Raw genomic sequence first — 461,373 nt, forward strand, 5'->3', positions numbered from 1 at the left:
AACTTTATATTGGGGGAATAGGATGAAATTTTCAAAGCCACTTTTCATTACAGTAGCGCTCTTAATAGCGCTCGTTATCATTGTACCTGCTGCTCTTGTTATTCCGTTTGCGAAAGCAAAAGTAGGGGAAGAAGCAGCTTCTAAAACTCCTCCAGCGATAGAAAGTATACCAGCTCCAGGGAAAGTGGATACAGCGGTTCAAGTTGCTGTATATCGTGATCAGCAGAAGAAGGTAGAGACATTGCCTATGGAGGAGTATGTGGCCGGTGTAGTAGCTTCTGAGATGAATGCCAGCTTTGGAATAGAGGCGCTAAAGGCGCAGGCATTAGCAGCAAGAACATTTGTAGTGCAGCGTATGCTAAGCGGAGGTAAGAAAAACAATGCGGACGTGACAGATACGGTGAAAGATCAAGTGTACAAAAGCAAAGAGGAATTGAAGAAACAATGGGGTAATAACTATGAAAATAATTTAAAGAAAATTGAGGAAGCCGTTTCGAAAACCGCAGGACAAGTTTTAACGTATGATGGAAAACCAATTTCAGCATCCTTCTTCTCAACGAGTAACGGACGAACAGAAAATGCAGCTGATTATTGGGGAAATGATTATCCGTACTTGAAAAGCGTAGATAGTCCGTGGGATCAAGCCTCTCCAAAATTTACGAGTGAGCAAAAATTCACAGTAGCTGATTTTCAAAAACGCCTCGGTGTGAAAGTACTAGCGGACGGAAAGGTTGGTAATATTAAAGACCTTACGGAAGGAAAGCGAGTAAAGGATGTAGAGTTCCAAGGGAAAACATTAACAGGAAAACAAGTTCGTGAAAAGTTAGATTTACGCTCCTCAGACTTTACGTGGAAACAAGAAGGGGATAACATCACCGTTACGACGAAAGGGTTCGGTCACGGCGTCGGTATGAGCCAGTACGGCGCGAATGGTATGGCAGCGGAAGGTAAGAAATATACAGATATCGTCGCTCATTACTATAAAGGTATTGAAATAAAGACGATGAACGAGTATGAAGGGAAATTGATGGTGAAAAAATAGAACGCAAGGAGACCGTCCCAAAAGGTGTGTTGGGACAGTCTTCTTTTTTAGTAGGTATGTTATTCTTGTCGTATTTTGTAATTAAGTCGATATTCCTTGTCGAATCGCTGATAAAACTCGAGTTGTGGTCGATATATTTGAAAAATCGCCGATAAAATTTTATTTGCCATCATGCGACATGAAAAAAGGGCTACTCTCATCGATTTTGGGACAGGTCCTTATTTGTTGTGGCACTTCATAAAATATCATAATTTTCCATTAATTGTTTGGTATAATTAGAGAAAAACATTTGGGGGAGACAGAATGGCGTTATTGGAGTTGAAACAATTAGGGTAACCAACTGTTACAATTTATTTAACCAATTATAACCAAAGTTAATTAAATATATCAGTAAGCCCTGTTAGTCAAGTGATTGGCTAGTAGTGAGGGTTAACTGCGGGCAATCCCTAAAGCTGATTGAACTACAACGTGGCTAGAAATAGCGAGCGTGAATGTCGCGAAAGCAGAAAAAATCAATCAGATGGTGCAAGGTTAAATCCTAAACACTAGAACAATGGGTCTTCCGCCTCGAATCATCTAAGTCAAAATTGATAAGATGAACGTTCAACGACTATCTCGTATAACTGACGAGAGTACATCACAAGCCTATGGTGGTGGAAAAATCCTCTATCTCTAAGTAGATAAACATATAGTCTGCGCTCATGTGAAAACATGAGAAGTTCATAAGAGAACTGGCTAAGGAATTGCGCCCTTAGTTGAACAAGATAAATTTTATTGAATCTATCAAACTTTATTGAATTTATCGAACGTACGTGCTATGTTTGGTTCAATGAGGTGAGAATAATAATGAAATTTTCACGAGTTAGTCAAGTATCGGAATTAACAGGTTTGTATCCTGGTAGTCTCAGGAGAATGCTGGTGGAACACGCTACTATTCAGAAGGATCAATCTTTTGTTATCTAAAAGGTGAGTGCCCGAATAATCGCACAGTAAAGGAGTTAAATTCTGATGATATTGGCGAAGAAAGTCAGACTGATTCCAACGCCTGAACAAGAACAAGTGCTTAGAAACCATGCTGGTGCTGCAAGATTCGCTTATAACTATTGTAAAAGAATGAGTGATAGATACTATAAGCTATTTGGAAAATCTGTTTCACAGTTAGCTTTACAGAAACGATTTACAAAGATCAAAAAGCGAAAGCGATATGAGTGGTTACATGACATCAACGCACAAGTTCCCAAACAGGCTTCAAAAGATTTTGATACGGCGAGGAAACATTCGTTCAAAAAGTACAAAAATGGTTATCACACTTCTTATAAATCCAAAAAAGATTTAATTCAAGGATTTTATGCCAATTATGAAAGACTGATTATAGGAAAGAAAGTAGTTCATATTCAGTCTATTGGAGAAGTGAAAACAAGCCAACAACTACCAAGAAACAAAAAGCCATCCAATCCAAGAGTTACATTTGATGGTCGTCACTGGTGGATTAGTGTAGGGTTCCAAGAAGACTTTGAATCACAAGAACTAACCAATGAGTCGATTGGTGTGGATGTTGGTTTAAAAGAGCTGTTTGTAGCTTCTAATGGTATGAAAGAACGAAATATAAACAAAGATGCCAAGGTTAAAAAGCTTTTGAAAAGGAAAAAGTCAGCGCAAAGAGATATGTCTAGGAGATTTAAAAAAGGTGTGAAAATTCAATCCGCAGGATATGAAAAAGCTAAAACGGAGCACCTTCGGTTATCTAGGAAAATTACGAATATCCGAAATAACCATATCCATCAAGCAACAGCTAAATTGGTGAAAACCAAGCCAATGAGGATTGTTGTGGAAGACTTATCTATCTCAAACCTGTTAAAAAACAAAAAACTATCGAAAGCATTTTCATTTCAAAAATTACACTTCTTCTTTCAATGTTTGTCATACAAGTGCGAGAAGTACGGCATTGCGTATGTAAAAGCTGATAAATGGTTCGCCTCAAGCAAGATTTGCTCATGTTGCGGGGGAAAATACGACCATTCAGTTCAACCAGAAGGACAGTGGAGTTTAAAAATACGTGAGTGGCGTTGTGTTGAATGCAATAGCCATCACGATAGGGATGTAAATGCGTCGATAAATTTATCAAGATGGGTAAAATAAATGCTTGATAATAGGAGGTAACGATACTGCCTCGTGTGGAGTGTTATACCCCTCGTCCCTTCGGGGTTGCGAGAACACGATGAATCACTAACTTGTGTAAATTTGATTGAATTGTATAGATTTAGTTAAGTTTATCGTATCGGAAGACGAACCAGTTACCGGCAGTTGAACTGAAGGTTGAAAAAGGGCAATGTGTTGTTTTGCAATGCAATAATCATACAGCTAAAGTGTTGCACCGCATCATTATCGGTGAAGAAGAAGCTTCAACTGGCAATGTACTATTTGAAGGCACAGCGATTGGAAAGAAGAATTATTCCCGCATCAGCTTTTGTTTTTTGAAAGATGAAGCATACGATCGTTTGAAGGTGAAGGAGTACTTCAAGTTTATATTAGGGCTTTATGAATCTAACATGAGTATGGAAGAAGTAGTACAATATGTCGGTCTCCTAGATAAGTTGAACGTTAAAATAGAAAAATTGTCATTTTCAGAGAAACGCCGTCTTCATCTTGGGCGAGTTATGATTCATAATCCGGATTTAGTTATTTTAGAAGAGCCAGAGCAAAATGTAGATACAGAGAGTACGATCATTATTCGAAAAGCAATTATGAAAATGAAAGAACAAGGAAAGGCAATCTTTATTACGTCCTCCTTCTTATCGGATGCCCTTTCGCTGACGGAAGATGTATACATATTAAATCAAGATGGTGTGAAAAAGGTAGAAATAGAGCAAGAAGAAGCTGAAGAAGTCGATGAAGAAAAAGTCGTTCAAATGATTCCGCAAATGAAGTTAGAAAGAATTCCAGCGAAAGTGAATGATAAAATCATTTTACTGGATCCGATGGAGATCCATTTCATTGAAACGCAAAACGGAGTGACGCATATTCATGTGCGCGAAGGAGATTTCGTATGTGCATTAACATTAAGTGAATTAGAAACAAGATTAACAGGATTCGGATTTTTTAGATGTCATCGCTCGTACCTCGTTAATTTACAAAGAGTACGAGAAGTTATTACGTGGACTCGGAATAGTTTTAGCTTAATTTTGGATAACGAAAGAAAAAGTTCAATCCCACTTTCAAAAGGAAGAATGGATGAGTTAAAAGGTGTAATTGGGATATAAAAAATGCTCCGATAAGCTCAAAATACGATTCATTCAACAGTAAAAATACTCCTTTTACTGGTATTTTACTGCGTAAACCCTTTGTTTTTCATATGATTGAGTCAAGAAAAGCGAAACAATCAAATCGAAACTTGCGAAAGCAAATTTCATCTATAAAAGAAAAACAAAGGGGATGACGAAATGACATTGGCAATTGAAATGAAAGATGTAATGAAAAGTTTCGATGGAAAAACGGCCCTTCGAAATGTAAATATTGAGGTAAAGCAAGGAGAAATCTTTGGATTCCTCGGACCGAGTGGATCTGGGAAAACGACAACCGTAAAAATATTAACATCTCAATTGCTTCATAGTATTGGAACGGTAAGAGTGTTGGGGAAAGACATTACAGGACCAAGCAGCATCGATTACAAACGAATCGGCATTTTAACAGACAATAGCGGCTTATACGAAAGACTTAACATTTATGATAACTTACTATTATTTTGTGACTTATACGATTGCAAAAAAGAACGAATTGATGAAGTGTTAGCACAAGTGAACTTATTGGATGATAAAAAAACACAAGTGAAAAAATTATCAAAAGGAATGAAGCAGCGTGTCACGCTAGCGAGAGCGATCCTTCACAAACCAGATATCCTCTTCTTAGATGAACCAACATCTGCACTTGATCCAGTAAACGTACAAAACATTCATAAAATCTTAAAAGACCTAAATAAAGAAGGAACAACGATTTTCTTAACAACGCACAACATGGACGAAGCAGAAACGCTTTGTAACCGCATTGCCTTTCTGTGCGGGGGAGAAATTGTAGCACTTGATACACCAGAAAACTTGCGATTAAAATACGCGAAAGATCAAATACAAGTTGTGTTAAAAGATAAACAAAAAGAAACGGTACAAAAAGATGAATTAGGAGCAAAACGCATTTCAGAATGGATGAAAAAAGGCGAATTACTATCTATTCATTCACACGAGCCAACGTTAGGCGATATCTTTATTGAAGTTACTGGGAGGGGACTATAATGACATTTTCAATGAGACGATTTTCAGCTATTTTTCGGAAAGAGGTACAGGATTTTAAAACGAATTCACAAACTTTAATTATGCTGGTAATGCCACTTGTCTTTTCGGTATTATTTAGTCGCTCAGATAATATGAGAGAAGTTGGAGCAAGTACGTTAACTGCGATGGCGTTAGTTATGGTTGGAGGCTTTGTACAGGCGATGCTTATCGCTGAAGAGAAGGAAAAAAATACGCTTCGTGTTCTTATGCTATCACCAGCATCATCTATTGAAGTATTAATTGGTAAAAGTTCATTAACAGGTATGATTACAGTTGCAATCTGTTTTATTAATCTACTTATTTTAGGTAAATTAGAAGGTAATTTTGCATTATTATTACTCATCTTTGTTCTTGGAATGCTAATATTTAACCTCATTGGTACTTGTATTGGATTATTAGCTCAAAATGTGCCGCAAACATCAACAATTGGATTACCAATATTAATGACATTCCTTTTCGGTGATTTAATTGGAATGTTTGTGAAGAATGAAGTCGTTACAAAGATAGTCGATTATTTGCCAACTCGTCATATCGGTCTTGCAGTTAGTAGTGTTATAAAAGGTGAAGGTTTTAGTGCAATTACTAGTAATTTATTGAATATAACTATTTGGTTAGTTGCAGTACTTGTTATTACGCTCTTCATTTATAGAAAGAAACAAATGGACTAAAAACTGAGCTCAAACGCTCAGTTTTTTCCTTTTTCTATCATTTCCTCGGAAATTTTGCAATTCCTATACATATTTTTACAGAATTTGTCGAAAAGTAATTAGTTATAGGTTGTATAGGATGAGTGAATATTGTTCAAAATGATTGCTGAGGTGATGATGGAATGCGAGGAAGAAATAGTAAAAAGTCGCAAAAAGTAGTACATTTATTTCAAAAAAGATGGGTGTTTCCGGCACTATACATTGCTTGTGCAGCGGTAATCTTAATGGTTGCGCTATGGTTCCAGGGAGCTAATCCAAAGAAAGCTCCGAACCAAGATCAAGCAACACCGTATACACAAACGGAAGATCCGGCAGTACCAGTAACAAAATCTTCAGAAGTAGTGAAAATGCCAACTGCAGCAAATGCAGAAGTAGTAGTACAGAAGAAATTCTATGAAGATGCAGCATCAGAGGCGGAACAAGAAAAAGCACTTGTCTTTTATAACAACACATATTCCCCGAATAAAGGAATTGACATTGCTGCGAAAAACGGAAAAGAATTCGATGTTACAGCTGCTTTAAGTGGTACAGTAACGAAAGCTGAAAAAGATTCACTTCTTGGTTATGTTGTAACAGTAGATAGTGGAAATGGTGTAGCAGCATCTTATCAAAGCTTAGGCAGTGTGAAAGTAGAAAAAGGTGCAAGAGTCGCGCAAGGTGAAGTGTTAGGAAAATCAGGTCTAAATGCAATGAATAAAGATGCAGGTTCTTACGTTCACTTTGAAGTACGTAAAGACAATGTGGCTGTGAACCCTGAGCGTTATTTAAATAAATCAGTAGCAGAAATTAAAGCTGATGCAGGTGCTGCAAAGGCGACAAATGCTTCTGGTAAAAAAGCTGATGACAAATCTCAAAAAGAAGAAAAGTCGACAAGCACGAAACCAGAAGATAAGTCTCAAAAAGAAGAGAAATCAACAAGCGGCTCGACTAGTGATAAAGAGACGAACGGCAAACAAGATGAGAAATCTCAAAAAGAAGAGAAATCAACAAGCGGTTCGACTAGTGATAAAGAGACGAACGGCAAACAAGATGACAAATCTCAAAAAGAAGAAAAATCAACGAATGGTTCTACAGAATCATCTAACGGTTCTTCTTCACAAGAATAATAAAGTGAAAAAATCAGTTCTCATTAGGAGAGCTGATTTTTTTATTTTCATATAAAAATAATCAATTTCGAGAAAAAAGTTGCAATAACAAGGAAAAATGACGAGATTCTCGAATATATATTACAAAAGGGAGGGGATACTGTGTCATTTTTATCTGTTCTGTCGATTGCTATCATTTTATTGTTTGTTTTATTCGCTTTATATTATTATATTGCCGGTAAGAAAGAAGTTCCCCACCATCAGTTATTAGAAGAAGAATATGAAAGAGAAGAGTGACACCTTTTATAAAGAGGTGTCACTTTTTTTCGCCATAATTGTCATCGTTAACGTATTTCTCACAAAAAAACGTAATTTTTCTTAACTTAGTCCGCAAAAATAGTGAACATGTAGCATATATCAGTAGTGCGGGCAATACAATGGTATAAACCAATGCAAAGAGAGTGTTTGAGGTGAGAAATCGTGAATCATTTCATTATAAATCCAAGAATGTTTAACGCTTACAAACAGCACTCACATTTACTTCATAGTCGTATGCAGCGAGTCTCATTTCACACTTCTCACATCCAATTTAGGGAGGCGAGTGGTGTGCACGATTACATCAAAGAGAGAACTATCAAGATTGGCAAGTATATCGTGGAGACAAGAAAGACAGTGCGTGTAATCGCAAAGGAGTTTGGGGTATCAAAGAGTACAGTCCATAAAGATTTAACAGAACGTTTGCCAGAAATTAATCCAGAGCTGGCAAATGAAGTGAAAGAAATTCTTGATTATCATAAGTCTATTCGTCATTTAAGAGGTGGAGAAGCAACAAAGCAAAAGTATCGAAAAGAAGATACAGAAAACCCTGTGCGCCAATAAATCTAAAATAGCAAACATTCCTTGTGAATTCGGTAATATTTTTCAGAAGAATTCTTTTTGCGAATATTACGTTTCTGTTAAATTTATGATAAAATCAGAAATTAGGTGTAAAAGAATTCGGGTGTAACCTGATTTTGAATATCGAGGAGGAAATGACGGGAATGTTTGCGCGAGATATCGGAATTGACCTAGGTACGGCTAACGTATTAATTCATGTTAAAGGTAAGGGTATTGTATTAAATGAGCCATCTGTTGTGGCAATTGATCGTAATAGTGGAAAAGTATTAGCAGTAGGTGAAGAAGCAAGAAGTATGGTGGGACGTACACCTGGTAATATTGTAGCAATTCGTCCACTTAAAGATGGTGTAATCGCAGATTTCGAAATTACAGAAGCAATGTTAAAGTATTTCATTAACAAATTGGACGTGAAGAGCTTCTTTTCAAAACCTCGCATTTTAATTTGCTGTCCAACAAATATCACATCTGTAGAACAAAAAGCAATTCGTGAGGCTGCTGAACGTTCAGGTGGTAAAACAGTATTTTTAGAAGAAGAACCAAAAGTAGCCGCAGTTGGTGCTGGTATGGAAATCTTCCAGCCAAGCGGAAACATGGTTGTTGATATTGGTGGAGGTACAACAGATATTGCCGTACTTTCTATGGGTGATATTGTTACCTCTTCCTCTATCAAAATGGCTGGCGATAAGTTTGATATGGAAATCTTAAACTACGTTAAACGTAAGTATAAGCTATTAATTGGAGAACGTACTTCAGAAAATATTAAAATTAAAGTTGGTACAGTATTCCCAGGTGCACGTAGTGAAGAGCTTGAAATTCGCGGACGTGACATGGTAACAGGTTTACCACGTACAATTACAGTATGCTCTGAAGAGATTACAGAAGCACTAAAAGAAGACGCAGCTATCATTGTACAAGCTGCAAAAGGCGTACTAGAGCGCACACCACCAGAACTATCTGCGGACATTATCGACCGCGGTGTTATTCTAACAGGCGGTGGAGCTTTATTACACGGTATCGACATGCTTCTAGCAGAAGAATTAAAGGTACCAGTATTAATCGCTGAAAACCCAATGCAATGTGTTGCTATTGGTACAGGTATTATGTTAGAGAATATTGATAAACTACCAAGACGTGCTTTGAAATAAAGTGAAAAAGAGCTAAGGGAAAACCTTAGTTCTTTTTTTTTATTTTTTTAATTCTAGTTTTTTACGAAAACGGAAGAAAAATAGAGAAAAACAAAGGAATAGGGCGATATATTCATATATATAGTTAAATTTAATGTTTTCTTATTTGAAAACGTATGTAATATAATGATTCGGAATACGACATTAAGGCAAAGAATGTTTAAATACATATTGCCTTTCCCTAATTTGGGCATACACTCTTTTCTACCTCCGTGTCAGTTGCTGGGAAGTGCAACTATTTTAATGGAATAGAGTGTATGCATTTTTTTATAATAGGAAGTAAAGTAGTACTTTACCCCGCTATTTGCCGGGCAGTAAGATTCCCACCTCAAAATTCGGCAAATGCAAGGGAGTTAGTTGGGAGTCGGGCTGCCCGTAAAAGCCCGATTGGTGTGGGCTAATAATCAGTGGGGGATGGCCCCCCACTGATTAAAGTTTCACTTTATAATGACAAATAATAAACAAAATGGGATAATAACAATATGTCCAAGTGGTAAGACCAATATTGCAAAAGGGGCGATTGTTACATGCTAAATATAGAACAAATTAAAGAAATCATTCCACACCGCTATCCATTTTTACTTGTTGATAAAATATTAGAAGTGGATGAGGGAAAAAGAGCGGTTGGAATTAAAAATGTATCTGCAAACGAGGAGTTCTTTAATGGGCACTTCCCAGATTATGCAGTTATGCCTGGTGTACTTATTGTAGAAGCATTAGCGCAAGTTGGTGCAGTTGCTGTATTAAAGAAAGAAGAAAACCGCGGGAGACTTGCTTTCTTCGCAGGCATCGACAACTGCCGCTTCAAAAAACAAGTGCGCCCAGGTGATCAACTTCGTTTAGAAGTAGAAATGACGCGCATACGTGGCCCAATCGGAAAAGGAAAAGCAATCGCAACAGTGGATGGTGAAGTTGCGTGTGAAGCTGAAATTACATTTGCAATTGGTGATAAAAAAGAATAGAGAGTAATTAAAAAAATCCTTCTGTATATTACAGAAGGATTTTTTTAATTACTATATTTTTTGTTTGAAATATTAAAATGCAGAGTAATCAGAATTTTAATTGTAAATGAATGGGAGTTTGTATATAATGACGCTATAAATATCTTGGAATCAAGATGAATGATAGCGCGATAAAGATAGAGATGCCGTTGTCACATTATGGAGGTTATAAGATAGGACAAAGGTTATTATGATTCGTTATGATGAACTGTAGAGGAAAGTAATGGGGAAATTTAACGGTAGAAGTAAATGAAAAATAGGCGTAGCATATCGAGCATAAAAGAGAAAAAGGGGAAAATGTCGTATTTTGAAAAAGAGGAGATCATAACATGTTCGGGAGAAAGAAAAGAAAGCCATTAAAACAATTAATTACACATAAAGAGCCTAAATCACGTATTACAGAACAATACCGTAACATTCGTACGAACATTGAATTTACATCTGTAGATAACCATATTCGTTCTATTATTGTCACTTCAGCAGATCCAGGAGACGGGAAAACAACGACTATTTCTAATCTAGCAGTTGTTTTCGGTCAACAAGGGAAAAAAGTATTGTTAATTGGGGCGGACTTACGTAAGCCGACAATTCAAAACTTATTTGCGATTCATAATTCAAATGGATTAACGAACTTATTATCAGGACAAGCGAAACTAATGCAATGCATCCAAAAAACAGATATAGAGAACGTATATGTAATGGCATCAGGCCCTATACCGCCAAACCCAGCTGAACTATTAGGGAGCCGGGCTATGGACGAGGCGTTGCTCGAAGCATATAACATGTTCGATATTATTTTAATCGATACCCCACCTGTCCTTGCGGTAACCGATGCACAAATACTTGCGAACAAATGTGATGGAATCGTACTTGTTGTACGTAGTGAAAAAACAGAAAAAGATGAGATCGTAAAAGCGAAACAAATATTAGATAAAGCATCTGGCAAAATACTCGGTGTCGTTTTAAACGATAAAAAGGAAGAAAAAGAGCAGTATGGTTATTACTAAAATATAAAAAGCCAACAAAATTTTTGTTGGCTTTTTATTGTTTTCTGAAAATTCTTTATCAAGTTACACAGCATGAAAAACATGATAAAATAAAAAATTTGGAAAATGATTGGAATGTGTTGTCATATTTAAGATTATTTTGTAAGATTAAACTTGTTTCTTGTGAACGAATATAGAACTGAATTATTAAAAATGAAAAATGTAAGATTTATATGTTATAATTTTTCCTATGTGTAAATTTTAGAAAGTTGGAGGAACTTATGGAAGAAACAATTAGTCTAAAAGAGTTATTTCATATCTTAAAAAAACGTTTAGCAATGATCCTCGTAATCGCCTTTGGTGCAGCTATAGTAAGTGCTATCATTAGCTTCTTCTTTATGACACCAATCTATCAATCTTCAACGCAAATTCTTGTGAATCAGAAGAAGCAAGAAGGAGCAGCAATTCAGTACAATGAGGTACAAACAAATATTCAATTAACGAATACATATAAGGTTATTATTAAAAGTCCAGTAATCTTAGAGCAAGTGAATGAAAAATTAAATTTAAATATGGCAGCGCAAGCTTTAACAGGAAAGATTAATGTTGCGAATGAAAAAGATTCACAAGTCATTTCTGTAACAGCTGAGGATAAAGACCCGAAGCTAGCTCGTGATATTGCAAATGCAACTGCAGATGTATTTAAAGATGAAGTTGCTAAAATTATGAATGTTGATAACGTAACGGTATTATCAAAAGCAGAAGTTGCGGAAAATCAATCTCCGATTAAGCCAGTTCCTATGCTTAATGTAGCAATAGCTTTTGTTGTTGGTTTAATGGCTGCAGTTGGTCTTGCATTCTTACTAGAATACTTAGATAACACAGTGAAAAAAGAAGAAGATGTAGAAAACTTACTTGGCTTACCAGTGTTAGGTATTGTTGCTCGTATGGATGAAGAAACAATGAACGTGAAATCGCATGCTCCATCATCAAGAAAAGTGAGGGGACAGACAATTGGTTCTTAATAGTTTATTTAAAAAGAAAAAAAATCATCGTCAACGTCGTCAACTGATTGCTCATCAACAACCGAAATCACCAATTTCAGAACAATATCGTAATATTCGAACGAATATTGAGTTTGCGTCTGTTGATACAAACTTACATTCGCTAATGGTAACGTCTGCTAACCCGAGTGAAGGGAAAACGACGACAACAGCGAATATGGCAGTTGTTTTTGCTCAACAAGGAAAGAAAGTATTATTAATTGATGCAGATATGCGTAAACCAGCGATGCATCAAATGTTCCAAGTAGACAATATTGTCGGATTAACGAATGTATTAACGCATAGTCAACGTTTAGAGAAGTGTATACAAACGACAAATGTAGATAATTTACACTTTTTAGCGTGCGGCCCAATCCCACCAAATCCAGCGGAATTATTAGGTTCGAAATCGATGCAAGAGCTTCTTGCTCAAGCATATAGTATGTACGATTTAGTTATTTTTGATTTACCACCAATATTAGCTGTAACAGACGCGCAAATTATGGCAAATGTATGTGATGCATCTATTCTTGTCGTTCGTAGTGAATCGACAGAAAAGGAAACAGCGGTAAAAGCAAAAGGATTATTAGAATCTGCAAAAGGTAAATTGTTAGGTGTTGTTCTGAATGACCGTGAACGTGAGCAAGGCTTATATTATTACTACGGTGCGAACTAATTAAAAAGTGAGATATGGCAAGAACATATCTCCTTTTTTCCTTTGAATATGAGATATACCTCATATTCAAAGGAAAAAAGATTTCTATACGAGGGGGCGGATGAGAAGCATGATTGATTTACATTGTCACATTTTACATGGCATCGATGATGGTGCGCAAACAGTAACAGATAGTTTAGCGATGGCACAAAAGGCTGTCCAAGAAGGGATTCATACAATCGTTGCCACACCACATCATCAAAATGGAAAATATGTAAACGAACGTACGTCTATTATTCATCAAGTGAAACAATTAAATGATGAACTACAACAAAATGAAATTCCACTCAAAATTTTACCGGGGCAAGAGGTCAGATTATATGGTGACTTACTTGAAGACTATGAGGCTGGTAAAATCGTTACTTTAAACGAAACGAATAAATACATATTAATTGAATTCCCATCTAATCATGTACCTCGTTATGCAGAACAACTATTATATGAACTACGTGTTAAAGGAATGATTCCAATTATCGTTCATCCAGAACGCAATGCCGAGTTAATCGAGCGGCCAGATAAGTTATACAGCCTTGTAAGTAAAGGTGCATTAACACAAGTGACGGCAGGAAGTTTGCTAGGGAAATTCGGCAAAAAGATAAAAAAATTCTCACTACAACTTGTTGAACATAATTTAACACATATGATCGCCTCAGATGCACATAACACAACATTAAGAGGATTTCATCTAGCGGAAAGTTACGAATTAATCGAAAAAGAATTTGGAATGAATGTTATGAATGATTTAAAAGAAAATCCGTATTTATTAATTAGCGGAAAAGCAATTTATAAAGAAGATCCAGAACAAATTCGTCGTAAAAAATTGTTTGGTATTTTCTAAATAAGGAATTGGTGATGTCTCCTAACCGTTATCAACGGGGGCACTCGGTCGTGCTGTGGGTAGAAATTACATTTCAACCTACCTTAGACGCTTGTCGTCGGGAGTATGATGTGAGGATGGGTTAGATGCCCATACTTTTATTTCTATTAGAAACTCTACCTATGGAGTTATAAAAATGACTCTATAGGTAGGGTTTTTATTATTGTTACATATAAATAAACAGATGTAGGGGGCTAGATTTGAAAAAAGTAAGAAAAGCGATTATTCCAGCTGCTGGTCTTGGGACAAGGTTTTTACCAGCAACGAAAGCAATGCCGAAAGAAATGTTACCTATCGTCGATAAACCGACAATTCAATACATAGTAGAAGAAGCGATAGAATCAGGAATTGAAGACATTATTATTGTTACTGGAAAAGGAAAGCGAGCAATTGAAGATCACTTCGATCATTCCTTCGAATTAGAACAAAACCTTTTAGAAAAAGGGAAATATGAAATGCTTGAAAAAGTACAAGCTTCTTCAAAGATTAATATTCATTACATAAGGCAAAAAGAACCAAAGGGGCTTGGGCATGCGGTATGGTGTGCGCGTAAATTTATTGGGAATGAACCGTTTGCGGTATTACTTGGTGATGATATTGTCCAAGCAGACACACCATGTTTGCGCCAACTAATGGACCAATATGAAGGTACGCAGTCGTCAGTTATTGGTGTACAAATGGTGCCAGAGAATGAGACACATCGCTATGGTATTATCGATCCAATTGAGCAAAATGGCCGCAATTATCAAGTGCGTCAATTTGTAGAGAAGCCAGCAGAAGGTACAGCACCATCTAATCTAGCAATTATGGGACGTTACGTATTAACACCAGAAATTTTTATGTTTCTTGAGAATCAACAAACAGGTGCAGGTGGAGAAATTCAATTAACAGATGCGATTCAGCGTTTAAATGAAATTCAGAGAGTGTTTGCATATGACTTTGAAGGAACTCGTTATGATGTTGGGGAAAAGTTTGGGTTTATTAAGACGACGATTGAAATGGCGCTTCAAAATGAAGAACTGAAAGAAGAGTTGATGAGTTATATGAATGAACTTGTACAAAAGGAAAATGTACATGTATAAAAAGTGAGGTGGGATAGCAGTGGCCTTAATGAAAGTATCAGAGGAGACTGTAAAGAAACAAGAATTACTTGCTGCTGAAGAGGTAAATCAAAAATGGTTGTATTTATTTATGAAACGCTTAATGGATGTAGTAGGGGCATTATGTGGTCTTATTTTCCTTTCACCTGTTTTTCTTATCGTTGCACTACTCATTAAGTTAGAAGATCCAAAAGGTCCAATCTTATTCAAGCAAACCCGAGTGGGGAAAAATGAACAAGCATTTGGTATGTATAAATTCCGTTCCATGGTCACTGATGCAGAAGAGAAGTTGAAGGATTTATTACAACATAATGAAGTATCGGGTGCAATGTTTAAAATGAAAAATGATCCTCGTGTTACAAAAATCGGTAAATTCATCCGTAAAACAAGTATTGATGAGTTACCACAGTTATTGAATGTGTTAAAAGGTGAAATGAGTTTAGTGGGACCGCGTCCACCACTTCTGCGAGAAGTAAAGGAATATACGCAATACGATAAACAACGACTACTTGTTACACCGGGCTGTGCAGGACTTTGGCAAGTGACCGAAAGAAATAGTGTTGGATTCAAAGAAATGGTTGAATTAGACTTAGAATATATAAATAAACGAAGCATAATATATGATTTGAAAATTATATTTAAAACAATTCAAATTATGATTAAATCTAATGGAGCATCTTAGTAGTTAATTTACGGAAAGAGGTTGAAAGAGATGGATAAAAAGATTTGTGTAATGGGACTTGGTTATATTGGTTTACCTACTGCTAGTTTACTAGCGACAAAAGGGTTTCAAGTACATGGTGTTGATGTAAATGAAAATGCGGTTGAAATGATTAATAGTGGAAAAGTACATATTTATGAACCGGATTTAGATATTTTAGTAAAAGCAGCGGTGCAAAGTGGGAAATTAAAGGCATCATTACAGCCTGAAGAAGCAGACATTTTTATTTTGGCAGTGCCAACGCCATTTAAAGATGGACATAAACCAGATTTAGCATATGTAGAGGCTGCTGCGAAAACAATTGCTCCTGTTATAAAAAATGGGGATATTATTATTCTTGAATCTACAAGTCCAATTGGTACAACTGAAAAAGTTGCAGAATGGATTTTAGAAGAACGATCAGATTTAACAACTTCTGAGGAAATGCATAGTGAAAAGGGTAGAATTTATGTGTCGCATTGTCCAGAACGTGTATTACCAGGGCAAATTTTAAAGGAATTAGTAGAAAATGATCGTATTATTGGTGGGTTAGACAAGGAATCTACAAAACGTACGGTAGAATTTTATAAACAATTCGTAAAAGGAAAAATTTTGGATACAAATGCAAGAACAGCAGAGATGGCAAAGTTAACAGAGAATTCATTCCGTGATGTAAATATTGCTTTTGCAAACGAACTATCGTTAATATGTGATAAGTTAAATATTAATGTTTGGGAATTAATCCGTCTTGCAAACCGCCATCCGCGTGTGAATATTTTACAACCAGGGCCAGGTGTTGGTGGTCATTGTATCGCTGTGGATCCTTGGTTTATTGTAGATGCTGCTCCAGAAGAAGCAAAATTAATTCACACTGCAAGAAATGTTAATGACTATAAACCGATGTATGTTGTTGAGAAGGTAAAAGAGAAGGCAGATCGTTTTAAAAATCCAGTAATTGCTTGTTTAGGATTAGCGTTTAAGGCAAATATAGATGACTTACGTGAGAGTCCAGCGCTAGAAATTGTGAAGAAATTAGCGAGCTTAAATATTGGTGAAGTGATTGCGGTGGAACCACACGTAAATGAATTGCCGAACTCCTTAAAAGATAAGGGAGTTACACTTCTTTCAGTTGAGGATGCTGTAGTGAAATCAGATATTATTTTAGTGTTAGTAGATCATGAAATTTTTGGCTCAATTGACTTTGATCAATTGAAAGAAAAGGTTGTTATAGATACAAAAGGATTTATAAAATAATAGTAAAAAAGGTTCTTTTTGGCATATCTTGTTAAAAGGAACCTTTTTAATTTTATACAGTTTAGGTTGGTAAAATTATGAAAGAAAAAATTATTGAAAAAGGTATAAATATCAAAAGTAGCCTTATAACAATCTTAAAAAAGGGCGCTAAAGTAGGCTTTTTCCATTTATTATCTGCAAATATATTACTTCAGATTGCTGGATTTGGTGGACAAATTTTCTTGACTAGGGTTCTATCAGTAGAAGATATAGGAAGAATTAGGGTATTACAGTCTTTCTTAAGTATATTATTAATGTTAGCCACGGTAGGAATGAACACCACTATTTTAAAATTATGCTCTGAAGATATAACTCAAAAAGAAAAATATAGAATTTTAAAAATGTCAATTTTTCTGAGTGTAATAGTTTCTTTTGGGGTTATGGGAATCACCTTTATAGCCGCAGTATGTAGCGTCTTATCGAATGATGAAATAATAAATGAGCAAATGCTCATTTATATTTTGCAACTCCCGTTTTTAGTGCTAAATAGTCTAGGGATGGCCTATCTACAATCCCAGCAGAAAATAAAGACTATGTCTAATCTACAAAGTTTTACAAAAATATTTGTTTTAATAGTTAGTACGGTGTGTGCATTTACTTTTGGATTAATGGGATATATTTCAGGCCTAGTAATAGCGACGAGTATTACATCAAGCTTATTGTTTTATCTTCTTAAAGATGACCTTAAGCAACTATTGTTTTTGAAATTGGAAAAAAAATATTTTTATCAGATACTAAGATTTAGTGGGTATACGTTTGGAACAGGATTGCTATGGCAGGTCATCCTTTCTTCAGGAGTTATAATAGCTAATTATATTACTCAAGATCGTCAGCAAATAGCATACTATGGAAATGCTCAGCTCATTGTTAATACCCTTATGATGATCCCTATAACCCTAAATCAGATTATGATTCCATATATATCTAAAAAATCAAATAATTTACAAGAGGTTAAAAATATTGCCTTAAAATATCAGTTAAGGATGTTTCTATTAATGGTGATAGTTGGTGCAGTATCTTATTACCTAATCCCAATTATAATTCCTTTGGCATTTGGAGAGGCTTATGTAGGGTCAATTCCATATTTTAAAATATTATTATTAGGGCTGGTTTTTTGGAGCATGTACTCTCCTAAGAATAATATCCTATATAGTATAGGGAAAGTAAATTATACATTCTATGCAAACTTTATTACGTGTATATTAAACGTTGTATTTAACATAGTATTGCTTAATGTTTATGGAGTCATAGGAATTGCATTTGGTAGCACCCTTACATTTTGCGTAGCGATAGCTATAAATCATTTTTATTATCAACGAGCATTGAAGGGTAGTAATGAAAAAGTTAGTATGTAAAAATGATTTTTTAAGGAGGAATAACGGACTGTGGCAGCAAGAGATTTGGGTGTAATTTCGTATTTGTTAATTATTATGTTTAGCATTACAGTCGCAATTATGACAAATAAATTAGTGCTAATGATATTACCTATTTTAGGAGTAGTCGCAATTTATTTGTTTTTTAATATGCGGAAATTAATTTATTTATTAGTACTTTTTATGCCTTGTATTGAGGTTTTAAATCAATATGGGGTAGGATTTAATATAGGTAGTTTTCAATTAATGGCGAATTCGCTAGTATCTAGTTTCTTTATAATGGTAGCATTTTTATATTTATTTAAGAAGAATTTTGAAGTTAAAATATATAGAAGTTTATTTTTGACAATTCTAGTTTATATCTCATTAGGTATGATCTCTACTATAGTTGCTACAGAGAAAGTAGTTAGTTTGAAAGAAGAAATTAAATTAATATTTTATTTTTTATTGGTTCTAGTAATTCCCTTTGTAATAAATAGTGAATCGGATAAAAAGAAGGTAACAGAGCTATTTATAGCTGCTTCTATAATCCCCATATTAATAGGGGCCATACAATTTTTAACTAATAGTTCACCAATTGAAACTTATTTAGATGGAAGAACTGTAATTAGGATTACTGGTGGTTTTACACATTCTAATCACTTTGCATACTATATTTCATTGGTAGGTATTGTGTTGTTTACTCAGATCCTTTCTAGCGAAAAGATTGTTTATTATAAAAGTAAACTTATTTTATTTATAATAATAGCCTTAGAATTGTTCGCAACTTATTCGAGGACAGCCTTAATTATGTACGCATTAATATTGATTGGAATTCTTTTCTCTAGAAAAATGAGTAAACTGCTAATTTCTTTACCCTTTATACTTATGGGACTTGTTTTAATGGTTAATTTTGGAGGAGAAGGTTCGAATCTAATCGAGGAAAGATTTAATGGAGTATTAGACATATTTACTAATGCTACTTATGTACAAGATGCAATGAATAATAATTATTCGGATTCATTTGGTTGGAGGATTTATCTTTGGTCAAGGGTAGTAGCTCTCTTATTTGAGAATAGTATTATATTTGGATTTGGACTCCAAAATTTTACTACTGTTGCAAATCAAGCAATAGGTATCTATATAGATGCCCATAATACTTTTATTAAGGTTCTAATTGAAATGGGTATTTTGGGATTTCTTGCTTTTATGGCTTTTATTGTGCAAATGTTCATTATGTATTTTAAGAGCAAAAAGAAAAATTTGGATTTCCACATCTCTTATTCAATTTATGTATATTGCTATCTGATTTTAGTTAGTTTTGTTGATCCAGTTTTTAGTCATAATGTAATAGGATTTTATATTTGGTTTTTTGTAGGTGTTCAAAGTATATTACCAAAGGGAAAGTTAGAATAATCTTATTATCTGTTCGCATAGGAGAGAATTATGAAAACAAACAAAAAGTTATTAATATTATCAAATTATTTCCCGCCACAAGTGGAAATAGCGGCTATTAGGATTAAATCTATAATTAAGTATTTAAATAAATTAGATTGGGAAGTATTTTGTTTAAATACAGTAGAGGAAAGTAAAGGGTATCAAGGTCAAGGAGTTAAATCAGAGAATATTATTGTGAGTGAGAACTATTTACATAAACTAAGGAAGAATTTTAAAAAGGAAAATAGCAACTTTTTAAGTACCGTTGAAGAAAAAAAGAATGATCAAATTAGTCTCACATCTAAATTGAAAATTTATATTAAATTAGCGTATCAAACTGTAGCCTTATTTCTTTGGGTAATATCTTCATATATTAAAGTGCGTAAGAAAATAAAACAAAATAAAATAGGAAGTATTTTGTGTACGGTTCCTAGTATAGATATGTTGGTGTTGGGGGCATTTATAAAAAAACGTCATCCCGAAATAGAGTTAATTGAAGAAATTAGAGATGTTATTTTTTGTAACCAAATCTATAAAAAAGAACTTACAGATTTAGAACAAAGGTTTTATTACTATTTAGAAAAAAATTGTGTTAAACGTGTAGAAAAATTTGTTTTTCTAACAGAAAATATCAAAAAAAATTACGTGGAGGAATTTAACATAGATACTCCCCACGTGGTAATTACTAATGGATTTGATGAAGAGATTTACACAGATATAGAGTATTCTAAGAAAGAAAAATGTGTTATTTCCCATTTTGGTAGCTTTTATGGTAGCAGGAATCCAATAGAGTTTATAAAAGCTGTAGGAGAATTGATTAATAAAGAAAAATTTGATATCCATGTTAATTTAGTTGGTAAATTTCAAGATAAAAATATAGAGAAACAGGCCATAGGGCTAATCGAAGAATTCAATTTAGTAAATAATTTTACTATCATTTCATCTTTAGAACACGAGAAAGTCATATTACTAGAGCAAACTTCAGATCTAAATTTAATAATTACACATACTAATGGTGAAAGTAATTATGCTTTACCCGGAAAAGTTTTTGAATATATAGGTGCACAAAGGCCTATCTTCTGTATTAGTAGTGATTCATTGTTATGTGATATGATTCATGAATATAAATTGGGTTATTTAGTAAAGAGTAACGAAGAAGCTTGCATAGTAAAGGAACTAAAAAGAATTTATGAAGACTGGGATTCTAATAATTTAGATACCAGTTTTAATAAGAATGGTTTTGGGAAGTTTAGCCGCAGGGAATTAACAAAAAAATTGAATGATTTTTTAATTTTATAGCTATATTAAAATGTTATTTATAGGTAAATTGAGGTGTATTGATGGATAAGTTATCCGTAATAATTTGTACATATAATAGAGGAGATGTAATAGGGGATTGTTTAGAAAGCCTATTACAAAATAATGTAGAGCAGGAATTTTTTGAAATTTTAATTGTAGATAATAATTCAAAGGATAATACTAAAGAGATCGTAAATGAGTTTTGTAAAAAAAATTCTAATATAAGGTATGTAAAGGAAGAGAAAGTCGGGTTATCTCATGCTAGAAATAAAGGGATAATTGAAGCGAATGGAACAATATTAGCCTTTATTGATGATGATGTAGAAGTTAGTAAAGAGTATATCGATTCTATTATAAAATTTTTTGATGAGCACCCAGAGGAAGTGTGTGCAGGTGGGAAAATAATCCCAGTATGGCATTTTCAAAAACCGGATTGGTTTGTAGGGGATTTTGCCTCGATTATCGGGGAAACTAAATATGGTGAGGAAACATGTGTATTAAAAACGAGAGAATATCCACTTGGGGGGAATATGATTTTTAAGAAAGAAATTTTTAATGAAATTGGATATTTTAATACAAATTTAGGCATTCAAGGGGATACACTTTATTTAGGTGAAGAGGTTGATATATGCGATCGTGTTTTAAGATTAGAGAAAAAGATATACTATTTACCACAAGCTTATGTTTACCACAAGGTTCACGAAAATAAAGTTGATAAGAAATATATATTAAACAGATTAAAGCTTGAAGGCGAATCAGTCGCCCATTGGCATTTTGATACGAAAACAAGATTTCAAATGTTGATTCAATATGTTATTCGTATGGGGATATTAATATTAAGAGATTATCCAGCTCTAATGATTAGTAAATCAAAAAATAGTCATGTGTTTTGGAAAGAATGTAAAGTAGCAAGAACGAGGGCGTATGTTAAAAAAGCAAGGATGTTATTTTCACAAGGGAGAAATAAATGATTTCTTTTTTTAATAAGGTTATAACTAAGATTAAGGGTAAAGAATATAAATTAGATAGTAATATCGGTGTAATAAATATATTAGAAATTATTTATCATAGAATGATTAGTTTATGTAGAGGATACTATAGGAAGATTGGATTAAGAGGGTGTGGAAGAATTTTATTTGTTGGTCGGAGAGTTCAATTAAAGAATAAGAATTTAATTGAATTTGGGAGTGGTGTCACATTAGAAGACTATGTACTTTTAGATGGTCTATCTAAAAATGGGCTTAAAATAGGTAATAATGTAAAAATAGGTTCACACTCCATAGTTGCTTGTTCAGGAAGTTTAAAGAATTTAGGTAAAGGGCTAATAATCGGTGATGATAGTGGTATTGGAGATTTTAGTTTCTTTGGAGCAGCTGGTGGTATAAAGATAGGCAGTAATGTAATTATGGGACAAAATGTGAGATTTCATTCCGAAAATCATAACTTTGATAGAATAGATATTCCAATTAAAGAGCAAGGGGTTACGAATAAAGGAATAGCTGTTGGAAATGATTGTTGGATAGGGTCCGGGGCAGTTTTTTTAGATGGAGTAGAAGTTGGTGAGGGGTGTGTTATAGGCGCAAATACGCTGGTAAATAAAAATATTCCAGCATATAGCGTTGCCGTCGGAAATCCAGTGAAAATCGTTAAAAGTCGTCTTGAAATGAGGGGAAGAACAAATTGAAAATATTGCATATCTCACTGGGTTTACCACCATATCGTACAGGTGGTTTAACAAAGTACTCGACAGATTTAATGCTTGAGCAATCTAGTGAGCATAAAGTATTTCTTTTATACCCTGGAAAATTCACTATTTCTCAAAAAGTGGCTATTAAAAAAAATCAAGCATGTGAAGGTATAGGGGTTTACGAATTAGTAAACCCTTTACCTATTTCTTTGCTAAGTGGTATCAATCAACCGCAGTTATTTATGAAGGAAATAGATAAAAGTACTTATGTAGATTTTTTAAAACAGATAGGCCCGGATGTTATTCATGTGCATACTTTAATGGGAATTCATAAAGAACTTTTTGAAGTAGCAAAAGAGTTATCTATAAAAATAGTATTTACTACACATGATTATTTTGGTCTTTGTCCTAAAGTAAATTTAATGGATGCAAAAGGACAGATCTGTAATGATTTTGATTTGGGCCGTGGTTGCCTGTCATGTAATGCTAATGCTTTAAGCATGCCAATGATGTATGCTATGCAATCTTATCCATATCGCTATTTAAAAGATAGCAGAATTGTAAAGGTACTAAGAAGATTGAAAAAGAATCGAACTAAAAAGAATATAGAGATATCTCATATCACAGATGAGGTGAAAAAATCGGATGACAGTCTGGCAATTCAATATGTAGAATTACGTGAGTATTATTTAGACATATTGAAATTGGTAGACTACTTTCATTTCAATAGTTCCGTTGCAAAAGAGCAGTTCGAAAGCTTTTTAGATGTAAAAGGAAAAGTGATTTCCATTAGTCATAAAGATATTTATGATCATCGCCAAGAGCGTTTATATAGAAAGAAAAATAACTCAATTTTAAGATGTGGATATTTGGGTCCTGTAGACGCATATAAAGGTTTTTATGCTTTAAAAGATACATTGGACCTTTTAAATGAAAATGGATATGAAAATTGGCATTTAAATGTATATGGTGATTTTATAAATGATCCAGAAACCTATAATCCAAAGAATTATACTTTTCATGGGCGATATGAGTACAGTCAACTAAAAGAAATGTTTAGTGGAATTGATTTGTTAATTGTCCCGAGCATTTGGAAGGAAACATTTGGGTTTATTGGCCTAGAGGCTCAATCTTATGGTGTTCCTATCATGCTTTCCGAACATGTCGGATTTAAGGACTTAATAGAAGATGGAGAAACTGGATTTATTTATAAGGCTGATGGAAATGATTTTGCGAATAAATTGTCTTTAATATTGGACAATCCCGCGGTATTAGAGAAAATAAATGAAAATATATCAAAAATGAAATTTCCTTACATCATGGAACAACATACTAATGAAATAATAAACCTATATCAAGAGGTAAGAGCAGGAGTAGAAGAATAAATGAGGCATGTATTTATAATTGGATCCAAAGGGATTCCCGCAAAATATGGTGGATTCGAAACATTTGTAGAATACTTAACAGCTCGAAAGCAAAGTGAAGATATGCAGTATCACGTATCTTGCCTAGCTAATAATAATGATGAGTTCAAGCATAATAATGCAAGATGCTTTAATGTAAAAACACCTGAAATCGGTAGTGCTAAAGCAGTAGCGTACGATATTTTGAGTTTAAAAGAGTGCATCCGTTACATTAAAAGAAATAATCTTACAAATTGCATTGTCTACGTGCTTGCTTGTCGTATTGGTCCATTCTTTTCTTTCTATAAAAATAAGCTAGAAAAAATGGGTGTAAAAGTATTTGTAAATCCAGATGGACATGAGTGGAAAAGAAGTAAATGGAGCCCTGCTATCAGAACATATTGGAAAATATCCGAGAAGTTAATGGTTAAAAATGCAGATTTATTAGTATGCGATTCCAAAGGAATTGAGTCATATATTAAAACAGATTATAAACAATATAACCCTAAGACGGCATTTATTGCTTATGGTGCGGATGTTACGTCATCATCTTTAAAAGACAATGATGTAAAATTAAATGAATGGTATAAGAAATATGATATAAATACTAATGAATATTATTTGGTAGTTGGTCGTTTTGTTCCAGAGAATAACTATGAATTAATGGTTCGTGAATTTATGAAATCAGATTCTACAAAAGACTTTGTTATTATCTCTAACGTTGAACAAAATCAATTTTATCAAGACTTATTGACAAAGACGAATTTTGATAAGGATCCTCGTGTTAAGTTTGTTGGAACTGTATATGATCAAGAATTATTGAAGAAAGTTCGTGAAAATGCATTTGCATATTTCCATGGGCATGAAGTAGGTGGAACGAATCCATCATTATTAGAAGCATTGGCTTCTACAAAATTAAATATGCTTCTAGATGTGGTGTTTAATAAAGAGGTTGGGGAAGAAGGAGCTGTTTATTTCTCTAAAGAAGGTGGCTCTTTAGCTAACTTAATTCATGAAGTTGAGCGATATTCACAAGAACAAATTAATGAATTGAGTAGTAAGGCGAAAGATAGAATTATCTATGAATACTCATGGGAGAAAATTGTAAATGATTATGAATCTTTATTTTTAAAGTCATAACAAAAATTAGAAGGGGGATGAATCTAGACAGATTTATTCCCTATTTCTATGATATATATAAAGGAGTGCGAGTAATTTATGAAAGGTATTATTCTAGCTGGAGGTAGTGGAACACGCTTATATCCACTTACACAAGCGGTATCAAAACAATTGTTACCTGTATATGATAAGCCAATGATTTATTATCCATTATCAGTATTAATGCTTGCTGGTATTCAAGAAATTTTAATTATCTCTACACCACAGGATACACCTCGTTTTAAAGAGTTATTGGGAGATGGTTCACAGTTTGGGATAAAACTTGAATATGCTGTGCAGCCTTCTCCAGATGGTTTAGCTCAGGCATTTATTATTGGAGAAGAGTTCATTGGTAATGATTCTGTAGCTCTTGTTCTTGGTGATAATTTATTCTATGGACACGGTTTAACAAAATTATTACAAAACGCCGTAGAACGTCAAGAAGGGGCAACTGTCTTTGGATATTATGTAAATGATCCAGAACGTTTTGGAGTTGTGGAGTTTGATGAAGATGGAAAGGCTATTTCTATTGAAGAGAAACCTCAAAATCCAAAATCACATTATGCTGTAACAGGTTTATATTTCTATGATAATCGTGTTATAGAGATTGCGAAGAATATTAAACCATCATCTCGTGGTGAATTGGAAATTACGGATATAAATAAGGTTTATTTACAATTACAAGAGTTGCATGTTGAAATTCTTGGACGTGGCTTCTCTTGGTTAGACTCTGGTACGCACGAGTCCTTACTAGAGGCATCTCAATTTATTGAAACAATTGAAAAACGTCAAAGTTTAAAAGTAGCTTGTTTAGAGGAAATAGCCTTTAGAAAAGGATATATTACACGTGAGCAGCTATTAGACTTAGCGGAGCCGATGAAAAAAAATCAATACGGTCAATATTTAATTCGATTGGCAGAACAAAGTAAACAAAAACAACCAATTTATCAATAAGGGAGTACGTATAATGAATATTGTTGAAACTAAGATTCCGGATGTAGTTATTTTAGAGCCTAAAGTATTTGGAGATCATCGTGGATATTTTATGGAAAGTTATAATAAAGATGTGTTTGATAAACTTGGTTTGGAGTATGAATTCATTCAGGATAATCAATCTTTATCAGTACCAGCCGGAACATTACGTGGATTACATTTTCAGTTAAATCCTAAAGCACAGACAAAGATAGTACGCTGTATTACAGGTGCTATTTATGATGTAGCTGTTGATATTCGTAAAGGCTCACCTACATATGGTCAATGGATTGGTGTTATTTTAAGTGAACATAATAAGCGCCAATTAGTTGTGCCAAAAGGATTTGCGCATGGATTTTGTACATTAGTACCGAATTCAACAGTGGCGTATAAAGTAGATGAATACTATTCTCCTGATCATGATGCAGGTATTCTATGGAATGACCCAGCATTAGGAATCGATTGGCCGGTAAGTGAACCGATTCTTTCAGAAAAGGATACTAAACATCCACTATTAGAAGAAGCAAATATTAATTTTGTGTACGAGAAATAAGGAGGAATAACATGAAGTTATTAGTAACAGGTGGCGCAGGGTTTATTGGAAGTAACTTTGTTCGATATATGGTGAAGAAGTATCCTGAATACAATATTGTAAACTTAGATGCGTTAACATATGCAGGTAATTTAGAAAACCTAAAAGATATTGAGGGATTATCTAATTATAAATTTGTCAAAGGTGATATAGCAGATCGTCAGTTTATTAATCAATTATTTAAAGAGGAAAAGTTTGATTATGTATTAAACTTTGCAGCAGAATCGCATGTTGATAGAAGTATTACAAATCCTGATATCTTTATTCAAACGAATATTCAAGGTACACAAGTATTACTAGATGCTGCTAAAAATGCAGAAGTAAAAAAATACTTACAAGTTTCAACAGATGAGGTATACGGAACTTTAGGCGAAACTGGTTACTTTACGGAAGAAACACCCTTAGCATCAAATAGCCCATATAGTTCAAGTAAAGCTGGTGCAGACCTATTAGTTCGCGCCTATCATGAAACGTTTGGATTGCCTGTAAATATTACGCGTTGTTCAAATAATTACGGACCTTTCCACTTCCCAGAGAAGTTAATTCCTCTAATGATTATTAACGCGTTGAATGATAAGCAATTACCTGTATATGGAGATGGTTTAAATGTACGTGATTGGTTACATGTGGAAGATCATTGTCAGGCAATCGATTTAGTACTTCATAAAGGAAAAAATGGTGAAGTGTACAATGTTGGCGGAAATAATGAACGTACAAACATTGAAATCGTAAAAACAATCTTAAAAGCATTGGATAAACCAGAATCTCTAATTAAGTATGTTACAGATCGCCCAGGTCATGATCGTCGTTACGCAATTGATGCGACAAAACTTCGTGAAGAATTAGGTTGGTCACCAAAGTATAACTTTGATACAGGCATTGAACAAACTATTAAATGGTATTTAGAAAATCAAGATTGGTGGAAAAATATTATTTCTGGAGAATACCAAGAATACTTCAAGAATCAATATGATAATAGATTAGAGGTATAAAATATGAAAGTATTGGTAACAGGAGCTAAAGGACAGTTAGGGCAGGATGTAGTAAATTTATTAGAAGAACAGACATGGGAAGTCTTTGGGCTCGGCAGAGAAGAGTTAAATATTACAGATGAAAAACAAGTAAGCGAAAAAGTATTATTAATTCAGCCGGATATTATTATTCACACGGCAGCATATACACAAGTAGATCAAGCGGAAAGCGATGAAGAAGCTGCTTTTAATGTCAATGCCGAAGGAACGAAATATTTAGCGAAAGCTGCTGAAGCAGTGGGGGCAAAGTTTTGTTATGTAAGTACTGATTACGTTTTTGATGGAACAAAAAATGAACCATATAAAGCGGATGATCAAACTAATCCTCAGACTGTATACGGTAAATCGAAATTGGTTGGAGAACAGTATACACAAGAGTATTGTTCAAAAAATTATATTGTTAGGACTTCTTGGGTATTTGGTTTATATGGTAATAATTTCGTGAAGACGATGCTACGTTTGGCAGAGGAGAAGAAAGAATTAGGGATTGTTCATGACCAAGTGGGTTCACCAACTTATACAACTGACTTAGCGAGATTTATTATTAATCTTGTACAAACTAATAAATATGGGATATACCATGGTTCTAATTCAGGGGTGTGTTCGTGGTATGAGTTTGCAAAAGAGATATTCGAACAATCTAATATTGAAATAATGGTTAATCCGCTAACGACAGAAGATTTTCCAAGGCCTGCTGCACGCCCTAAATATTCGGTGCTAGATAAAGGGATGATTGAACAAAATGGATTTGAATCGTTCCAAGATTGGAAAAAAGCGTTAAAAGATTTTCTTAAGAATTTGTAAGATGGTGGGGGAATTAGTGATTTACAAATGATTTGTAAATCTGTATAGTTTTATATGGAATAATACCTGATAAAAATAAAGTTATTTAATTTGTTACTTGAAAGAAGGAAAAACGATGAAGAAAAAGATTCTATTTTGGATTCTAGGTATCATTGGTGTTCTTGTTGTTGCTGGTGGTGTATATGCATATACTATTTACTCTAATGTATCTAATACGTTAAATACAGTGCATAAGCCTTTGGATCGTGATAAGTCTGACAAACGAGATAAGAAAGCAGAGATTGCGGATAATAAACCTATATCTATTTTATTGATGGGTGTAGATCAAGAAGATAATGGAACAGGTAGATCCGATTCACTTATGTTATTTACCTTAAACCCAAAAACAAAATCTATGAAAATTACGAGTATCCCACGAGACTCTTATACGGAGATTGTAGGGAAAGGTAAAAAAGATAAGATCAACCATGCCTATGCTTTTGGTGGCATTGATATGGCTGTAAAAACAGTAGAGAATTTTCTTAATGTACCAGTCGATCATTACATTGAAGTAAATATGGCTGGATTTAGAGATATTGTAGATGCTGTTGGTGGTGTTGATGTAAATAACGATTTGGAGTTTACATCAAGGGATCAACATTTTGCTAAAGGTAATATCCATTTAAATGGTGAAACAGCATTAAAGTATACTCGTATGCGTTACGAAGATCCACGCGGTGACTTCGGTCGTCAAATGCGCCAACGTCAAGTTATCCAGGCAGTAATTAAAAAAGGTGCAAGCGTATCGTCACTAGCAAGCTATGGTGACGTACTAAAAGCAATTGAGAAAAACGTTAAAACAAGTTTAACACAAGATCAAATGTTTGATATTCAAAAGAACTATAAAGATTGTATGGAGAACAGTGAAGAAATTCAAATCCCAGGTGACGGTCATAAAGCCGCTGATGGTATTTGGTACTACTATGTTCCAGATGCAGCAAAACAAGATATAACGAACAAGTTAAAAGCACATCTTGAATTGACTAAGTAATATGTATTGAACCCAACTCCTTTGGAAGGAGTTGGGTTTATTTTTGCGTAGGTTTATATTAGTATTATATATTGTGAGATTAATAGATGAGGTGAATCGATGAATAAGAAAGCAGTTCTTGTCCTATTTATTTTTGTATTGTTTGTTGCTTCGATTGTGAGCGGTAAATTGTATTGGAATAAAAAGATTGCGAATGCAACAGGACAAACGAGTGAAGTAACGAAAACAAAGGCTGAAGTGAAAGATAGCGGTGCGAAGAAAGAAGAGAAAACAGAAGAGAAAACAGAAGAGAAAACAGAAGAGAAAAAGCAAGATGCAAAATCATCTTTTAATGAAGCGTACGCAAAGAACTTGCCAGATGCAGTGAAAGAGAAGTTAAAGAAAGCTGCTCAGGATAAAAAGGCAGTAAATCTTGTTATTGTTGGTGATGAGGCTTCTTCATCTGAAAAAGATGCTTGGGCAGCTAAGTTAACTGCTAATTTAGAGGCTTCTTACGGTAAAGGTTTATGGAATGTGACGGTAAAGGAATATAAGGGTGAAAGTACAGAGGAATTAATCAAGAATAAACGTGATAAAGAGATTGCTAAAGAAAATCCAGATGTAATTTTATTTGAGCCACCATTTATTACTGATAACGGAAAAACTGGTAATGGAAATTCAGTAGCGAGTACACAGAAGTTTGTGCAAGCACTTTCTACTAGTGCAAAAGGCGCTACAATTATGATTCAACCATCAAACCCAGTGTATGGTGCGAAGAATTATCCGAAAGCGATTGAAGCATTAAAACAATTTGCGACGCAAAATAGTTATGCATATGTTGATCATTGGGGAGCATGGCCTGATGCAACAACGAAAGCGATTTTACCGTACTTACAAACAGAGTTCGGTTTCCCAAGTGCTAAGGGACATGAAGTTTGGGCACAATATGTAACGGATTATTTTGTAGCTAAATAATAAATGAGAGAGGGTACCGTCGACAACATATGTTCGACAATACCCTCTCTTTTTTTGTTTTATTTTTGCTATACTAAACTGTACTATAATACAGGACGAGAGGAGGAGAATGATGAAAATACTTGTAGTAGATGATGAATCGAGTATTCGTAATTTGATTCGGATGCAGTTAGAGATGGAAGGGTATGAAGTATTGACGGCGGCTGATGGGAGAGAAGCTTTAGAGAGATGGAATGAGCAGCCAGATGTACTTATTTTAGATGTGATGCTTCCTGATACGGATGGATATGAGTTATTACGTTTGTTCCGGGAGAAGGATCGTGATATTCCGGTGCTTATGTTGACAGCGAAGAGTCAGATGAATGATAAGTTACTTGGTCTTCAGCTTGGAGCTGATGATTATGTGACGAAGCCTTTTAATTATGCGGAGCTTATTCTTCGGGTGAAGAATATGGCGCGGCGCGTGAAGAAGAAGGAGGTTCCTTTAAATCATGAGGTGATTGGGGCTGGTGATTTACTTATTTGTCCAAAGGAACGAAAGCTTCATGTGAGTGGACAGGAGGTTCAGTTAACGTACCGAGAGTTTAATTTATGTCAGTTGTTTGTTTCGAATCCGCAGCGTGTATTCATGAGGGATGAGTTACTCGAGAAGGTATGGGGGTTTGAGTATATCGGAAATACGAGAGCGGTTGATATTATGGTGCAAAGGCTTCGGAAGAAACTCGGCGCGAGCGGGGAGTATATTAAGACAATTTATGGTGTTGGGTATAAGCTTGATTGCTAAAAGGTGATGATATGTCTTTAAAACGAAATATGGTGTTTGGAATAGTTGGATTGTTGATTCCAATTCTTGTTCTTTTGTATGCGGTGGTTTATATTGCACTGGAGAAGAATGTGTATCATAATGCGGCAGATTCCTTAGAAAAGTTAAGTGTGGAAGCGCAAATTTATACGATGAATTATTTAGAGAAGGAAGCAGAAGTAGAGACGTTAGGTCCTAATTCGCTTTTAATTGCTTCGTATTTAGCGAAGCGAATGGATGTCCGGGTGCAGATGATTGGGAAGAATGGGGATGTTGTTGCAGATACTCAAAAAGGAGCATTACTTCATCGGAATATTGACATTGAGAGTTCTTTGAAGGGGAAGAAATCTTATGTTTTCGAGGAGGGAGACCCAGCTCCAATTCTTTTGTTTTCAAGTCCGGTTTATTATGGAAACGATGTCATTGGAAGTATTCGTTTTATAAATGAGTTAACGGATGAGAAGGAAGTTTTAACAAATGTAAGTTGGACGTTTTTAATGACGTCGCTTTGTTTAGTAGCTGCTGGTATTTTCTTTGCGATTCGTTTGGCGAAGTCTCTCCATAAACCAATTGATCAGTTAAGGCAAATGGCATATCGGCTTGCGAATGGAGATTATGAAAGTAAGATTGAGCTAAATGAGTATGTGGAAATTGCGCAGCTTTCAGCGTCCTTTAATGCGATGGCTGATGGGATTGAGCTGCATATTAAGCAGCTGAAGGAAGAGAAAGAGAAACAGAAAGATTTCTTGGACCGCATTACGCATGAGCTGAAAACACCACTTACGGCAATTATCGGTTATGTGGATTTAATTCCGAAGTTACAATCGAAGGAGGATGTGCAGGAGAGCCTCCGTTATGTGTCTGTAGAAAGTGAGCGTCTATTATCACTTGTAGAGGAATTACTTAAGTCTTCAAAGTACGGGAAGAGTACGTTTGAAGTGTCACCTACAGTCGTGAATATTAAAGAATTGGCAGAAGAAGCGGTTTCGATTGTGAAACTGAGGTTGCAGCAGTTTGAAATTGAAGTTATGAATGAGTTAACGGAAGTACACGTCGTTGCGGATTTTGATAAGACGAAGCAAATTTTCTTGAATGTGCTTGATAATGCAATTAAATATAGTGATGCTACGCAAGTTCGTATGAATGTAATTATAAATGAGCAGGAAGCAAAGGTTTTTGTTCATGATGATGGCATCGGTATGGATGAAGGTGTGCTTGCAGAGTGGAATGAGTCTCCGGAAGGGAAGGTGCTTCCTTCTAGTTACGGGAATGGCTATGGTTTATACATTTGTCAGGAGATTATGAAGAAGCAAGGTGGAAGTATGCGAATTGAGAGTAGTGAAGAAATGGGAACTACAATATGTATGACATTTTTACTTCCGAGACGGATGGAAGACATAAAAAACTTGAAAGCGGTTAAATGATACATTTATGAAACAATTATGCGGTATTTTCGAAACAACGTTTTTTTATCTTGGAGGTAGGCAGAAATGAAAAGGCTATCATTTCAAATTCTTATGTTTGTCTTTTGTATGATTGTTTCTCTTATTTTGTTTTATGTTATTGAGAAGCAAATATATAATCGAATTACAATTGTGGATGACAAACAAGCCGTTTTACAAAGAGTGAATGAATCCCTTCCTACTGAAGTGAAAGTAAGGCATGAGAAGTGGGGAGAAATTGTTGTAACGGATGAAGTTCGTTTGCATACGATTGTTTCATTCTTTGACCGAATTCGAATAGAACCGAGAGAAGCGAGGAATCAAGAACAAGTATTTACTGGAGAAGTAACGTACTTGAATGGACATAAACGTACTTTTGCAGTAGGTGACTTGTTCCAGTACGAGGCTAATGTATACGGAAAGAATGGCACGGATCCGATGATCTCAGCATTTCAAACGTATTTGTTAAGTCTGTATTATACACCAGAGCGCATTAGTAATTTCTTTGCGGAGGCAAAGGAAGTTGTAGTGAGGCAAGGGGATGTAATACGTACTATAGATCTTACGCAAATATTTGATTCTATTCGATACGCAAAGCAAATTACAGATTACGGAGAAATTCAGAAATTATTACAATCACAGAATGAGCCGATTGCTTATATTACTGCCTATAAAACAGGCAAACGTGTAAAGAATGAGCGGGAGGATATTCTAACTATTTCTGTGTATCCATCGTACTTTGTTGTGCAATATCTCGGTGATAATAACGGGAATGTCATGTATATGAAGGGCTCCCTAGCAGAATTCCTTGTAAAGGAGAATGTGTCATGAGAAAGATAGCCTTTTTCTTCTTTTTGCTAGTAATCGGAGGAGCGATGTCTAGCTGCTCTCGAGATACAACCTCTATTAAATATAATAAAAGTGGTCTCCCTATTTTGGATGATCGTCATCTTGTTGCGTATGTGGCGGCCCGCGAGGAAGTTGGTGAAGCTTTACTTTCGTCATTTTGTAAACAACGCGGGTGTACATATGAATTTATTCGTCTATCGACAGAAGAACTTCTTCGGAGAGTAGAAGAGGAAGCTGGAAATCCGAAGGCGGATATTATTATTGGCGGCACAGTAGATGCGCATCAAATGATGAAGCAAAAGAACCTTTCTATTCCTGTTACGACCCAGCATGCGAATCGTATTTCAAAGACTGTTAAAGATAAAGATGGTTATTGGTACGGTTATGAAGTGGAGAAACTGGCAATCGCGATTAATAAAGAGCGGTGGAATGAAGAAATAGCGCCGCTCGGTCTTCCCTATCCATCAAGGTGGCAAGATTTATTAGATCCGGTATATACGGGTAAGATTGCAATGCCTGATCCAAATGTTTCCGGCACAGCATATACTTTGTTTCAATCACTTATTGATACTTTAGGTGAAGAAGAAGCGAAAGAGTATGTTAAGAATCTTGCAAGGCAAGTTGGTGAAGTGACGGTGAATGGTTATATGCCCGCAGAACTGGTTGCGAGCGGTGAATATATGATAGGTATCAATTTTGCGGGAGATCAGAGAATGCTTCAGAAACAAGGCTTTCCTATTGTAAGTAATGAACCTGAGCAAACAGGATTATCTGTTAATGCGATTTCGAAACTGAAGCGTGCACCGAGTGGTATTATTGCGGACTTATTTATTGATTATTGTTTATCAGAAGAAGCGGGGCACATTTTAGAAAAAGTTTCGTTTGGCGTACCAACGATGTTTGCGAAGAATCAGAAAGAAATAGAAGGTCAGCCGGTTAGAAGGACGAACAAAAATATATCAAATAGTGGAATAATCGAGATATGGAATAGACAGCGTCTCTCTCAGCAGTGAGAAAAGGAGACGAAAGAATATGTTTAAATGGCTTAAGCCAGCACCTGCAATTGAGAGATTGCCGGCGGATATGATTGACAGGGTATACAAATTATTACGTATTCGTGTGCTAATGGGAATTTCAGTTGGGTATGCTGCTTATTATTTAGTGCGTAGTAACTTTAATTTATCTACTACGTATTTAGTAGACGAGTACGGATTTAGCACTACACAAATCGGGTTATTAGGTGCAGTAATGGCTGTTGTTTATGGACTTAGTAAATTCTTTATGGGGAATTTATCGGATAAGGCTTTTGCTCAACGATTTATTGCAGTAGGTTTATTTTTATCTGGGCTTGTTAATATTTGTTTCGGTTTTGCATCTTCCTTTGGGATGATTTTAACATTACTTGTTCTAAACGGTATTGTACAAGGTATGGGAGCACCACCGTGTAGTATTGTTATGACGAAATGGTTTTCAAAGAAAGAACGTGGTACGAAAACAGGTCTTTGGAATATTTCACATAACGTTGGTGGATTACTTGTTCCGCCATTCATTGGAATTGGGGTAGGTATTTTCGGTGAAAGTCATTGGCAGGGCGGGGTATTTATTTTCCCAGCGATTATCGTTATGGTAATTGCAGTTCTAGTATGGATTAATGCGAAGGATACACCAGAATCTGAAGGTCTTCCGCCAATTGATGAGTATCGTAATGACTATGAAGATCTTGAAAAAGCAGATAATGCTAACAAGATGTCACCAAAAGAAATTTTAATGAAATATGTAGTGACAAATAAGTTCGTTTGGTATTTATGTATTGCCAATGCATTTGTTTACTTAATTCGCTTCGGTGTTATTAACTGGGTACCAATTTACTTAACAACAGTTAAAGGTTTTACAAAAACAGAAGCGCATGCAGCGTATTCAATATTTGAGGCAGCAGCGATTCCAAGTTCTTTAATTGTCGGCTTTTTAAGTGATAAATTATTCAAAGGGAAACGTATGCCATTATGTGTTATTAGTATGGCTGGGGTTGTTGTTGGTACGGTTGTATATTGGCAAGCAACTAGCATACTTGTTGTAAGTATTGCAGTTTCTGTTATCGGTTGTTTAATTTACGTACCACAGTTTTTAATCGGTTTAAGTGCAATGGAATTAGTACCGAAATTTGCAGTAGGTACAACAGTTGGTATGTGTGGTCTGTTTGGTTATGTTGGAGGAAGCTTCGTAGCAAACGCAGCAATTGGTATTATTGTTGATCGTTCTGGCTGGGATGGTTGTTTCATGTTACTGTTAGCAGGCGGTGTTTTATCAACAATTTTCTTACTGATTGTTCAAATGGGACATGAGAGAAAAGGTCCTAAAGTGGCGTAATAGTTTATTCGGGAAAGCGATCCAATTATTATTTTGGATCGCTTTTTTAATAATCGAAAGGACGACCATATGTAAAATTAAAGTTTTATGTGTAAATCGCTTATATAATAAATAGCACTTTCAGTTACTAAGGGGCTAGTTATTTAATATAATTTTTTTAGATTTAATAAAGCAATTACATACATGGATAGACCGAAAAAAGCCCCAGCACAGCCCCAAAGTACAACATCAAATAAAGAGACAGAGATTTCTTCTGAACCTAAATAAGGAAGGATATAAGTCATAAATACAAACATTTGGAATCCCCAAAGTGCACCTGCTTTTAAGCCAGCTTTTTTTAATGTCTTTTTATGTTTTAAATACTCTTCTTCTGTTGCACACTCAGTATCATTTAGGCCCTTTTTTTTCAATTTAAAGATTAAATAATTAGCATAAATCATATTAATAAGAAAAATAAATATAGTACCTATAGATATTGTATGGTTCATAGTATCGACGAGTAACATAATAAGCATTACCAACATATTTAACCACCATAAACCAATTCCAGCTATAGCTAATTCTTTATTGATTTCTTGTTTTTGATACTCATCTCTTTCACTAATTGTTCCAATAAAATTATTATAAACTTTTTCTTTCCATTCAATTTTCATCATTTAATCTCCCTCCCAAAATAGGCTGTTTAAATCTGTTTTTAACGCTTTTGCTAATTCGATACATAAAGCTAAAGAAGGATTATATTTCTTGTTTTCAATTAAGTTTATTGTCTGTCTAGCCACATTAACTTTTTTAGCTAATTCTAGCTGAGACAGGCCTTCAGATTTTCGATAGTTTTTAACGTTATTCAAATATAAACCTCCTATTAATAGTTGTAGGCTTCGTGTACCAAAGTGTCACATATATATGACACTCTACACTTGGATAAATAAAATGTCAAATATATATGACAAAAATGAGGGCGATACAATTGGGGAATTTAGTTTAATAATTCAAATTAGTAGGAAGTTCTTTAGTAAAGGAGGGAGCATGCAATTGATGTTGTGTAAGATGAAAATGTATCATCTAAATACAAAAAGACTAATTTAAATTGGATTTTTCTTTTCCTTAAAACTATCTTAAAAGATAGAATGTCATATTTCTAATCATTGGTATTTTTGTTACAATATAAATGATTGTGTAAAACTTTGTAAAATGAGTGTAACAATGTAATTGAAACTCTTGTTTTCAGAAAGTTTTATATAGTTAAATATCTATTAAACTATAAGATATAAAAAGGAGCGAGAATATGTTACCAAATACGGTTCGTACTCCAAACAAGAAGAAGAAATGGATTATCATCGGAGTTATTGCACTAATTGTTATTGTTGCAGCAGTTAATATTTTTGTAATGCAAGGCAAGAAGAAAGGCGCAGCAACAACGACTGATGCTGTGAGCTTTGAGAAGGTGACAGAGCGAAAGCTTAATAATACGAAGTTAATTTCGGGTCAGGTGAAGCCAGGGAATATTGAAAGTTTCTATGCAGATCCGACTAAAGGAAAAGTGAAAGATATCGCAGTGAAAGAAGGACAAGAGGTAGAAAAGGGAACGAAATTATTCTCTTATGATAATGAAGAAATTAATCTTCAAATGAAGCAAGCTGATCTTGATCAGAAGATGGCTGATATGCGTTACGATCAAGGGAAAAAGAAGATTGATTCATTGAAGAAAGAAATTAAGAAGGTAAAAGATGGCGGGGCTGGGAAAGAAGTAACAGACCCAATGGAAGAGCAAGTAAGTGAGTTAGAAATGGCACAAAAGACAACTGACCTTGAGAAAGAAAAAGGGAAGTTACAAAAAGAAGAGTTAAGTAAAAAACAGAAAGAACTTACGATTTATAGTAATTTCACTGGTGTTGTACAAAAGTTAGACAAAGATGCGGCACAAAGTTCATCTCAAGCGTTAGGTGGTCAAGGGAAAGCATTTTTACAAGTTGCTTCTAAAGACCCGTTCCAAGTTCAAGGGACTTTAACAGAGCTTCAAAAGTCACAAATTCAAAAAGATCAAACGTTCACTGTAACTGCGAAAGCAAATAATAAGAAAAAGTGGACAGGTAAGATTACGGAAGTAAGTGAATTCCCAACGAGTGCAGAGATGGCTCAAGCTGCTGGTGAGGGAACTCAAAATATGTCTCAATATACATATAAAGCAAGTCTTGATAGCCAAGATGGTTTATCTCCAGGTTATCACGTTTCTCTGCAAGTAAATTTAGAGAATAAGACGATGATTGCTGTTCCAAGTAAGAGCATTGTAGAAAAAGGCGAAGATGCATTTGTTTATATTGAAGAGAAAGGAAAGCTTCGTAAACAAAATGTGAAAAAAGGTGCTACTGATGGAGACTGGACAGAGATTGTTGAAGGCGCAACAGTGGGGCAAAAGGTGGTTAAAAATCCTTCCGACGACGTGTATGACGGAATGGAAGTGAAAGAAAAATGATTACGTTAAATAATATTTCTAAAACGTATTATCAAGGTAAATTGGCAGTGCCGATTTTACATGGTATTAGTTTAACGATTCAAAGCGGTGAGTTCATTTCGATTATGGGACCGTCTGGTTCAGGTAAATCAACGCTTATGAATATTATCGGTTGTTTAGATCGTCCAACAGAAGGTGAATATATGTTGAATGATGTGAATATCTTAACAGCAGACGAGTCAAAACTAGCTTTAATTCGTAATGAATATATCGGTTTTGTATTCCAGCACTTTAATTTGCTGCCGCGTCTTTCCGCAGTGGAAAACGTTGAACTTCCGCTCATCTACGGTGGAGTGAAGAAAGCAGAGCGTCGTCAAAGAGCTCTTGAAGCGCTTGGAAAAGTTGGATTATCAGATAGAGTACACCATTTACCTAGCGAATTATCAGGTGGACAGAAGCAACGTGTAGCTATCGCAAGATCGATTGCAAATAATCCAACGTTCATTATGGCCGATGAGCCGACAGGTGCGCTCGATACGAAGTCTGGTGCACAAGTTATGGATATTTTCACGAAGCTCAATGCAGAAGGTACGACGATCGTTATGGTTACGCATGAAGAAGAGGTAGCGGCGTATTCTTCCCGCCGCATTGTACTGCGAGATGGGAAAATTACAGAAGATAGAAGGTGTGCAGTATGAGTTTACTAGATAGTATAAAAATTGCCCTATCTTCTATTTTAGCTCATAAACTGCGTTCAGCTCTTACGATGCTCGGTATTATTATTGGTGTTGGTTCTATTATTACTGTCGTTGCGATTGGGCAAGGCGGGGAAGCGATGCTGAAGTCGAAATTCGCAGGTTCCGGTGGTAATAACCTTATGCCAATTCAGTTTAAACCAGATATTAATGATGAGTTTGCTATAGGTGGATTTCAAATACCGAAGTTAACTGAAGAGGATATTTTGGAAGTAAAACAAGTGAAAGATGTTTCACATGTTATTACGACAAACCAGAATTCAGAGGTACTTGATGTAAATGATAAAAAAGCAAATCTAAATGTTATTGGTCTTGATAATGAATATTTTGCGGTTAATAAAGTAAAGGTCGTAAAGGGACGTACTTTAAATGAATCCGATATTTCTCATGCAAATAACGTTGTGATGATTAGTACAAAAACAGAAGAGACGTTATTTAAGGACGTAAACCCAGTTGGACAAATTATTGAGATGAAGGGGCAGCCAATGCAAATTATTGGTGTGTATACATCTGATAATGAGTTTATGGGATTTGAAATGGAAGAAGCGTTAATTCCCCTTACTTTATGGCCTGTTTTATACGGAACAGATGAGATTCAAAGTATAGCAATTCAATCTAAAAATGTAGACAATTTAGAATCAGCAGGGAAACAAGCTGTTGATGTATTAAATAGTCGTAAGCCAAGTGAAATTCCAGGTAAATATGAACTGGTGAATTTAAAAGAGTTCCAAGAAAATGTTTCTAAAGTTACTAATATCATGACGATGATCATCGGTGGTATCGCTGGTATTTCATTAGTCGTTGGTGGTATTGGCGTTATGAACATCATGCTCGTATCTGTAACGGAGCGTACGCGTGAAATCGGAGTGCGTAAAGCGCTTGGAGCAACACGTAGTAAAATTTTATTACAGTTTTTAATTGAAGCAGTTATGTTAACGCTTCTAGGTGGTTTAATTGGAATCGGTCTTGGGTATGGCGGGGCATATATCGTTTCCACATTTGCGAAGTGGCCACCGCTCGTTTCATGGGAAGTTGTCGTTGGAGGCGTACTGTTCTCTATGACACTAGGTATTATTTTCGGATTAATTCCAGCGAACAAAGCTGCGAAGTTAGATCCGATTGAAGCACTGCGTTATGAATAAGTTGTAGTAGAGGGAGCCTCTACTGCACATTACCGTTCTAGTGGGCGGTTCGTAGCCTCTAAATGAGGATGTGAACCGCCCGTTAGAACGGGTTATATAAATAGAAGGAGGCGTTATAATGGAAGCAAATTTGAATACGCAAAAGGTTGAAGGAGAGAAGCCATCATTGTTTGGAATGATTACTTCTCCTGGCTTACAGTTTGAGAGAATGAAGACGAGTAATGCGGTATGGGGTGCATTTTGGATACTTGTTTTATTAGGTGGACTTGTTGCAGGCCTTGCTGCTTATGTGTACTCCCTAACCCCTGAGGCGATTAAGATGAATAAGGATTTGGGTGTTAGCGTTACACCTATAATGTCGTTTGGTACGGGTGCAGTATTTGGTGCTATTGGTATGGCGATTAGTTTCTTTATTAGTGCAGCAGTGTATAAAATATTTATGATGTTAATGAGCAATGATACTTCTTATAAGAAATTATTAACAATCAGTGTGTACTCAAGCATTATTTCATTACTTGGTTTATTAATAAACACAGTTTTAGCACTTGTTTTAGGCGGATCAGGACAAGAAATGTATACTGGTTTAGGACCGATTTTCGCTTCAAGTGGTGGCGTTGCAAAAGGTATTGCAAATAATATTGAAGTGTTCACAATTTGGGGGTTTGTTATTACATGGTTAGGTCTTCAAATTACGGCTGGTTTAAGTAAAAAGAAAGCAACAATTCTTATGGTTGTCTTCTTTATCTTAACTATTGGATTTGGTGCGGTAAAAGGTATGTTCCAATAATAAAATGAAAAAGGTGGCTCTCCCTAGAGTCACCTTTTTTATTTTTACCCCTATTTCAAATACCCCTATTAGAATTTCAAATACTGCCTAGTGTAATTTCAAATTCCGGCAGCAGTATTTGAAATTACCCACAATGAAATTTCCTTTCTCATTTTATATTGTAGAGGTACCGCGGAATACTAAAGAGGTATACCTTTTAGAAACGGGCACTGTGTGAAGCCAGCGACTTTTTCAGATACGGTTGTTTTGTATGAAGGCATGATTGTAAATCAAATAAAGAGGTTAAATATTTACCAAGATTATGAAGAGTATTATCAATGTGGTTTAATTGGTCTTTGGCATGCTTATGAAAGGTATGAGGAGGAGAAAGGTAGTTTCCCTGCTTATGCTGTTGTAACGGTACGGGGTTATATATTGGAGAGGTTGAAGAAAGAATGTGTAGTGCAAGAGCGCTATGTATGCACGGACGAGTATGAGGAACAATTTGAGTGTGACGATGCTGGAACGAGGGCGAAGGACTTTATGAGTGTGTTAGATGAGAGGGAGAAGCATATCATTTCAGAGCGATTTTTTACAGGGAAAAATATGGGGGAGATAGCTTCTGAAATGGGGATGACGTACTATCAAGTGAGATGGGTATATCGACAAGCACTTGAGAAAATGAGAGATAGTGTAAGGGGATAAGAATAATAAGTAGAATGGAAGGCAAAGGAAATATTGCGTTCCATTCTATTTACTTTAAGGCAGTAAATGTGGCAAGGGGTTTTTTAAGTGTAGTGAATCTTTTATGTTCATTCGGGATAATATATGTCCAGCTTTCAAAAATTGTTGCTGTAACTTATGAGAGCCTATTTGTATTGTTATGGTAGTTCCGTTAAAAAAATGAATGTTTGCTTTGTTAGTTTTTTGGGGAAACTCTATCTCCTCTATATGGTTATAGAACAACCAAATGCAGTTTGGAGAAGAAGGAGATTCTGTAGGGAAAACGCAAATATATTCTTTGTGATTAATCGGAATTGGAACATTTTGTTTGAGCTTAAAGTTTATTTGGACTGCATGACGTCTACCTTGATAAGTAGAATGAACATGTGTTAGACAAGATTTCTTTATGAGTTGGATAGCTGTTTGGCAAGAGTACAGAGGGTTTCCGCTACTGTCGATAATTTTTGTCCGGTAATAAGGGTGTTTGCAAGGTTCGAGCATCATTGTAGAACTAGAAATAAAAATATCATTCTCATTATCCATGATTCTAAAATCCTCCCTTATAAAAATTGTTATTCTGAATATAATTATATACGAATTATGTAAAGTTATTATTAATCTTTTGTTTCGTATTGTAAATTTTTACAGCCCTTTCCGAACGAGAAAGCCCATTGCCTTTAGGCATGGGATGAAAGTGAGGTTGGATACTGAGTACCACTAAAAATCGTAAGGTTCGTGGTACTTTAAGTATCCAAAGAATAGGTAGTTTCTTTGGGCCTGTTTGTTGTAATTTTTCGGAAATAAATGATACATTGTAACTATGATAAATGATTATAGAAGAAGGTTGCAAAGTGTTGGTTGAAGAGATATGTAACGATCTTGATATTGTTAGTATCGCAATGGAATAGGATACTAACCACGTTCATTTGTTTTTAAATACACTGTCAACACTTAGTTCTGCTGATACAATGGCAAAAATAAAAGGAGTGACATCAAAGTGTTTGAGAGAAGAATTCCCTCATCACAAGCACTTGCAAAGTTTATAGACGCGTTCCCATTTTGTTTCTACTGCTGGAAATGTATCAAATGAGACAATAAAATAGTATGTTGAGAATCAAAAAACAAAGGGGTGAAACGTATGTCACAGACCCTAACAGTGAAAGTGAAATTGCTTCCCACAAAAGAACAAATTCGTTTATTGGAACAAAGTAGCCGAGAGTACATTAAACTCATAAATTCACTTATATCTGAAATGGTTGAAACAAAGGAAAGTACGAAAAAAAGTACGAAAGATATTGAAGCGAATATACCAAGTGCGGTGAAGAATCAAGCAATTAAAGACGCGAAAGGCTTATTTGCTACAAAAGTAAAGAAAAGCAAGTATAAAATCATTCCGATTTTAAAGAGACCTGTTTGTGTATGGAACAATCAAAATTATTCATTTGACTCCACTCATATTTCAATCCCGTTTAAGGTAAAAGGAAAGTCAACTCGTTTAAAGGTCCGTGCTTTATTAATCGATAAAAAAAATCGCAATTTGGATTTGTTAAAACATAAGTTAGGTACACTTCGTATCACAAAGAAATCGAATAAGTGGATGGCCCAAATATCTGTCACACTTCCTACAAATGAAAGAGCAGGGACGAAAATTTTAGGAGTAGACCTAGGTCTCAAAGTCCCTGCGGTAGCAATCACAGACGATGACAAGGTTCGTTTCTTTGGGAATGGTAGGCAAAATAAATATAGGAAGCGTAAGTTTCGTAGTGTGCGTAAGAAGTTAGGCAAAGACAAAAAAGTGAATGCGATTCGGCGATTTGATGATAAAGAACAAAGATGGATGCAAGATAAAGATCATAAAATAAGTCGTGAAATCATTGATTTTGCAATTGCTAATCATATTTCTGTCATTCGTTTAGAGCAACTAACGAATATAAGACAGACGGCAAGAACAAGCCGTAAAAACGAAAAAAACCTACACGCTTGGTCATTTTATCGTTTGTCACGATTTATTGCGTATAAAGCAACATTAGTTGGTATTCAGGTTGAATATGTAAATCCGGCTTATACAAGTCAAAGCTGTCCGAAATGTGCTGAAAAGAATAAGGCACAAGACAGAAAATACAAGTGTCCATGTGGGTTTGGGACACATCGTGATATCGTTGGGGCGATGAATATTCGCTACGCAACTGTGATTGATGGTAACAGTCAATCAGCCTAAGCACCTATATGGTCTGGTTTAGGAGGGGCAATGAGATGCCCTCATCTTGAAGGCTGTTTAAAACAGAAATGGACTGCGAACGTTTAGTCATTCAAGAATCCCACCCGTAAATCCGTAAGGATTCGGGCTTGCGACTTTAGTCGTGGGAGTCTCAAGGTTCGTTTACAATCAATAGATGATAGTCTTTCTAATTTGCATCGCTTGTACATATATATGAAAATAGAAAAGAGTAGGCGGTGATATAGCATGAAGAAAAAGTATATTATTATGGCTCTAGCTGTTGTTCTCTTAGTTTATTTAGCAAACAGTAATCCGGGTAAGGGAGAATATACGGATTGGGCAGCAAAACAATTTATGAAGCGTAATGATGTGAGTAAGAAGCTAGAAGAGGTTGAGAAAGAAAACAAAGAGGGTATACTTGGCGACTTAGCATCGGCGGGAAAAAAATTGGCAAATAAGTATGTTGAACCACAAGTTGGATTATTAATTGAGCATTATACAAAGCGAAATGATTATATTTTCTTCTCAACATATACGACAGAGTTTGATTTAGGCGGAGAGAATTATAAGTATGTTTGTGTTGGTTTTTCAAACATCTTTATTCCAATTGAAATGCCGAAGAAAAAAGACGAATCTGCAAAATAATGCAGATTCGTCTTTTGGATTTACGGAGTGATTTGAACTTCAGATACGTTTTTTTCTATGAGGCGAGCCCCTTTTTTACGAGTATTTTCACTAATTGATGAAAATACAGATGAAGCAAGAATGGTATCCATTACTTGATTTACGACTAGTTCATTTACTGGTGTAATGGGATTATCGATAGAAAGGGCAACTGTTTTCCCATCTTCTTTCACGAAAATTAACTCTAGTACTTGCATGTTTTATTCCCTCCTTTTAATTATAGATTAGAAAGATCTGACGTGCTTACAAGTTGTACAGCGTGAAGTGATGATTGTTGTAGTGAAGCAAGAGCACGTGCTACTTCATGTACTTTTCCTAAATCTGCATTTGTTTTTACACGTTTGAATTGCTTGTTCTTAAAAACTGTTTTACCGTTTTTGTCTAATCCTCCGTTTAATACAAGGCGTAAAGTTAAATCCATTACGATTGTTTCAACTGCCATGTTTATCACCCCCTTTCACTTTATAAATAGGGTGTAAATGTCATGTTTTGGCGTGAAATTTTTTCTTTTTTTTGGTACTCTTAAAAGACTAAGAGAGGGGTTTTCGGGAGAATGAATCGTAAATGGTTATTTTGGATTCCTGTATTACTATGGATGGGGCTTATTTTCTATTCTTCAGCACAGCCATATAAAAAACAGGATATGCGCTCGGATATTGAGCAATATGTAAATGTTGAGTTTGTGAAAGAGCATTTTTCATGGGTATCTATCGATTATGGGGGAGGGACACCTGTTAGTATCGCAAATAAAGGTGTAGGTGGATTTGTTGAGTTTTTCCTTCGTAAAGGTGCTCATTTTATGGTGTTCTTTATGCTCGGTTCATTGACGTATTATGCTTTTCATCGATCGGGTTATTCGAGAAAAAGGTGCTTTGCATACGCCCTCCTTTTCGTTGCGGGGTATGCAACATTTGATGAAATTCATCAATGGTTTACAGGAGACCGTACACCGATGTGGCAAGATTCATTGCTTGATACGTGCGGCGGGTTAACAGGAATTATAATAAGCAATTGGTTTTGGCATAGAAAAAGGAGCTAATCTCAGTTAGAGATTTGCTCCTTTTTCATTTATCCACCTTATACGCCAAGTAATTCTTTTAGTTCGTCGGTTGATAGTTCGGTCATCCAACTATCGCTTGTAATGACGGCGTTGTTTAATGATTGTTTTCGTTCTAACATTTCATCAATCTTCTCTTCAAGTGTTCCCGTTGTAATAAGCTTATGAACGTGAACGAAGCGTTTTTGACCGATGCGATAAGCACGGTCTGTTGCTTGGTTTTCTACAGCTGGATTCCACCAACGGTCATAGTGAATGACATGGTTGGCGGCAGTTAAGTTTAATCCTGTTCCGCCGGCCTTTAACGATAAGATGAAGATGTCATACGTTCCGTTTTGGAACTGCTCAATCATCTTGTCACGCTCTTTCTTCGGTACGCTCCCGTTTAAGAAGAGGACGCGCTGACCAAATGTTTCTTCTAACATACTTTTTAGCATGTTCCCCATGCCAATGTACTGAGTGAAGATTAAGCAACTTTCATTTTGGTCTTTTATATTTTCGATGAGCTCCATTACCGTTTTTGTTTTCATAGAGCGCTCGACGATATTTTGTGGTTCTTCTTCTTTCAAATAAAGGGCTGGGTGATTACAAATTTGTTTTAGCTTGTTCAGCATAAGTAATATAAATCCGCGTCTTTCAATTCCGCTTAATCCTTCTACATTTTGTAATGTATCTTGAACAAGTTGTTCATATAAGGAAGCTTGTTCGCCAGTTAGTGGACAATAAGCTTTCTGTTCTTGTTTATCTGGTAAGTTTAATGCGACCGTTTGATCTTTCTTCGTACGACGCAGTAAAAACGGCGAGATAAACCGCTGAACTTGCTGGATTTTTCCTTCATCGCGGTCCTTTTCAATCGGTGTGACGAAGCGGCGCTGGAATTGTCCTAAGCTTCCGAGATACCCATGATTGATAAAGTCGAAAATAGACCAAAGCTCAGCAAGTCGGTTTTCCATCGGTGTACCGGTTAAAGCAATTTTGTGATTTGCTTGTAGATTTCTTACTGCTTTCGACTGTTTCGTATGTGGGTTTTTTATATTTTGTGCTTCGTCTAAAATAACGGCGTTCCAGCATAACGTACTAAGTTCTTCTTCATCAAGCTGAGCTAATGCATAAGAAGTTAATATAACATCTGCTGATTGAAGAAAATCTTTAAATGACTCATCCTTAGATCGGTTACTTCCATAGTGTAACTGAACACGTAAGCTTGGTGCGAAACGCTCAAATTCTTTTTGCCAATTTCCAAGGACTGATGTTGGTGCCACAATTAATGCAGGACCTGTTTGGAGATTGTTTTCTTTAGCGTATAGTAAGTAAGTTATCGTCTGAATACTTTTTCCGAGTCCCATATCATCGGCTAATAACGCTCCAAATCCAAGCTTTCGTAAGTATAGCAACCACTCAACACCGTGTTGTTGATACGGGCGGAGTGTTGCTTGTAGTGAAGATGGTACATCTACTTTTGGAATATCTCCAATGTGCAGAAGTTTTTGGAAAAGCTCTTCGTAATATCCATCTAGCTCGATTTCAATATCGGTAAACGGACTATCGTCTTCTACAATTTCTGTTTCTGCCGTATTAGATAAATGTTGCTGCAACACATCTTTCATTTCAAGTCCATATTTATGGGCACGGTGCATTAGTTTTTTTACTTCTTCAATAAAGGCAGGATCAAGTCTCATCCATTGACCATTTAAATTGAAAAGACGTTTGTTTTGTTCAACGAGTTCGAAAAATTCGCTTTCTGATAAATCAATTCCGTCCGTTGAAATGCGCCAGTCGAAATTAACGAGCGTATTCATGCCGAAGAAAGACTGTGTTTGTGCTGTACTTTGCTTCAGCTGTACACGCAACCTCGGTTTTGTTGCTTTTAAATTTTGCCACCATGATGGTAGTAAAATTGTAATACCTGCTGCCAGTAATTCATTACTTGCTTCGGTTAAGAAGTTCCAAGCTTCCGTTTCAAAGAGTTCTTCTCGGAACTTGTCGTCCTCTTTTAGCCACGGTACGAGCTTACTGAATCCTTCTTGTGTTTCAAGAATCCGTTCTTCGTAATCGTGCCATCGTTTTGGCAAGGAATCGATACTTTCATATACATATATGCGATGCGCACCACGTTTTGGTGTAACGATTGTTTCAAGCTTCCACATTTCAAGTTCTTCTTGCGGTTCTTGTAGTCTTAAGCCGACTGTAAATGGAAGATCATCTTCAATGTAACCAATTTTTCGAAGCCAATCTTCTTCATGTAGTGCTGCTTCCAATTGCCTTTTCGTAAAGTCGTAATGTTCATATAGTCTCTTTGCATCTTCCCATCCGTCATTTGAGCGAGCATCTTGCAAAATACTTTCGTTCACAGCGGCAGAGAAAAGAGATGCTAACATGTCATCTTCAATTGAGGTATTCTGAACTTTCCAAGATGGCTGCTGAGACCAATGCTTCATGTCAGGTGCGAAGCTGCCGCTGACGAAAGCGTCCCATAATTCACTTGCGTCCTTTGTAAGTGCCGTAATAGGACCGTTCATTTGCATATTTGCAAATGAATTCATCGGTTTATTTGCGATGTATTCAAATGCCTGGGCATTCGTTAACATAACGCCTTGTTTGCCCTCGTACGTTGCTTCTTTTAAAAACGTTCCGTAGAAAGAAGTAGAGTGCCATGCGAATGCATTTTTTTTCCAAGTTGCTACGGATAAGAGAGTACCGCTATCATCTTCTCCCCAAAGGAACCAACCTTGACTAACGTGCTGGAGCCTAATTGTTACTTCAGTTTGTATGATCATCGATTAATTTTCCTCTCCGTAATTCCTCTTGTAGTGCACGCAGACGTGAATGTAAGTTAGCGATATGAATAATGAAAGCATCCCATTCATCAGTTCGCTTCAGTCGTTTATAAAGCATACGTAATTTCTTTAAGTAACGAACGGCACGTTTATATGATTTGCGATTTCGCTCTTCAATTGCTTCCATTGCGGCATGGTGATAGAGAGGAAGTGCTGCTTCGGGCGCTTCTTTTTCAATATCTTTCAATGGTTCTTTCAAAAGTTCGATTACTTCGAATCCATATAAGAGCTGAAGTTCCGTCCATGCATGGTATTGTTTCTTCGCAAGTACATATTGTTCATAATTTGTGAAACTATACGGTAATAGTTCTTGTAAAATCATTTCTAATCCCGCTTGTTCATTCGTATGCGTTGCATATGTCTCATACATCATCACAAATAATCGAACGATATCTTGTATGAAGACGGTATTCTCTTGTTCCGTTATCGTTTCTTTTACTTGTTTATAAGTAAAGGAAAGCCAATCTTTAGCGCGGTCCCACTCCATCGCACTTAATAACTCTTCTAACCAATAGAAGTAAAGGCTCACAACAGAAGAAGGCTGTTTTTCCAGTAATTCCATTGCCGATACATCTTCACCGTTTAAAAAGAGCAGGTGAGAAGATGCTAATGCTTTGGAAAGTGGATTGATTTTAGTATCGATTCGTTTCTTTTCTTCTTGTAGCTGCTCTTCTGTTCTTAACAGTTCACCCCATACGTGACGATAAATGAAGAATCGCTCTTGTGTATAGGCATCGGTAGAGAAGAATGATTCATGTATGAGCCGCGCTGTTTCTTCTAAAATTGGTTTGGATTCTTCTGGAATCGCCTCTGTTTTTAGGTCCCTAACGGTAGATTCAACTTTATCAACGAATAGGCGAACGACGTTAACTGGTTGGTGATAAGAATATAGTTTGTTTGCTTCAAATTCTTGAATTTCTTCTAATAATTTTTGAAAGCAATAAAGTGCCGCGTGCAACTTAAATAATTCATGAATAGCAACGATGCGCGGAGCTTTCCGTTCTAATTTTGTATAGAAGTCTGTAAAAAGACTCATAAGAAAATACATTTGTTTATAAGTGAGCCGCGCTTGTTCTTTTTTAAATGATTCATATTCATTTTCAAAGTATGTTTGCCAACTTTTATAATCCATTTCTTCAAAAGCTGATGATTGCAATACTTGTCGTGCAGTTCGAATAGGAGGAAGAGAAGGTTTTGTATTATTTTTGAATAAAGTTAATACATCTCCTACTTGCCCAAAACTAGAAGCTGCAGATAGTAACACAGCAAGCATATGCTGACATTGCGTTGGCGCGAAGCAATCGCAATAGCTTTCAGTGACATTACGAATCGGAATGTGAACACTATATACACTGCCTTCAGCATTTACAGTTCCGGATAGCGTATAGCCATCAAAGTCAACGTTATAGACAACACCACTACGATATAGTTGCCGAGCTGTAGCGACATGCTCTTGATCAGCAACTTGCTGTGGATCAAGCCCTTGAACGAACTCATTCGCAATCATCATAATTTCATCTTTCGTAATTGAGTCTTGCAGCATAATATTCCTCCGTACACAGATTTCTTTCCTTTACCATTATAAACAAAAAATGCTCAAAACAGAAAAAATGAAATTCTAATTACACAATTAGAAAATCATGGTAATATATATAATGTTAATTTTGTATATTACTATGTCATTAAAAGGAGAGAATTTGTTTGTCAGATTTACAATCGAAGTTTGGTAATGGCATGAATAAGTTGCAAGAGGGAATTGAGCAAGGCAAGATGAAGTTGCAAGTAGCACAGGAAATGGCGCAATTGAAGAAGATTACACAAGAGAAGTTACAAGAAAAAACTGAAATTTTACTTGAACTTGGTCAAACGGTGTATATGCAACTTCGTGATGATGAAGTTCGAGTAGATTTGTTGAAAGCTATTGTAGCACCAGTGCAAGAGCTTGATGTTGCTATTTATAACACGCGCAGACAAATTTCTAATTTACAGAGACAAGAACAAAAAGGACAGTGTAGTTGCGGTGGTCCATTATCATTAAATGATAAATTTTGCGGGCAGTGCGGTAAAGAAAATGAGTTACTCCTTCAATCAAAAAATATTGAAAAAGAAGCATGTTCTTCATGTGGTGAACAAATTGCAACGGAAGCTACATTCTGTCCCGCATGTGGTATGAAGCAAAGTAAGGAGTGAGGAACATGTATTGTAAAATTTGCGGTTTAGAACAGCCTGAGGCAGTAAACTATTGTACACATGACGGCTCAAGTACGGATAGTATAGATAGCCATGTTATGTTAGTCCCGCAATCTTCGAAGTATTGCCGAACATGTGGACAGGAAAGTAAAGAATATGCTACATATTGTGAGAAATGCGGTGATTCTTTATTAGGAGTCGCCCAAAAAGAATTGAACATAAAATTACCAAATGCAGGAGCGCAATTACATGTAAATGCATCAGGAAGTATGCTGAAAAAAGGATTATTCGGTGGTGCTTTTGCAATTGTATGTATGTTCATTGCAGGCTTCATTGGCAGTTTAATAATAGATTCTGCTATAAATGATGTAGTGGAGACAGCGGTTAGAAATACGGATGGTATGTTGAATATGACTACCATTAATCAATCATTTATTGGTATAGCACCATTAATTTTAATGTGTCATTTAATAGGTATTGAAATTAGCGGGAGCGGGGCATACACGATGTCATTCCTTCTTCATATCCCGTTATTCATCTTGGTAACTATTCCGGCACTTATATTAGGTGGAAGTGGATTTTTTGTTGAAAGAAAAAAACCTTCAATTAGTTGGCGAGAGAAGTTCATGACATCATGTGTAATTGGCATGATATACGGTATTTTCTTATGTATTGTAAGCTTTATGGCAAGTTCTTCTACATCTATTTCTTATTTCTATCAAACGATGACTATTGATGTTGTATATTCTCATGTTGTTAGTTTATTGTTTGGTATTATATTTGGCCTATTATTCAGCTTTATTGGTATGAGTATTGAAGCAGGACCGCATCGTATGCTTTCTTCTACTAGTCAGTTTGTCCCGTATGTAACGTCTATTTATTATAGTATAGTGACTGTTTTGAAAGGACTACTTATTACATTTGGTATTATGCTTATTACGATTTTATTTAGTAGTTCAAAATCAATGGGTCCAATTGATTTTCCAGAGAAGGCGTATAAAGTATTACTTTCTTTAGAAGCAACACCTTTCATGTGGAATATGGCCCACCTTTCTCCAACTGAAATTGAGTGGGGGAATATGGAGAGAGAAATGCATAGATATTCAGTCGAAAAAGGGCCGCTGCATGTATCGTATATGTCAGGCATATCAATACAGGGTACGTCTTTAAAAGACCTGGAAATCGCTAATGGTGCTAGTGCTGATCGTATAAAAGATATTGATGATTTTAATTCATATTTACATTGGTGGGGATTATTAATTCTTCTACCATGTATTCTACTAGTTAGGGCTGGAATGAAATTGGCTCAATATCGTATGCGAAATATGTACGTAACTATAGCAGTGTTTAGCGCTGTTTATACTGTGATGATGCTTTGTGTAAATGGATTAGCAAAAATTCATATTACAGCTTCAGGAAGTAAGGAAATTATGAAGGAGTTCGCTGGAATTTCTGGACCGATATTATCTATTCAAAGTAACACGCTATATGTAATAGTAGGTAGTTTTCTTATTTCTTACGTATTAACATTCGTGGGTATGAAATTAGTAAAAAAATAAGGGGGAGAAATACTTGAAGTTTTGTGGAACATGCAATAAACAAGTTGCGGATCATTTGAACTTTTGTCCTGATTGCGGAAGTAAAGTAGAAGAAATTGTTGATCAAACAGCTTCTTCTCATTCAGAAATGCGGAGAGAAACAAAGCCAGTGAAAAGTAAGAAAAACATGTTTTTACTTATAGGTTTTGTCATTGTTTTTGCTATTTTGTTTGGCGCATATAAATTCGGTGCGAGCAAGTTTTCGAAGGAAAAGCAAGTAAATGCAATGATTGAAGCATTCCAAAATAAAGATGTGAATGCAATCGATGAGATTTTGAAAGTAGACGATCCAACCTTAAAGTTTAAGACAGAAGATATTAAGGCGTATATCCGTTATTTAAAAGAGAATCCTTCTTATAATAAAGAACTGTTATCATATTTGCAAAGAGAGACAGTAGATCAAAAGTTAGCAAGTGATAAAGCATCTTTTAAAGATGGGAAAATTATAGAAGACGGGAAAGAATGGTTCTTGTATCCGAAGTATAAGTTCAGCATGAAATCGTATTACATGAATGTTAGCACAACTGCAAAGAATGCTGAAATATATGTGAATGATAAAAAAGAAACAGAGCTTTCTAGTGATAAAACTTCGAAAGAATTAGGTCCATACTTCCCGGGTGCTTATGTTGTAAAGGCAAAGGCGAAGACGGAACTTGCTGAATTAGAGACAGAAAAAGAAGTGGATTTAGCAGATGAAAAGAATGGGACAGTAGAAGTGAATTTATCACTTGAAGGAAATTATGTAACCATTTCGTCTGATGAAAATGATGCAACTGTATTTGTTAATGGCAAGAAACGCGGAAAGTTAAATTACGGAAGTTATAAACTTGGTCCTGTACCGACGGATGAAACGGTAGAAGTACATTTGGAGAAAAACGCTGAATTTGGTGTGATGAAATCTGAAAGTATTAAAGTTGGAGATCAAAGTACATATTACTTAAAGTTTCCAAAAGAAGCTTCTAGTTCAGCGGTTGGAGATTTTGTACAAAATCATATTTATAATAACGTGCGTGCAATTGCATTAAACGATTTTAGTTTAATTGAAAATAATTATGATAAGAGCGGGAAATCGTATAAGGAAGACCGTGATTACTTACAATATCTACACAAAAAAGGAATTACAGAAGATTTATTGACAATGAATATCCGCAATGTAGAACGTCAAAGTGCAACGAAATATAAAGTAACGACATATGAAGAATATCATATTCGTTACGGTGACGGCTCTGTAAAATTCAAGAGCTTTAATAATGACCATATCGTTACTGTTAATGGAAATGGAAAGATATTGTACCATTCTCTTGGAGCGAATAATACGCTGAAATCAGAGGAAGTATCTGGTCCGACTCGTTAATATAAGAAAGAGGCTGTTCAATTTTGAACAGCCTCTTTCTTTAGGTAGCTTGCCGTTATTGTCAATCTTTGTCGGTAAATCGATATTCCATGTTGAACCGTTGATATAATTTTCTCTACTCGTGTTCATGAAGGGAAAGTAAAAAGGATATCACCTAGTTGGAAAATCCTACTAGGTGATATCCTTTTTTGCAATTAGAAGCGGGCTTCCTTTAATATCGCTTCTACATATGGATCATTTAATATTTGCTTTATGAGCGGTAGCATTTCTTGCTCGAATGGAATATCAATAGGGAATGGCTTTTGAGAGTCTGGTTTTATTCCGTATTGTACGAGTTTGTAATGTGTATTTTTTTCAGACTTGAGCACAATTAATTTATAGCGATTGTCATCGTTTGTTAGTGAGAAGTCAATTGCGATTGCATCATATGTGACATCATCTTTATATATGTACGGCTTTGGTGTACCGACCCAGTCTACCTTAGCTTGTAAATTCATGGACGTCACCTCCTTATATGTATTATATAAAAAATAAAAGCCAGCTCTCAATAAAGAGAACCGGCTGTAACTTAGCAGTCATTGGTTATTTTAAAATTTTCACTTTAACAGTTTTGCGTCCCCATTTGTTAGCAGCGCTATCTGATCCAAGTAGAATGTCGATACGGTTACCTTTAATTGCACCGCCAGTATCACCAGCGATCGCTTCTCCATAACCTTCTACCCATACTTTAGATCCTAATGGGATTACTTTCGGGTCAACAGCGATCATTTTCATGTTTGGGTTCGCTGTTAGGTCATGACCCATTGCAGTTAATACACGGCCGCCGTATGTGCCACCGTTTTCGCTCGGATGAGCTGTATATGCTGTAGCTACAACTGTTAACTCACGACCATTAGAAGGTTCGCTAGTTTCAGCAGCTTTCACAGCAGGCGTAGCAGTTGTTTTTACTGGTGCAGGTGCTTGAGCCTTAGCTGGTGCTGCAGCTTTAGCAGGAGCAGGCGTTTCTTGTTTCTCGATAACAGGTGCTGTACCTGTTAAGAAAGGAACATGAACATAAGCCGTTTTCCCGTTATATTCAAATTGTAACCACTCATTTTGTACTTGGTTCGTTGTTTCGATCATATCGTCTTTCTTAAGCGTTCCAAGAATTTCTGAGTTTGTGTTCGCTTCAGCACGTACATTTAATACGTTAGCTGTTACATAGTAAGAGTTCTTTGTAAACTCTGCACTTACGAATGCGTCTTTACCATCTAATTTGATTTGTGACCATCCGTTTTCTGTATTTAGAACATCTAATTTATGACCATTCTGTAATTTACCGACAACTTTTGATTCAGTAGTAGGGTTTTCTCGTACGTTTAGTACGTCTGTTGTTACAACAGTTTCTGCATTAGCAGATGCGGTGAAAATCCCAAGACCAAAAACTGCTGCTGTTGCTATTCCAATTAATTTTTTCATGATAGCCTCCATTGCGTTTGTTTTCGTGTCCTCATTATAGCAACAGATTTTTTCGGATTTTGGGAAAACACACAATTACAAACCATTCGTAATAAGTCGTTAACACTTTGTAATATAGCTAGAATGAGAGGAAAGCGTTTTTCATTCCATATAATTAGTAGGTTTCTAGTTATATTCAAAATATTTAATACAACGTATTTTTTTCGGTGTAAATAAAAATATTACAAGGGTGTTACATAATGATTACTATACAGTTACATTCCTTGAGTATTTTCCCGTTTTATGGGTAATATAGTTATATAAACATAAACATCTCGTTTGTGAAGTTATAAACACGCGCTATATACTAGCAAAAAACCGCATAATTGTTACAAGAAGAAAGGGTTGTACAGAATAAATCTGCCCTTTTTTAAAACTGTAACACATCCTTTTTTGGGAAAATCTCTTCCCATCCGCATTTTTCTCACACAATTTGACAGTAGTATTCCAATCTTGTAGCTCTTGCAGAGTGGAAAGGTTGTACGGAAGGTAAGGCTGTCCATAAGAACTCTAATTGGTGAAGGCAAACTTGAGAAAGCCGAAAGAAAATCACCACAAAAAACTATGGTTTTCTATCCGATTTAACATATCGGAATTTATGATTTTTACAAGAAATGAAACATACGAAGGGGGATTTGATGAGGAAACTGACGAAAACATTTATTGTCTCATTAACATTATGTATTGCATTTACACTTTGGGGGATTATTCCCGAATCTATTATTGGAAAAGGTAGCTTAGGAAATGTAACGACTGTAATTCAAGCTGCGTTAGTTAGTAAGTTTGGATGGTTCTATATTATTTCCGTTTCTATTTTCTTAGGAATTGCTATTTTCTTAATTGTTTCTAAGTACGGTTCGATTCGTTTAGGTAAAGATGATGATGAACCTGATTATAGTTATATGACATGGTTTGCTATGTTATTTAGTGCCGGTATGGGAATCGGTTTGGTTTTCTGGGGCGTCGCAGAACCGATGAACCATTTATACACACCTCCGTTTGGAGAGAGTGCGACTGAAGAGAGTGCACGCCTTGCACTTCGTTTCTCATTTTTCCATTGGGGATTACATCCGTGGGGATTATATGCACTTGTAGCATTATGTATTGCGTATTTTACATTTAGAAAAGGAAGAGCAAGTACAATTAGTGCGACAGTGGGTCCGCTATTTAAAGGCGGTGAACATGGCCGTATTGCCCATATGTTTGATGTTCTAGCTGTGTTTGCAACAGTATTTGGTGTGGCGACATCATTAGGACTTGGGGCAAAGCAAATTGCGGGTGGTGTTAGTTATTTAACATCCATTCCAAACTCATTACCAACGCAGCTAGTAATCATCGGAATTGTAACTGTTCTTTATATGCTATCCGCGCAAACGGGACTCGATAAAGGAATTAAATATTTAAGTAATGCGAATATTATTTTAGCGTTTGCACTTATGATAATTGTATTATTTGCAGGTCCAACAAACTTTATTATGAATTATTTCACTTCAACAATCGGTTCATACATTCAAGAATTGCCAAGTATGAGTTTCCGTTTAAGTCCATTAAATGAAGGCGGAAATCAATGGATTCAGTCATGGACAATTTTCTACTGGGCATGGTGGATTGCATGGTCACCATTCGTAGGTACGTTTATTGCTCGTGTGTCACGCGGGCGTACAATTCGTGAATTTGTTGTTGGTGTGTTACTCGTACCAACAGTAATTGGCGCGCTTTGGTTCTCTGTTTTCGGAGGAACAGGTATTCACATGGAGCTATTTGATGGTGCAAATATATATGGACAAATTAAAGAAATGGGCACAGAAGTAGGATTGTTTGCTATGTTAGACCAAATGGGTAGTATAGGACCGGCTTTATGTGTGTTAGCTATTTTACTTATTTCAACATTCTTTATTACATCGGCAGACTCTGCTACGTTTGTTCTAGCGATGTTAACGACACATGGTAGCTTAAACCCACCAAATCGTATTAAAATGGTTTGGGGTATTGTTCTAGCGGCGTTAGCTTCGATCTTATTGTATGTCGGAGGATTAGAGGCGCTGCAAACTGCGTCGATTATTGCGGCCTTCCCGTTCGTATTTGTTATTTTCTTTATGATTGCAGCACTATTTAAAGAGTTGCAAAAAGAAGGACGCATGAAACAACATTAATATAGAAGAAAAAAATTCTGTATATATAAATAGTAAAAGGACTGCCGACATTCGGCAGTCCTTTTTCACTGTTCTATACTATTGTAGGAAAAGCATTACTTTGTTGCGGAATACTATAGATATCGGTAATTTAAAAAGAAAAATCGATATAGTTCGACAATATCCGATATTTTACACATTATATTCATATTTTTGACAAAAATATGTCGGAAATGTGTTGTTACTTTTATGTATATGTGCTATATTATTTCCTGTAAGCGATTTCAAATAGTTTTAAAGCGCATTCAAGGGGGACAACTAGAATAATGAAACGTTACGAAAGAAAGTGGAAGCATATTTGTTTGAAACGTGTGGCACATCGAAATGCCCAAGAAAGCACGGAACCAAAGACTGAAACTCGTAAAGAGCATCAAGAGAAGCAATTGGTTCTACAAAAATAGCAATCACTTTTTCGTATATAAATGAAGGTCGATCGTTCGTTGGGGGATGGACGTGAAATAACTTTCAGCTAAGGGGTATTGTCTGATATATATAGTATTACGGTAAAAAATAAGCACAGAGCATACGGCGCTCTGTGCTTATTTTTTAATGAAATCTATTTTTCTTTTTTAAATCGTACCGTTTTATCCCAACCAATTACTTGTTTCTTGCTCTTTGCGCGTAAGTAAAGAATGAGACTGCGAATAAACAAATACGTAAAGAGCTGTGCGTACGTAAAGTACATAATGACGCTTATGAAAATGTTGGTCGGTGTAAAGGTTCGTTCGACGCTCTGGGCACTAAATAATTGAGAAACATATGTAATATATGCGACATACCACATAAATAGTAATGGAATGCTATATTGAATTTGGAATATGCCGAGCAGTCCAATTACAAACCAAACGTTTGAAATGATTAGGAATAGCCAAAATACGACATACACTAAAACTTGTTGTAAGGAATGGACGAGAAGTTTCCCTTTAAAAAAGCTTAATGAAGAAAACATTTTTTCTAAAATGTATAAGTTTCCTTGAAGCCAACGTGTCCGCTGTTTAATAAGAATTTTTAAATGCTCAGGTTCTTGTTCCCATGTGATCGATTCCGGGACGATTGGTAAGAGATAGCCCTTTTGGGTAATCCTTAATGTTAATTCGGCATCCTCTGCAATTGCATAAGGATCATAGCCGCCAAGCTCTTCTAATGCAGAACGACGAAGAAGCATGTTTGTTCCAGTTAGTGAACCTGTTTGGAATAATAGCCAGCGTCCAGATTGCATAAGGAGCTGGAAAATCTGAAATTCTAATGAAATCATTCGTGTAAGCCAGTTTCTTTTCTCATTTACTGTACGAACGTGTCCAACTGCTCCAACGGCATCCTTTGTTGTTTCAGCATGTTCTACGAGCATTCGCAGTGCATGTGGTTCAGGTTGATTATCTGCATCGTAAACACAGAAATATTCACCATCCGAAATGCTAAGGCCGTAGTTTAATACACGCGATTTTCCTTTCGGTTCGCCAGGTGGTACACGAATGTGATGAATATGAGCATAAGCTTTGTCGAAATCATCGCCAATTTCAGGTGTTTCATCTTGAGAGTTATCGTTTAATAAATAAACGTTTAGTTTGCCTGGGTATTCAATCTTTGCCATTGCTTCTAATGTATCTTTAATAACAACCCCTTCATTATGGGCAGGTATTAAAATATCTACACTTGGATAATGTTCTAGCGTACGATCTTTTCGTTTACTATTTCGATGAATTAAACCCGCAATTGTTAAGAAAGAGTAATAAACGAGTAAAGCAGAGAATAGAAAGGCCGTAAAAATCAATACATATTTAATTGAAAATGTGATGCTAATCCAGAAAACAAGTACACAAAACAAAATAAATAAAAGAAGCATAACGAGTGTCATCATAATGTGATATGTCCCTTTGCATTGATTTGTTCTCGTTTTATTTTAATATCTTGAATTGCTTCAGCAGCAAGCCATTGTGCCATTTTTGGATGTAGACGGTTCATTACAATGTCAGCACCGGCTTCATTTGTATTTTGTAATAAAATAACTAATGTGTTGCTGTCATATTCAGCAGCAAGGTCAAAGTCAGCTCTGACTGTATCAACTAATAATGAAGCTACACGATCCATGACACTTTCTTTCGTATATTTACTAAAGGAAGTGAAATCAAAGAAAATGATAATGCCTGTTTCATTACGACGATTCATCGCAGTTGTTAATAAAGCTTGTCGTCTTTCGAATTCTTGTCTTGTTAATAATTTTGATTCTCCAATGTATTGCTCAAGCACTCTTACCCGTTCAGTTAACTCTTTATTTTTAAGGATAACCTTTTTTAATAGATGGGTTGAAATATAAACAATGAAGAAGTTAGCTGCCATCAGGAAGTGGGTAATAATATATTCCCATTGATCTGATGTACTCCATAAGTGAAGCCACGCTTGATAAAATAAATAGAATACTGAAATGATTGTTCCCAGTATGAAGAAAATAAATGCTGTTTTATCAGGTAAAAATAAGAATAGTACATTTATGATGACATATATAATTGTAAAAATGAGCGCGTGCTCATATTTCGTCACATGTACAGTAGTAAAATAAAATAAAATTTGTAAAATCCACATAGAGAGGACTTTATAGGACTTATCTTTCACGAAACTTTCCTCCTTAAAAATAATTCGTGCTGGATATTTGTAGTATGCACAATTATTAAGAAATGACCATGTAGCTGGAAGTTTTTTGGGGCGAGATACATCAAGTAGTATCCCTCTTTTATAAGAAAAAATAAACAGACATACTAATTATTGTAACATAGCGTCTATATATCTATACATAAAGTATTTAATATATATACGAAAATTATATTTATGTTATATAAAAAAGCCTCCTCTTTAAAAGAGGAGACTTTACATGAGTTTATAGGAACATCATACCTGCGACTGCTGCGTTTAAGAAGTTCGCTAGTGTACCAGCGATAACTGCTTTAATCCCTAATTGTGCAATTTGTTTACGGCGAGTAGGAGCTAACGTTCCTGTTACACCTAATTGAATTGCGATAGAAGAGAAGTTTGCAAAACCACAGATTGCAAATGTTAAAATCATATTTGTTTTTGCAGAGAACTCTGCCATGTGTGGTCCTAAGTTTGCGTATGCAACGAATTCGTTGATTGCAAGTTTTTGACCGATAAAGCTTGCTGCTTGGATAGCTTCACCTGGAGAAACCCCGATTAAGATTGCAAATGGTGATAATAAGTAACCGAAGATTAAATCAAGGCTAAGTTTAATATCGAACCAAGAACCAACCCATCCTAATAAGCCATTTAATAAAGCGATTAATGCAATGAAGGCCATTAGCATTGCAGCTACGTTAATAACAAGTTGTATACCTTCAGATGCACCGCGTGCAGCTGCATCGATAACGTTTGCGTCTTCACGCTCTGTTGAAAGTTGAACATTATTATCTACTTTTTCTGTTTCTGGCATAATTAGTTTTGCAATTAATAAACTTGATGGAGCTGCCATAATTGCTGCTGCTAATAAATGTTCTAATGGAATTCCCATTGCTGCATATCCGACAAGAACTGATCCGGCAACAGCTGTCATACCACTTACCATAATAGTGAAGAATTCACTGTTAGTTAAACGTGCTAAGTATGGTTTAATTAAAATTGGTGCTTCTGTTTGTCCTAAAAATACAGTTGTTACTGCATTTAAGCTTTCTGCCTTAGAAGTTCCAAGAAGTTTACTTAATGCACCACCAACGATACTAACAAATTTCTGCATAATACCTAAGTAATATAAGATTGCAACTAATGAACTAATAAATACAATTGGAAGTAGTGCTTGAATAACGAAAACAAATCCCCAAGGGCCTTTTGCGTTGACTAAATCCCCAGCAACGAACCTAATTCCCTCGTAAGAAAAATTAATTAATCCTTGAACGCCATCAGCAGCAACTTTTAAGCCTGCTTTTCCAGCATCCCATCGCAATACGATAAATGAAAATGTCATTTGTAATGCTAGCGCGATTAAAATTGTGCGCCAATTAATAGCTTTGCGGTTAGAAGATAGTAAGAAAGCAATTGCTAATACTCCAATCACGCCGCCAATTCCCCATAAAACATTCATGCAGTGTATGCTCCTTCCTCATAGTAAAAAAGTGTATAAACCAGTTGTCTATACTTTTGCGAATATAACATCTTAAGTAACTTATCATAATGGACATCGGAGGTCAAACGTCTAACGAAAAGTTTAAATAAAAAGAAAATTCTTTGAAAAAACACATATAAAATGAATAGACATGAAATAGGTTATGTTTTTTGTTGAAATATATTCATTATGATAACGTTTTGGGCAATTTCAATAGAATATAGTGTATGAAATAGGAGAATGAACGCATAATTTTTTCGTAGAGAGAATGAAAGGGGATTACTATGTTGAGTCTTTTAAAAAGAGCCTTCTAGTAAACTAGAAGGCTCTGAAACTATAACTTAAGGTGCTTTCGTATACCCTAAGAAATGGCTTTTCCAATAAGAGTTGTTTAATGAAGCGATTGCTACACCTTTATCTCCGGATTGGATGAATGATCCCCCGCCAAGGTAGATACCCATGTGAGAAGGACCTGCTTTATAAGTATCTTTGAAATAAATCAAGTCTCCAGGTTGTGGACTTGAAGTTTGTGGTAAGCTGCTCCAATATCCAGCAACACTTTGGCGGCTAATGTTATGACCAAATTTCTTAAATACGTGGTAGATGTAACCACTGCAGTCAACACCGTTAGCAGAAGTACCGCCCCAAACGTATGGTACGCCTTGCATAGATTTCGCGTATGCAAGTAGAGAAGAACTGTCACCGCTATTATTAGTATTATTATTGTTGTTATTATTTTGATTGTTATTTTGGTTGTCGTTAGGCTTATTATCTACTGCGCCACCAACTGGTGTTTTAGATAGGAAACGTGTTCCGATGTAACCAGTTTGACCGTTGTAGTTAATTTTGCTCCATCCAGAGTTTTCAGAGATTACTTGAACCTTCTGTCCTTGTGGAAGTGCGCCTATGATTCTATAATTTGTACCTTCGCCGCTACGTACATTTAGTGCAGAAGCATTAATGTAGTAGTCACCAATTGCACCTTGATCAGGTTGTTTCGGTTGTTCAGGAGTAGCAGTGCCACCTTTAACGAATTTTACAAATTCGCTACTAACATAGCCTGTTTTTCCTTGGTAGTTTACTTTAAACCAGCCGTTTTCAGATCCAACTACGTTTAATGTTGTACCATTTAACACGCCGCCAAGTACACTATGGTAAGCAGCAGGGCCTGTACGAACACGTAGAGATGTTGCGTTAACAACGTAAGTACCGCCAGTTTGAACAGTTCCATTATTATTTTGCTCTTGGTTGTTACCTTGAGTGACGTTTTCGTTAGAACCGCCTTTTGTTACGTAGTCCTTGCTTAAGTAAGCAGTTTGTCCTGCGTAATTGATTTTGAACCAATCTTGAACTTCGCCTACAACTTGTACAACTTGTCCTTGTTTAACAGAACCTACAGTTGGATGAGAAGTGCTAGGACCTGTACGAACGCGAAGAGAAGATACATTTACTGTGTAGTTTCCGCTTGCTGGTTGTACATTTGTTTGATTGTTATTATTGTTTGTAGAACCCGTATTTGAAGAAGCGCCTGATACAAATTCGCTACTTACATAACCTACTTGCCCATTATGGTTGATTTTCACCCAACCATTTTCTTGACCAATTACGTTTAATGTTTGTCCTTCATATACACGTCCTGAAACAGAACTAGAAGTGTTAGGAGCTGTACGTACACGTAATACATCAGCAGTAACTTTATTGTTTCCACCTGTGCTTACATTGTTATTCGTTGTTCCGTTTTTTGATACAAACTCGCCACTAACAAAACCAGTTTGTCCATTAACGTTAATTTTGAACCAACCATTTTCTTCTCCAATTACGTTTAATGATTGACCATTATAAACGCGAGAGATGACGTCGTGAGAAGTACTTGATCCTGCACGAACGTGTAGTACGCTAGCATTCACCGTATATGATGAATTGTTTGATGCGGAAGCTTGGACAGTTTGTGTAGCAGCTTTTTGTGTATTTTGTTCAGGGGCAGCTTGAACACTATCAAGTGTAGGAGCTGCTCCTCCTGCTACAGACACTGCCGCAAGACCGGCAAGGTATTTTTTCATAATTTGTCGATTCCTTTCTGTCTGTAATGTAGTGAAGAAATATTTACCAACTGTTAAAAATTCTAAAGAGCATGTCGATTACTGTCAAGACTTATGTGGTAATCTGAATATGACAAAAAGGTTACAAAAAAAAATCAAGGTATAAATCTGCACCTTGATTTCCATTTAAATATATATATTTGATGTGGAAAATGAGAAGATTATTCGTATTTAGGAAGATGTGCTGTTGGATTTTAAAAGGCTTTGAGAAAATGACCTTTGTAGTAATTTGGTGATAGGGCCAACTTGACCATCTTGAATCGCAGTTCCATCGAGATGGGTCATCGGTAAAATTTCAATAGTCGTTCCCGTAAAGAAGCATTCATCTGCTTGATAAACATCGCGAACGCTGAAAAGCTCTTCCTGTACAGGAAGTTGAAGAGTGTTAGCTAAAGAAAGGACGTACTGACGAATAATGCCGTTTAAAATAAGGTGATTGGCTGGATGCGTATACAGTGTTCCGTTTTTTATAAGAAAGAAGTTAGAGTGGCTACCTTCAGTTACAATACCATTTCGTACGAGAAGTGCTTCTTTACAACCTTTGCGTTCAGCTTTCGTATAAGCTAATACATTTGGTAATAAATTTAGCGATTTAATATCACAGCGGAGCCAGCGTGTATCAGGTTCTGATATAGCACGTACACCGTATTCAATCCATAAAGATGGTCTTTCTTTTTTTGAAATATAAGCATAGATTGTCGGAGATGTGTCATATGAAAATGCATGTGCTCGAGCTTGTACACCACGAGATACTTGTAAGTAAATTGTTCCGTCTTCGTGGAAATTATTGTTTTCAATTAATTTGTAGAGTAAGATGATAAGTTCGGCTTTTGAGAAAGGAAGTGATAATTCTATTTCTTCAAGGGATCGATATAATCTTGTTAAATGTGGGTCTAATAAGTGAAAGTTTCCGTTATAAAGGCGAATAACTTCATAGACGCCATCGCCAAATTGTAAACCTCTTTCTTCAAGTTCTATGTACGCGCGATGTTTTGTTGTATCAATAACTGCATCATTCCATAGTACAAATCTTTCGTATGCCAATTTTCGTCCCATCCTTTCGTTAGTACATGAATAAAAATCACTATAGTAATTTTTATGTAAGCAATTCTATACATATGACGTATATGTATTTTGTAAATCACAGAGAAGTAGTGGTGATTTATCCCGCATTAACTGCCCGTAAATGCCCGATTGGTGAGGGCGAATAATCAGTGTGGGATGAACAAAACCCCCACTGATGAAAGTTTCACTTTATAGCATTTTGTATATACAAATTCGGAAATGAGAAATAAGAATCCTGCTTTTTGAAAAAAAAAGCAACATTCGTATGGAATGTTGCAAAAGGAGGGTAGCTATCTTTCATAGGGACATCGTCTTTAAAGGTTTCATTTATGCAAACAAAACACTTGGAAAGACAATTATAAGAAAGTTGAAAACAAATGATGAACATATTTCTTTAAGGGATCTTATTGAAGATGAGAGATAAGAAATATGTAGAACCTTGTTTACATATTTTATTATAAAGATGTTTCGTTAATGTGGTGTAAATATTAGGTGAAGGTTATGTAATTTTAAAGTTAATGTATAGAAGAATGTGTAGAGAGGAAAATAAAAAAGAGGCTGAGGTTACTCAGCGCTCTTCTTTTCTTCTTTAATAACCGTTTTTACTTCACCAGTTTTGATCTTATTGCTTTCAGAGAAGCGAAGTAAGTCGCCTTCAATGATTTTGTCAGACATGTGCAATTCATTTTGTGCACGATCAATAAGTGGTTGAGCTTCTTCTTTCGGTAATTGTACAACTTCACCTGTGTTACGATCGTAGAATGTACTGTTTGTGTACATGTACTTATCTGTAATGAAGCTACCGTCACGAAGAACAACGAATCCTTTATTGTCTGGTGAGAATACATCATGACCGAATTGGATTTGATTCGAAGAATCTACACCAAGTAGGTTTAGAATTGTTGGTTTAATGTCAATTTCACCAGTTGGTTTTGAAATTGTTTTACCCTCTTTTTGACCTGGAACGTGAATAAACATCGGTGTTTTTTGTAAGTTCATATGGTCAAATGTAGTGATTTCTTCTTTTCCTAAGAACTGTGCCATTGCACGGTTATGATTCTCAGAAATACCATAATGGTCACCGTAGAATACGATAACAGAGTTGTCGTAAATACCTTCAGCTTTTAGACGCTCAATAAAGTGCTTCATTGCTTCGTCTAAGTAGCGAGCTGTTACCATGTAGCGGTCAAATACGCCATCGCCAGAGTTGTATTCATCGATTAACTTCGTACCGTCATCATAAGTGAATGGGTAATGGTTTGTTAAAGTAAGGAAGCGAGTATAGAACGGCTGCTTCACTTGTTTTAACATATCGATAGACTGATCGAAGTATTCGATATCCTTTAGTCCCCAGTTTAATTTTGTTTCTGGCGTAATCTTGTAGTCAAGTTCGTTGTAGTAACGATCATAACCAAGTGCCGGATACATAATGTTACGGTTCCAGAATGTTGCGTTGTTTGCGTGGAATACTGATGTGTGATACCCTTGCTCACGCAAAATTTCTGGAGTTGCTGTATATTCGTTGTTACCGTGTGTGAAGAATACAGCACCACGGTCTAGTGGATATAACGAAGTATCTACTAAGAATTCAGCATCAGATGTTTTACCTTGCCCAGTTTGATGGAAGAAGTTATCGAAGTAATAACTTTCTTTCGCAAATTGGTTTAGGAATGGTGTAACTTCTTGTCCATTAACTTGCGCACCGATTAAGAATGTTTGTAATGATTCAAGAGAGACAACAATTACGTTTTTCCCTTTTGCAGTACCATACATATTTGGATCTGGTTTACTTTGTGTTGTTTTCACATAGTTTTCTGCTTCTTGTAATTTACTACTATCAGCAAACGCTTTTTGTGAACTTGATTTTGCTTGTAGGCCAAGATCGTATGCTTGGTGTACATATAATCCTAAGTTTTTAACAAGCATAACGCGGTCGAATGAACGTGTTAATAGTTCTGGACGCTCAGCTTCTGCAAATCCTAGGTTTACGCAGAAAATAGCAACTGTTGACACGAAGTATAGAGAACGCATCGGACGTGCTACACGCTCTGTCGGTGCAAAATCTTTCTTCTTCTTCAATAGAACGAAGAATACGATAATATCCGCAAATGCAAGGATGATTTTGAAGTTAAATAATTCTTTCACACTAGAACCTAAACTTCCGAAATTAGACGTTTGTCCTAGTACTGGTAAAGTAACGAAGTCATTGTAGAATCCGTAGAACATTACGTTACCAACAAGAATGAACGTTAAGATAAAGTTAATTCCTAGTGCTATATAGTTACGTTTTTTCCCTTTTGCAAATAATGCAAGACCCACAAACAGTAATGATGCTGCTAATGGACTAATGAATAAAATGAATTCTTGCATGAAAGATTCAAGTTTTAAATCGAAGCTAGTGCGTGTAATGATGTAGGATTTTAGCCATACGGCCAAAGCTACGAATAAAGTGAAACGCACATTTTGAAATTGTGATTTCATGGTTTCTTTCATTCATTTCCACCCTTTCTCTATCAGGCTTGGTCGATTTTGGAGCGAAAAATGCTAAAATAAAAAATACATAGTTTTCTTGGCCATAATTAGAGTTTCTATATTCACCCATATACGACTTTAACTATGCATACCCTTTTTGGTTTCTTGTGCTGCTCATAAGCATAACGTCATTTCTGTATTATACAACAAAATTCATTTCTGAGAAACACTATAACATTTTACATTTTTTGTATGTGATTTGTCACTACCAGAGAAAACTTTAACATTCGTTTATATGCCCGTCAACTAGAAAATATAACAAAAATAGAAAAGAATGTTAAGCGGAATTGAAAGTTTTTTGGTTGAGAAATATGGAATAGAAATCTTTAAGTGGTTGTCTAGAAAACTATTATATGAAGGAAAATATGAAAAAATTAACGAACACTTGTTCTTTTTGGTTTTGTTTGTTACAATGAAATTTCATTGATAGATTATGTGTAATTTTGATGAACTTTTACTGATAACATAACATATTGTAGCTTATTTCTTTTGAAAATAGGGAGGCTTTTGAATGAAACAAAAATTTTCAGTTGAAGCGTTTTGGAAGAAAATAAAACATGTTGCGAAGCAGGCAGGGCAGTCGGTAATCTATGCGAGTTTATTGTTGTTTTACGTTTTGCAAAGACCGGATGTTCCAAAACGAGTGAAAATTATTGTAATCGGAGCACTTGCTTATTTCATTGCACCGATTGATGCCATTCCAGATTTCATTGCTGGAGTCGGTTATACGGATGATTTAGGTGCGTTAATGGCCGCACTATTACAAGCATCGATATACGTAAATGAAGATGTGAAAGATAAGTCGCGAGTGAAGTTGGCAGAATGGTTTGGTTCGGATATAGACACATCATTTATCGATCAAAAATTAGATCAATAGGTGAGAACTGTCATAGGATGACAGGGCGAACGTAAGCGAGGAAGTGCATTATGCCATCAGGAAGAACGCATACGAAAATAAACTTAATATCCCTTCCGATTGTTTTGTTTATGCTCTTTTCGTATGGATTAACAAGTTTTGATTTTTTATTAACTTTTGCAATTGGCTTTTTAGTAGGTACTTCATTTTTAACACCGGATTTAGATACGTACAGTAATGCGTATAATAAATGGGGATTCCTCCGTGTTTTTTGGTATCCATATAGGAGCGTAATGCCCCATCGTTCCTTCTTCACACATACGATTATAATTGGTGATATTATTCGTATTGCATACATGTTAATCGTGTTTTCTCCGTTTTTATTCCTATTAAATATAATCGCATTCGGTGGAAATTTAATAGAAATTGCGAAGGAACACGAGGTTGAAATTGTAACGTTTGTAATGGGGATTGTTGTAGCGAGTACGCTCCACATTATAGCGGATAAAGCGAATACGCGCCGAAAGAAAATGATGAGAAAAAAGAAGAAACGCAGAAGATAAAAAAACCGTCCCAAAAGGTATTTTGGGACGGTTTTTTCTTATTAATAGGTAGGTTATTCTTGTCGTATCGCCGATAAAATTTCATTTACAATCATGCGACATTAATTTTTGGGCAGTTCCTTTTTAATCAAACGTTTGTTTAAAACTAAGCTTTCAGTATCTTAATACCTTTCACGATATTCCAAATGAAGTAGTATAAGCTAATGATTCCGCAAATGCATAAGACGATGATTGCCCCAATTCCAAGTGTTACGTCTGGTTGATCAGATCCGATGCCCATAATTCCTAAAATAACTAATCCAATAAATGAAGCGATACTTGGAACGATATGTGTCCATAGAGCACGTTTCGCATGTGGTTTCGTTTCAGAATCGCCCACAATCCACACGATAATAGGGAATAAGATAGGTGCAAATAATACACTAAAGTATGATAAAGCTGCTAATATTTTGTTTCCGTTCATATATATCACCTCATAAGTAATGTCCGTTGTTATACTTTTAGTATGCGATAAATTTGGCAACCTTCCTATCGATTAACATTACAAGAACGTGACGCTTTTGTAAGATTTCCTTTTTAAATGATGGAATTTTCAAAAAAATCTTTTTAAATGAAAATTGTTGTGATAAAATTATTGAAAACGTTTTCTTGAACGTTTTATATTTTTTAGACTTAAAGGTATGATGACCTGGTAGTCTATTGATAAGGTTATATCTTATTTAAAAGGGGATTCTTTAGGGGGAGAGAACAATGAACACATGGACACAAGTTTACGATCCGTTCGGTAACATTTGGATTTCGGCAGCAGTCGCACTTATTCCAATCATCTTTTTTTTCTTAGCTTTAGCAGTTTTCCGCATGAAGGGGTATGTGGCAGGATTTATTACAGTTGTATTAACGATTTTGGTGGCGTTATTTGCGTATAAAATGCCATTCACAATGGCAATGGCAGCGACCGGATACGGTTTCTTATACGGATTATGGCCAATTGCGTGGATTATCATTATGTCAGTATTTTTATATAAAATTTCTGTGAAAACAGGTCAATTTGATGTCATTCGTGCATCTGTATTATCCATTACGAATGATCATCGTTTACTCGTTATTTTAATCGGATTTTCATTTGGAGCATTTTTGGAAGGGGCAGCAGGATTTGGTGCACCAGTAGCGATTACGGCAGCGCTTCTGGCAGGCCTTGGGCTAAATCCTTTATATGCAGCAGGTCTTTGTTTAATCGCAAATACTGCACCAGTAGCGTTCGGAGCGATGGGGATTCCGATTACAGTTGCTGGACAAGTAACAGGCATTGATCCGCATAAAATTGGACAAATGGCTGGGCATCAATTACCGTTCTTATCTTTATTTGTTCCGTTCTTTATCGTATTTTTAATGGATGGATTTAAAGGAGTAAAACAAACGTGGCCTGCTTTATTTGTAGCGGGTAGTTCATTTGCAATTACACAGTTTATTACAGCGACGTTTTTAGGACCAGAACTTCCGGATATTACGTCAGCGCTTGTAAGTTTAGTAAGTTTATCGCTATTCTTAAAAGTTTGGCAGCCGAAAGAAATTTATCAAACTAAGCAAGCGAATAGTGAAGTAGCCGCGGCGACGACAACGACATCTATGCCGAAACTAACGGTAGGAAAAGTAGTAAAAGCGTGGTCTCCGTTCATTATTTTGACTGTGATGGTAGTCATCTGGAGCCAGAGTTTCTTTAAAGCGTTATTCGCTCCGGGCGGCGCTTTAGAAAGTCTCGTATTTAAATTTGAAGTTCCAGGCTTGCACAATTTAGTAATGAAAGCAGAGCCTATTGTAAATAAACCAACACCTTATGAAGCAATCTTGAAATTAGATATTTTATCAGCGACTGGAACAGCAATTTTAATTGCTTGTATCATTTCTATCTTTATTTTGAAAATGAGTGCAAAAGATGCAGTAGCAACATTTAAAGAAACGTTAAACGAACTAAAAATGCCAATTCTATCTATTGGATTCGTATTAGGATTCGCATTTATCGCAAACTATTCTGGTCTATCTTCTACATTAGCGTTAGCACTTGCAGGAACTGGCGGACTATTCCCGTTCTTCTCACCATTCTTAGGATGGATTGGCGTATTCTTAACGGGATCAGATACGTCAGCGAACGCACTGTTCTCGAATTTACAAGCAATTACAGCGCAGCAAGTCGGTGTATCTGAAGTACTTCTTGTTGCAGCAAATACAACGGGCGGTGTAACAGGTAAAATGATTTCTCCGCAATCAATTGCGATTGCTTGTGCGGCAGTTGGACTTGCTGGGAAAGAGTCAGATTTGTTCCGCTTTACATTGAAGCATAGTTTATTCTTCGTTACTATTGTTGGGATTATGACGTATGTGCAAGCTTATTATTTAACTTGGATGATTCCGTAAACAACAAAAGAAATAAACTTTGCATTTTTCAGATTATAGTGTATGATGGGAAAGTATTGAAAATTAAATCAGTGATAAACTAGGGGTGCCTAACGTATGCGTAGGCTGAGAGAGAAGTGTGTGAACTTCTTAACCCTTTGGACCTGATCTGGCTCGTACCAGCGTAGGGAAGTTAACGGCTTTACATAATTATGTCTTTATGAGCCAGGTCCTTATTCGTTTATGGACCTGGCTCTTTTTATTTTGGCATGCGCTGGCCATATCTCGTCCTTGTCACGAACAGGGGGGCAACAAAGGTTATGAAACAGTCTGTTTCAGCTGAGCAAATTGAATTGAAATCGAGTTTACCAGGAAGTAAGAAAGTGTATGTGGATGGAACACGTGAAGGCATGAAAGTACCAATGCGCGAGATTGAACAAAGCGATACGAACGGTGTTCAAAATCCGCCAATCCGTGTGTATGATACGAGTGGACCTTATACAGATCCAGAGTATAAAGTGGAGCTGGAAAAAGGGTTGCATGCGCCGCGCCACTCTTGGACCTTGGGGCGTGGTGATGTGGAAGCTTATGAAGGACGCGAAATTAAACCTGAGGATGACGGTGTGAAAGTGGCTTCAAAACATATACCTGTTTTCCCGCAAATGGATCGTAAGCCGCTTAGAGCGAAGCAAGGTGCAAATGTTTCGCAAATGCATTATGCGCGTAATGGCATTATTACGTCTGAGATGGAATATGTTGCGATTCGTGAAGGGGTAGAACCTGAATTTGTTCGTAAGGAGATTGCAGAAGGTCGTGCGATTTTGCCGGCGAACATTAACCATCCTGAAGCGGAACCGATGATAATTGGACGTAATTTTCACGTGAAGGTAAATGCAAATATCGGAAACTCTGCTGTATCGTCTTCTATTGCAGAAGAAGTAGAGAAGATGACGTGGGCGACTCGCTGGGGTGCAGATACGATTATGGATTTATCTACAGGTAAAAACATTCATACAACACGTGAGTGGATTATTCGTAATGCTCCGGTACCAGTTGGAACTGTGCCAATTTATCAAGCGCTTGAAAAAGTAAACGGAATTGCAGAAGATTTAACGTGGGAAGTATATCGTGATACGTTAATTGAGCAGGCGGAGCAAGGTGTTGATTACTTCACGATTCACGCTGGTGTATTACTTCGCTACATTCCGATTACTGCAAAGCGTATGACAGGTATTGTTTCACGCGGTGGTTCGATTATGGCGCAGTGGTGTTTATTCCATCATAAAGAAAACTTCCTATATACTCACTTTGAAGAGATTTGTGAAATTATGAAGCAGTACGATGTTTCGTTCTCTCTTGGAGATGGATTACGTCCAGGTTCTATTGCAGATGCAAATGACGAAGCGCAGTTTTCTGAGCTTGAAACACTTGGTGAATTAACAAAAATCGCTTGGAAACATGATGTGCAAGTTATGATTGAAGGACCTGGGCATGTACCGATGCATTTAATTAAAGAGAATATGGAGAAAGAACTTGATATTTGTCAGGGCGCGCCGTTCTATACACTTGGGCCGTTAACGACAGATATTGCACCAGGTTATGACCATATTACTTCAGCGATTGGTGCTGCGATGATCGGCTGGTTTGGAACGGCGATGCTTTGTTATGTAACACCGAAAGAACATTTAGGTTTACCGAACAAAGATGATGTTCGCGAAGGGGTTATTACGTACAAAATCGCTGCGCATGCAGCCGATCTTGCGAAAGGGCATAAAACGGCTCATCAGCGTGATGATGCACTTTCAAAAGCACGATTTGAATTCCGTTGGCGCGACCAATTTAATTTATCTTTAGATCCTGAACGCGCGATGGAGTACCATGATGAAACGTTGCCAGCAGAAGGGGCGAAAACAGCGCATTTCTGTTCAATGTGTGGCCCAAAGTTTTGTAGTATGAGAATTTCACATGATATTCGTGAATATGCGAAAGAAAATGACTTAGAAACGACAGAAGCAATTGAAAAAGGAATGAAAGAGAAAGCGGTAGAATTCAAAGAAACTGGTAGTCATTTATATCAATAACACGTCACACCTCTTTACTTGATTGATCACACTGTACCTAACTTAAATATAGAAGAAGCCCCCTTTGCTAAGACGGTAGCAAAGGGGGCTTCTGTCGTCTATAAGGCGAAGAATAATTGTACCCAGTAGTATAAGAGGAATAATGTGACGACTGTTGTGAGTGGGATTACGATGAGAGATACGCTTAAATAATCTTTCCATTTCACTTTAATTTTGTTTTGTCTTAAGATATACATCCAAATGAGGGAAGCTAGTGTACCGATTGGTAATAATAGTGAACCGATGTCACTACCGATGATATTTGCGAGGTAGATCGTTTTTAATGTGACTGGATCTAGTCCCATTTCTGTTAATGTGATTGTACCAATCATAAGTGCAGGGTGGTTATTGAAGACGTTAGAGAGGAGGGAAACGAGTCCGCCCATTGCAAAGCTGGCATAGAGTAGATGCTGACTTACAACTGGTTCGAGCCAATGGACAAGCGCCGCTGTTAATCCTGCGTTATGAAGCCCGTAAATAATTACGTACATAGAGAAGGCGAAAATTAAAATGTGCCACGGTGTCTTTTTCAAAATATCGACTGGGTTTGTTCGTAAGTAGTACCATCTCCAGATGAGAAGAACGAGTGAACCGAGTACGGCAACAATTTCGATTGGAATCGATAAGAAGGATGCAACGAATAGAAGACAGCGCATAAGGAAGACGAAGCCTAATACTTTTAACATGAATTTCGTACGTTTTTGTTTCGTATTAACAGAATTTTGTCCTTTTAACGGATGGAAGTTTTTCGTGAAGAAAATTTCTTCAATATCATATGAAGAAACAGGTAATCTTTCTGGAAGTTTTTTCTTTAAAACTGTATACATAAGCCATGACATAAACAGTAGTCCTAGTGTTGCAGGTACAAACATCATAGCAGTATGCATATAAAGAGTCATATGGACGATATTTAATGCAATTAAGTTTACAATATTACTTACACCGATTGGTGCACTAGATGCAGTGGCGATTAAAGCACCGCTTAATAAATAAGGGATTTGTTGATGAGGTTTTAATTGAAGATTTTTCAGAAGAAGGATTAAAATTGGAGTTGTAATTAAAATACTACCGTCATTATTAAATAAAAGAGTCATAAGAAAACATAGTAATTGAATGTACCAGTATAGGCGGTGTCCGGAACCTTTCGCTAAATTTGCGAGTTTTGCTGCGGACCAGTGGAAGAAGCCGAAGCTTTCTAATATAACTGCCATAACGATGGTCGCTAATATCGTTATGGAGGCGCCTCCAATTTTACTTATAATGTCTATGACGTCTGGTTTTGATACAAGTCCAGTAATGAGGATAATGCCGGCGCCGACTGCTGCCGGCCACGCCTCATTTATACCACGAGGGCGCCAAAAGATAACAATCATCGTTAAGAAGAATACAATAATAGTAATCCATATTTCAATGCTCATATTTAACCTACCTTTCTATTTTCCCTTGAACAAATGTAGCTTGTCTCAAGTTTATATAGCATTATATTCAAAAGAAAATAAGAAGAACTAGGCATCTACCTGAATCTAGTGAATATGTGTATTTTGAGCAATAAGGCAAGTATAAGTAGTAGTGTAATAACTATTAGGAGAGGAGTCTAATAAATGAGGGGCATTCAATGTGTGAATACCCCTCATTTACTATTTTTCCTTTAAAAATGTTCGATCTTTTAAGAATAAATTCCAGAAGAAAATAAATCCTGGTAGTAAAATTGCAATCCCGATTGCGTAAAGAATAAGAAGTGCATAGAATGTTTCGACCGTCGTAAAGCTTGTAAATACAGTTACGTCCGGGTAAATGATATAAGGTAAATGGGCGACGCCGTAAGCGTAGCTTGCAAATGCATATTGAGCGACGACAGCTAAAACTGCAATGCGAGGAAAGCCTAGTGTGCCATATTTCTTATTTGTCCACCAAAGGGAAGAGTATCCGATAACAAATAAAATGATAGAGACTGTAAACCATGGGAATTGCTTTATGAGTCCTTGCATAAGCCAGTGTGTTTCAGGGTCCATTACAACGAGAGCGATAATAGCAGTCACGAGCGTTGCAGGACCAAGTATGATGGCATTTCTTCTATAAATTCGGTACGTATCTTCAGAACCTTGTTCCCTAGCAAAATCAGCAAGAAAGAGAGATGATAGAAATAGTTCCGAAGTTAGTCCGAAGAGCATATAACAATAAATAACGGGACTAGAAAGAAGTTTTCCATAAAGGAGCACTTCTTTTCCTTCAGACATCGTAATATAGGCACCTTCTGTAACTGGCAGAACGGTAATTAATAGAGCTGGGATTAAGAGCCCAGTAATACCTGAAATAATCCGAAGAAGGTGTTGGTATTTTGGCAGGGAGTAAGCAAATACCATAAAAGTACTACGAATCGCAACGAGTACTAAAATTAACATAACTGGTACAAACATAACGGTTGCAAGGGTAAAGGCCGCTTTTGGGAAGAAACCGAGAAAAGCAACGACGACAAAGACAAGAAACGTATTTGTTACTTCCCAAGTTGGTGATAAGTACCGATTAGCAAGCTTGGCAGCAAGTGTCGGGTGTTTAGCGTATACCATGCCCCAAAAACCAGCTCCAAAATCAATAGAACCTAGTATGCTATATACGAAAATAAGAGCCCATAAGATGATGATTGCAATGCTTTCCTCATGCACGAGAATCGCCTCCTTCGTGATGTAAATCATTCTTTAATGGATGTTTCTTAAAGAATGTCCGTAGTACAAAGACTGTTAAAATACCGAGTCCGATATATAAAATGATGAATAAAACAAATAAAGGACCGACGAAATCAGCGCGCGTAGAAGCATCTACCGTGCGTTGCATGCCATAAATTGTCCATGGCTGACGACCACTACAACTAAAAATCCATCCGAATTCAATACCGAGCAACATAACGGGTCCACAGGCGGCAGCTCCCCAAAGAAGCCACTTCGGTAACTCTACTCCTTTTTTTCGGTAAACAAAGTACCAATATAAGAGGGCAATAGCTGCAACTGCAAAGGTAAAGGCAGCGGTGCCAACCATTAAGTTGAACAGTGTATGTGTGTAAAATGGTGGCCATGTTTCTTGTGGGAATTCCTTTAGACCTTTTACAACGGTGTTAGGGTCTAGTCCCACTAATAAGCTAAGCATGTTCGGAATTTCAAGGGCATAGTTTAGTTCAAGTGTGTTAGGGTCCACAACCCCGCCAATCGATAAAGGCGCGTGTGATGTCGTTTCAAACAAAGCTTCAGCAGATGCTAGTTTTTCAGGTGAATGTTTATGTAAGGCAATAGCAGATTCGTGTCCTGAAAGCCACATCGTAGCACCTGTGATAAATGTAACGACAAGCCCGAGCAATAATCCTTTTTTATGGTAAGCAATTTCACGAGCACTTAAATTTTTCTTTAATAATTTAAATCCAGCGATAGAAGCGATAACAGCTGCTCCAGTTGTATAGGCCGTAATAACGACGTGGAATGCACTTGTGCCAAAGCTCGGATTAAAGAAAGCTTTCCACGGATCAACGTTAAAAACTGAGCCATCTGGATTCATTGAAAAGCCCGCAGGTGTATTCATCCATGTGTTTGCCGATGTAATAAGCACGGCAGATGCAGTGGCGCCAATCATAACGAAAAATAGCGAGATTAATCTCATAACTGGAGGCAGTTTATCAGCCGCATATACGTAAATAGACATGAATAAAGCCTCTAAAAAGAAGGCGAAAATCTCAATTTGAAACGGAACGGAAATAACTTGCCCAACAATTTTGGCGAAACCAGGCCAAAGAAGTGAAATTTGTACACCAACAATTGTTCCAGTTGGAATTGCTACACCGAGAAGGATAGCAAAAGCCTTTGTCCATCTTTTTGCCATAATGGCATAGTCGGAATCTTTCTTCCAGTGATAGAGTATTTCACTTATAAAAATCATTAAAGAAAGCCCGACTCCAAGCGTTGCAAAGATAATGTGGAATGCTAATGAAGAACCAAAAAATGCCCTTGCTAATGTTACGGTATCCATATGTATACTCCTCTTCTTTTTGCCATTATTTTCTGATTTAATTGGAAAATTTATTCAAAAAACTACCAAAAATATATATGTATTTAAAAAATGAGTACGATAATTTGATGTTTAAATATTCTAAAGAAAAAGAAATTGATATTTGGTAATATTTTATTTGTTTTTTAGGGCTGAATCTTTTATAATCCTTTATGCGAACGTAAGTTCTATTTCCGGGATGAAGAAGTTTATGTGAAATGGAGAGGGTGTTTTATGTATCCTGAAGTCATTAAAAAGATGGCATTTTCAAGAGAGCATAGAGATTTATTATTAAAGTTGTATAATAAAGAAATTACGCGTCGTGAATATGATCGACTTGTGGAATCGCTATATAGACCTTCTAAAGAGGCTTGCGAAGGATAAGGTGAGAGAGACAATCTAAAGGATTGTCTTTTTTATATTTGCGTATGTTCTGGTAAAATTAAGGTTAGCCTTAAAAGGAGGTGAAAAGCTTGCGAAAACGTTTATATATAGGGATTGGGGTTATTCTCTTAATCGCTTTAGGTGGAGTTGTATTTTGGTCAGCCTTACAAGGAAATCGTACCGAGCATTTTATTTTACGACATATGGTGAATGAAAATGGAACACTTGCAACGTATCGCTTAGAGGATACAAAGGCAGGTAAGGGTGAAGCGAAGGGCCGTGAAGCTTTATCAGAATCTGCAGGGTTATGGCTACAATATACACTTGATAAAGATGATCAAGCTTTATTTGATGAACAAGTGAAGGTTATTCAAAATAACTTTGTACACAAGGATCGCATCGTTATATGGAAAATCTCTGAAAAGGGAGAAATGCAGTCAGCTACTAATGCACTTATCGATGATCTTCGTATTATAGAACAATTATATCGTGCTTATGAAATGTACAAGGAAGATCGCTATAAAAACCTTGCAGATCAATTGAGTGATTCTGTACTTCGTTATAATAAAAAAGGTGATTATTACGTTGATTATTACGATGCAGATACAGGGAAACAAAATAACTTTGCAACAACATCTTACATAAATCCGCATGCATTCTCTTATATGAAAAAGTATGGAAAAATTTCTGCACAGCAGTATCAGGAAGTTGTTCAGTTTTTAGCGGATTATCCAAGGCAGGGCTGGGCATTCCCGAAAGAGTATAAAGATGATGGGACATTTACGTACGATAAAGAAGTGAATCTTATTGATCAATCATACGTTGCTTATCATCGTAGTTTAGGCGGTCTTTCATCAGATGCTTATTTGGAATTTATAAAGAAGAAATTTCGCGAAGACGGAAAGTTATATGGTCGTTATAACTTAGAAACGGGAAAACAAGCTGTGAACTATGAATCACCAGCATCTTACGGATTAACAATTTTGTACGTACTACAAACAGGTGATACAAAGTTTGCGAAGGAATTGTATGAGCGGATGAATACATTCCGAAATGATAATGTATTTAGTAGATATTATGGTGGATATGTAACAGGTGAGAATAATAATACACATATTTTCGATAACGTATTGCCGCTTTTAGCGGAAATGGAATTGGATAAGAGTAAAAAATAGAAGGTGCCACCCTATGGGGATGGTACCTTTTATTTGTGTCGTTATTTGTTTGTAAAGCGATATAATTTTACGCCCTAATATTGGAGAAGTAATCAATCACGAATTCACGAAATTGCTGGGCGGTGTTTGATAAATAGCGCTTCTTCGACCAACTTAAGCCGATAGTTCGTTCGCAATTAGGTTCAATAATACGTAACTTATTTGATGCTAAAGTAGAGTTTTTTAATAAAGTTAAACTTGGGACAAAGGCGATGCCAAGACCTTGCTTAATGAGATCGCTAATCACGGTTGGTTCATCTACTTCAAAAGCGATATGTGGAGTGAAACCAGCTTTTTTACAAAATTCATCTGTTAAGTGCCGAAATCCGTAACCAGTGTTCATACTAATAAATGATTCGTCTTTTACTTCATGCAAATAGATACTTTCGCGGTTTGATAACCGATGTCCTGAAGGAACAGCTAAGAAAATTTCTTCTGTGATAAGTGGTTCCCAAACCATTTCCTCGCCTTCAATTGGTACAGAGGAGATACAAAAATCAATTTCCATATTATCTAGTTGCCGCTTCATAGAAGGAGTAGATGCGAGAAATTGTTGGAATCGAACGTTAGGGTGTTCTAGTAAAAAAGAACCGAGTAGCTCGGGTAATATTCTTGGAATAGAAACTGCAAGTGTAATAGAGCCTTGTTGTAATTCAGCTAAATCTTTAATTTCACGTTCCCCTTCACTTAATTCATGAAAAATGCGTTCTACTCGTTTTAAAAATACTTTGCCGAAAGAGTTTAATGTAATCTGTCGACCTTGGCGATCAAATAAGGGGACGCCTAAGTCCTTTTCTAGTCTAGCGATTGTTTTACTGAGTGAAGGCTGCGCGATATGCAATTCTTCAGCTGCTTTTGTCATATGTTCTAGTCGTGCGACTGTCTGAAAGTATTTTAATTGAAGAAGTTCCACTTCGAATCTCCTTTCTATAGACCAAAAGGAATGAATTGATAATTAAAGATGTATTATACAGTATGGAAAGTGACGTGTATAGTAAATCTGTTAAACCATTCGAAGGGTGTTAAATTAGGAGAAGGAGTATGTTTCATGAAGGGAATTCAACTTATATTTAAAGATTGGAAGGCGATGTGGAACCATAAACATGGACGTATCGCTTTAATTTTTTTATTAATCGTTCCTTTAATTTATTCAGGATTCTTCTTAGCTGGATATTGGGATCCGTACGGAAAATTAGATAAATTACCTGTTGCAGTTGTTAATTTAGATAAGGGTGCTGTGATGGATGAAAAAACAATCCAGGCTGGAGACGATTTTGTTAAAAATTTAAAAGAGAATAAGGAATTGGCGTTTCATTTCGTATCAGAAAAAGATGCTGATGAAGGGCTAAAAGAAGATAAGTATTATATGGTGGTTACGATTCCGGAGGAGTTCTCTAAAAAGGTAAGTACACTAATGGATGAGAAACCAGAGCCGGCGAGGCTGCAGTACAAAGTAAATCCAGGGAAAAACTTTGTAGCAGCTCAAATTGGAACGACAGCTGTTGAAAATATGAAAACAAAAATCTCAAATAGTATTACGAAATCTTATACAGAAGGTGTCTTTTCAAAGTTTCAAGATTTGGCACAAGGGTTGAGTGATGCAAGAAATGGCGCTGAGAAGTTACATGAAGGAACGATAGATGCAAGAAATGGGGCAAATGAGCTTGCAGATGGTATTCATCGTTTAAGTGACGGGACATCAAAAGTGAAAGAGGGAAGTGAAAAACTTGCTTCTAGCCAATCTGCCTTAAGTGGCGGTGCAAATGAGCTTAGTCAAGGAGCGACATCACTTCATAGTGGTATGGAGTTACTAGCGCAAGGTGAAAAAACTTTACAATCAGGAGTTAGTGAATTAAGTGCTGGTACAAATGAATGGGTGAACGGAAGTGAGAAACTTGCTGAAGGGCAAGTGAAAGCGGACAATGCAGCAAATAGTGTAAAACAACAATTAGAAGAGTACGTGAAAAGTCATCCAGAAGTGCAGCAAGATCCTGCTTTTCAAAAGATCATTGCTACTTCTAACGGATTAGCTAAAGCAACAAACACTTTAAATAATAGCCAACAACAATTGACACAAGGTGCGCGGAAGCTTACTGATGGTCAGCATAAGATTGAGGAAGGCATGAATACATTCGGAGTTAAGTTAAACGAAGCTACCGCTGGAACGAAAAAGATAGCAGATGGTACTTCGAATTTAGCTGATGGATTTACGAAGTGGGGAAATGGATTTACATCATTACAAGAAGGTGTAAATCACCTTGCGAGTGGCGGAACAGAGCTGAATCATGGTGCTGATAAGTTAACGGACGGACTTGTTAAACTTGACGATGGTGCGAAAGAACTTTCTACGAAATTGGGAGAGGGCGCAGAGAAGATAGCGGATGTTCGCAATGATGATGCACGCAATACGATGTTCTCAGAGCCGGTTCAATTAGTGAAGTCGACAGTTTCTGATGTGCCTAACTACGGTTCAGGTATTGCACCATACTTTTTATCACTGGCATTTTATGTTGGCGGAATTATGGCATCGAATATTTTACCTCTTGGCCGTAGACAAAATATGAAGGTAAGCGGAACAGTACATTTTATTAATAAACTAGGATTAGTATATTTAATTGGACTCATTCAAGCACTACTTGTAGATGTGGTAGTGTTAGGGGTTATGAGATTAGAAGTTGCAAGTGTATCACTCTTTGTTTTATCAAGTATTGTTATTTCCTTTACGTTCATGACATTTATTCTTATGTTAGTAACGGTATTTGGTCTTGTTGGGAAGTTCGCGGCGGTAACACTTCTCGTCCTGCAATTAGCGACGAGCGGGGGTACTTTCCCAGGAGAGTTAAATATAGCTGTGCTTAGCAAAATTGGACAGTTTCTCCCAATGTCTCATTCTCTTAGAGGATTACAAGATGTTATCTCTTTAGGAGATTGGTCGCAATTACGAATGCAGATTTTAATTTTATTATGCTATCTCGTTGTTGCTGGCGGAATTGCTTGGATCACGAGCCATATACAGCATAGGGAAACGAATGCAGAACAAGTTTCTTAAAATGAAAGAAGCTATCCGTTTTTTTAGGATAGCTTCTTTTTTATTTACGTTCCATTACCGCAAAGTAATTATTTTCATTATCAGCAAAGTTGAATGCTCTACCTGTAGGTAAATCTACAACTTGTCCAACTGTAACGTTTTTCTCAGAAAGATCTTTATACAGTTGATCTAAGTTATTAGAGAAGAACATAAGTGAAGGTGTATTTAAGTTTAATTCAGGTTGCATCTTCGCAATTAACGCTTTATCGTGAAGGACGATGCTTGTTCCAGCTTCTTTTGCCGGCGCAATTTCAATCCAGCGAAATCCTTGACCGTTATTTTCTTCCGCAACGATTTGGAATCCTACTGTTTCTGTCCAAAATTGTACTGATTCATCTTGGTTATTTACATATAACATAATTTGTCCAATTTGATTAATCATAGGTGTGTCCTACTTTCTTTTCTTGTATGGAATACTATTATATCAAATATATGGTTTAAATACTTTTTCATGATTTTTCCGAATGGCAATCTTCGCCCATTTCATATTTGTCGTAGGGGAAGGCCCTGTAATCCACGTATGAAATGGTAGTATGCTGCCAATGACCATTGCTGAAATAGAGATTGTGGTCGTTAATATAAATAGTAATAGGCTATATAATATTGTGTTTTCTTGCAGTGCGAATAAGGAAAGAAATTTTGTACATAGTTGCAAGAAGAAAAAATGAGCTAAATAAGCGCCATACGTGTAATTCCCGATAAAACGTAAAGCTTTATATAAGAAACCACGTCGCTGTACAATTGTAATAGATAACACGTACAGTATCATAATTTCACAAACAATATATAAAAACATGGACGGTTTTAAATAAGTAGAAACCGTTAAATGAATAGAATTGGCGCCGTAAAAACTAAATAACTCATAATTGATGAATAAAAATAAGATGAAAAATAGTGTTGTGATAAGCGGAATATGTTTCATGACAAATATACGCCAAGTTTTTAATGATACAGCAGCTATTCCTCCCATGACGAAATAGAATGAGTAGAAGAAGAAGGAACGATCTGTATAATGTAAAATGGTTGAACTAGTCAGTTTCTCTCCATTAAAAATGTAGTGAGAAGAATACCACATTAAGAAGAAATATAGACAAGCGAAAATGGTCATATATTTATATATGTCTTTTTTATTTTCTGTTCGTTTTTGAAACCAATAAAATAGTGTGCATAGTAACGGGAACAATAAGTGAATTTGGAACATCATAATAACGTACCAAAGATGAGGTGCAGCTGTTCCGAGTAATAAACTTTTTATTCCGCCTTGTAGTGTAATGACATCGTTTGTTGTTAATAGATAAAGAATAGACCAAAAGAAATAAGGGATGAGTAAATGTGTGGATTTTTCATAAATATACTCTGTATAAACGAGTTTCTTCGTATATTGCCGAATTAAATGGAAGCCGACGATAAATATGAATGCAGGTGCTGAAAATTTTGCAAGATTAAATAGCATGCCCATAATGAGGGATTGCTCGAGTAAGACATTTCCTTGATTCATTGTATATAATAAGGAACTTTGCAAAACGACAGCAAGAAATGCAATGCTTTGCAAAACTTTGAATTCTGGTGCGCTTTGTGTCACTATATCCATCTCCTTTTCCATACATGATTATAGTACGGAGAATGGATAATAGGTGTGGAATATTTGTGAAGATTATAACAAATTTGTGGCAGAATGGATTGTTCCAATATATCTATCACAACAAAAAAGAGGATGCTTGTTAGGAGCATCCTCTTTCTATTTATTAAGCAAATTTGTTTTTGATCCAGTTCTTACCTTCTACAAGGCGAGCTGTCATTACGGCACAAGCGTTATCTCCTGTTACGTTTAACACTGTTGCAGGAGGATCGATGATTGTACTAATTGCTGCGATAATTGGCAATGCTTCTGGTGGGAATCCGTATAGGGAAACGATTAACATTTCACCAATCATACCCCCGCCCGGAATAGCACCCATTACTGTTCCTACTAATAGAGAAACAACAAGTGCAATTGCTAATGTTTTCGGTCCTTCGAATTCCATGTTGAAAATACCGAATAAGAAAGCAATTTTTAATACCCCGCCTAAAACAGATCCGTCTTTATGAAGTGTAGATCCAAGAAGGACAACTGTTTCACGAACGTCAGAAGAAATACCCATTTTCTTCGTTGCTTCTAAGTTCGATGGAATACTTGCGGCACTACTACAAGTTGCAAGTGATGTAACTGTAGGAGAGACCATGTTCTTCCAAAATACTTGTACACCTTGTTTGCGACCTGCAAGGTACGCATAGAATGTAAAGAATACAAAGAAGTAAATAAGAGAAGCTGGATAGTATACCATTGCTGCTCGGAAGTAAGTTCCAAGAAGTTGTGGTCCGAATTCACCAACTAATGCTGCGAAGTAGGCAGCTAGTCCGATTGGAGCGTAGTACATAATGAAAGATACAACTTTCATTGAAATTTCTGCACCAGCTTGTAGGAATGTAGCGAATGGTTTCCCTTTTTCACCAACTGCTGAAGTTGCAACCCCCATTAAGATAGAGAAGAAAATAAGAGCTAACATGTTCTCGCGAGATAGTAACTTTGAAAAGTCCGATACTGTTATGATACCAACAATTTGATCAGCAACGCTAACTGCTTTTTCAGCTTTATCAGGCTGCGTTAGTTCTAATACAACACCTTGTGCTGGCGGGAATACTTTCACGATAATAATCATAAAAATAGCAGCTAAAATACTTGTAAATAAGAAAGTTCCAGCCATACTAGACATAATTTTACCGAAACGTTTTAATCCATCCATATTAGCAATAGATGACGCGATGCTAAAGAATACTAAAGGTACAACAATCGTAAACATTAAGTTTAAGAAAATGTCACCAAGCGGCTTTAAAGCAACTGCATCGGCACCCATGAAATAACCAATGAAACCACCAATTAGGATAGAAGATAATAAAATAAGCGGAAAGCGATATGCCTTCATAAATATACCCTCCTATCGATTATAAAAAATCATACTGAATCATTATAGCGAGTTAGAGACTTCTTTACTAGGAAAATACGGATAGATGGAATAGCGTGAAAACCGAGAAATTTTTGTTTTTAAGCTCGGCATACAGTTAGAAATCTAGACATATATATTTGTAACCTAGTGGTGGCAAGTGCTACACCATAACTTAGGTTTGGAAAAAGGGGGAGGGGAGCGAGATGAATATTTTACTTTGCTGTGCAGCGGGAATGTCTTCCAGTTTGATTGTTACAAAAATGGAGAAAGCAGCAGAGGCAAGAGGGATAGAGGTAAAGATTTGGGCTGTATCAGGTTCAGAAGTGCGAAATCATATTGATACTGCAGATGTACTTTTACTTGGACCGCAAGTACGTTATTTATTACCGAAAATGAAAGAATTATGTAAGGAGAAGGGAATACCTGTTGATGTCATTCAATCCGTCCATTACGGACTTTGTAATGGAGAGGCTATCTTACAAGCAGCTTTGTCCATGAAACCATGAGGAGAGTGGGATAGATGATAGGGTTTTTAGAGAAATATGTGATGCCAGTGGCAGGAAAGGTTGCAGAGCAGAGGCATTTGCAGGCTATTCGTGATGGAATTATTTTAACGATGCCTTTCTTAATTATTGGATCATTTTTCCTTATTATTAGTGCATTACCAATACCAGGATATAATGATTTTATGGCAGGTTTATTTGGTGAGAATTGGCAGAGAGCTTTAGGGTATCCAGTTAGTGCAACTTTTAATATAATGGCTTTAATAGCTGTTTTTGGAATCGCTTACAGACTTGGTGAGTATTATAAAGTAGATGCTTTAGCATCTGGTGCATTATCGCTTGTAACCTTCTTGCTTGCAACTCCATTTCAAGTTGCATATATTATACCAAGCACGAAGGAAAGTGTGATTGTAGATGGAGCAATCCCAGCGGCGCTAATGGGAAGCCAAGGTTTATTTGTAGCGATGATTATTGCAATTATATCTACTGAACTTTATCGGTTTATTGTACAAAAAAAGATGATTATAAAGATGCCGGAGACAGTTCCACCAGCTGTGACACGTTCATTTGCGGCACTTGTTCCAGGTTTTATTGTTGTAACGGTTATTTGGATTTTGCGCTTAATTATAGAAAATACTTCTTTTGGCAGTATCCATAATATTGTGGGGCAAATTTTACAGGAACCACTCAGTGTACTTGGTGCTAGTCTTTGGGGCGCAATAATAGCAGTTATTCTCGTTCATGTTCTTTGGTCTTGTGGAATTCATGGCGCTACTATTGTTGGTGGTGTAATGAGCCCCGTTTGGTTGTCGTTAATGGATCAAAACCGAGTTGCTTTTCAAGCAGGGCAAGATGTACCGAATACGATTACCGCACAGTTTTTTGATTTATGGATTTATATGGGTGGTTCTGGTGCAACACTCGCTTTAGTTGTAGGAATGTTACTATTTGCGCGAAGTCAGCAATTAAAAAGTTTAGGGCGATTGTCAATTGCGCCTGGTATATTTAATATTAATGAGATGGTAACTTTTGGTATGCCGATTGTAATGAATCCAATTTTACTTATTCCATTTATATTGGTTCCAGTTGTGTTAACGATTGTTTCTTACTTTGCAATGGAATGGGGATGGGTCGCACGTCCGAGCGGAGCGGCTGTACCTTGGACGACACCTATTCTTTTTAGTGGATATTTAGGATCAGGCGGGAAAATTTCAGGTGTTGTTTTACAACTTGTTAACTTTGCACTTGCATTCTTTATTTACTTACCGTTCTTAAAAATATGGGATAAACAAAAAGTAGCGGAAGAAAAGGGGGAGTAAAGAACTAAAATGGATACGATAGAGACGAAAGCTTTTCACTTAATTTTACATGGTGGTAATGCGAGAAGCTGCTCAATGGAAGCAATTGATTGTGCAAAGCGCGGTGAATTTCAGGAAGCAGAAGCGAAACTACAAGAAGCTTTAAATGAATTGCAAGAGGCGCATCGCTTACAAACAGAGCTCATACAGAAAGAGGCTGCCGGGGGAAAAACCGAAGTTACCCTTTTGATGGTGCATGCACAAGATCATTTAATGAACGCAATTACGGTGAAGGAATTGGCGAGTGAGTTTGTAGAATTATATAGGAAGATGTCGGTGGATGAATGAACCTTGCTTAGGCAAGGTTTTTTTATGTGTTAAAAAATAATTTAGTGTTTTTTTTGTTTAAACACAACTAGACAACTAAACACTAATCTATTTTCATACAGTTATGTGTTAAAAGTGAGGTGTTTTATAACACACTGTGTGTTTTTTGGGGGACACACTGATTGAAAGCGGTAACACACAAAGAAATAACTCGAAAAAACGCTGATTTTAGGCGTTTTGAAAAGTTGGCACGATAATTGCATTAATAAATAGCGTAAAGAAAAATAAATAAAACATAAAATTTTTATACTACACAAGGGGGATTTATAAATGAATATTTTATTATGTTGTTCAGCAGGGATGTCTACAAGTTTACTAGTTACAAAAATGGAAGCGGCTGCAAAAGCTCGTGGTCTAGAAGGTAAAATTTGGGCTGTATCTGGGGATGCAGTAAAAAACAATATCGATCAAGCAGATGTATTATTACTAGGACCACAAGTTCGTTACATGCTTTCTACAATGAAAACGCTTGCCGATGAGAAAAATGTTGGAGTCGATGTTATTAACTCAATGCACTACGGCATGATGAATGGAGAAGCAGTTTTAGATCACGCATTAACACTTAAAAAATAATTAGGGGGGAAGCGAAATGCAAAAATTTATTGCATTTATGGAGAAGTATATTGTTCCTGTCGCTGGTAAAATCGGATCGCAACGTCACTTAGCTGCGATCCGTGATGGATTTATTGCAGTTATGCCACTTATTTTAGTTGGTGCATTGGCATCACTAATTAATGGTTTTCCGTCTGAAGCTTTCCAAGAGTTCATGAAAGGTTTGTTTGGTGAAACGTGGAAACAAGTTGGCGGTGGAATGTGGACTGGTTCTTTCGCAATTCTAGCACTAATCATAGCATTTACAACAAGTTATAACTTAGCAAAATCTTACGGCGTTGATGGTTTGTCAGCAGGTATTATTTCATTTGGTGCGTTAATTATTCTTACGCCAACAACACCGAAAGAAGGCGGATTGAACTTAGCTTGGACAGGGGCACAAGGGCTATTTGTAGCAATTATCGTGGCACTCCTTGTTACTGAGGTATTCCGTTTCTTTGTACAAAGAAACATTACTTTTAAAATGCCTGATGGAGTACCACCAGCAGTTTTAAGATCTTTCGCAGCTATAGTTCCAGCATTTGTTATCTTAACAGCAGTTGCAGGTATTCAATTAGCAGTGAAATTAGCTGGTACAAGTGTTCATGAATTTATCTTTAATACGATTCAATCACCACTGCAAAGTTTAGCAGGGACATTACCAAGTGCAATTGTCATTGTACTCCTTGTTCATCTTCTTTGGTTCTTCGGTTTACATGGGCCAAATATCGTTGGTGGTATTATTGAGCCATTATACTTACCGGCATTAGAGAAAAATATGAAGTTATTCCAAGGTGGTACATCTGCATTTGATGTTCCAAACATTATTACAAAACCATTCTTTGATACTTTTGTATATCTTGGTGGTTCTGGTGCAACATTAGCGTTCTTAGTGGTCGTATTACTTGTAGCAAAAAGTGCACAATTACGCGGTGTATCTCGCTTATCAATTGGACCAGGTGCATTCAATATTAACGAACCAGTAATCTTTGGTACACCAATTATTTTAAATCCAATTTTATTCTTACCGTTTATCCTAACACCAATTGTATTAGTAATTACTTCTTATACAGCTCTATCTATTGGTTGGGTACCAAAAACAGTTGTGATGATTCCATGGGCAACACCACCAATTATTAGTGGTTATCTTGTAACAGGTGGACATCTTTCAGGTGCAATTCTACAGTTATTCAACTTTGTAATTGCGATGGTAATCTACTATCCATTCGTTGTATTATCTGACCGTTCTGTTGTTCGTACTGAAAAAGCAGCAGCACAAGGAAATAACAACTCTGTACCTATGTAACATAGTAATTGTTCTCACAGGTAACATTATCTGTGAGAACAATCACCTTTATATCATGTTCAAAAAGATGAGACCCATCTACAAGAACACCAAACTATCATTCATAAAATAATAATTTAATAGCAATGTTCAAACTGAAGGGGTATTTAAATCGGTTGAACCATAATAGAGAGGGCGGTAATTATGATGACTACAGCAGAACAAATTCCATTCCAATTGATTTTAAATAGTGGTAATGCACGAAGCTTTGCAATGGAGGCACTGCAATTTGCCAAACAGGGGAAAATGGCAGAAGCTGATGAAGCGATGGTAAAGGCGAAAGAAGCGATTAATGAAGCGCATCATTTCCAAACAGAGCTCATACAATCAGAAGCAAGAGGGGAAAAAACAGAGATTAGTGTTCTTTTAATTCATGCGCAAGATCATTTAATGAATTCTATTACGGTAAAAGAATTAGCGGCAGAATTTATTGACCTTTATAAAAAGCTAGAAGCGAAAGGGGAATAAAGCATGACTGGAATTAAAATTGCTACAATCGGCGGTGGATCTAGTTATACACCAGAGTTAATTGAAGGATTTATTAAACGTTATGACGAGCTTCCTGTTCGTGAAATTTGGTTAGTAGATATTGAGGCAGGAAAAGAGAAGTTAGAAATCGTTGGTGACTTAGCGAAACGTATGGTGAAAAAATCAGGTTTACCAATTGATATTCATTTAACACTTGATCGCCGTGAGGCATTAAAAGATGCTGACTTCGTAACAACGCAGCTTCGCGTTGGTTTGTTAGAAGCACGTGCAAAAGATGAAGCAATTCCATTAAAATATGATGTAATTGGTCAGGAAACGAATGGTCCTGGTGGTTTGTTCAAAGCGCTGAGAACGATTCCTGTTATTTTAGATATTTGTAAGGACATGGAGGAACTTTGTCCGAATGCATGGTTAATTAACTTTGCGAATCCGGCTGGTATGGTAACAGAAGCTGTCCTTCGTTATACAAACATTCAAAGAGTAGTTGGTCTGTGTAACGTTCCAATTGGAATTCGTATGGGTCTTGCGAGATTACTTGAAGTAGATGCAAGCCGGGTACACGTTGATTTCGCAGGTTTAAATCACATGGTATACGGATTAGATGTATACTTGGATGGCGTAAGCGTAATGGATCGTGTATTAGAACTTGTAACAGATCCAGAAAAGCAAATTACGATGGAAAACATTGCTGCGCTTAACTGGGAGCCAGACTTTATTCGCGGTCTTCGTGCAATTCCGTGTCCATATCATCGTTACTACTATAAAACACGTGAAATGTTGGAAGAAGAGAAAGCAGCTTCGATTGAAAAAGGTACACGTGCAGAAGTAGTAAAACAATTAGAAGATGATTTATTCGAGCTATATAAAGACCCGAATTTAGATATTAAGCCACCACAATTAGAAAAGCGCGGCGGAGCTTATTATAGTGACGCCGCATGTAGCTTAATTACGTCTATTTACAATAATAAAGGTGATATCCAGCCTGTTAATACACGAAACAACGGAACAATTGCAAGCTTGCCACATGATTCGGCTGTTGAAGTGAACTGTATTATTACGAAAGAAGGTCCAAAACCAATTGCGGTTGGAGATCTTCCGGTACCAGTTCGCGGTTTAGTACAGCAAATTAAATCATTTGAGCGCACAACAATTGAAGCTGCTGTTACAGGGGATTATCATAAAGCGCTGCTTGCTATGACAATTAACCCACTTGTACCATCAGATAAAGTTGCAAAACAAATTTTAGATGAAATGTTGGAAGCACATAAAGAACATCTTCCACAATTCTTTAAGAAGATAGAGAAATAAAAAGCGGCGCTGTTTAGCCCGCTTTTTTTAATTCTAGTAGGAGGTATTGCGATGATTAAACTAATTGTAAATGCAGATGATTTCGGTCTTACGGAAGGTACAAATTACGGAATTATTGATGGACATAAAAACGGGATTGTAAATTCAACGACGATGATGATGAATATGCCAGGGACAGAGCATGCCGTACGCTTAGCGAAAGAGTATAAAACGTTAGGGATAGGAGTTCATCTCGTATTAACGGCAGGAGAACCGCTTCTTAAAGACGTTCCATCACTTGTAAGTAGCGATGGATTGTTTCATAAACAAAGTGTTGTATGGGAAGGAAATATAAATCCAGAAGAGGTAGAAAAAGAATGGACTGCTCAAATTGAGAAGTTTTTGTCTTACGGTTTAACACCAACTCATTTAGATAGTCATCATCACGTACATGGATTACCGCTTTTACACGACGTTCTTGAGAGATTAGCAAGTAAATATAATGTTCCAATTCGTCGTTGTGAAGAAGAGCGAGCGGTGCACCCATTTTCAGATGTGTTTTACAGTGACTTTTACGCTGACGGTGTGGCGGAAGATTACTTTGTGCAGTTAAAAGAAAGAGTACAGGATGAGCAAACGGTAGAAATTATGGTGCATCCAGCTTATATTGACCCAGAGCTTGTGAAGCGTTCTTCTTACGTAATGGATCGCGTGAAAGAGTTGCGTATTTTAACGGAGAGCGAGTTGCCTGAGGGAATGGAGCTTGTGAAGTTTTAATAGAAAAAACGACGGCTAAATGGGGCCGTCGTTTTTTGTGCTTACAAAATGGATAGAACATATCCACCGAAGACCCCGATTATAACGATAACCCAAGGTGGTGTTTTCCAAAAAGCGAGTAAGCAAAATAGGAGAGAAGCAAAAACGAAATCTACAGAATTCATAATTGTACTCGTCCAAATTGGATCATAAAAAGCTGCAAGTAAAATGCCGACAACGGCTGCGTTTACTCCAAGTAGTGCACCTTGTATGTAAGATACTCTCCTTACACTGTCCCAAAATGGTAAAACGCCAACAACGAGCAGGAAGGCAGGGAGAAAGATAGCGATCGTTGCAACAACTGCTCCAGCGGTTCCATTTAGCACTGCTCCTATATAAGAAGCGAATGTAAATAGTGGCCCTGGCACTGCTTGTGTTAATCCGTATCCAGCAAGAAATTGTTCTTTTGTCATCATCCCGTTTTGTACAAACTCACTTTCAAGGAGAGGAAGTACGACGTGCCCTCCGCCAAATACAAGTGCACCAGAGCGATAGAAGCTGTCAAATAAAGAGATGAAATAAGAGTATGGTCGTAACATCGGTAACAGTATTAATAGTCCGAAGAATAAGACGAGACAAGATATGGCTACCATTTTTGAAATAGGTACGTTTATTTTATGAGCTTGGCTAACTGGCCGGTCACGATATAAAAACCAACCGATGAAACCAGCTACTATAATGAGAATTACTTGTGTCCAGCTACTTGGCCATAATAGGGCGATTGCGGCAGTTGCAATTGCGATTGTTGCACGGTTTCGGTCTGGTGTTAACTTTTGAGCCATTCCCCATATTGCATGAGCGACAATTGCGACCGCTACAAGTTTCAGTCCGTGAATCCAGCCAGTACTTCCAAGCTCGAATTGGTTAAGAAATGAAGCGAAGAAAACTAAAACGAGCACAGATGGGAGAGTGAATCCGATCCATGAAATAATGGCTCCTAATAATCCGCCGCGCAATAAGCCAACTCCCATACCGACTTGGCTGCTAGCAGGGCCAGGAAGGAATTGACATAGTGCTACTAAGTCTCCGTAACTTCGTTCATCCATCCATCCATTTTCTTTTTTGCACGTATTCATGATGAAAATAACCAAGATGGGCGACGGGACCACCAAATGAAGTAAGTCCTAATTTAAATGATACGAGAAAAATCTCTATTAATGATTGGAAAGAGTAGTTATTATTTTTCAAAATTTCCTCCTAGACTGTTTTTCTAAGTGCATTATACAAGAGGGAGTAAAGCAAAAGAAACGATTTTAATGTAAAGATTGTGTGAATCTTTTCTTCGTAATTTAAATTTGAAAAAGTCATAAATGATTATGTCTAAACCATAAAGTAGTAGAAGTAGTGCTGGGAAATTTATATGAGGAGAATGCCCGTATGACAACACATTTCTTTGCTAGGTTAACAGGGAAGAGGGAAGTACCTCCTGTAAATACAGAAGCTTACGGTGTAACAGAGCTCATTTTTAGTGAAGATTTAAAGAAGTTGCAATATCGGGTCATATTAAAAAATATAAAAAAAATCACGTCATGCCAAATTCATTTAGGAAAAGCGAATCAAATTGGTCCAGTTATTTTAAGTTTGTTTGGTCCGTTAGAGCAAGGAATTAGTGTGAATGAAGGAGTCGTTACTGGTGTAGCTAGAGTAGAGGATTTTGAAGGGCCTTTACAGGGGAGAGCATTTGACAGCTTGTTTCAAGAGATAATGCAAGCAAATGTATATGTAAATGTTAATACGAAATCTAATAAAAAGGGAGAAATAAGGGGGAGAATAAGGGAAGTAAAGAAGTAAGCGAAAAGGCTGTCCAAAAAACATTTTGGAACAGCCTTTTCTGCTATAAGGTGCAAATTTTAGCGATTATTGTCAGTAAATCGATATATTTTGAAAATCGCTGATATAATCCGGGTTACGCCGATATATTTAAAAAATCGCTGATATAATTCGCGTTACGGTCGATATATTTAAAAAATCGCTGATATAATTCGCGTTACGGTCGATATATTTAAAAAACTGCCTAGTTTAATTTTTTACAGGCTGATTTTTAATGAAGAAGTCCATTATATAAAATACTTCGTCATCTGGGATTTGTATTTCAAATGTATTTTCAATAGGTTGCAATGCTTTTTTCACTTTCATATACATCCAGTACTCATCTTGTCTTCGTTTCTCTTTATCAGGATGAGGGAGGAGACTTTCGCCTTTTTGAAGACGGTCAACCATGCAGCTCATATGCAAAATCACACCCATTAAACTGTCGGGAGTTAGCTGTAAAGAAATCAATTCTTGAATTGTATTTAACGCATAACGAATTGTTTTAATAAGTAATGCTCCATCGTTACGCTGCATTTGTTGTTCAAGAATATCAGCCATTTTTGCATATGTTTCTTCATACGTAATCAATTCTTGAATTGGTTGAATAGCTGTGTAGTTCACAATATCTTGGAAATGATATGTTAAGCAAGGTATTTGCATATCGAAATTCGTGACGATACAAATGATATTACGCTCTTTTTTTATGTTCTCGATCATTTTCGTTAAATCTTTTTCATGAACGATGCTAATCGGAATAATTTCAATTAAGTCTTTATCAAAGCGTAAATAGTTCTCTAACATTTTTTGAATTGCTAAAGCACTTCCTTCGCCGGTTAAACAAGCTGTTAAAATTACGGATTTCATTGGCGATAGTGGCTTTTTCCTTTCTTCCTGTACGTTTAAATAGAACGGCGTTAAGTTCTTCACTGTTTCGTATAGTGCATCTAATGAATAGCCAAGCTGAGCTTTTCGAGCTGCTTCTAGTGCGTGTGGTGTACTCGTCATGGAAAGAACACGTACAGGGATTTTGAATTCAGTTTCTAATATATCACCAATATAAGCGAGAGACCCCATATCAACAAGTAAGAGAAGCCCGTTTACATTTTGAAGTGTTTTCATATACACTTTAACACGCTCTAAGAAATCTTTTGGTGATTCATGCAAGGGCATATCGATACCAGTTACTTCATCAATACCGAGAAGTTCGTTTGCAACGTTTGCCATTTCTGTTGCGATGCCATTACCGTGTGCTAATATTAATACTTTTACTTCTGTTTGTGAGGCAGGAATTGGATCAACAACGAAGAACATTGTTAAAAAGCCAGCTTCATCAATAGGTATTGTTATTTGTAATTCTTCTTCTAATAGCTGAATACATTGCATAGCTACGGAAAAAGCTTCTTTATATTTCGTACGAATTTGATTTAATTGTGGGTGGTGAATTTGTTTCCCGCCCTGTAAACGTTGTAGAGTTGTCTGTACATGTAAACTTAAAGCGAGAAATACTTTTTCATCGAAAGTTTTAGATAAATATTTTTCAGCTAGTTCCGCAATTTTTTCACATACGGAAACGATATTACGATCCACAATTTTAAAAACATTTTCATGACTTGTTTTTTTAGATATTTGGTTAAAGTATTGGACGAAAAAGCTTTGAATATCATTTTCTATTAGTAATTCTAATTCTTCCTCTTCAATGCCGCGTGCTTGAAGTTCTTCATATTTATAATCAATATAATCGTAAATAGAAGAGCGACTTCCTTCGGGTTTTATTGTATGTTTACTCCAACCTTCATCACCTGTAAATACAAATGTTTCATTTGGTATTTGATATAGATGACGGCTCTTTCTTTCAATAAATAATCCTTCTTTCATATACCAAGGTAAATCTGTACTTGAAACACAGACAGAATCACGTTTTTTTGTTACGAAATCAGAATAAGCTTTTGCACAGGCAATTTGTACGTCCGTTTTCAATTGGCCGATGTTATTTGGACAATTGTAAAAGACGAAAGCACGCATTGTATTTGGACTAACATGAATCTCTTTCCTTAGACGAATTGCTTCATTTGTGAAAAATAGCTGTAGTAAAGCAAACCGTTCTTTATGTGTTCGCTCACGAAGTGGTCGAAGCGTAACGGTCATGGGAATACGTCTTGTAAATGTTTTTAATAAAAATGAATTTGGTTCTTCGGTTGTTGCAGTAATAATCAACACTCGTGCCTTACGTTCATTTTCCGTTTCTCCAAGGCGGCGGTATACTCCGCGATCAATAAATGTGAAGAGCATCTCTTGTCCTTCTGGAGGAAGGCGATGTACTTCATCTAAGAAGAGGATTCCTTCATGTGCTTTTTCAATTAACCCTTTTTGATCACTGGCACCTGTGTAAGCTCCTTTTTTTATCCCAAATAACTGTCCAAGTAGTAGTTGTGGATTGTTTGCATAATCAGCACAGTTAAAGACGATAAAAGGTGCATCTTTTGGAAGTTGTTCCACTTCAATTGCGTATTCGTGCATTAAAGAAGCGAACATCGATTTTCCGACACCTGTTTCTCCAAGTAATAAAGTATGCATACCGTTTGGAGGATAGAGAATAGAAGCTTTTGCTTTTTCAATTGCAATTTTTAGGCTTGTATTTTCAATAGCAAATGTATCTAATGAAGTGCCCTTTGTTGAATGCGTTTCCAATGAAGAGTTCGTTTCTATATAAAAACGGACAGGGCGTGTACTCGTTTTTAATAAACGATTATCTTTCACAAGCTTGTTTAAATCGCTACTAACATTTGCACGGTCTAACTGTAGAAGTGTAGCGATTTCTGATGCTGTTATACCTTCTGTATAATTCCCTTTTTGTATTGCGTTAAAAATGAGATCTATTCGTTTCATTTCTATTCACCTCGAAACTTCATCACTATTTAAAATTTTACACAAAAATGAGAAGTGTGGGAAGAGAAAAATAAAGTGAAACTTTAATCAGTGGGGTTTTTGTTCATTCCCACTGATTATTAGCTTTCACCAATTGCCCGTTAACGCGGGGTAAAACAGCTTTAGTACATAGGCACTGAAGCTGTTACAATCTTGTGTCTTTCCAAAAATTCACTTCGAGATGGGAAGATGGATTGTAGGGAAGTAGTTTATATCCTTGTGAGTGTAAATAATCAATTACTTTTGGGAGTATTTGCACTGTCACACTAGAATCATGCATTAAAATAACCTCTACTTGTTCATCGCTTTGATTTCGTACTCTTTCTAGTATTGCGGAAGGATTATCATAGCTTTTCCAGTCATATGTATCAATTGTCCAATCCCACATTTTATACTGGGCAGATACGAGTGCATCACGGTAATTCTTTTTTAAGTAAGGCATGCTACCGTATGGGACCCGAACGAGATGTGTATTTAAATGTGTAACTTGCTGGACAATGCTTTGGGTTTGCTCCATTTCTGCAATTAAAACAGATGGATCGCCAGTATAAAGACGTTTTACATCATGCGACATACTATGGAGACCGATATAATGTCCATCTTTAATCAATCGCTCCATCGTTTTTTTATAATGTGGCACCTTTCCGCCAATAACGAAGAAAGTTGCTTTTCCGTTCTTCTCTTTTAAAATATTTAAAATTTGTGGTGTGTATTTATTTGGTCCGTCATCAAATGTTAAGTACGCAATTTTTGTTGTAGGAGAGGTAGTTTGAGTACTTTGGTAATCTTTTACTTGAATGTCTGTAGTAGCTTTTGTATTCGATGATGCGTACATAGTAATAGTTAAAAATAAAATTATACATTGAAGTAATCGCTTGATCATAACATTCACCCTCAGTTTGACAATCAAGATGTAAAAATGAAAATTTGATACTTTTTTCGTTATACGTATATCTTTCTCCAATAGAGGCACTCTCAAACAATCTATATTTTGGAAATGGGGAATAAGGATTAAAAAATAAAAAATAGCATCCTCTTATGAAAAGAGGATGCTATTTGAATATTTCATAATAGTAAAGGCTATACTACAATTAGTCTTCGCGTTTTTTTACTTTTTTATAGAAGGAAATAATTGGTTTGTAACGTTCGTGTACAAGACCGATTACTTCAGCAATGATTTCTGTAAAGAAGATTAAAATGAAAAGAAGAATAATGGATAACCATAATGTTGCACTACTGAAAATGATTGCATTTACACTAAAGAAAATACCCAATGCGTAAATAATTAGTACCGTTTTACGATGAGAGAATCCCATTGCAAGCAAACGGTGATGTAAATGCGATTTATCAGGTGCTGAAATAGGTTTTTTATTTACGATACGGCGAATAATTGCAAACGTCGTATCAAATATAGGTACACCTAAAATAATGATTGGAACGATAAAACTGAATAACGTTACGCTTTTGTATAATCCAAGTAACGATATAACAGAAATACAGTATCCTAAAAATAGTGCTCCTGTATCTCCCATGAAAATTTTTGCTGGATGGAAGTTGTAGAATAAAAATCCAATTGTACTTGCTAATGTAATCAGTGCTAGAGGTAATATAATAGCTGCTCCAGTACCCCATGGGCTAGTGAAGGCCATATATGCTAGCGTTGCAAGTACGATAGATGAAATCCCTGCGGATAATCCATCTAATCCATCAATTAAATTGATGGCATTTGTAATACCTACAATCCAAAATACAGTAATTGGATAAGCAAGCCATCCGAGTTCAGTATCTCCAAGAATTGGAATATATAATACTTGCACTAATAATCCGCTTTTTACAATCATGATGGCAACTAATAGTTGTCCACCGAATTTTACCCTCGCAGATAGTTCGTACATATCATCTAAAATCCCGATGATAACAATGATGATAGCACCTAAAGTTATCGATAACATTCTTTGTTCGTACAATCCACCGACAACAAATCCTACGGCTACACCGATGAAAATTGCTAACCCGCCAAGACGAGGCATAATTTTTTGGTGTACTTTACGCGCATTTGGCTTGTCTGTTGCTCCTATTTTGAAAGCTAATTTAATAACTAAAGGAGTAACGACGAGTACAGTGATGAAAGATGCCAAAATGGCATAAATCACTTGTGAGTCCATTAATACCCCACCCTTTATAGTTTAACGTAATTTTTTCAATCGTATTTATCTGAAAATTATGATGTTTGTTTACAGGCTCATAACATATGGTATCACAAAAAGATTAGAATTCAATCTTTTTTTCTTTTGACTGTAAAGGGGAGTGAATAGAATATATGACAATTGGATATGGAATGTTGTGTCCTTTGAGAAGGTTGATTTCATATTGTGGCTTGTAATATGACATTGTACTCTCCTCTCATATAGCGATGACTTTTGTTTCAGTATTATAAGTGTTGCACGTAAAATGAGTAAGTTCCGTGTTAAATTGTGGGAATTTACATTTTGTATATATTGCATCATTTAACTTTACAAAATCTTAAAAAATAATAAAAAAACGATTCATATAATAAAGAAGTGAAAGAGTTTTCTCATTCTTAGTGTGAGAGGGGGAAGCACAGGGGAATTCTATGTATTCGTATATTTTCTTATGTATATTCCTGTGCGAAAAGAAAATGAAAATTACGATAATAGGTACCGGATATGTTGGATTGATTACAGGAGTAGGATTGGCGAGATTGGGACATTCAGTCACATGTTTCGATATAAATAGTGGGAAAATTGAACGGATTAAACAAGGCGAGTTACCTATTTATGAATGTGGATTAAATGAATTAATAAATGAAGCATACGAGAATAATCATTTAACTTTTACAGCAAGTAAATCAGCGGCATTTAATGATGTAGAGTTTATATTTATTGCAGTTGGAACGCCATCTTTATTAGATGGAACAGCAGATTTAACGTATATTCGTAGCGCTTGTGATGATATTGGAACATATGTGAATAACGATATTATTGTTGTTACGAAAAGTACGGTTCCTGTAGGGACAAATGATGTAATGAGAGAATGGATTGAGGATAAACTACAAGGTAGACATGAATTATATATTGTATCGAATCCAGAGTTTTTAAGAGAAGGTTCTGGTATTTATGATTTTTTTCAGGGTGATCGTATCGTAATTGGAGCATGTAGTGAAGAAGCTGCAAGGAAAGTAGAGAATTTGTACAGCAAATTAAGCTTACAAACGTATATTACAGATATTCGAAGTGCTGAGATGATTAAATATGCATCTAATGCTTTTTTAGCTACGAAGATTAGTTTTATTAATGAAATTTCTAATATATGTGAGCAAGTGGGTGCAGATATAGTAGATGTAGCTACAGGAATGGGGATGGATAAGAGAATTGGTGCATCTTTTTTAAATGCAGGCATCGGATATGGAGGATCTTGTTTTCCAAAAGATACGAAAGCACTTGTGCAAATTGCAGGGAATGTTTCTCATGATTTTCGCTTGTTGAAAGCAGTCATTGAAGTGAATAATAAACAACAGTTGTTGTTAGTTGAAAAAGCGAAGAAAATTATAGATATGAAGAAGAAGCGAATTGCGGTTCTTGGTGCAGCATTCAAACCGAATACTGACGATATTAGGGAAGCGCCATCTCTCATTATAATAGAGGAATTAATTAATATAGGTGCGGATGTGGTTTTATATGACCCGCAAGCTATTCAAAATGTAAGAAGTTTATTTGGAAATACGATACGATACGCTGAGTGTATAGATGAATCGATTAGAGAGGCGCATGCAGTTTTTATCGTAACAGAATGGGGATCAATTCGAAATTATCCGCTAGAAAAGTATGCACAGCTTATGAGGGAACCTATTCTATTTGATGGGAGAAATTGTTATACTAATGAGGATGCCGAGAAGCATGGATTAGATTATTACTCAGTTGGGCGAAAAGACGTCTGTAATAGTAATGTTTCTCAGGCGCGTTAAAAACTGTATTTTCACATGCATATTTTTATATGCGATAATAGAAGTTTTAACTAGTGAAAGAAAAGAGGCAATGAAATGACTGAACGTTTAAAAGTAATGACAATTTTCGGGACACGACCAGAAGCAATTAAAATGGCACCTCTTGTATTAGAGTTGCAAAAGCATCCAGAAAAGATTGAATCAATTGTGACTGTAACAGCACAACACCGTCAAATGTTAGATCAAGTATTAAATATCTTTGGAATTACGCCAGATTTCGATTTGAATATCATGAAAGATCGTCAAACGTTAATCGATATTACAACACGTGGTTTAGAAGGTTTAGATAAAGTAATGAAAGAAGCGAAGCCTGATATCGTACTTGTGCATGGTGATACAACGACGACATTTATTGCAAGCTTAGCTGCTTTCTATAATCAAATTCCAGTAGGACATGTTGAAGCAGGACTTCGTACATGGGATAAGTATTCTCCATATCCAGAAGAGATGAATCGCCAACTAACAGGTGTAATGGCGGATCTTCATTTCTCACCTACAACAAAATCAGCAACGAACTTACAAAAAGAAAATAAAGATGAGTCACGCATTTTCGTAACAGGAAATACAGCGATCGATGCACTGAAGACAACTGTAAAAGAAACTTATAGCCATTCGGTGTTAGAGAAACTTGGAAATGATCGTCTTGTACTTATGACAGCACACCGTCGTGAAAATTTAGGAGAACCAATGCGCAATATGTTCCGTGCAATTAAGCGTCTTGTTGATAAGCACGAAGATGTACAAGTTGTATACCCTGTTCATATGAATCCTGTTGTTCGCGAAATAGCGAATGATATTTTAGGCGAGCATAGCCGTATTCATTTAATTGAGCCGTTAGATGTAATTGATTTCCATAACGTTGCAGCTCGTTCATACTTAATGTTAACTGATTCTGGTGGTGTACAAGAGGAAGCACCATCACTAGGTGTGCCAGTCCTTGTCCTTCGTGATACGACGGAACGCCCAGAAGGTATCGAAGCAGGTACGTTGAAATTAGCAGGAACAGATGAAGAGACAATCTTTGGTCTTGCTGATGAGTTGTTATCTGATAAAGAAGCTCATGATAAGATGACGAAAGCATCTAACCCTTACGGTGATGGCCGTGCGTCTGAGCGTATTGTAGAAGCGATTTTACAACATTTTAAGAAGTAAAGTGAAACTTTAATCAATGGGGTGTTTATCCCACTGATTATTAGCTCGCACCAATCGTGGGAAATGAAAAAAGAGCCAAATCGTATTTGATTTGGCTCTTTTTTATTATTGCTGATTTCTCATAATCCACTCTGCATGAGCATTTGTAGAAGGGGGAGGAGGTGGTGGTGTTTTGTTCTCACTCGGCTCCTTCTTTGCTTTTGCGCTGGATTTAGAATTTGAATCGGAATTTGTATTCTCATTTTTCGTAGTCTCTGTTGGGACTTTTGCTTTTTCTCCTATTTCCTTTTCAATTTCGTTACGTACAGACTCTACACTGTTTGGATCTGGAAGGAAGTAATAAATACCGCCAATTTTTCTGTCTTCTCCTTCAATTTTTAACGTTTGTATTGTAGAAGGGTCGAATCCAGAGATTTTATTGTAAAGAGCAAGCCCGTCTGAAATAGGAATATCGGTTTTTATATATTTTCCAACTACTTTTGTTAAATCTTTAATTTTAAATACGGTAGAAGCAGAGTTTAGCTTTTGGGCAACAGCAGCCAGTACTTGTCTTTGTCTAGCAGCTCTACCATAATCACCGTTAGGATCTTGCTTTCGCATACGGACGTATGCGAGTGCTTCTTCACCATTTAAGTTCTGCTGACCTTGTTTAAATTGGATTTTTTTATAGTAATCCACGTCAGAGCGTTCCCAGAAATCGAAGGGGACATCAACGGTAATACCGTCAACAGCATCAACGATACCTTTAAATCCTTGGAAATCAATTTTAATATAATGATCAACAGGAACTTTTAAAAATTCTTCGACGGTGTCAATTGTCATTTGTACTCCACCGTAAGCATGAGCGGCGTTAATTTTGTCCTCTTTATTTTTGCCAACAATCTTAACACGAGAATCGCGCGGGATACTCATAAGTGAAACCTTTTTTGAGTTTGGATTAACTGTCGCCAACATAAGTGAATCCGTTCGCCCATTTTGGCCATCAGTTGCATAATCTTCAATACCCATAATGAGTATAGTGAAAGGTTTTTTTGTGATCTCCACATCTGCTGCTCGTAATTTAGATTTTTCACGGCTAAATCCACTGTACATCCCCATGAGAGAAGTGTAGGAATTTAACACATAAAGTCCTACGCTACCAAATAAAAATGCGAAAATAAGAAAGAAGAAAAACTTTCTTCTACGTTTCTTTTTTATTCTGCTATTTTGGAGATGATTATAACGTTCTTCCATATATAATCTCCTTAGTTCATTTGTAGGGAATTAATTCACTACATTAATCTTTAAAGGCGAGACGTTAGCTATTCTTAGATAACACCTTGTTCTAAGTACAACATATCTCCTTCTTTAATTGTACACTTCCCGTTTGTTAATTCAATCATCCAATCTGTGAATGGTTGTCTTTTGTCCTCTTCTACATACGCATCAAATGTGACATTTTCTAGATAATGTATATCTTTAATGGCATATTCTGAATTGCGTAATTCATTTTCAACTTTGCCAAGTAAAGTGTAATCAATTTCTGTTTGCATAACGCGCATTAGTTTTCGTTCAACAACGCCTACATGGTTAAGACCTTCACTTGTACATTTTCCATATGCGCGAATTAATCCGCCAGCACCAAGTTTAATGCCGCCAAAATAGCGCGTAACGACGACGACAGTATCTTTTAGACCTCGTTTTTTTAATACTTCTAACATAGGCACACCAGCTGTGCCGCTCGGTTCACCGTCATCGTTCGCTTTTTGAATTTGATCTTGTTCGCCGATTAAATATGCGGAACAATTATGTGTTGCATTCCAATGCTGTTTTTTTATTTTTTGTATAAATGTTTGAGCTTCCTCTTCCGTTGTGGCGCGATTCACATAGCAAATGAATCTTGATTTTTGAATCACAATTTCGTGCTCTCCATAGCCTTTTATTGTTAAATATTGTAATAACAATGGTATACGCCCCTATCTTTCAAAATAACTAGTACTTTACATTTTAAAAGCGAGCGTTTTTATATTCAAACATTTTTTACAAATATGTTGAAATTTTTGGTGAGTATTTTATCTTTTTGTTGTAATTTGTCGAGCGAGTGATTGTAGTTTCTAGCCGGCATTTTTATGTATGGATGCACCTTTTCTAGTTTTCGTGTAAAATTAGGGGATAAAAATTTTTTATAAGGCAGGTACGAAAATGAAAACAGCTATTGTTACCGATAGTACAGCATATATACCGAAGCATATTCGTGACGAACTCAATATATATATGATTCCATTAAACGTTGTGTTTGGAACGGAGTCTTATCAAGAAGAGGCTGAAGTTTCAGCAAATGATTTTTATATAAAAGTACGTGAACAAGAGGAACTTCCGAAAACTTCGCAACCAGCAATTGGAAAGTTTTTAGAGTTATATGAAGAGTTATCTAAAGAATATGATGCAGTTATTAGCATTCACCTTTCCAGTGGAATTAGTGGTACATATCAAACAGCAACGGCAGCTGGACAGATGGTAGATGGTATTGATGTATATACGTACGACTCTGAAATTAGTTGTGAAGTACAAGGGTTTTACGTGCGTGAAGGGGCAAAATTAGTAAGTGAAGGGAAAGCCCCAGAAGAGATTATCGCTCGCTTTGATGAAATGAAGCAAACGATGGATGCTTATTTTGTAGTGGATGATTTACATCATTTACAACGTGGTGGAAGATTAAATAGTGCACAAGCTTTTATTGGTAGTTTGTTACAAGTAAAACCAGTATTATACTTTAGAGATAAAGTAATTATTCCATTCGAAAAAATTCGTACGCGTAAAAAAGCGTTAAAGCGTATCGTTGAAATCTTTGATGAGCAGGCAAATAAAGGTGTGCCTATGGAAGCTGTCATTATTCATGCGAATCGTGAAGAGGAAGCTAATGAATGGAAACAAGAATTAGAAGAGATATACCCTCATGTTACAATTCGTACGAGTTATTTCGGAGCTGTAATTGGGACGCATTTAGGTGAAGGTGCGCTTGGTTTAGGTTGGTATACGAAGTGATAAAGATATAAAAGCTCTCTTACTTGAAGAGGGTTTTTTTACGGGTATTTTACGGGTATTTGACAAGTTAATATTTGGAAATGGTAAAATGTATGTAAAATTAAATAATGAGGAAAGTTTTATTACTTACTTTTTACAAGAAACTATATTATAATAGAAGAGAGGTGAAACATATGGAGCATAATTCTTGTTTATGTCCAAAGTTTGAGTCAGCTTTTACAATGCTTAGTAAGAAATGGACTGGCTTAATTATTAAATCTTTGCTCGAAGAGCCGAAACGTTTCAGAGAAATCGCAGATATTATACCGAATATGAGCGATCGTATGTTGTCAGAACGTTTAAAGGAATTAGAAGGCGAAGGTATTGTAGTTCGTAATGTTTATCCAGAAGTACCAGTTAGAATCGAGTACGGTGTAACTGATAAAGGGAAAGCGTTGGAAAGTGTTATGGATGAGGTCCAAAATTGGGCTGAAAAATGGATGAAGTAACGTTTCTATTTCATTCATATTGGAGTATTTTCAAAACGTAAGGGGTTCCCTTACGTTTTTTTTTCAATCCTATAAAAAACGGTGTAAGGCTCTTGAAATTCTACATATATATACAAATTTAGATATACTTTGCTATAGAGATAAATGTAATATTACATTTATTTTACAAAACCGTAACATTAGCAAAAAAACTCCCGAATTATGGTATAAATTTTAATAGGTTATATACGGAAAATGAAAAAAAGAAAGCGGTGTAAAAAATAAAATGAAAAAGCTAAAAATGGCATCTTGCGCATTAGTTGCAGGGTTAATGTTTTCAGGGCTAACACCAAATGTATTTGCAGAAGATAAAATTTCTGACGTGAAATCACAAATTAACACACAAAATGATACTTTACATAAACAACAACAAGAACGTGATGAATTACAAAAACAAATGAATGACTTAAACAAAACAATCCAAGGTTTGGATAAGTCTGTTCAAGAGAACGCTTCAAAACTTGATGAAACAACAAAAAAAGTTTCTGATACTGAGCAATTAATCGAAAATAAAAATAAAGATATTGCAGAACTACAAACAAAGATTGCAAAACGTGAAGAGTTATTAAGAAAACGTTTAGTTGCACTACAAGAACAGCCAAATACGAACATTGTAACAGAAGTTCTTGTAAACTCTAAAAACGTTGCAGATTTAGTTGATCGTTTAGCTTCTGTGTCTAAAATTATGGAATCTGACGAAGATATCATGAAAACACAACAAGAAGATCAAACGAGCGTGAAAAAAGATGTTGAGACAGTAAAAGAAAAACAAAAAGAATTAAAAGAAGCACAAGCTCAAATTGAAACTGCTAAGAAAGAACTTGACGTTGAAAAAGAGAAAAAAGCAACAGCAGTAAACGATTTAAGCGGTAAAATGGATACAGTTGTAACTACAATGACAAGTACGGAAGGTCAATTGAAAGATCTTGAGAAACAAGCACTGCAATTACAACGTATTGCGGAAGAAGAAGCGCAAGCAAAAGCAGCGCAAGAAGTTGCTGCTCAAAAACAAGCAGAACAAGCTGCTAAAGAAGCACAAGCTCAACAAGCTGCACCAGTAAACAATGCTGGACAAGCTAAAAAAGAAGAACCTAAAAAAGAAGAACCTAAAAAAGAAGAGCCTAAAAAAGAGACACCTAAACAAGAAAACAAAAAAACAGAGCCAGCACCAGCACCAGGGCCAACTCCGGATACTGGCGTAATTGGTAAAGCACAACAATACCTAAAAATGCCATATGTTTGGGGAAGTGCATCTCCATCAAACGGCGGTTTTGACTGTAGTGGATTCATTTCTTACATTTATGGTGTAGGACGTCAAGATGTTAATGGATATTGGAATTCAGTTTCTAAAGTAAGTAGCCCGCAGCCGGGAGATTTAGTATTCTTCCAAAATACTTATAAAGACGGTCCATCTCACATCGGTATTTACGTTGGTAACGACCAAATGATTCATGCTGGTGATAAAGGTATTGATTACGCTAGCTTAAGCAGTAGCTACAACCAAAAACATTTCTTAGGATACGGTAGATTCTAGGATTTATAACTGAATAAAAAACGTGTATAAAGTCGATAGCTTACTATTTTATAAGTAGGTTATCGGCTTTTTTGAGTTTTTACGAGATAAAGAGAAGGATTTATAGTAGTGCTGGAGGTGGCTATTGATGATGCTAGCTGGTAGACAGTTACTGTTAGAAGAACTCTCTTCAGATTTGCAGGATAAATTGGATCATCTGAAAAGGAATCGAGACGTCGTTTGTGTACAAGGGGTAATTAAGAAGTCTTCAAAATATATGTGTCAGCGCTGCGGAAATATAGAGCAGCGACTATTTGTATCATTGCTATGTAAAAGGTGCAATAAAGTATGTACGTATTGCCGGAAATGTATAACGATGGGCAGGGTAAGTGAATGTACTGTACTTGTTCGCGGGATTGCTGAAATAAGCGGAGAAAGTTATTTGAATCCGTTACAGTGGGAAGGCATTTTGTCTGACGGTCAGGAGTTAGCTGCGCAAAGTGTCGTTGACGCTGTTAAGCAGAAAGAATCATTTTTTATTTGGGCGGTGTGCGGGGCTGGAAAAACAGAAATGTTGTTTCGCGGAATTGCAGAGGCACTACAAAAGGGAGAAAGGGTTTGTATTGCAACGCCGAGAACGGACGTTGTACTTGAATTAGCACCAAGATTACAAGAAGTGTTTCCAAATATAAATGTAGCTGCTTTATATGGAGGGAGTTTAGACCGAGAAAAAGATGCGGCGTTAATCGTTGCAACTACACATCAATTGTTACGTTATTATAGGGCGTTCCATGTCATGATTGTAGATGAGATAGATGCTTTTCCGTATCATGCAGATAAGATGTTGCAGTATGCAGTAAACGAAGCGATGAAAGAGAAGGCAGCACGTATTTATTTAACTGCAACTCCAGATGAAAAGTGGAAGCGTAAGTTGCGAAGTGGTAAGCAAAAAGGGGTTATTATTTCAGGGCGATACCATCGTCATCCATTGCCAGTTCCGATATTTCGGTGGTGCGGAAATTGGAAAAAGGGTCTTATACGTAAAAAAATTCCTCGTGCTTTATTACAATGGTTAAATCTGTACTTATCGAAACGATACCCCATTTTTCTATTTGTTCCTCATGTGCGATATGTAGAAGAAATTAGCCAGTTATTAAAATCATTAAACAATCAAATTGACGGTGTGCATGCAGAAGATCCGGCGAGAAAAGAGAAGGTAGCAGCTTTCAGAAAAGGAGAAATCCCTTTATTAGTTACAACGACGATTTTGGAACGAGGAATAACTGTGAAAAATTTACAAGTTGCAGTTTTAGGAGCTGAGGAAGAAATATTTTCAGAAAGTGCTCTCGTTCAAATTGCAGGGCGTGCTGGCAGAAGCTCTGATGAACCGCATGGAGATGTTATCTATTTTCATTATGGAAAGACAGAGGCGATGGTGCGTGCGAAAAAACATATTCAAAGTATGAATAAGAATGCTAAAGAACAAGGATTGATAGATTGATGCATTGTCTACTTTGTGATGAGTATATTTCATATGCGATTAGTTGGTACACTTTTTTTGTTAAGCTTCATAAAAAGTATATATGTGATAGATGTGAACAAAAACTTTCCTATATTATAGGAGATATTTGCAAGGAGTGTGGTCGGCCTTTAGAACTTGTACCAGCTGAATATAAAAACGGGGATATTTGTATGGACTGCATAAGGTGGACGAACGAGCAGGGGTTTCCGTCTCTCATAAATCGTTCGTTGCATGTGTATGATGAAGGGATGAAAGAAATATTAGCACAGTTTAAATTTCGAGGAGATGCTGAATTAGTGCATATTTTTCATCAGCCTTTTCGAAGTCTTTTTCAAAAATATTTTGCGAATGTTTCAGTTGCCATTCCTGTTCCTCTTAGTGAAGAGCGAGAATACGAGCGTGGTTTTAATCAAGCGGAGTTACTAGCTTCTTGTTTGCCTATCAAAATGTTTTGTACATCATTAAGAAGAATAGAAACAGAAAAACAAAGTAAGAAGAAGCGTAAAGAAAGGATATCGGGAGTTAATCCTTTTTATTTTCAGGGAGAAGAGATGTTTCATGAGCAACATGTTTTAATCGTGGATGATGTGTATACGACAGGAATTACTGTTAGGCAAATTGGAAGCCTTTTGTATGATCGAGGAGCGAGAGAGGTTTCTTGTTTGACGCTTTGCAGAGGTTAATATGTGAATGTCGAAAGGGGTAATAAAAAGACGACAGGTCTTCTTTGACTTACAGTCTTGTCATTCGCTATAGTCAGAATATGGGGCGAATGCCCTGATTTTAAGAGTGAAGGGAATGGAATGAACATGCAAGGACGAGTAAAATGGTTCAATGCAGAAAAGGGATTTGGGTTTATTGAGCGTGAAGATGGTGACGATGTATTTGTTCATTTTTCTGCTATTCAACAAGATGGGTATAAGTCGTTAGAAGAAGGTCAACAAGTGGAGTTTGATATTGTTGATGGAGCACGCAGGCCACAAGCAGCTAATGTTGTGAAACTGTAAAAATTAAGTTTTTGGAAAAGATAGAGCTGTATTTTTAACAGCATTATATAGATGGCGAAAGCTCTTGCTCGTAACAAGGGCTTTTTTGTTGTGGGTAAGTTGTCAAAAAGTTGTTTCTTTTCTGTAACTAATTGTCCACAGTTACATTCGTTATTCATGATGTTAATAGGATAAAATAAAGATAGAAACGATGCATCTTTTCATTTCAACAAAAAACGATAAAAAAATCGCAATTCCACTAATTTTTCAAAAAAATTAGAAGGAGTTTTTAAGCCAATGTCGAAATTATAGTACATAGGCTTGAAAGGAGGAATTCATCTATGAAATTCAACATTCGTGGTGAAAATATTGAAGTAACTCCAGCATTAAAGGAATATGTAGAGAAAAAACTAAGTAAATTAGAGCGTTATTTTGATACATTCCCAGAGATTAAGGTTAATTTAAAAGTATACTCTGACAAGCAACGTATCGAGGTAACAATTCCATTTACAGATTTATTACTTCGTGCAGAAGAAACAAATAGCGATATGTACGCTGCGATTGATTTAGTAGTTGATAAAATTGAGCGACAAATTCGTAAACATAAAACAAAAGTAAACCGTAAATTACGTGAGAAAGGTTCTGTGAAAACTAACTTTATCCTTCCAGAAGCAGTAGCTGTTCTGGATGCGGTAGAAGAGGATGAATTAGAACTTGTACGTACAAAACGATTCGATTTAAAACCGATGGACGTTGAAGAAGCGATCTTGCAAATGGATATGCTAGGACATAGTTTCTTCGTCTTCACAAATGCTGATACAAATGAAACTAATGTTGTATATGGCCGTAAAGATGGGAAATATGGTTTAATCGAAACTAAATAATCATTCAAAAGCGCAGCCGAAATGGCTGCGCTTTTTTAATATGTTTTTGCCTTCCTATCTTGTAATATTGATATGAATTTAAATGGCTTATTCGTAATGAAATTTAGAAGTCATGTTTTGTAACGGTCAATTGTATTACTATTCCAAAAGGATCTCGCACAATGGCGTAACCAGGGCTGAAGGAGTTTTTTTCAAAAGGTGTTAAAATATAAACCTCATCATGTTGAATTAGATTGTGATAGAGTGCTGCAATGGTTTGGAAATCTTTAGATTGAATGCATAATGATGAGCTATTACTTAATTGCCAAGGGCGTGTGGAATCCACTGCCTGTTCTGCAATCATAATTTTATTAGTGCCAATTTGTAAAACGGAATGGGTAATATAATGTTCTTGGCTTTCTTTATACGTGAAATTCGGATCTATTTCTTTCATTTCTTTATAATTCTTTTTAAATAAAACTTTTGCGTCTAAATACTGTTCGTAAAATGCAATTGCTTTAGCACCTTGCCCATTTAATGATAAAAAAGGGATTACTTCAAAGTTCATTGTATTGCCTCCTTCATATATGTTTACACTTATTACTATACAAATATAAGGTGCCAATATGTGGCACCTATAGGGAGAGTTTATGAAAAAAGTTGAGCGTTTAAATCAGATGCTACGTTTTATTAATCAAAAACAAATATTCACATTGAAAAATTTAATGGATGAATTTCAAATTTCAAAAAGGACAGCTTTACGTGATATTGCATCATTAGAGGAAATGGGTGTACCTCTTTTTGCAGAGTATGGTCGGTATGGAGGGTATCGTTTAATAAAAACGATGACATTACCACCGATTTCATTTACAAATCATGAAGTTTTTGCACTTTATTTTGCAATGCAGGCACTAAGTAGTTTTGTAAGTATTCCTTTTCAAATCTCGTTTCGTTCCATTAATAAGAAATTTTTAGATAGTGTTTCGTCAAAACAGCGTGAGCAAATTGAAAACTTGCAAAAAAGAGTATCCTTTTTTCATTTGGAACAAGCACATGAATGTGGTTATCTAGAAGAGAGTTTGTTAGCTGCTGTTCAAAATAGGGCTTTAACTATAAACTATGTAACGCCGAAACAAACGACAATGCGCCGTATTCAGCCGATTTCGATTTATGCAATGAAAGGTTATTGGTATTGTCAGGCTTACGATTTAGATAAAGCGACTTATCGAGTGTTTCGCTGTGATCGTATTAGGTCGTTAGAAATGGTAGATGCTCAGGATAGTCTGGATTTGGAAAATATAAATATACATAACGCACATAGTCTTTGGAAGGCAACTGAACAAGCTATTCAATTTAAATGCTCAATTACTGCGAGGGGGATAGAGATATTCAAGCAACAACAATATCCTTCGATGAAATTATGGGAAGAATGTGAAGATACATATTTAATAGGAACTTATGAGCCTGCTGAAATCAACTTTATCATTTCATATCTAGCTAGTTTTGGTAAAACTATAAAAATAATTGAGCCATCTTCTTTAAAAGAGAACTTGAAAGAATACTACTTAGATTTAATACAAAATTTGTAACGAAGAGATAGTAGTTTGTTGGAAAAAATAAAATAAAATAAAAACTTTTTCTGAATCTATGGCTCGACATTTGGACGATTGTTGTCATAGTTATAAGACAAGTGTTACAATTATCATTAGGTTTATACATTTTAGTTTTTTAATTAGGAGAAAAATTGGCATAACATAAATTTGATTTTTATAACGACTGATTGTAAAGAGAAAAAGAAAGCAATCGGAAGTTTTATTTTAATAAAAGAGGAGCGTATTTCCTATGATCGGTATTTTAAAAAAGGTATTTGATGTCAACCAACGCCAAATTAAACGTATGCAGAAGACAGTGGAGCAAATTGATGCATTAGAATCATCTATTAAGCCGCTAACTGATGAACAATTAAAAGGAAAGACGATTGAATTTAAAGAACGTCTGACAAAAGGTGAGACAGTAGATGATCTACTTCCTGAAGCTTTTGCGGTTGTTCGTGAAGCAGCGAATCGTGTTCTTGGAATGCGTCCATATGGCGTACAGCTAATGGGTGGTATCGCCTTACATGAAGGAAATATCTCTGAGATGAAAACAGGTGAAGGTAAAACGTTAACATCTACTTTACCTGTATATTTAAACGCATTAACAGGAAAAGGTGTTCACGTTGTTACAGTCAATGAATACTTAGCGCAACGTGATGCGAGCGAAATGGGACAACTTCATGAGTTCCTTGGCTTAACTGTAGGGATTAACTTAAATAGTATGTCACGTGAAGAGAAACAAGCTGCTTATGCTGCTGATATTACGTATAGCACAAATAACGAGCTTGGGTTCGATTACTTACGTGACAACATGGTGTTATATAGAGAGCAGTGCGTTCAGCGTCCACTTAATTTTGCTATCATCGATGAAGTCGATTCTATTTTAGTCGATGAAGCACGTACGCCGCTTATTATTTCGGGACAAGCTCAAAAATCAGCAGAGCTATACATGTTTGCAAATGCATTCGTTCGTACATTAGAAAATGAAAAAGAATATTCATTTGATGTGAAAACGAAAAATGTAATGTTAACAGAAGATGGTATTACGAAAGCTGAGAAAGCTTTCCATATCGATAACTTATTCGATTTAAAACATGTAGCACTTCTTCACCATATTAATCAGGCGCTTCGTGCACATGTTGTTATGCACCTTGATACAGATTATGTTGTACAAGAAGGCGAAATCGTAATCGTAGACCAATTCACTGGTCGTCTTATGAAAGGTCGTCGTTATAGCGAAGGTTTACATCAAGCTATTGAAGCAAAAGAAGGCGTAGAAATTCAAAATGAAAGTATGACGCTTGCAACAATTACGTTCCAAAACTACTTCCGTATGTACGAAAAATTATCTGGTATGACTGGTACAGCGAAAACGGAAGAAGAAGAATTCCGTAGTATTTACAATATGAATGTTATCGTAATTCCAACGAATAAAGATATTATTCGTGATGATCGTGCTGATTTAATCTTCAAATCAATGGAAGGTAAATTCAATGCAGTTGTTGAGGATATTGTAAATCGTCATAAGCAAGGGCAACCTATTCTTGTTGGTACAGTTGCAATTGAAACGTCAGAGCTTATTTCAAAAATGTTAACACGTAAAGGTGTACGTCATAATATCTTAAATGCAAAAAACCATGCGCGTGAAGCAGATATCATTGCAGAAGCTGGTATGAAAGGCGCTGTAACAATTGCGACGAATATGGCTGGTCGTGGTACGGATATTAAGTTAGGCGACGATATTAGAAACGTCGGTCTAGCAGTTATCGGTACAGAGCGTCACGAAAGCCGTCGTATTGATAATCAGTTACGTGGTCGTTCTGGTCGTCAAGGGGACCCTGGTGTAACACAGTTCTACTTATCAATGGAAGATGAACTAATGCGCCGCTTCGGTTCTGACAATATGAAAGCGATGATGGATCGTCTTGGTATGGATGATTCACAGCCAATCGAAAGTAAAATGGTTTCTCGTGCTGTAGAATCTGCACAAAAACGTGTGGAAGGAAATAACTATGATGCACGTAAGCAACTATTGCAATACGACGATGTACTTCGTCAACAACGTGAAGTAATTTATAAACAGCGTCAAGAAGTAATGGATTCAGAGAACTTACGCAGTATTATTGAAGGTATGATGAAATCTACGATAGAACGTGCTGTTGCACTTCATACGCAAGAAGAAATCGAAGAAGATTGGAGCATTAAAGGTCTTGTCGATTACTTAAATACAAACCTTCTTGAAGAAGGAGATGTAAAAGAAGAAGAGTTACGTCGCCTTGCTCCAGAAGAAATGAGCGAATCAATTATCGCGAAATTGTTAGAGCGTTATAATGAAAGAGAGAAGCTTCTACCTGAAGAGCAGACGCGTGAATTCGAAAAGGTTGTTGTATTCCGTGTTGTAGATACGAAATGGACAGATCATATCGATGCAATGGATCATCTTCGTGAAGGTATTCATTTACGTGCTTACGGACAAATCGATCCACTTCGTGAATACCAAATGGAAGGATTCGCAATGTTCGAGTCGATGATCGCTTCTATTGAAGAGGAAATCTCTCGTTACATTATGAAAGCTGAAATTGAGCAAAACTTAGAGCGTCAAGAAGTTGTTCAAGGTGAAGCTGTTCATCCATCAAGCGATGGCGAAGACGCGAAGAAAAAACCGGTTGTAAAAGGTGACCAAATGGGACGCAACGATTTATGTAAATGTGGTAGTGGCAAGAAATATAAAAACTGTTGTGGCATTGGGCAGTAATAAGAAACTGTAGTTTAGACTGCTTTGCAAATTTTTACATCAAAAATGTATAATGAAAAGGATTAAACTCTCTCCGTAATAAGCGGAGAGAGTTTCCCTTGTTTTCATATGAAAGTAACAGCAATTACATAGAGGTGAAGGAAATGGAATTAGTAGAAATTAGGCAAGAATTAGAAAAAATGGCTAAGAGATTAGCGGCTTTTAGGGGGTCTCTTTGACCTTCCTACTAAGGAAAAACAAATTGCAGAATTAGAAGAAACGATGATGGGCGCAGGATTTTGGGATGACCAACAAGGCGCACAAGCTGTAATTAATGAAGCGAATGCGCTGAAAGATATGGTTGGAAGGTTCCGTCAGTTAGATGAGACGTTCGAAAACTTAGAAATGACGCATGACTTACTTAAAGAAGAGTATGATGAAGATTTACATGAGGAACTAGAATCTGAAGTGAAAACTTTAATTCAAGAAATGAATGAGTACGAGCTGCAGTTACTATTAAGCGATCCTTATGATAAAAATAACGCTATTTTAGAATTACACCCAGGTGCAGGTGGAACAGAGTCACAAGACTGGGGTTCGATGTTATTACGTATGTACACGCGCTGGGCTGAAAAACGTAGGTTTAAAGTAGAAACGGTTGACTACTTACCGGGCGATGAAGCTGGTATTAAGAGTGTTACATTATTAATTAAAGGTCATAACGCTTACGGTTACTTGAAAGCGGAGAAAGGTGTACATCGTCTTGTACGTATTTCACCGTTCGATTCTTCAGGTCGTCGTCATACATCGTTCGTATCTTGTGAAGTTGTACCTGAATTCAATGATGAAGTTGAAATTGAAGTGCGTACAGAAGATTTGAAAATAGATACGTATCGTGCAAGTGGTGCAGGTGGACAGCACGTTAATACGACAGATTCAGCAGTTCGTATAACTCATCTACCAACAAACACGGTTGTAACATGTCAGTCAGAGCGTTCTCAAATTAAAAACCGTGAGCATGCGATGAAAATGCTAAAAGCGAAATTATATCAAAAGAAATTAGAAGAACAACAAGCACAATTAGATGAGATTCGCGGAGAGCAAAAAGAAATTGGATGGGGAAGCCAAATCCGTTCTTACGTATTCCACCCGTATTCTCTTGTGAAAGACCATCGTACAAATACAGAAGTTGGTAACGTACAAGCAGTTATGGATGGAGAAATTAATCCGTTTATTGATGCGTATTTACGTTCTCGTATTTAATAAGAGAAAAAGCCAACAGAATTGTTGGCACATGTTGAGGTCCAAGAGGATATAAAGAGGCTTATCTTATTTATATTGATGAAATAAAGAGGAAGAGAAGTTGGAAACGACAACTTCTCTTTTTGATGAGATTATATGTAGAATACAATGCTGTATATTGTTTTGTAAAAGGTAGAGAATAGTAAAACAAAGTGGTAATAGAGTAGGACTTTATATAGAATTTCTCAGTTTTGATTGGAGAAAAAGGCTCTTTATAGAACTTTCTAAGGTGTTCACAGAATTGAAACAATTTATGAAAGCTTATTTCATTAGGCTTCTCACTATATTTGTAAAAAATATGAAATACACCTTAGTTTTTCTATATAAAGATAATGCTTATAATGAATATTGAATGTGTTATGAAAACTATTGCCTAGTTATGAATGAAAAGAATATCAACAATGGGGAGCGATAGAAGTGAAAAAGAAATTGTTGGCTATTACGCTGGGGACATCAGTCGTTTTTGCTTTAGGAGCATGTGGAAATAAAGAAGAGAGTAAACCATCAAAACAATCTGCAAGCACAGATAGCGCAGAGCAAATTTACCAAAAAAGTTGCATAGGTTGTCATGCTAAAGATTTATCAGGAGCAACTGGACCTGATTTAAGAAAAGTAGGCAGTAAGTATGACGCTGCAGATATCGAAGAAATTATTAAAAAAGGTCGCGGCTCAATGTCACCTGGACTTATTCAAGGTGAAGACGCAAAAAAAGTAGCTGAATGGTTAGCGGAGCATAAATAAGAAACGTAATTAATAAACGAGCTGATTGTATAACTTGACCGAAAAGTGCTTCGGGTTAAGTAATTACATGAGCTCGTTTACCTTTTCTTGGGATGTAACAGAACTGTAACAAAACTGTATCCGAATTGGAAACCGATTGATGTTACAATGGGGTTTGTAGAATTTTGATGAAATATATTACATAGAGTAGCGTTGCTAATAAAGAGCATGTATGGAAGCTACCTTCAACAAGAATGGTCGAGCGAAAATAAAGGTTGTTCTTTTATTTTCAAATGTACAGAAAAGTATTTCGAAAAAAATCATTAAGTATTGGGTGATAAATAATGATAAAAATGACGAATGTTTATAAGGAGTACCCAAATGGTATGAAAGCCATTGCTGGTCTCACAGTTAACATTAAACAAGGTGAATTCGTATACGTAGTTGGACCGAGTGGAGCCGGAAAATCTACATTTATTAAAATGATGTATCGTGAAGAGAAGCCATCTACAGGATCAATTAATGTAAATGGACTTGTAATTGAAACATTAGCAGAAAGAGATGTTCCGTATTTCCGTCGTCAATTAGGCGTAATTTTCCAAGATTTTAAATTGCTACCTAAATTAACGGTATATGAGAATGTTGCGTTTGCTTTAGAAGTAATTGAAGAAGAGAAGGAAGCGATTCGTGAGCGCGTTACAGAAGTGTTAGGTCTTGTTGGTCTTGAAGAGCGTGCCGATGCACTTCCAAATGAGCTTTCGGGCGGAGAGCAACAACGTGTGGCGATTGCAAGAGCGATTGTAAATAAGCCAAAGGTTGTAATTGCCGATGAGCCAACAGGTAACTTAGATATTGAAACAGCTCTTGATATTATGAAGATTTTTAAACGTATTAATGAGCGTGGTACAACGATTGTTATGGCGACACATAACGCAGATATCGTAAATACAATTCGTCATCGTGTAATTGCAATTGAAGGCGGAAGAATTGTTCGAGACGAGATTGAGGGAGGATACGGATATGAAGGCTAAAACCCTTAGTCGACATTTGCGAGAAGGTGTGAAAAATCTATCCCGTAACGGATGGATGACATTTGCTTCTGTAAGTGCAGTAACAGTTACATTATTACTTGTAGGTGTCTTTTTGACAGCGATTATGAATATGAACCATTTTGCGACGAAAGTAGAGCAAGATGTAGAAATTCGTGTGCATGTTGATCCAGCAGCAAAAGAGGCTGATCAAAAGAAATTAGAAGAAGATATGAGTAAAATTGCGAAAGTAGATTCTATTAAATATTCTTCTAAAGAAGAAGAGTTGAAACGTTTAATTAAAAGCTTAGGCGATAGTGGAAAAACGTTCGAGTTATTTGAGCAAGATAACCCACTGAAAAACGTATTTGTTGTAAAGGCGAAAGAACCAACAGATACGGCAACAATTGCGAAAAAGATTGAGAAAATGCAGTTTGTAAGTAATGTTCAATACGGTAAAGGTCAAGTTGAAAAATTATTTGATACTGTAAAAACTGGTCGTAACATCGGGATTGCGTTAATTGCGGGTCTTCTATTCACAGCGATGTTCTTAATCTCTAACACAATTAAAATTACAATTTATGCTCGTAGTACTGAGATTGAAATTATGAAACTTGTTGGTGCAACAAACTGGTTTATTCGTTGGCCGTTCTTGTTGGAGGGATTATTCCTAGGAGTATTAGGATCAATTATTCCAATTGGCCTAATTTTAGTTATGTATAATTCGTTGCAAGGTGTGTTTAATGAAAAACTTGGCGGAACAATTTTCGAGCTTCTACCATACAACCCATTCGTATTCCAATTAGCTGGTTTATTAATGTTAATCGGTGCATTAATCGGTATGTGGGGAAGTGTAATGTCAATTCGTCGCTTCTTAAAAGTATAAAAAGTTGCAAACATAATTCGTACAAGCTTATCATATAGTAGAAATAGGTAAAGGCATCACACATCGTGTGATGCCTTTTGCTACACCACCTGTGTGTTCTGGAAAGGGGAATTCCGCATTGAAACGTAGAGTTGCAATTATTGGAATGGTTGTTGCATTTTTAATTGGTGCTGGCGGGATGTTTGGTGGTATGTACTGGTTTGGGATAAACCCAGCGTATGTAACACAAACAGTATCGAATGGTAATGCTGGCACAGCGCAAGGAAATTTGGTAAAGATTAATGAGGCGTATGCACTAATTGATTCACGTTATGTGGAAGACGTGAAAGACGACAAATTAGTCGAAGGTGCGATACAGGGAATGTTGTCTACGCTGAAGGACCCTTATTCCACGTATATGGATAAAGAAACGGCAAAACAGTTTAGTCAGTCACTGGATCCTGAACTTGAAGGGATTGGAGCTGAAGTGAACAAGACGGACGGTAAGCTTATTATCGTATCGCCAATTAAAGGTTCACCAGCAGAAAAGATAGGGATTAAACCGAATGACCAAATTTTATCTGTAGATGGAAATAGTGTGAAAGATTTATCACGTGAAGAAGCAGTATTAAAAATTCGTGGTAAAAAAGGAACGACTGTTGCAATTGAAATTAAGCGCGCAGGAGTGGCTGATCCGATAGAATTTAAAATTAAGCGTGAAAAGATTCCGATTTTCACTGTATTTAGTTCCGTAAAGCAAGATAGCGGAAAAGATATCGGTTATATGCAAATTACTTCTTTCGCTGAAAATACTGCGAAAGAATTTAAGGATCAGTTAAAAGAGCTAGAGAAGAAAAACATAAAAGGCTTAGTTATTGACGTGCGTGGTAATCCTGGCGGTTATTTAAATAGCGTAGAAGATATACTAGGAGACATCATGACAGATAAAAAGCCAATGCTACAAGTAGAACAGCGAAATGGTGAGAAGAAGAAATTCTCTACGGAACTGAAAGAGAGAAAGCCATATCCAATTTCAGTATTAATTGATAACGGAAGTGCTTCTGCTTCAGAGATTTTAGCTGGTGCGCTAAAAGAAGGAGAAGGATACGATTTAATTGGTGAAAAAACGTTTGGTAAAGGTACTGTTCAACAGGCTGTTCCATTTAAAGATGGCAGCAATATTAAATTAACAATGTTTAAATGGTTAACACCAGATGGCAATTGGATTCATAAAAAAGGAATCGCGCCAACTGTAGAAGTGAAGCAACCAGATTATTATCATGCGACACCAATTCAAATTGAAAAGACACTTTCATACAATTCAAATGATGTACAAGTAAAACACGCGCAAGAAATGCTTAAGAGCTTAGGATATGTACCAGGACGTGAAGATGGATACTTTAGCAAAGAGACAGAATCAGCACTAAAAGCATTCCAAAATGCGAATGAGATGGAAGCAACAGGGCAACTTGATAAAAAGACAGCTGAAGTAATTCAAAATAAAATTATTGAAAAAATCCGTTCTGGAGAAAACGATTTACAATTACAGACGGCATTGAAATTAATAGCGAAATAAGAAAGAATACAGGCACTTGGATGCCTGTATTTTTTTATGTGTTAAATATGATAAAATAAAAAGAAAGAATGATATAAATGGTGGTGAATGAATTCGTGGAGGCATGGATTTTTGAAATACTACGAGCAGTTGGACGTTTTTTCTTACACCCTGCTGTCTATGTATTTTTAATTAGTAGTATCTTCGTTGGATACTTACGTATATTACGAGAACGAAAAGATTTTTCTTTTAAAGTATATGATATTTGGTTTGAACTACGAACAACTCTATTTGCAGGTATTGGGTACGGATTAATCGTATCTATTATTACGATTGGACTCGGGCTTGTTGTTTCAAAAGCGAGTTTATGGGCAATTTTACTTTGGACGTTATTATTCGGATTAACTGCTATGTATCGATATTTATCTGTGGCTTATACTTTCGGAATCGCGATTGCACTCGTGTTGTTATCGTCTAAGATGCCAGTTTCCTTCTTACAGCTTGGAGAAGGTGAGGAGGGTACGATTGTATCCCTTGCTATTTTACTAGGCGTTATGCTCGTTGTAGAGGGTTTATTAATCTCTAAAAATGCAGTTCGTTATTCTACGCCAAAAATTAATAAAGGTAAGCGTGGGCTACGAATTGGACTACATGAATCCAATCGTTTATGGCTTGTGCCAGTATTTATTCTTATACCAGGAGACGCGGTGACAGGATTTATTTCTTGGTGGCCTGTCGTTTCAATAGGTTCGACTACATACTCTTTATTCCTCGTTCCATTTTTAATTGGATTTATGAGAAAGGTTAGAAGTTATGAGCCGACGGAAGCTTTATTATTTACAGGAAGACGCGTCTATGGTTTAGCGGGGCTCGTACTCGTTTTAGGTATCGCAAGTTACTGGTGGCACGTATTCGCAATTATCGCGATGGGAGTCGCAATGCTTGGACGCTTTACAATCTCGATGCAAGAGAAAATTGCAGACGAGAAAAGACCAGCATACTTTGCCGCACGTAATGATGGACTTGTTGTGTTAGATACAATTCCTAATACAATTGGGGCAGAGATGAATTTAAAGCCTGGAGAAGTTATTACGAAAGTAAATGGAATCATTCCAAGAAGTACCGAAGAGTTTTATGACGCGCTTCAAACGAAGACGACAGGAGCGTTTTGTAAATTAGAAGTAGTAGATACAAATGGAGAGCTTCGCCTTGCTCAAACAGCATTATACGCCGGGGGACATCATGAATTAGGTGTTGTATTTGTTCAGCAAGAGCACGAGTGGGATTCGGAAGCTATATAAAATAAAATGGAAACCTTCATCAAATATAGATGAAGGTTTTTTTAGTTTCATAGACTGATAACTTGAATAATTATTTGATAATGGTTATCATTTAGAGAGTCTTTTAATTTGGAAAAGGGAGGAAAGATATGCTACGTAAATTTTTTTCTTACTATAAACCGTACAAAGGTTTATTCGTACTCGATTTTTCCTGTGCGGTTATCGCAGGTTTACTCGAACTTGGTTTCCCGCTTATCGTAAATCAATTTATTGATAAGTTATTACCAGGACAAAACTGGACGCTTATTTTATGGGCTTGTTTCGGTTTGTTCATAGTTTATGTGCTAAATGCAGGTTTGCAATATGTCGTTACATATTGGGGACATATGCTTGGGGTTAACATTGAAACAGATATGAGGCAGAAATTATTTGATCACATTCAAAAGCTATCATTCAGATTTTTTGATAATAATAAAACAGGTCATTTAATTTCACGTCTTACAAACGATTTAATGGAAATTGGGGAAATTGCTCACCATGGACCGGAAGATTTATTCATTGCCATTATGACTTTAGTTGGAGCATTTTCATTTATGATGATGATTAACTGGAAGTTAGCACTTCTAACATTCTTCGTAATCCCGTTCTTATTATGGTTGGCACTTTACTTCAATAAAAAAATGACAGGTACGTTTAGACGTTTATTCTCAGACGTTGCTGATTTCAATGCATGTATCGAGAACAATGTAGGTGGTATCCGCGTTGTACAAGCATTCGGAAATGAAAAGTTTGAGCAAGAGCAATTTGCTGTAAATAATGCTCGTTTCCGTACAACAAAATTAATGGCGTATAAAATTATGGCGTTAAATTCATCGATTAGTTATATGCTGATGCGTCTTGTAACACTCTTTGTATTAATATGTGGTACATGGTTTGTTCTGCAAGGTGAATTAACGTACGGTGGATTTATTGGATTCGTTTTATTAACGAATATTTTCTTCCGCCCAATTGAAAAAATTAATGCGGTTATTGAAAGTTATCCGAAAGGGATCGCTGGTTTTAAAAGATATGTAGAACTTCTGGAAACAGAGCCGGATATTGTAGATTCTAAAGATGCAATAGAAGTTAAACATGTACACGGCGATATTCAATACAATAACATCACGTTCGGATATGAAAATAAAGAGCCGATTTTAAACGATATTAGTTTGAAAATACATGCAGGTGAAACAGTTGCTTTCGTTGGACCATCAGGGGCAGGGAAAACAACACTATGTAGTTTATTACCTCGTTTTTATGAACACTCATCTGGATCAATTCAAATTGATGGCATTGACACTAAAGAGATGACGTTATCGTCACTTCGTAAGCAAATCGGAATTGTACAGCAAGATGTTTTCTTATTCTCAGGAACAATTCGTGAAAATATCACTTACGGAAACTTAAAAGCTTCAGAATCTGAAATTTGGCAGGCGGTAAAACGTGCTCAGCTAGAGGACTTAATTTACTCGCAACCAGATGGTTTAGATACAGTTATCGGTGAGCGTGGTGTGAAACTTTCAGGAGGACAAAAGCAGCGCTTAGCAATTGCCCGTATGTTCTTGAAGAACCCGCCAATTTTAATTTTAGATGAAGCAACTTCTGCGCTAGATACAGAGACAGAACTTGCTATCCAAAAATCACTTGCAGAACTATCTGTTGGTCGTACAACATTAGTTATTGCTCACAGGCTTGCAACGATTAAAAATGCAGATCGCATCGTCGTTGTAAATAAAGATGGTATTGCAGAACAAGGTTCGCATGAGGAACTAATCGAACGAGGCGAGGGTTACAGCCGATTGTATGAGGCGCAGTTTAGTTCGTAAATATAATTTCTGCTGAATTAGTGCACCATAAGTAAGTGGAAATCTTACATGGGAGGCTATAAAGCATGATTGTAACAACAACTTCTACCATTCAAGGGAAAGAAATTATTGAGTATATCGATATCGTTAATGGCGAAGCAATCATGGGTGCGAATATCGTGCGTGACCTTTTCGCTTCTGTCCGTGACGTTGTCGGTGGTCGCGCAGGCGCCTACGAAAGTAAATTAAAAGAAGCGCGCGACATTGCAATGGAAGAGATGAAAACTCTCGCAAGACAAAAAAATGCGAACGCCATTGTTGGTATCGACGTGGACTACGAAGTAGTTCGCGAAGGGATGCTAATGGTTGCGGTGAGTGGGACTGCTGTTCGTATATAAAGTGAAACTTTAATCAGTGGGGGGTTCATCCCCCACTGATTATTAGCCCTCACCAATCGGGCGTTTACGGGCAGCCCGACTCCCACCTAATTTCTTTGCTCAAGCCGAATTTTGAGGTGGGAGTCTTACTGCCCACAAATAGCGGGATAAAGTGAAAAGCCGTGCTGGTGCACGGCTTTTTGTTGTTATTGTGTCTAACATGATAGGTAGGGTGATATTCTATGTCGAAGCCTCGATATTTCTTGGGAAATGTGGAAGGTCCCGTCGATATATGGGGAAGACATTAGAGCGCTTCTTTACACTGCCGAATTCGAACTAATAATTTTTCGTATTCTTGTTCGAGAAATGTGATGTCATCATGCTGATTTGGAATAGAAATCCGGCTGATGATTTCTGTTAATTTTGTTTGTAATCGTAATAATTCTTGTTCAGTAACGTTTACAGAAGCTTGGGTGGTTCTTTTTGTGTATTGCTCGTAATTGCCGTGGAATATTCTTGGTTCGCTCTCATCTACTTGTAGAATATGGTTTGCAACAGAACGAATAAAGGCACGGTCATGGCTAATGAAAAGTATTGTACCAGGATACTCCTGTAACATGCTTTCTAATTCTTCTTGCGTTGCCAAGTCTAAATAGTTTGTCGGTTCGTCGAGCAGAAGCATATTATAGTTTCCTAAAAATACTTTTGCGAGTGCAACCTTCATTCGTTCGCCGCCACTTAAGACGTGCACAGGTTTATGAACATCTTCACGGCGGAATAGGAGCCGTGCAAGTATTGTTCGAACGAACGATTCTGTATAGTTTGTTTCTTCTAGAACGTTTTCTAAAATTGTTTTATCTGTTTTTAAAATAGATAATGTTTGTTCAAAGTATCCAATTTTACAACTTTTCGAAAGCTGAATGCCACGCTCGTTCGCGAGAAGCATTTTGAACAAAGTTGTTTTTCCGCTTCCGTTTTCCCCTAAAATAGCAAGCTTTGCCCCAGGGACAATTGTTCCATTCATATTTTTAAATAATGTGCGATCCCCTATTTTCTTCGTTGTTTTATTAAACTGAACAACTGCTTTACTATGAATTGGTGTGTGGTATTGTACGTCAAACTGAGCTTGAGAAAAGTCCTTCGGTTTTTCTTTCTCTTCCAACTTTTCAAGGCGTGTTTCTAGTGCTTTCGCTACTTTGCTAACATTTTCTTGCCCATGAGCCCCGCTGCACTTATAAAGTTTAGATTCAGATGAACTGAACCGTGTTGGGATTTTTGTCATGCTAGAAGCACGTTGCTTTCTTTGTGAAATTGACTGTTCTAACCGATTTTTTTCTTGTATATATTGATCATATTCTGCTTGCTTTTGTATTCGCTCACGTTCTTTTTGCTTTCGATAGTTTGAATAATTACCTTTATATTCTTGAATAGTACCGTCTTCAACTTCGATGATTTTTGTACATATGGCATCTAAAAGATCACGATCATGCGATATTAAAACAAGTGCACCTTTATAAGATAAAAATGCCTTTTCTAATTGCTCTGTACCGAACATATCTAAGTGACTTGTTGGCTCATCAGCAAATAGAATGCCTGCATCTTGTTCGAGGGCATGGGCGATCTTTAGGCGCATTCGTTCACCGCCGCTCATTGAATTTGCGACGTTTGAAATATTCCATTTTCCTTTAGCGAGGGAAGAAGCGGTTTCCGGTATTTCTTCGCTAAGCTGTGGAATGATGGCGATAGAACTATGATGAGTTACTGTTCCTTTGTCAGCTTCTATTTCTTTACTTAATATTTGTAATAACGTAGATTTTCCAGCTCCGTTGACTCCGACAATTCCTATACGATCGTTTGCTTGAATTTCTAGTGATGGTAACGTAAATATGGTGCGATCACCAAAGCTCTTTTCGATATTACGTGCGATTAAAATAGTCATAAAAAAACCTCCCTAGTTTCACTAGAGAGGATAAATGTCGCCCTTCAATGTAAAAATCGTACATAAATAAACGATTTTTTACATGATCGTATCGAAAGAAAGTATCGACAAATGGACAGACTAATCCTCTGCTAGTTTTCATCATTTTTGTTCACTATTTGTGATGGATGAAATAAATAAGAGAATTAGAACTTCATTGGTCAAAGTACCTTCCTTTCATAATATTATTTTTATTGTATGCGCATACAAATGGATTTGTCAAACTTATTTCTGGTTGCTATTTTTGAATTTATTATTATACAATTGTGCTTTTGCTAGCGCCTCAGCATCGTTCTTGATTTCATCTAGTCCATTCGCATCCCCAATAATATACCCTTCAAATGATGAACCAACAAAATCAAAGATATATTGAAACTGGGCGATAAGCGGCAATGCTTTCAGTTTTGGACTGTCTCCGCCAACGATGACAACGTACATTTTTTTGCCTTTCATTTTTTCTTTAAAATGAAGAGATGTATCACGCAAGCTTTGTGACCAGCGATCAACGAAGTTCTTCATGTGGCCGCTCATTCCGTACCAGTATAGCGGTGTAGCGAAGATAATCGTGTCGTGCTCTAGCATGCGTTTGGTTAACTGCCCGTAGTCATCATTTACAGGTTGAAATCCTTCTACATCATGGCGCTGATCTATGATTGGATGGACAATATGATCACGCAAGTAAATTTGTTCTGTTTCAATCCCATCAATCACCATATGTGTTAAAGCTTCCGTATTTCCGTTTTGTCTTGAACTGCCATGTATAACAAACATGTAATCATCCCTTTTCTTTTGCTTGTTTTAGGAGTGAAACGTGTTTTTGTAAATTCGTTTGAATGTTGGAAAGTAATGTGATTTGCTTCGTTACCTCATCAAGTTTGTCTTCGTAAAGTGCAAGGATACTACTACACGGATTTTCGTAGAGATGTGGCTCGATTTCAAGGCAACGTAGCATTCGTTCTGTTTCTTCTAAATTTAAGCCGATTTGCAAGTACATTTGAATCAGCTCTACTTTTTCGATTGCACTTTCATCAAAATCACGGTAGCCATTTGCTAGGCGTTTCGAAGGGAGTAATCCCTTCTCTTCATAATGTCTTAGTGCCCTTTCGCTAACCCCAGTTTCTTTTGATAACTCTCCAATTCGCAATGCGTTTCACTCCTTTTACATGTATTGTAAACCTTCACACTAATGTGAAGGTCAACTCTGTTTTTTCGCAAAAGAATCTACGTGTTTTAAAAAGACTTGAATAGCTTTAGACGGGATAAAATATTTGCCGCGCACGATGGAGAATGGACGGATTAGCTCTTCGTTCGGAACAGGGATGTGGAATAGTTCTTTTGCTAATAGTTCTTTTCGAACAGTCCAATCTGAAAGGATAGCGATGCCAAGACCGGCTGCAACGGCTTCCTTCACGCTTTGAATACTGCTAAATGTAAAGAAGCGTTTCATTTTTAAATGATGTTGGTGTATAAAGCGATCGCTATAGGCACGTGTGCCAGAGCCGCTCTCCCTTAATACCCAGACTTGGTCTTGCAATGTATTTTCGTTAATTCCCTTGATATGGAGCAATGGGTGGTTTGGCGGGACGACGAGTTTCATTTCATCTTGCATAAAAGTTTCAACATCTACGTCAGCGTATACGACTTGGCCTTCCACTAAGCCGATATCAATTTGATTAGAGCGGAGGCTTTGCAAAACTTCTTCCGTATTGGAGATAAATGTATGAACTTCGACGTGTGCATTTTCATTGGCAAAGCGCGCAAGTATTTTTGGAAGTAAGTATTCGCCAATTGTAAAGCTAGCGCCGATGCGAAGTGTCCCTGTTACGACGTTATGCAGCGCATTAATTTCCTGTTTTGCATCTTCATAAAGTGAAAGCATTTGCTTTGCGTGTATGTATAATATGTTTCCAGCTTCCGTAACTTGGACGTGCTTTGGGGAACGCTGAATAAGTGTAGTCCCAAATTCATTTTCCAGGTTGCGAATGTGCATACTAACGCCAGGTTGTGAAAGGTTTAATAGTTCCGCAGCACGCGAAAAATGTTTTTGTTCAACGACAGTAACAAAGATCTTTAAAATGTCGACGTTCATTTGTTAGGCCCCTTTATTTTTGCTTTTATTTTATCATAAGTATTTCTGATGATAGGGATTCAATATTAATATTAAACTTATTATTAAAACTCTCTTATAATGTAACTAGAAAGAACATGCATGTTCCAATACGATTATTGGGGTGGTACAAAGTGGAACAAACACTTGTTATACAAAAGAAGAAGGGCTTTGGATTTTCGCAAGGTATTGGGATTACGTTATTAATCGCAATCGCCGCGAAATATTTAGCAGAGCTTCCATTTTTAAATATTATGGGACAATTAGTAATCGCTATTCTAATCGGGATGGTTTGGCGCGCGGCAATCGGGATTCCTCAAGAAGCGATAGCGGGAACGAACTTTGCGAGCAAGAAGTTGCTACGCTTTGGGATCATCTTACTTGGAATGCGGTTAAATCTTGTAGATATTGCGAAGGCGGGGCCGAAAGTATTGGTCATCGCAGCGGTTGTTATTACATTTACAATTTTCGTTGTATATGGACTAACGAAAGTATTTAAAGTAGAAAAGAAACTTGGGATTTTAACAGCATGCGGGACGGCGATTTGTGGTGCGGCCGCAGTCGTCGCGATTGCACCGCAAGTGAAAGCGAAAGATGAAGAAACGGCAGTTGGGGCAGCGATTATTGCAATTTTAGGTACAATATTTACACTTATTTATACGCTATTATACCCAGTGCTGGGCTTCTCACCGTACGGTTACGGGGTGTTTTCAGGTGCGACATTGCACGAAATCGCTCACGTTATCGCTGCGGCGGCGCCAGGAGGTAGCACGGCTGTAGACATCGCGGTTATTGTGAAATTAACGCGCGTTGCGATGCTTGTGCCAGTAGCAATTTTAATTGGATTATGGTTTGGTAAGAGTGAAGATAGCGAGGAAAAAAGATCGTGGCGCGACCTTCCAATTCCATGGTTCATCTTTGGATTTTTAGCGATGAGTGCAGTGCATTCGATTGGGATTATCCCAGAAGTTGTTGCTGGATATATTGTAGTCATTGCGTACATGCTTATTGCAATGGCAATGGCAGGACTCGGTTTAAATGTAGAGTTTAAAACGTTCCGCAAATTAGGAAGTAGGGCATTCGTGGCAGGATTGATTGGCTCGGTTTGCTTATCTGTTCTTGGGTACGTTCTTGTATATGCATTAGGATTTATGTAGTAGCAAAGAGGCATCTTATAGATGTCTCTTTTTTTACTTTTTTTGTAAAGGTATCTTTACTTGCAATTGGAAAATATTTATAATTAAAGTAAAGATATCTTTACTTTCGAAGGTGGAGCCTATGGGTGTAAAAAATACAATAAAAGAGTTAAGAAAGCAAAATCATATAACGCAAGTTGAAATGGCAAAGGCGATGCAAGTGACGCGACAGACAATTGTGGCGATTGAAAACCATCATTATAACCCGAGTCTAGAGTTATCCTTAAAAATCGCCAAATATTTTGGGATGAAGGTGGAGGAAATATTTACGCTAGAGTAAGGGGAGAAAAAATGAACGATACTAAAAAATTATTTACCGGTGTGACTTTTGGATTGTTTTTGGGAGACATTGTAGTTCATATTATGAATCCGGCTATACCAATTTTATCACTCGTAGTGAGTAACATTTTAGCAATTGCATTTTTGATAGTGTGTGTGTATTACAAAAAGCGTAAGTACAAAAAAGAAGAACTTCCAGATATAGATGAGCGAGTAAATGAAAACATAAAAAGGTATGTAAATGTTTCATTTGTATGCGCGTTTTTATTGCTTATTGTTTATATTGTTGCGAGTAAAGCAATAGGCAGAGCTGTTATACCAGTGCAAGAAATATTTATGATATGTAGTTCCTTATTTGCGGGTAGTCTCATCATAGGAGTAATGGCGGGAAAACGAGCATAACGATAGGAGGAATGAAAATGCAAGATGAGTTTGAGAGATTTCAGTCGGATAAAGCGTTTAAATATGTAGGGTTATTTTTTACGATTAGTTTAGCAATATGGAGTTTGTATAATTTAATTGTTGATGGAAATGCGGGCATGCCGTTTGTTTTATTTGTATTAGGACAGTTTGTTTATTTCTTTGTGAATTATTGGCCGAAGTGGAAGTATAGAAATCAAAAAGAGGCTGATCATGTATGAGTAAACAAGATATTATACGGTTTATAGGAAGTTTATTTTTAGCGGGTCTTGTTTTAAATGTGAGTTTAATGATTTTAAATATTTCGTGGGGAACGATCTTCATATCGAATGTAGCACTAGTCATTTTATATGGTATTTCGGAATATAGAGAACAAAAGCGTTTGAAAGAAGAGGGAGTACCGTCGATTGATGAGCGAGTTGTGAATAAGATAAAGTCGTATTTTACGATTTGTATTACAAGCTTCATTTTCTTGTTCATTATGTATCTTTGTGTAAATAAGTATTTAGATAGGCAAGCAGTACATGTAAATGAGTTATTATATATTGCTATTTTTGGTTTATTAATAAGTATGGCATCGACGAGTGTGTTAGCAACAAGGAATAGATAGAAAAAGGGGAACTGGGATGGGATTACCGGTATTATGTGTCGCTACGGCTATTTTTGCTTTGTTTTGGGGGATACAAAACTTCTCTCGTAATCCAGTGCCAAGTATTTGTATTATGCTTGGTACTGTAGGTTTATCATATTATTTATTAGTTTCAGCTCATTATCATAAAACAGCAACGAGTGTTGTTGTTGGCGCACTTATTTTATTTTGTGGGCGCTCTATACAAAAGGGATTATTTCCGTAAAAGCTGTTGATACAAAGAGTATAAACAGCTTTTTGTATTTTTTTTACAAAAGTCTTGAAAGTTACGTAACGTCATCTTTTATAATGAAGGGGAAGAGGTGATGGTAGTGATTTCAATACAACAATTGACGAAAGAGACAGGGGTAACAGTACGTACATTACGTTATTATGATCAAATAGATTTATTAAAGCCGAGCGGGAAAACGGAGGGTGGACATCGGTTATATAGTGAAACTGATGTCATCCGACTACAACAAATTTTGTTTTTAAAGGAAATGGGATTTTCATTAAAAGAGGCTGCGAATATGTTAGTAAAAGGTGAGCTTAACTTAAAGGATTCTCTTGAAAAACAACTTCGGTTTGTACAGGAAGAACAAAAGAAATTCAATCGAATGGAGCGTGTTTTACAAGCTGTTGTTTATTCGGTAGCTGTGGAAGGAGAACTTGATTGGAAAGTTATGTTTGAACTTATTCAGCTTTCGAAACAGTCGTCTCGTATACGTGAAATATTTCAAAACGAATTATTTTCAAAGGAAGAACAAAAATTGCTTCATAACTTGCCGAATATGAGTGAAGAAGATCCGAATGTTTTAGAATGGGTAAATTTATTAAAGCGACTACGTAACTTTATGAAAGACGGTAAGGAAGCATCATGTGATGAGGTACAAGGGGCAACGAAGAGATTAATGCAGAAGTGTTTAGAAATGGCAAATGGTGATGAAGCATTTTTAGATAAATTGTGGGAAGTAAGAAAGTCAAAAGAAGATTCACAGAAAATGAGTATGTATCCAATTGAAGAAGAGCTTCTAGTATATATGGATGAGGCTTTTCGTATATATGATGAAAGGGAGAGGGATAAATGAGTATACTCGCAGAATATCGATGGTACTTTTTAATTGGTGCAGAGATTGTATTTTGGTTATCAGCTATTGGATTCTTTTTACTAAGGTATGGATTTCGCTTGAAAAAGGCGAGCTTTATTATGGGGATTGTGCTACTCATAAATGAAGTGTTTATTTTAACTTTAGGGGTATTGGACTACTATCAAACAGGGAAGTTCTCTAATTTTCAAATCATTACGGTAATCATTTTATTATATGCAGTTTTTTATGGGAAAAAGGATTTGAAGAAATTAGATATATATGTACAAAAATTAGTTGCGAAGTGGCGGAATGAACCGGCGTCTATTATCGAAGAACCAATTGAAGTAGCAGGGATGGCGCATGCGAAGCAGGAAATAAAAAATTGGGTTTTACATCTTATTTTGTTTGTTGCTGTTCATATATTCTTTTTCTTCATGTATGGGTTTATTCCAGTAGAACAGTGGGGGAATTGGTTAGAGTCAGGAATCGTTTTAAATAAAGCAGCAAGCCGTGTAAGCCAAGTGTGGGCTATTATTCTTTTAGTGGATACTGCGATTTCATTTTCATATGTTATTTTTCCGAAGAAGGAGAAAGGAAAAGGGAAGCTACTTTCATAGAGGAAAGTAGCTTTTTGTGAATTTAGTATAGGTTTCTTTTTTTGGTATACAAATAGTTTGTGTGGGAGAGGATGACAGTAGGAAAAAGAGATAGTTGTAAAAGGATTGTTAAAGAGACATGTGAGGTAGATATTGCTTATAGGTTAGTAGAGTACATGAATGAGGAAATGCGTAATGGATATGATTTGTTACATGTGCCTTTAAAATAAAATTTGTAAAGGAAGGAAGTATTTATTCCTTCTTTTTTTATGTATATCTTGTCGAAAACTTTACCGAATATCTGTTCGTTTTTTTAGGTTTTTTATGGGCATTCGTGTTAAAATAATAATACAGATTTTTTATGAGGAGGTCGGATTTCACTTGGAACATCAATTTGAAATTATCTCAGAGTATTCCCCGCAAGGTGATCAGCCGGGAGCGATAGAGAAGCTTGTAGAGGGAATTAATAGTGGAAAGAAAAAGCAAGTGTTGCTTGGAGCGACAGGAACGGGTAAGACATTTACGATTTCAAATGTCATTAAAGAGGTGCAGAAGCCAACACTTGTAATGGCTCATAATAAAACGTTAGCAGGACAGTTATATAGTGAGCTGAAAGATTTCTTTCCTAACAATTCTGTGGAGTATTTTGTTAGTTATTACGATTATTATCAGCCGGAAGCGTACGTACCACATACGGATACGTTTATTGAAAAAGATGCGCAAATTAACGATGAAATTGATAAATTACGCCACTCGGCAACGTCTTCTTTATTTGAAAGAGATGATGTTATTATCGTTGCGAGTGTTTCGTGCATATACGGTTTAGGTTCTCCGGAAGAATACCGCGAGTTAGTTGTTTCGCTACGAGTTGGTATGGAAAAGGACCGCAATCAATTGCTTCGTGAACTTGTTGATGTACAGTATGGACGTAATGATATTGATTTTAAGCGTGGTACATTCCGTGTGCGCGGAGATGTAGTTGAAATCTTCCCCGCATCACTTGATGAGCATTGTATTCGAATTGAATTTTTTGGGGATGAAATAGATCGTATTCGAGAAGTAAATGCATTAACGGGTGAAGTATTAGCAGAACGTGATCATGTAGCAATCTTCCCGGCATCTCACTTCGTTACACGTGAAGAAAAGCTGAAGGTCGCTATTGAAAATATCGAAAAAGAATTAGAAGAGCGTTTAAAAGAATTAAATGATAACGGTAAGTTGTTAGAGGCGCAGCGCATAGAACAGCGAACGCGTTATGATTTAGAAATGATGCGAGAGATGGGCTTTTGTTCAGGGATTGAAAACTATTCCCGTCATTTAACACTTCGTCCAGCAGGTTCAACGCCGTATACGCTTTTAGATTATTTTCCAGAGGATTTCTTAATCGTTATGGATGAGTCGCACGTATCGGTTCCGCAAGTAAGGGCGATGTATAACGGGGACCAAGCACGTAAGCAAGTGCTTGTTGATCATGGATTCCGTCTGCCATCAGCTTTAGATAATAGACCGCTCACGTTTGATGAGTTTGAAGAGAAAACGAATCAAGTTATTTACGTTTCGGCAACGCCAGGACCGTACGAGTTAGAGCAGTCACCGAAAGCAATAGAACAAATTATTCGTCCAACAGGGCTTTTAGATCCACCAATTGATATACGACCAATTGAAGGACAAATAGATGATTTATTAGGAGAAATCCATGACCGGATTGCGAAAAATGAACGTGTATTAATTACGACTTTAACGAAGAAAATGTCAGAGGATTTAACGGACTATTTAAAAGATGTAGGAATTAAAGTGAATTATCTTCACTCTGAAATTAAAACATTGGAGCGTATTGAAATTATCCGTGATCTTCGCCTTGGTAAGTTTGATGTACTTGTCGGTATTAACTTATTACGAGAAGGATTAGATATTCCAGAAGTATCACTTGTAGCTATTTTAGATGCTGATAAGGAAGGGTTCCTACGTTCAGAGCGTTCATTAATTCAAACAATTGGTCGTGCGGCGCGTAATGCAAACGGCCGCGTTATTATGTACGCAGATCGCATAACGAGATCAATGGGAATTGCAATTGAAGAAACACAGCGTCGTCGTAGTATACAAGAAGCTTACAATGAAAAGCATGGTATTACGCCGAAAACGATTCAAAAAGGAGTACGTGACGTTATTCGTGCGACAACAGCAGCTGAGGATACGGAAATATATGAAGCAACACCAGCTAAGAAGATGACGAAAAAAGAACGTGAAAATACAATTGCGAAGATGGAAGCAGAGATGAAAGAAGCAGCAAAGGCATTAGATTTCGAGCGTGCAGCTGAATTAAGAGATTTACTATTAGAATTAAAAGCGGAAGGGTGAAAAGAGTGAGTAAAGATTTTATTGTTGTAAAAGGTGCTAGAGCGCATAATTTAAAAAATATTGACGTAACCATTCCGAGAAATCAGCTTGTTGTTGTGACGGGATTGTCTGGTTCGGGGAAATCATCGTTAGCATTCGATACGATTTATGCAGAAGGGCAGCGTAGATACGTGGAATCTTTATCTGCGTATGCGCGCCAGTTTTTAGGGCAAATGGATAAGCCGGATGTTGATATGATTGAAGGTTTATCTCCAGCGATTTCAATTGATCAAAAAACGACGAGTCGTAATCCTCGTTCAACGGTTGGAACGGTAACGGAGATTTATGATTATTTACGTTTATTATTCGCACGAATTGGTACGCCGATTTGTCCGAATCATGGAATTGAAATTACATCACAAACAGTGGAACAGATGGTAGACCGTGTTCTTGAATATCCTGAACGTACGAAGTTGCAAGTGCTAGCGCCTATCGTGTCAGGGCGTAAAGGTGCGCATGCGAAAGTATTAGAAGATATTAAGAAGCAAGGTTATGTTCGTGTGCGCGTTGATGGAGAGATGCTGGATGTATCTGAAGAGATTACTTTAGAAAAAAATAAGAAGCATTCAATTGAAGTTGTTATTGACCGTATTGTTGTGAAAGAAGGAATTGCAAGCCGACTTGCAGATTCACTAGAAAGTGCTTTAAAGCTTGGCGGGGGCCGAGTTTTAATCGATGTAATGGGAGAGGAAGAACTTCTATTTAGTGAACATCATGCTTGCCCACATTGTGGTTTTTCAATCGGAGAATTAGAGCCGCGTATGTTCTCGTTTAATAGTCCGTTCGGCGCGTGTCCTTCTTGTGATGGACTTGGATCGAAGTTAGAGGTAGATTTAGAACTTGTTATTCCGAACTGGGATGTATCATTAAATGAACATGCGATTGCTCCTTGGGAACCGACAAGTTCACAATATTACCCGCAATTATTAAAATCTGTGTGTAATCATTACGGCATCGATATGGATATGCCGGTGAAAGATATACCGAAGGATTTATTTGATAAAGTGCTGTACGGAAGCGGGGAAGAGAAGCTTTATTTCCGCTATGTGAATGAATTTGGTCAAGTAAAGGAAAATGAGATTTTATTTGAAGGTGTTATTCCGAATATTGAGCGTCGTTATCGTGAGACGAGTTCTGATTATATTCGCGAGCAAATGGAGAAATATATGGCAGAGCAAGCTTGTCCGAAGTGTAAAGGTGGACGCTTAAAGCCTGAGAGTTTAGCTGTGTTCGTTGGTGATAAAACGATTGCCGATGTAACGAAATATTCTGTTCAAGAAGTACAGGAGTTCTTCTCAACTGTTGAGTTAACGGAGAAACAACAAAAAATTGCTCATTTAATTTTAAGAGAAATTCAGGAACGTGTTGGGTTCTTAGTGAACGTCGGTTTAGATTATTTAACGTTAAGTCGTGCCGCAGGAACTTTATCAGGTGGTGAGGCGCAGCGTATTCGTTTAGCGACACAAATTGGTTCTCGCCTTACTGGCGTACTTTACATTCTTGATGAGCCTTCTATCGGTTTGCATCAGCGTGATAATGATCGTCTTATTCGTACATTGCAGGAAATGCGTGATTTAGGAAATACGTTAATTGTTGTTGAGCATGATGAAGATACGATGATGGCTGCTGATTATTTACTTGATATCGGACCTGGTGCAGGTATTCATGGTGGTCAAGTTGTATCAGCAGGTACACCAGCTGAAGTTATGCAAGACGAGAATTCATTAACTGGGAAATATTTAAGCGGTAAAGAGTTTATTCCGGTACCACTTGAAAGACGTAAAGGTGACGGACGTAAAGTGGAGATTGTCGGCGCGAAAGAAAATAACTTAAAGAATGCGAAAATGTCATTCCCTCTAGGAACATTTGTAGCAGTAACAGGCGTATCTGGCTCTGGAAAAAGTACGATAATTAATGAAGTACTATACAAATCATTAGCTCAAAAGCTATATAAAGCGAAAGCAAAGCCAGGGGCTCATAAAGAAATTAAAGGTCTTGAGCAGTTAGATAAAGTGATTGATATTGATCAATCACCAATCGGGCGTACACCACGTTCAAATCCGGCGACATACACTGGCGTATTTGATGATATTCGTGATGTATTTGCGCACACGAATGAAGCGAAAGTACGTGGGTATCAAAAAGGACGTTTCAGCTTTAACGTAAAAGGCGGCCGTTGTGAAGCGTGCCGCGGTGATGGAATTATTAAAATCGAAATGCATTTCTTACCAGACGTGTATGTTCCATGTGAAGTTTGTCACGGTAAACGTTACAACCGTGAAACGTTAGAAGTGAAATATAAAGATAAGAATATTTCTGAAGTGTTAGGGATGACAATTGAAGATGGGGTAGAGTTCTTTGCTAATATCCCGAAAATTAAGCGTAAACTTCAAACTCTTGTAGATGTAGGGCTTGGTTATATGAAATTAGGACAACCAGCTACGACGTTATCAGGTGGTGAGGCGCAGCGTGTGAAATTAGCTTCTGAATTACATCGTCGTTCTACAGGGCGCACGTTATACATTTTAGATGAGCCAACGACTGGCTTACATGCACATGATATTGCACGCCTTCTAGAAGTGTTGCAACGTCTTGTTGAGAGTGGTGAGACGGTACTTGTAATTGAGCATAATTTAGATGTTATTAAAACAGCTGATTATATTATTGACCTTGGACCAGAAGGCGGAGACAAAGGCGGACAAATCGTTGCTTCCGGAACGCCAGAGCAAGTAGTGAAAGAAGAGCGCTCTTATACAGGTAAGTATTTAAAAGAGATTTTAGATCGTGATAAAGCAAGAATGAAAGAGAAAATAAAAGAAGTAGAGTTATCACAATAAGTTGTTAATGAAAGCCGAGTGGGAATTACACTCGGTTTTTATTTCACTAAGGAAAACTAGTAAGGTTGTTAATAGGTATACAAGCATGAAGGGTAGAATAAGTTGATATAAGCGCTCGTATGATACTTGCGTTTATTGTCTATTAGCGTATGATGAAATATATATGTTAAAAGGATGTGTAAGGAAATGAGATGGATTGTATCACTTCTTGTAAATAGCGTTGTGTTAATCGCTGTATCCGGACTTTTAAAAGGGGTTGCACCAGACGCATTTTACATAGCAAATATACAAACTGCAATTATTGCGAGTATTATATTGGCGATTTTAAACGTATTTGTAAAGCCGCTTTTAATTTTAATTACGCTACCGATTACTCTTGTAACTTTCGGTTTCTTCTTAATTGTTATTAATGCGATTACGTTAAAGATGACGGATTCGTTATTAGGGGACGCCTTTAATATATCTGGATTTGGTGTAGCGATTGTTGCGGCAATTTGTATTTCTATTTTTAATATGATAATTGAAAAAGTAATTGTTGAACCATTACATGAAAAAAAGAGAAAATGACAAAAAGAAAAACATTTCATGATTCATATGAAATGTTTTTTTCTATTTATTAGAAACCGAGTTTCTTGTTTCCAGAAAAAAATGGTACAATATCCGATAGAATGGAATTTTACATCAAATGAGACTGAACCCGCAGCGGAGTGGAGGTTTATACATATGCCGAAAGTAAGGACAAAAGATTTAATTGAACAATTCCAATTGGAGTTAGTAAGTGGTGAAGAAGGGATTCATCGTCCGATTGATACGAGTGATTTATCGCGACCTGGAATTGAAATGGCAGGATTTTTTACATATTATCCAGCTGATCGCGTGCAGCTTCTTGGGAAAACGGAGCTTACGTTCTTTGATACGTTAACGACAGAGCAAAAGCAAGAGAGAATGAAAGCGCTTTGTACTGAGGAGACGCCTTGTATTATTGTAACTCGTAATCAAGATGTACCGGATGAGTTATTACAAGCATCACGTGAATCAGGCGTGCCTTTATTACGTTCTGCTCAAACGACGACGAGATTATCAAGTCGTTTAACAAACTATTTAGAAGGTAAGTTAGCGCCAACAACAGCTGTTCATGGTGTGTTAGTAGATATTTATGGTGTTGGTGTTTTAATTACAGGTCAAAGTGGTGTCGGGAAAAGTGAGACAGCGCTTGAACTTGTAAAGCGTGGTCACCGCCTTGTTGCGGATGATAGCGTAGAAATTCGTCAAGAAGATGAAGATACATTAGTAGGGAGCTCACCTGATTTAATTGAGCACTTATTAGAAATTCGTGGTCTAGGTATCATTAACGTAATGACGTTATTCGGTGCAGGGGCAGTACGAAATTATAAACGTATTACACTTGTTATTAATCTTGAAATTTGGGATCAAAAGAAAAATTATGATCGCTTAGGTCTTGATGAAGAGAAGATGAAGATTATTGATACAGAACTTACGAAGATTACACTTCCAGTTCGTCCTGGTCGAAACTTGGCTGTTATTATTGAAGTAGCAGCGATGAACTTCAGATTAAAACGTATGGGAGTCAATGCGGCACAACAGTTCTCTGAACGATTAATGAGTGCGATTGAGTTAGGAAATCAAGAGTAGACTCTGGAGAGGGAGGTCATATATATGCTGTTAGGTTCTGTACCACAGCTTGACCGTATAGCAGTCCAACTTGGGCCGTTCCCTGTTTATTGGTATGGGGTTATTATCGGTACAGGTGTGCTATTAGGTCTTTGGCTAGCAACTCGCGAGGGAGAAAGGCTTGGTATTCACAAAGATACATTTATCGACCTTGTATTAATCGCAGTACCAATTGCCATTCTTTTTGCGAGAATGTATTATGTCATTTTTGAATGGGAATATTATTCGCAAAATCCGAGTCAAATTATTAATATTCGTCAAGGTGGTTTGGCGATTCATGGTGGTTTAATCGGTGCTGTTATTACAGGAATCCTTTTTGCGAAACGACGCGGGCTTTCATTCTGGAAGTTAGCGGATATTGCTGCGCCGAGTGTTTTACTAGGACAAGCAATTGGCCGATGGGGAAACTTTATGAACCAAGAGGCGCATGGTGATGAAGTGACGAGACAGTTTTTAGAAGGTCTTCATTTACCAGATTTCATTATTAATCAAATGTACATTGATGGTGTGTATTATCACCCAACGTTTTTATATGAATCATTATGGAACTTTGCAGGTGTTATTTTACTACTCGCGTTACGAAAAGTGAATTTACGCCGTGGTGAATTATTCTTCACATATTTAATTTGGTATTCAGTGGGACGCTTCTTCGTAGAAGGTTTGCGTACAGATAGTTTAATGTTAGGACCACTTCGTATTGCACAAGTAATGTCTATTGGAATTGTTGTTATTTCTATCATTTTCATTATTGTGAGACGAAAAATGGGGCAAGCTGATAAAAGATATTTAGAAAATTAGAGAAAAGTAGCATCTTATATAAGATGCTGCTTCTTTCATATTCAGGTAATGAAAGGATTAAGGACGATGAAAATAAATACAGTGTTATTTGATTTAGATGGAACGTTAATTAATACAAATGAACTTATTATCTCTTCTTTTTTACATACGTTAAATCACTATTATTCTAATCAGTATAAGCGTGAAGATGTATTGCCATTTATCGGTCCATCTTTGCATGATACTTTTAGTAAGATTGATGCAAGTAAGGTTGAAGAGATGATTACATGTTATCGTCAATTTAATCATGAGCATCATGATGAATTAGTGGAAGAGTATGAAACTGTATATGAAACGGTTCAAGAATTGAAGAAGCAAGGTTATAAGATCGGCATCGTTACAACGAAAGCGAGACAGACGGTTGAAATGGGATTAAAGCTTTCGAAACTTGATCAGTTTTTTGATGTTGTCGTGACGATTGATGATGTGGAACATGTGAAACCACATCCAGAACCACTTCAAAAAGCACTCAAATTATTAGATGCAAAGCCAGAAGAAACATTGATGGTTGGTGATAATCATCATGATATCGTCGGTGGACAAAATGCAGGTACGAAAACAGTAGCGGTTTCATGGACATTGAAAGGTAGAGCGTATTTAGAAGCGTATAAACCAGATTATGTGCTAGATAAAATGAGTGATTTACTACCGATTTTGTCCCGCATTAACGGGTAGTAAGATTCCTGCCAGTTAAAGTGTCACTTTATATAAGTAGAGGAGAGAGTTCAGTGCGACGGACAACGCGCTATCCTGTTTCAGGAGAAAATTCATTGTGGAATGTGTATAAAACAGTTTCTTTTTGGAAGGTAATGAAAAACTTTATTATCATCCAAATCGCACGTTACACGCCATTTTTATCCGTAAAGAATTGGTTATATCGCACGTTTTTACGGATGGAAGTAGGAAAGAAAACGTCGTTTGCACTTATGGTAATGCCAGATATTATGTTTCCAGAAAAGATTACTGTGGGAGACAATTCAATTATCGGCTATAATACAACGCTTTTAGCGCATGAATATTTAATTCGTGAGTATCGACTCGGAGAAATCGTCATAGGGAATGAAGTTATGATTGGAGCGAATACGACAATTTTACCAGGTGTGACAATTGGAGATGGAGCTATCGTTTCTGCAGGCACACTTGTCCATAAAGATGTACCAGGCGGCGCTTTCGTAGGCGGAAATCCGATGCGTATTATTTATACGAAAGAGGAAATGGCCACTAGAGAAGGTTGATGTTAAAAATGTAACATTTCCCTTCTGTTTTTATGAATAAAAAGGAAATAATTGATTATAATATACTGTTTTGTTTTTTACGGAATCGTTTATACTTATAGATAGAAGAATGTGTGAACGAAGAAAACAAAAAACTGGAGGATATATGGGGAAAAATCAAAGAATATATAAGGAGAACGGACAAGTTATCTCTTTTAATCAGTTAGCGGACTTCTTTTATAAAAAAGGGATGAGGGCTTATAAAGGGCAAAAATTGCAAGATGCAATTAAATATTTTCGAAGAGCAGCACAAAGCGAAAAGGAGCCGTTTATTTTATGCCAACTAGCAATAGCATTATCTGAATCTGGTGAATATCAAGAGTCGAATCAGATATTTCTAAAGCTTGTTAGATCCAATCCTGAACTTGAGCAATGCTATTATTTTATTTCAAATAATTATGCATATATGGGCTTGTTTCAACAGGCGAAGAAGTATGCAGAGCGATATTTAGAAGTTGCGGAAGAGAAGGAATTTGTAAAAGATACATTAGAATTGCTTGAGATTATGGAAGAAGATGCAATGGGTGCGGAAGAGATTGAGGATGAAGATGAGCTAATTGTTATGCAAGAAGAAGCGAACCGCTACATTCGTAACGGACAATTAGAAGAGGCGATTGCTACACTAGAAGTTGTTACGAAAGAATATCCAGAATTTTGGTCAGGACATAATAATTTAGCGATTGCACATTTTCAATCAGGGAATGTAGATCAAGCGCTTAAGTTAACAGAAATGATTTTAGAGAAAAATCCTGGTAATATGCATGCGCTTTGTAATACGCTTATTTTTCTATATTCAATTGGAGAGCATAAGCAAGTAGAGTCATTAGCGGGGCAGTTAGTTTCGGTATATCCAATTTCATTTGAGCATCGTTTGAAACTTGGAACAACGCTTGCAACAATTGGTCATTTTGAACCTGCATATAAATGGTTCAAAGTATTAAAGCGTCAAGGTTATGAAGGAGATGTCAGTTTTTATTACTGGTTTGCATACTCTGCGTATATGGTGAAGGAACAGCAAGTAGCTGAAAAAATGTGGCAACATGTTGTAGAATTGCATCCTGATAAAAAAGGAAAAGAACCGTGGAATGCACTGAATTTAGCAGATGAAGGACAAAATCTTTTATTTGAAGAGTTACGAAAATCATTTCAGCAAAGTACGACGCTAGAAGAGAAAATGCTAGCTTTATATTTAATGAATGAATTGTCAACACCAGAGAAGGTTGGATTCTTCTTTGATGTAACGCAAGCGAAAAATGGTGTTCCAATCGTATCGCAACTTGCAAAATATTTCTTTTTACTTAATAGTCATAAAAGTATCCCAGCTGATTTACAGCAATTTGAACAGTGCGTACGAATCGCGGATGCATTATACAATTATACGAAAAAAGACGATGAATTAATCGAAGAGTGTTTAAATTTTTGGTTTTGCACGTTCATACGTTTATATACATCTGGAGCGACTTTTACAAATGTGTACGGTTGGTCAGCGGCAATTGAATACATTGTGCGCGGCGAACAAAGAAATAAGATGACACAGGCAGAGCTTGGTGATGTATATAATGTATCTGTAGCGACTGTACGAAAGTATGTGCAGGCTGTTAAGCGCACGCACACGTAGGGTAGGCAAATCATTGGGAAAAAAATGATGCTAACAGTATAATGAGGGTAACTTAATGTGTATGAATGAATGGGAGTGAATAGTGTGTCAGAAGAAAAAATTTATGATGTCATTATTATTGGTGCAGGACCAGCTGGTATGACAGCTGCGGTATATACATCTCGTGCGAATTTAAGCACACTGATGCTTGAGCGTGGTATCCCAGGTGGACAAATGGCAAATACAGAAGATGTAGAGAACTATCCAGGTTATGAGTCTATTTTAGGACCAGACTTATCAAATAAAATGTTTGAGCATGCGAAGAAATTTGGTGCTGAATATGCATACGGTGATGTGAAAGCAATCATCGATGGTAAAGAGTACAAAACAATTATTGCTGGTAAAAAAGAATATAAAGCACGTGCAATTATCGTTGCAAGCGGTGCAGAGTATAAAAAAATTGGTGTGCCAGGTGAAACAGAACTTGGCGGCCGCGGTGTATCATATTGTGCAGTATGTGATGGTGCATTCTTTAAAGGGAAAGAACTTGTTGTTATTGGCGGCGGAGATTCTGCTGTTGAAGAGGGTGTATTCTTAACACGCTTCGCATCAAAAGTAACGATCGTTCACCGTCGTGACACTCTTCGTGCACAGAAAATTTTACAAGATCGTGCTTTCCAAAATGAGAAAGTAGATTTCATTTGGAATCACACTATAAAAGAAATTAACGATGCAAATGGTAAAGTAGGAAGCGTAACACTTGTAGATGTAAACAGCGGAGAAGAGCAAGAAGTTAAAACTGATGGCGTTTTCATATACATCGGTATGTTACCATTATCAAAACCGTTTGTTGAGCTAGGTATTACAAATGAAAATGGTTATGTTGAAACGAACGAGCGTATGGAAACGAAAGTTCCTGGTATTTTCGCAGCTGGTGATGTTCGTGAAAAAATGCTTCGTCAAATTGTAACGGCAACAGGCGATGGTAGTATTGCAGCGCAGAGTGCACAGCATTATATAGAAGAGTTAGTAGAGGAACTAAAGACTGTAACAGAAAAATAAGGGTGTTTTTTCCTTTTTGGAAGAAAGCTACCGATAGGTGGCTTTCTTTTTTTTGTTCAAATGTCAAACTTTTGTCAAAAATAATTAAGAATATAGTGTTTCTTATTGTTATACTAGAATTTACGGGAAAAATCACTATAAGAAATGAGGAATTTATTCAGTATGGAATGGCGTAATATATATCGTGGATTTTGTATGGGCGTTAGTGATTTAATTCCTGGTGTGAGCGGCGGAACAATCGCTGTTGTGTTGGGGATTTATGAACAATTGCTCGCAGCAATTAGCGGATTCTTTAGTCGTGAATGGAAAAAACATTTAGCGTTTTTAATCCCACTTGCAGCTGGTGTAGCGGCAGCTTTTCTAACGTTAAGTCATGTTATTAAATATTTATTAGCAAATCATTATGAACCGACTCAATTTTTCTTCCTCGGTTTAATTATTAGTATATTACCGATGTTAATGAGAGAAGCTGATGCAAAGGCAACGTTTAAAGGTAGTCATATTGCCTTATTAATAATTGCAGCAATTCTTGTTGCAATAACAGCATTCTTTAAACCAGATAAGGCAGCTGATCCGATTACGACGTTAACAATTTTAAATGCAATTGGTTTATTTTTCGCAGGATGGATGGCTAGTATGGCTATGCTTCTTCCTGGAATTAGTGGATCGTTTATTTTATTAATTATTGGTGTGTATCCGACAGCAATTAACGCTTTAACTACACTCAATTTACCGTTAATCGTGGTTATCGGTGCCGGAGTGATGGCCGGATTTGTTGTAAGTAGTAAAGGAATTAGTTATTTGTTAGATCGTTATAAAAGTATGACATTTGCGGCAATTATTGGGCTCGTTATCGGGTCGATTGTCATTGTGTTCCCTGGCATTCCGACTGGTGGAATTTCAATTGTAAGTTCAATTATTACTTTTATTTTAGGATTTGCGGTTGTTACTTATTTCGGTAAGAAATAAGTGTTTTAATCCCCTTAACGATAAAAATCGTTAAGGGGATTTTTATGTGCTATTCATGGGAAGTAAGGTATTTTGATTGCTTGTTATAGAAAGAATTTTTACAATTGCTTAGCGAAAGGGGACTGGCACCTTCGTTGTAGCAAACTGTTTTTGATAGTATAATGAAATGAGTATGCAGTGAGAAATTTTGCTGCAAGTAGCTGAGGTGAAGAAACATGCAAAGAGTGACAAACTGTGTGTTAATTAGAGATAATGAAGTACTCTTACTCCAAAAACCTCGCCGAAATTGGTGGGTTGCACCGGGCGGGAAAATGGAGCGTGGTGAGACAGTAAGAGATTCCGTTGTTCGCGAGTATCGTGAAGAAACAGGTATTTATTTAAAGAATCCAGCATTAAAAGGGGTCTTCACTTTTGTCATCCAAGAAGGTGATAAAGTTGTTTCTGAATGGATGATGTTCTCCTTTTTAGCAACAGATTTTGCAGGAGAAAACAAATTAGAGAGCGAAGAAGGCATCATTGGTTGGCATACATTTGATAAAATTGATGATTTAGCAATGGCACCAGGAGATTATCACATTATTGATTATTTAATTAAAGGGAATGGTATAATCTACGGTACATTTGTATATACCCCAGATTTTGAGTTGCTTTCATATCGATTAGATCCGAGTTAAACCTGCAAGGAGAGGATACGATGACAGAGAATAATGATATAAAAATGGTAATTATTACAGGGATGTCTGGAGCTGGAAAGACGGTAGCGTTACAAAGTTTCGAAGATTTAGGATATTTTTGTGTAGATAATTTACCACCGATGTTATTGCCGAAGTTTATTGAACTTATGGCAGATTCAAAAGGAAAAATGAATAAAGTGGCACTCGGTATTGATTTACGTGGCCGAGAGTTTTTTGAATATTTATGGGGAGCGCTTGATGATTTATCAGAACGTACATGGATTATTCCTCATATTTTATTTTTAGATGCGAAAGATAGCACACTTGTAACTCGTTATAAAGAAACGAGACGTTCGCATCCACTTGCGCCAACTGGCTTGCCGTTAAAGGGAATTGAAGCTGAGCGTGGTCTCTTAACTGATATGAAGGCACGAGCGAATATTGTGCTTGATACATCTGATTTGAAACCGAAAGAATTACGAGAAAAAATTGTTCACTTATTCTCAACAGAAACTGAGCAAGCATTTCGTGTAAATGTTATGTCATTTGGATTTAAGTACGGAATTCCAATTGATGCTGATTTAGTATTTGATGTTCGCTTTTTACCAAATCCATATTATATTCCACATATGAAGCCATTAACAGGACTGGATGAAGAAGTTTCGTCGTATGTGTTGAAATTTAATGAAACACATAAGTTTTTAGAGAAATTGACGGATCTTATCACTTTCATGCTGCCTCATTATAAAAGAGAAGGTAAGAGTCAACTTGTAATTGCGATTGGATGTACAGGTGGGCAACATCGTTCTGTTACGCTTACAGAGTACCTTGGGAAACATTTGAAACCAGAGTATAGCGTTCATGTATCTCATCGTGATGTGGAGAAGAGAAAGGGCCATTAGGGGATGAAAAAAGAGAGAAAACCTAAAATTGTTATCATGGGAGGTGGAACTGGACTTTCTGTTTTATTAAGGGGATTAAAACAATATCCTGTTGATATTACAGCAGTTGTAACAGTAGCCGACGATGGAGGCAGTTCAGGTAGACTACGTGATGAGCTAGAAATTCCACCTCCAGGTGATATTCGTAACGTACTTGTTGCGTTATCGGATGTAGAACCATTAGTGGAGGCTTTATTTCAGCACCGTTTTACAACTGGAGACGGACTGAAAGGGCATGCGTTAGGAAATTTATTGTTGGCAGGTATGACTTCGATTACAGGAGACTTTTACCACGCGATTACGGAAACGAGTAAAGTATTAAATGTCAGAGGACGTGTATTACCAGCAGCGAATCAAAGTGCGGTACTTCATGCAGAATTAGAAGATGGAGAAATTGTAACAGGTGAATCAAAGATTCCTCATTTCGGGAAGAAGATTAATCGTGTCTTTTTAACTCCAGAAGATGTAGAACCGTTATGTGAAACGTTGACGGAAATTAAACGAGCTGATTTGCTTGTTTTCGGTCCAGGAAGTCTGTACACAAGTATATTACCGAATTTAGTTGTTAACAAAATTGGAGACGCTGTTCTTGCTGCAAAAGCGAAGAAGGTATATGTATGTAATGTTATGACGCAAGCGGGCGAAACGAAGGGTTATACTGCGTTTGATCATGTGCAGGCGTTACATGATCATTTAGGTAAACCATTTATCGACACTGCGATTGTAAATAATCGTGATATTCCTCATGAATTACGTAAGTTATATGAGGAAGAGATGTCGGAACCAGTTGCACTGGATACAAATCGTTTTGCTGAACATAATATCGAAATCATTCAAGATAGATTAGCGAAATATGATGAGCGTGTTGTAAGGCATGATACATTAAAGTTAGCTTCTATTTTATATTCATTGTTATAAATGTGCGTTGCCTCGTTTGAGGTAACGCTCCTCATTCATATAGGACAAGATTTTTGTTCCAAAGTAATAGTATAAGGAGGTGTTGACTGTGTCATTTGCATCAGAAACAAAGAAAGAGTTGACCAACCTTGAAATGAAGGAATGCTGTGAGAAATCGGAATTATCGGCGTTGCTTCGAATGAACGGATCGCTTTCTTTTTCAAACCGTCGCCTATCTATCGATATTCAAACGGAAAATGCAGCAATTGCAAGAAGGATTTATACGCTTTTGAAAAAAGGATATGATGTGACGGTAGAATTACTTGTTCGTAAAAAAATGCGATTGAAGAAAAATAATGTATATATCGTGCGGCTTGTTGAGAAGTCTCGCGAAATATTAGCAGATCTTCACATTGTTCGAGATGACTTTTCGTTTATTCGAAATATATCGCAGGAATTAATCGAGAAGAAATGTTGTAAACGATCGTATTTACGCGGTGCATTTTTAGCAGGTGGTTCAGTAAATAACCCAGAAACATCATCTTATCATTTAGAGATCTTTTCGTTATATAAGGAACATAATGATTCTATATGTGAACTGATGAACGGATTTGATTTAAATAGTAAGACGTTGGAAAGAAGAAAAGGGTACATTACGTATTTGAAAGAAGCTGAAAAAATTACAGAGTTTTTAAATATTATAGGTGCTCATAATGCACTTTTAAGATTTGAAGATATTCGAATTGTTCGCGATATGCGTAATTCAGTAAATCGTTTAGTTAACTGCGAAACAGCTAATTTAAATAAAACAATTGGTGCAGCGCTAAGGCAAATTGAGAACATCCGCTATATTGATGAGACGGTTGGGCTTGATATTTTGCCAGATAAATTAAGAGAAATTGCACAGTTACGAAGAGATTATCAAGATGTAACATTGAAAGAGTTAGGTGAGATGGTATCCGGGGGGAAAATTAGTAAATCGGGTATTAATCATCGTTTGCGTAAAATCGATGAAATTGCAGAGAAATTACGCGCGGGGGAAACAGTAGCAAAAAAATAAAAGGTTAAAGGGGAAATGGAGCTGTGGTTCAAAAACTGGTTAAAGTGGCATTAAAAAACGGCTTACAAGCACGTCCGGCTGCGTTGTTTGTACAAGAGGCAAATCGCTTTCATGCGGATATCTTCATCGAGAAAGATGGAAAGACAGTGAATGCAAAGAGCATAATGGGGATTATGAGCTTAGCAATCGGAACTGGTAGCATGATTACAATCACAACAGAAGGTTCAGATGCAGAAGAGGCTTTGGAAGCATTAACTGCATATGTACAATAAAGGGTTATCGCGAATGTGCGATAGCTTTTTTTATTTTTCTGTTTGTGGGGTGCGGGTATGTGATACCCTTGTACATAATAAAAAAAGCGCCCTGTAATAGGGCGCTTCCGCTTTTAGATGTATCCAGCTCCGGCGGCTAGAATCTCCGGTCGTTTCGCCTTTACATTCGAGGCAAAAAGCGCCTCGGATGTAAAGGCTCCAACGCCCTGCGATTCTGAACGAGCCGCCTCTGCTTTTAGTTATTAACGATTTGTAAAGATCTTATCGATTAAGCCGTATTCTAGAGCTCTTTCTGCTGTCATGAAGTTGTCGCGGTCTGTGTCGCGTTGTAGAACTTCAAGTGGTTGACCTGTGCGGTCAGCAAGAATTTGGTTTAATTTTTCACGTAAGAATAGGATACGTTTTGCAGCGATTTCGATTTCAGTCGCTTGACCTTGTGCTCCGCCAAGTGGTTGGTGAATCATAACTTCACTGTTTGGAAGTGCGTAACGTTTTCCCTTTTCACCTGCTGCAAGTAAGAATGCACCCATAGATGCAGCCATACCGATACAGATTGTTGATACTTGTGGTTTAATAAACTGCATTGTATCGTAAATTGCCATACCAGCTGTGATAGAACCACCAGGGCTGTTGATGTAAATGTGAATATCTTTTTCTGGATCTTGAGATTCCAAGAATAAAAGCTGGGAAACGATTGAGTTTGCTACGTTGTCATCAATTGCGCTACCAAGCATAATGATGCGATCCTTTAATAGTCGAGAGTAAATATCGTAAGCGCGTTCTCCACGATTTGTTTGTTCAATTACTGTAGGAATTAAATTCATCTGTTATTTCCTCCTTTAAAAGCTTTCTTAGTCTTATAATACAATTATGGTCAATGAAGGTCAAACGAAACCACTTTAAATCAAAAAATATGTAGTTGTATCATGATTTATTCGCTATGTTTTTAAAATTCCCTGCTTATGTATCTTCAACATCATAACCGAATTACATAAATTTAAACGTGATTAATGGTGTGGAAAAGGCAAAAGAACGCCTTTTGTATAGAAGCGTTCTTTCATTTTTTATTCTTTTAACAGATAGGTTACTTTATTTAAGATTTTCTCGATTTGTTTTGCGTTTTTACTGTACATATCACTCGCTGATTTTGATTTCGTTTCTAAAGAGAATAATTCAAGATCCGCATTGCATTTCTTTAAGGATGCAAATAATAAAGGCTTGTTTTGAGGAGAAGGCATTTGGAGTTTATCATTATAGATGTCGATAGTAAGTTGTCCGTATGAATCAACTTGACCAAGAAAGACATTTTCAATGACAACACCGAGTTTTTCTAGCTCAGAATGTAACCAAGCACGATTATGTCCGCTAGCAGAAAGAGGTTCATCTAGTACATTTCCATCCATAATAACAGTTTGCGGTTCTTTTTCGTTTGGCACTTTTAAGCTGATATCTTTTGCTGTAAGTGGTTGGCGATCTTTCTTTAATAATACATTTAATTCACCGCTCGGTTCTAGTACAGCAAATTCAACATCAGCTACGCTGAACGCATTTTTTCCTCTGAGAAGCTCAAGTAATTCATCACTTGTATACTTTTCTTTCTTTAAGTTATCTTCAAGTATTTTTCCATCTTTTATTAATACGGTAGATTTTCCTTCAAAAAAATCTCGAGCTGTTTTGTTCTTTAAAGAGAGGATTCCTGTGAAAAAAGGTACCACAGCGAAAATGAGTATCGCAAAGACGCCGTGGAAAAATTTTGAATCGAGCCCTGTAGATACTTGGGCAGCGATGTCACCGATTGTCATTCCGGCTATGTATTCAAAAAAGGAGAGCTGAGAGATTTGTCTTTTTCCTAACCATTTCGTAATAGCGAATAAAATAATTAATATGAATACAGAGCGAAGAATGACAAGTGTCCATTCCGGCAGGTGAGACATAGTCATTTCCTCCAGTCTACTTAAAACCCTTTATATTGAGGTTCTTCACGTTCTAATACTGAAACTCTATTCTGTAAATCGGTGATGATGCTGTCCATTTCTAACATACATTCATGAAATACACGTTTTGATTCTGCGTCCTGTGAATTTAGTGAAAGGGAGCTTAAACTTGCTTGAGCGCCCCTTACACTGGCAAGGCAGGTTTTAACGCTAGCGATAACTGTCATACGAACACCTTATCCTTTCGGTTTGAATAGCAATGCTCCAATGAAGCCGAAAATAATGGCAGCTGATACACCAGCACTCGTTACTTTAAACATGCCGGTAATAACGCCGACGATGCCATGTTTGGCTGCTTCCTCCATCGCGCCATGAACGAGGGCATTACCGAAACTTGTAATAGGTACAGTTGCGCCAGCGCCTGCAAAGTCGATTAATGGTTCATACAGATTGAATCCATCTAATATAGCCCCAGCAACAACGAGTGTTGCCATCGTATGAGCGGGGGTTAGTTTGCCGACATCAAACATAAGCTGTCCGATTACGCATATGAGTCCACCAATGACGAAAGCCCAGAAAAAAATCATTGCGTTGCACCTCCAAATTCAATCGAAACAGCGTGAGCGATACACGGAATCGTTTCTTCTTGTTGGAATGTAAGTGGAGATAGTAAAGCGCCTGTCGCAACGACAAGTATTTTTTTGAATTCTCCTCTTTTCATTCGGTTTAATAAATGTCCGTATACGACTGTTGCTGAACAGCCTGGACCACTTCCACCAGCTATGACAGGTTGACCTTCTCTATAAATGATGATTCCGCAATCTTGAAATTGCTCGCTCTTTACCTTTGTTCCATGTTTATGTAGTAGGTCGTAAGCAATTTCGCGACCGACATGTCCAAGGTCACCTGTTACGATTAAGTCGTAATAAGAGGCGTCAATTTGTCGTTCGCGTAAATGAGCTTCAATCGTATCGACAGCAGCTGGGGCCATCGCGCCACCCATATTAAAAGGATCTGTTAGTCCCATATCAATAACTCGTCCAATGGTGGCCGATGTTACTTGTGGACCATATCCAGTGTCGCTTAAAATAGCCGCGCCTGCACCGGTCACTGTCCACTGAGCCGTAGGAGGTTTTTGACCACCATATTCAGTTGGATAGCGGAATTGTTTTTCTACCGCAGCGTTATGACTTGATGCCCCAGTTAATAAATACTTTGCACCTTTTGCATTCACGATACTTGCGCCGAGTGCTAAGCCTTCCATAGAGGTAGAACAGGCGCCGAATAAACCGAGATAAGGTGTTCCGAGTGTGCGGCATGCAAAGCTCGTTGGAGTTATTTGGTTAATTAAATCCCCTGCGAGTACGAATTGAATATCGTCTTTACGGAGCTGCGCCTTTTCGGTAGCGCGGCTACAAGCTTCTTCAAATAAAATTTTATGCGCCTTTTCGTAAGAATCTTGTCCGAGCCATAAATCTTCATGCAGGGTATCGAAGTCTTCAGGGATTTTTCCATTTGCCTCAAATGGGCCGCCGACTACACCTGTTGAGATGATAACTGGTTTGTTTTCGAATACCCATGTTCGGTGTCCTTGTAACATTTACAGCCCTCCCCATTGAAAGAGAATTGTTTTAATAAGAGCGATGACAAAAGCTGAAAATACGCCAAATAAGATGACCGATCCTGCTAGTTTAAACATGTTACCACCAACGCCGAGAACGAATCCTTCTGTCCGGTGTTCAATACATGCGGCAATAACAGAGTTACCAAATCCAGTAACGGGAACTGCGGTACCAGCACCAGCAAATTGCCCAAGGCGATCGTAGACGCCAAATCCCGTCAGTAGCATGGAGATAAAAATAAGAGTTGCAACAGTAGGGTTCCCGGCAGAGCGTTCAGTGAAATCAAAATAGGTAATATAAAAGGTGGAAATCAGTTGACCTATTAGACAAATTAATCCCCCGACGAAAAAAGCTTTTATACAATTTTTTAAAACGGGGCGCTTCGGTTCGCGCTGTTGTTCGAATTTTTTATATTCTTGTTGCACAGGTGTTAAATTTTTATCTTTACTAGACATTTGAATCCTTCCTTCTCTTTTAGAAAACTTAAATATTAGATCCCATTTCTGATTGAATGAGTTTCAATTGATCTTTAATGCCATCCTTGCTTATTTTCTTGTTCTTAATTTTGTTTTCAAGTTCTTCTATGAGCATAAAAATCTTTTTGTCTGTACTTACACGAATATCGAAAGTAGGGTTTTCATCACTTAGCTTCTTTTTTAATTTACTTCGTAAAGGTTTTAAACCAAATCTTTCGTGATGTTCAGGTTTGATGGCTATGTAAAGATCTAAATTTGTATTAACTGCGGTAGCTTCTATAATCCCCTCCATAGCAAGAGCTTTTTTCTTAGCGTCTTGCGATATAGATTGATTAAAGGATTCTGTACTCATTTTTGTTAATTTAGGGCCCTTTTTCTCATCTGCCCGCTTAGCTTCTTCTTTCTTTACTTTTTTATCTAACGGGCTATTATCACATCCGGTAAGTGAACCGAATAGGAGCATAAATAACGCGGTTATGATTCCAAGTTTTCGCATTATAATCATTCCATTTCTATTGCAGTATGTAATGTGAGAGAAAAAGGATGATTGCATATCATCCTTTTCTCAAATTGTGTACCATTAGATGAAATGGCACTTTTGGTTATTGCTGTGTGTATTGTGGTTCTTCTTGCTGGACTTCTTCAACACGCGGGTTTAAAGAATCGATAATTGTTTGTGTTTGCTGCGCAGCTGTTTGGAAAAGTTGCTTTGCTTGTTGGTTATCCGTATCAAGAGCGAATCCCTCTAAGCTAGCTTGTGCACTTTTTAATCCAGAAACAGTTTGCTTTAGTTTTGTAATTACAGTCATTGAATGAAGCCCCCTTTGGAATATCAATTCAAAGATTATAATTTGTGAGTTGGGGTGAATTTATGATTGGAAAATTTAGGAGAAGGATGTGTTTTATAGGCTCCTAGCTAAGGTATATAAAGGATTAAGGCGATATTTTTATTGATTTAGATGGATTTTATTGCTATTATTATGAGAAGAAAATGAAGTGTTTTTATAATCATGCGCCCATAGCTCAGTCGGATAGAGCGGTGGTTTCCGGTACCACGTCTGCCGGGGGTTCGAATCCCTCTGGGCGCGCTCTTAGATTTTTAAATAATTACATGCTTGTTCTTAAAACCTTGATATAATTGGATTTGTATAATTTTGTAGGAACTATCTATTGCAAATAAACTTATACGTTTAGAAAATATTTTGCACGTTTTTTGCACGAGTTATATAACTGATTGAAACAAATTCAACATAGTTTGATCGACGATTCTAGATTCCTTTTGTTCCATTTCGTCTAAGACGTGTGAATATGTTTGTAGTGTAATTACAATATCTTTATGTCCAAGTCTTCTTGAAATATATTTTATATTAACACCATTGTATAAAAGTATAGATGCATGTGTATGGCGCAATGAATGACATGTTATTAGTTTAATATTGCATCTTGCGCAAATCTTTTTAAGAACTTTGTTTACAGCGTTATTTGTTACGATTTCCATTTGATTATTAATAAAACACAAGTTTTTAGTATTTCTTAAACCCGTTTTCAAAGCATGTTCTTTTTGATGTTTTTGCAAATTATTTAACATATTAACTGTTTCTTTATCAATTGTTATTGTACGAACAGATTGATAATTTTTAGTGTTACCAAAATCATTCTTATCACGATAATCCCATGTCTTATTGATTGTAATTGTTCTTTCTTCTAAGTCTACACAGTCCCATGTCATCCCCATTATTTCACCAAATCTTGCTCCAGTGACTATGGCAAAAAGAATTATATATCTTGAAATGTATTGTGGCGTCAAATTTGTACGTAATTCATCCACTATTTTTTTCATCTCTTCTTGATTGATAAACTTTAATTCTTCTGATTTTGTCTCATTTTCTCCGTGTATAATAGCTTTGTAAGTAGGATCTCTATGCAAAATTCCATCTTCAATTGCATATTTTATGCATGCTTTAACACAGTTATGTTTTTTCTTGACGGTCATTTTAGCACGTTTTTTAGATAGTTCATTTAAAAAGTTTTGATATAAAACTCTATTTAAGTCTTTCATACGGACACCAATAAAATGTTCTTCGACTAGTTTTACGGATTGTAAAAGGTTTTTTTCATGCGATAAACTATGTTTTCCTTTTTTATATACTTCAAACCATTCCCTCATATATTCGGAGAATAGTTTATCTTCTGCATTTAAATTGTGTCCACGACTTATTTTTTTTTCTAATTCACTTGCTGCAATTGCTGCTTCTTTCTTGGTTGAAAATCCACCCTGTGTTTTTGTTTTGTATTTATCCCCATCTTTATAAGAAACTCGATATCTCCAACCCGTCGCTCTTTTTTCAAAGCTTGCCAAGTTATTCTCCTCCATTCAAAATATAATTCATTAGAACTTTTGAATGTTTATATGTGTATCTGTTAAGAAATGAACCAGATAATTTTTATGATAAAAAGATACTCCTTTTGTCATTCGGATATATTCAAATGCATCTATAATGCAAGATGTTGTAACTTCAAGCTCATCTGCTATATCCCAAGGTGTTTGAATTCCTTTTTCATAGCAAAGTATTAAATTATTAATTGTAACTATTCGAAGGCAACCTATTTTTCTTGCTCGTAATTCTTGTTGACAATCGGTAATAGTTTCTTGCCTAACTATATTACCGACACCTGTCTCGTAGTGTGCTATTTCTTCACTAACTGTTACATATTTTTCTGCAATAGTTTGATTAAGGTTATTATTGATATATATTTCATTACCAACACAAAGCCCACTTAACCTATTAGGCATTTCATTATTAAAGTTGAAAGTTATTTCTGGATATTGTGCTATAAGTGTTTCCAACTTGTTCATATCAATGCTCCTATTTTCTTTTACTTTTAACGAAATCAATAAAGTCCATTACCTCTTGTAGTTCTTTTTCGCTTAGATTATCATCCATGTGAGCTGCAATTACCATATGGGGATCATCCTCTGTTTCCTGAACCTTATTTATAGTAATAAATCCTAATATATCATCATCAGTAATTGTTTCCCCATTTTCCAGCTTTTCAGCTATCGTAAAGAAGCTTTGAGGACTTACCTTTAATGCCTTTGCGTAATTTTGTATATCTAATTCATCAAGTGTGCTATTTCTATTTTCATGACCAGAGATAGTACTTTGTTTATAACCAGTAATTTTTTCTAATTCTTTTTGAGTCATCCTTCTGTATTTACGCAAATATTTGATCGCTGGACCTAGAATATTTTTTTTCAATTTCAAGTAACCTCCATCCATTGATACGATAAGGATAGTATACTCCAAAATAACGTGTGATACAATAAAAATATTGCGTATCGTAATATTACTTTTTATATCGCTTGAATAATATCGAGTTATGCGATATTATTTGACCATCGGATAATTCGGAGGTGACAGAATGACTGTTAAAGAAGAAATTAGAAAAAAATATTTAAAACCAAAACGAATTTTAAAAAGAGAAAGAATGGCACGTGATATTACGATTGCAGATATGGCAATTGCATTGGGGATTAACAGAGATGCATATTCTGCTAAGGAAAAAGGGAAATTTTCATTTTCTGATTATGAGATGCATGTTATTAAAAAAAAATTAGGTTTACCAATTGAGTATCTTTTTTTTATAGATTAATATCGAGTATCTCAATATTTTTAGGGGGATTCTAAGTGGAAAAAGAAAAAACATGGTGGGAAATGAAAGATTTAAAAAAGGCCACTGGATATAGCTATGGTTGGTTAACACAAAATATCCTTTACAAACCTTGTTATAAAAAAATATTGGATATTAATAACGGTGGATTTGTTTATTATCCAGAGTCTAGAGGGAAAAAATGGTTGTTTATAGCTGATAGAATGCAAGAGTTTCTTGAAAAGTATTTTAATCAAATTGTGAGTAGATAAAAGTAAGTTAACTTACATATACCCATTAAGCCAAAGAATATTAAGGAGAGTGAAAATCATGAATGGAGTATTATCCGCAAGTAAATCAATGAAGGTATCTTAAGTATGTCGGGATACGAAATAAACCGTCAGATTGGTACTTGAAGGGAGAGAAGTTAAATGAAAAACGGTAAAAATCCAACTAAAAGAGAGAGAATTTATATTAAGTCATATGATTTAAACCCTGATAACTGGTTAATCTTCAAAAAAGTAAGTAACGAATTACATCTAGTACATCGTTATACAAATACAACTAAAGTAATTCCAAATCTATAGATAGGAGGAAAACAAAGTGGATAAATTAACGGTAGCAAACGAACTACATATTTTAGGGAAGCGAAATATTGCAGGACATGAATTCACTGGAATCGAGGGTGGATTTGGTGAAAGTAAGAAAGCAATGTTAGTAAAAGAAATTGCTGAAATTCATGAGAAAGAAGTTAAACATATTAATCTAAGGATTAATGAAAACCGGTCAAGATTTATAGATGGTATTGATATCGTTGATTTAAAAGTGAGTCCGTTTGGCGGACCGAGTTTAGAACAACTCGGATTTACAAAGCAATCGATTGCTAATTCGAAAAACATCTACCTCTTATCCGAACGAGGATACGCAAAACTACTAAAAATCCTTGAAGATGATACAGCATGGGAATTATATGATCAATTTGTGGATGGGTATTTCAATATGAGAGAACAGAAACAACTACCTAATGATCCAATGAGCATCTTAAAACTTACATTTGATGCGCTAGAAGGACAAAAGCAAGAAATTCAGCATATTAAATCAGATGTAGAAGATTTGCGAGATAATGTACCACTATTTGCTGTTGAGTGTGATGAAGTTTCTAATGCAGTGAAACGTTATGGCGTTGTATTGCTTGGTGGTAAAAATTCTAATGCTTATCAAAATCGTGGGTTGAGGTCGAAAGTGTATAAGGATATTTACAGACAGCTATATAGACAATTTGGTGTAAGTAGCCATAAGGCAATTAAACGCGGTCACTTGGAGTTAGCATCAAAAATCGTTGAAGAATATACATTGCCAATTGTATTAAGTGAAGAAATTAATTTTGTGAATTCACAAATAAATATGGCAGAAGTCCAGTAGGAGGAACGAAAATGCAAGAACAAAAATATTTAGTTATTCATCATAATGGTTTTGGTGCTGCTAATGTTTATGAATTCGAAACAGCAGATGGGGTAAAAGAAAAGGTAACACAGTTAATTGAGAATGGAGAAAGCCCTGGTTCTATTCGTATCACTAAAGAGATTCCAGTAGACATTAAAGTTAAAGTAGCTGTGGAATTTTAATCAACCCCCAACTTACTAACATTTTATCCACAATATTCACATTGAAAACGAGGAGGGACAAAATGGAAGATACAACATCATTAGTCATATTCGCAATGTTAATCGCATGCGGCTCATGGTTGTTTTACGTTACTTACGAACCAATAAAACAATGGGCTTGGAGTGACGTAAAACAAAATAAAAAGACCCATGGCAGTGGGTCCTTTAAGAAAAAGAATTTATTGTAAGTATACCACGGAAATTAGGGGAATAGTACATGGATTTAATTGTATATCAAGTGCTATTACCTAATAAGTTCTGGGACTTATCAAAAAACAAAGATGAATTAAAACAAATGATTGAACAGTATTTTAGTGTTGGTTATCCGCATTATGAAATTCAAAGCATTATCAAAAGTGGACAAGCATATGTGGCAGTTTGTACGAGGAGGTAAATAAATGGCAACATTTAGAGTTAGTAAAAGTAAAAATTATACAACCATTAATAATACAGGTCTTCGTGATGAACGTTTAAGTTGGAAATCCAAAGGTATATTGGCTTACATTTTATCATTACCAGATGATTGGGTGTTTTATATGGAGGAAATATCTACTCATGCGAAAGATGGAATCGATAGTTTAAGGGTAGGAATGAAAGAATTAAAAAAATTCGGTTATGTTAGACGGTTTCCAGTAAAAAATGAAAAGGGAAAGATAACTAATTGGGAGACGATTATTTATGAAGTCCCACAAGTGGAAAATCCACAAGTGGAAGTTCCATTTATGGAAAATCCAACACTACTAAATACTAAAGAACTAAGTACTAATAAACAAAATACTAATATACAAAGTAGTAGTAGTATCTTCTCATTCTACGAAAATAATTTCGGTATTTTAAATTCATTCATAGCCGAAAGTATTACCCAATGGGCAAACGATACAAGTGAAGAACTTGTCCAAGCGGCTATGGAACGTGCGTTGAAACAACAGAAGAAATGGAATTATGCTGAAGGCATTTTAAAACAGTGGGTTAATAAAAACATTCGTACTTTAGCTGATGTTAATGCAGCAGAAATAGAGTTTAAAAACAAAGGTAAAAAAGGAGCGAATAGAAATGGCAACACCAATGAAAAAACTGGCGGAATCCCTGGAATCGAAGGTGACTTACCATTCTGATCAATGTATGAATCATTCTTATGAAATAGGCGGACAAAAAATCATTAAGCCTGTTCAAATGATTGAATGTAAAGAACAAGTTGTTTGTCCTAGATGTGTAGTTGAACAAAACAACAAAGTTTTAGAAGAACAGGCTAATGCTCACTATAAAAAGATTGATCGCTTGCAGAAATTTAACATGTTGGAAAAGGCAAGCGTTATTACAAATAAGAAAATACCTCTTTCAAGATTATCTGATTACAGAATCGGGTGTGATGAAACGATTAGTCATAAGAAAGCTGTAGAAGAAACTTTGGAGGAGTTAAAGAACGGAGAAATTAGAAAAGTTGTATTTACAGGAAATCAAGGGACGGCAAAAAGTTTCCTAGCATACAGCATGCTTCATGAATTAAACCAGTATTTTTGGGATATCAGTCAGGAAGAAGAAAACTATCACCTTATGAAAAGTTGTTTATATGTGGAATTAGAAGCAATAACAAGGATGATTATGGATTCTTTCGATGATAAGAGTAGCAAATATACACTTCAATACTTTGTTCAATTAATTGGACAAGCTGATTTTGTTGTATTAGATGATCTTGGTGCGGAAAGTGGTTCAACAGATTCAAATAGACAAGCTTCAGATTTCATACAGCGTCTATTATATGCGGTATCAAACGGTAGACAAGGAATGAGCACATTTACTACGACAAACTTTACTGGAAAACAACTTTTTAATAAATACGATGCTAAAACAGTTAGTCGTTTATTAGGTGATTCAAAGGTATTGAAATTTACAACAGCTGATCAAAGGCTTGCAAACTTAGGTTTTTAATAAGGAGGAATAAGCATGTGTGCATTATGTCGTGATACAGGAATTATACGTACAGAAACATATTCAGGCTTAATTCAAACGAACGGTTGTAATTGTGAGGTGGCAAAATAACAGCAAGAAGGAAATGATAAGCGTTGGAAAGCGTACTTAATTAAATTTGAGTCAATGAAACAAGAGTTACAACGGAATCGACAACAAAAAGCTAGCTAACAAGAGAAACGGGGGATTTCAATCATATGAAGCTTACAAAAATCGAGATTGATACTACTGATAATAAAATTTATGTAGTCAAAAATGGTGAGGTTACTCCGCTGAATCCTCCAGCAACAGGATTTGGGGAACAAATAATTACTTGGCAAAGCGGTAAGGTTGACCGAGTATCAACAACGTATACAGAAAAAATTAAATAACTGGGGATGCGATTATGAAGCAATTAACAATTGATGATGTGATAGGTAGTTTCTGCTACAACGCCATAAGCACCAGTGAAAAGTTTTTGAATCCAAGCTTTGAAGTGCATTTTTACGATAAAGAGGAACGACAAAAGATGGATTGTTTTGATGCTAAGACAGAAAACGAAGCTTGGAATGCAGCGGTAGAAGAGCACGGGGTGGGTATTCAGAAGATTAAGATAACTTGTTCGAACCGTACCAGATCTGAATTTCTGGCACTGGATTAGGAGGGAATGGAGAAAATGCAAAAGGAAATTGAAGAATATATCAATCATTTAAAACAGTCAGCAGTAGAAAACAGAAAGGAATCAGACAAAGCGTATGAAAATGGTGATTTAGGTTTATCAGGATACTTACGTGGGCATTGGATTGCGAATGAAGGAATAGCAATTGCGTTAGAGACTATCTTAAATCAACACAGGGAGAAAAAGGCGAGTTCAGATTTACTAAAGTAAGACCAAATTAAATTTTTATAAAAAAGGAGGCGAGAGGATGAATAAAAATAAAAAATCCTCACAAGTTGCTGGTACAACAAATGAGGACAAAAAAATTAAAGGGATTGCGATTGAGTTATCCACTCGTGATATTCAGCCAGCAAGTACAAAGAGAAATTGGCTGAAAAAGTTACTAAAAAATCTCTTTCGTCAGTAACCTTGTTAGCTTGTTCTTCAGAAAGAGCGATAATTTCTTTTAATTTCTCTTGTGTAATGACTTCATTACGGAAGTGTTCAAAATCTTTTACCATTCCCATCACCTCCTCTCTATGAAGAATTATATCAGGGTTTAGTCGAGAAGATAGTCAAAACTGTGTTGATGTAAAGTAAGACCAAATTTGAATTTTATTAAGAAATGGGGAGCGGAAAATGAAAAAGAAAATAATTGCAGGTTTAATGTCTATTATGGCAATAACGGGTTTAGCAGGTTGTAGTACAGAAGCAGATACAGTTTCACAAAATTTATCTAAATCGGCTGATTCATTTGAGGTTCAACGAAGAGTAGTGTTCTTCAATGGTATAACTGATAAATACCTTTTAAGTATTGAGGGATTATGCGCTTTAGACGCTGGTGATGGGAAGAAGATAACTGTAACTTGCAAGACTGGTGATGGTAAATATAAGAAACATTACCTTGGATTAAGTGATAATGTGAGTTACTTCATTGAACAAACAGATGCTAAGTACGAAGATGTATACCATTACAAAGTACTGTTTAGACCGGAAGAAATTATTCCAGATATTAAGTTGCAGACAAGCAATAAATAAACTACTTTTATGAGTTTGTATGATGAAGTTTTGAAGAGTAAAACTAAACAAAAGCGTTATTTGAATAGAAAATGGCAGGTAATTGACTAGGTTACCTGCCATGCTCTAAAACAACCCGAAGGAGTGAGCATCTGTTTGAAAGATTACCGCCGTGGGGAGTCGGCTTACGGGTAGTATTTGTAATGTAAAAAAGATTATTCGTAAAGACCTGCGGTAGTATGTCAACTGAAAAATAATATCTTTTGAAGTTATCAAAGGACAAATTGCTTAAAAAAGACATCACAAAACTAGACCAGTAATGTATGTAAAATACTGGAATCTATTGAAAGGTAGCGATGGCAAGTTTTATGTCACACGTTCACACACCTTTCAGGCGTAAAGAGTTGGTGATTACGTAGTAGCGCATCCACCAATCGCACAAATTTTCTTGCGGTTAGAACGAGTGCACGTTTGTGTTGATGTTTTGGTACTTCATTATACTTTTTTGCGTAATATTCTTGGTATTCCAATACATGCTTCCTTACAGAGTTGGCGGCTTCAACTAAGTAATACCGCAAGTAATGATTCCCATTACGAGATAATGAAGTATTTTCAGCGGTGAACCGACCAGACTGATAGGTACGCCAATATAACCCGGCATATTTGGCGATTTTGGTTTCATCGTCAAATCTTTCGATTTGGCCAATTTCAGCAATAATGCCAGCGGCATATATAGGTCCAATTCCAGGAATGGATTCTAATGTTTGCGTTAATCCAGCCATGATCCGCTTAATAGATTTTTCTAGTTCTTTAATTTGTCTTTGATAGGTACGAATGATTTCAATTGACGTTCCTAAAAGAATATCGATTGAGTCTTCTACCACCTTATCTAAACGATACGACGTGCGAACAGCCTTTTGAATGGTTGATGCTACACATTTCGGGTCACCAAATCGGTTTCTACTCTTTTCTTGTAGGAACTCAGCGAGTTCCTCTAAAGGCATGTCAGCTAGCTCTTCTAGACTGAATTTTTCAAGAAACAATTCCATCATGGCGTTACCAAATATAGAAGAATCGACTTCTTGTGAGAACGTATTACATTTATAACTTAGATGTTGTAGAAAATGTTGCTTCTCCTTTGTCAACATTCTAACGAGTTGATAACGAGATCTTGTTAATTGCTGCAATGCCACGTATTGACTCTCTTTCACGATGGACATTTGATTCCGTCCAAACCGTAGGTAATCAGCGATGACAAAGGCATCAATTTCGTCAGTCTTATTCATATCTGAATAACTTTTCTTGAAGTTTGCGACCTGTTTTGGATTTAGAAGAAATACCTTTGTTCCAAATCTTTTTAAGTCTTCATCATGGTGGAGAAACATAGATGGATGAAAACTATAAACAGATGTAGATTCTAAGCCGATTTTTAAAGTTTCAACCTCTTGATTGGTTGTACACTGTAATAATCGTTCTTTCAGAACCTGTGCACCTGGTAAGTCATTACTAACTGAAAAAGAATCTAGTTTTTCTCCTTCACCATTTAAAAAACAAACTTTCATATCAAACGAACTTACATCTAGACCAACAAATAATCTCACGTAAGAGACCTCCTTTCGATTTAGAATCATTGCTTGGACGTCTCGAGATATCTCTAGTGTGTACGCCGACCAACAACCTCGTGTATAAGAGCTAGTCCTGAATCGAAAGCCGCCCTCTAGAGCTACTAACATCTAGGTTCGAGGGTCAGGCTGCTCAGCCTGCGAGTAGGGAGCCCCGCGCGTTCACTGAGAAATACTCTTTTCGTGTGGTAAATCCACAGGGGAATGCAGAATTGTCCCAAATGATCCTAAGACCATTATCTAGAAATATCTTGAGACGTCCAAGTATTTTCTTTATTACAGGACTCTTATTAAAGAGAAAAAACTAAGCCTGAGATAGGGCTTAAATATTAATATACGAGGGGAATATGAGATGAAAAAGCTAAATGATCTTGAGTTTATACAAAACGGAATGGTGTTAGTGGATGTCGAGGGGCGAGAAGCCACGATTACAGGTATTAGGGAAATCGAGGGTTTTGGCACATGGGTGAAATTCAACGGAGATAAACTTCAAGAGGTTATGTTCGATTGGAATCGTGTGCGTGATGATGTATTGGTGAAGGATGGAACTTATACAAATTAAACAAAATTCTTATTTGGAGGGAAAAGGAATGGAAATCAAGGTGAACGAGCAAACTCAACGTTTTTATCTAGCATTTGATGAATGGGTACCTGCAGTTGGTCATGAAATTAAAGTGGGACAATATCATTTTTGTGCAATTCCATTAAGTGACTCTATTAATGTTTCAGAAGTAACGTCAGGTGTGAAGGCTATAAGTATCCCTCTAAATTTAAAGGTTGGGATGTTAACAAGCACTAAGGAAGATACAATGAGGTTTTTAGAAAAAGTTGGTGAGCATTTAAAACTAATTATGGAAGAACGAGGCAATTTTGATGAGCTACTCAAAAAACAGAAAAAAATAGCTTTCGAACGTTTAGGCGAGATGCCACCAATTGAAAATGTTGATACGGATTGGATATTTGAGGAGGAAAGCGAAGTTGTACATTAATTAATACAAAATCTTTATTTGGAAATGAATAAAGAACATACAAAATGTATGCTCTTTTAATGAGATGACAGCCCACAATGCCCAAATTGTAAGCTTAGTACATGTGTACTTACATTAATATATACATTTTCCCGTGAAGGGTGAAAAAGAAATGTTGAACAAAATCGTTATTTGAGTAGAGAGGTGGAGCAAGATGATAAAAGTGATTCAAGCAGATAATTTCGATGAACAGTTAATTCGCTACAATAAGCTGATGGAAGAGAATGAGGATTACAAGAAAGCTACAAAGGACCTTACATTCCCTGTTGGGAAAAAGTTGGAGCTATGTATCGAAGTAACAGATGAGTTTTATAGTCATAATTTACAAAACTTGTTGAGAGGTAATTTGGAGGGTGCTGAATTACTCGGATTTAAGGTGAACGAGATTGTTTTGTATCCAGAAGCGCGGAAGAAAAGTGAAGTGAAACACATCTTAAATAAAGTAATCCAAGATATTGATAACTATAGATTGTAATAATAACGCCATTTTAGTAGAAGACACTTAAAAAGGACCTGATATTGGGGTACAGGTCCTTTTAATGAAGACACTAAACAAATAGGGAATTACCAATAGATTACCATAATAGATTGTTAATTTCCAGTTGTTGAGTGTTGAGAAAGATTTTTATAAAAACTTCATTTTGCACAACAAAACAGCTAGCGTAATTAGCTAACTGCTTGTTGTACAAAAGAAATTAGGCCCTACAAGTTAGTATGCGTAACTTTAAGTTACAGTTATAGTGTAAACCAGATTGGAAATGTTATGCGGGAGTGAAAGCAATAAAAATTTCATTTTGTAGAAAAGAAGAATTATATATTGTATTGGATAAGTTTGTGGCGTACGTAAAGTAAGATTAGTTGAGGAATAATAGGATAAATGATACAAGCTCTTGGTATACTACAGAAAAGCTATATGAGCGAGGAGTGTGCATCATGAATCCAAGAGAAAAGAGAATTCGTATTTTAGATTTGCAAGATCAGTATTGTCAAAGGTGTGAATATCGAAAAAAGCCCCTTACAGATTGTATCCAGTGTTGTGAGATTGGACAAGAAGTGGATGGATTAGTGAGAGGACTGGTTCAGGAAGAGCGAAGATGGAGTATGCATACGCGAGAAGAATGGGATGATATCTGTCGCCAAGCGGCAGCTTTATATGAACAGGGGATAGGGTCTACGATGATAGCTAAAAAGATGGGGTGTTCTATTAGCACTTTGCGTGATCAACTAAAAAAAAGGGAATTGTGGAGAGGAAAGACGCAAGCAGAGATACAGGAACGCAGTCGGGAAAAATGGGATTATTGGTGCCGAAAGGCTCTGGGATTAAGAGAGCAGGGGTTAAGTTATGAGGAAATATCCGTACATCTTGGGGTGTCAGTGTCTAATCTCAGGTGTCAAATGCGTAAGCGGGAATGTCGTTGATAGTAGATAACAAGCAGTTAGCAAAAGCTAACTGCTCAGGTTAAGAAATGGGTTATCTACAGTATTGACGGAATATCGAATTTTATGCAGGAAGGTAGAGGGAAATGAGAGCAAGACGATATGAATATTTTGTTACCTATAATTGGCAAGGTAATTCGGGGAGTGGTTCTGGCCATACAACATTAATATTCACTAAAAAGATTAACAAAAGGTTGTTAGAAGAATCGGTAGAATTTCTGAAAAAGAAAAATAAATTTAAAGGTATTACCATACAAAACTACAAATTGATGCGAGAAATGCGTGCTTTATAAAATAATCCTTTGATGGGGAAAAGGGCTTTAAAAAACAAGGACAATTCACGTTTAGATTATTTTTGAATGTAATAAGGTATCAAAAGTATTAAAATGCTCCAAAATGGACGTGAGAGACATTTAAATGAAAGGGATGAGGGGAGTGGCAAGTGTAAAAAAAGAAATTGAAAAAAGCAATTGCGCGTCGTTCGAAAATTATAAAAGGTGCTGAGAAAGAAAGAGTCGAAAAGGCTTGGAGAAATATTTTTTTGAAGGCTGGTATTGTGAAGTGAAAAGAAATTGAATAGGGTCCGGCTAGAAAACTAGAGGACACCAATTTTTAGAACAGTAATCAAGCTGTTTTAAGAAATGGTGCCCTCTTTATTTTTGAAAGGGATGTGGGGAAATGAAGGTACTAAGAGATCAATTACGTGAATGGGAAAAACAAACTAAACAAGCAAAGAAGAAAAAACAAAAAGAGAAATTTAGCACTCGTGAAATTGAAGAGTTAATGGGAGTTCGTGGACCACGTTACGAAAGAAAACGTGGAGCTTTAAGACAAAAATAATAACAATGGAGGAATGTAATATGGATAAACAATTAACATTTAAAATGCCTGTTTTAGATGAAGAAGAGACAAAAAATGAAGTTGAAAAAGTATTTGAGGAGTATCGTATGTATTTATCTAAAATGCCAAGTGATATTCTACCTAAAGTAACCGCATCATATTCAATTGTTCCTCCATCTGTAACGAATGAATTCAATAGTTCTACAGAAAATATAGCGATTGAAAGGTTGCAATATGAAATGGCCAGAGAGAAATGTATGAATTGGGTTCATAGAGCTGTTAACAGGTTGCCAAAAAGAGAAAGAAAAATCATATATATGTATTATATGGAGGAAGAGAAGGGGTACGATCCAGACATAATGGATGAAGTGAAATTAGGTAGAACCACGTATTATAAGGTGAAAGGAAAAGCTTTATTACGTTTAGCTTTCAGTTTGCGAAAAGAAGTATTTAAACAAAATACGCAAACTGAAGAGGTAGAAATAGTATGAATCTTGTTCAACCGATAAGAGACAAGGAAATGATTAAAGAATTAAAAGAATATTTTAAGGAACAGAAGGAGCGCAATTATATTCTGTTCCTTCTGGGAATTAATACGGGATTACGCATTTCAGATATCTTACGTTTGCGAGTTCGCGATGTAGAAGGATGGAGTATATTTATTCGTGAAAAGAAAACCAAAAAGGTGAAAGAGGTAAAGATGCCTTCTGATTTAAAGAAAGCATTGAGGGAATATGCGAAAGGGAAACCTAAGAACGAGTTTCTTATTAAAAGTAGAAATGGTAAGAATAAACCTATTACTAGATCAATGGCATATGTAATTTTGAATCAAGCGGCCCTAAAATTCGGACTAGAACGAATTGGGACCCATTCACTAAGGAAGACATATGGATATCATCACTACAAACAATTTAAAGATGTAGTTGTTTTGCAACGAATGTTAAATCATACGGATCAAAAAGAAACATTAAGATATATAGGGATTGAACAAGATACATTAAATGATTATCAAAAGAAATTTAAAATCTAAACACTTCTTTTTGTAGCTATTTTTGAATTAGCTACAAAAGAAAAGTGTCAAATTCATTTGTAAGAAGTATAGAAAAGCTTGATAGCTCTAAGGGGAAACGAGATGGTCTAATTCAACACAATCTAGATTATAGCTAATTCATTTTCAAAGATTAAGGACCATATCTAATCAAAACTATGCGAAAAGAGGCTGAAAAGCGATGATAAAAAGTACAAGAAGTATAGATGGATTAAATGGCGGTTCAGTAATGTATGATGAAGTGGAGCAGAATCTACGAGAGACGTTGGGAAGTTGCGCTGAAGCAAGACAAACATTTTTTTCTCCAATTATTAATGGTGCAGGGGATGACATTCAATTAATAGGAGGTATTGATTTTAGCTCTGGTGAAGATTGGTCATCTAAGGTTAGAGTAAGAAACCCGAGACTGTTAAATAAAGAGAAAAATAGAAAATAAAAAACGCGAACTATTCGCGGACAATTTGCGAACTATTTACGGACACGTTTTGGTTTTTAACATGTTATATTTGTATTGTGAGAAGTGGCGGAAAACACAACTCACTATGTTGTTTCTAAATTTCTAAACGGTTCGTAATGACGGCACATAAAATCCGAAACCAGCAGATGGTACTGATTGAATGATACCGTTATTGAGGAGAGCTTTTGCTCTTCTTCCAGTTACTTAATAATGCAGGAGTAGATGAATGTAGCAACATTAGGTAACTGGGAAAAGAATAAAACTTCACGTACCGCAATAGAAAGACAAATTAATAATCGAGAGAAAAGCATCCATTTGGGTGCTTTTTATTTTTGAGGAGGATGAATGATGGAAGGTAAAACATTAGTATTTAAACCTGTAAAGCAATGCAAGCTTAATCCGAATAAAATCCAAACATTAGATGATGTAATTGCTATCTTAAAAAGGGTATCGATATATACGAATAGTGAAGAAACATTAGAAGGTATTGAACATCTAATTGAAAAGGATGATGAATAATGGATAAAGAAAACTTAGGTCTCATTGAACAAACCATTCTTATTAATAAAAGAAGAGAAATTTATAAAGAACTTATAAAGCTTGCTCATTTAATAAGAGATAAGAAACATGACATTAAATTGATGGCAGGAATGTTCCGTTGTGAGGGGCAGAGTGTGGTGGAAGATTTTCTGATTGATGTTATAACATCAAATGAACTGCCTTCGGATATTGTTTTATCGGAGGAAACAGAACAGTACTTATTAACAAAAGGAATTGAAGAGTTATTGAAGACGACTCGTGAAATCGATGCGGAAAAGTTAGCTGAAAGAATTCATGAATCGGTGATTGCAAGAGGAGTGAAAGCGAATGGATTTCAATAAGCTCGAAAAAGCAATGATTGTCGGAATAATTCTTAAAGCTCTTCGCAGTAAGAAGAAAATAAAACAGTATGTGGGTTTAGAGCGGTTACCAGATTTAATTAAAGTGTTAGATGAATTGCAAGAGAGTACAACATTTGAAGATAGAGAAGAAGCTTTAACAAGTCTAATCGATAAGTTGATTGATGATTTGTTAGAGGAAGGTAAGAGGTGATGTAATGAATTGGTTAGACTTCCTTATAGGTTGTTGTGTAGGTTCTTCATTTGGGATTATATTTTGTTCTGTACAAGATATTAGATCGGTAGATAGGAAAGGAATGAAAGCGGACGGACATGTAATTTATAGATGTTTACTTTGTAAAACTGAACGTAAGTTAAAAGTCCATAAAAAAGATTATTGCGAAGTAAAGGTTTGTCCGAATTGCCTTGGAGTTTCTGTAGACGTTTTTAAAATCGCTAAGTACAAACAAGTTGGTGAGAAATAACGATGGATAAAGAACATCTTATTCAATTAATAAAAGAAGATAAGCTGATGAAGTTCTACAAATCTAAAGAATGGAGAGCTTTACGATTAAAAGCAATTGAGCGAGCTAAGAATGAATGTGAGCATTGCAAACAGGAAGGAAAGGTAACGACACGAGATACACTTGATAAACGCGGGCGTAAGACGAAGATGGATGTGAACCATATCAAACCGGTTAAGACTCATCCGCATCTTGCGTTAGAATTAGATAACCTTGAATACATTTGTGTACGTCACCATAACATTGCTGATGGTAAGGACAAGATGATTAGCAATAGTGAACCTAAGTTCATGAATGAGGAACGGTGGTAGCTATGATAATTGTGGATGGTAGTTGGACATTCGATACTGACTTAATGATTCAATACGCTGAGAAGGACGAGCGCACGTCATATGAGCGTGACATGCTTAATCAGTTCCGAAAGTATTCTTACTGGTGTTACTGCCAAATAAGAGACTGTGTGAACCCAAGAAAGTGCAAACGACTTACACTTAATGATGTTAGAGAAAGATTGCGAGAAGAAGAGAATTTAATATTTACGACAGACATTCTAAAGATTTCTAGTGAAGAAGTCTTTTTTATTTTGGATTTTATTGAAACATACTTTGAATTAGTTTCTTAAACACCCCCCCGGTCAAAAAGTTTGGCTTTTAGTAGGAGGACCATTCAACGGGGGGAGGAGAGCGGTAAAAACATATTTTGATTTTTTTATGGAATGGGGGGTACCTATGAGGAAACTAGCGAAAAAAATGCAAATCAAGGAAGATTTATTACAACAATTGGGAATCGTAGAAATGGACAATGCGGTATACATGGATCTTGTTGATAAATACATGGCAATGTGGGATGCAGCAAAAGCATTAGAAAGAGAATGGAAAAAGGAAAGAATGGTTTCATGGGACAACGGTGGTGGACAAAGAGGGTCGAAGCCTAACCCTGCCGGAAAAGAATATCGTGAGACGATTAAAAGTATGACAGAGCTGCTTAAGAAAATGGGCTTGGAAAGTGTACCAAGGGAAGAGGGTGGTGAAGAAGATGTATAACTATCATCCATACATTGATGATTATATGAGAATGGTGGAACAGGGAGAAATAGAGGCTTGTAAAGAGCAAAAACAACTCATGGAATTTTTACGTTGGAAGCTAGAGCAACCAGGTGTTGTGATTGATGCAGAAGCGATTGAAAATTCAGTGCGTGTTCCAGAAAAGTATTTTCCATTCGAATTATTTACATGGCAAAGGTTTTGTAATGCATTTATTTATGGCGTCAAATATGAAAATGGTTCGTTACTGTTTAATCGGTTTTTTATGTTACTGGGGCGTGGAGCTGGAAAGAACGGTTATATTGCTTATAACTGTTTTCATATGATGACGGGACATCATGGGATACGAAATTATGATATAGATATTGTAGCAACATCAGAAAAACAAGCGAAAACGTCGTTTGAAGATGTCTACAATGTGTTAGATCATCCGGCGTTTTCTAAGAAGATGAAAAAGATATTTTATAAATCGAAGATGCTCATTCAACATCGGAAAACGAAATCCAAGTTAGAATTTAATACATCAAATGCTCGAACAAAAGATGGTAAGCGTAGCGGTGTCGTCATTTTCGATGAAATTCATGAATATGAGAATTATGATAGTGTGAAAGTTTTTACATCGGGATTAGGAAAGAAAAAAGACCCAAGAACATTTTATATTACAACAGATGGAAGGGTACGTGGTGGTGTATTAGATGATTTAAAAGAAGAAGCGCAAAAAGTGCTGAATAAAGAACTCCCACAATCAACACTATTTCCTTTTATTTTTAAATTGGATCATGAATCAGAAGTAGATAATGAGGAAATGTGGGAGAAAGCAAACCCATCTTACCCGTATAACGAAAATTTACAGCATGAGATGAAACAGGAATATCATGATATGCAGCATAACAGTTCTTTTCGCATGGAATTCATGACAAAGCGCATGAACCTTCCAGTGGAAGATGTGTTAAAAGAGGTGGCAACCTATGAAGATCGTTTAGCGACAGATCAGCCATTTCCTGAAAATGCGAAGGGAATAGAATGTATGGGCGCTGTAGATTTTGCACAAATCAGAGACTTTTGTTCAGTAGGCATTCTATTTAAAAAAGGTGGGAAGCGGTATTGGCTACAGCATACCTTTATGCATCATACAGCACCCCAGTTACAAGATATCAATCGGGATATTCTTGCGCTTGCGATGGAAAAAGGGTTACTGACGGTTGTGTATGATGCATCCATTAGCGCAGAGCATGTATTAAATTGGTTTGTCATGATGAATAAGAAATATCGTATTAAAAAAGTTAGCATGGATTTATATCGATCTTCTATTTTAAAAGAAGTATTGGAAGAGGCAGGATTTGAAGTTGAAATTGTCCGTCGTGGTCCAGCAACCCATAGTAAATTAGCTCCACTGGTAGAAGAAATATTTATTAAACGTACCATTGTCTTTGGAGATGATCCATTGATGCGCTGGTATGTAGGAAATGTTTATAAAGAAGAGAAAATGAACGGCAATATTGAATATAAAAAGGTTGATAAAGAGAAGCGGAAAACGGATGGTTTTTTCGCTTTTTTACATGCGCTAAATTGCGATAGTGAATTAAAAGAGTCAAGTACGTTAACGAAAGAAAATATCAAAAAATTATTCAAAGTATTTAGCGTATAGTAGGTGGTGAGAATATGGGATTACGAGAATGGATACGAGGTTTTTTTGGAAGTAACAAGGCCCTTACGTTAGATTCATGCTGTTATGAGTTAGGAATTGATTATTTCTATAAAAGACTAGCTGTAGAAAGTTGTATTGATTTAATTGCGAACGCAGTAACAAGGTGTGAATTTCAAACCTTTGAAAAAGGGAAAGAAAAACGTGGTGAAAACCATTATTTGCTCAATGTACAGCCTAATCAAAATCAAAATGCATCAGAATTTATGCATAGCTTAGTTAATCATTTAATGATGGACAATGAGTGCGTAGTGATCATGCAAGATAAACAATTGTATATAGCTGATTCTTTTAACACTACTAAGTTTGCATTAAAAGAAAACATATATACTGACATAACAATTGAAGACTTTACTTTTGAAAAATCATTTCATGAATCAGAAGTATTTCACTTTAAATTAAACGATCGTAATATCATGCAAGTTATAGAGGGCATGTACGGTAGTTTTGGGAAATTGCTTGCGTCATCCATTGATTATTATAAAAGAAAAAACAATATACGTCTGTTAATTAAGGGAGAATTTATCAGACCACAGGATGAAGCAACGCAAGAAGCGATTAATGACATGTTTGAAAATCAATTAAAGAGTTGGTTTAACGCTGATAAAGTGGGTTCCGCTTTTCAATTGCAAGAGGGTTATGTTTTCGAAGATATGAGCGATAGTAAAAATGGTGTCGCCAATACTAGTACAAGTCGTGATATTAGCGACTTAATCCATGACATATTTAGTTATGTAGCAACGGCTTTTCATGTACCTATCGGCATTTTAAAAGGCGATGTGGCTGATATTGAAAAACAGATGGATTCATTTCTAGCATTCTGTATCAATCCAATTGCTGAATTGATACAAGATGAATGTAATCGAAAGATGTATACAAAAGAAGAGTATTTAAAAAGAACATATTTAAAAATGGATACAACCAAGATAAAAGTTGTAGATATCACGAAAATGGCAACCGCAATGGATAAATTATTTGCGATTGGTGGTCTAACAATGAATGACGTCATCATGATGCTTGGAAAAGAGCCGATTGATGAAGAATGGGCAGATAGACGACATGTAACGAAAAACTATCAAGAAGCTGATTCACTAGGAGGAGGTGAAAAGAATGAGACATTATAAAAATGAAAAATATAATCACCTAGCTCATGTGCAACATGCATTTAGAGCCGAAGCAAAAGCGGATTCGCTGGACATAACGATTTATGGTGATATTGGTGAATCATGGTGGAGTGACTCCACATCGGCGGTTGATATTGAAAAAACATTAAAAGCTACTTCCGCAAATGTTATTCATATCAATCTGAATAGTCCTGGTGGGGATGTATTTGATGGGATTGCAATTTATAACCAACTAAAAAACCACTCGGCAAAAGTTATCATTACCGTAGATGGATTGGCAGCGAGTGCCGCATCTATTATTGCGATGGCAGCAGATGAATTAATTATGAATACAGGTTCTATGTTAATGATTCATGAGGCTTCCACGTGGACTTGGGGAACCAAGCTAGACATTCGTAAAACATTGAATGCTCTTGAAGGAATTGACAAGTCGCTTGCGGATATTTATATGACTCGTTATGAAGGGGAACGTTCAGAAATTGAGACGATGATCGCGAATGAAACATGGTTTACCGCAAATGAAGCAGTAGAATTTGGATTGGCTCACAAGGTAAATGAACATGTGGAAAATAATGAATTGATAGATCCAGAGGAGTTTAAAAATAATATTCTACAAAAATTTCGAAATAAAAATAAACAGAATGAACCAGCAGTAGCAAGTGCAAATCAAAATATACTTAATAAATTTAAGCGCGCGTAAAGCAGTGCTTTTTTTATTGTCTTACAAACAGGAGGGAATAAGATGACTATTAGAAATTTAGATCGTCCAGTAATCGAAAATAAAGATCTACAGATTATTAATGTGCAAGAAGCACTTGAAACAGGAGATGCACAGGTAGTAGCAGCACGTATCGTTGCAAATATGGAAAATAACATGCAGCATTTCCAAGGTATGATGAATGATGTAATCAGTGAAGCACAACAAGCGAAAAATGAAAATTGGGATGCACAAGTATTGGCTTCCCGTGGTGTACGTATTTTAACAAATGACGAAAAAAAATTCTACAATGCAGCAATTGAGGTGAATTCATTTAATGAAACGCATAAATTAATGCCACCGACTATTTTTGAGCGTGTTTTTGAAGAGTTAGAAAAAGAACATCCATTATTATCCCTTGTTAACTTCCAAACAGTAGGGGCAACTACGCAATGGATTGTAAGAAAAGAAGGGGCGGCTTCAGCGTATTGGGGCGATGTATGTGATGAAATTAAAGAAATGATTGATGAAGGATTTACAACAATTGATCAAGGAATGTACAAACTGAGTGGATTTTTAGTTGTATGTAAAGCGATGTTCGAATTAGGTCCAGAATGGTTAGATAAATATGTCCGTACATTTATGAAAGAAGTTGTAGCTGAAGAATTAGAAAGAGTTATTGTTATGGGTACAGGAAAAAAACAACCAATAGGTATGATTAAAGATTTAAAGGGTTCTGTAAAAGATGGGATTTACCCAGATAAAGAGAAAGTAGTTTTAGCAGACTTTACACCTGTGACTATTGGCAAAAAAATCTTAGCTCCTACAACAAAAGATGGGACGAAACGATATACAGGTGTAACACTCATTGTGAATCCTTTAGATTATGCGACAAAATTCTTCCCAATTGGTGCGAAGCAAAAAGATGATGGTACTTGGACATATGATAACTTTGGTGTACCAGGCTTAACTATTGTTCAATCACCAGCTGTTCCATTAAACACTATGATTTCTGGAAAACCAAAAGATTACTTTATGGGTGTTGCTTCAAAACAAGAATTAGTTGCGGATGATACGGTTCGTTTAATTCAAGATCAACGTTTATATCTAATCCGTCAACTTGCAAATGGTCGTCCATTAGATCATGATTCATTCACAGTATTTGACATTACAGCACTTGAACCAAAAGTAGGACCGACAACTCCCTAATCAATCCTCTCTAAGTGAGAGGGGAAATTATTCAGCTTTAACAAAAGTAGAAATTCAATTTCTTTTAGATCAGCAAGGCATTGAATATAAATCAAGTGCAACTAAGGCCGAACTAATCACTTTATTAGAAGGTGATGCGAATGGATGAGCTTTTACAAGATTTAAAAGACGTTCTTAGAATCACTTGGAATGAAGAGGACGCTAATTTGATAAAACTTTTGAATAAAGGAAAGGCGTATTTGTTTAGTTTAACGAATGTGTCTTTTGATTTTTCAAAAGAAGAATGGCCAAAGGAGCTATTGTTAGAACGATGTCGTTATGTATATAACAATGCCGGTGATGAATTTGAAAAGAATTATAAAAATGAATTATCCCGGCTGATTTTAGATGTAGCGTTAGGAAAAGTTGGTGTGATTCATGGTTCTAAAAGCGTATAGAGAAACTTTTAACGATGGTTTTTTGCAATATGGTTATAAAAAGACGGAGCGCTCTGAAGCGGGGAAACGAATAGGTGAGGAGTTTCATGCAGAAGGAAAACTCGCCTATAAAGAGATGTCTTTTCGAGACAGTGATTACCAAATGGTTGGTGTGTTAACAACGGGGTTGGATTTAAAAGTTAAAACATTATATCCACCTTCATTTAGAAAGAAAAATAAAAATAAACTCAAGGTATTAATGGATGGAATCGAATATGACGTAATTAAAACGGATCATGATTCTAACAAACAATACCTTTTCTTTTATTTACAGCAGGCGGTGAAATCTCGTGAATGAAAAATCTAAAAAGCTAATGAAGGAACAGAGAAAGGGTATTAAAAGAACTCTTGAAGATGGATTTAGTCTTTTAGTTGTTGAGGGTGAATTAGCAGAAGATGAAGAATCTCAATTAACAGACGATGGATACAATTGTTTTATTTTAGAATATGGTGAGTTTCAACCATCTTCAAATGAACGTACAATTACTCAAACTATTTATATTAGCTATTTATCTGAAAATCAGGATGATTTAGATGAGCAGGTCATTGATATTATTTCATGGATTGGCACGGTGAAAATGGTATCCTTCGTAGTTTCTAGAAGTGATCGTCTTCAAGTGAAAGATACAGATCGTTATATTGATCGTGTTGTTTTTACGTTTAAGCGGGTGATTCCACTTGAGTGCATTTGAGCTTGATTATGAAGTAATAGAAAAGCTTGAAGAAAAAATGCGGGTTTTACCAAATAAGATGGAACCAACAATTAATACCATTCTTCATACGGATGGTATACGAATTGCGACAGAAGAGATTACAAAGCTTATTCCGGTATCTCGTTCTAAATGGAGTGTTCGAAATAAGACACATGCTAAAGATAGCAACTGGTCAAAAAATGAAAAGATGAATTTAGGCTTTAAGATATTGGCCCGTGGTGGAGCATCTAATAAAAAAGGATCGTTTGGTTATCTAGTTTTCCCAAATGAAGGCAGAGGTTCGCATAATCCGGTAGAAAAACGATTCGCAGAGCGTGGGATACAAAATGCTAGACCAAGAATTTTAGAAGAATTACACAAAGGTGTAGATAAAGTATTAGAGGAGGAATTATAAGATGGTTAAAGTAATTGAAGAATTTGATTCCATGTCGATTGTGAATGCGAGTATTCAATTCAAGAAGAAAGGTACGCAAGAGCCAGGAGCAAAATTTGGATGTATAGGGACGATTGAAGGAGAACCAGAAAGCAAGGAAATGAAAAAAACATGTGGTGGCGTGACACTGAAAAAGAAATCAAAGACCACGGAACTTAAAATTACTGTTTCAGCTCACATTCCTGTTAAAGTAGCAAGAGATTATTTTGGTTTTAATACAACTGGATTAAAGCCGGGTGTATGGGCGTATGGGAGTGGTTCAAAAGGATATGATTTTGCATTTACGGCGGATGTAGTAGACGAGTTTGAAGATGTTGTAAAACTAATTGCGTTTCCAAATTGTTCAAACTCTACTGGCTTTAAATTCTCAATTGCGAGTGGGGAAGAGGAATTGGCGATGATGGAATTAGAATTTACAGCCTTACCGGATGATTTAAAGAATTTCTATTATGAAGCGTTTGTGGATGAATTATCGGATGCAACGGTCGCTCAAAAATGGCATACACAATTTAACTCAACTCTTATCAAAGGAACGAATCCAGCATAAGGCCCCAGCTTTAAATGGGGCTTTTTCTATTGAATTTAAATAAGCGAAACATGAAAGTGAGGAAGTAATAGATGAAAGTACAAAAAATAACACTAAAAGAAGCGGAATTTGTAGAAGTAGAAGCTGAGTATGAACAACGTTTTGTTAATAAACAGAACTATCCGGCATTTTTAACAAATTATGCTTTAAAAAGGGGACAAGAAGAAGGGCTTGTTACTAGTTCAATTATTGCTGATATTGTAAAATTCCAAGCTTTAGATGGGCTAAGAAATGAGGATAATAAAGATTTATCCGCATTAGAACAAATTGATCAAACAAGTATCCATAAAGTGATTTATATGGCGTTTAGAGGAGCAAATCCTAAAGAGGAGTTAACATTTGATGATTTCTTACAGAAGTATCATGATTCATTAGCAGAATCTATGGAGTTATATACCAAGCTTGTTGTTGATGTAATCAGTCAAGATCCAAATCAATTTGCCATAGCATTCCAAAAAAGCACAAATAGTGGCGGTAACAGTGAAAAAAAGTAAAAAATCCAGACATTAAGATCGAATGTGTGGAAGATAAATACGTTTTGTATTGCCTAGTCTCTGGAATAGATCCAGAGACTTTTTGGCATGAGCCAATTTCGTCTGTTGAGCGTATTTACGCAGGGATTACAGCGTTTGAATCATGGCGTAACAAGCCCAAGTAAAGGTAGGTGAGAAAATGGCAAGAAATAATTCGGAAGTTGAAGTTATATTTAAAGCGCAAAATAAAGATTTTAATGATGCTATGAAGGGTATGAATCAGGAAACTAAAAAACTTCGTCAAGAAATGAAATTACAAGAAGAGCAGATGAAGTTAAATGCTACTGATTCGGAAAAATTACAAGCAAAGCTTCAAAATCTTTCTGGGCAATATGCAGTTGCACAAAGGGCGACGCAAGCAACGGCTGAACATTTGCAACGTGCTAAAGAATTGTACGGGGAAAATTCGACTGTTGTAGCAAAGTTGGAATCAAAACTACGAAGTCAGCAAATAACAGAACAACAGTTAGCAAATAGTATGAAACAAACTTCTGAAAGTTTAAAACAGGCGAGAGATGCTGAACAGGAAAGAACAAGTGAGACAGCTAAAGCGGCTCAAAAACTGAAAGAACTAAAAGAACAGGAAGAGAAGTTGCAATCTTCTCTTTCTAAGTTAAATGCTCAATATGAGCTTCAAAAAGCTAAACTTGGTGAAAATGCTTCAGAGGCAGAGAAGTTACGTTTAAAAATAGAGAACTTAGGGGAGCAACATACTGTTGCAGCTAGTAAAGTACAAAACTATCAGAAACAGTTAGATCAAGCCCAACAGAAGTATGGAGAAAATTCTAGTGAAATCCAAAGATATGAAACACAGCTTATACAAGCTAAGGCAGCAGAACAGCAGTTGCAGAATCAATTAAGTGCAACGAATAGAAGCTTACAAGAGCAAGAAAATGCAACGAAGCAATTAAAAACCTTCTTTAATGCCACTGAAACGAGCATAGATCATTTTGCAAATGCATTAGGGAATAATCTCACAAACGCAATACGAAGTGGTACAGCGACGGCTAGGCAGTTAGAACAAGCCATTCATATCATTGGTCGTGAAGCGTTAGGTTCAGAAGCCGATATAGAGAAATTACAGCGATCTCTTCGTTCTATGGATGATGGTAATTCCATACAACAAGTTCGAAATGACTTGAGAGACCTTTCACGTGAAGCTGAGAGAGCATCGCACAGTTTCAAAGAATTAGATATTGGTTTAGAAAATATGCTAGGTGGATTAATGGCTGGTGGTGGTATATCAGGAGCCATTGAGCAAGCGCTTGATACTTCTAAGCTAAAAACAAAAATTGACGTTTCTTTTGAAGTTCCAGCATCCTCTAAAAAATCGGTAGAAGAAGCGGTTCGTGGTGTTGAAGCCTATGGTGTTGATGTGGAAGAAGCACTGGAGGGTACACGTAGACAGTGGGCATTAAATAAAACCGTCAGTGATAAAGCTAATGCTTCCATTGTAAAAGGAGCAGGAGCGATTGCAAGTGCTTATGCAGGTATAGATTTTACTGAGCTAATTCAAGAAGCAAATGAAATTGGTAATGAATTAGGAATAACCAGTGATACGGCATTAGGATTAACGAATCGACTGTTGAAAATCGGGTTCCCTCCTGAGCAATTGGACATTATCGCTGAATATGGTGGACAGCTAACGCGTGCTGGATATCGGGCTGAAGAAGTACAAGCAATTATGGAGGCTGGTGTTGAAACAGGTACTTGGAATATTGATAATTTGCTAGATGGATTGAAGGAAGGGCGAATTAGAGCCGCTGAATTTGGTAAAGAAGTCCCTAAAGCACTTCAAGATTTACTTAAAGGCACAAAAATTTCTACTGAACAAATGCAAAAATGGGGTAAAGCTGTAGCTGAAGGTGGTAGAGGCGGTTCAGTTGCCATGACTGAAATAGCAAAGGCTTTGGATGGTGTTGAAGATGCAACGCAGAAAAATTTAATAGGTGCCCAAATTTTCGGGACAATGTACGAAGATCAAGGACAAAACATTACGAATACACTCATTGGTGCTCAAGACAAGGTTGTTGATCTAAACAAGAATCAAGAACAGCTAAATGAAACGATAAGGAAAATGGATGCTAGCCCAGCGGTGAAATTTAAAAAGGCTATGAACGACTTGAAAATGGCACTTGAGCCTGTCTTGGGAGTAATTGCAGATGTAATTAGTGCTTTTGCGGGCTTTGTATCAGAACATCCAGCATTATCGGCAGCTATAACAACAATTGTAACCGCGCTTGGAATCCTAGTTGGAGCATGTATGGCGTTAGCCCCAGTATTTGTCACCTTATCCAGTATAGCTGGGATAATGGGTGTAAGTATTGGGGCTGTTGCTGGTCCAGTTGCATTGGTAGTTGGTGGAGTAATAGCCGCATCCGCAGCTATTACTGGACTGATTATTTGGATGCGAAATTTATGGCAGACCAATGAAGGATTCAAAAATAGCATAACTGGTGTGATTTCAGGAGTACAGAGCTTTATTGAAGTATTATCTTCACTAAGTAAATATTTATTTTACACGGCTGTTGATGGGGACTATTTAAATGATTGGATTACTCATTTGCCAAAAGGATTTCAAGATGCGGCTGAAATAATAGGATTGGCAGTTAGTAAAATACGTGAAGCATGCCTTCGTCTATTTGATGCTGTAAAAGCTGTTTTTTCAGGAGACTTTAGTCAAATAGGAGAGATTTTCAAAACAATTGGTCCTACTATAGCAGGTGCAATTGTTGGTGGGATTCCCGGTGTTCTTATTTCTGTATCTCGTTATTTGCCAGCGATTGCAGAATATTTGAATGCAAACTCAGGAATTATCCTTGAAGCTATTACAAGTATTTTCACTAACATTGCTAATTTCGTAACAACAGTATTACCGCAATTTCTTGAAACTGGATCACAAATGATTTCAAGTCTTGTGAATGGGTTTATGACAGCAGCGCCAATCATACTTGAGGCGATAGTCGGCATAATTAATACGATTTCGCAAACAATTGCTACCTATCTTCCTATGATTGTTCAAACTGGAATTCAAATTATACAGACCTTAATCACAGGCATTGTACAAGTTTTACCTTCTATCATAGAAACAGGTTTACAACTCATAATGACATTAATAAATGCGATTCTGAGTATGATTCCACAATTAATCCCTATAGCAGTACAAATTATTCAAACAATTAATAATGGAATTATGTCTTTCTTACCGCAGTTAATTGAAATGGGAATAAACTTGTTGGTTTCTCTTATAACAGGTATTACGCAAGCACTACCAATGATTGCGTTAGCAATCATTACAGTTGTTACTACTCTGATTGAAGCCATCACAGCAAATTTACCTATGATTATTGAAGCTGGAGTTAAAGTTTTAATTAGCTTAATAGATGGAATCATTAAAATGCTACCGCAACTTATAGATTTAGCAATCAATCTTATAACCAAAGTAGCGGATACATTACTAGCAAACTTACCTAAAATAATTGAATCCGGTATAAAAATTCTAATGGCCATTATCGATGGAATTGTACAAGTGCTACCGCAGCTTATTAATGCGGCATTAGATTTAATTTTTAAAATAGCATCCACTTTAATTGCGAACTTGCCGAAGATCCTTGAAGCGGGCGTAAAAATCTTACTTATGTTGATTGCTGGTATTGTAAAAGTTATACCAGATTTAATTGCGGCAGCACTAAAGCTTATTATTACTTTAGCAGGGGAGCTCATTAAGAATTTACCGAAGATACTTGAAGCTGGTGTTCAACTGATTTGGGCTTTAATAAAAGGGATTGTCAGTATGGTTGGGAAATTAGGTTCTACAATCGTGACAGATATTGTACCGAAGATTGTTGATACATTAAAGAAGATTGATTTATTCAAGATAGGTAAAGATATTATAAGTGGATTGATAGACGGTCTAGGTAGTATGGCTGGCAAAGTGTTAAATAAGGTGAAATCTATTGGTAACGATATTCTTGACGGTTTTACTTCCTTCTTCGACATCCATAGTCCATCTCGAAAGATGAGGGATCAGGTTGGTAAACAAGTTGGTGCCGGGCTTGCTGTTGGTATGGAACAATCAATGTCAACGGTTCTTGCGGCGGCTAAAAACTTAGCAAATTCAGTGTATACGGTATTAGAAACTACGTTAAACACTTTCAATAGCTCCACTTTAAACGACATGATGAATAATAATCCTCTTCGGAGTTATTTTGAAGCAATTTTATATGATGGAGATTATCTTAATGATTGGATTACTCATTTACCAGTTGATATGAGAGATGCATTACAAGCAGTTGGTAAAGAATTAGAACAGTTCACTCTCGATGGAGTAGAAGACGATAGTCCTATTGCGCGGTATATTCGTAGCATATTAGAGGGCGGGGACCCGGCTCAAGATATACTAAGAGAATTTAACAATTCAAATAAATGGCTAGAAGTTGGTAAAAAAATAGCTGGTTTCAGAGAGCAAATTTTTAAAGACTTTTATAATGCTCCAAACCAAAAGTCAACCAAAGGTAATGTTCTACAATCCGCACTTAATAACATTTCAAACATGGTTGATGATACTTTTAAAAAGTTAAATTTATATGGAATAAATAAACAAGATAACATCGCTTCTAATCTGTCTACATTAGCGACAAGAGCAGTTCAACCGATTGTTCAACAAATTGATAGTGGTCCTGTAGAAATTAATTTTTATAACACAATTAATAATGAACGTGATGTTGATCGTATGTTTGAAAAAGCAAATGATTGGTTTGCTGAGCGTGGCCGTAATGTAAAAATAGGAATAGGGAGGACTTAAATTGCTAGACATAGGAATTGATAAGCAGTTAGCAAGTGACTATGGAATATGTATGGTAGAACGCCCTGTTATTCCTACAGCAGAACAAGAAGTAGAACATATTGAAGTGCCAGGTAGACATGGTTCACTTACAAAAAAAGGGGCGTTCAAAGATGTCCCTTTAAAAATAAAGTTCAATTTACTTGAAGAAGAGAATATAAAACCATTAATTCGACGTATGAAAGCTTGGTTGATGAATGGAAAGACATTATATTTTACTGACGATGACGTGTATCGAAAAATTAAACATGTTGCAATAGGTGATATTGTAAATGAAATGGAAGAACACGGTGAATTTGAAGTCGCTTTTACACTTGATCCATTTGAGTATACGGAAGATGAAAACATAATGCTGAGTACTCCAGGATCTATTTATAATCCGGGTACAATGGAAGCGCCCCCGATGTTGTTCGTTGCAGGGAATGGAACATTTCGAATTTTCATCAATGGTGTTTCTTTACAAATTAAAGATGTAAATGGTTCTGTCGTAATAGATGCAGAATTATTAGAGGCATACAGTGGTACAGTACCAATGAATGATAAAATGATTGGGGATTTTCCACAACTTCAAGTAGGAGAAAATAAAATAGAGTGGTCAGGAGCTATTCAATTTATTTCAATTCAACCAAGATGGAGATATAAATAATGATTACTTTATATAAATCAAATGAAACAGATTTTACGCATAACGGAATCGGTGTTCTAGATAAACATATTTACAGTGCAACTGTTGAGGAAGAACTCAACGGTCTATTTGTTTTTAATTTCAACTATCCTTTATTTGCTCCATATGGAACAAAGATTGACGGAATGAGCATTATAAAAGTTCCTACTCCTGATGGAAATCAACTATTCCGCGTGGTAACTCCTAAAGTGAGCATGGGGGAAGTCAAAGCGGTTTGTTACCATGTTTTTTATGATTTAACGGAAAACTTGATTGAAGATATATTTATTCAGCCTACGAATGGTAGTGCGGCTATGGCTAGGTTATCATCAGGTTGCCAATATAAGCATCCTTTTACTTTTTATTCTGACGTAACGAATATATCTACCGCACGTATTGTTCGAAAGAATCCAGTTGAAGCAATGTTGGATACGAGCCAAGATAACTCATTCGTAAATCGATGGGGTGGGGAATTAAAAAGAGATAACTTTGATGTTAAGATGTTGAAAAGTCGAGGAGCTAATCGTGGGGTGGTGATTCGGCATAAAAAAGATTTGCTAGGATATGAAGGAAGTGTGGACTGGAAAAGTCCTACTACCCGAATTATGCCACAAGGGTTTGATGGGTTATTATTACCAGAAAAATATGTAGATAGCCCACTGATTAATAAGTATCCGCATCCGAGAATCCGGGTTGTTGAATTTAATCATATAAAAGCGGCTATCGGTAAAAATGAGAATGATGAAGATGCACTACCTGTAGAAGAAGCATATAGAAGGTTACGTCAAGCCGCTAAAGATATGTTTGATATTCAGATGGTAGATCAACCGAAAGCGACATATAAGGTTGAATTTCAAGAACTGTCTCAAACAGAGGAGTATAAAGAGTACAAGATTTTACAACGTGTTTGGATGGGAGATATCGTTACTGTTCAACACGTAGAAGATGGTATTGATGTTCAAGCGAAAGTAATTGCTTACAAATATGACCCAATAAAAAAAGAGTATATCAATGTAACCATTGGTAACTTTAAAGAATCTTTTACAGATATGTCTGGTAAAGTAGATCAAATGCAACAAGATTTATCAAATATGCCAGGATCTTTACTTGATGCAGCGAAAGAAAATGCAACGAAACTTATTAATTCTGGATTTGGTGGAAATGTACGTGTTTATCCTGATCGGATTTTAATTATGGATACGAAAAATGAAATGACAGCCGCAAAAGTTTGGCAGTGGAACATAAATGGATTAGGTTATTCATCAAATGGAGTAAATGGACCTTATGAAATAGCAATGACAAAAGACGGGCGCATTGTTGCGGATTTCATTACTACTGGAGTATTGAATGGTGATTTGATTCGAGGTGGAGAAATATCGGGAACCACTTTGAGGTCTGCGAATGATTCTAATTATGTTTCTATTACCAAACAATTTATTCGGTTAATGGAATCATATATCACTCGAATTTTTATGGGGTATTATATAAATAAAAATAATGTCATGCAACCCACTATTGTATTAGGTGGCAACAATGATATAACAGCAACGCAAGGTGCAGTGTTAGTTTATCAGCTAGATGGTTCTCCGAAGTCAGGAGGAATAGGAATATCGAATGGATATCAAAATGGTGATCCGACAAGGGTCTATTTTTCAGCATCTCTTGCGTTTAATCAAAAAGGACATGCGGAACTAAGTTCGGATCAAAGCTTAGAACTGGAGTCAAAAGAATCCTATGCTTCTTTGAAGTGTCAAAATAATCTTTTCTTGGAAAGTAAAGCAGGTGGTGCTTATTTCACTGCAAAAGAAGGGTTTAACTTTCGCCAAAATGGAGATCGAATTGTGGATTTGAAGTTGACACCTGGTGGAGATAGTGACATCGTATTTCAGAACATCTTATTACGGAATAACAGAAATTATGAAAGTACCTATGTGCAAGTGAAAAGTGGTGGAGGTACTTATTTTAATGGTGTTTTAGCATCTGATTTTAAGGTGTCTTCTAAAAAGAAATATAAAACAAATATACGTGATATTACATTTGATGCGTTAGAGAAGGTAATGGGTTGGGAAATTAAACAGTATAATCTTAAGACAGAAGTAGCCGAGCTGTATGATATGCGTATGAAGCGTAAAGAAGGAGATCCAATCCTTACAACAAATGATATTACAGCTCATTATGGAATTGTAATTCCGGATGAATCAAAAGAAAATGGTGTTGGCATATATGGAATGATTTCGCAGACTGTTAAAGCATTTCAGGAGTATGTAACCAAAACAGATGCTAGACTCGAAGAATTAGAGCCAATACAACCTAAAGGGAATATAAAACACAGGAACAAAGTAAAACGTCAGAGAAGACCGCCTAGACGCGTGAAAAGGAATAGTTTGAGAGAGGTGTAGTCATGCGAAATGAGGAAATTATTATAGATCTAGCAGATCCTGTGTTTACGAAAACAATTCGCTCGAGACAAAATGATAAAAACGGATTGAAGATTACTGTTTACGTGAGAGAAAAAGGGCAGAATGTGGATTTAACAGGGTATGCAGTGAAATACGAAGCGATGAATCAAATCGGAAAGGTTGTTCGAGATGACGCTCAAGTAGTTGATGCGAAAAATGGTGTATTTTCCTATACGTTTACACCGCAAGCTGTTTCTACATCGGATGATTGGACAGCTTATTTTGTGATGGAAAAAAGTAATGAGCGAATGAGTACACCAGACATTCGTATTGTATTAAGGCGAGATGTAAAAGAAGGAAATATCAAAATAGAAAACTATATTTCTGAATTTGATAAGGCTCTTGAAATGGTTAAAGGGTATCAAAAGCAAATTGATGAAGCGAATAAACGTATAAATGAATTGACAGCAGCGGTTACAGGGCAAAAGTATCAGTTGTGGAAGGTTACGGATGATGATGGTACTTCCATTGATTTAGCCGCAAATACGGACTTGAATACCATATTGAAAACTGGAACTTATGTTGGAAGTCAACTTAAAAATACGCCTAACGCCTCCATTTATACGTTTTTTGTTACTGTAGAATCTGCCACAAGTACAGCTCTTGTTCAAAAGGCTACTCTGTTAGGGAATTGGAATGATACTTACATTCGAATCAACAACAGTGGCAAATGGACTGAATGGTCTCGCTTGATACTAGACAGAGAGATTGTACCTAAAACTGGAGGGGCTTTCACAGGCGAAGTAACCTTTAGTGGTGGTATTAAGGTAACGACTGATACTGGATGGATTAACCTTCCAACAACTGGGGTAGAGAATGTATCGGATAGGATTTTGAAGTATAAAAGAAATGGTGAAGAGATTAATGTAATAGGTTCAATCCGAAATGCAAAAAAAGAGACAGTATTTGCGACACTTCCAGTTGGATTTAGACCCGTTCAAGATATTGCTTTTCCAGCTATTATGATAGCTGGAGGAGTCACTACAGCATTTTGTGAAGTGACAGTAAAAAGTAATGGTGGGATTTTCGTGAATGGGGCTATTCAAGATGGAAGCACATTCCATCTTTCTATGAGCTTTTTAATTTAAATATGGTAAGTTAAGCGTGCATAAGCAGTTTTTTTAAATTTGTATAAAATACGGCTTTTATAACAAAGAGGGGTAATTTCGCTTCTCTTTTTTTATTGGTCAAAGGAGATGAGAACAGTGGAAGATGCAATTTTTAATTCAATGGTTCAACAAGGAGCATTCGCAGCGTTATTCGTGTGGATGCTTTTTACGACGCAAAAAAAGAATGAACAGCGTGAAATACAGTATCAAAAAGTGATAGAGAAGAACCAAGAAGTCATTACGAAGCAAGCGGAAGCTTTTGGAGATTTATCAAAAGATGTTTCTGAAATTAAACAAAAAATCCTAGGGAATGGGGAGGTTTAATCATGACTCGATATAGTTTACATGGTGGTCACAATCGGATTGTACAGGGGGCTAACTGGGGGAATAGAAAAGAACACATCATGGATCGTCAGGTTAAGGATGCGGTTGCAGTTAAGCTAAGAGATTTGGGGCATACCGTTTATGATGATACGGACGAAACAGGGGCTACACAACCACAAAACGTATCAAATATCGTTCGGAACTGTAACACGCATGATGTTGACCTTGTTATTTCTTTTCACTTGAATGCTTACAATGGCTCAGCCAATGGTGTGGAAGTTTGTTATTATGATCAACAATCTTTAGCGGCAAAAGTATCAGCTCAACTCTCTAAAGATATTGGATGGTCTAATCGTGGAGCGAAACAACGTACGGACCTTTATGTCTTAAATAGCACTAAAGCGCCAGCCATTCTAATCGAGCTTGGATTCATCGATAATGATACGGATATGGCAAAATGGGATGTGGATAAGATTGCGAATGCCATCGTTTATGCTTTAACTGGACAAACTTTTGGTTCTGATAATAATCGTGCAGATTCATCCGCACAACCATCTAAAGGTGTAGGTGTCGTTACCATTACAGCGGATGTATTACGCGTTCGTACGGGTCCAGGAACAAATTATGATATTGTGAAGAAGGTGTACCGAAGCGAACGCTATCAATCTTGGGGTATTCAAAATGGATGGCACAATGTTGGGGGAGATCAATGGGTGTCAGGGGAGTATGTGAGGTTTGAGGGGTAGATTGAACAATTCCAAAGGAGACACATACTATGTCATAGCAAACGAAGCTTACATGAAATAAATGAAAAAGGAGTTCCTCTGGCGAGTGAGGAACTCTCTTTTTTCACATTACAAAGAAGTACGATCTCTAATTTGGTTTGTCAGTAGTATTATATGTAATGATAAAGAATGATATAATATCACATTACTTAAAAGGTAATACAGGCAATATATATATGAAATAGACAAAAAAAGGAGGTATTACTCTCTTTTTTTTGTTTAAACATGCTTTCGGATACATCCCCTTTTATCAAACATTCCAACATATCAGGTAATAGCATGATGGTTACACCAAAAATAACCCCCAAACCTAATCCTAATAAAAGTGATGTTTTTAAGTAACATCCGATACATAACCAAATGCAAGCTAACAGTAGTAATAAAAGTGCAATAGATAGTTTGAAAATCAATTTGTTCTCCCCCAATACAGGATGCTTTATATTTAATTATAATGATTGAAGAAGATGAAGTGTATTGAAAAAAGAATAAAAAGTTGAATAAAGAAAAATTGGGAGATGTGAAATTCTCGAATGTGGGCGAGGCGAAAGGAATTATAAAGAAAAATGATATTAAGTCCGACGGGAGCATGAAAAATTACAATTTTGCAGGATTGACAAATCTGAATTTTAGATTTATCGCAGATAACGATAGAGATAAATGGACGAATAAGAGGAAAAATACTAATGTATTTGGTAAAAGGTGAATACTGGATTCGTGATATTGGATGGTTTTTAAAATATTTTTTTGTGGATTTTGCATAGAGGCGAAATGGGCTACTTTATTGGTATATGTACAAACACTAATGATACTGAATGTGCATATGGTATGAGTGAACTTGGTGCAGGTAGTTAAAAACATAAGAAGCATTCTTCCCTAAAAAATCCTATAATTGAAGCGGTTATTTTAGCAAGCACTGGGGTTCACAAATACATGATGGATGGAGGAATCACGAATTGTCACAGCCTAATTTACCAAATATAACGCCAAATATCACGTTAACGCGTGATGATGCATTAAATCTTTTGTTATCTTCGATTGCATTTGAAGAACTAGGGTTAGCGCATATACTGAATGCAGAAGGGGAAAAAATACAGTTTGCATTAGGGACTTTACCAGGGGTTACAGGACCTGGAGCCTCGTTGCAGGATGTTCTGAATGTTAATAACAGTGTTCGAGATACACTTGATCTGGCAATGAAAAAAGAATTACTTTTGGATTCGAAATTAAATACTGTTAGCGGATTAATTAGCACGTCAGGAGGAACGGGTATGGGAGCAACAGGCCCGACGGGGGCAACAGGAGCAACAGGAGCAACAGGAGCAACAGGAGCAACAGGAGCAACAGGAGCAACAGGAGCAACAGGAGCAACAGGAGCAACAGGAGTAACAGGAGCAACAGGAGCAACAGGAGCAACAGGAGCAACAGGAGCAACAGGAGCAACAGGAGCAACAGGAGCAACGGGAGCAACAGGAGCAACAGGAGCAACAGGAGCAACGGGAGCAACAGGAGCAACAGGAGCAACAGGAGCAACGGGAGCAACATTTTCAACCTCGTATTATAATGCATGGAATTCTAATGGTGCTACACCGATAGCTGTTACTGGTCCAAATGGCGTTGTACCATTTAGTACTGATGGGCTTCATACAAGTGATATAACGAGAACAGGAAATACATTTACAATAAATACGCTAGGAACATATTTTATTTGGTTTACAATAACTGTAGATGCAGGCAGTTCAGGAGGATTTGCTATATTTTTGAATGGTAGTCCATTAGGTGGAACTTCAGGAACAGTTAATAATACAGGAACTGGAGCGCATCAAGTATCCGGAGCTAGATTAGTAACATTGTCTACAGGTGATATGATTACTTTAAATAATAGAACAAGTGACCCAGTTGCAAATATTAATCTACCTGCAAGTCCTTCAGCGGGCATTGATTCACCCGACGTTGTACAAATAATAATATTTAGAATCGCATAATTGTTAGTCTGATGGGGTTGCAAAACTCATAAACATTCAAAGCTGCATGCTAAATAAATTCGTCTTCATTGAAGATAGTAACCCAAGCTCTCTCCAATGAGGGGATTCTTTATTAATTTGTTTTAGAAATATCTATACTGTTTTTATACAGCGACTCTACCTGTTCTTTGTCATAACCATATAGTAACGTTTTTTTTATTGTCTACAAATAAACAAGATTCCATGTTAAAACCTCGGTAACCAGCCATAATTTTAGGGATCTTAGAACCTGTCTAGAATCTTTTCAACAAAATCGCCACACCTGCCAAGAAGCAATTCTGCCTACTATTTTCAAGTGTTCGTTCACAGTTCTTCCACAGTCTGCGGTAATTTTCCAACCAGGCAAAAGTTCGTGCGACAATCCAGCGTTTCGGTAACACGACAAACTTATGAAGTTCAGAGCGTTTGATGATTTCAACTGAACAATCAATCGTTTCCTTTATCGATTGTGCAAATGATGAGCCTGTATATCCGCCATCACAAAGTATATTTGTCACTTTTTCCAATGTTCTCTTGTGCCTTTCACACATTTGGATGGCACCTTCTCGGTCTGTTATGTTCGCAGTTGTTACATCAATCGCATGAATGAGGCCGTTCGTATCTACAGCGATATGACGTTTGATTCCTGATACTTTCTTTCTAGCATCATAACCCTTTTCACCAGCTATCCGTGTGTTTTTCACGCTTTGTGCATCTACGATGCAGAAACTTGTCTGTTTCTTCCGACCATCTTGTTCACGGTAGGTTTCAACCAATTTTTTTATGCACTTTTTCGAGAAGACTTATGTCATTCTCGTCTACTTTCCGCCAAATCTGATAGTAGAAATAAACTGTTTGCCAGTTTGGAAAATCACTTGGTAGATTACGCCATTGGCATTCTGTGGTAAGTACGTATAGCACACCGCAGAATACCTCATATAAATCAACTGTGCGTGGACGCGTCCTTTTTCGTGCGTTTTCCAAATCTTCTCGAATGAGTTCAAACTGTTCACGTGAAACGTTACTTGTATAATTATGTATCATAGAAAATATCCTTTTTTGTACAGATTATACCATAGATTCTAAACAGGTTCTGAGAAGCCTTCTAAACCCGCAGAAGTTCTAACAGCTGTAACAGATGGAATTGCTTATATTGAAGGGTACAACGTGAATTTACGTAAAGGATCAGGTACAAATTATTCTAAGATCCGTCAGTTAAATAAACCAGAAGCTTATATGGTAGGGGCTGAAAAGGATGGTTGGTTAAATCTTGGTGGAGGGCAATGGATTAAATACAATTCATCTTATGTGAAGTTTGAAAAGAAAAGCAAAGTGGATTCATCTACTGTAGGGAAACGTATTGTTTCAAAAGTTAACAATCTACGTTTCTATGATGCTCCATCTTGGCAAGATAAAGATGTTGCTGGCTCTGTAGATGCAGGTTTAGGGTTCACAATTGATGCGAAAGTAAGTGTAAATGGTTCACCACAATATAAAGTTCACAATGGCAAAGGAAAAACATACTATGTAACAGCAAATGAAGCCTATGTGTATGTGAAGTGATTTTCTACAAAAGAATAGTTTTATTAAAATTAATAATAAAAACCAGAGCACCCTTGACCAAGGAGCACTCTGGTTTCATGGTTTCTCTTGAACCATTTAATATATATGCAAAAAATTATCTTGTAGAATTGAAAAGACAGAAAAAAAGCATTCCAGGATGGTGATGAACTGGAATGCTTTTTTGTATAACAGTATCGGCATTTTTATTATATGAATCCACTACATACAATATGACTTGAAATAATAAAGACACCTTCCCCAGTTGAAGGTGCCCAGTTATGGAAATTCTCTAGATGTACTGACAGTATATGCAAAATGAATCATTTCTATAAGAAGCTTTTTATTTCTATGTAATTAAAATTTACTTTTAGATAATGCTTTTAATATCGGATTTATAATTCTACCTATTAAACGAAATGCCCTAAATATAGATTGAACAACCTTCATATAATCGTCCCCCTTAAATTAAGTAAATCATACCAATTTCATGCAACAACTGTAAATATTAGTTTTTGATTTATTGACGAAACAGAACTATTGTTCTATAATTTATTCGCAAACAAACGTTCTAGAAGGGAGAAATTTATATGGCAGCAACTGAAAATATAACTCAAGGAAAAGAGAAAGCATTAGAAGAGGCTCTGAAGAAAATTGTAAAAGAATTTGGTACAGGTGCTATTATGAAACTGGGTGAGCGACCTGAGCAAAAAGTATCTGTTGTGTCAAGTGGTTCGGTTGGATTAGATAAAGCATTAGGTGTTGGTGGATATCCGAAAGGGCGCATTACTGAAATCTTCGGTCCCGAATCTTCAGGTAAGACAACTTTAGCATTACATGCAATTGCAGAAGCACAAAAACAAGGTGGAATAGCAGCGTTTATCGATGCGGAACATGCACTTGATCCTGTGTATGCACAGAAATTAGGTGTTAATATTGATGATTTATTTTTGTCACAACCAGATACAGGTGAAGAGGCTTTAGAAATCGCCGAGGCATTAATAAGAAGTGGTGCTGTGGATATTGTTGTGATAGACTCTGTGGCGGCTTTGGTTCCGAAAGCTGAGATTGAGGGAGAAATGGGAGCTTCACATATGGCCTTACAAGCCAGATTGATGGGACAAGCTCTAAGAAAACTTTCAGGAGCAGTATCTAAAAACGGAGTAATAGCTATATTTTTGAATCAACTTAGAGAAAAAGTTGGTGTTTCATTCGGAAGTCCCGAGACTACACCAGGTGGCAGGGCGTTAAAGTTCTATTCGACAATTCGACTAGATGTGCGTCGAGGAGAACAGTTGAAAGGGAAAGATAGTATCGTTTTAGGGAATAAAACAAAAATGAAAGTAGTAAAAAATAAAGTTGCTCCACCATTTAAAAATCTTGAATTTGATATTCTGTATGGGGAAGGCATCTCCTTGGAGGGAGAGCTTATTGATATTGGGGTAGAGTTAGATATTGTTCAGAAAAGTGGAGCATGGTATTCGTATAAAGAGGAACGTCTCGGACAAGGTAGAGACAACGCTAAGGAATTTCTGAAAGAAAATGAAAATATACGTAATTATGTTCGAAATGAAATTTATGAATACTATTCTCCAAAAGAAGAATCTATTATTGTGAAAGAGGAGCTTATAAAAGAAAATGAGCCCATCACTTTAAAAAAATCTGAATAAGGATATATAAAGAAAATTGTAAAATGAAATTCATGTTATGTATATTTCGAAAGCTGGAACACCTAGTTATTAGAACTGGGTGTTTTTTATATACTCATAAACTCACTATTAAAATAAAGCTTGTCCATTAAGTTATTTACAATTCCGTTGAAATAAGCAAATTTACTCTTTTTCATTTTTGCTCCGCACTTAATTTTCATAACAAATTCTTTAATAGCTGTTAATCCAATAGTAAGCTCCTGGTCTTTAGTGAATGCTTTATCACCTGTTCCATGATTAATAACTCTATTGCACTGTCTTACGACCTTCCACAGTTCTTGAATTGTTCTAGATTCACTGTAAAAAGAGCTAACTAAAGAAATAAAACGTTCTGGTACCCAGTGAGCAACGAAATCAGCTTCTTTAATGTTTTCCTCAGGTGTATTGCTATTCTCATTATTAATATTACGTTTGTTTATATGTTTTATATTTTGTTTTAAGGTTTTAGTAGTTGTTTTATTGGTGTGACAAAAATCATCATTTTTAGCTGGTTCAGGTGTGACAACTTGTTCCTCCACAATGATTGGTTGAATAACAATAGCATTACTTGTTTGTCTCATATCGCTTTTACGCTTCATTTCTAACTGTTTAATAATACCTAAAGACTCTAAATGTAGGCACACTCGAATAACTGTTCTACGGCTAATATTAAGGTCTTCAGCGATGTGTTTTTTCGTTCTAAAAGATACGCCAAAGAACTTAGAAGAATAGTTGTGTAATTTATTTAATACAGCTAACTGAGTTTTATTTAACTGATCTGCGAATTTCTCTTTGTATGCACGAACAGTATTGTTTAATTCATCGACAGTTTTAAATGTTGCTAGGTTATCGTAGGTTTCATTACCTGCGATAATTGCAATGCTTTTTTTCTTTTCCATTATAAATCTTGTCTCCTTTTTGGAAACAAAAAAGCAACGTCACCAATAATTTGGTAAACGTTGCTCGATAGACCCTACATGATGTAAAATAATTCATGAGAGTATAGCAAGTGTTTACCTGGGTGGATCAGGTGGACGGTATATATAGTGTTGACGCACTGTATATACACGCTGTGCTCTTTTGTTTTTTGTAGATTTTGGCATGCTGAAATAATTTTGCACGTTTTTGGCACGATTATTTCTAAAAACCTAAAGGAGCCTTTATATACAAGGGATATTTGATTGTTAGTTCGAATCCCTCTGGGCGCGTCAAAAAGTCCTAACTTACATTTGTAAGTTAGGACCTTTTTTTATTTCTCTCTTGTTATATCTGGTTATAAGATTTACTATTAGTATGTGGTGATAATTTTTATGCGTTATTATTTTCTTTCAATATTATTCAAATTTCGGTTGTAAGATGTAAATCTCATTAATACATATAAATTAATAATATTTTGGAATGGGTGTCTGCGATAGGATTCTCCTTTTACCAAACTTATTGTACAATAGAAACAAGGGGGAGATTAGTTTGAAGGCAAGTCTTTTACAAGAACAAAGCTTACGTTTGGCAATGACACAAGAGTTAAGGCAAGCGATTACAATGCTCCAGTATAATGTACAAGAATTATCGGAGTTTTTGTATGAGCAATCGTTAGAGAATCCCCTTATTGAGTTAGGTGGTTTTGAGAGGGAGAAGAAAAAGAGCTCTAACACAAGTAAAAGTACCCGAAAACAAGTCGAGAATCAAATGGAAATCTACAGTGTGGATTCTACAACGATTCAGCAACATTTATTAAATCAACTACAGTATTATAAAATAGATGAAGAAGAGCGAAAAGCAGCTTCTTTCATTATTATGAACATGGATGGAAATGGCTATTTACAAGAAACAAATGAAGAGTTATCAGAGCTTCTTTCTGCGCCAATTGATGTAGTGGACTGTTCCGTGGAGCTTGTTCAATCGTTAGAGCCAGCAGGGGTAGGTGCGCGTAATATTCAGGAATGTCTATCAATCCAATTGAAGCGCTTACAAAGAAGGAATGGGTTAGCGGAAGAAATTATAGATGATCATTTTAATTATTTCGTTAAGAAAGATTGGCGAAAGCTCGTTCAAGTGTTGAAGTGTACTAACGAGGAATTACAGGATGCGGTGAACTGTATTACATCATTGCAGCCGAAACCAGGTCTTGCATTTTCTTCTGATAAACCACTTTATATTGTGCCTGATATGGCGGTAAAAAAAGATGGCGATCATCTCGTTTTACAGATGAATGAGAGAAATATGCCAAGAATTGAAATTCATTCTGAGTATAGTGCGTTACTAAATAATAGTGAAAGTGAAGTGGCTTCTTACGTATCGGAGAAGTATCAGCATGTGCAATGGATTATGCGCAGTTTGAAACAGAGAAAACAAACACTCTTACAAGTGATGAATATTATTATGGAAAAACAGCATGATTTCTTCTGGGGAGGTCCAGAGTATTTAAAACCACTTGCTTTAAAAGAGGTGGCGGAAGAGTTAGGTGTGCATGAGTCTACAATTAGTCGCGCAACGCGTAATAAATATGTGCAAACGCCGCACGGTTTATTTGAGATGAAATCGTTCTTTAGTAATTCTATTTCTACGACGGAAGATGAGGCGGTTTCTACAAAGCGTGTGAAACAATTCATTCAAACGCTTGTTGGAGCAGAAAATAAGAAAAAGCCACTTTCGGATCAAAAGATTTCAAAATTATTAGAAGAAGAGCATGAAATAGTTATTTCTCGAAGAACGGTTGCGAAGTATAGAGAACAAATGCATATTCCTGCTTCGTCTCTAAGAAAAACAATTGGATAGGTGAAGAAGATGAAGGTTGTACTATATACAAAAAAAGATTGTGGCCTTTGCGTGAAGGCGAAACAAGTTTTAAAAGAAGTACAATATGAATATTCTTTTCAAATTGAGGAAATAGATATATATGAAGATAATGACCTTTTAGAGAAATACCATCTAATGATTCCTGTTGTAGAAATAGGCGGAAGACAAGTAGAATATGGTAACATTCACAAAGGTGTCATAATAAACTATATAAACAATGCAGTTAAGAGTTGAATAAGTTTCTGTCTCCTGTTACAATAATACACGTAGCAGGGATTATTTTTTTAACCTAAGTGGGACGCAAAATGTCACTACGGGACATAAAGTGACCACGAAGGGAAATGAACCGATGCAGTGAGGAGAAAAGATATGCGCTCATGGATTCAGAACACAAAAAAATTATTACCTGATCTGCTACCTGTTATGCAAACGAGAATGCAAGTGCTTCAGTACATTAGGCTTATGCAGCCGATTGGAAGAAGAAACTTATCTGCAAGTCTCGGTATGACAGAACGAGTATTGCGAAGTGAAGTTCAAGTTTTGAAAGAACAAAACTTAGTTCACGTCGCTTCTTCTGGAATGACTTTGACAGAAGAAGGAACAGCTTTAGTTCTTGCTTTGGAAGACTTTATGAAAGAAATTTCCGGGTTAAAGGTTTTAGAAAAACAACTTAAGGAAACATTAGACTTGGATGAAGTTTTCGTTGTCCCTGGTGATAGTGATGAATCACCTTGGGTCAAACTGGAGATGGGCCGTGCTTGTGTGACTTGTATAAAAGACCGTCTGACAGTGAATAATATCGTTGCTGTGGCTGGAGGAACTACGCTAGCTGCTGCTGCGGACATGATGCAACTTGATTGCAAAGATTTACATATGCTATTTGTCCCAGCACGTGGTGGAATTGGAGAAGGTGTCGAGTTAGAAGCCAATACCATTTGCGCCAAAATGGCACAAAATACGATGAGTAATTATCGCTTATTGTATGTTCCAGATCACGTTAGTAGCGAAGCATATGCGTCTATTGTAACAGAGCCCTCCGTGAAAGAAGTTCTTGAGTTGATTCGATCTTCCAATATCGTCATTCATGGAATTGGTGATGCGTTAACAATGGCACGTCGCAGAAATACTTCAGAAGCAGATTGGTTAAAGATTCAGGCAAGCGAAGCAGTTGGCGAAGCTTTCGGTTACTACTTTAGTGAACAAGGAAATGTTGTTCATAAAGTAAGAACGGTTGGTATGCAACTTGAAGATTTACAAAATGTATCTCACGTTGTTGCAGTCGCTGGAGGTTCTTCAAAAGCAAAAGCAATACAGGCTGTAATAAAGCAAGGGCACACTTCAATTCTAATTACAGATGAAGGTGCAGCAAAACAATTAACAAAGGGTATTACCCTTTAATATAATCCCCCAAGGAGGAAATTTAAATGACTAAAATTGGTATTAATGGATTTGGACGTATCGGACGTAACGTATTCCGCGCAGCTCTTAACAACTCTGAGGTAGAAGTAGTAGCAATCAACGACTTAACAGATGCTAAAACATTAGCTCACCTTTTAAAATATGATACAGTTCACGGAACTTTAAATGCAGAAGTATCTGCTAACGAAAACAGCATCGTTGTTAACGGTAAAGAAATTAAAGTTATCGCTGAGCGTGACCCAGCTCAATTACCATGGAGCGACTACGGAGTAGAAGTAGTAGTAGAATCTACTGGCCGTTTCACTAAAAAATCAGACGCTGAGAAACATTTAGGTGGATCAGTTAAGAAAGTTATCATCTCAGCTCCAGCTTCTGACGAAGATATCACTGTAGTTATGGGTGTTAACCACGAACAATACGATGCAGCTAACCACAACGTAGTATCTAATGCTTCTTGTACTACAAACTGTCTAGCTCCATTCGCTAAAGTATTAAACGAAAAATTCGGCGTAAAACGCGGAATGATGACAACAATTCACTCTTACACTAACGACCAACAAATCTTAGACTTACCACACAAAGATTTACGTCGTGCTCGTGCAGCAGCTGAAAACATGATCCCAACATCTACTGGTGCTGCTAAAGCTGTAGCATTAGTATTACCAGAACTTAAAGGTAAATTAAACGGCGGCGCTGTACGTGTTCCAACTGCTAACGTTTCTCTTGTTGACTTAGTTGTTGAACTTGACAAAGAAGTAACAGTTGAAGATGTAAACGCAGCATTCAAAGCAGCTTCTGAAGGCGAATTAAAAGGTATCCTTGGATACAGCGAAGAGCCATTAGTATCTATCGACTATAACGGATGTACAGCTTCTTCTACAATCGATGCATTATCTACAATGGTAATGGAAGGTAACATGGTTAAAGTACTTTCTTGGTACGATAACGAAACTGGTTACTCTAACCGCGTAGTAGACCTAGCTGCATACATGACTTCTAAAGGTCTTTAATTCTTAAGTATATAAGCAATCAATGACAAAACGAGGGAGAGGGTTTGTTCCCTCTCTCTCTTCTTTCGTTTTAGAAGCAAATGTGTTAAGCTTTTGAATGGGTTTTGTCAATCCTAACTAGTAGTCGGAGGGAAATCCAATGAACAAAAAATCAATTCGTGACGTAGATTTAAAAGGTAAGCGTGTATTTTGCCGCGTTGATTTCAACGTACCTATGAAAGAAGGCAAAATTACAGATGAAACTCGTATCCGTGCAGCTCTTCCTACAATTCAATATTTAGTAGAGCAAGGTGCGAAAGTAATTTTAGCAAGTCATTTAGGCCGTCCAAAAGGTCAAGCAGTAGAAGAATTACGTCTTACTCCAGTAGCAGCACGTTTAGGCGAGCTTCTTGGTAAAGATGTTAAAAAAGCGGACGAAGCATTCGGACCAGTTGCACAAGAAATGGTTGCAGCAATGAACGAAGGCGACGTATTAGTTCTTGAAAACGTACGTTTCTATGCGGGCGAAGAAAAGAACGATGCAGAACTTGCGAAAGAATTTGCAGCTCTTGCTGATATCTTCGTAAACGATGCATTCGGTGCAGCTCACCGTGCTCATGCTTCTACAGCAGGAATCGCAGACTACCTACCAGCAGTATCTGGTTTATTAATGGAAAAAGAGTTAGATGTATTAGGTAAAGCACTTTCTAACCCAGAACGTCCATTCACAGCTATTATCGGTGGTGCGAAAGTAAAAGATAAAATCGGTGTAATTCGTCATCTATTAGATAAAGTAGATAACTTAATCATCGGTGGCGGACTTGCTTATACATTCGTTAAAGCTTTAGGTCATGAAATTGGTCAATCACTATGTGAAAACGACAAAGTTGAACTAGCTAAAGAATTTATGCAACTTGCAAAAGAAAAAGGCGTAAACTTCTATATGCCAGTTGATGTTGTAATCACAGAGGAATTCTCTGAAACTGCAACAACTCAAATCGTTGGTATCGACTCTATCCCTTCTACTTGGGAAGGCGTGGACATCGGTCCTAAAACACGTGAAATTTATGCAGATGTAATTAAAAACTCTAAGCTTGTTGTATGGAATGGACCAATGGGTGTATTCGAAATGACTCCATTCGCAGAAGGTACAAAAGCAGTAGGGCAAGCATTAGCAGATGCAGAAGATACATACTCTGTTATCGGCGGTGGTGACTCTGCAGCAGCTGTTGAAAAATTCGGTATGGCTGATAAAATGAGCCACATTTCTACTGGCGGCGGTGCGTCATTAGAATTCATGGAAGGTAAAGAGCTTCCAGGTGTAGTTTGTCTTAACGACAAATAAGTAGCAGCCAAAGAAAAAGGACGGTGCAAAGCATGCGTAAACCAATTATCGCAGGTAACTGGAAAATGAATAAAACTCTAGCTGAAGCAGTTAGCTTCGTAGAGGAAGTTAAAGGTCAAATCCCAGCAGCTTCAGCTGTTGATGCAGTAGTTTGTTCGCCAGCTCTATTCTTAGAGCGCTTAGTAGCTAAGGCTGAAGGAACTGACTTACAAGTAGGTGCACAAAACATGCACTTCGAAAAAAATGGTGCATTCACTGGCGAAATTAGCCCAGTAGCACTTAGCGACTTAAAAGTAGGCTACGTAGTACTTGGCCACTCTGAGCGTCGTGAAATGTTTGCTGAAACAGACGAATCAGTAAACAAAAAGACTCTTGCAGCATTTGAACATGGTTTAACACCAATCGTTTGTTGTGGTGAGACTTTAGAAGAGCGCGAAAGCGGAAAAACATTTGATCTAGTAGCAGGTCAAGTAACAAAAGCACTTGCAGGTTTAACAGAAGAGCAAGTTAAAGTAACTGTTATCGCTTATGAGCCAATCTGGGCTATCGGTACAGGTAAATCTTCTTCTTCTGCAGATGCAAATGAAGTATGTGCGCACATCCGTAAAGTTGTTGCAGAAGCTGTTTCTCCAGAAGCTGCAGAAGCTGTTCGTATTCAATACGGCGGTAGCGTAAAACCAGAAAACATTAAAGAGTATATGGCACAATCTGACATCGACGGCGCTTTAGTTGGCGGTGCTAGCTTAGAGCCTGCTTCGTTCTTAGGTCTTCTGGGGGCGGTAAAATGAGAAAGCCAACAGCTTTAATCATTCTTGATGGTTTCGGACTACGTGAAGAAACTTACGGGAATGCTGTAGCACAAGCTAAGAAACCTAATTTTGATGGTTACTGGAACAAATTCCCTCACACAACGCTTACAGCTTCTGGTGAGGAAGTAGGTCTTCCAGCAGGTCAAATGGGTAACTCAGAGGTTGGTCACTTAAATATCGGTGCTGGCCGCATCGTATACCAAAGCTTAACACGCGTAAACGTTGCAATTCGTGAAGGTGAGTTCGATCAGAACGAAACTTTCCAAAATGCAATTAAAAGCGTGAAAGAAAAAGGTACTGCTCTTCATTTATTCGGTTTACTTTCTGATGGTGGTGTGCACAGTCACATGAACCATATGTTTGCTCTTCTTCGTTTAGCAGCAAAAGAAGGCGTGGAGAAAGTATATATCCATGCATTCTTAGATGGCCGCGATGTTGGACCACAAACAGCAAAAGGTTATATCGATGCAACAAATGAAGTAATTAAAGAAACAGGAGTAGGACAATTCGCGACTATCTCTGGTCGTTATTACTCCATGGACCGTGACAAGCGCTGGGATCGCGTAGAAAAATGTTACCGTGCTATGGTGAATGGTGAAGGCCCTACTTATAAATCAGCAGAAGAGTGTGTAGAAGACTCTTATGCAAATGGTATTCATGATGAATTCGTATTGCCGTCTGTAATTGTTAACGAAGATGACACGCCAGTTGCAACAATCAATAATGATGATGCAGTTATCTTCTATAACTTCCGTCCAGACCGTGCAATTCAAATTGCTCGTGTATTTACAAACGAAGACTTCCGTGAGTTCGATCGTGGTGAAAAAGTACCTCACATTCCTGAGTTCGTTTGTATGACACATTTCAGTGAAACTGTAGATGGTTACGTGGCATTCAAGCCAATGAACCTTGATAACACATTAGGTGAAGTTGTTGCGCAAGCGGGATTAAAGCAACTTCGCATCGCGGAAACTGAAAAGTATCCGCACGTTACATTCTTCTTTAGCGGTGGTCGTGAGGCTGAATTCCCAGGAGAAGAGCGTATTTTAATTAACTCACCGAAGGTTGCAACGTATGACTTGAAACCTGAAATGAGCATTTATGAAGTAACGGACGCTTTAGTAAATGACATCGAAAATGATAAACATGATGTTATCATTCTTAACTTTGCAAACTGTGATATGGTTGGCCATTCTGGGATGATGGAACCAACAATTAAAGCAGTAGAAGCAACTGACGAATGTTTAGGAAAAGTTGTAGAAGCGATTCTTGCAAAAGATGGTGTAGCACTTATTACTGCTGACCATGGTAATGCCGATCAGGAGTTAACTGCTGAAGGTGGACCAATGACAGCTCATACAACTAACCCGGTTCCTTTCATCGTTACAAAAAATGATGTAGAGCTTCGTGAAGGTGGTATTTTAGGAGATATCGCCCCAACAATGCTTACACTTTTAAATGTGGAACAACCGAAAGAAATGACAGGTAAAACAATTATTAAATAATTTGCTTATATAAAAAGGAGAGAATTTATTATGTCAACAATTATTGATGTTTATGCTCGCGAAGTCCTTGACTCTCGTGGTAACCCAACTGTAGAAGTAGAAGTTTACACAGAAAGCGGCGCATTCGGACGCGCTATCGTACCAAGTGGTGCATCTACTGGTGAGCACGAAGCAGTAGAATTACGTGACGGTGACAAATCTCGTTACCTTGGTAAAGGTGTTCTTAACGCAGTAAACAACGTTAACGAAGCAATCGCTCCAGAAATCGTTGGTTTCGACGTAACTGACCAAGCTGGTATCGACCGTGCTATGATCGAATTAGATGGCACTCCAAACAAAGGTAAACTAGGCGCTAACGCTATCCTTGGTGTATCTATGGCAGTAGCTCACGCAGCAGCTGACTTCGTAGGTCTTCCATTATACCGTTACCTTGGTGGATTCAATGCAAAACAATTACCAACTCCAATGATGAACATCATCAACGGTGGTTCTCACGCTGATAACAACGTAGACTTCCAAGAGTTCATGATCTTACCAGTTGGTGCTCCAACATTCAAAGAATCAATCCGTATGGGTGCTGAAGTATTCCATGCACTTAAAGCTGTATTCCATGACAAAGGTCTTAACACTGCAGTAGGTGACGAAGGTGGATTCGCTCCAAACCTTGGTTCTAACCGTGAAGCATTAGAAGTAATCATCGAAGCTATCGAAAAAGCTGGTTACAAAGCTGGCGAGAACGTATTCTTAGGAATGGACGTTGCTTCTTCTGAGTTCTACAATAAAGAAACTGGTAAATATGACCTTGCAGGCGAAGGCCGTACTGGCTTAACTTCTGCAGAAATGGTTGATTTCTACGAAGAGCTTTGCAAAGACTTCCCAATCATCTCTATTGAAGATGGTTTAGACGAAAATGACTGGGATGGTCACAAATTATTAACTGAGCGTATCGGTGATAAAGTACAATTAGTTGGTGACGACTTATTCGTAACTAACACTCAAAAACTTGCTGAAGGTATCGAAAAAGGTATCTCTAACTCAATCTTAATTAAAGTTAACCAAATCGGTACTTTAACTGAGACTTTCGAAGCAATCGAAATGGCTAAACGTGCTGGTTACACAGCAGTTGTATCTCACCGTTCTGGTGAAACTGAAGATGCTACAATCGCTGACATCGCAGTTGCAACTAACGCTGGCCAAATCAAAACTGGTTCTATGAGCCGTACTGACCGTATTGCTAAGTACAACCAATTATTACGCATCGAAGACGAACTAGGCGAAATCGCTGTTTACGATGGTATCAAATCTTTCTACAACATCAAACGATAATTGTAGAAAATAACGACAGACCGTGAGAAATCACGGTCTGTTTTTTTATGCTAAAATTGTTCGTCTGTCATAAGTGACATGAAGTATTTAAAGAAGAGATTATAATCAAAATCGATAGCGATTTGCTGCGAGGGCCGATTGGTGAATGGGCTCGATCCTACTAAAGAGCGGAAATCACCGATAATTGCTCCTTGAGCGTAAGATTCGGTCATGACGGTAATTGGTGATTTGTAGTAGGTAAACATAGAATTATCGAGTAAAGCTAATATCGGTATCGTGTCATGAAAAGGGCAGCCTTTTAATTGTGGTAAAATTTTTTCGTAATATCCATAGTAGTAATGATCGAATAGAGGTTTGACGAGAGAAGCCTTTCCTTTCGCCTCAATATATTCAGCCATATCAGGTGTAACGATGGAATACTGAGTTACATTTAACGGGTATATGTACATGTTGGATGCAGATTGTAATACAATGTTAGCCGCGATTGGATCGCCATAAAAATTCGCTTCTGATACGGGAGTTACATTACCTGGGTGCAGAAAGGAACCACCCATTACATAATAAGATTTAATTTGCTGCATTAAGTTTTTACATAAAATAAATAAAGCAGCTAGGGAAGTGAGTCGCCCTAAACTTACAATGATTAGTTCGTCTTTATACTGCTCGATAAGAGGGATAACTTCAAAAAAATTCTCCATTTCTCCGTTTTGTAACTTTTCATTTGGGATGATTGGCCCTAACCCTTCTTTACCGTGAATATTGGTAAAAAAAGCAGGTGGACCTCCATTGAGAGGACGGTCTGAACCACCAAATATTTTCATATCTCTATTTCTTGATTTTTGTTTAAGAAAATGAGCATTTTGTACGGCCATTTCTTTTGGAATATTGCCGTAATCAGCGACAATCCCAACAATTTCAATTTCATCGATAAAGAATGCGAGGAGGAGGGCTATCGCATCGTCGATTCCAGGATCACAAAAAATGAGAATTTTTTTAGACATGCGTTCACCACCTATCTTTATATATATATGTGTGCTAGAGAGAAGGCAGAATAAAAATGGAGTGAAGGATTTTGTTTTATTAAAATAATAACCATCAAAATTCAGAAAATATAAACTTTATATATTAGGTCAAGGTTTTTGACGTAAATTACATTGGGAAACGCAGTCATATCAAGGGTGTAAGCGTATAATATAGTGGGTTTTCGTTGTCGATTTGATAAATTGCAGGTTTTTACAATTTATACTATGATAAGGATATTAACAGAAGATCGTATAAACATGAGGGATGATGAACATGAAACTTACAAAGATTCTTGTCCAAATTGCTGCTCTTTATGTATTTTATATGGTTGGAAATTGGGTGCAAGAAATGTTGAATCTTCCGATTCCAGGAAGTTTGATTGGGATGTTCCTCCTACTTGTTTTGCTTAGCCTAAAAGTACTTCCAGTGAAATGGTTTGATTTAGGAGCAGAAACACTCGTTGCTATTATGCCGTTTTTATTAATTCCGCCAACGCTTGGCTTAATGAATTACGGTGCTTTTTTTATGAGTAAAGGAATTTCCCTTTTCATTACAGTTGTAGCGAGTACGTTTTTAATTATTATTGTCGCAGGACATACAGGACAATATCTTGCGAATAGAAAGGAAAAAGAGACACAATGAGCCAAATATTAATCGGAATCGGTTGGGTTCTTTTTACGGTGCTATTATATCAATTATCTAAAAAAATCTACAAATTATTTCCAACACCATTTACCATTCCAATGCTTGTTGCAACAGGATTAATGGCTTTCTTATTTATAATGCTTGATATACCATATCAAAATTATATGGAAAGTGGTGGTGGCTGGATTGCGAAGCTACTAGGACCAGGTGTTGTAGCATTTGCAATCCCGCTTTATAAACAACGTCATGTTCTGCAAAAATATGTTGTACCAATTGCTGGTGGTGTATTAGTAGGTACAACAGTTGCTATTGCAAGTGATTTTGCTATCGCCACACTTATGGGAACAGATAAAAGCTTAATTTTATCTTCTTTACCAAAATCAGTGACAATGCCAGTTGCGATGAGTGTATCTGAACAAGTTGGTGGTGTCCCGTCCTTAACAGCAGCATTCGTCGTTATCGCAGGGATTACTGGAACGATTTCAGGACCAATTTTATTAAAATGGAGCCGTGTTACAAACTCAGTTGGTAAAGGGATTGGCTTTGGATGTGCGTCTCATATTATGGGTGTTATGAGAGCGATGAAAAATAATGAGCATGAAGGTGTTATTGGATCGGTAACAATGACATTAACAGCAATTTTGACATGTTTGCTTGGACCGTTATTCGCAATGATGTTCATGTAATAGAAGAAAAGCGAGAGCGATTCTATAGCTCTCGCTTTTCTATAGGATTTATGCTACATTTAAAATAACTGAATCTTTGTAGGAGGTACGCCAAGTGCATACGTTATTATCAGTTTTACTTATTATTGTATCGATTTTAATGATTGTTATGGTACTTATGCAGTCTAGTAATAGCTCAGGCCTTTCAGGCGCTATTTCAGGTGGTGCAGAGCAATTGTTTGGTAAGCAAAAAGCACGTGGAATTGAAGCGGTATTAAACCGTGTTACAGTTGTCTTAGCTGTACTATTCTTCGTACTAACAATTGGTGTTACGTACTTAAATTTATAAAATTAAAAGAAGAAGCGTTAGCGGATTATGCTAATGGTTCTTCTTTTTTTGATTTGTTATTCAAAAAAAGTTTCTAATTAGATTATAGAATTATAAATATGGTACACTAAGAATAGAAAGAATACGACTAGATTACAGAAGAGAAAGAGGAGAAGTACATGATGAAATTAGCATCTCCGAAACCATTTACATTTGAAGGTGGAGACCGCGCTGTTTTATTATTACATGGATTCACAGGAAACTCAGCTGACGTACGCATGCTAGGGCGTTTCTTAGAGAAGAAAGGCTATACTTGTCATGCGCCAATTTATAAAGGACACGGCGTACCACCAGAAGAGCTTGTTCATACAGGACCTGAAGACTGGTGGAAAGATGTAATGAATGCCTACCAGCATTTAAAAGATCAAGGTTACGAGAAAATAGCTGCGGTTGGATTATCATTAGGCGGAGTATTCTCATTAAAACTTGCTTATACATTACCGATTTTAGGTGTTGTACCAATGTGTGCACCGATGTACATTAAAAGTGAAGAAATTATGTACCAAGGTATATTGGCATATGCCCGCGAATATAAAAAGCGTGAGCAAAAATCACCAGAACGAATTGAGCAGGAAATGTTTGAATTTAAACAGACACCAATGAATACATTAAAAGCATTACAGGAGTTGATTCGTGACGTACGCAATAATGTTGATATGATTTATGCTCCAACATTCGTTGTGCAAGCACGTCATGATGAGATGATTAATACAGATAGTGCTAACATTATTTATAACGGTGTAGAATCTACGTTAAAAGACATTAAATGGTATGAAGACTCTACGCATGTCATTACACTTGATAAAGAACGTGATGTGCTACATGAGGATGTATATAACTTCTTGGAGCAACTAGATTGGTAAGGTCTAGTTGCCTCTTTTTTTCATAAGGGAATTTTTATCCCGCTATTTGTGGGCTAATAATCAGTGGGGACGGACAAAAAACTACTGGTTAAAGTTACACTTTATGAAAGCTGTAAAAAATCATTGGGAGATGATTAAAGTTTCACTTTATACATCCCCCATCTTTCGGATACACTAAATAATATAAGGGTTTAAAGGAGGTATTTCTGCTTGGAAGAAATCATGCAAGAACATATTGATAAGTTGTTATTATTTATGAGGGAAGAAGCGTATAAACCGTTAACGATACAAGAATTAGAATCGGCATTTGGAATCGAAGGCTCTGAGGGCTTTAAAGATTTCGTAAAGGCACTTGTAATGATGGAAGAGAAGGGGCTTGTTATCCGCACACGTAGTAACCGCTACGGTCTTCCAGAAAAAATGAATTTAGTACGCGGTAAATTAATTGGGCACGCACGTGGTTTTGCGTTCGTCGTTCCAGAAGAGAAGAAAACAGGAGATGATGATCTTTTCATCCCGCCGACAGAATTAAATGGTGCACTTCATGGTGATACAGTATTAGCACGTGTTAGCGCACAATCAAGTGGATCCCGCCAAGAAGGCGCGATTGTTCGTATTTTAGAGCGTGGAACGAAGGAACTAGTTGGTACATATACAGAGTCAAAGAACTTTGGATTTGTTATACCTGATAATAAACGCTGGACAAGTGACATTTTTATCTTGAAAAGTGCATCTATGGGCGCTGTAGAAGGCCATAAAGTAGTTGTGAAAATTACGGGCTACCCAGAGAACCGTTTAAGCGCAGAAGGTGAAGTTATTCAAATTCTAGGTCATAAAAATGACCCAGGAGTAGATATTTTATCTGTCATTCATAAACATCATTTACCTTTAGCATTCCCTGAAGAAGTGATGGAGCATGCAAACAGTGTACCAGAAACGATTTCAGAAGAAGATATAAAAGATCGTCGTGATTTACGTGATCAAATGATTGTTACAATTGATGGTGCGGATGCGAAAGACTTAGATGACGCTGTTACAGTAACGAAGCTTGAGAACGGTAACTATAAGCTTGGCGTTCATATTGCGGATGTAAGTCATTACGTTCAAGAAGGTTCTCCAATTGATGTTGAAGCAGCAGAGAGAGCAACGAGTGTATATCTTGTAGACCGTGTAATTCCGATGATTCCGCATCGTTTATCAAACGGTATTTGTTCATTAAATCCGAAAGTAGACCGTCTGACACTATCTTGTGAAATGGAAATCAACAATCTAGGTGATGTTGTAAAACACGAGATTTTCCAAAGTGTAATTAAAACGACAGAGCGTATGACGTATGCTGACGTAAGAAGCATTTTAGAAGATGAAGACGAAGCGCTAATTGAACGCTACGAGCCGCTAGTACCAATGTTTAAAGAAATGGGGCAGTTAGCACAAATTTTACGTGAAAAACGTATGCGCCGTGGTGCGATTGACTTTGACTTTAAAGAAGCGAAAGTACTAGTAGATGAAGAAGGAAAACCGACTGATGTTGTAATGCGTGATCGTTCTGTATCAGAGAAGTTAATTGAAGAGTTTATGCTTGTTGCGAACGAAACAGTAGCGGAGCATTTCCACTGGATGAACGTACCGTTTATGTACCGTGTCCATGAAGATCCGAAAGAAGATAAGCTTGAGCGTTTCTTCGAGTTTGTAACAAACTTCGGATATGCAGTAAAAGGACGTGCGAATGAAATACACCCTCGTGCATTGCAGCAAATTCTTGAAATGGTTCAAGGTCAGCCGGAAGAAATAGTCATTTCAACAGTTATGCTTCGTTCTATGAAGCAAGCACGTTACGATTCGAACAGCTTAGGACATTTTGGTTTATCAACTGAGTTCTACACGCATTTCACATCGCCAATTCGTCGTTACCCAGATACGATTGTTCATAGATTGATTCGTGAATACATCATTAATGGTAAAGTAGACAACGAAACGCAAGCGAAATGGCGTGAAAACTTACCTGAGATTGCAGAGCACTCTTCTAATATGGAACGCCGCGCTGTTGAAGCAGAGCGTGAAACAGACGAAATGAAAAAAGCAGAGTATATGGTTGATAAGATCGGTGAAGAGTATGACGGTATGATTAGCTCTGTAACAAACTTCGGTTTATTCGTAGAGCTTCCAAATACAATTGAAGGTCTTGTACACGTTAGCTATTTAACAGATGATTACTACCGTTATGACGAAAAACATTTTGCGATGATTGGAGAACGTACAGGTAACGTATTCCGCATCGGTGACGAAATTACAATTCGTGTTATTAACGTAAATAAAGACGAGCGCGCAATCGACTTTGAAATCGTTGGCATGAAAGGCACACCTCGTCGTAAGTTCAAAGATCGTCCAGTTGTGATTGAACAGCCAAGAACAGGCAGAAAGAAACGCGGTGGACGTAGCGAACGTAGTAATGAGCGCGGTGGTGAACGCGGCACAGGAAGAAAGTTTGATCGTGGTGGACAAGGAAAAGGAAAAGCATCAGCATCTGCATCCACATCCGCTAGTCAGCCAGGGAAAAAAGATGGTAATAGTAATGGTAATGGTAAGAAGAAAAAAGGATTCTTTGAAAATGTACCAGGATTCAAGAAGAAAAAGAAAAAGCGCAAGTAAGAGAAGAGTGGCTTCGCCTCACATTCTGAGCGAGCCACTTTCGCTTTTTGTTGAATCCAGCTACAGTGGCTAGAATCTATTGGCCATTTCGCGCCCTCGGACGAAGCAAAAAGCGCTTCTTTGTCGGGAGCTCCAATGTCCAAAGATTCTGAGCGAGCCACTTTCGCTTTTTGTTGAATCCAGCTACAGTGGCTAGAATCTATTGGCCATTTCGCGCCCTCGGACGAAGCAAAAAGCGCTTCTTTGTCGGGAGCTCCAATGTCCAAAGATTCTGAGCGAGCCACTTTCGCTTTTGGTTTACATTTGTTACAATGGTAAAAATAGAGGAGGGACGTTATATGCCAAAGGGTACAGGTAAGGTTATTGCGCAAAATAAAAAGGCATTTCATGATTATTTCATCGAAGAAACATACGAAGTAGGGCTTGTCCTTCAAGGAACGGAAATTAAGTCGATTCGCGCTGGACGCGTGAACTTGAAAGACGCGTTTGCACGTATACATAACGGTGAAGTATGGGTTCATAATATGCATATTAATACATATGAACAAGGGAATCGTTTTAATCACGATCCGCTTCGTACAAGAAAGTTACTTCTTCATAAGAAAGAAATTGATAAGCTAGCAGGTTATGCAAAAGAAACAGGTTATGCATTAGTTCCAGTTAGAATCTATTTGAAAAATGGATTTGCGAAAATGGCACTTGGTTTAGCAAAAGGTAAGAAGCAATATGATAAGCGTCACGATTTAAAAGAGAAAGAAGCTAAACGTGAAATTGCACGCGTGTTCCGTGATCGTCAAAAGATGTAATACAGATATTTACATTTGTAAAACGGCGCGCGTATGATATAATAACTTATGTAAGATTGTTGCACATTGAAAAATAGCTCTTAGTAGCTATCACGATATTTCTTCGTATGCTCCATTTTTATCATGGGGACGTTACGGATTCGACAGGGATAGTTCGAGCTTAGGTTGCGAGTCGAGGGGATCGGCCTCGTTAAAACGTCAAAGCCTATAATTGGCAAACAAAACAATCTTTCTTTAGCTGCTTAATTGCACTAAAGGTTCCTCCCTCCATCGTCCATGTGGTAGGGTAAGGGACTCAAACTAAGTGGACTACGCCGGAGTTCGCCGTCTGAGGGCGAAGGAAGAGAACAATCAGACTAGCAACTTGGAAGCCTGTCGATAGGCCGAAGAGTTCGCGAAATGCTAATATATCGACTACACTCGTAGAAGCTTAAGTGCCGATATTTTTGGACGTGGGTTCGACTCCCACCGTCTCCACCAATACATAACTGTTTGGTGGTTTTTTATTTTGTATGATATGAACCATAACTTTGCCAGAATGGCGGGGTTATGGTTCTTTTTGTTTTGTGGTTTGATAAAATGCTTAAGTTGAGGACGGTACCCTTGAAACAGAAACTGAGGGAATCGTTATTGATAATAAGCAGCTAGATAATATAGTTGCTCTTAATGATTAAATAATATGTATTTAAATCTTCATATATTTTGTGTTTTTATCCATATCTATTGTAAGATTATATAGAGTTCTCCTAATAAGCTGTTATAATGGCTTTTTTTAGGGATTTAATATTTATAAATCTTAAATTATTTTTTGGGGATAACTTTTTATCTAACTAAGTTATATTGAAGTAGAGGTGAACCATCGGTGAAGCAGGTGTTAGTAATTAAGAATGAACGGTCTTTTGCAAAGAAAATCGTAAGCGGTCTAACGCAAGAGGGCTATTTCATTTTAAAACTTCACAATGAAAACCAAGGTTTAAATATAGTATATGAACAAGATTGGGATATTATCATATTGGATTGGGATTCATTAAGTATATCGGGGCCAGAAATTTGTAGACAAATACGACTTGTTAAAACGACACCGATAATTATTGTGACCGACAATATTTCTAGCAAGGATTGCATAGCAGGGCTACAAGCAGGAGCAGATGATTATATAAGAAAACCATTTGTGAAAGAAGAATTAGTAGCGAGGGTTCAAGCTATTTTAAGGAGAAGTGACTGTATCCAACAAAATGAGACAAACTTTTTTCAGTTTAAAGATCTCTTTGTTGATGCATCTAGCCATATTGTGAAAAAAGGTGGTAAAAATCTCTCGCTTACTAAGCGCGAGTACGATTTACTTGTATTTTTAATTAAGAATAAAAATACAATATTGAGCCGTGAAATGCTTTTGAATCAGGTTTGGGGATATAACGTAGTAGTCAATCCAAATGTAGTAGACTTATATATTGGGTATGTAAGAAAAAAGTTAAAGTGCGAGAAGAAAGAGAGATATATTCAAACGATACATGGCAGAGGCTATTCAATGGTTGAATGATAAAAATAAAATAATAGGTAAAGTACAGTTTGTCATAATAGAAAAAACGAGTAAAACTATTTCATACAGTTTTACTCGTTTTTTCTATTAAACCTGATAATCAAATAGTTTCTGTGAAATATTAAAAGACGGAAACTATAAAAAGAAGATTACTACCAGACAATAGATTATGAAAAATTAGCTATTAATGGGCATTTTTTTGTAGTAGAAATCATGGTTTATAAGGTGCCCAATCTATTGATTAGTACGTGTGGGGGAGGACTCTGGTGCGCATTAGATGAGACTGTATCTAATTTATGTTTAATTTTATTAACTCACACCATTCACAAGATTTTCACATAATTAATGACTATACTTATTAACAGGATATTCAAATGAAAATGATTATCAATAGCAATTTAGATACATAAAGGTTACTATCTAATTTAATCTATGGACGTTATCATTTTCGAACTAAATTACATTATAAGGAGTATACGTATGAAAAAAACTATGCTTTTAAAATTAGTAAGTATTTTAGCAATTTTCACTTTAATGTTAGCAGCTTGCTCAGATTCAAGTAAGGAAACTTCGAAAGCTAATAAAGGTGATAGTAGTGATAAGCCAAAAACAGTTGAAATCACTGATGCACATGGAACTGTTAAAGTCCCTGTAAATCCAAAAAATGTAGTTGCTTTGGATAATAGAACTTTTGAAACTTTAGCTGATTGGGGAATTAAATTAGCGGCTGCTCCAAAGGATGTAATGCCTGCAGATTCAGCATATGTAAAGGATAGTAAAGTTCAAAATATTGGAAATCACCGCGAACCAAATCTTGAAATTATTGCAGCGGCAAACCCTGACCTTGTAATCGTTGGTCAAAGATTTGCTGGCCATTACGAAGAGATCAAAAAATTAGTGCCAAATGCAGCTGTTATTGATCTTAATGTTGATGTTTCTGAGAAAGCTACTAAGCCTGGAGAAAACTTAGTAAAAGGACTTAAAGATTCTACAATTTCTTTAGGGAAAATCTTTGATAAAGATAAAGAAGCTAAAAAATTAGTAGCTGATTTTGATAAATCTATTGAAAATGTAAAATCTGCTTATAATGGAAAAGATAAAGTTATGAGTGTTATCGTTACTGGTGGGAATATTGGTTTTGCTGCTCCTCACTCTGGTCGCGTTTGGGGACCAATGTATGAGATTTTCGGTTGGGCTCCAGCACTAGAAGTGTCTAATTCTACTGCAGGTCATAAAGGTGATGACGTTTCTGTTGAAGCTATTGCACAAACAAATCCTGATTGGCTTTTCGTATTAGATCGTGATGCTGCAACATCTGATGCTGCTACTTCAGCTCCTGCTCAGGATGTTATTTCTAAATCACCTGCTCTTCAAAACACAACTGCTGTTTCTAAAAAACAAATTGTTTATGCACCAGCAGATACTTACACAAATGAATCAATTGAGACTTATATAGAGTTATTTGGAAATATCGCAAAAACTTTAGCTAAGTAGTGTAAAGGAGTACGAAACAGTGTCAAAAAATATGATTTCTAGGGTTGAGAATATTTCTCAACCCCAGTTTTATAACCACAATAAAATATGGACAAAACCTTTTATAATAGCGATTATAGTTGTTATAATTTTAGGGATTATATCACTGTTTACTGGAGTTTATGATATACGTGGACAAGAGGACGGAATGGAGATGTTTTTCATCACTCGTGTTCCGAGAACAGTTGCATTAATGCTTACTGGAGCTGCAATGGCGATGGCAGGGCTCGTAATGCAATTAATTACACAGAATCGTTTTGTTGAACCTACTACAACGGGGACTATTGAATGGTCAGGCTTAGGCCTGCTTTTTGTATATTTATTATTTCCTGCCCCGACGTTAGTTCAAAGAATGACTGGTGCAATCATTTTTTCTTTTATAGGAACTATGATTTTCTTTCTGTTTTTAAGAAGAGTTAAACTTCGTTCGTCTTTAATTGTCCCTATTATTGGATTGATGCTTGGAGCAGTTATTTCTGCAGTGTCTACTTTTTTGGGACTCCTTTTTCAAATGACGCAAAGTATTGAAACTTGGTTCGTAGGTTCATTTGCTACCGTTCAGGTGGGAAGATATGAATATTTATGGCTGATTGTTATCGTTACTGTGCTTATTTTTATGTATGCTAATAGATTGACTTTAGCTGGACTAGGAGAAGATGTAGCAACAAGCCTTGGAGTTAATTACAATAGGATTGTTCTTTTTGGGACTGGCCTTATCTCTGTTGCAGTTGGAATTGTTGCAGCTGTTATTGGAAACTTACCTTTCTTGGGATTAATTGTTCCAAACATTGTTTCAATGTTTAGAGGGGATGATCTTAGGAGTAATTTACCTTGGGTATGTGTGATCGGAATGGGGACAATAACTGCCTGTGACATCATTTCTCGAACAATTATAAAGCCTTTTGAAGTACCTGTTTCTTTAATACTTGCAACAGTGGGAGCAGTCGTGTTTATTACTATTTTATTGAGACGAAGAAAACCAAGGAGGCTACGATGATCACATTAGACTATAAAAATAAAGAAAATGTCGAAATCGATTCTAGCCTTCATAATGAAAGTAGATCAGCTAGCGCTTTTCGTTCTAAGAAGGAAGCAAGACGTTATTGGATTGTACTAATAACATTGATCGCTTTAGGTCTCCTTTCTTCATATGGACTTTTAGTTTATAACAATCCAGTTCCGATAGATTCACCTTCTTTTATCCCAGTTGTTAAGAGAAGGATAATAGCCATTGTTGCTATGATTATTGCTGCAGTTTGTCATAGTTTGTCGACAGTTGCTTTCCAATCTATTACGAATAATAAAATTATTACTCCTTCGCTTTTAGGTTTCGAATCACTTTATTCAGCAATTCAAACGAGTACAATATTCTTCTTTGGTGCTAGTGCATTGATAAATTTTAGTGGAATTGGATCATTTTTATTTCAAGTTGTTGTTATGGTCTTCATGAGTTTGATACTTTATGGATGGTTACTTTCCGGTAAATACGGGAATTTACAACTTATGCTTTTAGTTGGAATTATTATTGGTACCGGGCTAAATTCTGTGTCAACTTTCATGAGAAAACTACTTGCGCCTTCAGAGTTTGATATTTTACAAGCAAGGTTATTTGGTTCTGTTAATCATGCAGATCCTGCATATTTTCCTATTGTAATTCCTATGGTCATAATTGTAGCAGTATTAATTTTGGCTCATTCTAAGAATTTGAATGTTTTGTCACTAGGAAAGGATGTTGCTACTTCTTTTGGAGTTAAATATCAACCTAGTGTAATTTATACGCTTGTATTAGTTGCTATTTTGATGTCCATTTCAACAGCTCTAATTGGGCCACTTACTTTCTACGGCTTTTTAGTAGCAACTTTGAGTTATCAGGCCGCGTCAACTTATGATCATAGATATATTTTTCCAATGGCTTTTGCAATAGGATTTTTGATAATGACGAGTGCATACTTTTTAATGTATCATGTATTCCATGCTCAAGGTGTAGTTTCAGTTATTATTGAATTATTTGGTGGAATAATATTCTTAACTATAGTTTTAAGGAAGAGGGCTTTATGATAAAAATTGATAATGTTAAAAAGTTCTATACTGATAAGGTGAAAATAGGACCTTTGGATATTGAAATACCAAAAGCGGGCTTTACTTCTTTAATTGGACCAAATGGCGCTGGAAAGTCAACGACACTATTGATGATTGGAAGACTTTTAGATATGGATGAAGGCCAAATTCAGGTAGCAAATATGGATGTTTCTGAATCCAAATCAAAAGACTTAGCAAAAGTTTTGACTATATTGCGACAAGAAAATCATTTTGTAACTAGGCTTACTGTTAGACAATTAGTTGGATTTGGGCGCTTTCCTTATTCAAAGGGAAGATTAACTAAAGAGGATGAAGCTATTATTTCTAAATATATCGATTTTCTAGATTTAACTAATTTAGAGAATAGATATTTAGATGAGCTTTCTGGTGGTCAAAGACAAAGGGCATATGTAGCGATGGTGTTGTGCCAAGAGACTGAATATGTACTTTTGGACGAGCCTCTGAACAATCTTGATGTTGCTCGTTCTGTTCAAATGATGGAGCATTTGAGACGTGCGGCTAATGAATTTGGAAGAACAATTTTGACTGTTATGCATGACATAAATTTTGCAGCCAAATACTCTGATAAAATTTGTGCTATGAAAGATGGACAAATTGCTGCTTTTGGAACAGTAGAAGAGGTTATGGACCCGGAAATTTTGACAGATATTTTTGAAACAAAAATAGAAATTATCAATGGTCCTTATGGGCCAATCGCTGTTTATTAGTTACAAAGTGTAAAAAATGAGTATGTCAAAAAAGTACTGTAGCTTGCGTAAATCATGCCAGCTACTCTAGTTGAAGTTGCTGTCTGTATTTTATAGGCAGCAGCTTTTTTTTATGCGATTGCCCATGAGGACTCTTAATATTTCTGGATGCTCGTAACAGTCCTGCATGTATTTCATTACTTCTAGTCCTGCGACGCTTCCAACAATAAACTTGTAAATTACTCATAAAATGCAAAAGAACGCTTCGCTTTTTCAAGTATTTACCAAGCGGAAAAATTTATCTCTGTATAACTTTTTATAAGAATTCAGCTTGTTTTTTGTATGTAATATTGCATATAAGAGTGTATTGATAAAAGTGTAAGGGGTCACTATAATGAGGGCATAAAGATACATCACATTTTCGTAGCAATAAAAAATGAACAAAATGTTCCATTAACAAATGAAATAAAAGTTTCAATTGGAGGAACAACATTATACCCAACTGCTAGTATTAGTCATTAGGTATAAAAAGGTGCCCTGTAAACAGGGCGCTTTTTTACTTAGTCACAAATTTTACTCTTTCCAAAACTGTTCCAATAGAATGACAAGCATGGTACCCACAAGTAATCCATTACTTAAAACATATTGTAAGGAAGAAGGAATTCCGCTAAATGCACTTTCTGGAAGAAACATTATACCCAAACTGATTAATAATGAAATTCCTAATATAGTTAATTGGCGTTGATTTAATTCTTCACGTAAAATGGATTGAAATGAAATGCCTATTACTTGGACAAATGTTGCTAAAAGTGCGGCATTAGCAATAGGACCTGGTAGCAAGGATATAAAGTTTACAATTGAAGGAATAAAAGAAATTCCTGCTAATATAAGACTTGCTATAAGGAACGACTTCACTTTTCTTTGTCCTGTTAGTTGAATAAATCCTGCTGATGCAGGTAATGGTACAATTCCAATTGTAGAAAACAACGACGAGATAATATGCGATATACCTCCGGCCCACACGCCGCGGTTCAGTATTTGCTTTTCATTTTCTTTAGATGACGGAGCCACTTGTTTTACAGCCGAAATAGCAGCGATTGTATTTGCAACTAAAAGAAATGTAAATAAAGTTGCAGTTAGAGCCATTCCAATATCTAATCTAGGTGTGCCCCAAGAAAATAGCTCTGGTAACTTAACTAACGGTGTGTGTGAAGGCATATGAGATGATTTTCCTAATACAGCATACAAAAGCCAACCACATGAAATTCCAAGTAACACAGCGTAACTTTTCATCCATCCGTTCCCTTTAATTGATAAGAAAGTAATAAGGGCAAAAACAAAGAGCGCAATAGCAGCCGTTGTATAATCAGGATGAGTTACAGCTCCTTGTAATCCCATCATTCCTTTTAGTAACACACCACTAAGCTGAAGAGATAATATTAAAAGAAAAGTTCCTGTAACCAAGGGTGTAAATAAACGTAGAATTCGATGAGCAAGCCCTGTTATACCAAGGACGAAGAGTAATATACCTGCAATAATTAATCCGCCTTCTAGAAGTTGTAATACATCCTTTGCACTTTGTCCCTGATGCATAGCGACTTGTCCCAATATGACAAATATACTTACCCATGAACCGGCTGGCCCATCCGCTATGGGGTAGTGATGCCCAAACCATGCTTGTATAAATGAACTTACTCCTACAACTAAAAAAGTTCGTTGCATTAATGTTGAGATATCTTCTATTGATAAATGGAATATGCCACCAATAATGATAGGCAATGCAATTGCATTTGCTAATAAAAACACAAACCACTGTAGAATACTAAAGCTCGTATCGACGTATTTTTTATTCATATTATTCTCCCTTGTATAAAAAGAATCTCATAGTAAAAATCCATCCTTTCTACACAGCTAGATTAAAAAGGATGGATTTTGTAAATCTATAAAATTACTTTAATTATATAGATAGATTTTTAATTAATTACCATGTACGGAACGGTAAGAATTTCCCGTTAAGTGTAATCACGATACGAGGGTCGCCACCTTTTGGATCTTCTTGTGTGTCCACACCTAGATTGAAGTTAATTGCACTCATTACACCTTCGCCAGCTTTTTCTAGAATTAATTCTCTAAGAGTTGGTGCGTATTGTAACATCATTTCATATAATCGATATAAGATTGGGTCAGTAGGGGGCATTTGCATTACTTGACCTCTAAGTGGAACTACTGTTAATGCTTGAACTACTTCTTCATCTAATTCTAATAGTTTACCGATTTTTTCTGCTTCTGGACGTGTCATTGTAGCTTGTCCTAATAACGCTGTTACAACCCAAGTCTCAGAGTTTTCACTTACTTTTGAAATTTCTTCCCATGTTAAACCTTTTGCAATTTTTGCTTCCATAATTTTTTGCGTAGCTTCTTGTCTATTCATATCTAATAACTTCCCTTCATTTAAGTAATAATTAATTTTTCATACCATTTAATGCTTTATATCCATCAACTATTAAATCTAATTTACCTGTGTGAGGATCAATAACTAAACCATGTACAGGAACATCTTTTGGAATAAGTGGATGATTTCTTACTAAATCAACATTAGCTTGAGTTGAACCGTTGACATCATCGAATCCAAATAACCATTTTTCAAGGTCAACACCAGCATATTCAATCGCTGATAAAATTTCTGGTGAAGCTACTCCACGATCTAATATTTTTTGAAGTGTTCCTTTTGGATTAGTTTGACTCGCACCACATCTTTGGTGTCCGATAAGGAAGATTTCATCTGCATTTAAATCATATACTGATGCTACAACACTTTGCATAACACTATCGAAAGGAGAAGCAATTTTACCACCTGCATTTCTGATAACTTTTGCATCACCATCGTGTATATCTAAAGCTTTTGGAAGTAGCTCAATTAAGCGAGCATCCATACAAGAAACAACAACCATACGTTTTTTAGGCATTTTTGTCGCTTCACGAGGAGCGTATTCTTTATTTTCTACAAATTGTTCATTGAAGGATAAAATCTCTTGTAATAACATATTTGTAACCTCCTTTAAATCTAGATGTATTTTTTTGTTGCGTCCTCTGTGTTATAAGTAAATATAACTGATAAACAATGTGATGTAAGAGGATAAACTAAGTATAGTGAATTGTATCGATAAGCAGAATAAGTTGGCGAAACACTTTCGGGATTTCTACTTTCACGGTGAAAGGATTGGTTTATATCATTGATCAAACAGATTTTGAGATACTGAAATTATTAGGAGAAAACTCAAGAATACAATGGAAAGAACTTGGTCAGAAAATACATATGACGGGGCAGGCTGTAGGAAATCGAATTCGGAGATTAGAGGATTTAGGGATTATTGAACAATATACAATTGCAATAAACCGAATCAAATTAGGACAAATAGTGACTGCATTTGTTACTTTGTTCGTAACAACAGCTAATCATCAAGAGTTTATGAATTTCTTTCAAGGAGAAGAAGGGATTTCTGAAGTACACCGTATAAGCGGTGAGGGATGTTATTTATTAAAAACACATTTTGCTTCCAATGAAGACTTAGATAAATTTCTAGGACGACTATTAGAGTACGGGAATTATCGTGTTAACCTATCAATAGGAAAGTTAAAATAAGATTTCTTTTCTTTGAGGGTTATAGTAACCTTATTTGCTGTTTTGTGGAATTCACGGCAAACTTATAGGTAGAGTGACATTGTAGGATAAAAACCATAACTTTGCCGGAGGGGCGGGGGTATGGTTTTTTGTTTGTAGATTTTCAAGTTAGAACTAGAAGTTTGAAGGATACGTCGATGAGGTATGTAATGTTAACTTAATGATCCATCTGATCATATGTTTACTTAGATGAATCATTAAGTAACAAAAAGTCTCGGTATTTTCATGCATTGTTATCTGTGTTTAGTGATAGCTTTTGTTGTTCTTTTAATTTTTCAGGTGTCACGTCATTTCCTAAAGGATCTAATATTTTTAATCCTGTGACAGTGGTACTGATTTGACCGCGAATAATTTGAAGGTACTCCTCGCGTAATGCTTTACGCTCATGTAATTCTGTTTGTGTTAAACCGTCTTCTTTTTGTTTTTTAGCTAGTTCATTGATTCGATTTAAAACTTCAAGCATTGTTTTCCCGCCTTTCTTTTTATAGAAGCTCTTTTGCAAGTAGTCGATAAGATTGTAGTTTTGCGTCATGATTATGACTGATTGTCCCAATCATAGCTTCGTTAATTCCGAATTTTTCTTCATGTTCGCGAAGTGTATTTGCAACTTCTTTAGCACTTCCAACAAGGAATTTTTTACGATTGTTCTGTATATGCATTTTGTCCATTTCAGTGTAATTGTAATTTAGTGCTTCTTCAGGAGAAGGTACGTGGAAGTACTTACCTTTATCTAAAAATAATAGAGATAAATCTAAAGAAGCTGCATGATATTCTGCTTCTTCAGCAGTTTCCGCTGCTAGTGCAAAATACCCAATGTTTATTTTAGGCTTAACCATAAACTCAGAAGGGACGAAATTTTTAAGATAAGATTCTAACATTTCACTAGATAACTCCCCACTAATAAACTGAGCATAGGAATAACCAATACCAAATCTTCCTGCCTGTGCAGCGCTACTACCACTAGAACCTAATAGCCAAACTTCAGGTAATGGGGCACCTAATGGAGAAGCAAGCGTGCGATTGTATAAATGATCTGCAGGCATTGTTTCTGTCATAAACATCATCGTATCCATTAATTTATCGTACAGATTCAGCATATTTGGATGTTTTCCTTCATGTAATGCAAGTGTAGAAAATTGATTGCCACCTGGCGCTCGACCTACACCGAAATCAATTCTATCTGGATATAAAGATGTTAATGTTTTAAATACTTCTGCCATCTTTAATGGTGAATGGTGCATTAACATCATTCCACCAGAACCAACGCGAATTTGCTCTGTTACAGATGCGATATGAGAGATCATAATTTCTGGTGAAGCACTAGCAAAATTGGCTGAACCATGATGCTCAGAATACCATAGTCTGTGATAGCCTAGTTTATCTACTAACTGTGCTAATTCAATCGTATTTTTAAAAGTTTCTTGAGTAGTTACCCCGTTTGAAACTGGAGTTTGATCTAAAACACTTAATTTCATAAGAAAACCTCTTTTCTTCTTAGTAGTGTTTATCGTACTTTCATTCCAAAAGTACGATAAACACGGTGATTAAAACTCGCCATTCCAAGACGTTACTTCATCTACAGTTAATCGAACTGATGGGAATCCTGGCTCTTTTGCTTTGCCTAATGCAATCATTAAGACGTCAGTTAAGTTTTCTTGAACGTTAAATGCTTTGCGGAATTCTTCAACGTTATAGCCAAGCATTGGGACTGTATCGTATCCTCTCGCTTTTGCAGCAAGCATAAATTGCATAGCTAGCAAACCACCGTCAAGCATTTGCCATTCTCTTTTTCCTTGTTCACTTACAGGTGCATAAAACTCACGAATACTTTTGTTCAGTCTGTTTTTAATTTCTTCTGTCATGAATCCAGCAGCTACTGCACGTTCATTCACCTTATTGATATGTTCGAATTCATGGGCGTTCTTTTCGCTTAAAATTACGATCATAGCGGATGCTTCTAGCACTTGTGGTTGATTTAAAGCAATTGGATGAAGCTTCTCTTTTAAGTCTTGATCTGTAATTACCATGAAACGCCATGGGTTTAAGTTGGAACTACTTGGTGCTAGCATTGCTTCTTCTAAAAGTTCTTTAATTTCTTCATCAGAGATTGTAACTGAAGGATCATAAGAGCGAACGGAACGGCGCTCACGAATCACATCATAAAAATTTGCAGTACGATTTTCTTTTTTCATTTTAAAATACCTCCACTAATTTAATGCTCTGTTATAAGTTGCTTACATGCATCATTATGGTATAGTACAGATATTATGAAAAGTACGCACTTTTCCGTGATATAGACACCATCTCGTGACATAGGCACGAGAAAGTGCCTATCAAAATACAGAAGGAGTTCAATATGAAAAAAGAGTATAACAATAGAATTGAAGTCGTTTTGGATGTGATCGGAGGTAAGTGGAAATCCCACATTTTATATCATTTAACAAGCGGACCGACAAGAACGGGTGAGTTAAAACGATTGGTAACTGGTATTACACAAAAAATGCTTACTGAGCAATTGAAAGAGCTTGAAAAAGATGGGCTTGTGTCTAGAAAAGTATATAATCAAGTACCACCGAAAGTTGAGTATTCTCTTACAGAACAGGGAGAATCATTAAAAAAGGGTTTGAAGGTGCTTTGCGATTGGGGAAGCGATTATATTAAGCATAAATATCCGAATGGTGAAGTAATCGTGAAAGAGGACGATCATATATGATTTAACATTTCTGTAAGTATAATTTTGCTATAATGAATAAGTACTTACACGAAGGGGAGCTAAAAGAGAAAATGAAGTCATTTAATATCGATCATTATATAGCTAGCGTTTTACAGTGGATATTAAATATAGCGTTAATCATATTATCCATTGTTTTATCGATCTTTTTAATTAACGAGACGATTACTTTTGTTCAATACATATTTTCAGCGAAGAAGTATACATCTTATAAATTAGTTGAGAGTATCATCGTCTATTTCCTATACTTCGAGTTCATCGCATTAATTATTAAGTATTTTAAGTCGAATTATCATTTTCCGTTACGTTATTTTATTTATATCGGAATTACGGCGTTAATTCGTTTAATTATCGTGTCTCATGAGGAACCAATGGAGACGTTATTATACGCGGGAGCAATTCTTGTTTTAGTTATTTCTTTATACATATCAAATATGAGAGATTTGAGAAAAGAGTAGTAGTGCAGACTTTTGTTTGTGCTACTTTTTTATTTGCAGCTTGAGTTTGGTGTAGGAAATCTGGAACAGAAAAGAGATGGCAAAGCCATCCCTTAATGAGATTGGATATTATTTTGAGGCTGTAATCAAATTGATAATGTCAGGACATTCTAATTTATAAGTTACTTTGTTGTCTTCAATATCTTTCTTTATTTTTTGACATATATTATTTGAATATTGAATATCTTGGTTTTCGTTATGTTTTTCATTTGTTTTTGTGTAGTCGACATCATAATAGATGGAGGTAGAGTCCTTTTCTTTTTTTACAGTTAAATCAATGATAGCAGGCTCGTTCTTGTTATTAAATTTAGTAATTCTAACTGAATCATCTTTATTTAAATTATAGTTTTCTATGAAAGTATCTAATTTTTCTATGTTATAAACTTTATCGTCTTTTTCAATAATATCGCCACGTTTTTTGGAAGCCTCAAAAGTATATGTCTCGTTTTTATTGTTGTTTTTCTCATTATTAGCACAACCAATGAGAGTAAATAAGGCTAGCGAGATTAAAGGTGACGCATACTTTCTATATTGTATTTTCATAAATTCAGCCCCTTTTCTTAATTTTTAGCAATAAATTATATTTGTAATAATATTTTATCTTACATAGAGTTAGCCTAGATTAAGCGTAATTTATTTTTTTATTAATTTACCGTAAATATCCTCATTTTTTTCATTTTTTCGTTAATAAGTTGTAAATTTCGACATGAAATTTTTATATTAGTTTATGATGTTTTTGTAACAAAAAATCTAAAAAGGAGTGATGTGATTCATGTTTAACAAATTTTCGGGAAATTCAAAGGCAAAAAAGATTTGTGGAATTGGGGCATTAGCAACTTTTATAGGTTTTTCGTCTTTAGGGTCAGTTAGCGCGGGTAGTTATGTTGATAAGTATAAACAGTATAATGTTGGATCTAGTGGTGGTTCTTATACAAATAGTGCCGGTTTTTCTGGCGGTGGTGGTAGTGGGAATTTATCAATGACAAGTACTATTAGTAAAGACAAACGTTTAATAGGGGTAAAGTTACGTACCAGTATTGATTCTGGTGACCCTTATATACAAAGTTTTTGGGCGCAAAGTAAAACGAGTTCCAATGTGCACTATCCTTTAAGTGCTTATATTATGCTTTAATAGGTGAAAAAGATGTAGGTAAGTTTACTACTGAAGAGTTGATTGAAATTGCTAACTCGATAGAATAATAAAAAGAAACAAAAATAAAGAAAGAATACCCTGGATTGTAGGTGCTTTAAAAAGTCCTATAATTCGGGGTGTGTTTATTTTTATAAGAAAGTATTATTTTTTAGTGAGGAGGTCTGTAAAAATGGTCTGATCTATGTGGATTTTCTAACAGATTAATTAAATTTCTTGTTTGTATTGATCCGTTATATTAAGTATTAAGTATTTCAAATCTAATTATCATTTTCCGTTACGATATTTTATTTATATCCGGATCATAGCTTTAATTCAATTCATTATTGTATCCCATGATGAACTGCTTGAGACAGGGTCTATTCTCGTTTTAGTCATTACTTTATACATATCCAATATGAGGGATTTGAAGAAGGAGTAGTAGTGCAGACTTTTGTTTGTGCTACTTTTTACATCTTGACCTTCAAGTTACTTGAAAGTTTACAATGTAAATAGGACGTTTGAAATCGAAAAAAATTGAGAAATTAAGTGAAGAGATTTCTTTTACTTTGGAGGTTATAGAAATGAGTCAGGAATTGAAATTACGTCCTTTAGAACGGGAAGACTTAAAGTTTGTACACGAACTTAATAATAACGCGCATATTATGTCGTATTGGTTTGAAGAGCCTTATGAAGCATTTGTGGAGCTGCAGGATTTATACGATAAACATATACATGATCAAAGTGAGCGCCGATTTATCGTTGAGAAAGATAATGAGATGGTGGGATTAGTCGAATTAGTAGAAATCGATTATATTCACCGTAGAACTGAATTCCAAATTATTATTGATCCGAGTTACCAAGGTTACGGTTATGCAGCTGATGCAACGCGTTTAGCGATGGATTACGCTTTTTCCGTATTAAATATGCATAAAATATATTTAGTTGTCGATAAAGAGAATGAAAAAGCTGTACACGTTTATAAAAAGGTCGGATTTATAGTAGAAGGTGAGTTGCAAGATGAGTTCTTCGTTGATGGCAACTACCATAATGCGATAAGAATGTGTATGTTCCAAAAAGAATATTTTAGAGTGAAGAGGCTATAGACAATGATTGTCTATAGTCTTTTTATTGTATAAGTCAACAATTATTTATCGTAAAACAATAAATAATTGTTGACTTATAATGTGTCGGGACTTATTATGAGGGTAGCAAAAGGAATGCGGACAAAGTAATTGTGAAATTAAAGGAGAATATATTATGAAAAATAAATTTTTATTAGCTATCGTACTAATATCGTTAGGAGTTACCTGTTTATTAATACAAGGTGCAACTAGTAAAGTGGAGGAAAATGGTTTGCTTGTAGAACCGTTCTTTTTCTTAGTACCAGTAAGCTATCTATTGTTCTTTAGTGGTATTGGTGTGTTGCTATTTGGATTTATCACTTCAAAGTTGAAAAAACAGCAATAGATACATGCTGTTAGTTTAGGAGTGGATTTTTGTGAAACAAAAAGAATTGTCATTATGGTTAAAGTTAATTATCATTCTTTGCGGATGTTTTGGTTTATTGTTCTGCATATATATTGGGCCAGAAACGGGAAGAGCGGTATTGTTAGTTTCAGAAAATTTGAAGGGGCTATATAAGCCATTCGTACTGTTCATTTGGATTACAGGAATTCCATTTTTTAGCGCTTTATTTTTAGGATGGAAAATATGTTCAGATATTGCCTCACACCAAGCCTTTACTGTAAAAAATGCGAATCGATTAAAGAGGATTAGTATTTTATCTATGACTGAAGGTGTTTTATATATCGGAGCATTACTATATATTTTCGCAGCTGGAAGTTATCATACGAGCTTTTTAGTTATTCTGTTACTTATTTTATTCTTCTCGGTCGTTATATCTATTTTTACTTCCTTACTTTCTCATTTAATTAGAAAAGCAAGTGAAATAAAAGATGATAATGACTTAACGATTTGAGGTGTTCTGTTATGACAATTATAGTAAATCTCGATGTAATGTTAGCGAAAAGGAAAATGAGTGTGACAGAGCTATCTGAGAAATTAGGAATTACAATGGCGAATGTCTCGATATTAAAAAATGGAAAAGCAAAAGCAATTAAATTCTCAACTTTAGAGAAGATATGTGAAGTTTTAGACTGTCAGCCAGGTGACATTTTAGAGTATAAAAAGGAGGAATTATGATGAAGAAAAAATACTTATTAGCATCTAGTCCAATATTTTTAGGAGTGCTATGCATAGTTATGTTTAATATAATTGGTTCTGAAGTGAAGCCAGATGGAACTTTAGTAGAACCATTTTACTTAATTCCATTAGCGTATTTATTTGTTTTAATTGGGATTATTACGATTTTGTTCGTAGCTATTTTCTCGATGTTTCGAAAAAAGCAAGAGCGATAAAGTTTCACTTTATTTTCCATTCCATATGGCGGGACATACTTCTTATGAAAGAAAGCGACTCAATAGAGTCGCTTTTTTATATTCCACCGAGCTTCATTCCAAGGAATGCGAATAGGATACCAATTATGTAAGTAGTACTTAAATATAAAAGGAATGTGTAAATTTTTTTGCGATTGAGAAGCTGAATGGACTCTAATTTAAGTGTCGAAAATGTGGTGAATGCGCCCATAAATCCAGTTCCTAATAATAATTGCCATTCTGTAGAGACTCCGTTGCCGATTATATACCCGAGTAAAAATGCTCCTGTTATATTAATAAGGAATGTAGCAATTGGAAAGGGTGTTTTATTTCTTTTTTTAAACCAATTGCTAATTGCAAATCGTGTAATCGCACCGAAAAACCCTCCAGTTGCCACTAATAAAGCTTCCATCATAAGTGATCACCATCCGTAAGTGATTTCTTAATTAAGAAATCACCTAGTGTATAGCCAAGTCCAGACATAATGAGACCGCCAAGTATGCTACATGATACATATAAGAAAGCCGTGCTCCATTCAGAATGATTGATTAATTGCACAGTTTCTACACTAAATGTTGAAAACGTCGTAAAGGAACCGATGAATCCAGTCCCGATGCCTGTGATAACCTCTGAAGGTAAGATGTTTAGCCGGGCGATATACGTAGTTAGCCATGCTAATAAGAAGCAGCCGGCTAAGTTAATGAGTAATGTAGCTAATGGAAAAGAATGATGCCAAAATACATGAATAGTAAGACCTAAATAATAGCGGGAAAGGGCTCCTAATATGCCGGCGATGCCAACGATAATATAAATCAATTTTCTCACCTCTTTAAATAGCTTGCTCAAAAAAATAGACTCCTACCAGTAGTTATACTGGTAGGAGTCATTAGCTAAGCAGCGGTTATGGCGAACTCCATCGCCTATGATTATTACATATAGTGTACTAAACATTGCGTTTAATTTCCAGTGGAGAAGTTAGTGCATTTTGTATTTATATAATAGTTTAAGATAAGGAATACTTACTTATAAACTAAATATAGTGATATAAGGTTTTCAGTGTGATAAAATATTTCGTATGTCTGTCATTTTTTTATTTAACTGAAAATAAAGAAAAGTAAAATCGTATGTTTTAGAAAAGGAGTCGTTTGTTTGAAAAAGTTATTAAAAATAGTACTTATATGTATTTTAGTAGGTGTGGGAGTTGTAGGTGGGTTTTTAGCTTATATGACACTTACAAAAGAACAGCCGGCTGATGTTATAAGCTTGAAGGTGGAAAACAATAAGGAGCGCGTAATTGCGCATGAAAATGAATTTAAAGTAACAACATTTAATATTGGATATGCTGGACTAGATAAGGATCAAGACTTCTTTATGGATGGGGGAAAAGGGTCTGGTTCAAGTAGTAAAGAACAAACGGAAACTAACTTAAAGAATATGCTTTCGTTTTTACAAAATGAGAATAGTGATTTTGCACTATTACAAGAAACAGATATAAAATCAATGCGATCATTTGATGTAAATGGGCATGAATTTTTGAAAAAAGGATTACCTGATTATGCTTCGTCATTCGGAAAGAACTACGATACGAAATGGGTTCCGGTGCCAATAACAAATCCAATGGGATATGCTGAAGCTGGATTAAGTACATTTTCTAAATATACGGTTCAAACAGCGAAGAGATTTCAGCTTCCTGGAATGGAGCCGTGGCCAAAGCGTTTATTTGATTTAGACCGAGCGATTGTTGAACATAAAATACCTGTTAATAATGGGAAATTTGTTAGACTCGTAAATCTACATTTGTCTGCTTATGATGAAGGCGGGAAAATTAGAAAACAGCAAGTAGAATATTTAAAAAAATATATGAACAAGCATTATGAAAATGGTGATTATGTCATAATGGGCGGAGACTGGAATCAATTACTTTCTAACGTTCAGTTAAGCGATCCTAAGTTTGTGAAAGAGCGTCCTGAGTGGTTAGTAGAATTACCGAAGGACTTTACTGATGGTGGCTTTAAGTGGGCTGTAGATCCGTCTGTTATGACTGTGAGAGATGATGTAAAGAAATACGTGGAAGGTGAAAACTTTGTCACGATTATTGATGGCTTTATCGTTTCACCGAATGTTGAAATTGTAAATGTACAAGGGAAAGATTTGAAGTTTGAAAATAGCGATCATAACCCAGTGAGTGCGGTATTCAAGCTGAAGTAATCGATACGTATGAGTAGAAGGTGGGGCTTCATATATGGAGTGGTTAAAGAGAACTTGTTTTTCTAACCTTGAGAAAGAATCACAGAAAAATCATTTATTGTTGTTTATCACGATTTGTAGTTTCTTCCTTGGGATAATCGCGATTGGGTATTACGGATATATTTTTACAGAGAGAGCAATAGTATTTTGGATGTGTGGTATTTCTATCGTAGTATTTGGAACGCTGCTTACTTTTATAGAAAGTATGGAAGCAATGTATAAATACATCATGACATGTATGCTACTTATTATGTCTTTCATTATGGTACAAGCATTTAATGAAAGCCCAGCTGTATTTCAAATGATCTATTTTACATTAGCGGTTTCACTTATTTATTTGAGTGAACGTCTTATTTTAATTCTTGGCGGGGTAGCAGTTGTTGTTACATTTATACTTTGTAGTTATTGGCCAAATCAATTTTTTGCGTATACAGCGTCATCTGAAGCTGCAAATTTCGCAAGCTTGTTAGCGATTGTAACGATCGCTATGTGGGGTGTCACAAAGATTGGTTCTAATCTTTTGGCTCGTTTAAGGGATGAGAAGCAAGCGGTGATGAAGAAAGCTCAGGAGTTAGAAGAAACGCAAAGGCTTATTGAGGAAACTGTTGTGAAGTTAGATAGTAATTTCAATCATTTAAGACAAAATATGAATACATCGATGGAGTCAATGAGTGAAATTAACTTTGCTTTTGAAGAAGTAGCAGTGGGAACTCAATCGCAATCAGAGATGATGTCACGTTCAGTAGAAGTATTGAATGATATGGAGGGAAATATTGACCAAATCATCTCTCAAGTAAGAAATGCGTCGATGCGTGTTGATAAAAGTTTGGAAATCTCAAAGGGTAGTGTAAATACTTTAAGAAATTTTGAAGCTAACATGAGAAGTTTAAATGATGTTGTTTCACAATCAGGAACGATATTTAGAGAATTAATGACACAATCGAAACAAATTAATGAAATTGTAGATGTAATCACGAATATTTCAAGTCAGACGAGTTTACTAGCTTTAAATGCAAATATTGAGGCTGCAAGGGCAGGCGAGCATGGAAAAGGTTTTGCTATTGTAGCGAATGAAGTATTAAAGCTTGCTGAAGAATCGAATCGTTCTGCGGGGAGAATTCAAGGGATTTTGAAGGAGTTTAGTAATCAAGCAAGTAAAGTAGAAGTGCAGGTAGAGAAGTCAGAAAGAGTACAAGAAGAATGTAACGAAATGTTAGCAAGTGTTTTGACCAATGTAACGGATTTAGGGAAGTTTATTGATGCGATTAATGATGTAATGAGGGAGATTGTTGGTCATCAAGAAAGTTTCCAAGCTAAAACGACGAATATCGTAAAGGACGTTACACATGCTTCTAACGTAATTCAACAAACTTCTGCAGCTACGGAAGAAGTGTTAGCGAGTGTTGAAGAAGAAAAGCATCGAAATGATACATCGGTGAAGACGTTACATACTGTTAGCGAGCAAGTGAAGTTGCTAGAAGATATTTTAGAAAAGTAATATCTCTTAAAAGGGTACACCATGTGTGCTCTTTTTTCATTTAAATGAATACTTGATAGTAATTTAATTGCTTTTCTGCGTGTTTTCTGCCAAGCTTAAGGAGATAAACTGAGACTTTAATTAGTGGGGCTATACGCTACTGATTATTAGTTGAACCCCGCAAATAGCGGAATAAAATACTTCAAAGAAAGAATTATATAGGTGACGCATATGATCGAAGTTAAGACTTCTGAACTTAGTGATGGAGAATTTAATAGAGGGGTATTTGCAACTCGTGATATTAAAAAGGGTGAGTTGATACACTCAGCACCAGTTATCTCTTATCCGAATGAACAGCATGAACACATTGAGAAAACGTTACTTGCTGACTACGCATTTGAGTATGGGGTAAATCATACGGCATTCCTGTTAGGATACGGCATGTTATTTAATCATGCATATAATCCGAATGCAACGTATGATATTGTCTTCGAGAATCATACGTTTAACTTCTTTGCTTACAAAGATATAAAAGCGGGAGAAGAGATTCTAATCAATTATAATGGTGAAGTTGATGACGATGAGCTATTATGGTTTGATAAGGAAAAAGAAGAGAACGAAAAATAAGTTAAAAAGTATAGAAAGGGCACATTCTGTGGGATGTGCTCTTTTTTATTGATGAAAATAAAGTAAAGATTACAAAAAAATACCACTTTTCTTTCGTATGGTATAGTAAGATATTGAAGGGTATTACTTTGAAAAGCCTATATATTTTACAAATTGTTGTCTATATAGTTACATGTCAAGTTTAGTAGCCCATTTGGGTTGCTTTATTATGCGATATATATTTTAATATGAGTGGAACCTCTTATAATTTAAGAGGTTTATAGGTGTGCTTTATGTACACTGTATTCACCACGTTAGCTGTTGTTCTGTAATGCATTTTTACGTGGGGATATTATGGACCCGTATATAGCGGGATAAAAAGATTATAGAAATAGAGGAATTGTAAAATGAATATGCACGAGGTTTATAAATATTTAAGTACAGTATTGCCTGAAGGTCATGTGAAGCAAGATGAAATGTTAAAGAATCATACGCATATTAAAGTGGGCGGGAAAGCGGATGTGTTCGTTTCTCCTACGAATTATGATGAAATTCAAGAAGTTATAAAGTATGCGAATCAATACAATATTCCAGTTACGTTTTTAGGAAACGGATCGAATGTTATTATTAAAGACGGTGGTCTTCGTGGGATCACAGTAAGTTTAATTCATATTACAGGTGTTACTGTAACAGGAACGACGATTGTAGCACAGTGTGGTGCAGCAATTATTGATGTATCACGTATTGCATTAGATCATAATTTAACGGGTCTTGAGTTTGCTTGTGGTATCCCAGGTTCAGTTGGCGGAGCGTTATATATGAATGCTGGTGCTTACGGCGGTGAAGTATCGTTTGTATTAACAGAAGCTGTCGTAATGACAGGTGATGGAGAGCTACGTACTTTAACGAAAGAAGCATTTGAATTTGGATATCGTAAGAGTGTATTTGCGAACAACCATTACATTATTCTTGAAGCGAGATTTGAGCTTCAAGAAGGTGTGCGTGAAGAAATTAAAGAAAAAATGGATGATTTAACGTTTAAACGTGAGTCAAAACAACCTTTAGAGTACCCTTCATGTGGCAGTGTATTTAAGCGTCCACCAAATAATTTCGCGGGTAAGCTTATTCAAGAATCAGGACTGCAAGGTAAGCGAATTGGCGGAGTTGAAGTTTCTTTAAAACACGCTGGATTTATGGTGAATGTTGATAACGGAACTGCACAAGATTATATCGATTTAATTCATTTTGTACAAAAGACAGTTGAAGAAAAATTCGGTGTGAAATTAGAGAGAGAAGTAAGGATTATTGGAGAAAATCTACAGTAATCTTTGAATAAAAAACGTATAAAAGTATGAATTATTTCGAAATAACATTTGGGTATTGTTGACAATTTGATTTTGATTCAATATAATGGCTAATAATTTAACAAATAAATTATACGTTGAAAGAGCCCAGTAGCAGTTTGTCACTGTTATTAAAGAGAGCTAGGGATTGCTGGAACCTAGCACAAACAAACTTGTGAATTACACTCTGGAGTATCTTAGGTAACGCTAAGCGGACTAGCAATCGATATTATTGCTAAGAGTGGTATGAATAGCTATGCTATTTATGCAAACTGGGTGGTAACACGGTGAATAATCGTCCCTATGTCTATCGTAGACATAGGGGCTTTTTTGTTTTCAAAAAATAAAGGGGATGACAAAAGATGAATATTATTGATGAATTAGAATGGCGCGGTGCTGTGAATCAACAGACAGATGAAGAAGGTTTGCGTAAGTTAGTAGAAGAGAAAAAGATTTCACTATACTGCGGAGTGGATCCGACTGGTGATAGTATGCATATTGGACATTTAATTCCGTTCATGATGATGAAAAGATTTCAATTAGCTGGCCATCATCCGGTTATTTTAATCGGAGGGGCAACAGGAACAATTGGTGATCCGAGTGGTCGTCAATCCGAGCGTCAACTACAAACGTTAGAAGTGGTGCAGCATAATGTAGATGCGTTAACAGCACAAATGAAAAATCTATTTGACTTTGGCGGGAATAGCGAAGTGAAGATGGTAAATAACTATGACTGGACACATAAAATAAACATTATCGAGTTTTTACGTGATTACGGAAAAAACTTTAGCATAAATAGCATGTTAGCGAAAGATATTGTCGCAAGTCGTTTAGATACAGGGATTTCTTTCACAGAATTCACGTACCAAATCTTGCAAGCGATGGATTTTCATCATTTATACACAAAAGAAGATGTTCAATTGCAAATTGGTGGTAGTGATCAATGGGGAAATATTACGAGTGGTCTAGATTTAATTCGTAAGTTAGAAGGTCATGAAGCGAAAGTATTCGGATTAACGATTCCATTATTATTAAAATCAGATGGTACGAAGTTTGGTAAATCAGCAGGTGGTGCGGTTTGGCTTGATCCTGAAAAGACAACGCCGTTTGAATTTTACCAGTTTTGGGTGAATACAAATGATCATGATGTAATTAAATACTTGAAATACTTTACGTTCTTAACGAAAGAGCGAATTGATGAATTAGCTGTGAAAGTAGAAACAGAGCCTCATAAACGTGAAGCGCAAAAAGTATTAGCAGAAGAAATGACGAAATTCGTTCATGGAGAAGAAGCATTTTTACAGGCAGTGAAAATTACAGTAGCGTTATTTAGCGGAGATATTAAGTCGTTAACAGCTGATGAAATTGAACAAGGCTTTAAAGAGATGCCGACATTCCAATCTTCAAAAGAGACGAAAAATATCGTAGAGTGGCTAGTTGATTTAGGAATTGAACCTTCTAGACGTCAAGCGCGTGAAGATATTAATAATGGGGCTATATCTATGAATGGTGAAAAAGTAACGGATGTCAGTAGGGATGTTACTGTAGAAAATTCATTTGATGGACGATTCATCATTATTCGTAAAGGGAAGAAGAACTACAGCTTAGTGGAATTAGGAGAATAGTTCTTGTGAAAGAGCGGAAGTAGGGAAGATATCTACTTCCGCTCTTTTCATATACACAATTTCGACACAAAAAAGTCAGTATATTTCGATAATTAAAGAGGTTATATTATTCTTTTGCCGAATAAATAAGTTAGAGAAAATTACGGATAAAGTGAAACTTTAATCAGTGGGGGGGTTTGTTCATCCCCACTGATTATCAGCCCGCAAATAGCGGGATAAAAATAGCCCGAACCATGCAGGGCATGATTCGGGCTTATATTCAGATTAGTAAGCTAAGCTGAATAGACCTTTAATGTGTGATAAGTAACGAACGTTACTTGCTTCTTTCATTAATGATGCTGGTAGGCCTTTAAGCGGAGTATTGCTTGCTCCGATTGTAGCGACAGCATCTTTACGTCCTAGACTAGCAAGTGTTCCAGAGTTGATAGGTGCAAACTCTTCGAATGCTTTGCCTTCTAGTGCTGCGTATAAGTTGTATCCAATTAACTCACCCATTTGCCAAGCGATTTGTGCAGTTGGTGGGTATGGACGACCGTCTGGAGAGAAGACAACAGCGCTGTCTCCAGCAACGAATACGTCTTTGTGAGAAGTAGATTGTAGATGTGCATCAACAGTTGCACGACCGCGGTTTACTTCAAGACCTGATTCACCAATTAATGGGTTACCTTGTACGCCGCCTGTCCAAACGAATGTGTTAGCAACGATTTTTTGACCGTCTTTTAAGTCAATTTCATTACCAGCAACGTTTGTTACAGGAAGACCTGTTAAGAATGTAACACCGCGTGCTTCTAAGCTAGCAGTTGCACGTTCGATTAAGTGGTCTGGTAATACTGGAAGGATTTTTGGACCTGCTTCAACAAGAAGAAGTTTAACTTCTTTTGGATTTACGCCGTGGCTTTTTGCAAGTTTAGGCATAATGTCAGCAAGCTCACCAACTAGCTCAACGCCAGTTAATCCGCCACCACCGATTACGATTGTAGCATCAGCTTCGTTTTTCGTTTTAGCGTATTCACGAATACGGTCTTCAACGTGTTTGTAGATTTTGTTTGCATCAGCAGCAGATTTTAATACCATGCTGTTTTCTTCTAGTCCTGGAATACCGAAGTAAGCAGTTTTACTTCCTAAAGCAACTACAAGTGCATCGTAAGATAAAGTAGTGCCACCAGCTAGTTTGATTTCTTTGCTATCAACTGAGAATGACTCAACTGTTGCAATTTTAAGATCGATGTCTTTACCTTTGAAAAGCTTTGTAAGTGGCATTGCAATTGCTTGCTCAGCAACGTTACCAGCTGCAAGGCGGTGTAGTTCAGTGATGATTTGGTGCGTTGGGTATTGGTTAATCACTGTAACTTGTGCTTCTGATTTGCTGTAATATTTACGTACGTTTAAAGCGGCAAGAAGACCGCCATAACCAGCGCCTAAGATGACAATTTGTTTTGACATAGTATGATATCCCCCGTCTTTACTAATTGTTGTTATAAGTTAAATTATTTATTGTTACGTTCTGCACTAATTTGAAGGTATGCGTTCACAAAGCGGAACATTTTTTGTGCTTGTGGGTCTTTTAGTAATTTTAATAGACCGAACAGGCCGATAACTTCGTTGCTTTCATCAGCACGATCTTTCGCTTCGATAGCAGTTGCAGCCATGCCTTTTACTGTATCTTTTACAGGTTCTACAAGCTCTGTGATTGCACTAACAGTGTCGCTTTTTAATACTTCATCAGTAGCAACAGTTTGAGCGAAGTCATAAGACTTAGTTAAAATGTTAACAAGCTCAGTTAATTTTGGAAGCTGTTCTACTAGTGTTGTTAATGATTCTTGTACCTCAGGTTTTAACAACTGATCAAGTACATCAAGTTGTCCTTGGCTAGCAGAAATTTGTACAGTTTCTTGTTCTGGCTTTGTTTGAGTCATAGTTTCTGGCATCTCCAATTCTCCTTTACGATAGCAATACTCTTATTTTTTATAGGTAAGATAGTAAACGCTTATGAAACTTTATACAAAGTTTCACAAAGCACAATAAAATGCCTTTAAATTTATGATAGCAAGTAAGCTGAAATCATAAATCCAAAACCATAATGTCCTACCTATTATTTATGAACTGTCCGATACATGGCTTGTCCGCATAATGGAAAGTTCCCTTATCGGAAAGTGTATATAATATATATCCTATATTATATACTATATACACGTATGTTAACATAAAAATGATTCCTAATTATTTGATATTGATTCTGTAACCTAGTACTGACAAGGCATGAAAGCGCATAAATTATTTTATCTATCTTAAAAATGTACATATATATAAAGAAAAAAAGGAGGAAATGGACAAATTTATGTTCATTTTTTCCTTTTTTTATTGTTCACCTTCTGTAATTAGCATTGATGTGTTACCGCTTTTTTCAAGGTGGCATTCGCCCCAAGTACAAAGAGAATCAAGAATAGATTCTAAAGACCAACCGTAGTCTGTAAGAGAATATTCTACTTTCGGTGGTACTTGATTGTATACCTTTCTTTGAATAACTCCGTCTTCTTCTAATTCGCGTAATTGCTGTGTTAACATCTTTTGTGTAATACCAGGCATGAGACGTTTTAATTCACTCGTTCTCTTTGTACCTTTCGTTAAGTGGCAAAGAATAACGACTTTCCATTTGCCACCGATAACCTCTAAAGTCGCTTCAACGGGAATATTATATTTCTTCATATAAAAATCTCCTTTGATGAATGTAGATTTCATTTCTTCAACAAAAGAAGCTAAATAAGTTAAATATTACTTTTTAGTGCCTATAGCACTTTAAAGTACGTACTTTTTATCGTGTTGAATATATTTCATAATAGCATACGTAAGAGGGAAATGAGTAGTACGGTACTAAAAAGTGCCTATGTTACTTTTGGGTACCTATCGTACTTTAAAGTGCGTTCTTCAAAAAAAGAGTGAAGCCATTCATAATAGCATTTATCAGCAGTAAAGTTATTTTTGTAGAAGATAAAAAGGCCTTTTTATCATACTATTATGATTGGATTTCTCGTATTAAGGAGGAGTTCAATTGAATTCATATGCAGTATCATCTTCGGCTGTTCAGACGAAGCGAAGAAGTATGTTTGCTTTATTAGCGCTAGCAATTAGTGCATTTGGAATTGGTACAACCGAGTTTATTAGTGTCGGTTTATTACCATCTATTTCGGAAGATTTACATGTTTCTGTTACAACAGCGGGCTTAACCGTTTCTTTATACGCGTTAGGAGTAGCATTCGGTGCTCCTGTTTTAACCTCGTTAACTGCTAGTATGTCGCGAAAAACATTATTAATGTGGATTATGATTGTCTTTATTATCGGTAATGGAATTGCAGCGGTAGCAACGAGTTTTACTGTGTTACTTATCGCGAGGGTTGTCTCTGCATTTGCACATGGCGTTTTTATGTCGATCGGATCCACAATTGCGGCTGCACTTGTACCAGAGAATAAACGTGCTAGTGCAATAGCATTTATGTTTACTGGTTTAACCGTTGCGACGATTACAGGTGTACCAATTGGAACGTTTATTGGTCAACAATTTGGCTGGAGAGCATCTTTTATGGTGATTGTGGTCATTGGAATTGTTGCCTTAGTCGCAAACAGCATGTTAATTCCGTCTAACTTAAAAAAGGGTACACGAGTATCATTTCGTGATCAATTCAAACTTATCACGAACGGAAGACTCTTACTTGTTTTCGTCATTACTGCATTAGGATACGGAGGAACATTCGTAACATTTACGTATTTATCTCCGCTATTACAAGAAGTAACAGGATTTAAATCGAGTACCGTTACAATCATTTTGTTAGTGTACGGGATTGCAATTGCGATTGGGAATATGGTCGGCGGAAAATTATCGAATCATAATCCAATTCGAGCACTATTTTACATGTTCTTTATTCAAGCAATTGTATTATTCGTACTAACATTTACAGCGCAGTTTCAAGTAGCAGGGCTTATCACAATTATTTTTATGGGGCTATTCGCGTTTATGAATGTTCCAGGACTACAAGTGTATGTCGTTATATTGGCTGAGCGTTTCGTGCCGAGTGCCGTTGATATCGCATCAGCAATGAATATTGCAGCATTTAACGCAGGAATTGCTCTTGGGGCTTATTTGGGCGGTATTGTAACGAACTCGTTAGGATTAATTCATACAGCTTGGGTAGGCGGCATTATGGTAGTAGGCGCTGTTATTTTAACGGCTTGGAGTATGAACTTAGAAAAAAGAGATCAAGCAAAATAAAGGAGAGAAAAATATAATGAAAAATTTACAAAGTAAAACAACATTGCATAACGGTGTGGAAATGCCTTGGTTCGGTTTAGGTGTATTTAAAGTAGAAGATGGACCGGAACTTGTAGAGGCTGTGAAAGTAGCTATTAAAGAAGGATACCGTAGCATTGATACAGCTGCGATTTATGGAAATGAAAAAGCAGTTGGAGAAGGCATTCGCGCTGGTATAAAAGAAGCAGGGATTTCTCGAGAAGATTTATTCATTACTTCAAAAGTATGGAACGCAGATCAAGGATATGAAACGACACTTGCTGCATACGAAGAGAGCTTAAAAAAATTAGAACTAGATTATTTAGATTTATATCTTGTCCATTGGCCTGTTGAAGGGAAATATAAAGATTCGTGGAGAGCGTTAGAAACACTTTATAAAGAAGAACGCGTGCGTGCAATTGGCGTAAGTAACTTCCAAATCCATCATCTGAAGGATGTAATGGAAGGTGCGGAAATTAAGCCGATGATTAACCAAGTAGAGTATCACCCGCGTTTAACGCAGAAAGAACTACAAGCTTTCTGTAAAGAACAAGGAATCCAAATGGAAGCATGGTCACCACTTATGCAAGGGCAATTATTAGATAATGAAACTTTACAAGAAGTTGCTGATAAATACGGTAAAACAACAGCGCAGATTATTTTACGTTGGGATCTTCAAAATGAAGTTGTAACGATTCCGAAATCAACGAAAGAACAGCGTATTATTGCGAATGCTAATATATTCGACTTCGAATTAACAAAAGAAGATATGGAAAAGATTGATGCTTTAAATCAGAACCACCGCGTTGGTCCAGATCCTGATAACTTTGATTTCTAATAGAGGTAAGTTCAAAGAGTGCAAAAAAGTTTGCACTCTTTTTTGTTTTGTCTATGCATAAAAAACGTTTCTAACTAAATAATACATAGTAGTAAATTTGTTATTTTATAAGGGGTTGTAGACATGAATATAAAACGATCGTTCAAGCTAATGGCTGCTTTTTTGAGTGTTTTATTTGTATTTGCGAACTTATTATTCCCACTTCAAAAGGCATTCGCAGAAGTTATGGATCATACGAAGTATGAAATGGATTGGAGCTATAGTAAGTCAAAGAAGAAACCAATTCGAACAGAGCTTATTAAAACGGCAGATGGAAAAATTGCATTTTGCTTAAATGTAGATTTGAAATCTCCGAGCGGCCAAGATTTACCTGAAATGGGTAAAGTAGATATTAACGTATATCGTGTACTATTAAACGGGTATCCACAGAAGAGCCCACAAGAATTAGGTGTTTCCGATTGGAGAGAGGCACATTACGCAACGCAGCTTGCGGTGTGGAATGCGTTAAAACAAATTGATATTAACGATTTAGATTTCCGTAATAAAAATGTAGAAAAAGTAACGAAAGATATCGTTGCAAAAGCAAGCGCTAGTGAGGAACTACAAGAAATTACGATGAGTGTAGTACCATCAGAAGAGCAAGAGGCAGTATTAAAAAATGAGTTTTTTGAAACAGGTTTATACACAGTGCAAACAAATGCAAAAAGTGGAACGTATAAAGTGCAAGCAACAGGTGCACCAGAAGGCACGAAGTTCGTAAATGAAAAAGGCGAGGGAAAAACAGAATTTAATGTAGGAGAAAAGTTCCGCATTTTAATTCCGAAACAAACACCATCGGGTGGATTTAGCTTTAAAGTATCAGGGAATTTAACGAAACTACAAGGAATCGCGCATAAAGGAACACCGACAATTCAAAATGCAGTTGTATTACTTGAGCGTAGTGAAGAGAAAACAAGTCCAGAGTTGGCGGTAAGTTGGAAAAAAGCAAATGGTCATGATAATAAACCAAATAAACCATATACTCCAAACGAACCACATAAACCAAATCAAGATAAAAGATAAAAGATTAAAGAAAAGCACTGGTATGTTCCAGTGCTTTTTTTGTATGCTTACATTTTTGTAAGGTTGCTGTAATGTATCTAGATTATAGTTTTTGCAACATGCTGTTAAAATTAAGAAATAATTTACGATATATAAGGGGAGATACACCGTGAATGAACGTTCAAAGGCGCGAATTAGTTTTTTTATTTACCTGTCTATTTTAATTATATTTGATATAAAATACTCGTTTATGATTTTGAATATGTTCCTTGCCTTTGCTGCACTAGAACTTTCTTTTTTATTGCCATTATTTAAAGTGAAACAGAAAAGTGAAATACCGGTGAGTAGCCTATTTTATATTATTTTCATACTACTATCACCGAATGTATTTTACGTAGTAACAGATTTAATTCATCTAAATATATATGAGTTTAATTATAAAAAAGGGCTAGTACTGGAAGAGTGGAAAAACTTTTTTGTATTAACAAGTGGAGTCATAATCGCAATTTATTATTACATTCTTATGCTGAAACAAGTGAACAATCTTTTACAGACGAAATGGAGAAAAGGTATGCTCTTTGTTTTTATATTACTTTCTAGTATCGGGATATTTATTGGAAGGTTTTTGCGTTTCCATTCGATTCATTTATTTACAGAGCCATTATCTTTAGTAAGACAGTTTGTATATGCAATGAATGGATCTTCGGTACTTTTCATTATATGGCTGACGCTTTTACAATGTACGGTTTGGTGGTTATTTGTAGATGTAAAAAGGAGGGAATTATAATCGATAAAGATATTGTAACGTTAACGATAGTACTTATAGCGATTGCTCTATTTCTTTTTATCTCACAAGTCTATATAGCGATCCTTCTGTATAAGTATGAAAAGTCTTGGTGGTGGGGAGGGCTTAGTTTCCTTTTACCGTTTGGACTTAATGTGTACATATATCAAATTATTATATTAGAAAAACGAGTGGGGATATTTTTTGAAAGGTTAAATTCAAGTGAAAGAAAATTATGGAGGAAAATATATTTTCTTGTATTGCTACAATATATGTTCTTGTTTGCATGCTTCGGATTTCTTACATCGCCAGCATTAATGTTTTGATCAGTACGGTATAATGAAACAAAAAATTAGAGAGAGAGATGAAAAATGAAACTTCGTATTTGTGAAATAACGACAGAAAATCGGCATGAAATTGCTAACTTAAAAGTAACAGAACAGCAGCATAAATTTATTGAAAGTACAGTTGAAAATTGTTTAGTTGATGCTGAAACGAAATATAAAGAAGATGCGGTTTCCATAGGTCTGTATGATGGTGATATACCTATTGGATATGCAATGTATGGCTGGTTTGAGGAAGAAGAAAAGGCTGTATATTTAAATCAATTTGTCATCGATAGTGCATGCCAAGGAAAAGGGTATGCAAAACCATTATTGCGTTTGTTAATGGATCATTTTACAACAGAATATAATTGCAAAGTTATGTATTTAAGCATACATCCAGAAAACAAACTCGCGCAAAAATTATATGAATCAATTGGGTTCCATTTAACCGGTGAAATTGAGGATGAGTGGTTACACGGAAAAGGATTTATAATGAAACGTATGTTGGATTAATAAAAACCTGTCCGGAAGATTAGTATCTTTCAGGCGGGTTTTTTATTCTAAAATAGCATTAAAGTTAGAAATCTAAACATTAAGATTTTTGGATTAAATTCATGAAATTGTAATATTAATCTAATTGAAATGTCTATCTAACAAGAAAGAAATCGTGTACAATTCACTTTGGAAAAACTGTCCATAGATGGATGCCTATGAATGAATTGTAAAAAAACGATATTTTTATACACATTTTTCATGTATAGACAACAATACCTATTAAAATGTATTTCTTATCATTATCCCGCGATGAAAAAAGGAGAACTCATCACAAAACATAGAGAGAGATGAGAAGGAATTTTATACTTAAAAATTTTTGTTATATAAGAAAGCGAATACATATAGGGAATAAAGGTGAGCGGTATTGGTAAGCGAAGTTTTGCTGTGTATTTTAAATGGTTGTATAAAGATAATTTGATTTTGCATTAAATGAATATATCTATGATGGTTTGTATTACAAAAAGAATAGGGGACACAGATTATGTCGAAGAAAAAGACGAGTAGGGTATTAGTAGCTGGTATATGCATATCTACATTGTTATCACCAGTAGCTTTCGAAGCATCAAAAGGATATGCGGCGCCTTTGGAAGAGAACAAGGGTGGGAATTTAGAAGAGAATAAATTTGAGCAGAGGACGTTTCAGTTGCCGGGTAAAGGTAGCGTAGATGAAGAAAATAAACGTTTAAGAGTTACTTGGAAACTTTCTGCTAATGAGCCGACTGGAATTTATGCAGCGCCAAATGAAGAGATTACAATTGACATAAAAGGAACGCAGTCTATTCAAGCTTTCATAGGAACGAGATCTTATGATGAAAAGGATCCAGAAGAGTTTGATTTAAAACCAGGGAAAAACGTTATTTCATCTCCAAGAGGCGGTATTTTATATTTTTATAATATGAATAACGAAGGAGAGGTAACAGCTTCAGTTACGAATGGTGGTAGCCATTTCCCTTTGTTTATTTTAGGTAAACATACGAAAAAAGATTGGGGTGAAATGTTAAAAAAATATAAGGATCCTTATGCAGTTGAATTAAAAGGTGAGAGAAGCTTAATTACTACTACTTACGATTCTGTGCAGAAATATATGAAGAATACGGATCCAACAGAGCTAATGAAATTACACGATAAGATTATTCGTTTGGAAAACGCAGTGGCAGGATTATCTGAGGACGGTGTTGGGGTTGCAAAATCTCCAACTCATTATGTTCAGTTTGTTGAAAAACGGAAGCCTGCTGAAGGGAACTTTATGTTTGCGACAAATTATCATACAGGATATATCCCGACGGCAATGAATAGAGTTTTAGATTTAGAAGTACTTGAAAAGGATGGCTGGGGACCATGGCATGAAGTTGGACATTTACATCAGCAAGAACCTTGGAAGTGGTCTAAAGTAAGGGAAGTCACAGTAAATATTTACTCATTAGCTGTTCAAAAGGCATTAGGGAATCAATTAGAAATGGATGAGCACTATAAAGAGTCATTTGAGTATTTAGAGAGACCTAAAGCAGAAAGGGTCATTGATGAAATCAATCCTCTTACAATGTTTTGGCAATTAAATGTAGTGTATGGAGAACATTTTTATCCTAGGTTACATCAAGCTTATCGTTTGTTGCCTCAGAGTGAAATGCCTAATTCTGATGAAGAGAAAAAGCAACTATTTATTTATATGACATCAAAAGTGGTTGGGCAAAATTTAATTCCTTTCTTTGAGGAATGGGGATTAACGCCAAATGATGATACTAGAGAGAAGATAGAAAAATTAAATTTACCTAAATTAGAAAAGGAAATATGGAAAGCTACTGATAGTAATGATATTCGCGAGAGGCAAGTTGAACCGTATAAGGTTCCGTATGGTGAACCTGCTAATGAGGTACAAAACCTTTTAGTTGGTACGGATTCTGATGAAAACGAGGCGAGTAAACTTGTTCAAAATTTAGGTGAGAATGTAAAAGTAACAGGTAAGATCATATGGCCTAAATTAGAGAATGGAAAACAGGAAGTGTTAGTAGAAATTGAAGATGAGAAAGGAAATAAAAATTCAATTCCTGTCCAAGTTAATGGAGTTTATGGTGACAGTATAATTTTTCAAGGACTTTCAAATGAAGTAATGTCCACAGTGATGCTTCGTCACAATGAAAAAAAATTAAATGTAAACTTTACTAATAATAAAATACATTACCGTTTTGAAAAAGAAGAATATATGGGCTTAACGGTATATGATCGAAATGGGATTGAAAAGAAAAGTGTATCGGCAGAAGGGCAAGAAAATGGAAAACGATTTGCGCTTGAACTAAATGGATTGGATTTTGAATATGGTGATGTAGTAAAAGTATTCCATGCAGAACCAGACCGTTTGAAGTGGTATCAAAATAACGCACTTGTAGATCAAGGAAATGCTAAAAATAAAAAAGAGAAATTATTCCAAATCACTCCGCAAGGGTTCGAGTTTAAAGATGGTTTACAAGAAGTAACAGCAGTCCCGCAAAAAGTAGTAGTCGGAACAGATGTTGAAAAGTTAGAAGCGAAAAACTTCGTACAAGTAAAAGATGGAGAAGTGAGTGGTTTTGCAGAAAAACCAAATACATCAAAAATCGGTAAACAAAAAGTAAAAGTAGAGACGAAAGATCGTTTTGGAAATAAGCAAGTGACGGAAGTTCCTCTAACAGTAACATATGGAGATAGTTTACTTGTATATGGATTAAGCTATGGTACTGACGATATGAAGTCAATTATAACGTTACATCATGATACGAAAAAACTGAGTGTAACAGATACAAAGAATCTGATTCATGATTACTTTAAAGATGAGAAGTATTTTGAATTCACACTGTACGATAAAGAGGGAACAGAGAAGAAAAATATAGCGGTAAAAGGTTTGGAGAATACGAAAGCTTTTGCCAAGGAAGTAGATGGACTTGCATTTGAGTATGGAGATGTTGTGAAAGTATACCATGCAGAATCTTCTCGTTTACATTGGTACCAAAAAGATTTATATGTGGGAGAAGGAAACAGTAAGGAGATAAAGGAATTAGTCTTCAAAATTACTGAAAATGGATTTGAAAGGTTAGACGGTGAGCAAACAGTAAAAGTAAATCCACAAAAAGTAGTAATTGGAACAGATGTAGAAAAGTTAGAAGCGAAAAACTTTGTTGAAGTAAAAGATGGAGAAGTAGTTGGATTTGTAGAGAAACCAAATACATCAAAAATCGGTGAGCAAAAAGTAAAGGTAGAGACGAAAGATCGTTTTGGAAATAAGAAAGTGACAGAAGTGCCGTTAGAAGTAATTTACGGAGATAGCATTATGTTCTTTGGTACAAGTTATGGCGGAACAAACATTAAATCGGTTGTAACTTTGAACCATGAAGAGAAGAAATTCGGTACAACAGATTCAGAAGGTAAAATGCATACTTCATTTGCGGATGAGAAATATATGGGAATGACTGTATATGATAAAGATGGGAAAGAGAAGAAAGCAGTATCTGTAAAAGCGTCTGAAAATACGAAAGCATTCGCAGAGCAATTTAAGGGAATGTCGTTCGAATATGGCGATATAGTAAAAGTGTATCAAAGAGAGTTTGATAGATTTAAAGTGTATAAAAACAATGAATTCGTGGATGCACAGTATGGCGTTCATGAAGTGTTCTTTAAAGTTACGGAGCAAGGTTTCGAAAGAATGGAAGCTCAGCAAGAAATAAAGGCAGTACCACAAAAAATAGTAATCGGAACAGATGATGCAAAATTAAATGCAAAAGATTTTGTTCAAGTGAAAGATGGAGAAGTGATTGGTTTTGTAGAGAAACCAAATACAACGAAAATCGGAGAACAAAAAGTAAAGGTAGAAACGAAAGATCGTTTCGGGAATAAGAAAGTAACGGAAGTATCACTAGAAGTAACGTATGGGGATAGCTTGGTATTTAAAGGGCTAAATTATAGTACTGATATTAAATCGATTGTAACATTGCAACATGATCAGAAAAAATTCAGTACGACAGCTGATTCGAATCCGGTGCACCATTATTTTAAAGAAGAAACGTACTTTGAATTTACATTATTAGATCAAAAAGGAATAGAGAAGAAGAAAGCGACTGTAAAAGGTGTTGAAAACACGAAAGAGTTTGCAAAAGCGATTAACGGCTTAGAATTTGAATACGGTGACGTTGTAAAAGTGTATCATGCAGAATCGGATCGATTTAATTGGTATCAAAATAATAACTTTACTGGTCAAGGTAAGGCGAAAGTAGAAAAAGAATTATTCTTTAAAGTAACAGAAAAAGGTTTTGAAAGAATAGAAGCTCTACAAGAAGTAAAGGCAGTACAGCAAAAAGTAGTAATCGGAACAGATGCTGAAAAGTTAGAAGTGAAAAACTTTGTTGAAGTAAAAGACGGAGAAGTAATTGGATTTGTAGAGAAACCAGACACAATGAAACTCGGTGAGCAAAAAGTAAAAGTAGAGACGAAAGATCGTTTTGGGAATAAGACAATAACAGAAGTACCGATTGAAGTGACGTATGGAGATAGCCTGGTGTATCAAGGTGTGTCCAATGTTACACGTTCTATTGTTACGTTAAATCATGACGAAAAGAAATTACATGCAACATTTACGAATGATGTGATTCATTATCGTTTTGTGAATGAACAGTATTTAGGTTTTGCGATTTACGATCAAAATGGAAATGAGAAAAAGCATATATCAGCAGACGGTCAAGAAACCTCAAAGAATTTTGCAGAACAAGTAAATGGTACTCCATTTGAGTATGGGGATGTTGTAAAAGTGTATCATGCAGAACCAAGTCGTCTGAAATGGTATAAAAAGAATGAGTTAGCAGAACAAGTAGCCTCAGCAGAAGTTGCATTTAAAATCACTCAAAGTGGATTAGAACTAGTAAAGGGAATATTGTAATAAAAAATGCGCGTAGATATTGGATCTACGCGCATTTTTTTCTATTACTCAGCTTCAGAAACTACTGTGAAGCGTTCGTTTACATGTTTTGGATTTTCGATTTCATCAAGTGCTGCAACTGCGAAGTCTTCGTAACTTACGTAGCTATCACCTTTCGCATTAACAAGAAGGTTGTCTTTGCCAGCTGTATAAGAGCCAGTGCGTTTTCCTAATGCAAATAGTGCAGAAGGGCTAATGAATGTCCAAGTAATATCATTTGTTTGATTTAGGATTTCTAAGTTTTTACCTTGGTTTTGAGCTGTTGCAAGATATTCATTTGGGAATCCTGGTGTATCAAATACACGTGTTGTTTTCTCTTCGTCTACAAATAAGCTACCAGCGCCGCCAACAACAAGTAATTTTGTATTAGGTGCACCTTTCATAGCTTCGATAAGTACGTTTCCTGCATCTACGTGAAGATGTTCTTGTCCGGCTGGAGCACCGAATGCATTTACAACTACATCGAATGTTTGTAGGTCGTTAGATGTAAGAGCGAATACATCTTTCTCTAGAACCTTTACATTTTCTTCTGTGATTTTTGCAGCGCTTCTTACGATTGCAGTTACTTCATGTCCGCGATCTAAAGCTTCTTTTAAAATGCGACTTCCTGCTTTACCAGTTGCTCCGATGATTCCGATTTTCATAATAAATCCCTCCAAAGTGTTTTGTTAAAATGTATATCTGAAAGTAAATGAATGTATTGTAATTAGGTTTGTTACAACCTGATGTAACCATTATAGTTACAGGTTGGTCTTTTTGTCAATGGTGTTGTTTGTAAATTTATTTTTTGTTTTAGTATGTACATTTAAAGGGAGGAGAGTCATAAAAAGATTGTTACGTTATAATCACTAACATTTGGAAAAGTGTAAATTGTCGAAAAATGTTGATTTTTAAATGTTTTTTAAATATAATTCGTTTTATGGAGAAAAGGAGGGGTTAATTGTATGAATATTTTAGAGCAATTTGTTTCATCAACGAATACAATTCTTTGGTCATATATTCTTATTGCAATGTTAATTGGTTTAGGTCTTTATTTTTCTATTAAATTGAAATTCGTACAACTTACTCATTTAGGGGAAATGATTCGACTAATGAGTGATGGATTAACTGGAAAGACACGTAAAAAAGGCAGTGTATCATCATTCCAAGCATTTTGTATGAGTTCAGCGGCTCGTATTGGAATCGGGAACTTAGCTGGTGTAGCGCTAGCTATTTCTATGGGAGGACCAGGAGCTGTATTTTGGATGTGGGTGATTGCGATTATCGGTGCGTCTTCGAGCTTCGTAGAGAGTACGCTTGCACAAATTTATAAAGTAAAAGATGGCAGTGGCTTCCGTGGTGGTCCTGCTTATTATATGGAAAAAGGTTTAAATAAACGTTGGATGGGAATTTGGTTCTCTATTCTAATTACAATTACTTACGGATTAATTTTCAACTCCGTACAAGCGAATACAGTGACATTAGCATTTAAAAATGCATTTGGTATTGAGCGTTATGTTGTGGGGATTGTACTTGCGGTATTAGTCGCGGTTATTATTTTTGGTGGTGTAAAAAGTATTGCGCGTATGTCTGAAATGATCGTTCCGCCAATGGCGCTTATTTATATTGCAGTAGCAATTTTCGTCGTTATTAAAAATTATTATTTAATACCGGATATGTTTACAGAAATCTTTAAAGGGGCATTTGGTTTAGATTCAGCTGTAGGTGGCGGTATTGGTGCTGCAATGAAGTTTGGTATTCAGCGCGGATTATTTGCGAATGAAGCGGGTATGGGGAGTGCGCCAAATGCGGCGGCAACAGCAGATGTAACGCATCCAGCGAAACAAGGTTTTATTCAAACAATCGGTGTTTTAGTAGATACGTTCTTAGTATGTACATCAACAGCGTTTATCGTACTATGTTCTGGTGCATATAAAGCAACAAATTTAGAAGGTATTGAATTAACGCAAAATGCATTAAGTTCACAAATTGGCCCATGGGCAAGTAGCTTCTTAGCGATTATCATTTTCTTATTTGCTTTCAGTTCACTTCTAGGAAACTACTATTATGGTGAAACGAATATTGAGTTTATTAAGCAAAGTAAAACTTGGTTAACGATTTACCGTATTGCGGTAGTGGGAATGGTGTTATTCGGTTCTATTGCGACGCTTCAAGTTGTATGGAATATGGCAGACTTATTTATGGGTCTAATGGTAATTACAAACTTAATTGCGATTACACTTCTTGGACGATTTGCATATGCAGCATTAGCGGACTATGTGAAACAAAAGAAACAAGGAAAAGATCCAGTCTTCCGTGCAGATTCTATCCCTGGTTTAATGAACACAGAGTGTTGGGATAAGCCGGCGGTAACTGATAAAGAAAAAGCAGTATAATAAAAAGGCGAGCATCGAGATGAATTCGATGCTTGTTTTTTTATTGTAATTAATGATATTAAGGCTAAAAGATGATTGATATAATGTCTATAAAAAATACGGATGTTATAATTGTTAACGTTTTCATGTCATAAAACCTTACATTTCTTGTCGAAAATTCTTGATTGTTAAAAGTTTTTAGAATATAATCTTCTTAGTGTTATGAAGAGGGGGAACGCAATGATGGATTTTTTAACTAGTGTTATTGGGGATATAAATAATGTTCTATGGTCATATATTATTATTGCAATGCTAATTGGACTGGGGCTTTATTTTTCTTTCCGAGTAAAGTTTGTTCAAATACGTTACTTTGGAGAAATGATTCGTTTACTTGGGGATGGAGCGAGTTCAAAAACAAGAAAAGCGCAAAAAGAAAAAAGTGGTGTATCGTCATTCCAAGCATTTTGTATGAGTACAGCTTCTCGTGTAGGTACTGGTAACTTAGCTGGTGTAGCTATCGCAATCTCAGCAGGTGGACCAGGAGCGGTATTCTGGATGTGGTTAATCGCGGTAATTGGGGGTGCTTCTGCATTTGTAGAGAGCACATTAGCGCAAATTTATAAAGTAAAAGATGGGAATGCGTTCCGTGGTGGTCCAGCGTATTATATGGAAAAGGGTTTAAAGAAACGCTGGCTAGGAGTTGTCTTCTCTGTTCTAATAACAGTTAGTTTCGGATTAATTTTCAACGCCGTGCAGTCAAACACAGTAGCGGCGGCTTTTGATGGAGCATTTAACACAGATGGTAAGTTTGTAGGTCTGTTTATGGCTGGTTTACTTGCAATCATTATCTTCGGCGGAGTAAAACGTATTGCACGTGCGGTTGAAATGATTGTTCCAGTAATGGCAATTATATATGTAGCAGTGGCATTATTCGTTGTTGTAACAAACATTACGGCAATTCCATATGTATTTAAAGAAATTTTCTTACATGCTTTCGGAATTAAAGAAGTAGTGGGTGGGGGATTAGGAGCTGCGATTTTACTAGGGGTAAAACGTGGATTATTCTCAAATGAAGCAGGTATGGGTAGTGCGCCAAACGCAGCTGCGACTGCAAACGTAACGCATCCAGTGAAACAAGGTTTCATTCAAACTTTAGGGGTATTTACAGATACATTATTAATTTGTAGTTGTACAGCATTTATCATTTTATTATCAGATGTGCCTGGAGCGGCTGATTTAAACGGAATTCAATTAACGCAACAAGCATTAAGTCAACATATCGGACCGTGGGCTTCTATATTTGTAGCAGTTGCAATCTTCTTGTTTGCATTTAGTTCATTAGTAGGTAACTACTACTATGGTGAAACAAATATTGAGTTTTTAAATGGAAGTAAAGTTTTACTAAATGTTTATCGAATCGCGGTACTTGGTATGGTTATGTTAGGTTCTGTAGCAACAATTCAAATTGTTTGGGACTTAGCAGATTTATTCATGGGTATCATGGCTATTATTAACTTAGTGGCGATTGTATTCCTTTCTAAGTATGCTTTCGCGGCATTATCAGATTACGTAAAACAAAAGAAACAAGGAAAAGATCCAGTCTTTTATGCGGAGTCTATTCCTGGTTTAAACAATACAGAGTGCTGGGACAAGCCAGCAGTAGCAGATAAAGAAAAAGCTGTATAACAAAAAGGAACGAGCATCAGAGGAATTTGATGCTCGTTTTTTTATGGTGATAAACTAAAGGAAGAGGGAAAATACGAACATTAATGAGTGTTTTATAATAAAATGTATTTTTTTTAAGAAAAGTGCGGATGTGAGTTATAATTTGTGTTAGAATGGAAAATGGCTTTGAGACAAGAGATTTTATGGCTTTTCATATCCGATTGAAGGTTTTGGAGGAGAAATGGAAAGTTCGGATTATTCCTTGTTTTGAGTAGTCAGACGTTCAACGTTAATGAAGAGTTAAATGGAGGATTTTATTAATGAAGTTTGTTATGTTTCTTGTAGGACTACTAGTTGTATTCGTACTCGGCTTTCTTATAAGTTCTGATCGTAAGAAGATTAAGTATAAACCAATCGCAATTATGCTTGTTATTCAGCTAGCGTTAACGTATTTCTTATTAAATACGCCAATTGGTTATATTTTAGTAAAAGGAATTTCAGATGGATTTGGAGCACTTCTTGGATATGCGGAATCTGGAATCGTTTTCGTATTTGGTGGTCTTGTTAATAAAGGAGAGGTTTCATTCTTCTTAACAGCTTTATTACCAATCGTATTCTTTGCAGTGTTAATCGGAATTCTGCAACACTTTAAAATTTTACCGATATTTATTCGTGCTATTGGTACTTTGTTAAGTAAAGTAAATGGTTTAGGGAAATTAGAATCATATAATGCAGTAGCGGCTGCAATTGTTGGGCAAGCAGAAGTATTTATTACAGTAAAAGATCAATTAAGTAAAATCCCAAAACATCGTTTATATACACTATGTGCATCTTCCATGTCGACAGTATCGATGTCGATCGTTGGATCTTATATGAAAATGATTGAGCCAAAATATGTAGTAACAGCACTTGTATTAAATTTATTTAGTGGTTTCATTATTATTCATATTATTAATCCGTACGATATTACGGAAGAAGAAGATACACTGAAGTTAGAAAATAAGAAAAAACAGTCATTCTTTGAAATGCTGAGCGAATATATTATGCTTGGTTTCACGATTGCGATTACGGTAGCAGCAATGTTACTTGGTTTCGTAGCATTAATTACAGCAATCAATAGCTTGTTTGATTCAGTGTTCGGTATTACATTCCAAGCTATTTTAGGATATATTTTCTCACCATTAGCATTCGTAATGGGCATCCCGCAATCAGAAATGGTAACAGCGGGACAAATTATGGCAACAAAATTAGTATCAAACGAGTTTGTTGCAATGCTTGATCTTGGAAAAGTAGCTGGTGATTTATCAGCTCGTACAGTCGGTATTCTTTCTGTATTCCTTGTATCATTTGCGAACTTCTCATCTATCGGAATTATCGCGGGTGCAACGAAAGGGATCGATGAAAACCAATCAAACGTTGTCTCATCATTCGGATTACGACTTGTATACGGTGCGACATTAGTAAGTCTTTTATCAGCGATTATCGTTGGTGTTATGCTATAAAAAAGATGGTCCTAGCTCATAGCTAGGGCTATTTTTTTATGGTAAATTTACATGAAAAAACCAATTATTTAGGAATATATTAACATATAAAAATATTTTAAAATTTATATTGCATTTCGATTAGTTAACGCTTACAATTTGATTTGTAGGTGGTATCAATTTCAGACTTTCAAGTATGGTAGGAGAGAAGAGGCTACCTTTTATAAATTGCAATTTATGTAAACGCTTACTGATTTTAGATAACAGTTGAATAATATTTAGGGATTTTAAATTTTTTTAACATCAATGGTCAGACGTCATTCGTTATACGTTATACGACCAATAACTCGTGGGAGAAGTGGAGGATTCACACATGAAGATAGTAATGTTTCTAGTCGGTTTACTTGTAGTATTTGTACTAGGTTTCCTTATAAGTTCAGATCGTAAGAAAATTAAATATAAACCAATTGCACTTATGCTCGTAATTCAATTGGTACTTGCGTATTTCTTACTAAATACAAAGATCGGATTTGTATTAGTAAAAGGGATTGCAGATGGATTTGGCGCTATTTTAAAATTTGCGGAAGCTGGGGTTAATTTCGTATTTGGTGGTCTAGCAAACGATGGACAAGCACCATTCTTCTTAACAGTATTATTACCAATTATTTTCTTAGCAGTATTAATCGGGATCTTACAACATATTAAAGTTTTACCGATTATCATTCGTGCAGTCGGTTTCGTATTAAGTAAAATTAACGGTTTAGGAAAACTAGAATCATATAATGCGGTAGCAGCTGCAATTGTTGGTCAAGGTGAAGTATTTATTACAGTAAAAGATCAACTAAGCAAATTACCAAGAAATCGTTTATATACACTATGTGCATCTTCAATGTCGACAGTATCGATGTCAATCGTCGGTTCTTATATGAAAATGATTGATCCGAAATATGTAGTAACAGCACTTGTACTAAACTTATTTAGTGGATTCATTATCGTTCATATCATTAATCCATATGACGTAAACGAAGAAGACGATATTTTAGAATTACAAGAAGATAAGAAACAAACATTCTTTGAAATGTTAGGCGAATATATTATGCTAGGTTTCTCTATCGCTGTAACAGTAGCGGCAATGTTAATCGGTTTCGTAGCATTAATTACAGCAATTAACGGTGTGTTCGATTCTATTTTCGGAATCACATTCCAAAGCATTTTAGGATATATCTTCTCACCATTAGCATTTGTAATGGGTATTCCAACATCAGAGATGCTAGCAGCGGGACAAATTATGGCAACAAAATTAGTAACGAACGAATTCGTTGCAATGCTTGATCTTGGAAAAGTAGCTGGTGAGTTATCAACTCGTACAGTAGGTATTTTATCAATCTTCCTTGTATCATTTGCGAACTTCTCATCTATCGGAATTATCGCAGGTGCAACGAAGAGTATTGACGGAAAACAAGCAAATGTTGTATCATCATTCGGACTAAAACTTGTATACGGTGCAACGTTAGTAAGTATATTATCAGCGATTATCGTTGGGGTTATGCTTTAATAAAATAGTAAAGAAGTCGTTTATCTCTCGCCTAGAGGGATGAACGACTTTTTTATTTTGGTATGATAAATAATATTGAGAGGGGGAATTAGGGTGAAAGAACGAGATAGTTTAAGGGAGTTTGATGAGATTATAGAGAACATTGATCAATTAACTGGAGAAGATGCTAGAGCATTTTTAAAATTGATATATGGATATTTGAGTATAGTAGAGGAAGGAGACGGGACTTTTACTCATAGTGACTTTTTTGAAAAGGTTTCAAGGTTTTATAAGAAAGATGTGGGTAAGGTTATTAAGCTGAGAGAAGAAATAAAAAAATCACCTTAATCCATTCATTAAGGTGATTGAAATATTATTCAGCTGGAGGCGTAAATGTACGTTTCTCTAATTCAGCATCTAGCATAAATAGTGCGTTTGAATCGCTTGTAATACGTTTTAATTTTTGGATGATGCTATCAAATGAAGCTTCTTCTTCTACTTGCTCATCAACGAACCATTTTAAGAAGGTAATTGTTGCGTGTTCACGCTCATCCCAAGCGATATCAGATAAGTGATAAATGCGCTTCGTTACTTCACGTTCATGCTCAAGTGCTACTTCAAAAGCATTCAATACAGACTCATATTCGTTATTAGGATGATCAAATCCAGTAATAATAGCGCGCTCGCCGCGGTCATTAATGTAGTTGTAAAGCTTCATTGCGTGGAAACGCTCTTCTTCAGCTTGTACAAGGAAAAAGTTAGCGAATCCATCGTAGCTTTCCGCTGTACAGTAAGCAGCCATTGCCATATAGGCGTGGGCAGAATAAAATTCAAAATTCATTTGTTCATTTAGTGCGTCGTGCAATTTTTTAGATAACATAAAATCCCCCTTATTATTTTGACAAGAACATTATATCACAATTGATAATGTTCTCATTTAGATGTTTCAAATCTTTTTGAAAGCTTTGTGACGTGTGTTTCCATAATGTCTTGTAAATCCAAATCATATTTTTGTGAAAGAACAATAAGATTGGATAGTACATCACCAAGTTCTTCTTTTAGTTCTTGTTTTAGCTCTTCTTGTGTTTTTATTTGTTCATCAGGGCGATCACGACCGATTTCAATTGCGCGAACAACGCGTGAAACTTCTCCAACTTCCTCAGTTAAGAAATTTAAGCGAATAAAGGAGTTGTACTGTGACCAGCTTCGTTTTTCGTAAAATTCCTCCACCCATCTTTGAAATGCGACGATATCCATTTCTTCCTCATCCCTTCAATATGTTGTACAATACTCATTGTATCATAACAATATATAGTTTCGGGGTGTAGGAATGAGAAAGATTTGTGTGTTTGCAGGTTCAAATTTAGGGGGAAGACCAGAATTTAAAGAGCAGGCAATAGAGTTAGGGAAAATGTTTGTTGAGAACGATTATGAGCTTGTATACGGCGGTTCATGCGTTGGATTAATGGGAGAAGTAGCAAACGAAGTTCTTCGTTTAGGTGGACGTGTAACAGGTGTTATGCCGCGTGGTTTATTCCGTGGTGAAATCGTTCATACAGGATTAACAGAATTAATTGAAGTAGAAACGATGCACGAACGTAAAGCAAAAATGGCAGAGCTTGCGGATGCTTTCATTGCATTACCAGGTGGATACGGAACATTTGAAGAATTATTTGAAGTTGTATGTTGGTCACAAATTGGTATACATGATAAGCCAGTTGGTTTATTAAACATTAAAGACTTTTACGGGCCAATTCTGCAAATGGTTGATCGCGCAGCGGAAGAAGGCTTTATGAATCCATCGAATAAAGAGTTAATCGTTTCCGCTGAGACGGCAGATAAACTAATTCATGAAATCCAAAATTACGAGCGTCCTGTCTTGGGGACGAAGTGGAAGCAATTATCATAGTACATTTTTATAGAAACACATGTCTTTTTATCGTAAAAAGGCATGTGTTTTTAATATAGTTAAATATGTTAATGTTAAAATATAAAGTTTTCAAAAAGGAGAAATAGATGGAGGAGTTTGTGTATTTACGTCCTGTTTTTAAAAGTATTTTAGCAGCGTCTATTCTTGTTATGCTAATTGTTTTAAGACAGAAGAAAGAGCTAATTAATGAGTTTTCGCTTTGGTTTATTTCGGTTATATGTATTGGTGTTTCTGCGATAACACTTGTTATGCTAGGATTTATTGCTGATGAATATAGTTTAGGTGGCGATGTGCAGTCTTCTAATATGTTTATTGGGATTGTTTTGATCAGTGGTCTGAATTTCGTTATCTACTATAGACGGAAATAAAAAAAGGCATTCCATATTACTTCGGAATGCCTTTATCATTTTGATTACTTTGTTTTTTATACAGGTACCAGCCACCCCAGCCGCCACCAATTGCTACAACAACGAGGAAAGCATAGTCTTTAACCTCGACACGTATGTTGAAAATATTAGCTATGAGTAAGAGAATCCCAACTGTTATTAACGCAAAAAATGCTCTAATTAAGTAGTCTTTCAACTGAACCACTCCCGCCATTTAAGTAGTAAATGATGAATATGGAAAAGCTTTTTTGGATCTATTTTACTAAAGGGTGTTACCTATATTTTAACATAAAAGGGATTGTAATATATTGATAAAAGTAGAGGAGAGGGGGGCTAATATTGTCGTGATTTGTTGGTAAAGCGATATTCTTTGTCGAAACGTTGATATATCGTGAGTTGCGATCGATATAATTTTATGTATTATCAAGTGCGACCAATCAATAGAAAAAAGCGACTCTGAACGAGCCGCTTGCGCTTTTAGTGGTATCTAGCTCCAGCGGCTAGAATGTTCGGTGGCTTCGCTTTTTCCTGCGAGGCAAAGAGCGCCTCTACGTCAAAAGCTCCATCCCCCTCACATTCTGAGCGAGCCGCTTCCGCTTTTAGTTCTATTATTGATTCAAGAATGCACGTAGCATCCAAGCGTGTTTTTCTAGTTCTGTGTAGATGCCTAGTAGTAGGTCAGATGTCATTTCGTCGTCAGATTCTTGAGCGATTTCCATGCCTTTTTTCAGTTCAGTTAGCATCATTTCGTAGTCTTTCATGATTGCTTCGACCATCCCTTCTGCAGTTTCTCCGTAAGCTGCTTCTTGAATAGAAGATAGTTCTAAGTATTCTTTCATTGTTGCTACTGGTTTGCCGCCAATTGCTAAAATGCGTTCTGCGATTTCATCGATGTGAGTAGCTGATTCTGTGTAAAGCTCTTCAAATTTTTCATGTAGTGTGAAGAATTGAGGTCCTTTTACGTACCAATGGAAGTTGTGTAGTTTTGTAAATAAAACGCTCCAGTTTGCTACTTGTTTGTTTAATGCTTCGATTACTTGTGTATTCATTATGATCAATCTCCTCTTGAGTTATTATTTTATACGAATTACTAATTTATAATTATTATAATCTAGTAATTTGTATAAATCAACCCTTTTGCTGGAATTAATTTGAACAAATTATGAACTGTTGTAAATAAAAAATCCCTATTACTGTGAAGTAATAGGGATTTTTATTTGATATATAGCTCCAGTGGCTAGAATGTTCGGTGGCTTCGCTTCTTCCTGCGAGGCAAAGAGCGCCTCTACATCAAAAGCTCCATCCTCCTCACATTCTGAACGAGCCGCATCCGCTTTTAATGCTATCCAGCTCCAGCGGCTAGAACAGTCGGTTGTTTCACTCCTTCATTCGAGGCAAAGAGCGCCTCGGAATCAGGAGTTCCAACACCCTCTTGTTCTGAACGAGCCGCATCCGCTTTTAATTATTATATAGCTTGTTTCTTCTCTTCTAAATCTTGCCCATCCCAACACTCAGTATTCTTTAAGCCAGGGATAGAACTTGCAAGGAAAACAGGATCTTTTCCTTGTTTCTTTTGTTTTATATAGTCTACTAATGCTGAGTAGGCAAATTTGCTAAGGAATGAGATGGCAATTAAGTTTGTGAGTACCATTAGTCCCATGAATAAATCAGCTAAGCTCCAAACTGTTTGAAGGGCAGCAGTTGATCCGAAGAAAACCATTCCTACAACTGCAACACGATAAATCATTAGCCATGTTTTGCTTTCTTTAATGAATGCGATATTTGTTTCACCATAATAGTAGTTTCCAAGTAAAGAACTGAAAGCGAATAGGAAAATAATAATCGCTAAGAAAGTGCTAGCCCACGATCCAATTTGTGAACTTAATGCTTGTTGTGTTAATTCAATTCCTTGTAAATTTGATCCTTTGTAAAGTCCAGAACATAATACGATAAATGCTGTTGATGTACATACTAAGAATGTATCTACGAAAACACCTAATGCTTGAACAAGTCCTTGTTTTACAGGATGAGATACATCTGATGTTGCAGCTGCGTTAGGAGAGCTCCCCATACCTGCTTCTGTCGCGAATAAACCGCGCTGAATTCCGAACTTGATTGCTGCTCCAATACCACCAGCGATGGCTTGGTCTAAACCAAATGCGCCGTTAAATATTTCCATGAAAATGCTTGGTAACATATTGAAGTTGTTAATAACGACAAAAACAGCTACGCCGATATAAATGATTGCCATTGGAGGAACAATCAATTCTGTAATACGTGAAATGCTTTTAATACCACCAAAAATAATAACAGCAACTAATAAAGCTAATACAGCTCCTACGATAGTTCGCTCTAGTCCAAAAGCATTTTCAAACGCTATTGTTACTGTATTTGCTTGTACTGAGTTGAAGATTAATCCGTATGCAACTGTAATGAGAAGTGAAAACCAAATACCCATCCAGCGCTTGTTTAAGCCTTTTTCCATATAGTAAGCAGGACCACCACGGAATCCACGTCCGTCTTTTACTTTATAAATTTGTGCGAGAGTACATTCTACAAAACTAGTAGCTGCACCGATAATGGCGATAAACCACATCCAAAATATTGCGCCAGGTCCGCCCATTGAAATTGCTAGTGCTACACCAGCTAAGTTCCCGATACCAATACGTGCAGCTGCACTTAAGCAAAATGCTTGGAATGGAGAGACGCTATCTTTTTTCTTTTCTTTTCGATTGAACCCTTTACTAATTAAACTGACCATTTCACCGAAATGAGTAATTTGGACAAATTTTAATTTAAAAGAGAAATAAAGACCGAAGCCGATTAGCATTGCAATAAGAATATATGACCACAAAATATTATTCGTTACTTCAAGGAATCTGCTAAAGATATCAACCATATAATACACTTCCTTTTTTTCATAATAAGAAAAGTATATGCAAAAAGTATACCAGAATCAAATCCTGTAAAAAAAATATGTTACTTAAATGTGTTTTATGTTATGATTAAGTTACATCATAAAGTTTTTAGAATTATTTACATTTTAAAAAACTAAATTTAAAGCGAGAAAGAGGGGATAATTTGAAAGAAGAATCTTTATTGAAAGTAAGCCTTAAGATTTTGAAAACGAGAAGTAATTTATTTTTTATCGTTACATCTTCAAGTATGTTTCTAGGAGCTGCTTATTATTACAATAAAAGATTTCCAAATCACAAATATCCTGAATGGTTAGAATTTCTAAAATTGATTGGATGAATAAAAGACAGAAAAACAGAAAATTTAAATATAAATCCGTTGAGGAGGAGTTAAAGATGAATATTAGAGAAAGTGAACTTCCAGGTATTGGTTACAAGTTTCAAATCGTTACGAAAGGTAACGAAAAAATGGTGATTGTTATTCATGATGATGGACGTAGAGAAATGTATCATTTCGATTCAGACCATGAAGAAAGTCTATCAAGCATTTCATTGCGCGACTCAGAGGCAAGACAAATTGCAGCAATATTAGGCGGGATGGTATATAAGCCTAGGGCACTAGAAAATGTTGAGATGGTCTTTGAAGGTTTAGCAATTGAGTGGTTCAAAGTGGAGAATGCAGCACCAGCAATCGGAAAAACAATTGGCGACCTTGAAATAAGAAAAACATATAGCGTAACGATAATTGCAGTTATGAAAAAGAATATGAAAAAGCTATTTAATCCAGGTCCAGACACGGTGATTGAAGAGGGAGATATGCTTGTAGTTTCTGGTGAGAGAGAAGAAATTAAAAAGATTATTAATGAATTACTTTCGAATAGGGGGACTGACTAGATGGATACTTTAATTTTTGAAGTTGGTACAGCTTTAGTTTTAGTAGCAATTGCGGCGGTAATTGCTGGAAAGTTTAAATTCTCAGTAATTCCTTTTCTAATTGTTCTTGGGATGTTAGTAGGACCGCACGCGCCGACAATAGGTGTTATCGATCTCAAATTTATTGAAAGTGCAAATGTGATATCCTTCCTTGGAAGGATTGGCGTTCTGTTCCTTCTTTTCTATCTCGGATTAGAGTTTTCGATGAAAAAACTAATTAAATCTGGACGTTCTATCGCGATTGGCGGAACAATCTATATTTTGATTAACTTTTCACTAGGATTATTATACGGATTTATAATGGGATTCCCATTACTCGAAATCTTAATTATTGCGGGTATTATTACGATTTCTTCTAGTGCTATCGTTGCAAAGGTATTAGTTGATTTAAGAAGAACTGGTAATAATGAAACCGAATTAATTTTAGGAATTATTATGTTTGAAGATATATTCCTTGCTGTATATTTATCAGTAGTTTCTGGCTTAGTTCTTGGGGATCATGCTTCCTTCTTAGGTGCTCTTACTTCAATTGGAATTGCTTTAGGATATATGCTTCTATTCTTTATTGTGGCTAGAAAAGCAACGCCGTTATTAAACAGATTGCTCAATATTAGTTCAGATGAAATTTTTATTATTGTAGTATTTGCTTCGTTGTTCTTTATTGCAGGTTTTTCAGAAACAATTCACGTTGCAGAAGCAATCGGGGCACTTCTTTTAGGGTTAGTTTTCTCTGAGACAGAGCATAGTGATCGAATTGAACATCTTGTTGTTCCATTTAGAGACTTCTTCGGAGCTATTTTCTTCTTCAGTTTCGGATTAAGTATCGATCCGTTTTCATTAGGCGGGGCGATATGGTTAACGTTAGGTGCTGTCCTTCTTACAATCGTCGGAAACTTTGTTGCAGGGATGATTGCAGGAAGACAAGCTGGATTATCTCATAAAGCATCAACAAATATTGGATTAACAATCGTTTCAAGAGGAGAATTCTCCATCATTATGGCTAATATCGGCATCGCCGGTGGTTTAATGTCAGTACTGAAACCATTCTCAGCACTATACGTGCTTATACTATCGATCTTAGGTCCACTTCTGACGAAAGAGTCAAAGAATGTATATAAATTTTTGAATAAAATCTTTAAGTGGGATACGAAGACTAGATAAATTTTAAAAAAATAAAAGTACAAGATATTTACTGCTTGTACTTTTATCTTATGCAGGTTATTTAGTATCAACAGGAAGCATTACATTTTGGGGGGCTGTCGCGTTCGGTACAATTGGTGGTGTAATCGCACAACTATTCATTTATTGGATCGGTCGATACGGAGGAAGACCTGTTCTTGAGCGATATGGAAAATATATTTTGATTCAGAAGAAACATATTGATTATGCTGAAGCGTGGTTTAATCGTTACGGAACTGGTGTTATTTTTACAGCGCGTTTTATTCCTGTTGTGCGTCATGCTATTTCGATACCAGCGGGTATTGCGAAAATGTCACATGCTAAGTTTATTACGCTAACTACACTAGCTGTTATTCCATGGTCAATTGTATTTGTATATTTAGGTTTTAAATTAGGAACAGAGTGGGAAAGTATTAATAAAGTAGCTGGGCCATATGTGAAGTACTTTGCACTTGCTGCTATTGTTTGTGCAATTGGTTATTTTATATTAAAAAAAATGATGAAAAAAAAGTGATTACGGAAAAAGAATCTATGCTGACATAGATTCTTTTTTATTGTCATTTTTTAAAGGATGAAAGTGTATGTTTAATATTTACCATATTGTGGCATACATATAGGAAAAGGGAGTTTAGGAAGGGGATTATTGAGAAATGGAACTCCAGTTTCAAAATGTATATCAACAAGTTGAGAATTGGTATGTGTTGGATTCGGAGCTTCCTTGGGATGTCAAAAAGTTAAGAAATGATTTGTTTTCTCTTATTGAAGTAAGTGCAACGCCAGTTATTTTTTGTGATACGTGTGATGCGAATCATGTACTTTTATCATTAGGAGAAGAAGAAGAGGAGTTTTTATTCCCAGTAGGTGGTTTTTATCATAAAGAAAAACAATTAATTTTCGTTTGTATGTGGGAAGAGTATGAGCAAGTGCTCAAAACGCTATTGCATGAATTCAGGCATGCGATGCAGCATAAGGACGATGTACTATATGTTGGAAATGAACTATACGAAGAAAGATGGATCGAGAAAGATGCGAGGCATTTCGCGGAGAGGAAGCTAGATGAATATAAAAATAGAAATTTAATCTGAAGCATAGTGGAGGAAAATCACTGTGCTTTTATTTATTGCTAATTTAAAATAAGCAGTTGACCTTTAATAAGTTTAGTTCTAAACTAATAGTATCAAATGAGCGAGGTGATGGAATGAAAGCAGAGGAAAGACTTGGATTAATATTATGGTTTCGTTTATCACGCTTTTATAATAGAAGTATTCGTGAGACGAATCAGCATTTGAAAAAGTGGAATGTATCTGCCGCTCAGTTTGATGTATTAGTTCAAATTGGAGGAAACGATCATTTAACGCAGCAAGAACTTGGAAATAAGTTGTTTGTTACGAAAGGAAATGTTACTCAACTTTTAAATAAGATGGAGCAACTAGATTGGATTCAGCGTGAACAAGAAGGTACTACGAAATATATTTCATTAACAGAAAAGGGAAAGGTTCTATATGAAGAAATAGTCCCGCCGCAAGAAACATTTCAAGCAGAGCAATTTGATAAGTTAAATAGAAAAGAACAAAAACAATTATTAGAATTACTGAAGAAGTTGCAGTGATAAAATTAAAAATAAATATCTCGATTTCGAGATAATATGAGGTGAAGGATATGTTTAGAAAAGTTGATCATAAAAATATGGGAAGAGCAAATCATGGATGGTTAAATACACATTTTCATTTTTCCTTTGCGAATTACTATAACCCGAATAACATGAACTTCGGAGCATTGCGTGTAATTAATGATGACTTAGTAGCGGCACAAACTGGTTTTGATATGCATCCACACCGCGATATGGAAATCATTTCGTACGTTGTAGATGGTGCTTTAACACATGAGGATAGCATGGGAAACCGCGGAACAATTGAGCGAGGACATGTTCAATATATGAGTGCTGGCACAGGTGTATTTCATAGTGAGCATAATCTAGGAAATGAAACACTACGTTTATTACAAATTTGGATTTTACCAGATCGCGACGGTCATAAACCAAACTATGGTGAGTTTAAATTTGATTGGAGTAAACGTGAAAATGAGTGGTTCCATATGGTATCTCCTTCTGATGGAGATGCACCAATTCATATTCACCAAGATGCAAATTTATATTCTTTATCATTAGAAGCTGGTAAAGAAATTCATTTTCCTGTTAAAGAAGGACGTCAATTGTACCTTGTACAAATTGAAGGTAGCAGCGTTGTAAACGGTGAAACACTTGTAATGCGTGATGCAGCGGAGGCTGTAGAAGAAGATATTCGCATTCAAGCGAAAGAGAAGTCTCACTATTTAGCAATTGAAATGAAAATGCAATAAAGTGAGGCTTTAATCAGTGGTGGCTTTCCAGCATATAAATAGCGGAATGAAAAGTTATAGGAAAGAGGACATCGTTTTTCGATGTCCTCTTTTTGGTGAGTTTAATTATCAGAAAAAACTTTCTCAATTTTTGAGAGCAGGTATCGGAAAGATTATTCAGAATATTTATAAAAGTGTTAAAAACTTTTAGGGAAATGGGGAGTGTTAGATTGAAAAAGCAAGTAATTTCATCAGCATTAGCATTAACTGTTATCGCAAGTGGGTTTGGGGCATTTGGAGCAACTACGACGAAAGCAGAAGAGCAAAAAATCCAGTATCACCAAGAGTTTAAAACACCAGCTTACATAGGTGAAGAATGGAAAGCGCCGGAAGGACTAGATAAAAAAGAGACGGTCTTTCAATATTTAGAGAGTAAAAAAGATATGTTTAAACTAGCAGGAAATATTGACAAACATTTCAATATCGTTGGTGAAGAAAAAGATGCTGATTCTGGTACAACACATGTGAAGTTAGTTGAGAAGCATAATAACATTCCTGTGTATGGTTCAGATCAAACAGTTACGCTTGATAAAGAGAATAATGTAAAAGCATTTTTCGGACAAGTTATTCCGAATTTAGATAATAAAAATATTCCTGCATCTGCAAGTATTAGTGCGGAACAAGCAGAAACGATTGCAAAAGCTAATATTGAGAAAGAAATTGGTAAAGTAAAGAATTATGATGGTGTGAAAAAAGATTTATATGTGTATGAAAAAGATGGTCAATACTATCTTGCATATCTTGTAAAAGCGTCGGTTTCGAAACCAGCTCCAGGATATTGGCATTACTTTGTTGATGCAACAAATGGAAATGTTATTGAGAAATATAATGCTGTAGATAACATTACTGGATTTGGTTACGGAGTATTAGGCGCTAGACAATCATTTGAAATTGCTCAAGATACGAAAACAGGAGCATTCAACTTATTTGATGGTACACGAGGACAAGGTGTCCATACATTTGATGCAGAGAATATGGATGAAAACTGGTTTAATTTATTCTCACAAATTCTTGGATATACGGGAGAAGAAGTTGTAAGTAAATCTAAGTTCTTCGAAGATAAAGCGGCAGTTGATGCGCATGTGAATGCAGGAAAAGTATATGATTATTATAAAAAGACATTTAACCGTAACTCTTTCGATGATAAAGGTGCGAGACTTATTTCTACTGTTCACGTAGGTGAATCTTGGAATAACGCAGCTTGGAACGGTGTTCAGATGATGTATGGTGATGGCGATGGTAAGACATTCATTCCATTATCTGCTGGCCTAGACGTTATTGGCCACGAATTAACGCATGCTGTAACTGAAAATACAGCAAACCTTGTTTATAAAGATGAGTCAGGTGCGTTAAATGAATCGTTATCTGACATTATGGGTGTAATGGTAGAGAAGAAGAGCTGGGATTTAGGTGCTGATATTTATACACCTGGTAAACCTGGTGATGCGCTTCGTTCACTGAAGGATCCGGCATCTATTCCAAACCCATTAAAACCAGGTGAAGGTTACCCAGATCACTATAATAAACGTTATACTGGAACAGCTGATAATGGCGGCGTTCATATTAACAGTAGTATTAACAATAAGGCGGCGTATTTAGTTTCTGAGGGCGGCACGCATTACAATGTGAAAGTAACTGGAGTGGGCCGTGAAGCAACAGAAAAAATTTACTATCGTGCTCTTACAAAATATTTAACTGCAAACTCTGATTTCAAAATGATGCGTCAAGCTGCACTTCAATCAGCAGAGGATCTATACGGTAAAAACTCTAAAGCTGTACAAGCTGTAACAAAAGCTTATGATGCAGTAGGAGTAAAATAATAAGAGAAAAAAGACCTGACTGGATTGTCAGGTCTTTTTCTTATTTAATCACGAATACCTAATGCAATTTTTGCCATACGTGACATACGTTCTTTTGTCCACGGTGGGTTCCATACGACGTTTACTTCTATTTCATTTACTTCAGGTACGTTCGTTGATAATACTTTTTTAACGTCTGATACGATTTGGCCAGCCATTGGACAACCGATAGAAGTCATTGTCATTGTAACGACAGCATTATTATTTTCATCTGCTGTAACGTCATAAACTAATCCGAGATTGATAATATCAACACCTAATTCAGGGTCAATAACAGCTTCTAAGTTCGCATATAACTTTTCTTCAAATGCTTGTTGTGACATGTGTAGCACCCCCTAAATATTAATGATATCGATTCTCATTATAACGGATATATGTATAATGTGCAGGAAATGAGCTCAAAAAAATATTCCTCTTGGAAGAGGAATATTTTTAAAAAAGCTATTCAGTTTTAAAATGAGATACAAGCTGATCTAATTCTTCAACTGTTTGTTTCATTTGTTTTGCAGTGAGAGTCATTTCATTCATCACGATGACTTTCTGTTCAGCAGATTGTGCCGTTGCGGCTGTTTCACTAGATACTTCATTTGAAATAGAAGCAATGTTATTAAGTGAAGCGTTCATTTCTTCAGCGCTTGCAGCCATTTCTTCAGCAGTTGCTGATATGTCTTGCATTTGAGTTGATACTTTATTTACTTGTTCAACAATTGTTGTGAAAGAAGTACCAGCCTCACGAACGACAGTAATGCCTTCAAATGCTTCAGAACGCCCTTGAGACATCATAGAGCTAGCAGTCTCAGTATCATTTTGAATTTGGTGCAGCAATTGGTTAATATCTTTTGCCGCTGTTTTTGATTGTTCCGCAAGTTTACGAACTTCATCAGCTACGACAGCAAATCCTTTTCCTTGTTCACCAGCACGAGCCGCTTCAATAGAAGCATTTAAAGCAAGTAGATTCGTTTGCTCAGCGATATTAGAAATAGATTGTACAGCCGTATCAATATATTTCGTATGGGTGATTAGACGTTCGACTACTTCTGATGTAGCATTTACAGCTTCATGTATCGTTGTCATTTGTGAAACAGATTTTTGGATAACAGTACTTCCGTCGTTAGCATGTTCAGATGTAGCTACAGCAAGTTCGGCTACAGATGAAGCAGATTCAGCGATACGCTGAACACTTATTGCCATATCATCCATCGCAGTCGAGCTTTCTTCCATACTAGAAGTTTGCGATTGAATACTTGAATTTAAGTTGGACATCGAGCTTTGAACTCTTATTGTCGCCTCGCGTGATGTATTAGTCTTTTCTAGCATATTTTCAGAAGCCGTTTGTACTTCTACAGATGTTTTTTGAACACGATTAATGATATGCTGCAAGTTTTCTAACATTTTATTAAATGATGTGGCAATAGCACCGATTTCATCATTGCTATTTACTTGTAGACGGGCTGTTAAGTCGCCTTCTTGAGAGGCCAATTCTTTTAGTTTAGTATCAATTTGTTGAATTGGTTTTACAAGCTTACCAGAGAACCACCATGCAAGAATAATTGCAGTTACAATACAAATAACAAGTGATAAGAAGACAACATATTCAATTCGTAGTGAAGATTGATCGATTTTTTCAATAGCTTGTTCACGTAATTTAGCTTGTTCATTAGTGTAATTTGTGAAATCACCGATTACTTTATAAACAGTGCCATTCTCTGTAGAAGCTACTTGTAAAGCTTCTTCCCATTTTTGTTCTTTTGCAAGAGTGAATACTTTCTCTTCAATGAACTTTCTCCAAGTGGATCCTAATTCCGTTGTGCTTTTCACGGACTGAGAAGTGTTAGGGTTAGAAAGAAGTTGCCCTTTTGTATCTTCAAGACGTTTACTCATCTCATTAAACTTGTCTAATTCGACTTGATCATGTTGTAGTAAATAACCTCTTAAAGCAGAAAGTTGTACTTGATACGCGTCTCCACGTTCTTTTAATTCTGTTGCAAGAGGGGAAATGTTTTTTTGTAGTGTTTCAGCTTTATGAGACTGATCCATGGTAAAGAATAAAATAAAAGCTAAGGCGATGCCGAATAAAGCGCAAATCATTCCCATCATGAACATTAGTTTTTTTCGAATGCTAATAAAATTCATATGATAAAAATCCTCCTTGTAAAATCTTAGTATTAGAATTAATTAATTAATGTAAAAAATTGAAAGAAAGCTTTACTCCATCTGGAATAAAGCTTTCTTCTTTCCTTTAGGAATTATAGCAGACAGAATGGGAGATAGAAAGAGATATTTTAGCGTGAAAAAAGAGAGACTCTAAATCGCTCTTTCTAACAATTTAGAGTTCGTAGAAGTATAAATGAAATTTTCATTTTAACTATTTGTTTTGAAATGAGAAACGAGCACTTCAAGTTCTTGCACAATTGTTTTCATTTCTGATGATTTTTTAGCAACGACACTCATTTTGTTTACTTGGTCACCAGCTGAAGTTGCTGTTTTCGATGTTTCGGCAGCAACTTCATTTGAAATAGAAGCGATATTATTTAAAGCTGCATTCATTTCTTCAGAACTTGCGGCCATTTCTTCAGCAGTTGCAGACATTTCTTGTATTTGTGTAGAGAAATTGTTAATGTGATTAACAATTTCTGAGAATGAAGATCCAGCGGTACGAATGACTGTAATTCCTTCAGAAGCTTCTGACTGACCTTGTGTCATCATGTCATTTGCTATTTTTGTGTCCGCTTGAATTTGATGAAGTAAATGGTTAATGTCATTTGCTGCTAGCTGAGATTGTTCAGCAAGTTTTCGTACTTCATCGGCAACAACAGCGAATCCTTTTCCGTGTTCACCAGCACGGGCCGCTTCAATAGAAGCATTTAAAGCGAGCAAATTCGTCTGCTCGGCAATATTAGAAATAGATTGAAGTGCAGTATCAATATGATTCGTATGTGTAATGAGTCGCTCTACCACTTGTGATGTAGCGTTAACAGCTTCGTTAATTGTATGCATTTGTGTAATAGATTTTTCAATGACTTTATTTCCATCATCTGCTTTTTCAGAAGTTGTAACAGTTAGGCTAGCGGCAGAAGAGGCAGCTTGTGCAATGCGCTGAACACTCGTTGCCATATCATCCATTGCGGTTGAACTTTCTTCAATGCTAGAAACTTGTGAACGAATATTGTGCTCAAGAGCATTCATAGTCTCTTTAGTTTTTGCGGTATTTTCCATAGAAGCAGTTGTTTCGATAAACACATTTTCAGAAGCTTCTTTTACACTTGTTGATGTTTGTTGAACTTGCTTTATTATACGCTGTAAGTTAGCAAGCATTTGATTAAAGGAATTTGCGATGTCACCAATTTCATCTTTACTCGTTACGTGTAATCTAGCGGTTAAATCGCCATCTTGAGAAGCTAATTCTTTTAACTTCGCATCAATTTGTCGAATCGGTTTAACGAGTTTACCAGAGAACCACCATGCCAATAGAATAGACGTTAATGTACATGTAATGAGTGAGAAGAAAATAATATATTGAATAAGGGATGAAGAAGACTCTACGTCAGCAATTAATACGTCCCGTTTGTCATTTTCTTCATTTGCATATTTAGTAAAACGACTTAAAAGATCATTTACATAATCTGTTTGAGCAAGAGCAATTTTGGATGCTTCATCCCATTTTCCTTCCCGTGCAAGAGGGAGGACTTCATTATCTACGACGCTGCGCCATTTTGCTCCCATTAAAATGGCCTCTTTCATTCCTTCTGGGAGTTTTTTATCACTTGTTACTTTCTCCCTAGTATCAGCTAGTTTTTTTCCTTCCCGGTTGAATTTATCCAATCCTTTTTGGTCATGTGATAGTAAATATTCTTGTAAACCAGCGACCTGCGCTTGGAACCAATCGCCACGTTCTTTTAAAATCGTTGCTCTTTTCGATACATCATTCTTTAATGTTTCGATTTCACTTGCTTGATTCATCGCGAATGAAAGAATAACAATAAGAGCAATGCTAAATAAGGAAGAAATGCTTAAGAGTGTGAACAGTAGTTTTTTTCGAATGCTAACATATTTCATTGTTACCCCTACCTTTTTTTGAAAAACTATTTATTATAATTTATAAATATCGGGAACGAAACTAATAAAAACATAATTAAGAAGTTATTAATCTGTTCAATGAAAATTATAGCAGATAATGGAATATGGCAGATTAATGTGAGTAAATGTTCTTAAAATGTATACATTTGTATATCAAAAAATTCATAAATAAAAATCAGAAATACTATTGTAATTAGAAATAACATCCTGTATACTTCTAATTAGTTGATAACGATTATCACTATCAACTGAACATTACTCTTCGTTATGTTGGTCATACCCCTTTTTGACGACGTAAGTCAGAGACGAATGTTGAAATATCTTGTGTCCTATTCTACAGAATTATGGTAATCTCCAACCTCAACTTATATGCGTAAGCATGCAAAAAAGGATCCTATCCGTGAAGGGATCCTTTTTTGCATGTTGTCGCAATTAATGTGTATAGACCTGGTATACGTTCTTCAATTCCTTCGGGTGAAGTAGAAGGGAAAACCCACTTTTGATGAGATCCGTGTTCTTCAATCAATTTTTCAACCTTGAAATTTGTTTCTGCCATTGATGTAATGATTTCTCCTAGTGTCCAGCGCCTAATTTTTGTTCTCGGTAAAGCGTATTTCTGTGATCCCGTAAGGAGAGTGCTATAAGCTACGTCATCTTCAATAAGTTCCTCGTCGAAATAATTTCCATTTGCTCGAAATGATGGATGATCTACTCCTAATAATTTTGTATAAACGGGATGATAGTCACGTAGTATAAAGGTCCCATCTTGTTTTAGTAAGTGAGAGATTATATGAAAGAGTGGTTTTAAGTCTAAAAAGTAATGAAGCACGCCAAGTTCCAGTAACACGATATCAAATGATTGAGATAGATTTAAATCTAGTACATCGGAAACGATATATTGAATAGAGACACCAGCAGCTTCGGCTAGTTCGGTTGCATATTTTTCATTACTTGCTGAAATGTCTACAACTGTTACATCGGCTCCTAAAAGAGCAAGAGCAACTGCTTTATTTCCTTTTGATCCGAGTAAATTAATAATACGCTTTCCTTTTGGAGATTGTATGTAAGGTAAATAATGATTTACCTCGCGCACGGGATCTTCCATGAGCTTTTTCGCATAATCCTCTGGCGCCCCGTGGCGATTTGTCCAAGCTTCATAAGCAGCTGCGTTCCAACTTTTTTCATTAATAGTACTTAGTTGCTTTTGATTCAATCTTATCACTCCTTTTGTGAACGTATAGTTATTCGGTGGGTGAGTAGAATTTCCTGTTTTTTTGAATAAAAGTTTGATTTTTCTGTTGTTAAGTCGTAAAATACGTTTTATACATAAAAGCGTTGAAAAGGAAAAGTAGAATGAAATCATTCTGTCCAGAGAGCTTCGGTAGCTGAGAAGAAGCAAGAATATTCATTTGAACAATGGCCTTTGAGCTTCGTCCTGAACTTATCAAATGATAATAGTAGGCGGCGACGAGAGTTGGTACTCGTTATCAAAACCACAGTATAAGAGCATATAGCTCCGTACTTGTTAAGGTTAGTTATGCGAATGACTGACGAAATAAGGTGGTACCGCGACTGTTTATACAGCCCCGCCCTTATCTTTTTTAAGATAAGGGCGGGGCTTTTTATATTTTAAAGGAGGAATATAAGATGAGTATTTTTATTGGAGGCGCTTGGCCGTATGCAAATGGTTCGTTACACCTTGGACACATTGCTAGTTTGTTACCAGGAGATATTTTAGCACGTTATTACAGGGCAAAAGGTGAGCATGTGTTGTATGTTTCAGGAAGTGATTGTAATGGAACACCGATTACAATTAGAGCAAAGCAAGACGGTGTGACGGTGAAAGAAATTGCTGATAAGTATCACGAGGAGTTTGAGCGATGTTTTCGTAGCCTTGGTTTTACTTATGATTGCTATACACGTACAGATAGCGAGCATCATCATGAAACTGTTCAAAAAGTCTTTTTGCGACTATTAGAAGAAGGTTATATTTATAAAAAAGTAGTTGAACAAGCTTATTGCGAAACGTGTACGCAATTTTTACCAGATCGTTATGTAGAAGGCCTTTGTCCGCATTGTCATGAAGCAGCAAGGGGCGATCAATGCGATGCTTGTTCCGCTATTTTAGATCCACTCGATTTGTTAGAAAAGAAATGTAAGTTATGTGGTAGTACGCCATCAGTACAGGAAACAGAGCATTTCTATTTTGCATTGCATAAATTTCAGCAGCAAATTAAAGAGGTCGTAGAAATTGCAAAGCAGAAAGGAACATGGCGCGACAATGCAATTCAATTAACAGAGAGATATTTAAAGGAAGGATTACAAGATAGGGCAGTGTCACGTGATTTACCAATTGGGGTACCAATTCCGGTAGCAGGATATGAAGATAAGAAAATTTACGTATGGATTGAAGCAGTGACAGGATATTATTCGGCGAGTAAAAATTGGGCTGAAGAAACAGGGAAAGATGATCAAGAGTTTTGGGATAAAGAAGCGAAAACATATTATGTACATGGTAAGGATAATATTCCGTTTCATTCAATCATTTGGCCAGCGGTATTACTTGGAATAGGAGAAGAAGCAATCCCGCGTCATATCGTTTCGAATGAGTATTTAACAGTAGAAAAAAGAAAATTATCGACAAGTAAAAACTGGGCAGTATGGGTACCTGATATATTGGAAGGCTATAATCCAGATTCTATTCGTTACTTTTTAACAGTTAACGCACCAGAAAATCGTGATACTGATTTTTCATGGCGTGAATTCATTTACAGTCATAATAGTGAATTGTTAGGTGCATACGGGAACTTTGTGAACCGGACATTAAAGTTTATTGAAAAATATTATGGTGGTGCTGTACCGAAGGGAAGTATTGATGTAGAGCTGAAAGATAAAGTAGAAGGATTATATAAAAGTGTAGGAGAGGCGATTGAACAAACTAAATTTAAGGTGGCACTAGAAACAATATTTGATGCAGTACGCTTTGCAAATAAATACTTTGATGAAAAGCAGCCTTGGAAACAAAGAGAAGACGACCCAGTTTCATGTGAGGAAACAATTTATAATTGTGTTTACCTAATAGCAAACTTTGCACAACTGCTTGAACCATTTTTACCGTTTTCAAGTGAAAGAGTTAGAAATACATTATCGAGTGTTAAAGTAAATTGGGAACCTCAAAATACGTTGCCAAACCGAATTGATAATGTGCAGCCATTATTTGAGCGAATCGATGTAAAACAAATTGAGCATGAGGTAGAGAAGTTATATGGAGCGGTAAAGTGAAATATAAGGAAAAGACCTTTCAAATAAATGAAAGGTCTTTTGTTATGCTGTATAACCCTCTTTCTTATCTTTCAAAAAGAAAAGCACAGCAAGGATTACGAGAATAATAGCCGCAATATCATATGTTATTTTGAGTAATAAAGTTTAACATATCGTAACTGTATTCACATTTATATACAAGTTGATGTTGTCACGCACTATGCACACGATTATGTTTTTTTTCTTTCCTAGCAGTAAGTAGTTGTGGTGTGAAAATACCGAGTAATATAACTACAATCCCAATCCACTGCATTGGCGATACAACTTCATGAACAAGTGTAATAGAAGCGATAATTGCTGTTGGTAATTCAGCTGCACCTAATATTGTACCAAGTCCCGTTCCGACTTTTGGTACACCAATTGAAAAACAAATGACAGGTATAATAACCCCGAACAGTCCAAGGAAGAAAGCATATTTCCATAGGCCTGCTTGTAAAGCGCCGTCCGTTAAAAAGGTAGGCGGGAAAAATAAGCATACAATAAGAGTAGCACTCGTTGTCATAAGAAAGCTTTTCGTATAAGGCGGAACATCTGTAGCAACGCGCCCGCTTACAAATACATAGAATGAGAAAGAGACGGCAGCTAATAGTCCGAAAATAATACCTTTCGTAGAAAAGTTTTGTCCAAGGCCTTCAAATACTCCACCAGCAAACAATGTACCAGTAAATAAAATAATAATAGATATAACTTTCTCACGGCTTGGGAATGTCCGGTTGGCAATTGCTTCGATGACTACACCAATCCAAGTGAACTGAAAGAGTAAAACGACAGCGATAGAGGCTGGCAATTCTTCTACGGAAATAGCATAGAAAATACCTGTCATACTCATTGTTGTACCGACTGTTAGTAACGAAAAGAATTGTTTTTTTGATACTTTATGACGTGAAAAGAACAGAACGAGTAAAAGGAGCCCAATCCATCCGAAGACATATTGCCCTCCTAGTAGTTGGTGTGCGGAAAATCCGTCGATGAATCCGAGTTTAAAAATAGTTGAAAGTACGCCGTAGCTACAAGCGCCGAATAAAACTAGTAATGAATACTTAAATTTCTCCATAAAAATCCTCCTTTTAAATAATAAAAAACGCCCGTTATCCTAATAAGGAAAACGGGCGAACGAAACAGAGTCAGAGACTCTACAAAATTCCGCCACTCATACGAAGTATGAGTTTGGGGTATGAAATTGTAGTAGTAATTTACATTGCTTTTGGGAATACAATGGAGCATTTTACACCTTGAGGTGTGTTCTGTATTCCATAAGGAAACTGATGTTTATCTAATATTTGTTTTACAATATATAACCCAAGACCACTACCTTGTACTAAGCCATGTTTGTCAGGATTTGCGCGATAGAATGGTTCAAATAAATGAGCAAGTTTATCTTCATCAATTTGAGAACCTGTATTTAATACTTCTAATGCGTAACCGTTTGGCTTTTCATAAAGTTTTATATATACATGCTGATGGTCAATTGTATAATGAATTGCATTTGAAATAATGTTAAAAATAGCAGTTTGCATAAATTTAGGATCAGCTAAAATTTGTGCATCTTGTTTAATGTTAGATTGAACATTTAATTGTTTTACAGATACAAAATAATCTACTTTCTTTATAACGTCCTCAATAATATTAGTTAATGAGATAATTTTTAAATTTGGTTTAAATTGAGGGTTTTGTATTTTGGATAATTCTGACACTTTTTCCGTTAATATGTTAATATCTTGCATCATCTCATATGAACGTTTTAAATATTTATTTCTATCTTTATAAGCGCCAATTCCGTGAATCATGCCATCGAGTTGTCCCATAACGGCTGCGATTGGTGTTTTTAATTCATGGGATATCATAGACATAAATTCTTTACGAGATTGTTCTAACTGTTGTTCCTTCTTGAGTTCATTTCTTAAATCTTGATTGCTTTCATGTAAATTTTTCACAATAGTAGGTACTTGTGAGGCAGCTACTTGCAAATTAAAATCTGTTTGATCTGTATTTTTGTTAAGTAGCTTTTTATCTGAGAAATCAAGATTCATAATATCTTTTAAAGCATCGCTCATATATCGGAAAGGTTTGGCGATTATTTTTGCGTAGATTAAAGATCCAAGCAGAGATAATGCTAGCATTGTCGCCCCAATATGTGGAGCTAACTGCTGCAACACATCTGTTAACTTTGGATTATCATGTGTATCATTTGCTTTACTTGCTGCATTTTGTGTATGTAAGGCATCATTGTTAGTAACTTGCTTTTCCGCTTCTGTAAGTGAAGACGTTGTGTTACTTTTCCCTGGAATATTTTGTGCATGTTCTTTTGCTTTTGCAGTTTGGCTAGGCTGCAAAAGATGATTGATGGCTGTAGAGAGTGCTTTCATGTCTATTTGAGAAGATTGAAAATTAGAGATGCTACTCTCTGACACAGCTTTATTTTGCTTTGTTTTACTTTGGTCGTTTTGTTTGTCTGATTCCGCTTGTTCCGCAGTTTGCGTTCCAGAAGCTTTCAAACGATCTTTATCGTAATTTGAGGCTAGAAAATAAATAATTTGATAAAGACAAAGTGATAACAGAATACAAAATAATAAGGTTTTGATGAATATATTTTTGGTGATGTTGTCTTTGCTACGATTCGATTTTGTAGCCAATGCCTTTCACCGTTTTAATATAGGGAATTTCTAATTTTTTTCGTAAGTTTTTAATATGTGTATCTATAACCCTCACATCACCATAATGTTCATAGCCCCATACCTTATTCAACAAATCACTTCTTGATAGTACTTTTCCCCGATTTTGCAGTAAAGTATATATAATTTCAAATTCTTTTGTAGTCAATTCAATTTGATTACCATGAACATAAGCGGCATATGCTGTAGAATTTAACATCAATTCATGGAATTGTAGTATAGTTGCAGCTTCTGCTTCCTTTGTTGCTGCCCTTCTTAATACAGCTTCTACACGTTTTATAAATACGGTGTAATGGAACGGTTTTGTAATATAGTCATCAATACCTAACTCAAATCCTTTAATTTCACTTTCTTCATTATGTAAGCCTGTTAACATAATGATTGGTACATCAGATTGTCCTCGCATAATTTTACAAATACTATAGCCATCTATATCTGGTAACATTACATCGAGGAGGACAAGATCGTATGAATTTTTTTGGAAAAGAAGAATGCCTTCTGTTCCAGCACCAACTACATCAACAGTAAAGTTTTGTGCCATTAGAAATTCACGAATAAGTTCTTGTATATCTGGGTTGTCTTCAATCACCAGTATATGCGTCATAGTAACACCTCCTAAATAACGCTTTTTACTGCAATATTCGAATTCATCATTTTTTGGATGACTCAGATTGTTTATACATATAATAAGCCCCGCTATAAAATAGTAATGAAAGTAGCAAGGGGGATTGTTTAGTGTCACTGAATAGTTCAGAATTACAGTAGTTCTATTATAGTATGTATTGTAAAATTTATAAAATATTATAACTGTATAATTTTAATATCCATGTTTATCAATGTTGCGATGATGTTGAATGCAATCTATTTTTATTATATATGTAAATACAGTTGTTTTGCTACTGTAAATGAATAAATAAAATAAGCCAAGACATAAAATTCTTGGCTACACATAAATCTTGTTCCTAGGCTAATTTACAGTGACAGTAGCTTGCTGCTGAACGCGCTCAAATAACCAGTGAATATCATTGTTAAACATACGAATACAACCAAGTGTTGTTGCTTTCCCGATTGCTTGATTATTGTTAGTTCCATGAATCGCATACGTTGTTCCATAAGTTCCTGCCATATTTAATCCGAGCCAGCGGTCCCCAAGTGGATTACGTGGATCGCCGCCTTTAATTTTTCCTGTATAGTAAGGACGGTTTTTAATTTTATTTACGATTTGAAAAGTACCCTTAGGTGTTGGTGTTGCTGCTTTTCCAGTAGCGACAGTGAAACTTTTTATGAATTTTCCATCTTGATAATAATCCATTTTATTTATTTTTGTGTTTACGATAAGCTGATCTTTCGTCGTAGCTGCTTCTGCAGTAGTGAATGGAAGAGTTAAAAATCCTAATGATAATAGCGCACTTAATAATAGTTTTTTCATTATATTCTCCTTTTACTTATTGTAGTAGTCTTACATACAATGAATTTGTAATCCTCGTAATGCTTGATTGACATTTTCATCTAATGTTTCAAAGAAGGTAGTAATCTTTGTATTACATTTGTTGTTTTTATCAATAAGTAATCTTTCATTTAATAAAAGCTCACCATGTAGTCCAAAACTTTGAACTTGAATATTTAGTTCATCTTCAGTTTCAGAAATAATCGGTAAGAAATAGTGAAAAGCTTTCGTTGGAATGATGTAGCTTTTGCCAATCATGCTTTCTTGATTTGAATTAACCCATTTTCTCGTGACGATCTTAATGTTCTTTTTTGAAACGATAAAAGACAGCGTTGTAGATTTTGTTAAACTTACGTCAAATTCATTTGTTTCACATATTTGTAAATTAAAAACGGTTTCATTTTGATGAGATTCAACATTCGTATTAATAAAATCGTGCATTTTATAAGCTTCCATTTCTTATTCACCCTTTTTTCAATTTCGAAAAGCGACTTATATTTATTCAGTTTAATGTTTAGTCATATATTAGCTAAATTTTTCAACAAATTCCGATATAATCTTACAATACGTATATGAAGCTAATATGAAGTTCATATGAGTTTGTGGTGGTTTTTTATAGAGAATAAAATAAGGTGGTTTTCGAGTGTTAAAAACTGGATGGAAAATGTATATTAATGGATTTCCTTCGCGTGATATATAGTTGTTAGCTTGTTTTTAAATGCTAATAGATATAAGTAAATAGAGAACAAAAAACTTTAGAATGAGCCTTACAAAAATGTAATAAAAATGTAAGCTATTGTGATAGTTATTTCGACAATTTTTTTATACAATAATAGTAACAAGTTGTACGTGAATGAAAGGGGAGATGACATGGAATGGGTTCATGAATTATTTCAGCAATATGGGTATTATGTAGTACTTGTAGGCCTGCTGTTAGAATATATTGCACTTCCGTTTCCGGGAGAGCCAACATTAGCATATGCGGGGTTTTTAGCACAGAAGGGTGATCTAAGTTTACCTATTTTAATTATCCTATCCTTTATTGGGACAAGTGTAGGAATGACGATTCAATACTTTTTAGGGAATAAGCTTGGTATGCCTTTTGTTCAAAAATACGGGAAGTACGTATTTTTAACACAAAGAAAAATTGATTTAACGAGAATGTGGTTCGATAAATACGGATATTTCCTTATCTTTATTGGCTTTTTCATTCCTGGTGTACGTCATTTTACAGGATACTTTGCAGGTATCATTAACTTACCGTTTCGCCGCTTTGCGATTACAATTTATTCAGGTGCTTTATTCTGGGTATCATTCTTCTTAATCGGTGGCTACTGGTTAGGTGGTAACTTACATGATATTTTCGGATTACTAGGAGATCATATCGGCAAAATCATTTTCGGAGCGATTGTCATTGTAGCAATTACGTTAAGCATTCGTTTCCGCAAGCAACTAAAACGAGTATTTTTACAAAACGCAAGTTAATATGGAATCCATTCTATGTCAGATTTTAGGGAGGCAGTGCAAAAGCACTGCCTTTTTTATTGTATTTTCCAGTTTGCTTTTATTTTTCCATCGATACCGTAACCGGTGGCTGGTATATAATACGTTCCCGTTCTATTAGGTGAAAGTTCATACGTATCGTCGCTTAGTTCGGAAAGGGGTTCATATTTATTAAATTCATTAGAAAAGCCAGTGCTATAACCTTGGTAGGTGCTATTTTCAGTAATAAGGAATTTTACGTTGACCTCAATTATGTAGTTCTTGAAGATTATTATATACGTTATGTCTAGTATAATATATATTCGTTTTTGACATGTATCTGCGTCAAAATGACAATTATAATTGACAAAGATAAGGATATTATTTACAATTTTAATTAAATAAATGAAAAAGAGGGAAGACATGAAGCTTCAAAATCGAGTGAGGGAATTTCGAGCAAAGCATCGTTTATCACAAGGGGATTTAGGGAAAGCGATTGGCTCATCACGGCAAACCATTAGTTTAATTGAGCGCGGAGATTATGCACCATCTATTGTGTTATCGCTAAAAATCGCACAAATTTTCAATGTACCAGTGGAGGAAATATTTACGTTAGTGGAGGGGGAAGAGGACGATGAAGATGAAGAGTAAACGAAAAAAACAATTTGATTTTGTGGGGAAAATAGCATTAAGTATGATGGGTGGCTTTTTAACATCTTATATAGCTTTAAATTTACTCTCGAATGAACCGAGAAAATTATCATCTAATACATTTATAGGTGTATGTACTATTTTTGGAATCTTAATGATGTACTACACTTGGAAGAATACACGTATGTTAGCGAAGGCACGCGATGAAGAAGAGAGCGTACAAGGCAGAAAATTAGGCATTATAAGTATATATTTACGTGTAGGTGATATAGTTACGCAGGCATGGTTTGTATATGCAGTTATTACATGTAGACGTGCACTGTTACAGGATACAAATGTGTCATTTGCAGTGTGGAATTTAGTAGCTTCTATTGTCTGTTTAACTATTGTAGTGGTTATCGGGCTCATAACAAAAAATCGTTATAATAAGCTATATCCTGAACAAGGTGTAACATATATGGAATCTATGAAAATGTGGACGAAAAACGCAGATGAAGGATTAAAGCACATTGTGCATGAGGCTGGATATAAAGCATATGAATTTACGAATACAATATTGGCATATGTATGGTGGGCTGCCGTTATATATACAGCAGCTAGTGATATCGATTTTGTATTAATTGGCTTAATCTCATTTATTTGGATATTGCATCTCGGAAAATTCATGTACGAAATGCAGAGAAAAATGATTTATTAAGGGGAGAAAAAGGTGGATATTTTAAGAAGGCCAGCTGGTTCCATGACGGCGGCGCTAGTTTTGTCCATTTTATACGGAGTAATCCGAACTGGGAAATTAGAAGTAATTTTGAACCTATGGGCAATAGTTGGAATTTCATTGTTAGTGTTAGCCATTCATGAGCTAGGACATGTAGCATTTGGTGTAATAGGTGGTTTGACATTTAAATTTATGACAGTAGGACCCATTACTGTGCAAAATGAGAAAGGAAAAATACGAATTCGAGAAAATAAATTATGGGAGTACTTTGGAGGCGTGGCGATGCTAGTGCCGCCTTCTATAGAGACATCGAACCTTTCAAAAAAATGGGCGTGGATGACTTTAGGTGGTCCGATTACAAGTGCACTATTCGGTATTACTTCAGGTTACATATACATGGTTAGTTATTATCAATATCTTTTATATTTTTCCGTTTTACACTTTACGATTTTTGCCGTTACAATAGTGCCGATAAAAGGAACATTCCTGAGCGATGGCATGCAATTTCTCATTTTAATTAAAGATGATGAAAGGGCTAGAGGGCATTTATATAATATTCAAGTATCGGGTGAATTATTAAGCTACAAACGGCCGAAAGATTGGGATGAGAGATTAGTAGAAATTAGTGAAGAAAAAATAAAAGAGGATAAAAGTATAAGAGAAATAATGAGCGGACTTATGCTCGTATTTTATGCCCGAGCTGATCAAGAGGGAATGGAAAAAGCGATAGTACATTTAGAGAAAATTGTGCAGTTACCTGTGACAAAAGAAAATAAATATTTTGTTGGTAGTTTTCATAGTTGGTATCTTTTATATAGAGTACTTTATCAGCAGGAAAATCTTTACTTGCAAGAAGCGAAGAATCATGCGAAGGCAATTACAATGCTGGACTTACATGGGTATTACCGTGCAAAAGGGGTTATCAAATATTTAGAGCAAGATATGGAAGCATGCCATATTTATATGAAGAAAGCGGATAAAGAATTGAAGAGCGCTGAGAAGAGTGAAATAGGATATTTACAATTGGATAGAGAGTGGTTCGAGCAGTTGAAGGAGAGGGTATCTTACGATGGGTGAGGTATCCTCTTTTCTATATGTAATCTTATGCCGTTCCATAAAAAGATCGGGGCGAGTAAAATGAGGTAAGAAGAGCAAAGTTTGGAGGAGTTATATATGGAAATTTTAGCGATTATTTTGCTAGTCTTACTCATTTATGTAATTTTTAAAGTGGCATATGTAGCAGTAAAAATACTCGCAGTCCTATTAATTATCTTTTTAATTGTAGAGTTCGGCAGTAAGCTGCTTGGGGGATAGGGTATGTTGTACGTTTTGGTTATCGAAGGATGTCGTTGAATCGATATAATGAAAAAATCGTTGATATATTCCGGTAAGTACCGGATGGGGTATATGGAAAAGAAGTTGCCGTGGAGGTAACTTCTTTTTATTTTGGTGATGGGGTATGAACAGGAAAGAACAGGAAACAAAAAAGCTGGAAGAGTATCTTCCAGCTTAAGAGTTACTTTCAATTTGTTGACCATTTTCTTCTTCGTGGTCTTGTAATAGGTTGAATACGTCTGCTAGGCAGAATGCGATAAACCAAGTCCATAGACCGTGGAAGAAAGCTGAGCTTAATTGAAGTGGTAATGTATAGTTTGTCATTGAGTAGGAAATACATCCACCAACGATTCCGATCATTGTTAATAACATTGTTTTTTGAGCACTTTCTTCTGGATTGAAGAGGAAGAAAATGTATCCGCCTAAAATTGAAGCGCTTACAAGGGTTTCGATTCCATTAAAAATGATATTCTCTCCAAGCTCTGTGTTTGTCCAGAAACAGATCACGCCGCCGACGATGGCAAATAGGACAGCTAGTGTGTATCGTATATATTGATTCATATGTTCATCTCCTTATGTAATAAGATGATTTGGAAGTCAAAAAGGTAGGTATAGTATATTGAAGTGAATTTTAGTTGTACGTATCTTTATAAAAAGATCAGTGAAGAATAACTAAGATGATCGGTTTTTTTTAAACCGTTACGTGTATGGTGTCTGAAATATACCCGACTGCTCGTTTCTTTTTGCTTATAAAAATAAGAGAAACTTCCAAGTCTATATACTCTTTTTTGTTAGTCTAGTTTTATTATAACACATTTAGTGATACAATAATAGAATTATCTGATTTTGTAATAAGTGTAAAAAATAAAAAGCGCAAGGAATTGTAGTTCCTTGCGCTTTTTTATATACGTTTGAAACGGCCGACAATTTCAACTGTTTCAGTAATGTTCATAAATGCTTTATTATCCACTTGGCGGATAATACGTTTCATTTCGCCCAACTCGTAGCGAGGTACGACAGTGTAAATCATTTTTTTCTTATGGTTTGTATAGCCGCCGACAGCATCTACCATTGTTACGCCACGTATGCCGTGATGTAATAGTGAGCTTTTTATTTCCTCACCTTTTTCTGTAATTGTCATTATCGTTAATTTAATATGTTTTGTATGCACGGCATCAATTACTTTGCTGACTACAAACCGACTAATTAACGTATAAAGCGTAATATCCCATCCGAAAATAAATCCTGCTGCAACAAGTAAGATTAAGTTGAATCCAAAGATGATTGCTCCAATTGAAACATCGCGATGTTTCGCTACAATCAATCCAACAACATCAAAACCACCTGTTGAAGAAGCAAATCGGAATATGATTCCTGAGGCAGCACCGCAGATGACACCACCGAATACAGAAGACAGTAAAATATCGTCTGAAACTTGGTGTACTGGGATAATGTTCATCGCTAAAGATGATACAGCCACAAAGTATGCCGTTAAAAAGGTTGTCTTCTTTCCTAAGTAAAAGTGACTTAAAATAAGAAGCGGAATGTTTAGTAAAAAGATAAGTGCTCCGATATTGTAGTGCATTAAATAACCGATAATCATCCCTACACCAGCGAACCCACCGCTAATCATATTATGCGGGATAAAAAACATATTCATAGAAATTGCATACAAAATAGAAGCTATAAAAATAACAACTAACTGTATGATGAATTCTAAATGAAATGTTTTAGCTGCTGGGAAGGATAAAAAGGCGGTGTCGGGAACGTAATCGGCGTCTCCTAGTTGACCCATAGTATGTTTCATCTCCATATTCATTTTTGATTACAAGAAGAGAATAAAGCTTTTTTCAAAAACTGGCAATAGTTTTATTATAATGCAAAAATTTTATAAATTTCTAAAAAATTAAACCTATTCAAAGATACGTGTGAATATACTAAAGAAAGCGGATACATTGGTTTTCTAGCATAATTTTTTGAGAAAATATGCAAAAAAAACTTTTGAGAACAAAAGGAAATAGAGAATGTTTGCTGAATATGCTAAAATGACTTTATTAAGGATGTGAAGCGATGGAATTTTTATTGCAGGATGCAATTCTATATATATCGTTTGTAACGACAGCACTTTGTGTATTAGAAGTCTTTTTTCTTGCTAACGTTTCTCGCTTTGTGCGTCAGCAAGCATCGAGCGGTAGACAGAGAGCTTTTAAACTAGTAGATACGTGTGAAGAGGGTACAAGAAATGTACCGCTATTTTCTATTTTTTATAAATATGGAATGATTCGTTCTGTCCGCAGACAAGAATCGAGTGGAGAGAGTGACGAGGTAGGTCCGTATACACCAATGTTTCGCTAATTAATTACGAAACATTGGAGGAATGAACATGTTAAAATCATACCGAGCTAGGCTCATTAGTTTATCATTATTACTTGTTTTTGTTTTATCTGGCTGCAGCAATGCAGGTACAATTGATTCACATAGTACGGGAATTTGGAACCATTATTTCGTATATCCAATCTCATTTATGATTCAATTTGTTGCTCATCATATACCTGGAGCTAGCTTCGGGATTGCCATCATTATCATGACGCTCGTTATTCGTTCAGCAATGATTCCATTAGCTGTTTCGCAATATCGTAGCCAAGCGAAAATGAAAAAAATGCAACCTGAATTACAGAAGCTGAAACAGAAATACGGTGATGTGGGTAAAGATCTTGAAAAACAAAAGCAGTATCAAAAAGAAATGTCAGAACTAATGAAATCAGGCGGTTGGAATCCGTTAGCTGGGTGCTGGCCAATCTTTATACAAATGCCGATTTTCTCTGCTTTGTATTATGCGATTAGCCGAACTGAAGAGATTCGTACATCTTCATTTTTATGGGTGAACCTAGGACATGCAGATCCATATCATATATTACCGATTATCGCAGCGTTAACAACATTTATTCAAATGAAGGTGTTCCAATCAAATGTAACGCCTGGAGAACAAGTTCAAATGCTGAAAATACAGCAAATTATGATGCCTGCAATGATTCTATTTATGGGATTTGCGGCGCCATCAGGACTGGTGCTGTATTGGATTACAGGTAACTTATTTACAATGACACAAACAATTGTATTAAGAAAAGTAATGGAACGTGAAGAATTACAATTACAAAAAGCTTAGAAAAACACCGCTCGTGATGAGCGGTGTTTTTTATTTAAATCGTTAAGGAAATTTTAAGAAACCAACATTACTATTGGCATTGTATACGAAAGTGTACATGCTTTAGAAATATGAAGGAGGAAATTTCCTATGAAGAAGAAAACAGTTGGATATTTAGCAATTGCAGGTGCTTTATCATTTGGAATTATAGGAGGAGCTGGTATACCAGCGTTTGCGGCAACTAATACTCCAGCAGCTGAGCAAGTTACAAAAGGAACTGCGAAGAAGAATTTAGATGAAGCAACAAAACAAAAAGTAAAAACGATTATGGATGATACAAAGAAACAGTTAGAGGGATTAGGTGTGAAATTCCCAGAGAAGGGTAAGCACAAGGAAATGTTTGCAGGACTAGATGATCAGGCGAAAGAAAAAGCAAAGTCGATTCTAGAGCAAGAAAAATCCGGGAAATTAACTCGCGAACAAGCAAATGAGGAATTAACAAAGCTAGGCGTGAAATTCCCAGAGAAAGGTAAGCACAAAGATATATTCGCGAATTTAGATGAGGCGACAAAAGAAAAAGCGAAGTCCATTTTTGAGCAAGGGAAGTCCGGAGCATTAACGCATGAGCAAGTGAAAGAGAAATTGAAAGAATTAGGCGTAACGCTTCCAGAGAAAGGGAAGCATGGTGACATATTCGCGGATTTAGATGAGGCGACAAAAGAAAAGGCGGAAGCAATTTTGAAGCAAGAAAAGTCTGGAACACTAACTCGTGAGCAAGCGAAAGCGAAGTTGAAAGAACTAGGTGTGAAATTCCCAGAGAAAGGGAAGCGCGGTGATATGTTCGCGAATCTAGATGAGGCGACAAAAGAAAAAGCGAAGTCCATTTTTGAGCAAGAAAAGTCCGGGAAATTAACTCGCGAGCAAGCGAAAGAAGAATTGACAAAACTAGGTGTGAATCTTCCAGAGAAAGGGAAGCATGAAGACATCTTTGCAAACTTAGATGAGGCGACAAAAGAAAAAGCGAAAGCGATTCTAGAAAAGGAAAAGAAACAATTAGCAGATTTAAATGTGGATCTTCCAAATCATAAATTTTTTATGAAAAATGAAGATAAATAATTGAACTATGTCGTATCTTTCGTGTGGGCAACCGAGGGATGTGATGCATGCGAGGACTGATTTCTGTAAGCAGAAATCGGTCCCTTTTAATGATTCAATAAAATTCTTTTCATTGTTAGTATGTATCCAAAGATGCAGTAGAAGATTGCAAAACCGATAAACACTTCAGTATATTGGTATTTACCTAATACGTAGAAGGAAGCAGCTGGTATAATAGCTACCGCTAAAATGCTATAACCAGGATACTTATATCGATACATGATAGCGAATATAAAAGAAAGAACCGTAGCGATGATACAAAAAATAGCAATCATTATTGGTGCACCTCCTATATAGATTGTACCATTTTTAGGGAATTAGAGAAGTGTCGTAACTTCTGTTATAATATAAGAAGAGAAACATTTCTTATGTTATATAAAAAAATATATTGATTTTTTCTAACAATTCAATATAATGAACAATAACTAAAAAATTCGACATCAAGAAGTGATGATGAGGATATGATCAGTTTTTTACGATTATCAGAGAGGGAGGCCTTTGGCTGTGAGCTTCCTAATACGGAAAAATCGATTACCACCTCTGAACTGCAGCAGTGAACGGATATCTAGTAATTGCATGCCGGCAAAAACCGTTATTTAGACTTGAGAAATTGGTGAAGTGTGTCACTTTACTAATTGAAACAAGGGTGGAACCACGAATACAACACTCGTCCCTTTTTTAGGGAGGAGTGTTTTTTTATTTCATTTTTGCATCACACTAGAATTGGAAGGAGGATACGCAGCATGCATCATGATGAGAAAAACAAAATTGGTTTAACAGTAGCACTTTCTATCGTAGTAGGAACTATTATTGGGTCTGGTGTGTTTATGAAACCAGGGAGCGTATTAGATTACTCAGGGAGTTCTAATATGGCTATTCTTGCTTGGGTAATTGGTGGTCTGTTGACGTTAGCAAGTGGTTTAACAGTAGCCGAAATTGGAGCGCAAATTCCGAAAAATGGTGGGTTGTATACGTATTTAGAGGAGATTTACGGAAGTTTTTGGGGGTATTTATCTGGCTGGATGCAAACAATTGTTTATGGACCAGCTATTATTGGAACGTTAGGTTTGTATTTTAGTTCTTTAATGATCAATTTTTTCTATTTAGATAAAGTCTGGAATTTACCAATCGCAATTGGAACAGTTGTGTTCCTAGGCGTTATAAATAGTTTGGGAACAAAATATGGGGGCATCGTCCAAACGGTTACGACAGTTGGGAAGATGATTCCAATTATATTAATTGTTGTGCTAGGGTTTTGGAAAGGGAATAGTGATATCTTCAACGTAGTTGTACCGATATCAGAAAATCAAAGTATCGGGATGGCAATTTTAGCAACTTTATTTGCCTATGATGGCTGGATTTTGCTTGCTTCTATTGGCGGAGAAATGAAGAATCCAACAAAGTTATTACCGAAGGCAATGACAGTTGGGATTTTAATTGTAACAGCTGCTTACGTATTAATTAACTTAGCGTTACTAAATGTATTACCAGCAGCGAAAATTGTAGCCCTTGGAGAAAACGCAACGGCGACAGCTGCGGGAATGTTACTTGGAGAATATGGCGGGAAAATTATTAGTATCGGTATTATCATTTCTATTTTCGGTTGTTTAAATGGAAAGATTTTAACATTCCCACGTATTCCGATGTCGATGGCAGAGCGTGGACACCTTCCGTTTTCTAAGTTTATTGCAAAAGAAAATTCGAGATTTAAAACACCAGCGAATGCGATTACTGTTGAAATCATATTAGGAATTATTTTAATGATTATTAGTGATCCGAATAAGCTATCCGAGATTTCCGTATTCATTATTTATATTTTCTATGTAATGACATTTATAGGTGTCTTCATCTTAAGAAAACGTAACAAGAATAAAGAGCGTGCATACAGTGTACCGTTATTCCCGATTGTACCAATCGTTGCGATTTTAGGATCGTTGTTTGTACTTGGAAGTGCAATTATTAACGATCCGGTAAGCTGCTTCTTATCAATTGGAATTGTATTTACTGGACTTCCGGTGTATTGGTACTTAAATAAGAAGAAAAAAACTGGAGTTTAATGTTTGAAGGGCAGGCGTATTATACGCCTGCCCTTTTATTGCGAAAAAATTATACTTGCGTCCACTTTTCTTTTAGGTTACTATAGCGGTAGTAACCTAAAAGAAAGTGTGGGGAAAGTCTTGGATTTTCGTGTGTATATTTTAGCTATCGCGGCTTTCGTAGTCGGAACGGTTGAGCTAATTATAGGAGGAACGCTTGATTTAGTTGCCGATGATTTAGGAGTATCGATTAGCGCAGCTGGTCAGCTTATAACCGTATATTCGGTAGTGTTTGCTTTGTCAGGTCCAGTTTTATTAGCATTAACAGGGAAGTTTGAAAGAAAAACATTATACATTGGGGCATTATCGATTTTCTTAATCGGAAATATCGTTTCGGCATTTAGTGTGAATTACGGAATGTTAATGTTCTCAAGGGTCATTTGTGCAGCGGGTGGATCGCTTATTATTGCACTATCGGTAACACTTGCTTCTAGTGTAGTAGAGCCGCATTTTCGTGCACGTGCGATTGGAATCATTTTCATGGGAATTAGTGGATCACTCGTACTTGGAGTACCGCTAGGTCTTGTGCTAGGAAATGCATATGGATGGCGTGCGCCATTTGTATTAATTTCGATATTAACTGTTATGGCGATTGCTTGTATTTCATTGTTCTTAACGAAAGTATCGGCGACATCGGTATTATCAATAAGAGAACAAATTGCTACGTTAAAAGATAAAAAAATAGTGAGTGCACAGTTGACATCATTTTTATTTTTAACAGGTCATTTAACACTGTATGCATACTTAACACCATTTTTAAAAGATGTTATGCATGTTGAAGCGAACTGGATTAGTGTGTTTTACTTCATTTTCGGAATTGCAGCGGTACTTGGAGGTGGCCTTGGAGGCTGGCTTGCTGATAAATGGGGATCAAAGAAAAGTATTATTTCCATCATTATCGTATTTGCATGTGCAATCTTTATGTTGCCAATGATGACATTTTCATTCCCGCTGTTCATCATTATGATGGGGCTTTGGAGTATGCTTAGCTGGGCGATTTCGCCAGCGCAGCAAAATTATTTAATTGAAATTGCGCCAGAATCAGCTGGTATTCAGCAAGGTTTAAATAACTCTGCACTTCATTTAGGAATTGCGCTCGGTTCAACAGTAGGCGGAGTTGTTATTGAGAAATCATCTGTTATATATAACGCTTGGGTAGGCGGCGGTTTTATTATATTGGCGCTGCTTTGTGCGATTTTCTCAATTACGAGAGGACGCTCGAATCAGTTTGCGAAAGAAGAATCTATCGTTTGATAGATTCTTTTTAATTTGTAAAAAATTGCAGGTTTTAGTAGGGAAATGGAGAAGGGAGTATATAGCGAGGTGATAGTATATGGAGTCTAATTTTTCAATTATTGGTTTTCTAATTTCTTTAGTCCCATTATTTCTTATTATTTTTGTATTTAGATGGATTCGTTTCATCTATCAAAATTCTGAGAAACAAGTAGAGCAAAATGGGAAGATTATTGAGCTTTTGAGGGAGATAAAGGAGCAAAAAAAATCGTAAAATGAACGTTCTGTATTTACAAATCAAAACCATCCGAAAAACCAACTACATAAAATTAAATTAGCGAAAGCGTAAAAAAGAGCTGTACCAAATGAGTATGTAAAACTCCGTTTGGTACAGCTTTTTTTGTATGAAAAATTATATTATCTATTCAAATGGTAGAATCGATTTTGGGATTTGTTAATACCTCAACTTCATCAACAATTCCTTAATTTCTTCATCCTGCATAAAGAGGTCATGGTGCTTCTCTGTAATCTTCGCAAGTGCAACGTCATGATAGAAGAACTCCGTAAAGAACTTCACGAAAGGTTGTGACATTGTTTTCATCGCTTGCCATGATTCTTGCTCTACACCAGCAAATAAAATTTCACGATCGTCAACGATGAGTAGTAAATAACGCTCTAATGCGTTAGGTTCTTGAGCTGGGATTAAAAAATGCATGTTTTCTAAGTCAGTTTCCATTTTTCCAACTATGAGGGACTCGACTTTGACGCCTTGTTTTGCTTTTTGTTCTAGTAAAGGAAGATATTCTAAAAGGGTATCGTTCCATGCGGAGATGCGTATGGATTCTTTCGCATCTTCTACAAGTTGCCTACTTTGTACTTTAATAGAAGACTGCATTTTTAAACTCCAAACGCGGTCATCTGTAAATGATTTTTTAGAAATATTATTTTCAAGTTCTTTAATATTAGATTGGAATTCTGTCGTTAACTTTTCAATTGCTAACTTGAGTGGTAATGCTGTATACAATTTTTTCTTTTCAGAAACAGAATCCATTACCATCCCTTTATCAATGAGTCGTGCTAACACTTCGTATATTTTTGCTTTTGGAACACCTGAATGTTTCACGATAGTTGTTGCATCTAATGGTTCATTGCTTGATACGACAACTTCATAAGCTTGGCTTTCATATTGTGAGAAACCGAATTTTTGTAGCATAGTTCCCTCCGAACGAATGAGATTATATAGTTTAAGGATAATGAACTATTTGTTTTTACACAAGTGTTGAGATAACAAGTAAGTTGATTGAAATGAGAATAAATTTCAATTTTTTAAACTATATGGATTGAGCTTTCCGATTTATCTATTATACTTAATATAGTGATTAATGCGATTGAATTTTACCGAGAAGGGGATGCTTGAGGGAATATGTTGAGAAGTTTACGTTTAAAAATTGCAGTAGTATTTTCGGTACTTATTTCTATGATGTTTGTAATATTAGGTACAGCTGTGTATCAATTGCAAAAAGAGAAAGAAACGCACTCCTTAGACCAGTATTCTGAAAATACGATGGATCTTGTGTCAGAGCAGTTAACTGCATTTATACAGCGAATTGAAGAAGATATGGGTCATTATGGATCTCATGATGATATTCAAAACATGCTACAAGATGGGGTTACTCCAGAAGAGGAGAGTTTTATTTTAAAGGAATTTTCAAGGTTTAAAAAGAATCATCCTGATATTTTAGATGTCTACATTGGGACGAAAGATAAAAAAACGTTGAGTGCAAATCTTGCAGATGGTGGGACAGTTCCAGAAGGATATGATCCGACGAGTCGCCCTTGGTATAAAGCGTCAGAAGCAGATACAGAATCGACTATTTGGGGAGAGCCACAATATGAAATCGCGACGGGTAAGTTAAGTATTGGAGTTTCAAAAGCCATTGTCGGACAAGATGGTTCTGTGTTAGGTGTTGTAGCAATGGATGTATCACTAGGAACGATTCAAAAGCTACTCCATAATATTCAATATAATAATGGCGGAGAAATGTTTGTTATAAATGATAAAAATATTGCCATTGTGTACCCGGAGAAAGTAGGAAAAGATGTTTCGAAAGAACCACTTGTTAAAAGTTTAAATAAAGATGAAACGAAATTTGCGGCGGCGACATTAGGTGGAAAAGATGTAGTAGCCTATAGTCAATTGTTTGATAAGATGAAATGGAAAATTGGGATTGTATATCCGAAAGAGTCAATTGATAACTTACTCGTAGAAACAAGAAATACAGTTATTATAATGGCATGTATAAGTTTATTAATTGGAATATTAGCTTCATATTTATTCTCAAGAAGATTAGCAAGACCATTACAACTATTAACAAATCACGTTCAAAAAGTAGCGGAAGGTGATTTAACGCTACAAATGAAGGTGACCAGTAAAGATGAGGTTGGTATGCTTACGACTCACTTTAATCATATGGTTGAGCAAATGAATGAAATGGTAAGTAAAATTAAAAATAGTGTATCGACAGTACAGAAATCGACTCACAATCTGCATTATTTAACGAATGAAACTGTAGCAGCTAGTAGAGAAGTTTCAGGTGCAATGGATGATGTGAGCGGAGGCGCGTCTACGCTTGCTAATAGTGTAGAGGAGGTTTCAGCGCAACTTGAAAATATGGCGCAGTCGATGGAAGAAATGAATAGTTCCGTTGGTGAAATAAAGGGAGTGACTGGTAAGGCGGAAGAAGCATCTAAGCAGGGACTCAATACGATGCGAAATTTAGTTCGTACAAGAGAACAATCATCTTCTATCGTTGTTCATACGGAAGAAGCGTCCGGTAAGTTAGAGCAAAGGGTTGGATCGATTCAAAATGTGGTAGAACTTATAAAAGGTCTTTCGGATCAAACGAATTTACTGGCTTTAAACGCTTCAATTGAAGCAGCACGTGCAGGTGAGCAAGGTAAGGGCTTTGCTGTTGTTGCGGAAGAGGTTCGGAAATTAGCTGAACAATCAAAAGAGGCAACGGGTGAGATTACAATAATGATTAGCGATGTACAGTTAGAAGTAAAACGAGTTGTGGAAGTTGTAAGTAAATTGAAAGACATTGCGGATATACAAAATAAAGTTACGACAGAGGCGGAGACAGAATTCCGCACAATTATGTCAGTTGTAAATACTATTAGTACCTCAGTTGAAAAAATTGTAGAAGAGGTAAATAACATAGGTCACAAGCAAGAAGAAATTACAGAAGTTATGCAAACAATTGGTAGCACGAGTCAAGAGAGTGCGGCTGTTTCTGAAGAGGTAAATGCAGCAACTGAGTCACAAGTGAATCATTTAGAAAAAGTAGCTCATACGATGGAAAGTTTGACAGAGAATATGCAGGACTTAGAAAGATTGGTTGAGCAGTTTAAAGTAGAAGAGTAACGTATTAGTAAAATGATGAGAATTTCGGTAAAATAGACAATGGATATATAAGAAGCAGTAATAGGAGGAAGATTATTATGGCAATTGTTGATGTATCGATTATTCCAGTAGGAACAGGTAATCCAAGTGTTAGTGAATATGTAGCAGAAGTACAAAAGGTACTAGAGAAAAATGCTGATCGCGTGAAGTATCAATTAACACCGATGAATACAGTAATTGAAGGAGATCTTCCTGTCATTTTAGAAGTCATTCAACAAATGCATGAAGTTCCATACACGAAAGGTGCACAGCGCGTTGCGACAACAATTCGTATCGATGATCGCCGTGATAAAGTAAGTACGATGGAGAAGAAATTAAACTCTGTTCAATCAAAATTATAAGAAAAAGCAGCGATCTTCGCTGCTTTTTTCATATAGGAGGAAAACAAGATGAGTGAAAAGTTTAATGAGCAGTTTGATGGTTTGCTAGAGAAATACACGGAACTATTACTTGGAGAGAGCAACGAAGAGCGAAAAGAGCAGGTACAGAAATGGGCACTTTATTCTTATATGGCTAAGACGATGCCAGCTTTAGTGAAACATTGGAATGAGACGTATCCAGATGCAAAAGAAGAGATGGTACAGTTAATTACGAATATTAAAAAGCTGAATGATGAGAAGCGAAATGAGAAGTAAGAAGGCTTGAGATAATGTTACCTCAAGTTTTTGTTATTAATATCCTTATATAATTTACATGAAATATAAATGGTTTTGTGAGCATGTCGAATATTTTCGGCATGCTCATTTTTTCCCTAGTAAACCCGTTTTTTCTGAATGTCGAAAAATATTTTCTTCATATTTATAAACGAGGATATAGGGTTTTAAATGTTTTGATAGTATTTTATAAATTATCTAAATAATTATTTGTATCAAATAATTTTAAACAATGATATAATTTCGAAGAGGGGTAAAAAACAGATAAATTATAGTCATAGGGGTGAATTACATGGAACAATTAATGCGAAATTCGTTTCTTTTCTTATCTAAAAATAAAGCGCTAACAAAACTGGCTAAAAAGTACGGTTTACGCTTTGGTGCAGGTCGCTTCGTCGCAGGGGAAACGATTGAATTAGCGACAGCTGCAATTAAAGCATTAAATAAGCAAGGTCTTTGTGTAACAATCGATTATTTAGGTGAATTCGTTGATAACGAAGCGGAAGCAAATGAAATGGCTAGCGAATCGATTGAAGCGATTCGTGCAATTGGAAGAGAAGGTCTTAATTCGCAGCTTTCTTTAAAGATGACTTCTATGGGATTAGATATCTCTGACGAAATCGTAATGAACAATATGCGCCGTATTTTAGAAGCTGGAAAAGAAAATGGTGTGTTTATTACAATTGATATGGAAGACTATACGCGCTGCGGAAAAACAATCGATATCTTTAAACAATTGAAATCTGAATACGATAATATTGGTACAGTTATTCAAGCTTACTTATATCGTACAGAAAAGGATATGGAAGATTTAAACGCTTATAATCCTAATTTACGTCTTGTAAAAGGGGCCTATAAAGAACCTGAAGAAGTAGCGTTCCCGGAAAAGAAAGATGTAGATGACAATTATAAAAAAATTATTAAAATGCACTTATTAAATGGAAATTACACTGCAATTGCTTCACATGACGAAGCGATTATTGAATATACGAAAAAACTTGCGGAAGAACACAACATTCCAAGGGATCAATTTGAATTCCAAATGTTATTTGGTATTCGTACAGAGCGTCAACTTGAGCTAGTAAAAGAAGGTTACAAAATGCGCGTTTACGTGCCTTATGGAAACGACTGGTATGGCTATTTCATGCGCCGTCTAGCAGAACGTCCAGCAAACGTTGCGTTCGTATTAAAAGGTATGATCAAAAAATAACCAAGGAGAAAATACTCCTTGGTTATTTTAATTGCTGAAATGCGTAGTGCGCCATTTTCTTCGTATCAGGATATAGCTGCGTACGAGTAGAAGATAACACGACGTTAATGACGCGTTTACCGTCTTTTTCATCAACTGTTACGACTGTGTATTTTCCGAGTGCTGATAAACCGCTTTTACTTCCAATCGCATATGGATCATCATATAGTTCTTCTCGTCCATAGTTTGCGATTTTTGGAGAGCGTTCGGAAGTATGTAGAGTTGTACGTGTTGAATTCATATATTCTAAAACAACCGGGTACTTTAATGCTTCTTTCGTAATAATAGCAATATCATAAGGTGATACTTTATTTCCAAGTGCATCAGCACCACTTGCGTTTTTGAAAGTCGCATGCTTTGTACCAAGTTCCTTCGCTCTAGCATTCATCATTTTCACAAACTTTTCTTTTGATCCCGCAATATGTTCAGCGATTGACTCAGCGATTGGGTCTGCACTAATAATAAGCATAAGTTTTAATGCCTCATCACGTTTTAACTTTTCACCCGCGCGAAGCTTAATCTTTGCACTTTGACTTTCTGTTTTAATCGCATTCTCTGTAACCGTAATTTCTTCATCTTCTTTTACATTCTCTAGTAAGAGTAAGGTAGTCATCATTTTCCCTATACTAGCCGGATAAGAGCGTTCATCTTCCCGTTTTCCATACAAGATTTCACCTGTGTCTGCATCGATTGTAATCCCGTATTGCCCAGTAATGTTAGGCTGATCTACTTTTACAGCTTGTTGTCTGTGAGCGTAAGAAAAGAAAATCATCCCTGTAAATAGTGTGGCGATCATTACAATCATAATTATTGTTCGTTTCATCGTCGTTCCCTCTTTTGTTTTCCATATGTACAAATAAATTGGGCAGAAAAAGCAGCCATTAATCATTATGCCACGTTCTCTGCCCAAAAATATAGCGTTATTTTTCGCCCATATTATGCTTCTTAAATTGTTGGTTATTACTTTGACGCCCTTTTTCAACACCGTGATTATGCGGACCTGCATTTCCAGTTACACTTGCTGCGCTAATTCCAGCTTTTGAAGGGTTCTTCTTAAGTTTTGCCATATATATTCCTCCAGTTTCGTCAGATTATAAAAAGGAAAAGTGCATTTTAATGAAGAAAATACACATGTATAGCATAGCCAAATGAAAGAAATATATTTATTTCAGAAAATTTTATCAATAAATATATTGCGAAAATTCAAACTGTATCATATATTTATTAGTAGAGGCTCACTCATTGATTGCGACTTATGTCGAAAAATTGAATGAGCATTCATTCAAGAATAGGGGGAGAAATGGATGTTCCAAATTAAAAAGGCTGCTGTTCTAGGTTCAGGCGTAATGGGTTCAGGGATTGCGGCACACTTAGCTAATATTGGTATTCCGACATTATTGCTTGATATTGTACCACCTGCGCTTACGAAAGAAGAAGAGGCGAAGGGACTTACATTAGAACATAAAAGTGTGAGAAATCGTTTTAGTAATACGGCTGTGCAAAAACTATTAAAGCAAAAACCAGCTCCTCTGACAGTGAAAGGAAATTTAGCACTGATTGAAGCAGGTAACTTAGAAGATGATCTTGAGCGTCTAGCTGATGTAGATTGGATTATTGAAGTAGTAGTTGAAAACTTAGATATAAAGAAGAAACTATTTGAAAAAGTAGATGCTGTTCGTAAACCAGGCTCAATTGTGAGCTCAAATACATCAGGCATTTCCGTTGAAAAAATGGCAGAAGGTCGTTCAGACGACTTCCAGAAACACTTCTTAGGAACACACTTTTTTAACCCACCACGATATTTAAAACTTCTAGAGGTAATACCGACGAAAGAAACTGATCCACAAGTATTAAGCTTCATGAAACTATTTGGCGAAGACGTTCTTGGAAAAGGCGTTGTTATCGCAAAAGACACACCAAACTTTATTGGAAACCGCATCGGTACGTATGGATTGCTTGTAACGCTTCAAGAAATGATTAAGCGTGGCTATAGCATTGGAGAAGTTGACTCTGTAACAGGTCCATTAATTGGTCGTCCGAAGAGCGCAACGTTCCGTACATTAGATGTTGTTGGTTTAGATACATTCGTACACGTTGCAAATAACGTATATGAAAATGTACAAGAAGAAGAGCGTGATGTATTTAAAGTACCTGCTTTTATGCATGACATGCTTGATAAAAAATGGCTTGGAAGCAAAACAGGTCAAGGCTTCTTCTTAAAACAAGGAAAAGAAATTTTAGAATTAAACCCTGAAACGATGGAATATGGAGCGCGTAAAAAATTAAAAGCTGCATCCGTAGAGTTAAGTAAGCAAGAAAAAGGATTAGCGAATAAATTGAAAGCGCTTGTATACGCGAAAGATCGCGCAGGAGAGTTGTTATGGAATATTATCACACCAACTCTTTTATACTCTGCAAAGCTTCATAAAGAAATTGCTGATGATATCGTTGCAATTGACCAAGCGATGAAATGGGGCTTCGGATGGGAGCAAGGACCATTCGAAATTTGGGATGCAATCGGCGTTGAAAAGTCTGTTCAAAAGATGGAAGAAAACGGCGCAGTTGTTCCTACTTGGGTGAAAGAAATGGTAGAGAAAGGTTTCACTACTTTCTATAAACATGATAACGGCGATAGCTACTATTACGACAATGGTGAATATAAGCTAATCGAACGTAACAAAAAAGCAATTTCTCTTAAGCAGTTAAAAGAGAAAAACGGTGTGTTAAAGAAAAATAGCGGAGCGAGCTTAATTGATTTAGGCGATGGTATCCTTTGCTTAGAATTCCATTCGAAGAGCAATGCAATCGGTATGGATATTACGCAAATGATTAACTACGCTGTTGATGAAGTAGAGAAAAATTATAAAGGTCTCGTTATCGGAAACCAATCGAAGAACTTCTGCGTTGGTGCGAACCTTGCAATGATCTTAATGGAAGCACAAGACGACAACTACTTCGAAATTGAGTGGGTTGTGAAAAACTTCCAAGATGCAATGACGAAAATTAAGTACTCTTCTAAGCCGGTTGTAGCAGCACCATATGGTATGACGCTTGGCGGCGGTACAGAAGTTTGTTTACCAGCAGCGAGCATTCAAGCTTCTAGTGAGACTTATATGGGCTTAGTAGAAGTAGGCGTTGGCTTAATCCCTGGCGGAGGCGGTAACAAAGAGTTATACATTAAACACTTAAACAAAATGGCAAACGGTGTAGAATTCGACTTACAAAAAGTTGCGAATAAAGTATTCGAATCTGTAGCGATGGCGAAAGTTTCTACATCAGCACAAGAAGCTGTATCGAACAACTTCTTAGGCGATAAAGACGGTATTAGTGTGAATGGTGATCACTTACTATATGATGCGAAACAAAAAGCACTTTCTTTATATGAAGCAGGTTATAAAGCACCTATCCGCAAAAAGATACCAGTTGTTGGTGAGACAGGATATGCAGCGCTTGTACTTGGTGCAGAGGCAATGCATTTATCAGGTTACATTTCTGAACATGATCTGCACATTGCGAAGAAACTGGCATATGTCATTGCGGGCGGAAAAGTGCCGTACGGAACAGAAGTTGATGAGCAGTATTTATTAGATGTAGAACGTGAAGCATTTATTAGCTTAGTAAGTGAGATGAAATCACAAGCAAGAATGCAGCACATGCTTGTAAAAGGAAAACCATTACGTAACTAATAACGAGGGGAGATATCGTTCATGAGAGAAGCTGTCATTGTTGCGGGAGCAAGAACACCAATTGGAAAAGCAAAGAGGGGTTCATTAAAAACAGTTCGTCCTGACGATCTAGGGGCGTTAGTAGTAAAAGAAACGTTAAAGCGTGCGAATTATGAAGGACCAATCGATGATTTAATTTTCGGTTGTGCGATGCCAGAAGCAGAGCAAGGTTTAAATATGGCTCGTAATATCGGCGGATTAGCAGGACTTTCTTACGATGTTCCAGCTATTACAATTAACCGTTACTGTTCTTCAGGTTTACAAAGTATCGCTTACGGAGCAGAGCGCATTATGCTTGGTCACTCTGAAGCTGTATTATCAGGCGGAGCGGAATCAATGAGTTTAGTTCCAATGATGGGGCACGTTGTTCGTCCGAACAGTCGCCTTGTAGAAGCTGCTCCAGAATATTATATGGGTATGGGACATACAGCAGAGCAAGTTGCTGTGAAATATGGAATTTCTCGTGAAGAACAAGATGCATTTGCAGTAAGAAGTCATCAACGTGCTGCGAAAGCATTAGCTGCAGGGAACTTTGCGGATGAAACAGTATCTGTAGATGTGACGTTACGCTCGGTTGGATCAAACAACAAACTGCAAGAAGAAACAATCATTTTCGCACAAGACGAAGGTGTAAGAGCAGAGACGACGCTAGACATTTTAGGTAAATTACGTCCAGCATTTAACGTTCGCGGTTCTGTAACGGCTGGTAACTCTTCACAAATGAGTGACGGTGCAGCATCTGTACTATTAATGGATCGTGAAAAAGCAGTGAGCGATGGCATGAAGCCACTTGCAAAATTCCGTTCATTCGCAGTAGCTGGAGTACCACCAGAAGTAATGGGAATCGGCCCAATTGCTGCAATTCCGAAAGCGTTAAAATTAGCTGGTTTAGAGCTATCTGATATCGGTCTATTTGAACTAAATGAAGCATTCGCTTCTCAATCTATCCAAGTTATTCGTGAACTTGGTCTAGATGAAGAAAAAGTAAACGTAAACGGCGGTGCAATCGCACTTGGACATCCACTTGGCTGTACAGGAGCAAAACTAACACTATCTCTTATTCACGAAATGAAACGCCGCAACCAACAATTCGGTATCGTAACAATGTGTATCGGCGGCGGAATGGGAGCAGCGGGAGTATTTGAATTACTATAAAAAAAGTGGAAGCGGCTCGCTCAGAATGTGAGGGGGATGGAGCTTCAGACGAAGAGGCGCTGTTTGCCTCGTAGGAAGAAGCGAAGCCACCGAACATTCTAGCCGCTGGAACTGGATTATAAAAAAAGTGCAGGTGGCTTGCTCAGAACAGGAGGGCGTTGGAAGCCCTGACGAAGAGGCGTTTTTTGCCTCACAGGAAGGGGTGAAACGACCGACTGTTTTAGCCACCGGAACTAGATTAAAAAAAGTGGAAGCGCTCGTTCTAAACGAGAGGGCGCTAAAGCAAAGAATGGAAGCAACAAAGGTTTATAAAAAAATGAGAGCCAGCTTCTTTCAAAATGAGAGAAGCGGCTTATGAAAATATAAAGGAGGAAATTTTCATGGAAAAAACAGTAGGAAATGCGGTTAAAGGCGGTAGCTTTTTAGTAGAGGAGATTACGATTGATCAAGTATTTACGCCAGAAGATTTTTCATCTGAGCATAAAATGATTGCAAAAACGACAGAGGACTTTATCGTAAATGAAGTTCTTCCAGAGCTTGAATATTTAGAGCAACACGAATTTGATCGTTCTGTGCGTCTTTTAAAAGAAGCGGGTGAACTTGGTTTACTAGGCGCTGACGTACCAGAAGAGTACGGCGGAATTGGTCTTGATAAAGTAAGCTCAGCGTTAATCGCAGAGAAATTCTCGCGCGCTGGTGGTTTTGCAATCACTCACGGTGCTCACGTAGGTATCGGATCTTTACCAATCGTATTATTCGGTAACGAAGAGCAAAAGAAAAAGTATTTACCATTACTTGCAACTGGTGAAAAATTAGCGGCATACGCATTAACAGAGCCAGGTTCAGGATCTGACGCATTAGGTGCAAAAACAACTGCACGTTTAAATGCAGAAGGTACGCATTACGTATTAAATGGTGAAAAACAATGGATTACAAACTCTGCATTTGCTGACGTATTTATCGTATACGCAAAAATAGACGGTGAGCACTTCTCAGCATTTATCGTAGAGAAAGAATATGCTGGTGTATCTACAAGCCCAGAAGAAAAGAAAATGGGTATTAAATGTTCTTCAACTCGTACGTTAATTTTAGAAGATGCATTAGTACCGAAAGAAAACTTACTTGGTGAAATCGGTAAAGGCCATATTATCGCGTTCAACATTTTAAATATCGGCCGTTATAAATTAGGTGTTGGTACAGTTGGATCTGCGAAACGTGCAGTAGAAATTTCAGCACAATATGCAAATCAACGTCAACAATTCAAACAACCAATCGCTCGCTTCCCATTAATTCAAGAGAAACTTGCGAATATGGCAGCGAAAACATATGCAGCTGAAAGCTCTGTATATCGTACAGTAGGTTTATTCGAAAGCCGCATGAGCACATTATCTGAAGAAGAAGTAAAAGACGGTAAAGCAGTAGCAGCTTCTATCGCTGAATATGCAATCGAGTGCTCTTTAAATAAAGTATTCGGTTCTGAAGTGCTAGATTATACAGTAGATGAAGGTGTTCAAATTCACGGTGGTTACGGATTTATGGCAGAGTACGAGATTGAAAGAATGTACCGCGATTCTCGTATTAACCGTATTTTCGAAGGAACGAACGAAATTAACCGCCTAATCGTACCAGGTACGTTCTTACGTAAAGCGATGAAAGGTGAATTACCACTTCTTCAAAAAGCACAAAAATTACAAGAAGAGTTAATGATGATGATGCCAGAAGAAGTAGGCGATGAGCCATTAGCACTTCAAAAATATTTAGTAACTAACGCGAAGAAAATTGGCTTAATGGTAGCTGGATTAGCTGCTCAAAAATACGGTAAAGCATTAGATAAAGAGCAAGAAATTCTTGTGAATATCGCTGATATCGTAAGTAACCTTTACGCAATGGAGTCAGCTGTTCTTCGTACAGAAAAAGCAATTAAAACAACTGGTCTTGAAAAGAATAAACAAAAAGTGTTATACACTGAAGTATTCTGCCAAGAAGCATTCAACGAAATCGAAGCAGATGCGAAAGAAACACTTATCGCAGTTGAAAATGGCGACATGCTGCGCATGATGTTATCATCATTACGTAAATTAACTCGCCACACACCACTTAACGTAATTCCGAAGAAACGTGAAATTGCTGCAAAAATTTTAGAAGATGAGCGTTATACAGTTTAATACCTGTAAAGAACAGTAGTCGTTTATACGACTACTGTTCTTTTTTTTGAAAAAATGAAATTTTTAGTGACATAAAACTAATGCCATTAGTATAATGAAACTAATAGCATTAGTTTTTTCGGAAAGGGAGCTGGAAATATGAGAATGATACATGAAAAAACGGTATATCAATTGTCATTTTTACCAAGAGTGTTTCCTGTGAATTGTTACTTTGTGGAGGAAGAAGATAGTTTAACTTTAATTGATGCGGCTTTGCCATATAGCGCAAAAGGTATTTTACAGGCGGCTGAGAACATAGGGAAACCCATTACTAAGATTGTATTAACACATGCGCATGATGATCATATCGGTGCACTAGACGCATTAAAGGAAGTACTTCCTAATGTTCCAGTCTATATTTCTAAGCGGGACGCAAAGCTGTTAGAGGGAGATACGACGTTACAAGAGGATGAACCGAATATACCGATAAAAGGCGGTGTACCTAAAAAGGTAAAAACGGTACCTGATGTTTTATTGGAAGATGGCGACCGAGTTGGATCACTTCTTGCGATTATGACACCGGGACATACGCCAGGATCCATGTCGTTTCTTGATGTACGAAATAAAGCTCTTATTGTCGGGGATGCATTCCAAACAAGAGGAGGTATGGCTGTTTCGGGTCAAATGAAATTTTGGTTTCCGTTTCCTGCGATGGCAACGTGGTGCAAAGAAATATCATTACAAAGTGCAGAGAAGCTAAGCGAATATGAGCCTTCCTTGCTTGCGGCAGGACATGGGAAAATGATAAAGGATCCAGGCACTGTCATAAAACTTGCTATTAAGGAAGCTAAGCGGAATATAGAAAGTATGAAAGAAGGTTAATTTATGTCACCGAGAATCGGACTTACATTACAGAAAATTGTAGAAACAGCGGCCGAAATTGCAGATACAAATGGAATACAAGAAGTAACGTTAGCTTCATTAGCACAAAGGTTAGGGATACGTTCTCCCTCGCTATACAATCATGTGAAAGGTTTACAAGATGTACGGAAAAATCTTGGTATTTACGGAATAAAACAGCTGCATAACAGACTGGAAGAAGCGGCCGAGGGTAACCGGATGGACGAAGCAATTCATTCTTTAGGAGAAGCGTATGTAGCATTCGTCCGCAAACACCCTGGACTGTATGAAGCAACTTTTTTACGAGATGAAGAAGTAAGAAAAGCAGGTGACGGAATTGTAAAGCTTTGTCTTCAGGTTTTACAACAATACGGCTTAGAGGGAGAGAGTGCACTTCATGCGACGCGAGGATTTAGAAGTATTTGTCATGGATTTGCGTCGATTGAACAGCAGGGTGGATTTGGTTTGCCGCTAGATTTAGATACAAGTTTACATGTATTATTGGAGACGTTTATTAAAGGATTACATGTAATGCGAGATTGAATAGGTAGCGAGACACCCGGAAACCTTAGAATCGATTCTAAGGTTTTTTAGTGCATATGATTTCAAAAGAACGGTAGGTGGGCGGATTAAAGTTTTACTTTACTGATGTTAAAGATAGTTTACATGATGTTAAAAATAAATTACAATAAAAATATAGAAAATAATGTAAAAAAAGGAGAGGTTATGAAACAGAATGGGAATTTACAAAATAATCTCGTTGTACTTAGAGCAGAAAAACGCTGGTCACAAACGGATTTAGCGAACAAAGCTGGGGTAAGTAGACAAACGATCGCCTCAATTGAAGCGAATCGTTACAATCCATCTTTAATTTTAGCTTTTGAAATTGCGCATATTTTAGGTAAGGAGTTTCATGAAGTTTTTCAATATAAGATAGAGGGGGAAACGGAATGAGTGTTGTAGTAGGGATAATAATTTCAGTAGCAGGACTAATAGGTGTTTTATATTCAACACGTTTTCAGAAGAATGAGGGGGAAGATGAAAGAGGCGAGCATATTACAGGGAATGCAGCTAAAATTTCATTGTTTGTATTTTTATTTCTATATTTAGTTATCTTTTTAATCGGGAATCTATATTCATTGACAGGCGAACAGTATAAGTTAGCAAATGCATTTTTATTAGCTGGAGTACTTTGTTCGTATGCTTTAACTATCGTAGTTTTGAAAAGAAGATATTAACGGGAAAAGAGCTGTTTTACATATGTATTTGTAAACGGCTCTTTTTAGTTAAATGATATTATTTTGCAGGCTTTAGAAATGTATATATTGCTAATAAGAAGTTGAAAAACATAAATACGAAAGGGTCTTGGCTTGGATTCGGATCATAATTTTTTTGAGTGTTTGTAAGGAAGTTATGGATTTTCATAGTCATTGCTCCTTTGTATGTAGATAAATTGGTAAGAGGTTTATAAAATCGTGATTTTAATTAAACTAACACTTACTAATAGAGTCGCACTAATAAATATTAGGAAAAATGTATTGTTACGATTTTTATAATTGTTAAGTGCTATAAATAAGAAACAAATGAGAAATAACATATGTAACGGTATAGAAGTGAGTAATGGTTTTGAAGTTAATATATCAATTAATAATTTCATATATAGGATTGCATAAACAATAAAGAAGATAACTTTAAACTTTTTTTGCATAAGCACACCTTCTTAATATGGTTTATTTGTTAGCAGATGTTACAATTCTTATTTCAAACATTCGTATTATTCTGTTATTATAACAAAAGTTCATTTAAATAAATAGATGTAGTTGGTTTGAGTATGAAAGGGATTTAAAAAAGTTTTTAATGAATACGATTTAAAAAGAATCAAATAATAAATGGTGAATGAACAAAGAAAGGTAGGAGTATTTTATGCAAAACTTAACAGAGCTTGAAGTTGAAAACTTACGTCATTTAATTGGTGGACATGCGACGATTATTAACAAATTGGACCAGTATGCACAGGCTTGTACAGATCCACAGCTAAAGCAAATGCTACAAAAGGATGCACAAGATGCACGAAATACGAAACAGCAATTAATGAATTTTCTAGGATAGGAGGAAGAGAGAAATGAATGAAAAAGATATGGTAAATGATTATTTAGCAGGGTTAAACTCAAGTTTAACAAGTTATGCAAATTATATTTCTCAGTCTGATAATGAACAGTTACATCAAACGTTAATTCAAATTCGTAATCAAGATGAATCCCGTCAACGTAATATGTATGAATACGCAAAGCAAAAAAGTTATTATAAGCCGGCAGCGCCTGCTAATCCAATGATTGTACAGCAATTAAAAAGTCAATTAAGTGCGGAATAGTATGATGAATGAAACGAGCGAATGGATTCGCTCGTTTTTTTGTTTGGTATATGTCAATAAATACATAAAAAATATTTTTTCAGTTGTAACAAATATGATGAAAATTGAATATAACAATTCACAAAAAGGACAAAAGTTTGTTCAATGTTTCACAAAGCATCCATGGTTTCTATCGTGGGAATCTTTATAATTAGGAGTGTAAAGAACAAAAGAAATAGATTACATGATCGATTAGGAGAGATTGCTATGAATAGAAACACAAGAAAAATTGCAATTATTGGTACTGGATTAGTTGGATCGAGCTGTGCGTATTCAATTGTGAATCAAGGCATATGTGAAGAATTATTATTAATTGATATAAATCATGAACGAGCAGTTGGAGAAGCGATGGATTTATCGCACTGCATTAACTTTACAAATACAAGAACAAAAGTATATGCAGGAAGTTATGAAGACTGCAAAGATATGGACATTGTAATTATTACAGCAGGACCAGCGCCAAAACCTGGACAAAGCCGTTTAGACACTTTAGGAGCAAGTGCAAAGATTATGGAAAGCATTGTTGGCGGCGTAATGGAAAGTGGATTTGATGGTATTTTCTTACTCGCATCGAACCCAGTTGATATTATTACATATCAAGTGTGGAAATTATCTGGATTACCTAGAAATCGTGTGATAGGTACTGGTACATCACTAGATTCTTCTCGCTTAAGAACAATTTTATCTGAAATGTTACATGTAGATCCTCGTAGTATTCATGGGTATTCATTAGGAGAACATGGTGATTCTCAAATGGTTGCTTGGTCTCACGTAACTGTTGGTGGAAAGTCGATTTTACAAATTTTAGAAGAGAAAAAAGACCAATTTGGTGAAATAGATTTAGATGAAATCGTTGAGAAGACTGCAAAAGCTGGATGGGAAATTTATAAGCGCAAAGGAACTACTTATTACGGAATCGGAAATTCTTTAGCTTATATCGCTCGCTCAATTTTCAATGATGATCACCGTGTTATCGCTGTTTCAGCCATTTTAGATGGTGAATATGGCGAATACGATATTTGTACAGGAGTACCAGCAATTATTACTAGAGATGGTATAAGAGAAGTGGTAGAACTAAACTTATCAGAAGATGAAGAAAGTCGCTTTGCAAAATCAAACGATGTTTTACGCGATTATATGAAAACAATTGGTTACTAAATTATAGGAGAAGGTGAAACAAATGAAGGAATATATAATGTCTCGTGTGTTTAAAGCTTCAGCCGGAATCGCACAGGGTATTTTCGTATCCCTTGGAATTGGTTTACTGATCGAAAATATAGGAAGAATTGTTGATATCCCATTACTTATTACAATCGGAGTTGTTGCAAAATCACTTATGGCACCAGCAATTGGAGCCGGGATTGCCTTTATGCTCGGTGCAAACGGACTCGTAATTTTCTCAGCAATGGTAGCTGGAGCAATTGGAGCAGGTTCCATTTCAATTACTGAAGCTGGTCTCATCATTAAAACAGGTGAACCAATCGGTGCATTATTAACAGCGACTTTAGCAGTTTATATTGGTAAACGATTAAGTGGAAAAACTGCTTTAGATATGATGCTCGTTCCATTTGCAGCAATATTAGGTTCTGGTTTAGTCGGTATTTGGTTAGCTCAAAATATTAGCCCAGTTTTAAATACAGTTGGAGCATTCATTAAAGATAGTTCAGCTGGTAGCCCGTTTATCGCTTCTATCGTGATTGCTGTAGTTTGGGGATTGTTACTTATCTCTCCAGCTTCATCAGCTGCGTTAGCGATAGCGCTTAGCTTAGACGGTGTTGCAGGCGGTGCAGCACTTGCAGGATGTGTTGCTCAATTTATCGGATTCTCTGTTATTTCAGCGAAAGAAAATAACTTAGGTGGCATATTAGCCCAGGCACTTTGTACTCCAAAAGTGCAGTTACCGAACATTACTAAAAATCCAATGATTCTCGTCCCAACTGTCGTCGCCAGTGCAATAGTTGGCCCAGTATCGGCACTAATTTTCCAACTGGAAGCAGGAAAAGAAATTGCAGGTCTTGGATTAAGCTCTCTTATCGCACCAATTAATTTAATTTCCAGCCAAGGGTGGGAAGTTGTCCCAGCGATGGTAATCACTTATATCATCATTCCAGTAGCTGTTTCTTATATACTTTACATTGCTCTTAAAAAAGCAGGTCGTATTCATTCTGGTGACATGACTGTACCACAATCTTAATTTGAAAATCTCCTTAATATAGAGAAAAGCAGACTGAAGCAACAGTCTGCTTTTTACATTTTTTGATTTTGTTTTACTGGAACACGTACGGTTTCTTTTGCTAATAACAACTGAACGCCGAAGTAAAGTACGCTTGCAAGCGTCATTCCAGAAATGGCGTCTACAAATGCATGCTGCTTCGTAAATAATGTTGATAAAATAATAAGCGTACCGAAGAAAGTAAGGATGTAATATTCCAAAGTATGCTGTTCCTTGCGCTTAAAGGCAGCTAACATAATTACAAATGTCGTAAGGACATGAATGCTTGGGAAGCAGTTTACTGGATGATCAATACTATAAATATAGCGGACTAGTTCGGAAAATACATCTGTTCCAACGACGGTTGGGCGTGGTACAGTTGTCTGCCAAAAAAAATAAATCGAAAAACAAGCAAGTTTTCCAAGAATTACACTACTTAAAGTGACATAATATTGCTTTCGATCAGCAAAACAGTAATAAATAAGTGCACCGTATAAGTATGGAAACCAAAGTAAGTAAGGAATAATAAATGCTTTGACAAATGGAATCCAATCATCTACTACAGTTGTGACATCTACTGCGTGAACAGTAGATTTATTTAATACATCGTAAAGGGGACTTACGAGTACGAGTAGAAGTATATAACTTAACGGAAGAAGAGATGAAAGTTTAAATTTCTTCATGATAAGCTCCTATGTTTTAGTAATGTAAATAAATTCAATTGATTATAATATAGAAAATCCAATTGGGCTATCGATTTTACTTACATTTTCTTGAATTCACCTTACATTTTTGTCACTTGACTTAAAAGAGGGGGAGGGTGCTATATGAAGCGTTCACTGTATTTCTTAGTTTTTATATTGTTATGCCTAGTGAGTACTGGGTGTGCAAAAGATAAAGAAGGAGAGAATTTAGAATATAACGGGAGAGCACTCGTAATTGGAGTTGTTGGTGAAAAGCCGAAAGATACATTTAGAAATATAAAGTTTGAAAACGTTAAGTTAGAAGAACTGAAAAAGGAATCTGGAGCAGTAGATGGTTTTCTAATAATGAAAGAGCACTTTCAAGAAGCTTCGAAAGAGCAGTATAAAGATGTATTTTCATCGCTAAAGAAACCAGTGTTTTTTATTGGTTTACAAGATAAATCATATTCAACTTTTATTACAAAAGGGATAGAGTATAACAGTGCACGAAAAGATGTAAATGCTATGTACGCGCAAGGTTTTGCAAATATTGGAAGTGGCGAAGGGCAACAATGGGGAGTAGGTTTATCGAATGGTGGAAATACAGAAGAAAGTATTCATAATATGTATATAGTAGTATTTCAAACCATTTCGGACTATTTAAGTCGATGATGAAGGGGCCTGTAAAAGGGCTCTTTTTATTTTTAAATAAACGTTTGTTTAAGATGTATGTTCGGTATGGAAGAATTCATGTATTCCGAAGGTTGGGGTAGAAAAACATGAAATTAATCAAACGTTTGTTTAAGGTATATGTTCGGTATAAAAGAATCTACGTATTCCAAAGGTCGAGGTAGAAAAATATGAAATTAATCAAACGTTTGTTTAAGATATATGTTCGGCGTGGGATGAGAAAAAATTTTAAAAAAATTATATATTTATTTTTTCTTAATAAATGGCGGAAAAATAAGAAAAATTAGCAGGATTATTAAAAATTATCACGAAATAAGTAAAAGTTTAGCGAATAATCGTTTGAAATAATAAAATGTTTTCTATATGATAAAGGTAAAGGTTAGTAAAAAAGTAGGTGAATTTATGACAGTAACATTTTATTCATATCCAAAATGTGGCACATGTCAAAAAGCAAAGAAATGGTTTGAGGCAAACGATGTAGCATATGAGATGATTCATATTGTTGAAAATCCACCGTCAAAAGAAGATTTACGTAATTTACATGAGAAAAGTGAATTACCATTAAAAAAATTCTTTAATACAAGTGGAATGCGTTACCGCGAACTTGGTTTAAAAGATAAGTTAAAGGATGCAAGCGAAGACGAAATGTATGAGCTTTTAGCATCTGATGGCATGTTAATTAAACGTCCAATTGTAACAGATGGAACGAGTGTAACACTTGGTTTTAACGAAGAGCAGTTTGAAAGTGTGTGGAAAAAGTACCAATAAGGTATTTTTACATAATTAATACATTCACTGGAGGTACAGTCATGAGCATTCCAAATAATTTACGTTACTCTGAAGAACACGAATGGGTAAAAACAGAAGGTAATGCGGTTGTTATCGGTATTACTCATTTTGCGCAAGGTGAGTTAGGCGATATCGTATTCGTTGAACTTCCTGAAGTAGGTGCAACAATCCAAGCTGACGAGCCATTCGGAAGCGTAGAATCTGTTAAAACAGTTTCTGAATTATACGCACCTGTAAGTGGTAAAGTTGTAGCAGTAAACGAAGAATTAAGTGACCAACCAGAACTAGTTAACGAATCTCCATACGAGGGTGCATGGATGGTTAAAGTTGAACTTTCTGATGCAAGCCAAGTTGAGAAGTTATTAACTGCAGAAAAATATGCAGAAATGACAAACCAAGACTAATTATAGTCGACTAAAGGACAGCCTTTGTGCTGTCCTTTTTTATGTTGTGTACATAATGAATTTAAAAACATATATATTAATTATTATGTAGGAGAACGTTTTTGAAAAACTTTTTTCATGGAGGCTTCATGCTGAGCAAGCCGCTTGCGCTTTTCGTTGTGATCCAGCTCCAGCGGCTAGATTGTTCGGTGGCTTCGCTTCTTCCTACAAGGCAAAAAGCGCCTTTACGTCAGAAGCTCCATCCCCCTCACAATCTGAGCAAGCCGCTTGCGCTTTTCGTTGTGATCCAGCTCCAGCGGCTAGAACAGTCGGTCATTTCACTCCTTCACTTGAGGCAAAGAGCGCCTCTAGTTCAGGAGTTCCAAAGCCCTCTTGTTCTGAGCAAGCCGCTTCCGCTTTTCTTTTGCAAAAATAAACAGGAAACAACATGAAAATAACGAATATACTATATACTAAGTTAAAGGTTGTATAGTATATGGTGATCGGGTGATGACATATGATTTATGTGGAAAAAGTCATTATTGTAGAAGGTAAATCGGATAGAAGAAAGATTGAATCTATTATTCGTGAACCAGTGGAAATTGTTTGTACAAATGGTACAATTGGTTTGTCGAAAATGGATGAGCTCATTGATCAATTTTTTGATAAGGACGTATATGTGCTAGTGGATGCTGATGATGCAGGAGAAAAGTTAAGGAAACAATTCCGAAAAGAATTTCCGCAAGCAGAGCATATTTATATTGATCGCTCGTATCGCGAGGTGGCGACTGCACCTTCTTCACATTTAGCAAATGTATTATGGGGAGCAGACATTGACGTTTATACAGAATATTTACGGTAAGGAATGATAGAAGTGATTGATTGGACAGGTGCCGAAGCTACAGCCCTAATAGGAAATGAAGAAAAAACAGTGTTATATGTGTATACACCAATGTGTGGAACATGCCAATTAGCAAAGAAGATGTTAACGGTCGTTGAGATGACGATTGAAGATTTGAAAATTGGAATGTTAGATTTAAATTATGCCCCGCATTTAGCGAAAGAGTATGGGATAGAAAGTGTACCGTGTTTACTTATTTTTGAAAATGGGACACTGATGAAGAAAATATATGCATTTCATTCGGTTGAATATTTATATACGGAATTAAAGTAGGCGGCAAAGTTTTTGCCGCCTCGACATATTTCTTGGGAAATATGTCGACATGCGTGATAGATACAGTATTTGTCGAGCGAAAATAACAGGATTGCCCTTTAATAAGAGGGAATGGTATGTAATAGAAAGTGATATGAGGGATGTGGTTTAGGATGAAATTATATTCTTTGCTTCAATCATTTGTAAATTACGCTAATGGTCAATATCATTTAGAACCGCTTTTAAGGCAAGGAGAAAGAACTGTTAATTTTCGTTTTGGAGATGAATGCTGTTCGTTACAAATTTCAAGAGATTATATAGAACTTTTGAAAGAGGCGAGAGGAACGGAACAAATCGTTTGTTTAGAGGAAGAGGATGTACAAAAATTAGTGACTGGAAATATGAGGTTGCAAGCGTTAATGAGTGATGGACGGGTACAATATTCTGGAACGTATCGAACGATGTTATTAGTTGAATCGATGTTTCATATATGTAAACCGATGTCAGTCGGAGCTTAAAATTCTGAAGTTTCTTTTTTTACGAAAATTTCTGTTGACAGAGCGTGTGGATATTGATACAATTCAATTCATAAAATATAGACAATTTCATAAATTTTAAATCAGACGAAAATTTAATCTGATTTCTCTTATTAAGAGAGGTGGAGGGACTGTGCCCTGTGAAGCCCGGCAACCGTCAACTTATGTTGAAATGGTGCCAATTCCTGCAAAGCAAATGCTTTGAGAGATGAGAGAGAGGGATAATGTTGTTATATACGCATATAAACCTTTCTGCTTCTCTAGAAGCGGAAAGGTTTTTTGTCGTTTGAATGCGGAGGACATTCAAATAATAAGAGGAGCTATAACGATGGACTACACGCATCAAAAACAAAAAATGCGGAGTCTATCCAAACAAAATAGGGGTGAACATCATGATTTTATTAGAAAATGTAAAGAAAATATATAAGGCAAAAAGCGGTGATGTCACTGCTGTAGATAACGCCAACTTACAAATAGAGAAAGGCGAAATATTTGGTGTTATCGGATATAGTGGCGCTGGGAAAAGTTCTTTAATTAGATTGTTTAATCAGTTAGAGAAACCAACGTCTGGTCAAATTACAATCGCAAATCGTGTAATTTCAGCAATTACAGGAAGTGAACTTCGTAAGGCAAGACAAGAAATCGGAATGATTTTTCAGCACTTCAACTTACTTTGGTCACGAACTGTACGCGAAAATATCGAATTCCCACTTGAAATTTCGGGTGTGGATAAGGCGAAGAGAAGAAAACGTGTTGATGAGTTAATTCATCTCGTTGGATTAGAAGGAAAAGGAGACGCATATCCATCTCAGTTAAGTGGTGGACAAAAGCAGCGCGTCGGGATTGCAAGAGCGTTAGCAAATAATCCACAAGTACTTTTATGTGATGAAGCAACTTCAGCTCTTGATCCAGAAACGACGGATCAAATTTTAGATTTATTATTAGACATTAATAAGCGCCTCAACTTAACAATTGTATTAATTACACATGAGATGCACGTGATTCGGAAGATTTGTAATCGAGTTGCTGTAATGGAGAAAGGGAAGATCGTAGAAACAGGTCCAGTACTTGACGTATTCCGTAACCCGCAGAAGGACATTACAAAACGCTTCGTACAGCAATTAACGGATTCTGAAGATACGAATGAAACGATTGAAAGTTTAATAGAAAAATATCCAGATGGAAAAGTGGTTCGTTTGCAGTTTGTCGGTGAAGCGGTAGAAAGACCGGTACTTCAAAGGTTAATGCAGCGCGGTGATATAGAAGTTAGCATTTTGCAAGGAAATATCGCGCAAACGAATAACGGCTCTTACGGAAGTTTAGTCGTTCATTTAAATGGTGAAGAAACAGCGATCCAGCAAGCAATAGAAGGAATTCATCAAGATCAAGTAGAGCTGGAGGTGATTGCACATGGATAAGTTAATCGCAAATGTTGATTGGAATCAAATGCTAGAAGCAACTGGTGAAACGTTATATATGACGGCAATCGCAGCGCTTGCCACATTTGTTTTAGGACTTATTTTAGGACTATTACTCTTTATGACAGCGAAAGATAATTTATGGGAAAATAAAGCGATTAATACGGTGATTGGAGCGTTCGTAAACATTTTCCGTTCTATACCGTTCATCATTTTAATTATTTTATTAATCCCGTTCACAAAGATTCTTCTTGGAACAATACTCGGAGCGAGTGCAGCGCTGCCAGCTTTAATTATTGGTGCAGCACCGTTTTATGCGAGAATGGTTGAAATCGCGCTTCGCGAGATTGATAAAGGTGTAATTGAAGCTTCAAAAGCGATGGGAGCAAAAACAAGCACAATTATTTTGAAGGTGTTAATTCCAGAATCGTTACCAGCGTTAGTATCTGGTATTACGGTTACGACTATTGCTTTAGTAGGCTATACAGCAATGGCAGGTGTTGTTGGTGCTGGTGGTCTTGGAACACTTGCTTACTTAGAGGGATTCCAGCGTGGAAATAACGATGTAACAATCGTTGCGACAATTTGTGTATTACTCGTTGTATTTTTAATTCAGTGGATTGGTGATAGTTTAACGACTCGAATAGATAAAAGATAATGAAAACAGGGGGATATTTCAAATGAAAAAATTATTACTTACAGCACTTATTTCAACTTCAATTTTTGGGTTAGCTGCTTGTGGCGGGAAAGATAAAGATGAAAAAAAACTTGTTGTTGGTGCTTCTAACGTACCGCACGCTGAAATTTTAGAAAAGGCAAAACCGTTACTTGAGAAAAAAGGAATTGAGTTAGAAATTAAAAAATTCCAAGACTACGTGTTACCGAATAAATCGTTAGCAGATAAAGAATTAGATGCGAACTACTTTCAGCACATTCCGTATTTAGAAAAAGAAATTAAAGATAAAAAATATGACTTTGAAATAGCAGGAAAAGTTCATTTAGAACCGATTGGTGTGTATTCTCAAAAATATAAGAGCTTAAAAGAACTTCCAAACGGGGCGACAATTATTATGAGTAATTCTGTTACTGATCATGGTCGTGGTTTAGCAATTTTACAAAAAGAAGGCATTTTAAAAATTAAAGACGGAGTAGAGCCAGTTAAAGCAACTCCAAAAGATATTGCGGATAATCCGAAAAACTTAAAATTCAAAACAGATATCGAGCCGGGTCTATTGCCACAAGTGTATAACAATAAAGAAGGCGATGCGGTTCTAATTAATTCTAACTATGCAATTGATGCGAAATTAAACCCAGAAAAAGACGCGATTGCAATTGAAGGAAATGATTCTCCATACGCAAACGTAGTAGCTGTTCGTAAAGGCGATAAAGATAAAAAAGAGATTAAAGCTCTTATAGAAGTACTGCATTCTAAAGAAATTGAAGACTTTATTACTAAAGAATATAAAGGGGCAGTTGTTCCTGTAAAAGAATAATTGCGGAAAAAGGGCTGGTGTATGCCGGTCCTTTTTTTACTACATAACTATAGGGGAGAAGGGGACATCATATGAAAAAGATTCTATTGTCAGTTGTTACAGCACTGTCTGTATTTACATTAGCCGCTTGCGGGGGGAAAGAGGAGAATAAGCTTGTTGTTGGCGCTTCTAATATACCGCACGCTGTTATTTTAGAAAAGGCACAGCCAATATTAGAGAAAAAGGGCATTAAGTTAGAGATAAAAAAATTCCAGGATTATGTTTTACCAAATAAGGCATTAGCTGATAAAGAAATCGATGCAAATTATTTTCAACATATCCCTTATTTAGATAAAGAGATTCAAGAAAAAGGATACAAAATTGTAAATGCAGGAAAAATTCATTTAGAGCCAATGGGCATTTATTCTAAGAAATATAAAAGCTTAAAAGATCTTCCAGATGGAGGAACGGTTATTATGAGTAATAACGTAGCTGAGCGTGGCCGTATGTTAGCGTTGTTACAAAAAGGCGGCGTTATTAAATTAAAAGACGGTGTAGATGTTGTTAAAGCAACAGTAAAAGATGTTGTAGAAAATCCGAAAAATTTAAAGTTTAAAACAGATGTAGAGCCTGGACTTTCACCGAAGCTGTACGAAAACAATGAAGGCGATGCTTTATTTATTAATTCAAACTACGCAATTGATGCAAAATTAAATCCAACAAAGGATGCAATCGCAATTGAAGGATCAGACTCTCCTTACGCAAATATTATCGCAGTTCGTAAAGGTGACGAGAAGAAAAAAGAAATTAAAGAGCTAGTAGAAGTGCTACATTCAAAAGAAATTCAAGATTTTATTAACAAAGAATATAAAGGTGCTGTACTTCCTGTGAACGAATAGATGCTGGAAAGGGCTGGGAATAACCCAGTCCTTTTTTCTTTATATATATAAGAAGAAAGGTGTATCATAAGAGGATGTAAAGGAAATACTTATATACATTTGTGAAAAAATTGTTACATTTTCTTAGTGTTTGCGATATCATTTTATTTGCTATAAGATTAGAATGAGAATAAAATGAGAATATGAACGTTTTAGTAATTTTTAAAATGTATATAGAGGATTAATGGAGGTATTGAGATGGCTGGTTCTACATTAACGGTTAAAGACTTACACGTATCAATCGATGGCAAAGAAATTTTAAAAGGTGTAAACCTTGAAGTAAAAGGTGGAGAAATCCACGCAATTATGGGACCTAACGGAACAGGTAAATCAACTTTATCTTCTGCGATTATGGGTCACCCAAAGTATGAAGTAACAGAAGGTAGCATCATCATCGACGGTGAAGATGTATTAGAAATGGAAGTAGATGAGCGTGCGCTAGCAGGTCTATTCTTAGCAATGCAATATCCAAGTGAAATTAGCGGAGTAACAAACGCGGACTTCTTACGTTCTGCGATTAATGCACGTCGTGAAGAAGGCGAAGAAATTTCTCTTATGAAATTTATCCGTACTTTAGATAAAAACATGGAATTCCTAGAAATGGATCCAGAAATGGCACAACGTTACTTAAACGAAGGTTTCTCTGGTGGAGAGAAAAAACGTAACGAAATTCTTCAATTAATGATGATTGAGCCAAAAATCGCAATCTTAGATGAAATCGACTCAGGTCTTGATATCGATGCATTAAAAGTTGTATCTAAAGGTATTAACCAAATGCGCGGCGAAGAGTTCGGCTGCCTAATGATTACGCATTACCAACGTTTATTAAACTACATCACTCCAGACTTCGTTCACGTTATGATGAACGGTCGTATCGTTAAATCTGGTGGCCCTGAGCTTGCACAACGTCTAGAAGCTGAAGGTTACGACTGGATTAAAAAAGAATTAGGTATTGAAGACGAAACAGCAGAGCAAGAAGCGTAAGAGAGGAGCATAAACATGACAATCGGTACATTACCTTTCGATCAAGAAACAATCCGTCAGCGCGCAAGCGAAGTAAACGAAGCTGCTTGGTTGACTGAGTTCCGCTTACAAGCTCTTGCACAAGCAACTGAACTTCCAATGCCAACGCCTGATAAAACGAAAATTGAAAAATGGGACTTTATCGGAAAAGGCGACGCTGCTAAGCAAGAGCCTGTAAGTTCTTTAACAGAGCTTCCAGAAGCAGTGAAAAACTTAATCGATGAAAATAACAGCGTATTAGTACAACGTACTGGTACAACTGCTTTCGTTTCTTTAGCAGACGAAGCAAAAGAAAAAGGTGTTATTTTTACAGACATCGTAACAGCTGCAACAGAGCATGCTGAATTAGTACAAAAGTACTTAATGAAAGACGGCGTGAAAGTAGACGAGCATCGTCTAACTGCACTTCATGCTGCATTAATCAACGGCGGTGCATTCGTATATGTTCCGAAAAACGTTGTTCTTGAAACTCCACTTCAAGCTGTATTCTTAGTAGACGGCGAAGAAGCTAACGTATATAACCACGTATTATTCGTAGCTGATACGAACAGTACTGCAACTTATGTAGAAAACTACGTTGCAAATGAAAATGCTAAAGGTATTGCAAATATCGTAGCAGAAGTAATCGTGGAACAAGGCGCACAAGTGAAATTCGGTGCGGTTGATCTATTAGCAAAAGACGTAACAACTTACGTTAACCGCCGCGGAATTGTTGGACGCGACGGCCGTATTGATTGGGCTCTAGGCCTTATGAATGACGGAAATACAATCTCAGAGAACGTTACGAACTTAATGGGCGACGGATCATATGCTGATACAAAAACAGTAACAATTGGCCGTGGTAACCAAACACAAAACTTTACAACTAAAGTTGTTCACTTCGGTAAACACTCTGAAGGTTGGATTTTAAAACACGGTGTACAAAAAGATAGTGCAACATCTATCTTTAACGGAATTGGTAAGATTGAACACGGTGCATCTAAATCAAATGCACAACAATCTTCTCGCGTCCTTATGTTAGATGAGAAAGCTCGCGGTGATGCAAACCCAATTCTTTTAATCGATGAAGATGATGTAATGGCAGGTCACGCAGCTTCAGTAGGCCGCGTAGATCCATACCAATTATACTACTTGATGAGCCGTGGGATTCCAAAACGCGAAGCAGAACGTTTAGTCATCCATGGATTCTTAGCACCTGTAGTAAATGAGCTTCCAATTGAAGGAGTAAAGGCACAGCTTGTCGAGGTAATTGAAAGGAAAGTTCGCTAATGAATATTCATGAAATACGCAAACAGTTTCCAATTCTTGATCAAAAAGTGAACGGCAAACAACTTGTATATTTCGATAGTGCAGCAACTTCTCAAAAACCAATTCAAGTCATTGAAACGTTAGAACGTTACTATAAAGAATATAATTCTAACGTGCATCGCGGTGTTCATACGCTCGGTACGAAAGCTACCGACGCGTATGAAGGTGCACGCGAGAAAGTTCGCAAGTTTATTAACGCGAAATCAATGGAAGAGATTATTTTCACGCGCGGAACGACAACTGCATTAAATACAGTAGCAGCTAGCTATGGTCTTGATAATGTAAAAGAAGGCGATGAAATCGTCATCTCTTACATGGAGCACCATAGTAACATCATTCCGTGGCAACAAGTTGCGAAGAAAACTGGTGCAACTTTAAAATACCTTCCGCTTCAACTAGACGGTACAATTTCTTTAGAAGATGTTCGTCAAACAGTTACACCGAATACAAAAATCGTTTCTATCATGCACGTTTCTAACGTACTTGGAACGATTAACCCTTTAAAAGAAATCGGAGCAATCGCACATGAAAACGGTGCAATCATGATCGTTGATGGAGCACAAAGTGCACCTCATATGAAAGTGGATGTACAAGATTTAAACTGTGATTTCTACGCATTATCTGCTCATAAGATGTGCGGACCAACAGGTGTCGGCGTATTATATGGTAAGAAAGAATTGCTAAACAATATGGAACCAATTGAATTTGGTGGTGAAATGATTGATTTCGTAGACTTACAAGAGTCTACTTGGAAAGAGCTTCCGTGGAAGTTCGAAGCAGGTACACCGATTATCGGTAATGCAATCGGACTTGGTGCGGCAATTGATTTCCTAGAAGAAATCGGTCTTCATAATATTGAAAAGCATGAACATGAATTAGCGCAATACGCTTTAGAGAGACTATCAGAAGTAGATGGCGTTACAATTTATGGTCCAAAGCATCGCGCTGGTCTAGTTACATTTAATATTGAAGACGTACATCCTCACGATGTAGCAACTGTATTAGATGTAGAAGGCATTGCGGTTCGCGCAGGACATCACTGTGCACAACCACTTATGAAGTGGCTAAAAGCTTCTTCTACAGCACGTGCGAGCTTCTATTTATATAATACAAAAGAAGAAATTGATACATTTGTTGAATCGCTAATCAAGACAAAGGAGTATTTCACAAATGTCATTTAATAATTTAGATACGTTATATCGTCAAGTTATTATGGATCATTATAAAAATCCTCGTAACCATGGCGTGTTAGAAGATAGTGTTACCGTTAACTTGAACAATCCAACTTGTGGCGATCGTATTCAACTTACGATGAAAGTAGAAGAGGGTATTGTACAAGAAGCGAAGTTTGAAGGCGAAGGATGTTCAATTTCAATGTCTTCAGCTTCAATGATGACACAAGCAGTAAAAGGAAAGAAAATTGAAGAGGCTCTTAAGCTTTCTAAAATTTTCTCTGACATGATGCTAGGAAAAGAGTATGATGACAGCATTGATTTAGGAGATATTGAAGCATTACAAGGCGTATGCAAGTTCCCGGCACGTATTAAATGTGCAACATTAGCGTGGAAAGCGTTAGAAAAGGGCTTAAACGAAGATAAGTAATGTTAAAGGTTCCTAAAAACGAGGTTATATAAGGAGGGACACACCAACATGGCGAAGCAACTGCCAGATATCGGCGATTATAAATATGGTTTCAAGGATAAAGACGTTTCGATTTTCCGTGCTGGACGCGGTTTAACAAAAGAAATCGTTGAAGAGATTTCACGTATGAAAGAAGAACCACAGTGGATGTTAGACTTCCGTTTAAAATCACTGGATAAGTTCTATGAAATGCCAATGCCACAATGGGGCGGCGACTTAAACGACTTAGATTTCGATGAAATTACGTACTACGTAAAACCATCTGAGAAATCTGAGAAGTCTTGGGATGAAGTACCTGAGGAAATTAAAGCGACATTTGATAAATTAGGTATTCCTGAAGCTGAGCAAAAATATTTAGCTGGTGTATCTGCACAGTACGAATCTGAAGTTGTATACCACAACATGAAAGAAGACCTAGAAGATCTAGGAGTCGTCTTCAAAGATACAGATAGCGCATTAAAAGAGAACGAAGATATTTTCCGTGAGCATTTCGGAAAAGTAATCCCACCAACAGACAACAAATTCTCTGCATTAAACTCTGCAGTTTGGTCTGGTGGATCATTCATCTACGTTCCAAAAGGTATTAAAGTTGATACACCACTTCAAGCGTATTTCCGTATTAACTCTGAAAATATGGGACAATTCGAGCGTACGCTTATCATCGTAGACGAAGGCGCACACGTACACTACGTAGAAGGTTGTACAGCACCTGTTTACACTACTAACTCACTTCATAGTGCGGTAGTAGAAATCATCATTAAGAAAGATGCATATTGCCGTTATACAACAATCCAAAACTGGGCGAACAACGTATACAACCTAGTTACAAAACGTGCGGTTTGTGAAGAAAACGCAACGATGGAATGGATTGACGGTAACATCGGATCTAAATTAACGATGAAATACCCAGCAGTTATCTTAAAAGGCGAAGGCGCTCGTGGTTTAACATTATCTATCGCGATTGCTGGTAAAGGCCAACATCAAGATGCTGGTGCGAAAATGATTCACTTAGCACCAAACACGTCTTCAACAATCGTTTCTAAATCGATTGCGAAGCATGGTGGTAAAGTAACTTACCGTGGTATCGTACAATTCGGACCAAAAGCGAAAAACTCTCGCTCTAACATCGAGTGTGACACGTTAATCATGGATAACCAATCTACATCTGATACAATTCCTTACAACGAAATCAAAAACGATTACGTTTCACTTGAGCACGAAGCGAAAGTATCTAAAGTATCAGAAGAACAATTATTCTACCTAATGAGCCGCGGTATTTCTGAGCAAGAAGCTACAGAAATGATCGTAATGGGCTTCATCGAGCCATTCACTCGCGAACTTCCAATGGAATACGCAGTTGAAATGAACCGTCTAATCAAGTTTGAGATGGAAGGTTCTATTGGTTAATATTTAAAGTGGAAGCGGCTCGTTCAGAATGTGAGGGGGATGGAGCTTCTGACGTAGAGGCGCTTTTTGCCTCATAGGAAGAAGTGAAGCCACCGAACATTCTAGCCGCTGGAACTGGATAATATATGTATGAAGAAAGCGCCCTGCATAGCAGGGCGCTTTCTTATGTTGTATATTCGGGTTCGGCTGTAAGATACCCGGGTAGGTGTTTAATGAAATATATCGACCACAACTCGGAATATATCGGCGATTATTTCAATATATCAGCGGTTGGACAAGGAATATCGATTTGTCGACAAAGTAAGACAAAGGAAATCCCACACATACCCCCCGCAACATTTTATACGAAAAGAGAACGATCAGAGGTAAGACAAAGATACTGACAAATCCGCCGCATTGCTCGCTAAACCTCTCGAAAAATTCCCGCCCCAAACTAATCAACACACTAGAAAAAGTAATATAAAGTTTTCCATAATAAAAGGGCAATCTTTGGCTTTTTCTTATAATGCGAGTACAATGTAGAATAGCAAGAAAAGACGAAAAGTATTTACAGGATTATTGCGTACGTATAGCGTAAATGGCAGTAAGGAACTGAGAGGAGGTTTTTTCTCTGAATATAAATAAAGAAACAATCATCCACCTTTATCATACAAACGATATACATAGTCATTTTGAAAATTGGCCGCAAATTTCTCGGTTTGTACGAGGGGAGAAAAAGCGAAGACAGGAAGCGGGAGAGACTGTTTTAACTGTGGATATTGGCGATCATGTGGATCGTTTTCATAGTATTTCGGAAGCGACAAATGGACTTGGGAATACAAAATTATTAAATGAGGCGTTATATGATTATGTAACGATCGGAAATAATGAAGGAATTACATTGGCGAAAGAGCATTTGAATCGTCTATATGATGATGCTGGTTTTGAGGTGCTTGTAGCGAATTTATTTGAAAAAGAAGGTGTACGTCCAGCGTGGGCGCAGCCTTATAAATTACATACAACGACAGATGGGATTACGATTGCCTTTATTGGATTAACGGTAGCTTATCCAGAGTTTTATCATATGTTAGATTGGCATATCGAAGATCCAATCATCCATTTAGAGTCTATTTTAGAAGAAGTTAAGGATACAGCTCATATTACTGTTGTGCTTTCTCATCTTGGAAAAAGTATGGATGAGTATATGGCGGAGCATTATGATATAGATGTTATTTTAGGGGCACATACGCATCATTTATTTGAGCGCGGTGTTCTTGTGGATAATACTTTGCTTTGCTGTTGTGAAAAGTGGGGACATTACGTTGGTCACGTTCAGCTTACTGTGGATAAAGAGACGAAGAGACTGTTGAAAAAAGACGGTAGAGCGATTAAGACAGAACGGTTAGGTGCTTATAGCGAGCCGTTATCCACAATTGAAATGCTAAAGGAAGAAAGTAAACAGATAATGGCTGAGCCTGTCGTTCATTTAAAAGAATCATTGCCGGTTGATTGGTTTAAGGAGACGACGTTTTCTCATATGTTGGCAAGTGCACTTAAAGAGTGGTGTAATGCGGATGTTGGGATGGTGAATGCTGGTGTACTTCTTGAGGGATTAAATGAAGGTGTTGTGATGCGCGGAGATATTCATCGGATTTGTCCACATCCCATTAATCCATGTCTGTTAAAAGTACCAGGGAAAACGTTAAGAGAAGTTATTTTGAAAGCGCGCCGCCCGAATATGGAGAATCTTGAGGTGAAAGGATTCGGATTTCGTGGAAAAGTAATGGGGAAAATGATTTACGATGGTTTGGAAGTGATTCCAGATACGATTCCAGGGAATAAAATTTTACTAGAAGATGTATTGATTAACGGCGAATCGCTGGAATTAGACCGGATATATACGGTAGGAACGATTGATATGTTTACATTCGGATACTTATACCCAGAGCTATCCACACTTTCTGACAAACAATATTATATGCCGGAATTGCTTAGAGATGTACTAACAGACATGTTGATAACTTATACATCTTCAGTCAAACTATAGGCTAGTTAACTTGTAACACTCATTTTTCTCTTGTCATAAAGATAAGAAAGAGAGGAGTGTGAACTATGGTTAATGTAGAGCCAATTATAATTGATAACTATACGTTCATTGCTGTTAGCGTAAAACTTCCAAAGACAAATTTGCTAGCTGTAATGAGCGATAAAGGATATATTATGTGCGGTGCTTTAGATGTAGGTCTTCTAAATGAGAAGTTAGGTGATCGAGGAATTATTGCTGGCCGTGCGGTTGGTGTAAGAACGATTGAACAACTTCTTGAAGCACCGCTGGAATCAGTAACGACTGGAGCAGAAGCTTTAGGTATTCCGGTAGGCACAATCGGAAAAGATGCACTATTAAAAATGAGATAAGCATATATCGTCCCTCTTTCTTGCATAGAAATAATATAAGAAGGAGGGTTTTCTTATGGGCATATTTCGTTCGAAAAATTCGCGGTTTCGAAGGGGACCGATTTCCTTTCGGTATATACTGCTTATTTCATTTATTATTTTTATCGTAATGGTAGTTCAAGGTTTATGGATTGTAAATAAAAGTATTCAGCCAACGTTAATTAAGTATGGGGAAACAGAGACTCATAAAATGGCAACAGCAGTTATGACGAAAGCGGTAAAAGACCGAATTAATGAAGGGTTTGATGTAGATTCATTAATGAAAGTGCAAACGGATAGGAACGGGAAAGTATCTACAATTGATTTAAATACAAAACAAGTAAATGAAATATTAACATCGACTACTGCATACATAGAAAAATATTTACAACAAGTAGAAAAAGGGGATACGAAAGCACTTGGTATTTTTGAAGAGAATGGGGTATCTATGTCAGTTCCTTTTGGGCGCATAACTGATAATGCGCTTCTTGGTAATATAGGACCGGATATTCCGATTAATTTTACGCCAATTGGTCATGTGAATACGGATATTAAACAATTAGTTGAGCCGCAAGGAATTAATAATACGGCGATCAAAATTATTATGGAAGTGGAAGTGACGTTACAAGTTATGATTCCGTTACGCACGAAAGAAATTAAAGTGAAGCAAAACATTCCGATTGCGACGCGCATCGTTCAAGGTGAAGTGCCTACTTATTACGGAAGTGGCGGAGTTACTGTACCAGATAAAAAGAAAACGGATAATTAGTCAGTAGTGTTCTATTGATTTATATTTATAAAAATAACCGTAGCAATTCGCTACGGTTATCGTTTTGTATTTGCTCGTTCTTTTCGTTCCCAAAGGCTTAAATGCATGTATGGATCGAAAGCCCATTCTGTATAGCCATTGTCTTTATACATGCCGAAATGTAAGTGGGGCGGGAATTTTCCAGCTGTACCAGGAGGACCGTAGCCGGTACTACCGACAAATCCGATTACTTTTCCTGGTTCGACAATTTGTCCGAGCTGTATTTCTTTAGAGAACCCGCCTAAATGAGCGTAATAGTGGTAATTATTATGAAGGTCACGAATACCAATGCGCCATCCACCAAGACGGTTCCATCCTTTTGTTTCAATAACGCCATAGCAAGTTGATCGTACTGGTACGCCATATCCAGCGAAAATATCGGTTCCTTCATGAATCCTCCTGCCGCCAAAGCTTCTACCAGCACCGAAAGTACTACGATAGCTATGGTCACTGCGAATCGGGAGAGGGAAAGCATTGCCTTCTAAATTAATGCGTCCATAATGTTTATAAATTCGGGCGTATTCTGTAATTAATTCAACTGTTTTTGCACGTCTATAATATTCCCAAAGCATAATGTTAACACGGTCTTCCGACGTTCCTTGTTTCTTTAAAATAGTTGCTGCTGTATGCAGAAGATCACGGTCGTTATTTGCATTTGCAAATCCATCTTTGTCACCATCTAAACCCATTCCGCCAAATAGAGAAATTGTATGGGGGAGAGTATCATTACTATTCACAGGTCCAGCCCATATTTCAGGTTTGAAATAAAGGGAAATGATGGCATCTGGTTTTTTCGGAATATCTTTTCTTACGCTCCGTATGTTTCTTTCGTATTGATCCATTGCGGCTAAGTAATACCACGGAATACCGGAAGATTGCTCAGTTTCTTTATATAGTGCCATGCGCTTTTCATATATGCTTTGCTGATTATCTTCACCGTAAGCGATGTTTTGGTGGAGAAGAAAGCAAATCGAAAGCAAAAGAGAAATTTTTCGAAGCATGAAATAGACTCCTTTCACAACATCACTCTTTTTAGTGTGGGATATACGGAGTATTTCATTATAGGGAACGATTGGAAAAAATCTTAGAATCTTCATTTGAGCAAATCGCTTTCATACGTTAGAATAGATATGTTACATTGAAAGAAGCGAACACGGTAAACTATTTCATATTGTGCGGAGTTGATAACCATGACAAAACAAACAGAGTATAAGCGCAAGCCCGAATGGTTGAAAATTAAGTTAAACACGAATGAAAACTATACAGGCTTAAAGAAAATGATGCGTTCTAAGAATCTTCATACAGTTTGTGAAGAGGCGAAATGTCCGAATATTCATGAATGCTGGGCTGTAAGGAAAACAGCAACATTTATGATCTTAGGTGCGGTTTGTACACGTGCTTGTCGTTTTTGTGCGGTTAAAACAGGCTTACCAACTGAGCTTGATTTACAAGAGCCAGAACGCGTAGCAGATTCTGTAGTACAAATGGGCTTAAAGCACGTTGTTATAACAGCGGTTGCACGTGATGATTTAAAGGACGGCGGAGCAGCTGTTTTTGCTGAAACAGTACGCGCTGTACGTCGTGAAAATCCATTCACGTCTATCGAAGTATTACCATCTGATATGGGTGGGGTAGAAGAAAACTTAAAAATGTTAATGGATGCAAAACCAGATATTTTGAACCATAACATTGAAACAGTACGTCGATTATCTAACCGAGTTCGCGCTAGAGCAAAATATGACCGTTCATTAGAGTTTTTACGTCGAGCAAAAGAAATGCAGCCTGATATTCCAACTAAATCGAGCATTATGCTGGGCTTAGGTGAAACGAGAGAAGATTTAATTGAAGCAATGGATGACTTACGTGCAAACAATGTGGATATTTTAACTCTTGGACAATACCTACAACCATCTAAGAAGCATTTACCAGTTATTAAATATTACCCACCAGCAGAATTTGCAGAGCTAAAAGAAATTGCACTTAGCAAAGGATTTAGCCACTGTGAAGCTGGCCCACTTGTGCGTTCTTCTTATCATGCGGACGAGCAAGTACGTTCTGCAAAAGAAAAAACAGCAGAAGCGAAATAATGAAAAAAGAGAGCTAATCATTAGCTCTCTTTTTTCTTATACTCTAAAACTTTATTTTGACATGTGGATAAAATCTTTTTTAATTCCTCTGTGGATAATTCAATTGTAAATTCAGGTACACCAGGTGTAATTAAAATTTTATCGTAAGTATAAATTGAACTGTCCACAATAATCGTTACATCTTGTGAATAACCGAAAGGAGCTACACATCCAGGAGTGCAACCAGTCTCTTCTCTTAGCTCATTAGGAGAACAGAGAGATAAGTTCTCTCCTGTTATTTCCTTCATCTCTCCTCGGTTGAGGCGAGTGCCTTCTAACGTAAAGAATACGTAATGCTTCCCGGATTTTGATTTTAAAAATAAGCTTTTACTTGGAGTGCCTTGCAAACCAAGTCTTTCACGAACGATACGATCTGTTTCATAGTCAAGTACTGGTTCGTGTTCAAACTTTTCATAAGAAGCATTTGTTTTATGTAGTAAAGAAAGTACGTCTTCGTACATATGGAATGATACCCCTCTCTATTGTTAATACAGTCTCTTCTCGTGGCGTCAACTGAGTGTTTTGGAAAGGGATACTATTTGGACGATGCTTCCCATAATCGTTTTATGAAACTTTGTTCATCGATTGTAATTTCGTAAACATCAGGATTCGTTAAAGTTCTCCATTCACTAAAGCCGATCGTACGATCAAAGTGCTTTAAAATGAGCGTAAGTAAGTTTCCATGTGTAACGAGTAGTGTTGTAGTATGGTTTAACTTTAAAACGTCTTGGATAAGCGATATAGCACGGTCCGTTGCTTGTTTTGTTGACTCTCCGCCTGAAAAGGCAATATCTATGTTTGTAAAAGTAGATTCTAGTTTTTGCATCCAATCATCCATCGGAACGTTGCTTAATATACGTTCAGCTAATCGTTCATCCTCTTCGATAGATAGGTTAGCTTTGAGCGCATAGGGCCGAATGGAATCGATAGCTCGGACAAATGGGCTCGAAATAATATGATCTATTTGTAGCTGATTTTCTAAGAGGAATGCAGCAAGGGTGTTAGCTTGATCTTTTCCGGCAAACGTTAATTCGGCATCACGTTTTTGTCCAGTTGCGGAACAATGTCGTATTACAATAATTTTCTTCATAATTCATCCCCATCTTTCAAGTTGACGCTATATACTTCGACAAATGCGGAAATAATTCCTTTTTATTGGAAACGGAATAGTGATCTAAGTATGTGGAAAAGTAATGTGGATAATGAAAATTTGAGGTGCAATTATGAAAAAAATGATATGCATTGTATTCAGTATTTGTTTTCTCGCGCAATTGTCCACAACATATGCACAATCAAATCAAAAATTAGACTATCCAAGCAATCGAAATAAATCGTTTGTGAATGAAAATCTATTTTATGAACAGCTAGATAAGAAGGTCTATAAGGAATACAAAAATGCTTCGTATAGTGTTCGAAAGAAAATTTTATGGAAAGAAGTACAAGATGCAGAATTTACCTTCCGACAAAAAACAGCTGTCGGCTGTCGTAGTAGAGTGGTGATTCAGGATTCGTTTGTTCATCCAGATCGCCAAGTTTATTTTTTTGGTTCCTTTTCTCAAGATGAAGTAGATGAGTTTCATAAGTACATCGTTATAGATGCAGAAACAAAGAGGGAGCTGCGAGGGGGGAAAAGTTATCATCACTACGAAAATCCATATAAAAAATAACCCACCAACTGGTGGGTTATTTTTTACTCTGGCACACTTACTAATTTCTCTTTCATTTTACGAATAAGAATGAAACCACCAATCGCGAAGAGAAGAGTAATTCCTTCTGCTACAAAGATGTTAATCATTTTTGTTTGGTAAAGTGCTGCGAAAAAGTCTACAAGTGCGTGGAATAGTATAGCGTATACGAGGAAAATGTATTTCTTTTGTTTTACCGCGTATACGACAAGCATTGTGAAGGCAATTTGCAATACAAGAGCCATAATTCTTTCCAAGCTGCCAAGGAAGTATAAATAAGCAGGTTGTTCTATTAACATATCCTTTACAAGATTTAATTGTGGTAGTTTTTCTGCCATTTGAGTGAAGCTACCATTGTTAATAGCATTAGCGAATATAAGTGTCTGCAATGCAGAGAATCCGCCAACTAAAATGGATTCAATCCCGCCATGACCAATTCCATAAGCGAAGCCATCTTTATATTCTAGATATTTTTTTAGTAGGAAGAAGAAGGCAACGAAGCGTCCTAATTCTTCAAAAATACCAGCAGTTAGTCCGCCATAAATTGCAAAGACATACGGATTTTCTAAAAATGGAGCGATTGCTGGATTACCACGCATAAATAGGTGGAACGGTGTTTCGAGAATTTGGGTAAATCCAATAAAGATAAGAACACCAACGCCGACCACTTTCCAATTAATATTATATTTTTTACGGAAATAAACGAGTACAATAATTGGGACCAGAACCGAAACAACGAGTTGAAATATGATGCTGGCAATTACAGTATTTGAAACCATACTTTCACCGCTTTCTAATATATGTACATATCTATTATGCATGAAATATGGGAGAGATGAAACTTTTAGAGATAAATGAATTTACTTATTGACTCTAACGTTGCGTCATACTTTATCGTATGTATTAAGGGGGAGATACGCATGACAATGAGGGTAAAAGAAGTAGCTAATTTAGTTGGGATTAGTGTGCGCACACTGCATCATTACGATGAAATTGGGTTGTTAACCCCAGATGAGACGACAGAGTCTGGATATCGTCTGTATTCCAATGAAAATTTAGAAACGTTGCAGCAAATTTTGTTTTTTAAAGAGTTAGGCTTCCCTTTGAAGAAGATTAAAGAAATTATCAAGAGTCCGTCATTTGACCACAAAGAAGCACTACAGCTTCATAAGAAAATGCTTCTTGAAAAGCGTGCCAGGTTAGATAAGGTGATAGCGACGATTAATAAAACAATTCAGCATACAAAAGGAGAGATTGATATGACGAATAAAGAGAAATTTGAAGGATTTGATTTTAGTCATAACCCGTACGAAGAAGAAGCACGTGAACGATGGGGAGATGAGGCTGTAGATAAAGCGAATAAAACAGCGAAGGGTATGTCTACAGAGAAACAGGAGGAGTTTAATAATATTTACAGAAATCTAGCGACACTTCGAAATGGAGCACCTGATTCTAAAGAGGCACAAGAAGCAATCGGGGTATGGTACGATTACTTGCAAAACTTCGGTGAATATTCATTAGAGGCCTTTAAGGGACTCGGTCAAATGTATGTTGCTGATGAGCGTTTTACGAAAAATATTGATAAGTTTGGCGTGGGATTAGCGCAGTTCATGTGTGATGCGATGGAGGTTTATGCGAATCGTAAGAAATAGTAAAAAGGTGGAGGTTTTCTCCACCTTTTTATTTTTTAATCATATCATTTAAAGTTTGATCCCCCGTATTGTTCAAATGAGGATTATCGCTCATTTCACGTTTTAACATATCAAGACTTTGTTCATATTCTTTATCGTTTAAGCTACCAGATTGAAGACCTTGAATTTGAGAAATCAACTTTTGGTTTGTTGATACATATGCTTTATAATAGCGAGGAACGATGGACAAAGCAGTTTTATATACTTGATCTGTTACGAGTTTCGGATCCGTTGTGTTTGCACGGTATACAACGAACACTTCGTCGTCGGTAACGAGTGTAGCGGCATTGGTGACGTCAGGAAGTTTGACTGTCATGCTTGTAATCATTTCAGCGACTTTCTCACGGTTAATGGCGCCTACTTGTTTGTTAGATACTTCATGTTTTTGTTTAGATGAATAGCCCACCCTTGTGAGCCGTGTATTTGTATTTTCCGTATGATACATGTCGTTTTTGTTGGAAACAAGAACACGACTTCCTTCTTCACGCTCCATTTCGGCTTTATTAGTTGATTGGCAGCCTGCAAATAAGGAAAGAGTGAGAAGAGAGAGTATAATTTGTTTTTTCACGATGTAGCACCTCCTTCTCCATAGCATGCACTAATTTTCAATTTTTTGTATTTGAAATTGTTGGTTGTTATGCTTTGTGATACGATAAAAAGAAGAATGCTTAGAGAGGAAGTTCATAATGGAGCAAAAGCAAGAGATTCATACTACGGTGAGCGTTAATAATGTTCAGTACGAAGTAATTAAAAACTTTCGTGACGGTTTTAGTGAAGAAGCACTTAAAGAGCGCTATGCAGAAATTTTAAATAAATATGATTATATCGTTGGAGACTGGGGTTATGAGCAACTTAGATTGCGCGGATTCTTTGATGATAGTAATCAACGTTCGACATATGATACGAAAATTAGTACTTTATCAGAGTATTTATACGAGTACTGTAACTTCGGTTGTGCACACTTTGTATTACGAAAAGTGAAGAAATGAAAAAATCCTCTTACGATTGTAAGAGGATTTTTTCATAGCAATTATACCAATTATGAGGAGGCTGTTTACTTGCAAAGTAAACAGCACCTCGACAAATATAATTATTTTTTTCATATAAGCTTAATGAAACGGGATTACCTGTAAAGCAATCTAGGCGTATTCCTTTGTAGCCATCTGTCTTGCTTCGCTTTCCCAAAAGGATAAAAGTACTTTACTATATCCTTTGCCTTGCGCGAGCGGATGGATGACAAAAGAGTGGACGATAAGAAAGCGTCCGTCTATTTCTGACCAGTCAATTAGTTTGTATTCTGGAGACGGTGCTTCGTTTAAGACGACGGCACCGACAAGTACTTGATCTTGGAATAGACAATACAATTCGGCCTGTTCTAGATGATAGGAAATGTGTTCTCGCGTCGGATAAGAATCATCCCATTGGTAAATTTGGTTCTGTAAGAGTAATTCTTTGCATGCTGTATACATTACATCTAAGTCATTCAATAAATCAATCGTACCTTTTTTCACCTTTAACATGCGAGTCCTCCTTACAAACAAATTGAAATGTAATCACCTTCAGAAAGAGTTTTGTTTGGTTTCATTTGTTGTCCGTTCAATTGGATATGCCCATTTTTAATTTTATCCACAATGAGTGCACGGCTCCAATCTGAAACATATGTGGATAACACTTTATCAATCCGGTGGGAACCGAAAACTATGTCTAATACGATCGTTATTTCGGCTATACCACTTTCTTTGTATTGTGTAATGGAAATGGTAGTACTTGTTTCCGTTTGTTCTTGCTGAGTCATATCGACAGTTTCGACGTGATCAGTAAATGATTTATAAATATGAAGTTTTTGATTCCACGTATGATCTTTCGGACATTTATAAATAGCAAATCGGTATATGTTCTTTCCGTTTGCGTTATGCCTGCGAATGTTCGTGTCAGTAAATAGGGTAGTGCGTCTGCAATTTTTACAATACTTTTCGATTGTTGCTAGTTCGTTTTCATATAAACTCCAAGAAAGTTGTACTTTCTGCATTTTCCTTCACCTCTTATATTAGTGGCAAGGGAACGTAATACAGCTATTTGGATGTCTTGTAGTATGAAGACATAAGAAAGAGACAAAAATAAAAGGAGGTTCCCCCAAGAGGAACCTCCGTAAACATCATACTACAGATGCGTTACGTTCCTTTGTAATGGGAATGGGCAGACTACTCCCTTGAAAAAGCACGGTGCTTTTTTGAGAGTAATGCTATCCAATTGCTGGTCCATTACAAAGTAAATGTTGGCATACGCAGATAACGTCCTTTCTATCCAAATAGATTTGTTCATAAGTATAACACGTAAGATTGAAAATTCAAAATATAAATTGTAAAAAAACACCAGCTAACATAGCTGGTGCACCAGATAAATTATATAAGTTCAAATAAAAATGAGCGTAATTCTTCTGCATTTTCTTCAGACATCGAAAATGCATGCTCTAAGTAGCCTTGCTCGTTTAAATCGTCAGGACCGATGATAGCAAATTTGTTGCTCTGCATATCAAGGACTATCGTTTTACCGTAATGACGATCGGAGTATAAAAGCGCTAAATCATGACGCTCATTTTCCCCCAAAAAGCTAACGAAACGAGTTTTTGTAGCGACTGTATCGTCGTACAGAAAGAAACGTTCTTCCATACACATGGCTCCTTTATTAAATATCTAAGTTTAAGTGTGGTTTATGATCTAAATGGTGATGCGTTTTAATGAATCGTACCGTTCTTGTTTTGTAACGCATAACGATAGAATATGTTTCAGCTAAATCTCCGCCAAGGAATTTCACGCCGTCTAATAATTCACCAGCAGATACACCTGTTGCTGAGAAGATTGCGTCATCACCAGCTACTAAGTCATCTAACATAAGAAGTTGACGAGGATCTTCTAATCCCATTTCACGACAACGAGCTTCTTCTTCTTCGTTCATTGGAACTAAGCGAGCTTGCATTTCACCTTCAAGGCATTTTAATGCTGCTGCAGAAATAACGCCTTCTGGAGCTCCGCCTACACCTACGAATAAGTCGATACCCGTTCCAGGTAAAGCTGTAGCGATTGATGCACCAACATCTCCATCACCAAATAGTTTTACGCGTGCACCTTTTGCACGAACACGGTCAATAATATCTTGATGACGTTCACGTTCTTGGATGATAACCGTTAGGTCACGAATTTTTTTATTGTTTGCTTCTGCTACAATTTCAATTGTTTTTTCAATTGGATCATCTAAGCTAATTTTACCAGCTGCTTTTGGACCAACCGCGATTTTTTCCATGTACATATCCGGAGCATGAAGAAGGTTTCCTTTATCTGCGATTGCGATAACTGCCATTGCATTTGCAAGGCCTTTCGCAACGATGTTTGTACCTTCTAATGGGTCAACAGCGATATCTACTTCTGGACCGTTACCTGTTCCTAGTTCTTCACCAATATACAACATCGGTGCTTCATCAAGTTCTCCTTCACCGATTACAACTGTACCTGCCATGTTTACTGAATCGAACATATCACGCATAGCTGTAGTTGCTGCATCATCTGCTTCATTTTTCTTTCCGCGGCCCATCCACTGTGCGGATGCTAAGGCTGCTGCTTCTGTTACACGGACAATTTCTAGTGCGAGTTCACGTTCCAAGGTTGCATTCCTCCAATTTCAAAAATCATACAAATATAACTATAACAAATAACGAGGAAAAGGTGAATTCGAAAAATTGTCGATTTTTTCAGAAGAAAGCGTTACAATTAAAATGTAAATGCTTTAATTTCCAGGTAGGTGACATTCATGTACTTCGTAGACAGAAAAAAAATAGAACAAATGCTAGTATGTTTAGAACGAGCAACAAATACATTTCAAGAGAAAAAGACATATGAAACCGAGTTTGAATTTTACGCATTAGAGCGCATGGCGCATCTTATTATCGATTGTATATTAGATGTAGGAAATGCGATGATTGATGGATTTATTATGCGCGATCCAGGAAGTTACGAAGATATTATTGATATTTTAATGGACGAGAGAGTTATAAGTGGAGAAGAGGGAGCGCATATTAAAGAAATTATTCTTCTTCGAAAAATGCTTACGCAGGATTATATTCAAATGAATCATGATGAATTATATAAGACGATTCAAAAACATATCGCCGTGGTAGAGAAATACCCAGCGAATATTCACAGTTATTTAGAAAAGGAATTAGGACCTGTATCTGCATTTGTACCAGAATAATTGTGCTTATAAGATCCCCGGGAATTCCTTTGGGGATCTTATATTGTATAGGAGAAAGAAAAGGGAGAAGGGTGAGCTATGGGGGAAGCACGTACTACGAGAGAAGAGATTGTACAATTACTGAAGATAAAAGGAGAGCATACTGTAGCAGAATTAGCCGAAGCTTTAGAAATTACAGAGATGGCGATTCGTCGACATTTAAGTAAACTAGAAAATGATGAGCTAATTTATTCAAAGATGGTAAGGCAGCATGTTGGACGCCCAACATATTTGTATGGATTAAGTCAAAAGGGAGAAGATACATTCCCGAAAGAATATAAGCAGTTTGCTATTGATATGCTAGAAGATTTGGCTCGAATGGGCGATGAAAAAATGCTGCGTCACGTCTTGCAAGCGAGAACGAAACGAATGGAAGAACAGTTGCAAAAGAGGATAAGTAATCAAAGCAATTTAGCGTATAAAGTTCAAGAAGTAGCTGCTATGCAAGAGAGAAACGGTTATATGGTTCAAATAAAGCGAGATGGGGAGCATTCTTTCATATTTGAAAAGCAAAACTGTCCGTTAAAGGAAATTGCAGAGAGATTCCCGCAAGTGTGTGAAGATGAAAAAGATATGTATAAGCGGTTATTTGCAGATGCAAATGTGAAGACGTTAGCAAACATGTGCGTGGGCGATTGTAATTGTTCGTACCAAATAAAAGAGAAAAAATGAACGTTATGGGACGCTTTAGGGTAAAGCGTTTTTTTCTTTTGAAAAAGGGGTTAATATAAGAGTGGTATGATAGATATGAACGTTAGCATAGAAGGAGAGGCAAACAGATGTATAAAGGCTATTTAATTGATTTAGACGGTACGATGTATCGCGGTGAAGAACAAATTGAAGAAGCAAGTGACTTCGTAAAAGCATTAGGAGAACGCGGTATTCCATATTTATTCGTTACAAATAACTCAACTCGTAAACCAGAACAAGTTGCAGAAAAGCTTGTTCGTTTCGATATTCCAGCGAAAGCGGAGCAAGTATTCACAACGAGTATGGCTACAGCGAGCTTTATTTATGAGCGCAAACAAGATGCAACTGTATATATGATTGGTGAAGAGGGCTTACACGCTGCACTTGTGGAAAAAGGCTTTGAACTTGTGGATGAAAATCCTGATTTCGTTGTTGTTGGTTTAGATCGTGATATCACATATGAAAAATTAGCAAAAGCTTGCCTTGCTGTGCGTAACGGCGCAACATTTATTTCTACAAATGGGGATATTGCTATTCCAACTGAGCGCGGATTATTACCAGGTAACGGTTCATTAACATCAGTTGTTGCAGTATCAACAGGTGTGGACCCAATCTTTATTGGTAAACCAGAATCAATCATTATGGAACAAGCGTTAAAAGTGCTTGGCATAGGAAAAGAAGAAGCTTTAATGGTTGGGGATAACTACGATACAGATATTTTAGCGGGGATAAATGCTAGTATGCATACCCTTCTTGTCCACACTGGAGTAACAACTGTGGACAAGTTAACAGAATATGAAGTACAACCGACGCAAGTTGTGCACAACTTGACGGAGTGGATTGAGAAGATGTAATGAAATGCAGGTAACCGGAGGAGGTTGCCTGTTTTTTTATGCATAATTGCATATGTACTGTAGTTATATAAAATGTAGAATTTATATGTATTGATATAAAAAGGGAGGGAATAAGAGTGTACTGGATGTCATGCATTATGTTTGTTTTTACATTATGTGTTTTGTTCTTTGTTCTATGGAAGATATATAAAATAAATGCAATGAAAAAAAGTGCGGGAAAACTTATTGCAACATATCCTCGGGTGAAACGGCGTTGGATTGCATCACTTGGACCGGCGTATTTCATCGGACAATGTATGTATACATATGCTCAGTACGTAAGTGGTGATATTGGTACAATTGAACAGTTTCTCGTTCAGTCAGGTAGTTATGCTGTAGTAAGTTGTTTTATGACTTTAATAGCTATCCATCTGATTAAAAGTGTACAAATATATGAAAAAGGTGTAATAGACGGATTGAACTTTTATTCATACGAAGAATTAAAAGGCTATAAAACATCAACATGGGAAAATCCAAAAGAAAATATATTTTTACATCGCGGCGAGAAAAAATGAATGATAATGTGAATTTACTTATTAGACAGGAAGATATGAATGAATTAGAAAGCATTCTTCAAAGATATATTCCGAAATTGATGATGAAATAAAAACTCCGGTTGTTATAACCGGAGTTTTTTTATTAAAACGCACGATTCACTACGTCTTTAACTTCTTCAAGATATTGTTTACGCACACTGTCATCCACAGAAGGAACACTTGTATAGAATGTATGCTCCAGTGTTTCAATGCCTGTAAATTCAAAAATACCAGCATCAGTTGTTTTTTTCATTGCATCAAACATACCGCCCGCTGTGTATACTTCTTTCGAATTTCCCATCGTAGATAATAACAATCCTTTTTTATTGCTTAATAACTTTTCAATACCATTCTCACCGTAAGCATAAGCGAAGCCGTGGCTAAATACACGGTCAACGTATCCTTTTAAAATAGCAGGAAGTCCCGCCCACCAAACTGGATAAATAAATGTAATGCTATCAGCCCAAGAGAGATGCTCTTGTTCTTCTTTAATATCTTCTGGTGTGTTTCCTTGGGAAAATGAGATGAAATCGGAAGCGCCTAATACTGGATTGAAGTTTAATTCGTATAAATCACGAACGCGTACTTCATGACCTTTTTCTTCTAATTCACTTTTTACAGTTTCTAAAATTGCATGGTTGAAGCTTGCTGTATTCGGGTGTGCATAAACGATTACATGTTTCATTGTTCTTCCTCCTAATTGTGGATATGTGAATAGTTTTTATGTATTCGTGTAACTATTATGATTACTTTCGTTGCGAGAGTAAACTTTTCTGACGTGAGAAATAAAGTGAAACCTTAATCGGGGGGAGTCTTACGGCCCGTTAATATAAATGTTAGTATGTGACAAAAAAATACAAAATAGTAGGGATTTTGCATTTTTGAATAGAATATATAGATTGGTAAATAGAGAGAAGGGGATATTGGGATGAATATTATTGAAATTGAAAGGTTAGAAAAATCATTTGATATTGGGGATAGTAAAGTAAAGATCTTAAAAGATATTAATGTTCAAATTCAAAAAGGGGATTTTGTTTGTATTATGGGGGCAAGTGGATCGGGTAAAACGACCTTACTTCAGCTGTTAGGTGGATTAGATATTCCATCGGTAGGTAGTATTCGAGTTGATGGTACAGAGATTTCAACATTAAAAGAAAAAGAGCTCGCTTTATTTAGAAGGCATAAAATCGGTTTTATTTTTCAACAGTTTAATTTAATTCCAGTGTTTAATGCGGAGGAAAATGTAGGGTTGCCTTTACTATTAGATAATGTTTCGCAAAAGAAGGCAACGGTGACAGCAAATCGTTTATTAGAGCTCGTTGGATTGAAAGGAAAAGAAAAGCATTTACCAGCACAGTTATCAGGTGGGCAACAGCAAAGGGTTGCGATAGCAAGAGCTTTTGCAAATGAGCCGGCTATTATATTAGCAGATGAGCCAACAGGGGCGTTAGATTCAGAAAACAGCAAAAATATTATCGCGGCACTTCGCAATGCATGTGATGAATTAGGGCAAACAGCTGTCATTGTAACGCACGATCCGTTTGTAGCGGCCCATGCTGATAAAGTTGTTTTTTTATTAGATGGTGAAGTGATTCATGAGCATGCTGAAAGTAAAGGATGGAAATTTCGAAATATCCCGCAACAAGTTACTCAAATTCAAGAGATTATGAATCATCACTTTAAAGTAGGAGGTAAAGGTGATGCGATGGGTAATTAAGTATGCGATAAAATCGATGAAACAAAATTGGTTGCGGAATATGTTGATTGCCCTCGGTGCAGCTTTAGGTGTTATGTTAGCGACGATGTTATTGCTAGGCAATCAATCAGTAGAGAAAAGTGTGAAGGAACAAGTAGTAAGCCGGTATGGAGATTATAATTTACAATTTGGTTATATAAAAAATGATATGTATTTAAATAATGAAAGTTTAAAAGGAATAGATGGCTTAGAAAATGCTGAAAAAATATCAAAAGTACTTATACCATATCCTTTTCCAAATTATAAAGAGTTATCGGGAAAGCCATCTTATTGGGGTGTTGAGCAAGATTCTCCAGAAATGCATTCTTATAAAATATTAGAAGGACGATATCCAAAAGAAGGTGCTGAAGTAGCACTGACAAAAGGGTATACAGATCGTGAAAATATACGGGTAGGAGATACGATTAAACTGCCATTCCCGCAGCATGGTGAAAAGGCTGTGAAAGTTGTTGGTATTTTAAATCCACCGTTAATGGCGTCAATGGGGCATAGTGCTTATTTTCCAATCCATTGGCTTCAAAAAGAATTAAATTTACTAAATCAATTCAATCTCGTTCAAGTGAAAGTACAAGATGTAAATGTGAAAAAAGCAATTGCTTTTGATGTACATAAAAAGATTGAAAATATAAAGGTGGACCAACGTACTTATGTAGATAAGGCGTTTGAACGACTAAATGTAATGAAGCCGTTAATTTTTAGTTTAGGTGGTATTGCTTTATTTGTTGTAGCTCTTTTAATAATGGGAAGCTTCTTCTTATCTGTTAGAAGTCGATTTAAGCAGTGGGCATTATTACGTGCGCTCGGTAGTAACCCAAATCAAATTATATTAGTCGTTTTATTAGAGGCTTTATGTATCGGAGCAATCGGATCGCTAGCAGGGGTTATTCTTGGGGCAGGTACGCAAACAATTGCAGCATCATTCATTAACAAATGGGTGAATATTGAGGGGGCAGGGAAAGCATCATTCTCGATTTCAGGTGAGATTTTACTCATTACTTTTTTATTAGGGATTGTTATGTCTATCATAGGGGCCATTATACCAGCTTTCATGGTTAGAAAGATTGCACCAGTTCAAGCACTTCGCCCAGGTCTTCCTAGTAATGAGAAAAAAGAAAAGAGATGGAGTGCTTTTAGCCTTAGCATTTTAATCATTGGTACTGTTATTGGACTAGCAGGTAACGTATTAGAGCAGTATATCGGTTTTAATCCAAGTGCGATAGGAGCGCTGTTATTTGCAGTTGGTTTGTTATTTGCAATTCCGTTCTTTATTCGTATGATCGTACCAGTGATTGCAAAACCGTTTCAAATGATATTACGAATTGAAACGACGATTAGTAGCCGGAATGTAATTCGTTATCGGAATAAGGCAGCTGTGTCGGTTGCTATACTAGCATTTGGTTTTATGTTAGCACTTGTTGGAACGATGTATATAAACTCTATTTACGAAGGCATGAAAGATGGGTTACAAAAACATTTACCAGCTGATTTAGTAATAAGAATTCCAATAGAGTCGCAAAGTACTGAAGTATTACCATTTAGTTGGATGGAGAAGGTTAAAAAAATTGATGGTATAGAAGAGAGCGTAGCAAATGTTACTGACTTTACAGCGAAGCTTATAAATTATGATTTTAAAAAAGCGGATCAAGAGTGGTATGAAAATGTGAGGAAAGATGATTTTGAATATGATGTGATAGAAGTTGTGGGGAATGATATTGTTGCTTATCAAAAAGTAACAAAAGCGAAAGTGATTACAGGACAAGATTTAAATAAGCCATTACAAGATGGTGAGGGAGTCGTTACGAAGAGAACTGCTAAAACATTAGGGATTCAGTTGCATGATACGATTGAAGTACAAGGAAAAGGGAAAGAAAAACAAACGATTAAAGTCGTTTCGATTATTGAGCAAGGATTAAGGGGAAGAGGATTAGACATTTTCGTAAATGAACAATGGGTTCGTGATAAGTTTCACGTGCAAGGATATGAAGCAATTCAAGTTATGACAAATTCTAATCAATCATTTGAAGAGATTAAGAAGCAAGTAAAACAAATTACAAATAATAAAGAGAACGTAGAAGTTATTAATAGCCATGATTTATTAAAAGAACAGGAGCAGTTATTATCGCAAATGATGATGTTAATTCGCTTGTTAGTTGTAATTGTTTTTATTATTTCTGGTATAGGGTTAATGAATGCGATTGTCTCAAGTTTACATGAAAGACGTGCTGAAATTAGTATGATTCGTGCGGTAGGAGCTATTCCGAAGCAAATGAGACGGATTGTTTTATTAGAGGGCACTTTACTTGGAGCGATAGCTGGTTGTATTGGGGTTTTAGGTGGAATTGTATTTAGTTATATTGTGTTATCAAGCTTAGAGTTAACGGTTATTATCATTCCGTATAATCAAGTTTTAATATTGGCATTAGCTAGCATTATACTCGGAGCAGGAGCAGCAATGATTGCTTCATTACAATTAAGAAAGTTTAAATTGAGTGATACTTTAAAGGAGTTATCAGCATAAAAGATTACTATATCCCGCTCATACAAAGTACAAAGAAGACGAATAAAATGATAACAATACCAATGCCAAAGTTAAATACAAGAGTACTATCCATATATGTAACCTCCTTGTTTGAAAGTAAAAAGCACTCTGGCTGGAGTGCTTTTTATTATCCGAATCTGTCGCAACGAACGCTGCAACGTATAGAAAGGGAATAATGGGTTTAAGAGTTATATTAATTTATGCATTAATTTTGTAAATGAGCAGGTCCTGCTCAGGTATAGAAAAAAGACACTCTTTCGAGTGTCTTTCATGATGACAAAACGTGCCAATTGCTTGAGTTTGATAAGACGTTAATTTTCCGGTTAACAGTCTTTCTTAATCAAGAAGTGTAACAACAGCGATTCAAATAAATTTTAGCATTTTTTAAAGGGGTGTGCGTATGTAACTATGCATATTACGATTAGAGGAGAATCAAGTTTGGAAAATGAATGAGTAAATACATATAGATTAGTAGAGTATTTGGTAAGGAGCGAGATGAATGGATATACATAAGTTAACAGAAGAAGAAGCGAAAGAAATAAATACGTGGAAGTATGAAAATCCCTATACGTTATATAGCTTTTCGGGAGATGCTGAAGTAATAGAAGAGTTGCTAGATGGGACGTATTACGGTTGTTGCGGAGAGAATGGAGAATTCATCGGCTATTTTTGTTTTGGAGAAAATGCACAAGTGCCAGGGGGAAGAGATGCTAATTTATATAGGGGAGAAGATGTAGTAGATATTGGGCTTGGAATGAAGCCGGAGTTAACAGGAAAAGGGATGGGGGAAATATTTTTTCAAGCGGGAATAGCATTTGCTACTGAGGAATTGAATTCGAAAATGTTTCGACTGAGTGTAGCGACATTCAATAAGAGAGCGATTAGGCTGTATAAAAACATTGGATTTCAAGTAGGACCTCTTTTTTTGAGCCGTGGAAGAGAGTTCATGCTTATGGAATATGAAAGGCCGTCAGTGTGAAACTGACGGCCTAGATACGTTACTCTGAATGCTCAGCACGGTGTGCTAAACGGCTTGAAGCAGCGGCAGCGATTCCGCCAACGATATCATCAAGGAATGTATGCACCTTTCCAGTTGATTTATCATTTAAGTATTCTAAAATACCTGGTTTTAATTTATCGATATATCCAAAGTTCGTGAAGCCAATTGACCCGTACACGTTAACGATTGAAAGTGCGATGACTTCATCAATTCCATATAGTCCTTCATCGCGTTTTACGATATCTTGTAACGGCTGACTTAACATTCCTTTTTCAGCAAGGACATCAAGTTCAATGCCTGTAATAAGAGCGTTTTGTACTTCTCGTTTTGATAGTACACGCTCAACGTTATAGCGACATTCTGACATCTCTAAATTTGCATGGTATTTCTTTTGAAGAAAATGAACAAGATCAGCAATATCGTCAATTGTTACACCGCGCTCTTGTAATAGTTGTAATGCTCTTTCTTGTAGTTGATTTGAGTCTTTCATGTTTATCACCTTTTTTTCTTTTTAGTATTTGTATACGTTTCGTTGCTTTATCATGTGCATAGGAATGAAAGGCGAGCACAAGCTCATATATATAAAGAAAAACCATAGGTGGCGACTGCGATGATTCAGCATATTTATGAGCATTATCACATGCATATTAAAGAATTAATCCCCCTTGGCCCCTATAAAAGCTTTTGGATTCGCAACAAAATTTATGTACTTGTTCCAATTGGAGAAATGGAGGAAGAAGTACTTGTAGAGATGAAAAAGCTCAGTGATTATATGAACCAGCAAGGGGATATAACTGTTTCGACTTTCGTTCCGACTATACACGGCTACTATGTAAGTGAGATAGAAGAAAAAAATTACTGCTTATTAAAAGGTATGCGTATGTTAGAGCGACATGCTACATCATTAGGAAGTGAGCTTTCTATATTCCATAAACGTGGCGCATTCTTTCCAGAAGAAGTTGAGCAATTAAGCCGCATTGGTGAATGGAAAGCATTATGGGAAAAAAGGCTCGACCAATTAGAAAGGTTTTGGCAATCGCAAGTGATGAACCATCCTTCAGACGTATTCGATCAATTGTTTATTGAATCCTTCCCGTATTACTTAGGAGTTGCAGAAAATGCAATTCAATATGTTGTCGATACAGAAATGGACGATACACCACAAATAACTGACGCAGCAACAATTTGCCAAGAACGATTTACACCTTTATTATGGCAGCAAACGAAGCGTTTAAAACTTCCTTTTGATTGGGTATATGATCACCCAAGTAGAGATATAGCAGAATGTATTCGCTATATGATGATAGAAAAAAAGAAAGATTGGGAGCAAACGGTAGTTCAATTCATTACAGATTATGAACGTAATTATTCGCTCTCTTCATTTGGTTGGCGCTTATTATTCGCAAGGCTTCTGTTCCCGCTTCACTACTTTGAAACGATTGAACGATATTATCAAACAGGAAACGAAGAACAAAAAGGCATATATAGAGCCCGTTTAGAAATCATTTTACATGATGTGAAGCGCACTGAGCAATTTATGAATCATTTTTACGAGTCATTTCGTTTACCTGTTGATAAGTTAGGCATTAGGAAATTAGATTGGCTATCTTAAAATGAAAAAAGAGACCGGGTGAGGTCTCTTTTTTATATATCACAATTGTATGTAATACATTATGCCCCTACCTGTTGATCTGCACATATATTTAAAATGAATTGATGTCTTTCGATTTTTTCATTTACTTTACTCAATAATTCTTGCTGGATTTCTTTAAATAAAAATTGATAACTTGCATTCCATGTTGGTATAACGGATGAAAGGTCTAATAAATACTCTTTTTTCTTTTCTAGTTCTTGAATTGTTAAGAAAGTGTTCCCCATTCTTGACATGTGTCGTCCCCCTATGTTTTTTTCTGTATATGTGTGAACGATTCTATAGTATTAATTATCGCACTTTTTGAGAAGGATTTCCAATTTTGTTTTATGATGTTAAAGGGGAAGTGTTATTTGAATAAAAAAAGAGACCCATTTGGGTCTCTTTCTAGGAAGGGATTTTGAACGAGCCGCTTCCGCTTTTAGATAATGTCTAGCTCCAGCGGCTAAAATGTTCGGTGGCTTCGCTTCTTCCGCCGAGGCAAAAAGCGCCTCTATGTCAGAAGCTCCATCCTCCTCACATTTTGAACGAGCCACCGCCGCTTTTAAATTAAAATACTTGTTCTACTTCAATAACGCCTGGTACTTCTTCAAGTAGTGCACGTTCGATACCAGCTTTTAGTGTGATTGTAGAACTTGGGCAGCTTCCGCATGCACCCATAAGGCGTAATTTTACGATACCTTCTTCAATGTCTACTAATTCAACGTCTCCGCCATCGCGAAGTAAGAATGGACGTAATTTATCTAATACCTCTAGTACTTGTTCTTGCATATGTGGGTTTTCCATTTTTATCGACTCCTTTCATCAGTTTTATTATAATCAAGATAGAGGGGAAAATCTATTTTTTCTCTTCTTGTTTTATTGTCAAAATATTATATCGTGTGTACAACGTGTTTTTTCAGTATAGGGGTATGGAATAAGTTTGTAAAATGATGTGCTTGTGTACTAAGGTATCTGAATATACTGTTAGGGCAAGAAGTGGGGGAGAAGAAATGGTTAATGTGCAAGTGTATGGGACGAAAGTAATTTGTGCGAGCTGCGTCGGAATGCCATCTTCAACAGAAACGTTTGAGTGGTTACAAGCGGCGATTGGTCGTAAATATGAAGGACAAGAAAATAAATTTAAGTTTGAGTATATTGATTTTCAAGAAGAACAAGAAGATGAAGATAAAAAAGTATTCGCAGAGCGAGTAGTGGAGGAAGATTTATTTTATCCAGTCGTTCTTGTAAATGGAGAAATTGTTGGAGAAGGAAATCCTCGTTTGAAGGATGTTTACGAAGAAATCGAGAAATATTTATAAAGCATGAAGCCTTTGCGAATTTGCGAAGGCTTTTTTTATTGGAGGGATAGATGTGGAGAATGGAATAAAGCAGGCTCTACCAGAAGAAGTAAAGCAATTAATGGAGCAGTACATAGTAGAATTAAAAGGGATTTTTTCGGATGAAAAAATAGTCGGGGTATATATTTACGGCTCCATTGCACTCGGTGCATTTCATGCAGAAACGAGCGATGTTGATTTTATTACAGTAATAAGTGATTCTGTGAATGAAGCTGAAAAACAGCAACTTGTAGAACTTCATAAGAAACTTAGTGAGAGTACGTTAGGTAAAAGAATGGATGGTATGTATATTCCGCTTGCTGATTTAGGGAAATACAATGATGAAATGAATGAGTACGTGTATTGTGCAGATGGTAAAGTGAATATAGGTCATTGGGATATTAATGCGGTCACATGGTGGACGTTAAAAAATCAAGGTATTACAGTTACCGGGAAAGAAGCTGAAGATCTTTCGTTTCAAATAAAGTGGGACGATGTAGTAAATACAATGAAATACAACGTAGAACATTACTGGCTTGAAAAAGCGAAGCGTCCTTATTTATTTTTCATAGAAGAATGGGTAGAATCAGCTGTCGTTACGATGGGACGTATTTTATATACGTTAGATCATAAAACAATTGTTTCAAAAGATAGAGGATTACAATACTTATTAGAACGTTCAGCGAAAGAATGGGAGCCTTTATTAAAAGAGGTAGAGCGAATGCGAAATAATCCAAAGGGAAAGCGCAAGCTCTCTATTTGGAGGAGGGCTGATATGACGAAGAGGTATTTGCTGCATCTAATTGAAACATGTAGAGAGAAATGGTAGGGAAAAACAGACGATACAGTAAATTGTATCGTCTGTTTTTGTGTTAAAATTGGTATATAATGGTTTAAAAGGTTTAATTATACTGGAGGGGATAGGATGAACACAGAATTAGCTACATATGAAGAGAAGAATATACAAATGAGTATGCTCGAAGTAATTAGCATTATAATAATTACTTTTGGGGTAATGCATGGAATGGGTTTTTTGAACTTTTTATATGACTCCTCATTATATCCATGGTATGTAGACCATCTTATTCCACCCTTCACGTTTTGTGCGATTATTGTAATGTATGCACCAGCAAGAAAGTATTGTTCACAGCTAGTAAAATCACTACAGTTCAATAATTTTAAACATTATGTAACAATAGTAATGACGATGATCATACTGCTTATATATCTCGCGGTATTAAATTTAGTTTTACCACATGGGCTTAGTGTGGATGAGTCAAATATAGTAATAGAGCCTACTATAAGTGAAATCATTTTATACGTAGTTGTACTCACCATTTTTGCACCGATTTGGGAAGAACTTTTATTTCGGGGGATATTTTTCACGAAATTATCTCAGCGCTTCTCTACACTTACTAGTATTGTTATAAGTGCTTTTATATTTACTTTAGGTCATCCCCTTACTTTAGGTAGTATGTTATATATTTTTGGTATAGGTGTATGTTTAGCCTACACATATAAGAAAACAAATAATTTACTCGTTCCATGGGGAATTCATTTATTAAATAATTCATTTTTTATATTAGTAAATTTTCAAATGTAAAAAGACGCCTTTTTGAAAAGGGCGTCTTTCCTATTTTGCAGTAGGTAGAAAAGGTTTTACAAGTATTATGTAGAGGAAAGATAATAGAAAAAATATGTGTATGGGGGAAGACGATGAGTAAATATAAATTACATATAGACAAAGAACAATTATGGAGAGGTTGCATCTTAAAGTCGATTGCAGATGCAATTTTTGTAGCACATGCTCCTGATTTCTCACATGAAAGTTCATGGGATGAATTTAACTATAGTATGCAATATAGTCAAGGTGGACAAGGGACAATTACTTTCCATCCGAATTACACGATCGTATGTATTCAAGATGTGAATAGTGAGAGAATTGATGAGTGGATTGATGCAGCAAATTATTTCGAAGGGGCACCTTCAGAAGTGCTAGAAATTGCTAAAGAGGAAGCACTCCAATACGTATTAGAAGAGGTAGAGGGGGAAACAGTTCCTTTCATTACGACAGCATTTTGGATTGATGATAACGGTGCGTATTCAATCGATTCATTTGAAGAGATGGAAGAGCACGGTGGATTTTTATTAGAAATTCCATTACTTGATACGGAATCAGCAATGGAAAGATTGGAAGAAGAGTATGAACTGACAGAGGAACAACTAGAGCTTTTACAAGTAGTGTATGAGAGAAAAATTCAAAATCCAAACAAGGAAATTAAGTTGTCTAAAGAAGAGGTAGCGATGATTGGAACGGATGATGAAGAAGGATTGGAAGTATGTAAGGATTCATTTGAAGAGATGAATATTACTTGGGAATTGTAGGAGAGGATAAAATGTTTCCGATTGGTGAGCAGCCGAGGATTATAAAGGACTTGGAAAATGTTACTGCTAGTTTAGAAGAATTAGCGATTGAGGGGAAAACAAAAAATATAGAACGATTAGCATCTTTACAAGTTAAGAAGTTATGGGTTTTCGCAGTAAATCAAAAGCAATTTGAGCATATTCTTACGTACGCTCGTCCAAATATATTGTACGTTTACGAAATGAGGGTCGAGGATTTAAGTAGCCTTCAGAAGTTATCAGATTTACAACAGTTGTATATGTGCTGGAATACAAAAGCGAAGACGTTATGGGATATCGCGTATAATAAAAAACTCAAATCCTTATTAATTGATGATTTTTCTAAGCTAGAAGATTTAAGTGCTTTAAGTAAGTGTCCGCAACTCAATACCTTTTACATGGGCGGTGGGATAAATACAGCAATGAAAGTACAAACTTTACAACCACTCGTTGCATTACAGCATTTAAAAAAACTTACTCTTATGAACTTAAAGGTTAAAGATGATTCGTTAGAACCTTTAATCCAATTGAAAAATTTACGAGAGTTAAGTTTATCTAATCAATTTAAGGTGGAAGAGTATGCAAAATTATCTGTAGCATTGCCATATACGAAATGTAAGTTTTTTAAACCTTACGTATATATGAATGATGCAATAGATGGGGGAAATATAATGGTGACTGGGAGAAGAAGGCCATTCCTTAATTCGAAAACGGATGCGGTGAAGATGCAAAAGTATGAAGAACAATTTAAAAAGTTACAAGAGGAATATAAAGCACTAGTAGAAAGCAAAATGTGAAGTTACATTGCGTTTTCTACTAGTTTTTTCATATACATATCAACTTCAAGAAAGAATACTTGCTCTTTTTCCTCGGTATTAAGATGTACAGCACAATGCAAATATTGCTGTAAGTAGCGATTAGCTTGTTCGTACTGTTTTAATTTGTAGAAAGAGAAACAGGTAAGAAGCAAAAATGCTTTTTCTTGTAATATTGGAACGACAGCTAGTACAGGAGTCATGGAATGGATAGTTGTTTGTATTAAATTTTCATATGAAGCCCATGTTTGAAACCAGTCGAAAATGCTAGAAAGATAATCCGGAATATGGATAGTTTCATGTGAAACATTATGCAATAGACTGTTCTTTTTGATGTTTATCCCGCATTAACGGGCAGTAAGACTCTCACTTCAAAATCTGGCTGGAGCAAAGAAGTTAGATGGGAGTCGGGCTGCCCGTAAAAGTCCGATTGGTTCGGGCTGATAATCAGTGGGGGATGAACAAAACCCCCACTGATTAAAGTTTCACTTTATAATGAAATCTTACACCATTGCGCACTCCTTTAGAGATAGGTTTACTCTTCATCTTCATCATAATTGTATGTAGTTAAGTTTTGTAAGAAGCTTTCAAAATTAGGTGCTAATTCAATAATTTCCTCAAACTCATTATCGATAAATATAACTGGAGGATTTTCAGCTACGTTTCGATAGTCTAGTGCAATCCACGTATGTCCGTCACCAGATAAAAGCACGATATTCTCAGGCATGTCCCATTCCTGAATTAAATAATGGCTCTCTAAAATACTAGACTCATTTTCATCAAAAGAAATGCCATATAATCCAGAAACATTAACGTGATCGTCTGCCCAAGAATTTGGCTCTGAAGTAGGATGAGCATCTAATCGAAGAGTTCCTCCGTTTTGTTCTTTTAGAAGATTTATGTACGATTCTGGGAGCTTTACGTTTAGTACTTCTTCTGCTTTTTTTATTAGTTCGTCGTTAATAGGTGCTAATTTTAAATAGTCATCTTCTGTCCAAAGTGTAGTCTTCATATTTGGTCACCTCAAATAATAGTTTTATAAACTTTATTTTGTATATTATAGTTAATTAAAATATTGCGCAATAGAGAGGGAAGATATCATGATTAACCACAATAAAATTAAACAACTGTTAGCATATGTAGATCGTGCTGAGGATAATGAAATTGAGTTAGAGTATGAATTTGAACCAATGACAATAGAACTATTTAATAGTGAAGAAATAGAAGAAGGACAACTTGGTTATAGCGTTGATGATGAAGGTCAAAGTTTAATCGGGAATGAAGAAGGAGATTGGAAAGAAGGATGGATTGTAATTGGAATAGATTCATATCTTGGGGACCCAATCTTTGTAGATAGTAATGATGAGAATTGTCCAGTTTATACGGCAATGCACGGTGAGGGAGATTGGGAGCCGGAATGTATAGCTAAGCGTATAGAAGATGTTATTGAGAAAGTGAAGGGGAATGTGGGATAGTTGTGTAAGTGGAAATATGTTTGAAATAGTAGAAAGCTAATTTGTGAAGTCTCTTAAGTCGAGATTTTAGGTTTGGTCATATTACAATAGTAGTTTAATAGGAGAAGGGTGTGTCAAAATGATTTTGATACATCTTTTTTTGCGAATACACGAAATGTTTAACATAGTGTATTAAATGTCTTATATATGAGTATTCTAATATATTTAATAGTAAAATGGAATATAGAATGGATAATTGTCGGAATGTATTCGATTTTTGTTCATTTTTATGGAATATAACTACTTTTTGTTAGATTCCTTTGTTTTATTTCTTTACAATAAAAATTATATAGAAATAAGAGAAGGATGATGTACGTGAAGGACACTGTTTTACAAGAAGCGATAGCTCCTAAAGAGTTACATAAAGTTGTGAGAAATAATACTGCATATTACAACTTTAAGTGGGGGAAAGCAAAAGATCCCGAGAAGGGAAATAGTTGGAACTGGATAGCCTTTTTCTTCCCATTATTGTGGTTAGCTTATCGCAAGATGTATAAATTATTTATTATTATTGCATTAGTAGGAGTTCCTACTTTAATTACCTCTGTTTTTATAGATATCCCGATGTGGATCGATTTTATTGTTTATTTCGGAACTATGCTATTTACTGGATGGCAAGGGAATCGTTTATATTACAAGCATACAGTTCGTGTTTTACATAAGGCAAAAGAGTTATCTGATGCACAACACAATTATTACTTCCAAACAAAGGGTGGCACTCATGTTGGGATTATGCTTGGATTAAATGCGTTATTATTTGTAGTATTTGGTGCAGCTGGTTACGGATTATCGTATTTACCGACGGAACCGAATATAAAAGATGTAGTTCGTTTAAGTGATGAAGGGATTACATTGGAAGTTTTTACTGATGATCCAAAATGGACGTATGTAAAAAAAGAAGGACGTTTTGATATAGTAGAATTTACTGGTTATGATTATGAGGAAAAAAAGGATGTAAAGGTTAAGTTCGCTGTGTATTTAGATAAACAGAGATTTGAATGGAAAGAAATTTATTTAAACGATAAAAAGTTAAATGAAGAAGAAGCAGAAGAGTATCAATTTTATATTGAAGAAAATGCCTGGTATTAATATAAATAGATAATGATGTATCGCAAAAAGAAGAGTCTAATGAAGATTCTTCTTTTTATTTATGAGAAAGGATATGTAACAAGAAGAGAAAAACATTAGTAAACAAACGCCATACTAATTGAAATTTTGTAAAATACAATAAAAAATGAGAATTCCAGGTAGGCTTGTCAATAACGTAAGACTATGGCACTATAAAGAAATGCTGTACAAATTTTATTTATCGAGATGTAAACATCAAATTTGATTTTTACGTATAAATAATGAACGGAGGAAATGAATTTATGGCTACTTTACCAAATTGTCCAAAATGTAATTCAGAATATACGTATGAGGATGGCGCTCTTTTCGTATGTCCAGAATGTGCCCATGAGTGGGGTCAAGAAGCGGAAGCTGAAAGTAATGATGGTGCAAAAGTTGTAAAAGATGCGAACGGAAACGTTCTTCAAGATGGCGATGCTGTTACTGTAATTAAAGATTTAAAAGTAAAAGGAACTTCTTCAGTTGTAAAGATTGGTACGAAAGTAAAGAGTATCCGTCTAGTTGAGGGAGATCACGATATTGATTGTAAAATCGATGGTTTCGGAGCTATGAAGTTAAAATCACAGTTCGTTAAGAAAGCGTAAGATTAGCAAAGAAAAAAGACGCTCTGTAAGTAACTTGCAGAGCGTCTTTTTTATGATTGTACGTCAACTTCTTTCAACTGGCACCGCTTATTAAAGAACGTTTTATACCCAAGCTGTAAGAAGATAATAACAGAGAAAGCTGTACTTCCAGAAATGCCAAGTATAATCGCAATTTGATATTGGATAGCTGTAAATGGTGATACACCGGATAAAATTTGTCCTGTCATCATGCCTGGGAGACTTATAATTCCCATTCCGACCATGGAATTAATTGTTGGTAAAATAGCAGAATCGAAAGCGTCCCGTATGAGCGGAGCAGCTGCTTGTTTTGGAGTTGCGCCAAGCATAAGTGCACCTTCAATATGGTCTCTTTGTGATTTCATACTGTTTAAAAAGGTGTTTGCCCCGAGGCAAATACCTGTCATAGCGTTACCGATTAGCATGCCGGCAATAGGAACGATATATTGCGGAGCATACCAAGGATCGTGTCCGATAATGACAAAGATAAATAGTAGAAGAGGGCCAATTGATCCAGCAATCATGGAAATGGCAGCAACTCTTTTTAATTCTTTTGACATAGGAAGGTTTATTCGTTTATAAATGTTGAAAATAGCAAATGTAGTAATAGAAGTAATGAGAGCTATTGTATAAAACGGATTACTATTTTCAAATATGTATGTAAGAACATATGCAACTAGTACAAGCTGAATTGTCATACGTAATGTAGCAATTGTAATTTGTTTCTCACGCGGTATTCCTTTTAATTTCACAAGCCCGATTAAAATAAGGATGAAAATATATGCAGCTGCAAGTTGCCAAATTTGTAGTTCAATAACGCCCTTCAATTGATAGCACTTCCTTTCTAGTTGCACCGTTTGTTTTACTAATTTCAATAATATCGTCTGCGATTTCTTCTGGAAGTTGTTGCGAGTGCGTGATGAAGATAACTGTTTTTTTCTTTTCTTTTGCCAGTAGAGTGAATTGTTTCATAACGCGGCGTTCTGTGTCACCATCTAGTGCCGAAGTTGGTTCATCTAATAAATAGACGGGCGGATCCATTAGTATAATACGAGCGAAAGCAAGTCTTTGTTTTTCACCGCCTGATAAAGAAGAGGCGTTATCTTCTAATTTTTTATCTAGGCTAACAGTCGTTAATGCGCCTTGCAAGGCGTCGTCATTTGGAAATGGCTTTTCAGAAAATCTAAGTCCCATTAAATAAATTATCTTTAATTGTTCCATCAAAAATAGGCGAAGTTTGTCCGAGCATGACAACTTCACGGCGTAATTGAATGGGAGGATAATCTAAAATAGATTTTCCGTTATATTCAATTGTGCCAGATGTTGGTGATTGTAAATCGTTTAACATGCGAAGTAATGTGCTTTTACCACTACCACTTTCACCGATAATACAAGTTGTTTTTTCTTTTTGAATCTGTAAATAAGGAATGTGTAGAATATCTTTATATGTGATGTCTTTTAATATAAACATAAATTGCTCCTTTCTGATTCTAGTTATATCGTATCAAAAAGAGAGAAAAATAGAAAAATAAAGTCTCTTTAGAAGGAACATCTTTTTTCTTTGTTTTAAAACTTTGCGCGTGGCAGGAAAAGTCACTGACCGATCCTATACATAGCCAGTCCCTCTCGACCATTTAAAAAAATGCTTTTTTGTCGGTTTTTCATAGAGTGACTGAGTAGTTACAAAAAATGAATAGAAAAAGGCTGTCTACTATGTAGGCAGCCTTTAAAGTATTAACCGTTATGATATTTGTACATCCAAAGAAGACCGGATTTTAATAATCTCGGTACACGTCCCATTAATGGTTGGTTTGCTAGTAAACCAAATCCGTGTTTTTTGCCGAGAGAACCGAGAACACCTTTTAATTTAATAACAGGCAGTTCATCAGGAAGGGGTTCATTATTCCAACGTTTTAATAATATTTGGACAATTTGTTCTCCTTGACCTTCAGCAAGTTGAGCAGATGGTGCGTGTGGAAGTGCTGCACAATCTCCTACGACATAAACGTGCTCATTATTTGGAATATTGTGATATTTAGTTAAAACAACCCGTCCGCTACCATCTTGTTCTACTGGAAGGTTTCGAACAACTTCATTTGCTTGAATACCAGCTGTCCAGACGATTGCATCACATTCAAGTGGTTCATCATGGTTGTATACAATGTTTGGTTCCACTTTTGTAATGTTAGAGTTTCGTATAATGGTAACTTTATGTTTTACAAACCATTCTTCTACGTATCTACTTAATTTCTCTGGATATGGGAATAAAATTCTATCTTTTCGATCAAATAAATAGATTTTTAAATCTGAACGGCTTTCGCGAAGTTCACTTGCCACTTCAACGCCGCTTAAACCAGCCCCAACGACAGCTACTGTTGCATTTGGTTCTAAGCTATTTAATTGTTCGTATGTCTTACGTGTTTGTTCAATTGATTGTAGGCTATGTGTATATTCCTTTGCCCCAGGAACGTTATGATATTTATCTTCACAGCCAAGCCCGATAATTAAATCATCATATTGAATCGTTTCACCGCCATCGAGATGAATGGCTTTCGTTTCGAGGTCAATATTTGTTACTGTTCCGTATTGAATATTGAGACGTGGGTGCTCAGGAAACGGTATGCGAATATGCGTTTCTGAAATTGTACCCGCAACTAATGCATAATATTCAGTTTTAAAGCAATGATATGGTACTTTGTCGATTAATGTCACTTGTACATCATCTGGAAGTTGGTTGCTTGGAAGTAGCCGCTGCAGAATTCTCATTCCACCGTAGCCACCACCTAGTAGTACGAGGTGTTTCATGATGGATTACCCCTTTTCTGTTGAAATATCCCCTAATCATACAATTTTATATTAATAAAATATTTTGACTTTACACAATCAAATTATATCGAATTTGTGAACAAATAACAATGCATGAATGAATACTCTGTTGTACAATAAGAAGAAAAGTAAAGTAAGTGGTTTTCATTTTCTAGTTACTATTTACTATTTCATTATGAGTAGTATGTTATATAAAGAAGACCATCTATTATGAAGTGAAATAGTGAAGTAACTAAATAGTTTAGAATATATAACGAAAACAACAAGAAACAGCTTAGTTTCCTTCTTATAAATAAAGTGGAATGGTAATAAGTAGAGAGGGTTACTTATCCGTTTCGCAAATTAGGTATGCACATACCATATAAAGTAAATGGTAATTTGTTTAGAGATACAGGGGGGAGAGAGTTTTGATTAAACCATTAATCGAATTTTGTGTAGGTAACCTTGCAAGCGGTTCGCAAGCAGCTTTAGAAAAATTAGAAAAAGATCCTAATTTAGACGTAATGGAATATGGTTGTTTAGGATATTGTGGCATCTGTTTTGAAGGTCCATTTGCACTTGTAAATGGTGAAGTTGTACAAGGTGCAACAGTAGAAGAACTTGTAAATAATGTATATGATTATATGGATGAAAATCCAATGTTTTAAAGCGTTGCAAACAGGCAACGTTTTTCTTTTTTCATTTATCCCGCTATTTGCGGGCAGTAAGACTCCCACCTCAAAATTCAGCTGAAGCAAAGAAGTTAGGTTGAAGCCGTGTTGCCCGTCCCCCCACTGATTAAAGTTTCACTTTATTAGGAGTGTTTATTTCGAAAAAAAAAGCCCTTTTAGAAGGGCTTTTTTCTTACACGATTTGTGTAAGAACGGCCTATTGCCAAAACACTGTCAAATATGAGAAACGGGGGACATTCATATTGTGTTCTAAAAGCATGCATTTTATACTTGAAATAATAAATTATTTTTGGAGTGAATAAAAATGAGCCAATTTTCTTTTACAAAAATGCATGGTCTTGGAAATAGTTATATATATGTAAATATGTTTGAGGAACAAATTAGAGAAGAAGATTTAGCAATTGTAGCGGAAAAGGTTTCAAATATTAATACTGGTATTGGTGCAGATGGAATGATTTTAATTTGTCCTTCTGACGTGGCACCAGTAAAAATGCGCATGTTTAATAACGATGGCTCAGAAGGAAAGAGCTGTGGAAATGGTTTACGCTGCGTAGCGAAATATGCGTATGAGCATAAACTAGTAGAAGGTAAAGTTTTCACAATTGAAACGTTAGCTGGTATTGTTACGGCAGAAGTAACGGTAGAAGATGACAAAGTTACATTAGCGAAAATCGACATGGGAGCACCTCGTTTAACACGTGAAGAGATACCGATGCTTGGTGAAGGAGAAACACCATTTATTCGTGAAAACTTCTTATACAATAATCACCGTTATGCATTTACAGCTGTTTCAATGGGGAATCCACATGCGGTTATTTTTGTTGATGATGTAGAAAACGCGCCTCTTACAACGTTAGGACCGGTTCTTGAGACGCATGAAATGTTCCCAGAGCGAGTGAATGTTGAATTCATCGAGATTTTGAATGATGAAGAGATGAATTTCCGCGTTTGGGAACGAGGATCTGGTGTAACACAAGCTTGCGGGACAGGAGCATGCGCAGCTGTCGTTGCGGCAATTTTAAATGGGAAAATGGAACACGGTAAAGAAATTACGGTTCACTTAGCAGGCGGCGACTTAATGATCGCATGGACAGAAGAAGGAAATGTATTAATGAAAGGACCTGCGGAAATAATTTGCCGCGGAGTGTATGAGTACAAGATAGAAGCGTAAAGATGTATAATAGAATGAGAACAGAAAGGATGGTGTATTTCATGATTGAAGTAACAGAACAAGCAGCTTTTCAAATTAAAGATATGTTAAAAGATGCTGAAGATGGAGAGAAGTACGTGCGCCTTGCTGTACATGGCGGCGGATGTAGTGGTCTTTCTTACGGCTTAGGATTTGAAGTAGAACCAAAAGAAGACGACACAGTTCTTGAGTTTTTCGGTGTTGAATTTGTTATCGATAAAGAAAGTGCTCCGATTGTAAAGGGAGTGAAAGTTGACTATAAGCAATCTATGCTTGGCGGCGGATTCACAATCGACAATCCAAACGCGATCGCATCATGTGGATGCGGATCATCTTTCCGTACAGCGTCGAATGCTGGTAAGCCAGAAGATTGCTAAGTTTTTTCATCCCTTTATTCTAAGTGGTAATTGAATGGGTAGGTTGCATATAAAGACCTTCTTAGCGATGAAACCAAATCGTTAAGAAGGTCTTTTCTTTTGCGCTAAAAAGAAAAAGAGCATGACAAAGATAACGAATATATGCAAGAAGAAGGATAAAGAGGATGCATGAAGGTGCAGGCCATATCAAATTGTATAGAACTGACTCGTTCCATATTAATTAAAATACGCTGATTACTAGAAATTAAAAACTACCGGAGGAATTACAATGAAGTCATTTAAGAAAGTACTGGTATTAGGGATGACGTTGGTTACAGCATCAATATTTGGAGCTTGTTCTAACGATACAGACGTGTTAACAAAAGCGGGAGCAAAGCAACAGGTGAAATCGGAAGCGGAAGTACTAAAAGAACAGAAGGAAACCCCTATGACTACGAGCGAACGTGACAGCATTAAATATGAGGACGCTACATCATCACAGAAGCGTTATATTTCTCGTGACGAAGCCGAAAAGATTGAGGAAGGCATGACATATACGGATATTCTTAATACGATTGACTACGGTGGTGAGAACATAAAACATTATAATAACAAGGAAAAACGCGTGTTTTATACTGAAAAGGATACGGATGGTACATATGAAATTATGGTTGAATTAAATACATATGGTTACGTTGTTAATATTGAACGCACTGCTATAAAGGATGCGGATAAAGAGAGTCAGGTATCTACGAAAAGCAGTGAAGAGCCTGTAAAGGAATATGAAGAAAAAAACGACCGCGTACCGTGGTATAAAGATGTAAATAACGATTCGGCGGAAGTAGACTATAATCACTATTTGAAAATCAAAAAAGGTATGCCTGCGAATCAAGTAAAAGCTGCGATTGGACAGCCACGTATGATTGAGAAATATAAATCGTATTCAGTATACGGCTATACCGGTTATGGCGGCGAAGGAACATTACGTGTAATATTCGAACCGAATGGAACTGTTACGCAGGTAGTAGAAGATGGATTACAACGATAATAAATTAATTACGGGAACAATTGCAGTAAAGTTGTCGGTGGCTTTATAAAGTCTTGGAGAGAGAACCGTGAGTAATCGGAGAGGACAATGATGAACGAAGATAAGATAACGATAATTATGCTAGCAGTATTAACGATAGCGTTAGTATTTGTTGGGGTTTCATCCAAATTCAATAACCTCATTGTGGACGCTATCGCCGTACTATTTTTGTTGATAGCTACTGCAGTAGGCGCAGCGGTTGTAACAGAACGTAGATTGCGCAAAAAGAATGGGAAGTAGCAGTTTTTTGTACGAGCGGGAGGGGACGCAAGATCGACGATATTTTTGAATTCGTAGGAAGGTATGTGATTAAACCTATAATTAGATTTGTAAGTTACCTTGTAATTGATATCATAATAGAGTGCGTAATAGAAGGTTTAATAAGCGGTATAAGGAAATTACGTGATAAGATTCGTGACAAGTGGAAAAGTTGGCGTGGAAGACGTTATTGGCGTTAATAGATTGTCATGATTAGGCTAGATGAGTGCCAATAACGTTTTCAATGAAAAAACACTGATTAAAGTTTTAGTTTATTATCTTACAAAAATGTAATGTTCATGTCATGTTTTTGAATTTCTTCTTTAAAGCTTAGGCTTTAAGATAACAATATAAGAAAAAAATATGAGGTGAAGGAATTGAAAAGATATATTGCACTTTTTAGTATTTTAGTTGTATTCGCAAGTCTTTTAACTGGTTGTGATATTAACCGTATAGGGAAAGATCAGTATTATGTTCAAATTACAGCTGATGGAATTGAAAAAAACGGGAAGTCTGATAACGGAGAGCCATACAAATATTTTGAGTATAAATTAAAAGGCTTCGATAAAGACGGAACAGAAAAGGAATTAGAATTTACAGCTGAAAAAAACTTACGTAAAGATGCATTCTTACGCGTATACAATTCAGATAAAAAAGGTGTATCTGCTTGGGAAGAAGTGAAGAAAGACGAGCTTCCTGCGAAAGTGAAAGAAAAACTAGGTGCGAAATAAGACAGAAAAAAGGAATTGACGAACAGGGTCTTTACGATAGTTATAGTACCAACGGTTTGAAGTGAATCGGTAACGATTTGGTAATAATTATAGCAAATCTTTTTCCATAAATGCAACTACCTCTGCTTGCTTAGAAGGATACAAATGGCTATAAGTATTTAAAGTTGTTGCTACATCCGAATGGCCTAAGCGCTGGGCTACAACAAGTGGACTAACACCTTTATTTATTAGATATGAAGCATGAGAATGTCTAAATTCATGCATTACAATTTCTTTGACAATAGCGACCTTTAGATAGTTTTTGAATTTTTTATGTAATGAAGTTGTAGCTAGACTATCATAGAATTCGCCGAAAACAACATAATCATTTTTAACTGGTGCTGTTAATGCAGCAGTTTTTTTTATGCCTTCTAATAAATTCATTACAAAGCTTGGTAACATAATGATTCGATTGGAAGCTTTAGTTTTTGGCTCTGTTACTTGACGGTTATATTCGGTTTTGTTAATGTTTATAGTTTTTTCCTCAAAATTAATATCTTCCCAAGTTAAAGCTAACAGTTCTCCTTTTCTAGCTCCACTATAATAAAGTGTTGAAAAAAATGCTTTATACATGGGTTCATCTACGATGCTTATAAACTGTTTAAATTCTTCGAATTCCCAAAAGTTAATTCTTTTTTTTGATTCTTTTTGAAAATTACCAGCAATTCTTGCTGGATTACTCGTTAAACCATGAAACTTTATACCGAAATTAAATATTGCTGAGAGTGTAGTGTGGAATTTTTTTAAATATTCCGCGGAATATTCATTAATCATTTTGTTTTGATAGTCCATTACATGTCTAGCTGTGATACAGTCAATTTTCATTTTACCAAATTCTTTAATTAAATGATTGTAGATGGCATTTTTGATAGTATTTATTGAAGACTGCTTTCTCCTTTTTGTATACCAATTAAAATAATTATCTGCAAGATGCTCAAATGTTAAGCTCGAGTTCGTTTCTTTTTCAACTAACATTTTTGCTTCGGCTTCTCGTGCTTCTTTCTTTGTTTTAAACCCACGACGTTTTACTTGTTTTAGTGTTCCATCGAATTGTCGAATTCTAGTGACGAAGTAGTATGTCCCACGTTGTTCATCTTTATAGATTACCAAAGGAATTCCTCCCCCTTGTATACGTATAGAATTATAAATAAGTTAATTGTTTAGAAAATAGTATAACATTGTGCTTTATAAAAAGAAAAGACACTCAAAAAAATGAGTGCCCCCTATCCCTGACTTGAACCACTTTCGATTTAATAAGAATATATTCTTATTACCCCTTTAATTCATGTGTAAACACACCCTATAAAACAGAATCATCTTTAGAACTAGATTGTTAGCACACACAATAAAAAAGAAGTGAGGTAAATATTTAGATAAACGCTATGTCATTAGTGCGGTTGACATATTACGCTCTTAACAATAAGAGAATCTACTTTATAGAATGTATCCACTTTTTTATTGTACTACTTTTATTATGTATATGGTGTATTTTTGGGTGATTATGCAAAATTACGTTATTGCAGTTTCTATAAAATAAAAAAAGACATCTAAAGGATGTCTACGAAGTTAAACCATCTTACTTTTAATAACAGAAGAGTAAGGGAACTCAATTATTATTAAACCATCATATTGATAAAAACAGAAAGGATACTTTTATATTATCATATAGTGCTATCCGTTAATATTGATAAAAAATAAAATTGTAATTTAGAAAAAATGAATAAAAACTAGTGATTGGCTGGGCGTGAATTTTCCATAATGGCTGGTTTTGCATCAATGAAATTGAAATATACTAGCAAAACAATGGAGACATAGAAAACAATTGTCACTTTAGAACGACAATTGTTGAAAAAATCGAAAAAGACAATTATTTTAAAGGGAATTGTGTTATATTGGGTGCGTATATCCAATTGTGGAAGAGAATTAGCAGTTTCGAAAGTTTATGAGATTAACAAAATAATATTATTGAACCTAAATAAAGACCCATAGAAGCGTGTTCAAGAGGGACCCTCACACCTCCTCTCGAACCGTTCCCTAACCAGCACTTAGGAAACACTTGCCTCGTATGAGTCCATCTTATTATATCACGTTTATGCAATGTTTTTTATTGAAAAAATTGTTAGGATGGAAAGTTTATGTTCGGAGAAGGGGGAAGTGAATTTGCAACATGTAATGGATCAGTTGTTGAAAAGAATAGAGTTTTGTGGATATTCAAGAAGAAATTTTGCTGAAAAAATCAAAGTAAGTCGTGAAACATTCAGGAGAGGACTTACTTGTGAATATGAAATGGATGTGGCAGTATTTTTTCAATCCATTGAGATTTTATTTGAGCATCCAACTGAAAAACGAAAAATCATAAGAGAATTTTTCAGTATGTGTGAAAGTATCTCTAACATTGAAGTGGCTTTAATATATTGTCAGGTTCAAGGTGAATATAATCTGATGCAACATTTAATAACAAAGCATGAAAATAAAACGAATTTAGGAATTTTCTTTAGCATATATAAACTTTTTAATAAGAGGAATAAAAATGAGTTAAAAGGACAGGCACTGCACGATGAATTGAACAAGAGGCGTTTTTCTTCGAATTCACATTGCCAGGTGATGGTAAATATACTGTATATGCTAGCATTAGCTGATAAGCCGAATAATAACGCCATTATTGAATATGTAGACGCTGTAGAAGAAAATTTTAAAAAAATAAAAAAAGGTCATATTAAAGATTATCTGAGTATGTTAGCAAATGAAAGAAAAGCATACATGTATCTTTGGAGAGTGCAACTTGATGAATGTAGGGAAACATGTTATAAAATAATTAACTCTTCCCTAGATATTCCAATTGTCAAAGCGACATCATTATGTTGCGTTGGTGAATCTTACCAGTTCGAGTCGCCGGTAATGTCTGAAAAGTTCCTAGAACAATCTATTAAAAAATTAGAAGAAGTTAATGTTCCTGTAAAAACTCAAAAGTATATAGCCTTTCAATCTACATTGGCGCATGTAAGGATAACTAACAATTTAAACATTGATAAGATTGATGTTACAGTAATTCATGAAAATGAACAGGCTAATTATGAATATAACTATGGTGATCGAGAGTTAGGAGTTTCAATGTTTGAAGAGATGAAAAGAAAAGGGTTTACTCCTTTTCAACGTCTTTCTTATTCAAAATGTATTGGTGATATGGAAGGAATTAAAAAAGCTCTACTCGAATTTGAATTAGCAGGATTAAGTTTTTATGGACAGTTATGTAAGGATATTTTAATGAACAAAGGGGAAGTGCTACAATGAAAAAGAATTTAATTGCACTTTTAATGTGCGTAGGGGTATTAGGATTCGGATTATTTGGAGAAGTTAATCAGATAGAAAAAACAAATCCAGTTCAGTATATGATGACTGATCCTGGCGGAAGTTAATATAGTTACCATAAAAAAGAAAGTCGTTACTTCGGTAGCGGCTTTCAGTGCGTTTAAGGGGTGACACAAATAAAATCACACGTCGCAAAACTGTGTCATCTGATTTTTGAGTAAAATGAAATAGGAGGAATTTTGATGTTAAACACTATAGGGGTAGATATTAAGAAGTTAGAGTTAGTTGAAAAAATCTTATTATTGGAGAAAGAAACAGAATGTGAAATGATCTTACAAGCAATTGTAGAATTAAAAAAAGAGATTGATGGCAAATGAGCTGTCAATCTCTTTTCCTATAATTTAGATGCTTGTTCTAAGATATTCTTTATCATGTTTAAAATAGTTTCTTGTTTGGGGCTATCAAACTTTTCGATTTTACCAGCCATTTCAAGCATTTCTTTTTTGATTTCGGAAGATTCATCCATTGTTAAATTTTTATGCTCTGAGCGTCCCAATAAATAATCAGCGGTAACACCAAAGACTTCTGTCATTTTGCTTAACACTTCATTACTTGGAGCATTATTTCCATTTTCGATTTCAGAGATGGAAGATTTTTTTAAACCTACTTTATCCCCTAACGCTTGCTGTGTTAACTTCATTTCTTTTCTAAGTGTTTTAACCCTAGTCCCTAACACGTTTATCCCTCCGTTATATAAAGAGCTCTCATACACATTGTAATATAAAAGTTCAGTCTAAACAAACATTTTTGTGGGTTTCTATAAAAAAAATAAAACAAAAAAGTTTACTTTTAATGAACTTATGTTATAATGAATTTGTAAGTGAGGTGATTAATGATGAATTTTAACAGTAAAAAACTTACCTTCATTCTTTCTGAACACGAAATCAGTCAAAATCAGTTATCACAAGAATTAGGTAAAGCAAAAGGAACAGTATCGGGATATGTCAATGGTACTATACAACCGCCTTTTTCTGTTATATGTAAGATGGCGGACGTATTAGGCGTAGGTGTTGATTATTTTAGAGACGACAGGAATGAATGAACTTTCGAGTTATTTTTTTAATTATTAGGTTCATTTAAAATGAACTTTATGAGGGGATATCAATGTATAAAAACCTATTTATCGCTCGAAAAGAGAATCGTATGACGCAAAAGGATGCTGGAAAGTTAGTAAACATATGCCAACAAACTTATTACTTAAAAGAAAATGGTAAGCGTGATTTTACCCTTAAAGAAGCAAAAGGACTTGCTAAACATTTTAAAACAACAGTCGACGAGTTGTTTGCAAAGTAACAAGAAAAAGGGGGAAGAAACACTTATGAAAAACGGTAAAAGACCAACCAAAAGAGAGAAAATACATATCAATTCATATAACTTAAATCCTGATAATTGGCTAATCTTTAAGAAAGTAGATGATGAATTACATTTAGTACATCGTCATACGAACTCAATACGAGTCATTCCAAGTGAATAGGGTGGACAAGCATTATATTAAATTCAAGGAGGTCTTCACATGAATGAATTAACAGTAGCAAGCGAACAATCGTTAAATAATAAGCTTGTATTTGAAAGCAATGGAGAGGTAGTGACTGATAGTTTAACAGTCGCGAACATGTTTGGTAAGCGACATGATAACGTTATGGCGGATATTAGAAATCAAATGGAATATGCAGGACAAGAATTTTCACTCCTAAATTTTAAGGAGTCAAATTATGAAAGTCGTGGGAAAAAGTATTCTAAGTTTGATTTAACGGAAGAAGCTTTCACACTAGTTGTTTTCGGATACAACACAAGAGAAGCAGTGCAAATAAAAATTCGATTTATACAAGAATTTAAACGTATGAAAGAATACATCAAAAAACAGCAACAAGTTCCTACAGATCCGATGAGCATTTTAAAACTTACTTTTGAAGCGTTAGAAGGGCAAAAACAAGAACTCCAGCATATCAAATCAGATGTCAAAGACTTACGAGAAAACGCTCCATTATTCGCAGTAGAATGTGATGAGATATCTAATGCAGTTAAGCGTCATGGCGTTACGCTATTAGGTGGTAAACAATCTAATGCGTACCAACATGCGGGAGTACGAGGTAAGGTTTACCGTGATATCTATAATCAGTTGTATCGTGAATTTGGAGTAACAAGTCATAAAGCAATCAAACGTGGTCATTTAGCATTAGCAACAAAGATTGTTGGAGAGTACACGTTGCCAATCGTGTTGAGCGAAACAATCAATGTAGTAAACGCTCAAATTAAGTTCTCTGAGATGTAGAGCAAGCCGAAAGGGGAAGATAACCATGATGGAAGAAAGTATTGTATCACTATGTATCATTAGGTTTAGCATCTGTGGGTTTGTACTTGCTGTTTATGCACTAGATAAACCAATTGAAGAATTTACAAAAGATGTGGAATGAATTTGAGGGGAGAAAGTGCTATGACGTTATCAGTTTTAAAGAAAGATGTAAAGAAAAAACAAATACTAGATGAATTCTTACAACATTGTGAAAAGAAACAAGTAGAAGCGATTCAAAAGAACGATCCATTTTTACTTTGCACTTGGATTAAAGAAGCACGATTGGCCCGAAAAGAGCTTATAGCGCTATATCGTGAGAAAGAAAAACATGATACCCAACTTGAACAGGATCGTAAAAGTATCTTAAGGATTGTAGCACATTTAAGAAGTAGAGGGATTGATGCTTCAGTTGTGGAGAGAACGCATTCTAGGACGCTTTTTTGAAATCAGTTACATGTGAAAAAGCCCTATAAAATAGGACTCCTTCTGTACATAAGTCATACTACTTGAATTGCACTGACATTCATCATAGCTAGTATATCAGATATATTCTGAATTATCTTCATGTAAATGCTTCCAAAAAGACAAAAAGACCTATAAGTAGGTCTTCTCATCGGCAATATCAGTCTAGAACAGTATACCTAACAGAAGTGAGTTAAGTAACCGGAATGCCCTTATAGTATAGCAAACTATTACAGTTAAAAACAAGAAAAGGAGATAAAAGAAAATGAAACCTGAAGAGTTGTTTAGAGAGAAAGAATATTTAGTGATCGCAGCGATTAAACAAAGATTTGGAAGTATCGCAAGAGCCACCCAAATTGCAGAAATGAACAACATGGAGTTGGATGATTTAATTCAAGTAGGTCGTATGCATTTATGGGTGTGTTGTGTGAAATATGATGCAGAGAGAATAGATACATTTAATGCGTACGTCATGAAAGGTATGAAATGGGCCATGAGCGATGAAATTCACATGAAAGGAGTGCCTTTTAAGGTAAGTAGAAAAGTGAGTCATGAGGAAAGGAATCAAATCAATATCCATTCAATTGATTTGCATCGAGATGAGGACTCAGTAAATGACTTTTATGCAGTTGCTCCTACTGATGTGGAAGAAGAAGTCATGTCATCCATTGAATTTGAAGAAGTAACAAGTGTGCTGGAAGAAAAAGAAAAGTCAATCATTCTGCACATCGGTGAGGGATATACCACAAGAGAAATTGCAATGAAATTTGAGATGGGGGAATCCACCGTGAACAAAAAGAAAAACAAAGCATTTCTAAAAATCAATCCCGATTATAAACCGATGAAACAAAAATCATTTTTTTTAGGAAAGCGATCATTAAAGGGAAACCACCAGTTAGGGCTGGTGATTTAATAAAAACGCATTTGTTGTTTAGCTTAACACATGTTGGGTAAGAGATGCAAAAAAAGACCTGTTTCAGCAGGTCAAAAGTTAGGGTATTTCGTGAAAGAATGCAACTTAATTATATTTTAACAGAAGAAATAAAATATAACAGATATAAAAGAAATAATATTCAAATTATTTTGTTGAGAAATATAGTATATCCTGCAATTCAGAGTATCTGGAGAAAAATGTTAGATAGAGAAGGGTGACGGGGATGAATACCAATGTAATAAAAGTCGCAAGAATAAACCTTCAAGGTAACACCTTAGATCAGGGGTGGTTTAAGTACCTTACTTTAGAAAACGGTAAGCCATATATGGTTGCCATTACAATACTTAGCGAGATTTTTTATTGGTATAAACCAACTGAAATAAAGGATGAAAGAACGAATGAAATCCAGTATAAACAAAAATTTAAAGCAGACAAACTTCAAAAAAGTTATCAACAATTAGCTGATTCATTTGGTTTTACCAAACGACAAGTATTAGAAGCTTGTAAATACTTAGTAAAAAGAGAACTAATCGCAATTGAATTTTGTACGATTATAGTTAACGGAACTAGGCATAACAATGTTATGTATGTGGAACCAATCGTGAAGAATATCGAAAAGATTTCTATTTTATACCAAGACCCTATCACATCAGAAAGTGACACCCTCCCACATTATAACGAGAGAGGCTCCCGCATTAAAACGGAGGAGGCTCCCACATTGGAACGTGGGACAAATACAAAGATTACTACAGAGAATACTACAAATAAAAAGACTTCTCGTCACAAGTTTGAAACTTGTGACATGGAACATGCTAAATTGCTATTTCAATTGATTTTAGAAACGAACCCAGATCATAAAGAACCAAGCTTTGAGAAGTGGGCCAATGAATTCCGTTTAATTCGCGAACGAGATAAGAAAACAAATCAACAAATTGTTTATTTAGTGGAATGGTCCCAGAATCATTCCTTCTGGAAAAAAAATATATTGTCACCTAGTAAGTTAAGAAAGCAATGGGACAGGCTGGTGATTGAAGCGAAAGAAGACCATGAGGTGAAGAAAAATGAGCAGATTCGCAAGCATAGCGGAAGTCATGGCAGATTTGCAAAAGAGGGCTATGAAAAACTGCCAGAACCAACAAGAAAATGGAGAGAACTTACTGACGAAGAACGGGCAGAATCACAAAAAGAATATGAAAATAACGTTGAATGGCTCGGAGAAGATGCTTGATGATACATGTCCATTATGTAGTGGAGTGGGAATGATCTTAGATGGATGGACAGGGAGAGTATGCGATTGCCAAAAGAAAAAATCTGAGGTGGCAAGATTAAAAAACGCAATGATACCAGAAGAATTTGAAGAAGCGCGTTTTAAAAACTATATTCGCCATACAGATATGCAAAAGAAGATGTTTAAAAACATGATGGAATACTTAAAAAAATTCAATGAAATTAGAAATACAACCCGCAATAGTTTTGGATATATCGCTACATATGGCGAGGCAAGATTAAAAGCTTTATCCATTGATGAACGGGTTAAAAAAATGAAGCTTCACAACAATTACGGATTAGGTAAAACACATCTACAAATAGCAGCTGCTAGATGGATCATACAAAAAATTCAAACTGTAAATAAAGACATTGTAAATGCACAGCCGAGAGGGTGCAGAGTGGTTTGTATAAGTGACGTCACATTTATGACAGAAATTATGTCAGCCAAGCGTGATGATAGAAAGGAGTACTTTGAAAAGCTCCATACAGTCGTAGAGTATGCGGATGTGTTGGTTTGGGATGATCTAGGTAAGAGCAAGCATACGGAATCCCGTGAAGAAATGTATTACGAAATCATTAATGAGCGTTATAAGCGGAAAGCACCGATTATTTTCAGCTCGAATGAGGATGAATATACCTTACCTGAAAAAATTGGTTTTGCAGCTGCTGATAGATTGCTAGGGATGGCAAAGGATTATTTGGTTGAAGTCGAGGGAGAAAGTTATAGACGGTAAAAAAGGAGAAATCAATCATTTTGTGGGAATGGGGTTAGGAACATGAAACAATTAACTTTTGAAGATATCGTAGGAAGCATGGATTATGCAGCACATAGCACGTCTGAACAATTTCTCTCCAACCAGTTAGTTACACCAACTTATGCAGTGGAGTTTTTCGATCGAGATGAAAAACAGAAGTTACGCTGGTTTGAAGTAAATACAGAGATTGAAGCAAAAGAAAAAGCGGAAAAAACATACGGGAGAATTCAAATTATTAAAGTATATGTGTCCAATCGAACGTTGAAAGAAATTATGGAGCTGGACTAAGGGTGTTTTTCATCAAGAGAGCTCTTATATGCAAAGGAGAACGGATGTAAATGAAAAGAGAAATAGATATAAAAACTAAGGGAATCTACATTGTGGAGGATGGGAAAATCATCTTTGTAGAACCACCAGAAAGCGGCTATGGACAACAAGTTTTACATTGGGTAAATGGAAAGTTGTCTCATACACAAACAACGATTACAAAGAAGTTTAAATAAAATCATGCGATTCGAAGGGAATGCTGTAATTAAAAGCTCTACTCTCAAAAGGTTGAGAGTAGAGACAGTGGATGCAGCTACTGAGTGCACGGGATGGTGAACATCAGCAACTACATAATAGCATGAGTATTCAGAAAAAACATCGAGTAAATATTTCCGGTTTTACAAATGATAGTCAATCGGAATCAAATAAAATTTGAATTTTGTAGAAAATGAAAAGATACCCTAACTATGGCAAGAGAATCATAGCTAAGGTATCTAATCGTGATATGCATATCGGGGCATTTGTTGAATGAATGGAAGTTTATCCAACATATTTATAATACCATGAAATTTCTGACAATAAACCTGGTAAAACTGTCCAAAAAATACTTCGGAAACTTATTTTATCTAAGGTGCAAGTTTATTAGAAAACTAAACAAAATAGTTATTTAAACGGAAAAAGAGCGCCCGGGAAAGCGCTCTTTGACTAAGACTCATATCATATTGAGAAGTGAAAATGTGACAGCAATATATCTTATGTATGTTTTGAGTACATGTGCAAGTTTAAAACAAAATCTTTATTTGGAAATGAATAAAGAACATACAAAATGTATGCTCTTTTAATGAGATGACAGCCCACAATGCCCAAATTGTAAGCTTAGTACATGTGTACTTACATTAATATATACATTTTCCCGTGAAAGGTGAAAAAGAAATGTTGAACAAAATCGTTATTTGAGTAGAGAGGTGGAGCAAGATGATAAAAGTGATTCAAGCAGATAATTTCGATGAACAGTTAATTCGCTACAATAAGCTGATGGAAGAGAATGAGGATTACAAGAAAGCTACAAAGGACCTTACATTCCCTGTTGGGAAAAAGTTGGAGCTATGTATCGAAGTAACAGATGAGTTTTATAGTCATAATTTACAAAACTTGTTGAGAGGTAATTTGGAGGGTGCTGAATTACTCGGATTTAAGGTGAACGAGATTGTTTTGTATCCAGAAGCGCGGAAGAAAAGTGAAGTGAAACACATCTTAAATAAAGTAATCCAAGATATTGATAACTATAGATTGTAATAATAACGCCATTTTAGTAGAAGACACTCAAAAAGGACCTGATATTGGGGTACAGGTCCTTTTAATGAAGACACTAAACAAATAGGGAATTACCAATAGATTACCATAATAGATTGTTAATTTCCAGTTGTTGAGTGTTGAGAAAGATTTTTATAAAAATTTCATTTTGCACAACAAAACAGCTAGCGTAATTAGGCCCTACAAGTTAGTATGCGTAACTTTAAGTTACAGTTATAGTGTAAACCAGATTGGAAATGTTATGTGGGAGTGAAAGCAATAAAAATTTCATTTTGCAGAAAGACAAGAAGCTTCATTTAAAGAACTTGAGCATAGTTTTATCAAGAATCCACTTTCCTCCAATTTGTTTAGCAGGTAATTTGCCAGCAACGCACATGTTTTTTACTGTTTGAGAGGAACGTCCTAAAATTTTAGCAGCTTCCTCCACACCTATGATGTTTTTAAGTGAAGTATTACTATTTTCCTCGGGGATTATATTTATATAAGGTTCTAAAAAAGTTTCACCAGGTGCCAAAATCCAAACTGAAGGCCATTTACTATCAAATCCAGGAAGAGACTTTAAAGCTACTGTGGCAGATTCTAATGTTTTATGATAACTGAGTATAGAAGTATATTTTCCAACCAACATGTAAAAATCAGTATTGTTGGTGAAAATCTTTTGTTGTTTAAAGTTGTTCATTATTGAATCCTCTTTTTTCAGTAGCGAATTGTATTTCTTATGTACGTTAAGTTGGCATTATTGGTTAAAATAACCAAAATTGAGCAGGTTAGTAAAGACTAACCTGCTCAACCCTGAAGGTGACTTACATATCAGGAATCTCCTAAGAAAGAGATGTTTAAAATATATTCGAAATTAAATTATTTATTCTTAAATAGAAAGAAAAAATGGTTAATTAAACCAAAAAACAGATAGCAAAAGCTATCTGTTTAAACAAAAGGGTGACCGAAATAACAAAAAAAAGATCGATTGAAGGAGGTATTTACAGTATGTACATGAATCAGCTTTTTATACCAGGGAGTCATGGAGGTTGTGGTTATGAATACCAAATATTGAACGGTGATTTTGCTGATTGATCATGAAAATATAGATAGGTAGAAATTAAGGAGTTGAGAATGAAAAACAAACCTGTTTCGGGAAGACGTTTGTGGGCTACTGAAGGAGTTGGAAATATAAATTATTATATATGACCGTAGTGAATTTAGCAGCGATAGATGATTGTGTGAATAATGTGTTGCACAGGGATTTAATAATTTGAAATCCGAACAAAATAATCCTTTGGTAGGGAAAAGAAATTTATAAAATAGGTACAATTCACGTTTAGATTATTTTTGAATGTAATAGGTATCAAAAGGAATAAAACGCTCCAAAATGGAAATGAGAGATGTTTGCATGAAAGGGATGAGAGGAATGGCAAATGCAAAGAAAAAGAAAATAAGAAAAGCTATCGCTCGTCGTGCGGTAGCCGTTGATAAATACCAAGTTAACAAAGCTTGGAGAAACATCTTTGTGCAGGCTGGTATTATCAAATAAATGAAAACAGAATACAGTCCGGCTAGAAAACTAGAGGACACCAATTCATTAAAGCAGCGATATGGCTGTTTTAGGAATAGGTGTCCTTTTTATTTTGAAAAGGGAGATGAGGAGAATGAAAGTACTAAAGGATCAATTGCGTGAATGGGAAAAGCAATCGAATCAAGTGAAAAAGAAGAAAAAACCAAAAGAGAATCTAAACACTTGTGACATTGAAAATTTAATGGGAGTTCATGGAACACGTTATGAACGTAGACGTGGTGCATTAAGACAAAAATAATAAAAATGGAGGAATGTAATATGGATAAACAATTAACATTTAAAATGCCTGTTTTAGATGAAGAAGAGACAAAAAATGAAGTTGAAAAAGTATTTGAGGAGTATCGTATGTATTTATCTAAAATGCCAAGTGATATTCTACCTAAAGTAACCGCATCATATTCAATTGTTCCTCCATCTGTAACGAATGAATTCAATAGTTCTACAGAAAATATAGCGATTGAAAGGTTGCAATATGAAATGGCCAGAGAGAAATGTATGAATTGGGTTCATAGAGCTGTTAACAGGTTGCCAAAAAGAGAAAGAAAAATCATATATATGTATTATATGGAGGAAGAGAAGGGGTACGATCCAGACATAATGGATGAAGTGAAATTAGGTAAAACAAAGTATTATAAGTTAAAAGGACGAGCTATACTACGTCTAGCATTCAATTTAAAAAAAGAGGTATATCAAAAAACGCGAAGACAAAAAGAGGTGCCAAGCGTATGAATCTCGTTCAACCAATAAGAGATAAAGAAATGATTCAAGAGCTCAAAGAATATTTTAAGGAACAGAATGAGCGCAATTACATTCTGTTCCTTCTTGGGATTAATACGGGATTACGTATTTCGGATATCTTACGTTTACGAGTACGTGATGTAGAAGGATGGAGTATATTTATTCGTGAAAAGAAAACCAAAAAGGTGAAAGAGGTAAAGATGCCTTCTGATTTAAAGAAAGCATTGAGGGAATATGCGAAAGGGAAACCTAAGAACGAGTTTCTTATTAAAAGTAGAAATGGTAAGAATAAACCTATTACTAGATCAATGGCATATGTAATTTTGAATCAAGCGGCCCTAAAATTCGGACTGGAACGAATTGGGACCCATTCACTAAGGAAGACATATGGATACCATCACTACAAACAATTTAAAGATGTAGTTGTTTTGCAACGAATGTTAAATCATACGGATCAAAAAGAAACATTAAGATATATAGGGATTGAACAAGATACATTAAATGATTATCAAAAGAAATTTAAAATCTAAACACTTCTTTTTGTAGCTATTTTTGAATTATCTACAAAAGAAAAGTGTCAAATTCATTTGTAAGAAGTATAGAAAAGCTTGATAGCTCTAAGGAAAAACGAGATGGTTTAATTCAACACAATCTAGATTATAGCTAATTCATTTTCAAAGATTAAGGACCATATCTAATCAAAACTATGCGAAAAGAGGCTGAAAAGCGATGATAAAAAGTACAAGAAGTATAGATGGATTAAATGGCGGTTCAGTAATGTATGATGAAGTGGAGCAGAATCTACGAGAGACGTTGGGAAGTTGCGCTGAAGCAAGACAAACATTTTTTTCTCCAATTATTAATGGTGCAGGGGATGACATTCAATTAATAGGAGGTATTGATTTTAGCTCTGGTGAAGATTGGTCATCTAAGGTTAGAGTAAGAAACCCGAGACTGTTAAATAAAGAGAAAAATAGAAAATAAAAAACGCGAACTATTCGCGGACAATTTGCGAACTATTTACGGACACGTTTTGGTTTTTAACATGTTATATTTGTATTGTGAGAAGTGGCGGAAAACACAACTCACTATGTTGTTTCTAAATTTCTAAACGGTTCGTAATGACGGCACATAAAATCCGAAACCAGCAGATGGTACTGATTGAATGATACCGTTATTGAGGAGAGCTTTTGCTCTTCTTCCAGTTACTTAATAATGCAGGAGTAGATGAATGTAGCAACATTAGGTAACTGGGAAAAGAATAAAACTTCACGTACCGCAATAGAAAGACAAATTAATAATCGAGAGAAAAGCATCCATTTGGGTGCTTTTTATTTTTGAGGAGGATGAATGATGGAAGGTAAAACATTAGTATTTAAACCTGTAAAGCAATGCAAGCTTAATCCGAATAAAATCCAAACATTAGATGATGTAATTGCTATCTTAAAAAGGGTATCGATATATACGAATAGTGAAGAAACATTAGAAGGTATTGAACATCTAATTGAAAAGGATGATGAATAATGGATAAAGAAAACTTAGGTCTCATTGAACAAACCATTCTTATTAATAAAAGAAGAGAAATTTATAAAGAACTTATAAAGCTTGCTCATTTAATAAGAGATAAGAAACATGACATTAAATTGATGGCAGGAATGTTCCGTTGTGAGGGGCAGAGTGTGGTGGAAGATTTTCTGATTGATGTTATAACATCAAATGAACTGCCTTCGGATATTGTTTTATCGGAGGAAACAGAACAGTACTTATTAACAAAAGGAATTGAAGAGTTATTGAAGACGACTCGTGAAATCGATGCGGAAAAGTTAGCTGAAAGAATTCATGAATCGGTGATTGCAAGAGGAGTGAAAGCGAATGGATTTCAATAAGCTCGAAAAAGCAATGATTGTCGGAATAATTCTTAAAGCTCTTCGCAGTAAGAAGAAAATAAAACAGTATGTGGGTTTAGAGCGGTTACCAGATTTAATTAAAGTGTTAGATGAATTGCAAGAGAGTACAACATTTGAAGATAGAGAAGAAGCTTTAACAAGTCTAATCGATAAGTTGATTGATGATTTGTTAGAGGAAGGTAAGAGGTGATGTAATGAATTGGTTAGACTTCCTTATAGGTTGTTGTGTAGGTTCTTCATTTGGGATTATATTTTGTTCTGTACAAGATATTAGATCGGTAGATAGGAAAGGAATGAAAGCGGACGGACATGTAATTTATAGATGTTTACTTTGTAAAACTGAACGTAAGTTAAAAGTCCATAAAAAAGATTATTGCGAAGTAAAGGTTTGTCCGAATTGCCTTGGAGTTTCTGTAGACGTTTTTAAAATCGCTAAGTACAAACAAGTTGGTGAGAAATAACGATGGATAAAGAACATCTTATTCAATTAATAAAAGAAGATAAGCTGATGAAGTTCTACAAATCTAAAGAATGGAGAGCTTTACGATTAAAAGCAATTGAGCGAGCTAAGAATGAATGTGAGCATTGCAAACAGGAAGGAAAGGTAACGACACGAGATACACTTGATAAACGCGGGCGTAAGACGAAGATGGATGTGAACCATATCAAACCGGTTAAGACTCATCCGCATCTTGCGTTAGAATTAGATAACCTTGAATACATTTGTGTACGTCACCATAACATTGCTGATGGTAAGGACAAGATGATTAGCAATAGTGAACCTAAGTTCATGAATGAGGAACGGTGGTAGCTATGATAATTGTGGATGGTAGTTGGACATTCGATACTGACTTAATGATTCAATACGCTGAGAAGGACGAGCGCACGTCATATGAGCGTGACATGCTTAATCAGTTCCGAAAGTATTCTTACTGGTGTTACTGCCAAATAAGAGACTGTGTGAACCCAAGAAAGTGCAAACGACTTACACTTAATGATGTTAGAGAAAGATTGCGAGAAGAAGAGAATTTAATATTTACGACAGACATTCTAAAGATTTCTAGTGAAGAAGTCTTTTTTATTTTGGATTTTATTGAAACATACTTTGAATTAGTTTCTTAAACACCCCCCCGGTCAAAAAGTTTGGCTTTTAGTAGGAGGACCATTCAACGGGGGGAGGAGAGCGGTAAAAACATATTTTGATTTTTTTATGGAATGGGGGGTACCTATGAGGAAACTAGCGAAAAAAATGCAAATCAAGGAAGATTTATTACAACAATTGGGAATCGTAGAAATGGACAATGCGGTATACATGGATCTTGTTGATAAATACATGGCAATGTGGGATGCAGCAAAAGCATTAGAAAGAGAATGGAAAAAGGAAAGAATGGTTTCATGGGACAACGGTGGTGGACAAAGAGGGTCGAAGCCTAACCCTGCCGGAAAAGAATATCGTGAGACGATTAAAAGTATGACAGAGCTGCTTAAGAAAATGGGCTTGGAAAGTGTACCAAGGGAAGAGGGTGGTGAAGAAGATGTATAACTATCATCCATACATTGATGATTATATGAGAATGGTGGAACAGGGAGAAATAGAGGCTTGTAAAGAGCAAAAACAACTCATGGAATTTTTACGTTGGAAGCTAGAGCAACCAGGTGTTGTGATTGATGCAGAAGCGATTGAAAATTCAGTGCGTGTTCCAGAAAAGTATTTTCCATTCGAATTATTTACATGGCAAAGGTTTTGTAATGCATTTATTTATGGCGTCAAATATGAAAATGGTTCGTTACTGTTTAATCGGTTTTTTATGTTACTGGGGCGTGGAGCTGGAAAGAACGGTTATATTGCTTATAACTGTTTTCATATGATGACGGGACATCATGGGATACGAAATTATGATATAGATATTGTAGCAACATCAGAAAAACAAGCGAAAACGTCGTTTGAAGATGTCTACAATGTGTTAGATCATCCGGCGTTTTCTAAGAAGATGAAAAAGATATTTTATAAATCGAAGATGCTCATTCAACATCGGAAAACGAAATCCAAGTTAGAATTTAATACATCAAATGCTCGAACAAAAGATGGTAAGCGTAGCGGTGTCGTCATTTTCGATGAAATTCATGAATATGAGAATTATGATAGTGTGAAAGTTTTTACATCGGGATTAGGAAAGAAAAAAGACCCAAGAACATTTTATATTACAACAGATGGAAGGGTACGTGGTGGTGTATTAGATGATTTAAAAGAAGAAGCGCAAAAAGTGCTGAATAAAGAACTCCCACAATCAACACTATTTCCTTTTATTTTTAAATTGGATCATGAATCAGAAGTAGATAATGAGGAAATGTGGGAGAAAGCAAACCCATCTTACCCGTATAACGAAAATTTACAGCATGAGATGAAACAGGAATATCATGATATGCAGCATAACAGTTCTTTTCGCATGGAATTCATGACAAAGCGCATGAACCTTCCAGTGGAAGATGTGTTAAAAGAGGTGGCAACCTATGAAGATCGTTTAGCGACAGATCAGCCATTTCCTGAAAATGCGAAGGGAATAGAATGTATGGGCGCTGTAGATTTTGCACAAATCAGAGACTTTTGTTCAGTAGGCATTCTATTTAAAAAAGGTGGGAAGCGGTATTGGCTACAGCATACCTTTATGCATCATACAGCACCCCAGTTACAAGATATCAATCGGGATATTCTTGCGCTTGCGATGGAAAAAGGGTTACTGACGGTTGTGTATGATGCATCCATTAGCGCAGAGCATGTATTAAATTGGTTTGTCATGATGAATAAGAAATATCGTATTAAAAAAGTTAGCATGGATTTATATCGATCTTCTATTTTAAAAGAAGTATTGGAAGAGGCAGGATTTGAAGTTGAAATTGTCCGTCGTGGTCCAGCAACCCATAGTAAATTAGCTCCACTGGTAGAAGAAATATTTATTAAACGTACCATTGTCTTTGGAGATGATCCATTGATGCGCTGGTATGTAGGAAATGTTTATAAAGAAGAGAAAATGAACGGCAATATTGAATATAAAAAGGTTGATAAAGAGAAGCGGAAAACGGATGGTTTTTTCGCTTTTTTACATGCGCTAAATTGCGATAGTGAATTAAAAGAGTCAAGTACGTTAACGAAAGAAAATATCAAAAAATTATTCAAAGTATTTAGCGTATAGTAGGTGGTGAGAATATGGGATTACGAGAATGGATACGAGGTTTTTTTGGAAGTAACAAGGCCCTTACGTTAGATTCATGCTGTTATGAGTTAGGAATTGATTATTTCTATAAAAGACTAGCTGTAGAAAGTTGTATTGATTTAATTGCGAACGCAGTAACAAGGTGTGAATTTCAAACCTTTGAAAAAGGGAAAGAAAAACGTGGTGAAAACCATTATTTGCTCAATGTACAGCCTAATCAAAATCAAAATGCATCAGAATTTATGCATAGCTTAGTTAATCATTTAATGATGGACAATGAGTGCGTAGTGATCATGCAAGATAAACAATTGTATATAGCTGATTCTTTTAACACTACTAAGTTTGCATTAAAAGAAAACATATATACTGACATAACAATTGAAGACTTTACTTTTGAAAAATCATTTCATGAATCAGAAGTATTTCACTTTAAATTAAACGATCGTAATATCATGCAAGTTATAGAGGGCATGTACGGTAGTTTTGGGAAATTGCTTGCGTCATCCATTGATTATTATAAAAGAAAAAACAATATACGTCTGTTAATTAAGGGAGAATTTATCAGACCACAGGATGAAGCAACGCAAGAAGCGATTAATGACATGTTTGAAAATCAATTAAAGAGTTGGTTTAACGCTGATAAAGTGGGTTCCGCTTTTCAATTGCAAGAGGGTTATGTTTTCGAAGATATGAGCGATAGTAAAAATGGTGTCGCCAATACTAGTACAAGTCGTGATATTAGCGACTTAATCCATGACATATTTAGTTATGTAGCAACGGCTTTTCATGTACCTATCGGCATTTTAAAAGGCGATGTGGCTGATATTGAAAAACAGATGGATTCATTTCTAGCATTCTGTATCAATCCAATTGCTGAATTGATACAAGATGAATGTAATCGAAAGATGTATACAAAAGAAGAGTATTTAAAAAGAACATATTTAAAAATGGATACAACCAAGATAAAAGTTGTAGATATCACGAAAATGGCAACCGCAATGGATAAATTATTTGCGATTGGTGGTCTAACAATGAATGACGTCATCATGATGCTTGGAAAAGAGCCGATTGATGAAGAATGGGCAGATAGACGACATGTAACGAAAAACTATCAAGAAGCTGATTCACTAGGAGGAGGTGAAAAGAATGAGACATTATAAAAATGAAAAATATAATCACCTAGCTCATGTGCAACATGCATTTAGAGCCGAAGCAAAAGCGGATTCGCTGGACATAACGATTTATGGTGATATTGGTGAATCATGGTGGAGTGACTCCACATCGGCGGTTGATATTGAAAAAACATTAAAAGCTACTTCCGCAAATGTTATTCATATCAATCTGAATAGTCCTGGTGGGGATGTATTTGATGGGATTGCAATTTATAACCAACTAAAAAACCACTCGGCAAAAGTTATCATTACCGTAGATGGATTGGCAGCGAGTGCCGCATCTATTATTGCGATGGCAGCAGATGAATTAATTATGAATACAGGTTCTATGTTAATGATTCATGAGGCTTCCACGTGGACTTGGGGAACCAAGCTAGACATTCGTAAAACATTGAATGCTCTTGAAGGAATTGACAAGTCGCTTGCGGATATTTATATGACTCGTTATGAAGGGGAACGTTCAGAAATTGAGACGATGATCGCGAATGAAACATGGTTTACCGCAAATGAAGCAGTAGAATTTGGATTGGCTCACAAGGTAAATGAACATGTGGAAAATAATGAATTGATAGATCCAGAGGAGTTTAAAAATAATATTCTACAAAAATTTCGAAATAAAAATAAACAGAATGAACCAGCAGTAGCAAGTGCAAATCAAAATATACTTAATAAATTTAAGCGCGCGTAAAGCAGTGCTTTTTTTATTGTCTTACAAACAGGAGGGAATAAGATGACTATTAGAAATTTAGATCGTCCAGTAATCGAAAATAAAGATCTACAGATTATTAATGTGCAAGAAGCACTTGAAACAGGAGATGCACAGGTAGTAGCAGCACGTATCGTTGCAAATATGGAAAATAACATGCAGCATTTCCAAGGTATGATGAATGATGTAATCAGTGAAGCACAACAAGCGAAAAATGAAAATTGGGATGCACAAGTATTGGCTTCCCGTGGTGTACGTATTTTAACAAATGACGAAAAAAAATTCTACAATGCAGCAATTGAGGTGAATTCATTTAATGAAACGCATAAATTAATGCCACCGACTATTTTTGAGCGTGTTTTTGAAGAGTTAGAAAAAGAACATCCATTATTATCCCTTGTTAACTTCCAAACAGTAGGGGCAACTACGCAATGGATTGTAAGAAAAGAAGGGGCGGCTTCAGCGTATTGGGGCGATGTATGTGATGAAATTAAAGAAATGATTGATGAAGGATTTACAACAATTGATCAAGGAATGTACAAACTGAGTGGATTTTTAGTTGTATGTAAAGCGATGTTCGAATTAGGTCCAGAATGGTTAGATAAATATGTCCGTACATTTATGAAAGAAGTTGTAGCTGAAGAATTAGAAAGAGTTATTGTTATGGGCACAGGAAAAAAACAACCAATAGGTATGATTAAAGATGTAAAAGGTGCTGTGAAAGACGGTATTTATCCAGATAAAAAGAAAGTAGTTTTAAAAGATTTTACACCCGCAACAATCGGTAAGGAAATTTTGGCACCTACAACGAAAGGTGGTGCGAAACGTTATACAGGAGTTACCCTAATCATGAATCCATTAGACTACGCAACAAAATTCTTCCCAATTGGTGCGAAGCGTAAAGACGATGGAACTTGGACATATGATAACTTCGGTGTACCAGGTTTAACGATTGTTCAATCACCGGCTGTGCCATTAAACACCATGATTTCTGGAAAACCGAAGGATTACTTTATGGGGGTTGGATCAAAACAAGAATTAGTATCAGATGACACAATTCGCTTAATCCAAGATCAACGTTTATACCTCATTCGTCAGCTTGCAAATGGTCGTCCATTAGATCATGATTCATTCACTGTGTTTGATATTACAGCGCTTGAACCGAAAGAAGGAACTACAACTCCCTAACCCATCCTCTCCTGTTGAAGAGAGGAACTATTCAGCATTAACGAAGGTAGAAATTCAATCTTTATTAGATCAAAGTAGCATTGAATACAAGTCTAATGCAACTAAGTCCGAGCTAATCACTTTATTAGAAGGTGATGCGAATGGATGAGCTTTTGAATGAATTAAAGGATGTTCTTAAAATCACCTGGAATGAAGAGGATGCTAGTTTAATAAAACTTTTGGATAAAGGAAAAGCGTATTTGTCTAGTTTAACAAATGCGTCTTTTGATTTTTTAAAAGAGTTAACACCGAAAGATTTACTGTTAGAAAGGTGTCGGTATGTCTATAACAATGCAGGTGATGAGTTTGAAAAAAATTATAAAAATGAATTATCCAGGCTTATTTTAGATGTGGCTTTAGGAAAAGTTGGTGTAATCAATGGTTCTAAAATCGTATAGAGAAACCTTAAATGACGGATTTCTACAATACGGATATAAAAAAACAGAGCGTTCAGAAGAGGGAAAAAGAATAGGTGAGAAGTTTCATGAAGAAGGTAAGCTTGCCTATAAAGTGATGTCTTTGCGGGACAGTGATTACAAAATGGTGGGCGTTTTAACAACGGGATTAGATTTAAAAGTTAAAACACTGTATCCACCTTCCTTTAGAAAGATAAATAAAAATAAACTTAAGGTATTAATGGATGGAATCGAATATGACGTGATTAAAGCGGATCATGATTCTAACAAACAATACCTTTTCTTTTATTTGCAGCAGGCGGTGAAATCTCGTGAATGAAAAATCTAAAAAGCTTATGAAGGAGCAGAGAAGTGGCATTAAAAAAGCCCTTGAAGACGGATTTAAGCTTTTAGTTGTTGAGGATGAACTAGCAGAAGATGAGGAATCGCAGTTAACAGAAGAGGGATACAATTGTTTTATTTTGGAATATGGTGAGTTTCAACCATCTTCAAATGAGCGTACAATTTCTCAAAGTATATATGTTAGTTATTTTTCGGAAAATCAATCGAATTTAGATGAGCAGGTCATTGATATTATTTCATGGATTGGTAAAGTGAAAATGGTATCTTTTGTCGGCACGAAAAGCGAGCGTCTTCAAGTGAAAGATACAGATCGTTATATCGATCGTGTTGTTTTTACGTTTAAGAGGGTGATTCCGATTGAATGCATTTAATCTTGATTATACAGCGATAGAAAGACTCGAAGAGAAGATGCGACAGTTACCAAACAAGATGGAACCTGTTATAAACAAAATTCTTCATACAGATGGTGTCCAAATTGCAACAGAAGAGATTACAAAGCTTATTCGAGTATCTCGTTCTAAATGGAGCGTTCAAAATAAAGTACATGCCAAACATAGTAACTGGTCAAAAAGTGAAGAAATGAATTTAGGATTTAAGATAAAAGCTAGGGGTGGAGCAGCTAATAAGAAAGGTTCGTTTGGATATTTAGTCTTTCCTAACGAAGGAAGAGGCCCACATAATCCATTAGAACAACGATTTGCAGAACGTGGGATTATGAATGCGAAACCAAAAATTGTAGAGAAGCTACATGAAGGTGTAGATAAAGTATTGAAGGAGGAATTGTAAAATGGTCAAAATGATTGAAGAATTTGATGCAATGGAGATCAAAAATGCAAGTATTCAATTTAAGAAAAAAGGGACGCAAGAACCGGGGACAAAATTCGGATGTGTAGGGACGATTGAAGGAGAGCCAGAAAACATGGAAAGGAAGAAAGTATGTGGTGGAACGACTCTTAAAAAGAAGACAAAGACCACTGAAATTAAGGTCAATGTCTCAGCGCATATTCCCGTGCAAGTAGCAAGAGATTATTTTGGATTGCGTAATGAAAAATTAAAACAGGGTGTATGGTCGTATGGCACAGAATCCAAAGGGTATGACTTTGTTTTTACGGCGGATGTAATTGATGAATATGAAGACATTGTAAAAATGATTGCCTTTCCAAATTGCTCAAATTCTACAGGATTTAAATTTTCAATTGCAAGTGGCGAAGAAGAGCTCGCTATGTTGGAATTAGAGTTCACAGCATTACCAGATAAACAAAATCAATTCTATTATGAGGCGTTCGTGGATGAGCTACAAGACACAACGATAGCCGATAAATGGCATACACAGTTCACTCCAGAACTTGTGTCGGCAACATCTATTATTCCTTAAACCCTAGTATTGAATGTTTTTTTGTATGGAAATAAATGAATTGAGAATGGGGGACATAGAAGATGAAAGTTCAAAAAGTAACATTAAAAGATGAGGAATTTGTAAAGGTAAATGGGGAGTATGAACAGCGATTTGTCAATGATCAGGATTATCCAGCGTTTTTGACAAATTATGCTTTGAAGAAGGGGCAAGAAGAAGGACTTATTCATAGTTCGATTATTGCTGATATCGTAAAGTTTCAAGCTTTAGATGGGCTAAGAAAAGAGGATAATAAAGACTTATCAGCATTAGAACAAATTGATCAAACGAGTATTCATAAAGTAGTTTATATGGCATTTAAAGGAGCAAATCCTAAAGAGAAGTTAACATTTGATGATTTCTTAAAGAAGTATCATGATTCATTAGCAGAATCTATGCAGTTATATACCCAGCTTGTTGTTGATGTAATCAGTCAAGATCCAAATCAATTTGCCATAGCGTTACAAAAAAGTACAAATAGCGGCGGTAACGGTGAAAAAAAGTAAAAAACCCAAACATTAAAATCGAATGTGTGGAAGATAAATACGTTTTGTATTGCCTAGTCTCTGGAATAGATCCAGAGACTTTTTGGCATGAGCCAATTTCGTCTGTTGAGCGTATTTACGCAGGGATTACAGCGTTTGAATCATGGCGTAACAATCCTAAGTAAAGGTAGGTGAGAAAATGGCGAGAAATAATTCAGAAGTTGAAGTTATATTTAAAGCGCAAAATAACGAATTTAATGAATCTATAAAGGGTATGAATCAGGAGACCAAAAAACTCCGGCAAGAAATGAAGTTACAAGAAGAGCAGATGAAGTTAAATGCTACGGATTCAGAAAAATTACAAGCAAAGCTTCAAAATCTTTCTGGGCAATATGCAGTTGTACAAAAGGCAACACAAGCAACAGCTGAACATTTACAACGTGCTAAAGAATTGTACGGGGAAAATTCAACTGTTGTAGCAAAGCTGGAATCAAAATTACGAAGTCAGCAAATAACAGAACAACAGTTAGCAAATAGTATTAAACAGACTTCTGAAAGTTTAGAACAGGCGAGAGATGCTGAACAGGAAAGATCAAGTGAGACAGCGAAAGCGGCTCAAAAACTAAAAGAATTAAAAGAACAGGAAGAGAAGTTGCGATCTTCTCTTTCCAAGCTGAATGCTCAATACGAGTTGCAAAAAGCAACACTGGGTGAGAATGCGTCAGAAACAGAGAAGTTACGTTTAAAAATAGATAATCTTGGGGAGCAACATACTGTTGCAGCTAGTAAAGTACAAAACTATCAGAAACAGTTAGATCAAGCCAAACAGAAGTATGGCGAAAACGCTAGTGAAATCCAAAGATATGAAACACAGCTTATACAAGCTAGGACAGCAGAACAGCAGTTGCAGAATCAATTAAGTGCAACGAATAGAAGTTTGCAAGAACAAGAAAATGCAACGAAGCAATTAAAAACGTTCTTTGATGCTACTGAAACGAGCGTAGATTATTTTGCAAATGCATTAGGGAATAATCTCACAAACGCAATACGAAGTGGTACAGCGACAGCTAGGCAGTTAGAACAAGCAATTCATATCATTGGTCGTGAAGCGTTAGGTTCAGAAGCTGATATTGAAAAGTTACAACGTGCGCTTCGTTCTGTTGATGATGGTAATTCAATACAACAAGTTCGAAATGATTTGAGAGACCTTTCACGAGAAGCTGAAAGAGCAGGTAAAAGTTTTAAAGAATTAGATATTGGTTTAGAAAATATGTTAGGTGGAGCGATGGCGGTTGGTGGTATTCAAGGGACAATTGAAAAAGCACTTGATACTTCTAAATTAAAAACCAAAATTGATGTAACGTTTGAAGTTCCGCCTTCTTCAAAGAAATCCGTTGAACAAGCCGTTCGAGGAATTGAAGCTTATGGCGTTGATGTGGAGGAAGCACTTGAAGGAACAAGAAGACAGTGGGCTTTAAATAAAAATGTGAGCGACGAAGCGAATACAGCTATTGTAAAAGGTGCATCAGCTATAGCAACTTCTTATGCAGGTATAGACTTTACCGAATTAATTCAAGAAACAAATGAAATCGGTAATGAATTAGGAGTAACTAATGATAGTGCTTTAGCTTTAACAAACGCTTTATTAAAAATTGGATTCCCACCTGAGCAATTAGATATTATTGCTGAATACGGTGGACAACTAACAAGAGCTGGGTATACAGCAGAAGAAGTGCAAGCTATTATGGCAGCCGGTGTTGAAACTGGTACTTGGAATATTGATAACCTGTTAGACGGTTTGAAAGAAGGGCGTATTCGAGTAGCTGAATTTGGTAATGAAGTTCCTAAAGCTCTCAAAGATTTACTTGAAGGAACAAAGATTTCTGCTGACCAAATGCAGAAATGGGGTAAAGCTGTAGCTGAAGGTGGTAAAGGCGGTTCACAAGCTATGGTGGAAATCGCACAAGCTTTAGATGGTGTAGACGATGCAACAAAGAAAAATCTAATCGGTGCTCAAATATTCGGGACAATGTATGAAGATCAAGGGCAAAATATTATTAACACTTTACTAGGTGCTAAAGATAAAGTTATTGATCTAAATGTAAGTCAAGAACAACTCAACGAAATGATTAAGAAAATGGATGATAGCCCCGCGGTTAAATTTAAAAAGGCTATGAACGACTTAAAAATGGCGCTTGAGCCTGTTTTGGGAGTAATTGCTGATGTAATTAGTGCTTTTGCGAGCTTTGTTTCAAAACATCCAGCATTAGCAGCAGCTATAACGACAATTGTAACCGCACTTGGAATCCTTGTTGGAGCTGGTATGGCTTTAGGGCCTGTGTTTATTACGTTAGCCAGTTATGCTACATATGCTGGGTTAAGTGTAGGGGCGGTTGCCGCAACATTCTTCTCCGCTACCGCAATTATTATTGGGGTAACCGCCGCAATTGTTGGATTGGTTGTTGGGATAAAACATCTTTGGGAAAACAACGAAGGATTTAGAAATAGCATTACTAACGTAATTGAAAGCGTTCAGAATTTTGGTCACGTATTATCTTCACTAGGTAAATATCTATTCTATACGGCTGTTGATGGGGATTATTTAAATGATTGGATTACTCATTTACCGAAAGGGTTTCAAGATGCAGCTGAAATTATAGGGCTGGCAGTCAGTAAAATACGTGAAGCGTGCCTGCATCTTTTTGATGCTGTGAAAGCTGTTTTTTCGGGGGATTTTAGCCAATTAGGTGAAATCTTTAAGATGATTGGTCCTAGTATAGCAGGTGCAATTGTTGGTGGGATTCCCGGTGTTCTTATCTCTGTATCTCGTTATTTACCAGCAATTGCAGAATATTTGAATGCAAACTCGGGTATTATTCTTGAAGATATTACAAACATTTTCACTAACATAGCCAATGTCGTAACAACAGCATTACCGCAATTCCTTGAAGCTGGATCACAAATGATTTCAAGTCTTGTGAATGGGTTAGTGGTAGCGGCTCCAATTATCCTTGAAGCCGTAGTTGGGATTATAAATACAATTTCACAGATGATTGCTACCTATCTCCCTATGATTGTTCAAACTGGAATTCAAATTATACAGACGTTGATTTCTGGAATTGTACAAGTCTTACCTACACTTATAGAGACAGGACTTCAATTAATCTTGACCTTAATAAATGGAATTATGCAGATGATTCCGCAATTAATCCCGATAGCTGTAACCATTATTCAAACAATTATTAATGGAATTATGTCTTTCTTACCGCAGTTAATTGAAATGGGAATAAATTTGTTGGTGTCTTTGATAACAGGTATTACGCAAGCACTACCAATGATTGCGTTAGCAATCATTACAGTTGTTACTACTCTAATTGAAGCAATCACAGCAAATTTACCTATGATTCTTGAAGCTGGCGTTAAAGTTTTAACTAGCTTAATAGATGGAATCATTAAAATGCTTCCGCAACTTATTGATTTAGCAATAAATCTTATAACAAAAGTGGCGGATACATTACTAGCAAACTTACCTAAAATAATTGAATCGGGTATAAAGATTCTAATGGCCATTATCGATGGGATTGTACAAGTGTTACCACAGCTTATTAATGCAGCATTAGATTTAATTTTTAAAATAGCATCCACATTAATTGCGAACCTGCCGAAAATACTTGAAGCAGGCGTAAAAATCTTACTTATGCTGATTGCAGGTATCGTAAAAGTTATACCAGAATTAATTGCGGCAGCATTAAAGCTTATTATTATTTTAGCAGGGGAACTCATTAAGAATTTACCGAAGATACTTGAAGCTGGTGTTCAACTGATTTGGGCTTTAATAAAAGGTATTGTCAGTATGGTTGGACAATTGGGCTCTACAATCGTGACAGATATTGTACCGAAGATTATTGATACATTAAAGAAGATTGATTTATTCAAGATAGGTAAAGATATCATAAGTGGATTGATAGACGGTCTAGGTAGTATGGCTGGTAAAGTGTTAGATAAGGTAAAATCCATTGGCAGCAGCATTTTTGACGGTTTTACTGGATTCTTCGATATCCATAGTCCATCTCGAAAAATGAGAGATCAGGTTGGTAAACAAATTGGTGCTGGGCTTGTCGTTGGAATGAAGAGCATGAAGTCTTCTATACAAAGTGCTTCTGAAAATTTAGCTAATTGGGCAGAGCCTGATATAAACGCTATAGATGTATACGGGAAAAATAAACAGGAAACCATTTCTTCGCATCTTGCGGCATTAGCGACACGAACATCTCAACCGATTGTTCAACAAGTTGATAGTGGACCTGTAGAGGTGAATTTTTACAACACAATTCAAAATGAACGTGATATTGATCGTATGTTTGAAAAAGCAAATGATTGGTTTGCTGAGCGTGGACGTAACGTGAAAATAGGGGTAGGGAGGAATTAAATTGCTAGACATAGGTATCGATAATCAATTAGCGAGTGACTATGGAATATGTATGGTAGAACGACCTGTTATTCCTACACCAGAGCAAGAAGTAGAACATATTGAAGTTCCGGGTAGACATGGTTCACTTACAAAAAAAGGGGCGTTTAAGGACGTCCCTTTAAAAATAAAGTTCAATTTACTTGAGGAAGAGAATATTAAGCCATTCATTCGGCGTATGAAGGCTTGGTTGATGAATGGAAAGACATTATATTTTACTGATGATGACGTGTATCGAAAAATTAAACATGTTTCAATAGGTGATATTGTAAATGAAATGGAAGAACACGGTGAATTTGAAGTCGATTTTAAACTCGATCCATTTGAGTATACAGAAGATGTAAACGTAATGCTGAGTACTCCAGGATCTATTTATAATCCGGGTACAATGGAAGCGGCTCCGATGTTGTTCGTTGCAGGGAATGGAACATTTCGAATTTTCATCAATGGTGTTTCTTTACAAATTAAAGATGTAAATGGTTCTGTCGTAATAGATTCAGAATTATTAGAGGCATACAGTGGCACAGTACCAATGAATGATAAAATGATTGGGGATTTTCCACAACTTCAAGTAGGAGAAAATAAAATAGAGTGGTCAGGAGCTATTCAATTTATTTCAATTCAACCAAGATGGAGATATAAATAATGATTACTTTATATAAACCAAATGAAACAGATTTTACGCATAATGGAATCGGTGTTCTAGATAAACATATTTACAGTGCAACTGTTGAGGAAGAACTCAATGGTTTATTTGTTTTTAATTTCAATTATCCTTTATTTGCTCCGTATGGAACAAAAATAGACGGGATGAGCATTATAAAAGTTCCAACTCCTGATGGAGATCAACTATTCCGCGTGGTAACTCCTAAAGTGAGTATGGGAGAAATTAAAGCGGTTTGTTACCATATTTTTTATGATTTAACGGAAAATTTAATTGAAGATATATTCATTCAACCCACGAATGGCAGTGCAGGTATGGCTAGGTTATCGTCAGGGTGTCAATATAAGCATCCCTTTACCTTTTATTCTGATATAACGAAGATATCAACGGCACGTATTGTACGAAAAAATCCAGTTGAAGCAATGTTAGATACGAGTCAAGATAACTCATTTGTGAATCGATGGGGTGGGGAATTAAAAAGAGACAATTTTGATGTTAAGATGCTGAAAAGTCGAGGCACTAATCGTGGGGTAGTTATTCGACATAAAAAGGATTTGTTAGGATATGAAGGAAGTGTGGACTGGAAAAGTCCTACTACCAAAATTATGCCACAAGGGTTTGATGGGTTATTGTTACCGGAAAAATATGTAGATAGCCCACTGATTAATAAGTATCCGCATCCCAAAATACGAGTTGTTGAATTTAAACATATAAAAGCGGCCATCGGTAAAAATGCTAATGATGAAGATGCAGTACCTTTAGAAGAGGCATATAAAAGGTTACGTCAAGCCGCTAAAGATTTGTTTGATATCCAGATGGTAGATCAACCGAAAGCAACATATAAGGTTGAATTTCAAGAATTGTCTCAAACAGAGGAGTATAAAGAGTATAAAATTTTGCAGCGTGTTTGGATGGGCGACATTGTTACTGTTCAACACTTGGAAGACGGTATTGATGTTCAAGCGAAAGTAATTGCATATAAATATGATCCAATTAAAAAAGAATATATAAATGTAACCATTGGTAATTTCAAAGAATCTTTTACAGACATGTCTGGTAAATTAGATCAAGTTCAACAAGATTTATCAAATATGCCAGGTTCTTTACTTGATGCGGCTAAAGAAAATGCAACAAAACTTATTAATTCTGGATTTGGTGGAAATGTACGTGTATATCCTGATCGGATTTTAATTATGGATACAAAAAATGAAATGACAGCCGCAAAAGTTTGGCAGTGGAACATAAATGGATTAGGTTATTCATCAAATGGAGTAAATGGGCCTTATGAAATAGCAATGACAAAAGACGGACGCATTGTTGCAGATTTTATTACAACTGGAGTACTGAATGGAGATTTAATTCGGGGTGGAGAAATATCGGGAACCACTTTGAGGTCTGCAAATGATTCCAATTATGTTTCTATTACCAAACAATTTATTCGGTTAATGGAATCTTATGTGACTCGGATTTTCATTGGATATTATATAAATAACAAAAATGTCATGCAACCCACTATTGTACTAGGTGGTAATAATGATAAGACAGCGACAGAAGGTGCAGTGTTGGTTTATCAGCTTGGAGGTTCTACCAAGTCGGGCGGCATTGGGATAGCAAAAGGTTATGAAAATAATGACCCAACACAAGCTTATTTCCCAGCACTTGTTGGATTTAATGAAAATGGACATGTAAACATTAAAGCAGATCAAAGCTTATATATGGAATCAAAAGATTCTTATGCAACTTTGAAAAGTAATCAGAACCTTTTTCTTGAAAGTTCAAAAGGTAGTACGTATGTCACTGTAGGACAAACGTGTTATTTTCATAAAAATGGGAATCGAATACTTAGTGTAGGTACTTCATCCGGCGGGGACAGTGACCTTGTATTTCAAAGTGTCTTATTACGGAATAACAAGGATTATGAAAGCACATATTTGCAAGTAAAAAGTGGATTAGGAACGTATTTTAATGGTGTTTTGGCATCTGATTTTAAAGTTTCTTCTAAAAAGAAATATAAAACGAATATACGTGACATTAAATTTGATGCCTTAGAGAAGGTAATGGGTTGGGAGATTAAACAGTACAACCTTAAAACAGAAATGGCTCAACTGTATGATATGCGTATGAACCGTAAAGAAGGAGATCCAGTCATTACAACAAACGATATTCCAACTCATTATGGAGTTGTAATTCCAAATGAATCAAAAGAAAATGGAGTCGGTTTATATGGAATGATTTCGCAAGCTGTAAAAGCATTACAAGAATATGTTACCAAAACGGATGCTAGAATCGAAGAATTAGAGCCAATACAACCTAAAGGGAATGTCCAACACAGGAACAAAGTAAAACGTCAAAGAAGACCGCCTAGACGCGTGAAAAGGAATAGTTAGAGAGAGGTGTAGTCATGCGAAATGAGGAAATTATTATAGATTTAGCAGATCCTGTGTTTACAAAAACAGTCCGTTCTCGTCAAAATGATAAAAATGGATTGAAGATTACTGTATATGTAAGAGAAAAAGGGCAACTTGTTGATTTAACAGGGTATGCGGTGAAATATGAAGCAATTAATCAAATTGGGAAATTTATTCGAGATGATGCTCAAATGATTGATGCAAAAAATGGTGTGTTTTCCTATACGTTTACACCACAATCCGTTTCTACATCGGATGATTGGACAGCTTATTTTGTTATGGAAAAAAGTAATGAGCGAATGAGTACACCAGACATTCGGATTACATTAAGACGTGATGTAAAACAAGGAAATATTAAAATCGAAAACTATATTTCAGAGTTTGAGATTATTAAGAAAACGTTGGACGAGTTACAGCAGAAATTAAATACTATGGATGTTGTTAAGAGAAGTGGGGACACTATGACGGGCAATTTATCCCTGGAGAGAAATAAAGGTGAAAGAGCTATTGCGTTTGTTAATGGTGGGCAACATTCCGCTAAATTATCTGACGATGAGAATAATATCTTCTTACATGATGCTAAAACAAATAAAATAGTTTGGCAGTACAATAAGAACTCTGGAGTATTCAATGTTAACGTGGATACAAACCTTGTTAAGAAAGCTGGCGACATCATAAATGGATTACTTGAATTTAAGAGTGATAATGCACTTGTATTAGGTAGCCGTTCTTATAAGACAGTTATTCACAAAGGGACGCAAGGAGAGCTGATCTTCGCTCCGTCCACAGTATCTCAAGGAGATACTTGGGATTGGTCCAAAAGAGTAGAATTTCGAACAGACGGTACAGTAAAACAAGCAACCGATACTGGATGGATTACTCTTCCTACAACTGGGGTAGAAAATGTTGCTGATAGAATTATGAAGCACAAAAGAAGTGGGGAACAGATTACTGTAATTGGTTCCGTTCGAAACCCAGCAAACACAACAGTTTTCGCGACGCTTCCAACTGGATTTAGACCCGTACAAAACATTGCTTTTCCGGCACTGGCATATGGTGGTGCACCGACAATTTGCGAAGTTACAGTAAAAGGTGACGGTGGTATCTTCGTGAACGGTGTCCAAAGTGGAAATACAATTCATATTGCAATGAGTTTTTTAATTTAGATATCACAAATCAAGCGTGCATAGGCAAGCTTTTATTTGTGTATAAAAGGAGCGTAGAGGATGAAACAATCACATGAAATTACAGTAGATTTTGGTAAACCACATAGCCATTCTTATATAGAATATTCTCAACATAACTTAAATACCTCAGAACTTATTATTAATGTGACTGATAACGAAAAAGAATTTCCTTTACATGATACAGATAAGATTATTATTTATTTTAGAAAACCAGATAAAACAGTGGTTTTTCAGGATAAAGAAATCGAAGTATTAGATAAAGGGAAAGGGAAAATGAAGGTCTTATTGACAACGCAAACGCTTGTAAGGCCTGGAGACGTTTATGGAGAGATTTCTATCGAACGCGAAGAAGATAAAATAAAAAAACGTGTAAGCTCGTATAGTTTTAGTTTTGGAGTGAGACAATCACTCGCATCAAATGAAGTGATTGAATCTACAAATGAGTTTCAAGTTTTTGAAAAAGTGATAGAAGCGGCTAGGGTTCTGAATGGGGTAAATTTAAAGGAGATTACAGAATTTTTCCCGAATCAAAGGGATTTTGTAGAATTACTCCAAAATCATACTTCATCTCAAAAAATATACACACGTATTGTAGGGGATCGTACATTGGATGTCCTCGTGCCATTGAGAGGAAGTAAGGTTGCACATTATACCTTGCGAAAGGATGTGAAGGATGATTATGTAAAATTAGAAGATTGTGCAGTTTCCAATCTATCTGTTGTGGCGCAAAAGATAGATGCGATTAACTACAAAAGTGAAACAGGAGCGATACAAAAAGCGAATCCACCTAACTATTATACTTCTACTATTGGAGATACATTCACTTTTACTTTTGAAGGAACAGGTTTTGACTTCCAACATTTTGCGGATAACAGGGGTGGTTTATGGGAGTTTAAAGTAGACGGTAATGTTATCAAAACGGTAAGTACGCATATTAATGCAGTACCAGCCAATGAATTAAAAGTGAATTATGGAACCCGTCCAGTTGCTAGAGGATTAGCGAAAGGAATACATACAGTCATTGCTACCTTTAAAGGAGATGATTCAGCAAATGCTCCGTCCAGTGGCGCAAGAGGATGGGTGAAGAATGATACGGGATATGTACAAGCAGCAGAAGCACATAAGACAGCTTTCATTTATGATGATCTTTTGAATCCAGTGAAAGAAATTGATTTACTTGTCCCGTTCAGTAATAAAGAATTCGCATTTCGTATGAAACCAAATGGTTCATCTGTAGCAGCCGCATGGATACCAGAACATAGCGCAGCAACGGTATTCAAAACAAACCAAAAGATGTATGTGGATGGTAAAGAAATTATATCTTGGGCAGCAGATGCAACTGTAAAAGAAGCACAAATGGTAAGAGTGGTACAAGCTATGAAAGGCTTCCATCCTTCCGATCTAACAAATGCATTATGTGAGATTTATTCTGTTCATACTGTTACAAATCAAGGTGTGACGTTTGATATAAAAATAAAATGGTTAAAAGATACTTTTATAGAAGATGGTTATATAGCAATGCTTCCTGGTAGCCGTCCATTTGTAGAGAAATTGGTGGATTCGACAGGGCATTCAGTTGAAACACTTGTCGATGATAACAGTAGTAAAGATATTGTAAATGGCGAGAAAATCACAAGCTATGCGATGCTAAATACAGGGAGAGATTATGTCGTAGCCATGAAGATAAATAATGTGAATGTAAGTTTACGTAAAGGACAGGCGGGCTTGCGGAATCCACTTGTATGGTTACAACATAGGGATGCAACGTTGCAAAAGTTATATCCACAGACGTATAAAAACTGTGTAGTGAAAACGAATGAGGTTCATCAATTTAGTGCTACGTATTGTATTGGTGAATTGCCGCTTGCAGCACAATTGTTAGTATGAACTTAAACAAAATACGGCTTTTATAGCAAAAGAGGGACAAATACATGTCTCTCTTTTTATGTTGAAACGGGGTGGTCAAAGTGGAAGGATTACAAGAAGTAAGAAGTGATGTTCAAGAAATAAAGCAAGACATCAAGGACATTCGTTTAGAAATGAAAAGCTTAGAGATGCGAACAACTGGTAACGAAAAGGACATTATCAATATCAACAAACAGTTAGATAAAATTAGCGCGAATACGACCTGGATCTTACGACTTATTGTAGGTGGAATGATAGGCGCAGCACTCACTGTCTTACTGAATGGAGGTGGTATGTAATGTTTGAAATTACGGTAATGATTGGCATTGTAGTTGGTCTTTCACAGATTGCAAAAACAAGTGGATTACAAACAAAATATGTTCCGTTATTGAATGTAACGCTTGGCATTGTGCTAGGCGTTTTATTTTTGGACGGAGATATCAAAACAAATGGATGGCAAGGAATCATCATGGGACTGTCAGCAAGTGGATTATTTGACCACACAAAAATGATGAAAAAGGATGTTGATGCGAAATGAAAAAGACATTAAAACATAGTTCTTCTGTAGTCTTTGCTGCTATTTTAGTTTTATCTGTTGCAACTAGTACTTTTGCGGATAGAATACTTATTATTCCTGATTTACCTAAACAACCATACCGTAATGGTGTAGGTGCTTATGAGGGCGTTGTAGCACATTCTACAGCAACTCCAGAAGCGCCAGCTATCAATATTCAAAGATATGAGTCTCGTACATGGAGAAATGCATTCGTTCATTATGCAGTAGATTGGAATGAAACAATCCAAATTGCTGATACAAAGTATATTGCTTATGGCGGTGGACCTGCTGCGAATAAACGCTTTGTCCACGTTGAATTATGCGAAACAGCGGACTATACAAAATTCAAACGCAGCTATGAAAAATACATTAAGTTACTAGCTAAAATCTTACGTGACCGTGGGTTATCTGTGGAAAAAGGATTATGGACTCATTATGATGTAACGAAATACCTTGGTGGAACAGATCATGAAGATCCACTTGACTACTTACAATCTCATGGCGTTTCAGAAGCTCAATTTAGAGCAGATGTACAACGAGCATACAATAATTCTAGCGTGGATGTTTCTGTTCCTGATAAAACGCCTAAACCAGCAGAAGTACCGACAGCGGTAACAGATGGAATTGCATATATTGAAAGCTACAATGTTAATTTACGTAAAGGACCTGGTCCAAGTTATTCTAAGATTCGGCAATTAAACAAACCAGAATCTTATATTGTATGGGCTGAAAAGGATGGTTGGTTAAATCTTGGTGGAGATCAGTGGATTAGGAACGATCCATCTTATGTGAAGTTTAATAAGAAAAATACAGTGGATTCTTCTATTGTAGGTAAGCGCGTTGTTTCTAAAGTTAATAACCTACGATTCTATGATGCTCCATCTTGGCAGGAGAAAGAGGTGGCGGGTACTGTGGATGTAGGGGAGGGATTTATTATTGATAAGGAAGTTATGGTAAGTGGCTCTTCGCAATACAAAATGCACAATAGTAAGGGGAAAACATATTACGTAACTGCAAGTGAAGCCTATGTAAGGGTGGAGTAAGAGAATTTCCATAGGATAAGATACACGATTTTGGGTTAGAGCATAGTCTATGTGTGAACGAAACGTACGTATAGGAAAAAAGAGCCCACTCTGGTCCAGTTCACAGTGATATTATCCCCTTTAGGTAGACAGTGTAAAAAGACCATGTACATACATGGATGTTACACTATTACTTGGAGGGGATTTTTCATGACTAAAAAAGGCTTAACTTTTAATATATATTCAGAAGAATTAAAGTTATCAGCTGTTCAAAGTTATTTAAACGGAGAAGGAAGTTACAATACGATAAAGGAAAAATATCAGCTTAGAAGTTCTACTTAACTTGAAAATTGGGTAAAAAAATATAAAGAATGTGGTGAAATTACAGATACACGTGGAAAAAACAGTGGAATGAAAGGGATACAAAATCCTCTAAAAGGCAAACGTGTTCATTTCAATACCGTTGAAGAGGAACGCGACTACTATAAGGCTCAGGTTGAATATTTAAAAAAGCAATATCCAAATCTGTAAATGGAGGCGTACTAAAATATAAAGAGAGATATCATATCATTGAATCATTAAAGGGGAAATATCCAGTTAGGTGGCTTACGAAATTTGCTGGTGTACATCGTTCAAGTTACTATAAGTGGATTCATACAAAAGGCATGAAAAACATGCGACTAGCATCCGAAAAACGATTTAAAAAAGTAATACAATCTATTCATGTAAAGCACAAGGAATATGGTTATCCACGTATGAAAATCGCTGTACAGGAAGAAGGATATTTTATAAATCATAAAAAAGTATATCGCTTAATGAGCGAGCTCAACATTCAATCTATTATTCGAAAGAAGCGTCGCTTCTTTCAAGGGAACTATTCCAATGTTTTAAACCGTGAATTTAAAGATCGTCAACAAAATGAAGCACTTGTTACAGATATTACGTACCTACGATTCCAAGAGGGATCTCGGTATCTTTCTGTTGTCCAAGATATTTATAATAACGAAGTTGTTTCTTGGAAAATATCCAAGCGCAATGATAATGAACTTGTATTAGATACAATTGAAATGTGGGCACAAAAAAGAGATGTGCGTGGAACCATTCTCCATTCAGATCAGGGATTCCAGTACACATCTCATGCCTACAACAAACGACTTTTAGATTTAGGTATCATTGGTAGCCACTCTCGCAAAGGAAACTGCCATGATAATGCCTGTATCGAGTCATTTTTCTCCCATTTTAAATCGGAGATGTTGTATTTAAATCATTTTAAAACAGAAGAAGATTTAATACAAGCAATTGAAGAATATATTTACTTTTATAATTATAAACGGTTCCAAAAAAGACTAAGCAGCCATCGAGCTCCGATAGAATATCGAATCTCGATGGCTGCTTAGTCTTTTTAATACTGTCTACTTGACAGGGATAAGACCACAGAGGGTCCTTTTTACATAGAATAAGTTTCATACAAGGGGCATGTGCGTAACTTTATGTAGTACAAAGGTGTAATATGAGAAAAAGGTATATCTTTCAATGATACACCTTTTTAATTTGGTGATGTATGGGATATTGATGGCATATGAGCAAGTACAATTTAATGTGCAGGTGTAAATTTAAAACGAAAAATGTAACGATTGTCCCTGTCACAGGGGAGATAGCTTGCATAGGATGCAGGGAAGTAAACTAATAGGAGTGATAATATGGGACGTTATAGTAGGCCAAGGTTGAAAAGTACAAATTGTTCAAGTGGTAATGAATGTGATAAGCAATTGGAAGAATGTCTAAATAGTCAAAATGAGGCTTGTGATAGTTGCTGTGTGCAAAATATTAAAGAAGAATTATGTAATTTAAAAAATCAAACGGTTCGGATTGATACTCAAACACGCAGTTATGTGGGAATTATCAATTCTGTTGATTGTGATATTGTCAGCTTAGGGGCAATTACAGGAACTGTTGCTACGATTATTTCTATTTGTAAAATAGAAGCGATTGTTCCGGCAACCACTACTGTAAAAGCTGAATTTAATTTAGGTGATACGGACATAGCTAATAAAGCATAGAGGAATTCAAGTGCAAAGTGGTCATAGGGTCGGCATCCTATAAATCCTCTAATATAGAAAAAACATACTAACATTAGTAGTACAAACCAAGGCCACGGTTTGTGCTACTATTTTTTTTAGTAGAAGTGAAGTAAGGTCGAAAGGTGTCTTGGACCATATTGGAGTCCGTATAAAAAAACAGACCGACTTCACACCCTTATTTGAATCAGTTTAGTATGTTGGATCCAAGAGATCGTGTATAAGAAAGTGGAATCGATAAGGCACTGTGAAGACTTCTATAATTGGAAAAAAAGGAGAGATTTATATCATGCAACACGTTGTAGCTTTTGATGTCAGTATGGGTAAAAGTATAATGGTTATTTACAATCGATACCGTAAATGTGAAGTAGAGAAGGAAATTAACCATAACCGTCCCTCTTTTGAACAGCTTCATGAAACACTTCAGGAACTGATGCATCGAGGTGGAGAAAAGCCTGAAATTGTTTTTGAAGCAACAGGTGTATACTCCAAATCGTTGGAACGATTCCTTCAAGACAATAATTATACATATTGCCGTATTAATCCTCTTGAAGCAAACTTACAAACGGCTTCAATGCGCCGCCAAAAAACAGATAAAAGCGATGCAAATGAACTGGCAAAATCACACTTTCGAGTAGGACGTGAACAGACGTATCAAGAAGAGGGGTACTACCAACAGATGCGTGGACTCACACGTTACTATGATGAGTTAGACATTGAGATTACTCACTTATATTCTCGGTTACACGCAATCCTACAATTGAGTTTTCCAGAATTGGAACAGCTATTTACAAAGCGGTCTGCCCTGTTTTTGAATATCGTACAATTATACCCACACCCGGATGAAGTGTTAGCCCATTCTAAAACAGTAATTTGCAATAGGTTAAAGGCAAATACACAGAAACGTTTGTCCTTGAAACGAGTAGAAGAGAAAGGAATCGCCCTCCTTGAAGCTGCAAAGACCTCTTACCCAGCAATCTCAAGAAAAGACGTACGTTGCGAGCAAGTCAAAGATTATGCGAGTCGCATTACAGGCTTGAAAGAGAAGAAGGCGCAGCTTGTAAAGCTGATGGTTGAGCTTTCTAATGAACGTACAGAATATCATGTGCTTCGGTCATTTCCAGGAATAGGTGAAATAACAGCCGTTCGAATCATCGGTGAGTTAGGTGATATAAGACGTTTTAAAAATAATAAGCAATTAAATGCCTATGTAGGGATTGATATTAGGCGTTATCAGTCAGGGAATACCCATTATAAGGACAAAATCAATAAAAGGGGAAACAATAAACTACGGAAAATTTTAGTCTTTATGGTTACAGCGATGATTACATTACGTAAAAAAATAAAGAATCATCTGGTAGAATACTATGACAAATTAAAGAAGCAACCTTTGAGAAAGCCTCATAAAGTTGCATCCGTTGTGTGTATGAATAAGTTTTTGAAAGTGGTATTTCATCTTATTACACACGAAAAACTCTATGATTACGAAATAGCATCAACCAGTTCGTAATCAACTATATACTATAGCACAATTGACCTTTCAAAAGCACTTGACTAAAGGTAAGAACAGACACCTTCCCTAGTTGAAGATGTCTGCTTTGTGTTGTAAGTTCTTTAGATGTCAATTATAGAATATGCAGTTCACATATTTTATGTTCCGCAATGCTTTCGTGTACTCTCTTGATGAACCAAGCTAAGAATATCATAAAAGTTGTTAGCATTAGCCCAATCTTTCACAATGTGTTTGGCTGTATAAATCAAGTGTTTTCACACGGATATATATTATATCCATTCTTTTATATTTCGTCAAGTTATCTAGAATAACATGTGTTTTCATTCTCCGTTTGTAATTGTAGTGGATATATATTTATAGTTTTCTTGTATGGGTATAGATCCAGAAATTTCATCGTATACGTAGTATCTCTTTTTGGAGCATATCTCCAATATCTTTTAATATTTTTGCGGATGCACTATCTTTTGGAACATTTTCGAATATGTGAACGTCGAAATAAGATGTGTGTTCGTTTTCTTTTGGAAAAATAATTTGACCGATTTCTCCCAAGGTTTCATGATGAAATATGTAATAAAAGCCCGAATCATTCAATTCTTTTCGTACCGATATTCCTTTGGGTAATAAAAGTTTCTCACCATAAATCGTATTTGATTTTTCGGTAGTAGTTTTCTCACCAAATAGCTCTGCTATTTTTTGGTTGATCCCTATCATCACTTCTTCCATAAGAAGAACATTCATGCCTTGTGAATGGGATTGACAAAACAAAATCACTTCTTGTAAATCTTCATGTGCAGTTATAATTTCTGCCTTTGTGACCATGTCAATTTCTTCCTCGTAGTCCATCATCATCATCACAAGCATTTGCACATCTTCATAAATACCGACTACAAGTGTATCCAGTACATTTTGTGAAATAGTTGTCATTGTGTTAACCACCTTTATTTTTATGAATATACTCTTTTTTAGTTATTCGTGAGAGAACCTGCTGTTACTACATCCTCATAATGGTTTTATAAAAAGCTTCTGCTTGTTCTTCTCCGTGATCTAATAAAGTTAAATACTCATTAAAAAAGTCGAAGATTAGAGAAACTTGAGGATCTCGTAATTTCATATGATTGACAACGTACATCGTACCTTCAGCGGCAAGGTCGTCGGTATACGTCTTTTTCTTACTCATCCATTCCTTCCACATTACTAATGCACGTTCAATACATTGTTTATCGGATGCAAAACGTTCAAATTCCCACTTCATTAACATAATTATCAACTCCTCATTCTCCCAACATTTCTTCATAGGTGCTCTTGTAAAAATTAAATAGTTCCTGATCGTGTAAATCTTGAATTATATGATGTATTACCGTAGTTGACACTGGCTGTGAAAATCCTGCAGCAATGGCTGATAACTCTATTTTCTCAGAATAGTAACAGATATATGCCAGATCATATTCTTTGAGTTTTTGCATACCTTTTCCTTTCTACACGAACCATCTTTAATATTCGAGCTACACATAGATAAATTTAATTGTACAATAGTAGAGTTAGATTGGGTATCCTAAATATGCTTTCATGAATACAATTACAGTAAAATCCTGAGGAGCTTGTTTTTAAATATGTATATGGAGATTCATCACTTGCTAGAGTTTGGTTTCAAAATAATATTTATAGATTAATACAACCCTATTTCGTCCGCTTCTTCTTTAGATATTTTAAGTTCACTTTCAGGAATAAAAGTGTGTCTCGTTGTATTTGTATAGGTATGTGTGGATGGCATTTTTGATTTATCCTCTTCTAACCAATTATAAAGAAATATTTTCGTATGTGGTTTTGCCGCAGCAGAATGGTTTGCATTAGCTTTTTTAGATACTTTGATATTATCACTATAAACTTTCGTAAATAGGGCTTGTACACTGTCTGTAAGAGTTCCATTATTTTTTAAGAATCTATCAATTTTCCCTAGCGCATTTAATGCAAGACAAAACAGATCTTTATCACAATTGCTACCCACACGTAAACCAATAATAGATGCATTCGTTTTTAAAATAGGATGATAAGTACCAGATTTAATTGTGTGATACATCATTTCTTGGAATTCATTCACATAGTAAGTATGGATTCTTTCAAATTCTTTTTGGGCATCGTTTTGCGCTTTTTTCAGTTCGTTTTCAATTGATTCTGTTAAGGATACTATATCATTATTTTTTTCTTGTTTTAAAGAATTAAAAGAGTTAATAGAGTTATTATAGTTAGAACTCATTTTTTCACTCTTTAGCTCAGTAGTATCAAGGGTTTCAGCTTTTTCCTGTTCTGCAACCTGTCCTGCATTCAGTTCTGCAATTTGTTCTGTATCTATATAAAATACTTCTTTCATGATGACTGGAAAATTTGGATGCATTTTCAGTACAAACACGTATTTGTTTTTCCCATCAGCTAATCCAGCGACTACGATTTCACCTGTTTGTTTTAATGCACGAACAGCGGCATGCACAGTTCTTACAGAACAATCAGTTTTGTTTGCTAATGTTTCAGCTGAAATTTTGCATATACCATTCGCTGAAAGCATGTATACAATGTGATCCATAACTTCTTTTCGTTTAGAGCGCGCAGGAAATAGACTTTCAAAACTTTGGTTCGTATCACCGATACGGTTTCTAATAGCATCAATGATTTCATTTTTCTTTTGAGTACTTAATTGATTTTGTTGCATATATTTTTGAATATCTGAATTATAAGCAGTCAATTTTTTCATAACGGTTTGTCTCCTTTTTGGAAACAAAAAAGCAACGTCACCGATTTATTGGTAAACGTTGCTTAATAAACCTAATATGAGGTACAATACTCATGAGAGGATAGCAAGTGTTTACCTGGTCAGCTCAGGTGGACGGTATATAGGGTGTTGTACCACCGTATATACACGCTGTGCTCTTTTGTTTTTATGGTCACATTTTGGTAACGAATGAATAAAATTTAAAATTTATTCATGCTTTTTAATGTTACACAAACCGTTGGTATATAAGCATTTATTACTATTTTTAAAACAAACGTAAATAACCTTTATTGACGAACAGGGTCAATTCCTTTTTTTGCTTTCAAAATCCTCTTCTGAAATGACTTTAAATCCGTGTCTTTTAAATAAAGCAGTTGTCACTCCGTAACCAGTTTGTTTATTGCCGTTAAATTCCCCTGTGTAAATAGTAGAACTACCACAAGATGGACTGCGTTCTTTTAAAATTATATATTCTGGGTTTAAATCTTTTATTTGTTCTAATGCTTTATAAGCACCACACACGAAATCCTCCGTGACATCTTGTCCTTCTTTCGTCATTACTTTTGCTTTTCCATCTAAAACATCATCGCCATTACCGCCGATAATTTCAGCAGAAGGGCGTGGTGTTGGTAAACCGCCTAATACTTCGGGACAAACGAGGATGGTGTCTTCTCTTTGTAATAACTCTTCTATTTTTGAAACGAGATTATCGTTACCATCATACCGACAAGCGATACCACCTAAACAAGCGCTAATTACAATCATATTTTCATCTCCAGTAAAAAAATATTAAATATCACGCCAATTTCTCTTCCGGCCTCTTACTTATAAATGAGGTGATAAAAATGGGAAGCTTATATAATTTAATGAAACCATATAGTCAATTTCGAAGTAAAGAAGAGTTTAATACATATCAAAAACAAGTTTTGAAGTGCTATCGATTTCAATTGAATAAAACGGATGCTATCATTATTCATTTTTTAGGAAAGTATGCAGTGAATGAGAAACAGAAAACAGTGGGAGTTGCTTGTCCGTTAATGGAGACGATTGCTACAAATGTTGGAAAGAGTATTCGTACGGTACGCCGCTCGATTGCAAAGTTAGAGGAACTAGGGATTATAAAACGTGTTGCGACAAAAGAAAGATATAAGCGCGGCGGATATAGTGCAAACTTATATGTATTTCTTAAATCTGCGATTGACCGCATGGATGACCGTATGAAAATGTCCGCATGTGAAAGTGATGATTGTGCAGATGGCTGTAGTGGAAATGAGCAAAAAAATGAGGGGGAAACAATTCTTTCTAAAAACATTCCACAAATAAAAGAGAAAAGAAAAGTAACGTACGAGCTTGATGAAACGTATTGTCGTCACGATATACCGAAGCCTTTTATATATGCACTGGTGCCGATGACGAGTAATCCGAAGAAGATTAATATATTTTGGAGTAAGGTGGAACTTGCTTATAAAAAGAGCGGATTACTAGAGCAAGGTGCTTTATTAGAGGGAATATTAGCTGATGAAGAAGTGTGTGGAAATTTAATTTGGCGGGTGAAAAGTGTTGTGAGAGCGTATAAGTACGGAGAAATTCGTAAAGATGTTGGTGCATTATTGTATAGTACGATGCGAGATTTATTTTTAGAAATTGGATTAGAGTGGGGAGCGGCATTAAGGAGAAGTAAGGGAATACCGTTATTCGATCCATTTAAAAAGGAGCCATGCGTATAATACATGACTCCAAGTAGCTAATCGAACTTTCTTACAACTGGAACACGAATTGCTACAAATAGTACAAAGACGATAACAGCGATTGCACCGCTTTTCATAACCGTTACAATTGGAATGCCTATCCCAAGTGCAAGCGATGTAAATGCGTAAGAGAGCGGAATGAATCCCATCGATGAAAGCATGAGTAAGCTCATAACGCGTCCCATCATCTCTTCTTTTACTGTTGATTGAATCATTGCCATAAGTGGAACGATAGCCATCGCAATTGTAATACCGTAAAACATTCCAGCTAATAACGCTTGCCAAAGTACGGTGCTAAAGTTGATGGCTAGGAAGAATACACCAGACAGTAGCATCATGATAATACAAAATAGACCACGTCTGCGGTTAATGTTTTTTAATCCGACAATGACAGCTCCTATCGCCATCCCGCCGCCAACAGACGCTTCTAAGTAACTAAACTGAAGTGAATCACCGTGCAGAACGTTTTTGACGAAGAGCGGGAAGCCTACTTGCATTGGGCCGATTAAAAATAAATTTAAAAAGGCGCTACATATAAGGAAAGTTGAAAGAAATGGTGATTCTTTTACATATGAAATTCCCTCTTTAATAGAAGTAAACATGCCTTTATCTGTTTCATTTTTTTCGGGTACTGTAAATTGTATTTTTTGAACGAGTATCGCAGCGATAATGAGTAGCAGGATTGTAATTGAAAAGATTGTTTCATAGTTCGTAAATTTAATGAGAATACCGCCAAGTACAGGGCCCAAGATGACCGATCCTTGGTTTGTCATTTGAGTAAGTGAATTTGCTTGTGTTAAACGGCTTTTTTCTACAAGTTCAGGCAGAATAGATCCATCTGCTGACCAGAAGAAAGCGTCAGCAAGTCCGAAGAACAAAGCAAACAAAGCAAATGTATATAGTGTTACATCACCGACGATGAACCAGGTGAGAATGGTTGCGACAAGAATAGCGCGAATAATATTAGAGTAAAACATAATATTTTTTTTCGGGAATTTATCAGCTAATGCACCGCCGATAATCATAAAGATGAGTCTTGGAACACTAAGAGCCACGAAAACAATACCGAGTGAAGCCTCAAGGTTTAATGTTTTTGCTATGTACCATGTTTGTGAAAAAGTAAAAAAGGCTAAAGCAAAACTTGAAAAGAGAGTAGCTGCCCAAAGAAAAAGGAAGTTCGTATTTTTTAATAACGGTTTTCCGCTTCCTTCTAAAGCAGATTTATTTTGTTGTAGTTCCTCCATATTGCTTCCTTTCTATGTACCAAATTTAGACTAAAAAACCTATTAACAATCGTTTTATACAGTTTCTAATATTTCTATACTGCACTTTCTCATTGTAGACAATAATAATGAATTTGCACAGTGGCTATTTAACGACAAAAAAGAAGATACCAAAGGGTATCTTCTTTTTTGTCATTCACGCTAAGGCAATATAAATATCCACTTGTACGTTATTTGGATCTACTGCATTTTCGTCATAAAGCTCAAAGTCTGTTGTAAAAGCACGCTTGTTTTCTTTCGACCATTGCCAAATATATTCCCAAGCTTCACAAACGACTTCAGACACAGGACCTTTTCTCGTTGTAAATACCGCATACGTAGCAGCAGGTATTGTTAAAGCTGTCATATTTTCAGGAACGTCTTTTAATGAAGAAACAGGCATGCCAATAGTAAATTGATATGTACCAGTTTCATCTGATTCGTAGTTTGAGTAGAAAGCGAATGTTTCTTTTGTTTGTTGATTTGGGATGTGATGCATGATTTGTTCTTGGAAGTATTGGTTCCAAAGTTGTGGGATTTTTCCTTCAGTAGATGCTTCTTTCTCATTTGTCGTCGTAATAGAAACGCCGATTGCTTGGAAAGCTTCTTTCTTAATGATAATAGGTTCTTTCATTATAAAATTCCCCTCCATTGAATGAAACGTACGTTCTGTTTTATTGTAACATATTTTAGGAGTATGTGGTATTTTTTTCTAAAGTACATAGCTGTGAAGAAAGAGAGGTAATTTGGATTAGGGATCTTTATAACAAAAGAACTCCTTTCACGTAAAAGGAGCTCTTTTCATTTCTATATTAAAACATACTTGAGCTATGCATTGGTTGAAGTTTTGCGTTTGGATCGAAGTAAGCTTTTGCATTGTTTACTGCTGTCGGTGCTTCACCAAAGCCGCAAGCAATGAGTTTTACTTTTCCTTCATATGTACAAATGTCACCAGCAGCGTAAATGCCAGGAATATTTGTTTCCATTTTTGAGTTCACGAGGATGCTGTTTTTTTGAATATCTAAGCCCCAATTTTTAATTGGACCAAGTGAAGAAACGAAGCCGTAGTTTACGATTACGTCATCAACATCGATGATAATTTTTTCTTCTGTTTTTACGTGCTGAAGAACAACTTGTTCAATAGTATCATCACCGATAAGTTCAACTGGAACGTAAGGTGTGCTTACTTCTGCACGGGAATTCATTAAGCTTTCTACGCTATGTTCATGTGCACGGAATTTATCGCGGCGATGAGCAATTGTAACTTTGTCCGCAATCGGTTCTAACATCATTGTCCAATCTACTGCTGAGTCACCACCGCCGAATACAACGACGCGTTTTCCAGCAAATTTATTCATATCATCAACGAAATAATGTAAGTTTTTCTTTTCGTATTTTGCTGTGCCTTCTAATTCTAAGCGGCGTGGTTGGAAAGCACCATTACCAGCAGTAATAATGACAGATTTAGAGTAGTGAGTTTGTTTATTTGTAACAAGTTTAAATATACCGTCAGCTTGTTTTTCAAGCGTATCAACAGCTTCTTCTAAGCAAACAGTTGGATCGAACTTTTTCATTTGTTCTTTTAAGTTATCAACTAACTCTTGTGCGCGCACTTTTGGGAATCCAGCTACATCATAAATATATTTTTCGGGATATAGTGCGGATAATTGCCCTCCAAGTTGAGGTAAGCTTTCAATAATTTTTACACTTGCTTGTCTCATTCCGCCATAAAATGCGGTGAATAGTCCTGTTGGGCCACCACCAATAATCGTTATGTCGTAAACTTTTTGATTTTCTGTCATTTTCATTCCCCCTATAGATGATGGAATTTTAATATTGATTTCATATATTGTTCATATGTACATGAAAATCCTGCAAATGATGACACTTTCAAATAAATGATAGCATATTTCAGTTAATAATACTTCTGGAAACGACTGAATAATAAGTAAGTTTGCGCATAGATGTTTTAGAATTGTATAAAATATAGCGAAAGGAAAATACATGAAAAAAAGGCTGAAAAACCCTTGAAAACGCTATGTTATTTTAAAATATTGATAATTCTCTAGGTGCTTGAATTATGGAATGAAACCGACTAATATAGGGAAGTATTATGTTAAATTTCTATGACAAATTTCGTACGATTTTTTGACTGCGTTTTGTTATGATATAGAATGTGATAAATTCCACATTCTTGACAAATAGAGTTTTTAGTACTTGGTATTATTTTTTATTACTATTATATAAAGAAAAGGGTTGTGATTTAGTGAAGACTCCAAAAATCGTAGTTTTAGGTGCAGGTTATGGCGGGATGATTACGACTGTTCGTCTGCAAAAAACATTATCTGTAAGTGAAGCTGAAATTACGTTAGTAAACAACAACAGCTATCACTACCAAGCAACTTGGTTACATGAGAGTGCAGCTGGTACATTACAAGATGATAAAATCTGTCTAGATATTCAAGACGTTATCGATACAAATAAAGTGAACTTTGTACAAGATACAGTAGTAGAGATTAAAGCTGCTGAAAAACGTATTATCTTAAAAGATGGTGAATTAGAGTATGATTACTTAGTAATCGGTCTTGGTTTCGAATCAGAAACGTTCGGAATTAAAGGATTAAAAGAGCATGCATTCTCAATCACTAACATTAATGCAACTCGTCAAATTCGTGAGCATATGGAAGAAAAATTCGCTCAATATGCGACTGAAAAACGTGATGAGTTAGTAACAATCGTTGTTGGTGGCGCTGGATTTACTGGTATCGAGTACGTAGGTGAGCTTGCAAACCGTATTCCTGAACTTTGCAAAGAGTATGATGTTCCACGTGAAAAAGCACGTATCATCTGTGTAGAAGCTGCTCCAACAGCACTTCCTGGTTTCGATCCAGCATTAGTAGAGTACGCTGTAAAACAACTTGAGAAAAAAGGTGTAGAATTCCGCATCGGTACAGCAATTAAGGAAGCAACTGAAGAAGGTATTATCGTTGCCAACGGTGATGATGCTGAACTTCTTAAATCTGAAACTGTAGTTTGGGCTGCAGGTGTTCGTGGTAATGGTATTGTGGAAGAGTCTGGATTTGAAGCAATGCGCGGACGTATTAAAGTGGATGAGTACATGCACGCTCCAGGTCATGAAGATGTATTCATGGTTGGTGATGCAGCGTTAATCATCAACGAAGAAATTAACCGTCCATACCCACCAACAGCACAGATTGCAATTCAAGAAGGTTATAATATTGCACACAATTTAACTGTGTTAGTTCGTGGCAAAGGTGAAATGAAAAAGTTCGCATTTGATAATAAAGGATCTGTATGTTCATTAGGTCATGACGATGCAATGGGCGTTGTTATGGGCAAAAAGTTAACAGGTTGGAAAGCTTCATTCATGAAGAAAGTAATTGACAACCGTTACTTATTCTTACTAGGCGGACCTTTATTAGTTCTTAAAAAAGGTAAATTGAAGTTCTTTTAATATATAGTAGAAAAAGCAGAAACGGCTATGAGCTGTTTCTGCTTTTTTCGTATTGAAAATATAGTATAATATATAAAAAAGAAAGAATATTCTGTTCGTTTTGATGGAGGAGGTTATATCATGGGGAAGCGAGGGAAAGTGTGGTTAGCTGTCAGTGGCTTAGTAGCTACAGAAGATGGGAGATGGCTATTCGTTAAGAAAAAATACGGTGGATTGAAAGGGCAATGGTCTTTACCTGCTGGTTTTGTTAATGAAGGCGAGACTGTTGATGAAGCTGTGAAACGTGAAATATTGGAAGAGACAGGCATTGTTGCTCATGTAAAGGGGATCATTGGTATTCGCTCAGGTGTTATTCATAATGAAATTAGTGATAATATGATTATTTTTCTTCTAGAGCCAGAGGGAGAAGACGTTATCGTACAGGAGAAAGAATTGTCGGAAGTAGCTTTTTTACATCCGGAAAATATTGCAGATGATCAAAATACTTCTGTACTCATCAAATATTTATTAGAAGGAAGAGCAGAGTCGCATTTTGAAATGGACAAAACATTAAATCCAGGAGAGCAATTTGGTTATACGGCTTATCATGTGTTTACGGCGTATGCGAAGGAGAGGGAGAAGAAGTGAGTATACCGGTACTACTTATTTCAATGATGTTGTTCTTTATTTTATTTTTTGGAATTGGGTTTTTACTCAACATGATTTTGCGAGCTACGTGGGTAATGGTTATTGTATATCCAATTATTTGTATGCTTATTATTAATAAAGCGAGTGTATGGGACTATTTTTCAAAGCCAAAAGAAACATTTTCTTCATTTGGGACAAGTGTATCGCATTTAGGACACGCAGATGTGTTTATTCTATCTACTGGATTAGTAGGTGCTGCTTTAGCAGGAATCATAATTAAAAAACTTCGAAAAAGTGGATATCAAATGTTTTAATCTCCAATCAATTTGGAGATTATTTTTTTGCATATTCCTTCATCGTATAGGGAATGATTAACGATGAAGGAGTGTGGAATATAAAAATGTTAAAACGATATTGTATTCGCATTATGATGACTTGTTTACTTGCATTCGCATTATGCGTAACATGGCAGGCTTTCACAGGAGTTTCTTTATTAGAGATTATAAAATCATATGAAGGAACAAGTGTAAAAGAAGTACATGCAGCAGAAATTGAGAAAAAAGTTGCTCCGAGTAAAGAAGTGATAAATGCTTTAGAGCAGGCAAATGACTGGTCTAAATATCGTGTTATAGAAATGACTGCAACTGGTTATACATCAGGTATAGAGTCAACTGGAAAGAGGGCGGGGCATCCAGAGTATGGCATTACATATTCAGGTGTTAAAGCAAAAAGGGATTTATATTCCACAATCGCTGCCGATTTACGCGTATTCCCGCTTGGGACAATTCTATTCGTGCCAGGTTACGGATATGGTGTTGTAGCTGATAAGGGCGGTGCTATAAAAGGAAATCGTCTCGATTTATATTATGATACGGTGAAAGATGTTTATAGCCAATGGGGTAAGAAAAAAGTAAATGTGTATATAGTGAAAATAGGAAATGGCAAGTTCTCGGAAGAAGAGTTAACGATGTTAAATCAAGACGAAACGATGCAAGTGTTTCGTGGACAATATTTAAAACAAAGATAGTCTAGTGGCAATAACGCTAGACTTTTTTCTTGTCTTATTTCACCATAGAAGATATTGGAGATAGCATCTTTATCCTGCTATTTGCGGCCGGTAAAACTCCCATCTCAAAATTCAGCTGGGGCAAAGAAGTTAGGGGGGAGCCCTGCTGCCCATAAACGCCCGATTAGTGCGGGCTGATTAAAGTTTCACTTTATATGAAATAACAGAATTTAGAATTGTCGCATTTTATCGAAAATAAAGTTATAATGGACGTAGAGAAATTTAGGGGGTCTGAACATGTTTCGAGTACAAAAAGAATTAGTAAGTCATGAAGTGGTAATTGTTGCCTTATTTGAAGAAGATAAAACGAGTAGCTTTGTACAAGAACTGGATAAAGCGTTTGAAGGACAATTACAAGTTTTATTAGAAGAAAAAGAACTTTCAACTAAGAAGAAAGCCATTTCAAAAGTACACAGCTTAGGAAAAACAAATGTTAAACGTTATTATTTTGTTGGTTTAGGTAAGAAAGAGTCATATACAACAGAAACGTTACGTGCGGCTCTTGGTAAGGCGTTTAAAGCGTTACAAGCAGCAAAAGTACAAGATGCAGCAATCTTACTTGATTCTTTCGTGACAGATAAATTAGATGCGATTGATGTAGCTCATATTGCGGCAGAAGTACAAGGTCTTGGTACATATGAATTACAAACGTATAAAACAGATAAAAAGGATCGTGTGGAACTAGAGAAGTTCACGGCTATTACAGCGGAAGATGCACAAGAAATTGAAGCTGCATTAACGGTAGGATACGTACATGGACGTGCAACGAATTCAGCTCGTACGCTTGTAAATATGCCGCCAAACGTATTAACAGCGACAAAGCTTGCTGAGTATGCAGTTGAATTAGCAGAAAAATACGATATGGATTATAAGGTTCTTGAGAAAGAAGAGATGGAAGAGCTTGGTATGGGTGCATTACTTGCAGTAAACCAAGGATCTACTGAACCGCCAAAAATGATCGCTCTTATTTATAAAGGAAAAGAAGAGTGGAAAGATGTAATTGGATTTGTTGGAAAAGGGATTACATATGATACAGGCGGTTATTCTTTAAAACCACGTGAAGGCATGGTTGGTATGAAAGGTGATATGGGCGGCGCTGCAGCTGTTCTTGGCGCGATGGAGATTATCGGTGAACTTCGCCCTGAGCAAAATGTAATTGCTGTTATTCCATCAACTGACAACGTTGTAAGTGGTACAGCATTTAAGCCAGATGATGTGATTACATCTATGAGCGGAAAAACAATTGAAGTATTAAATACAGATGCAGAAGGTCGCCTAGCGTTAGCTGACGGTATTACGTATGCGAAGAAACTTGGCGCAAATTACTTAGTTGATGTTGCAACATTAACAGGCGGTGTAATCGTTGCACTTGGAAATCATACAACAGGCGCGATGACAAATAATGAAGAATTGTTTGAACAAGTGTTAGAGGCTTCTATGGAAACGGATGAGCCAATTTGGCAATTGCCGATTTTTGAACGTGATAAAGAACGTGTCAAAAACAGTAAATTTGCTGATTTAAATAACTCACCAGGCCGTGAAGGACATGCGGTTATGGCTGGGACATTCATTGGTGAATTTGCAGAAGAAACACCATGGGTACACTTGGACATCGCTGGAACATCTGAAACATCAGGAGCACATGATTTAGGACCATCTGGAGCAACAGGTGCAATGGTGCGTACACTTGCAACACTTGTTGAGCGTTTCGGAGAAGAATAATTTTTGAAGAAAAGGCTGTCTCAAATTTTTGGGATAGCCTTTTCTTATTGATATGGTATGACTATTGTAAGTTTTTGTCGGTAAGTCGATACTCCTTGTCGAAACGTCGATATATTTGGAGTTACGGTTCATATAATTTCATTTACTATTTTACCGTTTCAAAAAGTGCTACATAGTGAAAGATTCGTCCTATAAAGAAATCGTATATAACGTCCCGCCTAAAGCGAATGAAGTACGCCCTGTTTCCTCAGAGACAACTAATATAAGTGCATCAATTTTCTCGGATAAGCCAATTGCAGCCCTATGACGTGTTCCTAGCTCAGGATTGATTTCCATGCTTTTTGTTAATGGGAGAATATTAGCTGCTGAGACAATATGATTATTTTTAATGAGAACGGCTCCGTCATGAAGAGGGTTCCCTGGATAAAAAATCGATTCAAGTAGTGGCGCGGTTAAGTGTGCGTTTAATGTCGTTCCAGTTTGAATGAAAGAATCAAGAGCGTCACTTCGTTCCACAATAATAAGAGCACCGTGTTTTCGAGCGCTTAAATGTTGGACAGCTGTAGTGATGAAATGTGAGCTTTCCGTATAAGGTGATAAATATGCTTGAATATAATATGTAGCTGCTAACGTCTGTACATTTGTTAACATATGATGAATATCTTCCATTTTACATAAAATACATTCATCTTCTTTATCGATTGCATGCTTCATGTTTGATAATTCTTTTTCAGCAATTTCAATCATCTGCTTTGTTTTTATTTTGAGCTCTTCTGACAAGCCCCATTCTTGCATAATCCTCATTCCCTTTGGTGGAGTATTTAACCATAGTGTATACAAATATTTATAGTAAAATCCTGCTAGATTTTAAAAAATATTGAGATTCAGGTTGTTTTTTTCATATAATGAAGGTACGACAGGCGAGAGGAGATGGAAGTATGAATTGGAAACAAGAATTTAGTCGCTGGCTTTCATATGCAGAATTAGACGCAGAATTAAAAGAACAGCTAGAAAACATGAAGCAAGATGAGAAGAAAATCGAGGATAGCTTTTATAAAAATCTAGAGTTCGGCACAGGTGGTATGCGTGGTGAACTTGGTGCTGGTACGAACCGTTTAAATGTATATACAGTTCGTAAAGCAACAAAAGGATTAGCTATGTTTATTGAAAACTTAGGTGAAGAAGCGAAAAAACGCGGTGTTGTTGTCGCGTATGATTCTCGTCATAAATCACCTGAATTCGCAATGGAAGTAGCTGCTACTCTTGGTGCACACGGTATTACAACATATGTATTTGAAAGCTTACGTCCAACACCAGTGCTTTCTTTCGCAGTTCGTCATTTACATACAGCAAGTGGAATCGTTCTTACGGCAAGCCATAATCCGCCTGAATATAATGGTTATAAAGTATATGGTGACGATGGTGGACAATTGCCTCCAAAAGAAGCTGATGAGTTAATTAGCTACGTAAATGCAGTAGAAAATGAATTAACAGTTGAAGTTGCTGATGTTGAGCAATTAAAAGCTGACGGTTTATTACATATAATTGGACAAGAAGTAGATGATGCTTATGCAGCAGAATTGAACAATGTCATTATTAATAAAGAGATGGTGAAAGAAGTAGGAAAAGATTTAAAAATCGTCTTTACACCATTGCATGGAACATCAAATATTTCGGTACGCCGTGGTTTAGAAGAAGTTGGATTTACAGATGTAACTGTTGTAAAAGAGCAAGAGTTACCAGATCCAAACTTCTCTACAGTAAAATCACCAAACCCAGAAGAGCATGCAGCGTTTGAGTATGCAATTCGCGACGGTGAAAAAGTAGGCGCAGACGTGTTAATCGCAACAGATCCTGATGCAGACCGTCTAGGTGTAGCAGTTCGCAATCACGATGGTGAGTTCCAAGTATTAACTGGTAACCAAACAGGTGCGTTAATGCTTGATTACTTATTATCACAAAAGAAGGAAAACGGAACGCTTCCAGAAAACGGTGTTGTTTTAAAAACAATCGTAACGTCTGAAATTGGCCGTACAATCGCAAAAGCATACGGTTTAGATACAGTTGATACGTTAACTGGATTTAAATTTATCGGCGAAAAAATTAAACAGTATGAAGAAAGCGGACAATATGAATTCCAATTCGGTTATGAGGAAAGCTACGGTTATTTAATCCGTTCATTCTGCCGTGATAAAGATGCGGTGCAATCCGTCCTATTTGCATGTGAAGTAGCTGCATACTACAAATCACAAGGTAAAACGTTATACGATGGTCTGCTAGAAGTATTTAAGAAGTATGGGTTCTTCCGTGAGGACCTTGTATCGTTAACGTTAAAAGGAAAAGATGGTGCCGAACAGATTCAAAAGATGATGGCAACATTCCGTGAGAATCCTCCGAAAGAAGTAGCGGGTTTAACAGTCGTTGCAGTTGAGGATTATAAAGAAAGCATCATTACAACGTTACAAGATGGAAATAAGGAAGAGATTCACTTACCGAAATCAAATGTGTTAAAATATCAATTAGAAGATGGTTCTTGGTTCTGCTTACGTCCATCTGGAACAGAGCCGAAAATTAAATTCTACTTTGGTGTACAAGATGATTCTTTACAAAATAGTGAACAAAAGTTACTTACTATTAAAGAAGATATTATGAATCGTTTATAATAGAATAGAATGCTACTGATAGGAAAAGAGGAGAACGGAGAACGGCCTCCTCTTTTCTTGTAGTTTTGTTTGATGTAGAGGATTATTACGAGCGAGTGTTATAAATTTGCACTTTACTAAGAGAATTAGAATGAAAAGCGAGGGTATTTGTCATGAAAAAAGTGAGAAAAGCAATTATCCCGGCAGCGGGATTAGGAACACGCTTTTTACCAGCAACGAAAGCAATGCCAAAAGAAATGCTTCCAATTGTAGATAAACCAACAATTCAATACATCGTAGAAGAAGCAGTAAAATCAGGCATCGAAGATATTATTATCGTTACTGGTAAAGGAAAGCGCTCTATCGAAGATCATTTTGATAACGCATTTGAATTAGAGCAAAACTTATTAGAGAAGAAAAAGTATGAGTTACTTGAAAAAGTACAAGCTTCTTCTAAAATGGTAGATATCCATTACATTCGACAAAAAGAACCAAAAGGATTAGGACATGCTGTTTGGTGCGCACGTAAATTCATTGGTGATGAGCCGTTTGCAGTATTATTAGGCGATGATATCGTTCAAGCTGAAAAACCATGTTTACGTCAATTAATGGACGAGTATGACAAAACACTTTCTTCTGTTATTGGTGTACAAACTGTTCCTGAAGCAGAAACACATCGCTACGGAATTATTGATCCGTTAGAGCAAGAGGGACGTCGTTATCAAGTTCGTAAATTCGTTGAAAAACCAGCGCAAGGTACTGCGCCTTCAAACTTAGCGATTATGGGACGTTACATTTTAACTCCTGAAATCTTTATGTTCTTGGAACAGCAACAAGTTGGAGCGGGTGGCGAAATTCAGTTAACGGATGCCATTCAAAGCTTAAATGAAATTCAACGTGTATTTGCATATGATTTTGAAGGAAAGCGTTATGACGTTGGTGAAAAATTAGGATTCGTTCAAACGACAATTGAAATGGCATTGCAGCACCCAGAATTACGTGATGATATGCTAGTAATGATGAAGAAGGTTTTAGACGAGCAAATGAAGCAAGAGTCTTAATATAATAAACAAGGAGCTGTTCCTATAGGAACAGCTCCTTGTTTATTATGAAATCGTCGAATGAGAATGCTGATAAGCGGAACGACGTACAGCATAGTATATGCGAGGTGCGATGATAGCGCCGATAATTGTAAACGCAATATCCTTTACTGCGAACCACATCATAATCATCCAGGCAGCTTTATAACTCATATTACCACCCATGAAAATATTGACTGCCCCGTACATATAAGTAGTACCGATAATATACGTTAAAATGATTCCGACGAAAGAAGAAATTGCAAAGGTGCTGAATGTTGGTCGTTCTTTTTGTTCTACTAGTTTTCCTGATACGTAAGCAACGATAATAAATGCGATAATAAAACCACCAGTAGGATCTAAAAGTGCTCCAAATCCAGCTTTGAAGTTAGCGAAGATTGGCGCACCTGCTACTCCAACAAGCATGTAAACAGTCATTGATAATGCCCCAAGTCTACTCCCAAGAAGAAGACCTGCTAAAATTGCGAAAAATGGTTGCATAGATAATGGAATGCCCGCTATTTGTAAGAATGGTGCCCACGATACAATATTTGCACCAATAGCCATAAGAGCGACGAACATGGCAGCTAATGCTAAATCTAAAACATGAAGCTTCTTCATAATGTTAACCTCCAGTTGTGTTTAGGTTAACATTATCGTAGCGAAAATATTTACTTGTTGTCAATCAAAATATTTTGATAAGAAGGCTTTAAATAGTCTCTAAGCAATGTGTATGGAATACGAAACTGCGGAATTCCGCTTGAATAAGGAGCAATTTCATATAAAGGGAAATAAATCACAAGATTATCGGGTTCTAAAAAGTAGTGAAACTTTTTAGTGCTCGTTACTTTTTCGACTGCATCAGGAAAATAAATGCTTTCATTTTGTTTAATTTGTCTTACAATCTCTGTGCGAATTATTTCTTTATATTTATCCTCTTGTTGAAATAAATCGTCTAAGTGTAATAATTTTTTTTCGTTTAAATCAAATGTATTTGCCTTCCACGTATACAGTCCGTGCGCTCCGCCTGTATATTGATAGTAATTCACATATAGACTTAGGAAAGGTGGTTTGTTTAAAGCTACTTTATAGTCAACATTTGCAACGTATGGATGAAAAGGTGTGCTAGATCCTTCTGTTTCTTCATAATATTTCTTCGCTTCTTTTTCTAATTTACTTTTAAATTTAGTAGTAGAGTTTTTGTAATAGGAATTCAGCTTATTTTGAAATTTCGAATCAGAAAAGTTGTGAAAGGAAGGCCTATTAATTTGATATTCTATATAAGGTTTCTTACCTTTTTGCGTTACAGTCTTAACGTTGATTGTCAGGTTGGATGCTTTGGCTGCTATTGCACAATTTGGTACAATAGTCAGCAAGGAGAACATAAGCAATAGTATACAAAATTTCTGTTTCATTTAGGTGAAACCTCCTTATATAAGTGTTATAGGTAGTTTGAAATTAAACAGGTAAAATTATACATTTGATCTAAAGGGAGAGAGGTTGAAAACGATATGTCAAAAACTTTAATGGATTCGCTTGGAATTGAGTTGTTAGAAATGACAGAGGATAAAGTAGTTGCTACAATGTCTGTTGATGAACGTACGCATCAGCCGTTTGGATTTTTACATGGCGGTGCATCTGTTGCATTAGCAGAAACTGTGGCAAGTGTTGGTTCATACAATTTAATTGATCAAGAAAAATGTATTTGTTTCGGATTAGAAATTAATGCAAATCATATTCGCTCAAAGAAAGATGGAATTGTAACAGCAATTGGAACACCGATACATAGAGGACAATCGACAATGGTTTGGGATATTCGCATCATTGATGAAAATGATGATTTACTATGCATATCAAGATGTACAGTAGCAATTAAAGAAAAACGTGAAAAATAGAAAAGAGGCAGCTCTGATGAGCTGCCTCTTTTTTTATCCCGCTATTTGTGGGCAGTAAAACTCCCACCTCAAAATTCAGGTAGAGCAAAGAAGTTAGGTGGGAGTCGGGCTGCCCGTAAATGCCCGATTGGTTCAACTAATAATCAGTGGGGGATGAACAAAACCCCCACTGATTAAAGTTTCACTTTATAATTAGAACTGGATTTTCTTCTCTAAGAAACCTTTTAGTTCGCTAATTGGCATACGAACTTGTTCCATTGTGTCACGGTCACGTACTGTAACAGCTTTGTCTTCAACAGAGTCGAAGTCGTATGTGATACAGAATGGAGTACCGATTTCGTCTTGACGACGGTAACGTTTACCGATAGAACCAGTTTCATCAAAGTCTACCATGAAGTCTTGAGCTAGTTCTGCGAATACTTCAGTAGCACCTTCAGATAGCTTTTTAGATAATGGTAAGATAGCTGCTTTATATGGTGCTAAAGCAGGGTGGAAACGAAGAACTGTACGAGAATCGTTTTCTAATTGCTCTTCTTCATATGCATCACATAAGAATGCTAATGTTACACGGTCTGCACCTAGAGATGGCTCGATGCAGTAAGGTACGTAACGCTCATTCGTTTGTGGATCGATATAGTTAAAGTCTTCGTTAGAGTGTTCCATATGACGTTTTAAATCGAAATCTGTACGAGATGCAACGCCCCATAGTTCGCCCCAACCGAATGGGAATCTGAATTCAATATCAGTTGTCGCGTTACTATAGTGAGATAATTCGTCTTCACCGTGGTCACGAAGACGCATGCTTTCTTCAGTCATACCAAGTGAAAGTAACCAGTTTTTACAAGTTTCACGCCAGAATGCGAACCACTCTAAATCTTCACCAGGCTTACAGAAGAATTCAAGTTCCATTTGTTCGAATTCACGTGTACGGAATGTGAAGTTACCAGGTGTGATTTCGTTACGGAAACTTTTACCGATTTGGCCGATACCAAATGGAAGTTTCTTACGCATAGAGCGTTGTACGTTTTTAAAGTTTACGAAAATACCTTGTGCTGTTTCAGGACGAAGGAAGATTTCGTTTGTGCTAGACTCTGTAACACCCTGGAATGTTTTGAACATTAAGTTGAACTGACGGATTTCCGTGAATTCTTGGCTACCGCAATCTGGGCATTTTACTTCATGTTCTTTCATTAAGTCAGCCATTTGGTCGAAAGTAAGACCGTCAACGACCATTTCGATACCTTTTACGTCTAATGCATCTTCAATTAATTTGTCAGCACGGTGACGAGCTTTACATTTTTTACAGTCGATCATTGGATCATTAAAGTTACCAACGTGACCAGAAGCGATCCAAGTTTTTGGGTTCATTAAAATAGCAGCATCTAAACCAACGTTGTGTGGAGATTCTTGAATGAATTTTTTCCACCAAGCTTTTTTGACGTTATTTTTTAATTCGATTCCAAGTGGACCGTAATCCCATGTGTTTGCAAGACCACCGTAAATTTCAGAACCAGGGAAAACGAAACCGCGATGTTTCGCTAAGTTTACAACTTGTTCCATTGAATACATAATAAAATCCTCCTTTTGAAAGTTAACGTATTTGCGATGACGTGATGGGTACTTTGGAAACGAGCAATATATGCTTTAAAAAACATAAAAAAACGCTCATCCCAAGGCTTAATCGCCTAGGGACGAGCGTTTGCCCGCGGTTCCACCCTAGTTGATACACAAAATGTGCATCCACTTTATCACGTATTGCTCGAGACTGCCGTTTCCTCGCAGCTTCAGGCTTTCACTATCCCTGAATCGCTTTTTATGCAAGTACTTATAAGTCCGTCATCGCTACTTATATTAATAATAATGAACATATTTTAACACGTTCTTTTTTAAATCTCAATAGAGGAACGTGCCCATCTAGGATAGAGTCTCGCCTATTTTTTCGTTATTTATTCCGTAATTTTGCTTAATGTGCTTAATTGCTTCGCGTTTACTTAATGGAGCGAGTTCGTTGTTTTGAACGTATTCCCATACTACATCTGGTTTCGTTTTTGCATATTCGCGAAGGACCCAGCCGATTGCTTTTTGAATGAAAAATTCTTTTGAGGAATGTAGTTGTCCGATAATCCAGAAAAGGAGTTCTTCATCCATTTTTTGTTTGTATTTTAGCTGGAATAAAATAGCGGCACGTTGTAACCATATGTTTTCTGATGCAATCCATTTTGGAATATATACAGAAATTAATTCTGGATGTTTTAAAAAGATAGCACCTAAAAATGTAGGGACGATGCTATCAACAGAATCCCACCAAGATTTTGTGACAATAAGTTCTTCTAAAAATGGGATGTGAGTTTCATTTATGTGTTTTTTATATTTTTGCATAATATCGAGTGCGGCAGCTTGAAATTCACGTTCTGGTAGGTCCCAAAGTTCACGCACGATAATTTGGAAGTCCTTTTTATCTGGGAGAGTATGTATTTGAATGATGTCTTTCAATAACTGTCTTCTCTCAGGAGTTTGAATACCGAGAAACGGGAAGTGATTTTTCATATAACGTGCCATCGGTTCTGCTTTTTCGGGATTTTGATGAGCTGTAAAATGCTCTTGTAATGCCTTTACAAATGGATGCATAGGTATGTGCTCCTCTCTCATTATCTTTCTCTTCTTATTATACAAAGAGTTTGGTTAAATTTTAAAACATAACTTGCACTGTAATGAAATATGTTGAGAAGAGAGAGGAGAGGATAAGATGGAAGATCAAGGCGTACTAGCAGGTTTCTTTGCTCTTAGTTTTGCGTTTATTCTTGTTATAATAATTTGGGCAATTATTTCGTATTTGTTAACGGCTTTTGCACTTTATACGATGGCGAAAAATGATGGTGCAACTGATGGTGTTCTTGCTTTTATTCCGTTTATAAATAGTAAGATATGGGGTGATTTAGCGAAAGATAAATTACCAGATTTCTTGAAAGAAGAAGCAGGGTGGAAAGTATTTGGCATATATGTTGGATGCTTCATCTTTAATTTCGTACCAATTCTATATATATTAGCAACAGCTGTATCACTTGTACTGTCTATTTATCTTATCTATGCTATTTTGGATAGATACGGAACGAATTCCATACTATTTACGATCATTCATACAATCACATTTTCGGTTTTCTTGCCGATTCATTTGTTCATTATTCGGAATGAGCCGGTGAGGTATAACGAGTAGGCGTATCAAAGTTGCCCTGCGGTCGATATATTTGGTTCTATAATAATTCGGATATGATGAAAAAAGAACGAAAGCGCCCTGCTGAGCAGGGCGCTTTTTTCTACTACATAAGATAGCGTACATAAATATAAATATGAGAAATGATTAATGAAACGATCATAATTGGGAAGCCGACTTTAAGGAATTCCATGTAGCTGAATTTATGTCCTTCACGACTTGCGATACCAGCTACGATTACGTTAGCAGAAGCCCCGATTAATGTTCCGTTTCCACCTAAGCAAGCACCTAATGCTAATGCCCACCATAGTACGTCGATTTGTGCGTCAGAAGGTGATAAACCTAGCCCAACTGCCATATCGTTAATAAGTGGAATCATTGTTGCAACGAATGGAATGTTATCGATTGTTGCAGAGGCGATACCAGATACCCATAGAATAAGGATAGATGCCTGAGAAATATCTCCGCCTGTTATTCCAATTACTTTTTGAGCTAACATTTTGATAAGCCCAATATCGATAAGTCCTCCAACGAGTACGAATAGTCCCGCGAAGAAGAAGATTGTTACCCACTCTACACTTGCGAATACCTCTTCAATTTCATGTTCTTTCACACCGATTAGCATAAGTACAGTAGCGCCAGTTAAGGCGATGATAGCTGCATCAATATGGAAAATGGAATGAGTCATGAAGCCTACAATAGTAAGGCCAAGTACTGTTAAAGATTTCTTCATTAATACTGGGTCTTTAATGTATTGTTTTTCATCTAAGCTCATTAACTTTTTAATTTGTACAGGATCAGCAATTAATTGCTTACGGTACATGAAGTAAAGAATTGTTGCTGTAACAGCAATAATGATGATTACGATAGGTGCTAAGTTGAATAAGAAAGCATTGAAATCTAAATGCTTATTTGCAGAGCCAATCATAATATTTGGCGGATCACCAATTAATGTTGCTGTTCCTCCGATATTTGAAAAAATAATTTCAGAAAGTAAATATGGAACAGGATTTACTTGCAAGATGCGCGTAATAGATAAAGTAACTGGAACAACAAGAAGTACTGTTGTAACGTTATCTAAAAATGCGGAGCCGAGCGCGGTAAGTAAGGAAAGTGAAATTAAAATTTTAATTGGATTTCCTTGTGCTCCTTTTGCGGCTTTAATGGCAACGTATTGGAAGACACCTGACTTACTTGTAATGTTTACGAGTATCATCATACCGATGAGTAATGTAATTGTTCCCCATTCAATATGTTTCGTAAAGGCATTGTGTAAGTCAACGACCCCTGCAATTACCATGAATGCTGCACCAAGAAGTGCGATGACAGCACGGTTAATTTTTTCAGAAATAATAATGGCATATGTAATTAAAAAGACTGCGATAGCGAAATAATACTGCCAGTTTGCGAGTTCTTGCGTTGTTTCGTGCAAAACTCTCATCTCCTTTCATTCACTTTTCTTAGTGTGTCAAAAAATTAACTAGATGAAACACACATAACGTCATTATAAAGTAGAAAAATGGCGGATGTAAATGAAAGGGTTTATTTTGTCATATTTTCTGCATAGGTCATTTTTTCTTATTTTTAAAAATATTTGTGGGCATCTGACATATATATAAGATACATCCAATCTGAATATTTAAAATCGAATCAGCATTCGAGCTTGTTCGTGTAGGAGTGTCAAATAGAAAGGAATGACAAATATGATAAGGAAGGGATCGTATGGATGAACAACGATTTTTGTTTTTAGACTTTGAGTTTACGATGCCCCAGCATAGAAAAAAGCCAAAAGGTTTTTTCCCAGAAATTATTGAGGTCGGACTCGTTTCAGTTGTTGGTTGTAAGGTGGAAGATACGTATTCATCGCATATTAGACCGAAAACATTTCCGTCTTTAACGGATCGATGTAAAAAATTTTTAGGAATTAAACAGGAAGTAGTGGACAAAGGAATTTCTTTTCATGAACTTGTTGAGAAACTTGCAGAATATGAAAAGAGTGGTAGACCGACAATTGTAACGTGGGGAAATATGGATATGAAAGTCTTAAAGCATAACTGTGAAATGGCGGGAGTAGAATTTCCATTCTTTGGACAGTGTCGTGATTTATCGCTTGAGTATAAGAAGTTTTTTGGAGAGAGAAATCAAACAGGGCTGTGGAAGGCAATTGAGGCGTATGGAAAAGCAGGAACAGGAAAGCATCATTGTGCGCTTGATGATGCGATGACGACATATAATATTTTTAAGTTAGTAGAAAAAGATAAAGAGTATTTAGTCAAACCAGCACCTCCGACATTAGGGGAACTTGTTGATTTTTCGAAAGTGTTAAAGAAAGTGAGTACACAGTAACGACCAAATTGCAAAATATGTAATTTGGTCGTTTTGTTTTTTAAAGTTTGTAATCTCGCTTCAATTGCTGAAGTGTTTCTAGACTACGCCCCGCAAAAGGTGAATCATCTTCAGAAAATGAATTCATTTGAGTTTCTAATGCTAATTTTAGTGACTCTGTATAATCCGGAATTTCCCCTTCATATTTCTTCACCATTTGCTCTGGAATGTTCGTCTGTTCACGAAAAGCTAAAGCACGTCTTTCATGGAAGAATGGTACGTCAGCTTGTTTTACGTTATGTAAGTCACCTTGCACCGGATGTTTTAAAACAGCTAGTACTTTTACGACGTAACTGCCAGGACGGCTATTTGTAATTTCGCCGATGTATTTTCCAGTTTTATAAATACCAGTAACGATTTCACCAATTTCAAATGTTTCTCTCATATTTTTCACCTCAAGTTTATAGTAAGGAAAGTGCGCGAAGGAGTCAAAGAAATCATTCGCTTTCGGAACGCCCCCTTGAGAATATGACAGGCTTCAATTATAATTTAAGATGATAAAACAGAAAATTCTGATGTTTATTCTTACTATAAATTCCCCGATAAGGAGTGTTTCATATGATGCCTTTATATTTCCCTGAAGATAAAACGGAGTATATTATTCCAGGTATTGTTTGCGTTCTATTTATCATCGGTGCGGTTGCTACGTGGCGTATGTTTATTCGTGTATCAAAACGAGAAGCAGAGCGATTACAGAAAGTAGAAGAAAAGCTTTTAGCTGAAAAGAAACGATAATTCATTTTTGTATGTTTCCCTCTATGCTCGGACAATCTAAGGGCAGAAAGCATTTTGGAGGGAATTGAATGAAAAGACGGCTTTTTTTCAGTTGTTGTTTATTATTTCTAATGGCGGGTTGTGACCAAGGGAAGCCGAAAGAAATTGATGTGAAATTACATAATGCTTCAGGTGATGAAGTTGGGACTGCAAAAGTAGTTCAGCAAACAAGTGGAGTGAAAATTACGATTAAAGCGGAAGGCTTTACACCAGGACCACACGGGATACATGTGCATGAAATCGGAGAATGTAAAGCGCCACGTTTCGAATCATCTGGGAATCATTTTAATCCGGATAATAAAAAGCACGGACTCCTCAATCCGAAGGGCGCAGAAAATGGTGATTTACCGAACGTAGTTGCAGACGGTTCGGGAAAGATTAAAGCAGAAATCGATGCTCCGCATATAACGCTTGAAGAAGGAAAAACGACGATTCATAGAAAAGATGGAGCGTCTATTATTATTACAGAAAACGCTGATGATGGTATGACGCAACCAACGGGTAAATCTGGTGGCCGAATTGCTTGCGGTGTTATCGTAAAAAAAGTGTCGGATATGAAGAAAAAATAGAAGCTACCTTGAATGGTAGATTTTGTTGTAAAACCGCATGATAGTAAGTGGAATTATATCGATTTATCGAAAAAAAGGAGGCTATCCCAAAATCATTTTGGGATAGCCCCCTTTTTTGTTATGAGAATGTATGGTGTAGTCTGTTTAAAATTTCTTCTAAAACAGATCTAGGACAGCCAATGTTAATTCGGATATAGGCTTCCCCGCCCATTCCGTATTTCTCACCAGGCTCAACGATGATTTTACCTTTCTCTTCAAGCAATGCTGTTCGTTCATCTTGAGAAAGATCCAAGTGGGAACAATCAATCCACAGTAAAAAACTGCCTTCTGGTTTAATTACAGAAAGAGCTGGTATGTGATTTTGAATATACTTACAAGCAAATTGAGCGTTATCTTCAACGTACAATCGAATTTCATTTAGCCAATCATTACATTCTGTATAGGCACTTTGCATTGCTGTATAAGCAAATGTATTTAATCCGTGGAATCCTTGTCTATATTGGATAGACATAAAGGCATTACGGAGATTTTCATTCGGAATAATAATGATCGATGCTTGTAATCCAGCGATATTAAATGTTTTGCTCGGAGCCATACAAGTAATAGTGCGTGCTGCTAATTCTTCAGATAAAGAAGCAAACGGTGTATGAGTATGGCCTCTATAAATAATATCGGCATGAATTTCATCCGCGACAACGGTTACATTATATTGCGTACATAACGTACCGAGTTTTGTTAGCTCCTCTTTCGTCCAAACGCGCCCGATAGGATTGTGAGGGCTGCAAAGAAGCATTAGTTTTACACCTTGTTTAAATTGAGTTTCTAGATGCTCGAAGTCTATCTTATATATGCCATTTTGTTTAAACAAGGGACTCTCACATAATTGTCTATTATTTGTTTTGACCATTTCAAAAAATGGTGGATAAATAGGAGGTTGTACGAGTACGGCTTCTCCTTCTTTCGTTATAGCTTGTATGCTCGTACTAAGAGCTGGGACGATACCTGCGCTAAATACAATCCATTCTTTTTGTATTTCCCAATTGTATTGGCTTTTCGTCCAATTACAAATGATATTCCCAATATTTTCAGGAGGAAGTGTATAGCCGAAAATAGGATGTTCTGTGCGTTTTTGTAATGCAGTTTGAATTGGTTTTGGTACTTCAAAATCCATATCGGCAATCCAAGCGTGGATGAGCTCTTCATTTTTATATGTATCCCATTTTGTACTATGCGTTCCGCGACGATTTACCGTTTTATGAAATAGTTGCATATGTTAGCTCCTTTCTTCTGTCAAACTGTTAAGTTATGAAAATTCTCACTCTTCTTATAGAATAGCTGATGTGATACGATAAAGAAAAGCATTAAAAAGTGAAAAGGCGGGAAGCAGATGGGTGCATATGACAAAATGATTGAGGTTGTGAAAAATTGGGATCCGTTTCAAATGGGACCGGAGTTTTATGAAACAGAAGCGAGCGATGTTGTAAACGTCGTAAGTGTGTTTGATGATCCGAAATACATCGCAAAGAAGATTCAACATATATACTTTATGTCTTTTGAAGAAGTACCTGCACTTGAAAAATGCGAAAAATTAGCAGTAGAGTTACTCGTACTAAAAGAAGGCGGAAGTTGTTCATTATAGGCTGTCGGAATTTACGACAGCCTTTTTGTTTATTTTCATTTGTGCGGATGGATTAAAGCTTCACTTTATTGCGTCGCAAACGTAATAATTTCTTCATAAACATGATCGGGCTTTTCTTCAGGGAGTAAGTGTCCTGTATTTTCATAAGAAATGAAAGTTGAATTAGGTAGGTCTTTATGGAGACGGTGTCCTACATGTACAGGGACGACTCGATCTTTTTCACCCCAAATGAGTAATACTGGGGTTTCGATTTTTTGTAATTCAGTTGAAGATAAGTCACCTTCACGGTCTCTTATCATTCGAGTTAAAGCAGGGAATATACGATCATCATAAAAAGGAGCAGCGTAGCCTTCCATCATTTCATTGTCAATTAATGAATGGTCATGAACGACATTCATTAAGTTATGGACGATGCCCCTTCGAATAATCCAGTTCTTCACGTATAAGTGGAAGAACGGTAAATAAGAGGAGTACAGTAAAGGTAAGTTTGCGCGTGCTAAATAACTAGAGCTACATAGTAAAATCGTCTTTGAAATTAATTCAGGGCGTAAACGGTTTACAAAGAGTGAAATTTGTCCGCCCATAGAATGGCCAACTAATACAATATTCGCGAGAGATAAATGTTCGATTAAATCGATAATAATAGCTGCTAAATTGTGATAAGAATATTTAAAGAGATGAGATTTATCACTTTTTCCGAATGGTGGTAAATCAAGGGCAATTACTGTACCTTCCTTTGTTAGTAAAGGAATGAGTCGTCGATAGCTAAATGAGGAAGAGAGGAAGCCGTGAACGAGTACGAAAGTAGGTCGTTCTTTTTTAGTATTATGTTCATACAATTCGTAATGAATAGTAGTCCCGCGAGTGGAAAAAGTGAAGTAAGGGCATTTGCATTCATGGTTCATTTTTTGTCACTCCATTGATTTTTGTTCATATCATCTCCCGGCAAGAAACAAAATATGTTAACAAAAAAAGGCAAGATGACGATGTCATCTTGCCTTTCGTTTATTCATTATTATCTGCGAACAATATTAGGCGGTGTTTCTCCTTGTAACCCTGCAACTAAATTTTCAGCAGCTGTCATTGCCATTTGCTGCCTAGTTTTTAATGTTGCAGACCCAATGTGCGGTAAAGTCACAACATTTTGTAATGATAAGAGCGGATTATCTTTTTGAATCGGCTCTTGTGTAAAAGTATCGATGCCCGCTGCAAAGATTTTCTTTTCTGTTAATGCATGGATTAACGCTTCTTCATCTACTGTTTTTCCGCGAGAAGCATTAATGAAGATTGCAGTTTCTTTCATTAATGAAAATTCCTTTTCTCCAATAAGATGATATGTTTCATCTGTTAGTGGAGTAAGAAGGACAATAAAGTCAGATTGTTTTAGTAGCGTCTGTAAATCACAATATGTAGCATCGAATTTTTGCTCTGCTTCTTCTTTACGGAGACGGTTATAATAAAGAACATTCATATCAAATCCGAATTTCGCTCGTTTTGCGACAGCTTCACCAATGCGTCCCATTCCGATAATACCGATTGTACTATGGTGTACATCTAGTCCGAAGTGTTCTTTTCCAATTTCAGCGTTCCATTCACCATTTTTCACGTAGGAGTCGAGTTCACAAACACGGCGACCGGCAGATAACATAAGAGCGAAAACAAGGTCGGCTACTGTATCATCTAGTACGTATGGTGTATTCGTTCCGATGACATTTCGCTTTTCCATCGCTTGTAAATCAAAATTATCGTAACCGACAGAAATGTTGCTTACTACTTTTAAGTTAGGAGCCGCTTCTAATAATTCTTCATTAATAGCAGATCCAAAATTTAATAAACCATCTTTATCTTGTATTTTCTCTAATAGAACATCACGAGGTACCTTCTCATCTTGATCCCATTTTTCGAAATCACAGTGTTCTGATAAATAGTTTTCTACAAATGTTGGAACTGGTTCGGCAATATATACTTTTGGTTTCACGGTTCCATCCCCTTTCGCTTTATCACGCATTTTTCCGCTGATTAAAGGTTCACTTTACCCCGCATTAACGAGCAGTAAGACTCCCACCTAAAAAGACGGTTGAGGCAAAGAAGTGAGGTGGGAGATCAACTGCTCGTAAAAGCCCGATTGGTTCAACTAATAATCCATGGGGTGAACCTTTCCATGGATTAAAGTTTCACTTTATTTTGACATAATTCTCTAAAAAAATCTTCTTTTCAAACTGGAAAGGGTATTTGTATAATTTAGACACAACAGAAAAGGAAGGATGATTTATATGGTGACAGAGAAAGAATTGGAATTATTAGCTTGTCTTGAAAAGAATAGTCGTTTATCTGTAGATACATTAGCGAAGTTGTTAAATATAGAAGTAGAAGAAGCGAAAAAAATGGTTACGAAATTAGAAAGTGAAAAGATTATCGTGGACTATGTAACACATATCGATTGGACAAAAGTGAAAGAACATACTGGTTTAACGGCGATGATTGATGTGAAAGTTACACCGAAGCGTGGTGTCGGTTTTGATGCAGTAGCTGAACAAATTTATCGTTATTCAGAAGTAAAATCTGCGTATTTAATGTCAGGGACATACGATCTTTCTATTACATTAGAAGGAAAGACGATGGGAGAAGTAGCGATGTTTGTTTCTGAGAAATTAGCAACAATTGAATCTGTCGTTTCTACAACAACGCATTTCATTTTGAAGAAGTATAAACATGAGGGAATTATTTACGAAAAAAACGATGATGATAAGCGCATTGTGGTGACACCATGAAGCAATTTGAACTATCTAGAACGGCAGAATCTTTACAACCATCTGGTATTCGAAAGTTTTTCGATTTAGCAGCAAATATGAAAGGTGTTATTTCTCTTGGAGTAGGAGAGCCGGACTTTGTTACACCTTGGAATGTAAGGCAAGCATGTATTCGTTCTTTAGAACAAGGATATACGTCATATACAGCAAATGCAGGATTATTGGAGCTCCGTCAAGAAATAGCAAAGTATCTAGAAAAACAATTTGCAGTATCTTATGATCCAAACGATGAAATCATCGTTACAGTTGGAGCGAGTCAGGCGTTAGATGTAGCGATGCGTACCATTATAAATCCTGATGATGAAGTACTCATTATTGAACCAAGTTTCGTTTCTTATGCACCGCTTGTGATATTAGCTGGAGGAGTTCCGGTTCCTGTGGCAACGACTTTAGAAAACGAGTTTAAAGTACAACCAGAACAAATTGAAGCAGCTATTACAGCGAAAACAAAGGCAATTTTGCTTTGTTCACCAAATAATCCAACAGGTGCAATGTTAAACAAACCCGAGCTTGAAGAAATAGCAGTGATTGTTGAGAAGTACAATTTAATCGTATTATCTGATGAAATCTATGCAGAGCTCGTATACGACGAAGTATATACAAGTTTCGCGAGTATTAAAAATATGCGTGACCATACGATTTTAATTTCAGGGTTTTCAAAAGGGTTTGCCATGACGGGATGGCGTCTTGGGATGATTGCAGCCCCTGTTCAATTTTCAGAATTAATGCTCAAAATCCACCAGTATTCAATGATGTGTGCACCAACGATGTCTCAATTTGCAGCGCTTGAAGCATTACGCGGAGGAAATGATGAAGTAATTCGAATGAGAGATAGCTATAAAAAACGTCGTAACTTTATGACGACATCTTTCAATGAAATGGGCTTAACATGTCATGTGCCAGGCGGGGCATTTTATGTTTTCCCTTCTATAGCTTCAACCGGACTATCTTCAGCAGAATTTGCAGAACAATTATTATTAGAAGAAAAAGTGGCTGTTGTTCCTGGAAATGTGTTTGGCGGGAGTGGTGAAGGATTTATTCGTTGTTCATATGCAACATCGCTTGAGCAACTTATGGAAGCAATGAAGAGAATGGAACGGTTCATAGAGAATAAAAAAAGGACAAAACACAATACGTTTTGTCCATAAAAGGGGGGGAATACTAGAAAGCCATGTGTTAGTATTCTATCCTAATATTGGAGAATTATACGTATTACAGGAAATTTTTTCGTGAATTTTGAATGAGTTCTATCAAAGTGGTATAATTTACTAATATAAGGTGGGAGCATCCTCGGTGTTTTACTTAGGATACTTACCACTAATCGGATATTTAACAATAAATACATCTGCTTTGCTATTTACAATTGTAGAGAAAATGGTAAACGTATGGGAGTGTTTCACATGTCAGAACAATATACAACGGGAGTGGTTGTAACAGGGAAAGTAACTGGAATTCAAGATTACGGTGCATTTGTAGCTTTGGATGCAGAAACACAAGGACTTGTGCATATATCTGAAATCACAAATGGGTATGTAAAAGACATTCATGACTTTTTAAAGGTTGGAGATACAGTAGAAGTAAAAGTACTTTCAATTGATGAAGAACACAGAAAAATGAGTTTATCGTTAAAAGCGGCGAAAAGAAAGCAAGGACGAATTCTTATACCGAATCCATCAGAGAACGGATTTAATACACTGCGAGAAAAGCTAGCGGAATGGATTGAAGAGTCGGAGGTAATAAAGTAAAAGAGGAACGCATATGAGCGTTCCTCTTTTACTGTGACTTATGATATATATATTTGCAAATATGATTGCATGCAATCATATTCGTATGTCGGAGGCGAAAAAGACATACTGACTATTGAATTTCATGTGTTTCTGGGTGAGTACCAAGATTCTCGGATGGTTTAAATAGTAAGCCGAGATTGATAAGCCCAGAAATACCAACGATGCCGTAAATAATACGTGCAAGAGCTGATTTCTGTCCCCCGAAAATAGCCGCTACTAAGTCAAACTGGAAGAACCCGATCAGTCCCCAGTTAACAGCGCCGATTACAGTGAAGACTAATGCGATACGTTGCAAGGTACTCATGAAAAGTCCCCCCCTTAATGTGAAGCGTGAGCAAGCAAGGAGTTAATAAGAAAATTTAACTCCTTTATAGAATGGTATAGTTTTGTTGTTTTTATACATGAAAAATGTACGAAAAACGATGTATATACATCTATACCGAAAAATTCGAATTTTTATGCAAAAAATGAACTTTTTCTAAAAAATAAATAATGGTTACGTTTACAATTGTTGAATCGCTTGATTTACAACTTTAGTTTCGCTAAAGTGAATACAGAAATACATATACATAATTGGAGGGAAAAAGATGAGTACACATGTAACGTTCGACTATTCTAAAGCGTTATCCTTCATCGGTGAAAATGAACTAACTTATTTACGTGATGCAGTAAAAGTAACACATCATGCAATCCACGAAAAAACTGGAGCTGGGAACGATTTCCTTGGGTGGGTAGAGCTTCCGCTTCAATATGACAAAGAAGAATTCGCTCGCATTCAAAAATGCGCAGAAAAAATTAAAAATGACTCTGACATTTTACTTGTTGTAGGTATTGGTGGTTCTTACCTAGGAGCACGCGCAGCAATTGAAATGTTAAACCATTCTTTCTATAACACGCTTTCTAAAGAACAACGTAAAACTCCACAAGTGCTATTTGTTGGACAAAACATTAGCTCCACTTACATGAAAGATTTAATGGACGTACTAGAAGGTAAAGACTTTTCTATTAACGTTATTTCCAAATCAGGTACAACAACAGAGCCTGCAATCGCATTCCGTATTTTCCGTAAATTATTAGAAGAAAAGTATGGAAAAGAAGAAGCACGCAAACGTATTTATGCGACTACAGATAAAGCGCGCGGTGCTTTAAAAACATTATCTGATAATGAAGGCTACGAAACGTTCGTTATTCCAGATGATGTTGGCGGTCGTTTCTCTGTATTAACACCAGTAGGTTTATTGCCAATCGCTGTAAGTGGCCTAAACATTGAAGAGATGATGAAAGGTGCAGCTGCTGGTCATAATGATTTCGCGAAATCAGAACTTGAAGAAAACCCAGCTTACCAATACGCAGTAGTTCGTAATGCTCTATATAATAAAGGGAAAACAATTGAAATGCTTGTTAACTATGAGCCAGCACTTCACTACTTCTCTGAGTGGTGGAAACAGTTATTTGGTGAAAGTGAAGGAAAAGATCAAAAAGGTATTTTCCCATCTTCAGCAAACTTCTCAACTGACTTACACTCATTAGGTCAATACATTCAAGAAGGTCGTCGTGACCTATTCGAAACAGTTCTTAAAGTAGGTAAATCTACACACGAACTAAAAATCGAATTAGACGACAACGATTTAGATGGATTAAACTACCTTGCTGGTGAAACGATAGACTTCGTAAACACAAAAGCATACGAAGGTACATTACTTGCACATAGCGATGGCGGAGTACCAAACTTAATCGTAAACATCCCTGAATTAAATGAGTACACATTCGGTTACCTTGTATACTTCTTCGAAAAAGCATGTGCGATGAGCGGCTACCTATTAGGCGTAAATCCATTTGACCAACCAGGAGTAGAAGCATACAAGAAAAACATGTTTGCTTTACTTGGTAAACCAGGATTTGAAGAATTAAAAGCAGAATTAGAAGAGCGTTTAAAATAATGAAAAGCGATCGGGTCTCCGGTCGCTTTTTATTATTTTATTGAAAGGTACATCGGTATATTCAAACTAGAATGGGTATGCTAAAGGAAAAGTCTAGGAGGGATGGGCTTGATTCCGATTCAATCAAAATTAGAAGGATGTACATATGCGTTATATAAGTTAGAAGAGGTTATGAAACCACTTGGATATAGTATTGGCGGCAATTGGGATTATGATAAAGGATGCTTTGATTATAAAATCGACGAAGAAGAAGGGTATCAATTTTTACGCGTACCATTTACAGCGGTGGATGGGGAACTAGATGTGCCTGGTGTAATAGTCCGTCTTGAAACACCGTATATTCTTTCGCACGTATATCAAGACGAACTAGATGATAATGTTAATGCTTTAACAGCTGGAACGAGTGGATTGGATCAATTTGCGGAGCCACAAGATCCAGATGGAGATGTGAAAAGAAAATATATCAATATTGGTAAAGTATTGGTACAAGAACTAGAAAATCATTTTTTTAATGGTGAATAACGATGAGTATGTCGCTTTCGATGAGAATGAAAGAATGAACTGGATTGATCATATATTGTTCGTCGCGCTTTACACCTAGTAAGAGAATGTTTTGCTTTAAAAGAGTATAGCTACAATTTGCAAAGGATTGTCCGGTGCAGGACGGGGGAATCTCCATCAGTTGTAATTTGTTATCAGAGATTTCATCGTAAAGTGAGAATAGTACACCTGAAATGGAAGGGAATAAAAGAGAAGCGGTAAATACATAGCTCGTTAATTTATTTCCTTCTATAATTTCTGATACGCCAGCTCTCGTTGCATTTTGGATTTGTTCAGAAGTAAGAAGTTCAGCGATGCAGTGAATGTTTGGATTAAGTCCTTTTGCAGTTAAAATATTTAAAATGGACTGTGTATCTGCTAAGCTTTCGTTCTTCTCTTTATCCGCTGTTATTAATATAGTGTGAGCTGTTGTAATGTTAGCTTTTAATAAAGTTTGATCGTGATGCGGACAACCTTTTATAAATTCTAAATGATGAAATGGCTTTGGAAGTAAAGAAAGTGTTTCATCAATTAAAACGATATCAAGGTTCGGTTGTAATATGTGCATTTGTTTTACAACATGTTTTGCACGCTCATTCCAGCCAACGATAATCATATGACCATTAGAGGTAGCAGCTGCTTCACCTTTAATTCTCATATATTGTTTATTAATCATGTCGGTAGCGAATAGAACCATATAATAAGAACAAAATCCCGTCCCTAATAAAATAATACATATACCAATAAGTTTTCCTATCGTTGTATGGGGGGCGAAATCGCCGTATCCAACGGTGAAAATGGTAACGATTGACCACCAAACCCCGTCGAACCATGTGGTGAAGTGAGATGGCTCTAATATATGTATAAGAAAGCCGGAGAAGGCAGTAAGTACAATAATAAAACAAATTAAACGAAAAATAATGGAATCGCGAAATGTATCTACTAAATTCGGACGGGATTTCAAGTTCCTATTCCTCCTTACTTTTCAAGACTACATTCATTGTTACCATTATAGAAAAAAGAAAAACTCTCTAATTAAAAAGAGAGTTTTTCTTTAACTACTCAGTCACTCTATGAAAAAACGCCAGAAAAGCATTTTTTAAAATGACCGAGAGGGACTGGTTATGTATAGGATCGGTCAGTGTCTTTTCCTGCCATGCGCGAAGTTTTAAAACAAAGAAAGGTAGAGGACCATTTTATCTCCATGGCAGTAATCTATATGCTGAAAAATGAAAATAACTTTCTATAGATAATAAGGTACGTATTCTCGCGGGAGTAATACTCCTTATCTAACTTCTAAATGAAAGGTATGGCTGGGTAGTAACGTTTTTCTTTATGTTACATACTCTCCACTTCGGTTTGTTGAACACTTTCAAGATGCTGAAGAGCATAATAAACATCAGCGGTATGTCTTTTTTGATCGATAGACAATTTCAAATGTAAATAGTGCGAACCATTTTCCAATGTTTTGAGCTTCATGTTCTTAACTTTTATATCCATTTCTTTTATTTCTTCAATTACGGTCGGGATATTGTCCATATTTCGTACAACGAGTTTCACTGCGATATCACGTTGGCGAAATGATCTAGGACCGACGTATTTCATCGCTAATGGTATAAGTTCTACACTAATCATAAGGAAACACATTCCGAAAATAGCCTCGATATAGAAACCAGCTCCAACGGCAATGCCGATGCCAGAAGCACCCCAAATCATAGCGGCGGTCGTTAATCCCGCAATACTATCGTTTCCTCTGCGTAAAATTACACCGGCACCTAAAAAACCAATTCCGGATACAATTTGAGCGGCAAGTCGAAGTGGATCCATATTCATATGATCGGTATGTGGTAAGTTGTAAGCTGCTTTAATAGAAACAATGGTTAGGAGGCAACTAATAATAGAAATAACTAAACAAGTTTTTAAGCCGAGTGGTTTACGTTTTAATTCGCGCTCTAAACCGATAGCGAATCCTAAAATAGCCGAGAGACCTAGTTTTATTAATAAGTCGGTGTAGTCCATGTATATTCCTCCTTGTATGATATAGTATATGAATAAAACGTTTATCCCGCTATTTGCGGGCAGTAAGCCCCGCCTCAAAATTCGCCGAATGCGAGAAAGTTCGGTGGGAGACGACTGCCCGTAAATGCCCGATTGGTGAAGGCTAATAATCAGTGGGGGATGAACACCCCCCACACTGATTAAAGTTTCACTTTATATAGAAAGAAACGTTTTGTGACAGAGGGACTTTCTATAGAATATATGTAGGAATTACTTAGAAATGAAAGAGATGTTTCGTTTAAGTATATGATATTAAAAAAGAAATGTAGTTGGTTTCAAAAAAGTTTTCAAAAGGTGTTGCATTTCATTTTTCTACATGATATATTAATAACCGTCGCTGATGCGGAAACGCAGAAAACGACAAAAAAGAAATTGAAAAACTTAGTTGACATCGAAAAATGAAGATGTTAACATAAGGAAGTCGCAAATGAGCGACTAAGTAGTTCTTTGAAAACTGAACGAAACAAACAACGTGAACGTCAATTTTTATTTTTAGATGCTAGACAAACTAACTTTATTGGAGAGTTTGATCCTGGCTCAGGATGAACGCTGGCGGCGTGCCTAATACATGCAAGTCGAGCGAATGGATTAAGAGCTTGCTCTTATGAAGTTAGCGGCGGACGGGTGAGTAACACGTGGGTAACCTACCCATAAGACTGGGATAACTCCGGGAAACCGGGGCTAATACCGGATAATATTTTGAACTGCATAGTTCGAAATTGAAAGGCGGCTTCGGCTGTCACTTATGGATGGACCCGCGTCGCATTAGCTAGTTGGTGAGGTAACGGCTCACCAAGGCGACGATGCGTAGCCGACCTGAGAGGGTGATCGGCCACACTGGGACTGAGACACGGCCCAGACTCCTACGGGAGGCAGCAGTAGGGAATCTTCCGCAATGGACGAAAGTCTGACGGAGCAACGCCGCGTGAGTGATGAAGGCTTTCGGGTCGTAAAACTCTGTTGTTAGGGAAGAACAAGTGCTAGTTGAATAAGCTGGCACCTTGACGGTACCTAACCAGAAAGCCACGGCTAACTACGTGCCAGCAGCCGCGGTAATACGTAGGTGGCAAGCGTTATCCGGAATTATTGGGCGTAAAGCGCGCGCAGGTGGTTTCTTAAGTCTGATGTGAAAGCCCACGGCTCAACCGTGGAGGGTCATTGGAAACTGGGAGACTTGAGTGCAGAAGAGGAAAGTGGAATTCCATGTGTAGCGGTGAAATGCGTAGAGATATGGAGGAACACCAGTGGCGAAGGCGACTTTCTGGTCTGTAACTGACACTGAGGCGCGAAAGCGTGGGGAGCAAACAGGATTAGATACCCTGGTAGTCCACGCCGTAAACGATGAGTGCTAAGTGTTAGAGGGTTTCCGCCCTTTAGTGCTGAAGTTAACGCATTAAGCACTCCGCCTGGGGAGTACGGCCGCAAGGCTGAAACTCAAAGGAATTGACGGGGGCCCGCACAAGCGGTGGAGCATGTGGTTTAATTCGAAGCAACGCGAAGAACCTTACCAGGTCTTGACATCCTCTGAAAACTCTAGAGATAGAGCTTCTCCTTCGGGAGCAGAGTGACAGGTGGTGCATGGTTGTCGTCAGCTCGTGTCGTGAGATGTTGGGTTAAGTCCCGCAACGAGCGCAACCCTTGATCTTAGTTGCCATCATTAAGTTGGGCACTCTAAGGTGACTGCCGGTGACAAACCGGAGGAAGGTGGGGATGACGTCAAATCATCATGCCCCTTATGACCTGGGCTACACACGTGCTACAATGGACGGTACAAAGAGCTGCAAGACCGCGAGGTGGAGCTAATCTCATAAAACCGTTCTCAGTTCGGATTGTAGGCTGCAACTCGCCTACATGAAGCTGGAATCGCTAGTAATCGCGGATCAGCATGCCGCGGTGAATACGTTCCCGGGCCTTGTACACACCGCCCGTCACACCACGAGAGTTTGTAACACCCGAAGTCGGTGGGGTAACCTTTATGGAGCCAGCCGCCTAAGGTGGGACAGATGATTGGGGTGAAGTCGTAACAAGGTAGCCGTATCGGAAGGTGCGGCTGGATCACCTCCTTTCTATGGAGAATTGATGAACGCAGTTCATCAATAAACGTTGACTTGTTTTGTTTCGTTCAGTTTTGAGAGAACTATCTCTCAAGTTTAAATGTATGTTCTTTGAAAACTAGATAACAGTGTAGCTCATATTTTTTTAATTTTAGTTTGGTTAAGTTAGAAAGGGCGCACGGTGGATGCCTTGACACTAGGAGTCGATGAAGGACGGGACTAACGCCGATATGCTTCGGGGAGCTGTAAGTAAGCTTTGATCCGAAGATTTCCGAATGGGGAAACCCACTATACGTAATGGTATGGTATCCTTACCTGAATACATAGGGTATGGAAGACAGACCCAGGGAACTGAAACATCTAAGTACCTGGAGGAAGAGAAAGCAAATGCGATTTCCTGAGTAGCGGCGAGCGAAACGGAATCTAGCCCAAACCAAGAGGCTTGCCTCTTGGGGTTGTAGGACATTCTATACGGAGTTACAAAGGAACGAGGTAGACGAAGCGACCTGGAAAGGTCCGTCACAGAGGGTAATAACCCCGTAGTCGAAACTTCGTTCTCTCTTGAATGTATCCTGAGTACGGCGGAACACGTGAAATTCCGTCGGAATCTGGGAGGACCATCTCCCAAGGCTAAATACTCCCTAGTGATCGATAGTGAACCAGTACCGTGAGGGAAAGGTGAAAAGCACCCCGGAAGGGGAGTGAAAGAGATCCTGAAACCGTGTGCCTACAAATAGTCAGAGCCCGTTAATGGGTGATGGCGTGCCTTTTGTAGAATGAACCGGCGAGTTACGATCCCGTGCAAGGTTAAGTTGAAGAGACGGAGCCGCAGCGAAAGCGAGTCTGAATAGGGCGTTTAGTACGTGGTCGTAGACCCGAAACCAGGTGATCTACCCATGTCCAGGGTGAAGTTCAGGTAACACTGAATGGAGGCCCGAACCCACGCACGTTGAAAAGTGCGGGGATGAGGTGTGGGTAGCGGAGAAATTCCAATCGAACCTGGAGATAGCTGGTTCTCCCCGAAATAGCTTTAGGGCTAGCCTTAAGTGTAAGAGTCTTGGAGGTAGAGCACTGATTGAACTAGGGGTCCTCATCGGATTACCGAATTCAGTCAAACTCCGAATGCCAATGACTTATCCTTAGGAGTCAGACTGCGAGTGATAAGATCCGTAGTCAAGAGGGAAACAGCCCAGATCGCCAGCTAAGGTCCCAAAGTGTGTATTAAGTGGAAAAGGATGTGGAGTTGCTTAGACAACTAGGATGTTGGCTCAGAAGCAGCCACCATTTAAAGAGTGCGTAATAGCTCACTAGTCGAGTGACTCTGCGCCGAAAATGTACCGGGGCTAAATACACCACCGAAGCTGCGAATTGATACCAATGGTATCAGTGGTAGGGGAGCGTTCTAAGTGCAGTGAAGTCAGACCGGAAGGACTGGTGGAGCGCTTAGAAGTGAGAATGCCGGTATGAGTAGCGAAAGACGGGTGAGAATCCCGTCCACCGAATGCCTAAGGTTTCCTGAGGAAGGCTCGTCCGCTCAGGGTTAGTCAGGACCTAAGCCGAGGCCGACAGGCGTAGGCGATGGACAACAGGTTGATATTCCTGTACCACCTCTTTATCGTTTGAGCAATGGAGGGACGCAGAAGGATAGAAGAAGCGTGCGATTGGTTGTGCACGTCCAAGCAGTTAGGCTGATAAGTAGGCAAATCCGCTTATCGTAAAGGCTGAGCTGTGATGGGGAAGCTCCTTATGGAGCGAAGTCTTTGATTCCCCGCTGCCAAGAAAAGCTTCTAGCGAGATAAAAGGTGCCTGTACCGCAAACCGACACAGGTAGGCGAGGAGAGAATCCTAAGGTGTGCGAGAGAACTCTGGTTAAGGAACTCGGCAAAATGACCCCGTAACTTCGGGAGAAGGGGTGCTTTCTTAACGGAAAGCCGCAGTGAATAGGCCCAAGCGACTGTTTAGCAAAAACACAGGTCTCTGCGAAGCCGTAAGGCGAAGTATAGGGGCTGACACCTGCCCGGTGCTGGAAGGTTAAGGAGAGGGGTTAGCGTAAGCGAAGCTCTGAACTGAAGCCCCAGTAAACGGCGGCCGTAACTATAACGGTCCTAAGGTAGCGAAATTCCTTGTCGGGTAAGTTCCGACCCGCACGAAAGGTGTAACGATTTGGGCACTGTCTCAACCAGAGACTCGGTGAAATTATAGTACCTGTGAAGATGCAGGTTACCCGCGACAGGACGGAAAGACCCCGTGGAGCTTTACTGTAGCCTGATATTGAATTTTGGTACAGTTTGTACAGGATAGGCGGGAGCCATTGAAACCGGAGCGCTAGCTTCGGTGGAGGCGCTGGTGGGATACCGCCCTGACTGTATTGAAATTCTAACCTACGGGTCTTATCGACCCGGGAGACAGTGTCAGGTGGGCAGTTTGACTGGGGCGGTCGCCTCCTAAAGTGTAACGGAGGCGCCCAAAGGTTCCCTCAGAATGGTTGGAAATCATTCGTAGAGTGCAAAGGCATAAGGGAGCTTGACTGCGAGACCTACAAGTCGAGCAGGGACGAAAGTCGGGCTTAGTGATCCGGTGGTTCCGCATGGAAGGGCCATCGCTCAACGGATAAAAGCTACCCCGGGGATAACAGGCTTATCTCCCCCAAGAGTCCACATCGACGGGGAGGTTTGGCACCTCGATGTCGGCTCATCGCATCCTGGGGCTGTAGTCGGTCCCAAGGGTTGGGCTGTTCGCCCATTAAAGCGGTACGCGAGCTGGGTTCAGAACGTCGTGAGACAGTTCGGTCCCTATCCGTCGTGGGCGCAGGAAATTTGAGAGGAGCTGTCCTTAGTACGAGAGGACCGGGATGGACGCACCGCTGGTGTACCAGTTGTTCTGCCAAGGGCATAGCTGGGTAGCTATGTGCGGAAGGGATAAGTGCTGAAAGCATCTAAGCATGAAGCCCCCCTCAAGATGAGATTTCCCATAGCGTAAGCTAGTAAGATCCCTGAAAGATGATCAGGTTGATAGGTTCGAGGTGGAAGCATGGTGACATGTGGAGCTGACGAATACTAATAGATCGAGGACTTAACCATATAATATGAAGCAATGTTATCTAGTTTTGAAAGAATATAAAAAACTTATTGACTTTAAATGTCGAATAAGTTATGATAATTCTTGTCTTAAATGAATACAGTCTGGTAATGATGGCAGAGAGGTCACACCCGTTCCCATACCGAACACGGAAGTTAAGCTCTCTAGCGCCGATGGTAGTTGGGACCTTGTCCCTGTGAGAGTAGGACGTTGCCAGGCAATTCGGAGGATTAGCTCAGCTGGGAGAGCACCTGCCTTACAAGCAGGGGGTCGGCGGTTCGATCCCGTCATCCTCCACCATTTAGCCGACTTAGCTCAATTGGTAGAGCAACTGACTTGTAATCAGTAGGTTGGGGGTTCAAGTCATCTAGTCGGCACCAGAAAATCATGGCGGTTGTGGCGAAGTGGTTAACGCACCGGATTGTGGCTCCGGCACTCGTGGGTTCAATTCCCATCAGTCGCCCCATTTTTTCTTTTTAAATTATAACATGCGGGTGTGGCGGAATTGGCAGACGCACTAGACTTAGGATCTAGCGCCTTTGGCGTGGGGGTTCGACTCCCTTCACCCGCACTTTTAATAAAATAACTCAAACATGTCTTGCGGAAGTAGTTCAGTGGTAGAATACAACCTTGCCAAGGTTGGGGTCGCGGGTTCGAATCCCGTCTTCCGCTCCAATTTTCAGTATGACATGCCGGGGTGGCGGAACAGGCAGACGCACAGGACTTAAAATCCTGCGGTGGGTGACCACCGTGCGGGTTCGACCCCCGCCCTCGGCACCATATGCGCCCGTAGCTCAATTGGATAGAGCGTTTGACTACGGATCAAGAGGTTAGGGGTTCGACTCCTCTCGGGCGCGTTTTTTATTAACGGGAAGTGGCTCAGCTTGGTAGAGCACCTGGTTTGGGACCAGGGGGTCGCAGGTTCAAATCCTGTCTTCCCGATATTTTCAAAATATGGGGCCTTAGCTCAGCTGGGAGAGCGCCTGCCTTGCACGCAGGAGGTCAGCGGTTCGATCCCGCTAGGCTCCACTTATTTGAATATAACTTATGGCGGTGTAGCTCAGCTGGCTAGAGCGTACGGTTCATACCCGTGAGGTCGGGGGTTCGATCCCCTCCGCCGCTACCATAAAGGACCTTTAGCTCAGCTGGTTAGAGCAGACGGCTCATAACCGTCCGGTCGTAGGTTCGAGTCCTACAAGGTCCACCACTCAAAGTTCATATCTCGGAGGTATACCCAAGTTCGGCTGAAGGGATCGGTCTTGAAAACCGACAGGCGGCGAGAGTCGCGCGGGGGTTCGAATCCCTCTACCTCCTCCATTTTTTCTAAATTAAATATTATATCATCGCGGGGTGGAGCAGTACGGTAGCTCGTCGGGCTCATAACCCGAAGGTCGCAGGTTCAAATCCTGTCCCCGCAACCAAATGGTCCCGTGGTGTAGTGGTTAACATGCCTGCCTGTCACGCAGGAGATCGCCGGTTCGACCCCGGTCGGGACCGCCATTTTTTACATAAAGGCTCGGTAGCTCAGTCGGTAGAGCAGAGGACTGAAAATCCTCGTGTCGGCGGTTCGATTCCGTCCCGAGCCACCATTTTGAAATCGCAAGCCGGCTTAGCTCAATTGGTAGAGCAACTGACTTGTAATCAGTAGGTTGGGGGTTCAAGTCCTCTAGCCGGCACCACTTTCAAAATGAGCCATTAGCTCAGTTGGTAGAGCATCTGACTTTTAATCAGAGGGTCGAAGGTTCGAATCCTTCATGGCTCACCATTTTTAATTTAATGCGGGTGTAGTTTAGTGGTAAAACAAGAGCCTTCCAAGCTCTGGTCGAGAGTTCGATTCTCTTCACCCGCTTTTTATGGGCCTATAGCTCAGCTGGTTAGAGCGCACGCCTGATAAGCGTGAGGTCGATGGTTCGAGTCCATTTAGGCCCACCATAATTATTCCGCAGTAGCTCAGTGGTAGAGCTATCGGCTGTTAACCGATCGGTCGTAGGTTCGAGTCCTACCTGCGGAGCCATATTATAGAGAAGTACCCAAGTGGCTCAAGGGGCTCCCCTGCTAAGGGAGTAGATCGCGAACGCGGTGCGAGGGTTCGAATCCCTTCTTCTCTGCCAGATTTTGGCCCGTTGGTCAAGTGGTTAAGACACCGCCCTTTCACGGCGGTAACACGGGTTCGAATCCCGTACGGGTCATACTAAAAGAGATAGCATAATCTGCTATCTCTTTTTTGTTGTATAAAAGCGGACTTTTGATAGTCTGCTTTTTTTTATAGATTTTTGTATACTTTTTTCTATTTGAAGCGTCTAACTAATAGAAAGGAGAGAGCGATGGAGTATGAAAAGGTCATTATAGAAACATCAAAAAGTATTTATAGATATTTGCTTAAAATTGGAGTAACACCAGCAGAAGCAGAGGATATCGTTCAAGATACGATACAAAAAAGTTATATTAATTTAAATAGGATTACCTCTTCTTATGTATAAGAAGAGGTAATCCTATTTTTTGAATATGTTTTAACTCTCTGCTGAATGCCCATCCGGTTTCATAACAGCATGACTATATGCGGAGTGGAGAGTTTTGTATCCTAAAAGTGCAATAATTAAGGCAAGGCCTCCTGCAATAATAGCCACACTAAATCCTGCGCGAGCTCCAAAGGTATCAATAATTAAACCAGCTACCGCTGATCCTAGAGAGACTCCAATACCAAGTCCTGTAATTGCCCAGGTCATTCCTTCGGTTATTTTTGATTCAGGTACGATTTTTTCCACCAGTCCCATAGTAATAATCATAGTAGGGGCAACAGATAAGCCTGCAAAGAAAACAATAACTACTAGCCAAGCAATAGTGTTTACGAAAACTAGTGGCAGCATTGTTACCATTGATAGTGTGACTGCTATTAAAAATTGATTATATGGTGGAGTACTGAGTTTAAGAGTGCCGAAAATAAGACCTGCCAGGCATGAACCGATTGCATAGACGGAAAGCACAAAGCTAGCAGCTACTGTGTTTCCTTGATGCTCAGCAAAAGCCACACTAACTACATCTATTGTGCCAAATATAGTACCTATAGCGATGAGTGTGAATACAAGCACTCGTAATGTACCAATTTTAAATACTGTTCCTTTGTTTGTAATGTCGTGGGGATGTACATGTGGTTCTGTGCTTTTTTGCATGGTGAATAGGCATACCCCGATTGTAAGAAAAACACATGATAAAAGTGGTCCTGCTTCTGGGAAGAACATAACACTTAAACTGACGGATAATACAGGACCAATGATGAAGCAAAGTTCATCGACGACCGATTCGAAGGAAAATGCTGTATGCAATTTATGAGATCCACGGTATAGTTTAGTCCAACGTGCACGTACCATGGCCGACATGTTTGGCATACAACCCGCACATAAGGCGGATAGAAATAGCGTCCAATAAGGAGCCTCATATTTCGTACATAGAAGTAAGAGAATCGTAAAGAAAACACTGATACCTGTAGTCGGAAGAAGTATACGAGATTGCCCTAATTGATCAGCCATACGAGAAATATGAGGAGCTAGTAAAGCTGATGATAATGTGAAGGTGGCTGCAACGGCTCCGGCAAGCCAATAGTCACCACGTAACTGAGATAACATTGTAACAATACCAATCCCCATCATTGATATGGGCATCCGAGCTATAAAGCCTGCTAATGAGAATCCTTTTGTACCAGAAGCACTGAAAATCTCACGGTAGGAATTAAACATAATAATCACCAAAGTATTTGACGTTTACATATACATTCTTCATTCTTTTAACTCCTCCTCTGTGTCGTTAATACCTTCTATAAAAAGGGACAGTGAGTCAATTTAGGGTATAAGTAAGAAGTTATATTATCTTGTAAGCTAGAAAAAATTGACATACGCACCGTATGCCAATATCATATTAACATACGGCGCGTATGTCAATTGAAATGTTTTATCTCTGGATGGAGAGCTAACGTTAAAAGGAGTTATTCTTTTATATAGAGAACGATACTATAATGGGATTCATTTTGAATAAAGGGAATGAATAGAAGTAGGAGGAAAAGATGGTTAAAAAAACAAGAGCAGAAATGATCATTGAAACACGCGCTAAATTGCTGAGTGCAGCAAGAGAGGCTTTCGGTACAGTTGGATATGTAAACACATCTATGGATGATTTTACTGCATCTGTCGGTTTAACGCGTGGTGCAATTTATCATCATTTTGGCGATAAAAAAGGATTGCTAGAAGCAGTTGTAAAAGAAATTGATATGGAAATGGATAATAAATTACGGAAAGTATCAGATGAGGCGGAAGGTAATTGGGAAGGATTTGTTGGGCGCTGTCGAGCTTATTTAACGATGGCACTTGATCCAGAAATTCAGCGAATCGTACTTCGGGATGCACCAGCAGTATTAGGAACTAGTTATTATCAATCATCACAGTCACAATGTTTAGCGACGATGGCGGAGATACTTCAGCAACTAATGAAGGATTGTATTATTGAAAAGACGGACTGTGAAGCTTTAGCAAGATTCATAAATGGCGGACTAGTGGACCTTGCTTGTTGGATCGCGAATTCTGAAGATGCCGAGGAACAGTTGTCTAAAGCTTTACATAGCCTATCACTTATATTGAATGGTTTATTATTAGAAAAGAATGCATGATTTTAACGGATATTTTTTAATTAATATGCGCTAATGTGAAAAGGAGCATATATTAATCTATTTGCTCCTTTTCACATTAGCAGGCTGTTTATTTATATGGGGAGAAAGCAGTATGTTAAAAAAGTAAGAACATCATTCATTGCAGGATATCATACCGTATTCCATTCAAAGATTGAAGAGGTGTTATAGCCACACAGTAGTTATCTTATTTTGATTAGATACAGATTGGGATTTAAATTATAGAAAGTAAGTTTAATTCAAAAGAATAATCAAATCACATTATTTGTATTCACAATCTAAAGAAAACGCCTCCATTGAGATGGATTTCACCCGCATTCTAACAACTTTACACTCTATGTGAAAAAGTTCACAAATAGGTCATAATTTGTGAATGAATTCACAATGATCCGTGCTACAATATGTATGTAAAGAAGTTAAACAACATTAAATTAGTATTTTAATTAATTACTTAAACAATAATAAAAAATAGATGTAAACAATTGAAAGGGGAAATTAACATGAAAAAAGGTATCAATCGCGTAGTATTAGTAGGAACAGGAGCTGTAGGTTGTAGTTATGCTTACTCAATGATCAACCAAGGTGTAGCTGAAGAATTCGTACTAGTAGATGTTAATGAAGCAAAAGCAGAAGGAGAAGCAATGGACTTAAGCCATGCGGTACCATTCTCTCCAGCACCAACAAAAGTTTGGAGCGGTAGCTATGCAGATTGTAAAGATGCAGATTTAGTAGTTATCACTGCTGGATTACCACAAAAGCCAGGCGAAACTCGTTTAGACTTAGTTGAGAAAAATACAAAGATCTTTAAACAAATCGTTCGTGGTATTATGGATAGCGGATTCGATGGAATCTTCTTAATCGCAACTAACCCAGTTGATATTTTAACTTACGTAACTTGGAAAGAATCTGGTTTACCGAAAGAGCGCGTAATCGGTTCTGGTACTACTTTAGACTCTGCTCGTTTCCGTTACATGCTAGGTGACTACTTAGATGTAGATCCACGTAACGTTCATGCTTACATCGTTGGTGAGCACGGTGACACTGAACTTCCAGTATGGAGCCACGCTACTGTAGGTGTACAAAAACTAGAAACAATCTTAGCGAACAACGAACAGTATAACCAAGAAGATTTAGATAAAATCTTTGAAAATGTACGCGATGCAGCTTACCACATTATTGAACGTAAAGGCGCAACTTACTACGGAATCGGTATGTCACTACTTCGTGTAACTAAAGCGATCTTAAGTAACGAGAACAGCGTATTAACTGTATCTGCATACCTTGAAGGTCAATATGGTGAGAAAGATGCTTACGTAGGTGTTCCAGCTGTTATTAACCGCGAAGGTGTACGTGAAATCGTAGAACTTGAATTAAACGAAGAAGAAAAAGTGAAGTTCGCTCATTCTGTAAAAGTATTAAAAGAAACAATGGCACCAGTACTATAATAATTGCTAATAATTCAGATGCGGGAAACTGCTTCCTACCTCTGAGTTAATATAAATTAATATAAATTCCTTTCCGGTTTCCCTTGTATATCCCCAATATACCCCTTTTGCTGGATAAGGGTCATTTATAGAAAAAGCACTCTATTTTCGAATAGAGTGCTTTTATATGTTATTTTTTCGGTGTTAATCCTAATTTCTTTAAAATATCTGCAAGTGTACCGCTTTTTGATTTTTCAACAGGCGTTTGTGATTTAGCTGCATCTGGCCCTTTTTTCAAGAAGTTCTTTTCAACGAAACGAATATCTTTTTCGTCGACAATACCATCTTTGTTAAGATCGCCGTCTTTTACAGATACTCCTTTTTTACCATAGTTGCTAGCGATAATTTCAGCATCTTTAATGTCAATTACTTTATCTCCATTTACATCACCTGCAAGGTTTTCATCAGGTCGTGCGTAATAATACTGGCCAAGCAGCTTACCATCTTTTTCAGTACCTAATTTCGTTGTTAGGCGGCTTGTTAAATGCCCTGGAACTTCTACGTATAAGTTATAGTCACGTTTATTAACAGGAAGTCCATTTAATTTGAAGTATCCGTATTTATCCAGTGAGCCTTCAAATTTATGACGGTAAGAATCAGTTGCATATACTTTTACGCCAAGTTTCGTATAATCAAACTTTTCATCTAAATATCCACGTTCATTTACGAATGCACCAGGTTTAATATTTCCTTCTACTAGTGAGTTTAAAGACATAACTGAGAATGTTTGATCTTGCAGTATACGCATTCTGTTTGGCTCTGATTCACCGTGTTTCCAGTAAACGAACACTGGTAAATCTAACTGAGCATTTGCTTCATAAAATTCATCATTTTCTACTTTGAAAGTTACATCAATGAATGGGAAATCACCGTCTAATCCAGCGAAGTTTTTATCATCAATAGCTCCGCCTACTGTAACAGAACCTTCTTCTAATTTCGGCTCATTTACTTTTGCAGTTACACCTTTTTCAGAAAGGAGTTTTTCAAAAGCAGGATTCAATTTCGCATTTGCAAATTTGAAGTTCTTCTCTAGGAATTTCACGTTAAATTCTCCAGCAACAAATTGTTTTACGTGCTTCGCGTTTAGTGTTACTGTGAATTCATCATTTTTATATAATTCTTTTTTATCATAACTAGCTTTCGCATATTGAGCACCTTGCGGGATGAACCAATAGTTATTTACACCGCTTGGATAGTCGGGGCCTGCAGTTGCATAATCGAAAATATATACGCCTGTGTTCATTGGGCCTTCCGTTCTGAAGGAGTCAGGTGTAATACCAACTTTAAAGTCGCCATTTTCAGTAATCGGTAAAAACTTATGCAAGTATGGGGAATAGTCATAGTACATAACCCCGTTCGCTTCTTGCGTAATGTTTAACCCTTTTCCTTTTAAGTAGTCAACGTTTGAATCATACACATTTCCCTTAATCCATAGTGCTTTTTTACCGTCTTCTACTGTATAGTTTTCTTCATTTAATTCATAAATACCAGGCTGTAATCCAGTTAATTTCACTTCTGGCGGTGTATTATCAATTACGACATAATCACCTTTCACACGTGCCTTCCCGGCTTTATCATAGCCAACAAATTCAATTGTGTAATCTCCTTCTGGTAAGTCGATTTTCTCATCACCAATTGGTTTTGCAGGATCATTTGTAAAAGGATACACTCTGCCGTTAAAGAATGAATCTAAGTAGTAATACACATCCGTTTGTAGTCCACTCGTGTTTAATGTTCCGATGAAGCCGAGCGCTTTATTTGTTTTTGAGTCTTTCACGATAAGATCTAACGTTTCAAGTTCGCTGTTTAATTGGAACGCCCCGTGAACATATGCTTCACGGTATGGATTGAATTTAGATGTATCAGTTGAGATTGTTTTTCTTGATAATAGTGCATTTTCAATACCAGGCTCTGATACACGAATAGAGAACGGAATTTGATACGTTTCTTCTTTATTTTTCGTGTTTGTAATATGAATATACCCTTCATATCGGCCTTGCTTTGCACCAGCTGGAATATTAATTTTTGCTTCAATTTCATCTGATTTACCAGCATCAATTGTTATTGTTTCAGAAGTAGAAACTTTTACACCGCTTGCGATAGCATCGTTAATAGTGGAAGAGGCTGGTGTGTAAGAAATTTCTGTTTTAAATTCTTTTTTCTCCTGTTTATTACGATTCTCAATTTTAATTTTTCGTTTTTGTTCAATTGATTCCCCATCTTTTTGATAGTACTTCCCGAATGCAATTGATCCAGTTTCTTCTGGTACTTCAATCACTTCATCATTAACTATTGTTTTTGTTGTATCTAACACTTTAAAACTCGTTTCAGTATGAACGGAGTTGTAAGCATCTACTCGTCCAGCTCCAACTTCATATACGGAATACTTCTCTTTTAAATCATCAGCAGTATTCATGAGGGAAGCTTTCACATCAAATGGAGTGTATTCTGGATGTTCTTGTAAAATAAGTGCAGCCACACCAGCGATGTGAGGAGAAGCCATTGAAGTTCCTTGCATGCGCTCATAGGAAACATCATAATTTTCTCCTTCTTGTGGATCGTTAATATATTCAGGTACTGTTGAAAGTACAGCAACACCAGGTGCTGTAATATCTGGTTTAATATCATCATTTGATATAACAGGGCCGCGTGAGCTAAAGTCTGCAAGATGATCGCCTTCTGTTTGAATGTAATTAATCTCATCGAAAGTTAAGGATGTGCTACCTTGTTCGATTTGAGCTTTTAGTTTTTCGCCGTCTTCTTTCGTTAAGCGGAATGCTGGAATGTATTTTGTGCTTTCACCAACATAGAAAGGAATTTCTCCATCCACGTTGTTATAAATAATAACGGCTTTTGCACCCGCTTGTTTTGCGTTCGCAATTTTTTCATCAAAGGAGAGTGTACCACGTGCAACGAGAGCGATTTTTCCTTTTACATCTTTTTTACTAAACTCGTCAGGCGTACCGATTCCTACAGATTCAATAGGTAAAGTTTGTCCTTTGAAATCTTCCATTTTATCAGTGAAATTTTTTCCGAATAAAATGAGATTAGAAAATTGTAACTGTCCTGCATGCCCTGATAGTTTCGGTAAGGAAATAGAGCTATCGCTTGCCCCAACTGTAATAGCAAATGGAGAAGCACCTGGTGATCCGAGTGTTGCTGGATTTGGCCCAGAGTTCCCGGCAGCAACGACTGTAACGACACCGGAAAGCATCGCGTTATTGACAGCGATAGATGTTGGATCAAGTGGATTGTTGCTATCATCACCTAACGATAAGTTAATAACGTTCATCCCGTCAGAAATAGATTTATCAATTGCAGCGATAATACCTGAACTATCCCCGCTACCGTACGGACCAAGTACACGATAGTTATAAAGTTCAATGTCAGGTGCAACACCTTTTACTGCGGAATCTGATTTATTTTTCTTTTGAGCAGAAACAATACCTGCTACGTGAGTACCGTGTGCTGTGTAGAAGGAAGAACCACGATTATCAAATTCAGGAGCGCCAGATTGTTGCCACTCTGTATAAGTTGTTTCCATCGGATCTGCATCGTTATTAATAAAGTCCCAACCTTTTACAGAGTTTGGGTCTACCTTACTAGAATCTTCACCCGGTTTTGCGCGATAGCCTTTATACACGTCTTTTAAGTCAGGGTGATTGTAATCAATACCCGTATCTAATACACCAACTTTAATACCTTTTCCGGTAATGCCCTCGCTATGTAACTTGTCTACTCCAATTTGCGGAATGCTATCTGTTAGTTTTTGAGGTGCTTTTTGCTCCGCTTGTTTTGGTAAATCTAATTTCACTTCGTAATCTTTCCAAATACGTTTTACAACGCCAATTCGTAACAATTCTTCCACTGTATTTGCAGGTAACGTTAGCGCAACCCCATTTATAGCATGCTTATAAGAACGTTTAATTTGTACAGACTGGAAATTCCCTGATTTTACTGATGAGCTGAATTGATAAAGGCGTTTTAATCCTTTTTGGAATTCCTCATGTTCTTGATCAATACGTGCTTTTATATTTTCAGGAGCAGCTTGTAACCCTTTTTCTTTTTGTTTTAATTCATTAATCTTTACTGGAGCAGTTTGAAATTCTACAATGATATTTACTGGTTCAGAACTACTCGTATTAATATCTGGTGAAATAGTAAAACCAGGATTGGCATCTAACGTTTGTAATGCCTGGCGCTGTTCTTTAGAAAGTTTTGATAGTAAAGACTGGGCGTTTGAAGAGTCAATTTGGTTAATAGGGTTTTCAGCAAGTACATTGAACGGAAGGGCAGTTGAAAATAGAACGCCAGCCGTTACAATTCCGGTAACAAAACGATTTTTCTTTTTCATGTATAGGCCTCCGATAATTTATATTTTAAAAATTATTTCTCCACGCCTGGTGTTTGCTCTGCATGGAATGTCCAGTTTAGATGTAAGGAATCACCCTGGAATTTATTTTGATCTTGGTCGTTGTCTTCAAAGGAGAAGAGAACGTGTAAATAATCTGTTTCACCAGACTTAATACCGTCTATTAAGTTATGACGTTCTAGAGAAGTAGCTACATCTTCAGGTTTCATAGTTTTTAAGTCTGATAGTTTTGTTTCCCACAAAATTTCATGATCATCGTTTGGATTAGATGGTTTTCCATCATTCACTAAAAATTTGACGATGATGTGATCACCTAAATCTTCACCATCATTATTTTGCTTTGCATCTGTAACCTCATAGGATGTTTCAAGTGCTACTTTTGCAATATCCAATGTTCCTTTGTTTTCAAGCTTGAAATTTCTTTCAATCAAATCACCTGGTTTTAAATCTTTCACATTAACAATTACACTTGGGTTAATAGAAAGATCTAGTGTACCAGCTTGAAATGAGTTACTAGATGTTTCAGAATCACTGAAATAGGCGAATACACCGCCGAATGTAAGGGATAAGCCAAGTGAAGCTGTGACAACTCCCATTCCAAGCTTTTGTTTTAATGACATAAGAAAGCCCCCTAATTTAATTTTTATCAAACTTTCGCCTGGAGCATCGATAGAGTAAACATAGTGTTTCAGTATGAATTATATTTGCGAAGGTTCAACGTTCTTTATTGAGAACAAGTATATGCTTATGAATTTTCCATTTCAATAAAATTGTGACAAAAAATGTTGAGAAACATTTTTTTATGACAGATTATTTTGTTACGATTTTAAGTGATAAATAGCGAGTAAAATAGGATAAATCTTATGAAATAAAGGTTGAGAAATAAATAATAGGATGAAAGACTAGTAGGAAATGAAGCGTTTGCAATGAATATTCGTCAAAATTCGATATTTTACACAGTAAATTTGAATATTTTAAGCGGAATTAAAGAAAAAAACGAATATTTTTTAAAAAATAACAAGGATATTTCAGTTTTTCGCAGAAATGATAAAGAGTAAAAAATTTCTGTCATCTTAGTGAGGTGAACATATTGGATGTAATAAATTGTGAAGAAGTGAAACGAGATGAGTTTCATACAGAAAAGTACTATGACAGTTATAACATCTTTGGCGCACATATTGTGACGGAAGATGGGGTGCGAGGTGTACGATTCACAGTATGGGCTCCTCATGCGAAAGCAATGAGTGTTGTTGGGGATTTTAATGAATGGGATTATGAGCAACATAAGATGCTACAAGTGACAGAAGAGGGGACTTGGTCCTTGTTTGTACCGCATATTGAAGAGAATGATATATATAAGTATGCGATTGAAACGATGGACGGTGACGTTATTTTAAAAGCGGATCCTTATGCAGTATATGCAGAAGTAAGACCAAATACGGCATCTGTAGTTTTTGATATAGAGGGATATGAATGGAATGATAAAAACTGGATTCGTAAGAGAAAGAAAAAATCGATTTATAAAGAAGCGATGACAGTTTATGAATTACATTTCGGTTCTTGGAAAAAGAAAGAGGATGGCGCTCTGTATTCTTACAGAGAAATGGCCGAGGAGCTCATTCCGTATGTGGTGGAACATCAATTTACACATATTGAAATTATGCCGCTTGTTGAGCATCCCTATGATCGTTCTTGGGGATATCAGGGAACAGGATATTATGCAGCGACAAGTAGATTCGGCACGCCACATGATTTGATGTATTTTGTCGATGAATGTCATAAATATGGAATCGGTGTCATTTTAGATTGGGTACCGGGGCATTTTTGTAAAGATGCTCACGGTTTATATTTGTTTGATGGGACACCGACTTATGAATATAAAGATAGAGACGTACAAGAAAACCTTGTATGGGGAACTGTTAATTTTGATTTAGGGAAGAGAGAAGTACGTAATTTCTTAATTTCAAATGCGTTATTTTGGATGAGGCATTTCCATATTGATGGTTTCAGGGTAGATGCAGTTGCGAATATGCTGTACTGGAATAAAGAAGGAAAAGAGCAAAGCAATGAACACGCCGTTTCTTTCTTACGAGAGTTAAATGAAGCCGTGTTTGCAGAAGATGAAGAGTTTCTTATGACAGCGGAAGATTCAACAGCTTGGCCACTTGTAACAGCTCCAACATACGAGGGTGGACTTGGATTCAATTATAAATGGAATATGGGTTGGATGAATGATGTGCTGAAATATATGGAATGTGCGCCAGAGTACCGGAAATACATTCATGAGAAAATGACATTCTCTTTAATATATGCTCACTCTGAAAACTTCATATTGCCGCTTTCTCATGATGAAGTCGTTCATGGGAAAAAGTCGTTATTAAATAAAATGCCGGGAGATTACTGGGATAAGTTTGCTCAGCTTCGTTTATTATATGGATATTTCTTTACTCATCCAGGTAAGAAATTACTCTTTATGGGTGGAGAATTCGGGCAATTTGATGAGTGGAAAGACCTTGAAGATTTAGATTGGAATTTACATGATTTTGAAATGCATCGTAATATGCATGATTACTTTAAAGAGCTCATAGCATTGTATAAGCGCTCAAAACCACTTTGGCAGTTAGATCACTCGCCTGAAGGATTTCAGTGGATTGATGCTAATAATAATGAGCAAAGTATTTTCTCGTTTATCCGCCAAGGGGATAAGCAGGAAGATGCGTTAGTTGTCGTATGTAATTTTACGAAAGCTACATATGAAAACTATAAAGTAGGTGTACCAGATTTCGAGTGCTATAACGAAATTTTAAACAGTGACTCGGCGCAATATGGCGGATCGGGGCAAGTTAATAAGAAACGTCTCAAGACGATTCTAGAGCCATATCATAATCAAGCGGCACATGTAGAAATTACAATTCCACCATTTGGCGTATCCATATTACGACCAGTGAAGACGAGAAAGGGGAGCAAAAAACAAGATGGCTCAAAAACAAAAGTGCGTAGCAATGTTACTAGCAGGGGGAAAAGGTAGTCGTTTAAGTGCATTAACAAAAAATTTAGCCAAGCCAGCTGTTCCATTTGGTGGTAAATATCGCATTATTGATTTTACGTTAAGTAACTGTGCAAACTCCGGTATTGAAACGGTGGGGATTTTAACACAATATCAACCGTTAGAACTTCATAATTATATTGGAATCGGAAATGCTTGGGATCTTGATCGTGTAAACGGTGGAGTCACTGTGTTACCTCCTTATGCGGAGTCTTCAGGTGTGAAGTGGTATACAGGTACGGCAAGTGCTATTTATCAAAACTTAAACTATTTAAGTCAGTATGAACCAGAATATGTCCTTATTTTATCAGGCGATCATATTTATAAAATGGATTACAGCAAAATGCTAGATTACCATATTGAGAAAGAAGCGGACGTTTCGATTTCTGTTATTGAAGTGCCGTGGGATGAAGCAAGTCGCTTTGGCATCATGAATACAAATGAAGAGATGGAAGTTGTTGAATTTGAGGAGAAACCGCAATTTCCAAGAAGTAATCTTGCATCAATGGGAATTTATATTTTTAACTGGGCTATTTTAAAAGAATATTTAGAGATGGATGCAAGAAACCCTGAATCTAGTAATGACTTCGGAAAAGATGTACTTCCGCTCCTGTTAGATGAAGGGAAGAAGTTGATGGCGTATCCGTTTGAAGGATATTGGAAAGATGTTGGAACGGTGAAAAGCTTATGGGAAGCGAATATGGATTTACTTCGCGATGAAACATCGTTGAACTTGAACGATCGTAATTGGCGCATTTATTCTGTAAATCCAAACGAGCCGCCTCAATATATTGCAGAAAAGGCAAAAGTAGAAGAGTCACTTATTAATGAAGGGTGCGTCATTGAAGGGGACGTGAAGCATTCTGTTTTATTCCAAGGAGTGACGGTGGAAGAAGGTAGTATGGTAATCGATTCTGTCGTTATGCCGGGGGCAAAGATTGGTAAAAACGTTGTGATTGAAAGAGCGATCGTTGGATCGGAAATGGTTATTGAAGATGGGACAATAATTCGTCCAGAAAAAAATGTTGATGATGTAGTACTAATTGCTGAAGGAAAATAGAAAAGGGGGATGAAATGAATGGGAGAAAAAATGTTAGGGATTATTAATGCAACGGGAAGTTTTCCTTCCTTAAAGAAAGTAACAGGGCATCGTTCATTAGCGGCGTTACCGTTTGGAGGCCGTTACCGCCTCATTGATTTCATGCTTTCAAATATGGTGAATTCTAATATTCATAGCGTGGCGGTTTTTACAAGTCATAAAAATCGTTCTTTAATGGATCATGTTGGTTCAGGAAAACAGTGGGATTTAGATAGAAAGCGTGATGGACTGTTTTTATTCCCACCGAACTGCCAATGTGATCATGACGAATTTGGATCTTTTGCACATTTTAGAAGACATATTGATTATTTTCTAAGAAGCAGAGAAGAATATGTTGTTATTACGAATAGCCATCTTGTAACAGCGTTAAACTTTCAAGCGGTGTTAGAGCGACATATACATACGTCTGCAGATATTACTGAAGTTTGTCATGAAGGGGTTTCGCTTCAAACATATGTGTTAAAGAAACAATTATTGCTAGACTTATTTGAGACATATAAAGATGTGGAGCAATACAGTTTATTTGATGTAGTGAGAGAAAAGAGCGGAAAATCACTGCATATTACTACGTACGAACATACAGGATATGTAGCTATTATTGATTCTATTGAAAGTTACTATAAACATAGCCTAGAAATTTTGCAGCCTTCTATTTGGAAGCAATTATTTAAGAAAGAAGCACCAATCTTTACGAAAGTAAAAGATGAGCCACCAACTCGTTATATGAAGGGTGCAGTAGTGAAAAATACGATGATTGCAAACGGTAGTATTATTGAAGGTGAAGTAGAAAATAGTGTTGTCTCCCGTTCTGTTAAAATTGGAAAAGGTTCAATTGTTCGTAATAGTATTATTATGCAAAAGAGCCAAATTGGAGATAATTGCATAATAGACGGTGTTATTATCGATAAAGATGTGAAAATTGGCGACGGCGTAGTGTTAAAAGGAAATGCCGATGAGCCATATGTTGTAGAAAAAGGTAGTGTACAAAATAGTACAATCAACAGTTATTCGTAAATAGCAGGTGCATAATTAGTGGGGGATTTAGAAAACCCCCACTAATTAAGGTTTTACTCTATATGAAAACTTGAAGGGAGGAAGCTGTAAGAAGAGCGATTTATGATGTATACGCTTTTCGTGCAGTGGAACAACAGGTGAATATTTTATTTGCAGTATCAGAATGTGTACCGTTTATTAAATCCGGAGGTCTAGCTGATGTAGCAGGAGCGCTTCCAAAAGAATTAAAAAAATTAGGAGTGAATGTTCGCATTATACTTCCAAACTACAGTCTTATCCCGAAAGAGTTAAGAGAAGGATGTACGCTTCATAAAGTAATTAACGTTCCTCTTGGATGGAGAAATCAATATTGCGGGATTTTAAAAGGTGAGCAGGACGGGATTACGTATTACTTAATAGATAATGAATATTATTTTAAGAGAGATTCTCTATATGGCCATTATGATGATGGGGAGCGTTTTTCTTATTTTTCAAAAGCAGTTTTAGAGTGTATTCCGCATCTTGATTTCGAAGTAGATGTTCTTCATAGCCATGATTGGCACACAGCTATGGTTAATTTCTTACTTCGTGAAAAGTATCAAGATAACCCGTTATATGAGCATATTAAAACGGTATATACGATTCATAACTTGCAGTTCCAAGGTGTATTTCCTCCTGAAGTGATGTACGACTTACTGGAGCTTGGTCATGAATATTTTCATAGTGACCAGCTTGAGTTTTATGGAAACGTGAACTTTATGAAAGGCGGTATTATCGCATCTGACCAAATTACAGCGGTTAGCCCGACATATAAAGAAGAGATTCAATATGAGTTTTTCGGTGAGAAGTTAGATGGATTGTTACGAAAGAATAACGATAAGCTTAGTGGCATTGTAAATGGAATTGATACGAGCGTATATAATCCAGAAACAGATTCGTATATTACTGCTCAGTATAGTGCAGAGTCATTAGATGGAAAGAATGAAAATAAACGTGCATTGCAACGTTATTTTGGTTTGCCAGAAAAAGAAGATACGCCAGTTATTTCGATGGTAACACGATTAACGAAGCAAAAGGGGCTTGATCTAGTACGTACTGTATTCCGTAAAATAATGGAAGAAGATGTACAATGTATTATTTTGGGGTCAGGCGATTCTGAATACGAGCAGTTCTTTGAATGGATGGCATACGAGTATCCAGAAAAGGTAAAAGTATATATTGGGTTTAATGAAGCGTTAGCGCACCAAGTGTACGCGGGAAGCGATTTATTTTTAATGCCATCGCTGTTTGAACCGTGTGGACTTGGACAACTTATTGCGCTAGCATATGGCACGATTCCAATTGTAAGAGAAACAGGCGGATTAAATGATACTGTACATTCTTACGATGAGGACACTGGAATTGGGAATGGCTTTAGCTTTACGAATTTTAATGCGCATGACATGTTACATACGATTCTTCGTGCAATTGAGTTTTATCAAGATAAACCGGTATGGGATAAGCTTGTAAAGCAAGCGATGACTGAAGATTATAGCTGGGGGAAATCTGCTCTTGCATACAAGAAATTGTATAAAAGTCTCATGGAATAACATTGAGGTGGTGAAAAAATGTTTACTCATGTTGAAAGCTTCAAATCCGCTTTTCTAGAAAAATTAGAAACGATGTATGGGAAAAGTTTCAAAGATTCTACAACTCGTGATCAGTATAATACGCTCGGTCATATGGTACGTGAGTATATGAATAGTCAATGGATTGCAACGAATGAAAGTTATCGTTCTGGAGATCAAAAACAAATGTATTATTTATCCATTGAATTTTTACTTGGGCGTTTACTTGGAAGCAACATATTAAATTTAGGTATTAGAGATGTATGTGAAAAAGGACTTTTTGAACTTGGAATTTCTTTGCACGAGTTAGAAGAGATTGAAGCAGATGCTGGCCTTGGTAACGGTGGACTTGGACGTTTAGCAGCCTGTTTCCTCGATTCACTCGCTTCTTTAAACTTACCAGGACATGGCTGTGGTATTCGTTATAAGCATGGTCTGTTTGATCAAAAAATTGTTGATGGCTATCAAGTAGAATTTCCAGAACAGTGGCTTCTTCATGAAAACGTTTGGGAAGTAAGAAGGTATGACCAAGCCGTAGAAGTAAGTTATTTTGGAAACGTTGAGCCACTAGAAATTGATGGACGTTTAGAGTTTAGGCATACAAATGCAGAAGTGATTATGGCAGTACCATATGACGTTCCAGTAGTAGGTTATGAGACGAGTACTGTAAATACACTCAGACTTTGGAATGCTGAACCAGTTCCTTTCCCGCAAAATTGTAAAGATATTTTGAAATATAAGCGTGAAACAGAGGCTGTATCGGAGTTTTTATATCCAGATGATACGCATGATGAGGGGAAAATACTTCGTTTAAAACAACAGTATTTCCTCGTATCAGCAAGTTTGCAAAATATCGTTCGTATGCATAGGGAGAGACACGGTAGTCTTCGTCAGTTACATGAAAAAATTGCGATTCATATAAACGATACACATCCGGTTCTAGCAATTCCAGAACTTATGCGTATTTTATTAGACGAAGAAAAATTGACATGGGAAGAGGCTTGGCACATAACAACGCAGACGATTTCCTATACGAATCATACGACGTTATCAGAAGCGCTTGAGAAATGGCCAATTCGCATTTTTAAACCGTTATTACCGAGAATTTATATGATTATTGAAGAAATTAATGAACGTTTCTGTCATGAGCTTTGGGACCGTTATTCGTACGATTGGAAGCGTATTGAGGACATGGCCATTATTGCGCATGATCTTGTAAAAATGGCTCATTTAGCGATTGTTGGTAGCCATAGCGTTAACGGTGTGGCGAAAATTCATACAGAAATTTTAAAGCAGCGTGAAATGCGATTGTTCTATGAATTTTATCCAGATAAGTTTAATAATAAAACGAATGGAATTGCTCATAGGCGCTGGCTAATGAAGGCGAATCCACAGCTGACGAATCTTATTTCGGAAGCGATTGGAGAAGAATGGAAGAAAGAGCCAATTAAGCTGCAAGCACTGCAAAACTTCATACATGATACTAGTTTTCAAGAAAAGCTTGCAGGGGTAAAACAAGAGCGTAAGATTATTTTAGCGGAGAGCATTCATAATAAAATGGGGATCACTATTGATCCAAATTCTATTTTTGATGTGCAAGTAAAAAGACTACACGCTTACAAACGACAACTATTAAACGTTCTTCATATTTTATATTTGTATAACCGTTTGAAAGAGGATGCTAGTTTTACATTTTATCCGCGTACTTTTATCTTTGGAGCGAAAGCATCACCTGGCTATTACTATGCGAAAAAAATTATTAAATTAATCAATGAACTCGCAAGGAAAGTAAATAATGATCCGTACGTAAGCCAATATATGAAAGTTATCTTTCTAGAAAACTATCGAGTGTCTTTAGCGGAAGATATATTCCCAGCTGCGGATGTGAGTGAGCAAATTTCAACTGCGAGTAAAGAAGCATCAGGAACAGGGAATATGAAATTTATGATGAATGGTGCGATTACACTCGGAACGTTAGACGGAGCTAATGTTGAAATAAAAGACCGGGTCGGTGATGATGCCTGCTTCATTTTCGGCTTAACAGCGGATGAGGTTCTTCATTACTACCAAAACGGTGGATATCGTGCAAGTGACTATTATCACCACAATATGCACATTAAAAAAGTAGTAGATCAGTTAACGAATGGTTTCTTTGCACAGTCGGGAGCTGAATTTGAAGCGATTTATGATTCTCTCGTTATTCAAAATGATGAATACTTCGTTCTTCGAGATTTTAGCCCATATGCTGAAAGACAAGAAGCTGTCGGAAGGGCCTACGAAAATAGGGAGAAATGGCTGGAAATGTCGATTTTGAACATTGCACAATCGGGGCATTTTGCGAGTGATCGAACAATTTTGCAGTACAGTAATGAAATTTGGGGTATTGGTAATACTGTTAAACTATTTTAGATGAAAGCCCCTGTTGAAGGGGCTTTCATTTATTTTTAAAACAGGGATACGCTTGCTTAGAAAAATAAAACGAGCTTAATGAGATTAAGCTCGTTTTACTTATGTTGCTTAAGAAAGAAATGGGATAGCGGTATATATTATAGCTGTTCCGTCATATTCCCCTGTCGCAAAGTATGAAAATGTAAAGAAACCTGTAAACGAAAAAATTATTATAAGAAAAAGTGCAAAGAAAAATTTTAGCATGTAAGGTCCCCTCATCCGAAAGTAATTTCATAGATTATTATAGTATACAAATATTTATTTTCCAAATGTTTACTGGTTAAAAATGAGAGGTCAGACATGTTTTGTATGTTGTAATGGAATGATTATTCGTAATGGATTTTGTATTTTTCGTAAATGTCATGTTGTGATGGACGTGTGCATATTCCCAGTCTTTATCATTAAAATGGACATTTCTTGGAGGGAGAAGAGGAACGACATCGAATAAATTGACAAAACGAAAGCTACTAGCTACTTGCAGTTTATAATAATTTCGAAAGGCGATATCTCCAACTTTTGGAGAGGCAAAGGTATAAAGACCGTACTGTGCGAAGGCAGTATTTATACGTGCATCTAGTATGTGTAGTGTAGCGAGTGCACCGCCTAAGCTATGACCTGTTGCAAGAAGTTTCTTATGGGCTGGTAATGACACGAGCATATCCATAATAGAATCCCGGCAAGATTCATAAATTGAAAGAAAGCCGTTATGAACATTTCCGCTATTTAAAGCGTATGGGTATGGTCTTTGGTTGACGAGTGAATCGATAATCCAATCTGTATCTGTTTGTGTGCCCCTAAAAGCTACAATAATCGTATCTTCAGATTCTAATATGAACCCAAACCATTCCATCGTTTGAATCGCTTTTCCTTGAAAGCCTTGTACATATTGGAATCCATCAGGTATTTCAAAAATCCCATTTTGTTTATATTGTTCATACGTTAGATCGCAGCAAGATGCTAACAATATGGCAGTATCTTTATCAAAGGATAAAGGAGTACGCATCAAGAAAGCCCTCCTTAAGAAAAGGTATAGTTCAATATATGCAGTGAGGGACTTGATTCATTCTTTTTTGAAAAAAGGCTTGAACCTACAGTTACGTGAGGGAGTATGATTTTTGTAAACATATTGTTAGGAGGAGTGTAGGATGAGCAAAAAGGAAGGCTATTCAATTGGTGAGTTTTCAAAGAGAACAGGCACATCAATACGGACACTACAGTATTACGATGAACTTGGCCTGCTTAAACCTGAAAAAAATATAAGTTCAGGACACCGTGTATATAAAGATAGAGATATATTAGCGCTCCAAAAAATAGTGAGTCTTAAAGTATTAGGATATAGTTTAGAAGAAATTCGTGTCATGCTCAATGTGAAAAGTTTGAATATAAGCTTAAAAGAAACATTACAAAATCAAAGAGTAGCCTTTGAAGAAAAGAAAAAACAACTTGAAGTTTCGATAAAGGCGATTGAACGAACAATGGTATACCTTGAGGAAGATGAAGAGGTAGATAGTAATATATTAATGAGCTTAATTAATAGTATCCAAAAAGAAAACGAACAGCGTTTATGGCTTGAAGAATATGTACCAAAAGAAGTGGCTGATGGATTATATAATAAGCCGGAAGAAGAGGACATAGCACTTGATAAAGAGTTTATGCGTTTAGCAAAAGAAGTGAAAAGGTTATTTGGAAGACAAATTGAGGATTCAGAAGTGCAAAAATTGGTTGATGAACATATGAAAGCGACTCTTAAGTATGTCGGTGAAGAGACAATGTATTCTCTAGGTAAATTAGAGAATGTAGAAGAACAATATAATAATATGATGCCTTCTCCTTATACGGAAGAAGAAGAGGCGTGGCTTAATGAAGCGATGAAATACTTTATGATCCAAAATGGTTTGTATAGTCCACCTAAATAAAAAGTGCCCTATAAGGGCACTTCTTACTCTTTTCCATCTAATAAACGACCAAGTCCGCCTAAAACGCTACCTTCACCGCTGTTTTGAGCTGCTGGGCTTGTAAGACGTGCTGCTAAGCGGCTAAGTGTTAAGGACTGAATCCAAACCGTTCCAGGACCTTCTAGCGTTGCGAAGAATAAACCTTCGCCGCCAAATAGAGCTGTTTTTACTTTTCCAACGAATTGAACATCGTAGTTAACATCTTTCGTCATTGCAACGAGACAACCTGTATCAATGCGAAGTTTCTCGCCAGGTTTTAATTCGCGCTTATATACAGTTCCGCCTGCATGCATGAAAGCTAGACCATCACCTTCAAGTTTCTGCATGATGAAACCTTCACCACCGAAGAAGCCAGTTCCTATTTTTTTAGTAAACTCAATTCCGATAGAAACACCTTTTGCGGCACAAAGAAATGCATCTTTTTGGCAGACTACTTTTCCTTGATATTCTGTTAAATCAACAGGAATAATTTTTCCAGGATAAGGAGCGGCGAATGATACGTGTCGTTTGCCATGACCTGTATTTGTAAATACAGTCATAAACATACTTTCACCTGTAACGAGACGTTTACCTGCGCCCATTAATTTACCGAATAGACCATTAGATGGTCCAGAACCATCACCGAAAATCGTTTCCATTTCGATATGATCTTCCATCATCATCATTGCGCCAGCCTCTGCGACAACGCTTTCTTCTGGATCCAATTCAATTTCAACAAACTGCATATCATCGCCATATAATTTATACTCGATTTCATGTGCTTGCATTTTTTCACCTCATCATATGTAGTAATTATATTGTACAGAAATCAAAGGAATTAGAATACTGTAGTTTTGGTAATTTTTGAATAAAAATAGAATGAAAATTTAAGGTTATACTAGAATTATAAAAAACGATGGGACGAAAGTGTTCTCATTTGACGTTTTTGATATAGCATGATATAGTGAAAACACTATTGAGCTACATAATGTGGTACGGAAATAAAGCACGTTGTATTAAAGGCTGTAAGCTTGTTATACATTCATGTCCTTTATATCCACCTTTTCATGTGGATTCATAGTTTCATTTTTATTTAGGAGGTACATGACATGCAAACAGGTAAAGTTAAATGGTTTAACGGCGAAAAAGGTTTTGGCTTCATCGAAGTTGAAGGCGGAGAAGACGTATTCGTACATTTCTCAGCTATTCAAGGCGACGGCTTCAAAACTTTAGAAGAAGGTCAAGAAGTTTCTTTCGAAATCGTTGATGGAAACCGCGGACCACAAGCAGCTAACGTTACAAAAAACTAATTAGCTAGCGAAAAAAAGCATTCCGAATTTCGGAATGCTTTTTTTATGCTTTAGAACCAGACTCATCTGAAGATAATTCACCTTTAAAGGTGCGTTCTTCAAAGTCATCAAGCAATTGTTCATATTCTTCATGTTCTTCTGTTGCGAAAACTTGTGGGTTTTTTCCATACATATCTGTTCCGATAAAGTTTTCGAAATCCTCTACATACCCAACATTTTCTTCACTATTTACGTACATGCCATTATAGTTTTTTGAATCCTGTCTTTCTAAATCGGATGGTGTTTCTGATGTTCCGTAATTTGCGACGTCTTGCCAAGCATCTTCAGCATCGTACTCTACAGAATGATCTTCGTCGTGCTTATGAAACGAAGGATCTAGCACCTCTTCTTCAACTGGGCGTGTCTTCATATCTAATTTATTTGTAGTGTGCTGAATACACGTTGTAGCAGTTGGCATTGCTTCTAATCTTTCAAATGGAATTTCCTCACCAGACACTTCGCAAATCCCGTACGTACCAGCTTCAATTTTTTGCAGAGCATGTTTCGTATCTTCTAACTGTTTATGCCAAAATTCGATGAGTCCGAAATCTTTCTCACGTTCGTACAATTCTGTAGCCATATCACCTGGATGGTTGTCATAGCTAGACAATTCTCCTACTGAATCACGTTCAGATGCACGGTTTTCATCTTCATGATTTTGTATCGTTTGTTCAACTTCTTGCTGTTGTTTTTCTAGAATAGATTTAAATT

General features: G+C 36.5%; 484 protein-coding genes, 23 tRNA genes, 3 rRNA genes, 1 other RNA gene, 15 pseudogenes, 3 riboswitches and 3 other annotated features (1 of these 532 only partly in view). Of the genes and pseudogenes, 391 read left to right on the forward strand and 135 right to left on the reverse strand.

What is annotated here, in order from left to right:
- The first annotated feature begins 22 nt into the window (after nt 1–22).
- From spoIID to pgtP, 35 genes are all read left to right on the forward strand, one after another.
- Complete coding sequence (spoIID, locus tag I6L50_RS06105; RefSeq protein WP_219300850.1) at nt 23–1,042, forward strand: stage II sporulation protein D; 1,020 nt, start codon at nt 23–25, stop codon at nt 1,040–1,042.
- 1,008 nt (nt 1,043–2,050) lie between these two features.
- Nucleotides 2,051–3,181, forward strand: coding sequence for an RNA-guided endonuclease InsQ/TnpB family protein (locus I6L50_RS06110; protein ID WP_219300852.1), 1,131 nt, complete (start codon nt 2,051–2,053; stop codon nt 3,179–3,181).
- A gap of 170 nt (nt 3,182–3,351) precedes the next feature.
- Nucleotides 3,352–4,302: a LytTR family transcriptional regulator DNA-binding domain-containing protein gene (locus tag I6L50_RS06115; protein ID WP_219301290.1), complete on the forward strand. Its 951-nt coding sequence runs from the start codon at nt 3,352–3,354 to the stop codon at nt 4,300–4,302.
- Between the two features lie 180 nt (nt 4,303–4,482).
- Nucleotides 4,483–5,325 (forward strand): ABC transporter ATP-binding protein, encoded by an 843-nt coding sequence (locus I6L50_RS06120; RefSeq protein ID WP_219300854.1) that lies wholly within the window; start codon nt 4,483–4,485, stop codon nt 5,323–5,325.
- Entirely contained in the window at nt 5,325–6,032 is a 708-nt protein-coding gene (locus I6L50_RS06125; RefSeq protein ID WP_002130038.1) for an ABC transporter permease, read from the forward strand. The genes I6L50_RS06120 and I6L50_RS06125 overlap by 1 nt, the downstream gene beginning before the upstream one ends.
- A 161-nt stretch (nt 6,033–6,193) precedes the next feature.
- Nucleotides 6,194–7,177 (forward strand): stage II sporulation protein SpoIIQ, encoded by a 984-nt coding sequence (gene spoIIQ / locus I6L50_RS06130; protein ID WP_002167338.1) that lies wholly within the window; start codon nt 6,194–6,196, stop codon nt 7,175–7,177.
- A gap of 141 nt (nt 7,178–7,318) precedes the next feature.
- On the forward strand, nt 7,319–7,453 hold the full coding sequence (locus I6L50_RS06135) for a hypothetical protein (protein WP_002016211.1): 135 nt from the start codon (nt 7,319–7,321) through the stop codon (nt 7,451–7,453).
- Nucleotides 7,454–7,762: 309 nt separating this feature from the next.
- Complete coding sequence (gene spoIIID / locus I6L50_RS06140; RefSeq protein ID WP_002089714.1) at nt 7,763–8,035, forward strand: sporulation transcriptional regulator SpoIIID; 273 nt, start codon at nt 7,763–7,765, stop codon at nt 8,033–8,035.
- Nucleotides 8,036–8,196: 161 nt separating this feature from the next.
- On the forward strand, nt 8,197–9,198 hold the full coding sequence (gene mreB / locus I6L50_RS06145; RefSeq protein ID WP_002130035.1) for a rod shape-determining protein: 1,002 nt from the start codon (nt 8,197–8,199) through the stop codon (nt 9,196–9,198).
- 566 nt (nt 9,199–9,764) lie between these two features.
- Nucleotides 9,765–10,199, forward strand: coding sequence for a 3-hydroxyacyl-ACP dehydratase FabZ (gene fabZ / locus I6L50_RS06150; RefSeq protein WP_113936205.1), 435 nt, complete (start codon nt 9,765–9,767; stop codon nt 10,197–10,199).
- Nucleotides 10,200–10,567: 368 nt separating this feature from the next.
- Nucleotides 10,568–11,245 (forward strand): CpsD/CapB family tyrosine-protein kinase, encoded by a 678-nt coding sequence (locus tag I6L50_RS06155; RefSeq protein WP_219300856.1) that lies wholly within the window; start codon nt 10,568–10,570, stop codon nt 11,243–11,245.
- A gap of 260 nt (nt 11,246–11,505) precedes the next feature.
- Nucleotides 11,506–12,249, forward strand: coding sequence for a YveK family protein (locus tag I6L50_RS06160; protein ID WP_219300858.1), 744 nt, complete (start codon nt 11,506–11,508; stop codon nt 12,247–12,249).
- A complete protein-coding gene (locus tag I6L50_RS06165; protein WP_113936208.1) occupies nt 12,239–12,943 on the forward strand; it encodes a CpsD/CapB family tyrosine-protein kinase in 705 nt (234 codons plus the stop codon). Before I6L50_RS06160 ends, I6L50_RS06165 begins: the two co-directional genes overlap by 11 nt.
- A 109-nt stretch (nt 12,944–13,052) precedes the next feature.
- Nucleotides 13,053–13,820 carry a tyrosine-protein phosphatase gene (locus I6L50_RS06170; protein ID WP_219300859.1) on the forward strand — a complete coding sequence of 256 codons (768 nt, stop codon included), beginning with the start codon at nt 13,053–13,055 and terminating at the stop codon, nt 13,818–13,820.
- Nucleotides 13,821–14,059: 239 nt separating this feature from the next.
- Nucleotides 14,060–14,941, forward strand: a complete 882-nt coding sequence (bpsC, locus tag I6L50_RS06175) for a UTP--glucose-1-phosphate uridylyltransferase BpsC (protein WP_219300861.1) — start codon at nt 14,060–14,062, stop codon at nt 14,939–14,941.
- A 19-nt stretch (nt 14,942–14,960) separates the two neighbouring features.
- On the forward strand, nt 14,961–15,641 hold the full coding sequence (locus tag I6L50_RS06180; protein WP_219300863.1) for a sugar transferase: 681 nt from the start codon (nt 14,961–14,963) through the stop codon (nt 15,639–15,641).
- A gap of 30 nt (nt 15,642–15,671) precedes the next feature.
- Entirely contained in the window at nt 15,672–16,913 is a 1,242-nt protein-coding gene (wecC, locus tag I6L50_RS06185) for a UDP-N-acetyl-D-mannosamine dehydrogenase (RefSeq protein ID WP_219300865.1), read from the forward strand.
- Between the two features lie 77 nt (nt 16,914–16,990).
- Nucleotides 16,991–18,307 carry an oligosaccharide flippase family protein gene (locus tag I6L50_RS06190; RefSeq protein WP_219300867.1) on the forward strand — a complete coding sequence of 439 codons (1,317 nt, stop codon included), beginning with the start codon at nt 16,991–16,993 and terminating at the stop codon, nt 18,305–18,307.
- A 30-nt stretch (nt 18,308–18,337) separates the two neighbouring features.
- A complete protein-coding gene (locus I6L50_RS06195; RefSeq protein ID WP_219300869.1) occupies nt 18,338–19,720 on the forward strand; it encodes an O-antigen ligase family protein in 1,383 nt (460 codons plus the stop codon).
- A gap of 30 nt (nt 19,721–19,750) precedes the next feature.
- Nucleotides 19,751–21,040: a glycosyltransferase gene (locus I6L50_RS06200; protein ID WP_219300871.1), complete on the forward strand. Its 1,290-nt coding sequence runs from the start codon at nt 19,751–19,753 to the stop codon at nt 21,038–21,040.
- Nucleotides 21,041–21,081: 41 nt separating this feature from the next.
- On the forward strand, nt 21,082–22,011 hold the full coding sequence (locus I6L50_RS06205; protein WP_219300873.1) for a glycosyltransferase family 2 protein: 930 nt from the start codon (nt 21,082–21,084) through the stop codon (nt 22,009–22,011).
- Nucleotides 22,008–22,724, forward strand: coding sequence for an acyltransferase (locus I6L50_RS06210; RefSeq protein WP_219300875.1), 717 nt, complete (start codon nt 22,008–22,010; stop codon nt 22,722–22,724). Before I6L50_RS06205 ends, I6L50_RS06210 begins: the two co-directional genes overlap by 4 nt.
- Nucleotides 22,721–24,112 (forward strand): glycosyltransferase, encoded by a 1,392-nt coding sequence (locus I6L50_RS06215; RefSeq protein WP_219300877.1) that lies wholly within the window; start codon nt 22,721–22,723, stop codon nt 24,110–24,112. Before I6L50_RS06210 ends, I6L50_RS06215 begins: the two co-directional genes overlap by 4 nt.
- Nucleotides 24,113–25,270, forward strand: a complete 1,158-nt coding sequence (cps2T, locus tag I6L50_RS06220; protein ID WP_219300879.1) for a beta 1-4 rhamnosyltransferase Cps2T — start codon at nt 24,113–24,115, stop codon at nt 25,268–25,270.
- A gap of 78 nt (nt 25,271–25,348) precedes the next feature.
- Entirely contained in the window at nt 25,349–26,242 is an 894-nt protein-coding gene (gene rfbA, locus I6L50_RS06225) for a glucose-1-phosphate thymidylyltransferase RfbA (RefSeq protein WP_219300881.1), read from the forward strand.
- Between the two features lie 13 nt (nt 26,243–26,255).
- Nucleotides 26,256–26,813: a dTDP-4-dehydrorhamnose 3,5-epimerase gene (gene rfbC / locus I6L50_RS06230; RefSeq protein ID WP_219300883.1), complete on the forward strand. Its 558-nt coding sequence runs from the start codon at nt 26,256–26,258 to the stop codon at nt 26,811–26,813.
- Nucleotides 26,814–26,824: 11 nt separating this feature from the next.
- Nucleotides 26,825–27,844: a dTDP-glucose 4,6-dehydratase gene (gene rfbB, locus I6L50_RS06235; protein ID WP_219300885.1), complete on the forward strand. Its 1,020-nt coding sequence runs from the start codon at nt 26,825–26,827 to the stop codon at nt 27,842–27,844.
- A gap of 3 nt (nt 27,845–27,847) precedes the next feature.
- The gene (gene rfbD, locus I6L50_RS06240; RefSeq protein WP_219300887.1) at nt 27,848–28,687 is read left to right on the forward strand and encodes a dTDP-4-dehydrorhamnose reductase; all 840 of its coding nucleotides are present in this window, start codon (nt 27,848–27,850) and stop codon (nt 28,685–28,687) included.
- A gap of 115 nt (nt 28,688–28,802) precedes the next feature.
- On the forward strand, nt 28,803–29,717 hold the full coding sequence (gene tagU, locus I6L50_RS06245) for a polyisoprenyl-teichoic acid--peptidoglycan teichoic acid transferase TagU (RefSeq protein ID WP_219300889.1): 915 nt from the start codon (nt 28,803–28,805) through the stop codon (nt 29,715–29,717).
- A gap of 99 nt (nt 29,718–29,816) precedes the next feature.
- On the forward strand, nt 29,817–30,671 hold the full coding sequence (locus tag I6L50_RS06250; protein WP_219300890.1) for an SGNH/GDSL hydrolase family protein: 855 nt from the start codon (nt 29,817–29,819) through the stop codon (nt 30,669–30,671).
- Between the two features lie 112 nt (nt 30,672–30,783).
- Entirely contained in the window at nt 30,784–31,455 is a 672-nt protein-coding gene (locus tag I6L50_RS06255; RefSeq protein ID WP_219300892.1) for a response regulator transcription factor, read from the forward strand.
- Between the two features lie 11 nt (nt 31,456–31,466).
- Complete coding sequence (locus I6L50_RS06260) at nt 31,467–32,897, forward strand: HAMP domain-containing sensor histidine kinase (RefSeq protein WP_219300893.1); 1,431 nt, start codon at nt 31,467–31,469, stop codon at nt 32,895–32,897.
- Between the two features lie 66 nt (nt 32,898–32,963).
- The gene (locus I6L50_RS06265; protein WP_219300894.1) at nt 32,964–33,746 is read left to right on the forward strand and encodes a DUF3919 family protein; all 783 of its coding nucleotides are present in this window, start codon (nt 32,964–32,966) and stop codon (nt 33,744–33,746) included.
- Nucleotides 33,743–34,777, forward strand: coding sequence for an ABC transporter substrate-binding protein (locus I6L50_RS06270; RefSeq protein WP_012262014.1), 1,035 nt, complete (start codon nt 33,743–33,745; stop codon nt 34,775–34,777). The genes I6L50_RS06265 and I6L50_RS06270 overlap by 4 nt, the downstream gene beginning before the upstream one ends.
- A gap of 19 nt (nt 34,778–34,796) precedes the next feature.
- Nucleotides 34,797–36,131, forward strand: a complete 1,335-nt coding sequence (pgtP, locus tag I6L50_RS06275) for an MFS transporter (protein ID WP_002034819.1) — start codon at nt 34,797–34,799, stop codon at nt 36,129–36,131.
- A gap of 143 nt (nt 36,132–36,274) precedes the next feature.
- Here pgtP and I6L50_RS06280 read toward each other — a convergent pair whose 3' ends face one another.
- Together I6L50_RS06280 and I6L50_RS06285 are read right to left on the reverse strand one after the other, a co-directional pair.
- Nucleotides 36,275–36,787 (reverse strand): DUF3278 domain-containing protein, encoded by a 513-nt coding sequence (locus I6L50_RS06280; protein ID WP_149191067.1) that lies wholly within the window; start codon nt 36,785–36,787, stop codon nt 36,275–36,277.
- A complete protein-coding gene (locus tag I6L50_RS06285; protein WP_219300895.1) occupies nt 36,788–36,979 on the reverse strand; it encodes a helix-turn-helix transcriptional regulator in 192 nt (63 codons plus the stop codon).
- Between the two features lie 437 nt (nt 36,980–37,416).
- On the opposite strand from I6L50_RS06285, the gene I6L50_RS06290 reads away from it, so the two are divergent.
- The 5 genes from I6L50_RS06290 to I6L50_RS06310 all read left to right on the forward strand — a co-directional run bounded on the left by I6L50_RS06290 (nt 37,417) and on the right by I6L50_RS06310 (nt 41,951).
- Nucleotides 37,417–38,604 (forward strand): efflux RND transporter periplasmic adaptor subunit, encoded by a 1,188-nt coding sequence (locus I6L50_RS06290; protein ID WP_219300896.1) that lies wholly within the window; start codon nt 37,417–37,419, stop codon nt 38,602–38,604.
- Nucleotides 38,601–39,281 (forward strand): ABC transporter ATP-binding protein, encoded by a 681-nt coding sequence (locus I6L50_RS06295; RefSeq protein ID WP_002144795.1) that lies wholly within the window; start codon nt 38,601–38,603, stop codon nt 39,279–39,281. Before I6L50_RS06290 ends, I6L50_RS06295 begins: the two co-directional genes overlap by 4 nt.
- Nucleotides 39,278–40,480, forward strand: a complete 1,203-nt coding sequence (locus tag I6L50_RS06300) for an ABC transporter permease (protein WP_002089681.1) — start codon at nt 39,278–39,280, stop codon at nt 40,478–40,480. Before I6L50_RS06295 ends, I6L50_RS06300 begins: the two co-directional genes overlap by 4 nt.
- Before the next feature lie 118 nt (nt 40,481–40,598).
- Nucleotides 40,599–41,267, forward strand: a complete 669-nt coding sequence (yknW, locus tag I6L50_RS06305; RefSeq protein WP_098635171.1) for a YknW family membrane protein — start codon at nt 40,599–40,601, stop codon at nt 41,265–41,267.
- 213 nt (nt 41,268–41,480) lie between these two features.
- The gene (locus I6L50_RS06310) at nt 41,481–41,951 is read left to right on the forward strand and encodes a sigma-70 family RNA polymerase sigma factor (protein ID WP_219300897.1); all 471 of its coding nucleotides are present in this window, start codon (nt 41,481–41,483) and stop codon (nt 41,949–41,951) included.
- A gap of 54 nt (nt 41,952–42,005) precedes the next feature.
- Here I6L50_RS06310 and I6L50_RS06315 read toward each other — a convergent pair whose 3' ends face one another.
- Nucleotides 42,006–42,512, reverse strand: a complete 507-nt coding sequence (locus I6L50_RS06315) for a competence protein ComK (RefSeq protein WP_219300898.1) — start codon at nt 42,510–42,512, stop codon at nt 42,006–42,008.
- Between the two features lie 290 nt (nt 42,513–42,802).
- Between I6L50_RS06315 and tnpA the strand changes: the two are divergent.
- From tnpA to I6L50_RS06330, 3 genes and pseudogenes are all read left to right on the forward strand, one after another.
- Nucleotides 42,803–43,072: pseudogene (gene tnpA / locus I6L50_RS06320) on the forward strand (IS200/IS605 family transposase); the annotation flags it as partial.
- 35 nt (nt 43,073–43,107) lie between these two features.
- On the forward strand, nt 43,108–44,187 hold the full coding sequence (locus I6L50_RS06325) for an RNA-guided endonuclease InsQ/TnpB family protein (RefSeq protein WP_219300899.1): 1,080 nt from the start codon (nt 43,108–43,110) through the stop codon (nt 44,185–44,187).
- Nucleotides 44,188–44,433: 246 nt separating this feature from the next.
- On the forward strand, nt 44,434–44,832 hold the full coding sequence (locus tag I6L50_RS06330) for a DUF4359 domain-containing protein (protein WP_002034805.1): 399 nt from the start codon (nt 44,434–44,436) through the stop codon (nt 44,830–44,832).
- 20 nt (nt 44,833–44,852) lie between these two features.
- Here I6L50_RS06330 and I6L50_RS06335 read toward each other — a convergent pair whose 3' ends face one another.
- Both I6L50_RS06335 and I6L50_RS06340 read right to left on the reverse strand, forming a co-directional pair.
- Entirely contained in the window at nt 44,853–45,068 is a 216-nt protein-coding gene (locus I6L50_RS06335) for a DUF2922 domain-containing protein (protein WP_219300900.1), read from the reverse strand.
- A 20-nt stretch (nt 45,069–45,088) separates the two neighbouring features.
- Nucleotides 45,089–45,313 (reverse strand): DUF1659 domain-containing protein, encoded by a 225-nt coding sequence (locus I6L50_RS06340; RefSeq protein WP_002016256.1) that lies wholly within the window; start codon nt 45,311–45,313, stop codon nt 45,089–45,091.
- 111 nt (nt 45,314–45,424) lie between these two features.
- Here I6L50_RS06340 and I6L50_RS06345 point away from each other — a divergent pair, with 111 nt between their 5' ends.
- Nucleotides 45,425–45,910 carry a VanZ family protein gene (locus tag I6L50_RS06345; RefSeq protein ID WP_212934874.1) on the forward strand — a complete coding sequence of 162 codons (486 nt, stop codon included), beginning with the start codon at nt 45,425–45,427 and terminating at the stop codon, nt 45,908–45,910.
- Between the two features lie 38 nt (nt 45,911–45,948).
- Here the strand turns inward: I6L50_RS06345 and I6L50_RS06350 are convergent, their stop codons facing one another.
- Nucleotides 45,949–48,705: a DEAD/DEAH box helicase gene (locus I6L50_RS06350; RefSeq protein ID WP_219300901.1), complete on the reverse strand. Its 2,757-nt coding sequence runs from the start codon at nt 48,703–48,705 to the stop codon at nt 45,949–45,951.
- The gene (locus I6L50_RS06355) at nt 48,689–50,308 is read right to left on the reverse strand and encodes an SWIM zinc finger family protein (RefSeq protein ID WP_113936229.1); all 1,620 of its coding nucleotides are present in this window, start codon (nt 50,306–50,308) and stop codon (nt 48,689–48,691) included. Before I6L50_RS06355 ends, I6L50_RS06350 begins: the two co-directional genes overlap by 17 nt.
- A gap of 158 nt (nt 50,309–50,466) precedes the next feature.
- Here I6L50_RS06355 and I6L50_RS06360 point away from each other — a divergent pair, with 158 nt between their 5' ends.
- Genes I6L50_RS06360 through I6L50_RS06370 form a run of 3 tightly spaced genes read left to right on the forward strand, consistent with a single transcriptional unit; the run spans nt 50,467 to nt 53,907 of the window.
- Nucleotides 50,467–50,955 carry a zinc ribbon domain-containing protein gene (locus tag I6L50_RS06360; protein ID WP_002016260.1) on the forward strand — a complete coding sequence of 163 codons (489 nt, stop codon included), beginning with the start codon at nt 50,467–50,469 and terminating at the stop codon, nt 50,953–50,955.
- 5 nt (nt 50,956–50,960) lie between these two features.
- Nucleotides 50,961–52,514, forward strand: a complete 1,554-nt coding sequence (locus I6L50_RS06365; RefSeq protein ID WP_219300902.1) for a hypothetical protein — start codon at nt 50,961–50,963, stop codon at nt 52,512–52,514.
- A gap of 13 nt (nt 52,515–52,527) precedes the next feature.
- Nucleotides 52,528–53,907 carry a zinc ribbon domain-containing protein gene (locus I6L50_RS06370; RefSeq protein ID WP_219300903.1) on the forward strand — a complete coding sequence of 460 codons (1,380 nt, stop codon included), beginning with the start codon at nt 52,528–52,530 and terminating at the stop codon, nt 53,905–53,907.
- 194 nt (nt 53,908–54,101) lie between these two features.
- Here the strand turns inward: I6L50_RS06370 and I6L50_RS06375 are convergent, their stop codons facing one another.
- Nucleotides 54,102–54,404 carry a DUF3910 family protein gene (locus tag I6L50_RS06375; protein WP_219300904.1) on the reverse strand — a complete coding sequence of 101 codons (303 nt, stop codon included), beginning with the start codon at nt 54,402–54,404 and terminating at the stop codon, nt 54,102–54,104.
- An 85-nt stretch (nt 54,405–54,489) separates the two neighbouring features.
- Nucleotides 54,490–55,365, reverse strand: coding sequence for a cell wall-binding protein EntA (locus I6L50_RS06380; RefSeq protein ID WP_219300905.1), 876 nt, complete (start codon nt 55,363–55,365; stop codon nt 54,490–54,492).
- Between the two features lie 677 nt (nt 55,366–56,042).
- Between I6L50_RS06380 and opuD the strand changes: the two genes are divergently transcribed.
- Together opuD and I6L50_RS34715 are read left to right on the forward strand one after the other, a co-directional pair.
- A complete protein-coding gene (opuD, locus tag I6L50_RS06385) occupies nt 56,043–57,557 on the forward strand; it encodes a glycine betaine transporter OpuD (RefSeq protein WP_002167370.1) in 1,515 nt (504 codons plus the stop codon).
- 305 nt (nt 57,558–57,862) lie between these two features.
- The gene (locus I6L50_RS34715) at nt 57,863–57,997 is read left to right on the forward strand and encodes a hypothetical protein (RefSeq protein ID WP_002068447.1); all 135 of its coding nucleotides are present in this window, start codon (nt 57,863–57,865) and stop codon (nt 57,995–57,997) included.
- Between the two features lie 155 nt (nt 57,998–58,152).
- On the opposite strand, the gene I6L50_RS06390 is transcribed toward I6L50_RS34715, so the two are convergent.
- From I6L50_RS06390 to I6L50_RS06415, 6 genes are all read right to left on the reverse strand, one after another.
- A complete protein-coding gene (locus I6L50_RS06390; RefSeq protein WP_002139087.1) occupies nt 58,153–59,454 on the reverse strand; it encodes a glycosyltransferase family 2 protein in 1,302 nt (433 codons plus the stop codon).
- A complete protein-coding gene (locus I6L50_RS06395; protein WP_078421824.1) occupies nt 59,451–60,206 on the reverse strand; it encodes a diguanylate cyclase domain-containing protein in 756 nt (251 codons plus the stop codon). The genes I6L50_RS06390 and I6L50_RS06395 overlap by 4 nt, the downstream gene beginning before the upstream one ends.
- Nucleotides 60,207–60,468: 262 nt before the next feature.
- Nucleotides 60,469–61,680, reverse strand: coding sequence for a NupC/NupG family nucleoside CNT transporter (locus tag I6L50_RS06400; RefSeq protein ID WP_002016182.1), 1,212 nt, complete (start codon nt 61,678–61,680; stop codon nt 60,469–60,471).
- A gap of 362 nt (nt 61,681–62,042) precedes the next feature.
- Nucleotides 62,043–63,761, reverse strand: coding sequence for a C40 family peptidase (locus I6L50_RS06405; protein ID WP_219300906.1), 1,719 nt, complete (start codon nt 63,759–63,761; stop codon nt 62,043–62,045).
- A 210-nt stretch (nt 63,762–63,971) separates the two neighbouring features.
- Nucleotides 63,972–64,856 (reverse strand): D-amino-acid transaminase, encoded by an 885-nt coding sequence (locus I6L50_RS06410; protein WP_080220993.1) that lies wholly within the window; start codon nt 64,854–64,856, stop codon nt 63,972–63,974.
- Nucleotides 64,857–65,429: 573 nt separating this feature from the next.
- Nucleotides 65,430–67,358: an LTA synthase family protein gene (locus I6L50_RS06415; RefSeq protein WP_219300907.1), complete on the reverse strand. Its 1,929-nt coding sequence runs from the start codon at nt 67,356–67,358 to the stop codon at nt 65,430–65,432.
- A 550-nt stretch (nt 67,359–67,908) separates the two neighbouring features.
- On the opposite strand from I6L50_RS06415, the gene I6L50_RS06420 reads away from it, so the two are divergent.
- Together I6L50_RS06420 and I6L50_RS06425 are read left to right on the forward strand one after the other, a co-directional pair.
- Nucleotides 67,909–68,274: a YkvA family protein gene (locus tag I6L50_RS06420; RefSeq protein ID WP_002089647.1), complete on the forward strand. Its 366-nt coding sequence runs from the start codon at nt 67,909–67,911 to the stop codon at nt 68,272–68,274.
- 50 nt (nt 68,275–68,324) lie between these two features.
- Nucleotides 68,325–68,816 (forward strand): metal-binding protein, encoded by a 492-nt coding sequence (locus tag I6L50_RS06425; RefSeq protein WP_219300908.1) that lies wholly within the window; start codon nt 68,325–68,327, stop codon nt 68,814–68,816.
- 145 nt (nt 68,817–68,961) lie between these two features.
- Here I6L50_RS06425 and I6L50_RS06430 read toward each other — a convergent pair whose 3' ends face one another.
- Complete coding sequence (locus tag I6L50_RS06430) at nt 68,962–69,279, reverse strand: magnetosome magnetite crystal formation protein family (protein ID WP_002167374.1); 318 nt, start codon at nt 69,277–69,279, stop codon at nt 68,962–68,964.
- A gap of 287 nt (nt 69,280–69,566) precedes the next feature.
- On the opposite strand from I6L50_RS06430, the gene lldP reads away from it, so the two are divergent.
- Together lldP and thiC are read left to right on the forward strand one after the other, a co-directional pair.
- Nucleotides 69,567–71,228: an L-lactate permease gene (gene lldP / locus I6L50_RS06435; RefSeq protein ID WP_002143782.1), complete on the forward strand. Its 1,662-nt coding sequence runs from the start codon at nt 69,567–69,569 to the stop codon at nt 71,226–71,228.
- A 71-nt stretch (nt 71,229–71,299) separates the two neighbouring features.
- Nucleotides 71,300–71,415, forward strand: a riboswitch (TPP riboswitch).
- Between the two features lie 112 nt (nt 71,416–71,527).
- Nucleotides 71,528–73,288: a phosphomethylpyrimidine synthase ThiC gene (thiC, locus tag I6L50_RS06440; protein WP_113936237.1), complete on the forward strand. Its 1,761-nt coding sequence runs from the start codon at nt 71,528–71,530 to the stop codon at nt 73,286–73,288.
- A gap of 98 nt (nt 73,289–73,386) precedes the next feature.
- Here the strand turns inward: thiC and I6L50_RS06445 are convergent, their stop codons facing one another.
- The 3 genes from I6L50_RS06445 to cydA all read right to left on the reverse strand — a co-directional run bounded on the left by I6L50_RS06445 (nt 73,387) and on the right by cydA (nt 77,338).
- Complete coding sequence (locus I6L50_RS06445; protein WP_113936238.1) at nt 73,387–74,745, reverse strand: arsenic transporter; 1,359 nt, start codon at nt 74,743–74,745, stop codon at nt 73,387–73,389.
- Nucleotides 74,746–74,964: 219 nt separating this feature from the next.
- Nucleotides 74,965–75,990, reverse strand: a complete 1,026-nt coding sequence (locus I6L50_RS06450) for a cytochrome d ubiquinol oxidase subunit II (protein WP_002089640.1) — start codon at nt 75,988–75,990, stop codon at nt 74,965–74,967.
- A complete protein-coding gene (gene cydA, locus I6L50_RS06455; protein ID WP_002034780.1) occupies nt 75,983–77,338 on the reverse strand; it encodes a cytochrome ubiquinol oxidase subunit I in 1,356 nt (451 codons plus the stop codon). Before cydA ends, I6L50_RS06450 begins: the two co-directional genes overlap by 8 nt.
- Before the next feature lie 252 nt (nt 77,339–77,590).
- On the opposite strand from cydA, the gene I6L50_RS06460 reads away from it, so the two are divergent.
- Together I6L50_RS06460 and I6L50_RS06465 are read left to right on the forward strand one after the other, a co-directional pair.
- Complete coding sequence (locus I6L50_RS06460; RefSeq protein ID WP_002016173.1) at nt 77,591–77,740, forward strand: hypothetical protein; 150 nt, start codon at nt 77,591–77,593, stop codon at nt 77,738–77,740.
- A gap of 89 nt (nt 77,741–77,829) precedes the next feature.
- The gene (locus tag I6L50_RS06465; protein ID WP_219300909.1) at nt 77,830–78,915 is read left to right on the forward strand and encodes a transcriptional regulator; all 1,086 of its coding nucleotides are present in this window, start codon (nt 77,830–77,832) and stop codon (nt 78,913–78,915) included.
- Nucleotides 78,916–78,982: 67 nt separating this feature from the next.
- On the opposite strand, the gene I6L50_RS06470 is transcribed toward I6L50_RS06465, so the two are convergent.
- Nucleotides 78,983–79,867, reverse strand: coding sequence for a LysR family transcriptional regulator (locus I6L50_RS06470; protein ID WP_002129960.1), 885 nt, complete (start codon nt 79,865–79,867; stop codon nt 78,983–78,985).
- A 135-nt stretch (nt 79,868–80,002) separates the two neighbouring features.
- Here I6L50_RS06470 and I6L50_RS06475 point away from each other — a divergent pair, with 135 nt between their 5' ends.
- A complete protein-coding gene (locus I6L50_RS06475; RefSeq protein ID WP_219300910.1) occupies nt 80,003–82,003 on the forward strand; it encodes a YhgE/Pip domain-containing protein in 2,001 nt (666 codons plus the stop codon).
- 40 nt (nt 82,004–82,043) lie between these two features.
- Here the strand turns inward: I6L50_RS06475 and I6L50_RS06480 are convergent, their stop codons facing one another.
- The 3 genes from I6L50_RS06480 to I6L50_RS06490 all read right to left on the reverse strand — a co-directional run bounded on the left by I6L50_RS06480 (nt 82,044) and on the right by I6L50_RS06490 (nt 85,005).
- The gene (locus I6L50_RS06480; protein WP_219300911.1) at nt 82,044–82,424 is read right to left on the reverse strand and encodes a VOC family protein; all 381 of its coding nucleotides are present in this window, start codon (nt 82,422–82,424) and stop codon (nt 82,044–82,046) included.
- A 42-nt stretch (nt 82,425–82,466) separates the two neighbouring features.
- Nucleotides 82,467–83,624: an acyltransferase gene (locus I6L50_RS06485; RefSeq protein ID WP_219300912.1), complete on the reverse strand. Its 1,158-nt coding sequence runs from the start codon at nt 83,622–83,624 to the stop codon at nt 82,467–82,469.
- Between the two features lie 163 nt (nt 83,625–83,787).
- Nucleotides 83,788–85,005, reverse strand: coding sequence for a dicarboxylate/amino acid:cation symporter (locus tag I6L50_RS06490; RefSeq protein ID WP_002139104.1), 1,218 nt, complete (start codon nt 85,003–85,005; stop codon nt 83,788–83,790).
- Between the two features lie 224 nt (nt 85,006–85,229).
- Between I6L50_RS06490 and I6L50_RS06495 the strand changes: the two genes are divergently transcribed.
- From I6L50_RS06495 to chbG, 8 genes are all read left to right on the forward strand, one after another.
- Complete coding sequence (locus I6L50_RS06495; RefSeq protein ID WP_002139105.1) at nt 85,230–85,532, forward strand: PTS sugar transporter subunit IIB; 303 nt, start codon at nt 85,230–85,232, stop codon at nt 85,530–85,532.
- Nucleotides 85,533–85,546: 14 nt separating this feature from the next.
- On the forward strand, nt 85,547–86,848 hold the full coding sequence (gene celB, locus I6L50_RS06500) for a PTS cellobiose transporter subunit IIC (protein WP_219300913.1): 1,302 nt from the start codon (nt 85,547–85,549) through the stop codon (nt 86,846–86,848).
- Between the two features lie 9 nt (nt 86,849–86,857).
- Nucleotides 86,858–87,175: a PTS sugar transporter subunit IIA gene (locus I6L50_RS06505; protein WP_219300914.1), complete on the forward strand. Its 318-nt coding sequence runs from the start codon at nt 86,858–86,860 to the stop codon at nt 87,173–87,175.
- A gap of 309 nt (nt 87,176–87,484) precedes the next feature.
- Nucleotides 87,485–87,787: a PTS sugar transporter subunit IIB gene (locus tag I6L50_RS06510; RefSeq protein ID WP_002089627.1), complete on the forward strand. Its 303-nt coding sequence runs from the start codon at nt 87,485–87,487 to the stop codon at nt 87,785–87,787.
- 16 nt (nt 87,788–87,803) lie between these two features.
- Nucleotides 87,804–89,111, forward strand: a complete 1,308-nt coding sequence (gene celB / locus I6L50_RS06515; RefSeq protein ID WP_012261997.1) for a PTS cellobiose transporter subunit IIC — start codon at nt 87,804–87,806, stop codon at nt 89,109–89,111.
- A gap of 183 nt (nt 89,112–89,294) precedes the next feature.
- Complete coding sequence (locus I6L50_RS06520; RefSeq protein ID WP_000989054.1) at nt 89,295–89,618, forward strand: PTS lactose/cellobiose transporter subunit IIA; 324 nt, start codon at nt 89,295–89,297, stop codon at nt 89,616–89,618.
- A 3-nt stretch (nt 89,619–89,621) separates the two neighbouring features.
- Nucleotides 89,622–90,947, forward strand: a complete 1,326-nt coding sequence (celF, locus tag I6L50_RS06525) for a 6-phospho-beta-glucosidase (RefSeq protein WP_002034744.1) — start codon at nt 89,622–89,624, stop codon at nt 90,945–90,947.
- Between the two features lie 51 nt (nt 90,948–90,998).
- Nucleotides 90,999–91,703 carry a chitin disaccharide deacetylase gene (chbG, locus tag I6L50_RS06530; protein WP_219300915.1) on the forward strand — a complete coding sequence of 235 codons (705 nt, stop codon included), beginning with the start codon at nt 90,999–91,001 and terminating at the stop codon, nt 91,701–91,703.
- Nucleotides 91,704–91,744: 41 nt separating this feature from the next.
- On the opposite strand, the pseudogene I6L50_RS06535 reads toward chbG, so the two are convergent.
- Nucleotides 91,745–92,930, reverse strand: a pseudogene (locus I6L50_RS06535) (chromate transporter).
- Between the two features lie 189 nt (nt 92,931–93,119).
- On the opposite strand from I6L50_RS06535, the gene exsM reads away from it, so the two are divergent.
- A complete protein-coding gene (gene exsM, locus I6L50_RS06540; RefSeq protein WP_002166452.1) occupies nt 93,120–93,533 on the forward strand; it encodes an exosporium regulatory protein ExsM in 414 nt (137 codons plus the stop codon).
- 228 nt (nt 93,534–93,761) lie between these two features.
- Here exsM and I6L50_RS06545 read toward each other — a convergent pair whose 3' ends face one another.
- The 3 genes from I6L50_RS06545 to I6L50_RS06555 all read right to left on the reverse strand — a co-directional run bounded on the left by I6L50_RS06545 (nt 93,762) and on the right by I6L50_RS06555 (nt 98,644).
- On the reverse strand, nt 93,762–96,440 hold the full coding sequence (locus I6L50_RS06545) for a sigma-54-dependent transcriptional regulator (protein ID WP_219300916.1): 2,679 nt from the start codon (nt 96,438–96,440) through the stop codon (nt 93,762–93,764).
- Between the two features lie 184 nt (nt 96,441–96,624).
- Entirely contained in the window at nt 96,625–97,362 is a 738-nt protein-coding gene (locus I6L50_RS06550; protein WP_107887206.1) for a polysaccharide deacetylase family protein, read from the reverse strand.
- A gap of 208 nt (nt 97,363–97,570) precedes the next feature.
- Nucleotides 97,571–98,644: a glycosyltransferase family 4 protein gene (locus I6L50_RS06555; RefSeq protein ID WP_002068377.1), complete on the reverse strand. Its 1,074-nt coding sequence runs from the start codon at nt 98,642–98,644 to the stop codon at nt 97,571–97,573.
- A gap of 449 nt (nt 98,645–99,093) precedes the next feature.
- Here I6L50_RS06555 and I6L50_RS06560 point away from each other — a divergent pair, with 449 nt between their 5' ends.
- Both I6L50_RS06560 and wecB read left to right on the forward strand, forming a co-directional pair.
- Nucleotides 99,094–100,464, forward strand: coding sequence for a UDP-glucose dehydrogenase family protein (locus tag I6L50_RS06560; RefSeq protein WP_219300917.1), 1,371 nt, complete (start codon nt 99,094–99,096; stop codon nt 100,462–100,464).
- Nucleotides 100,465–100,539: 75 nt separating this feature from the next.
- Nucleotides 100,540–101,655 carry a non-hydrolyzing UDP-N-acetylglucosamine 2-epimerase gene (gene wecB, locus I6L50_RS06565; protein WP_002034751.1) on the forward strand — a complete coding sequence of 372 codons (1,116 nt, stop codon included), beginning with the start codon at nt 100,540–100,542 and terminating at the stop codon, nt 101,653–101,655.
- A gap of 105 nt (nt 101,656–101,760) precedes the next feature.
- On the opposite strand, the gene I6L50_RS06570 is transcribed toward wecB, so the two are convergent.
- Together I6L50_RS06570 and I6L50_RS06575 are read right to left on the reverse strand one after the other, a co-directional pair.
- Nucleotides 101,761–102,888, reverse strand: coding sequence for an LCP family protein (locus tag I6L50_RS06570; RefSeq protein WP_219300918.1), 1,128 nt, complete (start codon nt 102,886–102,888; stop codon nt 101,761–101,763).
- A 74-nt stretch (nt 102,889–102,962) separates the two neighbouring features.
- The gene (locus tag I6L50_RS06575; protein WP_088033387.1) at nt 102,963–103,598 is read right to left on the reverse strand and encodes a YigZ family protein; all 636 of its coding nucleotides are present in this window, start codon (nt 103,596–103,598) and stop codon (nt 102,963–102,965) included.
- Nucleotides 103,599–103,836: 238 nt separating this feature from the next.
- Here I6L50_RS06575 and I6L50_RS06580 point away from each other — a divergent pair, with 238 nt between their 5' ends.
- The 7 genes from I6L50_RS06580 to hpf all read left to right on the forward strand — a co-directional run bounded on the left by I6L50_RS06580 (nt 103,837) and on the right by hpf (nt 110,111).
- A complete protein-coding gene (locus I6L50_RS06580; protein ID WP_002016143.1) occupies nt 103,837–104,679 on the forward strand; it encodes a DegV family protein in 843 nt (280 codons plus the stop codon).
- Nucleotides 104,680–104,852: 173 nt separating this feature from the next.
- Nucleotides 104,853–105,167 (forward strand): winged helix-turn-helix transcriptional regulator, encoded by a 315-nt coding sequence (locus I6L50_RS06585; RefSeq protein ID WP_002089608.1) that lies wholly within the window; start codon nt 104,853–104,855, stop codon nt 105,165–105,167.
- Between the two features lie 265 nt (nt 105,168–105,432).
- Nucleotides 105,433–106,740 (forward strand): C40 family peptidase, encoded by a 1,308-nt coding sequence (locus I6L50_RS06590; RefSeq protein ID WP_219300919.1) that lies wholly within the window; start codon nt 105,433–105,435, stop codon nt 106,738–106,740.
- 130 nt (nt 106,741–106,870) lie between these two features.
- Complete coding sequence (gene comFA, locus I6L50_RS06595) at nt 106,871–108,220, forward strand: ATP-dependent helicase ComFA (RefSeq protein ID WP_219300920.1); 1,350 nt, start codon at nt 106,871–106,873, stop codon at nt 108,218–108,220.
- The gene (locus tag I6L50_RS06600) at nt 108,220–108,924 is read left to right on the forward strand and encodes a ComFC family protein (protein WP_002129929.1); all 705 of its coding nucleotides are present in this window, start codon (nt 108,220–108,222) and stop codon (nt 108,922–108,924) included. The genes comFA and I6L50_RS06600 overlap by 1 nt, the downstream gene beginning before the upstream one ends.
- A gap of 126 nt (nt 108,925–109,050) precedes the next feature.
- Nucleotides 109,051–109,248 (forward strand): cold shock protein CspC, encoded by a 198-nt coding sequence (gene cspC, locus I6L50_RS06605; RefSeq protein ID WP_219301291.1) that lies wholly within the window; start codon nt 109,051–109,053, stop codon nt 109,246–109,248.
- 320 nt (nt 109,249–109,568) lie between these two features.
- The gene (hpf, locus tag I6L50_RS06610) at nt 109,569–110,111 is read left to right on the forward strand and encodes a ribosome hibernation-promoting factor, HPF/YfiA family (RefSeq protein ID WP_002034758.1); all 543 of its coding nucleotides are present in this window, start codon (nt 109,569–109,571) and stop codon (nt 110,109–110,111) included.
- A gap of 103 nt (nt 110,112–110,214) precedes the next feature.
- Here the strand turns inward: hpf and I6L50_RS06615 are convergent, their stop codons facing one another.
- Nucleotides 110,215–110,658, reverse strand: coding sequence for a VOC family protein (locus I6L50_RS06615; RefSeq protein WP_219300921.1), 444 nt, complete (start codon nt 110,656–110,658; stop codon nt 110,215–110,217).
- An 82-nt stretch (nt 110,659–110,740) separates the two neighbouring features.
- On the opposite strand from I6L50_RS06615, the gene I6L50_RS06620 reads away from it, so the two are divergent.
- From I6L50_RS06620 to I6L50_RS06665, 10 genes are all read left to right on the forward strand, one after another.
- A complete protein-coding gene (locus I6L50_RS06620) occupies nt 110,741–111,679 on the forward strand; it encodes a helix-turn-helix transcriptional regulator (protein ID WP_219300922.1) in 939 nt (312 codons plus the stop codon).
- Nucleotides 111,680–111,932: 253 nt separating this feature from the next.
- A complete protein-coding gene (gene secA / locus I6L50_RS06625; RefSeq protein ID WP_002034761.1) occupies nt 111,933–114,440 on the forward strand; it encodes a preprotein translocase subunit SecA in 2,508 nt (835 codons plus the stop codon).
- A gap of 143 nt (nt 114,441–114,583) precedes the next feature.
- A protein-coding gene (prfB, locus tag I6L50_RS06630; protein ID WP_100248371.1) for a peptide chain release factor 2 occupies nt 114,584–115,682 on the forward strand; the annotation gives its coding sequence in 2 pieces (ribosomal slippage) (nt 114,584–114,655 and nt 114,657–115,682; 1,098 coding nt in all).
- A 456-nt stretch (nt 115,683–116,138) separates the two neighbouring features.
- On the forward strand, nt 116,139–116,462 hold the full coding sequence (cccB, locus tag I6L50_RS06635; protein ID WP_002089600.1) for a cytochrome c551: 324 nt from the start codon (nt 116,139–116,141) through the stop codon (nt 116,460–116,462).
- Between the two features lie 323 nt (nt 116,463–116,785).
- On the forward strand, nt 116,786–117,472 hold the full coding sequence (gene ftsE, locus I6L50_RS06640; protein WP_002016128.1) for a cell division ATP-binding protein FtsE: 687 nt from the start codon (nt 116,786–116,788) through the stop codon (nt 117,470–117,472).
- Complete coding sequence (gene ftsX, locus I6L50_RS06645) at nt 117,462–118,355, forward strand: permease-like cell division protein FtsX (protein ID WP_002089596.1); 894 nt, start codon at nt 117,462–117,464, stop codon at nt 118,353–118,355. Before ftsE ends, ftsX begins: the two co-directional genes overlap by 11 nt.
- Nucleotides 118,356–118,473: 118 nt before the next feature.
- On the forward strand, nt 118,474–119,910 hold the full coding sequence (locus tag I6L50_RS06650; RefSeq protein WP_444992483.1) for a S41 family peptidase: 1,437 nt from the start codon (nt 118,474–118,476) through the stop codon (nt 119,908–119,910).
- Between the two features lie 95 nt (nt 119,911–120,005).
- Nucleotides 120,006–121,190, forward strand: a complete 1,185-nt coding sequence (locus I6L50_RS06655) for a PDZ domain-containing protein (protein WP_219300923.1) — start codon at nt 120,006–120,008, stop codon at nt 121,188–121,190.
- Nucleotides 121,191–121,318: 128 nt separating this feature from the next.
- Nucleotides 121,319–123,034 (forward strand): ABC transporter ATP-binding protein, encoded by a 1,716-nt coding sequence (locus I6L50_RS06660; RefSeq protein ID WP_219300924.1) that lies wholly within the window; start codon nt 121,319–121,321, stop codon nt 123,032–123,034.
- Between the two features lie 65 nt (nt 123,035–123,099).
- A complete protein-coding gene (locus tag I6L50_RS06665; protein WP_002068307.1) occupies nt 123,100–123,411 on the forward strand; it encodes a heavy metal-binding domain-containing protein in 312 nt (103 codons plus the stop codon).
- A 283-nt stretch (nt 123,412–123,694) separates the two neighbouring features.
- Here I6L50_RS06665 and abc-f read toward each other — a convergent pair whose 3' ends face one another.
- The 4 genes from abc-f to I6L50_RS06685 all read right to left on the reverse strand — a co-directional run bounded on the left by abc-f (nt 123,695) and on the right by I6L50_RS06685 (nt 127,457).
- On the reverse strand, nt 123,695–125,329 hold the full coding sequence (gene abc-f / locus I6L50_RS06670) for a ribosomal protection-like ABC-F family protein (RefSeq protein ID WP_219300925.1): 1,635 nt from the start codon (nt 125,327–125,329) through the stop codon (nt 123,695–123,697).
- Between the two features lie 264 nt (nt 125,330–125,593).
- Nucleotides 125,594–126,139, reverse strand: coding sequence for a flavodoxin family protein (locus tag I6L50_RS06675; protein ID WP_113936260.1), 546 nt, complete (start codon nt 126,137–126,139; stop codon nt 125,594–125,596).
- 4 nt (nt 126,140–126,143) lie between these two features.
- On the reverse strand, nt 126,144–126,512 hold the full coding sequence (locus tag I6L50_RS06680; protein WP_002016114.1) for a MerR family transcriptional regulator: 369 nt from the start codon (nt 126,510–126,512) through the stop codon (nt 126,144–126,146).
- Nucleotides 126,513–126,563: 51 nt separating this feature from the next.
- Nucleotides 126,564–127,457 carry a LysR family transcriptional regulator gene (locus I6L50_RS06685; protein ID WP_012261980.1) on the reverse strand — a complete coding sequence of 298 codons (894 nt, stop codon included), beginning with the start codon at nt 127,455–127,457 and terminating at the stop codon, nt 126,564–126,566.
- Between the two features lie 152 nt (nt 127,458–127,609).
- Between I6L50_RS06685 and I6L50_RS06690 the strand changes: the two genes are divergently transcribed.
- From I6L50_RS06690 to I6L50_RS06800, 23 genes are all read left to right on the forward strand, one after another.
- A complete protein-coding gene (locus I6L50_RS06690; protein ID WP_219300926.1) occupies nt 127,610–128,632 on the forward strand; it encodes a YeiH family protein in 1,023 nt (340 codons plus the stop codon).
- Between the two features lie 121 nt (nt 128,633–128,753).
- Nucleotides 128,754–128,951 (forward strand): helix-turn-helix transcriptional regulator, encoded by a 198-nt coding sequence (locus tag I6L50_RS06695; protein WP_002143740.1) that lies wholly within the window; start codon nt 128,754–128,756, stop codon nt 128,949–128,951.
- Nucleotides 128,952–128,962: 11 nt separating this feature from the next.
- Nucleotides 128,963–129,352 (forward strand): hypothetical protein, encoded by a 390-nt coding sequence (locus I6L50_RS06700; RefSeq protein ID WP_215587063.1) that lies wholly within the window; start codon nt 128,963–128,965, stop codon nt 129,350–129,352.
- Nucleotides 129,353–129,369: 17 nt separating this feature from the next.
- Nucleotides 129,370–129,591 (forward strand): hypothetical protein, encoded by a 222-nt coding sequence (locus I6L50_RS06705; protein ID WP_219300927.1) that lies wholly within the window; start codon nt 129,370–129,372, stop codon nt 129,589–129,591.
- Nucleotides 129,588–129,980, forward strand: coding sequence for an ATPase (locus I6L50_RS06710; RefSeq protein ID WP_219300928.1), 393 nt, complete (start codon nt 129,588–129,590; stop codon nt 129,978–129,980). The genes I6L50_RS06705 and I6L50_RS06710 overlap by 4 nt, the downstream gene beginning before the upstream one ends.
- A 16-nt stretch (nt 129,981–129,996) precedes the next feature.
- Nucleotides 129,997–130,224: a hypothetical protein gene (locus tag I6L50_RS06715; RefSeq protein WP_219300929.1), complete on the forward strand. Its 228-nt coding sequence runs from the start codon at nt 129,997–129,999 to the stop codon at nt 130,222–130,224.
- 100 nt (nt 130,225–130,324) lie between these two features.
- The gene (locus I6L50_RS06720; protein ID WP_219300930.1) at nt 130,325–131,086 is read left to right on the forward strand and encodes a MerR family transcriptional regulator; all 762 of its coding nucleotides are present in this window, start codon (nt 130,325–130,327) and stop codon (nt 131,084–131,086) included.
- Entirely contained in the window at nt 131,083–131,703 is a 621-nt protein-coding gene (locus I6L50_RS06725; RefSeq protein WP_219300931.1) for a hypothetical protein, read from the forward strand. The genes I6L50_RS06720 and I6L50_RS06725 overlap by 4 nt, the downstream gene beginning before the upstream one ends.
- 360 nt (nt 131,704–132,063) lie before the next feature.
- Nucleotides 132,064–134,040 carry an excinuclease ABC subunit B gene (gene uvrB / locus I6L50_RS06730; protein ID WP_193662880.1) on the forward strand — a complete coding sequence of 659 codons (1,977 nt, stop codon included), beginning with the start codon at nt 132,064–132,066 and terminating at the stop codon, nt 134,038–134,040.
- Nucleotides 134,041–134,045: 5 nt separating this feature from the next.
- Entirely contained in the window at nt 134,046–136,916 is a 2,871-nt protein-coding gene (gene uvrA / locus I6L50_RS06735) for an excinuclease ABC subunit UvrA (RefSeq protein WP_002016096.1), read from the forward strand.
- 186 nt (nt 136,917–137,102) lie between these two features.
- On the forward strand, nt 137,103–137,483 hold the full coding sequence (locus I6L50_RS06740; RefSeq protein WP_002089574.1) for a phage holin family protein: 381 nt from the start codon (nt 137,103–137,105) through the stop codon (nt 137,481–137,483).
- 156 nt (nt 137,484–137,639) lie between these two features.
- A complete protein-coding gene (gene hprK, locus I6L50_RS06745; protein WP_002016091.1) occupies nt 137,640–138,569 on the forward strand; it encodes an HPr(Ser) kinase/phosphatase in 930 nt (309 codons plus the stop codon).
- Nucleotides 138,570–138,593: 24 nt separating this feature from the next.
- Nucleotides 138,594–139,406: a prolipoprotein diacylglyceryl transferase gene (lgt, locus tag I6L50_RS06750; protein ID WP_219300932.1), complete on the forward strand. Its 813-nt coding sequence runs from the start codon at nt 138,594–138,596 to the stop codon at nt 139,404–139,406.
- 66 nt (nt 139,407–139,472) lie between these two features.
- Nucleotides 139,473–140,120 carry a pyrophosphatase PpaX gene (gene ppaX, locus I6L50_RS06755; protein WP_002089567.1) on the forward strand — a complete coding sequence of 216 codons (648 nt, stop codon included), beginning with the start codon at nt 139,473–139,475 and terminating at the stop codon, nt 140,118–140,120.
- Between the two features lie 53 nt (nt 140,121–140,173).
- Nucleotides 140,174–140,680 (forward strand): acyltransferase, encoded by a 507-nt coding sequence (locus tag I6L50_RS06760; RefSeq protein ID WP_002139159.1) that lies wholly within the window; start codon nt 140,174–140,176, stop codon nt 140,678–140,680.
- A gap of 145 nt (nt 140,681–140,825) precedes the next feature.
- The gene (locus tag I6L50_RS06765) at nt 140,826–142,337 is read left to right on the forward strand and encodes a tetratricopeptide repeat protein (RefSeq protein ID WP_113936266.1); all 1,512 of its coding nucleotides are present in this window, start codon (nt 140,826–140,828) and stop codon (nt 142,335–142,337) included.
- Nucleotides 142,338–142,421: 84 nt separating this feature from the next.
- Entirely contained in the window at nt 142,422–143,378 is a 957-nt protein-coding gene (gene trxB / locus I6L50_RS06770) for a thioredoxin-disulfide reductase (RefSeq protein ID WP_002089563.1), read from the forward strand.
- Nucleotides 143,379–143,540: 162 nt separating this feature from the next.
- The gene (locus I6L50_RS06775; protein WP_002016085.1) at nt 143,541–144,347 is read left to right on the forward strand and encodes a DUF368 domain-containing protein; all 807 of its coding nucleotides are present in this window, start codon (nt 143,541–143,543) and stop codon (nt 144,345–144,347) included.
- Nucleotides 144,348–144,562: 215 nt separating this feature from the next.
- Nucleotides 144,563–145,021, forward strand: a complete 459-nt coding sequence (locus I6L50_RS06780; protein ID WP_001190080.1) for an NUDIX hydrolase — start codon at nt 144,563–144,565, stop codon at nt 145,019–145,021.
- A gap of 20 nt (nt 145,022–145,041) precedes the next feature.
- Nucleotides 145,042–145,923 carry an RNase adapter RapZ gene (gene rapZ / locus I6L50_RS06785; RefSeq protein ID WP_002016084.1) on the forward strand — a complete coding sequence of 294 codons (882 nt, stop codon included), beginning with the start codon at nt 145,042–145,044 and terminating at the stop codon, nt 145,921–145,923.
- A gap of 3 nt (nt 145,924–145,926) precedes the next feature.
- Nucleotides 145,927–146,880, forward strand: a complete 954-nt coding sequence (locus I6L50_RS06790; protein ID WP_113936267.1) for a gluconeogenesis factor YvcK family protein — start codon at nt 145,927–145,929, stop codon at nt 146,878–146,880.
- Nucleotides 146,881–146,968: 88 nt separating this feature from the next.
- Nucleotides 146,969–147,919 carry a DNA-binding protein WhiA gene (gene whiA, locus I6L50_RS06795; RefSeq protein WP_002016082.1) on the forward strand — a complete coding sequence of 317 codons (951 nt, stop codon included), beginning with the start codon at nt 146,969–146,971 and terminating at the stop codon, nt 147,917–147,919.
- A 23-nt stretch (nt 147,920–147,942) separates the two neighbouring features.
- On the forward strand, nt 147,943–148,191 hold the full coding sequence (locus I6L50_RS06800; protein ID WP_002016081.1) for an HPr family phosphocarrier protein: 249 nt from the start codon (nt 147,943–147,945) through the stop codon (nt 148,189–148,191).
- 242 nt (nt 148,192–148,433) lie between these two features.
- Here the strand turns inward: I6L50_RS06800 and clpP are convergent, their stop codons facing one another.
- The 8 genes from clpP to I6L50_RS06840 form a co-directional block, all read right to left on the reverse strand.
- Nucleotides 148,434–149,015, reverse strand: a complete 582-nt coding sequence (gene clpP, locus I6L50_RS06805; RefSeq protein ID WP_001049163.1) for an ATP-dependent Clp endopeptidase proteolytic subunit ClpP — start codon at nt 149,013–149,015, stop codon at nt 148,434–148,436.
- A gap of 240 nt (nt 149,016–149,255) precedes the next feature.
- Nucleotides 149,256–150,125, reverse strand: a complete 870-nt coding sequence (locus tag I6L50_RS06810) for a DUF421 domain-containing protein (protein WP_219300933.1) — start codon at nt 150,123–150,125, stop codon at nt 149,256–149,258.
- Nucleotides 150,126–150,145: 20 nt separating this feature from the next.
- Complete coding sequence (locus I6L50_RS06815) at nt 150,146–150,352, reverse strand: DUF1657 domain-containing protein (protein ID WP_002034728.1); 207 nt, start codon at nt 150,350–150,352, stop codon at nt 150,146–150,148.
- 9 nt (nt 150,353–150,361) lie between these two features.
- Entirely contained in the window at nt 150,362–150,712 is a 351-nt protein-coding gene (spoVAE, locus tag I6L50_RS06820; protein WP_000575919.1) for a stage V sporulation protein AE, read from the reverse strand.
- A complete protein-coding gene (gene spoVAD, locus I6L50_RS06825; RefSeq protein ID WP_002089557.1) occupies nt 150,709–151,725 on the reverse strand; it encodes a stage V sporulation protein AD in 1,017 nt (338 codons plus the stop codon). Before spoVAD ends, spoVAE begins: the two co-directional genes overlap by 4 nt.
- Entirely contained in the window at nt 151,726–152,202 is a 477-nt protein-coding gene (gene spoVAC / locus I6L50_RS06830; RefSeq protein ID WP_002034730.1) for a stage V sporulation protein AC, read from the reverse strand.
- Nucleotides 152,203–152,230: 28 nt separating this feature from the next.
- Entirely contained in the window at nt 152,231–152,719 is a 489-nt protein-coding gene (locus I6L50_RS06835; RefSeq protein ID WP_002016077.1) for a YhcN/YlaJ family sporulation lipoprotein, read from the reverse strand.
- A gap of 106 nt (nt 152,720–152,825) precedes the next feature.
- Nucleotides 152,826–153,032, reverse strand: coding sequence for a DUF1657 domain-containing protein (locus I6L50_RS06840; protein WP_000216167.1), 207 nt, complete (start codon nt 153,030–153,032; stop codon nt 152,826–152,828).
- A 203-nt stretch (nt 153,033–153,235) separates the two neighbouring features.
- Between I6L50_RS06840 and I6L50_RS06845 the strand changes: the two genes are divergently transcribed.
- A tRNA-Arg gene (locus I6L50_RS06845) sits at nt 153,236–153,311 on the forward strand.
- A 134-nt stretch (nt 153,312–153,445) separates the two neighbouring features.
- Here the strand turns inward: I6L50_RS06845 and I6L50_RS06850 are convergent.
- The 3 genes from I6L50_RS06850 to I6L50_RS06860 are packed head-to-tail and all read right to left on the reverse strand — an operon-like array spanning nt 153,446 to nt 155,483.
- Entirely contained in the window at nt 153,446–154,582 is a 1,137-nt protein-coding gene (locus I6L50_RS06850; RefSeq protein WP_219300934.1) for a site-specific integrase, read from the reverse strand.
- 30 nt (nt 154,583–154,612) lie between these two features.
- Entirely contained in the window at nt 154,613–155,080 is a 468-nt protein-coding gene (locus I6L50_RS06855; protein WP_219300935.1) for a hypothetical protein, read from the reverse strand.
- A gap of 10 nt (nt 155,081–155,090) precedes the next feature.
- Nucleotides 155,091–155,483, reverse strand: coding sequence for a helix-turn-helix domain-containing protein (locus I6L50_RS06860; protein WP_219300936.1), 393 nt, complete (start codon nt 155,481–155,483; stop codon nt 155,091–155,093).
- Nucleotides 155,484–155,646: 163 nt separating this feature from the next.
- Between I6L50_RS06860 and I6L50_RS06865 the strand changes: the two genes are divergently transcribed.
- The 13 genes and pseudogenes from I6L50_RS06865 (at nt 155,647) to I6L50_RS06925 (ending at nt 160,374) form a co-directional block, all read left to right on the forward strand.
- The gene (locus I6L50_RS06865) at nt 155,647–155,877 is read left to right on the forward strand and encodes a helix-turn-helix transcriptional regulator (protein WP_219300937.1); all 231 of its coding nucleotides are present in this window, start codon (nt 155,647–155,649) and stop codon (nt 155,875–155,877) included.
- 35 nt (nt 155,878–155,912) lie between these two features.
- The gene (locus I6L50_RS06870; RefSeq protein WP_219300938.1) at nt 155,913–156,146 is read left to right on the forward strand and encodes a DUF771 domain-containing protein; all 234 of its coding nucleotides are present in this window, start codon (nt 155,913–155,915) and stop codon (nt 156,144–156,146) included.
- Between the two features lie 159 nt (nt 156,147–156,305).
- Nucleotides 156,306–156,461 (forward strand): DUF6906 family protein, encoded by a 156-nt coding sequence (locus I6L50_RS06875; protein ID WP_219300939.1) that lies wholly within the window; start codon nt 156,306–156,308, stop codon nt 156,459–156,461.
- 16 nt (nt 156,462–156,477) lie between these two features.
- A complete protein-coding gene (locus tag I6L50_RS06880; protein WP_219300940.1) occupies nt 156,478–157,296 on the forward strand; it encodes an ORF6C domain-containing protein in 819 nt (272 codons plus the stop codon).
- Nucleotides 157,297–157,307: 11 nt separating this feature from the next.
- The gene (locus I6L50_RS06885; protein ID WP_219300941.1) at nt 157,308–157,499 is read left to right on the forward strand and encodes a hypothetical protein; all 192 of its coding nucleotides are present in this window, start codon (nt 157,308–157,310) and stop codon (nt 157,497–157,499) included.
- Nucleotides 157,500–157,561: 62 nt separating this feature from the next.
- Nucleotides 157,562–157,726 carry a hypothetical protein gene (locus tag I6L50_RS06890; protein WP_219300942.1) on the forward strand — a complete coding sequence of 55 codons (165 nt, stop codon included), beginning with the start codon at nt 157,562–157,564 and terminating at the stop codon, nt 157,724–157,726.
- A gap of 29 nt (nt 157,727–157,755) precedes the next feature.
- Nucleotides 157,756–157,932: a hypothetical protein gene (locus I6L50_RS06895; protein ID WP_219300943.1), complete on the forward strand. Its 177-nt coding sequence runs from the start codon at nt 157,756–157,758 to the stop codon at nt 157,930–157,932.
- A gap of 4 nt (nt 157,933–157,936) precedes the next feature.
- Entirely contained in the window at nt 157,937–158,653 is a 717-nt protein-coding gene (locus I6L50_RS06900) for a DnaD domain-containing protein (RefSeq protein WP_219300944.1), read from the forward strand.
- The gene (locus I6L50_RS06905) at nt 158,592–159,467 is read left to right on the forward strand and encodes a P-loop NTPase family protein (protein ID WP_219300945.1); all 876 of its coding nucleotides are present in this window, start codon (nt 158,592–158,594) and stop codon (nt 159,465–159,467) included. The genes I6L50_RS06900 and I6L50_RS06905 overlap by 62 nt, the downstream gene beginning before the upstream one ends.
- Nucleotides 159,468–159,482: 15 nt before the next feature.
- Nucleotides 159,483–159,677: pseudogene (locus tag I6L50_RS06910) on the forward strand (hypothetical protein).
- Between the two features lie 26 nt (nt 159,678–159,703).
- Nucleotides 159,704–159,877: a DUF3954 domain-containing protein gene (locus I6L50_RS06915; RefSeq protein WP_219300946.1), complete on the forward strand. Its 174-nt coding sequence runs from the start codon at nt 159,704–159,706 to the stop codon at nt 159,875–159,877.
- A gap of 14 nt (nt 159,878–159,891) precedes the next feature.
- Complete coding sequence (locus I6L50_RS06920; RefSeq protein ID WP_219300947.1) at nt 159,892–160,146, forward strand: hypothetical protein; 255 nt, start codon at nt 159,892–159,894, stop codon at nt 160,144–160,146.
- Nucleotides 160,147–160,161: 15 nt separating this feature from the next.
- On the forward strand, nt 160,162–160,374 hold the full coding sequence (locus I6L50_RS06925; protein ID WP_214933492.1) for a glyoxalase: 213 nt from the start codon (nt 160,162–160,164) through the stop codon (nt 160,372–160,374).
- 95 nt (nt 160,375–160,469) lie between these two features.
- Here I6L50_RS06925 and I6L50_RS06930 read toward each other — a convergent pair whose 3' ends face one another.
- Nucleotides 160,470–160,664, reverse strand: coding sequence for a hypothetical protein (locus tag I6L50_RS06930; RefSeq protein ID WP_219300948.1), 195 nt, complete (start codon nt 160,662–160,664; stop codon nt 160,470–160,472).
- Between the two features lie 118 nt (nt 160,665–160,782).
- Here I6L50_RS06930 and I6L50_RS06935 point away from each other — a divergent pair, with 118 nt between their 5' ends.
- Nucleotides 160,783–161,181, forward strand: a complete 399-nt coding sequence (locus I6L50_RS06935; protein ID WP_219300949.1) for a beta-sandwich lipoprotein — start codon at nt 160,783–160,785, stop codon at nt 161,179–161,181.
- 350 nt (nt 161,182–161,531) lie between these two features.
- Here I6L50_RS06935 and I6L50_RS06940 read toward each other — a convergent pair whose 3' ends face one another.
- Complete coding sequence (locus I6L50_RS06940; RefSeq protein WP_219300950.1) at nt 161,532–162,761, reverse strand: IS110 family RNA-guided transposase; 1,230 nt, start codon at nt 162,759–162,761, stop codon at nt 161,532–161,534.
- Nucleotides 162,762–163,134: 373 nt separating this feature from the next.
- Here I6L50_RS06940 and I6L50_RS06945 point away from each other — a divergent pair, with 373 nt between their 5' ends.
- The 35 genes and pseudogenes from I6L50_RS06945 (at nt 163,135) to I6L50_RS07115 (ending at nt 189,679) form a co-directional block, all read left to right on the forward strand.
- Complete coding sequence (locus tag I6L50_RS06945; protein WP_219300951.1) at nt 163,135–163,344, forward strand: hypothetical protein; 210 nt, start codon at nt 163,135–163,137, stop codon at nt 163,342–163,344.
- 28 nt (nt 163,345–163,372) lie between these two features.
- Nucleotides 163,373–163,771: a hypothetical protein gene (locus I6L50_RS06950; protein ID WP_219300952.1), complete on the forward strand. Its 399-nt coding sequence runs from the start codon at nt 163,373–163,375 to the stop codon at nt 163,769–163,771.
- Between the two features lie 193 nt (nt 163,772–163,964).
- On the forward strand, nt 163,965–164,285 hold the full coding sequence (locus tag I6L50_RS06955; protein ID WP_219300953.1) for a hypothetical protein: 321 nt from the start codon (nt 163,965–163,967) through the stop codon (nt 164,283–164,285).
- Between the two features lie 458 nt (nt 164,286–164,743).
- Entirely contained in the window at nt 164,744–165,229 is a 486-nt protein-coding gene (locus I6L50_RS06960; protein WP_219300954.1) for a hypothetical protein, read from the forward strand.
- Between the two features lie 104 nt (nt 165,230–165,333).
- On the forward strand, nt 165,334–165,540 hold the full coding sequence (locus I6L50_RS06965) for a hypothetical protein (RefSeq protein WP_219300955.1): 207 nt from the start codon (nt 165,334–165,336) through the stop codon (nt 165,538–165,540).
- 164 nt (nt 165,541–165,704) lie between these two features.
- Nucleotides 165,705–165,812: a DUF3983 domain-containing protein gene (locus I6L50_RS06970; RefSeq protein ID WP_257475354.1), complete on the forward strand. Its 108-nt coding sequence runs from the start codon at nt 165,705–165,707 to the stop codon at nt 165,810–165,812.
- A 113-nt stretch (nt 165,813–165,925) separates the two neighbouring features.
- Nucleotides 165,926–166,087 carry a hypothetical protein gene (locus tag I6L50_RS06975; RefSeq protein ID WP_219300956.1) on the forward strand — a complete coding sequence of 54 codons (162 nt, stop codon included), beginning with the start codon at nt 165,926–165,928 and terminating at the stop codon, nt 166,085–166,087.
- Nucleotides 166,088–166,107: 20 nt separating this feature from the next.
- Nucleotides 166,108–166,578, forward strand: coding sequence for an ArpU family phage packaging/lysis transcriptional regulator (locus I6L50_RS06980; protein WP_214931847.1), 471 nt, complete (start codon nt 166,108–166,110; stop codon nt 166,576–166,578).
- The gene (locus I6L50_RS06985; protein ID WP_219300957.1) at nt 166,575–167,117 is read left to right on the forward strand and encodes a tyrosine-type recombinase/integrase; all 543 of its coding nucleotides are present in this window, start codon (nt 166,575–166,577) and stop codon (nt 167,115–167,117) included. Before I6L50_RS06980 ends, I6L50_RS06985 begins: the two co-directional genes overlap by 4 nt.
- A 199-nt stretch (nt 167,118–167,316) precedes the next feature.
- Nucleotides 167,317–167,571, forward strand: a complete 255-nt coding sequence (locus I6L50_RS06990; RefSeq protein ID WP_219300958.1) for a hypothetical protein — start codon at nt 167,317–167,319, stop codon at nt 167,569–167,571.
- Nucleotides 167,572–167,940: 369 nt separating this feature from the next.
- Nucleotides 167,941–168,111, forward strand: a complete 171-nt coding sequence (locus I6L50_RS06995; RefSeq protein ID WP_219300959.1) for a hypothetical protein — start codon at nt 167,941–167,943, stop codon at nt 168,109–168,111.
- Nucleotides 168,111–168,473 (forward strand): hypothetical protein, encoded by a 363-nt coding sequence (locus I6L50_RS07000; protein WP_219300960.1) that lies wholly within the window; start codon nt 168,111–168,113, stop codon nt 168,471–168,473. The genes I6L50_RS06995 and I6L50_RS07000 overlap by 1 nt, the downstream gene beginning before the upstream one ends.
- Nucleotides 168,460–168,684 (forward strand): hypothetical protein, encoded by a 225-nt coding sequence (locus tag I6L50_RS07005; RefSeq protein WP_219300961.1) that lies wholly within the window; start codon nt 168,460–168,462, stop codon nt 168,682–168,684. The genes I6L50_RS07000 and I6L50_RS07005 overlap by 14 nt, the downstream gene beginning before the upstream one ends.
- Before the next feature lie 4 nt (nt 168,685–168,688).
- Nucleotides 168,689–168,955 carry a hypothetical protein gene (locus I6L50_RS07010; RefSeq protein ID WP_219300962.1) on the forward strand — a complete coding sequence of 89 codons (267 nt, stop codon included), beginning with the start codon at nt 168,689–168,691 and terminating at the stop codon, nt 168,953–168,955.
- 2 nt (nt 168,956–168,957) lie between these two features.
- Entirely contained in the window at nt 168,958–169,305 is a 348-nt protein-coding gene (locus tag I6L50_RS07015; protein WP_088068584.1) for an HNH endonuclease, read from the forward strand.
- Nucleotides 169,306–169,307: 2 nt separating this feature from the next.
- Nucleotides 169,308–169,616, forward strand: a complete 309-nt coding sequence (locus I6L50_RS07020; protein ID WP_219300963.1) for a hypothetical protein — start codon at nt 169,308–169,310, stop codon at nt 169,614–169,616.
- Nucleotides 169,617–169,722: 106 nt separating this feature from the next.
- Entirely contained in the window at nt 169,723–170,037 is a 315-nt protein-coding gene (locus I6L50_RS07025; protein ID WP_219300964.1) for a hypothetical protein, read from the forward strand.
- The gene (locus I6L50_RS07030) at nt 170,030–171,685 is read left to right on the forward strand and encodes a terminase TerL endonuclease subunit (protein WP_219300965.1); all 1,656 of its coding nucleotides are present in this window, start codon (nt 170,030–170,032) and stop codon (nt 171,683–171,685) included. The genes I6L50_RS07025 and I6L50_RS07030 overlap by 8 nt, the downstream gene beginning before the upstream one ends.
- 14 nt (nt 171,686–171,699) lie before the next feature.
- The gene (locus tag I6L50_RS07035) at nt 171,700–172,866 is read left to right on the forward strand and encodes a phage portal protein (RefSeq protein WP_219300966.1); all 1,167 of its coding nucleotides are present in this window, start codon (nt 171,700–171,702) and stop codon (nt 172,864–172,866) included.
- A complete protein-coding gene (locus tag I6L50_RS07040) occupies nt 172,853–173,566 on the forward strand; it encodes a head maturation protease, ClpP-related (RefSeq protein WP_219300967.1) in 714 nt (237 codons plus the stop codon). Before I6L50_RS07035 ends, I6L50_RS07040 begins: the two co-directional genes overlap by 14 nt.
- A gap of 42 nt (nt 173,567–173,608) precedes the next feature.
- Complete coding sequence (locus I6L50_RS07045; protein WP_219300968.1) at nt 173,609–174,772, forward strand: phage major capsid protein; 1,164 nt, start codon at nt 173,609–173,611, stop codon at nt 174,770–174,772.
- A gap of 40 nt (nt 174,773–174,812) precedes the next feature.
- A pseudogene (locus I6L50_RS35810) lies at nt 174,813–174,920 on the forward strand (hypothetical protein); the annotation flags it as partial.
- On the forward strand, nt 174,913–175,209 hold the full coding sequence (locus tag I6L50_RS07055) for a hypothetical protein (RefSeq protein WP_219300969.1): 297 nt from the start codon (nt 174,913–174,915) through the stop codon (nt 175,207–175,209). The pseudogene I6L50_RS35810 and the gene I6L50_RS07055, both read left to right, overlap by 8 nt.
- Nucleotides 175,190–175,546 carry a phage head-tail adapter protein gene (locus I6L50_RS07060; RefSeq protein WP_219300970.1) on the forward strand — a complete coding sequence of 119 codons (357 nt, stop codon included), beginning with the start codon at nt 175,190–175,192 and terminating at the stop codon, nt 175,544–175,546. The genes I6L50_RS07055 and I6L50_RS07060 overlap by 20 nt, the downstream gene beginning before the upstream one ends.
- Nucleotides 175,539–175,940 (forward strand): hypothetical protein, encoded by a 402-nt coding sequence (locus tag I6L50_RS07065; RefSeq protein WP_257475355.1) that lies wholly within the window; start codon nt 175,539–175,541, stop codon nt 175,938–175,940. Before I6L50_RS07060 ends, I6L50_RS07065 begins: the two co-directional genes overlap by 8 nt.
- Nucleotides 175,927–176,355: a hypothetical protein gene (locus tag I6L50_RS07070; protein ID WP_219300971.1), complete on the forward strand. Its 429-nt coding sequence runs from the start codon at nt 175,927–175,929 to the stop codon at nt 176,353–176,355. Before I6L50_RS07065 ends, I6L50_RS07070 begins: the two co-directional genes overlap by 14 nt.
- A gap of 1 nt (nt 176,356) precedes the next feature.
- The gene (locus I6L50_RS07075; protein ID WP_219300972.1) at nt 176,357–176,941 is read left to right on the forward strand and encodes a phage tail protein; all 585 of its coding nucleotides are present in this window, start codon (nt 176,357–176,359) and stop codon (nt 176,939–176,941) included.
- Between the two features lie 71 nt (nt 176,942–177,012).
- Nucleotides 177,013–177,474, forward strand: a complete 462-nt coding sequence (locus I6L50_RS07080) for a hypothetical protein (RefSeq protein WP_219300973.1) — start codon at nt 177,013–177,015, stop codon at nt 177,472–177,474.
- A 178-nt stretch (nt 177,475–177,652) separates the two neighbouring features.
- Complete coding sequence (locus tag I6L50_RS07085) at nt 177,653–182,317, forward strand: hypothetical protein (protein ID WP_219300974.1); 4,665 nt, start codon at nt 177,653–177,655, stop codon at nt 182,315–182,317.
- A gap of 1 nt (nt 182,318) precedes the next feature.
- Nucleotides 182,319–183,002 (forward strand): distal tail protein Dit, encoded by a 684-nt coding sequence (locus tag I6L50_RS07090; RefSeq protein WP_219300975.1) that lies wholly within the window; start codon nt 182,319–182,321, stop codon nt 183,000–183,002.
- Nucleotides 183,002–185,419, forward strand: coding sequence for a phage tail spike protein (locus tag I6L50_RS07095; RefSeq protein WP_219300976.1), 2,418 nt, complete (start codon nt 183,002–183,004; stop codon nt 185,417–185,419). Before I6L50_RS07090 ends, I6L50_RS07095 begins: the two co-directional genes overlap by 1 nt.
- Nucleotides 185,420–185,421: 2 nt before the next feature.
- Nucleotides 185,422–186,567: a BppU family phage baseplate upper protein gene (locus I6L50_RS07100; protein ID WP_219300977.1), complete on the forward strand. Its 1,146-nt coding sequence runs from the start codon at nt 185,422–185,424 to the stop codon at nt 186,565–186,567.
- A gap of 117 nt (nt 186,568–186,684) precedes the next feature.
- Complete coding sequence (locus I6L50_RS07105; protein WP_219300978.1) at nt 186,685–186,912, forward strand: BhlA/UviB family holin-like peptide; 228 nt, start codon at nt 186,685–186,687, stop codon at nt 186,910–186,912.
- Nucleotides 186,913–186,914: 2 nt separating this feature from the next.
- A complete protein-coding gene (locus tag I6L50_RS07110; protein ID WP_219300979.1) occupies nt 186,915–187,658 on the forward strand; it encodes an N-acetylmuramoyl-L-alanine amidase in 744 nt (247 codons plus the stop codon).
- A 992-nt stretch (nt 187,659–188,650) separates the two neighbouring features.
- Nucleotides 188,651–189,679: an alpha-helical endospore appendage domain-containing protein gene (locus I6L50_RS07115; RefSeq protein ID WP_219300980.1), complete on the forward strand. Its 1,029-nt coding sequence runs from the start codon at nt 188,651–188,653 to the stop codon at nt 189,677–189,679.
- 112 nt (nt 189,680–189,791) lie between these two features.
- On the opposite strand, the pseudogene I6L50_RS35990 reads toward I6L50_RS07115, so the two are convergent.
- A pseudogene (locus I6L50_RS35990) lies at nt 189,792–189,942 on the reverse strand (type IV secretory system conjugative DNA transfer family protein); the annotation flags it as partial.
- A gap of 9 nt (nt 189,943–189,951) precedes the next feature.
- A protein-coding gene (locus I6L50_RS07120) for an IS5 family transposase (protein WP_374108352.1) occupies nt 189,952–190,741 on the reverse strand; the annotation gives its coding sequence in 2 pieces (ribosomal slippage) (nt 189,952–190,482 and nt 190,484–190,741; 789 coding nt in all).
- Between the two features lie 51 nt (nt 190,742–190,792).
- On the opposite strand from I6L50_RS07120, the pseudogene I6L50_RS07125 reads away from it, so the two are divergent.
- Both I6L50_RS07125 and recA read left to right on the forward strand, forming a co-directional pair.
- Nucleotides 190,793–191,260: pseudogene (locus I6L50_RS07125) on the forward strand (SH3 domain-containing protein); the annotation flags it as partial.
- A gap of 587 nt (nt 191,261–191,847) precedes the next feature.
- Nucleotides 191,848–192,927, forward strand: coding sequence for a recombinase RecA (gene recA, locus I6L50_RS07130; RefSeq protein ID WP_219300982.1), 1,080 nt, complete (start codon nt 191,848–191,850; stop codon nt 192,925–192,927).
- Between the two features lie 86 nt (nt 192,928–193,013).
- Here the strand turns inward: recA and I6L50_RS07135 are convergent, their stop codons facing one another.
- Nucleotides 193,014–193,844: a helix-turn-helix domain-containing protein gene (locus I6L50_RS07135; protein ID WP_219300983.1), complete on the reverse strand. Its 831-nt coding sequence runs from the start codon at nt 193,842–193,844 to the stop codon at nt 193,014–193,016.
- A gap of 568 nt (nt 193,845–194,412) precedes the next feature.
- Here I6L50_RS07135 and rpoN point away from each other — a divergent pair.
- From rpoN to eno, 8 genes are all read left to right on the forward strand, one after another.
- Nucleotides 194,413–195,720 (forward strand): RNA polymerase factor sigma-54, encoded by a 1,308-nt coding sequence (rpoN, locus tag I6L50_RS07140; RefSeq protein WP_002016074.1) that lies wholly within the window; start codon nt 194,413–194,415, stop codon nt 195,718–195,720.
- 9 nt (nt 195,721–195,729) lie between these two features.
- Nucleotides 195,730–195,975 (forward strand): glutaredoxin family protein, encoded by a 246-nt coding sequence (locus I6L50_RS07145; protein ID WP_002089547.1) that lies wholly within the window; start codon nt 195,730–195,732, stop codon nt 195,973–195,975.
- A gap of 135 nt (nt 195,976–196,110) precedes the next feature.
- Nucleotides 196,111–197,139: a gapA transcriptional regulator CggR gene (gene cggR / locus I6L50_RS07150; protein ID WP_044738071.1), complete on the forward strand. Its 1,029-nt coding sequence runs from the start codon at nt 196,111–196,113 to the stop codon at nt 197,137–197,139.
- Between the two features lie 26 nt (nt 197,140–197,165).
- Nucleotides 197,166–198,170, forward strand: a complete 1,005-nt coding sequence (gene gap / locus I6L50_RS07155) for a type I glyceraldehyde-3-phosphate dehydrogenase (protein ID WP_002016071.1) — start codon at nt 197,166–197,168, stop codon at nt 198,168–198,170.
- 139 nt (nt 198,171–198,309) lie between these two features.
- A complete protein-coding gene (locus I6L50_RS07160; protein ID WP_113936281.1) occupies nt 198,310–199,494 on the forward strand; it encodes a phosphoglycerate kinase in 1,185 nt (394 codons plus the stop codon).
- A gap of 32 nt (nt 199,495–199,526) precedes the next feature.
- Nucleotides 199,527–200,282: a triose-phosphate isomerase gene (tpiA, locus tag I6L50_RS07165; protein ID WP_002159914.1), complete on the forward strand. Its 756-nt coding sequence runs from the start codon at nt 199,527–199,529 to the stop codon at nt 200,280–200,282.
- Nucleotides 200,279–201,808 (forward strand): 2,3-bisphosphoglycerate-independent phosphoglycerate mutase, encoded by a 1,530-nt coding sequence (gpmI, locus tag I6L50_RS07170; RefSeq protein ID WP_002129880.1) that lies wholly within the window; start codon nt 200,279–200,281, stop codon nt 201,806–201,808. The genes tpiA and gpmI overlap by 4 nt, the downstream gene beginning before the upstream one ends.
- 30 nt (nt 201,809–201,838) lie before the next feature.
- The gene (gene eno, locus I6L50_RS07175; RefSeq protein WP_219300984.1) at nt 201,839–203,134 is read left to right on the forward strand and encodes a phosphopyruvate hydratase; all 1,296 of its coding nucleotides are present in this window, start codon (nt 201,839–201,841) and stop codon (nt 203,132–203,134) included.
- A gap of 50 nt (nt 203,135–203,184) precedes the next feature.
- Here the strand turns inward: eno and I6L50_RS07180 are convergent, their stop codons facing one another.
- Nucleotides 203,185–204,135, reverse strand: coding sequence for a nucleoside hydrolase (locus I6L50_RS07180; protein ID WP_219300985.1), 951 nt, complete (start codon nt 204,133–204,135; stop codon nt 203,185–203,187).
- A gap of 286 nt (nt 204,136–204,421) precedes the next feature.
- Here I6L50_RS07180 and I6L50_RS07185 point away from each other — a divergent pair, with 286 nt between their 5' ends.
- From I6L50_RS07185 to I6L50_RS07240, 12 genes are all read left to right on the forward strand, one after another.
- Nucleotides 204,422–204,799, forward strand: a complete 378-nt coding sequence (locus tag I6L50_RS07185) for a CidA/LrgA family holin-like protein (RefSeq protein ID WP_002016064.1) — start codon at nt 204,422–204,424, stop codon at nt 204,797–204,799.
- On the forward strand, nt 204,796–205,488 hold the full coding sequence (locus I6L50_RS07190; protein WP_002129877.1) for an LrgB family protein: 693 nt from the start codon (nt 204,796–204,798) through the stop codon (nt 205,486–205,488). The genes I6L50_RS07185 and I6L50_RS07190 overlap by 4 nt, the downstream gene beginning before the upstream one ends.
- 94 nt (nt 205,489–205,582) lie before the next feature.
- On the forward strand, nt 205,583–205,816 hold the full coding sequence (gene secG / locus I6L50_RS07195) for a preprotein translocase subunit SecG (RefSeq protein ID WP_002016062.1): 234 nt from the start codon (nt 205,583–205,585) through the stop codon (nt 205,814–205,816).
- Between the two features lie 161 nt (nt 205,817–205,977).
- Entirely contained in the window at nt 205,978–206,718 is a 741-nt protein-coding gene (locus I6L50_RS07200) for an alpha/beta hydrolase (protein ID WP_162836430.1), read from the forward strand.
- Nucleotides 206,719–206,940: 222 nt separating this feature from the next.
- Entirely contained in the window at nt 206,941–209,367 is a 2,427-nt protein-coding gene (rnr, locus tag I6L50_RS07205; RefSeq protein WP_372488531.1) for a ribonuclease R, read from the forward strand.
- A gap of 338 nt (nt 209,368–209,705) precedes the next feature.
- On the forward strand, nt 209,706–210,173 hold the full coding sequence (smpB, locus tag I6L50_RS07210) for an SsrA-binding protein (RefSeq protein ID WP_002034685.1): 468 nt from the start codon (nt 209,706–209,708) through the stop codon (nt 210,171–210,173).
- A gap of 125 nt (nt 210,174–210,298) precedes the next feature.
- Nucleotides 210,299–210,653: a transfer-messenger RNA gene (gene ssrA, locus I6L50_RS07215) on the forward strand.
- Between the two features lie 382 nt (nt 210,654–211,035).
- Nucleotides 211,036–211,713 (forward strand): response regulator transcription factor, encoded by a 678-nt coding sequence (locus I6L50_RS07220; RefSeq protein WP_002089527.1) that lies wholly within the window; start codon nt 211,036–211,038, stop codon nt 211,711–211,713.
- A 480-nt stretch (nt 211,714–212,193) separates the two neighbouring features.
- Nucleotides 212,194–213,207, forward strand: a complete 1,014-nt coding sequence (locus tag I6L50_RS07225) for a siderophore ABC transporter substrate-binding protein (protein WP_002089526.1) — start codon at nt 212,194–212,196, stop codon at nt 213,205–213,207.
- A gap of 19 nt (nt 213,208–213,226) precedes the next feature.
- Nucleotides 213,227–214,243: an ABC transporter permease gene (locus I6L50_RS07230; RefSeq protein WP_219300986.1), complete on the forward strand. Its 1,017-nt coding sequence runs from the start codon at nt 213,227–213,229 to the stop codon at nt 214,241–214,243.
- On the forward strand, nt 214,240–215,304 hold the full coding sequence (locus I6L50_RS07235) for an iron chelate uptake ABC transporter family permease subunit (protein WP_219300987.1): 1,065 nt from the start codon (nt 214,240–214,242) through the stop codon (nt 215,302–215,304). Before I6L50_RS07230 ends, I6L50_RS07235 begins: the two co-directional genes overlap by 4 nt.
- Complete coding sequence (locus tag I6L50_RS07240) at nt 215,301–216,053, forward strand: iron ABC transporter ATP-binding protein (protein WP_002139178.1); 753 nt, start codon at nt 215,301–215,303, stop codon at nt 216,051–216,053. Before I6L50_RS07235 ends, I6L50_RS07240 begins: the two co-directional genes overlap by 4 nt.
- Nucleotides 216,054–216,605: 552 nt before the next feature.
- On the opposite strand, the gene I6L50_RS07250 is transcribed toward I6L50_RS07240, so the two are convergent.
- The 3 genes from I6L50_RS07250 to I6L50_RS07260 form a co-directional block, all read right to left on the reverse strand.
- Complete coding sequence (locus I6L50_RS07250) at nt 216,606–217,886, reverse strand: purine/pyrimidine permease (RefSeq protein WP_219300988.1); 1,281 nt, start codon at nt 217,884–217,886, stop codon at nt 216,606–216,608.
- Between the two features lie 127 nt (nt 217,887–218,013).
- Nucleotides 218,014–218,463 carry a cyanase gene (gene cynS, locus I6L50_RS07255; protein ID WP_001081567.1) on the reverse strand — a complete coding sequence of 150 codons (450 nt, stop codon included), beginning with the start codon at nt 218,461–218,463 and terminating at the stop codon, nt 218,014–218,016.
- A 31-nt stretch (nt 218,464–218,494) separates the two neighbouring features.
- A complete protein-coding gene (locus I6L50_RS07260) occupies nt 218,495–219,076 on the reverse strand; it encodes a beta-class carbonic anhydrase (RefSeq protein ID WP_219300989.1) in 582 nt (193 codons plus the stop codon).
- A gap of 167 nt (nt 219,077–219,243) precedes the next feature.
- On the opposite strand from I6L50_RS07260, the gene I6L50_RS07265 reads away from it, so the two are divergent.
- Entirely contained in the window at nt 219,244–219,675 is a 432-nt protein-coding gene (locus I6L50_RS07265; RefSeq protein ID WP_219300990.1) for an Lrp/AsnC family transcriptional regulator, read from the forward strand.
- A 262-nt stretch (nt 219,676–219,937) separates the two neighbouring features.
- Here I6L50_RS07265 and I6L50_RS07270 read toward each other — a convergent pair whose 3' ends face one another.
- The 3 genes from I6L50_RS07270 to I6L50_RS07280 all read right to left on the reverse strand — a co-directional run bounded on the left by I6L50_RS07270 (nt 219,938) and on the right by I6L50_RS07280 (nt 221,906).
- Nucleotides 219,938–220,177: a DUF896 domain-containing protein gene (locus tag I6L50_RS07270; RefSeq protein WP_219300991.1), complete on the reverse strand. Its 240-nt coding sequence runs from the start codon at nt 220,175–220,177 to the stop codon at nt 219,938–219,940.
- A 19-nt stretch (nt 220,178–220,196) separates the two neighbouring features.
- Complete coding sequence (locus tag I6L50_RS07275) at nt 220,197–221,189, reverse strand: MsnO8 family LLM class oxidoreductase (protein ID WP_219300992.1); 993 nt, start codon at nt 221,187–221,189, stop codon at nt 220,197–220,199.
- A 69-nt stretch (nt 221,190–221,258) separates the two neighbouring features.
- Nucleotides 221,259–221,906 (reverse strand): nitroreductase family protein, encoded by a 648-nt coding sequence (locus I6L50_RS07280; RefSeq protein WP_219300993.1) that lies wholly within the window; start codon nt 221,904–221,906, stop codon nt 221,259–221,261.
- A gap of 164 nt (nt 221,907–222,070) precedes the next feature.
- Here I6L50_RS07280 and I6L50_RS07285 point away from each other — a divergent pair, with 164 nt between their 5' ends.
- On the forward strand, nt 222,071–222,427 hold the full coding sequence (locus tag I6L50_RS07285; RefSeq protein WP_016121030.1) for a winged helix-turn-helix transcriptional regulator: 357 nt from the start codon (nt 222,071–222,073) through the stop codon (nt 222,425–222,427).
- 71 nt (nt 222,428–222,498) lie between these two features.
- Entirely contained in the window at nt 222,499–222,903 is a 405-nt protein-coding gene (gene psiE / locus I6L50_RS07290) for a phosphate-starvation-inducible protein PsiE (protein WP_016121029.1), read from the forward strand.
- Between the two features lie 108 nt (nt 222,904–223,011).
- Here psiE and I6L50_RS07295 read toward each other — a convergent pair whose 3' ends face one another.
- Complete coding sequence (locus I6L50_RS07295; RefSeq protein ID WP_219300994.1) at nt 223,012–223,485, reverse strand: DUF4362 domain-containing protein; 474 nt, start codon at nt 223,483–223,485, stop codon at nt 223,012–223,014.
- A gap of 229 nt (nt 223,486–223,714) precedes the next feature.
- Between I6L50_RS07295 and I6L50_RS07300 the strand changes: the two genes are divergently transcribed.
- The 7 genes and pseudogenes from I6L50_RS07300 (at nt 223,715) to I6L50_RS07330 (ending at nt 226,491) form a co-directional block, all read left to right on the forward strand.
- Nucleotides 223,715–224,074 (forward strand): hypothetical protein, encoded by a 360-nt coding sequence (locus tag I6L50_RS07300; RefSeq protein WP_257475356.1) that lies wholly within the window; start codon nt 223,715–223,717, stop codon nt 224,072–224,074.
- Between the two features lie 250 nt (nt 224,075–224,324).
- Nucleotides 224,325–224,513 (forward strand): annotated as a pseudogene (locus I6L50_RS07305) (phosphate-starvation-inducible PsiE family protein); the annotation flags it as partial.
- Nucleotides 224,514–224,655: 142 nt separating this feature from the next.
- Nucleotides 224,656–225,177 (forward strand): spermidine N1-acetyltransferase, encoded by a 522-nt coding sequence (gene speG, locus I6L50_RS07310; RefSeq protein WP_002112781.1) that lies wholly within the window; start codon nt 224,656–224,658, stop codon nt 225,175–225,177.
- A gap of 154 nt (nt 225,178–225,331) precedes the next feature.
- Entirely contained in the window at nt 225,332–225,541 is a 210-nt protein-coding gene (locus I6L50_RS07315; RefSeq protein ID WP_219300995.1) for a DUF3955 domain-containing protein, read from the forward strand.
- Between the two features lie 31 nt (nt 225,542–225,572).
- Nucleotides 225,573–226,052: a DUF2975 domain-containing protein gene (locus tag I6L50_RS07320; RefSeq protein ID WP_219300996.1), complete on the forward strand. Its 480-nt coding sequence runs from the start codon at nt 225,573–225,575 to the stop codon at nt 226,050–226,052.
- An 11-nt stretch (nt 226,053–226,063) separates the two neighbouring features.
- The gene (locus I6L50_RS07325) at nt 226,064–226,276 is read left to right on the forward strand and encodes a helix-turn-helix domain-containing protein (RefSeq protein ID WP_219300997.1); all 213 of its coding nucleotides are present in this window, start codon (nt 226,064–226,066) and stop codon (nt 226,274–226,276) included.
- On the forward strand, nt 226,276–226,491 hold the full coding sequence (locus I6L50_RS07330) for a DUF3955 domain-containing protein (RefSeq protein ID WP_219300998.1): 216 nt from the start codon (nt 226,276–226,278) through the stop codon (nt 226,489–226,491). The genes I6L50_RS07325 and I6L50_RS07330 overlap by 1 nt, the downstream gene beginning before the upstream one ends.
- Nucleotides 226,492–226,567: 76 nt before the next feature.
- Here I6L50_RS07330 and crcB (I6L50_RS07335) read toward each other — a convergent pair whose 3' ends face one another.
- Together crcB (I6L50_RS07335) and crcB (I6L50_RS07340) are read right to left on the reverse strand one after the other, a co-directional pair.
- Nucleotides 226,568–226,924: a fluoride efflux transporter CrcB gene (crcB, locus tag I6L50_RS07335; RefSeq protein ID WP_088040406.1), complete on the reverse strand. Its 357-nt coding sequence runs from the start codon at nt 226,922–226,924 to the stop codon at nt 226,568–226,570.
- A complete protein-coding gene (crcB, locus tag I6L50_RS07340; protein WP_219301294.1) occupies nt 226,921–227,325 on the reverse strand; it encodes a fluoride efflux transporter CrcB in 405 nt (134 codons plus the stop codon). The genes crcB (I6L50_RS07335) and crcB (I6L50_RS07340) overlap by 4 nt, the downstream gene beginning before the upstream one ends.
- A gap of 54 nt (nt 227,326–227,379) precedes the next feature.
- Nucleotides 227,380–227,439: riboswitch (Fluoride riboswitch) on the reverse strand.
- Nucleotides 227,440–227,658: 219 nt separating this feature from the next.
- Between crcB (I6L50_RS07340) and I6L50_RS07345 the strand changes: the two genes are divergently transcribed.
- The 5 genes from I6L50_RS07345 (at nt 227,659) to tyrS (ending at nt 233,807) form a co-directional block, all read left to right on the forward strand.
- Complete coding sequence (locus tag I6L50_RS07345) at nt 227,659–228,717, forward strand: endonuclease/exonuclease/phosphatase family protein (RefSeq protein WP_219300999.1); 1,059 nt, start codon at nt 227,659–227,661, stop codon at nt 228,715–228,717.
- A gap of 34 nt (nt 228,718–228,751) precedes the next feature.
- Nucleotides 228,752–230,254: a DUF4077 domain-containing protein gene (locus tag I6L50_RS07350; RefSeq protein WP_219301000.1), complete on the forward strand. Its 1,503-nt coding sequence runs from the start codon at nt 228,752–228,754 to the stop codon at nt 230,252–230,254.
- 210 nt (nt 230,255–230,464) lie between these two features.
- The gene (locus tag I6L50_RS07355; protein WP_000573650.1) at nt 230,465–230,860 is read left to right on the forward strand and encodes an SET domain-containing protein; all 396 of its coding nucleotides are present in this window, start codon (nt 230,465–230,467) and stop codon (nt 230,858–230,860) included.
- A gap of 386 nt (nt 230,861–231,246) precedes the next feature.
- Nucleotides 231,247–232,164, forward strand: coding sequence for a UDP-N-acetylmuramate dehydrogenase (gene murB / locus I6L50_RS07360; protein WP_002034675.1), 918 nt, complete (start codon nt 231,247–231,249; stop codon nt 232,162–232,164).
- Between the two features lie 107 nt (nt 232,165–232,271).
- Nucleotides 232,272–232,488 (forward strand) — a binding site (T-box leader).
- Nucleotides 232,489–232,544: 56 nt separating this feature from the next.
- Nucleotides 232,545–233,807 (forward strand): tyrosine--tRNA ligase, encoded by a 1,263-nt coding sequence (tyrS, locus tag I6L50_RS07365; protein WP_219301001.1) that lies wholly within the window; start codon nt 232,545–232,547, stop codon nt 233,805–233,807.
- Between the two features lie 264 nt (nt 233,808–234,071).
- Here the strand turns inward: tyrS and I6L50_RS07370 are convergent, their stop codons facing one another.
- The 3 genes from I6L50_RS07370 to I6L50_RS07380 all read right to left on the reverse strand — a co-directional run bounded on the left by I6L50_RS07370 (nt 234,072) and on the right by I6L50_RS07380 (nt 236,513).
- Nucleotides 234,072–235,250: an NAD(P)/FAD-dependent oxidoreductase gene (locus tag I6L50_RS07370; protein WP_002016002.1), complete on the reverse strand. Its 1,179-nt coding sequence runs from the start codon at nt 235,248–235,250 to the stop codon at nt 234,072–234,074.
- Between the two features lie 44 nt (nt 235,251–235,294).
- Complete coding sequence (locus tag I6L50_RS07375; RefSeq protein WP_001115312.1) at nt 235,295–235,735, reverse strand: DUF1641 domain-containing protein; 441 nt, start codon at nt 235,733–235,735, stop codon at nt 235,295–235,297.
- A 430-nt stretch (nt 235,736–236,165) separates the two neighbouring features.
- Entirely contained in the window at nt 236,166–236,513 is a 348-nt protein-coding gene (locus I6L50_RS07380) for a winged helix-turn-helix transcriptional regulator (protein WP_000760478.1), read from the reverse strand.
- A 394-nt stretch (nt 236,514–236,907) separates the two neighbouring features.
- On the opposite strand from I6L50_RS07380, the gene I6L50_RS07385 reads away from it, so the two are divergent.
- The 6 genes from I6L50_RS07385 to I6L50_RS07410 all read left to right on the forward strand — a co-directional run bounded on the left by I6L50_RS07385 (nt 236,908) and on the right by I6L50_RS07410 (nt 246,533).
- The gene (locus I6L50_RS07385) at nt 236,908–238,071 is read left to right on the forward strand and encodes an MFS transporter (RefSeq protein ID WP_219301295.1); all 1,164 of its coding nucleotides are present in this window, start codon (nt 236,908–236,910) and stop codon (nt 238,069–238,071) included.
- A 16-nt stretch (nt 238,072–238,087) separates the two neighbouring features.
- Complete coding sequence (locus tag I6L50_RS07390; protein ID WP_374108353.1) at nt 238,088–238,927, forward strand: aldo/keto reductase; 840 nt, start codon at nt 238,088–238,090, stop codon at nt 238,925–238,927.
- Nucleotides 238,928–239,050: 123 nt separating this feature from the next.
- Nucleotides 239,051–239,989, forward strand: coding sequence for a thioester domain-containing protein (locus I6L50_RS07395; RefSeq protein WP_219301002.1), 939 nt, complete (start codon nt 239,051–239,053; stop codon nt 239,987–239,989).
- A 148-nt stretch (nt 239,990–240,137) separates the two neighbouring features.
- Nucleotides 240,138–240,755, forward strand: coding sequence for a DUF1361 domain-containing protein (locus I6L50_RS07400; RefSeq protein WP_219301003.1), 618 nt, complete (start codon nt 240,138–240,140; stop codon nt 240,753–240,755).
- Between the two features lie 368 nt (nt 240,756–241,123).
- Nucleotides 241,124–241,591 carry a GNAT family N-acetyltransferase gene (locus I6L50_RS07405; RefSeq protein ID WP_219301004.1) on the forward strand — a complete coding sequence of 156 codons (468 nt, stop codon included), beginning with the start codon at nt 241,124–241,126 and terminating at the stop codon, nt 241,589–241,591.
- A gap of 523 nt (nt 241,592–242,114) precedes the next feature.
- On the forward strand, nt 242,115–246,533 hold the full coding sequence (locus I6L50_RS07410; protein ID WP_219301005.1) for a putative mucin/carbohydrate-binding domain-containing protein: 4,419 nt from the start codon (nt 242,115–242,117) through the stop codon (nt 246,531–246,533).
- A 44-nt stretch (nt 246,534–246,577) separates the two neighbouring features.
- Here the strand turns inward: I6L50_RS07410 and I6L50_RS07415 are convergent, their stop codons facing one another.
- Nucleotides 246,578–247,216 (reverse strand): NAD(P)-dependent oxidoreductase, encoded by a 639-nt coding sequence (locus I6L50_RS07415; protein WP_219301006.1) that lies wholly within the window; start codon nt 247,214–247,216, stop codon nt 246,578–246,580.
- A 300-nt stretch (nt 247,217–247,516) separates the two neighbouring features.
- On the opposite strand from I6L50_RS07415, the gene I6L50_RS07420 reads away from it, so the two are divergent.
- The 5 genes from I6L50_RS07420 to I6L50_RS07440 all read left to right on the forward strand — a co-directional run bounded on the left by I6L50_RS07420 (nt 247,517) and on the right by I6L50_RS07440 (nt 253,954).
- Nucleotides 247,517–248,947 carry an alanine/glycine:cation symporter family protein gene (locus I6L50_RS07420; RefSeq protein WP_219301007.1) on the forward strand — a complete coding sequence of 477 codons (1,431 nt, stop codon included), beginning with the start codon at nt 247,517–247,519 and terminating at the stop codon, nt 248,945–248,947.
- A gap of 222 nt (nt 248,948–249,169) precedes the next feature.
- Nucleotides 249,170–250,612 (forward strand): alanine/glycine:cation symporter family protein, encoded by a 1,443-nt coding sequence (locus tag I6L50_RS07425; RefSeq protein WP_033708503.1) that lies wholly within the window; start codon nt 249,170–249,172, stop codon nt 250,610–250,612.
- Between the two features lie 299 nt (nt 250,613–250,911).
- Complete coding sequence (locus tag I6L50_RS07430) at nt 250,912–252,093, forward strand: NupC/NupG family nucleoside CNT transporter (protein WP_219301008.1); 1,182 nt, start codon at nt 250,912–250,914, stop codon at nt 252,091–252,093.
- Between the two features lie 352 nt (nt 252,094–252,445).
- On the forward strand, nt 252,446–253,627 hold the full coding sequence (locus I6L50_RS07435; protein WP_219301009.1) for a NupC/NupG family nucleoside CNT transporter: 1,182 nt from the start codon (nt 252,446–252,448) through the stop codon (nt 253,625–253,627).
- A 93-nt stretch (nt 253,628–253,720) separates the two neighbouring features.
- The gene (locus I6L50_RS07440; protein WP_219301010.1) at nt 253,721–253,954 is read left to right on the forward strand and encodes a hypothetical protein; all 234 of its coding nucleotides are present in this window, start codon (nt 253,721–253,723) and stop codon (nt 253,952–253,954) included.
- Nucleotides 253,955–253,979: 25 nt separating this feature from the next.
- Here the strand turns inward: I6L50_RS07440 and I6L50_RS07445 are convergent, their stop codons facing one another.
- Both I6L50_RS07445 and I6L50_RS07450 read right to left on the reverse strand, forming a co-directional pair.
- Nucleotides 253,980–254,486, reverse strand: coding sequence for a ferritin (locus I6L50_RS07445; protein WP_002015996.1), 507 nt, complete (start codon nt 254,484–254,486; stop codon nt 253,980–253,982).
- A gap of 53 nt (nt 254,487–254,539) precedes the next feature.
- The gene (locus I6L50_RS07450) at nt 254,540–254,863 is read right to left on the reverse strand and encodes a MazG nucleotide pyrophosphohydrolase domain-containing protein (protein WP_002143684.1); all 324 of its coding nucleotides are present in this window, start codon (nt 254,861–254,863) and stop codon (nt 254,540–254,542) included.
- Between the two features lie 73 nt (nt 254,864–254,936).
- On the opposite strand from I6L50_RS07450, the gene I6L50_RS07455 reads away from it, so the two are divergent.
- Together I6L50_RS07455 and I6L50_RS07460 are read left to right on the forward strand one after the other, a co-directional pair.
- Nucleotides 254,937–255,515, forward strand: a complete 579-nt coding sequence (locus I6L50_RS07455; RefSeq protein WP_012261956.1) for an LOG family protein — start codon at nt 254,937–254,939, stop codon at nt 255,513–255,515.
- A 107-nt stretch (nt 255,516–255,622) separates the two neighbouring features.
- Complete coding sequence (locus I6L50_RS07460; RefSeq protein WP_002015993.1) at nt 255,623–255,904, forward strand: hypothetical protein; 282 nt, start codon at nt 255,623–255,625, stop codon at nt 255,902–255,904.
- Between the two features lie 16 nt (nt 255,905–255,920).
- Here the strand turns inward: I6L50_RS07460 and I6L50_RS07465 are convergent, their stop codons facing one another.
- From I6L50_RS07465 to I6L50_RS07475, 3 genes are all read right to left on the reverse strand, one after another.
- Complete coding sequence (locus tag I6L50_RS07465) at nt 255,921–256,118, reverse strand: hypothetical protein (RefSeq protein WP_000656312.1); 198 nt, start codon at nt 256,116–256,118, stop codon at nt 255,921–255,923.
- Between the two features lie 412 nt (nt 256,119–256,530).
- Nucleotides 256,531–256,971, reverse strand: coding sequence for a Dps family protein (locus tag I6L50_RS07470; RefSeq protein WP_088008515.1), 441 nt, complete (start codon nt 256,969–256,971; stop codon nt 256,531–256,533).
- A gap of 416 nt (nt 256,972–257,387) precedes the next feature.
- Entirely contained in the window at nt 257,388–258,821 is a 1,434-nt protein-coding gene (locus tag I6L50_RS07475; RefSeq protein WP_219301011.1) for an alanine/glycine:cation symporter family protein, read from the reverse strand.
- 412 nt (nt 258,822–259,233) lie between these two features.
- Here I6L50_RS07475 and I6L50_RS07480 point away from each other — a divergent pair, with 412 nt between their 5' ends.
- From I6L50_RS07480 to I6L50_RS07510, 7 genes and pseudogenes are all read left to right on the forward strand, one after another.
- Complete coding sequence (locus tag I6L50_RS07480; RefSeq protein ID WP_002015988.1) at nt 259,234–259,731, forward strand: cation:proton antiporter regulatory subunit; 498 nt, start codon at nt 259,234–259,236, stop codon at nt 259,729–259,731.
- Nucleotides 259,732–260,931: a cation:proton antiporter gene (locus I6L50_RS07485; RefSeq protein ID WP_219301012.1), complete on the forward strand. Its 1,200-nt coding sequence runs from the start codon at nt 259,732–259,734 to the stop codon at nt 260,929–260,931.
- Nucleotides 260,932–260,968: 37 nt separating this feature from the next.
- Nucleotides 260,969–261,463: pseudogene (gene uptA, locus I6L50_RS07490) on the forward strand (undecaprenyl phosphate transporter UptA); the annotation flags it as partial.
- A gap of 136 nt (nt 261,464–261,599) precedes the next feature.
- Complete coding sequence (locus tag I6L50_RS07495) at nt 261,600–262,034, forward strand: DUF3920 family protein (RefSeq protein WP_002015986.1); 435 nt, start codon at nt 261,600–261,602, stop codon at nt 262,032–262,034.
- A 113-nt stretch (nt 262,035–262,147) separates the two neighbouring features.
- A complete protein-coding gene (locus tag I6L50_RS07500) occupies nt 262,148–262,558 on the forward strand; it encodes a MarR family winged helix-turn-helix transcriptional regulator (RefSeq protein WP_113938601.1) in 411 nt (136 codons plus the stop codon).
- A gap of 50 nt (nt 262,559–262,608) precedes the next feature.
- A complete protein-coding gene (locus I6L50_RS07505; RefSeq protein ID WP_113938602.1) occupies nt 262,609–263,307 on the forward strand; it encodes a pirin family protein in 699 nt (232 codons plus the stop codon).
- A gap of 209 nt (nt 263,308–263,516) precedes the next feature.
- A complete protein-coding gene (locus tag I6L50_RS07510; protein WP_016093519.1) occupies nt 263,517–265,166 on the forward strand; it encodes a M4 family metallopeptidase in 1,650 nt (549 codons plus the stop codon).
- A 44-nt stretch (nt 265,167–265,210) separates the two neighbouring features.
- Here I6L50_RS07510 and I6L50_RS07515 read toward each other — a convergent pair whose 3' ends face one another.
- From I6L50_RS07515 to I6L50_RS07530, 4 genes are all read right to left on the reverse strand, one after another.
- Entirely contained in the window at nt 265,211–265,528 is a 318-nt protein-coding gene (locus I6L50_RS07515) for a metal-sulfur cluster assembly factor (RefSeq protein WP_002015982.1), read from the reverse strand.
- 118 nt (nt 265,529–265,646) lie between these two features.
- On the reverse strand, nt 265,647–267,338 hold the full coding sequence (locus tag I6L50_RS07520) for a methyl-accepting chemotaxis protein (RefSeq protein WP_219301013.1): 1,692 nt from the start codon (nt 267,336–267,338) through the stop codon (nt 265,647–265,649).
- A 228-nt stretch (nt 267,339–267,566) separates the two neighbouring features.
- Nucleotides 267,567–269,261 carry a methyl-accepting chemotaxis protein gene (locus I6L50_RS07525; protein WP_219301014.1) on the reverse strand — a complete coding sequence of 565 codons (1,695 nt, stop codon included), beginning with the start codon at nt 269,259–269,261 and terminating at the stop codon, nt 267,567–267,569.
- Between the two features lie 415 nt (nt 269,262–269,676).
- Nucleotides 269,677–270,495 (reverse strand): class I SAM-dependent methyltransferase, encoded by an 819-nt coding sequence (locus I6L50_RS07530; protein WP_219301015.1) that lies wholly within the window; start codon nt 270,493–270,495, stop codon nt 269,677–269,679.
- A 113-nt stretch (nt 270,496–270,608) separates the two neighbouring features.
- Nucleotides 270,609–270,879 (forward strand) — a binding site (T-box leader).
- 50 nt (nt 270,880–270,929) lie between these two features.
- On the opposite strand from I6L50_RS07530, the gene metG reads away from it, so the two are divergent.
- Nucleotides 270,930–272,564 carry a methionine--tRNA ligase gene (metG, locus tag I6L50_RS07535; RefSeq protein WP_219301016.1) on the forward strand — a complete coding sequence of 545 codons (1,635 nt, stop codon included), beginning with the start codon at nt 270,930–270,932 and terminating at the stop codon, nt 272,562–272,564.
- 190 nt (nt 272,565–272,754) lie between these two features.
- Here the strand turns inward: metG and I6L50_RS07540 are convergent, their stop codons facing one another.
- From I6L50_RS07540 to I6L50_RS07560, 5 genes are all read right to left on the reverse strand, one after another.
- The gene (locus I6L50_RS07540; protein WP_002015976.1) at nt 272,755–273,657 is read right to left on the reverse strand and encodes an EamA family transporter; all 903 of its coding nucleotides are present in this window, start codon (nt 273,655–273,657) and stop codon (nt 272,755–272,757) included.
- Between the two features lie 139 nt (nt 273,658–273,796).
- On the reverse strand, nt 273,797–275,236 hold the full coding sequence (locus I6L50_RS07545; RefSeq protein ID WP_219301017.1) for a sensor histidine kinase: 1,440 nt from the start codon (nt 275,234–275,236) through the stop codon (nt 273,797–273,799).
- Nucleotides 275,214–275,879, reverse strand: a complete 666-nt coding sequence (locus I6L50_RS07550) for a response regulator transcription factor (protein WP_000148832.1) — start codon at nt 275,877–275,879, stop codon at nt 275,214–275,216. Before I6L50_RS07550 ends, I6L50_RS07545 begins: the two co-directional genes overlap by 23 nt.
- A gap of 363 nt (nt 275,880–276,242) precedes the next feature.
- Nucleotides 276,243–276,704 (reverse strand): L,D-transpeptidase, encoded by a 462-nt coding sequence (locus tag I6L50_RS07555; RefSeq protein WP_002015973.1) that lies wholly within the window; start codon nt 276,702–276,704, stop codon nt 276,243–276,245.
- 30 nt (nt 276,705–276,734) lie between these two features.
- Complete coding sequence (locus I6L50_RS07560; RefSeq protein WP_219301018.1) at nt 276,735–277,178, reverse strand: DUF3978 family protein; 444 nt, start codon at nt 277,176–277,178, stop codon at nt 276,735–276,737.
- A 414-nt stretch (nt 277,179–277,592) separates the two neighbouring features.
- Here I6L50_RS07560 and I6L50_RS07565 point away from each other — a divergent pair, with 414 nt between their 5' ends.
- The 5 genes from I6L50_RS07565 to I6L50_RS07585 all read left to right on the forward strand — a co-directional run bounded on the left by I6L50_RS07565 (nt 277,593) and on the right by I6L50_RS07585 (nt 280,884).
- Nucleotides 277,593–278,207, forward strand: a complete 615-nt coding sequence (locus I6L50_RS07565) for a DedA family protein (protein WP_002143668.1) — start codon at nt 277,593–277,595, stop codon at nt 278,205–278,207.
- Nucleotides 278,208–278,627: 420 nt separating this feature from the next.
- On the forward strand, nt 278,628–278,855 hold the full coding sequence (locus I6L50_RS07570) for a helix-turn-helix transcriptional regulator (RefSeq protein WP_219301019.1): 228 nt from the start codon (nt 278,628–278,630) through the stop codon (nt 278,853–278,855).
- Nucleotides 278,845–279,552 carry a DUF3169 family protein gene (locus tag I6L50_RS07575; protein WP_043314342.1) on the forward strand — a complete coding sequence of 236 codons (708 nt, stop codon included), beginning with the start codon at nt 278,845–278,847 and terminating at the stop codon, nt 279,550–279,552. Before I6L50_RS07570 ends, I6L50_RS07575 begins: the two co-directional genes overlap by 11 nt.
- Before the next feature lie 42 nt (nt 279,553–279,594).
- Nucleotides 279,595–280,647, forward strand: a complete 1,053-nt coding sequence (locus I6L50_RS07580; RefSeq protein WP_219301297.1) for a zinc metalloprotease — start codon at nt 279,595–279,597, stop codon at nt 280,645–280,647.
- Nucleotides 280,648–280,743: 96 nt separating this feature from the next.
- Nucleotides 280,744–280,884 (forward strand): DUF3985 family protein, encoded by a 141-nt coding sequence (locus tag I6L50_RS07585; RefSeq protein ID WP_002034639.1) that lies wholly within the window; start codon nt 280,744–280,746, stop codon nt 280,882–280,884.
- Between the two features lie 195 nt (nt 280,885–281,079).
- Here I6L50_RS07585 and I6L50_RS07590 read toward each other — a convergent pair whose 3' ends face one another.
- Both I6L50_RS07590 and I6L50_RS07595 read right to left on the reverse strand, forming a co-directional pair.
- Nucleotides 281,080–281,466, reverse strand: a complete 387-nt coding sequence (locus tag I6L50_RS07590) for a DUF3938 domain-containing protein (protein WP_219301020.1) — start codon at nt 281,464–281,466, stop codon at nt 281,080–281,082.
- Nucleotides 281,467–281,806: 340 nt separating this feature from the next.
- Nucleotides 281,807–282,700, reverse strand: coding sequence for a YitT family protein (locus I6L50_RS07595; protein WP_219301021.1), 894 nt, complete (start codon nt 282,698–282,700; stop codon nt 281,807–281,809).
- Between the two features lie 275 nt (nt 282,701–282,975).
- Between I6L50_RS07595 and I6L50_RS07600 the strand changes: the two genes are divergently transcribed.
- From I6L50_RS07600 to I6L50_RS07610, 3 genes are all read left to right on the forward strand, one after another.
- Entirely contained in the window at nt 282,976–283,260 is a 285-nt protein-coding gene (locus I6L50_RS07600) for a hypothetical protein (protein WP_002015967.1), read from the forward strand.
- Between the two features lie 28 nt (nt 283,261–283,288).
- The gene (gene yidC / locus I6L50_RS07605; protein ID WP_002015966.1) at nt 283,289–284,071 is read left to right on the forward strand and encodes a membrane protein insertase YidC; all 783 of its coding nucleotides are present in this window, start codon (nt 283,289–283,291) and stop codon (nt 284,069–284,071) included.
- A 129-nt stretch (nt 284,072–284,200) separates the two neighbouring features.
- Nucleotides 284,201–285,166 carry a hypothetical protein gene (locus tag I6L50_RS07610; protein ID WP_219301022.1) on the forward strand — a complete coding sequence of 322 codons (966 nt, stop codon included), beginning with the start codon at nt 284,201–284,203 and terminating at the stop codon, nt 285,164–285,166.
- 86 nt (nt 285,167–285,252) lie between these two features.
- Here I6L50_RS07610 and I6L50_RS07615 read toward each other — a convergent pair whose 3' ends face one another.
- Nucleotides 285,253–285,480, reverse strand: coding sequence for a hypothetical protein (locus tag I6L50_RS07615; protein WP_219301023.1), 228 nt, complete (start codon nt 285,478–285,480; stop codon nt 285,253–285,255).
- 166 nt (nt 285,481–285,646) lie between these two features.
- Nucleotides 285,647–285,883: a binding site (T-box leader), on the forward strand.
- A gap of 65 nt (nt 285,884–285,948) precedes the next feature.
- On the opposite strand from I6L50_RS07615, the gene I6L50_RS07620 reads away from it, so the two are divergent.
- Nucleotides 285,949–287,262 carry an APC family permease gene (locus tag I6L50_RS07620; RefSeq protein ID WP_219301024.1) on the forward strand — a complete coding sequence of 438 codons (1,314 nt, stop codon included), beginning with the start codon at nt 285,949–285,951 and terminating at the stop codon, nt 287,260–287,262.
- Nucleotides 287,262–288,555, forward strand: a pseudogene (locus I6L50_RS07625) (MFS transporter). Before I6L50_RS07620 ends, I6L50_RS07625 begins: the two are co-directional and overlap by 1 nt.
- Nucleotides 288,556–288,988: 433 nt before the next feature.
- Here the strand turns inward: I6L50_RS07625 and I6L50_RS07630 are convergent.
- Nucleotides 288,989–289,747, reverse strand: coding sequence for a TrmB family transcriptional regulator (locus I6L50_RS07630; RefSeq protein ID WP_219301025.1), 759 nt, complete (start codon nt 289,745–289,747; stop codon nt 288,989–288,991).
- 267 nt (nt 289,748–290,014) lie between these two features.
- Between I6L50_RS07630 and I6L50_RS35815 the strand changes: the two are divergent.
- The 5 genes and pseudogenes from I6L50_RS35815 to I6L50_RS07650 all read left to right on the forward strand — a co-directional run.
- Nucleotides 290,015–291,010 (forward strand): annotated as a pseudogene (locus tag I6L50_RS35815) (cache domain-containing protein); the annotation flags it as partial.
- Between the two features lie 123 nt (nt 291,011–291,133).
- The gene (locus I6L50_RS35820; RefSeq protein ID WP_374108366.1) at nt 291,134–291,958 is read left to right on the forward strand and encodes a methyl-accepting chemotaxis protein; all 825 of its coding nucleotides are present in this window, start codon (nt 291,134–291,136) and stop codon (nt 291,956–291,958) included.
- A gap of 77 nt (nt 291,959–292,035) precedes the next feature.
- The gene (locus tag I6L50_RS07640; RefSeq protein WP_002089423.1) at nt 292,036–292,338 is read left to right on the forward strand and encodes an MTH1187 family thiamine-binding protein; all 303 of its coding nucleotides are present in this window, start codon (nt 292,036–292,038) and stop codon (nt 292,336–292,338) included.
- Between the two features lie 48 nt (nt 292,339–292,386).
- Complete coding sequence (locus I6L50_RS07645) at nt 292,387–292,632, forward strand: YusU family protein (RefSeq protein ID WP_001290599.1); 246 nt, start codon at nt 292,387–292,389, stop codon at nt 292,630–292,632.
- 310 nt (nt 292,633–292,942) lie between these two features.
- Nucleotides 292,943–293,860 carry a proline dehydrogenase family protein gene (locus I6L50_RS07650; protein WP_002112697.1) on the forward strand — a complete coding sequence of 306 codons (918 nt, stop codon included), beginning with the start codon at nt 292,943–292,945 and terminating at the stop codon, nt 293,858–293,860.
- A 22-nt stretch (nt 293,861–293,882) separates the two neighbouring features.
- On the opposite strand, the gene I6L50_RS07655 is transcribed toward I6L50_RS07650, so the two are convergent.
- Nucleotides 293,883–294,722 carry a D-alanyl-D-alanine carboxypeptidase family protein gene (locus I6L50_RS07655; RefSeq protein WP_219301027.1) on the reverse strand — a complete coding sequence of 280 codons (840 nt, stop codon included), beginning with the start codon at nt 294,720–294,722 and terminating at the stop codon, nt 293,883–293,885.
- 97 nt (nt 294,723–294,819) lie between these two features.
- Nucleotides 294,820–294,966 (reverse strand): YuzL family protein, encoded by a 147-nt coding sequence (locus tag I6L50_RS07660; RefSeq protein ID WP_085312722.1) that lies wholly within the window; start codon nt 294,964–294,966, stop codon nt 294,820–294,822.
- Nucleotides 294,967–295,203: 237 nt separating this feature from the next.
- Between I6L50_RS07660 and I6L50_RS07665 the strand changes: the two genes are divergently transcribed.
- The 7 genes from I6L50_RS07665 (at nt 295,204) to I6L50_RS07695 (ending at nt 303,061) form a co-directional block, all read left to right on the forward strand.
- A complete protein-coding gene (locus I6L50_RS07665; RefSeq protein ID WP_002015954.1) occupies nt 295,204–297,585 on the forward strand; it encodes a 3-hydroxyacyl-CoA dehydrogenase/enoyl-CoA hydratase family protein in 2,382 nt (793 codons plus the stop codon).
- A gap of 21 nt (nt 297,586–297,606) precedes the next feature.
- Nucleotides 297,607–298,779: an acetyl-CoA C-acetyltransferase gene (locus I6L50_RS07670; protein ID WP_001206332.1), complete on the forward strand. Its 1,173-nt coding sequence runs from the start codon at nt 297,607–297,609 to the stop codon at nt 298,777–298,779.
- Nucleotides 298,780–299,159: 380 nt separating this feature from the next.
- Nucleotides 299,160–300,944 (forward strand): acyl-CoA dehydrogenase family protein, encoded by a 1,785-nt coding sequence (locus I6L50_RS07675; RefSeq protein WP_016102228.1) that lies wholly within the window; start codon nt 299,160–299,162, stop codon nt 300,942–300,944.
- Between the two features lie 138 nt (nt 300,945–301,082).
- Complete coding sequence (locus I6L50_RS07680; RefSeq protein ID WP_219301028.1) at nt 301,083–301,805, forward strand: MBL fold metallo-hydrolase; 723 nt, start codon at nt 301,083–301,085, stop codon at nt 301,803–301,805.
- Between the two features lie 3 nt (nt 301,806–301,808).
- The gene (locus I6L50_RS07685) at nt 301,809–302,366 is read left to right on the forward strand and encodes a TetR/AcrR family transcriptional regulator (protein WP_219301029.1); all 558 of its coding nucleotides are present in this window, start codon (nt 301,809–301,811) and stop codon (nt 302,364–302,366) included.
- 183 nt (nt 302,367–302,549) lie between these two features.
- On the forward strand, nt 302,550–302,777 hold the full coding sequence (locus I6L50_RS07690) for a helix-turn-helix transcriptional regulator (protein WP_219301030.1): 228 nt from the start codon (nt 302,550–302,552) through the stop codon (nt 302,775–302,777).
- Entirely contained in the window at nt 302,774–303,061 is a 288-nt protein-coding gene (locus I6L50_RS07695) for a DUF2178 domain-containing protein (RefSeq protein WP_219301031.1), read from the forward strand. Before I6L50_RS07690 ends, I6L50_RS07695 begins: the two co-directional genes overlap by 4 nt.
- Before the next feature lie 58 nt (nt 303,062–303,119).
- On the opposite strand, the gene I6L50_RS34725 is transcribed toward I6L50_RS07695, so the two are convergent.
- Complete coding sequence (locus tag I6L50_RS34725; RefSeq protein WP_257475357.1) at nt 303,120–303,248, reverse strand: hypothetical protein; 129 nt, start codon at nt 303,246–303,248, stop codon at nt 303,120–303,122.
- 40 nt (nt 303,249–303,288) lie between these two features.
- Complete coding sequence (locus I6L50_RS07700) at nt 303,289–303,531, reverse strand: hypothetical protein (protein ID WP_219301032.1); 243 nt, start codon at nt 303,529–303,531, stop codon at nt 303,289–303,291.
- A 215-nt stretch (nt 303,532–303,746) separates the two neighbouring features.
- Here I6L50_RS07700 and I6L50_RS07705 point away from each other — a divergent pair, with 215 nt between their 5' ends.
- The 4 genes from I6L50_RS07705 to I6L50_RS07720 all read left to right on the forward strand — a co-directional run bounded on the left by I6L50_RS07705 (nt 303,747) and on the right by I6L50_RS07720 (nt 306,427).
- A complete protein-coding gene (locus tag I6L50_RS07705) occupies nt 303,747–303,932 on the forward strand; it encodes a hypothetical protein (RefSeq protein ID WP_201034464.1) in 186 nt (61 codons plus the stop codon).
- A 13-nt stretch (nt 303,933–303,945) separates the two neighbouring features.
- Nucleotides 303,946–304,194, forward strand: coding sequence for a spore coat protein (locus I6L50_RS07710; protein WP_002034620.1), 249 nt, complete (start codon nt 303,946–303,948; stop codon nt 304,192–304,194).
- Nucleotides 304,195–304,440: 246 nt separating this feature from the next.
- Nucleotides 304,441–305,391 (forward strand): L-lactate dehydrogenase, encoded by a 951-nt coding sequence (locus I6L50_RS07715; protein ID WP_431182324.1) that lies wholly within the window; start codon nt 304,441–304,443, stop codon nt 305,389–305,391.
- Between the two features lie 22 nt (nt 305,392–305,413).
- Nucleotides 305,414–306,427: a PTS sugar transporter subunit IIC gene (locus I6L50_RS07720; RefSeq protein WP_002089394.1), complete on the forward strand. Its 1,014-nt coding sequence runs from the start codon at nt 305,414–305,416 to the stop codon at nt 306,425–306,427.
- Between the two features lie 53 nt (nt 306,428–306,480).
- On the opposite strand, the gene I6L50_RS07725 is transcribed toward I6L50_RS07720, so the two are convergent.
- Complete coding sequence (locus I6L50_RS07725) at nt 306,481–307,128, reverse strand: phosphatase PAP2 family protein (protein ID WP_002143641.1); 648 nt, start codon at nt 307,126–307,128, stop codon at nt 306,481–306,483.
- 144 nt (nt 307,129–307,272) lie between these two features.
- On the opposite strand from I6L50_RS07725, the gene I6L50_RS07730 reads away from it, so the two are divergent.
- The 19 genes from I6L50_RS07730 to yunB all read left to right on the forward strand — a co-directional run bounded on the left by I6L50_RS07730 (nt 307,273) and on the right by yunB (nt 323,067).
- Nucleotides 307,273–307,800, forward strand: coding sequence for a hypothetical protein (locus I6L50_RS07730; RefSeq protein ID WP_219301033.1), 528 nt, complete (start codon nt 307,273–307,275; stop codon nt 307,798–307,800).
- A 420-nt stretch (nt 307,801–308,220) separates the two neighbouring features.
- Nucleotides 308,221–308,586 carry an arsenate reductase family protein gene (locus I6L50_RS07735; RefSeq protein WP_002129756.1) on the forward strand — a complete coding sequence of 122 codons (366 nt, stop codon included), beginning with the start codon at nt 308,221–308,223 and terminating at the stop codon, nt 308,584–308,586.
- A gap of 41 nt (nt 308,587–308,627) precedes the next feature.
- A complete protein-coding gene (gene gcvH / locus I6L50_RS07740) occupies nt 308,628–309,011 on the forward strand; it encodes a glycine cleavage system protein GcvH (protein WP_000026895.1) in 384 nt (127 codons plus the stop codon).
- A 101-nt stretch (nt 309,012–309,112) separates the two neighbouring features.
- Nucleotides 309,113–309,442 carry a hypothetical protein gene (locus I6L50_RS07745; RefSeq protein WP_219301034.1) on the forward strand — a complete coding sequence of 110 codons (330 nt, stop codon included), beginning with the start codon at nt 309,113–309,115 and terminating at the stop codon, nt 309,440–309,442.
- Between the two features lie 65 nt (nt 309,443–309,507).
- Nucleotides 309,508–309,852, forward strand: a complete 345-nt coding sequence (locus tag I6L50_RS07750) for a toprim domain-containing protein (RefSeq protein WP_000640865.1) — start codon at nt 309,508–309,510, stop codon at nt 309,850–309,852.
- A gap of 3 nt (nt 309,853–309,855) precedes the next feature.
- Nucleotides 309,856–310,164: a thioredoxin family protein gene (locus I6L50_RS07755; protein WP_002015940.1), complete on the forward strand. Its 309-nt coding sequence runs from the start codon at nt 309,856–309,858 to the stop codon at nt 310,162–310,164.
- A 152-nt stretch (nt 310,165–310,316) separates the two neighbouring features.
- Entirely contained in the window at nt 310,317–310,661 is a 345-nt protein-coding gene (locus I6L50_RS07760; protein WP_219301035.1) for a hypothetical protein, read from the forward strand.
- Nucleotides 310,662–310,786: 125 nt separating this feature from the next.
- A riboswitch (SAM riboswitch) is annotated at nt 310,787–310,894 on the forward strand.
- A 177-nt stretch (nt 310,895–311,071) separates the two neighbouring features.
- Complete coding sequence (locus I6L50_RS07765; RefSeq protein ID WP_219301036.1) at nt 311,072–312,097, forward strand: methionine ABC transporter ATP-binding protein; 1,026 nt, start codon at nt 311,072–311,074, stop codon at nt 312,095–312,097.
- Nucleotides 312,090–312,755: a methionine ABC transporter permease gene (locus tag I6L50_RS07770; protein ID WP_085312710.1), complete on the forward strand. Its 666-nt coding sequence runs from the start codon at nt 312,090–312,092 to the stop codon at nt 312,753–312,755. Before I6L50_RS07765 ends, I6L50_RS07770 begins: the two co-directional genes overlap by 8 nt.
- A 22-nt stretch (nt 312,756–312,777) precedes the next feature.
- On the forward strand, nt 312,778–313,590 hold the full coding sequence (metQ, locus tag I6L50_RS07775) for a methionine ABC transporter substrate-binding lipoprotein MetQ (RefSeq protein ID WP_219301037.1): 813 nt from the start codon (nt 312,778–312,780) through the stop codon (nt 313,588–313,590).
- Between the two features lie 71 nt (nt 313,591–313,661).
- A complete protein-coding gene (gene metQ / locus I6L50_RS07780; RefSeq protein ID WP_219301038.1) occupies nt 313,662–314,468 on the forward strand; it encodes a methionine ABC transporter substrate-binding lipoprotein MetQ in 807 nt (268 codons plus the stop codon).
- 237 nt (nt 314,469–314,705) lie between these two features.
- Nucleotides 314,706–315,491, forward strand: a complete 786-nt coding sequence (gene sufC, locus I6L50_RS07785) for a Fe-S cluster assembly ATPase SufC (protein WP_002015933.1) — start codon at nt 314,706–314,708, stop codon at nt 315,489–315,491.
- A 15-nt stretch (nt 315,492–315,506) separates the two neighbouring features.
- Entirely contained in the window at nt 315,507–316,799 is a 1,293-nt protein-coding gene (gene sufD, locus I6L50_RS07790; RefSeq protein ID WP_219301039.1) for a Fe-S cluster assembly protein SufD, read from the forward strand.
- Nucleotides 316,799–318,019 carry a cysteine desulfurase SufS gene (gene sufS / locus I6L50_RS07795; protein WP_219301040.1) on the forward strand — a complete coding sequence of 407 codons (1,221 nt, stop codon included), beginning with the start codon at nt 316,799–316,801 and terminating at the stop codon, nt 318,017–318,019. The genes sufD and sufS overlap by 1 nt, the downstream gene beginning before the upstream one ends.
- On the forward strand, nt 318,009–318,440 hold the full coding sequence (sufU, locus tag I6L50_RS07800; protein WP_002089369.1) for a Fe-S cluster assembly sulfur transfer protein SufU: 432 nt from the start codon (nt 318,009–318,011) through the stop codon (nt 318,438–318,440). Before sufS ends, sufU begins: the two co-directional genes overlap by 11 nt.
- A 48-nt stretch (nt 318,441–318,488) precedes the next feature.
- Nucleotides 318,489–319,886 carry a Fe-S cluster assembly protein SufB gene (gene sufB / locus I6L50_RS07805; protein ID WP_002015928.1) on the forward strand — a complete coding sequence of 466 codons (1,398 nt, stop codon included), beginning with the start codon at nt 318,489–318,491 and terminating at the stop codon, nt 319,884–319,886.
- 634 nt (nt 319,887–320,520) lie between these two features.
- On the forward strand, nt 320,521–321,912 hold the full coding sequence (locus I6L50_RS07810; RefSeq protein ID WP_219301299.1) for a bifunctional metallophosphatase/5'-nucleotidase: 1,392 nt from the start codon (nt 320,521–320,523) through the stop codon (nt 321,910–321,912).
- Between the two features lie 65 nt (nt 321,913–321,977).
- A complete protein-coding gene (locus tag I6L50_RS07815; RefSeq protein WP_002015926.1) occupies nt 321,978–322,280 on the forward strand; it encodes a YunC family protein in 303 nt (100 codons plus the stop codon).
- Nucleotides 322,281–322,335: 55 nt separating this feature from the next.
- Complete coding sequence (gene yunB, locus I6L50_RS07820) at nt 322,336–323,067, forward strand: sporulation protein YunB (RefSeq protein ID WP_219301041.1); 732 nt, start codon at nt 322,336–322,338, stop codon at nt 323,065–323,067.
- A gap of 56 nt (nt 323,068–323,123) precedes the next feature.
- Here the strand turns inward: yunB and I6L50_RS07825 are convergent, their stop codons facing one another.
- Nucleotides 323,124–324,107: a M23 family metallopeptidase gene (locus I6L50_RS07825; RefSeq protein ID WP_215587022.1), complete on the reverse strand. Its 984-nt coding sequence runs from the start codon at nt 324,105–324,107 to the stop codon at nt 323,124–323,126.
- A gap of 189 nt (nt 324,108–324,296) precedes the next feature.
- Here I6L50_RS07825 and lipA point away from each other — a divergent pair, with 189 nt between their 5' ends.
- Nucleotides 324,297–325,193 (forward strand): lipoyl synthase, encoded by an 897-nt coding sequence (gene lipA, locus I6L50_RS07830; RefSeq protein ID WP_002034580.1) that lies wholly within the window; start codon nt 324,297–324,299, stop codon nt 325,191–325,193.
- A gap of 20 nt (nt 325,194–325,213) precedes the next feature.
- Here lipA and I6L50_RS07835 read toward each other — a convergent pair whose 3' ends face one another.
- Nucleotides 325,214–325,693, reverse strand: a complete 480-nt coding sequence (locus I6L50_RS07835) for a YbaK/EbsC family protein (RefSeq protein WP_219301042.1) — start codon at nt 325,691–325,693, stop codon at nt 325,214–325,216.
- Nucleotides 325,694–325,767: 74 nt separating this feature from the next.
- A complete protein-coding gene (locus I6L50_RS07840) occupies nt 325,768–326,322 on the reverse strand; it encodes a histidine phosphatase family protein (protein WP_219301043.1) in 555 nt (184 codons plus the stop codon).
- A gap of 133 nt (nt 326,323–326,455) precedes the next feature.
- Between I6L50_RS07840 and I6L50_RS07845 the strand changes: the two genes are divergently transcribed.
- Nucleotides 326,456–326,899, forward strand: a complete 444-nt coding sequence (locus I6L50_RS07845) for a hypothetical protein (RefSeq protein WP_061690077.1) — start codon at nt 326,456–326,458, stop codon at nt 326,897–326,899.
- A gap of 23 nt (nt 326,900–326,922) precedes the next feature.
- On the opposite strand, the gene I6L50_RS07850 is transcribed toward I6L50_RS07845, so the two are convergent.
- Nucleotides 326,923–327,738 (reverse strand): YhfC family intramembrane metalloprotease, encoded by an 816-nt coding sequence (locus I6L50_RS07850; protein ID WP_098634937.1) that lies wholly within the window; start codon nt 327,736–327,738, stop codon nt 326,923–326,925.
- 99 nt (nt 327,739–327,837) lie between these two features.
- Here I6L50_RS07850 and I6L50_RS07855 point away from each other — a divergent pair, with 99 nt between their 5' ends.
- A complete protein-coding gene (locus I6L50_RS07855; protein ID WP_219301044.1) occupies nt 327,838–328,569 on the forward strand; it encodes a MerR family transcriptional regulator in 732 nt (243 codons plus the stop codon).
- A 28-nt stretch (nt 328,570–328,597) separates the two neighbouring features.
- Here the strand turns inward: I6L50_RS07855 and I6L50_RS07860 are convergent, their stop codons facing one another.
- Nucleotides 328,598–329,176: a YhcN/YlaJ family sporulation lipoprotein gene (locus tag I6L50_RS07860; protein ID WP_002015915.1), complete on the reverse strand. Its 579-nt coding sequence runs from the start codon at nt 329,174–329,176 to the stop codon at nt 328,598–328,600.
- 118 nt (nt 329,177–329,294) lie between these two features.
- On the opposite strand from I6L50_RS07860, the gene I6L50_RS07865 reads away from it, so the two are divergent.
- On the forward strand, nt 329,295–329,597 hold the full coding sequence (locus I6L50_RS07865; protein WP_002015914.1) for a YutD family protein: 303 nt from the start codon (nt 329,295–329,297) through the stop codon (nt 329,595–329,597).
- Nucleotides 329,598–329,607: 10 nt separating this feature from the next.
- On the opposite strand, the pseudogene I6L50_RS07870 reads toward I6L50_RS07865, so the two are convergent.
- From I6L50_RS07870 to glpX, 4 genes and pseudogenes are all read right to left on the reverse strand, one after another.
- Nucleotides 329,608–330,128, reverse strand: a pseudogene (locus tag I6L50_RS07870) (GNAT family N-acetyltransferase).
- A gap of 11 nt (nt 330,129–330,139) precedes the next feature.
- Nucleotides 330,140–330,637: a S4 domain-containing protein gene (locus I6L50_RS07875; protein ID WP_219301045.1), complete on the reverse strand. Its 498-nt coding sequence runs from the start codon at nt 330,635–330,637 to the stop codon at nt 330,140–330,142.
- A 373-nt stretch (nt 330,638–331,010) separates the two neighbouring features.
- Nucleotides 331,011–331,277 carry a DUF3055 domain-containing protein gene (locus tag I6L50_RS07880; protein ID WP_002034592.1) on the reverse strand — a complete coding sequence of 89 codons (267 nt, stop codon included), beginning with the start codon at nt 331,275–331,277 and terminating at the stop codon, nt 331,011–331,013.
- Nucleotides 331,278–331,293: 16 nt separating this feature from the next.
- Nucleotides 331,294–332,265: a class II fructose-bisphosphatase gene (gene glpX, locus I6L50_RS07885; protein ID WP_002068074.1), complete on the reverse strand. Its 972-nt coding sequence runs from the start codon at nt 332,263–332,265 to the stop codon at nt 331,294–331,296.
- 147 nt (nt 332,266–332,412) lie between these two features.
- On the opposite strand from glpX, the gene I6L50_RS07890 reads away from it, so the two are divergent.
- The 4 genes and pseudogenes from I6L50_RS07890 to I6L50_RS07905 all read left to right on the forward strand — a co-directional run bounded on the left by I6L50_RS07890 (nt 332,413) and on the right by I6L50_RS07905 (nt 335,082).
- Nucleotides 332,413–332,853 carry a DUF86 domain-containing protein gene (locus tag I6L50_RS07890; protein WP_002015910.1) on the forward strand — a complete coding sequence of 147 codons (441 nt, stop codon included), beginning with the start codon at nt 332,413–332,415 and terminating at the stop codon, nt 332,851–332,853.
- A gap of 78 nt (nt 332,854–332,931) precedes the next feature.
- Nucleotides 332,932–333,564, forward strand: a complete 633-nt coding sequence (locus tag I6L50_RS07895) for a helix-turn-helix transcriptional regulator (protein ID WP_002139296.1) — start codon at nt 332,932–332,934, stop codon at nt 333,562–333,564.
- A gap of 107 nt (nt 333,565–333,671) precedes the next feature.
- On the forward strand, nt 333,672–334,436 hold the full coding sequence (locus I6L50_RS07900) for a TIGR01457 family HAD-type hydrolase (RefSeq protein ID WP_219301046.1): 765 nt from the start codon (nt 333,672–333,674) through the stop codon (nt 334,434–334,436).
- A 116-nt stretch (nt 334,437–334,552) separates the two neighbouring features.
- A pseudogene (locus tag I6L50_RS07905) lies at nt 334,553–335,082 on the forward strand (iron ABC transporter substrate-binding protein).
- Between the two features lie 32 nt (nt 335,083–335,114).
- Here I6L50_RS07905 and I6L50_RS07910 read toward each other — a convergent pair.
- A complete protein-coding gene (locus I6L50_RS07910) occupies nt 335,115–335,696 on the reverse strand; it encodes an NAD(P)H-dependent oxidoreductase (RefSeq protein ID WP_219301047.1) in 582 nt (193 codons plus the stop codon).
- A 243-nt stretch (nt 335,697–335,939) separates the two neighbouring features.
- Here I6L50_RS07910 and I6L50_RS07915 point away from each other — a divergent pair, with 243 nt between their 5' ends.
- The 3 genes from I6L50_RS07915 (at nt 335,940) to I6L50_RS07925 (ending at nt 340,285) form a co-directional block, all read left to right on the forward strand.
- Nucleotides 335,940–336,728 carry an ABC transporter ATP-binding protein gene (locus tag I6L50_RS07915; protein ID WP_219301048.1) on the forward strand — a complete coding sequence of 263 codons (789 nt, stop codon included), beginning with the start codon at nt 335,940–335,942 and terminating at the stop codon, nt 336,726–336,728.
- Nucleotides 336,712–339,285 carry an FtsX-like permease family protein gene (locus I6L50_RS07920; protein WP_219301049.1) on the forward strand — a complete coding sequence of 858 codons (2,574 nt, stop codon included), beginning with the start codon at nt 336,712–336,714 and terminating at the stop codon, nt 339,283–339,285. Before I6L50_RS07915 ends, I6L50_RS07920 begins: the two co-directional genes overlap by 17 nt.
- 520 nt (nt 339,286–339,805) lie before the next feature.
- Nucleotides 339,806–340,285, forward strand: a complete 480-nt coding sequence (locus I6L50_RS07925) for a GNAT family N-acetyltransferase (RefSeq protein WP_002015903.1) — start codon at nt 339,806–339,808, stop codon at nt 340,283–340,285.
- Nucleotides 340,286–340,304: 19 nt separating this feature from the next.
- On the opposite strand, the gene I6L50_RS07930 is transcribed toward I6L50_RS07925, so the two are convergent.
- The gene (locus I6L50_RS07930) at nt 340,305–340,796 is read right to left on the reverse strand and encodes a phosphatidylglycerophosphatase A family protein (RefSeq protein WP_002015902.1); all 492 of its coding nucleotides are present in this window, start codon (nt 340,794–340,796) and stop codon (nt 340,305–340,307) included.
- Nucleotides 340,797–340,916: 120 nt separating this feature from the next.
- Between I6L50_RS07930 and yutH the strand changes: the two genes are divergently transcribed.
- A complete protein-coding gene (gene yutH, locus I6L50_RS07935; RefSeq protein ID WP_061690089.1) occupies nt 340,917–341,918 on the forward strand; it encodes a spore coat putative kinase YutH in 1,002 nt (333 codons plus the stop codon).
- Between the two features lie 59 nt (nt 341,919–341,977).
- On the opposite strand, the gene I6L50_RS07940 is transcribed toward yutH, so the two are convergent.
- Together I6L50_RS07940 and I6L50_RS07945 are read right to left on the reverse strand one after the other, a co-directional pair.
- Nucleotides 341,978–342,193 carry a carbonic anhydrase gene (locus I6L50_RS07940; protein WP_219301050.1) on the reverse strand — a complete coding sequence of 72 codons (216 nt, stop codon included), beginning with the start codon at nt 342,191–342,193 and terminating at the stop codon, nt 341,978–341,980.
- A 313-nt stretch (nt 342,194–342,506) separates the two neighbouring features.
- A complete protein-coding gene (locus tag I6L50_RS07945; protein WP_000431159.1) occupies nt 342,507–342,743 on the reverse strand; it encodes a NifU family protein in 237 nt (78 codons plus the stop codon).
- A 206-nt stretch (nt 342,744–342,949) separates the two neighbouring features.
- On the opposite strand from I6L50_RS07945, the gene I6L50_RS07950 reads away from it, so the two are divergent.
- The 5 genes from I6L50_RS07950 to I6L50_RS07970 all read left to right on the forward strand — a co-directional run bounded on the left by I6L50_RS07950 (nt 342,950) and on the right by I6L50_RS07970 (nt 346,476).
- On the forward strand, nt 342,950–343,258 hold the full coding sequence (locus tag I6L50_RS07950) for a YuzD family protein (RefSeq protein WP_002068102.1): 309 nt from the start codon (nt 342,950–342,952) through the stop codon (nt 343,256–343,258).
- 37 nt (nt 343,259–343,295) lie between these two features.
- A complete protein-coding gene (locus tag I6L50_RS07955) occupies nt 343,296–344,105 on the forward strand; it encodes a nucleotidyltransferase domain-containing protein (RefSeq protein WP_257475373.1) in 810 nt (269 codons plus the stop codon).
- 96 nt (nt 344,106–344,201) lie between these two features.
- On the forward strand, nt 344,202–344,879 hold the full coding sequence (locus I6L50_RS07960) for a CPBP family intramembrane glutamic endopeptidase (RefSeq protein WP_219301052.1): 678 nt from the start codon (nt 344,202–344,204) through the stop codon (nt 344,877–344,879).
- A 113-nt stretch (nt 344,880–344,992) separates the two neighbouring features.
- A complete protein-coding gene (locus tag I6L50_RS07965) occupies nt 344,993–345,661 on the forward strand; it encodes a hypothetical protein (protein ID WP_219301053.1) in 669 nt (222 codons plus the stop codon).
- Nucleotides 345,662–345,672: 11 nt separating this feature from the next.
- On the forward strand, nt 345,673–346,476 hold the full coding sequence (locus tag I6L50_RS07970) for a leucine-rich repeat domain-containing protein (RefSeq protein ID WP_219301054.1): 804 nt from the start codon (nt 345,673–345,675) through the stop codon (nt 346,474–346,476).
- Between the two features lie 2 nt (nt 346,477–346,478).
- On the opposite strand, the pseudogene I6L50_RS07975 reads toward I6L50_RS07970, so the two are convergent.
- Together I6L50_RS07975 and I6L50_RS07980 are read right to left on the reverse strand one after the other, a co-directional pair.
- A pseudogene (locus tag I6L50_RS07975) lies at nt 346,479–346,835 on the reverse strand (DUF4304 domain-containing protein); the annotation flags it as partial.
- A 194-nt stretch (nt 346,836–347,029) separates the two neighbouring features.
- A complete protein-coding gene (locus I6L50_RS07980) occupies nt 347,030–347,506 on the reverse strand; it encodes an SMI1/KNR4 family protein (protein ID WP_219301055.1) in 477 nt (158 codons plus the stop codon).
- Nucleotides 347,507–347,594: 88 nt separating this feature from the next.
- Here I6L50_RS07980 and I6L50_RS07985 point away from each other — a divergent pair, with 88 nt between their 5' ends.
- The 3 genes from I6L50_RS07985 (at nt 347,595) to phnA (ending at nt 349,720) form a co-directional block, all read left to right on the forward strand.
- Nucleotides 347,595–347,969, forward strand: coding sequence for a hypothetical protein (locus I6L50_RS07985; protein WP_219301056.1), 375 nt, complete (start codon nt 347,595–347,597; stop codon nt 347,967–347,969).
- Between the two features lie 354 nt (nt 347,970–348,323).
- A complete protein-coding gene (locus I6L50_RS07990) occupies nt 348,324–349,097 on the forward strand; it encodes a DUF2628 domain-containing protein (protein WP_219301057.1) in 774 nt (257 codons plus the stop codon).
- A gap of 281 nt (nt 349,098–349,378) precedes the next feature.
- Nucleotides 349,379–349,720: an alkylphosphonate utilization operon protein PhnA gene (gene phnA / locus I6L50_RS07995; RefSeq protein WP_002089332.1), complete on the forward strand. Its 342-nt coding sequence runs from the start codon at nt 349,379–349,381 to the stop codon at nt 349,718–349,720.
- A gap of 50 nt (nt 349,721–349,770) precedes the next feature.
- Here phnA and I6L50_RS08000 read toward each other — a convergent pair whose 3' ends face one another.
- The 3 genes and pseudogenes from I6L50_RS08000 to I6L50_RS08010 all read right to left on the reverse strand — a co-directional run bounded on the left by I6L50_RS08000 (nt 349,771) and on the right by I6L50_RS08010 (nt 352,543).
- Nucleotides 349,771–350,565: an ABC transporter permease gene (locus I6L50_RS08000; protein ID WP_219301058.1), complete on the reverse strand. Its 795-nt coding sequence runs from the start codon at nt 350,563–350,565 to the stop codon at nt 349,771–349,773.
- Nucleotides 350,549–351,209 (reverse strand): annotated as a pseudogene (locus tag I6L50_RS08005) (ABC transporter ATP-binding protein). Before I6L50_RS08005 ends, I6L50_RS08000 begins: the two are co-directional and overlap by 17 nt.
- A 263-nt stretch (nt 351,210–351,472) precedes the next feature.
- A complete protein-coding gene (locus tag I6L50_RS08010) occupies nt 351,473–352,543 on the reverse strand; it encodes an NAD(P)/FAD-dependent oxidoreductase (protein ID WP_002192372.1) in 1,071 nt (356 codons plus the stop codon).
- Between the two features lie 428 nt (nt 352,544–352,971).
- Between I6L50_RS08010 and I6L50_RS08015 the strand changes: the two genes are divergently transcribed.
- The 7 genes from I6L50_RS08015 to I6L50_RS08040 all read left to right on the forward strand — a co-directional run bounded on the left by I6L50_RS08015 (nt 352,972) and on the right by I6L50_RS08040 (nt 356,856).
- Nucleotides 352,972–353,211, forward strand: coding sequence for a YuzB family protein (locus I6L50_RS08015; protein WP_002015892.1), 240 nt, complete (start codon nt 352,972–352,974; stop codon nt 353,209–353,211).
- A 328-nt stretch (nt 353,212–353,539) separates the two neighbouring features.
- Nucleotides 353,540–354,406, forward strand: a complete 867-nt coding sequence (gene dapF, locus I6L50_RS08020) for a diaminopimelate epimerase (protein ID WP_012261916.1) — start codon at nt 353,540–353,542, stop codon at nt 354,404–354,406.
- A gap of 41 nt (nt 354,407–354,447) precedes the next feature.
- Nucleotides 354,448–354,801, forward strand: coding sequence for a HesB/IscA family protein (locus I6L50_RS08025; RefSeq protein WP_002034566.1), 354 nt, complete (start codon nt 354,448–354,450; stop codon nt 354,799–354,801).
- A gap of 268 nt (nt 354,802–355,069) precedes the next feature.
- Nucleotides 355,070–355,828, forward strand: a complete 759-nt coding sequence (locus tag I6L50_RS08030; protein WP_088040356.1) for a hypothetical protein — start codon at nt 355,070–355,072, stop codon at nt 355,826–355,828.
- Between the two features lie 87 nt (nt 355,829–355,915).
- Nucleotides 355,916–356,107, forward strand: a complete 192-nt coding sequence (locus tag I6L50_RS08035) for a hypothetical protein (protein ID WP_061690101.1) — start codon at nt 355,916–355,918, stop codon at nt 356,105–356,107.
- A gap of 32 nt (nt 356,108–356,139) precedes the next feature.
- The gene (locus tag I6L50_RS34730) at nt 356,140–356,325 is read left to right on the forward strand and encodes a hypothetical protein (RefSeq protein ID WP_257475374.1); all 186 of its coding nucleotides are present in this window, start codon (nt 356,140–356,142) and stop codon (nt 356,323–356,325) included.
- A 177-nt stretch (nt 356,326–356,502) separates the two neighbouring features.
- Nucleotides 356,503–356,856, forward strand: coding sequence for a YxeA family protein (locus I6L50_RS08040; protein WP_219301059.1), 354 nt, complete (start codon nt 356,503–356,505; stop codon nt 356,854–356,856).
- Between the two features lie 87 nt (nt 356,857–356,943).
- On the opposite strand, the gene I6L50_RS08045 is transcribed toward I6L50_RS08040, so the two are convergent.
- Nucleotides 356,944–358,005, reverse strand: a complete 1,062-nt coding sequence (locus I6L50_RS08045) for a site-specific integrase (RefSeq protein WP_219301060.1) — start codon at nt 358,003–358,005, stop codon at nt 356,944–356,946.
- A 648-nt stretch (nt 358,006–358,653) separates the two neighbouring features.
- On the opposite strand from I6L50_RS08045, the pseudogene I6L50_RS35660 reads away from it, so the two are divergent.
- The 4 genes and pseudogenes from I6L50_RS35660 to I6L50_RS34740 all read left to right on the forward strand — a co-directional run bounded on the left by I6L50_RS35660 (nt 358,654) and on the right by I6L50_RS34740 (nt 360,581).
- Nucleotides 358,654–358,884 (forward strand): annotated as a pseudogene (locus tag I6L50_RS35660) (hypothetical protein).
- Nucleotides 358,885–359,055: 171 nt separating this feature from the next.
- Complete coding sequence (locus I6L50_RS08050; RefSeq protein WP_257475358.1) at nt 359,056–360,186, forward strand: AimR family lysis-lysogeny pheromone receptor; 1,131 nt, start codon at nt 359,056–359,058, stop codon at nt 360,184–360,186.
- The gene (locus I6L50_RS34735) at nt 360,183–360,311 is read left to right on the forward strand and encodes a hypothetical protein (protein ID WP_021727904.1); all 129 of its coding nucleotides are present in this window, start codon (nt 360,183–360,185) and stop codon (nt 360,309–360,311) included. The genes I6L50_RS08050 and I6L50_RS34735 overlap by 4 nt, the downstream gene beginning before the upstream one ends.
- 135 nt (nt 360,312–360,446) lie before the next feature.
- Nucleotides 360,447–360,581 carry a hypothetical protein gene (locus I6L50_RS34740; protein ID WP_257475359.1) on the forward strand — a complete coding sequence of 45 codons (135 nt, stop codon included), beginning with the start codon at nt 360,447–360,449 and terminating at the stop codon, nt 360,579–360,581.
- Between the two features lie 17 nt (nt 360,582–360,598).
- Here the strand turns inward: I6L50_RS34740 and I6L50_RS08055 are convergent, their stop codons facing one another.
- Nucleotides 360,599–360,940, reverse strand: coding sequence for a helix-turn-helix domain-containing protein (locus I6L50_RS08055; RefSeq protein WP_219301061.1), 342 nt, complete (start codon nt 360,938–360,940; stop codon nt 360,599–360,601).
- 159 nt (nt 360,941–361,099) lie between these two features.
- Here I6L50_RS08055 and I6L50_RS08060 point away from each other — a divergent pair, with 159 nt between their 5' ends.
- The 11 genes from I6L50_RS08060 to I6L50_RS08110 all read left to right on the forward strand — a co-directional run bounded on the left by I6L50_RS08060 (nt 361,100) and on the right by I6L50_RS08110 (nt 367,540).
- A complete protein-coding gene (locus tag I6L50_RS08060) occupies nt 361,100–361,306 on the forward strand; it encodes a helix-turn-helix domain-containing protein (protein WP_170972690.1) in 207 nt (68 codons plus the stop codon).
- A gap of 62 nt (nt 361,307–361,368) precedes the next feature.
- On the forward strand, nt 361,369–361,557 hold the full coding sequence (locus tag I6L50_RS08065; protein ID WP_214933380.1) for a helix-turn-helix transcriptional regulator: 189 nt from the start codon (nt 361,369–361,371) through the stop codon (nt 361,555–361,557).
- 25 nt (nt 361,558–361,582) lie between these two features.
- Nucleotides 361,583–361,738: a DUF6906 family protein gene (locus I6L50_RS08070; protein ID WP_172805393.1), complete on the forward strand. Its 156-nt coding sequence runs from the start codon at nt 361,583–361,585 to the stop codon at nt 361,736–361,738.
- A gap of 39 nt (nt 361,739–361,777) precedes the next feature.
- Complete coding sequence (locus I6L50_RS08075; protein ID WP_219301062.1) at nt 361,778–362,536, forward strand: ORF6C domain-containing protein; 759 nt, start codon at nt 361,778–361,780, stop codon at nt 362,534–362,536.
- Between the two features lie 162 nt (nt 362,537–362,698).
- Nucleotides 362,699–363,001: a hypothetical protein gene (locus I6L50_RS08080; protein WP_219301063.1), complete on the forward strand. Its 303-nt coding sequence runs from the start codon at nt 362,699–362,701 to the stop codon at nt 362,999–363,001.
- Nucleotides 363,002–363,284: 283 nt separating this feature from the next.
- Entirely contained in the window at nt 363,285–363,932 is a 648-nt protein-coding gene (locus I6L50_RS08085; RefSeq protein WP_219301064.1) for a sigma-70 family RNA polymerase sigma factor, read from the forward strand.
- A 244-nt stretch (nt 363,933–364,176) separates the two neighbouring features.
- Entirely contained in the window at nt 364,177–365,181 is a 1,005-nt protein-coding gene (locus tag I6L50_RS08090; protein ID WP_219301065.1) for a DNA replication protein DnaD, read from the forward strand.
- Nucleotides 365,144–365,956, forward strand: coding sequence for a DnaA ATPase domain-containing protein (locus I6L50_RS08095; RefSeq protein ID WP_219301066.1), 813 nt, complete (start codon nt 365,144–365,146; stop codon nt 365,954–365,956). The genes I6L50_RS08090 and I6L50_RS08095 overlap by 38 nt, the downstream gene beginning before the upstream one ends.
- 42 nt (nt 365,957–365,998) lie before the next feature.
- Nucleotides 365,999–366,265 (forward strand): hypothetical protein, encoded by a 267-nt coding sequence (locus I6L50_RS08100; protein WP_214933368.1) that lies wholly within the window; start codon nt 365,999–366,001, stop codon nt 366,263–366,265.
- Nucleotides 366,266–366,315: 50 nt separating this feature from the next.
- Nucleotides 366,316–366,480 carry a DUF3954 domain-containing protein gene (locus I6L50_RS08105; RefSeq protein ID WP_098398615.1) on the forward strand — a complete coding sequence of 55 codons (165 nt, stop codon included), beginning with the start codon at nt 366,316–366,318 and terminating at the stop codon, nt 366,478–366,480.
- A gap of 739 nt (nt 366,481–367,219) precedes the next feature.
- Entirely contained in the window at nt 367,220–367,540 is a 321-nt protein-coding gene (locus tag I6L50_RS08110; protein WP_219300953.1) for a hypothetical protein, read from the forward strand.
- Nucleotides 367,541–367,850: 310 nt separating this feature from the next.
- Here the strand turns inward: I6L50_RS08110 and I6L50_RS08115 are convergent, their stop codons facing one another.
- Complete coding sequence (locus I6L50_RS08115; RefSeq protein ID WP_219301067.1) at nt 367,851–368,237, reverse strand: helix-turn-helix domain-containing protein; 387 nt, start codon at nt 368,235–368,237, stop codon at nt 367,851–367,853.
- Between the two features lie 729 nt (nt 368,238–368,966).
- On the opposite strand from I6L50_RS08115, the gene I6L50_RS08120 reads away from it, so the two are divergent.
- From I6L50_RS08120 to I6L50_RS08285, 35 genes are all read left to right on the forward strand, one after another.
- Nucleotides 368,967–369,089 (forward strand): DUF3983 domain-containing protein, encoded by a 123-nt coding sequence (locus tag I6L50_RS08120; protein ID WP_234881328.1) that lies wholly within the window; start codon nt 368,967–368,969, stop codon nt 369,087–369,089.
- 115 nt (nt 369,090–369,204) lie between these two features.
- Nucleotides 369,205–369,369 carry a hypothetical protein gene (locus I6L50_RS08125; RefSeq protein ID WP_219301068.1) on the forward strand — a complete coding sequence of 55 codons (165 nt, stop codon included), beginning with the start codon at nt 369,205–369,207 and terminating at the stop codon, nt 369,367–369,369.
- Nucleotides 369,370–369,389: 20 nt separating this feature from the next.
- A complete protein-coding gene (locus I6L50_RS08130; protein ID WP_219301069.1) occupies nt 369,390–369,860 on the forward strand; it encodes an ArpU family phage packaging/lysis transcriptional regulator in 471 nt (156 codons plus the stop codon).
- Nucleotides 369,857–370,399, forward strand: coding sequence for a tyrosine-type recombinase/integrase (locus I6L50_RS08135; protein ID WP_002192968.1), 543 nt, complete (start codon nt 369,857–369,859; stop codon nt 370,397–370,399). The genes I6L50_RS08130 and I6L50_RS08135 overlap by 4 nt, the downstream gene beginning before the upstream one ends.
- A 199-nt stretch (nt 370,400–370,598) precedes the next feature.
- Complete coding sequence (locus I6L50_RS08140; protein WP_219300958.1) at nt 370,599–370,853, forward strand: hypothetical protein; 255 nt, start codon at nt 370,599–370,601, stop codon at nt 370,851–370,853.
- Between the two features lie 369 nt (nt 370,854–371,222).
- Nucleotides 371,223–371,393, forward strand: coding sequence for a hypothetical protein (locus tag I6L50_RS08145; protein ID WP_219300959.1), 171 nt, complete (start codon nt 371,223–371,225; stop codon nt 371,391–371,393).
- Nucleotides 371,393–371,755: a hypothetical protein gene (locus I6L50_RS08150; protein ID WP_219300960.1), complete on the forward strand. Its 363-nt coding sequence runs from the start codon at nt 371,393–371,395 to the stop codon at nt 371,753–371,755. The genes I6L50_RS08145 and I6L50_RS08150 overlap by 1 nt, the downstream gene beginning before the upstream one ends.
- Nucleotides 371,742–371,966 carry a hypothetical protein gene (locus I6L50_RS08155; RefSeq protein WP_219300961.1) on the forward strand — a complete coding sequence of 75 codons (225 nt, stop codon included), beginning with the start codon at nt 371,742–371,744 and terminating at the stop codon, nt 371,964–371,966. Before I6L50_RS08150 ends, I6L50_RS08155 begins: the two co-directional genes overlap by 14 nt.
- Nucleotides 371,967–371,970: 4 nt before the next feature.
- Complete coding sequence (locus tag I6L50_RS08160) at nt 371,971–372,237, forward strand: hypothetical protein (protein WP_219300962.1); 267 nt, start codon at nt 371,971–371,973, stop codon at nt 372,235–372,237.
- 2 nt (nt 372,238–372,239) lie between these two features.
- Nucleotides 372,240–372,587 carry an HNH endonuclease gene (locus I6L50_RS08165; protein WP_088068584.1) on the forward strand — a complete coding sequence of 116 codons (348 nt, stop codon included), beginning with the start codon at nt 372,240–372,242 and terminating at the stop codon, nt 372,585–372,587.
- Nucleotides 372,588–372,589: 2 nt separating this feature from the next.
- Complete coding sequence (locus I6L50_RS08170; protein ID WP_219300963.1) at nt 372,590–372,898, forward strand: hypothetical protein; 309 nt, start codon at nt 372,590–372,592, stop codon at nt 372,896–372,898.
- Between the two features lie 106 nt (nt 372,899–373,004).
- Nucleotides 373,005–373,319 carry a hypothetical protein gene (locus tag I6L50_RS08175; RefSeq protein ID WP_219300964.1) on the forward strand — a complete coding sequence of 105 codons (315 nt, stop codon included), beginning with the start codon at nt 373,005–373,007 and terminating at the stop codon, nt 373,317–373,319.
- On the forward strand, nt 373,312–374,967 hold the full coding sequence (locus tag I6L50_RS08180) for a terminase TerL endonuclease subunit (protein WP_219300965.1): 1,656 nt from the start codon (nt 373,312–373,314) through the stop codon (nt 374,965–374,967). The genes I6L50_RS08175 and I6L50_RS08180 overlap by 8 nt, the downstream gene beginning before the upstream one ends.
- A gap of 14 nt (nt 374,968–374,981) precedes the next feature.
- Nucleotides 374,982–376,148 carry a phage portal protein gene (locus tag I6L50_RS08185; protein WP_219300966.1) on the forward strand — a complete coding sequence of 389 codons (1,167 nt, stop codon included), beginning with the start codon at nt 374,982–374,984 and terminating at the stop codon, nt 376,146–376,148.
- Nucleotides 376,135–376,848 (forward strand): head maturation protease, ClpP-related, encoded by a 714-nt coding sequence (locus I6L50_RS08190; protein WP_219300967.1) that lies wholly within the window; start codon nt 376,135–376,137, stop codon nt 376,846–376,848. The genes I6L50_RS08185 and I6L50_RS08190 overlap by 14 nt, the downstream gene beginning before the upstream one ends.
- Before the next feature lie 42 nt (nt 376,849–376,890).
- On the forward strand, nt 376,891–378,054 hold the full coding sequence (locus tag I6L50_RS08195; RefSeq protein ID WP_219301070.1) for a phage major capsid protein: 1,164 nt from the start codon (nt 376,891–376,893) through the stop codon (nt 378,052–378,054).
- Complete coding sequence (locus I6L50_RS08200; protein ID WP_219301071.1) at nt 378,023–378,202, forward strand: hypothetical protein; 180 nt, start codon at nt 378,023–378,025, stop codon at nt 378,200–378,202. The genes I6L50_RS08195 and I6L50_RS08200 overlap by 32 nt, the downstream gene beginning before the upstream one ends.
- Complete coding sequence (locus I6L50_RS08205) at nt 378,195–378,491, forward strand: hypothetical protein (RefSeq protein WP_219301072.1); 297 nt, start codon at nt 378,195–378,197, stop codon at nt 378,489–378,491. Before I6L50_RS08200 ends, I6L50_RS08205 begins: the two co-directional genes overlap by 8 nt.
- Nucleotides 378,472–378,828 (forward strand): phage head closure protein, encoded by a 357-nt coding sequence (locus tag I6L50_RS08210; protein ID WP_075717512.1) that lies wholly within the window; start codon nt 378,472–378,474, stop codon nt 378,826–378,828. The genes I6L50_RS08205 and I6L50_RS08210 overlap by 20 nt, the downstream gene beginning before the upstream one ends.
- On the forward strand, nt 378,821–379,222 hold the full coding sequence (locus I6L50_RS08215) for a hypothetical protein (RefSeq protein ID WP_257475360.1): 402 nt from the start codon (nt 378,821–378,823) through the stop codon (nt 379,220–379,222). The genes I6L50_RS08210 and I6L50_RS08215 overlap by 8 nt, the downstream gene beginning before the upstream one ends.
- Nucleotides 379,209–379,637, forward strand: coding sequence for a hypothetical protein (locus I6L50_RS08220; protein WP_257475361.1), 429 nt, complete (start codon nt 379,209–379,211; stop codon nt 379,635–379,637). Before I6L50_RS08215 ends, I6L50_RS08220 begins: the two co-directional genes overlap by 14 nt.
- A gap of 1 nt (nt 379,638) precedes the next feature.
- A complete protein-coding gene (locus I6L50_RS08225) occupies nt 379,639–380,226 on the forward strand; it encodes a phage tail protein (protein ID WP_219301073.1) in 588 nt (195 codons plus the stop codon).
- 62 nt (nt 380,227–380,288) lie between these two features.
- Nucleotides 380,289–380,750, forward strand: coding sequence for a hypothetical protein (locus tag I6L50_RS08230; RefSeq protein WP_219301074.1), 462 nt, complete (start codon nt 380,289–380,291; stop codon nt 380,748–380,750).
- A gap of 178 nt (nt 380,751–380,928) precedes the next feature.
- Nucleotides 380,929–385,158, forward strand: a complete 4,230-nt coding sequence (locus I6L50_RS08235; protein ID WP_219301075.1) for a hypothetical protein — start codon at nt 380,929–380,931, stop codon at nt 385,156–385,158.
- Between the two features lies 1 nt (nt 385,159).
- Nucleotides 385,160–385,843, forward strand: coding sequence for a distal tail protein Dit (locus tag I6L50_RS08240; RefSeq protein ID WP_219301076.1), 684 nt, complete (start codon nt 385,160–385,162; stop codon nt 385,841–385,843).
- Nucleotides 385,843–388,248 carry a phage tail spike protein gene (locus I6L50_RS08245; protein WP_219301077.1) on the forward strand — a complete coding sequence of 802 codons (2,406 nt, stop codon included), beginning with the start codon at nt 385,843–385,845 and terminating at the stop codon, nt 388,246–388,248. Before I6L50_RS08240 ends, I6L50_RS08245 begins: the two co-directional genes overlap by 1 nt.
- Before the next feature lie 14 nt (nt 388,249–388,262).
- Nucleotides 388,263–389,435, forward strand: a complete 1,173-nt coding sequence (locus tag I6L50_RS08250) for a BppU family phage baseplate upper protein (RefSeq protein ID WP_219301078.1) — start codon at nt 388,263–388,265, stop codon at nt 389,433–389,435.
- A gap of 60 nt (nt 389,436–389,495) precedes the next feature.
- Nucleotides 389,496–391,343, forward strand: coding sequence for a BppU family phage baseplate upper protein (locus tag I6L50_RS08255; protein WP_219301079.1), 1,848 nt, complete (start codon nt 389,496–389,498; stop codon nt 391,341–391,343).
- A gap of 80 nt (nt 391,344–391,423) precedes the next feature.
- Nucleotides 391,424–391,660: a hemolysin XhlA family protein gene (locus I6L50_RS08260; protein ID WP_219301080.1), complete on the forward strand. Its 237-nt coding sequence runs from the start codon at nt 391,424–391,426 to the stop codon at nt 391,658–391,660.
- Nucleotides 391,660–391,899, forward strand: coding sequence for a phage holin family protein (locus I6L50_RS08265; protein WP_219301081.1), 240 nt, complete (start codon nt 391,660–391,662; stop codon nt 391,897–391,899). Before I6L50_RS08260 ends, I6L50_RS08265 begins: the two co-directional genes overlap by 1 nt.
- On the forward strand, nt 391,896–392,960 hold the full coding sequence (locus tag I6L50_RS08270) for an N-acetylmuramoyl-L-alanine amidase (RefSeq protein ID WP_219301082.1): 1,065 nt from the start codon (nt 391,896–391,898) through the stop codon (nt 392,958–392,960). The genes I6L50_RS08265 and I6L50_RS08270 overlap by 4 nt, the downstream gene beginning before the upstream one ends.
- A gap of 189 nt (nt 392,961–393,149) precedes the next feature.
- Nucleotides 393,150–393,281 (forward strand): hypothetical protein, encoded by a 132-nt coding sequence (locus I6L50_RS35825; protein WP_374108356.1) that lies wholly within the window; start codon nt 393,150–393,152, stop codon nt 393,279–393,281.
- Between the two features lie 227 nt (nt 393,282–393,508).
- Nucleotides 393,509–394,336, forward strand: a complete 828-nt coding sequence (locus I6L50_RS08275) for an IS3 family transposase (RefSeq protein WP_374108367.1) — start codon at nt 393,509–393,511, stop codon at nt 394,334–394,336.
- A gap of 303 nt (nt 394,337–394,639) precedes the next feature.
- Entirely contained in the window at nt 394,640–394,999 is a 360-nt protein-coding gene (locus I6L50_RS08280; protein WP_219301083.1) for a hypothetical protein, read from the forward strand.
- A gap of 307 nt (nt 395,000–395,306) precedes the next feature.
- A complete protein-coding gene (locus tag I6L50_RS08285) occupies nt 395,307–396,527 on the forward strand; it encodes an IS110 family RNA-guided transposase (protein ID WP_219301084.1) in 1,221 nt (406 codons plus the stop codon).
- Between the two features lie 393 nt (nt 396,528–396,920).
- On the opposite strand, the gene I6L50_RS08290 is transcribed toward I6L50_RS08285, so the two are convergent.
- The 5 genes from I6L50_RS08290 to I6L50_RS08305 all read right to left on the reverse strand — a co-directional run bounded on the left by I6L50_RS08290 (nt 396,921) and on the right by I6L50_RS08305 (nt 400,059).
- Nucleotides 396,921–397,454: a hypothetical protein gene (locus I6L50_RS08290; RefSeq protein ID WP_219301085.1), complete on the reverse strand. Its 534-nt coding sequence runs from the start codon at nt 397,452–397,454 to the stop codon at nt 396,921–396,923.
- Nucleotides 397,455–397,521: 67 nt separating this feature from the next.
- The gene (locus I6L50_RS08295; protein ID WP_219301086.1) at nt 397,522–397,788 is read right to left on the reverse strand and encodes a hypothetical protein; all 267 of its coding nucleotides are present in this window, start codon (nt 397,786–397,788) and stop codon (nt 397,522–397,524) included.
- 13 nt (nt 397,789–397,801) lie between these two features.
- Nucleotides 397,802–397,993, reverse strand: coding sequence for a hypothetical protein (locus I6L50_RS34745; RefSeq protein WP_088115588.1), 192 nt, complete (start codon nt 397,991–397,993; stop codon nt 397,802–397,804).
- A 203-nt stretch (nt 397,994–398,196) separates the two neighbouring features.
- Entirely contained in the window at nt 398,197–399,276 is a 1,080-nt protein-coding gene (locus tag I6L50_RS08300) for a helix-turn-helix domain-containing protein (RefSeq protein ID WP_219301087.1), read from the reverse strand.
- A gap of 321 nt (nt 399,277–399,597) precedes the next feature.
- Nucleotides 399,598–400,059: a 2-thiouracil desulfurase family protein gene (locus I6L50_RS08305; protein ID WP_219301088.1), complete on the reverse strand. Its 462-nt coding sequence runs from the start codon at nt 400,057–400,059 to the stop codon at nt 399,598–399,600.
- An 80-nt stretch (nt 400,060–400,139) separates the two neighbouring features.
- Between I6L50_RS08305 and I6L50_RS08310 the strand changes: the two genes are divergently transcribed.
- A complete protein-coding gene (locus I6L50_RS08310) occupies nt 400,140–401,021 on the forward strand; it encodes a helix-turn-helix domain-containing protein (protein WP_219301089.1) in 882 nt (293 codons plus the stop codon).
- Between the two features lie 17 nt (nt 401,022–401,038).
- On the opposite strand, the gene I6L50_RS08315 is transcribed toward I6L50_RS08310, so the two are convergent.
- The 3 genes from I6L50_RS08315 to I6L50_RS08325 all read right to left on the reverse strand — a co-directional run bounded on the left by I6L50_RS08315 (nt 401,039) and on the right by I6L50_RS08325 (nt 404,106).
- Complete coding sequence (locus I6L50_RS08315) at nt 401,039–402,286, reverse strand: MFS transporter (RefSeq protein ID WP_002034542.1); 1,248 nt, start codon at nt 402,284–402,286, stop codon at nt 401,039–401,041.
- A gap of 175 nt (nt 402,287–402,461) precedes the next feature.
- Nucleotides 402,462–402,938 (reverse strand): GyrI-like domain-containing protein, encoded by a 477-nt coding sequence (locus tag I6L50_RS08320; RefSeq protein WP_219301090.1) that lies wholly within the window; start codon nt 402,936–402,938, stop codon nt 402,462–402,464.
- A gap of 178 nt (nt 402,939–403,116) precedes the next feature.
- On the reverse strand, nt 403,117–404,106 hold the full coding sequence (locus I6L50_RS08325) for an NAD(P)/FAD-dependent oxidoreductase (RefSeq protein WP_061690105.1): 990 nt from the start codon (nt 404,104–404,106) through the stop codon (nt 403,117–403,119).
- Nucleotides 404,107–404,570: 464 nt separating this feature from the next.
- On the opposite strand from I6L50_RS08325, the gene I6L50_RS08330 reads away from it, so the two are divergent.
- The 5 genes from I6L50_RS08330 to pepA all read left to right on the forward strand — a co-directional run bounded on the left by I6L50_RS08330 (nt 404,571) and on the right by pepA (nt 409,194).
- A complete protein-coding gene (locus tag I6L50_RS08330) occupies nt 404,571–405,779 on the forward strand; it encodes an NAD(P)/FAD-dependent oxidoreductase (protein ID WP_002067919.1) in 1,209 nt (402 codons plus the stop codon).
- A 120-nt stretch (nt 405,780–405,899) separates the two neighbouring features.
- On the forward strand, nt 405,900–406,406 hold the full coding sequence (locus tag I6L50_RS08335; RefSeq protein ID WP_002015875.1) for an NUDIX hydrolase: 507 nt from the start codon (nt 405,900–405,902) through the stop codon (nt 406,404–406,406).
- Nucleotides 406,403–406,720, forward strand: coding sequence for a YuiB family protein (locus I6L50_RS08340; protein ID WP_002089308.1), 318 nt, complete (start codon nt 406,403–406,405; stop codon nt 406,718–406,720). Before I6L50_RS08335 ends, I6L50_RS08340 begins: the two co-directional genes overlap by 4 nt.
- A gap of 86 nt (nt 406,721–406,806) precedes the next feature.
- Nucleotides 406,807–407,433, forward strand: a complete 627-nt coding sequence (locus tag I6L50_RS08345; RefSeq protein ID WP_219301091.1) for a 3D domain-containing protein — start codon at nt 406,807–406,809, stop codon at nt 407,431–407,433.
- Nucleotides 407,434–407,709: 276 nt separating this feature from the next.
- Nucleotides 407,710–409,194 carry a cytosol aminopeptidase gene (gene pepA / locus I6L50_RS08350; RefSeq protein ID WP_219301092.1) on the forward strand — a complete coding sequence of 495 codons (1,485 nt, stop codon included), beginning with the start codon at nt 407,710–407,712 and terminating at the stop codon, nt 409,192–409,194.
- Nucleotides 409,195–409,383: 189 nt separating this feature from the next.
- Here pepA and cdaS read toward each other — a convergent pair whose 3' ends face one another.
- Nucleotides 409,384–409,989 (reverse strand): sporulation-specific diadenylate cyclase CdaS, encoded by a 606-nt coding sequence (cdaS, locus tag I6L50_RS08355; protein ID WP_002067925.1) that lies wholly within the window; start codon nt 409,987–409,989, stop codon nt 409,384–409,386.
- A 143-nt stretch (nt 409,990–410,132) separates the two neighbouring features.
- Between cdaS and I6L50_RS08360 the strand changes: the two genes are divergently transcribed.
- Entirely contained in the window at nt 410,133–411,857 is a 1,725-nt protein-coding gene (locus tag I6L50_RS08360; protein ID WP_113938360.1) for a phospho-sugar mutase, read from the forward strand.
- Between the two features lie 152 nt (nt 411,858–412,009).
- The gene (galU, locus tag I6L50_RS08365) at nt 412,010–412,897 is read left to right on the forward strand and encodes a UTP--glucose-1-phosphate uridylyltransferase GalU (RefSeq protein WP_002015869.1); all 888 of its coding nucleotides are present in this window, start codon (nt 412,010–412,012) and stop codon (nt 412,895–412,897) included.
- Between the two features lie 45 nt (nt 412,898–412,942).
- Here galU and I6L50_RS08370 read toward each other — a convergent pair whose 3' ends face one another.
- Nucleotides 412,943–413,536, reverse strand: a complete 594-nt coding sequence (locus I6L50_RS08370; protein ID WP_002015867.1) for a biotin transporter BioY — start codon at nt 413,534–413,536, stop codon at nt 412,943–412,945.
- A gap of 50 nt (nt 413,537–413,586) precedes the next feature.
- Nucleotides 413,587–414,330, reverse strand: coding sequence for a DUF3298 and DUF4163 domain-containing protein (locus I6L50_RS08375; RefSeq protein ID WP_002089296.1), 744 nt, complete (start codon nt 414,328–414,330; stop codon nt 413,587–413,589).
- A 96-nt stretch (nt 414,331–414,426) separates the two neighbouring features.
- Here I6L50_RS08375 and I6L50_RS08380 point away from each other — a divergent pair, with 96 nt between their 5' ends.
- The gene (locus I6L50_RS08380) at nt 414,427–414,810 is read left to right on the forward strand and encodes a hotdog fold thioesterase (RefSeq protein WP_219301093.1); all 384 of its coding nucleotides are present in this window, start codon (nt 414,427–414,429) and stop codon (nt 414,808–414,810) included.
- Between the two features lie 192 nt (nt 414,811–415,002).
- On the opposite strand, the gene I6L50_RS08385 is transcribed toward I6L50_RS08380, so the two are convergent.
- Both I6L50_RS08385 and I6L50_RS08390 read right to left on the reverse strand, forming a co-directional pair.
- A complete protein-coding gene (locus I6L50_RS08385; RefSeq protein WP_219301094.1) occupies nt 415,003–416,379 on the reverse strand; it encodes a glycine--tRNA ligase in 1,377 nt (458 codons plus the stop codon).
- Nucleotides 416,380–416,724: 345 nt separating this feature from the next.
- Complete coding sequence (locus I6L50_RS08390) at nt 416,725–417,438, reverse strand: DNA alkylation repair protein (protein ID WP_219301095.1); 714 nt, start codon at nt 417,436–417,438, stop codon at nt 416,725–416,727.
- A gap of 118 nt (nt 417,439–417,556) precedes the next feature.
- Between I6L50_RS08390 and I6L50_RS08395 the strand changes: the two genes are divergently transcribed.
- Nucleotides 417,557–418,024 (forward strand): hypothetical protein, encoded by a 468-nt coding sequence (locus I6L50_RS08395; RefSeq protein ID WP_002015861.1) that lies wholly within the window; start codon nt 417,557–417,559, stop codon nt 418,022–418,024.
- 103 nt (nt 418,025–418,127) lie between these two features.
- Here the strand turns inward: I6L50_RS08395 and I6L50_RS08400 are convergent, their stop codons facing one another.
- On the reverse strand, nt 418,128–419,453 hold the full coding sequence (locus tag I6L50_RS08400) for an ArsB/NhaD family transporter (protein ID WP_219301096.1): 1,326 nt from the start codon (nt 419,451–419,453) through the stop codon (nt 418,128–418,130).
- Nucleotides 419,454–419,743: 290 nt separating this feature from the next.
- On the opposite strand from I6L50_RS08400, the gene kapD reads away from it, so the two are divergent.
- Nucleotides 419,744–420,367, forward strand: coding sequence for a 3'-5' exonuclease KapD (gene kapD / locus I6L50_RS08405; protein ID WP_219301097.1), 624 nt, complete (start codon nt 419,744–419,746; stop codon nt 420,365–420,367).
- 40 nt (nt 420,368–420,407) lie between these two features.
- Here the strand turns inward: kapD and kapB are convergent, their stop codons facing one another.
- Complete coding sequence (kapB, locus tag I6L50_RS08410; protein WP_219301098.1) at nt 420,408–420,791, reverse strand: kinase-associated lipoprotein KapB; 384 nt, start codon at nt 420,789–420,791, stop codon at nt 420,408–420,410.
- A 173-nt stretch (nt 420,792–420,964) separates the two neighbouring features.
- Between kapB and I6L50_RS08415 the strand changes: the two genes are divergently transcribed.
- Nucleotides 420,965–421,141 carry a hypothetical protein gene (locus tag I6L50_RS08415; protein ID WP_000982764.1) on the forward strand — a complete coding sequence of 59 codons (177 nt, stop codon included), beginning with the start codon at nt 420,965–420,967 and terminating at the stop codon, nt 421,139–421,141.
- Between the two features lie 68 nt (nt 421,142–421,209).
- The gene (gene sodC, locus I6L50_RS08420) at nt 421,210–421,749 is read left to right on the forward strand and encodes a superoxide dismutase [Cu-Zn] (RefSeq protein WP_002143588.1); all 540 of its coding nucleotides are present in this window, start codon (nt 421,210–421,212) and stop codon (nt 421,747–421,749) included.
- 118 nt (nt 421,750–421,867) lie between these two features.
- On the opposite strand, the gene I6L50_RS08425 is transcribed toward sodC, so the two are convergent.
- Nucleotides 421,868–423,019 (reverse strand): MalY/PatB family protein, encoded by a 1,152-nt coding sequence (locus tag I6L50_RS08425; protein WP_113938632.1) that lies wholly within the window; start codon nt 423,017–423,019, stop codon nt 421,868–421,870.
- Between the two features lie 117 nt (nt 423,020–423,136).
- On the opposite strand from I6L50_RS08425, the gene I6L50_RS08430 reads away from it, so the two are divergent.
- On the forward strand, nt 423,137–423,388 hold the full coding sequence (locus I6L50_RS08430) for a YugE family protein (RefSeq protein WP_002015854.1): 252 nt from the start codon (nt 423,137–423,139) through the stop codon (nt 423,386–423,388).
- A gap of 65 nt (nt 423,389–423,453) precedes the next feature.
- Here I6L50_RS08430 and I6L50_RS08435 read toward each other — a convergent pair whose 3' ends face one another.
- Nucleotides 423,454–424,293 (reverse strand): alpha/beta fold hydrolase, encoded by an 840-nt coding sequence (locus I6L50_RS08435; protein ID WP_002089283.1) that lies wholly within the window; start codon nt 424,291–424,293, stop codon nt 423,454–423,456.
- A 110-nt stretch (nt 424,294–424,403) separates the two neighbouring features.
- Nucleotides 424,404–425,396 carry a 2-hydroxyacid dehydrogenase gene (locus tag I6L50_RS08440; protein ID WP_219301099.1) on the reverse strand — a complete coding sequence of 331 codons (993 nt, stop codon included), beginning with the start codon at nt 425,394–425,396 and terminating at the stop codon, nt 424,404–424,406.
- Nucleotides 425,397–425,661: 265 nt separating this feature from the next.
- Between I6L50_RS08440 and I6L50_RS08445 the strand changes: the two genes are divergently transcribed.
- From I6L50_RS08445 to yugI, 3 genes are all read left to right on the forward strand, one after another.
- A complete protein-coding gene (locus I6L50_RS08445; protein WP_113938635.1) occupies nt 425,662–426,159 on the forward strand; it encodes an Lrp/AsnC family transcriptional regulator in 498 nt (165 codons plus the stop codon).
- On the forward strand, nt 426,156–427,346 hold the full coding sequence (locus I6L50_RS08450; protein WP_219301100.1) for an aminotransferase: 1,191 nt from the start codon (nt 426,156–426,158) through the stop codon (nt 427,344–427,346). The genes I6L50_RS08445 and I6L50_RS08450 overlap by 4 nt, the downstream gene beginning before the upstream one ends.
- A gap of 252 nt (nt 427,347–427,598) precedes the next feature.
- Nucleotides 427,599–427,943: a S1 domain-containing post-transcriptional regulator GSP13 gene (gene yugI / locus I6L50_RS08455; protein WP_002015848.1), complete on the forward strand. Its 345-nt coding sequence runs from the start codon at nt 427,599–427,601 to the stop codon at nt 427,941–427,943.
- 112 nt (nt 427,944–428,055) lie between these two features.
- Here yugI and I6L50_RS08460 read toward each other — a convergent pair whose 3' ends face one another.
- The gene (locus tag I6L50_RS08460) at nt 428,056–428,289 is read right to left on the reverse strand and encodes a DUF378 domain-containing protein (protein WP_002089278.1); all 234 of its coding nucleotides are present in this window, start codon (nt 428,287–428,289) and stop codon (nt 428,056–428,058) included.
- A 283-nt stretch (nt 428,290–428,572) separates the two neighbouring features.
- Here I6L50_RS08460 and I6L50_RS08465 point away from each other — a divergent pair, with 283 nt between their 5' ends.
- Together I6L50_RS08465 and I6L50_RS08470 are read left to right on the forward strand one after the other, a co-directional pair.
- Nucleotides 428,573–429,925, forward strand: a complete 1,353-nt coding sequence (locus I6L50_RS08465; RefSeq protein ID WP_002015845.1) for a glucose-6-phosphate isomerase — start codon at nt 428,573–428,575, stop codon at nt 429,923–429,925.
- Between the two features lie 108 nt (nt 429,926–430,033).
- On the forward strand, nt 430,034–430,447 hold the full coding sequence (locus I6L50_RS08470; RefSeq protein WP_016093472.1) for a YugN-like family protein: 414 nt from the start codon (nt 430,034–430,036) through the stop codon (nt 430,445–430,447).
- Here I6L50_RS08470 and I6L50_RS08475 read toward each other — a convergent pair.
- Both I6L50_RS08475 and I6L50_RS08480 read right to left on the reverse strand, forming a co-directional pair.
- A complete protein-coding gene (locus I6L50_RS08475) occupies nt 430,434–431,429 on the reverse strand; it encodes a potassium channel family protein (RefSeq protein WP_002191049.1) in 996 nt (331 codons plus the stop codon). The two genes, I6L50_RS08470 and I6L50_RS08475, sit on opposite strands and share 14 nt — an antisense overlap.
- 374 nt (nt 431,430–431,803) lie before the next feature.
- Nucleotides 431,804–432,484, reverse strand: a complete 681-nt coding sequence (locus I6L50_RS08480; protein ID WP_002067957.1) for an MgtC/SapB family protein — start codon at nt 432,482–432,484, stop codon at nt 431,804–431,806.
- Between the two features lie 553 nt (nt 432,485–433,037).
- On the opposite strand from I6L50_RS08480, the gene I6L50_RS08485 reads away from it, so the two are divergent.
- The 26 genes from I6L50_RS08485 to I6L50_RS08610 all read left to right on the forward strand — a co-directional run bounded on the left by I6L50_RS08485 (nt 433,038) and on the right by I6L50_RS08610 (nt 440,135).
- Nucleotides 433,038–434,589: ribosomal RNA gene (locus I6L50_RS08485) — 16S ribosomal RNA — on the forward strand.
- Between the two features lie 146 nt (nt 434,590–434,735).
- Nucleotides 434,736–437,657, forward strand: a 23S ribosomal RNA gene (locus I6L50_RS08490).
- Between the two features lie 101 nt (nt 437,658–437,758).
- Nucleotides 437,759–437,874 (forward strand): 5S ribosomal RNA (rrf, locus tag I6L50_RS08495).
- Together the 16S, 23S and 5S rRNA genes with 22 tRNA genes alongside form the textbook arrangement of a ribosomal RNA operon.
- Nucleotides 437,875–437,879: 5 nt before the next feature.
- Nucleotides 437,880–437,955: transfer RNA gene (locus I6L50_RS08500), tRNA-Val, on the forward strand.
- Nucleotides 437,956–437,959: 4 nt separating this feature from the next.
- Nucleotides 437,960–438,035: transfer RNA gene (locus I6L50_RS08505), tRNA-Thr, on the forward strand.
- A 10-nt stretch (nt 438,036–438,045) separates the two neighbouring features.
- A tRNA-His gene (locus I6L50_RS08510) sits at nt 438,046–438,121 on the forward strand.
- Nucleotides 438,122–438,145: 24 nt separating this feature from the next.
- Nucleotides 438,146–438,226 (forward strand) — tRNA-Leu (locus tag I6L50_RS08515).
- A gap of 29 nt (nt 438,227–438,255) precedes the next feature.
- A tRNA-Gly gene (locus tag I6L50_RS08520) sits at nt 438,256–438,330 on the forward strand.
- Between the two features lie 16 nt (nt 438,331–438,346).
- Nucleotides 438,347–438,435 (forward strand) — tRNA-Leu (locus I6L50_RS08525).
- A gap of 3 nt (nt 438,436–438,438) precedes the next feature.
- Nucleotides 438,439–438,512 (forward strand) — tRNA-Arg (locus I6L50_RS08530).
- 11 nt (nt 438,513–438,523) lie between these two features.
- A tRNA-Pro gene (locus tag I6L50_RS08535) sits at nt 438,524–438,597 on the forward strand.
- 14 nt (nt 438,598–438,611) lie between these two features.
- A tRNA-Ala gene (locus I6L50_RS08540) sits at nt 438,612–438,684 on the forward strand.
- Nucleotides 438,685–438,704: 20 nt separating this feature from the next.
- Nucleotides 438,705–438,781: transfer RNA gene (locus tag I6L50_RS08545), tRNA-Met, on the forward strand.
- Nucleotides 438,782–438,785: 4 nt separating this feature from the next.
- Nucleotides 438,786–438,862: transfer RNA gene (locus I6L50_RS08550), tRNA-Ile, on the forward strand.
- Between the two features lie 17 nt (nt 438,863–438,879).
- Nucleotides 438,880–438,972, forward strand: a tRNA-Ser gene (locus I6L50_RS08555).
- Between the two features lie 27 nt (nt 438,973–438,999).
- Nucleotides 439,000–439,076, forward strand: a tRNA-Met gene (locus I6L50_RS08560).
- A 3-nt stretch (nt 439,077–439,079) separates the two neighbouring features.
- Nucleotides 439,080–439,155, forward strand: a tRNA-Asp gene (locus I6L50_RS08565).
- A 13-nt stretch (nt 439,156–439,168) separates the two neighbouring features.
- A tRNA-Phe gene (locus I6L50_RS08570) sits at nt 439,169–439,244 on the forward strand.
- 14 nt (nt 439,245–439,258) lie between these two features.
- A tRNA-Thr gene (locus I6L50_RS08575) sits at nt 439,259–439,334 on the forward strand.
- A gap of 10 nt (nt 439,335–439,344) precedes the next feature.
- Nucleotides 439,345–439,420 (forward strand) — tRNA-Lys (locus tag I6L50_RS08580).
- Nucleotides 439,421–439,433: 13 nt separating this feature from the next.
- Nucleotides 439,434–439,504: transfer RNA gene (locus I6L50_RS08585), tRNA-Gly, on the forward strand.
- Between the two features lie 6 nt (nt 439,505–439,510).
- Nucleotides 439,511–439,587 (forward strand) — tRNA-Ile (locus I6L50_RS08590).
- Between the two features lie 7 nt (nt 439,588–439,594).
- Nucleotides 439,595–439,669: transfer RNA gene (locus I6L50_RS08595), tRNA-Asn, on the forward strand.
- A gap of 6 nt (nt 439,670–439,675) precedes the next feature.
- Nucleotides 439,676–439,766, forward strand: a tRNA-Ser gene (locus I6L50_RS08600).
- A gap of 6 nt (nt 439,767–439,772) precedes the next feature.
- Nucleotides 439,773–439,844 (forward strand) — tRNA-Glu (locus I6L50_RS08605).
- A 135-nt stretch (nt 439,845–439,979) separates the two neighbouring features.
- A complete protein-coding gene (locus I6L50_RS08610; protein ID WP_219301101.1) occupies nt 439,980–440,135 on the forward strand; it encodes a hypothetical protein in 156 nt (51 codons plus the stop codon).
- Nucleotides 440,136–440,165: 30 nt separating this feature from the next.
- On the opposite strand, the gene I6L50_RS08615 is transcribed toward I6L50_RS08610, so the two are convergent.
- Nucleotides 440,166–441,389, reverse strand: a complete 1,224-nt coding sequence (locus tag I6L50_RS08615) for an MFS transporter (protein ID WP_219301102.1) — start codon at nt 441,387–441,389, stop codon at nt 440,166–440,168.
- A gap of 323 nt (nt 441,390–441,712) precedes the next feature.
- Between I6L50_RS08615 and I6L50_RS08620 the strand changes: the two genes are divergently transcribed.
- Together I6L50_RS08620 and I6L50_RS08625 are read left to right on the forward strand one after the other, a co-directional pair.
- The gene (locus I6L50_RS08620) at nt 441,713–442,312 is read left to right on the forward strand and encodes a TetR/AcrR family transcriptional regulator (protein ID WP_219301103.1); all 600 of its coding nucleotides are present in this window, start codon (nt 441,713–441,715) and stop codon (nt 442,310–442,312) included.
- 518 nt (nt 442,313–442,830) lie between these two features.
- Nucleotides 442,831–443,775 carry an L-lactate dehydrogenase gene (locus I6L50_RS08625; RefSeq protein WP_002089250.1) on the forward strand — a complete coding sequence of 315 codons (945 nt, stop codon included), beginning with the start codon at nt 442,831–442,833 and terminating at the stop codon, nt 443,773–443,775.
- 169 nt (nt 443,776–443,944) lie between these two features.
- Here the strand turns inward: I6L50_RS08625 and I6L50_RS08630 are convergent, their stop codons facing one another.
- Both I6L50_RS08630 and I6L50_RS08635 read right to left on the reverse strand, forming a co-directional pair.
- A complete protein-coding gene (locus I6L50_RS08630) occupies nt 443,945–448,168 on the reverse strand; it encodes a S8 family serine peptidase (RefSeq protein ID WP_219301104.1) in 4,224 nt (1,407 codons plus the stop codon).
- 32 nt (nt 448,169–448,200) lie between these two features.
- Nucleotides 448,201–448,806, reverse strand: a complete 606-nt coding sequence (locus I6L50_RS08635; protein ID WP_113938207.1) for a CalY family protein — start codon at nt 448,804–448,806, stop codon at nt 448,201–448,203.
- A 470-nt stretch (nt 448,807–449,276) separates the two neighbouring features.
- Here I6L50_RS08635 and glgB point away from each other — a divergent pair, with 470 nt between their 5' ends.
- The 5 genes from glgB (at nt 449,277) to glgP (ending at nt 457,340) form a co-directional block, all read left to right on the forward strand.
- Nucleotides 449,277–451,214 (forward strand): 1,4-alpha-glucan branching protein GlgB, encoded by a 1,938-nt coding sequence (gene glgB / locus I6L50_RS08640; protein ID WP_219301105.1) that lies wholly within the window; start codon nt 449,277–449,279, stop codon nt 451,212–451,214.
- Nucleotides 451,162–452,292 (forward strand): glucose-1-phosphate adenylyltransferase, encoded by a 1,131-nt coding sequence (glgC, locus tag I6L50_RS08645; RefSeq protein WP_002129671.1) that lies wholly within the window; start codon nt 451,162–451,164, stop codon nt 452,290–452,292. Before glgB ends, glgC begins: the two co-directional genes overlap by 53 nt.
- A gap of 18 nt (nt 452,293–452,310) precedes the next feature.
- On the forward strand, nt 452,311–453,345 hold the full coding sequence (gene glgD, locus I6L50_RS08650; RefSeq protein ID WP_002067855.1) for a glucose-1-phosphate adenylyltransferase subunit GlgD: 1,035 nt from the start codon (nt 452,311–452,313) through the stop codon (nt 453,343–453,345).
- A gap of 137 nt (nt 453,346–453,482) precedes the next feature.
- Entirely contained in the window at nt 453,483–454,913 is a 1,431-nt protein-coding gene (gene glgA / locus I6L50_RS08655; RefSeq protein WP_219301106.1) for a glycogen synthase GlgA, read from the forward strand.
- 18 nt (nt 454,914–454,931) lie between these two features.
- Complete coding sequence (gene glgP, locus I6L50_RS08660) at nt 454,932–457,340, forward strand: glycogen phosphorylase (RefSeq protein WP_219301107.1); 2,409 nt, start codon at nt 454,932–454,934, stop codon at nt 457,338–457,340.
- 319 nt (nt 457,341–457,659) lie between these two features.
- Here glgP and I6L50_RS08665 read toward each other — a convergent pair whose 3' ends face one another.
- On the reverse strand, nt 457,660–458,382 hold the full coding sequence (locus I6L50_RS08665) for a lipase family protein (protein ID WP_002138843.1): 723 nt from the start codon (nt 458,380–458,382) through the stop codon (nt 457,660–457,662).
- Between the two features lie 142 nt (nt 458,383–458,524).
- Here I6L50_RS08665 and I6L50_RS08670 point away from each other — a divergent pair, with 142 nt between their 5' ends.
- Nucleotides 458,525–459,295 (forward strand): MerR family transcriptional regulator, encoded by a 771-nt coding sequence (locus tag I6L50_RS08670; RefSeq protein ID WP_012261901.1) that lies wholly within the window; start codon nt 458,525–458,527, stop codon nt 459,293–459,295.
- A gap of 23 nt (nt 459,296–459,318) precedes the next feature.
- Here the strand turns inward: I6L50_RS08670 and I6L50_RS08675 are convergent, their stop codons facing one another.
- The gene (locus I6L50_RS08675; protein ID WP_002015806.1) at nt 459,319–460,101 is read right to left on the reverse strand and encodes a TIGR00266 family protein; all 783 of its coding nucleotides are present in this window, start codon (nt 460,099–460,101) and stop codon (nt 459,319–459,321) included.
- Between the two features lie 321 nt (nt 460,102–460,422).
- Between I6L50_RS08675 and cspD the strand changes: the two genes are divergently transcribed.
- Nucleotides 460,423–460,623: a cold-shock protein CspD gene (gene cspD, locus I6L50_RS08680; RefSeq protein WP_001193051.1), complete on the forward strand. Its 201-nt coding sequence runs from the start codon at nt 460,423–460,425 to the stop codon at nt 460,621–460,623.
- Nucleotides 460,624–460,666: 43 nt separating this feature from the next.
- On the opposite strand, the gene I6L50_RS08685 is transcribed toward cspD, so the two are convergent.
- A protein-coding gene (locus tag I6L50_RS08685; RefSeq protein WP_219301108.1) for a yteA family sporulation protein crosses the window boundary here: on the reverse strand, nt 460,667–461,373 show its 3' portion. Its footprint extends 25 nt past the window's final position; 707 of the gene's 732 nt are visible here — the last part of the coding sequence; its start codon lies beyond the right edge, outside the window; the stop codon is at nt 460,667–460,669.

Source organism: Bacillus sp. FDAARGOS_1420 (genome assembly GCF_019344915.1).
GTDB lineage: Bacteria > Bacillota > Bacilli > Bacillales > Bacillaceae_G > Bacillus_A > Bacillus_A mycoides.

Coding starts and splice junctions, on each gene's coding strand:
- I6L50_RS08320 (WP_219301090.1), bottom strand. CDS start 402,938: ATGAAAGAACCTATTATCATTAAGAAAGAAGCTTTCCAAGCAATCGGC.
- exsM (WP_002166452.1), top strand. CDS start 93,120: ATGACAACACATTTCTTTGCTAGGTTAACAGGGAAGAGGGAAGTACCT.
- I6L50_RS06110 (WP_219300852.1), top strand. CDS start 2,051: ATGATATTGGCGAAGAAAGTCAGACTGATTCCAACGCCTGAACAAGAA.
- eno (WP_219300984.1), top strand. CDS start 201,839: ATGTCAACAATTATTGATGTTTATGCTCGCGAAGTCCTTGACTCTCGT.
- I6L50_RS07685 (WP_219301029.1), top strand. CDS start 301,809: ATGTCACCGAGAATCGGACTTACATTACAGAAAATTGTAGAAACAGCG.
- I6L50_RS07505 (WP_113938602.1), top strand. CDS start 262,609: ATGTTTAGAAAAGTTGATCATAAAAATATGGGAAGAGCAAATCATGGA.
- I6L50_RS07475 (WP_219301011.1), bottom strand. CDS start 258,821: ATGGTTGATATCTTTAGCAGATTCCTTGAAGTAACGAATAATATTTTG.
- I6L50_RS07700 (WP_219301032.1), bottom strand. CDS start 303,531: ATGCAAAAAAAGTTTAAAGTTATCTTCTTTATTGTTTATGCAATCCTA.
- I6L50_RS06190 (WP_219300867.1), top strand. CDS start 16,991: ATGAAAGAAAAAATTATTGAAAAAGGTATAAATATCAAAAGTAGCCTT.
- I6L50_RS07765 (WP_219301036.1), top strand. CDS start 311,072: ATGATTTTATTAGAAAATGTAAAGAAAATATATAAGGCAAAAAGCGGT.
- I6L50_RS08370 (WP_002015867.1), bottom strand. CDS start 413,536: ATGAAGAAGCTTCATGTTTTAGATTTAGCATTAGCTGCCATGTTCGTC.
- I6L50_RS07295 (WP_219300994.1), bottom strand. CDS start 223,485: ATGAAAATACAATATAGAAAGTATGCGTCACCTTTAATCTCGCTAGCC.
- I6L50_RS07865 (WP_002015914.1), top strand. CDS start 329,295: ATGGAGCAAAAGCAAGAGATTCATACTACGGTGAGCGTTAATAATGTT.
- I6L50_RS08270 (WP_219301082.1), top strand. CDS start 391,896: ATGAAAAAGACATTAAAACATAGTTCTTCTGTAGTCTTTGCTGCTATT.
- I6L50_RS07665 (WP_002015954.1), top strand. CDS start 295,204: ATGTTCCAAATTAAAAAGGCTGCTGTTCTAGGTTCAGGCGTAATGGGT.
- I6L50_RS06280 (WP_149191067.1), bottom strand. CDS start 36,787: ATGATGAAAATTGAATGGAAAGAAAAAGTTTATAATAATTTTATTGGA.
- I6L50_RS06355 (WP_113936229.1), bottom strand. CDS start 50,308: ATGCTGCAAGACTCAATTACGAAAGATGAAATTATGATGATTGCGAAT.
- I6L50_RS08295 (WP_219301086.1), bottom strand. CDS start 397,788: ATGTTAATGAAGTGGGAATTTGAACGTTTTGCATCCGATAAACAATGT.
- I6L50_RS06955 (WP_219300953.1), top strand. CDS start 163,965: ATGATAAAAGTGATTCAAGCAGATAATTTCGATGAACAGTTAATTCGC.
- I6L50_RS08255 (WP_219301079.1), top strand. CDS start 389,496: ATGAAACAATCACATGAAATTACAGTAGATTTTGGTAAACCACATAGC.
- I6L50_RS06905 (WP_219300945.1), top strand. CDS start 158,592: ATGGCAACACCAATGAAAAAACTGGCGGAATCCCTGGAATCGAAGGTG.
- lldP (WP_002143782.1), top strand. CDS start 69,567: ATGAACACATGGACACAAGTTTACGATCCGTTCGGTAACATTTGGATT.
- I6L50_RS07160 (WP_113936281.1), top strand. CDS start 198,310: ATGAACAAAAAATCAATTCGTGACGTAGATTTAAAAGGTAAGCGTGTA.
- metQ (WP_219301038.1), top strand. CDS start 313,662: ATGAAAAAGATTCTATTGTCAGTTGTTACAGCACTGTCTGTATTTACA.
- smpB (WP_002034685.1), top strand. CDS start 209,706: ATGCCAAAGGGTACAGGTAAGGTTATTGCGCAAAATAAAAAGGCATTT.
- I6L50_RS07890 (WP_002015910.1), top strand. CDS start 332,413: ATGTACTTCGTAGACAGAAAAAAAATAGAACAAATGCTAGTATGTTTA.
- I6L50_RS07315 (WP_219300995.1), top strand. CDS start 225,332: ATGAAAAATAAATTTTTATTAGCTATCGTACTAATATCGTTAGGAGTT.
- I6L50_RS08160 (WP_219300962.1), top strand. CDS start 371,971: ATGAATTGGTTAGACTTCCTTATAGGTTGTTGTGTAGGTTCTTCATTT.
- I6L50_RS07705 (WP_201034464.1), top strand. CDS start 303,747: ATGCAAAACTTAACAGAGCTTGAAGTTGAAAACTTACGTCATTTAATT.
- I6L50_RS07470 (WP_088008515.1), bottom strand. CDS start 256,971: ATGAATACACAAGTAATCGAAGCATTAAACAAACAAGTAGCAAACTGG.
- I6L50_RS06260 (WP_219300893.1), top strand. CDS start 31,467: ATGTCTTTAAAACGAAATATGGTGTTTGGAATAGTTGGATTGTTGATT.
- cydA (WP_002034780.1), bottom strand. CDS start 77,338: ATGGATACCGTAACATTAGCAAGGGCATTTTTTGGTTCTTCATTAGCA.
- I6L50_RS06995 (WP_219300959.1), top strand. CDS start 167,941: ATGGAAGGTAAAACATTAGTATTTAAACCTGTAAAGCAATGCAAGCTT.
- I6L50_RS08145 (WP_219300959.1), top strand. CDS start 371,223: ATGGAAGGTAAAACATTAGTATTTAAACCTGTAAAGCAATGCAAGCTT.
- I6L50_RS06895 (WP_219300943.1), top strand. CDS start 157,756: ATGGATTTAATTGTATATCAAGTGCTATTACCTAATAAGTTCTGGGAC.
- crcB (WP_088040406.1), bottom strand. CDS start 226,924: ATGATGGAAGCTTTATTAGTGGCAACTGGAGGGTTTTTCGGTGCGATT.
- I6L50_RS06700 (WP_215587063.1), top strand. CDS start 128,963: ATGAACGATACTAAAAAATTATTTACCGGTGTGACTTTTGGATTGTTT.
- I6L50_RS07445 (WP_002015996.1), bottom strand. CDS start 254,486: ATGTTATCTAAAAAATTGCACGACGCACTAAATGAACAAATGAATTTT.
- recA (WP_219300982.1), top strand. CDS start 191,848: ATGGCAGCAACTGAAAATATAACTCAAGGAAAAGAGAAAGCATTAGAA.
- I6L50_RS06420 (WP_002089647.1), top strand. CDS start 67,909: ATGAAACAAAAATTTTCAGTTGAAGCGTTTTGGAAGAAAATAAAACAT.
- I6L50_RS07390 (WP_374108353.1), top strand. CDS start 238,088: ATGAAAAATTTACAAAGTAAAACAACATTGCATAACGGTGTGGAAATG.
- I6L50_RS06855 (WP_219300935.1), bottom strand. CDS start 155,080: ATGAACAAGTTGGAAACACTTATAGCACAATATCCAGAAATAACTTTC.
- I6L50_RS08235 (WP_219301075.1), top strand. CDS start 380,929: ATGGCGAGAAATAATTCAGAAGTTGAAGTTATATTTAAAGCGCAAAAT.
- yknW (WP_098635171.1), top strand. CDS start 40,599: ATGGAAGCAAATTTGAATACGCAAAAGGTTGAAGGAGAGAAGCCATCA.
- I6L50_RS07055 (WP_219300969.1), top strand. CDS start 174,913: ATGGATGAGCTTTTACAAGATTTAAAAGACGTTCTTAGAATCACTTGG.
- I6L50_RS06520 (WP_000989054.1), top strand. CDS start 89,295: ATGATGACTACAGCAGAACAAATTCCATTCCAATTGATTTTAAATAGT.
- kapD (WP_219301097.1), top strand. CDS start 419,744: ATGGATGAACAACGATTTTTGTTTTTAGACTTTGAGTTTACGATGCCC.
- I6L50_RS08155 (WP_219300961.1), top strand. CDS start 371,742: ATGGATTTCAATAAGCTCGAAAAAGCAATGATTGTCGGAATAATTCTT.
- I6L50_RS07045 (WP_219300968.1), top strand. CDS start 173,609: ATGACTATTAGAAATTTAGATCGTCCAGTAATCGAAAATAAAGATCTA.
- spoVAE (WP_000575919.1), bottom strand. CDS start 150,712: ATGATTTTTTTCTGGGCTTTCGTCATTGGTGGACTCATATGCGTAATC.
- I6L50_RS07375 (WP_001115312.1), bottom strand. CDS start 235,735: ATGCCAGAAACTATGACTCAAACAAAGCCAGAACAAGAAACTGTACAA.
- I6L50_RS08380 (WP_219301093.1), top strand. CDS start 414,427: ATGTCAAAAACTTTAATGGATTCGCTTGGAATTGAGTTGTTAGAAATG.
- I6L50_RS35820 (WP_374108366.1), top strand. CDS start 291,134: ATGGATGATGTGAGCGGAGGCGCGTCTACGCTTGCTAATAGTGTAGAG.
- I6L50_RS07915 (WP_219301048.1), top strand. CDS start 335,940: ATGAATATTATTGAAATTGAAAGGTTAGAAAAATCATTTGATATTGGG.
- hprK (WP_002016091.1), top strand. CDS start 137,640: ATGCCGAAAGTAAGGACAAAAGATTTAATTGAACAATTCCAATTGGAG.
- tpiA (WP_002159914.1), top strand. CDS start 199,527: ATGCGTAAACCAATTATCGCAGGTAACTGGAAAATGAATAAAACTCTA.
- ppaX (WP_002089567.1), top strand. CDS start 139,473: ATGAAAATAAATACAGTGTTATTTGATTTAGATGGAACGTTAATTAAT.
- I6L50_RS06200 (WP_219300871.1), top strand. CDS start 19,751: ATGAAAACAAACAAAAAGTTATTAATATTATCAAATTATTTCCCGCCA.
- I6L50_RS08250 (WP_219301078.1), top strand. CDS start 388,263: ATGCGAAATGAGGAAATTATTATAGATTTAGCAGATCCTGTGTTTACA.
- secA (WP_002034761.1), top strand. CDS start 111,933: ATGATCGGTATTTTAAAAAAGGTATTTGATGTCAACCAACGCCAAATT.
- I6L50_RS06930 (WP_219300948.1), bottom strand. CDS start 160,664: ATGGTAAAAGATTTTGAACACTTCCGTAATGAAGTCATTACACAAGAG.
- I6L50_RS07235 (WP_219300987.1), top strand. CDS start 214,240: ATGATCACATTAGACTATAAAAATAAAGAAAATGTCGAAATCGATTCT.
- I6L50_RS07260 (WP_219300989.1), bottom strand. CDS start 219,076: ATGTTATTACAAGAGATTTTATCCTTCAATGAACAATTTGTAGAAAAT.
- I6L50_RS07715 (WP_431182324.1), top strand. CDS start 304,441: ATGAATAGAAACACAAGAAAAATTGCAATTATTGGTACTGGATTAGTT.
- I6L50_RS06875 (WP_219300939.1), top strand. CDS start 156,306: ATGAAAAACGGTAAAAATCCAACTAAAAGAGAGAGAATTTATATTAAG.
- I6L50_RS07965 (WP_219301053.1), top strand. CDS start 344,993: ATGAGTAAATATAAATTACATATAGACAAAGAACAATTATGGAGAGGT.
- I6L50_RS06725 (WP_219300931.1), top strand. CDS start 131,083: ATGAGTATACTCGCAGAATATCGATGGTACTTTTTAATTGGTGCAGAG.
- I6L50_RS06325 (WP_219300899.1), top strand. CDS start 43,108: ATGTCACAGACCCTAACAGTGAAAGTGAAATTGCTTCCCACAAAAGAA.
- I6L50_RS08395 (WP_002015861.1), top strand. CDS start 417,557: ATGGAAGATCAAGGCGTACTAGCAGGTTTCTTTGCTCTTAGTTTTGCG.
- I6L50_RS08390 (WP_219301095.1), bottom strand. CDS start 417,438: ATGCATCCATTTGTAAAGGCATTACAAGAGCATTTTACAGCTCATCAA.
- I6L50_RS08635 (WP_113938207.1), bottom strand. CDS start 448,806: ATGTCATTAAAACAAAAGCTTGGAATGGGAGTTGTCACAGCTTCACTT.
- I6L50_RS07030 (WP_219300965.1), top strand. CDS start 170,030: ATGTATAACTATCATCCATACATTGATGATTATATGAGAATGGTGGAA.
- I6L50_RS07180 (WP_219300985.1), bottom strand. CDS start 204,135: ATGTCTAAAAAAATTCTCATTTTTTGTGATCCTGGAATCGACGATGCG.
- I6L50_RS07035 (WP_219300966.1), top strand. CDS start 171,700: ATGGGATTACGAGAATGGATACGAGGTTTTTTTGGAAGTAACAAGGCC.
- I6L50_RS06925 (WP_214933492.1), top strand. CDS start 160,162: ATGCAAAAGGAAATTGAAGAATATATCAATCATTTAAAACAGTCAGCA.
- I6L50_RS06365 (WP_219300902.1), top strand. CDS start 50,961: ATGTATTGTAAAATTTGCGGTTTAGAACAGCCTGAGGCAGTAAACTAT.
- I6L50_RS08305 (WP_219301088.1), bottom strand. CDS start 400,059: ATGATTGTAATTAGCGCTTGTTTAGGTGGTATCGCTTGTCGGTATGAT.
- I6L50_RS07515 (WP_002015982.1), bottom strand. CDS start 265,528: ATGTCACAACAAGCATTTGAAGAAAAGTTATATGCGAACTTAGAAGCT.
- I6L50_RS07480 (WP_002015988.1), top strand. CDS start 259,234: ATGAATATTAGAGAAAGTGAACTTCCAGGTATTGGTTACAAGTTTCAA.
- I6L50_RS06315 (WP_219300898.1), bottom strand. CDS start 42,512: ATGGATAATGAGAATGATATTTTTATTTCTAGTTCTACAATGATGCTC.
- I6L50_RS07225 (WP_002089526.1), top strand. CDS start 212,194: ATGAAAAAAACTATGCTTTTAAAATTAGTAAGTATTTTAGCAATTTTC.
- pgtP (WP_002034819.1), top strand. CDS start 34,797: ATGTTTAAATGGCTTAAGCCAGCACCTGCAATTGAGAGATTGCCGGCG.
- ftsX (WP_002089596.1), top strand. CDS start 117,462: ATGAAGGCTAAAACCCTTAGTCGACATTTGCGAGAAGGTGTGAAAAAT.
- I6L50_RS06840 (WP_000216167.1), bottom strand. CDS start 153,032: ATGACTGTAATTACAAAACTAAAGCAAACTGTTTCTGGATTAAAAAGT.
- I6L50_RS06550 (WP_107887206.1), bottom strand. CDS start 97,362: ATGATCAAGCGATTACTTCAATGTATAATTTTATTTTTAACTATTACT.
- I6L50_RS07560 (WP_219301018.1), bottom strand. CDS start 277,178: ATGGAAGCTTATAAAATGCACGATTTTATTAATACGAATGTTGAATCT.
- glgP (WP_219301107.1), top strand. CDS start 454,932: ATGTTTACTCATGTTGAAAGCTTCAAATCCGCTTTTCTAGAAAAATTA.
- I6L50_RS08285 (WP_219301084.1), top strand. CDS start 395,307: ATGCAACACGTTGTAGCTTTTGATGTCAGTATGGGTAAAAGTATAATG.
- I6L50_RS06765 (WP_113936266.1), top strand. CDS start 140,826: ATGGGGAAAAATCAAAGAATATATAAGGAGAACGGACAAGTTATCTCT.
- I6L50_RS07330 (WP_219300998.1), top strand. CDS start 226,276: ATGAAGAAAAAATACTTATTAGCATCTAGTCCAATATTTTTAGGAGTG.
- I6L50_RS06965 (WP_219300955.1), top strand. CDS start 165,334: ATGAGAGCAAGACGATATGAATATTTTGTTACCTATAATTGGCAAGGT.
- I6L50_RS07645 (WP_001290599.1), top strand. CDS start 292,387: ATGAGTGAAAAGTTTAATGAGCAGTTTGATGGTTTGCTAGAGAAATAC.
- I6L50_RS07410 (WP_219301005.1), top strand. CDS start 242,115: ATGTCGAAGAAAAAGACGAGTAGGGTATTAGTAGCTGGTATATGCATA.
- I6L50_RS07755 (WP_002015940.1), top strand. CDS start 309,856: ATGATAGAAGTGATTGATTGGACAGGTGCCGAAGCTACAGCCCTAATA.
- I6L50_RS07460 (WP_002015993.1), top strand. CDS start 255,623: ATGGAGGAGTTTGTGTATTTACGTCCTGTTTTTAAAAGTATTTTAGCA.
- I6L50_RS08195 (WP_219301070.1), top strand. CDS start 376,891: ATGACTATTAGAAATTTAGATCGTCCAGTAATCGAAAATAAAGATCTA.
- I6L50_RS07835 (WP_219301042.1), bottom strand. CDS start 325,693: ATGTACGAAGACGTACTTTCTTTACTACATAAAACAAATGCTTCTTAT.
- I6L50_RS07640 (WP_002089423.1), top strand. CDS start 292,036: ATGGCAATTGTTGATGTATCGATTATTCCAGTAGGAACAGGTAATCCA.
- I6L50_RS07300 (WP_257475356.1), top strand. CDS start 223,715: ATGTTTAACAAATTTTCGGGAAATTCAAAGGCAAAAAAGATTTGTGGA.
- I6L50_RS06975 (WP_219300956.1), top strand. CDS start 165,926: ATGAAGGTACTAAGAGATCAATTACGTGAATGGGAAAAACAAACTAAA.
- I6L50_RS07565 (WP_002143668.1), top strand. CDS start 277,593: ATGGAATGGGTTCATGAATTATTTCAGCAATATGGGTATTATGTAGTA.
- murB (WP_002034675.1), top strand. CDS start 231,247: ATGAATATGCACGAGGTTTATAAATATTTAAGTACAGTATTGCCTGAA.
- I6L50_RS07285 (WP_016121030.1), top strand. CDS start 222,071: ATGAAAAAAGAGTATAACAATAGAATTGAAGTCGTTTTGGATGTGATC.
- I6L50_RS06665 (WP_002068307.1), top strand. CDS start 123,100: ATGATTGTAACAACAACTTCTACCATTCAAGGGAAAGAAATTATTGAG.
- I6L50_RS08230 (WP_219301074.1), top strand. CDS start 380,289: ATGAAAGTTCAAAAAGTAACATTAAAAGATGAGGAATTTGTAAAGGTA.
- I6L50_RS08310 (WP_219301089.1), top strand. CDS start 400,140: ATGGGAAGCTTATATAATTTAATGAAACCATATAGTCAATTTCGAAGT.
- kapB (WP_219301098.1), bottom strand. CDS start 420,791: ATGAGAGAAACATTTGAAATTGGTGAAATCGTTACTGGTATTTATAAA.
- I6L50_RS07000 (WP_219300960.1), top strand. CDS start 168,111: ATGGATAAAGAAAACTTAGGTCTCATTGAACAAACCATTCTTATTAAT.
- I6L50_RS08675 (WP_002015806.1), bottom strand. CDS start 460,101: ATGCAAGCACATGAAATCGAGTATAAATTATATGGCGATGATATGCAG.
- I6L50_RS06660 (WP_219300924.1), top strand. CDS start 121,319: ATGCTACGTAAATTTTTTTCTTACTATAAACCGTACAAAGGTTTATTC.
- I6L50_RS06400 (WP_002016182.1), bottom strand. CDS start 61,680: ATGAATGTTTTATGGGGAATTGGCGGCGTGATTGGAGTATTAGCAATT.
- I6L50_RS34740 (WP_257475359.1), top strand. CDS start 360,447: ATGTTAAACACTATAGGGGTAGATATTAAGAAGTTAGAGTTAGTTGAA.
- pepA (WP_219301092.1), top strand. CDS start 407,710: ATGTTTCGAGTACAAAAAGAATTAGTAAGTCATGAAGTGGTAATTGTT.
- I6L50_RS08345 (WP_219301091.1), top strand. CDS start 406,807: ATGTTAAAACGATATTGTATTCGCATTATGATGACTTGTTTACTTGCA.
- gap (WP_002016071.1), top strand. CDS start 197,166: ATGACTAAAATTGGTATTAATGGATTTGGACGTATCGGACGTAACGTA.
- I6L50_RS06495 (WP_002139105.1), top strand. CDS start 85,230: ATGAATATTTTACTTTGCTGTGCAGCGGGAATGTCTTCCAGTTTGATT.
- I6L50_RS06615 (WP_219300921.1), bottom strand. CDS start 110,658: ATGAACTTTGAAGTAATCCCTTTTTTATCATTAAATGGGCAAGGTGCT.
- I6L50_RS08035 (WP_061690101.1), top strand. CDS start 355,916: ATGATGAACGAAGATAAGATAACGATAATTATGCTAGCAGTATTAACG.
- metG (WP_219301016.1), top strand. CDS start 270,930: ATGAGTATTTTTATTGGAGGCGCTTGGCCGTATGCAAATGGTTCGTTA.
- I6L50_RS06155 (WP_219300856.1), top strand. CDS start 10,568: ATGTTCGGGAGAAAGAAAAGAAAGCCATTAAAACAATTAATTACACAT.
- I6L50_RS07185 (WP_002016064.1), top strand. CDS start 204,422: ATGATGAACATGAAACTTACAAAGATTCTTGTCCAAATTGCTGCTCTT.
- yidC (WP_002015966.1), top strand. CDS start 283,289: ATGTTAAAATCATACCGAGCTAGGCTCATTAGTTTATCATTATTACTT.
- I6L50_RS08065 (WP_214933380.1), top strand. CDS start 361,369: ATGTATAAAAACCTATTTATCGCTCGAAAAGAGAATCGTATGACGCAA.
- I6L50_RS07735 (WP_002129756.1), top strand. CDS start 308,221: ATGACAGTAACATTTTATTCATATCCAAAATGTGGCACATGTCAAAAA.
- I6L50_RS06685 (WP_012261980.1), bottom strand. CDS start 127,457: ATGAACGTCGACATTTTAAAGATCTTTGTTACTGTCGTTGAACAAAAA.
- I6L50_RS07500 (WP_113938601.1), top strand. CDS start 262,148: ATGAAAGCAGAGGAAAGACTTGGATTAATATTATGGTTTCGTTTATCA.
- I6L50_RS08115 (WP_219301067.1), bottom strand. CDS start 368,237: ATGAACAACTTTAAACAACAAAAGATTTTCACCAACAATACTGATTTT.
- I6L50_RS08070 (WP_172805393.1), top strand. CDS start 361,583: ATGAAAAACGGTAAAAGACCAACCAAAAGAGAGAAAATACATATCAAT.
- I6L50_RS07100 (WP_219300977.1), top strand. CDS start 185,422: ATGCGAAATGAGGAAATTATTATAGATCTAGCAGATCCTGTGTTTACG.
- I6L50_RS06920 (WP_219300947.1), top strand. CDS start 159,892: ATGAAGCAATTAACAATTGATGATGTGATAGGTAGTTTCTGCTACAAC.
- I6L50_RS07270 (WP_219300991.1), bottom strand. CDS start 220,177: ATGCTTGAAGTTTTAAATCGAATCAATGAACTAGCTAAAAAACAAAAA.
- I6L50_RS35825 (WP_374108356.1), top strand. CDS start 393,150: ATGACTAAAAAAGGCTTAACTTTTAATATATATTCAGAAGAATTAAAG.
- I6L50_RS08460 (WP_002089278.1), bottom strand. CDS start 428,289: ATGAGTACCTTGCAACGTATCGCATTAGTCTTCACTGTAATCGGCGCT.
- I6L50_RS06710 (WP_219300928.1), top strand. CDS start 129,588: ATGAGTAAACAAGATATTATACGGTTTATAGGAAGTTTATTTTTAGCG.
- I6L50_RS08190 (WP_219300967.1), top strand. CDS start 376,135: ATGAGACATTATAAAAATGAAAAATATAATCACCTAGCTCATGTGCAA.
- I6L50_RS07040 (WP_219300967.1), top strand. CDS start 172,853: ATGAGACATTATAAAAATGAAAAATATAATCACCTAGCTCATGTGCAA.
- I6L50_RS07850 (WP_098634937.1), bottom strand. CDS start 327,738: ATGCATAATAGATATGTACATATATTAGAAAGCGGTGAAAGTATGGTT.
- sodC (WP_002143588.1), top strand. CDS start 421,210: ATGAAAAGACGGCTTTTTTTCAGTTGTTGTTTATTATTTCTAATGGCG.
- I6L50_RS07615 (WP_219301023.1), bottom strand. CDS start 285,480: ATGATTGCTATTTTTTGTATCATCGCTACGGTTCTTTCTTTTATATTC.
- I6L50_RS06695 (WP_002143740.1), top strand. CDS start 128,754: ATGGGTGTAAAAAATACAATAAAAGAGTTAAGAAAGCAAAATCATATA.
- I6L50_RS07080 (WP_219300973.1), top strand. CDS start 177,013: ATGAAAGTACAAAAAATAACACTAAAAGAAGCGGAATTTGTAGAAGTA.
- I6L50_RS06835 (WP_002016077.1), bottom strand. CDS start 152,719: ATGCGAAAACTTGGAATCATAACCGCGTTATTTATGCTCCTATTCGGT.
- I6L50_RS07880 (WP_002034592.1), bottom strand. CDS start 331,277: ATGGAAGAACGTTTCTTTCTGTACGACGATACAGTCGCTACAAAAACT.
- hpf (WP_002034758.1), top strand. CDS start 109,569: ATGAAATTCAACATTCGTGGTGAAAATATTGAAGTAACTCCAGCATTA.
- I6L50_RS07960 (WP_219301052.1), top strand. CDS start 344,202: ATGAACACAGAATTAGCTACATATGAAGAGAAGAATATACAAATGAGT.
- abc-f (WP_219300925.1), bottom strand. CDS start 125,329: ATGACTATTTTAATCGCACGTAATATCGAAAAGAGCTTTGGTGATCGC.
- I6L50_RS06555 (WP_002068377.1), bottom strand. CDS start 98,644: ATGGACTCACAAGTGATTTATGCCATTTTGGCATCTTTCATCACTGTA.
- I6L50_RS07930 (WP_002015902.1), bottom strand. CDS start 340,796: ATGAAAGACTCAAATCAACTACAAGAAAGAGCATTACAACTATTACAA.
- I6L50_RS06590 (WP_219300919.1), top strand. CDS start 105,433: ATGAAAAAGCTAAAAATGGCATCTTGCGCATTAGTTGCAGGGTTAATG.
- sufS (WP_219301040.1), top strand. CDS start 316,799: ATGAATATTCATGAAATACGCAAACAGTTTCCAATTCTTGATCAAAAA.
- I6L50_RS07595 (WP_219301021.1), bottom strand. CDS start 282,700: ATGGGTCAACTAGGAGACGCCGATTACGTTCCCGACACCGCCTTTTTA.
- I6L50_RS08080 (WP_219301063.1), top strand. CDS start 362,699: ATGACGTTATCAGTTTTAAAGAAAGATGTAAAGAAAAAACAAATACTA.
- I6L50_RS07770 (WP_085312710.1), top strand. CDS start 312,090: ATGGATAAGTTAATCGCAAATGTTGATTGGAATCAAATGCTAGAAGCA.
- I6L50_RS07660 (WP_085312722.1), bottom strand. CDS start 294,966: ATGGCAAAACTTAAGAAGAACCCTTCAAAAGCTGGAATTAGCGCAGCA.
- dapF (WP_012261916.1), top strand. CDS start 353,540: ATGAGCCAATTTTCTTTTACAAAAATGCATGGTCTTGGAAATAGTTAT.
- I6L50_RS06960 (WP_219300954.1), top strand. CDS start 164,744: ATGAATCCAAGAGAAAAGAGAATTCGTATTTTAGATTTGCAAGATCAG.
- I6L50_RS07075 (WP_219300972.1), top strand. CDS start 176,357: ATGGTTAAAGTAATTGAAGAATTTGATTCCATGTCGATTGTGAATGCG.
- celB (WP_012261997.1), top strand. CDS start 87,804: ATGCAAAAATTTATTGCATTTATGGAGAAGTATATTGTTCCTGTCGCT.
- I6L50_RS34735 (WP_021727904.1), top strand. CDS start 360,183: ATGAAAAAGAATTTAATTGCACTTTTAATGTGCGTAGGGGTATTAGGA.
- I6L50_RS08105 (WP_098398615.1), top strand. CDS start 366,316: ATGAAAAGAGAAATAGATATAAAAACTAAGGGAATCTACATTGTGGAG.
- sufU (WP_002089369.1), top strand. CDS start 318,009: ATGTCATTTAATAATTTAGATACGTTATATCGTCAAGTTATTATGGAT.
- I6L50_RS07200 (WP_162836430.1), top strand. CDS start 205,978: ATGAAATTAGCATCTCCGAAACCATTTACATTTGAAGGTGGAGACCGC.
- phnA (WP_002089332.1), top strand. CDS start 349,379: ATGGCTACTTTACCAAATTGTCCAAAATGTAATTCAGAATATACGTAT.
- I6L50_RS07425 (WP_033708503.1), top strand. CDS start 249,170: ATGGATTTTTTAACTAGTGTTATTGGGGATATAAATAATGTTCTATGG.
- lipA (WP_002034580.1), top strand. CDS start 324,297: ATGACAAAACAAACAGAGTATAAGCGCAAGCCCGAATGGTTGAAAATT.
- I6L50_RS07720 (WP_002089394.1), top strand. CDS start 305,414: ATGAAGGAATATATAATGTCTCGTGTGTTTAAAGCTTCAGCCGGAATC.
- I6L50_RS06340 (WP_002016256.1), bottom strand. CDS start 45,313: ATGGCAGTTGAAACAATCGTAATGGATTTAACTTTACGCCTTGTATTA.
- I6L50_RS07590 (WP_219301020.1), bottom strand. CDS start 281,466: ATGAATCAATATATACGATACACACTAGCTGTCCTATTTGCCATCGTC.
- celF (WP_002034744.1), top strand. CDS start 89,622: ATGACTGGAATTAAAATTGCTACAATCGGCGGTGGATCTAGTTATACA.
- I6L50_RS06620 (WP_219300922.1), top strand. CDS start 110,741: ATGAAAAAAGTTGAGCGTTTAAATCAGATGCTACGTTTTATTAATCAA.
- I6L50_RS06415 (WP_219300907.1), bottom strand. CDS start 67,358: ATGAAAGAAACCATGAAATCACAATTTCAAAATGTGCGTTTCACTTTA.
- I6L50_RS07550 (WP_000148832.1), bottom strand. CDS start 275,879: ATGACGCATATACTGGTGATTGAAGACAACCCAGATATACAAGAACTT.
- I6L50_RS07690 (WP_219301030.1), top strand. CDS start 302,550: ATGAAACAGAATGGGAATTTACAAAATAATCTCGTTGTACTTAGAGCA.
- I6L50_RS06410 (WP_080220993.1), bottom strand. CDS start 64,856: ATGGGACGAAAATTGGCATACGAAAGATTTGTACTATGGAATGATGCA.
- I6L50_RS08100 (WP_214933368.1), top strand. CDS start 365,999: ATGAAACAATTAACTTTTGAAGATATCGTAGGAAGCATGGATTATGCA.
- I6L50_RS07280 (WP_219300993.1), bottom strand. CDS start 221,906: ATGAAAAAAGAAAATCGTACTGCAAATTTTTATGATGTGATTCGTGAG.
- I6L50_RS06780 (WP_001190080.1), top strand. CDS start 144,563: ATGCAAAGAGTGACAAACTGTGTGTTAATTAGAGATAATGAAGTACTC.
- I6L50_RS07620 (WP_219301024.1), top strand. CDS start 285,949: ATGCATCATGATGAGAAAAACAAAATTGGTTTAACAGTAGCACTTTCT.
- chbG (WP_219300915.1), top strand. CDS start 90,999: ATGATTAAACTAATTGTAAATGCAGATGATTTCGGTCTTACGGAAGGT.
- I6L50_RS07085 (WP_219300974.1), top strand. CDS start 177,653: ATGGCAAGAAATAATTCGGAAGTTGAAGTTATATTTAAAGCGCAAAAT.
- I6L50_RS08665 (WP_002138843.1), bottom strand. CDS start 458,382: ATGCGTACTCCTTTATCCTTTGATAAAGATACTGCCATATTGTTAGCA.
- I6L50_RS08170 (WP_219300963.1), top strand. CDS start 372,590: ATGATAATTGTGGATGGTAGTTGGACATTCGATACTGACTTAATGATT.
- I6L50_RS06290 (WP_219300896.1), top strand. CDS start 37,417: ATGTTACCAAATACGGTTCGTACTCCAAACAAGAAGAAGAAATGGATT.
- I6L50_RS06205 (WP_219300873.1), top strand. CDS start 21,082: ATGGATAAGTTATCCGTAATAATTTGTACATATAATAGAGGAGATGTA.
- I6L50_RS06915 (WP_219300946.1), top strand. CDS start 159,704: ATGAAGCTTACAAAAATCGAGATTGATACTACTGATAATAAAATTTAT.
- I6L50_RS08445 (WP_113938635.1), top strand. CDS start 425,662: ATGGTGACAGAGAAAGAATTGGAATTATTAGCTTGTCTTGAAAAGAAT.
- I6L50_RS34745 (WP_088115588.1), bottom strand. CDS start 397,993: ATGCAAAAACTCAAAGAATATGATCTGGCATATATCTGTTACTATTCT.
- I6L50_RS07325 (WP_219300997.1), top strand. CDS start 226,064: ATGACAATTATAGTAAATCTCGATGTAATGTTAGCGAAAAGGAAAATG.
- I6L50_RS07910 (WP_219301047.1), bottom strand. CDS start 335,696: ATGAAACATGTAATCGTTTATGCACACCCGAATACAGCAAGCTTCAAC.
- gpmI (WP_002129880.1), top strand. CDS start 200,279: ATGAGAAAGCCAACAGCTTTAATCATTCTTGATGGTTTCGGACTACGT.
- spoIIQ (WP_002167338.1), top strand. CDS start 6,194: ATGCGAGGAAGAAATAGTAAAAAGTCGCAAAAAGTAGTACATTTATTT.
- sufB (WP_002015928.1), top strand. CDS start 318,489: ATGGCGAAGCAACTGCCAGATATCGGCGATTATAAATATGGTTTCAAG.
- I6L50_RS07970 (WP_219301054.1), top strand. CDS start 345,673: ATGTTTCCGATTGGTGAGCAGCCGAGGATTATAAAGGACTTGGAAAAT.
- I6L50_RS06425 (WP_219300908.1), top strand. CDS start 68,325: ATGCCATCAGGAAGAACGCATACGAAAATAAACTTAATATCCCTTCCG.
- I6L50_RS08010 (WP_002192372.1), bottom strand. CDS start 352,543: ATGAAACACCTCGTACTACTAGGTGGTGGCTACGGTGGAATGAGAATT.
- I6L50_RS08440 (WP_219301099.1), bottom strand. CDS start 425,396: ATGCGTGATAAAGCGAAAGGGGATGGAACCGTGAAACCAAAAGTATAT.
- I6L50_RS07370 (WP_002016002.1), bottom strand. CDS start 235,250: ATGTCAAAACAAATTGTCATCTTAGGCGCTGGTTATGGCGGTCTTCTT.
- I6L50_RS06950 (WP_219300952.1), top strand. CDS start 163,373: ATGGAAATCAAGGTGAACGAGCAAACTCAACGTTTTTATCTAGCATTT.
- I6L50_RS07575 (WP_043314342.1), top strand. CDS start 278,845: ATGAAGAGTAAACGAAAAAAACAATTTGATTTTGTGGGGAAAATAGCA.
- comFA (WP_219300920.1), top strand. CDS start 106,871: ATGCTAGCTGGTAGACAGTTACTGTTAGAAGAACTCTCTTCAGATTTG.
- I6L50_RS07630 (WP_219301025.1), bottom strand. CDS start 289,747: ATGCTACAAAAATTCGGTTTCTCACAATATGAAAGCCAAGCTTATGAA.
- I6L50_RS08620 (WP_219301103.1), top strand. CDS start 441,713: ATGGTTAAAAAAACAAGAGCAGAAATGATCATTGAAACACGCGCTAAA.
- I6L50_RS07825 (WP_215587022.1), bottom strand. CDS start 324,107: ATGCTTCGAAAAATTTCTCTTTTGCTTTCGATTTGCTTTCTTCTCCAC.
- I6L50_RS06460 (WP_002016173.1), top strand. CDS start 77,591: ATGTATCCTGAAGTCATTAAAAAGATGGCATTTTCAAGAGAGCATAGA.
- I6L50_RS34725 (WP_257475357.1), bottom strand. CDS start 303,248: ATGAAAATCCATAACTTCCTTACAAACACTCAAAAAAATTATGATCCG.
- yugI (WP_002015848.1), top strand. CDS start 427,599: ATGTCAGAACAATATACAACGGGAGTGGTTGTAACAGGGAAAGTAACT.
- I6L50_RS07250 (WP_219300988.1), bottom strand. CDS start 217,886: ATGAATAAAAAATACGTCGATACGAGCTTTAGTATTCTACAGTGGTTT.
- I6L50_RS07725 (WP_002143641.1), bottom strand. CDS start 307,128: ATGAAGAAATTTAAACTTTCATCTCTTCTTCCGTTAAGTTATATACTT.
- I6L50_RS08135 (WP_002192968.1), top strand. CDS start 369,857: ATGAATCTCGTTCAACCAATAAGAGATAAAGAAATGATTCAAGAGCTC.
- I6L50_RS07760 (WP_219301035.1), top strand. CDS start 310,317: ATGAAATTATATTCTTTGCTTCAATCATTTGTAAATTACGCTAATGGT.
- I6L50_RS08210 (WP_075717512.1), top strand. CDS start 378,472: ATGGTTCTAAAATCGTATAGAGAAACCTTAAATGACGGATTTCTACAA.
- I6L50_RS06980 (WP_214931847.1), top strand. CDS start 166,108: ATGGATAAACAATTAACATTTAAAATGCCTGTTTTAGATGAAGAAGAG.
- I6L50_RS06475 (WP_219300910.1), top strand. CDS start 80,003: ATGAAGGGAATTCAACTTATATTTAAAGATTGGAAGGCGATGTGGAAC.
- I6L50_RS08225 (WP_219301073.1), top strand. CDS start 379,639: ATGGTCAAAATGATTGAAGAATTTGATGCAATGGAGATCAAAAATGCA.
- I6L50_RS07680 (WP_219301028.1), top strand. CDS start 301,083: ATGAGAATGATACATGAAAAAACGGTATATCAATTGTCATTTTTACCA.
- cggR (WP_044738071.1), top strand. CDS start 196,111: ATGCGCTCATGGATTCAGAACACAAAAAAATTATTACCTGATCTGCTA.
- I6L50_RS08030 (WP_088040356.1), top strand. CDS start 355,070: ATGAAGTCATTTAAGAAAGTACTGGTATTAGGGATGACGTTGGTTACA.
- I6L50_RS07945 (WP_000431159.1), bottom strand. CDS start 342,743: ATGGAAAACCCACATATGCAAGAACAAGTACTAGAGGTATTAGATAAA.
- I6L50_RS07875 (WP_219301045.1), bottom strand. CDS start 330,637: ATGCAGAAAGTACAACTTTCTTGGAGTTTATATGAAAACGAACTAGCA.
- I6L50_RS07980 (WP_219301055.1), bottom strand. CDS start 347,506: ATGAAGACTACACTTTGGACAGAAGATGACTATTTAAAATTAGCACCT.
- I6L50_RS08125 (WP_219301068.1), top strand. CDS start 369,205: ATGAAAGTACTAAAGGATCAATTGCGTGAATGGGAAAAGCAATCGAAT.
- I6L50_RS07450 (WP_002143684.1), bottom strand. CDS start 254,863: ATGGATATCGTCGCATTTCAAAGATGGGTGGAGGAATTTTACGAAAAA.
- I6L50_RS07010 (WP_219300962.1), top strand. CDS start 168,689: ATGAATTGGTTAGACTTCCTTATAGGTTGTTGTGTAGGTTCTTCATTT.
- I6L50_RS07525 (WP_219301014.1), bottom strand. CDS start 269,261: ATGAAATATGTTAGCATTCGAAAAAAACTACTGTTCACACTCTTAAGC.
- I6L50_RS08430 (WP_002015854.1), top strand. CDS start 423,137: ATGGGTGCATATGACAAAATGATTGAGGTTGTGAAAAATTGGGATCCG.
- I6L50_RS06375 (WP_219300904.1), bottom strand. CDS start 54,404: ATGAATTTACAAGCTAAGGTAGACTGGGTCGGTACACCAAAGCCGTAC.
- rfbD (WP_219300887.1), top strand. CDS start 27,848: ATGAAAGTATTGGTAACAGGAGCTAAAGGACAGTTAGGGCAGGATGTA.
- I6L50_RS07925 (WP_002015903.1), top strand. CDS start 339,806: ATGGATATACATAAGTTAACAGAAGAAGAAGCGAAAGAAATAAATACG.
- I6L50_RS06675 (WP_113936260.1), bottom strand. CDS start 126,139: ATGTTTGTTATACATGGCAGTTCAAGACAAAACGGAAATACGGAAGCT.
- opuD (WP_002167370.1), top strand. CDS start 56,043: ATGAGGAAACTGACGAAAACATTTATTGTCTCATTAACATTATGTATT.
- I6L50_RS07110 (WP_219300979.1), top strand. CDS start 186,915: ATGACTCGATATAGTTTACATGGTGGTCACAATCGGATTGTACAGGGG.
- spoIID (WP_219300850.1), top strand. CDS start 23: ATGAAATTTTCAAAGCCACTTTTCATTACAGTAGCGCTCTTAATAGCG.
- I6L50_RS08180 (WP_219300965.1), top strand. CDS start 373,312: ATGTATAACTATCATCCATACATTGATGATTATATGAGAATGGTGGAA.
- I6L50_RS07415 (WP_219301006.1), bottom strand. CDS start 247,216: ATGAAAATCGGAATCATCGGAGCAACTGGTAAAGCAGGAAGTCGCATT.
- I6L50_RS07695 (WP_219301031.1), top strand. CDS start 302,774: ATGAGTGTTGTAGTAGGGATAATAATTTCAGTAGCAGGACTAATAGGT.
- I6L50_RS06390 (WP_002139087.1), bottom strand. CDS start 59,454: ATGATGACACTCGTTATGCTTCTTTTATTTATTTTGTTTTGTGTACTT.
- rfbA (WP_219300881.1), top strand. CDS start 25,349: ATGAAAGGTATTATTCTAGCTGGAGGTAGTGGAACACGCTTATATCCA.
- I6L50_RS08615 (WP_219301102.1), bottom strand. CDS start 441,389: ATGTTTAATTCCTACCGTGAGATTTTCAGTGCTTCTGGTACAAAAGGA.
- I6L50_RS07485 (WP_219301012.1), top strand. CDS start 259,732: ATGGATACTTTAATTTTTGAAGTTGGTACAGCTTTAGTTTTAGTAGCA.
- I6L50_RS08435 (WP_002089283.1), bottom strand. CDS start 424,293: ATGAACCATGAATGCAAATGCCCTTACTTCACTTTTTCCACTCGCGGG.
- I6L50_RS06990 (WP_219300958.1), top strand. CDS start 167,317: ATGATAAAAAGTACAAGAAGTATAGATGGATTAAATGGCGGTTCAGTA.
- I6L50_RS08175 (WP_219300964.1), top strand. CDS start 373,005: ATGAGGAAACTAGCGAAAAAAATGCAAATCAAGGAAGATTTATTACAA.
- I6L50_RS06160 (WP_219300858.1), top strand. CDS start 11,506: ATGGAAGAAACAATTAGTCTAAAAGAGTTATTTCATATCTTAAAAAAA.
- I6L50_RS07350 (WP_219301000.1), top strand. CDS start 228,752: ATGGAGTGGTTAAAGAGAACTTGTTTTTCTAACCTTGAGAAAGAATCA.
- I6L50_RS07025 (WP_219300964.1), top strand. CDS start 169,723: ATGAGGAAACTAGCGAAAAAAATGCAAATCAAGGAAGATTTATTACAA.
- I6L50_RS07405 (WP_219301004.1), top strand. CDS start 241,124: ATGAAACTTCGTATTTGTGAAATAACGACAGAAAATCGGCATGAAATT.
- I6L50_RS07020 (WP_219300963.1), top strand. CDS start 169,308: ATGATAATTGTGGATGGTAGTTGGACATTCGATACTGACTTAATGATT.
- I6L50_RS08480 (WP_002067957.1), bottom strand. CDS start 432,484: ATGGACTACACCGACTTATTAATAAAACTAGGTCTCTCGGCTATTTTA.
- I6L50_RS06815 (WP_002034728.1), bottom strand. CDS start 150,352: ATGACAGTTATCGCTAGCGTTAAAACCTGCCTTGCCAGTGTAAGGGGC.
- I6L50_RS07670 (WP_001206332.1), top strand. CDS start 297,607: ATGAGAGAAGCTGTCATTGTTGCGGGAGCAAGAACACCAATTGGAAAA.
- I6L50_RS07940 (WP_219301050.1), bottom strand. CDS start 342,193: ATGTCAAGAATGGGGAACACTTTCTTAACAATTCAAGAACTAGAAAAG.
- I6L50_RS06270 (WP_012262014.1), top strand. CDS start 33,743: ATGAGAAAGATAGCCTTTTTCTTCTTTTTGCTAGTAATCGGAGGAGCG.
- cynS (WP_001081567.1), bottom strand. CDS start 218,463: ATGAATAGACAAGAAGCTACGCAAAAAATTATGGAAGCAAAAATTGCA.
- I6L50_RS34715 (WP_002068447.1), top strand. CDS start 57,863: ATGAAACGTTACGAAAGAAAGTGGAAGCATATTTGTTTGAAACGTGTG.
- I6L50_RS07585 (WP_002034639.1), top strand. CDS start 280,744: ATGGAAATTTTAGCGATTATTTTGCTAGTCTTACTCATTTATGTAATT.
- cspD (WP_001193051.1), top strand. CDS start 460,423: ATGCAAACAGGTAAAGTTAAATGGTTTAACGGCGAAAAAGGTTTTGGC.
- cspC (WP_219301291.1), top strand. CDS start 109,051: ATGCAAGGACGAGTAAAATGGTTCAATGCAGAAAAGGGATTTGGGTTT.
- rfbC (WP_219300883.1), top strand. CDS start 26,256: ATGAATATTGTTGAAACTAAGATTCCGGATGTAGTTATTTTAGAGCCT.
- I6L50_RS08280 (WP_219301083.1), top strand. CDS start 394,640: ATGGGACGTTATAGTAGGCCAAGGTTGAAAAGTACAAATTGTTCAAGT.
- galU (WP_002015869.1), top strand. CDS start 412,010: ATGAAAAAAGTGAGAAAAGCAATTATCCCGGCAGCGGGATTAGGAACA.
- I6L50_RS06170 (WP_219300859.1), top strand. CDS start 13,053: ATGATTGATTTACATTGTCACATTTTACATGGCATCGATGATGGTGCG.
- I6L50_RS06330 (WP_002034805.1), top strand. CDS start 44,434: ATGAAGAAAAAGTATATTATTATGGCTCTAGCTGTTGTTCTCTTAGTT.
- thiC (WP_113936237.1), top strand. CDS start 71,528: ATGAAACAGTCTGTTTCAGCTGAGCAAATTGAATTGAAATCGAGTTTA.
- rfbB (WP_219300885.1), top strand. CDS start 26,825: ATGAAGTTATTAGTAACAGGTGGCGCAGGGTTTATTGGAAGTAACTTT.
- I6L50_RS06985 (WP_219300957.1), top strand. CDS start 166,575: ATGAATCTTGTTCAACCGATAAGAGACAAGGAAATGATTAAAGAATTA.
- I6L50_RS06210 (WP_219300875.1), top strand. CDS start 22,008: ATGATTTCTTTTTTTAATAAGGTTATAACTAAGATTAAGGGTAAAGAA.
- I6L50_RS07240 (WP_002139178.1), top strand. CDS start 215,301: ATGATAAAAATTGATAATGTTAAAAAGTTCTATACTGATAAGGTGAAA.
- I6L50_RS07015 (WP_088068584.1), top strand. CDS start 168,958: ATGGATAAAGAACATCTTATTCAATTAATAAAAGAAGATAAGCTGATG.
- I6L50_RS08385 (WP_219301094.1), bottom strand. CDS start 416,379: ATGTATTCAATGGAACAAGTTGTAAACTTAGCGAAACATCGCGGTTTC.
- I6L50_RS06510 (WP_002089627.1), top strand. CDS start 87,485: ATGAATATTTTATTATGTTGTTCAGCAGGGATGTCTACAAGTTTACTA.
- I6L50_RS08205 (WP_219301072.1), top strand. CDS start 378,195: ATGGATGAGCTTTTGAATGAATTAAAGGATGTTCTTAAAATCACCTGG.
- I6L50_RS08360 (WP_113938360.1), top strand. CDS start 410,133: ATGAATTGGAAACAAGAATTTAGTCGCTGGCTTTCATATGCAGAATTA.
- I6L50_RS07395 (WP_219301002.1), top strand. CDS start 239,051: ATGAATATAAAACGATCGTTCAAGCTAATGGCTGCTTTTTTGAGTGTT.
- I6L50_RS06480 (WP_219300911.1), bottom strand. CDS start 82,424: ATGATTAATCAAATTGGACAAATTATGTTATATGTAAATAACCAAGAT.
- I6L50_RS07750 (WP_000640865.1), top strand. CDS start 309,508: ATGATTTATGTGGAAAAAGTCATTATTGTAGAAGGTAAATCGGATAGA.
- I6L50_RS07675 (WP_016102228.1), top strand. CDS start 299,160: ATGGAAAAAACAGTAGGAAATGCGGTTAAAGGCGGTAGCTTTTTAGTA.
- I6L50_RS07135 (WP_219300983.1), bottom strand. CDS start 193,844: ATGGAAAAGAAAAAAAGCATTGCAATTATCGCAGGTAATGAAACCTAC.
- mreB (WP_002130035.1), top strand. CDS start 8,197: ATGTTTGCGCGAGATATCGGAATTGACCTAGGTACGGCTAACGTATTA.
- I6L50_RS06900 (WP_219300944.1), top strand. CDS start 157,937: ATGGCAACATTTAGAGTTAGTAAAAGTAAAAATTATACAACCATTAAT.
- I6L50_RS08300 (WP_219301087.1), bottom strand. CDS start 399,276: ATGAAAAAATTGACTGCTTATAATTCAGATATTCAAAAATATATGCAA.
- I6L50_RS06445 (WP_113936238.1), bottom strand. CDS start 74,745: ATGAGCATTGAAATATGGATTACTATTATTGTATTCTTCTTAACGATG.
- I6L50_RS08290 (WP_219301085.1), bottom strand. CDS start 397,454: ATGACAACTATTTCACAAAATGTACTGGATACACTTGTAGTCGGTATT.
- I6L50_RS06580 (WP_002016143.1), top strand. CDS start 103,837: ATGAAAACAGCTATTGTTACCGATAGTACAGCATATATACCGAAGCAT.
- I6L50_RS07985 (WP_219301056.1), top strand. CDS start 347,595: ATGATTAACCACAATAAAATTAAACAACTGTTAGCATATGTAGATCGT.
- psiE (WP_016121029.1), top strand. CDS start 222,499: ATGAAGTCATTTAATATCGATCATTATATAGCTAGCGTTTTACAGTGG.
- I6L50_RS06250 (WP_219300890.1), top strand. CDS start 29,817: ATGAATAAGAAAGCAGTTCTTGTCCTATTTATTTTTGTATTGTTTGTT.
- metQ (WP_219301037.1), top strand. CDS start 312,778: ATGAAAAAATTATTACTTACAGCACTTATTTCAACTTCAATTTTTGGG.
- I6L50_RS07600 (WP_002015967.1), top strand. CDS start 282,976: ATGGAATTTTTATTGCAGGATGCAATTCTATATATATCGTTTGTAACG.
- I6L50_RS07655 (WP_219301027.1), bottom strand. CDS start 294,722: ATGAAACGAACAATAATTATGATTGTAATGATCGCCACACTATTTACA.
- I6L50_RS06490 (WP_002139104.1), bottom strand. CDS start 85,005: ATGAAGGCATATCGCTTTCCGCTTATTTTATTATCTTCTATCCTAATT.
- I6L50_RS06890 (WP_219300942.1), top strand. CDS start 157,562: ATGGAAGATACAACATCATTAGTCATATTCGCAATGTTAATCGCATGC.
- I6L50_RS08450 (WP_219301100.1), top strand. CDS start 426,156: ATGAAGCAATTTGAACTATCTAGAACGGCAGAATCTTTACAACCATCT.
- I6L50_RS07520 (WP_219301013.1), bottom strand. CDS start 267,338: ATGAATTTTATTAGCATTCGAAAAAAACTAATGTTCATGATGGGAATG.
- I6L50_RS07610 (WP_219301022.1), top strand. CDS start 284,201: ATGAAGAAGAAAACAGTTGGATATTTAGCAATTGCAGGTGCTTTATCA.
- I6L50_RS07570 (WP_219301019.1), top strand. CDS start 278,628: ATGAAGCTTCAAAATCGAGTGAGGGAATTTCGAGCAAAGCATCGTTTA.
- I6L50_RS08245 (WP_219301077.1), top strand. CDS start 385,843: ATGATTACTTTATATAAACCAAATGAAACAGATTTTACGCATAATGGA.
- I6L50_RS07900 (WP_219301046.1), top strand. CDS start 333,672: ATGTATAAAGGCTATTTAATTGATTTAGACGGTACGATGTATCGCGGT.
- I6L50_RS08425 (WP_113938632.1), bottom strand. CDS start 423,019: ATGCAACTATTTCATAAAACGGTAAATCGTCGCGGAACGCATAGTACA.
- I6L50_RS07430 (WP_219301008.1), top strand. CDS start 250,912: ATGAAGTTTGTTATGTTTCTTGTAGGACTACTAGTTGTATTCGTACTC.
- I6L50_RS08060 (WP_170972690.1), top strand. CDS start 361,100: ATGAATTTTAACAGTAAAAAACTTACCTTCATTCTTTCTGAACACGAA.
- I6L50_RS06885 (WP_219300941.1), top strand. CDS start 157,308: ATGCAAGAACAAAAATATTTAGTTATTCATCATAATGGTTTTGGTGCT.
- I6L50_RS06405 (WP_219300906.1), bottom strand. CDS start 63,761: ATGAAAAAATACCTTGCCGGTCTTGCGGCAGTGTCTGTAGCAGGAGGA.
- I6L50_RS08110 (WP_219300953.1), top strand. CDS start 367,220: ATGATAAAAGTGATTCAAGCAGATAATTTCGATGAACAGTTAATTCGC.
- wecB (WP_002034751.1), top strand. CDS start 100,540: ATGACTGAACGTTTAAAAGTAATGACAATTTTCGGGACACGACCAGAA.
- I6L50_RS08465 (WP_002015845.1), top strand. CDS start 428,573: ATGAGTACACATGTAACGTTCGACTATTCTAAAGCGTTATCCTTCATC.
- I6L50_RS08630 (WP_219301104.1), bottom strand. CDS start 448,168: ATGAAAAAGAAAAATCGTTTTGTTACCGGAATTGTAACGGCTGGCGTT.
- I6L50_RS08185 (WP_219300966.1), top strand. CDS start 374,982: ATGGGATTACGAGAATGGATACGAGGTTTTTTTGGAAGTAACAAGGCC.
- I6L50_RS07095 (WP_219300976.1), top strand. CDS start 183,002: ATGATTACTTTATATAAATCAAATGAAACAGATTTTACGCATAACGGA.
- I6L50_RS08085 (WP_219301064.1), top strand. CDS start 363,285: ATGAAACCTGAAGAGTTGTTTAGAGAGAAAGAATATTTAGTGATCGCA.
- I6L50_RS07190 (WP_002129877.1), top strand. CDS start 204,796: ATGAGCCAAATATTAATCGGAATCGGTTGGGTTCTTTTTACGGTGCTA.
- I6L50_RS06585 (WP_002089608.1), top strand. CDS start 104,853: ATGGAGCATAATTCTTGTTTATGTCCAAAGTTTGAGTCAGCTTTTACA.
- I6L50_RS07060 (WP_219300970.1), top strand. CDS start 175,190: ATGGTTCTAAAAGCGTATAGAGAAACTTTTAACGATGGTTTTTTGCAA.
- I6L50_RS06775 (WP_002016085.1), top strand. CDS start 143,541: ATGGAATGGCGTAATATATATCGTGGATTTTGTATGGGCGTTAGTGAT.
- lgt (WP_219300932.1), top strand. CDS start 138,594: ATGCTGTTAGGTTCTGTACCACAGCTTGACCGTATAGCAGTCCAACTT.
- I6L50_RS06790 (WP_113936267.1), top strand. CDS start 145,927: ATGAAAAAAGAGAGAAAACCTAAAATTGTTATCATGGGAGGTGGAACT.
- I6L50_RS08415 (WP_000982764.1), top strand. CDS start 420,965: ATGATGCCTTTATATTTCCCTGAAGATAAAACGGAGTATATTATTCCA.
- I6L50_RS08025 (WP_002034566.1), top strand. CDS start 354,448: ATGATTGAAGTAACAGAACAAGCAGCTTTTCAAATTAAAGATATGTTA.
- I6L50_RS07815 (WP_002015926.1), top strand. CDS start 321,978: ATGGTTAATGTAGAGCCAATTATAATTGATAACTATACGTTCATTGCT.
- I6L50_RS07420 (WP_219301007.1), top strand. CDS start 247,517: ATGAATATTTTAGAGCAATTTGTTTCATCAACGAATACAATTCTTTGG.
- I6L50_RS06740 (WP_002089574.1), top strand. CDS start 137,103: ATGAGATGGATTGTATCACTTCTTGTAAATAGCGTTGTGTTAATCGCT.
- I6L50_RS08120 (WP_234881328.1), top strand. CDS start 368,967: ATGGCAAATGCAAAGAAAAAGAAAATAAGAAAAGCTATCGCTCGTCGT.
- I6L50_RS06380 (WP_219300905.1), bottom strand. CDS start 55,365: ATGAAAAAATTAATTGGAATAGCAACAGCAGCAGTTTTTGGTCTTGGG.
- sufC (WP_002015933.1), top strand. CDS start 314,706: ATGGCTGGTTCTACATTAACGGTTAAAGACTTACACGTATCAATCGAT.
- I6L50_RS08165 (WP_088068584.1), top strand. CDS start 372,240: ATGGATAAAGAACATCTTATTCAATTAATAAAAGAAGATAAGCTGATG.
- I6L50_RS08670 (WP_012261901.1), top strand. CDS start 458,525: ATGAGCAAAAAGGAAGGCTATTCAATTGGTGAGTTTTCAAAGAGAACA.
- I6L50_RS06345 (WP_212934874.1), top strand. CDS start 45,425: ATGAATCGTAAATGGTTATTTTGGATTCCTGTATTACTATGGATGGGG.
- I6L50_RS06600 (WP_002129929.1), top strand. CDS start 108,220: ATGCATTGTCTACTTTGTGATGAGTATATTTCATATGCGATTAGTTGG.
- ftsE (WP_002016128.1), top strand. CDS start 116,786: ATGATAAAAATGACGAATGTTTATAAGGAGTACCCAAATGGTATGAAA.
- I6L50_RS08150 (WP_219300960.1), top strand. CDS start 371,393: ATGGATAAAGAAAACTTAGGTCTCATTGAACAAACCATTCTTATTAAT.
- I6L50_RS07950 (WP_002068102.1), top strand. CDS start 342,950: ATGGTTAATGTGCAAGTGTATGGGACGAAAGTAATTTGTGCGAGCTGC.
- I6L50_RS08265 (WP_219301081.1), top strand. CDS start 391,660: ATGTTTGAAATTACGGTAATGATTGGCATTGTAGTTGGTCTTTCACAG.
- speG (WP_002112781.1), top strand. CDS start 224,656: ATGAGTCAGGAATTGAAATTACGTCCTTTAGAACGGGAAGACTTAAAG.
- gcvH (WP_000026895.1), top strand. CDS start 308,628: ATGAGCATTCCAAATAATTTACGTTACTCTGAAGAACACGAATGGGTA.
- I6L50_RS07650 (WP_002112697.1), top strand. CDS start 292,943: ATGGAACAATTAATGCGAAATTCGTTTCTTTTCTTATCTAAAAATAAA.
- I6L50_RS08130 (WP_219301069.1), top strand. CDS start 369,390: ATGGATAAACAATTAACATTTAAAATGCCTGTTTTAGATGAAGAAGAG.
- I6L50_RS06945 (WP_219300951.1), top strand. CDS start 163,135: ATGAAAAAGCTAAATGATCTTGAGTTTATACAAAACGGAATGGTGTTA.
- rnr (WP_372488531.1), top strand. CDS start 206,941: ATGCAAGAACATATTGATAAGTTGTTATTATTTATGAGGGAAGAAGCG.
- I6L50_RS06865 (WP_219300937.1), top strand. CDS start 155,647: ATGACTGTTAAAGAAGAAATTAGAAAAAAATATTTAAAACCAAAACGA.
- spoVAD (WP_002089557.1), bottom strand. CDS start 151,725: ATGTTACAAGGACACCGAACATGGGTATTCGAAAACAAACCAGTTATC.
- clpP (WP_001049163.1), bottom strand. CDS start 149,015: ATGAATTTAATTCCTACAGTAATTGAACAAACAAATCGTGGAGAACGC.
- I6L50_RS08095 (WP_219301066.1), top strand. CDS start 365,144: ATGAAAATAACGTTGAATGGCTCGGAGAAGATGCTTGATGATACATGT.
- I6L50_RS07495 (WP_002015986.1), top strand. CDS start 261,600: ATGGAACTCCAGTTTCAAAATGTATATCAACAAGTTGAGAATTGGTAT.
- I6L50_RS08075 (WP_219301062.1), top strand. CDS start 361,778: ATGAATGAATTAACAGTAGCAAGCGAACAATCGTTAAATAATAAGCTT.
- I6L50_RS08375 (WP_002089296.1), bottom strand. CDS start 414,330: ATGAAACAGAAATTTTGTATACTATTGCTTATGTTCTCCTTGCTGACT.
- I6L50_RS08140 (WP_219300958.1), top strand. CDS start 370,599: ATGATAAAAAGTACAAGAAGTATAGATGGATTAAATGGCGGTTCAGTA.
- I6L50_RS07845 (WP_061690077.1), top strand. CDS start 326,456: ATGAAAAAAATGATATGCATTGTATTCAGTATTTGTTTTCTCGCGCAA.
- I6L50_RS06810 (WP_219300933.1), bottom strand. CDS start 150,125: ATGTCTCACCTGCCGGAATGGACACTTGTCATTCTTCGCTCTGTATTC.
- I6L50_RS06505 (WP_219300914.1), top strand. CDS start 86,858: ATGGATACGATAGAGACGAAAGCTTTTCACTTAATTTTACATGGTGGT.
- I6L50_RS06705 (WP_219300927.1), top strand. CDS start 129,370: ATGCAAGATGAGTTTGAGAGATTTCAGTCGGATAAAGCGTTTAAATAT.
- I6L50_RS06350 (WP_219300901.1), bottom strand. CDS start 48,705: ATGATCATACAAACTGAAGTAACAATTAGGCTCCAGCACGTTAGTCAA.
- I6L50_RS06430 (WP_002167374.1), bottom strand. CDS start 69,279: ATGAACGGAAACAAAATATTAGCAGCTTTATCATACTTTAGTGTATTA.
- I6L50_RS06720 (WP_219300930.1), top strand. CDS start 130,325: ATGGTAGTGATTTCAATACAACAATTGACGAAAGAGACAGGGGTAACA.
- yutH (WP_061690089.1), top strand. CDS start 340,917: ATGATTCAGCATATTTATGAGCATTATCACATGCATATTAAAGAATTA.
- I6L50_RS07145 (WP_002089547.1), top strand. CDS start 195,730: ATGAAGGTTGTACTATATACAAAAAAAGATTGTGGCCTTTGCGTGAAG.
- I6L50_RS07855 (WP_219301044.1), top strand. CDS start 327,838: ATGACAATGAGGGTAAAAGAAGTAGCTAATTTAGTTGGGATTAGTGTG.
- wecC (WP_219300865.1), top strand. CDS start 15,672: ATGGATAAAAAGATTTGTGTAATGGGACTTGGTTATATTGGTTTACCT.
- I6L50_RS07385 (WP_219301295.1), top strand. CDS start 236,908: ATGTTTGCTTTATTAGCGCTAGCAATTAGTGCATTTGGAATTGGTACA.
- spoVAC (WP_002034730.1), bottom strand. CDS start 152,202: ATGTCTAGTAAAGATAAAAATTTAACACCTGTGCAACAAGAATATAAA.
- I6L50_RS06715 (WP_219300929.1), top strand. CDS start 129,997: ATGGGATTACCGGTATTATGTGTCGCTACGGCTATTTTTGCTTTGTTT.
- I6L50_RS06265 (WP_219300894.1), top strand. CDS start 32,964: ATGAAAAGGCTATCATTTCAAATTCTTATGTTTGTCTTTTGTATGATT.
- I6L50_RS06300 (WP_002089681.1), top strand. CDS start 39,278: ATGAGTTTACTAGATAGTATAAAAATTGCCCTATCTTCTATTTTAGCT.
- cdaS (WP_002067925.1), bottom strand. CDS start 409,989: ATGCAAGAATGGGGCTTGTCAGAAGAGCTCAAAATAAAAACAAAGCAG.
- I6L50_RS07380 (WP_000760478.1), bottom strand. CDS start 236,513: ATGAAGAAATATAATATTCCCGTTGAAGCGACTTTAGAGGTTATCGGT.
- I6L50_RS06935 (WP_219300949.1), top strand. CDS start 160,783: ATGAAAAAGAAAATAATTGCAGGTTTAATGTCTATTATGGCAATAACG.
- I6L50_RS08090 (WP_219301065.1), top strand. CDS start 364,177: ATGAATACCAATGTAATAAAAGTCGCAAGAATAAACCTTCAAGGTAAC.
- I6L50_RS07355 (WP_000573650.1), top strand. CDS start 230,465: ATGATCGAAGTTAAGACTTCTGAACTTAGTGATGGAGAATTTAATAGA.
- I6L50_RS07840 (WP_219301043.1), bottom strand. CDS start 326,322: ATGAAGAAAATTATTGTAATACGACATTGTTCCGCAACTGGACAAAAA.
- I6L50_RS07895 (WP_002139296.1), top strand. CDS start 332,932: ATGGGGGAAGCACGTACTACGAGAGAAGAGATTGTACAATTACTGAAG.
- I6L50_RS06120 (WP_219300854.1), top strand. CDS start 4,483: ATGACATTGGCAATTGAAATGAAAGATGTAATGAAAAGTTTCGATGGA.
- I6L50_RS08315 (WP_002034542.1), bottom strand. CDS start 402,286: ATGGAGGAACTACAACAAAATAAATCTGCTTTAGAAGGAAGCGGAAAA.
- rapZ (WP_002016084.1), top strand. CDS start 145,042: ATGACAGAGAATAATGATATAAAAATGGTAATTATTACAGGGATGTCT.
- celB (WP_219300913.1), top strand. CDS start 85,547: ATGATAGGGTTTTTAGAGAAATATGTGATGCCAGTGGCAGGAAAGGTT.
- tyrS (WP_219301001.1), top strand. CDS start 232,545: ATGAATATTATTGATGAATTAGAATGGCGCGGTGCTGTGAATCAACAG.
- I6L50_RS07730 (WP_219301033.1), top strand. CDS start 307,273: ATGAAGCGTTCACTGTATTTCTTAGTTTTTATATTGTTATGCCTAGTG.
- I6L50_RS07710 (WP_002034620.1), top strand. CDS start 303,946: ATGAATGAAAAAGATATGGTAAATGATTATTTAGCAGGGTTAAACTCA.
- cps2T (WP_219300879.1), top strand. CDS start 24,113: ATGAGGCATGTATTTATAATTGGATCCAAAGGGATTCCCGCAAAATAT.
- yunB (WP_219301041.1), top strand. CDS start 322,336: ATGGGCATATTTCGTTCGAAAAATTCGCGGTTTCGAAGGGGACCGATT.
- I6L50_RS07275 (WP_219300992.1), bottom strand. CDS start 221,189: ATGAAATTAAGTGTTTTAGATCAAACTCCAGTTTCAAACGGGGTAACT.
- I6L50_RS06545 (WP_219300916.1), bottom strand. CDS start 96,440: ATGAAACGAATAGATCTCATTTTTAACGCAATACAAAAAGGGAATTAT.
- tagU (WP_219300889.1), top strand. CDS start 28,803: ATGAAGAAAAAGATTCTATTTTGGATTCTAGGTATCATTGGTGTTCTT.
- I6L50_RS06570 (WP_219300918.1), bottom strand. CDS start 102,888: ATGGAAGAACGTTATAATCATCTCCAAAATAGCAGAATAAAAAAGAAA.
- sufD (WP_219301039.1), top strand. CDS start 315,507: ATGACAATCGGTACATTACCTTTCGATCAAGAAACAATCCGTCAGCGC.
- I6L50_RS07435 (WP_219301009.1), top strand. CDS start 252,446: ATGAAGATAGTAATGTTTCTAGTCGGTTTACTTGTAGTATTTGTACTA.
- I6L50_RS08325 (WP_061690105.1), bottom strand. CDS start 404,106: ATGACAGAAAATCAAAAAGTTTACGACATAACGATTATTGGTGGTGGC.
- I6L50_RS06295 (WP_002144795.1), top strand. CDS start 38,601: ATGATTACGTTAAATAATATTTCTAAAACGTATTATCAAGGTAAATTG.
- I6L50_RS06125 (WP_002130038.1), top strand. CDS start 5,325: ATGACATTTTCAATGAGACGATTTTCAGCTATTTTTCGGAAAGAGGTA.
- I6L50_RS07005 (WP_219300961.1), top strand. CDS start 168,460: ATGGATTTCAATAAGCTCGAAAAAGCAATGATTGTCGGAATAATTCTT.
- I6L50_RS06560 (WP_219300917.1), top strand. CDS start 99,094: ATGTATTCGTATATTTTCTTATGTATATTCCTGTGCGAAAAGAAAATG.
- I6L50_RS07920 (WP_219301049.1), top strand. CDS start 336,712: ATGCGATGGGTAATTAAGTATGCGATAAAATCGATGAAACAAAATTGG.
- I6L50_RS06255 (WP_219300892.1), top strand. CDS start 30,784: ATGAAAATACTTGTAGTAGATGATGAATCGAGTATTCGTAATTTGATT.
- I6L50_RS08610 (WP_219301101.1), top strand. CDS start 439,980: ATGGAGTATGAAAAGGTCATTATAGAAACATCAAAAAGTATTTATAGA.
- I6L50_RS06335 (WP_219300900.1), bottom strand. CDS start 45,068: ATGCAAGTACTAGAGTTAATTTTCGTGAAAGAAGATGGGAAAACAGTT.
- glgD (WP_002067855.1), top strand. CDS start 452,311: ATGGGAGAAAAAATGTTAGGGATTATTAATGCAACGGGAAGTTTTCCT.
- I6L50_RS08625 (WP_002089250.1), top strand. CDS start 442,831: ATGAAAAAAGGTATCAATCGCGTAGTATTAGTAGGAACAGGAGCTGTA.
- I6L50_RS08335 (WP_002015875.1), top strand. CDS start 405,900: ATGGGGAAGCGAGGGAAAGTGTGGTTAGCTGTCAGTGGCTTAGTAGCT.
- glgC (WP_002129671.1), top strand. CDS start 451,162: ATGGCTCAAAAACAAAAGTGCGTAGCAATGTTACTAGCAGGGGGAAAA.
- fabZ (WP_113936205.1), top strand. CDS start 9,765: ATGCTAAATATAGAACAAATTAAAGAAATCATTCCACACCGCTATCCA.
- I6L50_RS07455 (WP_012261956.1), top strand. CDS start 254,937: ATGAGAAAGATTTGTGTGTTTGCAGGTTCAAATTTAGGGGGAAGACCA.
- I6L50_RS07555 (WP_002015973.1), bottom strand. CDS start 276,704: ATGAAAAAACTATTATTAAGTGCGCTATTATCATTAGGATTTTTAACT.
- I6L50_RS07580 (WP_219301297.1), top strand. CDS start 279,595: ATGACGGCGGCGCTAGTTTTGTCCATTTTATACGGAGTAATCCGAACT.
- I6L50_RS07540 (WP_002015976.1), bottom strand. CDS start 273,657: ATGGAGAAATTTAAGTATTCATTACTAGTTTTATTCGGCGCTTGTAGC.